We start from the raw sequence: 461373 nt of genomic DNA, 5'->3' as shown, positions 1-461373 counted from the left end.
TGCCATTGTAATTCCCCACGGTGCGTTTAATGCCCCCTTCGAAATAAAGCGCGATACAAACGAACCGTCGGTGCTGAAAATATCTACAAAGCCTTTGCCCGCACCATGCAGTTCCTCATCTGGTGATGAAGGATCCTGTTGCGCATACATCACAAACAGCCATTTGTCAATGGCTTGGATATTGAACGGAGAATAGCCGGAAGGAAGGCCCGGATCTTTAAACGACATTGCCACCCAGTTGAACATGCTGTCATATACTTCAATTGTAGCCTTTCTGAAGTTTGCAGCATATATGTAGTTCTTGCCACCGCTGGCAGCAATAGCGAGTCCGGTATAAGAAGCGGTTGCAGAATTGTTCTTAACTCTTTCCGCTTTATTACCGCCGTTCCATCCTGAAATAACGCCATCAGTACCGACAAAAATGAATCTTGCCGGATTGTTGTTGGTGAGTTTAAATCCGGTAGTGCCATTGAAAATAATGCCGGAAGGTGCGCCACCCATTGTGTCAGTAGGTGATGGAATTAGTACTGGTGGCCGCGCATTGCCGCCCGCAGCAGTTAGCACGTAGCTAAGGCCCGTAGCTTCCGTGTTCACCCATGGCACTCCGGAAGGAGCGAAAGCCAGACCCCATGCGTTTAGAAAATCGTCGTCAATCCTGGTAGCACCATACTCGTTGTTGTTGGCAATAAGATTTACTTGTCCAAAATCTTTCAGATCATTTTTTGCTGTTATGAAAAATTCTTTTTTACAACCGGAACATAGCAATAAGGTAACAAAAGCAAGCGAATACAGTCCTTTAAAAAAAGATAGACTGTAAGCGTAAGATGTCTGTTTCATACAAGGTGTGTTTAATTGTGAAAAAAATCCACAGACGGGCTTCGGGAGGCATCCATTAGGAATTGGCTTGTGAATCGGAATTTCAGGGGAGTGACGTGGGGGAATTGTATTTGTGATCACATAAAACGTGAGGAATATAAAGGTAGATAATAACGGTAGAAAATGCAATGCTTGAAAAAGCTTGCCTTTATTGAGAATCAAAACAAAAAAGCCGTCTCAAATTTTTTTGAGACGGCTTAGAAAGATATTTTAATGTTCCTATGCTTTCTTGACAAACTCGGATTTTAGCGCCATTGCCCCGAAGCCATCGATCTTGCAATCAATGTTGTGGTCACTGTCTACGAGGCGGATATTTTTCACCTTGGTGCCAGCTTTTATACTTTGTGATGAACCTCTTACGGGAAGGTTTTTGATTGTCACAACTGTATCTCCATTTTGAAGAATATTGCCGTTTGCATCTTTCACAACAAACGCTTCTTCAGCGCTTGCTTCTTCAGGGTTCCACTCATGACCGCATTCCGGGCAGACAAGCAGGTTTTCCATCTGGTACGTATAAGTCGATTTGCACTGAGGACATGGAGGGAATTCACTCATTTCTTGAAATTTAATGGCCGCAAAGGTAAAAAAATCTAAGGAACCGAATCCTGATTTTAATTACTAAATTCAACAGCAGAATGATCAACATTAAAGACATCAGCACAACAAAAGATTTTGAAAAACCACAAAGGGTTTTAAAGTATATTCTTTTCTGGTGCAAAGAAGGTACGGTGGACGTTATGGTGGATGAAGAAAAATTTACCCTGCAAAAATCAGAGGCCATTACAATTACTTCAGGGCAATATCATCAATTGGAGCGTGTAAATGGAGTTGTAACCGTTCTTGATTTTACGTTGGATTTCTTCTGCAAAAATGATAATGACATTGAACTCATTTTTCACAACAGCCTCTTTTGCCATTTCGGAATAAATGAAGTAATCCATGTAAGAAATTTCGATTTCTTTGAAGAGACGCTGAATAAGATTAAAGCTGAACTTGAAGAAAAACCTTACCAGTATTTGGTTTCAACGCACTCGCACATAGAGCTGCTGTTAATTGAATTAAACAGAAGCAAGATTGCAAGCGGAATAGAAATATGGAAACCTGATGCCCTGTTCTTAAAATTTCTATTGGAAGTAAGAAACAATTTTTCACAAAACTATACAGTCTCTCAATTGTCGCAAAGGCTATTAACAACGGAAGCGAAGCTTAACGAAGTGTCGAAACTGCATACGAATAAGACGGCACAAAATGTAATATACAGTCTCATTATTTCAGAGGCAAAGCGCTTGCTGCATTATGAAAACCTTACTATAAAAGAGGTAGCGTATGCACTTGGCTTCAACGATCCTTTCTATTTTTCAAACTTCTTTAAAAAACACACTGCTAAATCCCCCAAAGATTTCAAAAAAGAGGTCGGGGTATAGATTTTATATGTTTTTTCCAGAATCGTCTATTCTCTGGGGCCGCATGTTATGCCAACTTTGTACCTGTAATCAAGCGATTAAAACTTACAGGTATGACCACAAAACAAGACATCTCTTCTTTCTCACTTCGCATCGCTTTATCAGCGGGCTTTCTTTCAGCTGTGGCCAGCAGGTTAAGCCTTTGGGGCAGCCATTCATCCGGGTGGCAAAATTTTGTGAACTATACAGCACAAACCAATTCATTTTTACCTAAGTCATGTGCGCCATTGCTCGCGGTTTTATCAACCCTTGCAGAGCTAAGCCTTGGTTTGTTGCTGCTCATCGGCTATCGAACAAGCATTGTGGCATTGTGTGCCGCTATTCTCACATTACTATTCAGTATCGCAATGGCTATTTCTTTTGGCATAAAGGAACCGCTGGACTATTCCGCTTTTGCGTTTAGTGCCGGGGCGTTTCTTTTGAGTAGCGTTCCAGCCGGCAAATGGAGCATCGATCAATTTCTTAACAAATAAAAACAGATAAATGAACAACAGCATTCAACATTACATTGTAAAAACAGCGCAAACTGATTGGCAACCACTGATTGAAAAAGGCATTCATTACGAAGGTGTATTTGTAAAATCCCTTCATTTTGACGAAGCGAAGCAACGGTCAACAACCATTCTTTTGAAGTTTGAACCGGGAGCAAGCTATCCCTATCACAACCATCCCGCAGGAGAAGAATTGTTTGTATTGGACGGTGAAGCCATGGTTGAAGGAGCGGTATTGCATAAAGGCGACTATTTGTTTACGCCGGTTAATTTTAAACACGCTGTAAAAACGGAAACCGGTTGCACCATTTTGTTTGTGGTACCTGAAGAAGTTGAAATTTTATGATGCTAAATAAAAAAGAAACTAAGAGAGTGATATTTGATGCAAGGCTAAAATAATGGCTTCCAGTAGTTTGGTATCGACGGGCTTTTTATGGTCTGAAGATTTAGTGATAGCCCTGTATGATCCGTCTTCATCACTTTCGAAAACGATCTCGTGCCCATTTACAACGATGTAGAACTTATAATCATATCCAAAAGTTACAAGACGCCCTTTGAACGACTGTTCAATTCCCTCATAATTCACCGGCAGTTCGAAATAGTGTTCCATCACTGCAAATGTAATGGAGAAAAGAAATCTAAAAAAAATCTAATCTGTTTTGGTTATTGGGAAGGGAAATTAGAAGAGTTGAGAATTGAGAGTTGAGAGTTGAGAGTGGAGAATTGAGAGTTATTAGTTATCAGCTATTAGCTATTAGTTATTAGTTGTCTGGCTTCCAACTCTCCACTCTCAACTCTCCACTCTCAACTTATTTGTGTCTTTCGCCAAAGCTCTTCGAAATGCCCAGCCCGATCGTCCATGTATCGTATGCTTTCCAGCGTACATCATACTGGAGCGCACCAAAAACTTCCCATGATTTTTTTATTTCGACACCATACTCAACAGCAAATCTGTTAAGGGCATAATTCTCTTCTTTGGCAAACTCACCGCCCATGCCTGCACCAAAGCTCCAGTGCTCAGTTGGTTTGTAAAAGCCCATGACAGCAGGTGCTATTGGTGTAGAACGTTCTATTATTTCTTTCTCATTACCTTCTATTTTGTTCTCCACTTTGAACGATTCTGTGATGAAATCTGTGTGCAATCCGATGGCCCATTTCCGGGCAAACTGATAGTTGTAATCAAGCCCCCAATAGGCCAGAACGGTCATTTCTTTTTTACCGCTTTCATTAACGCCGCCGAAGGAATGCTCATGGCCAATATTGATGCCGACGCTGTGTCTTGGTGTAAAGGGAATGTTGTTTTCCTGGCTGAAGGCCGCATAAGTTAGTAACAGAAAGGCAATGAGAGCGATGCCTTTGACTACTGAGGGGTAGTGATTTTTCATTGTTTTATTCTCTAATGGACGCAAAATTGCAGAATCCGGACAGGTGTTATTATGACGACGGGCAGCTGAAAAACTGACATTTTTCTTGTACAGGGTTGTTAGTTGAGAGTTGAGAATTGAGAGTTCGGAGTCCCTAGCCGTAGCCGCTACACCGTTAAATGCGGTCAATTTATCCGTTAAGTGTGATTGTTCTAAAACACAGGCAAGGTTTACCTGTAATTTCATTGTTATAATCAGAGTGCCTATTGCATCTGCCGGCGGCGAATCATAAGATGGCACCCTGGTTCAAAAATCAAATAATATGAAGAAGAAACTCACATTGCTTTCAATCGCGACACTACTCACAATTTGCTCCTTCGGGCAAGGTATCAGGTTAAATGGTTATGCAATAGGCGCATTCAACGATGGTGTTGATTCTTATTATAGCACTACCAACTACTACAATGGAACGATTAAAGGGGGGCTTGTATGGGGCGCGGGATTGGAGTTCGCTGTGCATGAGGACAATGGGATTGAATTATTATACATGCGCCAGGATACGAAAGCGCCAATGAATTATTATCAGCTCGTTGCTAAAAACACTGAATTTAACGTCGATATGAACTATGCCATGATTGGCGGAACCCGTTATTTTCGCGGTCACAACAAAAAGGTGGAAGGTTACGGAGGACTATTGATAGGCGCGAATTTCATGCATTTGGAAAATCCTGACAATGGCAATAGCGGAAACAAAACTTTCTTTGCCTGGGGACTTCGCCTGGGTGGAAACTTCTGGGCATCTGAAAAGGTAGGTATTAAACTGCAGGCACAACTGCTTTCAAATGTGCAAGCTGCCGGCGGTGGTTTCTATTTTGGAACAGGCGGTACAGGTGCCGGGATTTCTACCTATTCAACCATGTACCAGTTTGGACTGGGTGGCGGGTTGACATTCAGGTTGAAATAAGCTGATTTGCAACAGGAGCGTCTTGCGACGCTTTAATTTGCCACTGAGGCACTGAGGACACTAAGTTTCACTAAGCGTTTTTTTTAACCACAGAGTTGACAGAGATTTTTTTCACAGGGGAAAGGAGGTTTGTGCAATGAACCTCTTTTTCTCTGTTTTTTTAAATAGTCATTTATTTTTCAAACACCTCTCCTTTCCTCTGTGAAAAAAACTCTTTTCCTCTGTGGTTAAAAAGAATATATGGCGTTTTCGAAGGCATGACAATTGCATTTTGATCTAAGAAATATATTTGCAACTTCTGCAGACAGAATCTCAAAAATGTGCAGCCTTTGAAATCGAAATCAAATAAAGACTTGCAGTTCTATTGTGGAACCAGCAATATCGTTCTCCCCGTTGCCAATAAAGCTTTCTTTCCGCAGGCCTACCAGGCCAAAACAAGATTGCATTACTACGCATCGATGCTAAATAGCGTTGAAACAAATAGCACTTTTTATAAACTTCCCATGCTGCGCACCGTTGAAAAATGGGCGAATGATGTGCCCTCAACATTCCGTTTTACATTAAAGCTTTCAAAGTCAGTTACCCATGCAAAAGAGCTGCATTATGAGGCGGCAGATGTGAATCGTTTTATGGATGCAGCGGATATGGTTGGCAATAAGAAAGGGTGTATTCTTGTGCAATTTCCTGCGAGTATTTCAGTTGCTTATTCTCAAAAAGTTCGCCGGTTGCTTGATGTAATACATTCTACAGGAAAATTGAAGGGTTGGCATCTCGCCATAGAGTTCCGCGACAAATCCTGGTACCACGACAAAGTCTACACAATGCTGGAAAATTATAAGGCAGTTGTTGTTATGCACGATATGCCGAAGTCACATACACCTACAATTGACATGGCAAAAAGTTTTGTTTATCTGCGTTTTCATGGAGAAAAAGGTGATTATCGTGGTGGCTATGCTGATGATTTTCTTCGCGAACATGCCATGACTATACGCGAATGGCTGGAGAAAAAAATACCCGTGTTCGCATATTTCAACAATACAATTGGAGCAGCCATTCACAATGCACTTACTCTCGACAAGTATGTGCGTGCGCTTTAGATGAGCTCAATATCTTTGCTTCGACAATCAATGCCTGCAACCTTCGAATTTTCAAATTTTCAAATTCCCAAATCTTCAAATTTTATCCACCAGCTTCCAGTGTCCCTCCGAGATCACTTCAATATGGCCATCAACAACTTTAAGCGCGGTTTGGTCATCGATCAAATAAGATGGCATTGGTAATGCGGCGGCCAGCTTTTCGAGATTGGCCATGGAATTTTGTGGAAAGGCCTCATAATCCAAATGCGGATGTATGGCGATGTTAACGAACCCAAATGACTTGTCGCTTTCTGGTGCCAGTGTATGGTTTCCGTACGTGGTGCCATAACTTGTCATTATCATGCTGCCGGCGCTTAAGCCAACATAAACAGTTTTTTGCAGCAGCGATGGCAAAATATCTGCCAGGCCTGAATGACGCATCCAGTAAGTAAGATATTGACAATCTCCTCCACCTACCAGCAATACATCTGCTTGCTGAAGGGGAGGTAGCCAATGTTCCTGCCTGAGTGTGGGCAATGCTGTGAGTTCCAGCAATGCCAATGATTTCCAACCCATATCGCAAAAGGGATCTCCCAACGTTCCGCAAATTACTCTGCGTGCAACATCTCCGCCATTGGAAACGCCGTATAAGCCGGTGGGAACGAAAAATGCATTTGCTTCGGCAACGGGCTTTCCCATGAGTTCAACAAGCGCATTGTGAATGCTTGTGTTGCTGATGCCTGCGGAAGTTAAAAGAAGTTTCATGCTTAGTTTTTTTGCTGAACAATGTTTTGATTAACGGGCGAGAGTTGTAGGTGGGTTCTTTAAAAAATATTTCAAAGGTTGAAATTAAAATCAGAAATAGCAACATGCTTCTGTGCCATATTTAAGAGAAAGAAAGATAGCCCCCAAAGCGTTACTTTAACAAGGTATGGCGGCATTTTATTTCCCGGTCAACGTTATGTTTTTTACTGGTAACTGTAACATATTTGATTTATATTGAGTAGCTGCTACATTCAAAATATATAACCATATGTTTTTAAAAACTACATCGCTACAAGTCATCATCATGATCGTTGCTGTTCTTGCGGTCATTTCTACAAAGGCCCAGGAAAAAACTAATTTCAGTCCGCAATTCTATACCAACGGTAAGGGTGATACGCTTTATTACCGCCAGCTTAACCCTGATGCAAATCCAAAGCGACATTATCCGCTGTTGATTTTCCTGCATGGGTCGGGTGAACGTGGCGCTGATAATATCTCGCAATTGAAATGGGGCGTGATGAATTTTGCAAGTGAGCAAAATCTATTAAAGTATCCCGCGGTTATTATTGCGCCGCAATGTCCCGCAAATTCAGGTTGGACGCCACCCGGCAGCAGCCGTAACTCAATTACTGCGCCCTTGGCTCCTACTCCAACCAAGCCTATGGAATTGCTGCTTGCCCTGATAAAAAAGATGAAGGCGGATGGACAAATAGATACATCCCGCATTTACATAACCGGACTTTCAATGGGTGGCTTCGGAACCTTTGATGCGATAGAGCGTGAGCCCAATCTTTTTGCAGCAGCGGTTCCTGTGTGTGGTGGAGGTGATCCTGCGAAGGCAGGGGCTATTGCGAAAATTCCTATCTGGATGTTCACCGGAGCCGAAGATCCTGCTGTTAACCCGGAGTTCTCACTCAATATGCTGGAGGCGTTATGGAAAGCTGGTGCACGACCGGGCTTTACCATGCTGCCGGAAGTGGGGCACTTTGCCTGGCTGGGAGCTTATACCGATCCGCTTATGATCGAATGGCTGTTTCGGCAGCATAAATAGGTGAATTATATAACCGTTAGCCTTAGGCAAACTAAACATCTTTCGCTTCGCGATATTTAACATGTCGCCCCTACGGGACTGGAATTTTTATCGCGGTAATGTGGTATTGCCTACGAACGTTTTGCCTCGAAGGGGCTGTTTGTAGCTTGCTTTGAGGTGTGAACAGCCCCATAGGGGCTACAGGTTCGTAGAAAAAAACAATCTCCAAAACATGGAGCCAGCCCCGTAGGGGCGGCATGTAAGATGTCATCTATTCTTTGAACAGATAGACCTTAGGTCGATGTCAGAGGTAAATATTAGCTTCTTTAAAACTTTGACAGTTGCTCAATCTGTTGGGTGCTTAATTCCCTATCACCTGTTGCAATCACAATTCTGTATCGAAACGAGATGCTCTCTCCTTTTGCAAGACGCAGGTTCAATGCAAGTTTGCCATTGCTGAAAATCTTTTGTCCCAAGGGGTTCGCAGCAAACAATCCATAACCTCTTGCATGCCAGTAAGTGGGATAGCCCGGATTGTTTTTGTTATCCAGTATAACAATGCTTGTAACATGTCCCCCTATTTTCCCATACAGCATGCACCATGCGGCGCGTGTTGACCAAACGGAATCCCCCGTCTTTCCTTCGCTGCTGATATAGTTGCCATTGGCAATGGTGTCGCCTTTTACAGGGATCTGCAATTCATGCGCAACACGCATTGCGATCAATCCGTCTTTGGTGTCATTAAAAGTTACATCGTTTACTACCTGTAATGTTGTGGTGCGATCGATGATGCGGATATTATTTTTAGCAGAAAACGTCAGTGTTGTGTTTTCCTTAACCAAAGCCTGCTTGTTGATGTCGTTCCAACTGGCCGTATAATTGATGAGTGCTGTTTTGTTTTGTATGGTTGAAGAAAAACTTCCTGTTTTAATGGAGCCGTACAGATGTTTCTTTGCTGCAGGAATCGCATACGAGTTGTTCCAAAAATCGATGCCGTTTACATTCTCATAGTTGAACCAGATTCCCTGGTGGTGAGGGTGATCTGTTGGCTCTCCTGGTCGCGGCTGAAAAGGGAAGCCACGCGTGATAGTTGTGCCGTCACCGTCGTATACGGGATACAGGATGGGCTTTGTGAGGGTATCGCTGTAGCAAAAGCTGGTGAATAATTTGCCTCCGGCATAAACCTTTATCTCTTTCGCCAGCGTATCCTTTCGCAAAGTGATTTTCTGTGCCGTGACATTTTTTAGCATTGCAAAAATAAACATCAAACAAAATAGCAACTGTGTTATTCGCATGGCAATTAAACGGATGATTGTTTTGCAATATAGTAATTTGAAAATTTGAGGATTTGAAAATTTGAAAATGAGAGTTGCGACTTGCTCTTTTGTTCGGCAATAAACGACATGTTAACTAAAAGACTTGATGTTGTTTAATTAACCTGTTTGAAGAATTAAAAGAAGGTTGCTTGTCATCCCGAGGTACGAGGGATCTGTGTCTCACATTAACACGCTGTCAGTGTAAACACTCAGATCCCTCCTTCGTCGGGATGACAAGCAGTCTTTCTTTCATGGCCGCAGGAACCCCGCAATCGGAAAAACCTGCAAAACCAAGCACATTGGTTATGCGTTGTTATCGCATCATTAGAAATACTGTTTATAACCGTTGCAATGCCGAGCAGAAGACATCAATTTTCAAATCCTCAAATCCTCAAATCCTCAAATTTTCAAATCAATGCCTTCATCCCAACTTCATAACTGGTTGGAGTGAAATTAAACGCTTTGCAAAACTTTTGGCTGTCGAAAAAATAGTCCTGGTTGTTCTGGTACTGCATTTCAACCAGTTCTTTGATTGTTCTGTCGAACAATCCTGCTAAAGAAAGAAGAAGCGGACTGTACAAATTGTAAGATGTTTTTGCGCCTTTCATGGAGGCAGCGTAGGTAATAAACTTTTCGCCTGTCCATCGCTGTGAAGAAGTTGGAAGGTGCCAGGTTTGACCATAGGCACTGTCTGTGTTGCCCAAAATGGCTGTAGCTTTTGCTGCATCTGGTGTGTACGTAAAGGAATGCGTTTTATGTACATTGGATTGCCAGCTCATTCTCTTATTTTTTGAAAGAGGGTCCAATACCAAAACGTTCAGGAGGCCATGTTTTGCTCCCGGGCCATAAAAGTCTGCGCTTCTGGCGATCAATGCCTGCAATCCCTTTTGAGAAATAGCATTCCGTATCGCTTCTACGATCTGCAATCTCACTTTGCCTTTTTTAGAGGGAGGATTCAATGGACTTTCTTCGGTCATGTGTGGAATGGCACTCTTATCGTACATATAGATGTTGTCGAAGAAAACCAGTTTGGTTCCATGTTTAAGGCACGCATTAATTACATTATTGATGATGGTGGGCCAATCCTTTTGCCAAATGCGCAGGTCATATTTCAGGCCCACAATAAGATAAGCTACTGATGCGCCCGCAACTGCTTTGTCTGCCTGTTCAGCAGATAATAAATCAGCAGGCAAAAGTTCGTCGTCTCCATTTATCTGTTCGGGGTGGCGCGATACCAATCTTACTTTGCTGGTATATTGTTTTAGTTCTTTTGCCAGGGGGTTGCCGATGTCACCACCAACGCCGAGAATTACTTGTGTCATAGTTATGAGTTGTGAATTATGAGTGATGAGTTTTAAGCTGCATGTATCGGTTCGTTTGGTTGAACTTCAACCGATTCAATACTTAATACTCATAACTCAAAACTAGCATCTGCCTCAGCAAAAAACGATAACACGGGTTAAGATTTTGCTGCTACCAACGCCCGCTTACGGATGCGGCTAAGGCTTTCAGGAGCGATGCCCAGGTATTGTGCGATGTAACGCTGTGGCACACGTTGTAATATCTTCGGGCTGTTCTGCAGCAACACTTCAAACTGCTGCTCGGGTGACTGTGATAACAAAGATTGTATGCGCCTGATATTCGCGGTTGCTACATTTTCAACAATAACATTGAAGAAGGATGCAACGGCAGGCGAAGCAGCCATACATTCTACAAGGTCCTTGCAGGTTGTCACAAGGCACTCCGTAGGTTCCAGTGCGATGATGTTGGTGGTAGCCCTGGTTTGCCGCGAGAAGCTTTCAAGGTCAGTGAGGAACTCTTGTTCAAATACAAAGTTGCAGGTCTTCTCCACTCCTTTTTCAGTAAAGAAAAATTGGCGAAGGCAACCTTTCTCCACAAAAAATACCTCATGCGCAACGGAGCCTTCTTCCAGCAATAAGGTGTTCTTCTTGTATTTTACCTTACGGAAGAATGAATAAAAATATTCACCCTCAGCTTGTGAGATAGGAGCATATGAACGGATAGCCTGAAGTAATGAATCCATACGCTAAAATAAGCAATAACTCGAAGTAGTGTTAGCGGTAGTGGGGATCCAAAATTGTGCAGGATTTCTTCACCACCAAGGCACTAAGAACACTAAGTTTCACTAAGGCATTTTGCCAGTGCAGCTTTCCTATTTCTAACCACAGAGGAATGGAGCCTTTTTTCACAGAGGAAAGGAGAAGTTCTTCCGAAATAAATAGTTGGTTAAAGAGAGAAGAGACAAAGACACTAATACATATCTCTGTTCCCTTTTTTGTTTTAGTGATCTGCTATCTATTCCGAAGTATATCCTCCTTTACTCTGTGAAAAAAAACTCCGTGAACTCTGTGGTAAAAAAAACTCTTAGTGAACCTTAGTGTCCTGAGTGTCTTAGTGGTAAATTTTAAGATGCGAACATCTCTTATTTATGTGCAAGCACATCATTCCCCGGTGCCCATTTCTTTTGCCACGCGGTATACTTGTCCAGTACTTTTTGCGGTGCGTAGGTGTACCATGCATAGCCATCACGTCTTTCGCGCTCTACTTCAGCTAACGAGTAGACAACTTTGCTATCGCGATTGCAGAATAAAGGTCTGTGTGTTTTAAGCTCATAATAACGAGTCCAGATCGGAGGTGCCGTTGAGTCTGTCACCACTACGCGATCGGTTGTAGATGTACGAAAAGGTGTTTGCATTGTTGGTGCAGGCACCGTTACCACTTTCGTGTTGTAAATTTTAGAATCCTGGAACCACTTTATTGCGTTCTGAACCGCGTCTACCACATGATCATCAGGATGATCAATGCTCATCAGGAAAAGTACAATCCCGGAGCTTTCGCCATTGCTTATGCTGGCGGGTTCAAATTTTCTCGCCCATGCCGGTTGAAGCGTGTGTTCGTCGTATTGCTGGCACCATGCTGTTGGTGTGCCCGCATCATTGATCTGTGTTTTTACGATGCAGTCAAGTCCTTTTGCAAATGCTTCGCCGACTCTCTTGCGGTATTTTGCATCCAGGTAATCGTATTGCGGTGAACCATCTAGAATGTTTTTTAGCAACTGCATTACACCTTCAAAAGCACCATCGTTATAGGTGATTTCCCTGCTGTAACCTTTTTCCAGCGGATAGTATTGCGGCCATCCGCCATTAGCGTATTGAGCAGACAGCAAATAATCGATGCCTCTCAGCGCAGCTTCTTTGTATTTATTTGTTCCGGTAGATTTATAAACAATTGAAAGCGCGGCAATCTGCGTGAAGCATGTACCGTTGTCGAAAGTGGTGTTTAACTCGTCGCGACGTTCACGAACGGAATCTTTTTGCGCCTCTGAGAGAACGGCGAACACATCGTAGTTCTTTGCCCACCCGCCGTTGGATTTCTGGAAAAGGAGAATATTGTCCCCTATTTCTGTCAATTGTGTTGGCTGATAGCGCGGCTTGCCGGGCAATGGATTGATCATGCGGCTTTTATCCGGCCCCATGTACCAATGATTTGAATTGTCTGCAAAAGGACCCTGCGCAATGCTGTCGGGAGTTTTTTGCGAACTGTTTTGTGCACTGCTATTGCATGGGATTAACCATGCCAGGAAGCCAATCAGGACTATAGAAAACTTCATATGCTTTTATGCGTATTTGGTAAGCAAATCTTTACCGGAGTGCATCTGCATACAAAATCTCCGGCCTGCTAAAAATAACGATCCCGAGGAAATTCTGCGTCTTGGTCTGTCCTGTTCGGTTGTTATCCAATGGTTATTGTGTTGTTAAGTTGTTAGTTGTTAGTTGTTAGCCATTAATAACGATCATTTGACATTGAACGCTAACAACCAACAACTAACAACCAACAACTTCCTTCCACACACCCTACCCAAACAGCTTCTTAATGGCTCTTCCGATTTCCATAAAGTCACTATGATTGCTGATGGCCCTTTTTTCACCAATGCTTGTTTCTGCCTCTGAAAAAGGAAAGAAGAGCATGAAGCTGCGATCTTGCAAATGACCATTTAAAAAGTCAGGGATCATTTTCATTCTTGGCGTGTAGGATACCATACCCCTTTTTGCGAGGATAACAAATAACGCTTCGTTTTCTTTTAACGATGCCGCAATCTCTTCTCCTTTTTTCCAGTGTTCAAGCTTTTGGAAAGTTGCTTCAATGGAAGATTTTTTGTGAATGGCTTGCAATATATCCAGCTCCGGCCCATTGGCATAAAAATTCATGGTGGCGCCGGAGTTTCTTGCAATGTTCCAGATATGTATCAGTACATGCAAAAAGCCCGGTTCCTGACGGGCAAGCTGCGGTATCAGCACGGTGTAACTTTTGACTGTAGAAATGGGTTGTGCAGCGTTGTAAAGCATGACGTTGATGTTGTCATTCTGCAAGTATCCGTTGTATAAATTATACATGAGGGATGGTGAAAATCCTTTGTCCTGCTGGAGGCCAATGATGAGGTCCGTTATCCTTTGTTCTTTTATTGCGTTGTTGATGCCCGACATCACATCATTATCATAGCGCATAATCGAATTTAGTTCTACATCTGCAGCTGCGGCTGCTTTAACTGCCTCTTCCAAAACCTTTTCTGCATTCTTAACGGACGATTCATTCTTCTCTTCGTTGATCACATTGATGGCAAAAAGATTTTTGGTATTTGCTTTCGATTTTAAAAGCAAGGTTACATTGACCATCACATCCACCATGCTCTGGTGTTTGATGGCAATCAAAATTCTTTCTTCTTCATTGTCTTCTGCAACGGTGCTTTCGTTGGTGGCTGTTGCTATTTTCTGCGCAGCGGACATGGTAACCAAAGATGATACGGTACATGAGATGAGGATCAGCAAGATGCTTCCATTAAGCACATGTTCGCTCAACAATCTTACCGGTTCTCCTGCTGCCGTTTCAGACACAATGATATTATAACCCACCATCACAGAAGCCAGTGTGGCCGCGGCTGAAGCAGAACTCAGGCCGAAAATAAGTTTGCCTTCGTCATTTGTAAGGCGAAAGGTTTTTTGCGTTATAAGTGCCGCGAGCCATTTACCGCCAATGGAAGAAACAATCATAATGCCGGCCACGCCAAGCGTTTCCCAGCTTTGAATAAAAGCCCTGAAATCTACCAGCATGCCTACGCTGATGAGGAAGAAGGGAATGAATATTGCATTGCCGACAAATTCAACACGATTCATTAATGCCGACGATCTCGGTATGAGTCTGTTTAGTGCCAGCCCTGCAAAAAAAGCACCGATAATGTCTTCAATGCCCGCCAGCTCTGCAATGAGTGCAGCGAGATAGATGACCACCAACACAAAAATATATTGTGATATTTTGTCCTCAACATTTTTAAAGAACCATTTCGCAATGATGGGAAAAAGCAACAACACGATCAGGCCAAACGCAATACAGGATACTCCCAATTTTATCCAAAACGTTTGTGTCGCATTGCCTTCCGTTAATCCTACTACTGCTGCCAATACCAACAGCGACAATACATCGGTGATCATCGTTCCGCCAACCAAAATGTTTACGGAGCGGTTTTTGGTGATTCCCAATTTGCTTACAAGCGGATATGCAATGAGCGTGTGTGAGGAAAAAAGACTTGCAAACAAAAGTGTGGTAAGCAATGAAAAATGCAAGATATAGTGGCCTCCGATGAACCCAAGTATGAATGGAACGGAAAAGGTGTAAACTGCAAATGTGAGGCTCTTCCATTTGTTTTTTTTGAACTCGCCCATGTCAATTTCAAGGCCGGCGAGGAACATAATGTAAAGTAGTCCGGTGGTTCCGGTAACAACAACACTGCTGTCGCGTGCAAGAAGGTTGAAGCCATTTGGCCCAACGATCGCGCCTGCAACGATCAGCCCGATGAGGTGAGGAACTTTAACTTTGTTAAGCAGTAATGGCGCTCCCAGAATGATGATCAGTTCCAGTAAAAACTTTAGAACGGGATCAGCAATAGGAAGGGATATATTATGTGCGTTGAGTAAAGGCATAGATTATTTATTGCGGGACAGGTCCACAGAAAATTTTGCGGTACAGGTGCTGTCAATGGTGATGGTTTGCGTGCCCTTTATTCTTTGATTCGAAATTTGATCGAGGAGCACTTCCATGCGAACTGTACGTTTGGTAAGCGAATCTGTTTTGAAGCGAAGATTGATGCCACTGCTGTCGTATTTTGCATGATATATTCTTACGAGTCCATTGTTGGCATTGTTAAGAATGGCTACCAGCATTTTTGACGAGTCGCTGGTAAAGTTCCATGACTCGTTTGTTTTTTGATCGCCTACTGCATACTCGTTGCAGCTGGATGCTATACAGAGTAGCTTGCTGCTCCAAAGCCCACTTATCGCCGCCGGCCAGCGGGTTGTATTGGTATCGGCTGTTTTAATAGAGGAAAGACTATCTCTCATTCTAAGCAACGACTCGTAGTCCTGCTCTTTCGATGCAAATTTGTTTTCTTTTTCTGTCAAAGCCTGTTCTCTTTCATCCAGGGATTGTTCCTTTGCTTTATCATGACAGGAAAGGAACAGAAGACAAAGCAAAAATGGGAAAAGACTTGTAATATTTTTTCTGGTGCGAATTGCCACTTTTTCGGGTTTTCCAAGGAAACAACCGGAAGCGACGATTTGTTGGCAGAAAGAGGCAATCTTTCTGGCCGTGTCTTAATTTCACCTTTATTGCCTGCTGTGAAATAGCTGTTGGGTGGCCGGTTTCAGGAAAATAAAAAAGAGCAGAAAATCTGCTCCTTTTTTTCAATCTTTTTTGCTCTTAATTGGCAAGTAACTCGAACTCTTTAATTGCGATCTTACTTTGCGGTGATTGAACACTGGTTACCAATAGCCGGACATACTTTAAGCTGTGATGTTTGAACAACACAGGCTTGTATTCCTGTCCTGAGCTTTTCATACTGTCTACTTCTGTTTGCCATTCTTTGCCATCTGTTGAAACCTGTAAACTATAAGTATACCAGTCGCTATCTTTTCCCCACACTATTTTGCAGCCTTTAATACTATGCTGTTTTTCGAGATCAATTGTCAATTCGACGGGAGTGATTTTGCTTTCATCTATCCACACCGTTGAATAGTTTCCATCTATTATTTTTTCGATACCAGCAGAAAGTTTATCATCGTTCAATTTCAGCATGGAAGGAGTAAGTTTGATGAGCTTCTCTTTTTCTTCGCCGTTTCTTTGTACGCTCACTGCACTATTTTCTTTTTCAGTTTTCCATGCATAATGCTTGCCGTCTAACACAAACTGCTCATTGCTTTTGATGGTTGTAATTACTCTTTTGGTAGGCTTTAAATTATCCGATGTTGTCGTTATAGTAATATTTCCAGCATTATTAGTTGTGCGAATGATGCCATAGCCAATGCCTCCTTCAGTGTGTTGTATGGCTGCTTCTACCCTTGCTATATCAGCGCCGATGAGTGACCCTGCACCGCTTACGGCGAGGTGAATTGAATAGGTGTTGAACGGCTGACTGTTTGATACAACTGTTCCATTCTTATCACAAATCTTTACATGAAAGGGAATCATATCCACGGCGTCTGCTACAGGTTTAATACCACTACTATCCAAAACAATCTCCAAATGATCGGCAACACCTGGCGTTGCGATAGTATGTACCGCAACACATTTTCCATCCATCCAGCCCTCGGCTTTAAGTTCGCCTGCTTCATATGTTTTTAAATCGAAACGGAAATAAGGACTTCCTCCTTTCGATGCTATAAACGGAGCTGTTGCTCCATTTTCTTCCCGTGATATTTCTTTGATGAAATGTTTGTTTCTATAAAGCTTTACCTTATCGCAATTGGAAAAAACGATGATGCTGGTGTCAATATCTGGGTGGTTGTTGAAACTGGCAACAAAAACCATTGGGCCGTAGTTGGCATTGCGAGCGCTTTGCATCGCTTTTAATTGATAGTACCCAAATTTCTCATAACGATCCGCGTCTACCACTCCGCAAAAAGCGGTGATGGGGTCCGAGCCTCTCGTTACATCATTAAAGCTCCACAAAAAATACCCGGACATGCGATCATTGGCATCCAGTTTTGCATGATCCCAATAGCCGCCTTCTTCTTCCAGCATGGTTCCATTTAAAGCATTCTGTCTGAGTATGCATTGATTGATCAATCCTTTCTCTGTGTATATTCTTGATGCACGCAAACCGTTTTCCTTCGCGGGATCAGCAATCCATGTATCGCCCCACTCACGTGTAATTACTGGCATTTGCGGCATAGGGTCAGAGCCGTCTTCATTGATTACTTTGTAGCAAACATCATAACATTTGCTGCCGTTGGCAAAAAAATCATCTGCAGTAAACATCTGATTGTTTGGCATTTCTTCGTGTGCAATTGCAACCGCTTGTTTCGCCCATGTTGCAGGAGTTGGCGATTCATTCAATGATGTTTCCCATAGAAAAACAGAAGGCCGGTTGCGATCTCTGCGGATCATCTCCCTGATGTCTCTGAATGTTCTATTAGTGAAAACAGAATCTTTGCTGAAAAATTGCCAGCCCGGCTCGCACTCTATTACCATTAAACCCAACTCATCGCAAGCATTCAGGAAGGCAGGCGACTGCGGATAGTGCGCCGCTCTTACTGCATTGAAGCCTCCGCGTTTTATTTGCAACGCATCGCGGTATTGCATGGAGTTGGATGCAGCATCACCAATCGTTTGATAACACTGGTGCCTGTTTGCCCCGCGCAAGTAAAGCTTTTCGCCGTTGATATAAAATCCATCGGCTTTACCGGAAGGTGAAGTAAAAGAAATGGTACGGACCCCGATGTTGGTAATTTTATCATCCACTAGTTTGTTATCAACATATACCTTGGAAACAATGTGGTACAAATAGGGATGATCAGGGTGCCAGAGTGATGGGTTGTTCATAGAAATGGTTTGAACAAATTCCTGCTCGTGCTGAACCGTATTTGATACAATGCTTTTTGCAACCTCCTTGTTGTTTTTGTCTTTTATGATGGTGACCAGCTTCACTTGTTGGGGTGTGCCGAAGTCATTTACAACATGCGTTTTGATATTTACTTCAGCAAGTTGTTTCGTTACTTTGGGGTAAGTAACAAACAATCCTCCGCCCGCAACCTTATTCGCTTCCAAAGGGTCCGATATGTACAGCTTATTGGTTGCAACCAGTTTTACATCGCGGTAAATACCACCGTAATAATTGAAGTCAAGCTTTTCCTGTGGTTTCCCCGGCGGTGTTTGCGGGTCATTTAAGTTGCTCACACGAACAGCTAAAACATTATCGCGGTCAAACTTTACTTTGTTGGTGATGTCTACCACAAAGCCCATGTAGCCGCCGTTGTGGGTGCAAAGTTTTTCTCCATTTAAAAACACGTCGCAATTCATTTGTACACCGTCGAAGCAAATGGTTAGTCTTTTGTTTTTAAAAGAAGAAGGCACTTTGAAATATTTTCGATACCAACCGACTCCCTGGTACACCTGGTTTCCGCCGTTGTGTTTTTTCTCAAGCCTCATTACATGCGGCACAGTCACAGCATACCAGTCCTTATCGTTGTAGTCAACGGCCTCGGCATGTGGCAAATCGTTTCTGTAGAAAGCCCAGTGTGTATTAAAGTTTAACACGGTTCTTGTGGCTGTATCTTTTTTTGCGTCAGTTGTGTTGACCTGGCCAACTGCGAAAGAGAAGCTCAGGACACATAATGCCCCAGCTAAAGCTAAGGTTCGTGTCTTCACGAACCATGCATTTTTGCGGTTCGTGAAGACACGAACCACGGCGCGGGCACGAATCAGGGCCTCCCGGGAGATATGTCTCATTTTCTATACATTATTCGTTAATACCTTGAAACCTGAACCAGTTAAAGTCTGCATAGCCACCCACTCCATTTTGTGTCATGCTGAAATGCAGCAGCGCAAATCGGTTGGCGGTCCAATCATAACCCAATGCCATTTTGAGCACGTTGCCAAACTGCTTGAAGTTCTTGCCATCTGTGCTGTAGAAGAAATTTCCTTCGAAGCCTTTATCTGTTGCAGTTGCCTTGAGCCATATTTTTTTGGGTGAGAAATGTGTGATGCTATCAATCACTGTTCCATTGTTCACCATGATTAAATTATTTTCTGCTCCTTTTTTTCTAACAGCGATGTATGCATAGGGCGATTGAAAAATGCCAAAACCCGCTATGTCACCATCTTTCAAACCTGTTACATCAAGTTCTACTGTAGCTTCGGAGTAAGGCCCCTGCACTCTTTGCGTGAGGGTGTTTCTCGCGGTGGTGAGATCAGTTGCAAGCGATGCATGTAAACGCATGTGCCCTTTTCTTTCTGTTAATGACCACGACGCATTATCGGGGTTGTGGTTCCATTGCCATTGCAGACCGAGTTGCGTTTTGGTAAATTCATCTGTGGTGGCAGGAACTATTTTGTTCTTATTTCCTTGAATTGGTTTTTTATGCGTTGCAACACCTTTGCCATTGCCATTCTCACCAATCATGGGCCATCCATCTTTCCATGCAACAGGTTCGAGATGTGGCACCCGTCCAATGGCGCCTCTGTCTTGCATGATGACGAACCACCACGTACTATCTTTTAACTGAACCATGCCGCCCTGATGCAAGCCATTTCCTGGGTAAGAGGTTTCATCCTGAACAATAATTTTTTGTTCATAAGGGCCGTAAATATTCTTGCTGCGTAAACACACCTGCCAGCCTTCTGTGCCTCCTGCAGGACACGTGATGTAATAGTAGCCGTTTATCTTGTACACGTGCGAACCTTCCATGCCGTACCGATCATAAGGTGCAGTAGATCCCTGGGGTTTTTCAATCGGGTTACTCCAGATTTGTTTTGGGCCGCCAACAGTTGAAAGAGCATTCGCGGCAAGCTCAGTGACATATAATTTTCCCTGTCCATGTACCACATACACTTTGCCATCATCATCAAAGAGCAATCCCGGATCGTAGAGATATTCGGGGAATATGGTTCTTGTCCATGGCCCTTTTATATTTTTTGCGGTACAAATAGAAAAGTTACCTTTTTCCTTATCCCAACTTGGCGTGCAAAAGCCAACATAAAACAAGCCATTGTGATGCCTGATGGTTGCGGCCCAGGAACCACGCAAATACATATTTCCACCCTTCATGTTATAGCGTTCATCCTCTGTGTAATGGTCCACTGCATAGCCCGCCATTTCCCAGTTTACAAGATCTTTGGAATGCAGTATGGGACAACCCGGCACGTAATGCATGCTGGTTGAAATAAAATAAAAATCATCATCTACACGAATGATATCAGGGTCGGGCCAATCACCCCAAAGAATTGGGTTTTTATATGTGCCATTGCCGTTGTCTGCTGTCCATTTTTGTAATGACTTTTGCTGGGCAACAATTTTCGTGAACAATGATGACGTTAAGATAGCGGCCGTTATCACTAATAGCTTTCTGTACATAGAAAAAAATATTAGGTAAGTGAAGTTTGTAGCCTTTACCACCACAGACCCAATGTCGTTTAGTTAAGCCATGTCCCCGCTTGCCATGTTAATGTCCTACGGACAAAAGATACTTTCTCTTGTCGTTTTCTACTGACATCAATGCTCTACGGGCAATAAAACCTTCCGCGTAGCGGAACAATATCAATAGCAATCGGCACAACTGCACATTGTTGCCCGTAGGGCATTAACCTGCTGCGGGATATCGATAACTAAGCAACATTGTCTACAGACCTTTAAACTTTGTATTGGTGATGTATATTTTGTAATCTTTTATTCTGCCGTTATCCGCATCTTGTCTTGGCAGGTATTTGAAGCCGCTTATTTTTTGATTGCTACCGAGATCAATCACGAGGTAATGTGGATATTTCGGGGCCTTTCCCTGCCACTCTGTGTGCCAGATCGATGTACTTTGAAGATCGAACACATTGTCGGCTTTACCGTCTTCGCCTGATAATTCTTCACTGTCGGCATAAGCAATCTTCCATTTTGAACGTGGTAATTCTTTACCTTTTTCATCCAGTAAGTACAATTCTGCAATGGATGCATAAGGCCTGCCGTTTTGGGAATTCAATGCTTCAATGCAAAAGAATCTTCCTTCGGCGGTGGAACTGAATTTTATTGTCTGCTGATTAATGCCGTTAGCAAAAGAACCTTCGTAAGTTGTTTGGGCATTGCTGATATCCAGCGTCTGGCCTTCTTTCCGGTGCTTTTTATTTTCCACTTTTTCTGTCAGGCTGTCAAGAATCGGTTTCTCAAGACCCTGCAAACCTTTCTTGCCGCGACCGATGTAATCAAGTAGCACTACCTCGTTTGAACCTTCTTTCAACCATGGGCCCGGCAGGTACATGGTTTGGGTTGGACCAATATTCCAGAACCTTCCGAGGCAATGGCCATTTACCCAAACAAGACCTTTACCCCACTGGCTCACATCTAAATAAGTATCTCCGGGTTTGCTAATGGTAAAGGTGCCTTTATGAAAAGCTGGCATGTCGGTTTTGCCACTAGTGAATTTCAGGTTTGCAGGAATGCTGTTGTTGTTTAGTTCAATTGGAAAAACCTGCCAGTTCTCCACTGATTTGCTTTTGCCATTGGCATCTACAATGTTTACGCCTTGCGTGATACCTTTCCTATCATGTAAGTGGCCGCCATAGTTTACTCTGCCCATGGCTTCAACAAGTATGTCCAGTACATCTCCGTTTTTAATGGAAGCTAGTTTGCATACACTTTCATTTCTTCTTCTGTCAAGCGTTGCCATTTTTTTGCCGTTAATAAAAATATAGGCAAGGTCATGCACTTCTTTTATATTCAGGTCTACATTTTTTGCATCGGCTGTTAGTTTGGTTCTGTATAAAATAGCGCCATAGCCCTGGTCAAATTCTTCCATGTTTTTTATCTGAACAGAATTGATCGATGCAGGAAGATTTGAAAATAAAGGTGCTACTTCTGTGGTTTTAAATGGCGCAATGGTGATCATCGGATTTGCCGCCGGTACTTCGGGTAATGTTTCACCTTCCTGGAGGTATTGCCCGAACAATTTTCTTAGTGCATAGAATTTATCTGTTGTCCAGCCTGCTTCGCTAATTGGTGCGTCATAATCATAGCTTGATGTTTGCGGTAAGAATGGCGGGCAATTCGCGCCTGACCACAAACCGAAGCTGGTGCCTCCATGTGCCATGTAAATGCTGAATGACGCTTTGTGATCCAGCATATATTTAATGTCCTTTACAACGCCGCCAGTTGCGCCCATGTGGTGTTTGGTGCCCCATGAGTCGAACCAGCCGGGATAGAACTCGCCACACATCAATGGGCCTTCGGCGCGGATGTTGCGCAGGTATTTGAAACTCTCTTCGGGGTTGCCACCAAAATTTACTACGCTAAAAATGTCGTCACGCACATCGCTTTTTAATTGGCTAGGGCCGTCGCAGGTAAATAGCGGAATGGTGAAACCCGCTTCTACCAGGTAATCCCTGATCTTTCCGATGTATTCTTTATCGTTTCCATAAGAGCCATATTCATTCTCTACTTGTGTCATGATGATGTTGCCGCCATTGGTAATTTGCAATGGAGCCAGCACACGGCCAACTTCTTTCAAATAAATTTTGCAACGTTCAAGGTAATATGGGTCCTGTGTTCTAAGCTTTATGTCTTTCTTTTTTAGCAGCCACCACGGGAAGCCGCCAAACTCCCACTCTGCACAGGAGTAAGGGCCGGGACGAAGAATAACATATAATCCTGCCTCTTGTGCAAGTTTGCAAAATGCTGCTGCATCTGCCATGTCATTCCAGTTAAATTCGTTTGGTTTTGGCTCGTGTACGTTCCAGAACAGATAAGCGCAAACCGTATTGAGGCCCATTGCTTTTGCCATTTGCAGTCTGTGCTGCCAGTATTCACGTGGCACGCGGGCAAAGTGCATTTCACCGCATCTTATTACAAATGGTTTTCCATTCAACAGAAAACTTTCTTTACCAATAGCAAATGTATTGGTACTCTTTACTTGTGGTGGCTGCGCAATTGCAAGCGTACAGTAGAAACATACCAGCAGCAATAGGTGGATCTTTTTCATCTTACTAGTTAAATCAGTTATTTTATTTTAAATCTTTAGCGATTTTGCGTTAACAGACTTTAAATGTATTAATACGTATTAAGAAAGCCTCGCGCAAACGCTTGCGTTATTTTATTTACTCGTTTTTTGAAATAATAAAAGTCAGGCAGTTAGTGTGCAATATTCCTGAGTCATTTTTCTGCAATGACTTTTATTTCTCCATTTAATACATACTGTTTGCCTGCGACCAGTTTCATTGTTTTTTGTTTGTTATTATAAACAACTGTGCAAATGTCATTTGTTCCTGCTTTTATAACAGCACTTACAAGCGAGCCATTTGCCCATGTAACATTTAGTTTATGCCCTCCATGAATACACACTCCTGTTATTGTACCGGCTGGAAAATTAGCTGCACAAGCCGGTAGGAATTCAATGCGACGGGGCTGCGAGAAAACGATTGATTCAGATAACAACCGCTGCAGGCTAAGCGCTGCATCCAAATTGTAAATATCGTGTGCAGGATTATGGGAAGTGGAAAGCCCTGTATATACGTATTTGCTTTTTGCAAAACGATTAAGATTTGCCAATACTTTTTCCGCGTCATGTAAACGTGCGGCCATCAAGGCAATATGCACGAGGCCATGCGCCGACTCTGTGTTGAACTGAAAGCGTTTTTCAAGTGCTACACGTGAAGCGTCCAGCAGTTTTGTATCAGCACCGGGTTGAAGAAATTCAGTGCCAGGAAATACTGCATACAGGTGCGAATTATGGCGATGCGCATAATTATCGGGATACGATGGAGGCACCCATTCTGCCAATGCGCCATCTGCATTAATTCCGTACGGCACTATGTTATCATGGTACTGCTGCCACTTAGCAATGTCTTCTTTGTCCAGGTGAAACATTTTTGCCAAAGTGATCAAATGGTCAAATACTTCTTTTGCTACTGCAATGTCAATGGTGCAGTCTCTCGCAAGCGTTGTAGTGTTCTCTCCCACATTATTTTCTGGCGATATGCCGGGTGCGATATGATAATAGCCGTCTTTTTCTTTTACAAGATAGTCTTCATAAAACTGCGCCATCTCGATATAAAGTGGCAATACTCTTTTATGAAGGAACGCGGTATCGCCGGTTATCATACCATGCTCATAAAATGGCATTAGGTTCCAGCCCGCTCCGGATGGCCAGTACATCCAAGGATAGTCGGTATCGAAATGATTGAGATAGCCTTTTTCCGGGTCGCTGTAATGCGGCACAAGAAAGCCGCGGCATCCCAAATAATTGCGTGCATTGAGTCTCCATGCAGGAAGCAGTCGCTCCACATATCCAAAATAAGATTCGGCACATTCAGAAAGATCGCCTGTTGAAAAGGCAGAGATGGCGAGATTCACATTGGAGTCGAAAACAAAACCTCCAATCCATGCAGGGTTCCAGCTACCACCCCAGATACCCTGCAATGGCGGAGGATATTTTCCCGAAGAAGATATAAGCAGATACCTGCCCATCGCGTGCATCTGTTCGAGGAAAAGCGGCGTAATGCCTTTAGAGTCTGCTTCTGCAAGCATTTCCTCTGTTGGCGTACTTTTCCATTTAGCCGCGGCACCTAAATCCAACGATACACGATTGAACATAGCGGCATGAGCTTTTGCATGCGGCTGAAACAATGTTTCGTATGATGACGGCAGTAAGGACAATTCATTTTGTACGAATGCTCTTTGTGAAGTGGCTCCGTATTGTAAAGGTGTAACGCGCAGTACAACGAGAATTTCACTGGCCCCTTTTACCAGTAGGTGATTGCCTGAAACGGCAACCGTTCCATTGGTTATAACCCGTGCGAGTCCTTCGTATCCACCAGAGTCTTTTGCGTACTGCGCATGATAGCTGAGCCAGCCTTTTTCATCGGCGTAGCTTTTTACCGTGCGAAATAAACTGTCGGCGTTTGATTCAAGAATTTTGCCGGTTCTACCGGGTGTTTCATCAAGGCTTAGTTCTACTGATAATTTTTGACCTGCAAGTGCGCGAATGCGAAGCACGTTCACGTCATGTATGCGTGAGGAAAAAACAGACTGTTCCACTGCGCCTTTATTATCCTGCCAATAAGTGGTGGCTTCGCCGGTTTCCATATTCAGTTGACGGCGATAATTTTTTATTGTTCCTTCTGTTTGTGTTTGTAAGTTTAAGTCAAAGGCAGGATGTGGTAAGACTGACCAGGCCAATGGTGCACCCATTGCTGTCAATTGGCTACGGGCCTCATCACAAGCGAGTTTTGCGGCTTCGCCGAGATGGTCTTCGTTTGCCAGTTGTCTAACCTGTGGTAAAAGGTTTGCAATATTTGCAACAGCGATTTTATTGCGATCCCATGCTCTTAGGAACAATTCTTCGTGCACACAAATGAGTCGCTCTTTTCCCGGCTCTCCTGTTGGCATCATGCCGTGATGGCCATTGCCCGTCACAAATGCGTCCTGCCAGGCAATGGCAGGTTTTTTTGACCAGGCTATCCATCTTCCTTCTTTTACTGTTCGAAACGATGCATTTTTTTGCAATGCAGGATTTGAACGACCCGATGAATTTTGAGCTACAACTTGTGTTTTATCAATAACAATAAAAAGCAGTAACAGAAAACATACCCTCATGTCTGACTTTGTTTTTGTAATCAATCTGCGTCGCGTAAATGGGAATGAATGCAACGACATTCCCTTGTTACAGTTCCTGTCGTTGCTTTTTTCTAACATTTGCCTTTGCTCTGTCCCAAGATATTAGTAACCGTTGTTCTGCTTGAGATTTTTGTTGATATCAATTTCTTTTTGTGGAATTGGCCACAGATAATTTTTATCTACAAATGCCCTGTTGCCTATATTGATATTTGTGTTTGGAACCAGTGTTACTGCACCGTTAGACGTATTCACCGTGCCGTCCTGGCAACCATATACATCTCCAGTCAACACTGTTGCAGCGGTTTTCCAGCGTTGTATATCGTACCAGCGCAGGCCTTCACCGGCAAGCTCTACTCTTCTTTCTCTGCGCACCAGTGTGCGAAGTGAAGCCTGGTCAGGATACATGGCACTTGTTACAGACGGCATGTGCACTCTGCTTCTCACGGTGTTGATAGCATCATACACTGACTGATCGATTTGGTTTGCCTCAATCTTTGCTTCTGCATACGTCAACAGCACTTCTGCATAGCGTATCACTATAAACGTTTGGCCCGTGTTGCTGAGGTCGCCAGCGCCATAACTTGTGCCATTAAAGTCGTCAAGGTTCTCAATGTACTTTCTAAAGTTGTAACCTGTTGGCGAAGCGTTGTTACCACCACGCACATCTGAAGAATTTGAACTTAGCGGATCGAAATAGTTGCCCATATACATACTGCCCGGTCTGATGATACTTGCCTCCATTCTCGGGTCTCTGTTCTTGTAAGGTTGTGCAGGATCGTATGAAGGGTCGTTCTGAATGGTTTTACCGTTGATGGTTTCATAAGCGTCGATCAGCGATTGCGTTGGCGCCACAGAACTCCAGCCACCTGATGAATTGGGTGCAAGAACGATCAGTACCCATGCGCTGTTGGTGTTCAACAAATATTGCGCATCAAGTATCACTTCCTGGTTGTTGGCATTTTGTGGTCTGAACATTTCTGAATAATTCGGATACAAGCTGTAGGAGAATGGCGATTTCATCAACTGCTGCGTGGTGGCGATACAGTCTGAATATTTTCCATTAAACAACTCTACTCTTGCCTTCAGTGCAAGGGCCGCACCGCGGGTGATTCTGCCAATATCGCTGCTGGTGTAGCTTACAGGTAATGATGGCGCGATTGTATTCAGTTCGGAAAGAACAAAATTAATGATGTCGGCTTTAGGCTTTTGCTTAATACTGTTTGCCTCAGTGGGCGTTATCGCATGTTCCACAAAAGGAACATCACCGTAATTCTGGCCAAGCACAAAATATTTGTAGGCTCTTAGAAATCTTGCCTCTGCCTTCATTCTCTCTTTGATAGTCGCATCTATTTTGGTGGCAGGAACATTGTCAATATTATCCAGGAACCAGTTACATCTTTGAATCGTAGTATAGCTGTATTTATTTACTCCCGGATCACTTGCTGTAGCCAGCCCCGACGCGAATGTTTCATAGCCTTCCCATGGAAACTGATCATAGGCATTGTCAGAAATACAATCATCGTACACAACGTTATCGCCTACTTCCCATGCGCTGTAGCATCCGTTTAATGCTGCGAGCGCATCGTTTTGCGATTTCCATAAAGTTGAGTTGCTATATGCATCTAAAGGAGCCGTATTAAGAATGTCTTTTTTGCAGCTTGAAAAAACAGCAGCGGCAAAAAGAAATATTGTTATTTTTTTCATCAATCAAAATTTTAGAATGTAACATTTAAACCAACTGAATTAACCATCACCTGAGGGTAAGCATTGATACTGGCAGTAGAGCCAATTTCAGGATCTATCCATTTGTAGAATTTTGTGAAGGTTAACACGTTTTGTCCACTATAAAAGATTCTCACATTGCTTAAATGAGCTTTGTTTATCCACGCTTTTGGCAAACTGTAAGACAGCTGTATGTTTTTCAAACGCACATACGAAGCATCTTTCACCCAAAAGGATGACGGGTTAGACGATGGATCGTTTTGTGTGTATTTGTACCATGCTCTTGGAAAGGTTGTTGAGTGATTGTCTGGCGTCCATCTGTCAAGGAACACGCTTGTTGGTTTTTGTACATCGGCACCAATCTGTCCTATCAGGTTACCGCCTGCTGCTTTAACAGCTGCTGCACCCTGGAAAAATAAACTTAACTGGAAGCCTTTGTATTCTGCAGTAGCAGTAAGGCCAAATGTGTATTTAGGAAAATAAGTACCAAGATATACTCTGTCTTTTGCATCGATCACGCCATCATTGTTTTGATCTTTGTATTTCAAATCGCCGGGGCCAACTTTTGAATTGAGCACCGCTGTGCCTTTCACATCATCTTTCGTTTGATAGATGCCCATTGCCTCAAGACCATACAAAGAAGAGAAAGGATAACCTACATTGTAAAATGTACCGCCGCTAATGAATGGCCCCGCTCCTTTCAGATCAGTCACGGTGTTTTTTGTGTATGTCACGTTACCGTTAACTGAGTAGTTTAGTTTTCCAGCATGATCTGCATAACCGAGGTTTACTTCAAAACCTTTGTTCGTCATTGCACCGGCATTTTGATAAGGAGCATCCAGCGCATATGGCGCACCAATTGGCAACACCATCAAAATATTATTGGTGTTTTTGTTGAACAGGTCAAACGAGAATGTAAGTCTGTTCCTCAGGAATGCAGCATCGATACCTGCACCATAAGTTTCTGTTCTCTCCCACTGAATGTCAGTATTGGCGCCTGATGTAGGTGCAATGCCAGACACAAGGCTTTGGTTGAAAGAATACGCCTGGCCCGGTGCAACAGTAGAGATGGTTGGATAGTTTGAAATTTGCTGGTTACCCAGTCTGCCCCATGATGCCCTTAGTTTTAACAGGTTAACCGAACTCCTCAAATTCTCGAAGAATGATTCTTTTGAAATAACCCATCCTGCAGAAAACGACGGGAAGCTACCCCAGCGCTTGCCGGGAGCGAAACGAGATGATCCGTCATATCTAACGTTGGCTTCAAATAAATATTTATCTGCCCAATCATAAGTCAATCTTCCGAAAACTGATTGCAATGCCCAGTCGTTGGCATAACCTTGCGCAACCTGGCCATCTGCCGGTGCTGCGTTGATTTCAGTAATGGAATTGTTCAGGAATCCCTGGCGATAAGCGGAGAAATAATTGTATATGGAATACTCTTGCGATGCACCAGCTAACAATCTGAAATGATGCTGACCGAGAGCTTTTTCATATTCCGCAAGCATTTGCAACAACGTGTAGGTTGTTCTGTCTGTCGCGTTGGTTAAGTTATTAGGCCCCTGGTATTTTGTTGGCGTCAAAGGAGTGCCTGCAGGCCCGCCTTTGTAATATTGAATATCGGCTACAAATTGTTGTTGCTGACCCGTTGCTAGTCTGTACCCAAATGAAGGCTTCAGGTGAAGACCCGTAATTGGCGCATAGTCCAGGCCAATGTTGCCGGTGAAAGTATAGTTCTGCCATTTGTTGACAGAAGGTGATTCGAGCCATGCCATTGGCGAACCATCAGAAACATAGCCGTACGCTCCATTCTCCCATTTGTAAGGAACAGTGTTGGAAACGCGATTGACTTGCCTGATGATTTGTGAAAAGCTTGTTGCGTATGTGCTCACAGGCTCACTGAACGGCGCATACAGATAGGAGACGTTTGAATTAAAGCCAAGTTTTTTGGTTATCTGCGAGTTTAAGTTGAAACGCATGTTGTATTTCTCGTACTGCGTTTTTACAACGTTCCCCTTTTGATCAAAGTAGCCAACAGAAAACATGTATCTCGTTTTCTCATCGCCGCCGGTCACGCTAACGTTGTTGCTGGATTGATAGCCTTTTTGTGAGTAAGCAAGTGCGAGCCAATCGGTGTTAGGATGCGCACCGGTTTTATCGCTTCCATCCTGAAACAGTCTGATGTCGTCGTCCGTCCATTTTTTTGGGGAACCTTCATTCACCAGTGCTTCGTTGTACAACTGCGCCTGTTGGTATGAAGGAAGAAAATCTGGTTTTCTTATAATCGATTGCACACCGAAATAACCATCGTAGCTGATATGCAATGATCCTTTCTTTCCTTTCTTCGTTGTAACAAGGATTACGCCGTTTGAAGCCCTGGCTCCATAGATAGCGGCGGATGATGCATCTTTAAGAACGGTAACACTTTCAATGTCGTTAGGGTTTACTTCTCCCAGCGACGCCACCATGCCATCTACTACTACCATAGGGCTTGATACTGCCGCACCAGAACCACCAAGGCCGGTTCCTATACCTCTTATGTTGATCGTTCCGCCATCTCTTCCCGGCTGACCATTATTGGTTGTTACAGTAACGCCTGAAAGCTTTCCCTGTAGCGCGTTTGTAATGTTTGTAACAGGGCGGTCAGTGAAGTCTTTTGCGGAGGCAACAGAAACAGATCCTGTTAAAGTTGTCTTTTTCTGCGTGCCATAACCAACGATCACCATTTCTTCAAGAGCAGTGTTCGCTGGTTTTAATTTAATGGAAATGATCTGATGTCCTTTCACTGTAATTTCCTGGCGCTGGTACCCAACACAGGTTATAACAAGAGAAGCAGACTCCTGGCCATTTTTCAATTGAAACTTGCCGTTTATATCTGATGTAACACCAAAGGTTGTGCCTTTCACAACAATGCTAGCATTAGCAACAGGCTTGCCTGATTCGTCAACAATGGTTCCTTCTACATCAACAGGTGGAAGAACTATTGGTGCCACTGCAATTGATATTGATGATGCAGGTTTTATAACAATTGTTTTTTCAACAATGGAGTAAGTTATTGGCAGGCCGGCTAAGCACTGCTTTAGTGTTTCGTCTATAGAAGCATTCTTTACATTGATGTTCACTGGCGGTGCCTGCTTCATCAGGTCCTCACGATAAAAAAACTGGTAGCCGGTTTGCTCATGAATTTCTTTAAATACATTGTCCAGCAACATGTTTTTGCCGGATAATGTAATTTTTTGTGCCATTGTGCCGGCACTTGCGTGAAGACATGCAATCACTACCAAAATAATAGTAGCCTTCATAATAAGCAATAGTTTCGTTAGATTTTGCCTGCTCTTACAGGCATTGGTTTTACTGGAAAAATTTTCCATACTTTTGAGATGTTTGGATGAGACAATTACAATACTGACGTGTTGTGCGGTTTAGTTCAAACTTCTGCCGGGGAACGTCGCAACCGTTTCCCGGTTTTTATTTTGAACTATTTTTTGAGGCTTAAGTTTTTCTCATTTTCATATAGCAAGCTTTGGTTTTGGTTAATGTATGAAGTTGTCTATTCTTTCTATTGTGTGGCTTAGGTGCTGCACGCGGACGACAATTGTTGCAACTACTCAACAACAATGGTGTTGTCGTTAATATTGAATGAAATCCCCGAAGCTTTCAATATATTCAGTACTTGTGAAATGTTATTGTTTCTGCCGATAATGCCAGAATATTTTCCTTCAGGTATTTTGCTTTTGTACACTACGGTTACGTTGTACCAGCGTTCCAGTTGCCGCATGATCTTTTTAAAATCGTATGATTTGAATACAAACTGATCATTTTTCCATGCCATTGTTTCTTCAATATCTGCTTCGCTGATCTTTAGCGCACCATCGCTATTTACGGCAGATAGCTGGCCGGGTTTTAGAATGCCTGAACGGTTTCCCTGCGAAACTTTTACTGCCCCCTCCAAAAGTGTCGTGTTAATAGAGCTTTCATCATCGTAGGCCATCACATTGAAATTTGTGCCCAATACCTGCACATCCATATCATTCACTTTCACGTGAAAAGGTTGTTTGGCATTCTGTGCTATTTCAAAGTATGCTTCGCCTGTAAGTGTGACATCCCTTGTGTCGCCTTGAAATGCAGTGGGAAAGCGCAATGTAGAGGCCGCATTGAGCCATACCATGCTTCCATCGGGCAGCATCAGTTTATATTTTCCTCCTTTGGGAGTAGCAAGTGTGTTGTAAGTAATAGTATGAGAGGATGCGTTGTTGAACGCGATTTCATGGTCGTTCTTTTTTTGAAAACCGTACAGGCCTGCATTGCTTTTTTGCAAGCTATCCAGGTCAACTTTCTTCCCATCCTGTAGTGTTAAAAATGCCCTGTCCTTTCCGGGAGGAATATCATTTACTGTTTTTTTCGCAGCAATAATTTCGGGTTGCTGAATGGTTGTACGATGGGTAGTGTAAAAAAAAGCCGTGGTTGCTACGATGCTTCCTACCACTGCTGCTGCGGCTACTTTATGCCACGTTTTCATTCGTTTAACAGGAATAGGGTAAAGTCCTATTTTCTGCAAAACTTCATCAAATTGTTCTTCTTTTTTTTCTTCTGTCCAGGCTTCACTTGTTGGTGCAAAACGGCTCCACATGCTGTCCAGCAAAGATTGAAGCTCTTCGTTGGATTCCTCTTTTTCCAGAATACGCATGAGTTCCATTGTCTCCTGGTTGGAGGCAGTTCCTTTAAAATAAATTTCAAGCAAGTATTGCAATCGTACGTCGGGCATGGCAATTTTTATGTTGATTTTTGAAACAGAAAAAAATCACTGTATTTGGTGTAGGTCGCTTATTTAAGCAACTTCGTACATGCCGGGTTAATGTCCTACGGACAATATTTTCCTTCGTGTTGTATTCTCTATTGACGTCTATGCCCTACGGGCAATGGAACTATTCCCGTAGGGAAACAATATCAATAGAAAGCAGCGCATTGTCAATTTTTGCCCGTAGGGCATTAATATCCTGACGTGTTTAAACTGTATTGTTAATTTATGCATGGCTACGAACGACCCGTTAAGGATAAACTCCTTCAAAATATAATCGTGAAAAAATTCTGTAAAAAGGGTTTCTAAGCGTCCTTTATATTACTAGACAATGGAGTGATAAAAAAGTGGTAATGGCTAGATGACTTTTTTTTAAAAAAGCAAAGAAAACACAACAAGCACTTCAATACCGTGCCTTGCATGATCTTTAATAAAACGCAGCGCAAGTGTGAAATGTTTCTTCACCGTCTCCATCGAAATGTTTAGCTGCTGGGCGATTTCTTCATTCCTGAGGCCGTTTTGGCGCTTTAGTAAGTATATCTTTTTTTGCTGCGGGGGCAATTTTTCTATAGACTTTTCTATAAAGGAGTACATGTCTACTGCATCACTCTGGCCGGCAATTTCCAAATTGTCTGCTCCCACCAGTTCCAGCCAGGCTTGTTGTTGCTGGTATTCGCGTGCAGTTTTTTTGAGATGATTAAACACATGGTTGCGAGCAATAACATACATCCATGATTCGAATTTGGCGATGGAAGCGAGTTCGGAGCGGTTCAGCCAAACCTTTACAAACACATCCTGCACAAGTTCTTCTGTAGTGCTGTGTGATTTTGTAAGTTTCTGTACAAAAGAGGCCAACTTATTATAATGAGCATGAAATATCTGTCGGAATGCAGCTTCATCTCCTGCGGCTATACAAGTTAGCAGCTCTTTTTCGTCAATAAAAAGCTCATTAGACATGCAAATCGTTTTGGCTAAAAAAATAGTGGTGTAACATTATCACAAAATGCCGGAGTCAGTCACACCAAGCTCTTCAAATGTAATTTCGACCGCTAAATGTAGGGGTTTCTACCTAAACAATTTTAGTCAAACGTTTGCGTAAATAAAAAAGCCTGTCCTTAAGTATTGGTGGTATAACTAAAAGCATTGCGTTGCAATATCAATGTCGTTAATAGCAGCCTGTTGTAAAAGGTCGCATTTTTTTTTGTAATAATAAAACACAAAACAACAAATACTATCACTTTATATTTTCGGTCTGCGACTTGTTTAAAAAGAATCTGTTCAAAAGAATTTGTTCAATACATTTTGAGATCTCGCAAAAACGGGTAACCTTCGTTTTGCAAACATTTCGTTTGTTGTTGCTAGTTACCTCCCGCCTCGTACTTACCGGAATCAAAACAATGCTATATGAAGCAAGTTCCGGTAAACAAAAAATTACCTTTCATTTTATTATTGCTCGTTTTGTCTGCTCCCCTACTTTCAAGGGCGCAAGTTGATAGCGTACTTAATTTCTCTGGCAAAGCAATATTATCAATTGATAAAAAATACGATGCGCTTAACGACCGCATGGACAAACAGCTTGCGAAAGCCTTGTCAAGATTTGCGAAGCAGGAAAAAAAGCTGCAAAAAAAACTGGTAGCAAAAGACAGCTCTGCGGTTGCCTTGTTTGCCGGCACTCAAGAGCAATACAATAAGCTGCAGCAGCAATTAAAAAATCCTCTGCAAGGAAAGAGAATAGCCAATTACATTCCCGGATTGGACAGTTTACAAACAGCTTCCAAATTTTTAGAACAAAGTGTAGTATTGAACAGTAACAAGCTTGGTGAAGTAAAACAGTTAAGTGGCGATTTGCAAAAGCTGGAAGGCAACTTGTATTCGGCAGAGCAGATTGAAGCTTTCATCAAACAAAGAAAAGAACTGCTCACTTCGCAGTTGGAAAAGTATGGCATGACCAAAGAGCTGACCAACTTTAAAAAGGAAGTTTACTACTATCGTCAGCAAATAGAAGAATATAAAAATATCTTTCATGATCAAAAAATGCTGGAAGAAAAAGCGCTGGCCACACTTCGTCAACTGCCCTCCTTTCAGTCTTTCATGCAGAAAAATAGCTACCTCGCACAGTTGTTCCCTTCTGCGGGCGCATCAGCTGCAAGCGATCCCATTGCTGCCATTGCGGGACTGCAAACGAGAGCAAGCGTGCAATCTATTCTACAAGAAAGATTAGGCGCAACCGCATTGCCGACACCGAGTGGTGCAGCTGGTGCCGCTGCCAATCCATTGGACCAATCGATGCAAGCAGCACAGCAACAACTCAATACATTAAAAGATAAGGTGAATAAACTCGGTGGTGCCAGTAGCGATATCGAACAACCAGACTTCAAGCCGAAAACACAAAAGACCAAAACTTTCTTACAAAGATTAGAACCTGGCATCATCATTCAAAGTGGAGGAAGCAGTAAATGGCTGCCATCTATAATGGATCTAGGCCTTTCACTCGGATACCGTCTCTCAGATAAGAGTACTTTGGGTATAAAGGCCGCATACAAAGCGGGTTTTGGCCATCCCCTTAAAGATATTCATTTCAGCAGCGAAGGCGTAAACATTGGGGTGTTTTGTGACGCGAAGCTTAAAGGTTCCTTTTGGATTTCCGGAGGTGCAGAGTACAACTACATGCAGTCATTCAAAAGTCTTCGAGAACTGCATTCCAATGTGAACGTATGGCAGCAGAGCGCTTTGCTCGGCATTAGCAAAAAAGTAAAAACGGGTAAGCGTACTAGCAATGTACAGTTGCTATATGACTTTTTGTGGAAGCAGCAAGCGCCGCAATCACAACCATTGAAATTTAGAGCGGGTGTGGGTTTGTAGGAACAAAAAATAAAAATATAAAATATAAAATAGACTTATCATGAAAAAGGTTTTGACCGTGTTGATCTTAATGATTGTTTTTAATGAAGGGTATTCGCAGGCTTGGGGAATTGATAGTTCGAGAACGGAAGTTAGGGATGATGCAGGCCTAAGAGGAGACGCAGGCGCGAAGTCTGGTTTTTTTGAGACGGTTCATCCCGTTAATTATCCAGTCGGTTATCCGACCGGAGGTAACAGTGCCTGGCCGTGGTGGCACCTGTTGGATGTACGACATGGTGATAAGACCAATAACTATGCTATGCAGTTTACGGGTAGTTTTTTTGATCAAAATTTTTACTGCCGAAAAGTTGCGAACAATCCTGCGCAACCCTGGTCAAGAATTCTAACCGAAGATTCTGATGGAGATGTTGGCATAGGAACGGACGATCCTCGTTATCCCTTACACATAAAAAGCAGTGCCGGATTTCTAATGAACCTTGAAAGCAGTTTGAGTTTTTCAGGTTTCTTGATGCGGGCAGCTTCTACTACAAAGCAAATGGGGATGTATTATTGGTCTGATAATTTTCAAAACAATTCTCTGAGGATTGCGCGCTACAATTCTGTAGGTGCATGGGAAGCAAATGCCGTTATTTTTGGTTTGAATGCTCCGAACGGTAGCCTTGTGTTAAGTGATGCCGGCTATTTGGGAATAGGAACCATGTATCCCTCTGAAATGCTTTCTGTAAAGGGCAACGTAAGAGCCAAAAAAGTAATTGTAACACAATTGGGCTGGGCAGATTACGTTTTCGAGCCTTCTTATAGACTTCCATCTTTAGATTCTGTGTCGTCCTATATAAAAACAAACAAACATTTACCAGGGATGGTTTCTGCTGATGTGATAGAGAAACAAGGCTTGGATGTTGGTGAAATTGTAAAACAACAGCAGGAAAAAATTGAAGAGCTAATGCTTTACATCATACAATTGAAAGAAGAGATTAAAGTGGTAAAAGAGTCCGCGAAGTAAATTCTTACATAATTTAAATAATTGACAGGCCTTTAGAAAAAAATTGTTTCTTATGAAAACAAAATTGGTAGTTCTATTTTTTTTCTTGTGGTACATTAACTTTTGCCGGGCGCAGGATATAAAGCCGGGTATTATGTCCACAGCACTTTCGGAAGTGAAGCCAGCTTCCAATGTAGATTATACAACAGGAACTTTTAGTTACAATCTTCCATTGTTCGATATCACACAGGAAAATATCCACCTTCCTGTAAGCCTCAGTTATAGTGCAAAGGGAATAAAAGCGGGCCAGTCACCGGGACTGGCCGGTTATGGTTGGGCACTTTCAAGCGGAGCGTGCACAATCAGCCGCACCATGAGAGGTAGTATGCCAGATGAAAATGGAATACTTCTCGACCCTATTACTCCAGGGAAGCATGCCGCCGGAGCAATAACTGAAACTGAATATATAAGAAATGTAAACAGTAATATCAGTGATGCAGAATCGGATATTTTTACTTTAAACCTGGGGGGTAATACTGTAAAATTTGTGTTAGAAAGTAACGACGAATGTAGGGGTTGTTCTGATCACCCTCTCAAAGTGAACCCGCTGGAGCAAACAGATATTAAAATTGAATGTTCAGATCCTGAGCTGCATAGTTTTACAGTGACAGATAACCTGGGCAACATTTATGAGTTGTATGCAGCTTCTCCATCAAATGCAACTGTTAACGGAGCAGGGCCCAAGGGAAGTTTTAACGTCGATTGCATAAGCAGTTGGGTAACCACAAAAATTAAAACGGCCAACAATAGAGAGATCTCTTTTACATACGATAAAGAATTCGCAGACATCAGTTATAACGAAACGGCTCACTATACTGGTTATAATCAGCCTCTGCAACTTCCTCCTGTAGCTGTCGGGGATGGTGAACTTAATGCAAGAATATCAGAGAAGACCAGGGAATTACAAATGTATTCTGACGATATAGATGCGTTGCAACAGCAGATGCAGGGATGCCTGACAGCTATGGAAACAATGGGCAGCAATATGAGCTGGCAAAAACCGGGTCTCTTAGATGACTATATGAACGTGTCTACTATGAAGTTTTACACGCGTCAAATGGATTATTTCTATAGTCTTGAAAAGCAACAGACATCAAGTTACTATGACGCAGTGTTTCAATTACAGGACCTGCTGAAGGAGATGTATAATGGAACAAGGCTGAAATACCATGATGTGGAAAACGGAGCCTCTCTAAGTTATTTTGCTAACAAACCATTAAAAGAAATTGTTTTCCCGGGTGGTAAAATGGCGTTCAAATATAAACCGATCCCCCTGTGGCAATATATGGCCGATTCGGTTTATGTCTGCAACAAAATTGATTACACAACAGCAACGGGTGACATCGTGAGGTCTGTGATTTTTGACCTTGATTACTATGGCCAATTAAAACAACTTCACATATTAAATGCAGCGGGTGTAGAAGAAATGACATACCAATTTGATTATTATGAAATGGCGCCGTATATGGTTGGTTATGGCCAAGATTATTGGGGATATTATAACGGAAAACCAAATGGCACATTACTTCCTGCTGATCCGTATTATACAGTAAATCGCAAAGACAATAGTCCGGGAACTCTTCACATTTTTGATGACGCGGCCACTTACAATTTGTATCGCTATGACTATGATGGCGGCAGGGTTGCATTCGGCGATCCCGTCAATCACCAATACTCAGACCGAACGCCGGATGGGCAGTCAGCGATGGTGGGAAGCTTAAAGTCAATTTCTTCCAATAAGGGAGAAAAAATAACGCTGGAATATGAAGGCAATGAGATATACAACTCTGATCTCGATCAAAACATACCAATTGGCGGCATACGGATCAAAAGCATTGAAGTGAATGATGGGGTTGCTGCTAAGTCCCTTAAAACTTCTTACCGGTATAATTTCCCAACCGTGTCAGCCTCTTCCTTTTTGCGAAGCACTGGAAGATTAACTGAATGGAACAAAAAGTCGTTTGCTCTACCATACTATCATCCACTGGGCACGGATATGCACATTTTTTCTCAGCCTGTTTATGAAGGCACCCTTTATGATGATAATAGCAATAATGGTGTTCTGTATCATTATGTGGAAGAAGTTCATCCTGACAAATCTTATACAGGATTTAATTACCTCGCCGTAGGAGGCGAAGCAGTACGGGAGTACGAGCACAATCCTGTGTATGATCATGCACTTTTGGCCACGGTCGATTATAATGCCTCTGGCAAGATTGTAAAAGTTACCCGCAATCAATATTCGTATGGCCAGGATCAGGGTGGCGGTTTAGGCAACAGATCTAGTACATATTATTTTTTACAAGGGATGCACCAATACTTCACACCAGATGGTTCCAGAAATACAGAGCATTTTATTGAGCAACTTAAAAAGGCGCCCGTTTATTTAAGTTCTTCAACATTGACAGGTGCTTTTCCTGATCAGTATGTAAGCCATATTAACATAGAAAACAATAATAACATAGGAAATCAATGGCTTGGATTTAATCCATATAAAAATGTTTACCTGCCCAATTATCAACCACGTTGTGATTTGGATATCACGCCGGGTAAATATTCTCTTATTACCAACCAGACTTTTTTACTAAAAGAGAAAGAAGAATTTTATATAGGAGATTATGATCCCACGATAGTTAAGCCTGATGCTGATGATGGAGGTATGCCTGGTGGCTACCCATATCTTTATGAGCAGGTGTTGCAAGATAGTGCCATTAGCAAAAGTCAAAGTAGAACCACTTTTTATTATGAAAACCCTGCCCACACTTATATTACCAAAACAGCATCAATCTCGAGTGATGGCAGCATCCAAACAACGCGGTTCAAATATCCGCAGGATATGACAGATGCCATATCCCAGGCAATGGTCACTAAACATATACTTGCTCCGGTACTCGTACAAAAAACGTACGAGACAAAGAATGGAGCAGAAACGTTGTTAGGCACAGTACAAAACAGTTACAGGCAGAAAGGTGAGCTCGTGCTTCCTGATCAGGTGAAAGCTTCCGCAAACAGTGAAGCCCTACAAACTAAAATACAATACAACCGCTATGACACCTATGGGCATGTGTTGGAACAACAGACCTCCGACGGCAACAAAGAAGTGTTTTTGTGGGGTTACAATTCACTCTATCCTGTAGCCAAAATTGTAAACACAACCTATGATGTGGCAAAAGGGTATATCTCTCAAAGCGTGCTCGACGGAGCAACTGGAAAAGGAGACGACGATGTCATTCGTGCACAGTTGAATAACCTGCGTAATATACCCGGTGCGATAGTAAAAACCTATACTTATAGTCCATTGACAGGTGTGACCAGTGAAACTGATATCAATGGTAACACTACTTACTACGAATATGACAGTTTTGAAAGACTCGTGTGCATAAAAGACAAAGACAAAAATATTATAAAGAAAATATCTTATAGCTATAATGGGCAGAATAGTAATGGTAACAGTAATTATAAATGGTACAATATCGTTAAAAACAAGTCCTTTACTCGCAACAGCACTTGTGCAGTAGGTGGTACTCCGTCTGCAATCACCTATACAGTACCAGCGAGGACCTACGGCTCCAATATTTCACAGGAAGATGCCGATTGGCAGGCTCAAAACGATATAGACAGAAATGGGCAGGCATACGCCAACATAAAGGGCGACTGCTTGTGGTATAACGGGGCCAAGGCGGTATACTCCTATCGCAATAATTGCGCCCCCGGTCAGCAATCTTCGTATGTAGTTTATGAAGTGCCGGCACAAAAATACAGTTCCACTGTTTCTAAGGCCGACGCTGATGCCAAGGCTCAGCAGGATATCGATGAGAACGCGCAGGCATATGCCAATGCTACATTGCCATGTGCGTATGTTAGTGAAGACTTAAGTGGCATGTATTATTCTTCTTCAGGCGAGGGTAAATATATTGGTTATCCAGATTATGGGATTGAGTTTACATCAACTATATCTCAGGCAGATGCTAATTGCCAGGCACAGGCTTTTGCCCAGCAGATAATTTCCTGGTATGACCTTGGAGATGGAGGTGTGCCCGTATATTTTACAAGCCACCTGAACCCTACTCAGGTTGGGAGCTTAGAGGAGTATTATAATCAACACTTTTATGCCGCTTACTATAATCGTACTACTGGCAATGAGGTGCATCCGCCAGATCCAGTGGTTTACCTTACATTAACCAACATAGAAACAGGCCAGGTTTATTACTTTAAAGCGAGTTACTATGGCACTGATCAGCAGTTGGGATATGTGCCACCCGGCGGGTATAGTGTTAAAATTGGAAACGAGTGGAATTCGGGGCATTCTTATGAAGTATCTACCGACCACACATGGTTCGCAAAAGATTCTGACGAATGGATGACCTTGCCAGATATGTACATAGACAATGGTTATAATGATAAATTTTACTACAACCAGTATTGATAATTGTCATTGCTAAGAGAAACCAATTTGACGATTCTCTCAGCAGTTCATCGAATTCAACTAAGCTCAATGAATTGAATTTTCCAGACTCCTGGATACTTAAAAATTACGCCGAAAAATGAAATACTTTATCATACTTTTTCTCGCTTTTTTAGCGGGTCCTCTTTTTCTTAGCGCCCAGCCTGGGCCTTATGGAACAACCATTCCTATAAATTTCATTCGCACCTGGACGTCTCAGCAGCCGTATAAAAATACCTTAGACGTGGTAGATATCAATCGCAAACCGAATGAAGTAGTACAGACTACACAATATGCCGATGGCTTGGGACGTCCGCTACAGGCAGTTGTAAAGCAAGGGTCGCAGGTAACCGGCAATCCCGCGCAGGATGTTGTTGTGCCAGTTTGTTATGATGCATTTGGAAAGGAGAGTTTGAAATACCTGCCATATGTTTCAACGGGGACTGACGGTAGCTTAAAACACGATCCGTTTACAGAGCAAAAAAGCTTTTACAACACCCTACTTTCAGGTCAGGGAGAAACGTTTTACTACAGTCAAACAAATTTTGAAGCCTCCCCTCTTAACCGTGTCCAAAAGCTGTTGGCTCCGGGCAACAGTTGGGTAGGCAATGATAAAGGAGTTGAAGTGAAATATTGGTTCAACACAACAGCAGACAGTGTAAGAATATGGGAAGTAACCAATGCAACAAACAATACAGGAACCTTTGGTACTTATTCCGGCACAAACCAATACAACGCTAATGAACTTTTTAAAAATGTAACAGTTGATGAAAGCGGTAAACAAACGATAACATTTAAAGACAAAAAAGGGCATGTTGTATTGACGAAAGTACAGTACACGGGTACCGCAGATGAGGGCGCAGGGATCAACGGCCATGGGTGGATTTATACATATTACATCTATGACCGGCTTAACAATCTTCGATGCATCATTCAGCCCGAAGGCGTAAACGCGTTAATAACCAGCAACTATCAACTGACTACCACAATCCTCAACGAACAATGCTTCCGCTACGAGTACGATGCGCGTAATCGCATGATCATGAAGAAAGCACCAGGTGCGGTAGAAGTGTACATGATATACGATGAAAGAGAGAGGTTGGTAATGACACAGGATGCCAATATGCGCAAAGACAGCAAATGGCAGGCAATATTATACGATGTCCTCAATCGCCCGTTGCTTACAGGGTTCATCAATTACACAGGCTCATTCGCTTCTTTACAAGCGTTGGTAAAAACACAGACACAAACGCAAACAGAAACACCGCTGCAAATACAAACGGGAACAACTACTGTACCTGTATCTGCCGATCTCGTGCTAAATACTCCAGGGGTATCCGGAGACAAACAGGCAACCAACAGCATTGTTTTAGATGACAACTTTACCAGTGCTGATGAATTTGTAGCAGAGATTGTTGCTGCTGGAACCGTTGGCAGTGGCGGAACCACAACGGCCATCAAGGCTAATATAAGCTGCAACCCATTGCCACCAGCCACCACACTTGATGTGCTTACTCAAATCCATTACGACGATTATTCGGAGCTGCCAACAGGCTTAACGGCATCTGTATTGCCTTACACAAACACTGGCTTTATAGGCAGTTACAATACTGCTCCGGATTATGCCCAGGAAATAAAAGCAAGCGATAAAACAAAGGGGTTTGTTACCTGGACGCGCACCCGTGTGCTCGGCACAGATCAATTTATCAGCAATGCAAATTTGTACGACGATAAAGGCAGGCTGATACAAGTGCAAAGCCTCAATGCCACTGGCGGCAAAGATGTGGTGACTGCACAATACAATTGGGCAGGCAAACCGTTGCGCAGCTTGCAAAAAATAGACAAAGGCGGCGCCAATGCCCAAAGTATAGAACTCTTAACAACGCATGCCTACGACGATCTTGGACGAGTGGCGAGCGTTAAAAAGAAAGTGACTAAAGCCGGTGTGGTCGATGCAGAAAAGATTATTGTGCAGAATGAATATGATGCCCTGGGGCAATTAAAAAAAGAAACATTAGCGCCAGAATATAATAGCAATACCGGGCTTGAAAGCCTCACCTATGACTACAACATTCGCGGCTGGCTATTGGGTGCCAACCGCGACTATATAAAAAATGCTAACAGTACAGCCAACTACTTTGGCTATGATCTCGGCTATGATAAAACCAACACGATTATACCATCAGAAAGCTACACCGCGCAGTTCAACGGTAATATTGCCGGAACCATTTGGAAAACCAAAGGAAGTGGAGAACTGCGTAAATATGATTTTACTTATGATGCTGTGAGTCGCTTAACAGGTGCAGCGTTTGGTCAGTACACGGGGAGCAACTTTGATAATAACGGCAAAGTGAATTACTCTGTAAGCAATCTCAGCTATGATGCTAATGGCAACATCATTACGATGAACCAGATGGGGCTGAAAGGAACTTCGTCAGACTTTATAGACAAGTTAGCTTATCATTATATACCTGGCACTAACAAACTTCTGGAGGTAATAGACGCAAAAAATGATGCCAATAGTTCACTGGGTGATTTTAAGTACAATGCAAAAAGCGGGAAGGATTATGACTATGATGACAATGGTAACCTTACACAGGATCTAAACAAGAGTATCAATGCAAAGGGTATTGTGTACAATCATTTGAACCTGCCGCAAAAGATAAAGACTGCGAAAGGTACAGTGGAATACGTGTATGACGCAGCCGGCAATAAACTGAAAAAGATTGTAACTGAAGGGACAATGGTGAAAACGACTTTGTATCTCGACGGTGCAGTCTTTCAAAACGATACATTGCAATTCATTGCCCACGAAGAAGGCCGCATCCGCATTACTCGAAACCCACAACTCAATACTCAAAACTTCACCTTCGATTACTTCCTGAGAGATTATCTTGGCAACGTGAGAATGGTGCTTACCGATGAGCAACAAACAAATGGTTACAATCCTATAACATTTGAAGATGCCAACAAAACCTACGAACAGAACTATTATGACAAGGCAGATGTGGGGGTAACAGCAAGGCCACCGGCATTTGGAGATGAGGCCACCAATGGTAAACAAGTGCAGCTGTTAAGAAAGACAACGCAAAGCGTTGGAGTTGGTAAGTTGATAAAAGTAATGGCGGGCGATAAGATTAACGCAAAAGTCGATTACTATACACCGGATGTTGTGACAGACAACAGCAACGCCAACGGTTTAAACAGTGCACTCGGAAGCTTAGGAAACTTAATAGACAATGGTGCTGCCGGAGCGGTACTAAAAGGCACAGGAACTGCGATAACAAACGGCCTGACTGCCGCAGGATTTATTGGTAATTTACTAAATGATCAAAACAACACAAACGCAAGTGAAAATCCTAAAGCTTATTTGAATGTACTCTTTTTTGACGAGCAGTTTAACTACGTGTCACAAAACAGTGGCTTTAGTCAAATAGGGGTTAAAGGCAGTAAGGATCAAAGAGTGTTGAGCAATAAAGAAGCTGCAAAGAATGGTTGGGCTTATGTGTATGTAAACAATGAAAGCAATAATTTAGTTTATTTTGATAACTTTCAGGTGAGCCAGGAAAGAGGAAGGATATTAGAGGAGAATCACTATTATCCTTACGGCTTAACAATGGCAGGGATAAGCTCGAAGGCTGCAAGTTTTGGAGGTGCTGAGAATAAGTATAAGTACAACGGAATAGAACAGAACAATGATTTTGATATAAACATGTATGATGCTTATTATCGAAGTCTTGATCCTCAAACTGGTAGATTCTGGCAGCAGGACCCGAGACTTGGTATGAGCATTAGCAGCTATGCAGCAATGCAAGATAATCCGGTTTTCTATGCAGATCCGTTGGGAGATACGGTAATCAATGGCCAAAAATATGAGCCGACAAGTTTTGCTAATGCGACTTATCTCGCTGGAGTTACAGTAACACCAACTTCATCCAAGAAAGCTGAACTAGCCGATTATTTATCAAGAGTAGGCACTGAGATCGAGAGCATGAAATGCCATATAGATGGCCAGAGGGAGGCATTGAAAGAACAACAGAGAATGCTGGAAGTCTACTCGAAGTTGGATTTCGCTCATGGGCAGGTGATGCCGCCAATGAGTCCATTTTGGGGGCATTTTATACAAAGAACATATGGTAGCCATTACGTTGGAACGAACGGTTATTTGGGAGGACTGGTTCCAACAACGGGAATGCCGCCTGCCGTTGGTATTGCTGGTGGCGTGAATGCACTCGGAGCGGTTGAAAATCTGGGTGAAGGAGAGGCCCTGTTTAATTTTGGAGGAAGTGCGGGCAGACATATGATGGAACCGGGAAGAACTGTTCCAGTCCAGATATTAGAGCAAGCGATAAGTGGCTCAGAAGGATTAGTTGATCCTAAGGGCTCACAAGCTCTAATGCATTATATAGAGATGTCGAAAAATGGAAAATTATATAATCTTGAAGTACTTTACGATGAGCCAACAAATACTATTTGGCATTTTAAATACACACAAGATCCAATTGGTCCACTTAAAGCAATTCCAAAATAATATGTTCGAGAAAAATGATAAACGTAGACTGTATTGGCTTTTAGACCAATATCTATCAGGAAAAATAAACGCGTCAATATTTTGTGATGAGTTTTATTACTCTTATGATTTGGAACTGGATTATTCTTCTTTGACAGAGTTGGAGCACAGATTGTTTTCTGAACTAAGCACAGTTGCAGGACGCTTTTCCGAATATGAGGAGGATCACTTAGCCTTACCAGAAGGGTTTTATACTAAAGAAGAATTAAAACAAAAAATAATTGAAACGAAAGAAAAATTAGAACACCACAGTCCGCAATAGCGAGCTGTTTCTTGGTTCTGTGACAAGCTCTCGACCTTTCGTGTATAGTACTCAGAAATCGAAAGCGTAAAATGCCATATAGATGGCCAGAGGGAAGCATTGAAAGAATATCAGAGAATGCTGGATGTCTACTCAAAGTTGGATTACGCTCATGGGCAGGTGATGCCTGCAATAAATTCCACATTGGGTTCTTTTCTTAATTTTTTTGGAGGGCAAAGGACCTACGGTAACCATTACGTTGAAACAAATGGCTATTTGGGAGGATGGGTACCACACATGGGAATGCCTCCCGCGGTTGGTATTGCTGGTGGCGTGGGGGCGTTCGGAACGGTAGAAGGTGCTATCGGTGTTGAAAGTGTATTATCCGAAGCTGAGTTGTTAAGGATTGAAAATGCTGCGACGAGGATTCAAAAACCAATTAACATTGTTGGAAGTAGGGCCAAGGGTACTGCCAACGCATATTCTGATTGGGATTATGTGATAGAAGGCTTGACTAATCAAGAATGGAAGCAAATTAAAAACTCTTTGCCGGGTTCAGGATCTGTTTTAGATAACACGCCACGAAATATTGATATTTTTAAAGGACCAGTTTTGACGAACTATCCCTACATAACAATTAATCCACGTTAAACTTAATGTATGAAAATAGAAGATCAAATAATACTCAATAGGTTTGGGCAAGGGTTGACAGATGTCGAGTCACTTGAGCGAGTTTTCTCTCCATTAGATACTTTTCAGAAAAGGTTATACTTAAACAATTTGATTTTTTTAATTCAACAATCAAAGCCCAAAAATGAAGACATAGAAATTGCAATAAGAGAAAGCCAATTAAAGGCAACCTTTACCCCCTGCGTGCTTTTGCGTAAAGGGGTAGCGAATCATCAGTTGCAAAGAATTACTGGGTTGCCAGAGCCAGAGTTGAGCAAGAGTTTCATTCTATTATTGACGTTGTTTAAAATAGCTTATCAAAGAAGATTTTCAGTAGAAAAAAATGCACCCGATAAATGGTGGTACTGGGATTTGTCGGAGGAGTCGAAAATTCAAGAACTAATTAAGTCAAACATCATTCAGCATCCCGATTGAAAGAACCTTCTTAAAAATAGATACTATGATTGAACAAAGAATGTTAGCCCATATTTTATATAAAGCATTTGATTGAAATTCGAACTAACGCGTATCAAAATGGTGATAGAAGAATATTTTCGATAGCTCATGGTGCATAGTATTCCACTTTCACTACTTAATGGGCAGAGCGCAAAAGAAGCTTATGAAAGTCTTTTGAAAAATGTCGAGCATTACAATGCGCATGAATGGCTAGCATTTGTACAGCATGGATTTTCTGGAAATAAACAATCAGAACCAACGGACATCCTTCAAAAAGATAGCATGAGTGAACAAAAAATGTTAGTACATATCTTACATATAGTGCTTTTAGAAATAAGAGCGAAGGCATATGAAAGCGGTGATAATAGAACGTTTTATATCGCAGGCATCCTGCATAATGTTCCTTTGCGGTTTCTTGGTAGATGATTTTAAATTTATAGGAGGTAAATAGCTATGAAAATAATTTGTGTAAGTACCACTTCCAAAGGGTTTGATTTAAAAGAAGTGACAACTGTGTTATCAAATGATTTTGATTATGGCCATGGAGGTCATGGCCTAGAAATAAATCGAGAATATATTGTTATGGGGACTGTGATATATCAAGACTCAAGCTGTTTGTATTATCTTATTGATGTAAATGGAAAACCGGAATGGTTCCCTCATTTGCTTTTTGATGTGTTAGATAATACTTTGCCTAAACGGTGGTTTATGAAAATTTATGAAAAAGATGGAGACGGTGATATCTATTCAATATTAGGTTTCGATGAATTGTGTAATAATGAAGATTTTTACGACTTGCTTTTAGTACGTGACGACGAGGCAATGAGAATATATTTCAAACAAAAGGCAGAGTTGGAAAAAGAGTTAGCAGAAGAATAACCAAAGCTGGCACATGCAAATGGAATAATTAATCATAAGTTCTTTAATGTACCAAGAGTACCTTGTTTTTATGATAAGATGTTAAACTATATAGATTTTATAAAATTAAAAGGAAGACCCATGTCAGAAATAAACCCTGGCAGCGATGAAGTCGCATTAACTGTTGATGATGCATTTTATGCCTTAGAGCTATTGAAAAAAAAACATACTGAAATATTGGGCGGCGACATATTTTCAGAAGATAATGGACAACTTATTTATGCTTATCAACTTTGGGGTCCGGAATATCACTACCTAAATTAGTCTTGCGATAGAATGGACAATGAAAAAGATGATGATTATTTGAAAAGAAGCTATAGTATAGCAAAGGAAGGGATTGAAAACGCAAGTAAAATAGCAGAACAATTTAACCGGAAATGTTTTATTGCACTTGTAACAGGATGACCCAAAACTGGCACAAGGACGCAGTGCCCCAGACAGAGGGACGCATTGAAAGAACAACAGAGAATACTGGAAGTCTACTCGAAGTTGGATTTCGCTCATGGGCAGGTGATGCCATCATTAACGTCCAAGCTGGGTTTGTTTGTTAATTTTTTTGAGAAAAGAACTTACGGCAACCATTACATTGAAACAAATGGCTATTTGGGAGGAAGGATACCTACAACGGGAATGCCGCCTGCCATTGGTATTGCCGGTGGCGTGGGGGCGTTCGGAGCCTTAGGAACTGTTTCTGAAGAGGGGATAACCGTTTTTAGGGCAGTTGACGCGACAGAAAAAGGCATTATAGAGAGCACTGGTAAATTTTCTTTGCAGCCAGGAGGAGTAGAAGCAAAATATTTTGCACAATCATTAGAAGATGCAAACTGGTACGGGCAAAAACTTTATCCTAACGGGTATTCGATAATTAAAGGGACAGTACAGTCTCCAATCAGTGCAGCTGAATATTGGTACCCTCACGTAGACATCGGTGCATATGTTTTTCCCCAAGAAGCATTACCTTTTATAAAACCTCATTAAATTATTATGCTTACACAGAATAGAAAATATCATTTTGTAGGTGAACTACTTTTGAAAAAAAGTCGTGTTTTGGATGAACAGAGCCGGGCTATAGATGATAAAGTTAATTGGCTCTTTCTGAATACAGGAGAGCGACAATTTAGTTTTGTTTATAAAATAGAGCAACCATTAGATGCCGAATTTGACAAACCTTTTAGAGTAGAGTTGGCGTTCACTATGATCGAGGCAGTAATAAATGCAGTTCAGCTAAATCATACCTATGAAGTGTTAAGAGGACCGGAATCAATAGGTACAGTAAAATTAATTGGGGCTTTAGAATGACATCAATTCGCAATGAAAGAGCATCAAGAAGATTTTATAGTATTCTTAGGATTGTTGACAAATGAATTTAAAATGTGTAAATATCAGATATCACTATGTTCAATAAGTTAGTATGATTACATTAAACCATATCGAAATTTACAAATCGTATAGCGGTGATGGAGACGGGTTTGTTCGTTTTACTACTGCTAGACAAAAGGCGATCATGGATTACAAACATTGGGCATTAGTAGAGAGTCTTATACAGGATATTCGCCTTGTAAAAAACGGGCTCGCATCAGAAATATATATGAAAACTGTAAATGAAAGATTGCAAGAAAACTGTGACAACGAAGAAACTATACGCGAACTGAAAAAAATAGCATAAGTAAATTAAAGAATTAATTCAAAAAAATGAGGAATGATAAGCTCCTTGACAGGAGTAAATACAGCGGCATGACAATTAATGAAAGACTTTATTTAAGTAATCTTATGAACGATTTTGATAGAGCTATAGAAAAAAAGGATGTAAAAGAAATTGTTTCTATTCTTAATAAAGTGGAAGTTGTAGATGAAACATCTATAAAAAGCATTTTAGAATCGGTTGGCTTATCGTTCAACAATTTCTTTGACGAACAAACGTAAAAGTTAACGATCGTGAAACAAAATCCAAGTTATACTCTTTACCCATCGCAAGGAGCCGAATCTACTTTAAGTCAGTCTCAAATTCAAGGAATTTTAACAAAAGGATTTTTATGGTAGAAAATTCAATCAAGATTTTGGATAAAGTTCATTTGCAAAAGTATGTATATCTTCTTTTTTTATTTACTTCTAAACAAATGGAAGCTTCTGCCTTTGAAGATTTATTTCTTCAGATAAGACGGGAGGACAATTATTGGTTAAACGGTTCATTTAATGAAAGGATTGAAAAAATACTAGATACTTTTTTTCTTGACATTGATGAGTATGTTCCAATTGATTTATATGATCCTAACGATAAATTTAATATTAATGAAGAGGAGTTGAGGAAAAGATCTAAAGAGACTTTGAATACATTGAAGAACATACTTGACAATGAATAAAATAAGAAACATCGAAAAGATTACCGGTCTATATCCGGAATGGAAACCTGTTAACATAGCATACATAAAAAAGCTTGAATGGAAAATTGGTAAATTGTCAATAATCGTTTTGTGTCAGTTAAAAAACAAGGGAATTGACCCCAAAGACCTTTCCAAGAATTTTTTTGAAGCAGAAGTCATTTTTGAAAATGTGATAAACCTGAAAATGAAATTTAATGGAAGGACTTATCAACAGGTGCTAGGCTTTGATATTTTAGATGTGTCTCAAAATGGATTAGAAGATATAAATTTTGAAATTGAAGACTATGAAAATGGCACTATACATTTTTATTGCCAATATATCCAAATAGAAAACGTTTCAAAACCAGATTTTCTAGACGCTTTTGCCGAAACAGAGGGCTGAGGAATGCGATATAACCGGACTAGCAGGGGGGCCGGATCAAAGATTGTTTTTGGGTGCGGAGGAATTTAACAGAAAAGTATTATGGATTTTAATAAATTATATTGGCATGATTCTGTCATAAACAGCGTTTCAATTGACAGAACGGAACCAGGAAAGAAAGATACAATTTGCTTCGAAATCAATTGGTATGAAGAAGGCATCAATATTCTTTTATTCGAAGACGTGTATTGGTTAGGGCTAGATATGAATTTTGGGGTAGTAGCAAAAGAGTGTATTGATCAAGCCTATATAGCGGAAAGAACAGATAACGATTTAATTCGTATTGAAAAAATCTGGGAAGGTATTATAAGCGAGCCCTTAAATTGTTATGTCATTAAAACAGCTTCTACAGGCAGTGTGATTAAAATTATTGCCAAAGGATTTACAATAAATAACAAATAACATAGCGTAAAATTGGCGCAGATGTGTGACTATGCAAACATAGCCAAGCGCATCTGTGGCAATTTTTTATTGAAGCGACTGATGTATGTATGATGCAAAGTTAGGACAGGTGATACTTCCAATGAGTCCATTTTAAATTTTAGACGCATGAATCCGGAATTGAAATATTATTTAAATGATCTTGAAAAGAATTATCCTGGAGCTACAGAAGAAATGTTAAAAAACTTAAACAATGTTGTAGACTTTGATTTTCCTAATGACTATTTGGATGTTTTGAGAGAGTTTGATGGCGGTGAAGGTGAAATTGGCGAAAATAGTTGGTTAGATTTATTTTCTGTAAACCAAATTCAGACCGCTATAGTCGACTATAAACTATTAATGGAACAAATTCCAGATTATTTATTATTTGGGAAAGATTCTGCTGACACAGGTTACGCGTTTAATAAAGTCACTCAAACGATCCATTCTTTTGGATTAATGTCCAATTTCAAAACTGACCCGATAAAGTATCGTGGCAGTAGTTTTTTGGAGTTTGTGAAAAGACTTTATGAGAAATGAGCACTCTGTAACGATGCATAAACTAACGAAAAACGTTTTCGTCTTCCGAAGCGAGAACTTATATGCAGGCCCCTATAAAGTAAATGATATGCATGAACAAAAGATGTTAGCTTATATTTTAAATAAATCTCTGATTGAAATTCGAGATCACGCATATCAAAAAAGGTGATAGAAGAATATTCTCAATAACTCAAATGGTGTATAACATATCATTATCGCTGGTTAATGAGCGGAGTGCAAAAGAAGCTTATGAAGGTCTTTTAAAAAATGTTGAGCGTTACAACGCACACGAATGGTTGGCATTTGCGCAGCAAGGATTTTCTGGAAATAAAGAATCTACGTCTAGAATGCTAGCCCACATGTTATACATCGTTCTTTTGGAAATAAGAACCAAGGCATATGAAAGCGGCGACAATAAAACGTTTTACATTGCGGGCATGCTGCATAATGTTCCTTCGCGAGTTCTTGACGAAAATGAAGCAAAGGAAGCGTATGCAGAATTATTAAAGAGTGTAAAGCATTACAATATGCAGGCTTGGTTAGATACTGTTCAGAATGGGTTTTCTGAAAGTAGTTAAACTATAATTCGGGACATCTCGAACAGCTCAGGTTGGAATGCCAGATAAAAAATAAAGTAATGAAGAGAAAAAAGTTAATGATAGTTATAGTAATTGCTTTAATTGTAATTATTACACTATGGTTTTTGTTGGACAAATATGTAGGCAATACATTTGATTTACACCCGATATAGTGTCCATATGCTTCAATATGGACTAAAAAGGCTTTTGCCGCGCAAAACTTTTGCCGTAATCATCCTACACGCTGCTTGAGATATTCCGCGCTGCTCGATATGTTCCGAAGGGCATATCGAGCGGTAGATAGAAAAGGATTTAAATCCTTTTTATCTGTGATTCGACATGCCCTGCGGAACATGTCGAACAGCTCAAATCTGTTGCACAGCTTCGATGATGAAAAAGAAGTTGCGGGTTGCCAGACCTGACAGGTTTTTAAAACCTGTCAGGTCTCGTGCAGCACCCCAATAGGTGGAACAATTGTAGCGCTATATTTTTTTCTGCAGCCACGCAATCGTAGCTATGAGGTACAACGGAGGTTCGTTAACAGGTGAGCGCTTATTGTTTTTGTTATATTGTTGTTGCGCTTTTGTAAATGCGGAGAGTGCGAGTTTGTATTGCTCCTGCAATATATAGCTCTCCCCTTTCAGTATCAGGCCATTTATATCAGAAGGATTTTTTTGCAGTATAAGATTTGCATAATACAATACTTTTTTCGCATCTTTTCTTTCAAGGTAATAATTTCCCAATCGAAGCTGCATGTCTCTTTTGTTCAGTTTTCCGTGTGGAATGTTTTCAGGTTTTATTTTAACGATCACTTCATTCGAGCTTACACCGGCCAACTCCACTTCTACTTTATAAGTTCCTGCCCTTAGTTTCGATACCTGTTCCGGACTAAGGTGATAGTTGACAGAATAGTATCCGTTCTCATCTAAAACTGCTACGGAGTCAGTTCCTGGATCACCAAGAACGGATGGCTTCCAGTTCTTCTGTTCAATTGTATCTTTTACCACTACGTGAAACTTCAGTTGAAGGAACCACGGCAATTCCTTTGATCCAATAGATTCGCTCGTTACAGTTCGTTTTCCTTTTGTTACAAGGTCGGTTTCTTTTTCAAATTCTTCTTTTGTGATCAAGCCTGCTTTATAGTCTGCTGCGACCTGCGCCAGGTAAGCATCTGCATCTTCATTCCATGAAATATCCTGTTGTATTACTTTATTCACCAGGCTGATAGAAAACACTATTGGTTCGTTGTGATAAGCTTTAAACGCAGTACTGTCGTTTACGGTGAGCGTAATCGAAAATTTTCCCTGTGCAAAAAGAATGCATGGTATTAATAAACAAATGATGAAAAACAACAAACGCAGTTTCATCTGTATATTTTTTATTGTTTTTGGTGTGATGTTATTGATGAGTTATTTGTTATTTTATTTTAGCCTCATCGAACTATGTTTCGCTATAAAAATTTTCATCGCGGTTTGTATAAAGTTGCTCGATAATTTTTATCGCTCGTTTCATAACATCTTTTCAATAGTTAACGGGTCGGAAAAAGAATGGTACGACAGGATATCCGGAACTGATGAATGCAATCTCCCCTATTCTTGGCCGCATCTCCGTAACATTCAGTTGGAACGCATGGCTTTAATGCATTGGTGCCGGTTCCTTTCGTTTGATTACAAAATATAGTGCCTATGGCTTCTCCAACGTTATCTGGTGGAATATTGTCGTAGCGCATAATGCAACCCACATCGCCGCTTTGCAGGCCCTGCAATACATAAGGCTCTTCACCATGGTGATACATAGAGATCCCGTGACCCAACTCGTGTGATACAACATGGTTTAACTTGTCTGCCTGGTTGATACCAAATCGTGTGCAATATTTTTTTATAGCAGTGGTAAAAATAGCAATGCCGCTCACCCAGTTTGGTGGAGTGTTTACTTCATTGAATCTTGCTTCGGCACTAAAAGTTTGTCCCAGTAAACCCGGTTTTTCCTTGGACTCTTTCGCATCGATCATCCACAATCCTTTTTGTGCTCGAAGCGGTTCGAAAAGCACTGGTATGTAATGCAGTTGAGGATTGAAATTAAAATTAATCTCCCTCGTTTTATTATCAACATAGTCAATCTTCCTTATTTCATGCACATCAACTTTTGCACCATTTGCACCGGTAAGTGCTGCTCTGAAGTTTGTTAGATTAAAGCTCGCTGCATTGTTAATGAAGAGGTCCTTGTGGAAAATGTTGGTTCGAATGTAATCACCTTGTACCAAAAAGCCGCGATACTCTTCATAGTTGGACAAACCATCACCGGGGAAGCCATCTCCCACGAGTTGATTGTCATTATCGTCGCGTGGATTCACAGGATCTTTTATCAATACATTTCCCTGTGTGCGCCAGCCACCATCGGCAATCTTGTTTTCGTCAACATCACGCGGTATCGTTACTCTGTTGTCGGTGTAAATGGTTTTCTTCGGCCTTCCTGAAGGGTGCGCCACTTTTTCAGGAGGAATGGGAACCGGTTCATACACTGGTGTTTCACCTTTTATGCTGTCGGCGCCACCGTGATTAATGTTGGCAAAGCTTCGCAAAAATCCATAGCCGCCCTGGTCCTCACTCTCCACAGTTACAACTACTTCTCGTGCGGGTTTCTGTGAACGTGTATGTATCCAATGTCTGAAGCCGTCGCAAAACGTTCCTGGGGGATCGTTCGGTCTTTGAAATACTTCCATTATAGGATCAGAATTGTCCATTTCATAGTCGTTGCAAGAATTAGCAGTTCCGGGAAGCGGCCAGTTCATGCTGTTTCCTTTTTCATGGGAAACATTTAACAATTCAAAGAAATGAATGCGACCCATGTGTGCAAGGGCTGGTTTCCAAACGCCGCCATCATTGTACAATAAATAAGATTTCAATTCTGCAACATTGTTCCACTTAGGCAGCCAATCCAATGCAGGATATTCAAGTTGCACACCTGGCCTGAAAATTTTAATGGCCATGGAATCGGAAGGCGGCGGCTCTACATCATCTTTTTGCACGCCGGTATTTTTTACTTTCACAGTTATGTAAACAGAGAATTCTTTTTGCTGGCCCGGCATTTTATCAGGCGCCTGGTAAATGACAAAACGGCCAGTGTTGCCACCAACAAAACTTCCTTTGGTGCCGTCATCTCCCTCTATTTTCCACGTCCATTCTATGTTATCGTTGTAGTTTTTTTTGCCTCCGTCAGAACTGCATGTTGAGGACTGGCAAACCATTTTCAATTCGTCCGTTTCATTTTGGTTTTCAGCTTCCAGTACCATTAATTCTCCCAATACCATTTTATTGTTATCGGCCACGGCAGGGAGTTTGATAACGGGCTTCTTGAGGTCATTTGGTTTATCCCATGAATAGGCTGCGGAGCAAGTTCCATTATTGTCGTCCTGAATGTTTGGTTGAGGAAGTGTGTATCCTGAGTTTGTTATGTCAATATCATAATTGTCTCCGGCATTGAACGATCTTTTCGTAACGATGGTGATTTTGTCATAAGCATCGTTGTCCAGCAAAGCGCCAGAGCCGGTTTCGTCAATAACACGCACAAGTATTTCTGTTGTTTTTGTATTGGGTGGTTGTCCTTCTTTTGGCCACGGTACAAAAGGCGGTTGGAATATAACACGGTCGCCGGCATCGTCTGTTGCATTTTCAGGTAACATGCCAAGCTTCACAAAATTTCCCTCGCCACTTTGTATTTGCCACTCAAAGCGTACTTTTCCTGCCAGCAAAACCTCTTTTGTACTCTTCTTTTGAGTGCTGTCGCAATCGTAAGAAGGGGTGCATTCAATGGTTACTTTATCGTAATCTTTTCCTTCGGCTATAAGGCTTACATAATCATCTCTTCTTATTCTTGCATGCCTTGGTGTTGCATTGCTTAACCCGCCGGACATGGCAGGAACATTACTTTCTGTATATACAAAGCCACATGTTTTGTCAACATTTGCGCTATCCTTGCAATAATCAAAATTAAAAGGACCGCAACTTTGATTGCCATCGCTACAGGTTACATCTCCCTGCACGCGCAATGTATAAGAGCCTGTGGCCAGTATTTGCACCGTAACTGTTTGCTGATCGGCAGGGCCAACTATTTGCGCAACATTGTTGCCCTCAGCAATTGACCACGACCAAACCACCTTGTTTACGCCGCAGGGCTGGTAAGGTGGAGACGCGCCAAACTCGCCGGTACAGCCGCCTTTCATAACACCGGTGTAGGTGCGGGTGCTCCCCTGCTCATTTACTTTCGCGCAATCAATATCGACATCGCAGGAACAATGTTTTGCAGAATCGACTTTAGAAGAATCAGTATAAAAATTATAGTTCGTACAGGTCTTACCATCACTACAGGTGGTAGTTGCATCAAGCCGCAACTCAAACGAACCGCTGTTGTTGATGGTGACATTTACGGTTTGCCCATTTGTTGGCCCAGTTAAAGAAGCTGAACCGCCTTGTGCCAGAATGCTCCATGAGTAAGCGGTGTTTTGAACCGAGCAGGAATCAAGATTTGGAGAAGTGCCATGCTGCCCGGTACAGCTCGCCTGGGCCGAGCCCTGGTAGGTCCATGTATTTCCTTGTTTGTTTGTAGGAGTAATTGTAACGGGGCCAGCGGTGCAGGTGCAGTTTTCTTCATTTACCGAATCTGTGTAGTAAGTAAAATTGGTGCAGCTTGAATTGTCACTACAGGTTGCAGTATTCGAAAGTCTGATGGTAAATGTTCCGTTGCCGGTTATGCTAACCGCTACCGTACTGCCGTTTGTGGGCCCATTAATGGAAGCAACACTATTGCCACTCACAATGCTCCAGTTGTATTGCACATTTGATACGCCGCAGGTATCAGTGCTTCGTGTGGCAACACCGTTCGGTAAATTAAATGAAGTGGGAAACGGATTGCAGGATGCATTCGGAATGCCTTGATAGGTCCATGTTGTGCCTTGTCTTGACTGCGGAACAATCGCGGGATTTACGTTGCAAATGCAGCTGCCCGAATCGTTTTTAGTAATCGCCTTGCTATTTTTAATTTGAGAAAAAGAAGTTTTTGCGAGGGGTATAATTTTATCCTGATCCTGAGCTTTTAAAATGAAAACGGAGGAGATGAAATATATGACCAAGGGTAAGGACCTTGGCAGGGGGCCCATTGCATTAGTTTTGAGAGTATGAAATTAAAATAATAAATGCGAAAGTGCAATAGAGGTAAATGAGGAATTAAAAATTAGGAATTAGGAATTAGACATTGATAGTGCGACACTGAAAGTGATCATTTGAAAATTTGAAAATTGATGTGTGTAGAGAAGCATGATAATGCGTCTCAAATGGAATTACAATGCGTCTCAAATGCCATGATAATGCGTCGCAGATGGCACACGATGTTTTTCAATTTAATAAACAAATTCGCATGAGATTATTAAATATTCCAGATGTGCTGGTCAACGTGAATATGTGGAAAAATGAATTGCGCTATATTTACCTCTTAGTTTTTTTATGAAGCTTACACCTGAACAACATAATATCATCAAGTCAACCGGCAATATCAAGATCAATGCTGTGGCGGGCTCTGGCAAAACGACGACGATTATTGAATATGCAAAAACGCGTCCCAAAGGATCCAAAATACTTTACCTTGCTTTCAACAAGTCAGTGAAGCTGGAAGCACAAAAAAGATTTGCTGATTTGGGACTGGACAATGTAAAAGTTGAAACGGCGCATTCGCTTGCTTACAAGCATGTTGTTTTTAAAAATAATTACAAAGTAAGATCACAGGGCTACAAAACCAACGAAATTGCTGCATTGCTTAATCTGCAAGGCAACGGTGAAAAACACGCTGAGTATATTGTTGCTAATCACATCAACAAATTCATGGCGTATTTTTGCAACAGCGACAAGCAAAAAATACAGGAGCTAAATTATCGCGACACGATCTCCGATACAAATGCCCAGGCATTTGTAACAAGTTTTTATGCATACATTGAAAAGCAAACGCGACTGCTTTTAAGCAAGATGGATAAAGGTGAAATTGAAATCACTCACGATTTTTATCTTAAAAAATTTCAGCTTTCAAATCCTGCACTCCCCTACGATTATATTTTGTTTGATGAAGGACAAGATGCCTCCGCAGCGATGCTTGATGTTTTCTTTAAGCAGAAAGCAACAAAAGTAATTGTTGGCGATACACATCAACAAATTTACGGTTGGCGCTTTGCTGTGAACTCGCTGGAGAAGGCAAATTTCAAGACGTACAATTTGTCAACCAGTTTTCGTTTTACGCAAGACATTGCAAACCTCGCAATGGAAGTGCTGAAATGGAAAAAGCATATCGGTGACGAACCGGCGTTTGCCATTACAGGAAAAGGAACTACCAATAAAGTGAAATCAAAAGCGGTTATAGCGAGAACAAACCTTGGATTATTGTTGAAAGCCATTGAATACATAACCGAGAAGAAAAAGATAAAGAACATTTATTTTGAAGGCAACATCAACTCTTACACTTATGCTGATGAAGGCGCATCGCTTTATGATGTTTTAAGTCTGTACAATGACAAGCGTCAGTTCATTAAGGATGGGCTGATCAGGGAAATGAAGGACCTTGATGACTTAGAGGAGTATATCGAAAAAACGGAAGATGTTCAACTGGGGATGATGGTTGAAATTGTAAAGGAATATGGAAACGAAATTCCGGGCATCATCAAGGCAATTAAAGACAAGCATATAGGCAATGATGAAAAAGAAAAGGCTGAGATGATTTTTTCAACCGTTCATCGTTGCAAGGGAATGGAATACGATGCGGTTCAAATCGTGGAAGACTTTATTTCTGAAGAGAAATTGGAAAAGAACAAGGATGGAGTGGATGTAAATGTTGCTAAACTCAACGAAGAAATCAATCTTTTGTACGTGGCAGTAACGCGAACCAAAAATACATTGTATATCCCGGAAACGCTTTTACCCAAAGCTTTTCCAGGTTCTTCCCATATTCAGATAATTAAAGCAGTGAAGGAAGAAGAAAAGAAAAAGATAGCAACATCTGCACAAGCAAAGAGTGTATTTAAAAAGAAAGAATCTGAAACGGACAAAGCTTATTCTGTCGAAAGAATAAGAGAAGTTCATAAAGTTGCGTATAAACCGTGGACAGATGAACTTGATGAGGAGCTGACTACGATGTATTACAACGGCACAATTCTCCGCGATCTTGCAAAACATTTTGGTCGCACGAAGGGCGCTATTGTTGCAAGAATTAAAAAGCTTGAACTTGATGAGTTGTATGAGTAAACGTTGCAAATTACCAGACCTGACAGGTTTTCAAAACCAATAATTATCGTTTTAACCTCCGCCTTTTCGGAGGCCATTAGTTCTATTCTCTGGCAGTTGTTATCTTTGTTTCTTATTTTGTATTAGCGACCACAAGCCCCAACAACCTAAATTGTACTTTGACAATGAGAATAATTTTTGTTTTTCTGGTATTATTATTTGGAGCGACAGCCTGCAAAACTAAATACAGAAAGGCCGCAGATGAGATTGCTGCTAAAGTTCCCGAGGTAACAAATATAAATGTAGGTAAAGATGAGTATAGTCTCTATGTCCCAGATGGCTGGACAACTAGACATAAATATGCATATGGAATTGACTTTTATTATCTCGATGCTCCGCAAACAAAAGACGATCCAAATACAAATATTAACGTTATCACGGAGTTTATGCAAAATTTAAGCTTGGACGATTATTTAAAGGGGACGATTCGATCAGTACAAAAGAATATTCCAAGCGCGGTAATTCTAGGACAAGGTGATATAGTGGCAAATGGCACGAAAGGTGTTTGGTACAGTTACAAGATGGAGCCGCAAGGTATTAAGGCGACTTTGGTTTCTTACATTTTCCCAAAAAACGGAATTGCGTACGTAGTCACTGCAGGAACACAAACAAAAGACGCTATAAGGTACAGGGGGATTTTTGACAATGTTGCAAAATCATTTAAGTTTAGCCATGAAAGTACACTGAAAAGCAAGGTCGTTGCCAATAATTGATTTGTTTACGGAGCTTTGAACAAGAAACTGTAAATACAAGACTTAACTCATCATGCCACTCGAAATAGAACGTAAATACCTTGTAGACCACAAAAAGTGGAACGCACTTGACAAGCCTGAAGGAAAATTCTACAGGCAAGGCTATCTTTCAACAGATGAAAATAAAACAATTCGCATAAGGGTGACCGATGCAGAAGCGTATTTGACGATCAAAGGAAAGTCGACCGGCGCTACCCGCCAGGAATTTGAATATGAAATCCCGCTGACTGAGGCCGAACAAATGCTTAACAGTCTTTCGGAAAGTGAACTGTCCAAAACGCGGTACAGAATTCATTACAAGGAGAAACTCTGGGAAGTAGATGTCTTTCATGATGCGAATGACGGCCTGATTGTGGCCGAAATAGAATTGAAAAGCGAGGATGAACAATTTGAGTTGCCCGATTGGGTGTTGCAGGAAGTTACGGATGAGGCCAAGTATTACAATTCAAATTTGACCTTGAACCCTTTTAAAAACTGGAAATAAATCTTACCAACCCCTACTATATGAAAATCCCTGCCATACACGGTTACATCGACAGACGAATTCTGATCAACTATACGGCCGACCCGGAAGCTGTAAAAAATATTATCCCTTCTCCGTTCCGGTTAAAACTTTATAAAGACAAAGCTATTGTTGGCATTTGCCTGATACGGTTGAAGCATATCAAACCAAAAGGATTGCCAGATTTCTTAGGCATTTCATCAGAGAATGGTGCGCATAGGATTGCTGTGGAATGGGATGAAGACGGACAAGCCCGGGAGGGTGTTTTTATTCCAAGGCGTGACACGTCGCTGAGGTTTAATACAATTGTTGGCGGCCGTATTTTCCCCGGTACTCATCATCTGGCAAAATTCAATGTGGTTGAAACGGGAGAAAATTTTCATATAGATTTTACCAGCTCAGACGATACTCAAATTTCAATAGACGCTACAAAAACTTCACAGTTTAACAAAAAATCAATTTTTGGGTCGCTCGAAAATGCCTCCGATTTTTTCGAAAAAGGAGAACTTGGTTATTCACCAAACAAAAAAAAGTTTGATGGATTGAAACTTCAGGCATACAACTGGCAGGTTAGTGCTCTTGATGTTACCAATGTACAATCCAGTTTTTTTGAAAATGAGAAATTGTTTCCAAAAGGTTCTATTCAATTTGACAATGCGTTGCTCATGACAAAAATTGAGCATGAGTGGCACAGTGTGGCAGGAAAGTAATGGTCGTGCACGCAGTATTAAAATAGCATGTCTCCCACTTCCGCTTAATGTTAATGCCCTACGGGCAAAATGAATGCTATGGATTTTTTCTATTAATATCAATGCCCTACGGGCAAGAGTTCTCCGTTAGGAGAAAAATATCAATAGAGAAGATTTTATTTAGCAAACATTGTCCGTAGGACATTAACAACATAAAATGAAGGCGTTCTGATTAATTCGCTTTAACGTTCAGCCAATCCAAAATATCATTCATCACCACTTCCTTGTCAATGTCGTTGAGTAAGTCATGGTAATGCCCTTCATACAATTTCAGCGTTTTATCTGAAGATGAGGAGTTGTCGTAAAAAAACTGGCTGCCGCTGGGCTTGGTGGCTTTGTCCAAAGTACCGTGCATGATTAAAAGCGGAAGTGTGATAGTTGGTATTTCAGCCTTAAGTCTCTCATCGGCCAGTACCAGTTGTTGTACTGTTTTGGTGGGTTGCACCTCGTTGTCAATGAGCGGGTCGTTATTCATAAAATCAACCACTTCGGGATTGCGTGAGAAATCTTCATTCTTTAATTTCAATACGTGTGCATGAGGGAAAACGTGACTCAAGCCTTTCAAAACTGCAAGGGCAAAATCCGGTGCGGGCACCTGGAAGGCAAAGCTTTCGCAGATGAAGCCGCTCAATTTGTTTTGGTATCCTAATACATAAACGGCTGACAACACGCCTCCGGCACTGTGTCCGAGTAAGAATGTCGGTAAGTTGGGATGCGCAGCCTGTGCGATGTCCACCAGTTTGTTAAGCTCCGTTACAAATGCATTGTAGTCAGCAATGTAATAGCGTTCGCCATCTGATTTTCCTCTTCCGGGAAAATCGATCGCGTAGACTTCATAGTCGTTTGAAGCCAATTGTTCAGCTGTCCATTCATAGTACCCGCTGTGCGAATTAAAGCCGTGGGCAATAACGACGATCGCTTTCGGTTGATTCGCAGATTTCCAGTTTCTGTAAAATACAGACAGGCCATCTTCTGAAAGAAAAGTGGTTGCGTTTGATTGATTTTTTGCTTCCATTGTAAGGCGCTTTTAATTTGGGGATGGTTAATAAGTGTAAAAGTTTATACTTTTTTCTAATATAATAAAAATCCGCCAGCGGTTATACATGTTATAAAAAGCGTAACGAAAAGTTAGCATCCCATACTTTAGGTATTGTATTCGGGATGAATTTTTGTTACCTTTCTTTAACAACCCTAAACCAAGGCACTTCTTTATTAGAATATCCTTTGGCGTTAGTTGCCGGCTGAAGCAAAATAGTTGCTTACCTGACCTGACCTGGTTTATTAATTTGATTGTTTTCCCGAGCCACGTTACAAGTCAGTTGTAAGTGTATCGCTATATCTTCATCTTCAAATTGACAGTATGAAAACCCCTATTCTATTTTTTCTAATTTTTATAAGCTGTGCTGCGCATGCCCAAAAGCAACTGTTTGTGCGGGTATATGACTTGTCAGGAAAAAAAATTGGCAAAGGACACATCATTGCAATTACAGACTCAATCATTCATCTTCAAACGGTAACAAAGAGAGATTCCATTGAACCACGTTACATTGGCTCTATTAGAACCAGACGTGCGCCGGGCCATAATATAGGCATCGGTATGCTGGCAGGTGGCATTTCAGGTGCCATTTTCGGAGCGATAGATGGCCAGCCGGATGATACTCAGGAAGGTCAGGTTCAGATGAACTTCATTAGTCCCGCCGGAGAGGCTGTATTAGGACTAGCAGCTGGTCTTGCAGTGGGGGCGCTGGTTGGAACAATAACTTACACAATTAAAGGGTCAAAATACATTGCAATCAAAGGGAGCTCCGTAAAATGGAAAGAATTTCAATTGATGGTAGCTGATTATAACGCCAGGCATCAATAAACTGAATAAAACGGGGAATGAAAATGCACTGCTTATAAGCACAAAAATTTGGATGCTTTAAATACACATATTTCATTCCCCGGAATGCTATTGAATATCTATTTGTTGCATTTGCGCAGTTGATAGCATGGATGTGCTTACAACCAACACTCCACTCCTGTCGTTTGCATCGAAATAAAAACTATTTGCATCGAGTGCTTCTTTACTGTTTGCCTTTCTCAATTGTTTTCCGTTCAACACTACAGTGGCAGGCGCTTTCGTTGTATGGATCTGCAGCAGATAACTTCTCTGCAAATACTTCCCTTTGTAATTACCCACAGCAGGATGAATGCGCACCGTTGTTTTACTGGTTTGTGTTACTTCAATTTTTGTGGTAGCAAAAGCTCCCTTACGATATTCGCGTGTTAAGCCATCATCTTCGTACATATTAAAAGTTGAATGGCCTGAAGGATAAATATCCAGGGTTAAAGTGTCAGCACGTTTTTCTCCATCATAATTCATTTCCGGGTACATGGGAATAATGGCGCCTTCTCTTACAAACAGCGGCAATTTTTCCAATGGCGCATCATAGTTGCGCAGCCATTGTTTGCCCTCATGTATCTCTCCACTCCAGTAGTCGTGCCATTTTCCTGCCGGTAAATAGATGCTGTCACGCACTATTTCCTTCTTGTAAACAGGTGCAACAAGCAGTGATGGGCCGGCCAAAAATTCATATTGTGTCAGCGTTCCCTTTGTAACAGGATCGTTGGGATACTCGAGTACCAGTCCACGTGTGGCGGGAACGCCTGTTTTGTAGGCATCATAGCAAAGCGTGTACATGTAAGGCGTCATGCGCATTTTCAGGCGCAGGTATTTGCGGTTGATGCTGGTATAGGGCTCTCCGTATATCCACGGCTGCTTGTCGTGTTTTGCCCAGCCGCTCATCACCATCAACACCGGAATAAAACATTTCCATTGCATGTCACGCACGTAGGTGGAATCGCTGCCGCCGAAAATGCCGTCAATATCACTGGACGCAGCATTTTGCGCAGACAGACCGGAGCCAATGAATGTTGGAATATGAAAACGAATGTATTCCCATGAACCAGACTGGTCGCCGCTCCAAACGGTGCTGTAGCGTTGCGTGCCCGCCCATCCCATTACGCTCCAGACATAGCCACGGGCATTGCTGTTTTGCTCGATGCCATTGTATGAAGCTTTGCATCCATCAAGTGCATATTTATAACCTGGCCCAACCCATGCTACATCGAGCTTGCAAAGCCTGGTGCCATACTGGCCCACTTCTGTTGCTATTTTGGAAACGCCGTTCTCTGTCCACAAACCTGTATAGAAGCCCCTTTTGTGCAACTCGCTAACAACACTATCCAGTTTTACATAGCCGCAACCATAGCCATCGTTTGGCAATATCCATCCACGAGGCATGTCATGTTTTACATATTCATCTGCTACTTTCCAGATTACATCCGGAGTTGTTTGTGGTTTTTTATCACGTGCCGGTTTGTTGTAACAGTTTGCATCACCAAGGCTCAGCGCCCAACGCGGCATCAGGAAAGGTTTTCCGGAAATATCTGTGTAACCATTCAAAATCGCTTTTAATGAAGGGCCATAAAAATAGAAAGCGTCAAACCTGTTTTCATCATGCGAAAGCTTCACCGTATCCTTAAAACTATACAGGCCTGCATCAAATGTATTTCTTAATACGCCATAACCTGCGGTGCTCATGTAGAATGGTGCAGGGTTGGCTCTTCCTCCATCGTTCCAGCCGCCACCTTTTTCTATCATGATGTCTTTCCCTTTATGAGAGAAGTAACCATTCTGCATTCCACACCCATAAAAATATTCGTCTGCCCGGGAAGCTAGTGTTTGTACGGTTTTAGCTCCTGAAGTGATCGGCTTCAATTCCTGCCACAGCATTGTGCGATCAGAGGCATCATACATGGCAAAACGCAACGGTTGTTTGTATACCCTTACAACAAATTTGCCTGTAGATAACGCATAATATGTGCCCTTGTCAACAGAACTGACTTTTGTATTTTTTTGCGGATCGCCCACTACAATATCCCCATGCGCAGGTTCTGTAAAATCTCCATCCGGAGCCAGCCATAAACGGAAAATATCATCACGGTAAAAGATCAGTTTCAATTTACTAATGCCTGAAGCAAGGTCAAATGTATTGCCATTCTGTTTGTATGCTGTCAACTTTCCCAGCGTAGATGCTTCTGCATTTGCCTTGATGGCAAGGCTATCGTTGCTTTTGTTTTCATCTCCCGGATAGTCAATTACAAACTTAAATGAGTGGGAAGGTTTGCCGGCAAGGTTCTCCGCCGGGAATGATATATCCTTGTCCTTACCGGGCTCCCAGCCTTCTGAAGAAACGTCCACAATTTTTTTAATTGTCTTTGTTCCATCAATGGTGCCGCGCACTTCAAAGCTTTTGGTTATTGGCTTTGATCCTGCATTCTTAATACGCAATGTTATAATGTCGTGATCAGTAAAATGATTGGACGTTTCGTTGTGTGAAAGAAGTTTCACCACCGCCACATCATTATTATAAGCCTCTGCAAGCGTGATATCATCTACCATCCAATACCAGGCCATCATTCCCTTCCAGTAAAAACGGAGGAAAACCTTTGGCTGATGTGCTGCCCATTTTGAAATGTTTATTTCTTCTTTCAATGGTGCAAACATATCGGTAGCAGACGCTGCGCCACCGCGAACATCCCACTGTTGCCAGTGAATGCTGTCAGTGCTCACACCTACGAACATGCCGCTGGTATCATTTTGTTTGTAATCCCACCAGCGAAACTTTTGCTGAAAGCGAAGTATAACGGATTCTTTCTGCGAGCAATCGATTGGCGCAGATACAACATAACCATCAGGGTAGTTTTTCTTTTTTGCCCACCAGTCTACATCTTCATCTGTAAAATAACCTGCCTGGAATTGAAGATGATAACCACGGCTTTCAGAGGCTATCGGTGGCGCCTGCTGTTGGTATTTATAAGAACCTGGATATGGCTGATCGGTCACTATCCATTGCGGATCCCAAACGCCTACGGCCGGCTTGTACCAACCTTTTGGCAGCTCTGGCGATGAAAAACTTTCTTTATAAAACACTTTTGTTTGCGCCGTTAACGTTAAGTTTGGCGACAATATAATCAAGATAAAAGCTGCGATAATGGCGAACGATCTTTCCCTGGTCATTGACAAAAAAATATTTAGGAACACTAATAATCATTCAAGGTAACACTACTGCAGCCATCAGCGCAACGCAAACGATTGTGTCATTTTGTACAGGTTTTAAGCAAATGGTAAGAATTGAATGAAGGGTGGTTAATAGTATTCATCTCTTTAATTTCCATTGGCTGAAGGCAGAGGGCAATAAATTATGTTTTAACATTCTTCAATTTCATTTGCTGTCATCATACTAAATCTTCAGGGATCTTCGATAGCCCTTTAGAAAGTCGCAAATACTTCATCTCTCTAGTGTCCGTTGGCTGAAGCCAGACGGCAATGAAGTATGTTGTTGCATTCTTTAATTTCATTTTACTGTGGAAATACTAAATCTTCAGGAATTTTCAAATAACACTCTGGAAGGTTTCAAATACTTCATTGCCGTCTGGCTTTAGCCAACGGAATAAAGTATTCTATGAAAGATTTTTCAAGTTAACCGATTGCAGTTTTTGTAAACATTTAAAATCGATCGCCAACTCAGAATAGTATCTAATTATTCCATTCTGTTTTTTGTACAGTAAAAATTAAATATATATTCGCGTTCAAACTGCTGCTTGCTTGTGCGAAGTCTGAACCGTGATTTACTGGATGACGAAGTAAAACTGCTTCTTGAGAAAATAGCCAATGCCGACGAATCGGCGTTCAAGCTCCTTTTTGATCTATATCACCGCAAAGTATTGTTTATCGCTAAGAAGATTTTAAAGGAAGAAACCTATGCTATTGACGCATTGCAGGAAGTTTTTATTAAAATCTGGATAAACAGGAGCAAATTACCTGACATCGAAAACTTTGACGCTTATTTTAATGCACTGGTTAGAAATTGCATGTACGATCATTTGAAGAAACATGCTTTCCTTGGCTTGATGGAAAATGCCGTTGGAGAAGACGTTGAAACGGAAGATGGAAATACCTTGAACATTGTGCTGGGAAAGGATTTGCAGAATACGATCGCGCAGGCACTAGAGCATTTGCCACCGCAACAAAAAAGGGTGTTTGAACTGAGCCGCTTTGAAGGATTAAAGTATCATGAAATTGCCGACCTGCTTCATATTTCAAAAGAAACGGTAAAGAAACATATCGTCAGGGCTTCCAGGTTTGTTAAGGGTTATCTTATCTCCCACGGTCACATGGTGCTCCTCTGCACGCTTATAAATTTTTTTTAAGAACGAGTACCCCTCTTTTTTATTTAGCGAGTCTTTTTAATTACAGGGTTTATAACCCGAGTTAAAAAACCGCATAAATGAATGATCGCCTCGCCGAATTTCAACAACTGTTTGACAAGTATGTGAATAATAACTGCACAGAGAAAGAAAAGCTACAATTCTTTCAATACGTGCAGGATGAACAGTTCCGACCCGTTATACAAGAAATGATTAACCTGCAAATGCAGCAGTATAATGCATTGCAGGATAGCGGGAGCCTTTCGGAATCAGATGAAATTTTCAACTCCATCATTCACGCTGTTAAAGAGACTCCTTCTGCAGCTCCTGTAAGAACCATTAGAACCTTTACGAAATACTGGTTCGGGGCCGCCGCTATTTTCTTACTGTTCCTCGGCGGTGCCGCTGTATGGCTTGTTAAATACAAAAACAATACAACTCCATCTTACGCAATAAAACAAGCTGATGTAGCTGCGCCTTCCGCCAGCAATGCCACGCTTACTTTAGCTGATGGTTCACAAATTGTTTTGGACAGTGCACAAAGTGGAAAAATTGCTGCACAGGGAAATACAAACATTCAAAAACTCAAAAACGGATCAATTGCCTACAATGAAGAAAGCGGAAGTGATCGCCTGCAATACAATACAGTAGCGGTTCCCAGGGGAAGCAAAATTCTCAGCTTAACACTTTCAGACGGAACCAAAGTCTGGCTCAATGCGGCGTCCTCTTTAAAGTTTCCGGTTTCATTTGTTGGCCATGACAGGCATGTTGAAACAACCGGAGAAGTGTATTTTGAAGTGGCGCAAAATAAAGCGAAACCTTTCAAGGTTACCAGCAATAATATTACGGTGTCTGTATTGGGAACGAGTTTCAATATGAACACCTATGATGATGAACCTCAAAGTAAAATAACCTTGCTTGAAGGATCGGTGAGAGTGGACAAAGCCGGCCTGCCTTCCTGCCTGTTAAAACCAAATGACCAGGCGTCTATTTCCTCTACAATGACCAAAACGGAAAATGTAGATGCAGCCGCTGTTATAGCCTGGAAGAACAATAAATTTTATTTCGGCGAAGCGACAGATATCAGCAGTGTGCTGCGGCAAGTTGCAAGGTGGTACGATGTTGACGTGGTGTATAAAGGCAGCGAAATTGAGGGCCATATCGGAGGATCTGTTTCGAGGGACCTGCCTCTTTCTAAAATAGTATCCATGCTGGAAATGACCGGAACTTATTCATTTAAAATAGAAGGAAAAAAACTGATCGCACAACAAAAAAACAAGTAGAGACTTCTGCCAAGTAAAAACCGGAAGTACTGGTACTACTCCCGGCGGAATTAGGCTAAACATAAAGTCTGATAGAGTTCTCCATTATTTAACCTAAAAAGTAAATGTATGCCTTTTTTAGCCAATGTCTTTCAAAAAAGACGGCAAAAATTAACATGGTTATTGCCCATGAAATTAACGATTGCTTTGCTGCTTATGAGTGTTCTTGCTGTGAACGCTAAAACTTTTTCCCAGATTACCATAAAGGAAAAAAACATTCCGCTTTTGAAGGCTATTGGCCTCATTCAAAAACAAAGCGGCTTTGACTTTCTGTACAATTCCGAAATGATCCAGAGGCAGAGCAACATTTCTCTTTCGCTTCAGAATGTGAGCATTCAAGAAGCATTGAATGCCTGCTTTAAAAACCTGCCGCTCAGTTATGCCATTGTTGATAGAACGGTGATCATTAAGTCCGCTTCCACATTGGTTACTTTACCGGGTGCAATAACGGAATCGTCTGCACCAGTTGGCATTATTAAGGGCCACGTAACGGATGAAACCGGTAAGTCTTTGGCGGGCGCGACCATTGCCATAAAAGGTACAACAATCGGCACATCAACTGATGCTGATGGAAATTTTAATTTGACTATAAAGGATCCGCAAAACGCGATCCTCGTCATTTCTTTCATAGGTTATAAAACACAGGAAATAAGCCTGCTGAATAGAACCACGATAACTATTGTATTGCAGGTGTCGCCTGACTTGCAGCAACAGGAGGTTGTAGTGGTGGGTTATTCTACACAAAAGAAAGGAAGCTTAACTGCAGCTGTTACCACCATCAAACCGGAAGATGTTCGCATGAACTCTTCTCCTTCGATTTCAAATGCGCTTGCAGGTGTTTCTCCTGGTTTGGTTATCAACAACCGTTCTGGTAAACCGGGTTATGATGATGCACTGATGCTCGTTCGCGGATACAACACGTTTGCAAATGGTTCAACCGGCGTAGGCCCGCTGATCGTTGTAGACGGTATTCCTGACAGAAACATGAACAGGGTCAACCCCGCTGATGTTGAAAGCATAACACTCCTGAAAGACGCGTCAGCAGCTATTTACGGTGTACGTGCCGCAAATGGAGTTGTGCTGGTTACAACTAAAAGGGGTAAATCAGGCAAGCCGGTTATTCAGTATGATGGCAACATGGCCTTTCAGCACTTAACAAGAATTGCTCCTCGTGTGAACGCATGGCAGTACATGACTTACTACAATGAGCTTGCTGTTATCAACGGAACACAAACGCCATACGATCCAGAAGAAATTGAGAAATATAAAGCTGGCAATGATCCTGATTATACGAGCACGGACTGGACGGACCAGGTGTATAAAGCATGGGCGCCGCAAACCAGCCACGCCTTATCGGTTTCAGGTGGTTCAGACAATGTTCGCTACAATGTTTCCGGTCAATACATCAATCAAAAAAGTAACTACAGCAATAGCGACTTGTCTTACCAAAATTTCAACCTGCGATCCAATATTGATATCAGGGCAAATAAATACATCAAGTTCAATGTTGACCTCGCTGCATGGAAAGAGACTTCAAAGAATCCTGCGATTGATGATGGAAGCATCATGCATGAAATGATTAGCATTTATCCATTCATACCTGTGTACTGGAAAAACGGATTGCCATCCGGTGGCTTGGGTTATGGTAGAAACCCTGTGCTGATGAGCTCTACAGAACCTGGCTATAACAACATTACCTACCTGACCTTTAACCCAAAACTGGGAATTGACATTCAACTTCCATTCATTACAAAAGGTCTTTCAGTAAGCGGTTATGGTGCTTTTGATAACATCAACACGTTCAATAAATTTTATAAAAGACCTTGGCACGCCTATTCCTACAACAAGGCTACAGATACTTACACGGACCAATACAGCAGCACTGCATTGAGCCAGATCACGCAAACGAGTTCCCAGTCTGCTGAAAATACATTGTTTCTAAAGCTTGGATACGACAGGCAGTTTGGCGATCATAACGTAAGCGCTTTTGCTGCTTATGAACAAACAACCTACAACAACACCAGTACAACGGCTCAGCGCCAGGACCTTTTGGGATCAAGTTTGGATCAACTGTTTTCCGGCGCGGATCTTAACCAAATGGGCACAGGCTCTGCATCGCAGTGGGGCCGCGCCAGTTATTTTGGCAAAGTTGATTATGCGTACAAAGGAAAATATTTAGCCAATTTAATTTTACGATACAACGGTTCATTCAATTTTGCTCCGGACAAACAATGGGGCCTGTTTCCCGCGGTGGCACTGGGCTGGCGCATTTCCGATGAAAACTTTTTCAAGCCTTTGTTGCCTGTTATCAACAACCTTAAACTCAGGGCTTCATGGGGTATCATGGGTAGTGATGCTGTTGCTCAATATTACTACATGACGAAGTATGGTATTGTTACCAATCCGGCTTACTACACCTACTTCTCAGATTCTTATACGCAGTCTACCAATCTCTCCCCTTCTTCAGTTCCTAATCCTAACATTACGTGGGAAAAGCAAGACACGAGAAACCTTGGTGTTGACATGACATTGCTGCAAAACAAACTGAACATCACTTTCGATGTATTCAGAAACTATCGCAGTGATATATTGGCGCAACCCTTATCGTCAGTGCCTCAATACACAGGGCTTACATTGCCTTACATGAACATTGGCAAGTCGCTCAATCGTGGGTTTGAGTTTGCAATAAACTACAGGCAGGCGACCAACAGGGCATTTCAATATAGTGTTGGCGTGAATCTTACTTATGCGAGAAGCAAAGTTATTTACCAGGACGAATCACCCAATATTCCTGCATGGCAGCAATATACCGGCCACACCGTTGACTCATGGCTGACGTATAAAACAAGCGGCATCTATCATACACAGGATGAAGTTTTGAAAAGTCCTCACCTTCCCGGCGCTGGCCCCGGCGATCTTTGGATACAGGATATAGATCACGATGGGCAAATTACATCGAAGGATAAAGTGCGTATTGACTATGGCGTGAAACCAAGACTGTCATTCGGTCTTCCATTGTCTTTCACTTACAAAGGATGGAGCCTTAACATGATATTCGCGGGGCAAACCATTGCAAAGGTTCAGATACGTCCACAGGCGCAAAGTGCTGTAGTTGTTCCGCCAACGTGGGTGTATGATGACAGGTTTGTTTCAACAGAAGCAACGCCTGATGCGAAATTCCCAAGAGCGAGCAACAATGGTGATTCAAGAAACAACGTAGATGCTGACCTGTATGTAAGAGATGCTTCCTTCCTCCGTTTAAAGAACGCGGAGCTTTCATATATTTTCACCGACAATGATTTTTTAAGAAGGATCGGCATTTCGCAGCTTAGATTATTTGTAGGCGGCTCAAATATTTTCTCCGTTGATGGATTGAAAAGATATGGAGTTGATCCTGAAAATACCAGCCTGACAGGGGTTTCTTATCCTCAAACCCGCACCGTTCGTTTTGGGCTGAATGTAAACCTGTAATAACTGCAAACAAACTTGTATGAAAAATATTATAAAATCTATTATAGCCATAGCAGTGCTATTACCAGCCTGCACAAAGAATGTTCTAAATAAACCACCACTTGATTCATATACCGATGCATCTGTGTGGACAGATCTTAGTCTCACTGAAGCATACGCAAACAACTTATACAATATCCTTCCTAATGTGCAGCATAATTGGGATAACAAATCAAGCCGCTCGTGGGCATTGTCTGCCGCTTGCGATGAAGGATACAACAAATTCAATGACTACAATGAATCTGTGCTGAACAAAGGAACATTAACGCCAGATAACTTAGGCAACTTCGACATATGGTCGCTTGAGTTTTACAACATTCAAAACTGCAACACCTTCTTGTCAAAAATTGATGCCGTGCCTGGTGATTCAAGTGTTCGTAATCGTTTGAAAGGTGAAGTGCTTTACTTACGCGCATTTGCTTATTATATGCTGGTAAGGGATTATGGCGGTGTGCCGTTGTTTTCAAAACCATTTGATCTCAACTCCAATTTCAAGGCCACACGTGCAAGTTTCGATGAGTGTGTAAGTTTTATTGTGGCAGATTGCGATGCAGCAGCAAATCTTCTTCCGGTTAATTATGCATCGAGCGATGCCAAGTATGGCAAAGCCACCAAAGGCGCATCCATGGCTTTAAAATCAACCATCTTGCTATATGCCGCCAGTCCTTTTTGGAACGACAACAAAGACGCTACCAAATGGCAGAAAGCTGCAGATGCTGCAAAAGCTGTTATTGACCTCGGTGTTTATCAGCTATACTCCGGCACACCTTACTGCCAGCTATTTGTAAAGCCGAATCCGGAGCTGATCATGGTTACTTTAAAAAGCGCCAAATACTCTAACAGCTATAGTGACTTCACCGGTATCGAAACATTTCTTGCACCAAACGGTTTTCACGGATGGAGCTCTTTTGCACCGAGCCAGCAACTGGTTGATGCATTTAATACGGCCGATGGAAAATTGATCACAGACCCTACTTCAGGTTACAACGATCAGAACCCTTATGCAAACAGAGATCCCCGTTTTTATAACGATATCCTTTTTGACGGCCGTCCCTTTGGAAACACCGCGTATTGCCAGGACAGGTACAGCGCTGGTGGCACAAGTGCCTGCCAGTTCTATGAAGGTGGCCTCGATTCAAAAACAGGTTTTGATAATTGGAACTATAGCTTAACGAGATATAGTTTTCGAAAATACCAGGACACTACTTTTAATTTCAACACAGGCTTAGGTGCCACTAACCACTTCTGGGTTATAAGCCGCCTGAGTGAAATCTATTTGAACTACGCAGAGGCACAATATAATCTTGGCAACTATGCAGAAGCTATCAAATATCTGAATCTGGTTCGCCAGCGTCCGGGCGTTAATTTACCGGCATTAGACGGATCGCTTTCTGGTGCGGAACTGTTTGCAAGAATACAAAACGAAAGGCAGGTAGAGCTATGTCTCGAAGGACATCGTTACTATGATGTTCGCCGCTGGAAAATAGCAGAAGGCACACAGAATGCAGGTTGTAGAGGCGTGACAATAACACTGAATGGTAATGTAAAATCCTATTCGTATGGTGTTATTCAAACGCGTGCATTTAACAGCCCAGCAAATTATTTGTTGCCTATACCAAGAGCGGAGATTCAAAGAACAAGCTTGCAGCAGAATCCGGGGTATCAGTAGAGAGCAATTAATAATTAATAATTAGTAATTAATATGGCGTCTCGCCGAAACCTTGTGATGGCCTCGTTTTGGGGTGTCGAAAGGTTTATCTGTGAAAGGACTGAAAACGGAGTGGTGAATTTTCTGATGACTGAAGCCCTGTTAATTATTAATTATTAATTATTAATTCCTCGCCTTAGTAACGATTTATAAAAAAAACGAACAATGAAACTCAACCATATTTTCATCATCTTATTTTTCATGAGCACAGCTTTTACTGCTTGTGAAAAAACAGCGGTGCAGGAAGCGCCCGCAACCGACAAAGCGATTTCTGATTTTAACTTTCTCTATAACTACGCGGATACTTCGTGGGCAAACAAAGGAACGTCCAACGAGATCATGAGTATTAAGACAAACGCGTTGATTCTGGATCACACAATTAATATTTCTCACGATACTATTTATGTAATACCAGATGTTCCCAATGGCGTGCCTAAGGGACAGCTTTCTAATATTAAACTTACACAGCTTTGGGGCACAGCGACCATAGCGGGCACGGCTTCCATCAATCCTGTTGGTAGTGCGCCTGTTTTGGGCACCCGAGGCGATTATTCCAAACCTGTTACATACGAAGTAACAGCCGCTGACGGTTCTACAAAGCAGTGGGTAATTGTTACAGCGCCATTGCCTGCACTTAATCCGTATGATGGTTATTATACGGCAACAGGTTCCCTTAAAGACTATGTAAACAGCGGCATCATTGGTTTTTATCCATGGAACGTTGTGTTGGCTACCACCTCTCCAAACAGTGTGGTGGTGATAGATCAGTCAGGCATAACCAACGACCGTTATCATTCGATATCGTTGAATGGCAGCAATTCAAACTATGGAGAATTCACACCGGTATTCACTTTTGATAACAACAACAATGTAACCTCGGTTACAAATTATTGGGGTCAACCATCTCCTTCACGCGGACGCTCTGCACAGATCGATCCTACCGGCATTAACAAATGGGACGCTGCCACAAAAACGCTGAAGGTCAAATACTGGATGCTTGAAAACGGCAACCAAAGAACGTCGTTCGATGAAGTGTATTCTTGGACGGGACAGAGATAATATGAATTAGGAGTTAGGAAATAGGAATTAGATGTTGTTTAGTTACACCGTTTGATGGAATATAGGGTGTTGCTTGTCATCCCGAGGGACGAGGGATCTGCGTGATTGTTTATGCATAATGTTCGCTAGTGTTAGACACAGATCCCTCCTTCGTCGGGATGACAAAGCGACTTGTTTTTAATTTTTCAAACAGCTTAACTAAACAACCTCCAATTCCAGAAATAATCATTCAACCATTAAACAAGCAAAATGATCAAACATAGCGGTGCGGCTATTTGTCTTCTGTTTTCAATGCTGCTGTTTGTTGGAAGTTGTAAAAAAAATGATTCCAATAGCAAACCAAATGGTAGTCCTGAGATCAGTATCTCAACTCCGCTTGATGAGCCAGCATACATTTATCTCGATGGCAAGTATACCGGCACTTCATATCCTGAAAAGAAAAGTATCACTGCAAGCAAAGGGCAACATACTATCGGACTGTCGTTGAAAAATTCAAACAAATATTTGTTGAAGAATCTGCAAGTTTCAGACAATATTTCTTTAGCATTTACGACAGCAGATCAACCAGTGGCCAAAGCCTGGAAAGCTTTGTGGATTGGCGTACAAACGGTGACAGCAACGATCAATAACACGCAGCAGCAATCGACGTTCACTACTGATGAGCTCAATGCATGTTTCGATTATTTTCAGTGGAGCATAAGCAATCATTTCATTCCATACTCTTACGGCACTATGAACTGGCAGGTAACAAGACAGGACATCACTGCACCAATGCCTTTGAACAATTACAATGACGGCACAGGCTATGTATTGAGTGATGCTACGGTGAGAAATGCTGTGGCAGGTATTTTACCCGGAAACTATGATTGCGTTTTCGTTTGCTGGAAACAAAAAGACGGTGCTGTAGATTTTGGAGGTAATTATTTCGGACTGGCGGGAACGGATCCTTTAAGTACCAATTTTAAAACAGGATATGTACAGGTGAAGTTTACGCAAGATCCCTATGCAACACTAAGCGACAAGATCAACAATTACAAAAACAATGACCCCGGCGTTTGGATACACGAATGGCTGCACACCGTTGGTGAACATTTTTATCAAAACAAAGGCTACACGTTGCCTTTGGCAAATCTCGGTGGCGGATTTTCCGTTCATGCAGCCGAAAGCTATGGCTACACCGCGCCGTGGATGAACTGGTACAAAGATTTTGTGTCAGGAAGAGTGCCTTCTTTAAGCGGAGGTTCTTATTTAGGAATTGGCCCTGAAACGCTTTTAAAATGCACTGTTCGCGAAACGGCCGTGGGATGTTCTAATTAAAAAAAACTTAAAAAATTCAAGTCAATAGTATTACGATGAAACGTATTTTAGTTGCAATAGCGAGCCTTATCGCTACAACAGCATCAGCACAAAAGTTTGAAGGGCTGGCTACGACACCACCCATGGGATGGAACAGCTGGAACATTTTCTGGACAGATATCAACGAAGAAAAGATCAAAGCCATGGCTGATCTAATGGTTTCAACAGGATTAAAAGATGCTGGTTATAACTACCTCGTGCTAGATGATGGCTGGATGTTGAAAGACAGAGACAGCGTGACCGGAGATCTCGTAGCTGATCCGAAAAAATTTCCCAATGGGATGAAAGCTGTTGGCGATTATATACACGCCAAAGGTTTGAAGTTTGGTATTTACAATTGTGCCGGAACCCTTACCTGCCAGGGACTCGCAGGAACAAGAGGCAATGAATACCAGGACGCTCGTTACTATGCATCCATCGGTGTTGATTACTTGAAATTTGACTGGTGCCACAGTGAAGGAATCAATGCGAAAGACGCTTACACCACCATGAGCAAAGCAATTCAAAAAGCAGGTCGTCCGATGATCTTTAGTCTTTGCGAATGGGGCAACAACAAGCCCTGGGAATGGGGCAAACCTGTGGGTCAGCTGTGGCGCACAACTGAAGATATCTACCAGGTGTTCGATGGCTACCACGACTACGGAACATGGAAAGCCAACGGGGTAATGACCAATGCAGACCTGAATGAAAAGCTGAGAAGTTATTCAGGCCCCGGTGGTTGGAACGATCCCGATATGCTGGAAGTAGGAAATGGCATGACGATGAATGAAGACAGGGCACACTTTTCTATATGGTGCATAATGGCTGCGCCGCTTATGATGGGCAATGATCTTAGAAAAATTTCCAACGAAACGCTTAGTGTGTTCTTGAATAAAGATGCCATTGCTGTTGATCAGGATCCCTTGGCTATACAAGGATTCAGGTATATGCAAAAAGATAGCATGGAAGTGTGGGTGAAGCCTTTGACGAATGATGAGTGGGCGGTTTGCTTTTTAAATCGCAAAACCTCGCCGCAAAATTTTCAATTCAACTGGAAGACGCAAACCATTGAAGATACACTGGTTCACAAAACTTTGGATATGAACAGTACTGTTTATAATTTATACGATATATGGCAAAAGAAAACAACAGGCACTACCGCAAAACCATTTTCTGCAACGGTTCAGGCGCATGATGCATATTTTTTCCGCTTGTCCAAAAAAGCAAAATAGCGGTATCGGGCGTTTTTTTTAGTGTAGGCAGTTTCGTGATTTATGGAATTACGAAATGGTTTTTGATACCCTATTTTTGACGTGTCGCTCCTACGGAGCTGGTATTTTGTTTGCCATTATGATTTGCAGTGCTACGAACGTTTAGCTCCTACGGAGCTTTCAAGCTCTCTGACGTTGAAATAACCCCGTAGGGGTTAAATGTTCGTAGATCAGGTAAGCCTTTCAGAAAGTAAAAGCCAGCTCCGTAGGAGCGACATGTTAAACTACAAGACGTTTTGAAAATGATAAACATTCAAAACCAAATGACTGGCGGCAGAGCTCTGCACTAGTTAGATTTTAATTTGATCCGAATAAAAATCGGCGATAAAAAGATAGAAGACATGATGAATGTAAAAATGCTTTTGACAACCCTGGCAACCTTTGTGTGCTGTATCGGTATGGCACAAATGAAGAAAACAAACGCTACACCGCCCAACGGTTTTGCCACTGTTACACTTTCAGGAAAACACCTCACCATTCGCTATGACGGTGAAGAAATCTTTTATGGAGATATTAATCTCGATGCCAAAGATTTCTACATAAGAGAAGCTAAAGACAACGAGGCGGGAAAAATCTCTCATAGCATTTCCATCACCTCACGGAAACAACAATCAATTAAACTCAACGGAACGATAGCGGCAAGCGGACAATCTTTTCCCTGTGAAGAAAATCGCGGTTGGGGAAGCTCGCTGGTGCGCCATTCTGTGGGATTGAGTCATAGCTTGCTGAACAAAGCGGTATATGACAGAAAGAAAGACTGGGCCTTATCTGTAGAGCAAGCCAATGTTGTGATTACACCTTCTGTCGCTGCAAGTACAGGTAATAAATTCAATGTTGTTATCACCGGCGATGAAATTGTTTTTCTGTTTAAGCCACACTACTATCAGCATCATAGAGGACTCTCCTATTTTGAACCATGGAAGTATGATGTTTGGCAAAAGCCTGTTGTAGGCTGGAGTTCATGGTATGCCTACTTTAGCAAAGTGAACGAGAAAAACGTACACGATATAACTGATGTGTTAAGCAACAAGCTGAAAAAATACGGACTCGAATATATTCAGATCGATGATGGCTACCAACAGGAAACTGCAGAACCTGCTAAGTGGACGACCCCTAACGATAAGTTTCCTTCCGGAATGGATGGCCTTGCCGATTATATAACCAATAAAGGTTTGAAGCCGGCTATATGGACGAATGTTGCATTCACCAACAAATCCTATGTCGATAACCATAAATCGTTTTTCCTTAAAGATGCCAAAGGGGAACCTGTTACAGGTCGCTGGGTGGGTTATGTAATGGATGGTTCAAATACTATTGCGATGGATTCTCTGGTGAAACCCATTTATAAATATTTCAAACAAACCGGATGGAAGTATTACAAACTGGATGCTTTGCGTCATTTGCGATATGAAGGATACAACAGCAACAACAATTATTTCACCGCTAAAAAAACATCCGGCACAGAAGCATTTAGAAATGTTGTGAAGGCTGTGAGATCTGAAATTGGCAAGGATAATTTTTTGTTGGCTTGCTGGGGAATCCGTCCGGAATTGGTGGGCATAGTTGACGGATGCAGAATTGGAAACGACGGCTACGGGATTCAATCTCTAACCCAGTACAACTCATTTAACAATGTAATATGGCGCAACGATCCAGATCATATTGAATTAAGTGAAAAAGTAGCGTACCCTGCGTGTATGGCAACTTCCATGACGGGTTCGTTATTTCTGTTAACTGACAAACCAGAAAAATATCAAACGCCTATTATCGATGCGGCCATCCGTTCCATACCTGTGATGCATACAGTGCCGGGACAACTGTACGATATTGACCCTTCCTGCTCGATGTATCTCGACAGGCTGAATTCAACTGTAAGCGGTTCCATGGAGCGAGTATTTGATGCCCGCTACAAATCGCCATACGACTTGTTTTTGCTTGAAATGAACAAAGTCTATGAAAGTTGGATGTTGCTTGGTCGCACGGGCAAAAGCCAATCATCCATTTCATTTGCAGAAATGGGGTTGGATAAAAACAAACAGTACCTCGTGTTTGAGTTTTGGACAAAATCATTTAAAGGTGTGTTCAAAGAAGGGTTTCAGTTCGGCGATATGGATACCACTTACAACTGCCAACTGTTTACAGTGCGTGAAGATCAACATCATCCGCAATTAGTGGCCACCAACAGGCATATTTCAAGCGGTGGTCTGGAAATAGATAAGCTGGACTGGAACAACAATGCACTTAACGGTCAGTCTCAGTTAGTTGCCGACGATCAATACATCATATACATTTACGAGCCCGAAGGGTTTTCTTTTAAGGACTTTAAATGCCCGGAAGCCGTTGTGGTAAATAATCAAAAACGAGGCAACATTCGAAGTATAACGATACAGTCAAACACAGCCAAAGCTGTGGAATGGACAGTGAGCTATTAGTGTTTACTTTTGTCGTAAACAAAAAATCCTTTGATCAGGTTTGATCAAAGGATTTTTTTATGTCGCTGCGTCGTGGTAATGAGATTGCTTCGTCCTGTTTGTGTCATTTTGAATTTGCTTTAATAGTTCATCATTCATTCTCCATAGGGACTCGCAATGACACGAAACTATAGGACGTTGCAACAACTGATTGGTTGACAAAATAAAACAAGATCGTGTCGTCATTGCGAGCCACAGCGCACTTGGCGTGTATGTATGCATACGGGCTACATACACAGAGGTAAGCGTGGCGAAGCAATCTCGCAAAGTGCGTGGAGATTGCTTCGACCGCTTGTCGTACTTCGGATTCTCCTTTATTACTCAAGCATTTTTTCTCCACAGGTCTCGCAATGACGGTTCGGCCTTGCTCAACAAGCTATTAATTGATTGTTGAGCATTTAATACATGTCAGCACGCCGCATCGTCATTGCGAGCCCCTGAGAAAAATGAAGATTGTAAAAGGAAGGTGTGTTCAAGCCTGAAGCAATGGGGCGAAGCAATCTCATCGTGACGAATGATTAGATTGCTTTAAACAGCTTGTGCCTGGACAGCGTCGATCGCATTTGCAATCGATGATTCTTTTACAGGGTCTTCTGCTACTGCGGGCCCGCGTTTACTAAGCTCACTCCCCTCTTTCTTCGATTTAAAAATGGGCCATAGAAACTGTGCATACCATTCTTCCTGTTTGTAGTGTTTTGTTCCAAACGATTTTGGATATTTCCTTGTAATGATGCCGGTGCCAAACATTACGTCCCATATAAAGAACATGTTTCCAAAATTGCCTTTAAAAAATCCAACGCCATCACCTGATGTATCGGCGTGATGGGCCTGGTGCGTTGCCGGTGTGGAAATCAATCTTTCCAACACCCATGCGATGGGATGCAGTACTTTGTATTTGTAAAAAGGTTTGTCCCATGCAATGCTTGAGTGTGCGCTTAACGTGATAGCAGTTTTAATTACTGTTACAAATAGCGCAGCATACCCCAAGCCTAAATACACCAATGCTGCAGTAAGGTAAATTTGAGAAAAGAAAACTGTGTATATGAAATTTTGACGAGATGCCATTGCCATGCCCATGTAAGGAGCGGAATGGTGTGTGCGATGAAATCTCCAAAGGAATGTCACCTGGTGGTGCAACCGGTGATACCAGTACTGTGTGAGATCATCTGCAATAGCTATGATGAAAACGCCGCCCCAGAATGGCACCCATGAAAATTCATTTTTAAGGCCCGGCAAAAGCCATGGCAGTGCCTGCAAACTGAAGAACGCTGTAACCGGTACCAGCAATACTTTTGGTGCAACAAAGCAAACGATATCGATCGCCCTTTCCGATTTTGTCCACTTGTTGTCATACAAGCCAAGCGCAAACTCCGCGATGCCAAGAACAAAGGCGATCACAAGAAACCCCCATGTTTGTAAATTTTTAAACACGGGTTCAATGAAGTGAAAAAAGCCGGGCAGGTCAACAGTTTGTGGTGTATGTGTATTGTGCAGCCACGGCGCCTCTCCTTTCAGTTTAAAGTAAAGATACACAGCGAGCACCGGCAGTGTATAAATGAACAGGCTGATGAGCATATCTCTCGTCCTGTTTTTTGCAAGTGATTGTTGTTGTGCCATGATGTTGTTTTTTATTTCAGTAAATAATGACTGATAAGCCATAGGCCGCCACCTATGATCAGCAATGGAACGATGGTAAGCGCAAAGCCTACGAGTATTTTTTTGGTGAGAATGTTTACGTCATCCATTTGCATAGTTGTTAATTTTTTGTAGAAAGTGGAGAGTTGAGAGTTGAGAATGGAGAGTGAAAAGTGAAAAGCCGAATGATCAAATTCACTCTCAACTCTCAACTCTCCATTCTCAATTCTCAACTACTTTAACCCTGTCGCATTTCCATTATTATGTATCCTCCGCGAGAACACATCTTCCCAATCGATGAATGGATAGATGTTGTATTTTTTTGCATCTGCATCGAACAATGCCTGCAACTCTTTTACTTTCTCCGGATATTTTTTTGCAAGGTCCACGCGTTCAGTAGGATCTTCGTTGAGATTGTAGAGCTCCCACACATCATTGTCGTAGTTTTTAGCAATGGAGTCTTTGGCTTCGCCGGCGAATTTATTCAAGTCCAGAATATCCGGATGGTGTGCTGCTGCAGCTTTCCAGCCATCTTTGTAAATGGAGCGTGAACCGAATATATAGTAGTACTGCTGCGTGTGTCTTGATGGTGCTTTTGCATCATTAACAGAATATACCAAAGATGTTCCTTGTATCGTGTCCTGTTTTATTTCGCGTATGTATTCCGGTGCTTTTATACCTGCGAACTCAAGTGTTGTTGGTAAGAGGTCCGTTACGTAACCATACTGCGTGCGTATGCCACCTTTGTCTTTGATACCGTTTGGATAAAAAACGATGAGTGGATTTCTTGTGCCACCTTCAGATTGCGCATCCATTTTCCAGAATCTGAAAGGTGTATTTGCTGCCTGTGCCCAACCAAGTGGATAGTTTACAAATGATTCAGGAGTGCCAATCTGCTCAATGCCATTTTCGTTTAACTCAAGATATTTTTGTGCAGTAACACCACCGGATGCAAACGAAGTGCCACGTCCTCTAATTGCACCAAACTGAGTGCCTTCCTTGCTTGCGCCATTGTCTCCAATCAAAACAAAGATCAACGTGTTATTAAGCTGATTGATCTGCTTAAGGTAATTGACTACTCTTCCCACCTGGTAATCTGTATAAGTAAGATAGCCCGCATACACTTCAAAGAATCTTGCGTATAATTTTTTCTGCTCGGCGGTAAGTGAGTTCCATGCGGGAATTTTTGGATTGCGTTCCGGAAGAACCGCATTGGCAGGAATTACACCCAGCTTCTTTTGTCTGTCAAATACCTGTTGTCTGAATGCATCCCAACCTTGATCAAACTTTCCTTTGTACAAATTGCTCCATGAAGTATCCACCTGGTGCGGCGCATGTGTTGCTCCTGGCGCATAGTACAGGAAGAATGGTTTGCTTGGTGCAGCTTTCTTTTGTTTTTCAATATAACTTATCGCTTTGTCTGTAAGCTGTTCGCTGAAGTGACGACCATCCGGTTTTATGTGGCTGTTGTCTTCCACCAGGTTGGTTTTATAGTTGTCATCTTCTGAGCCAAGAAATCCGAAATAGTGTTCAAATCCTTTACCTGTGGGCCAACGGTCAAACGGGCCTGCATCAGAAGCTTCTTCGTCGGGCGTTAATCCGTATTTGCCAACTGCAAAAGTATTGTAACCATTCTCTCTCAATATCTCTGCAATGGTACCATCTTTCGAAGGTATGCGTCCGTCGTATCCCGGGAAGCCCGCAGATAAAACGGTGTGTGAAAAGCCTCCTTCGTGCACTGAGTGATGGTTGCGACCAGTTAATGCTGCGGCTCTTGTTGGCGCGCAAATGGCGGCTGTATGAAAATTCGTGTATTTGAGACCGTTAGCTGCAAGGCTATCAAACACCGGTGTGTTGATAAGTCCGCCAAACGTACCCGTAGCGCCAAAGCCTACATCATCCAGCACGATCCAGATCACATTGGGTGCGCCTTGCGGAGCCTTCACAGGCTGGGGCCACCATTCTTTAGAGTCTGCCAGTGTTTTGCCGACAACGCCCTGGTAAGGCTGTGCAGTTTGCTGCGAATGGGCTGCAGTTACAGAGGCCGTTAATGTGGCCATGAGTATTGCGTGATAAAATTTGTTTCTTCTGAGTTTCATGTATGTATTAGTTTATGGATGGATTGCAAAAGTTGTTAGTTCCCCTCCCAGCCTGGGTTTTGTTTCAGGTTTGGATTGGTTTGGATCTCTACCAGCGGAATCGGATACAAAGTGTCCTTTGCTTCAATGCCTGCCTTTTTTGCCGCAATAACTTTTAATGCATCTACGAGGTAAGGCTGACCGGTCTGCGTATTTACACCGCGTCTCACCAGGTCGAACCAGCGCTGCCCTTCCTGTACAAACTCTTTTCTTCTTTCAAGAAAAAGTGTATCGCGGAAATCTGATTGATTAAGCCCCGGCGTTACATCATGCGGTACACCAGCATATGCGCGTGTGCGCACAAGGTTGATGGCTGTGTAAGCATCTGCGGTAGGGCCTCCGTTTATTTCATTTAATACCTCTGCATACAACAAAAGAATATCTGCATAGCGAATTACCGGGAAGTTCACTCCACTTGGGTTTTGCGGAGCCAGTGGGGTTAAGCTGTAGTCCACAAACTTGTTTAAGTAAGGAGTGTACGCGTTGTTGAACACAACATTTGCTCCGGTAGATGAATTGTAAACAGTTGTATAAAAACTTACACCCTTGCGTGTATCCGCATCTTCAAAGATTTTTACTACACTGCTATCCGAAATACAATCGATCGGAAACACACCTGTGTTAAACGATGTAAAGCTGCTGCTTAGGTACTGCGTAGTGTTGGCTGCGCCCAGGCCCGTTGCAAACTGCGCGGAGAAAATATGTTCTACACCGTTCTTTGTCGCCTTTTGAAATGCATCTTTATAGTTAGAAAACAGTCCGTAATTATAGGTGCCTGTTGCGCCGGGGAATGTTCCTGCGTTCAAAACTTTTTGCAATTCTTTCAATGCATTCGGCCAGTCTTTGCGGGCCACGTACACTTTTGCCAGCAACGCATGAGCCGCGCCACTTGTAGCTCTGCCGGTATTTGCAGCAGAATAGGTTGCAGGTAAATTGGTAGCGTCAGTAAGGTCAGTTATGATCTGTGCATATACTTCATCTTTAGAAGCGCGGCTTGCATGCACAAGATCATTCACGCCAGTTGTTGTTGCATCATGCAATACCAATGGCACGCCGCCAAACAACCGCACCAGATTAAAGTACAGCAGTCCTCTTATAAACTTTGCTTCCCTGATGAGACGAGGTTTTAATGTCGTATCGCTAAACTGCCCGACGGGAATATTGGCAATATTATCAATTGCAACATTCGCTTTGCTGATGCCATAGTAGTGTTGCTGCCAGTTCTTCTGAATGCGGCTGTTGGCAGACACATAAGTAGCCGTGCCAAGTGCACGCACATCAGGATTGGTGTTGCTAGGACTGAAATTCTGATTGTCGCTGTTGTTATCCGTGAGCAAGTTCAACTGGCGTCCATACATTGGAAAGTCGCCTGCAGGATCGCTGTTCAATGTGTTGTACGCCGCTGTTACAGCCGTTACTGCATCGGAAGATGTTTTGTAGAACTGAGAAGCGACAATAACGCCGGAAGGATTCTCAGTCAGCTTGTTGCACGACATCAATAAGATTGTCGCTGCAAAAGGTAGTTTTATATAAAGGGAAATTCTTTTCATTGCATTATTCATTTAATAACTAAAAGGTTACTTTAAGGCCACCCAGGAAAGTTTTAGAAGATGGATAGATACCATAATCTATACCGGCCTTGGTATTGTCTGCGTCGTAGTAGTTTGCCTCAGGATCGTAGCCCGTGTACTTGGTGATGGTGAACAGGTTTTGTGCAGAGATGAATAGTCTCAACTGTGTTGCATGTAGTTTAGACAGCACGCTGATAGGAAAACTATATCCAAGTGAAATGTTCTTCAACCTGATGTAAGATGCATCTTCAATGTAGCGGTCAGTCACTTGCGTTACCGGAGCGTTCGTTGCTCTTGGCATAGTTCCGTTTGGATTCGATGCACTGTATCTTTCCAATTGCGTTGAAGGGCCGTTGGTTGTTAACGTTGGCCTTTCCAGGTTTTGCGCCAATTGGTTAAACAGTTTGTTTCCGTAAGAACCTTGCAGTAAGAAGGACAGATCAAATCCTCCATAGTTAAGCGTGTTGGAAAAACTTGCAGTGAACTTTGGTTGCGCACTACCGAGGTAATGTTTGTCAGCACTGGTGATAACGGTTGTGCCTTCTTTAAGCGGCAGGTATTTTCTATCTCCCACTGTTTGTGATACGCCGGATAACAATGGCACTCCTTTATCGATGTCAGCTTGCGTTAACAAACCATCGGTTGAATAACCCCAGAATGCTCCCACAGGCAATCCCACTTTAACGATCACAGGTGATACAAGACCAATAGGTGCGGTAGGGAAATAACTATTCACACCCGGTTCAAGCGCCAGAACTTTGTTGCGGTTGAGTCCAAACACAATGGTAGACGACCATAGGAATTTCTTTGTAACAATGTTCTGCGTATTCAGTGCCAGCTCTATGCCTTTGTTTTCTACGCTTCCGATATTTTCGAGTTTGGTAGCATAGCCTGTATACAAAGGCAATGGTACATTCAGCAAGAGGTCGGTTGTTTTCTTGTAGTACGCATCAAATGAAAAGTTGATGCGGTTGTGCAGAAGGGCAACATCCAGACCTGCGTTGTATTGCGTGGTTGTTTCCCATTTCAGGTCAGGGTTGCCCAACTGATTTGGTGAAAGTCCCGTAGCAAGTGTTTGCGGCGAACCGAAATAATAATTGGTAGGCGTTAAAGAAGGCAAAGAACTGTATGGCGGAATATTTGAGTTACCTGTTTGTCCAGCCGTTACACGAAGTTTTAAACTGTTGATCGTGTTGTCAACATGCTTGAAAAAGTCTTCCTTGTCTACGTTCCATGACAAACCAATGGAAGGAAAATATCCCCACTTGTTGTTTTCTCCTAACTGAGAAGCGCCATCCGCTCTTTCGGAAATGGTGACGTTGTATTTATGCAAATAAGAATAACTAACTCTTGCCAAAAATGAATTCTGCACCTGGTCGCGGCTACTGGAGGTAGGCAGATTGGCCGTTCCGGCAGATGCGAGGTTGTTATAAGTGGTGATGTTGTTGCTGAACTTTTGCGCTGAAGCCACCGCCGATTCTCCGTGTTCAGATTTTGTGGTGTAACCTGCAAGTGCAGTTAAGAAATGCTTGTTATTAAAAGCATGCTCGTAGGTAAGCGTATTTTCATTTAACCAGATAGTAGCCGCCGCGCTACCCACTGCTGCATAACCGCTTACAGAATAACCAGTGCCACTAGCGCCTGCAGGCGAACCCGCATAAGTTGGTGAGTAATAGTTCTGTTTGCTGTTAAGGAGATCAACGCCTGCTGTAACTTTTAAAGTAAGCTCTTTTGTGAACTTATATTCACCTGCAACATTCGCCAGCAAACGTGTAACGGTCGTTTGGTTGATGGTGCTTACCAAATCCTGGATTGGGTTGGTAGACGAAAGTAAAGCGCTGGTAGTGTTGTATGTACCATCAGCATTTTTTATAGGAGCTGCGGGTGATGTGAACAATATGCTTGAGAATCCACCACCTGGTTGGGAGGACGAGTTGTTAATATTCGCGTTTCCAAAAGGTGCATTTACCTTGGCTCGACTTCCAAAAACATTGGTGCTTATCTTGAACTTGCTGGTAACATTTCTTTCGTAGTTAATACGACCACTAAAACGTTTGAAACCTGAATTTAAAATGATACCATCCTGGTCATAATAGTTTCCGGAGATAAGAAATCTTGACTTCTCATCACCGCCGGAAACTGACAGTTCGTGATTTTGCTGAAATGCTTTTCTTAACGCGGCACTTTGCCAATCAGATCCCACGCCTAACGCTGCAAGCGCTGAATCGCTGTAGGTGATGGGCTTTCCATCACTTCTGTTAATGTCATTTACCAGTGCACCCCACTGCGAAGCGTTTAGCAATGATAGCTTTTTTGAAACAGTTTGGTTGCCAAGGCTATTACTGTAGCTTATTTCAGTAGAACCCTTTCTACCACGTTTTGTAGTAATGATCACAACGCCATTGGCACCATTCGATCCGTATATAGCTGTTGCCGATGCATCTTTCAATACGTCAATGGATTCGATGTCACTTGGATTGATGGTTGAAAGGGCATTGATGCCCGGGCCATTTGCAGCGCCGGTGTTAACGTAGCCATTGTTGTTGTACACAATAAATCCGTCAATCACATACAACGGGTCATTACCGAATGAAATTGAGTTGCCGCCACGAACGCGAATGGTTGATGTAGCACCCGGCTGACCAGAACTTTGTGTTACTGTAACCCCGGCAACAGAGCCTTGCAAAAGGTTATCAAAGGAAGGGGTTTGTTGCGTCAGTAAATTTTTAGGAACAGAAACAACGGAGCCTGTAATGTCGCTTCTGCGTTGGGTTCCATAGCCAACAACGACCACTTCGTTTAGCTGTGTTTGCCCCTGAACAAGATTCACCTTTATGCCTGAAACATCTACCCTGGTTTCGTATGTTTGGTACCCCGTAAAGCTTACAATGATTTCTGCGGGTAATTTTTGGCCTGTTCTAAAGGCAAATTTTCCGTTCTTGTCGGTAATTACCTGGTGTGTGGTTCCTTTTAACTGAACAGTTGCGCCTTCCAGGGGCACGTGCGTTTTACTATCTATAATGGTTCCTTCAAATACTGCATTGATGAGCGGTTCCGGTGTTGACTGAGCGAATGTCGCAAAGGGATAAAGTAGTAAAAACCATATTCCTAACAGGAAATGTTTTTTCATTACATTTGATTTAGTAATTAAATAATAGGCCACTGCCTGTGGTAATCCGCAGGTCGTTATGCAAAGCCTTGTTTGATTCAGGCCGGTGCTGGTACGAACAGTTCCGGCCATCTTTTTTAAAAAGTTGGATTATTTTCTTCTACAAATCATAAGCAGGTAGTTGTTTAATGTTGGTTGATAAATAGCACTACAGGGAGAATTTCTTCGCCTTGAGTTTCTTTCCTTAAAATGAATAGTAAATAATAGAGGACGGGGCAGGTATGCCTAACAACAGCAGCAGCAAGCAGGTCGTGGGTATGAAAATTTCATCACATCGTTACGTTGCGTAACATTAACCAGTATTGTATTGATCGTGTGCATACTTTACTTATTGAACCAAAAGTAATATCTTTTTTAATAGTCTACAAATTTAGTAGGATTATTTTTTTATTTTTTTTAACGAAGGAAATCTTCAATATTAATATTGGTAACGCAAGGTTATGTACTTGCGTCTTGTTGTTTATTTCCCGCGCCCTCTGCACTGAATACCCTTCGGGTAAGGGCTGTTCTTTTGCATTACATTGCTGGTAACATGTCGCTCCTACGGAGCTGTTCATTATAAATGACATGTGTCATAGGTCTACGAACATTTAGCTCTTACGGAGCTTTTACCAGACTAAACGTTGAAATGATTGTGCATGGGTGAAACATTCGTGAACATGTCGGTCCTATGTAGCTGTTGTTTATAAATGATATGGTTCCTATTTCTGCGAACATTTGGCTACTACGGAGCTCCTGCCAAACTGAACTTTAAAATAATTCCGTGAGGGTGAAACGTTCGTAACCATGTTGTTGTTATGGAGTTTCTATCATAATACCGTGTTTATAGTTCTACGAACATTTAGCACTTGCGGAGCTTCTACCAGACTGAACTTTGAAATTACCCCGCAGGGGTAAAACGTTCGTAGCTGATGTATGAATTTCGCAAAGTGAATATCAGCTCCGTAGGAGCGACATGTTTATACGCCAAAACCTCTACAAGATGATATTATCTGTGAGCCACAGGCAAATATTCAAAGACAACAAGGGAATGTGAGTTACTTTTGGCGCTGAAAATACTAACTCGATGAAACGATTTCTATTCTTCATTTTCTGTGTAACAAATGCTTTTGCAGTGAAAAGCATTGCACAAAATGCAGCCTTACAAAAGCCGGTCAAAGTTGAAATAGTTAAAGGAACTGACGGATTCCAGCTCTTGCGCGGCGGTCAGCCCTATTTTGTTAAGGGAGCCGGCGGTTCGGCCTACCCTGAACGCATAGCCGCTTATGGTGGCAACTCCATCCGCACGTGGGGAAGCGACAAGGGGCAGAAGGTGCTGGACTCTGCGCAGAAATATGGTCTTACTGTTTTGATGGGGCTTAGCGTTACTGCCGAGCGTCATGGATTCAGATATGATGATACTGCTGCTGTAAGGAAACAATTGGACAAATTGCGGGGAGAGGTTTTGAAATATAAAGATCATCCGGCACTGCTTGCCTGGGGCATTGGCAACGAGCTTAATCTTAATTACAAGAATCCTAAAGTATGGAACGCGGTGAATGATATTGCTAAAATGATTCACTCGCTCGATTCCAACCATCCTGTTTGCACGGTGCTTGCAGGGGCAAATAAAGATGTGATTGGTCTTATTAATACATCTTGCCCTGATCTTGATTTTCTTGGCATCAACACCTACGGTGATCTGGCAGGTTTGCCGAAGAATATTCGTAATGCGGCTTGGGCAGGTGCTTACATGGTAACTGAATGGGGACCAACAGGTCATTGGGAAAGTTTATCTACTCCATGGAAATCCGCGATAGAAGAAACAAGTAGTGAAAAGGCGGCGGTTTATAAAACCCGCTATGAATATTCAATTGGTCGCGATAAAGAAAAGTGCCTTGGGTCCTATGTGTTTTTGTGGGGACAAAAACAGGAACGCACTCCTACCTGGTATGGTTTGTTTACAGAAAAAGGTGAAGAAACGGAAGTGATCGACGTGATGCAATATTTATGGACAGCAACATGGCCACGCAACAGGGCACCGCATATTTATTCATTGCAAATAGACGGCAAGAAATCGACAGATTATCTATACTTAACAGCAGGCACTAATTATAAAGCTGCTGTCGCGGCATTTGATCCTGATAATGACAGAATCATTTATCGCTGGGAAATGCTTCCCGAACCTACTCAACTCAGTGAAGGCGGAGACTTTGAAGGTCGCCCAAAACCAGCTGAGCATTTTGTTGTTGGCGAGATCAATCAGAGCAACATTACGTTCACTGCTCCCGCTAAACAAGGCGCTTATCGTTTGTTTATTTATGTAAGTGATGGCAAGAACAAAGTGGCTACAGCGAACTTTCCTTTTTATGTGAAATGAAATGTGTTTAGAAACTGAAAAACTGAGAAGGCTGTATGCTATTTCTGTTTTTCAGTTTTTTTCAGGATTGAATCCCTCTTTCTATCTACCGGTTTACTTGCTCTACGGAATATAAGGAATAACACAATTTTGAGCAGCTAATCTTTTTTGTTCTCGAATTTAATAACTGCATCAGTTATTCTTGGAAGAATCTCAGAAAACCAATGAGGTAAAGAAGCGTAGGCGATTGCAGATCGGCAGATTCCATTTTCCAGCACAACCAGACCGGTGTGTTCGATGGTTGATGTTTCAATTATTGTGACAGAATTGAACATAGGAAAATATTTATCAAGCTTTTCTAGATTACCATAAAAATTAGCGGCAATTGTCGATGGGTCTACGTAGTGCCCACCCTCATTTACTCTTGCGACAACACGAGTTTCGGACAAGGCTGTGTCTTTTAATCCAAAAAAAATCAAATGAATCTCGTAGCCTGCATCTTTAAAATTTTGGGGAATACTCCAGGTTGCATCGTTGGTAAAATGCCCTTCATATGCGAAATCTGAATGCGAATTTAAGGCAGCCTCCACAAGATCATCAAATGTCTCTTCAACAAACTTTGCAGCCAGCTTTTTACATTCTTTGTGAGATTTTACGCCATCGTTCCAAAAATCTTTTCTCTTTTGCATGAATAGCTTGTCTCCATCGAAGATTGTATCCCTTAAATGGCTTGGAATATAGTCGGGACCAACAGATGATTTACCTGCTCCATTTGAGCCTGTTATTATATAGAGAACGGACATCTATTTTATGGAGGAAAAATGAAAACGGCTTCTCAGATAATTTGCTTCAACAGGAGATAGTTCGCGAATCACATCAATATCTCTTGAAGACGGCATGACAGTGATTAATTTAATACTTCCGTTAGGATACTCTAGATAACACTGATTTGAAGATAGTTCCTCAACATTAATCATAAATGGCAAACCATTTCTAAGTTTTTGCTCACGCAATTTCTTTACTGCATTTGTGCCTTTGTTCGCTTCTGCTTTAACGGTTGACATAGCTGCAAATTTAATGAAAACTGACTGATTTTCAAAGTGAGAGGCTCCTTATTCATCCTCAAGCTCCAGGCTTTGCGCAAATGACAATCAGGAGGCACCTTCATAAGTTGGCAATCATTTTATTGTGAGATTCAAACAAAAAAGGGTCGCTTCAACTAAATGAAGCGACCCTTTGGTTTATTGTTTTCAAGGGGGAACTTATTTGATCTCCAATGGTCTTCTATAGGCTTGACTGAAAGTTCCAACAGTGTATTGGTCAGTCACATTTTTTATAAGATCGATATTCACTGTTCTTGTACCGCTCGCAGCATTGTTTAGCAGCTTTACGTAGATTGTATCATAAGCATTTTTCGCTTGCGGAAATGTCATTGTATATACAGTATCGGCAACTACTATCTTGGTGCCGTTCTTATCAACAACGTCAAAATCAACACCTGCTACTGCTGGTGTAGCTAAGCCGTATACGCTCACCACATACTTGGCTACGGCATCGTAATTACGCACAAATGCAGAATGAAACTGTACCGGAAATTTCACTAGCGCTGTTTGATTTTTGGTTACAGATACTTTTGTGTTGTTCCACGGGTATTGGTAGGGCGACTCGTACCCTATGTAATAGTAGTTGTCGTATGTGGGGTCGCTTTTTGGATAGTCTTCTTTATTGCATGAAGAAAGGGTGGCTATGCCCAGCAAAAGCGCTATTGTCGATAAAATTGATGTTTTGAAATTCATTGCTTTTCAGTTTAAAATTCATGAAGACTATTTCCAGTTTGGATTCTGCGTCACGCTTTCTCCACTCAGTGTTATTTCATTAAGCGGCACAGGGTATAAATAATCTTTTGACGGATCAAAACGTCTGTTGGCAGCAGGTTCTACAATTATTAAGCTGTCGCTTGTCAATGTGTTTTTTACATTTCCAACCGGCGTACTTGTCCATTCGGCTTGCGCATATCTTGCGCCCAATATGGCTTTGGGCAATACCGTTTCTGCAAGTTTCCACCTTATCAGGTCATCATACCTGAAACCTTCTAAAGCTAGTTCAACGGTTCTTTCCCTTCTTATTTCGTCTCTCATGTTTAAACCGTTTGCTGTTACAAAAGCATTGGTGAGATTAACTGTTGCGGGCATTGCTACTCTCGCTCTTAGTTTATTGATGGAAGCGTTAAGATCGGCATCACTGATGGAACCATTCAGCTCATACTGCGCCTCAGCATAAGTAAGCAATACTTCCGCATAACGTATAAGCTGCTTGTCTACATTCGCTTTTCCAAGGTTGTCCCAGTCAGCTTGTATGTAACCTTTCTTGCAGGCATAGCCAGACCTTTGCGCACCAACGGCAGGTAGCCAGAGTCCTTTGTAGGACTGCTCTCCCATCTTGTATATTGTTTTGTTCAATCGTGGATCCCTGTTGCTGAAAACATCGTTGTAGCTTTTTTCAGGCGAAATGGTCAGCGGTGATTTTCCCCATGGCAATCCGTCTGTACACAAATAATTGTCGACCAAATTTCGTGTAGGCGTTATGTTTCCTCCTTCTATTCTTCTTGAGTTGTCATGCACTACAATGGTATTAAGATAACTGGCTCCATATACTTTTACAAAAACGTTCTCGGTGTTTGCATTGCCCTCTCCGGCATACAAAAAGTTGTTGTCATAGCTTGCCAGCAATCCATAGCCTTGTGCGGGATCCATTACTTTGGTACATGCATCTACTGCAATGGCAAGGTGCTTGTTAGGGTCTCCATAGCTGTGGTATTTAGAACGGGTTCCCTCATACAAAGCTACACGTGCTTTAAATGCCCACGCTGCGCCTTTCGTTGCTCTGCCATAATCGGCTGCAGGCATCGTAAGTCTTGTTGGCAGCCATTGCGCTGCAAAATCAAGATCTGCATAAATAGTGTCTACTACTACTTCTCTTGCTGTTCTTGGCATTGTCAGTTCGGGACTGCCGATATCCAGCACTTTCATTACGAGAGGAACGTCGCCGTATTTTTTTAATAACTGGAAATACGCATATGCACGGAAGAATCTTGCTTCTGCGAAGTAGCGATTTTTAATAGCGTCTGTTACGTTTGTTTTTTTTCCTTTCTCCAAAATATTATTGGCAGTAAAGATTGTTTTGTAAGGGCGGCTCCAGTCGTCGCTTGTACTTGGTATGTTTCGGCTTCCGTTGCTGGTGGCATCGGCAGAAGTACCCACTACATCGTCGCCCCTGTTATCAAAAACATTCGAGTATGTAGGAGGTGTTTTTGTTTCATCTGAAATTACATTGAATCCTTCGAGTAGATTGTATAACCTGTTACACGCTACTTTTAAGTCGCTTTCGGTGTTCCAGAAAGCCGCGTCAGTAAAGGTGGTTTCGGGCTCCTTGCTTTTAAGACAGCCACCTAAAAAAGTAAGCGAAGCCAGTATGATATAGGGGAGTTTAGATCTTCTTTTCATTTCAATCGTTTTAGTAAAATTTTCATTGATGCTTGATCAAGGTTCTGCTGCTCATTTCAAAAAAAGAATTAGAAACCTGCGTTCAATCCAAATGACACCACTCTGTAGAATGGATAAGTGTTTGCATTTACATTGTTGCCCACTTCTGGGTCGAACACGTTCAACACTTTCGTGTATTCCCACAGATCCTGGCCGGATACATAGGCACGTATGCTCTGGAAGAATTTTCTTTTAATGGGAACATTGTAACCAACCTGAATATTTTTCAGACGGATGTAGCTTCCGTTTTGCACCCATTTATCAGAAGGATCAAAGTTGAAATTGTTGCTGGCATAAGTGCGTGGGAACAATGCGTTCCTGTTGTCAGGCGTCCATCTGTCCATCATAATTGTCCACGGCATATTTGAGCTTGCATTCAGTGGATTCAGTGTGTTTGCTTCGATAAGGAAGTTGCGTTTTCCTACACCCTGGAAGAAACAGGAGAAATCAAAATTCTTCCACGTTGCACCAAGATTGAAGCCAAATGTATAACGGGCATTTGTATTTCCTAAATAAACAAGGTCGCCGGGATTTTGCGGAGTACCACCACCTGCGTTTACTACTTTGTCGCCGTTAAGGTCAAGATATTTAACATCGCCAGGGCCTATGTTTGCAGGCTGTCCGGTCTTTGTAATGCCATATTTAGCATAATCCTCCGGCTGTTGGAAATAACCATCTGTTTTGTATCCCCAAATAGTGTTCAGCGCATAGCCTTGTAAGAGGTTTACAAGACCGCCATTGCCTATTGAATTTTTACCATCGTATTTTACAAGTTCATTTTGGTTGTCTGCTATGTTAACGCCGATTGAGTATGATCCGTTTCTAAACTGATCTTTCCATCTGATGTCAAACTCCCAGCCCCAGCTTTTCAGTTCACCTACGTTGCTGCTCGATACATCCACGCCAATCAGTGAAGGCAACTGCAAAGTGGCCAGCATGTTTTTGTTGCGCTTGGTATAATAATCGGCCGTTACACTCAAACGATTCCTTAAGAAAGCAACATCAAGTCCGATGTCGGAAGTTTGAACAATCTCCCATGTTTTGTTTTTCGAAGGCATGGTAGATTGATAGTAGTAAGGCGTTTTCTGATCGTTGAAAGAAAGACTTGTGCCGCTGTTGAGCAATGCTACATAATCATACAAACCAAGCACCGCGCCATTTCCCAACTGTCCCCATGAAGCACGCAACTTCAAATTATCGATGAATGAAACGTTTCTCATGAAGTTCTCATTCGATATCTTCCAGCCCGCAGAAAAGGAAGGAAATGCTCCCCAGCGATTGGATGGGTCAAGCCTTGTACTTCCATCGTAGCGAAGGTTTGCTTCAAACAAATACTTGTCTCTAAAGTCATAATTAAATCTTCCGAAGTAAGATTCCATTGCCCATGTTTCTACCAAATCGCCGTTTGTTTTTGTAGTAAGGTCTCCGTAATTCAAACTGTAGAAATCATTCGTTGGCATTGTATTGGCACCTGCGGACATTTCATCTTTGCGGTATTCCTCGTATGAGTAACCACCCATCAATTTAAAGTGATGTTCGTTCTTTATATTGGCGGTGTATGTTGCAAATGCCTGAAGATTGTTGTGCCAGCCATTGTTTTTTGTCTTAGCCAAACTATTAGGCACGTTTGCATTGAATCGCACATTAGATGTTGTCATACCGTACCAGTACAAACTTCTTTTTTCAGAACGGTAATCATAGTTGTCCATCAAACGAGAACCAATTACATTGATCGTTAATCCTTTCGCAAGATTTTTTATGGTAAGATTTCCTTGTCCTGTAAATGCCTGGTAATTCTTGTTTGTAACGCCAGAGTTTTTTTCAAGATCAATCGGGTTTACCTGGAGATCGCCGTTATAGATTGAACCTGTTTTATCTTCTGCAGGCACATATATGGGCTGGCGTGTACGAATGCGATAAAGGCGCTCGATCACATTGCCTACACCATAAGAGTTCTCTGCTACGAAAGAACCTGCGTAGCTCGCACTTACCGAAAGGTCCATGTATTTATTCAACTGACCATTTACGTTCAGGCGAAGGTTGTAACGGTCGTTTTGATCGGGGCCGTATTTAATGACACCTTCTCGTGTGTAGTAACCGCCGGAAAGTAAATAGTTGAGTTCTTTTTTTCCACCGCTGATGGAGAGTGAATAGTTCTGCATGGAACTCGTTTGCTTCATGCCTTCTTTCACCCAATTAATATTGTCGTAATAATCCCAGCGAAGCGCATTCGGACTTCCTGTTGGGTTGTTACTCATATTAGGTCTGTAGTCGAAGTTGGGATTTTTCAACCATTGAATTTGTTCATCGGTAAACTCAGGTGCAGCGCCTGAATTCACGCGGCTTTCATTGATCAACGTTTGCTCGTCCCATGAGCTTAAACGCTGCGGCTGTCTTGCAGTTATATTCAATCCGTAGTAAGAATTGAAATTGATATTTGTTCTGCCTCCGGTTCCTTTCTTTGTAGTAACCAATACCACGCCAGCAGCAGCTCTCGCACCGTAGATAGATGCAGCGGCGGCGTCTTTAAGAATGGAGATCGATTCGATGTCGTCCGGGTTCAGGAGGTTCATGTCCATTTCCATACCATCTACCAATATCAGGGCTTTGGTATCGTTGGCAGAAGAGAAACCACGAATGCGGATGTCATAGCCTTCATCACCGGGTTTACCGTTGGTGCGTGTGATCATTACACCGGGCAACAAACCTTGCATGGATGCCATTACATTTGGTACAGGTTTGTTTACAATGTCGGCTTTGTCAACTACCGCCACAGCTCCTGTTAAATCAACTTTCTTTTGCGTACCGTAACCTACTACCACTATTTGTTCGAGTGCGGTGGCTTTGGATACAAGTTTTACGAGCAACGACATCTTTCCGTCCTGCTGAATGATATAGCCAGAGAGCGTTTGCGTCTCATAACCGATGGCCGATACAGTAAAACTATACGGGCCGCCAGCGGGAAGTTTTAAAAACTGGAAGATGCCGGAAGTGTCAGACTGGGCGCCTGCAGAGAAGCTGGTCTTGTCGTTTTTCGCGACAATGCTCGCGCCCGCAATGGGGTTGTCGTGTTCATCTTTAACCTGCCCCCTGAGTGAGTTACCTTGTTGGGAATGTGCTGTAATGGTTAACAGGCAAAGCATCGTCAACATCCAAATTGACAATCGCTTTTTGGAGTTAATAAAGCAAACAATCATAAATAAGCATTGAGTTTTACAAATCGGTTTTGGTTTATTCCATACTACTTATACGTTTATTAATTGCACTACCCCCATCCCGGTTTAATTTTTTTTAACCAAAACTTTACATTGAAAATTTTGAAAAATAATTCTGAGAAAAGGAATAGCAAACTATTGAACAGGCCTGTCAAAATCCGCTGCCAGCGGACATTTAACAAGCTCCATCCTCAAGGGAGCAATAAGGTGAATGGTGTTGTGTGTGCTGAGTCTTTCTATTTCTTTTTTACCAGGTATCCATTTGCGCCTTTCTCAATCTTAAGATTGTTGATCAAAGCGATGGAGGAAAGAATATTATCTAAAGAATCGGTGTTGTCCAACTTGCCAATAAAAGTGATGCCTTTTATGTCGGTGTTTGAATAAACGATCTTTTGATTATACAGGATCTCAAGCTGATCAAACACTTCGGCCAGCGACTGGTTGTTAAACATATACCAGTTGTTGCCCTGCATAGTTTGTGATGCATTATGTGTTTTACTTGCTAAAGCATTTGACGGCACATTAACCGGCTTGTGTTTTAGCGTAACAATTTTTGTGTTTCTTGAATACAACAATATATCTCCCGGTGCCATAAACGTATACATATCTTTCATGTCACCCTTTGGCGCAGCGGTCGATGGAGTCACGACAACCTTTCCTTCAAACAACGATACGCGAATGTTATCATCCCCCGCAAATGATTTTACGGAAAATCTTGTGCCCAGTACAGTGGTGGCGATATCGTCCGAGTAAACCGTAAATGGCCTGTGACTGTCTTTGGTTACTGAAAAGTTTGCACCACCGTTCAGTATAATATCTCTTTTATCCGTTGAGAAAGCTTCGTAGTAAGAAATAGAACTGCCCGGCATTAATGCAACAACAGTTGAATCGCTTAACACCACAAGCATTTCTTTTGCGGAGCTGTTTGTTGTTGTTTTGCGGGCTATTTCCTGTTGTGTATTCTTGTTGCCCGTTTCTATTACACCGCCTTTTTGTTTTGTTAGTAAAAACCATGAACCTGCCACAGCAATGGCAATAGCGGCAGCAACAGCCGGTTTTCTTAAGTAGTAAATTATTGATGGGGTTTTGCGGCTTTCAGCTTTTACGACATCCCACATTTTGGTGCTTTGTTCGGCTGGCAGGGATTGCTGGGCCTTGAAATCGTTCCATTCCTTCTCATCCAGGTACTCAAATACAGAGTCAGGGTATTGATCGAAATGTCGCAATACCTCTGCAGTTTCTTCCTTACCGGACTGCCCTTTAAGAAACCTGTCTATCATCGCCTTTGTAATCATAGCCTGTCAAAATGGATGTTTGCCATTATTATACGTTTATTAGAGTCATTACCCCTATCTGAAAATTAAATTTCCACAAAGAAAAATCAGTGTGAGTATCGGAAAATAAATTCTTATTGCTTTTAATGCCTTCGAAATGTGGTGTTCTACCGTTTTGGTGGATATTGACAAGCGTTGTGCTATTTCTTTGTAAGTCAAGCCTTCGATCCTGCTCATTTCGAAGACTTTCCGTCTTACGGGCGGCAGATTTTGCATGGCTGTGTGTAGCTGTGCCTGCATTTCTTTCGCACTGTTGTTGGCAAAAAAATCTTCGCCGGAAGGAATATCTGTTTTTTCAAGACTGTCAGTTAAGTCTTGTGAAAGACTTTGCTTTCTTCGCAGATCTATCAAAGTCGTAGTAGCAATTCTGTACAATTGGGTAGAAAAAGCCAGCGATGGATTGAGTGATTTCCTGTATTTCCAAAGTTTTATAAAGGATAGCTGCACCACTTCTTCCGCAAGGTATGCGGATCTCGTTTTGGTGAAAACATAGAAATAAAGCTTCTCGTGGTATCCATTGAATACCTCCTGGAATGCAGCTTCATCTCCGTTCATTATGGCAAGTATGTGATCCAAAGCGGTTCAAATATATAAAAATTACGATTCGCAAGTAGTGAGTGCGTTCAGGAAAAATTATCTAGAAGGGAAAAGTGCGGTCGTATTAAGATAATTTACAATAGGCTTCCTTAATTATTAGAAATAGCTTTCCAACAACAGTTTTTATTTTTATCTTAATACTCATAAGCGGCTGCAATTTTCGAGCTGCAATTTTGCAGCTGCCATGTCTCCCTTCTTCCCTGTTCTTATGTAAAACTGTAAGCTTCATAGTAAAAATCAAACGCTCGCCAAACGATTGTCAGTATAAGTCATTTGTCAAAACCTATCCTCAACTCAGTTGTTACAATACACCGTACCGTTTAATTGAACATAGCGCATCGTTTTTTTACTAATCATAAACACAAACACAAATTACATGGCAGATCCTAAGCAAAATTACCAGCAAACCGCACTCGGCGACAAAGCGGCAAGGCAACTCGCCATTGCTACGCGTACCGTTCCCCAGATGGTCACCATCAGTCCGCGCTGGCTTACAAAACTAATGAGCTGGGTGGGCGTGGAATCAGGCGTATATCGTCTTAATAAAGTAAAAGATGGTACAGCCATCGAAGTGGATTGCTCTGCGCGTGATGAGCATACGCTACCACAAACATTTGTTGATTATATTGAAGACCCGCGAGAGTATAATCTAGCTGCAGTGCAAACCATTGTGGATGTGCACACCAGGGTTTCCGATTTATATAGTAAGCCTTACAATCAAATCAGCGAGCAACTTCGCCTGGCGATCGAAACCATTAAGGAGCGCCAGGAAAGTGAGTTGATCAACAACAAAGAATATGGTTTGCTCAACAGTGTGGCGAAATCGCAAATTATTAAAACACGCACGGGTGCACCAACACCAGACGACCTGGATGAGTTGATAACATTGGTATGGAAAGAGCCCGGCTTTTTCCTGCTGCATCCTTTGGCGATTGCTGCATTTGGCCGTGAGTGTACTCGTAGAGGAGTGCCTCCGCCGACAGTATCTCTGTTCGGCTCGCAGTTCATTACATGGCGCGGTATTCCATTGATTCCTTCCAATAAACTGCCAATCGAAAAAGGTAAAACAAAGATCATTCTCATGCGCACAGGCGAAAGCAGGCAGGGCGTGGTTGGTCTGTTTCAACCAGGCTTGCAGGGCGAGCAATCTCCGGGCCTGTCTGTTCGCTTTATGGGCATCAATAACAAGGCCATCGCCTCTTACCTGGTATCATTGTATTGCTCGTTGGCCGTATTGGTTGATGATGCGATTGCAGTATTAGAAGACGTTGAAATAGGCAAATACCATGAGTACAAATATTGAGCATAACGAGTTGCCGGATATTGCTTTTTTAGAGCAATTGGCAAATCAGTATTTTAAAGAATCGCCAGTGCCGCAACAACCGGAAATTAGCGCAGCACAAGGCTTACCTTATGCGGGGCAGGAATCAAATTATGACACACTGGTTGCGCAATCTTCAGCAGCGCCTGTTGCGCCGCTAGTTGGAACTGTTCCGCTGCAACAACCTTCTGTTGCGGGTTCGGGTGTTTCGCCTTCGGCAATAGGCTATGTAAATTTAATAGACCTTGGCAACACCGCTCCGGAACCTCCATTGCAGTCTGGTAATATAAATGAAGGTGGTGTGCCTCTTTCGGTGGCGGGCAGCGGTGCTTCTCCTTCAACGGTGCAGCATGGTAACAATGTCAATTTCGATGATCCGCAAACAAGTTTTCCCGATACCAACTTAAAAGGCAGCAACAGCAGAAATATTCCCGGCGACAGTGTATTTTCTCCTGCGACCGTTTTGAAAAAATATGGCGTTGGGTTTGATGAGCATGTTCCATCCACCGGTTCGCATTTTGGTCAGCCTTCCGTTGCAGAGCCACCAAAGTCCTCCTACAGCAGCAGTGAAGGTGGTGTGCCTCTTTCGGTGGCGGGCAGCGGTGCTTCTCCTTCAACGGTGCAGCATGGCAATAATGTCAATTTTGATGATCCGCAAACAGGTTTTCCCGATGCGAATCTGAAAGGCAGAGATCAGAGAAATATTCCCGGCGACAGTGCATTTTCTCCGGCAAATGTTTTAAAGGAATATGGCGTTGCATTTGATGTAGAGCATATTCCGTTTCTTGACCTGCATTCCGGACAAACCGCCATTGATCACTATCCTGCCACAGGTATTGAACAGACGCCGAGCTATTACTTTTTGCCGGACAATCACCAGGCGCAGCCATTGATCAATGAGCCTGTTTTAGCCAAGAGCAATTACTCCACTTCCTCGCTCCTTCCCTGGGGATTTGATGCGAACATCATCAAAAAAGATTTTCCAATACTAAGCGAACGTGTGAATGGCAAGCCGGTCATTTGGCTGGACAATGCAGCCACAACGCAAAAGCCAAGGTCGGTAATTGACAGGATCAGTTATTTCTATGAGCATGAAAATTCCAACATCCATCGTGCAGCACACACGCTCGCAGCACGCGCCACAGATGCGTATGAAGAGGCTCGTAAAAAAGTGCAGCTGTTTATCGGCGCGGGATCACCCAACGAAATCATTTTCGTAAGAGGAACTACTGAAGCGATAAATCTTGTTGCGAAAAGTTGGGGTGAACAAAACCTTTCGGCGGGTGATGAAATCATTCTCACGCATCTGGAACATCACGCCAACATTGTTCCCTGGCAACAACTCGCTGCAAAAAAAGGCCTGAAGATCCGCGTTGTTCCTGTTGATGATGACGGGCAGGTTTTATTGGATGAATATGCCAAGCTATTGAATCCAAAAACAAAACTGGTTTCTTTTACGCAAGTCTCAAATGCACTCGGCACCGTTACGCCTGCAAAACAAATTATTCAGATGGCAAAGCAGGCAGGCGCAAAAGTCTTGCTGGATGGTGCGCAATCTGTTTCGCATCTTCGTGTAAATGTGCGTGAGCTGGATGTGGACTGGTTTGTATTTTCAGGTCATAAAATATTTGGCCCCACAGGCATTGGCGTTGTTTTTGGTAAAGAAGATTTATTGAATGAAACACAACCCTGGCAAGGAGGTGGCAACATGATAAAGGATGTAACATTCGAGCGCACACAATTTCAAAATGCACCTTATCGCTTTGAAGCTGGAACGGGCAATATAGCAGATGCTGTAGGGCTGGGTGCTGCTCTCGATTATGTGACACATCTTGGTATTGACAACATTTACCAATATGAACATTACCTGTTGCAGTATGCCACACATTTAATGCAACAAGTGCCGGGTTTAAAATTGATCGGCACGGCTCCGGATAAAACAAGTGTGCTTTCATTTACACTGAATGGCTATACCAATGACCAGGTGGGGCAAGCGCTGAACCAGGAAGGTATTGCGGTACGCACGGGGCATCATTGTGCTCAACCTATCCTTAGAAGATTCGGGCTGGAAAGCACGGTGCGTCCATCGCTGGCATTTTATAACACTTGTAATGATGTAGATGTGATGGTTGCAACACTGCGAAGATTAAAGGGTATGAAGTAGCAACGAGTTTTTCTCAAAACATTTTATATCACAACAATGAGGCCCATACTTCAAAGAGATATGGGCTTTGTTGTGTTTGGTTGTATGCAATTAATGCCCTACGGGCAATACAGCGTCCTTGTGCAAGTTCCTATTGATATTATTTCCCTACGGGAAACTTTGCCCTTAGGGCATAAATATCAATAGAAAATGTTACAACATGAACAATATTGTCCGTAGGACATTAATGAAATGTAGACGTTAAAACATCTGCAAGTTGGCCATGTAATTTTTAAAGCGAGATCGCTGTTAGATAAAGCTGTCGTAATGCAGTATAAATGCCCTATTTTGCATGCAGGGTTGCTCAGCATTACTTTCAAAAAGTATGTAACCCTGATTTTTATACTTAACCCAGCTTCATATGCTAAAAAAGACAGCCATTGTAACTACCGCATTTGCTCTGCAAATCTTAGCTGCCAATGCACAGAAAAATCAATTGATCACGGATATTGAAGGAAGAAAAACGATTAGCCTGAATGGGAAATGGCAATATATTGTGGACCCATACGAAACGGGCTTTTATGATTATCGCTTCAAAGAGCGACTGGAAAAAGACAACGATGCGTTCTGGAACAGTGATGTGCCTAAAAATAAATATGATCACAAGGAATATGGTTACTCAGATAAGAACACGTTGAAAGTGCCGGGTGACTGGAATTCGCAGGATGCAAAGTTTCTTTACTACGAAGGCACTGTGTGGTACAAGAAAACGTTTGATTATAAAAAGAGCAACGCGTCCGACAGAGTGTTTCTTTCCTTCGGCGCCGCCAATTACAAAACGGATGTTTATTTGAACGGAAAGAAACTAGGGCAACACATCGGCGGCTTCACTCCGTTTAATTTTGAAATACCTGATTCCATAATAAGAACAAAGGGCAACTACCTCGTTGTAAAAGTGGACAATAAAAGAGGTGCAGAAGAAATACCTACACTGAATACAGATTGGTGGAACTATGGCGGCATTACAAGGGATGTAAAGCTGGTAGAACTGCCAGCAAATTTCATCACCGGGTTTTCATTGCAACTTACAAAACTGTCACCGGGCGATAATAAAATACAGGGCAATGTAAAACTAGATCAAAGCAGCAATGTGAGCGAAGTACAGGTTGAAATTCCTGAACTGAAACTGAAGCAAAGTTTTCCGGCAAGCAATAATATTGCCGCGATAGATTTTACTGTTGCCAACCTACAATACTGGTCGCCAAAAACACCGAAATTATATCGCGTTATTGTTACTGCGGGTGCGGACAAATTGGAAGATAAAATAGGTTTCCGTACCATTGAAGCAAAGGGCGAGCAACTGTTATTGAACGGCAAGCACCTATTTCTGCGTGGCATTAGCATACACGAAGAAATTCCACAGGAAGGCCGCCGCGCCTACAGCAGAGCCGACGCACTGCAGTTGCTTGGTTGGGCAAAGGAGTTGAATTGTAACATGGTGCGTCTCGCCCATTATCCACATGATGAAAGCATGACCAGGATAGCAGACTCTTTGGGTGTATTGGTGTGGTCAGAAATTCCGGTGTACTGGACGATCAATTTTAAAAGCGAAGAAGTATTGGGCAAAGCCAAACAGCAACTAACGGAAATGGTCACACGAGATCAGAACCGTGCGAGCATCATCATTTGGTCGGTGGGTAATGAAACGCCTATTTCTGAAACCCGTACCAACTTTATGCACACATTATTGCAAACAGCAAAAGAGCTGGACCCTACGCGCCTTGCTTCTGCTGCATTGGAGGTTTCGTATAAGGCAGAAGGCAAAAACATCAACCTGATAGATGATCCGTTGGGCAAGTACGTTGACATGGTTTCTTTTAATGAATATCTTGGCTGGTACCTGGGCACACCTGATAGCTGCAAAACCGCTAACTGGGCCACGATCTACGACAAGCCTTTATTCATTAGCGAAACTGGTGCGGAGGCTAAAGGAGGTTTCATCAGTAGCTCAAAAGCAATGTGGAGCGAAGACTACCAGGCCTGGTACTATAAAGAACAAATAGCGATGCTAAAAAGAATGCCTGCGAACTTTAGCGGCATTTCTCCATGGATACTCGCGGACTTTCGCTCTCCACGAAGAAACAACCCAACCTACCAGCAAGGCTGGAACACAAAAGGTTTGATTGATAGAAATGGCAAGAAGAAGAAAGCGTTCTTTTTGTTGAAGGAATACTATGGGGAGATGGAGAAAATGTATCCGTAGGAGTTGCTGAAAGGGGAAGCTGGGAAAGTTGTTAGTATATAGTTTATAGTTGTTAGAGTTAAATTTCAAATAGTCGTCAGTAAAGGCTAACAACCATTAACTAACAGCTAACAATTTTCCCCGCCGTGAAGCTATTTGCGGCGTACGGAAAATAAAATACATTTGCGTTCCGTACGCCTAAATGGCATGCGACTTTAACCCCAAACAGTAACAGGAATGCACAAATTGCCATTAAGCATCCGCGCAGTCGCGCGTGGGTGTAATAATCCGTTACCCGTAGCCATCCGGCGATCGGGTTTTCTCAAAATTTTAGCACTGATTTTTTCCCTGTCGTTTTTTACTGCACCTGGCGCTTATGCGCAGGGAGGTTGGGAAGCGCCGGTAACCGCCTGGGACCCAACATGGTTCATGCGCCCTATTGTTACTCCGGGTGGCATTAAGGCACAGCATGGTTTGCTTTTGTATTGGCAACGTGCCACTTGCGATAAGAGTGGAAATATGATCGGCTCGCCCAGGGTAGCAATATACAATGCTGATCCGGGCGTAACAGTTAGTAATGTATCGGTAACTGCGGTGGGTATTGGCTGTGACGGAAAGCAGGGAACGAGCATTTACCAGGCAAGTGAACTGAGACCTTATGACAGGAAAGCCAACAATTACTGGGACAGATGCTATTTTCGCGTAATCACTAAAGTTGTTGCAGTTCGCTTTGATTACGACATTGGTAACCTTCACTATTATGTGCAGTATGACCAGGAACAAGGCGTCAATTCCATCAAGATAAACGGCATGGACCAGGATGAGTGGTTAAAACAGCAACAGCAGAAAGCTCAGGACCTGAAACGACAAGTGGCGGACGCAAAAAAGAAGTTCGACAACATCGTAGCAACTTATAATCTGCAACTGAATAGTCTTCGCAATGCGCAAACGAAAAGCAGTTTCAGCAATGCTCTGAACAATTGGCAAAGGCAATTCAACACTGGCGAGCAGTTGGCACAACAATACCTGACTGTTACTGACAAGGACAAAGTACAGCCGCAACTCGAGCTTCTAAATGACATTACCGAAAAGCTGAACAAAAACCTGGGCGAGCTGAACACTGCGGTAGAAAAAGAAAAACAAGTGCAAGCCAATACGAAACCGGGTTCAACGGGTGGAGCGCAAAATACGAATACGAACACGAATGCCAACCAGTCTCACACTACTGCGTCAACGAATGGTAATGTACAAACGAATCAACGTGCAACAACAACGACTACTACTAGCAACAGTAATGTAAGAAACACGCAAAGCCAGGTGTACCAGCAACAGGCCGACAGTTACCTGAATGCGGCCAATAATTCCAGCGATGCGATACAGCAATCGCTTAACCTTAATCTTGCCAAAACGAATGCATCTGCCGCCGGCAATACTTACCAGGTGCAACAAATACAGCAGGCGCAAAACCAGGCCCAGCAAGCCAACCAGCAAGCAATGGCAAGTAGTCTTGGGGATCTTGCCAGTGCTACAATGGGTTATTTCGACCAAAAGGCGCGTAACAAAGAACTCGACCGGCAGCAAGCGCTCGAATATCAACAGTATGAACGTCAAAGGCAAGCGGAAATGCAGGCAGCACAAAGAGCACAGGAACAAGAACAGGCAAAAAGAAATGCAGCGCTTCAGGCAGAGAGACAAGCTGCGCTGCAACGGCAATGGAACACAGATAAAGAGGCATTGGGCGATTACCTCACACATAAAACAAGCTCCACTATTCCTGAAAATAAAAAGGAGGCGTTCTTTATTGTTTATGAGCGTCTGCATCCGTCCGGTACATCGTACAGTGTTGTAAAAATGAGGACCTATGCAATAGAAAAATATAGTGATGGCACGTGGATGCCAATAATTGACCTGCTGAACAAATTGAAATGCACAGAGGCATTTGACCTTGACCGTACAAAAATTGGCCTTGGCTATTTTCCCAGCAAGCAGGAAGCTTTGCAGTTTATCGAAAATATCAAGGGCTATTTTAAAGAACGCGTTACAACTGACATGTCGTTCATCACTATTAATCAATCTCTACAATCGACTCCTCAAAAGGATAATTTCTGGAATCAATAAAAATTACGAACCAAATGAAAAAACTGACAGCTTTTTTAGTCGCCATCTTAATAATTAAAAATATTTCCGCACAAATAAGCGATGGTGATGCCAGGTTAGCCTATCAGCAGATCAACGATGCATATGAGAGCACATCATATTACTCAGGCTCTCAAATGAGTGATGCCCTTAAACAAAGGATGGGAAAATGGATGCCCAAGGTACTTTATATGTATTTGGAATGCGCGTATAAGAACTATACGGAAAATTCGCAAACCGGTGGCATTCGATATCCTGTGGATTACAAGAGATTTTGCAGTTTCAAAAGCCAGGCAGATACTTTTTTCACACTGATCGACAAAGCTACCTATCCGCAGGACAAATACAATAACATGGTAGACGTACAAAAGTATTTTTCGGATATGATGGTGAGGTATAAGTACCAGGAAAGCCGCACACCTGAAAGTGCGGTTGCTTTTTTAAATGAGTGCGCGAGAAGATATGCAAGACGCAATGTTGGCGGTCAACCAAATGTTAAGAATCCCTCCATCTTCGCTTTTACGAATGATGCCGGCGATGAAAGTTTTTATAGAAATATTCGATTTCTGCTCGAGGACGGTTATCTGAATGTTTTGGTGATCAACAAATGGAGTTATAAAGTTGATAGAAAAAACACCTTTGCTGTAATCAACAATGACGTAATTGACCTTCACAATGCGCAGCCACTGGATGTGCGAAGGAACTATCTTAGGGGCTACATCAACCATAAGTTGTATGTATATAAAAGAAAAGAAGATCTTCCCGCCCTGGATTCAACGCACCCTAAAAAAGTAGTTGTTCAAAACAATGACCTGTTTCAATATGTTTACGAGGGCTACGACAAAAAAACAGGCAGCATGAACATTGCGGCGAATTATGTACAATATCCGATACTTGATCTGTTTAATCAAACGGATCAATTTTCAGCTGACCATTTAGGTGAAAGAATAATTGAGGCGTTTAATTTTCTGTTGAATTATTATCCTGTATTGCCGGTTAACAATGCTCCGAAAGAAGAGACAAACCGGCCCTTAGGATTTTAGACAGGCAGTAATGATAGACTAAATGATCTTAGTATTCAATTGACGTTTGTTCCTCTAACAATTCTTATTATAAAAAAGGTTCGTAATATTTTTTTATTACGAACCTTTGATTTTATAGAAGATACTCTTATTTTTTTAACAACCTTACTTCGTAGATATTTCCCAATTCAGCTCCCTCTCTCGCTTTGAATTTAACCGTTATCAAAGCTGAAGACGTCAAAGATGCAGGGAGATCAATTGATCGGATTTTGAAGTCGTTGCCTTCTGTTCCCTGCAAGTCGATTGATGCAATCAGCTGTTCATTTGCATATACGTCAAACTGTTTATTTCTTTCTGCACCGTAATAGGTAAAACTGATTTGTCCCGCATTGGCACCGGCATTTCTCAAATCATAACTGAACCAACCTTTGCCTGCACGAAAATGTTTCTCCCTGAAAAATCCTTCAAATGTTTTCTCGCCTTTAAAATGGTGATCAGCTTCCGGTTGTTGTTCGCCTGGATAGACCATGTCTATCGTTGCAGCTTCGAGTTTCAGTTTATACGCTTCTTTGTCTTTGATCGACTTTTGCAGTAGCGGCAGTTCTTCCTTCGTGGTATATGGCCAATACACTACATACCTGGTATCCTGGACCTGGTAAAAAGGAACAAGTTTTAAGTCTTTGTATCTTTCTCCGTTGATAATATTTGCGGCAGAAAAAATCAATTTGCTTGTATCGGTTTCAACAGGCAATTGCGTTTTGGATATACTATCGATTACCAGCAAAGGAGCTTCTTCCAGAGAAACGAGTTTACCATTGGCGATATGTCCCCATCTGCTACCATCTCCCTGCAATCCTTTCAAATCTGTTGTGTCTGTCGCCGCGGCTAAAACGATTGGCCCATGTACAAAGGATATCCAGTGGCTTTTGTCAGGCAGCTCTTCGGCTACAGTTTTCATTGGAAGTCTTAAGTTGACAACGTCGCCTTGTTTCCATATCCTGCTGATCGATAGATAACCATCTTCGTCTATTGCCGCTTGTATCGGTTTGCCATTAACCATCACAACTTCACTCCCATTGATCCATGAGGGCCTGCGAAATTTTAGCCTTAATTGCTGTGGTTTGTTTACTCCAAATTTCAAAGTAGTTGATTCTGCAAATGGAAATTTAGTTTGTTGTGTAATGGTCAACCCCTTTTCTTTCCAGTTTAACACAGAAGGAACAAAAAGATTTACAAATAAATCAGTGGAGGAATGCGCATAAATCAATTCACCGTATTTGCCATGGTTCTCGAGTCCCGTTCCCACACAGCACCAAAAATCCTTTTGTGGTGAAGAATATACCTTGTAATGATTTGGTCTTATCGGTGTAAAATAGACAAAGCCTCCGTTTGGTTGCTGCGTTGAAAGAATATGATTGTACATGGTTCTTTCGTAGTAATCCATGTATTTTGACAATGGATTTGACAGGAACAATTCCTTTGTCAACTTCAGCATATTGTAACTGTTGCAGGTTTCAGGGCCTTCCCGGGATTCCAGCATGGGTGTAAAATCATCAACAGGATTGAAATGTTCTCTTACACTATTGCCACCGAAAGCAACTGTTCTATTTTGTGTAACTGTTTGCCAAAAGAAAGCAGCAGCATCTGCCCATTGCTTGTCGTTGTCAAGCATGGCAATCCGCATAAAACCAATCACTTTCGGAATTTGTGTATTGGCATGAAGTCCCGTAAGCAGATCCTTTTTTTCCAAAAGCGGATTAAGAATGGCGCGATGGGAAAAACGTTTCGCTTCCTTCATATATTTTTGATCGCCGGTAATGAAGGACACATTTGCAAGCACTTCGTTCATGCCGCCATGTTCAACTGCAAGCATTTGCTGCATTTGCTCATCTGTAAGATGTGATGTCAATGTTACGCACCAGTCAGACAGCTTTACCAGTATTTGTTTTGCCTCCTGGTTTCCTGTAATTAAGTATGCATCGATAAGGCCTGAATACAATTTGTGAATGTTATACCAGGGAACCCATCTTTTATATACGATGCCAACATTTCCTTTTGCTACTTCACTCCAAAGCTCTTTGCTGTCGGGTATTCCACCCACATATCCATTCCCGTTGGCAGCCTGGCATTTGGCAAGCCAGCCGAGCATATAATTCATTCTGTCAAGGAATATTTTGTTGCCTGTTGCTGCATACATCTGGGCAACGGCACTCAGGTAATGTCCCGCTATGTGGCCGTCGAGTCCATCGCTTTCCCAATTGCCATAATTTTCTTTGAGGGGCTTTATTCCGGCATCTTTTAAAAAAGGAGCCAGCAGGCGATCCTCATCAAGAGAAAGAATATAGTTGATGTCATCCTGCTGCGCTTTTTTAAAAGGACTCTCCAGTAGCTTTACTGATGCCAAAGGAAAAGTTTGCAGTTTTGCAGATTGACTGAATGTCGATGCATTGGTTCCCAAAAGAACGAAAACAACCGGTAATAACTTTTTCATTTTTGATTGGGTATAATGTTAGTTGGAGTTTTGATTTGATTTGCCGAAAAAGGGCGGGCAAATATTTGACTGCGTACCCAAATATTTACATTTCAGTGCGCCTTGCCTGCAAGGACCCGACGAGACTGGGAGGAACTGCTTCTGAAATCTTTTTTGCGGCGATTGCCAATTGATTGCGTACCGTAAGCTCAGAGATGTTTAATATAGAAGCGACTTCTTTGTATCGCAAGCCATCGCCTCTTACCAATTGAAATATCATCTTGCATTTTGAAGGTAGTCGATTGATGATCTCATTTATTCTTGCAACTATTTCAGATGAAATGTAGATGTCTTCAGGAGACACTGCACTTGTCAGGTCAAAAGAAATATCGTCCAGGCTAACCTTGGGATATTTATGATGATGAGTAATGTAATTGAGTGAAAAATTCTTGGTAATCTTAAAGAGATAATCAGTGAGGTTTTCTATATCATGAAGCCTGCCTCGTATGGTCCACAGTTTGATAAAAACGTCAGAAACAATTTCTTCCGCCACTTCGTTCGACTTCACAAAAGAGAGCGAAAAACAAAACAGTTTTTCAAACAAAAGTTCATACAACTGACTATAAGCTTTCATGTCATCACAAAAACCAATTTGCTTCTGCAAATGTTTTATAGTTTCATTATCTCCCATATAAGCAATCGAAATTCTGGCGTTAATTATTTACTATGGCAATTTAATAAATAATTGTCAAAAATACACTTTTTAAATCAGGAATTAGAAATCAGGAGTTAGGAAATAGGAATGTCTCGGAAGATTTTGATGGCTTGCACTAAAGTCTTAGTGAAGCTTAGTGTACTTAGTGTCTAAGTGGTCGCAAGGTTGGTTGCTTTATTTCGCCGTTGCCGGTTCACAAGCAGCTTGATGTTTTTAGGTTCGAAAGATTTACCACTAAGGCACTAAGAGCACTAAGCTTCACTAAGAAGAACAGGTTGAGCAGTCTACTCTGCGCCGTCAATATAATACCAAATCAAAAATCATATCAATCATGAAAATCATGACAATCTGCGTTCTCACTCATTTTCAAATTAAAAAAGGCCCGGCGAAAAACCATCAACTGCCGGGCCATGCTTGCTTATATAGAAAAACAGTTTACTCGTAACCTGGGTTTTGTTTGAGGTTGCTGTTTTTTGATATCTCTGTTCGCGGTATAGGCAACAATGTTTTGTTGGCATTGCTCTTAGAGTGGTCGAACCATGACTTGGTAGTGAACACACCGAAGCGTATCAGATCCTGTCTCCTTCTTCCCTCCTGATCAAACTCCCATGCCAGCTCATCGAGCATTCTTCCGTACTTAATATCAGCGCCACCTTCTTCAGTAGTGTTGAGTGTGGACCGAAGACCGTAATCATAGTTGCTTCCCTTTAGTAAGTCTGCGCCTGTAACGGTTGCCTTAGACGGGTTGTCTTTAAACGCGCGTTGTCTCACCTGTGTTACCAGTACGGCTGCATCATCTTGATGGCCTGTGCGCAACAAGCATTCAGCTTTCATCATGAGGATGTCTGCATAACGAAACCATGGAAAATCGTTGTCGAGAATATTTGTTGTTCCGGATGCTATCTGGAATTTGCCGAGGCGATAACCATGCACTTCTTCCGACGCGTCGATGTTCGGTACTTCGTTTAAATAGTTTAATGGTTTTCCACTGTATGATCCAAGTCCGCACAACAGCATACTTCCATCGGCTCCGTATTGCTGCCCTTTGATCCAGTTGTTTTTTAGACGACTGTCGCTTGCATCAAAAGAACTGATGAACTGTGGAATCGCCGACATGCCGCCCCACGGCGCACTCAGCAGGCTGAATGTCTTTTGGTTCTCCGGCTCCAGCGATTGCATGTGAAGATCAAATGCGTTCCATTCTGTGGTGTATTTGCTGTCGATTGCAAGACCAAAGATGATCTCTTTTGAGTTCTGATTTTCCGTAACGAAAACGTTCTTCTGGTCAGGCTCCAGAGCATAACCTGCACCTGAATTTATTACAGCATCACACTCTGTAATACATTTGTCCCATGCCGCGGCACCTGTATAAACCTCTGCATTTTGATACATTTTTGCAAGTAAAGTGTGTGCTGCCCATTTGTTGAATGTTCCGTATGTTGCTGCATTATTATCTGAACTGAGTAAGGAAATATTGTCTGATATTTCTTTTACAATAAAATCATGCACTTCTTTTCTCGTGTTTTGCGCAGGTAAATAACCAGCGGGCAAATCGAATTTTGTTACGATGGGCACGTTGCCGTACAAATCGCAAAGAATGGAATAATAAAACGCTCTCAACACTTTCATTTCTGCCAGCGTTGAATTTTTCACAGAAGAATCCTTGATGGGTATCAGGTTGTTTTCCACCTGGTAAATGATGCGATTGCAGGTGGTAATGCCTGAGTACGTGCGGCTCCAGCCATTTACTACAATGCCTTCGTCTGGCGTCCATGCGTGCTGATGTATTCTTTTGTACACGCCTCCATCCACCCATCCGTTGGGGCGTGCGGGTATCAGCTCCTGGTCGCCGGACAACTCCTGTGCACGCCATGTGCCGTCCCAGAACAATAGTATTTGTCGCGAATAGGTATAAGCCGCACCTGTAAGGGATGGTATGTCGGCTTCAGTAGGATTAAACTGACTGGCTATGATTACGTTTCCGCTCGTGTCTTTTAACTTGGTGCAACCTGTGTTTGTTGCAATCGTTACGGAGCCGGCAAAAATTATAGTTAGTATTCGATTGAGTTTCATATTAGACTGAGTTATTTCGTTAGAAATTTACATTCACTCCCAAAGTGTAGGTTCTTGTTGTTGGATACTTGTCGCGATCATCATCACCTGGGTTAAGGCCAAGCCTGTTCACTTCAGGATCTACACCTTTATATCCGGTGATAACAAAAGTGTTGAGCGTGGTTGCGTACACACGCATGCTCTTGATGTACTTTGAATGAAGTTTATCGAAATTGTAACTCAATGTGATGTTGTCGATTTTCCAGAAGTCGCCGTTCTCAATGTAATAGCTGTTGTATTCGAGCGGCGCAGTCAGCAATGCTTTTCCGTAAGGCTTGTTGTAGGCGCTCTTCAGGCGATTGTAGTTCTGCAAAGTTGGGTTCTCATAATACATTCTCTGGAAATTCAGTATCTGGTATTTGAAGGCGCCACGCATGGTTACACCCAATTCCCATGATTTATAACGAAGGTTGTTGTTCCATGCTGCGTAGTATTTAGGCAGACCATTACCCAGCACTTTCTTGTCTTCGAAAGAATGCGCGAAGTCTCCATAGGCAACAGGTTTGCCATCTTTTCCTTCGTATATCCATTTGCCCTGGTCATCCAGGCCCATTACTTTAAAGCCATAGAAATCACCAATGTTTTGACCCACGTTCACGATGTGTGTAAATGTTTGGATTGGTTCGCCAGTGCTGCCTGTTGTAAAGTAGTTGCTGGTAGCTTTATACAAATCGTTGGAAAGACTTTCAAGCTTGTTGGTATTGGTAGAGAAGTTAACGCTGGTGGTCCATTGGAAATCCTTTTTGCGAACGGCAATGAAGTTCAAACTAACTTCAAGGCCTTTGTTCTCCATGGTGCCTACGTTTGCTTCTGTAGTTGGAAACAAGTTTGGCGGGCTAGGTACTTCATAGTTGTACAACAGGCCTTTGATTCTGCGTATATAGTAATCAACATTACCGCTGAGTCTTCCGTGCAGCATGGTGAAGTCAAGACCAATGTTTGATTCGTGTTTCTCTTCCCATTTCAAATAAGGGTTTGCGTTTTGTGTGGGCCCGAGCGTTTGTATCCACTCGCCGTTTGCATAGTTGTAGGTGCCGTAACCAATTTGTGCAACACCCAGAAACAGTGATGCAGGCGGGTTTCCGGTCACTCCATAACCACCGCGCAATTTAATATCATCGAATAATGTTTGTCCCTGCATGAAGCCTTCTTTTGTAATGCGCCACCCCAGTGACACGGACGGGAATGTGCCCCAAGGTTTGGCTGCACCATACAACTGGCTCGCTGCTTCACGACGCAAACTTGCCAGCAACAAATATTTGTCTGCGTAGCTGTATTGCAATCTGCCAAAGAAGCTGATGAGGTTCGTTTCTCCTTTGTAGCTGTACATTGTACCCTTTCCTTCTTTCAGCGCATTACCCAACTGTATACTGCTGTATCCAAAAATATCTGTTGGGAAGTCGTAGTTGCGTTCGTAAAAATTGAAGTATTCATTTTCCTGGTAACCGTAACCACCCAATACTGAGAAGCGGTGGCGGCCCAGTGTTTTAGCATATTCTGCTGTGATCTCTGCGAGGCGGTCGATGGATTGTACTGTGCCAACAGCTGCGTATCCGTTCAGGCCATCGCGTATGGTGGAGATGTGTTGTTTTGTTTCAGAATAACCGGCTTCCTGGTTAAGCCTTGTGTAGGAGAACAATCCATTGAATTTCAATCCATCGATTGGAGTGAAAGAAATGTTTGCACTCATGCGGTTGGTTACACTCTGCGTTTTACCATCACTTTCGTATATGCGCGACAGTGGGTTCTCGTAGTTGAAATTGCTTGTTTGCTGGAACCATGTACCGTCTGCATTTTTTGTGGGAGATGTGGGGTTAAAGATCAGCGCCTGTCTGTAAACATAACCGTTGAAAGTACCCCCATCCTGCGTTTGGGTGAAGTTGTTGTTTTGACTTAACAAACCCAGGTTGAACTTCAGCTTGTCGTTAAACATGCTGTGATTGATATCTGCCCTGCCGGTGAAAGTAACGTTATCAGATTTTAGAAAGATACCTTGCAGATAACGATAGTTGGCAGATACGAGATAATTTGTTTTGTTGTTGCCGCCACGGAACGTAACATTTTGTACAGTAGAAACGGGCGTGCGGGAAATTTCTTTCAACCAGTCTGTACTGCTGCCGAGATTCCATGAAGAGTCACGCAAGCCGTCCTTGATCTGCTGTCTGTAATCGTCTGCAGTAAGCATTTCCATTTTGCGGGCAATGGTTTGTGTACTGAGGCTTCCGCTGTATTCAACGCTGTTAACGTTGTTGCCTTTTGCTCTTTTGGTGGTAATCAGGATAACGCCATTGGTACCACGAACACCGTAGATCGCTGCAGCAGAACCGTCTTTCAATACATCAATCGATTCAATGTCTTCCGGAGCAACGGTTTTCAGGCTGCTGGGAATACCATCCACCAATACCAATGGGTCCGTGTTGGCGCCAAACAAAGTGGTATTACCTCTCAGCAAAATTTGTGAGCCTGAGGTAGGATCACCGCTGGAAGAAGACACGGTAAGACCAGCTACTTTGCCCTGTATCAACTGACCGGCATCCAATACAGGCCCTTTTACAAAATTCTCAGATTTTACAGAAGCTACAGCGCTTGTCACATCTGCCTTGCGTTGGGAACCATAACCGATTACTACCACTTGTTCGAGTTCTTTATTGGATGCTTCCAGCGCAACTGTGAGCACGGTATTTTTCTTTACAGGAATTTCTTTTGAAGAATAACCCACTATGCTGAACAACAATACAGAATTGTCGCCGGTAACCGTAAGCATGAACGAGCCATCATCCCTGGTGCTGGTACCATTGTTGGTTCCTTTTTCCATAATGGACACCCCATGCAATGGTTTGCCTTCTGCATCGGTTACTTTACCCGTAATGCCTATGCCAATATTCGCGGTTTCCTTAATTGTGTTGGCGTCAAGAATCACCACCAGTTTATCGTTTACCTTTTTATAGCCGAGTGTACTGTTTTGCAGCAATATTCCCAATACATCGTTTAGCTGTGCATCCGTTACGTGAATGCTCACTTTCTGATCTTTGCTGATAATACGGCTTTGGTAAACGAACCGGTAATAATCCTGTTTTTCAATAGCTTTTAACGCATCTTTCAACGATACGTTGTCAAGTTCCAAGCTAATTTTCTGACCATAACTATTCGCAAATGATGGTATGGTAAATACCAATCCGAGAATAATTGCAAGCTTCGTCATTAAAAGACATTTAATAGTTAACCTGGCCGTCCGGGGGGACAGTCCAAATCTCATTTTTTTCATACTTTTGCAAGAGTTAAGTTTTAAGATGACGGCTTACGCTTAAGCCGTTTTACATTTGACTTTACACGGAGGATGTTCCCGCATCCTCCGTTTTTTTCAAAAAAGTTTTAGGTATCGTTTTTCATATAGCAGCGTTTTGGTTAATGAATAAGTAAATGTTGGAGAAGAACAGTTTTGGTTGTCTACAATTCCCGTTGCCAACAACCGACTCCGACCCTCTCTATGGTTTTATGGTTACTTCGTTCTTTCTTATCGTATAATTGAAATCTCCTGAGAGCTTCAGTGCGTACAGTACCTCGTCAATATTTTCGTTATCAAACACTCCGTTGTATTGTGTTTTCTTAAGCTTGTCGCTTTGTATGTTCACGCTTACGCCGTACCAGCGTTCCAGTTTAAGTGCCACCTGCTCAAGCGTTTCACCATCAAAGACGAGTTTGTTTTTCGTCCACAATGTTTCCATGCTCAGGCTGTCGTGGGATTTATCAACGTAGTGCACGTTGGTGAGCGACATCACCGGATCGATGGTATTGCTGTGCGTGGTTTTTAGATCTGCAACAATGGCGCTGTCATTTTTTACAATAAGCTTTTCGCTGGGGTTCAGTATGATCTTTTTGTTGGGATCGTGTTTTAGCGTGATCTCCACAGAGCCCTTGATAAGAGAGGTTTCCGTAATCTTTTCGTCGGGATAGGAACGCACATTGAAAGCGGTTCCCAAAACTTTAATGTCAATCGCATCTGTGTGAATGATGAATGGGCGCTTAACATCCCTGGCCACATCAAAGTATGCTTCACCCTTTAGTGTTACCTGTCTTGTAGGGCCGTTAAGATCATTGCCATAGGCAATATTACTACCAGAGTTGAGCCAAACCTGGGTGCCATCTGGCAGGGTCAATTTTGTTTTAGAGCCGTTTCTTGTAGAAACGAGATTCTGCGCGGTTGTGGCGTTTGGTATTTCCTCAACCGGATGATTTTTGTAGATGAGCGCGGTAACGGCTATAACGCAAGCAGCGGCTGCGGTCGCGCCAATAAACCACACTCTTTTGTATAGTGATCTTCTTTGTGTTGGCGGTGCAGGAGCGGGTTCTACGGGCTCGGTTTCATATTGCAAACTATCTTCAGAAAGGTGATTACTGAGTCGCTGCAAGTGCCGGTTGAATGCACTGTTCACGTCGGGTACGTTTCTTTTTGTTTTGCTGTGCCAGGCTTTTTCAAGAATTTCCAACTGAAAGCTTAAGGCAGGAAATTGCCTTACTGCTTGATCGAATTCCTCAAGTTCTTTCTCGTTGGCCTCTCCAGACAATTTTAACATTGCCAATTCCCAGAATTTTTCTTCAGTCATTTATAACAGGATATATCATTAAGACAATGAAATCGCGATTATGTACCAAAGCCTAGATAAGTTTTTTTTGAAATATCGTTAAGTGAAAAACAAGTCGCTAACATATTAATGCCCTACGGGCAATACTGCCGTCGCCGCCTGGTGAAGTCTATTGATATTGTTTCCCCTACGGGAAACTTTTGCCCATTGGGCATTAATATCAATAGATACTATGAAAAGAGAAGGGACTATTGCCCGTAGGGCATTAACAATTAGGCTGTTGACGCATTTCTGAATATCCAAACCGACGTAGTTTAATGAATAATAATCTGCGGGCGCTGCTTCTGTTCAATCGGGCTTCGACAAGCTCAGACACCAAGAACATTTTTCGCTTCGCGAGATTTAACATGTCGCGCCTGCGGGTCTGGCTTTAATGTTCTAAATTCTATCTTTTCTGCTACTAACGTTTCGCCCCTCCGGGGCTTGTCTTAATTGCTAAGCCTGTTTTTTTAATGTTGACATGTGGCCGATCATAGACAATATCAACATTGTAGGGTACAAAGCCCCAGAGGGGCTAAACGTCAGTAGAAAAACACACAAAGGGGTAACAAAATACCAGCCCCGTAGGGGCGACATGTTAAATGCCGTCTGTTTCTTAATTCTATGTAATGGGTAATTGAACTGTTTGTTTTTTGAAAGAAGGTTTCGACATCTAAACGCATTGATATAAAAAACAAAAAACCTGTATAAAACTTTCATTTTATACAGGTTTCAGTCAGCTTGCGTTTTCCGGTTAAGAACCCGTAAGTGTATTAAAACTTGATATTAAGCTTTTGGGAAACAAGTTTTTCGTCTTTATAGCATTCGAAGAACCATTCGTTGTTTTTTCTGAATAGTACGCCTTTCGAAATGCCGTCATCTGCAATAAAAACATCCTGTTGTGAGGTTTTTAGCAACGTCATTACTTTTTTAGGCGTGGTGTCTATCAGTTGGTAACCGTTTGGGTTAGGCTGTGCATACAACACATTGCTGTTTTCGGTGACTGCTGCCGGTACACCAACCGCCACCGCCGTAGTTGCGGCTGCGACTGCTGCTACAGGCGCTGCGCTCGTGCCGGGTGCAGCAAGCATAGGAGCTTTTGTGCTGTCATACTTATACTGTGCCGCATTCAGCGATTTGAAAGCATTTTGCAACGCTTCCGAATAAGCACTCTGCCATTCTTTCTCCGAGCTTTTACCCTCAGTGCTTTTATAGACAATGTTGCCCTGGCAATCTTTCAACACTAAGGTTAAGGCAGTAACCAAAAACTTTTTCTTCTCGGTTACTTCCGCTTTTAATGCATTGCATTTGTTAGCGGCAAGTTCGGCCGGCAACGTTTCGTCAGCCATGAATGCGGAAAACCCTACTCCTTCCAGCAATACTTTGGTAAGCGTGTTTAACCCATACTGATTATCTGTTTTCAAAAATTCATAGCGTTGGGGTACCAAAACATACTTGTAACTATTGATGGTGTTCTGTGCGCGAACCGTTACAGCTAGTGAAACTGCCAATAATAATGCAACTATTTTCATATGAGTTATTGTCGTGTTGTAACGAAGATATAGAAACTTATTATTTGACGCGCTTTGTTTTCTCCAGCTTTAATTCTTATTTTCTTTTAAGTAAACCGGGCAATAGTTCAGTCCCATCCAGTCGTACTTTTTAAATTCATGAAGCAGGCGAGGTTGAAAATCGCTCCAGCTTTTTTGCTCTGGTGCGGTCCACTGTACTTCACTCATGGCGCTAAGCCTTGGCAACAACATGTATTCAACTTTTGCAGGATTGCTCATGTATTCTGTCCACATGTTAGCTTGCACACCAATGATGTATTTGGCTTCTTCTGCCGACAGCGCCGCAGGAACAGGATTGTAGCTATACACGGTTTGAATTGGCAACAAACCACCGATGGTTAATGAATCTTCATTTTTTGAATTGGAATGGTCGAAATAGCAATAGCCGCCCGGTGTCATAATAACATTGTGATGTTGTTTGGCAGCTTCTATCCCGCCCTCTTCACCGCGCCAGCTCATCACTGTTGCATTCGGAGCCAGTCCGCCTTCGAGTATTTCATCCCAGCCAATGATGCTTTTGCCTTTGGAGTTTATATATTTTTCCATTCTTTCAATGAAATAGCTTTGCAAAGCATGTTCATCTTTCAGGTTGTTTTCTTTCATTCTTTTCTGGCACAAAGGGCATTGCTTCCAGTTTGTTTTGGGACATTCGTCGCCGCCTATGTGTATGTACTTAGCGGGAAACAACGGAATGATCTCGTCTAAAACATTCTGCAGGAAAATAAATGTTGAGTCTTTGCCGGCGCAGAAAACATCGTCATGCACGCCCCATGTTTCCTGTACAAATTTGATCCTGTTTTCTTGCTGAGCCTGTCTTACGCTCTCCATAGAAACCATGTTGATTGGCAAAGGCGTAAAGCGTTTTGGGAAACAGCTAAGCGACGGATAAGCTGCGATGGCCGCACTTCCATGTCCTGGCATTTCTATTTCCGGAATAACTGTAATGTAACGAGCCGCTGCATATGCAACAATGTCTTTTACCTGCTCCTGTGTGTAATAACCAGATGAAGGTTTATTGTCATTGCCCTTGCCTGGATAGTGACCGATGATCTCACCGTTTCTTTTCGAACCGACTTGCGTTAACTCCGGATATTTTTTGATCTCAATGCGCCAACCCTGGTCTTCTGTAAGGTGCCAGTGAAAAACATTGAGCTTGTACATAGCCAGCAGATCAATGTATTGCTTTACAAAGTCCACATCAAAAAAATGGCGGCCCACATCCAAATGTGCGCCTCTGTAAGCAAAGCGCGGAGCATCTGTTACTTCTACTGCCTGTACGGAAACGGTGCCTGTTTTTTGAATCGGCAATAATTGAATCAGCGATTGCACGCCGTAAAAAACACCTTCTTCATCATCACCAACAATGGATATGTGTTTACCCTGAACAGTTAAATGATAGGCGCCTTTGATAGCATTATTTTTAGCCGCTATTTTCAGTTCGATATCGCCCTTGCCCTTGGTTGTTACTTTGGTTGAAATGCCATACATTTTAGCAACATAGTCTTTCAAAAATGTGGCTGACTTCATAGTAGCGCCTGAAGTCTTAATACTTGCGTCGGGTTTAATTACAAACGTACCTTTTCCCGCAACCGCAGAAACGGGCTTTGGCGTAATAAAAATCTCCTGTGCCGTGACACTTGCCAAAAGAAAAAAGCTGGCTGCAACTGCAAACAATCTTGAGATCATAACTCGTGTTTAACTTTTATTTTTAAATAGAGGGAATGTTAACGCTTATTCCATGGTTTCTTTACCGCTGATATGCTGCGCCTGATTTTCCAGTAAATCAAAAACAACAATTTTATTTGTTCCTTTCTTTAACCACGAAGCGGGACAATACAATCTTTGTTGTGGCCCAACATACCAGTAGCGGCCCAAGTTATGACCATTCACCCATACTATTCCTTTTTTGTATTGACTCATATCTATGTAAGTATCGGCTGTTTGCTGCAAGTTGAAGGTTCCCTGGAAAAATGTACCGCGGCGGTCTGCATCTATGGCAGCAGGTTTTACCTGGTCTACATATTTATCTGCAAATGGTAATGGATAAATTTCCCAATTCATCAATGTCATTCCATTTAGGGTGACCCTGTCTGTTATGCCTTTTCTGTCGATCATAAACTGCGCGAAATTGATATGGCCCATGCCTTCTACCAATATTTCCAATTCCGGTTCTTTCACATCAGTTTTAGGAAGATCAACGGTCCAGTGCCCACCACTTCTAAAAATGGTATCAATGAATTTTCCATTCAAAAACACCAGCGCATAGTCATGAGGTTCGGTAATGGTTAACTTGCCGCTTTTGTGCCCTATCAGTTTTGTTTTGTACACCATCATGCCCTGGTTCTGGCCGTAGTATTCAAATGGCTTGGGCTGTGCAGCCTTTACCGGTTTTGGCAGATTGCTCCACACTGATGAATATGCCTGCATAGTAATCTCAGGTATGTTCATTGCCGGTATTGGCGCTGGTATCGCGGGCACGTCTTTCACATATTTGGTGATTAGGTTGCGTAGTGCATAATATTTTGGCGTGGCGCGGCCTTGCTCGTTTATTGGTGCGTCATAATCATAGCTGGTAATATCCGGTTGGTATTGTGTGGCGGAAAAAGCATTGGCACCTGCCGTAAAACCAAAATTGGTTCCTCCATGAATAACATAAAAGTTAAAGGAGTGACTGCTATCCAGCAAGAATTTTATTTCTTTCAACAACCCAGTGGTATCAGGCCTTGCCCATTTCTCACCCCAGTGTGTAAGCCAGCCGGGATATGTTTCACTGCTAAAAACCGGAACGCCAGGGTTCGTTTTGTAAGCCAATTTAAAATCGTTTGGATCTGAGCCGGAATCGAGTCCAACAGCCAAACCTGGCAGTGAACCAGCTTCGAGCATATACGTCGTAGCTCCATCTGCGGTGTAAAACGGCGTATTAATGCCGTTACTTGTCCAGTAGGTGTGTAATGTTTTCAGGTACTCTCGGTCATTACCGAAACTGCCATATTCATTTTCGATCTGCACCATGAGTATATTGCCGCCGTTGGTAACAAGGTGTGACTTGACAATGACAGACAACTTATTTACATAACGTTTAACAGCAGTCAAATAGGTGCTGTCCATGCAACGAAGTTTAATATCCGGAGTCTTCAAAAGATAAGAAGGCAAGCCTCCGAAGTCCCACTCTGCGCATACGTATGGGCCCGGACGCAGCAATACCCACATTTTTTCTTCCTCACATATTTTTAGAAAGTCGCCGATATTTCTGTTTTCAGAAGTGAAATCGAATTTTCCCGGCGTTGTTTCGTGGTAGTTCCAAAACACATACGCGGCAATGGTATTGCATCCCATAGCTTTGGTCATTTGTATACGGTGCCGCCAATATTCTTTGGGAATGCGGCCCGGATGCATTTCTCCGCTTATAATCTGAAACGGTTTGCCGTCAAGTAAAAAATCTTTCTTTCCTAAACTAAAAACATGCTTACCCTGTGCGTAGCCGCCTGACAGCACGAAAAGAGAGACGACGACAAAAAGTATTTTCTTTATCATTATTTGCAAATATTTCTTCTATTGATGATTGTTGCAGAGTATGTTATAAAAATCTAAGATATTGACATAAATATATCAAACCGCACATCAAAAAATCTTATCAAACGGTTGCGCAATTTTTGTCTTTTTCTAAATTGGCAGCTTTTCTTCCCTTTGCCCAGCACACTTCTTTGAGTTGTGTGCCCGTTTCAACTACCAAATGACCACTGAGCAAAGAAAAATAGTACAGCAAAATGCCAATATCCCACAGTATAATCTTTCTTAAATGATTGCTCACTCCTGCTTTTCAAGCACTGAATAACTGAATAACCGAATAACTGAACTTCAGGTGCATCAGGCATTCAATTATTCAGTTATTCGGTTATTCGGTTACTCAGTTACTCATTATATTCTTCCCCTCCAATAATCGGTTGTAGCGCATTAAGGCTTCCAGTAAATAATAATCGGCATAGACCAGAGGTACGTCTATTTCACTGTTATGCGGGATGCTGCCGACGCTGTGTTTCAGCAAAAAATTTCCGTTGGTGCCGGGCAATGCTTTGTATGCAGGGCCTGTTAATGATTCTAACATTTGTACGGCCGCTTTGTAATACGTTTTAGCATTGCGTCCTGTATAAGTACTTAACTCAAATAAAGCAGAAGCTGTAATGGCAGCAGCAGATGCATCACGGTATTTTACCGTCACCTTCTTCGCATATGATTTTATGCCGGGCACATAACCTGCTTCCATCGTATTGAAATCCCAATAAGGCACTTTGTCTTTTGGAAGTTCTGCCTGGCTTAAGTACCAGTCGGCCATTTTTTGTGCTGTTTCTAAAAACCGTGGATCTTTCGTTTCTCTGTAGGTCATGGTAAAGCCGTAGATGCCCCATGCCTGCCCTCTCGACCATGTTGAATTATCTGCGTAGCCCTGTGCTGTTTCCCTGCCGGTTACTGCGCCTGTAATGGTATCATAGCACACTACGTGAAATGTGCTGAAATCCGGACGCACCTGGTTCTTCATGGCTGTCAATGCATGCGTCACTGCGATATGCCGGAAGCTGGTGTCTCCTGTTATCTTCGAAGCGAAGAACAACAACTCAAGGTTCATCATATTGTCAATGATCACGGGGAAATTATATGTCTTGTTGTCGTGCCATGTCTTGAAGCTGTTCCATGACTTAATGCTTCCTGTAACCGGACTGAATCTTGTACTCAAGGATTTCGCAGACTGTACCAATATATCCCTGTATGACTTGTTGCCGGTGAGTCTGTAAGCATTGCCATAACTGCAATACATCATGAAACCGAGGTCATGGTGACGGGTAAAATATTGTAAAGGAGCTAAGCCTTCTGTCCATTTGGTAGCTGCTGTTTTTAACGTGGTGTCTTTAGTATATTCATATGCGTACCAAAGGCTGCCGGGAAAAAAACCTGAGGTCCAGTCGTACATATCGGTGGAAACCAGTTTTCCGGCTTCGTTGATTGAACGTGGAAATGACGTGGTATTGTTCTTAGTGTCCTGCAACATCGCCTTCAACTGTCGCTGAGCATATTGAAAATTGTCTTCAACAAACATTTTGTTTTTGCTATCTCTATTGTCATTTCTAAATGCGACGAGCATGCAACAAAGTGCTGTTATAAAAAGAAAAGGTCGACTCATGGTTTTTTGTATCATTAAATATTTTGTTAGGATCACGCAAAAGCAATTTTTTATGCTGCTGCTTGCTTCAAAACGACAGTTGTTTTCTCTTTTGTTGGTTAAACGACATTCGTTTATTTTCTTCTACGCATTATTCAATTGTTCGCGAACAAATGCTGTAATCTTCTACGCTGGCTTGTTGAAAATCTATCGCTTTGCGATGTTTAACATGTCGCCCCTACGGGGCTGGCTGTAGACTTTCTATATCGTTCTTTTCCTACTAACGTGTCGCCCCTCTGGGGCTTTGAGTCCGACGGCATGATATCGTCTTCGATCGGCGACATAACAATTGTAAAAAACAAACTTACATTTAAGACAAGCCCCAGAGGGCGACACGTTAGTAGCTAATGATGAGCTATGACGAATCAAATACCAGCCCCGTAGGGGCGACATGTTAATCGTCGCGAAGCGAAATAGCTTCGTCGTGTCTTATGTTTTTATTTTCCGTTGGCTAAAGCCGAACGGCAATGAAATATGCCTTACCGTGTTTGATTTCATTTATGATCCGCACATTACATCTTGCACTACAAACCTTTCATAATACTTCAAACAACTACACCTACTTCATTGCCGCTTGACTTTAGCCAACGGTATTAAAAATCAACCTAGTAAACCCAGCCCGGTGTTGGTGTCAGGTTTTTATTCAATTCTATTTCTGCTTTTGGAACCGGCCATGTGTACCAGTAATCGCCTATCCATTCGTAAGTGGTGCCGCCCGTGCTTTCTGTTCCACCCCATGCGTGCTGTGCCACCTTCTGGTCAAACTTTGTTTGCTTAAGGGTTTTCCAGCGCATCTCGTCGAAGAAGTTCACGCCTTCTCCCACCAGTTCACGACGACGTTCATCACGCACGTAATTGCGAGCCGTTGTTTGATCAGCAAATGAAGACGCCATTGTCGGCATTGTTACCCTGTCTCTTACTTGCTTCACTTTGTCCATCGCACCATTGAGGTCGTTCATTTCAACCAAAGCCTCTGCCCACATAAGCAACACATCAGCATAGCGAATAATCGGCTCGTCAACAGGATTTTGTTCTCTGCGTGCATACTCCAAACCATCTCCCACAAATTTTCGATGGATATATTTGAATTCTGCCTGGGCATTACAACTTCCTGAAGTGTAGTAGGTGCCTGGCAAACCTGTATTTAGATTTGGTTCCGCGCCTGACTGGTCGATATAATATTTTCCTGTTACAGGGAATCTGTAGGTGTACATTCCCTCTGCTGTAGAATTGCTGTTTACTCCTTTGAAGTTGGAGTATGGAGTAACCACATTGTACGTTAAACGTGGATCTCTGTTTTCATAAGCCTTTTTAAGGCGAGCCTCGTTGCCTTCTGTCAGATACAGCGCCTTCGCGGTTGCATTCAATTTGTTCAACTCAGTATTTACAGCGTTAGTAATGGTAGAGTGAATCACCGTTCCATTAACCTTTTGATCCCTGATGAAAAATACTTTTCTGTTTGCCGTACCCAATGCACTTATCGCATCCCATTCAGGAATGTAGTCTGACCAGCTGAAAGGCTTAACTGTGTTAGCATCTACCTTCTCTTCGTAAAGGTTTACCAGTGCAGGTGTTATCTGCAGATCTGTCCAGCATCCCCTGCTGTCTTTTGAGCCTTGTTGAAATGCTGCACAATATTTTTGCAATCCTGTACCATAGCCGGTTGGATCTTCAATATACTGCACACTCAAAATCATTTCCTGGCAACGTTCCTGTCCTACTTTAAATAGTTGTTTGTAGTCAGGGTACAGGCTATAACCCATCTCTCCTACTTTGGCGAAATCAGCAGCAGCGAGGTCATATTTTTTTGTAAGCAAATAAGCTCTTCCTCTCAAAGCATAAGCGGCACCTTTGCTGGCACGACCTTCGCCCTGAATCTGGTTTTTTGCCAGAGATGGTTCGTTGATCGCATCGGTCAAATCCTGGATCACCAGGGCCCACACATCAGCCTCGGGACTTTGTCCTTTGTTGGCATCTGAAGGGCTGATTGGTTTCGTATAAATGGGAACGCCTAAACCTTCACGACCATATAGTTCATTCAAACGCATGTAAAAAAACGCACGCAAAACTTTGCATTCTGCAACGAGACGTTTCTTTTTGTCTTCATTCATAGGCGCTGCTGGAATATTCGCAATGGCGCTATTGGCGCGGTGTACACCATCGTAGCACCATTTCCATGTGAAGCTGAAAAAACTATTACCAGGTGTTACGGCACTGGAAAACAAGTTGTTCATATTGTACTCTCCCTGGCCCGACATTCCAAAACCCTCGTATCCATAATATCCGATGTTTGTGCTCGTTCCAATGATACCATCACTCAGCACCGGATGTTGTAAAGAATAGTAAACGCCTATTACACCCTGATCCACGAGGCTTTCTGTTGTCCACATCGTGCCGGAAGAAATTTTATCATGGGGTGACTGATCCAATATTTTTTCGCAAGCAGGCATGCTGATCAATGCGCAAATGATCGCTGCCAGGTATATTATATTTTTCATTGTTTTTTTCATTGTTGGAGTTAATTAAAAAGTAAGTGTTACGCCTCCTGCAAACAATTTCGCAATCGGGTAAACAATCAAAGAGCTGCCCAATTCAGGATCCACACCCTGGAAGTCTTTATTCTTAAAGGTTAGCAGATTTTCCCCTGAAACAAATAGTCGCAAATTGTTTATCCTCGCACGGTTCATCCAGCGTTGTGGCAAAGTGTATCCAACCTGCAATGATTTCAATTTCAAATAAGATGAATTGTATAAATAGAAAGTGTTTGAAACCATGATGGAGCTTGCAGATAATAATCGCGGATATTTTCCGTTCACATTCGCATTCGGGTCATTCGCCGGATCGTAGTTAGCGTAATCTGTATTTGCTTTTACTGCATCATAGGAATAGAATTTTGTCCATGCATCTGCAGGTAGCCCATCTCCTGTATTGGCTAAAATTGAGCCATTGGCGCCGCGTTCGTTGATGTAGCTGAATGCGCCCAAACGTCCTGCCCACAGCATGTTAAGGTCGAAGCCTTTCCACGCGGCTGTCAGATTCAAACCGAAAGTGAATTTTGGAATAGAAGATTTTCCGGTAAACTCGCGGTCATCATCGTTGCCATATTTGCCATCGCCATTTACATCGGCCATCAGCATTTGACCGTACCAGATATTGGCGGCACCAGGACCTACAGTATTATTGTTGAAAGAATAACCAGCAGCAATCATTGATTTCACCCACTCCAAATCTGCTTTGGAACGTATCATTCCATCTGTTGGCCCACCATTTGGATTAACTGTTCCATCAGCTCTCATGTGGCTTCCATCTCCAGAATAAGGTTTGCGCAAGAAATATTCATCTATCATGTGACCTTCTACTCGACGGTTATCTCCACCGGTTGACACATCAGCAAGATTGGTATAGCGCCATGTTGGATTGCCTGTCATATCAGGCTTAGAAATATCCTGTGCGTAATTCAAAGCGCCTTTGAATTTGGTCACCTCATTGGTGTTGTAAGTAACGTTGGCGCTGATGCCATATTTGAATGCAGAAACATGATCGTTCCAACCCAGCGTCAATTCGATACCTTTATTACCCATGGATGCAGTGTTCGACATTGGTGCGCTGATATTACCCATGGTCAGGTAAATGATGGCAGGCGTGAGAATGTCAGACGTTTTGCGGTAGTACATATCCAGCTCTGCACTCAGGCGGTTTTGCATAAACCTCGCATCAAGGCCAACGTTGTAAGTTGTCAATTTTTCCCATGACAGGTCAAGGTTTTGAATGGTTTGTTGTATCACGCCATTGGCAACTTGTTCATTGAAAACGTTGTTTACTTTCTGATACAAAGTTTGCCAATCATAGTTGCCACTCACTGTATTGCCCAACGTACCATAAGATGCACGCAGCTTTAAATAATTGATCGTTCTTTTTGTCGATTTAAAGAATGGTTCATTGCTGACTACCCAACCTGCAGAGACTGAAGGGAAGAGACCATCGCGATGTCCCGGAGCAAATTTGGATGAAGCATCAGAACGCAGATTTCCTTCAAGCAGGTATTTGTGATCATACGCATAGTTCACTCTTCCGAAGTAAGATAACATTGCATACTCCTGTTTAGCAGATCCACCAATTGATTCCATAGTGGCCGCAGAAGTGATGTCTGTAACGCTCCAGTCAAGTAAGCCTTTTTTAGTGGCACTGAATCCACTGTTCTGCGCATAGTATTGTTCATAGCCAAACAAACCGCCAACATCGTGCTTGCCAAACGAACGTGAATAGCGCAACAACAGGTCAGCTGTATAGGTTGAAGAATTATAAGAGTAGCGATAAGAAGTCGCCTGGTCAAGGTTTCCAATACCTTCTTTAGGGTTGTCAAAACTTTCGCGGAAACTGTATTTCGGTAAATTCAGCGAATAGTTTTCATCTTCACGCATGTACTCGCTGTAGTTGAATCTTGCTTCGGCTACTATTCCTTTCCAGATGTCCGCGTTAGCATACCATGAGGTATTGATGCGGGTGAAATTGTTCATGCCACCATTTGCCGCCACCTGTTGCAGAATGTTGTCTTTTTGCGTGGTATTGGGATCTTCACTCGCTCCGTATTTTCCATTGTAAATAGGTGTAATCGCAGGAAAAGCCTGAAGCAAATAAGTCATTGATGTGCTACCCGGTTGTTTAAACTCTTTGGTAGCATAGGTTTGAGTTCCGAAAGTGATCAGGTCCGCAATCTTTGTCTCAAGGTTTACACGCACGTTATAACGCTGCATGCCGGTGTTAGACAAAGTGCCGGGATTATTTTGATAACCAAGCGAGGTCATGTAAGATGAGTTCTTACCACCGCCGGTAACGTTAACACCATATCGTTGATAATAGTCAGGCTGGAAAAGAATTTGCGCCCAGTCTGTATTTGGATATGCCAGCCAGTTGGGAATTGTTTGTCCCGTTACCGGGTTCGTGTAAATACCATTAGGATTGGCATTTGCAGCACGCCAGTCATCGATGGTAGACTGTGCATAGTCTGGAGATGTTGTCGTTGGGTTAGCATTTACTTTAGCGATGTTATGCAGTTGCATCCAGTCTGCCGTGTTTGACATAAATTTCAAATCGGTCACCGCTTTTTCACGGGCATACATCGCATTGAAAGTTACTTTAGGTGCTTCATTTTTTTTGCCTTTTTTAGTGGTGATCAAAATGACACCGTTTGCAGCACGCGATCCATAGATGGCTGCGGAAGCTGCGTCTTTCAGAATGGAAATGTTTTCAATGTCGTCTGTGTTCACGGGCACCATGTCAGCAATTACCCCATCCACCAGGATCAGCGGGTCGCTGTTGTTGAATGAACCGGTACCACGTATGCGAATGGACACGCCCTCATCACCTGGGTTGCCTCTTCCCTGCGTAACACTTACACCCGGGGCCGTACCACCTAGTGCAGCAGCAAGGTTCATCACCGGGCGATTGGTCACTTTATCTGCGGCAACTGTAGAGACGGAACCGGTTAAGTTGGCTCTTTTCTGCGTGCCATAACCCACCACTACCACATCACTCATTGTACCATCTTTGGGTTTCAGAGATACTTTAAAAACAGTTTGGCCACCAACTGCTATTTCCTGTGTTTCAAAATTTACTGAAGAAAATATTAAGATATCTCCCGCAACTGCATTTACTGAGAATTTACCGGCATTGTCGGTATTAACGCCGCCGTTTTTGTTTTTTACCACAACAGATACGCCAGCCAGTGGTTGATTTTTTTCGTCGGTCACAGTGCCGGTTAATGCTTTAGACTGTGCCATGATTAATAAGGGAAACAGAAAAAGAAGGAAACTTCCCACTATACTTTTTATATAGCAGTACTTGTAGTCATAACTAAGCAATCTCATAAGCTTGATTTTTGGTGATTGGTTTTTTACATTATTGTAAAGGGAAATTTTGGTTCATACGTGTCGGGCACGTGGTACTACAAAAATCACCGGCAAGCCAGAAGGGATAGGGAGAAAAGTCTAAATATTTAGGGCGAAAATTTTAAACGATACCTTAATTGATTGATTATCAATGAGGGGATTTAAAGAATAAGGACATAACTAAAGAACTTTTTAAGATTGAGTTTTAGCAACCAATAAAGAAGGGCTGCTTGTCATCCCCACGAAGGAGGGATCAGGGTCTTTTATTAGCAGCATGTTTATGCAAGTCTCAGATCCCCCATCGCCGGGATGACAAGCTACGTTCTTTCAGTTTTTTATACCAGGTTAACGAAACAAAAAAATGGAACGTCTTATGAAAAACTGTAACTGCAAGATTTGACAATCATTTTCCGAGACACAAAAAAATACATCACAAAAAACCGGGATGAATTCCAATTACTACTAACTTCATTTTTTCTTGCCAAACCAAACGGATGCTTGCGAATGTCTACTGCTGAGAAGGTTAATAGTATGTCAACTATTCCAAAACGAACTGTCTTTATTATTATCTGCTTTATGCTTTTCCTCAAAATGGAAGGGCAAAACATTGCATTCAATCACCTTACGGTTGAGCACGGCCTGTCTAACAATGCTGTTCTCTCAATAACCCAGGACAAACAGGGTTTTATGTGGTACGGCACTTCTAATGGCCTGAACCGTTACGATGGACACGTTTTTAAGGTGTACAAAATGAACACGGCCGACAGCACTACCCTTTCCAGTGATAATATTCTTTCCCTTTTTTGCGATAAATCAGGCACGCTCTGGGCGGGCACTTCCAATGGTTTGAATCAGTATGATCCGAAAAACGATGCCTTTATAAGAGTGCCATTGAAGATAAATAACGAGGTCGTTAATGGCCGGGTGGTACACTGCGTTTATGAAGACAGAAAAAGCAATCTTTGGGTAGGTACGCAAAACGGCGTCTATCTACTAACTGACAGGCAAAATTTTACATGTCAACCTTTTCTCGTTGCAGCGCCAGGTAATCCGGGTAACACCATCTATAGCATTTTTGAAGATCACGCCGGTCAATTATGGGTAGGCACCAACAACGGGCTCACAAAAATGAAATGGGTAAATGGCGCTCTTACAAACGAAACATACCGTCATGATCCCGCTAATCCCGGAAGCATTAGCGCCAACTATATTACAAGCATTGTAGAAGACCCGTCTGATAATCTATGGATTGGCACGCAAAACAGCGGTGTTAATTTATACAATCCGTTGACCGGTTCATTTTCGCATTTTTCGCACAGCACCACACTGTCAACCGGGATCATAAATAATAACATCCGTCAAATTATTGCAGACAAAGCTGGCAAGATATGGGTAGCAACGCAAGAGGGACTCAGTATTATAGAACCATTCGGCGGAAATATTCATTCTTACCAACACGACATCAGCGATAAAAAAAGCCTGAGTCAAAATTCGATATACAGCCTTTTTGTAGATGCCAACGGTTCGGTTTGGCTTGGGACATATTTTGGAGGTGTCAACATTATTTATTCATACAACACCAGCTTCACCATACTGCAAAACAAAGACAATCGCTTTGGCATAAATAATAATGTGGTGAGCAGCATTGTGGAAGATGGTAAACACAATTTGTGGATAGGCACAGAAGGCGGCGGTTTGAATTATTTTGATAGAACCAATGGTGTATGCACGATTTATAAAAACAAACAGAATGATGCTTCGAGCCTGGGTTCAAACCTGATCAAAGTAATATGCAGCGATAAAGATGGCAATATATGGGCCGGCACACACGGCGGTGGATTAAACTTATTTGATGCAGGCTCCAAAACGTTTAAAAGGTTTTTGTTCACGGGCAATGATCTGACAACATTGAACAGTGAAATACTGGCTTTGTTAGATGATAGCCAAGGAAGATTTTGGGTGGGCTCCAACAACGGCTTATATATATATCGGAGAAAAGATCGTGCGCTGGAACCATTTGATCGCAAGGAGTTGAAAGGTGCTACCGTAAATGGAATGGCGAAAGCTTTACTCGAGGATTCCAAAAAAAGAATATGGATCGGTACGGTATCGGGCTTGTATGTTTTGGAAAATAATGAAATCAAAGTCGTTAACTCTGAATATCAGATCAACTGCATCAAAGAAGATATTAGTGGTAATATATGGCTGGGTCTGTACAACGGAGGGCTGGCGATGTATGACGCAGCAAAACGAGATTTCATTTACTACACAGAGAAACAAGGACTTCCGAATAATAATGTTCTCGGCATACTGGAAGCTGATGAAAAGACCTTGTGGCTGAGCACTGATAATGGGCTCGTAAAATTTGTTCCGTCGCAGAAAAGTGCGCAAACTTACACCGTGAGCGATGGACTTGCAGGCAATGAATTTAATTACAACTCTTTTTACAAAGACAGCAGGGGTGAATTTTTCTTTGGTGGTTATAATGGTCTCACAAGCTTTTTTCCGGATAAGATCGAAACGAATAAATATGCTGCACCCATTGCATTTACGGGACTGAAGCTATTTAATAAACCCGTTGGCATTAACGGAGATGATGGCCTGCTTCAAGAGAACATAGGATATTCGAAGGATATAAGTTTTCGTTACAACCAGAATGTTTTTACCATCGAGTATGCGCTGCTCAATTTCATTAAAAGTAATAAGAACAGGTACGCCTATAAACTGGAAGGATTTGACAAGAACTGGAACGAGGTAACTTCAACCTCTGCCACTTATACCAATCTGCCATCCGGTACATATACTTTTATGGTAAAGGGGGCGAACAACGATGGCGTTTGGAGCGAACCTGCTATTTTGAAAATAAACATTCTACCGCCTTTCTGGCGCACATGGTGGGCATATGGCATTTATGTCTTAATCCTTGCTACCATTGTGTTTTTCGTAACACGTTTTTTCTTCCTGGGTGCGTTATTGAAAAAGGAAGAAGAGTTGCACCAGGCAAAGCTGAATTTGTTTACCAATATTTCACATGAAATACGCACTCACCTTACATTGATAATGACGCCAATGGATAAGATGCTGGACAGGGAAGAAAAAGACAGCATGACTTATCAGCAGCTGACCAATGTGAAAGGCAATGCCAATCGTTTGTTGAAACTGGTGAGCGAACTGATGGATTTCAGAAAAGCGGAATCCAATCATTTAAAACTCCATGTAACTAAACAGGATCTTATTCCTTTCCTTCAAGACATTTATGCCAGCTTCCAGGAGTTGTCGTTGGCAAAAAAAATCAGCATTTCTTTTCTTCACAACGCAGAATCCGTTTCCTTATATTTTGACAAGGAGCAATTAGAAAAAGTATTCTTCAACCTGCTAACAAATGCTTTTAAGTTTACTCCGGAAGGTGGACAGATCCTTTTAAACGTTGAGCAAAAACAAGGTTCCGTGCAGGTAACTGTAACCGACAATGGCCGAGGTATAGCGCCTCAGTACATCGATAACCTGTTTACCAATTTCTTCCAGGTGGCAGATCATGGCATGCAGAATACCGGCTATGGTATTGGGCTGGCGTTGTCAAAAAATATTGTTGAACTGCATAAAGGAACGATTGCAATAGAAAGTGATCCGGCCAGCTCAGAGAAACAAGGCAAAACCTGCTTTACAGTGACATTGTTACCCGGCAATAAACACTTTGAAAATAGCCAACTCACGTCCGAAGCAACGCATGATGAAAAAGCAATTGAAACAGAACACAAACAGGTAAAACCTCTTACGTCTGACGTTTCATCGTTTAGCAATGATTCCGATAAGCCCTATACGATCCTTATTACAGAAGACAACGCCGACCTGCGGGCAATCATTCGCGAAACTTTTGAAGGCAAATATCAAATACTGGAAAGTGTGCATGGCTTACAAGGTTGGGAAACGGCCATTGAGCAAATACCCGATCTGATCATCAGTGATGTGATGATGCCGCAAATGGATGGGTTTCAACTTTGTCAACAGTTAAAAACAGATGAACGAACCAGTCATATTCCTGTGATCTTACTCACTGCAAAAAGTTCGCAAACTGACCAGGTGAGCGGCCTGGAAACCGGAGCTGATCTGTATTTGACAAAGCCGTTCAGTACAAAAATCCTGGAACTGAATGTTCGCAATCTACTGTCGTCCCGCGAAAAAATGCGGCACAAATTCAGCCTGCAAATCAATCCTGCATCGATTGAAAATGCAGTCGCTGAGATGGTAGAAGAAACATATGTAAATCCGGTTGATAAAGAGTTTTTAGACAGAGTGATTAAACTGATAGAAGATCACATGGACGATCCTGCTTTTGGCGTAGACATGCTGTCTAAAAAAGTAGGCATGAGCCAGCCGGTGTTGTACAAAAAATTAAAAGCTGTTACTTCCATGTCTGTAAACGATTTTGTGAAATCACTACGAATGAAACATGCCGCTCATCTTTTACAGCAAAAGCATTTGGCGGTATATGAAATAGCTTACACTGTAGGATATAGCGACAGCAAATACTTTAGCAAGGAGTTTAAAAAGATTTATGGAAAGTCGCCGAGTGAGTATGCGGATTAACAAGCATGCGGCGTGCATTGCAAATGATATCACTATTTCAACTTACAGGCAAATTCGCATCGTCATTGCGAGCCACAGAACATATTGGCTGTATAGATATTTTCAAGCACTTTGCATTAAGGCCAGTTTGGCGAAGCAATCTCCACAATTCGCTGCAAAGATTGCTTCGGTCCGCTCTCTTAATTTTTAATTTTCACTCAGGATCCATAGTGAGTGCACGGCAGGGCCTCGCAATGACGTCGCAAAAGACCTATTGAAACCTGCATTATTCAATGGGGTCAGCTATGGTTCTAAATTCTATTTATTGTATTTCAAAGTTGCCTGCTGATGTTTAATGATATCCGGTAAGCCAAAAGCTCCATTCAAGAGAGTTGTATCTTCCATGTAACAGGACACAGGGTATCCCACACTATCGTAAGTATATGAACGGGTTTTCTTTAGTGTAACGCCAAAATCTTCAGCCTCATATTCCATCTTCGTCCAGTTGTTCTTCGAAAAAGAAAAGGCATTACTACTTACAGCCGCAAAATATTCATCGCCGGCTGCTCGCAAGCAGTACCAAAACAGGGGATCTACATTGTTGTAAAATGGATTGATTTTATTATCGTAACTGAGAAAGCGATAGTGAATGTCTGCCAGCCCGAGAGATGACTTCTTTGCATCGGGCGAATACAGGTAGTCGAGTCTAAGCAGGTTATCATTGGTGTCCCAGGAAAAATTTATTGTTTGATAAACCTTAACCACATGATTAAATCCGTAAGCACTGTTTGTGTATCTCAGTATCGCAGCTATCTGGTTTTTGTCGTTATAAACTATACTATCATAATCTATGTAACCGATAGCAGTGATATCCATTTTCATTTCAATCTTGCTAACCCGGTTCTTTAAATCGTAGACAAATGTATAATGAGAATTGACTGACGGGGCCTCGACTGTGTAATTACCTAAGCGGTCAGCTTTATAAACAATTTCGAAAATTCCTGCCAAGGCGGTATCTGTGGGCCACTCAGCCCAGCCAATACTAACGGTTGACAAGTTACTGTAAGAATTGTAACCAAATTGGCGGTAGTAATAATTGAAATCACCTTGACTTGAATACACATTGACCAACGATTCGCTTGTCAGCAATTTTTTACTTTGAGTGCTTGTAGTTGGTTCGTCATTGCTCTTATTACATGCAGAAAATGTGAGGAGGACCAGGACTGTAGATAAAATGATACTCGTATTTAGGGTTTTCATAGGGTATTTTAAACACAAACATATGGAAAAAAAGGAATATCGGAAACGGAATGGTTTCTAAACAAATCGAAACTAAAATCTTCAAACCGGTTTAAAACTTTATGATGAGCCTGTTCGCAAATGGCTCCGCAAAAAAATGAAATAGCCAATATAAAAAATCATTCGTGTTTACAATGCTTTGTGAGAAACACGGATGATCGCTTTGCTCCTTACTGATTTCCAAATTCTTTAGTGGACACAGATAAAAGTTTGGTCGCAACTTTCGAACCTTTACCGCTACCGGGGGCACCCATTGAAGCTGAAGACTTCGCTTTAACCGTAGCGAATTTGACGGTTTCTGTCTTTACTACTTTATCTCCCTTCAGATAAGATATCTCCACGGTAGCACTTTGTATGTCGTAGTCGGATTTATTATTTAGTATAACAGCAAGCTTGGTAACGCCTCCAAACAATTTATGCTTGTAGTCGTCGTTTGCGGAAACGGAAATGTAATCATGCATGTTAATTGCAGGTTTCTTGGGCTCCTCCTGAACAGTGGGTTGCTGTGCTTCCACCACTTGTACAACTTCTTTTTTGTTTGACTTGGACTTTGTTGTTTTTGTTTTACCGTTTTTGTCTATTTTATTATCCCTGGTTTTAGGGGTTAGCACCGCAACTGTTGTTGTGTCTGTTGGCGTAAACGTTGAGTCTATTGCCACCGGCAGAGGTGTTGTAGCGGCTGGCAAATCTTTTCTCCTTCGTAAATACGTGACACTGTCCTTAATAGCAAGAAGTATGTTCTTTACATATACTTTCACTTTCACGTGATCGCTAAGATCTGCTAGGGCAGGCACTTTCACGACTAGCTTATCATCAGACTGTGAAAGAATATCGGCACGGGCATAGTTGAAATCGACTTCTATGTCTTCTTTTGAGGGAAGGTTTTTTCCGGCAAAAACTACGGTGTCTCCATCAGTAACTGTAGTCTGGGAGAACATTTCAACTGCTGCCTTCTTTTTTGGATAAAATAAGATTGCCAAAAACAGCAGCAACAAAGCTCCTGCACCGATCAATATCTTTTTCGTCAGATCGCTTTTTACAGGGGGGGGCTCTTGTGACAAAACACTGATCTCCAGTGGATCGGATTTTATTTTACCTGCGCTGTTATATGCCTGCAATTCATACACTATTTTCTTTTGCTTAACATCGTTGACCGTGCTGGTAAGACTAATATTTCCTTCGTGCTCGAATATTCTCCTGGAAACAACTCCGTTCTTAAGCAACTCGATGTCACCGGAATTATATACTGTCCACGAAAGTTTGAATGGCTCGCCGATGCCGATCATTTTTTTATCAGCGATAAATGTTTTCACAATTGGCAACTGCAACTCAGGCACTTGCTCGCTTTCTACAATAATGGTCAGGCTTTTTTCATTGCTGATGCTTCCTTCTCCGGTACGCAGCGTATATTTTATTTCCTTTGATTTTCCGTCGTAAGCCCTTTCAGAAAATTGCTCACTGCCCTTGATCTCTTCAATGTCTTTAAAATGTTCACCATTTTTTAATAGCTCAATTTGATTAGCGTTTTGAACGTACCATGAAACTGTAAACGGTTTCTGACTTTTTACATGATAAATGCCATCGCTATCCTCTTTCGCATCCGCCTTGAAGTATTCGATAAAAGGCTCGTCTGCTTTACTGGGACTGGCGGGGCTTCCGTCGTAGTCAATGATCGTCTTCTTTACCAGCGCTTTCAATTCGCCAAGATCGCTATTGCTGAAAGGTGTGTCTTTATCATTTAGAGCCTTATAAAAAAAATCCCTGTATGCCGGCGATAAATCATTGAGAGAAGCTGGCAGTTTATCGAACAACTCATGCGCATTATATTCCCGGTAATTTTCTCCATAAAAAAGTTTCAAACGTAGTAGTAAGAAAACCAGTTGCAGATAATTAAAATTGATGCCATTGATACTCGATAGTTGTAATTTTTCTCCTAAAATTTTTCTGTAAAAATCGAAAACAAGTATCCAATAATCTTTATTGCCGAACGCACCATTGTCAAGTGGTTCAGAGATTTCCTGCGTGCTGTCGATGTCCACCAGGAAATATTTTGTATCCGTACAGAAAATATTTTTTTCGCAAAAATCAATGAACCAATAACCATGTTCCTTCAGTGTTTCGAAAGACTGAAATATACCGTCTGACAGTAGTTGCAGATCAATTTCTTTTCTCGCCTCGATTAGTTTATCAAGCGTTTCTCCATCAAGGTATTCATAAAAAACGTAGTTCACATTGCGGCCATTTTCCTGGGCATTTACAATGTCATAAATCCGTGGAAAACCTTGCACGTTGAGTCCTTTCAGCGTAGTCATCAGTTGCCAGCCACTAATATTTTCAGGGCGTTTGCTTTTGAACCTCTTGATAAAGCATAAATGCCCGTTAATAGTCACGGGATACTTGAACTCATCTCCGGAGATGAATTTCCAGCCCTTTGGAAAATCTGACTCATAGGAACACTCCCGTTCTTTAATAACTACTTTCATAGCGTTAATATTTATGTCTGAAAGAAAGAGTGGATTTTGAATACTAATAAAGCATTCGCTGACGCATATGTTCGCCAGCGATCGCGAAAAGCCGTCACCTTATCTCTACAAAACAAATGGTCTTGTCATCATTCGTTCCCTGCACCTGTCTGGCGATGTCATCACGTGCCTTGTCGGGCTCATTCGCATAGATGTCTTTAAGCAATGTTTCAGTTGAGGAGCCAATGCCATCAGAAAACAAAATAAGCGAACGCACATTCGATTTTTTCACCACTTCATATAGGGGCTTGTTGTTTACGATGCCCAGTTGTTCTTCATTAAGCATGATCCTGAAAAATATCCTGTCGTTTGCATCGTCATTCTTCGCCGATAAGCTTGTGTCCATAAACTCGCTTTTTTCGCTTCCGTTCTTTCCGTACAACAACATTTTCGAGTCGCCGGATCGATAGCCTTCGAAGTCGCCATTAACAGACAATCTTGCGATCATCATAGTTGAGGCGCATTCCGGAAAATTATTCTCGCTTATGTTTTTCGCCAGCAACTCTTTTTCTTCCGCAGGGAGTGCGTTGATTATTTTGTTCCAGTCATCTTTCACCTCGTCAATCGCTTTGTCTATCATTTGATCCAGTGACAAACCCTGCGCATCAATGGTATATTTTCTAAGCTTGTCTCCTATTGCTTTTGCAAGCAACCTGCTGGAAAAATATTCACTGTCATTGTTTTTCAGAAAATGCAGATCGGAAGTGCCATCCAATATCCAAACCGTTGCCGTATCACCATGTGTTACCCATCCGCACACATCTTCACCAAGATCAATATCAGACGTTTGTCCGTCGATAATTTTCTTTCTTGGACCTGCCGTCATCATTGCTTCACACACAAAGTTTTTTTGTGCAGGCTCGGGAGTTGCAGCAACCGTTTGCGGTGCAGCATTTGTTTCTTCTTTTGATTGCAGAACGGAAAGGTTTTTATTTAACTCGCCAATGATCGCGTCTTTACTATTTATTTCTGTTTTATATTTTCCTTCTTTGGTCTTAAAGTCATTGTAGCTGTATTGCAGCTCCCTTTCACTTTTCTTTTTGTGCAGGACATATGCGATCGTTATACCGAGCAATAAAGCCAGCAATGAAGCTGCTGTGATGTAAAGACCGGTGATCAAACTTCTATCGTCTTTCGGCGATATTGGTACCGGCATGGCTGGCTGGGCGGTTGCTGTGTCTATGATCACATTTGCTGTCACTTTTGTTCCCGTGTCTGCCCCGGGTACGTCGTTATCATACATCCATAATGTCACGTCGCGGTTTCTCTGCAAAACAATGGCAGTATCTATTGGTTCATAATTTTCGGCAGCTATGTGCAGTAAATATCTTTTTCCGGGAATAAGCGTGGTGGTTACTATTCCGTTTTTAAGAACAAATGGAACAGGTTTATTCACACTATCAGTTAATGCTACGTTTGGAGCTTTTATCGCTGCTTTGCTTTTTATATCCTTTATTGATATTTTCAGAACAATATTTTTAGTGATGCGCAGCTTTGATGAATCAATTTTTACCGGTTGGTTTTCAATCTTTGCAGGGTGTGTTTCAATCTTTAGAATCGCCAGCAGGTGATTTAATCTATTCGATAGTTGTTGCAAACGGGCATCAACGCACTGTGTTTTGAAGCTCTGTCCGGAGAGTGCATTTATATAATTAGTGGCAGCTGTTGTAATGGTCAACGAATCTGCTGCTTTATCCAGATCACTTTGCAGCGCGTTTACCTGATCTTTGCAATCCTGGTTAAGCGTTGTGCCTGATGTTATGGTTTTGCTGATGTTGCTTATTGCTTTGAGTTCGTATTTTGTTTGTGCATAGACACTTTGCACACAACAACAGATCACAAGCACAAAAAAAAATAGTCGATTCATTTCCTGCAGGTATTTAAGGCTCAGGCGTAAGCAGCGCCACATTATTGTTTCAATTGTTTTTCGAGACACTTTGGACAAAAGCCGGATGCGCCGGATGCCATTCTGAACAGGAATTTCATATTGCCGATCTTCGTCGGGTCATCAAATAAAAAGAACTGCGGCACATTGTGAATAGGGCAATTGCTTAACAGGCTTTTCAGCTCGCTGCAACCGTCATCGCCCTCCTGTCCAAAAAATGCGCCGATCAGGATGTCATGATTTAAATCTTCAATGGGTCTTTGTTTAAATGGATTGGGTAACAATATTTTTTCACTGTTGGCATCATACTGCATGCCATCAGTGTAAATCAACACCCTTGTATTGGGTATGAACGCCGACGTGGTATCGAACTTTAAAATACGCTGCATCATCACCTTATACTTTTGTACAGGAAATTCCGGCAGTTGCTTTTGTAGAAATTTATTTATAAAAGAATATCCTTTTTGAAGGGCCTTGTTAATATCCGTTCCTTGCTGGAATTTATAAAGCTCATCGTAAATATAGTTGGCAAACTTTCTAAAATCATTGTCATACTTTTTTAGCAGATTGGCCACAGTATCTACAAACATCAATTCCACTCTGTCATCAAACTTAAACGCTGCTACATAAGCGTTCGCATTGGTCTTCAAACGCTCAAGGTCAAAAATTCCGCTCGCCGCACTGGTTGCTACCAACCGCATTTTAGTAAGCGGGCTTTCCTTAAACGCTGGCTCTGTCATCGACGCCGACGCATCCATTAGCAGCACACTCATTCCTATCTCCGGCACATCACTCCGGATTGAAAAACTTACAATGTCCGACTCGTACTTCTCTCCGCTTGTTGTGTATGCAACAACGCGTGCAGTATGTTCACCCTCCAGTCCCCTGGAATAGGCAAAAGTAAATGGCCCATGGTTCAGCTCCGCAATATTTTTATTGTCTACAAAGCAAACCATCTTTTTAATATCATTTCTGTTGGTACCACTAACAGAGGCTCTGACAGACACGTTGCTTCCAAGGTCATAGTTGGCTCCGTTTGTAGGGCTTTCAATGTTTATCGCGATCCGTGGCATGTGAGAGTCCACGCCGTTGCCCTGTGAATCTCGCAAAGAAGGACCTGGTGAATGAGTTAGCTGTTTTAATAAAATGCTGACTTCGCCGCTGTCCATACACAGCGGACAAAAACCATCTTCCGTTAGTTCATCATACACATGTGTTGGCTCAGACGAACATATATACTTGTATACTGGCATAGTAAGCGTTGGATGGGGTGGTTTTAATTAATAAAGAATAATTGGCAGGTAGGATTTGAAACAAACTGCAACCGGCTTAGTAGCGAGACTACACTTTGTTGTTGTCATAATAATGTACGGGGATAAAAATTTTGCAGCTTCGGGTGCTACTTTTTTCTTACGATGCGGATCTTATTGTTTAGTCGCAACTTTTATTTGAAAGAGATACAACCCGTTACACAAAGTTAAACATTTTCCAAGGGTCAGGGATAGGTTGAATCTTTTGTCCGGCGGGTGTTTTCGGGCGGCTGTTGTTGGCAAAAGTTACACTTTAAAATCCTTTATTCGAAATTTGTATATCGACATTTCTGCAGGCGAAAGCACTTACCATTCTACCACAACGGGCTTTCGCATCCAGGGAAACCGGATCATACTAAAACTCCATGGAACACTGTCTATCAACACATCATGCCCTTTTCTTTCAACCTGCAATGTCCAGGAGTCCCCATTGTCTGTAAGCAAACCGTTGCGCTGCAGGAAAGACTGCCTGAAACCATTGATACTCGTATTTCTTAAAGCTTTCCAGTTTTCAATGATTGCAGTTAAAAGAGCATCTGCTTCTTTTTTATATCCTGAGGGTAATCTTGGCATATGAGCCACGGGATCGGTAACAGCAAAGCCGGTTAATATTTTATTAAACTGTAGCAAATACTCCTTGTGCTTCGTTGCTCCTTCTGCGAGGTAAGCTATCAAATACATTGCCTGCATGGCGTGGGAAATGCTTTTGAATTTCTTATCCTCTAACAAATGCATGTTTTTGAAAAAAGAAGGCAGGTATGCAGCAACCAGGCAAATACCGGCATTGTTGATTTGTATTTTTCTGGGCTGTCCCGAATGTTGAAAATGATCGACAGGTAGATGTTCGTCAACTATATCGATTGTCTGATCTTTGGCTGCAGACTGAACTACAATTGTGGAAGCGATGCTGCTTTCACTCAACATTGTAAAAGCCTGTAAAAGAACAAGTAGTTTTACAGGCATTAGCTGTAAGACCTTTTGCATTGTTTGATGTTCGCGTTTAGTTGCTAACGATTTCTTCTGCAAAACATCCTGAAGTATCAGCAATTCATTTTCGCTAAGTTTTTGCAAAATAGCTTCAGTTTTGCGACGCAAAGTTTTTAATTCCGAAAATAAAGTTTCTGTGATGTTGGCCCTTTCCGTGGTTCGTCGCAATGATTCATTTCGCTGGTCTTCCGGTGCCGGTATTGCAAAACCCTCCGTAATAATTTCGAGAAAATTGAACTTGAAAAAATAGGGATGTTCTAATAAAAAAGCAGCAAGCATTTTTTTGCCCGCCACGTCCTGCTCAATTTTGTTAAAAGATGACGCAAGCTCTTGTATGGCAGAATCGCTATAGTTGTCAAATATTGTGGACGATGCGTGTTTGAGTCTTAGCTTTTCAAGCAAGTAATTTATTGACGCCGCCCTGCTATAGAAGTTCGTAGATGAAGCACCCTGCTTTTGTGACAACTTCTGCTCTGCTGCCTGTTCTTTTAGTGCCTCTTGTTTTAAGATGTCTGTTTCATCATTTTCATTCTCGTTATTGCTGGTTTGCTGCGCTGCTTCTTTTAGTTCTTCGCTCTCTATGATCTTTGAACTAAGATCGCTGGACGTACCGGGGGTTGTATTTTCTTCATCACGGCGCACACTTGTTGGGGACTGCATTCTGAGTGTTTCCGCAGCTAACCAATGCAATGCATAAACAGAAAACGTGGACAAATGCATTGTTAGTTTTTTTTCAGCGCTGGCAGATAATCTTTGTTTCTGTAACAGCCATGTCATTGCTTTGATCGTTTCCTGATTTGTAAACAGGGTCATTTCTTTTATTGCAGAAAGCAGTCTCTTACGTTTCACTATCGCCGCAATGATCGCATCTTTATCAGTTGAAGAAACTGAGTGAACACCCTTGCTTAATATTTTTTCCAGTTTCTGCAGTACATCTGGCTCCGACTCATGGAGTTGAAGTGTAATTCTGTTTCCTTGTACTAGCCTGGCTCTGTCGTAGCGGCGGCTGTGCAGATCGTCTGCAGTAACAGGTACCAAAGAAGGTTGATCAATTGACAGCCCTTCTTTTCTCAATGCTTCAAGAAATGACTTGAATGCTATAACATCGCTGTTGCTGCTTTCGTTGAAAAGAGTAGCCAATCTTACCAATGCAGTATCCCTGTTATGCTTTATGATGGCCATCAATTTCTCAGGCGCCCGGTTAACCAGTAATCGTACCAAAGGTTGTATTGCTATGACGTCGTTTTTGTTGATCCACCAGGGCACATCACCTTCCAGCAGAAACTGTTTCACTACCTCCTCTGCAATTTTTTCATAAGAAACCTGTGGGGATGGCGAGTTTTTAATTTGCCTCAGTTTTTGCGTTAATACATCCTCGAATTTTTCAAACACCTCTCTTTCTTCAAATGCATCTTCTTCAATATCACCCAGGTCAATTTCTATCCTGTCACAAAAATAGAATTCACTGGAAGCAAACTGCTGCTCAATGGCCCGCTGAATGATCTGGTTGAATTCGTAAGCATAGTAATTCACCAGTTGCCTTTGCATTCTTTCAGCAACTTTTTCTGACCCGTAGTGAAAGTCAAAAATTTCCCTGTTAATAGTGTGTTCAATCATTCTGGAGCCTCATCATTTATTTTTTTCAACACATACAAAAGGTTGTTTACAATCTCTACATCCGATATGTCGTTGTCTGCCTGCCCGGTAATCCACATTTTATAAGCAGTTTCAAATTCTTTCATTTGCCTGTGATCGAGCCATTGAATTGTTGGCGCTATGTGTGCAGGCACTTCCAGGAAAATCGCCTTCTCCAGCAGATGCCGGAAGCTCACATCGCGAAATCTTGCGGGCCATGATGGCAATACAAATGTTACCTGGAAAGAATATGGATCAAGCAGCGACGATTTATCAAGGTCCTCTTCGTCTTCAATTTCTTCTTGCGGCAGCTCGTAAGAAAAGAAATTGATCAGTTCATTTATAAGCAACTCCATCGCATCTTTGTCTTTAAACTTTTGTTTGCTGCTTGCCAGTGTCACTCCATTTTCTTCTATTTTGAATAGATTGAATCCATCGGCATATATACTTGTGTGGTAATTTTCCTGGTCGGCAGCGGCCCTTTTGATATGCTCAATCCTATCAACCGCATGCTTGTAAATGGAGAATGTTTCAGGTATGATTAGCACCGTTTCATCAGTTTCACTGTTGATGATTTGAAGGCTCCATAATGGTGCTGCGCTTTGTCTTTTTTGTATGTCAACTATATTGAACCTGTAACGCAATACGTTGTCTTCTTTTTTCTCCAGATTATATGGCCCGTCCGGTTCCAATGCCGGCAGCAAAAGGGTTACGTCAGCTTCAATAATCTCATCATTTTTTCTTGGAGCATTTCTCCTGCCAGTGATCCTGGGCCGCAGCAAAATATGTTCGAGTACATGAAAATTTTCATTCTTTGAAATATCGGCAAAGAAAAGTTGAACTTTATCCAGCGACTTTTCCATTGTTCCTCTATGATCGAAATGTGCAGAGGCAATACTTTCGTACTCATTCTCCTGGTTCAGTCTTTTGATCGCATAGCTAATCTTTCCCTTTTCACCCTCTACGTCGTATAACTTCCTGTTTGAGCCATTTTCAAGCAACCAGGTCAGGGTTTCATAAGCCTCACTTTCATTTTCATAATGCACGCTTCTTAATAAAACATCTTCTGTGCTTTCAGGATCTCTTACTACGACTTCATACCGTTTGATATTATTTTGAAGGATCTTTTCTTCAACGGAAATGTTGGCGGATGTAATATTTGTTCTTTCATAAGTATCTATGCCTGTGAGGCGGCATATCCGCTTTTTTATTCCTTCCACATTTGCAGTATCCCATACCTCATCTTGTGTGTAATCGTAACTCCTGCCCCGGTACTTACTTACCTGAATGTAATCTTTCAACATGGCGGTCTTGTCTTTCAGTATCTCGCCACCTCCGCCGTATTTTTTATCCGGCAAGTCTGATATGATATACATGGCCTCGCTAAACCTTGCAAGCAGGTGATTCAATATTTTTGTGCGTTTGAAATAATAGCCATTGCCGGGTTCCACGAGATTGCTGTGACTGTTGTTGTAAGTCTGTATGCTTAAGAACAATGTTTCAAAGTCGTTGATCTCCGAAAAAATATCCGAAGAGAATTCGGGGGATACTTCGGCATCAAATGACATCGCATTTTTTATATTGGAGAGGTCCTGTAGGTAATCTCCCAGCAGTTGTTCGAAGAACATCAGAAACCCTCTGAGCTGCAGTGTGAGCCTTTTCTTTTTATCAAGCGACTCCATTTGTGTGGACACGTATGCTTTCTTTAGCTTCTTTATCTCTGCATCGCTATTGATTTCTCCAAGGGATTTATTTAACTCGTCTTTTGCTATCGCATAGAGGCGCAGCGTTTTGTCGGCAATGGCGGGTTTATATTTTGCGTCGCTGCGCTGCCTTTCTTCAAAATTTTTCAGATCATTCAATGCCTTTTGTATTGCTTCTCGGTCAACTTCTTCATCCACTATTTGCTCCTTCATGCCGTATATCGCCGGCAATGTCTGCTGCACTGGATAATAGGCCATGATGCCCGCCGGTGCTACGGTTGGCAAAATGAAGTCTTTGGTATAGCTCTTTAGCTTGGTACCCGTATCGGCGCTTTGCATGAACGTGTACAATGCGAGCACTTTGTTTTTATCAGGATATTTGTCTGCCTCAGATCTGTGCCTGTCGCCACTCCTCGAGAAGGTAACCTTTGAATCGCTCGCGTTCAGTCTCGGTTTTCTTTGCTGCTTGTACACTTCGCTTATCCACTCGTTGAAATCGGCAAAAGAGTCCGCATTTTCCGGTAACATGAAATCAATGATAGCGATGACTCCTTCAATGTCAAGCACCATGTTTATAATATCCGAGACGTGAATTTCTTTTCTTCGTTCAGAGTTCTCCAGCTCTTTTGCATCAATGAACCCATGCTTTAATACAGGGCCTTCAAAAATTTCTTCTACACTATATCCTTTCAAGAAGATTTGCTCAACCGTATAGAATTTTATGCCGGGAGAAATAAAATCATGAATTAGTTTGTACACTTTGGCATTGATCTTTTCTATATCTGCGCCTTCACTTACCTTCAACTCCATACTAACTGTGAAGTATTCATATTCTACAGAGGTAATACTTACAAAGTCTTCGCATAAATTGCGATGCGAATGTAACCGCTGGCGAATGACTGATACAATATGATCCTTTTGCTCTTCGAAACGAATATTGTCTTCGAACTCAACATACACTTTGTACAACCCCCTGAGCTCAAGCAACTGGAGGGCCGACTCTGCATCATAGGTTAATTCATACTTGCTGCTATCATTTTCACCCGATTGTTTCTCCCTGATAAATACTGGAACTTCGCTTTCGCTGCTAAGTTCCACCCATGCATTTTTAACACCTTTCACATCGATGATCAATTTGCGAAAATCGTTAAGCGTAACAGGGTTGCATGGCAATATTTCCCTTGCAGAGTATAATTGAGTATGATGTAATTTATCGGTATTATCTCCCGAAGCGAGTATATCCTGAATGTCAAGGGATGTTTTGTAACCCAGCTCCGTAATGGCGTAGCACAATGCTTCGAGTATGGTAATGCCGGGGTCGTGTGTGTTGTAATCGCTCCAGTTTCTGCCAGACAAATTTTCAATGATCTCAATGGCTTGCTTCTTCAGAAAATAAAAATCTTCCGACTTATTGAGTTTGTTGTTTACATCTATCCTGGCTTTTTCTGGCATATAAAATCGTTTATAAAAAATCAAACCATCAATCGATCAGTTTTATATTATGTTCCTGCTCAGATACCAAAATGGAATGCGGCGTTGTAAATGCCGTCTCCTTCAACGATTTGGTTCCGTTGGGCAGTTTGTAGAAATCTTTCTCTTTTTCAACGTATTGGAACATTTCCACGTCGGTAACAAAATCTACGTAAGGTCGTTTGTCTATAAAGTTGGTGACGGATGACCTGTATACTTTCGATGAAAATGACAACATCTTAATGTCGTTGTTTGCCCATGGCGTAAGAAAACGAACTATGTCCGCATTAAGCTGCTTCAGATAAAATCCTTTGTCGACGCCCTTTCTGAACTTCACCTTACAAGTGATAAGTATCCTGTCAAGTTCTGGATTGATCACATGTATTTTCACAAATGGTGATGTACGTGCTGCAAGGAATTTCTTAATACTTGTCAGCAATACATAACTGGCTCTGGGAAACAGCAGGTCAACATTCGAAGTATCGTTGTTGCGCAGATCGCACACAGGTACAATTGTTACATGCCCCGCGGCAAAATTTCCGTTGTAATAATTGTTGAGGCATTTCACTTTGAACACTGCAGGAAAAGTAGCGAGTACAAGATGTTCATAATCCCACACAGTAAGTGCCCTTGCCTTATGCCGCAGCCGTTCGCTTACTCTTGCATAATATTCTTTGCCTTGCTCCGGCATTTTTCCATTAAATGAAGCAAGCGGTTGTACTACTTTTTTAATGGCCGCAACGGCATCCACCAGTTTGGTTATTTTCAGTGCAGGCAATGGCAATTCGTAATGAGAGGGATCATTTCCCTCATCCCTGAATGTTGCAGTTACGGCGTTAGGGGCAATGTTTAAAAGCATTGGAAAGGAAGCCGGGGCATCCTGTACCATCGCCGCTATCCAAAAGGTTCCGGGTTGATTGATCAGCGTATTCTCATTCGTTATTTTGTCTGGTACCGCAAATTCAATAATACCGGTGGTTTGCAGTCCGTATGTATTATCGGAAACGATGTCTTCATTTTTAAACGGAACCCAGTTGTTTGATGTGAGGTAATGCCACGAAATTCTTGGCGGATCGTTTTCGGTTTTTCTTGTGCCTTCTGCAAATTGAAACAACACAGAAATATTGTGATCTTTTACAAGGTCTTTAATGCCAATGAAAAACATACCCGCGGGAGCGAATGTAGAACTGCCTTTGTACACGCCATTCTGCGGAAAGATGTACGATCTTGCCGTTTTATTGTATTCTTCGTTATTATTCTCTTCAAAATAGGGCGCTGTTTCTACTACACCGAAAGGCGTTACCTGGTACATGCAATCTTTTGTTCTGTCGTAAGTGCTTTCAGCAACGTAGCTGATGGAAATAGAATTGATAAGCGGCGTGTATGGTGGTGGTGGCACTTCATTTGCCAGCAACAGCGCAGCTATCTTTTCAGCAATAATATCGTTGATTACTTCATTAGACTCAGAAAACTCTCTCTTAATAATCCTTTCCGTATCTGCGGGAGTTATGCTGCCACTTTTTCTCTGGCTGATAAGTTCGCCAGAAACTTTGGTTACCGTTTTTCCGATAGCGATATTTGTTTCGTTCATTATGAGTGCGACCAGTTCACTTTCTGATGGAAGAATGAAACTTGCTGTAGTTACAAGCTCTTCATTTATTGATTCCGCAACATCGCCCACTGTTTGCCTGTCACGATCGTGATGTACATCTCTGCTCACAAGACGCAGTCGCCTGCCGAGGTTCAATATTCTTTCAATTAGATTGTCATCGTTTACAATGCTCCGGTTGCCGGCGTCGGCTACAATCGTTGGTTGTTCTTCATCAGGTATTTCTTTTTTAAGAATCACATTGCTTCCATTGTGTTTTCTTATGATCAGGTTCAATGCTTTTACCAGCATGTTTCCTGCCTGCCCGTTATCAGGTATTTGATCAAAAATATCATAGACGGCCTTTAAAGAACCGTTCCTTTGATCCAGGTCTGCGGGAAGCAGGATCATGATTACAGAATCATGCAAATGCTTTTTTAATATTTTGCTATAGTTTTCAACGGATTTTTTATCGCTGCTTTTGCTCATGGCAGAAGATGTAATGAGCTGCGGATAAATGCTGTGGCCGAAGTCGGGGTACAGAAGCTTCATGCGGATGGTTCCTTCAGGCTTTGAAAAATCTGCTTTAGTAACATCAGTCGCTTCTTCGTTTCCTGGTTTGTCGAAATCAATTCTTATTACCCTGAACCTGGGTTCGAAACTGTCGACGTCAATGACAGGTGTTTCTGTAATGCGCGTCCAGCAGTTGTCTTTAAGTTGACTCAGCGCTACATTAAATTTGTTTGAGTTGTAAGGGGCAAAATAGTTATCGTAGTATGTTTTGAAGTTTGGCGGCAACATCCAGTCGATATTGATGGCCATTTTCTTTACCTGCTTTGCTTCCAGTTCGTCACTGCTAATGTAAAAAGAGGAACCAACTTTCGGTGTTCCTGTAAATGGATAGAACGGTTTTGAGCTGTTCAGTTCAGCTTCATGATTTTGAATAGCAACATTACGTACGCCGTTAAAACTTGCGCCCTGGTAATTGCCTACTTCCACCCTGATGCTAAACGATGTTGTTTTTATTTTTTGAAGAACGTTCAACTGCATCAACAGCGTATTGTAATAATCTTCATCCCCTTCGTTCAAAATGGGATATTGCAGCAGACATTGGAGCACGGGCGAATTGCTTTGAAATGTGTTGCCATGCACGGCCGCCACAAATGCTGCAATTGCTGATTGCTGCGCAATCGACACGGAGAAACTTAATACAAGGTTTAGCGGGCCCTCTGTTCTCAAATAGTTAATGGACACGCCATCTTGCTGTGCATTGCTGTCGAGCCATTTTTTTTCGCCTGTCAATAATAATCTAATAAGGCTTATATCAAACTCCTGCTCATCAATACTTTCTGATGTTTCAAAATTGATCGTAACCGTACGGTCGCCCTGTGATAAATATAGTTGAGGCGAAGCGATTGCGAAACCAATATCGGCGCGATAGTCATTTAAGTCTCCAAACGTATTCCAGGGTGCAGGCTCGAAAGTGCCACTGTCACTCTTTTGCAATTCATTTGTATAGATACCCTTGATTGCCGATTTATCATTGTCCTTTCCGTTTATTCCTGTCCGGTCTACCAGCATTGTCTTTATAGATGTGATGCTTGCTTTGCTTACCGTCACATCCTTATCAACGCTATACCATTGGTCCACATTCTTTTTATCCTTGCCTGCAGAAAGAAATGTTCCTTTGTCAATCTTGTAAGCATCAAATCCTTTAGCCATCTCAAAATAGACATAAGTCTTGTCGGAAACAGCATTGCCCTTTTGAATGCCCAGCATTTGGGAATAATAATAATCAAGATGCTTCCGGGGAAGGTTATTGAAGTCTTGCTGTAAAAACTCAAACATCTTCAAAAAAGCTACGAGCAATGCAATTTGCGGCGCGTGGCTTTTTTCTCCCTGTAGTATCTGTTTAAAATAATTGTTGGCATTAATGATCGTCGCATCCGTAACATAATAAAGCGTGTCAAAAATATCATTCAGTTTTATAACTGCATTAGCAGATCGTTCTGCTTCATCAGCGCCGTCGATAAATATATCTTTAGCAGCCGCTTCAAAATCTCTTTTGGTTCCCCAAATATCATCATCAATAAGTGTTGCAACCTGTTCCTGCAGCTCCCTTCCTTTTTTGTCGTTCCATCTTTGCAAAGATGTTACTGCATAAAAGTCCTGTGCTTTTTTGGAAAGATATGCATCAATAAAGATCTTAAGGTCGTTGTGAAGCAACTCATGCGCAATGATAAGCCCCAGCCACTCTTTAATTTTTTGAAAGCGCTGGTAAATGTATTGCGTAAGCTCAATTATCGCCTCTGCATTCTTATTCTCGTCATATTGTTTATATAACAGATCAAAAGCTTCGCGGATATGCTGCGCATTTTTAGAGGCTATTTTTGTAAGTATAAAGATTACATCCTTTTCAAAAAACATTTCCCAGCTATCGTTAAAGTCATTGCTGTTAGCAGGCATGAACCGGACATTGCTGTAATACTTTTGCGCATACAAAAGCAGGTTTGCAAGTGATCGGTCGTCCATAACCACGGAAGCAGGATCAAGATCAGCCAGATATCTTTCAATTCTTGCTGTTCCCTCCTGCTTTAAAATGTTCCTGTATTTTTTGAGGTCCGTCTTCACAGTTATTGATATAAATTGATCTTAGAGTTGAAGATTGGTCGCTTCTTTCAAATAGAAAGGATACACATAGTTGTACCGGTTGTTGGTCGCACTTACAGTGTAGTTCACTTTTATATGCAACAAGCCAAGCTCACTGGCTGCGGGTTCAATTTCTACAGAGTTAACCACCACTCTAGGTTCGTTAAACAGTATGGCATCATTCACAATCGACTCCATATAAGTGAGTGTGCTTTTGTTCATGGGCGAAAAAAGAAAAGTTGACAACTCTGACCCATAATCAGGATGCATCACTCTTTCACCTGTGTAGGTGGAAAACAAAATGTCAAGACTGTTTTGTATGTCTTCTTCTCCGGTGATCATCTCGACTCCGCCCGATGCTTCGTTGAACTCAACGGGAAACTTCCAACCGGTACCAATAAAATTGTGCAGAAATTCATCCATATATTATCCTCCTATGTTTACGGTCATACATCCAAGAATGATAACACCTCCATGCGCAGTCGCATCACCCACTCTGGCCGCTGGCCTGCCACCTATCATTACAGTTGACGAACCCATAATGATCGCATCCGGCGGGCCGGTGCATACAAGCATATCGCCCAATGTGGCCGCAGGCAATCCACCTATCAGTACAGTGGGACATCCCGGTGGCAATATCGGCCCACCCACATGTGGTACCAAGACTGTTACCATCGGGCAGGTATGCATGTCTGAGACTCTGGCTGCGAAAGGCATTTTGGGTAATTAATAATTAATAATTAGTAATTAATATGGCATTTTTCATTAACGGCAGCAGTATGTTACTGCTTAATGTTTATCGTTTCTATTAGCGGGGTCAATTATTAATTGTTAATTATTAATTATTAATTGATGTTCACAATCGATCCCTTCACCACCGTCACTCCCGACGACTGCAACTCTGCCGACGCACTCCCTTGTCCGCTGAACTTGGCTTGTGCCTTGCTTTCAACATTAATGCCTTGTATTTGAATATTACCTGACGATGCTTTCAGCGAAATGTCTTTACCACTTTCTATCTCAATGCCGCTTGATGACATCGTGATCTTGTTTCTGTTTTGATCGGCAATCACAATCTCTTTCTTGTCGTCATTTATGTCAATCATATTTCCTGCAGGCGTTTCAATATGAATGCTCTTCTTATCATCATTAAAAATGAATTTCATCTTGCTGCGTGTGATAAAACCTTTTTCATCATTTTTATCTGCGGCCTTTAATGGCGCAGGTTTCGCCGCGCTGTTAAGCATACCCAGCACAATGGGATAGCGGGGATCGTCGTTTACAAAGCCAACCAACACTTCATCGCCTATTTCCGGACGAAAGAAAGAACCGCGTTCCTTCCCGGCGTCCAGCGTTGCCACTCTTGCCCAAATGCTTTCCTGGCCATCCACCATCGGCAATTTTATTTTTATTTTGTCCTGGTTGTCAGGATCATTTTCAAGTTGTTGCACTACGCCAATCTGCAATCCATTTACGCCGGGGATCATACCGGAAGCAGGTCTTTCGATTACATCCGGCATTTTATAAAACCATTCGTCAGAAAGACCAAAATGCATTTCCGTTTCCCAAATGGATTTATCATAACTGTGTCTGATAGAAGTGATCAGCACATTGCCATTAAACCGTTTGCTGAATCCCGTCAATTTTACAAGCTGTCCGGGCTTAAGGTCATTTAATCCTTTCAGCTTGATGCGGCCCGTCACCTTTGCCATCCTGCTTTTCAGCAATTGCGCATTGCTCCATTCTTTCAACTCTTCATCGCCAATACTTCCTGCATGCACCAACTTATACTCTTTTATTTTAAGGGCATCCGCAATATCATTTGCTTTCACATTGCCTGTTTCTTTGAACTGAATGGACGCTTCATTCGATTCTACCACTTTCTGATCTTTATAGTTCCACGCATAACTTTTTACTTCATGCAGTTGCGAGCGGCCATTTATTTCACTTTCAAATTCTATCACATCCATGCCGTAAGCAATTTCTTTTTGAGCTTCACCAGAGGTGTCAGGTTTTTGCACAACCAATTTATTGTCGTCCGTTAATACAAGCATACCATTCATTTCTGCACGCGACAAAATGAAATCCCAGTTGGAGGAATTGTATTGCACCATTTCTTTAAAACTCACTTTGGTGCTCGCTATGTCAACGTCTTTGATTCCAGCCTTCTGTGCAACTGCCTGTATGATGTCTGCGTCTGACTTTTCCGTGAAGCATTGATTGTTCCTGCCTACGGATAAAAGGAAAGCCTTATCCTTTGCCTCTATTGTTAAGAATGACTTTTTGTTTTTTGAAGATTTAATAGAATGGTTAACGATTACACCTTTGAAAATTGTTTTCGCCTGCGTATGGTATCCCATTTGAATTTCTATTTCACTACCCGGTGTAAGCGAATCATCCGTACTACTAATTTTAAAATCCTGCTTTGCAGGATCTCCGTCGGAAATAACAATTTTCGCAGAGGCAATTTTATTGAATGCTTTAGCAGTTTCTATGGAAACAACTCCATATTCGCCGTTGAGCGCGTTTCCATTGGTAAGTATTTTAAAGTTTACCAGGTCGGTTGGCTGCGTTCTTGTTGATATGGCATTGTTATCACTCATTGTCGTCGTTCATTGGTGGTAAAACAAGTTTTGTTCCGGGTACAAGATTTCGAAAGCTGTTCAGCTTGTTTACTTTTGCTATTTGTATATAATAAGCTGGATCATCATAATAGGTGTTTGCAATCAAAGGCAAAGTATCGCCGTCGGTTACTGTTATGTATTTTGTGAGATCAGGCGACTCAAGCCTTGACTGCCGGCCATCGCGACCGGGGCCGATCCTTTCCAGGAAACTGCAGCTTACTTTGGCGCGCAGTGGTGCACCTTCGCCGTCAAATAAATTGTAAGTAATATTAAGTGCAGTAATAACACATTCAATGTAAAAAGTTCCCCATAAAATAGCGAGATAATTGGGCCTGTGAATTTCCCCATTTATTTTACTACCTGTGACTTCGCGCAACTTTTTTATTTTATTGCGCACATATTCATTCTTTGGATTGGTCTGCACATCTGAATCCTGTTCTTTGTAATTACTGTTCAACCCGACGCCAGTTCCGTCGATGGTGAACTCCACAGAAAATTCAAGCGGTGGAATTTTTTCAAATTGCGGATCGCCGCCGTTCTGCCCTTTGGTATCATTTTTCTTGTACTCAATTTTATTGTTTACCACAAATGTTGCGGGATTGAACATAACGGTAAAATGACCGATCTCCTGCTGACGCTTCGCGCCGGAAGGTTTTTCATAAGCGATTATCTTAAGACTTTGCTCGCCCATTATCTTTCATTTTTGTTCTTTAATATTTCGAGAATGATCTCGGTGCATTCACGGATGATCTCTTCTTTGTCTACTGCACTGCTTTGTGTTTGCGCACCTTTGGGATCTGCTTGTTGTTTGCCATTCTCAACAACATTTGCCTTTACCACCATCTCATTTATTTGTACAGGCATATGTTTTTATTTGCGTTGAAAAAATTGATAGGCTATTTCAATGGTTTCTACGACCAAAGAATTTTCCTGCGCCTTGAAATCTGATATCGCCCACTTTATGGGATAAGCCTGTGTAAACTCCCATGTTGATATGGTTTGATGATCTTCATTAAGAAGGTAGATGTAAATGAGTGTGGGGTCGAATATGAAATTTTCAATGGCGTCTTTAAACCACTTTATCAAATTAGAATCTGTCAGCATACCGCGTTTCAAGATGAGGTTGGGATATTTTGCTTTTACAGGAAGCTTGTATGAGAAGGCATTTATACCACCTACCTGCAGTTCTTCAATGGTGATCTCCGCACTTAGGCCGGAAACCTCCTGGAAGCGCAAATCCGTGCCGCCATTACCTTTCCCATTCACATCTACTTTAAAATGGAAACCAACAGGTGGATAATATGTTCCTGCCATTGTTGCTTAATTTTACCTCAACCTAAACCCTCTCCAAAGGAAAGGGCTTAGCGTTGCTGCTTTGTATGAAACTTTATCAATCGTTTTGAAGCACTATGCCTTCATGTGCAATTTCAATAGATTCGATTGCGACTTCATTACCGGACGCTTTCAAACCTGGGCCTTCTACCTTTACAGGGAAAGCATTGTGTGCCTTCCAAACCATTACCGGCTCATGGTTTTCGTTCATGAGGCTGATGGTAAGATCCCTTCGTTCTACGGTGTTCAGCTTAACGGTGTTGAGCCACTTGAAGAAATCATTGTCGCCTTTTGTTATCCCGCGTTTCAATGTGATGTTGTTAAATTTATGCAGCCCCGGCATTTTGATGGTGGAGTAATCCGGACTGTTGCCATCTCTATATTCGATCAATTGAACTTCTTGTGTAAGACCGGATGCTTCTGAGAATCCAACATTTTGACCGCCCCACTCAACTTTAAAATGGAAAACGGGAAGAGGATATGTTGCCATATTCTTAAGTTTATTTTAGTGGTTTGATGATTGTTTATGACACCTGCAATTTTTGTGAGAACTTCAATATGATGAATTCGGCAGGTCTTACTACAGCAAGTCCAATTTCAACGTTCATGCGTCCTTCAAGCACATCTACGGCAGTCATTGTTTGTCCGAGTCCAACACGAACGAAATATGCGTCATCTGGTTTTACGCCTGCAAGTGCACCATCTTTCCATTTCAGCAAAAGATAGTTTTCTATCATGGCGCGAACTTTTGTCCAGGTGTTAATATCGTTGGGTTCAAACACGGCCCAGTAAGTTGATTTTTTTACAGACTCTTCTACCATGTTAAAAAATCTGCGCACGTTGATGTAACGCCAGTCATTGCTATTACCGCTTAATGTTCTTGCACCCCACACTTTGGTTCCTTTACCAACAAATGCGCGGATCGCGTTGATTGATTTTCCGGCAGTCACGTCGATATTCAAACTGTCCTGGTCATCATCTGTTATTTTTACTACTGGCCCTGAAACATAGTTCAGTCCTACGTTTGCCGGCGCTTTCCACACACCTCTTGTGTTGTCAACATTTGCGTACACTCCGGCAATTGCTGCCGCAGGAGTAAGCACAATGCTGAGGTCCTTTATTTTTTGTCTGATCTTATTTTTTACATCACTAGTAAGTCCATCGAATTTTGCACCGCCCGCAATCGGTCCTGGTCCTGGTCTTGGTGCTCTGGCTGGTGCTGCAGGTGCTCCGCCCTCGGCGGCTGGAGCGGCAGCGGCTGCAGGTTCCGGGGCTGCAGGTGCAGCTGGCGCGCCTGCAGCTGCAGGCAATGCAGCAGGTACATCTCCTGACAAAGCAATATTTGCATCATCATATTCGTAAGTTATCGTTGTAGTATTCAGGTAAGGGTAATAAGCTGCTCCATATTTTGCATGATCATCATCAACGCCCACGCCCGCATTGCGAAACGCATCCGCAGAATCGCCCGGAGCATTCTTAACATCAACAACATCAATGATTGCAAATCTGTCTCCTAGCTTTTCTGCCTGTGCCAGCGAATCATTCATCAGTGAATAATAATCTTTTTGAGAGAGTATGAATGGAGCATCTGGAAAAACAAGCAATGTTGGTTCATCTTCTTTAGCAATCATACCCAGTGCTGCTGAATAAGCTGCAGGCGCTCCCGCAGCGTTGGCGCTGTCGTCATAAGAGCCCGTAGATACGATGTAGCAAGGCCCTCCACCATTTGCAAAGAATAATTGCATTGCGTAGTACATCACATTGGATGAAGGCTTGGAATTGGAGGCAGTGATAATGGTGTCGGTAACCGCACCTGTTTTTTCGTCTTTGACATTCTTAAAATCAATCTTAATATTTTTTTCTTTGTCGGCTCCTCCGAAGTAAAGCACATAGTCCATCATGGAAGTAATACGTTTGGGAACGTTCTTATCACCTGTTTTTGTAAAACCGATGAAGGCTGGTATGGCAGTTTCCACTTCTGCAACGGATGGTGGAAAGGAAGCAATTTCTTCTACATACACGCCGGGTGTTCTATACGTTGGCATATATAGTGTATTTTTAAATGATTAATTGTTGTAAGAAAATCTTGAGAGAAGATGTTTGTAAATGGCGCAATCAGGAGCTGTTGATCAGATTGCCGGTTTTTCTTTTACCGATCATATGATAGAGTTTAAGTGTCGTTACAGATAAGTGTCCGGATAAAAAACTGCCTACAGCGCATTCAAAAGAATAATAGCCACAATACATCTACGTTGTATTATGTTAATGCGCTGAATAAAACTTTATATTTTTTCGAGGGGAACGGTGGTATCCGGGGTAGTCGAAATTTAAAAACAAGCAGGTAACATGTTCGATTAAATTTCACCAACAAGTTTTCATGATAAACCCAGGCAGGATTTATAATAGAGAGCTTTGCAAGTTTGCAATTTTTTTAGTCAAATGCAAGTATGTTGAAAATTAAATATCTGCGAAGGCTTAAGATCACTGGGTTTTAGGAGCGTACTTGCCAATTACTCTCGCTCGCACTTGAGGCTATAGTTGTATTGTGGTCATGAGTTTCGCCGCAGAATCCTAATATTTGCTAAGGCCCCTTGCTTCCATTCTTTGCCGCATTTTTTCTACAGATAGTAATTCTTTAGTAACTAGTCTAAGTACGTCGTCATATTGCTGGTCTGCTGCTTCGCTAACATCCGATGATGAAGGTAGTGGACTGGTTTCGCCCCTACGCTCTCCGTTAGTTTTTGAACAGCCTCTCTCTACGAAACCATGTTCATCTTTTATCGCCTTATTGGTTCTACTGATTGCGGTTTGTTTAGCTTCCTTAAAAGGTGCCAAAACACTTTGCAAAATATTTGAACCTTCTGACAAGGCACTGCGATCGCCTGCCTGATACCGGACTCTCTGTATGTTGAACTGTTCTGAAATGTTCAAAGATCGAAGAGCCCGTTTAAATTGTCCACTAACGATGTTGTCCGCCGGAGTCTTAATTCTGGCAGCTTTATAGTAAATCATTATTGTTGTTTGCTGGTTGTCTTCGGACCATCCTCTTTCAGGAAGATACAAAGCCAACGCTTGCCACAACGTCTTGCCCGTTGCGAAAGGCAACACATGTTCTGATTCGAGCCACAATAATTTTTCGCCTTTTCTTAAACTTGAACCTTGTTTCCCATGCTTCGATATGTTTCCGATATTCGGTGCCTTCTTTCCAGATTCGAAACAACGTCGTTTTGACCTAGGTACAGATCCTGCAACAGTTCGGGCACTTGCAGTGTATACAAACTCTACTGTATCTCCTGCTTCTATGGCAGTAAACGAACTGAAAACAGCATGTCTTTTCTTAACTGTATGGGCTACTGTTTCCGCATCTTCTATAGATATTTTTCCGTCCTTCATATACTTTTCCTGTTCACTGTGCATCGTTGCAATTCCTTCATTGATCTTCACTTGCTTTTCCGGCCCATACTCTTCTTTGCCTTTTTCTTTAGGTGTTGGTTTAAACACACCTCCTATTTTCTTCACCAGTGCTGCTCCCTTCTGTATAACCCAATCAATGCCTTTGTCAACCTTAGTGCGAATGCGATTTACAATATCTCTTACTTTAGCAGCAATATCATTGAGATGAAGCAATGCCGCAAGGAAACCAATAATTACTGAAACCGATTTTGCGAATGCATTTTCAATTTTGTTGGCAGCACCTCCTATTGAACCGGAAGCGATGTCTATCACTGCACCCAAAATACTATCGAGTAACTCTAGAATGCGATCTTTAAATCTTACCAGCATCATCAGGAAGTCGTAGATAGCCATGCAAACTTTTACAAATGCACCAATCGGATTAAGCAGGCTGAGCACAAACACGATAGCTGCTTCTATAACTTTTGTCTGAATGAAGGATTTGATGGCATCCCAAACGATGTCTTTCAGGTCAGTAAGTTTTTCGTAAATCATGTCCCATAGCACACCGAGTCCTTCGTTGTACACACGATACAATATGCCACCTGCAGTCTCCATTGCTTCCACTGTTTTCGCACCGAGTAATGCAACGGCCCGTTCCTTCAAGTGTTGTTTTGAAATGCCCAACACTTGTAATACCAATGTGAAGATGGCCATGACATCAAATTTCTGCGGCAGTTCAATGCCTGCAATGCCAAGGTTGATTGATAGCCATTCCATCAACCCTTTTTCAAGGTAATCGAGGAATTTGTTTTTAAACTGATCAAGTCCTTGTTTGAATGCCTTACCAACATTGTCAAAGAAGCCACCCGGATTGCTGAGTATGGTGCCGATAATGGAAGCGAGCCGTGATAGTATGGAGGTAAATAAGTTGGTTAGATCTTTGATTACCTGCCAAACTTTTTTCAAGAAGCCGATGGCTTTATCAACGAGCCCTTTGTTGGCCTCTTTCATTTCTTCTATGCGGTCATCCAATTTCTTAACGTTGTCGACATATTTTTTTGAGAGCCCTTCTATGAGTTGCTCACGCTTATCATTTACACTTTGTTCAAGGTTGTCGAATTTATCCTGTATATTTTCTGCCGCTTCTTTGCCCACATCAGCAAGGTCTTTCGGCAGTTTCTTCACGTAGTCGTCAATCGATTTCTTGCCGTCTTTAATCGCCTGTTTTGCTTCATTGAGTTTGGCCGTAACGAGGCTCGCTACTTTTGAAATAACGAGATCCATTTTATTCAAATACATTTGCCGTCCTTGTGTATAGAAAGCATTAACTGCGTCTGGCATTCCAAACAGCTTATCTTTTGCCCAGCGAAGACCGCCCCAGAATCCGGAGTAGCGCTTGCGTTTATAAGCGGTCATTTTTTCATCCACATAGTTTTCAAATTGCTGTCTTGCCGCCTCTGCGCCTTCATCGAAAATCTTGTTGGCTTCTGTGTCGGCTTCAGTCAGTGACTTGTTTACTTTTTCTTCTGCGATCTTATATTTTTCTTCTATGTCCTTTGCAACATTGGTTCTTCTTTCTTCATCGTTTTTCTTGCCTGTTTGCTGATGCTGCACCACAGATTCGAAATTCTTTCCCCTGGCTGTGTTCATTGCCACCACAGATTTTACGGCATCCGCCTGGGCGCCATCTTTTGCTTCTTTAAGCATACCCGCTTCATCTTTCTTATACTGCACGGGTCGCTGCAAAGCGTCTTTTTGTGCGCCTTTCTTTTCTGCCAGCGCTGCGTTGAATGATGGTTCATTGCTTTTTGCCAACTGTTCTTCCGTTACGTTGTTGGCTTTCATTTCGTCATCAAGTGATTTACTTTGTTGCTGCAGCGATATTTCGTTGAGTAGTTTTGGTTTAGGGGCAGCTTCCGGTGCACCAACGCCTGCAGGCATTGCACCTTTTAATGTTGGCGCCAATGGAACGGGATGCTTGTTGTCTGCTTCATTTACCTGCAATGGTTTTGCAGTTGCTTTTGCAACAGGTCCGGTTGTTTGTTCTTTTTCATGGGCAACCTTTTCGCCCATTGCATTTTTGACATCCCCAACTTTATTGTGGTCCTTAAACTCCGTAGCGTCTTCAAGTGTATTCGGAGTTGCTTCTTCTATTTTCTTTAGCAAGTCGGCTTTGAACCCAGCTTCATCAAAAGGCAGGTCCTTCTTGCCAGCATCATCAATGGTGTCGGTTTTTCTATTCTTCGCTTTGCTATCGGCTTCGTTAGGCACAGCCACTGCAGCCTTTTGCGCATCTGCGGCTTTCGCCTCGGCGGGTACATGTGACTTCTGATTTCGTGCCGCGGCTTTTGTTTTGTCAACTACTTTATGAAATGCAGCATCTTCCTGCGGTATGGCCGGTGACTTACCTGGCTTTGGTTTTACCAGCTTGAATGCGGGGCCATCTCCTTGTGCAGGTTTGCGTTTTCCTTTCTTCTTACCACCTGCATCTTTTCCCTTTCCCCCTTTCTTTTCTTTTCCGGCTGGCCCTTTCTTTTTATCTTTTGTTTTGGTTGGCTCTTCTTTTTTAGCGGCACTTTTCTTCGCAGCAGCTGCATTCTTTTTCGCACTTGCAATAGCAGCGTTGATCATTCCCATCATATCGGGTTGACCCATCGACCGTTGTTTCAAAGAATCGGCAACTTGCTTTACCAGTACAGAGGCGCCCTCTTCGCTGTCTGCTGAATACTTTGATGGATCAAGGAAAATATGTTTTCCCTGCGCAAAAGCCGCGACGTTGTGCGAGCGGCAAATCGCCATGGCTTCCATGTCGTTGTGCGTGCGGATGTCACTCACATCTACATGATAGCTGTCGTCAAAATAGTCTCTTGCTTCTGAAGGCAACATGCTGCCGCCGTTGATATCTGAAAGGTTGGTATCAAAAAATGATCGTCGTGATATAGTGTTTGTTGCAGGGCTCGCTCCTTGTTGAATGGTGTGCGTCAATTCATGAGCAAGTAACAAACTTCCGTCAGCAGAATGAGGGGAATACTGCTGCTTGTTAAAATAAATATCACTGCCGTGTGCAAATGCTTTTGCCTGCACATGTGTACACATCTGTTCCGCACCGGCATTGTTGTGAACGCTTACGTTGCTGAAGTCTGCGCCAAAACGATTCTCCATAAACATGCGGGTATTGTCCGGCATTTTGCTTCCGGTTCCCTTTGATGCGGCTAATTGGTTTTCAAACTGTATCGAGCTTTGCGGCGGGTCCCTGCCTGAACGCTGAATGGTTGATGCGTGATATAATGAGGTCGGTTTTGTTTGTATGGTATTTGCTTCACTCGCAACATTTCTGACGTCACGCTTGCTGTCTATGTGTTTTTCTTCCTCACGGGAAACGGTTTCCAGTTTTGCATGAAGTTCCTTTTCCTCTTTGCGTGACAGGCTTTCATCATTGTTGCGATCGCTATTGTTCCCGGCAAAAGGAGAAGCCATAACATGAACATTGTCTTGCGAACGCATTACTTTATCGGCTACAGCATCTGCCTCTTTTTCTTGTGGATCATCCGGATGGCTAACGTTTAGTTTTGCCTGCACCGGTTTTCCAAAAAAAGTTGAAGCGTCCTTCGTTCCGAAAAATGCATCGTCACCTGCCTTCCTGAAGAAAGTAGTTCCGGCCTCTTTCTGTTGCACAGCCGTTACATTTCTTGTTGTTTTTTCCGCAGATGAAAACATGAACTTTTTATTTTTTTGGAACGCCCGCATGAATGACTTCAGTCGGGCAGGCAGATCTTTATGATTGTGATGATCTTTTATGACTTAGCATTTATTTTAAATCATGACAACCATGATAATCATGACAATCTGCGTTCTCTCTCACATAGATTTTTCTTCTTTTCGCAACTCTTTCTTTACGCCATTCAACAGGTCCTCATGGTACAGTGTTTTATCGTCCCGGCTCAAAGCCTTTAGCGCTGCATATTGCACGATATTGAGAATAGATGCGCCGCTGATCTCATGCGCTTCAGAAAGCTGTTTGAGATTGATGTTGTCATTCAGCTTTATTGAAACAGGCAAAGATTGCTTCCACAACCTTAAGCGCTCCTGCGCATTGGGCATGGGGAAATGAACGATCGAGTGAAAGCGTCGCAGAAATGCATCATCCATATTGGCTTTGTAATTAGAAGCAAGTATGAGCAGTCCGGAAAAATCTTCCACACGCTGTAACAGGAACGCCACTTCCTGGTTGGCATATTTGTCGTGCGAACTTTGCACGTTGGTACGTTTGCCAAACAATGCATCTGCTTCATCGAAAAATAAAATCCAATCCTTGTGTTCTGCCCTGTCGAATATTTTGCCAAGATTTTTTTCTGTTTCGCCAATATATTTTGATACGATCTGCGAAAGATCGACGCGATACACATCCTTGTCAAACTCTTTGCCCATCAGTGCTGCAGTAAGTGTTTTACCGGTTCCGGGAGGGCCGTGAAACAAAACCCTGTAACCTGTATTTATTTTTCGAGACAGATTTGGATCCGCGTCCAGTTCATGGTGATGTTTGAACCATCGTTTAATGTCTTCGATCTGTTCGGTTGTGAACGGATGCAGCACAAGATCATCCCATGTCATTTTTGTGGACACCAGCTTCGCGGGAAAATCCGGGCTGAACCTGGGTTTTATCTCTGTTCCTGTCAAAAGGAAATTGACCCATTCAGGTGATAGAATAATTCTTCCGCTCATCAGCGGCTCACCTTCTCTTACCTGTTCCAGCCAAATGATGTCGTTTTGGTAAAAGAAATGTTCCTCTTCAAAGAGGGTTTGCACGGCCAGTCTTTTTTCCATATCCTGTCCGCCAATAATGAACTGTGCCGTTTCCCCGGTTGGCAACATGCCACGGTGATTGGTTCCTTTAACGCCTCCAAACTCAGGAAAATCGCCACCTGCGGGTAGATGTTCTGCTATAATCGATTCAAAAAAATTAGGGTGTATGTGCGGCACGAGCGCCAACACGAGTATGATCCATTCTGCTTCTGTTTTAAGTTGGGGAACGTGACTTGTTACATCTTTCAGCAGCAGGTTTCCTTTGAATGTTTCTCTGATCCATTTTTCGAAATGGAAATGTTGCTGTGAAAAATGCGCTTCCATACGTCGCACAATTATTTGCTGCAGGTTGTTCATTGCAGTTTCTAATGCATGTGAGGAAGTTGATGCTCTGTCTGCGTTGTATAACATTGTTTCGTATTTGGATTAAGCACTGATGTTGCTATTCATCGCAATCACAGGGAATGGTTGCATTGAACGGATCAAGCGCATTGCTTCGTGCATTTGATGCGTCCATACGCTTCGTATTTATATCATCATGGATGGCTTGCACATAACTATCCAATTCGCTTCGGCAGCCTGTAAACTTGTAAGGCGTTCTTATTACACCATTGTAAGTATTGAACGCGGCAACATGCTGCTGTTCGTGCCTTTTTAATGTTGTATTGATAAAACGGCCAACGGCTCTCGATTCACAATCTGATAATCCGTCGGGAACATTGGGTAAAGAGATAACAGGATTCGCCTTAAATACAGAAACTACTACTCCACTAACAGTAATGCAGTCTGGAGGTTCGCAGGTTTCACATTTTGTGGAAGCTTTGGGTGTACCTGTGGCACTAAATGAATCTGTGTAGTTGGCGTCTGTTTGTCCCTGCACATTTACACCGGCGCAACCGAAGGAAGTTTTGTTCTTCGAATTTGCTGCCTGCCCTGTTATCACAATGGAAGGCATATCAGTTTCTTTTTCTTTTTCCGTGTTGTCGGTCACGCGTTTCAATACATTGGTGTCTTTATCCTGTTGCTGTATCACATGGGTAAGTTCGTGTGCCAGCAATCTTTTCCCTTCGGCTGACTCAGGATTGTAATGACCTTTGCCAAACACAATATTGTTGCCGGTGGCAAAAGCTTTCGCGTTGATGTTCTTTGCAGATAGTTCTGCTTCCATGTCTGTATGTATTCGCACATCGCTGAAATCGCGACCCATTTTTTCGCCAAAGAAATGTAATGCATGATCGGGCATCTTCTGTCCTTTGCCCTCCAGAGAATGTATGTAGGTGTTTGTGGATGCAAGATTGCCACTTGCTGTACCGGCCTCTTTCTTTGCAACTGTTTTGTCTTCTTCCTTCTTCTCTTCTGACTTCTGTACTTTTTCTTCTTCTTTATGTTCTGCAGCTTTTTGCACTTTTTCCTCTTCCTTATGTTCTGCCTGGCGCTGCACATTTTCTTCTTTTTTGTCTTCCTGTTTTTGAATCTTTTCTTCTTTCTTTTCGTCTGCCATGCGCTTCACGTTCTTTTCTTCCTGTTCGCAATGTGCACACTTGCGCTGAATGGCGAGGTTCGGCTTAAAGAAATTATCATGCACTGGTGCACCAAAAAATGTTTGCTCCTGCAAATGATCTTTCTTAAACATTTGCTGCTCCTTTGTAGCGGAAGTGCTACGACGGTAGCGGCGGGAATATGTTGATTTCATAAAAAGAAGTTTTTGTTTAGTCGAAATTTTTTATCCTTCTTCAAATGCGAGATCGCCAAGTTTATTCGATCCTTTTGGAGAAAGCACAACAGCACTTTCAAAGTCGTCACCTACAATTCTGTCGAATGGAACACCACTCTTCTTTCCATTAGCCTCTTTTGTAAGAACCTGCAAATTGGACTCTTGCAGCAATGATGCTTTTCTATCATTGTCTCCTTTATTCTTTTCACTAGCATTCCAAAATACGCCTAACGAATCCTTGTGGTCGGCTTCATACTCAAACTTGCTGAAATCTCTTGCATGGTCATACAGCGTGATTGGAGGAGCCCAACTTGGTATGTATTCGGTATCTTTAAAATTCTTCCATTCTGATATAGCGCTCGATTCGTTACCAGGATTAGTTTTGTCATCAAATAATTTTTTAAGCTCGAAACATTTTTTACTTCTGTTGCTTACATCTTTTGCCCTGGTTTTCTTGCTTAATTCCTTCCATTCATTAGCAGCTGTTTTGTCGTAAAGATTTTTACGAATGTTAAAGCCGCTTGGTATTTTTCTTTTTTTAGGTGCACTTATTAAATCGTGTATGCCTTCTACTTTGTATTTTTCCAGCGGGCGAAGGGAGCTTATGATAGCAGTTATCTTTGGTTTAACAAATCCCGAAAAATCAATAACCTTCACAGTATTAACATAGGTTTCGTAATCGCTTCTTAACGACTTCACTTTTACTAAAGCTGGATTTAAATACTTCATAATGTCGTTCTTCTCTTTTTGATCTCTTGTGGAATCATTTCCAACACTTGCTATTGCTTTTGAAATCCTCGCCTCAAGAGGTAGATCTTCATTGCTTGCCATCGTAACAATGAACTGATTGTTTTTAACTGATGTGGTTATCTTGTGCCCTTCTGAACCTATCGAAAAATCTTCAACATAATTCTGATCTTTGCCGAGGTCTTTCTTTGGATCATCCTCACCACCTTTTCCCATAATCTTATCTATCACTTTAAACGCCGTATCTACCGCTTTGTTTACCAACCATGTCAAAGCTTTATCCACCATGTCCCTTACCTTTTCAATCATCTCACCTACTTTCTTACCTACGCCGCTTAAGCCGATCTGGTTTGCCAGGAATCCAATCACTACCGGTACGCCTCTTGCCAGTGTGCCTTCAAGGAAGGTCGCGGCTTGTTTGGTATTGCCGTTTGCTATTTCTACTGTTCCTTCTACAAAACTGTTCACTATCTCCAGCATCTGTTTCAGGTATTTGATGAATGATTGAATGGCTTTGTATAAAGCGATCGCACTGTTCACAACGGCCATGATACCTGTAGGATCCAGCATGCTCAATAGTTTCGTTACCATCTTGTTGACGATCTGTTCCATGATCCAGTTCTTGATGGCGTCAAGTACAGTGTCCCACAAGTTGTTCAGCTTTTCAACAATCTTATCCCAAATGGCTGCCATTCCTCGTTCCTGTACATCTTTGATGAATGTCCAAATGCCTTCCAGTTTATTAATCATGCCACGAATCTTCGCCACTCTTGCAGGTCCTATCCTCGGATGTTTCGCCAGCTTGTCCCAAATCTTTTCCATTGAAATGCCCAGCAGGTCAAGTACCCATCCAATGATCGTTTTCAGGCTGAAGTCTGCAGGTGCTTTTACATTCGCATCTTTCAATTCACTCATCAGCCATCCTGTAAGCCCGGCCAGCAAGTGTTTCAGAATGTTATCAAAGAACTTCATGAAGCCTTCCTTAATGGCACGGAGCAGATTTTTCAGGAAGCCGATGGGGTCTGCTTTTATTTTCTCGAATGCCTGCATTGCTTTCGCAATGATGTTGTTGATAAGATCAAATGGGAACTGCATGATGATCAATATCACTTCCACTACGATCTTTACGATCTCAACAACAAATGCTATCAGTCTTGCAATGGGTTCTCCGAATTTTGCCAATATGCGCTGGAACGCAGCAATTGGGTTGGCAAGATCTTTTATGCTAAATGAGTTCCACAAGTCGATGAACAATTGAATAATTGCCTGCGGCGTCATGTTCAACTTCTTCACTGCGGCATTTATCTTTTGTTCTGCTTTCGCAATAGCACCGGATTCTTTCATTTGGTTGAACTGTTCTTCGCCTCCATCCATCAGGCTCATGAAGCCATGAATGATGTTCTCAACAGTTCTCGGCACCACTGCATCGGTGAATGGGTCTTTGCCAATGATCACGGTGACCATCGTATAGCCTTTTACTGTTTTTGCCCAGGTAGAAAGACGGACCATCAGCACCTCTTTGATGAACTTCAGTATTTCCGCTCCTACACGTTTTACAAAATCCCATACTTTTTTTATCGGCCCTGCAAACTCGTTGTATATTTTGCTGAAGGTTCCTATAGGGTCCATCAGACTCTGAATCGTAATGACGTTCCAGATGTTATGGAATGCGTTCACTATTTCCTGGTAGGCAGAACTAAATATGGCTATGCCTTCATCTATAAAATTGGCAACCTTTTTAAAGGTGCCTGTTTCCTGCATTTGCTTCCGTTGTTCCCTGCCTTCATCTCCGCCAAGTTCCAGCAATGCATTCAGTATGTTGGTTCCGTTTCTTGCCACTTCTTTTTCTGTTATCGGGTCCTTACCTAAAATAACAGTGAGTAACGGATAAGCCGTTGTTTGTGTTTTTATGAAATCAACGATCTTATCCAGCAGAAAATCTTTTATCATTTTCAAAAGCTCCTTTGCTGAGCTAATCGCAAAATCAACAACGCTTTTAATAAAGCCGAACACTATGTTTGCACCGCGTTTCAGCACTTCTAGCGGCGACGTAATGTCTGTTGCTTCTATGCCATGCAGGAAGGCTGAAATAGCCGCCTTCAATCCTTCTACTTTTTCTTTTACAAAGGCAATCTTTCCATCAATCCATTTTGCCGCATCATCCAGCTTGTGTATTTCATCCAGTTTTCTATAGAGCAGTTCGCCGCCGGGTACGATATCAAAACATGCTTCTATAAAATTGCGTCCGTTAAATGCTATGCTTTCCCCGGTTATAGGATCTTCTCCCAGCACTACACGCAATGCTTTATAGCCTGGAATATGCAGGGCAACCTGTTGTGCTTTTCTTTTCACGCAGGCTATGTCGATGCCTTCGGAGATCGACAAGCATTCACTCAAAGGTCCAGCGTAGCCAAGTGCGTCGTCAACAGGAGAACGCTGTATTTTTTCTTCGCTTCTTTGCACTGCGAGTGGTGGCCCCCGCTCCGACGCTGTGCCTGTTGCCGTGTCGTTAATGTTGTTATGAATGTCAAAATTGTTATTCTGATAAGCAGTTTGAAGTTTACAATCAACACATTTCTTGTCCGCGTGTGTTTCGTCGCTGCAGTGGCATTTTTTTCTGTCAATTGCAGAGTCGTATTTCAGTTGCAGTGAGGGATAAATCGTGCTTTCCTTTCCTTCTTCTTTTTGATGTTCCTCTTCTTTTGGCTGTAATTTTTCCGGAGAAATTATTTCTGTTTTTGTGGCAACAATATTGTTTTGCACAGGCGGGTTATCTGTTGATATTTTTGTCTGAACAGCATTTTCAGCAATAGATTTTTTGTCGACATGTTCCGTATCTTCTTTCCTGGCTATTTCAGTTGCGTGAGATTCATTTTTGGATGGTTCAATTTCGCTTGCCGTACTTTCTTTTGCAGCAGTTTTGTTACTAACGGTTGTGTTGCTTTTACTGGCGCCTTGTTGGATGGTGTGTGTAAGTTCGTGCGCCAGCAAAGTGCCGCCGCCATTGGAGTGTGGGGAGAACTGATCCTTGTTGAAATAGATGTCATTGCCGTGGGCAAAAGCTTTGGCATTCACACTACTGGTGAGCTGTGTGGCTGTTTGGTCCGTGTGTACACGAACGCCGCTAAAGTCGGCATTGAAGCGACTTTCCATGAATTGTTTTGTGTCGTCAGGCAAAGCACTACCGTTTCCTTTGGAAGATGATAATGTTTGCTCAAACGGTATGGAAGACGCAGGCGGGCCCCGGCCACTTTGCTGTATCACATCCGAATGATATAGAGAAATTACATTGTCTGTCGTTTGATTGCTACCTGCAGAAATATTGACCGGCGCTGCTTCAGAAGCCTGGGCTTTCGCGTGCACAACAGTTTCGAGCTTTGCGTGCAGTTTTTCTTCACCCGCGGCTTTGCAGTAGATCTTGCTTATGACAGGCGCTTCGTGTTTTGCATGCACTTCCTCTTCTTCCTTTCGTTGAAGCGCATCCTGTTTTTGCCCGGGCGCTTTTACTGGTTCATGCATGCGCATTACTTTGTCGGCCACAGCATCGGCTTCTTTTTCATGCGGATCATCTGGTGTGCTTACTGTAAGTTTTGCCTGTATTGGTTTATTGAAAAAAGTGGGAGGTTCTTTTGTTCCAAAAAAACTTTCTTCTCCAGCCTTTCTAAAAAAGGTGTTGCTTCCTGCTTTGGCTTGCAAAAGAGGAGCACTGGAAGTAGTTTTATTGGTGTAAGAGAACATGCTGTTTAAGTTGCCGTTTTTTACCACAGAGTTACGGAGGTTTTTTTCACAGAGTAAAGGAGGTTTGTTTGTCACTATTATTTTCTCCGTTCTTCTTCGCGGGTAACAACTATTTTTTTGTGACACCTCTCCTTTCCTCTGTGGTTAAAAGAAGTGGGGCCTAGTAATTTAAATAGGTTTCCGAACACAAGTAGTCAAAATCATCCTGCGTATGCCTGCTGAGGCGCAGCACAGAAGGGTTGGGCAATGGGGATATACTGAAATCCTTGGAGCTGAATTCAAGCTTCAAAGTTTTCAATGCATCTTCCGAAAGTGGAATGGGCGTTGCCGACACAAACTCTTCCCCGTCCAATGTAAATGAGTAACCGGTCTCGCCTGTGTCGGTGATGCTTTTTGCCCTCCCATCTTTTCTTACATATTTCCACAACACTCTCCTGTTTGGAAATACAAGACTATATTTTGCGTGTTTGATTTTTTCATTGTCGTCAAGCAGTGAGAATTCGTCTTTAGCCAGCAAGTGATTGTATATTTCAATGATGCCGAGAATACCATTGCCGTCGAGTGTTGGGTCGTAGTAAACAGTGCTTGTTTCATCATTCACTTTGATCACATACTTACCCGGGTCAAGAGTGGAAAGATCAATACTTACCTGTGTTACAGCACTATCAAACTTTCTTGTTTCTTTTTTTATCACCACATCAAATGCCGGTTTTTTTGTATCGAAGTTGAACGCGAGTATTGATACATCGGCTTTCTTGACGGCAGCGGGCAGTTGAAAAAAATACGCCCCATTGCTGCACGAAATAACATCGTTGCCTGCCGCATATTGCAATTGCCCTTTTCCTCTTGGTATCCAAACGGACGCATCTGAAAGGTCCTTCGCAGTCTTGCCGGTGTTTCGTTTTGCGGCTTCAAATATATTGTCGCTATTGGACTGACGCACAAATTCTCCAGTCATATAAGTTTTGCCCGGTGCGTAATTTTCAATCGAATCAAAAGTGGAAAGTCCTTTAAGTGCCCATATTGTGTTGTCTGTCAACTTTGTTTTTTTTGCTGGATTGTTTTTTCGAACGGCTTCATAAATGTTACCGGTGGCGGCGTCCATGGCAAGGTCTCCGGGCATGTAAGTTTTAGTAGCATCGTAGGCTGCAACCGGTGCGCTCAAATAAAGAATTTGGTTTTGCAGATTCTCTGATAGATTACTGAAATACAATTTGCTGTTTGCAGCCGCCAGTGTGGGCAGGTTAGTGTAGTTGAAAAATGCAGGATCATTAACTTTCAAATAAAACCTCAATACTTTGTTGCCGTATGAACTTCTGAACATTTTGATTTTATCTGTATTCAGAAATGGCTCGCCGCTTTCGTTCTGCTGAATGAATGTTATAAACGTATTGTTGATGCTGCGAAACAACAGGCGCATGCTGGTTGCCAGCGTTTTGCAATCCTGTGAGGGTATGATGGAAAGTACATTGCATTTGCGATCAAAAAAATATTCATGCAAAAGCTCTATGTTGAAAAGTACTGTATAGTTGAGTGTCATAGCGTTGTTATTTTTCTACAGCCTGTCCTTGCATTGCAAGTTGTGTAATAGGATCGCCGATCATATCGATAGCGTCGTCTTCAATTGTTACCATGCGCACTTTGTATAACACAGAAGGCAAATACTTTCCACCCAGTATCGCCCACAAATGGTTCACCTGTTCGGAATTGAGCGATACCATATCAAATATCAGTTTATCGACTTTTCTGTCGAGCACAAGGCCATTATCGGGCGGTGTGTTTTTGTGGTCAATAAAAGGACGGTATTGAAAAAATTGTATGATCAGTGAAAGGTATTGTAGTGCAGTATCGTATGAACTGTGGTTGACCGCAAAGAGGCAATATAAATTCAGGTATACTTTTGGATTGCGGTATTCAACTTTGTCGCCTACTCTTACATAATTGTTTACAGATTTTGCGAGTCTTTCTTCTTCAAGGTTTACCAGGGTGAGAATGCCCGGTGTTGTTAGTGCATCAGGTCTTGCACCTCCCGCATCTGCATCCTGTGCCTTTGCCACATTGCCGGTTGCTATGCGTTTGGTAGATGACGGGTCCCTGTCCGGGTCAAGTTTGCGAACCACATATTTGTTCACCTCGTTGGCGATTATCTTTAAAGCATTATCAATCATACTTCTAGTTAATTAGAGTGTTATAATGCCAGGGAGGGATTGTGGGTGGCGATCAGAGATGTACGGCGCAGGGCTGTAATAAATTTAGTCAATTAAACGGTGCCTTCAAACAAGCGTGCGTAAATACTTCACACGGGCTTGCCGGAAACCTGGTGTCTGCAGCCGGTTAAATGTTTTTCAAGACAACCTGAAAAGTAGTTAGTCGAAATAAATCATGGAGTTGGCATCATGGTGGCAAAACTCAATTTGAGTTGGCTTTAAATAAGTCAAAGACCAAGTATTGCCCAGGATTTCGGTCCGATAATTCCATCGGGCACAAGTCTGTTTTGTCGTTGAAATTCGCGCACGGCGGCTTCTGTTCCCGGTCCAAAAACGCCGTCTTGAGTAAGTGATAGTTTGGCTTGTAGTTGTTTAACGAGGTTACCGGAATCGCCCCGGCGTATTGTTCTTATGCCGTTTGCATTCACTGCGGGAATAAGCGGCGATGGCCGTGTGGCTCCGTTAAGAATGTCGCTGACCTTGGATCTGAAGGCATTCATGTCAAAATCAGGATCGGACTTGCGGCCACGCGGAAGTGCATACTCTTTATGCCCTGCGCAGAAACTGGCGTCTTTGCCGATGTGCTTTAGTATTGCAGCGACACCGCGATAGTAAGCATCTAACTGCACAGCGGGCCATGGCGTATCATTTGACAGGCCGGTATTTTCTGCTTCTATTCCAATGAAGTGTGTATTGCCGCTTGTTATGCCGTTCCAGCTACCGGGGCCCGCATGGTTGCATCGTCCGGCTGCAATGATGTAGAAGGTGCCATCTCGCCCCAAACCCAGGTGTGCCAATGGCCCGTGGAGATCGCTTCTGCCATTTGTGACAATACCCAGCGACGGCATGTTGCCGTTTCTGGAACCTGCTGTATGGTGACACAAGATACCTTGCACTTCTCCCATTTCTGAAATACCTCTTCGCTCCCAGCCGTCAACCGGAGCGACTTTCAGGCCTGCCTGTAATAAGACATCTTTTAGCCAGGTTAATGTAAAGCTCATTGTTGAACCCCTCCTAAGGTTAATGGTAAATCTTCATCCGGTGTTGCATCAGTATCACTTAATACTACATCGCAAAAGTCAGCATTGCTGTCGCTATCGTGTGTGGCGCCATGAATTGCGGCATGCTGCTGCACGCCACCTGCGGGCGCCCCAGCTCCAATGATAACAGGTTGTTGTTTGTTGCTGCGCCTGTCCTCGGAGCCTTCGTCTCCACTTTTCTCAGTCGGCTTTACGGTTGATCGTATGACCATAACCTTGTTCAACAGATCGAACCAAAACGGTGCGCCCAACGTTGCAGCGAACGCGGTAATTAGCCAGCCCAACAAAGGCATTAGTATGAATTGCCAAAGCCAGTATTTATTATCGGTAGTAAACCCGTGAAACGGATTATTAGCATCATTCCATCCAATGGGTATTTTGATGGAAGCCAGCGCTTTTGCTGCATCTCTATAATTCTTTTGTGTGGAGGTTGAATCTTTTACCACAGCTTCGGCCTGTGTCACAATTATTTTTCTTTCATCATCATTATGAAACAGGTAATCCGCAACTGAAAGTGTGTTGATGTTTAATCCTACTGCAAGAACCAATCCTATAAAGAAAATAATGTATTGAGTAGAACGTTTGTACCAGCCGGATATCCTGTCCATGCTGCTATTGAACCAATCCTCAAGGTTTTGTTGTAAAAGATTAAGATCGCCTTGTGCACTGTCCAGCGCAGTGAGAAACGCTCTTTGCACGTAGACATTTCCAATCTTCGAAATGTTTGCTCTGACGGACTCAACAGTGATGGGCGTAGAATTAGCGTTGGCCGCGGCTTCATTGTTATCCCGTCCTCTTGCAGCAATGTCCATCAATGTCAGCGCAAAATTTTTCGATGGAATATAGGACGGAAGATTTTTTCCACTCTCGAATATTTTCGGCTCGCTTGCTTTTTTTTCTACAGAGTATTCGCCGGTATACAAGCCGTTTATTAAAGGGTGCTCAAAAAAACTTCTGGCAATATTTTCTGCTCCCCGATCGTGCAGCAGTTCCCTGATGCCTCTTTCCAAATAAGCAGCTCTTGTTTTCAGTTTCGATTCTATGCCTTCGCGGACAGCAGTGCATATCATTGCGGATAGCATGAACATGAAAATAATTCCTATTGCCACTTCCAATACTACTGAACCAAACATTTTCTCTCAGTTTAAAGGTTTAATGATTGTTTGTCGGAATACATTTGATGTATGCAAACAAAGGTTCCTGAGCAACGGATCATTATCGCCACTGCCTGTGTTTTACATTAGTAGCGGTCAATAAAAACGATTGAAACAAAAGAATGACGGTACGTTTACAATACTGAAGTTTTGCTGAAGGGAAAGGAGTTTAAGGAGTTGATACATAAACCTATAAAAAAATATTTAGAAATAAAATAGCAAGTGATTGAATTTGAAAAGTATTTATCAACAAAAGTAGCGGGACACATCAGCTGAAGCAATCATTAAAAAGGATGATTTTTTGAAGGAAAATAACGCTATCGAACGGCTATAAACGCAAACGAAAAGACAGCATGTTATGCCTTTTGTTTGATGTTGATTATGACAATTCTTTTCATATCACCGAAAGAATGCATTTTCGGAGAGAATGGTATTATCCGAGGGGGAGAAAAAAAAGTAAGACGAAATAACTCTCGTGCTATCAATTCAAATTTCTATACTCGACAGGCGACATGCCTGTTTTCTGCTTAAACAGTCTTGTGAAATGTTGTGGGTATTTAAAACCCAGGTCGTATGCTATTTCACTAATGGACTTATCGATATCAAAAATTTTTTCCTTGGCTATCTCCATGACTTTGGATTGGATATATTCTTTCGCAGATATTCCGGTTTCTTTTTTGATCAGATCTCCAAAGTAGTTGGCGGACAAATGCAGTTCGTCTGCACAGAACGCAACAGACGGCAATCCTATGCTTTGCGGTTTGCCGGAGGTGTAATAGTCATTAAGTACATGCTCAAATCTTTCCAAAATGCCTTTATTGTTGCTATCCCTGGTTATAAACTGGCGGTCGTAAAAACGTTGGCAATAGTGTAGAAACAATTCAATGTTGGAAACGATTAAGGTTTTGCTATGTTTATCAATTGCCCGCTCCATTTCGTATTGAATCTTAGAAAAGCAATCCAATACAATTTGCCTTTCTTTTTCTGAGAGATGCAATGCCTCATTTACCTCGTAGGAAAAGAAGGTGTAATCCTGGATGTTTTTGCCCAGGGATGTGCCTTTGATCAAATCGGGATGAAACAATAACGCCCATCCTTTGGGTTCAAAAGTCTTTATACCGGGTTGCACACCAACTACCTGGCCAGGAGCTGTAAACACCAATGTGCCTTCCTGGAAATCATAGTTACTCCGGCCATATCTTAATTCACCGCATTTCAATTCCTTCAGGTAGATAGCATATAAACCAAAATTAAAAGTTCGCGCAGGCATTGGCGAAGCTTTGCTCAAATCAATTACGGTAATTAATGGATGGAGTGTTTCTACTCCCCGCATTTTGTTATAAACATCTACGCTGTCCAGTTTTACTATTTCTTCCATAACCGTATCGTTTTACTGAATAAAGTTACACATTCCTGTATCGGCATGAATACCATGAAAGGCAGATAAGTAATAATGGTAAGTAATGCAGTAATCCATATAAGTGCCGCTCCACTTTTATTGTACAATTTTACAAAACAAATGTTGCAGCGCTTTTGCTGTGGCATACTAAACACAAAAAATAGTTCAAAATGAAAAAGAGAATACTGGGCAACCGCGGATTGGAAGTGTCTGAGTTGGGATTGGGTTGTATGGGTTTGACCTTTGGTTATGGACCTGCCACCAGTGAAGCAGATGCGATTGCGTTGATTCAAAAGGCATTTGATTTGGGTATAACATTTTTTGATACTGCCGAGGCTTATAGCCAGGGCCAGAACGAACAGTTTTTAGGTAAAGCCGTAAAATCTTTTCGTGATAAAGTAGTGATCGCCACAAAATTCGGTTTTACAGATGGAGATGCTACCAAAGGTGTAGACAGCCGCCCGGAGAGGATAAGAGCCGTTGCGGAAGCATCGTTGAAGCATCTTGGCACCGATGTGATTGATTTGTTTTACCAGCACAGGGTTGATCCAAATGTACCGATGGAAGATGTAGCGGGAACAGTGAAGGATTTAATCAGGGAAGGGAAAGTTAGGCATTTTGGCATGAGTGAGGCCGGCATACAAAGTATTCGAAAAGCGCACGCAGTTCAACCGGTGGCAGCTTTGCAAAGTGAATACTCTATGTTTTGGCGCCAGCCAGAGCAGGAGATTATTCCTGTGTTAGAAGAATTAGGAATTGGCTTTGTGCCTTTCAGTCCGCTTGGCAAGGGATTTTTAACAGGTGCGATAGATGAGCACACAAAGTTTGACAGCAGCGACTTTAGAAATATCGTTCCCCGTTTTTCAAAAGAAAATCGAAAGACCAACCAGGCATTAGTGGAACTCGTAAAAACAATTGCCGGAGAAAAAAACGCGACACCTGCGCAGATCGCTTTGTCGTGGTTATTGGCTCAAAAACCATATATCGCGCCTATTCCGGGTACCACTAAAATTCATCGCCTGGAGGAAAATGTAGGTGCTGTAAACGTATCATTGTCTACTCAGGATTTAACCAATATTAAGAATGCGCTTGAAGCTATCAGGATTTCAGGTGAACGCTATCCTGCGAGTTTGCAGGCAAGGGTTGGAAAATAATGAAGCAATAAAGAGGGGGCCAATGGGCCCCTCTTTTATACCGTAACATGAGAAAAAAACATTCAAATTCTTATGTTGTTTTTCAACGTCGTTTCTTTAAAACCATTTAACAACATTGGTTCTGTTTGATCGAGGCTTCGACAAGCTCAGCCTGACACTCCGCTTTTGCTGTCCGGCTGAGCTTGTCGAAGCCTTTCAGGCTAGAGAAACCGCATTGGATTGTTTATGCTAATTTTCTTTTGCTTCTAAAGAGGAAACAATTGTGAAAGCTTCTTTTCAAGTTCTTCAGCTCTCAGGTTCTTTGCAATGATTTTACCACTTGGGTCCAGCAATACATTTTGCGGAATGGCTTTGATAACATAAAGTTTGGCTACTTCATTGTCCCATCCTTTGAGATCTGAAACCTGCTGCCATGTTAACTTATCATGGCGGATAGCATTCAGCCAATTTTTTTTGCTTGTTTCATCATCGAGGGACACGCCTAAAATGTCAAATCCCTTGTCGTGAAATTTTGCATACGACTTCACTACATTGGGATTCTCTGCGCGGCATGGTCCGCACCAGCTTGCCCAAAAATCAACCAGTACATATTTGCCTCTGTAGCTGGAAAGTCTTACAGGATTTCCCAAAGTATCATTCAGCGTAAACTCAGGTGCCATAGCTCCAACAGCAGTGTTTTGCAAACCGGTTAGCATGGTTGCATACTCTTTACCTGCAGCACTGTTTTTCAAGTTCTCAGAAAATGATTTAAACAATGGAGCCACTACATCGTATTCAGGAGTAGATCCTCCAAACCTCTTGAGGGCATCGAGGCTTACTACATTGTCATTATGAGATTTTATGAAAGAGAGATAAGCTGTCTTTTGCTCTTCCATTATAGCATTGTATTTTTTATCGAGTACAGACCTTACCGCCGTGTCTTTTTGTTTTTCTGGTGGCATGGCATTGTAGTCAGCCATGAATGCGGTCATCTGGTCCGTAGTTGGCTTCAATGCTATCCTTAGTTTTTGATAGTCATCATTGATCTTTCCGGAAACATTGGCTGTTGAGAGAGAATCTTTTCCATCAATTTTCATTTTGCCCGGTTCCAGGTAAATAGTTTTTCGTTGTACGTTTTTGCCGTTGGTTCCACCTCCTGTGTAGTTAAACAATAACGTAGCCTGTATGGGTTCTTCAATGCTTCCTTTGAATGCAAATTTCCCATTTGTAATTTTCGTTGAATCGGAAATACTTTGGCTACCCTGGCGATACGACAGATAAGCCATTGCAGGTGCGTTTATATTTCCCACTTTTCCTTTGATAGAAAAATCTGTTTTCTTCTGGGCCAGCAATGTGCCGGGCAACAAAACTGCAAGACCGATTACGCTTAATTTCATTTGTTGTTTAATTGAAGGTTATGGTGACTGGAAAGCAAAACAAGATTGTCTTTCCAGTCACCGTATTATTTTATGTGTGCAGGCTAGCGATGAGCTATTTCTTCTCTGCAGTTAGCTTTGCCAATCTTGCCCTGTAGGAATCGATGGAAGCTATCTGTGCGTCAACGGACTTCGTTGACTGATTATTCTTGATCGCATTTGCCCGCATTTCATTGGCTATCTCCTGGGCTTTATCACAATGATAATTTCTCAAAGTAATATAGAAGTAGGTCGATAGATATTTGGGATCAGGGTTTCGTTTGAGAAGGTCTTCCATCCATTTGATTCCAATCAGGGTTTGGTCAGGCTTTCCTGTGCAATTGCCCAACAGGCTTGTCAAGGCAAGCGTATAGCTATCATTGTTCTTACCATACTTCTGCAAAAAGGCATCTGCCCGCTTCATGTATTCATCAACATTTATGTTGCCGGTACTATCCTGTACTTCATATGCGCTAAAGAACATGGCAAACTCATTATAATACGGATAATTTTTAGCCTTGAACTTTGCCTTGGCAATTTCATATTCTTTCCTGGTCGCAGGATAAATCATGTTCTTTAGATACCATAAATAAGAATCGGAAATGTATTTGTCTACTGTTGTATTACCTACTGTCTTGTAATATTTTTTTACGTTGGCCTCAATGTACTCGAATGGAGAGGAAAAAGGCGCAGCCTTAACAAGCTGAACAAGGTCAAATGTGGCTTTCTTCTCTTTGTCTGCAGGGGTTAGCTCATTAAAATAAGTATTGAAGTCATTGCTAAGCTTCTCACCTCTGTAGGCATCTTTCAGCGCTTTGAAATATTTGGTTACAAATGCATACTCGCGGTTGCCTGCATTCCATTCTTTGATCAATGTAAACATATTATGATCTGGATCCAGTGCAATTTTGCCCAGCTCAATGAATGCTTCCGGAGTGCTGGAACCGGCTGCACTATGAATCATGTTACCGTCTTTATCGAGGTACATTAATGTAGGGTATGCGTTGACCTGGTATTGTTTTCCCTTCTCCACACCCACTCCTTTGTCATCGCATTGTACCTTACAATTGATGAATTGCTTGTTGTAAAAACTGCCAACTTTTTCCTGCGGAAATACATCTTTGGCCATCTCTTTACAAGGTGCGCACCAGGAAGTGTAAAAATCTACAAAAACAGGTTTGTTCTCAGCCTTAGCTTTTGCCAATGCAGAATCCAGATCATGCATGAATTCAATTCCCTGCGCATTGATGATTGCTGGCAAACCAATTGCTCCCAGTATCAGGATGAGCATTGTTATTTTATTTCTGTTGAGCATAAAAAATTATTTTATTGATGAGTGTATAGGAATATCCCTACACGTATCTGACGATTTTACTTATTCAATGTCGTTTAGTCAACGAATTTTTCTGAACGGGATGGTGTTTTTGATCCGCAGGCAACACCACTTGTCATCCCGACGAAGGAGGGATCTGCGTGATTGTTTAAGCATAGAGTTCGCTAGTGTTAGACCCAGATCCCTCCTTCGTCGGGATGACAAGCGACATGCCTTTAATTTTTCAAACAGTTTAACTAAATGACATTGAATTACTTTTTACTTAACCTACAGATAAGCGCCATTCTGTACCAGTTTTGGATTGTTGTTGATCTCTACATCCGGAACTGGAAATAATTCGCTGCCCGGCTTCCATGTTTTGTTAGGAGAAAGGGGTCCTAACACAGCTTCTGCCCTGTTGGTTCTTTTCAGGTCCAGCCAACGATGTCCCCATTCTGCAAAGAATTCAACCTGTCTTTCTTTTTCCAATGCAAGGATTAATGATGCCTGATCTGTTGCAGTGGAACCAAGTAATCCGGCGCGGGTGCGAACTGTATTCAAATCGTCTATGCCCGGCTGCAATTTGCTTCCACCCTGGCGGGCCCTTGCTTCTGAGCGTATCATATACTGCTCAGTGAGCCTGAAAACAACGTAGTATTCAGTTACAGCACCTGCGCCTGCTTTGTATTTAGCGGGGAACGCCCAAGTAGGATATGCAGGATTGCTAAATCCAATCCACTTTGCTTTGCGATTGTCATTGGCCTCAAATGCAGTTATCAACTGCTGTGTTAATTGATAGTTTGGCTGTGTGGTGCCCGCTACAAGGAACGTAGAACCTTCAAGCGTATTTGCATTGGAACGTACCGGTTGCAATTGCCAGATGGTTTCGGGACTATCTTTTTTGAAAACTTTGTCCAACGCCGGCAGAGCGGCTCCATAGGCTCCGGAAGCAATGATTGCATCAGCTTCTGACTCAGCATCTGCCCACTGACCGGTATACAAATAGGAACGAGCGAGTAAGGCGCTTGCTGTCCAGCGATTAGGACGAAGTCTCTCTGTTGTTGGATAGGCTTCTTGTAAAAGCGCCTTGGCATCTTTCAAATCTGCTACAATTTGTTTCCATACATCAGCAGCAGGCGTTCTGGGTACAAGCATGTTTTCCTGGTAATTTGTATTCAATATCAGCGGAACATCTCCAAACAAATTCACGAGGTAGAAATAACAGAAGGCACGCATGAATTTCGCTTCGCCTGCAAGCTGGTTTTTTGTCGCAGTTGTCATGCCCGTTGCAGTTGGCAGGCCATTTATAATAGCGTTGGTTCGATAGATGTATTTATAACCATCTTTCCAAAACGCAGCTACATACGTATTTGGCGGCGTTAATGCATGATCTGTAAACTCCTGGTATGTGGGAGCTGTGGTATTGCTTTGCGTCCAGATCATTTCATTTGCGGACATGCCTCCTAATGCTGTTAGTGAGAAGCATACGAAGGAACCATTGCTGCCAAACTGATCATTCATCATATCAATGTAGATTGAAAGCATGGCAGCGGTTGCAGTCTTATCATCTACAAATATTTTGTCGCTTGTCAGGACATCAGGCGGATTTTCAACGGTCACAAATTTTTTGCAGGAAGAGGATAATATCATGCATAGTAAGCACAGTGCTGTTATCAACCTGCCGGATTGCCCAACTATATGTAGTAATGTAATTTTTGTACTTTTCATTTTAATGATTTTTGTAGTGATCAAAAGACAACCTGGAGACCTACGGTCATCATTCTAAGTGGTGGCATTGTGCTAAACGACATTATTTCAGGATCACCAATTTTATACGGTGTGAACGTGAGCAGGTTCTCGCCCTGGAAAAACAGACGAACATTATCGGCTTTTATTTTTTGCGCAATCTTCTTGTCAAGTTGATAGGCAAGCGACACATTTTTTAAGCGCACAAAAGAAGTATTGGTGATTACTGCGTCTGAGTAATTTGCCCAGTAACTATATTGGGTTGCGGCGGCACCGGTTGTTGTGAATCGTTGTACGTTGGTAATATCTCCCTTCTGCTGCCAGCGATCAAGTACTGCCACTGGCTGATTGGCTCTTGTACCGGGAGCCTGGAAAAGGAAGTTGGCTTTCCCTGATTGTTTTACGTAGTAGAAAGTGAAATCCAGTGTCCAACCTTTATAAGCAAGCGTGTTTTGGAATCCACCATAGTACATCGGTGCCAGGTTCTTGGTTACTATTTTATCTTTTGCCAGATTTATTCCGTTCAATTGATAAATGCCGGTGGTTGGATCTACGCCCAGGTACTTAACATATTTTTGGATAGTCACCGGTTGCCCGATCGACCAAATCGTAGCATAGGAGGTGTTTTCCAGATTAGGATACGCTATCAGCTTATTGCGTGGGATCGAAATATTAAATGAAGACCTCCAGCTGAAATTCTTTGTTTTAATGATGGTAGAATTCAGTGCGAATTCCCAGCCAGAGTTTTGCAATATGGCATCTCTGTTAGCATTCACGCTGGTAAATCCAACCTGGCTCGGCAGCGGTAATCCTACCAATTGATTGTCGGTGCGGTTTAGATAATAGTCAGCGGTAAAGTCAATGCGGTCCTTAAAGAATCCAAGTTCGAGACCAGCTTCCATCTTGCGGTTTCGCTCCCAGGCAAAATCAGGATTGTCGAGGTTGTACGGATATAAACCACTACTACCCTGGTAAGGCACCCCTGAAGAAGTCGAGAGCCACTGAGAAATATATTGATAGTTGCCGATGCGGTCGTTACCTGTAACCCCGATGCTTCCTCTTAACTTACCATAGCTAAGTGCTGGAAAGGATTTCATGAAATTTTCATTCGAGAATATCCATCCTGCTCCTATTGCACCGAAGTTTCCAAACTGTTTGCCGGGGCCAAAACGGCTTGAACCGTCGCGGCGTCCGGAAATGTTTATGAGATACCTGGTGTCCCAGTTATAGCTTATACGTCCAAAGAAGGCATCATAACGGTATTTAGAATAGCTGCTGGTAACACTTTTTGTAGCGGCCGGGCCGGGCGTTAACAACAACGCGTCGTTGGTATAACCACTCGCACTCACCTTTTCGCCGGTACTCAACTGTTCCTGGAAACTACCACCAATCAATACCTGCAACTGGCCCTTACTTATTTTGGTTGTATAATCCATTTGCGGTTCCAGTATCCAGTTCTTTTGTGTTTGTTTGTAGAAATCTGCTGAACTCACCAAAGATGTGCTGGAAGGGCTTTGCGAAGCAATAGGATTTGTTGCGGTTTGATCAAGTCTTACAATATTGAAACCTCCGTCAAGTTTTACGCGAAGTCCTTTAGCAACAGTGTAACTCAGGTTCAAACTACTCAGCATGTTATCGGTTAACCCTATGTATTGCTTTTTGGTATATGCCAATGGATTCGAAAAATTCACACCTTTATCGCTCCAAACTAAATTGCCATTTGCATCCAACGGATAAGGCGCATTTGGAATGGTAGTGAGCAACTGCATCAGGTCAATGGTGCTTAGATTGTTTTTATCCGAACTATAGCTGGCGTTGAAGGCAATTGAAAATTTATTATCGAGCGTGCGATGTGCAAAGCTGGAATGCATGTTAATCCTGTCGTCGTGCATGTTGCCATAGTACACGGGCGTTTCGCGGTGATAGCCGGTGGCCAATGAAACCTGCGTTTGCTGATTGCCCCCCGACACGCGTACCTGACCGTCGTAGTTGCGTGCAGTTTGCCCCAGAAGCAAATCCTTCCAATCGGTGTTGCGTGTAGTGTCCCATATCATCAAATCAGTAGCATTGGTAGTATTTGGCGCAATGGAATCATTCTTAAAAGCTTCTCTGCGCATCGTCGTATACTGCTGGGTGTTCATCATCTCCGGCAGTTTTGTAGGACGTCCCCAGCCTGTATAAAAATTTAGATCAACAGCAGTTTTGCCGGCTTTTGCTTTTCGCGTAGTAATCAGGATAACACCGTTTGCGCCTCTTGAACCATAGATGGCTGTAGCATCTGCGTCTTTTAGAACTTCTATGCTTTCAATATCAGAAGGATTAAGATTGACAAAGGGGCTGCTACCGGCAGTAGCGTTGCTTAACCCGCCGAGCGTTTGGGCAGATATGCCGCTTGAATAAGTGACATTTCCCACTGTGTGCGCAAATGGCACCCCATCGATTACGTACAATGGTTCGGAACCCGCGCCCAGTGAACTTTTGCCGCGAACGTAAATACTAACCGGCGCACCCGCAACACCGGAGGTTTGGGCGATTTGCATGCCGGGCACTTTGCCGCTTAATGCCAAAAAAGGATTATCTACAGGATGTTTGCGAATATCTTCTCCCTTCACCTTACTGATAGATCCCGTGGTCAACCTGCGGGTAGTGGTGCCATATGCAATGACAACAGTTTCATCCAGGCTATTAACTTTTAGCCTGGTTTTTATGGTTAGCATACCATCTTTCAAAAGCGAAGACTGGTTAGCTTTTAATTCAATCGTTTCTATGTTGGCGCCTGAAACAATAAGTACGGCATCTTGATTTATACCTTTTATTTGAAACAGACCATTCTTATCTGCAGACGCACCGAGATTGGAGCCCTTTATTTTTATAGAAGCGCCTGCTACCGGTTCTCCAGATTCAGAAACAATTCGTCCCTGTACATCAATCGTAGGAGGCAGCGATGGTTCGGGGATCGGTATTGCAAGTTTCGCGCTGGCTTTAATAACCACAGTTTTTCCGACAATGGTGTAAGTCAGGTCCTTGTCCCTGAGGCAAACTTCCAATGCGTCCTGTAGTTTGACATTGCGAAGCTCGACAGAAACTTTTCCTGCCTTTTCCAGTAACTCCACCGCATAAACGAAATCATATCCGCTCTGTTGTTTAATGGATTTAAAAACAGCGGACAGGCTTTTGTTTTTTGCCGAAATACTGATCTGGGAATAGCTGTGTGCTGAAGCAGCAAACGTGAACACGACCATTAGAATGGCTGTAAATTTCATAATCAGCAGCGTTTTGGTTGAGCAGAGGCGTCTCCCGGAATCCTTCTCTTTAAGAGCAGGCATAAAAGAGCCACCACAAAGAAATTTTAATAACATAACTTTGTTTTGTTTGGGTTGATGAATAATAAGCAGTCTGCGCGATTGAAAATTATGGGGTCAGCCTAAGCGCCTGCCGGAAGTGTTGCAACCACTTCTGGCTTTTTTCTTAGTCCTCCCCGGATAGGAGTTTTAAGTACTTCTCATGTCTTTTCTATTTATGTTGATGATAATATAAGCGTTAGTAATTTTTTTAGTAAAACGGCCGCATTTCTATTGCTATTCTACAATCACTTTTCGTCCGACAATTTCAAACTTCACTGCACCTGTCAACTCAAGTATCTTCAGCACTTCAGAAATGTTCGCGTTCCTGGAAACAGATCCGCCGATGTGACCATTGATTTTATGGCGGAAAACAACATCTACATCATACCAGCGGGCTATCTGGCGCATCACTTCTTCCACGCTCATGGATTCTCCAAAAACAAAGGCACCGTTCTTCCATGCAACCACTTGTTCCAGGTCCACATTGTCTGCTACGTTGATATCTGCAGCAACCCTTGCCTGTTGTCCCGGTATTAACTTAGTATTGTTGGAAGCCTGGCTCACCAGAACGCTTCCCTGCAATAGCGTAATCTGTTTTGCTTCTTCATCTTCATAGGCCATCACGTTGAAATGAGTGCCCAGCACCTTTACTTCGGTTTTTCCAACGCTCACATAAAAAGGTTTTTCAGCGTTATGTTCTACTTCGAAATATCCTTCTCCTGTTATCTCTACCCTTCTTTCCTTACCGGTAAATGCAGTGGGGAAGCGCAGTGAAGACGCGGCGTTGAGCCATACCTTTGTGCCGTCTGGTAATGTTAGTTGATACTGTCCGCCCTTGGGTGTGCTGATTGTGTTCCATACCACTTTCTCATTTGGCTGACTTGAAATTTCGTAAGCAATTTGTCCGCTTGCCAGTTTGCGAATCTGCACACCCGCCTGGCTTGCAAGATTGCCGTTTGCGGCACTGTCCAAATTAATTGTGCGACCATCTGCCAATGTCAGAATAGCTTTATCACCACCCGGCTTTATTTGCGCCATCGATTGGCTGCGATCTTCAGCAATATTGCTTTTTGTATTTCGGCTTGCCATCCACCAGTAGGTGCTTACTCCACAAATAAGGATGATTGCGGCCGCATATTTAACCCAGGAAAATTGATATTTCGATTTGCGGGTTATCGGTATGACTTCAGTGGATCTCCCGTCTGATTCAATTGCCTTGTTTAGTATGTTTGTGCTTGCTGCTTCGCTAAATATGTCGTCTTTGGAAGTGTATGTATCCCAGCCTTCGCCCAGCAACTCCGCCAATCTTTGCTCATAACCAGGTTGAACCGAAAGTTCGGCCAATTCCAGTTTTTCAGATTGACTGGCCGTGCCATCTATTACGCGATAAAATAAATATGACAATCTATCCTCTTTCATAAAATTGTTGATGCTTTATAATGCCCTGTTATTTGGTAAGACACCAAATATTCAAGACAGGATCAATGGAAAATGAAATTTTTATTATTTTTTTTCAGGCTGATTTATAAACGCCAAAAATGATCCCAAAAACCACCAGCAGATCGGGGTAATGTGTCCGTAAATAATTGGTAATGGTTTGCAGCGCAATGGAGATATGGCGCTTTACTGTATTGGGAGAGATCTGCATTTCTGCAGCGATCTGGGCATGTGTCATCGCATTTTCGCGGCTCAGCAAATAGGCTCTTTGTTGTTGCGCAGGCAATCCGGCGATGGCTTCGGCTATTATTTTGTTTAAATAAATAACATCTGCGTTATTTTCCATCTCGGAAGCCAGGTTTTGTTGTTTTAGCCACTCATTGTGCTTCAAAAGCTGCCGGGAATGATCCCGCATAGCATTCAAAGCGTGGTTTCTGGAAACCGTAAAGAGCCATGACTTGAAATTGGTGATATCCGCTAACGTCGACCGATGCTGCCAGGCCTTTATAAAGGCTTCCTGAACGATTTCTTCTGCAATGGCCCGTGAATCTGTTAGCTTAAATATATACAAACCCAGTGATTGGTGATAGGCATGAAATAGTGATGCAAAGGCGCGTTCGTCGCCTTCAGCAGTCCGTTTTAGCAGTTCGTCTTCGTTATGTAAATTATCAGTCGCCAACACCTTAACCAAATGGGAAATAGTAAATATAGGGGAAAAACTAACCCGCAACTGCCTGTGGTCAATTTACAACAAAAGAAAGGCACAATTCGGTTACTAGCTACTCACATTCAGTTTGATCAATAACTTGATTTGTATTTCATGAAATTTTAATAAGTGTTTACTTGTAAATGGTGATGTATTTAAGAAAACCTTTTTGCTTCATTTTATAATTTTGCCGGATAATTAGTATGTTCACTTTTTAACCACCCAAACCCTTTGCAGGTAATCATAACATGACACAACTCCGACCCTTTATCTTCATTGCCATTATTGCTAACATTTTGACAATTATTTTGTACGATTATGCAGCTAGTCAACCCGGCGGAACCGGAGCTTCCTTAGCTTTTGTTGTATTATGGATGCCAGCCGTTTGGATTACAACTATTATTCTAACTATTATCCTGGCTTTAAAACGACGCAGGATATTATTTACAACCGGCAAGACAAAATCGACGATACTAACCCTTCTGTTTTGCACGCCAATTCCTTTGTATTTTGGTTATCTGTTTACACATCCCACACCAGAATCATTACGGTCCTCAAGCTCATACAGACCCGCAGACGGGAAAATATTTAAGTCTGAATCGTGGTATTATACATCTAACGACCAGCAAAAATATGTGGAGATGTATTTTATCGCAGATTCTCTGGATGAAAAAAAGAACGGTGAAAATGCCTTTAAGAAAGATAGCACATGGACATATTTTACAAAAAAAGGCGACACCCTAAGAGTTGAAAAATACAATGCGGGGCAGCTTATTTCATCTAAAAAATATGAACAAAAATAAAGGCATACACGATCGCTATAGAAACATAATTTTTATAACACTTCCTTTCGTATTATTTTTCCTGTTCTCGTGTGCTTCTTTTGACAAAGAGTTTTATGAACGTGTTACCAATATTAAATTTCCTAAGGCCATTAAAATTATTGAAACATACGACAATGGCGAGTTCTATACATGTTCATCTTTTAAGATTGACAGTTTTGCATTAAGAAAATTCATCAGTGACTATAAGTTTGAACCCCTTAAAAGAATTTATCCTTCACAATTTTTAGGCGTACATTCTCTTAAAAAGGAGTTGCCGGATTTCAACAATTTTGATAATAAATTCTTTGTAACAGGAACAAAAGGAAAAAATTCATGGATATATATTATCGACTTAAACAAATGTATACTATGGGCTGAAGTACAGTACCCTGACATGGCAGGAAATTAAATTTCATCCTGCTACCCAATGCCGACATCTGTTTCTTCGCTCCTTAAACATTGACAGAAATTCTATGCGATACTTAACATACTTTATAACGACTATAATTTTCTCAATTTCCTTTTGTAATTCTGCAATTGCACAAACAGACAGTTTGTTGGTTCATCAAATCAGACTTTACGTAAATCACATTGACTCTATAAACAATCTTGATTATGCACAAGACAAAGGCTTCATGAAATCTGTTGTTGATGGCATAATCAAGAGAAACGATAAGGTTGTTGGAGGTTGTGGTATTTATACGTTATCAAATTTAAAAGGTGATACAGTTTATAGAATTCACTACCATGATAATCTTGATATAAATACTTATAAAACTTATTACTTCAAGGAAAACAAATTGGTTTATGGAACTCTTGAGTTAAAAAATATGGACTCGCTCGCGACAACATTTTTTAAAAAAGAAGAATTTTATAATGAGGGAAAAGTGGTTTTTAAGAGCCTAGAACAGAATCCCAAGAGGTATATTGACATGGTGAAGTTTTCGTTGTTGGAGGATGCGAAAAGTTTTTTTGCAAGGTTTACAAAAAATAATTTTTGACAACAAAATGTTTGTGCAAAATCTTTGACGCAACGCAACATCGACTTTTGTTTTATTACTCCGCATCAACAACTTCATTCACATGGACACAGCTTCGCAATTTTGGAATTAGTTTAGGAACAACAACAAAGCTTATACTTTATTAAATACCACTTTTAATCATCTGACCCCGGCTTTTTCAACCCAATATCCTTCATCGGATATTTTTGATACGTGGCCAAATGAGCACCCGCCAGTCCCAACATTCCAGGCAAACCCCACTCGAAAAACCGGTGCCCGCTACTAATTTGCTCCTTCGGATCTGAGTATAGATTATAAACCCACGGACTCATGCCGGTGCCTTCAATGGTTGATTCATCAATATTTTTCCTTTTAGCAGAGGTGTTGAACACTTTGATATGCATTTTATATTCCTGCCAACGCACGGCCATTAAAGATGTTTCAGAATACATGAACACCGCATTTCTATTGGATTTTCCGGTGTCGGATAAAAGGAATGATGACTGATCAACGCCGTCGATATAATTGGCTGCAGGTATTTTGCTATAGGCGCCGCCAAGCGATATAGAAGTATTAAACAAGTCACAAAGATCAAACAGTCCATCACTGATCCTTCCCGGCTTGATCATTCCTTTCCAATAGGCAATTCCCGGAACCCTTACTCCTCCTTCCCAGGTTGTTCCTTTTCCCCCTCTAAAGGGTGTATAGCCGCAGTCGGGCCACACATCTTCATTAGGGCCGTTATCTGAAGTGATGAACACAAGCGTATTGTCATCTATTTTCAAATCGGTTAACAGTTTCATCAATCTGCCCACAATATCATCCACTTCTACCACTGCATCTTTGTAGGGAAATGCAGCGGGGCTTTTACCTTTATACCCTTCCGAAACATAGTTGTCGTTATGCACTTTTGAAAATGAATGTATCAGGTAAAAAGGCTTGTTGTCTTTCACAGCCCGTTTGATAAAATCTTCACTGTAGTTTGCAAAGATCTGGTCAACTTTCGCTAGGTCATTGATATTTTCTATTGGCTGCACTACTTTATTTTTCTGACCTTTTTTACCGGTAACTATCGCTTGCTCTACCAATTTTTTCATGGCATTGTATCTTTCGGGTTTGTTGATCAGGTCTGGATATATCCATTCATTTACAAACTGCGCATATTCTGATTGCACACCGGAAAACCCCAGCCACTCATCATATCCCACATCGTTTGGCAGGCTTCCCTCCGTTTCACCTAAGTGCCATTTTCCTGAAATAGCTGTTATATAACCACTCTGTGAAAGGATTTTTGCCGCCGTGTTTTCAGATGCCCAGGGATTTACCTTCGGGTGTTCGCCGGTCAGCGTTGGTCTTGTAAGTCCTGAGCGTGCAGGTATCCTGCCCGTCATCAACGCAGCGCGGGTTGGCGTGCAGGTAGGTTGCGAGTAAGTTGAGGTAAGTTGTAAACCTTCATGCGCGAGTTTGTCCATATAAGGCGTTGGTGCGCCAATTGCATAGCCTCCACCAAATGCGCCGATATCGCCATATCCCATGTCATCTATCAGCAGAATGAGAATGTTTGGCTTTTTGGGCAGGCGCGATAGTTTAGCTTTCATCTCAGCATCCTGTGTTGGATGTGGTATAGCTGGTTCCAGGTAGTCCTTTACCTTAACAGTAGGATTAAAATAATTTTGTTGAGCCTTAATAGTTGTGAGAAATAATAGGCACGAGATTATTGCAATGAGTCTCTTCATGACCAGGTTGTTTTTGTAAAAAATTGATTTTGAATGACCGTTTAACAAATAAGCCAAAACAGCTCATAGCATTTTTTGTTCGAACCCGGCAATTTTTCACCAACAAAACTGTTATCCTGACCATGTATGAGTGCGGGCAATAAAGCAAGGTTTAAGGTCTGTCGCACCTATCATTGGTCCGTATGCGAAGATTTGAAAATGCTAGTAAAAAAACGCCCCTGTTATAGTTTGAAAAAACGCATTTAACAAAATAGAAAAGATTGACATGCTACATTTATATGTACAAAAGAGAACTACATGAAGACGATCTTGTTTAAGATAAGAGTAATTACAACCTTCTATCGTAGCTATTTTTTTGCGAGCTTCCTATTAACATCAGCTTTCTCGTATTTATTTTGGGAATATGGTTATCCTATTTTTGCCACGCTATTTTTGGGCAAACTAGTAACACTGTTTATTATCTACCACTTCATTAGAACCAATAAAAGCCGCGAGTTTTATTACTATCAAAATCTGGGGGTATCAAAGAAAATTCTATGGACAACTACGTTAGTTTTCGACATTCTACTATATCTCTTCACAATTGTTCAGGTAAATAAATTACGATGAAACACGTTTTAGAGCTTGACAGCATCCGGCTTTCGTTTGGTGAACGAATGATATTATCTGATGTATATTTAAAATGCGAGACTACAAAAATAACTGCACTGCTAGGTAGAAATGGACAAGGAAAGACTTCCCTGTTTAAGATTATATATGGGGAATTGGAGACGCAGGATAAATCAATTCGGTTTGATGGTAAACAAATAGCTCATCCTTTTAGCAGACCCGATTTATTAAGATTCTTACCTCAATTCAATTTTGTACCTGGCTTTTTAAGGTTAAAGCGGATTTTTAAAGATTTTGAATTGGATTTTATCGAATTCGACAATCGCTTTCCTGAATTTACCACTAAGCTAAATCAAAGGGTCGGCAATTTATCCGGAGGAGAAAGGCGTTTCCTTGAAACTTACCTAATACTAAAATCAAAAACGCAGTTCGTCATCTTAGATGAGCCCTTTACTCATTTAATGCCTTTGCAAATAGAAAAAATCAGTCAACTAATGATTGAAGAAAAACTAAACAAGGGAATTATTCTCACAGATCATCTATATAACGCAATATTGGATATTGCCGATACTGCATATGTGCTTACCAATGGTAAAACTCATCTTTTAAACAACAACAATGACATGGAAGAATTCGGCTATTTACCGGCAACAGCCAAAGGTTTGAGGCCATAACTTTAACCTCAAACCTTTGGTCAGAAAATACATTTCCCTTTTATATGCTGTCTATATTGCGTTTTGTCCATTCATTTTCTTTGTCGCCGGTGTTTAGAGTGGTGGCAGGCTCAAAAAGCAGAACAGCCACTTCATTTTCTGCATATGGCCGATGCTCTATTCCTTTCGGAACTATTAAAAATTCGTTTTTTGAAATTTCAATCGTCTTGTCCCGAAATTCCATTTTCAAAACACCATCGACTACTAAAAACATTTCATCCTCGTTGTCATGTTTATGCCAGACAAAAGCACCTTTAAATTTTGCAAGTTTAACATGTTGTCCATTTAGTTCGCCAACAATTTTTGGACTCCAATACTCAGAGAATAATGTCAGTTTTTCTTCAATGATTACTTTTTCCATTTTTAAAAAGTTGTCTGTTATATATTTTCTATGCCGCCTTGCAAAGATCGATCGACTATTGACAGGATACTACTTTTTAATGGTACTGTTAAGAGGCACTAACTTTACTTAGCGGATGTGTGATTAATAACGCCTCTGAAAAATTGGATGCCTCCAAAAACGATGGCGCCCCAAAATATAAAACCTATGTTGGCTAGTGTGGCAACAGTTCCGCCGACACACCAGAGTGCGCCGTAAAGCATATCTTTTTCCGCATGCTTTTTCTTGGCAGCAATAATTTGTCCATGAAGGTCCTCTACTGCAGTTGTCGCTTCTAGTTCGTCAACGCCGGTGCTTATTAAAGATTGGATTGCCTGTTCAGAAGATTGTTTTTCTTCAATAAGAAGGCGGGCTGCCTGGTTGTAAATTTGCGTCTTTGAGGCAGATTGAGTAACTACGGATGTTTCCATGATGATTTTTGGGTTTGGGTTTCGTAAGGAATGTTTTTGGGTAATGCAAGTTTCAAGAACATAAACATTCTATAGCTTGCAACACGGTAAAGTTTATTTGTTTTTAATCAGGGTTAAAAAACAAACAAAATAATAAATACCGATCACATTTATCATCCATTTATAAATTTTTATTCCAACCAACTGCTGTAGAACCAGTCATTTTCGTCCTTATCTAAACCTGTCCTGTTGTACAGAAAAATGCCGCCGGAGAATCCGTCCGGTTATGCGGAAAAGTTCTGGCGATGAATGCGGCAATCGCACCTCCCATGCTTGTTGTGTGAAGGCCTCGATATCGAACCAAATCACACTTTATTTGTATTCTTTGCATCTGGCATTTCAAAAATCATACGCTACTGATGGACATTTTCAAAGCGATAAAAACAATCTGGAACGGACTGAAGAGAAGGAGAAACCGATCGCCCTTGCGACGCAATGTGTATAATCTTGTTGTGACTTCTTTTTTTGCGGCACTGGCCATAGGCTTATTGAACCTGACAAGTTTGCAACTGGAAACAAGAAATGCATTGTTCCTTTTAATTCTCGCTACAGGTTTATGGATAACAGAAGCCATTCCTCCTTTTGCTGTGAGCCTGCTCATTATGGGTTTCGCTGTTGTGTTCATTGCAGACAAGAAGACGGAGGGACATTGGGAGCAGTATGTCAATACATGGTCAAGCCCGATGATGTGGCTCCTTATGGGCGGCTTTTTCCTGGCCCAGGGTGCCGTCAATACAGGGCTGGATAAATTGTTTGCGAGGTATACATTAAAACGTTTTGGTGAAAAACCACACCAGGTTTTATTTAGTGTAATGCTTGTTACACTGGTCCTTTCTTTATTCATGTCAAATACTGCCACGGCAGCGTTGATGCTGATAACCATAACACCGCTTACAGACAAACTCGGCAAGGATGACCCTTTGTCAAAAAGCCTTGTTTTAGGTGTTGCCATCACTGCAGCGGTGGGCGGCATGGGCACCATCATTTCAACTCCAGCCAATCTTATAGCTGCAGGTGTTATAGAATCAAAAGGGCTTAGAATGGGTTTCACGGAATGGCTCTATTTTGGTTTGCCATTGTGTGTGTTCCTGGTTTATTGGCTTTGGCGGTTTCTCAAGCGTTTTTATCATTCAAGCCTTGATCGTGTAAACATAGATGAGCTGTTTGCGGAACAAAACACGGCACAGCCGGATAGCGAAACCATCTTAAGGCGAACTGTGGCCATTATCATCACCATTCTCACGATTGTACTTTGGGTATTTTCAAGCTATATCAATATTCCGCTGGCTGTCATCTCATTTGTTCCCATTGTATGTTACACTGCCACTGGCATTATCGTGGCCGATGATATTCCCAAACTTCCGTGGGACACATTGATACTGGTAGCTGGTAGCCTTACGCTGGGCATGGCCGTAACGAATACCGGTCTTGCAGATTATTTTGTAAATGCGATCAAATTTGGTTCGTCCTCGATCCTTTTCATTTTTATAATACTCGCATATATGACCAGCATTGTTTCCAATTTTATGAGCACTACAGCTGCGGCGAGTATCTTAATTCCTATTGGAGCGACTTTACTACCCACGCACACCGTGGCTGTTTGTACACTAATAGCACTTTCTGCCTCCTCAGCTGTTATACTACCAATTTCTACTCCTCCCAATGCCATTGCTTACAGCTCAGGGGTTCTGCATGCGTCGGATTTTAGAACAGTTGGCCTTCTGTTAGGCGGTATCGCGCCTTTGCTGATTGCATTGTTGATGTTTATTATTTTTTAAACGCGTCGTTTACGGATGGCCCGGATTTTACCTGCAAGAGCTCAATCTCCCAACCAATGTAGCTATTTATCAACGATAACATTTCATATATACAACCAATACAAATATGTAAACATCTTATGCATCCACCCTTTCATTGTATTAAAACCAGGAATCATGCATCCCATAACAAAAAAAAGGATTGAATCATTTCTATCGATCGTTGGAATAATAGCACTCTCTACTATCGTTTTTACACCTGGATTATGCTGGTTGTTTTTTGACAAAGAACTAGGTCAATTTTTTACATTTTTAGATGGCCACTCGAAAGCAATGGCAAGCCTGCTTAAAATAGTTGTAGTCATTTCAGGAATAATTTTGTTGGCGGCTCCAATTGTAATAGTGTGTTTTATTTACACAGCAACAAAGGAACATCTCTACGATAAGCGGTCGCTAAAAAGATTTCGTTTTAGACTGGGCATCCAAAATGTAAAACGGTTGTCGCTTAAAATTGGCATGCCCGCTTTTAATACAAATTTTACCAACAATGACATTGATCATTTCATTAAAAATGAACTTGATAAACTACAAATTCATTTAATAGAAAGGCGTGATGAATATCTTTCAATGTACAATAACGGCCCCTTATTTTTGACTGAGGCAAGAGATCGATTGAAAGATAAAATGTCAAAATTGTTAGATTACCAGGATGAAGTAATACTATCTATGCACGCTGAATTGCACTTAGAAATTATTGACAAAATCAGGCATTACCAGATGCAAATGAAAGATGGCTCACAAAATGATAAAGTCGCTACGGATCGATCAAAATATTATTCAAATGAATTGGAAGATTTCTATACAGATATATATACAGCTTTTACAAAAAGACTTGCGGATTTGAACGGCCAACTACAAACATTATCAGATGACCACTTCGACTCCTTACAAAATCTTTCAAACATGCTTTCAAAATATTAACGTTAGCAGAGCGAAAATGCAAGGAAATGCTAAAGCCATTTTTTATAAGTGATTTGCCGATTTTCGAAATTGCGGTGAATCACTATTGCCTACTTTTGAATTGATTGAAACGTGTCACAGTGCTCTGGATAGCTGCATTTCCGGGGAAATCCGGAGCACCTTAGAACTCTCCTCTTGTATTTAAATCAAAAGTGAGAGACATCTGAACTTTCAGAAAACAAAATCAAGTAACCTTATAAAAATTCATCCACTAATGGTCTTATTGATTGTATCGGCAATGGTTATAGTTATTCTGAAGTTTCTGAAAAAGAAATTTCCGGGTCTAATGCGAACGAAGCGATTTATTTCCCCAAAAAGTACAATGACGAACAAATCAAAATAATAGAAATATCAAGACAAAGCAATGAGTTAGAACCAGAGGAACTGCACATTATTCGAACTGCAAAAAATTGCGGTAAACCATATGTGGTGTATTATAACGGTTATGGTTAGGTGTATTTTTTGATTAACTCCCACATAAATCTTCCGGTTTCGTGATTGCTCACATCTCCGTGTGCACCCGCCAAAAAACTGCTTATCCTGAAAATAATATTCTCTGCGTTTACCAATACCTTTGGCTTATCCTGCACCGGGTGTGCAAGTTGGCCCGTACTGTCTGTTTCATTAAATTCAAAAAAAAGCGAGGCAGTTTTGTTGTCTTCTAAACGTCCAATAGATTTGTTGTCTCCAATATAACTTTTTGTGTAAATGGCTTGCTTTACCGCATGATCATACCTGCTGCATGTCATGAAATGTTTTTTTACAGGAATATCAACGGTATACATGCCACCGTTGTTTCCTTTCTTTTCGCAAAACCTGGAAATAGAATAAGCTCCCTGGAATTCAATGGCCAGATCAACGTGTGTGGTAGTATCCCATCCTGTATGCATGAAACGACTATGGTTTGCCCGTGACATAATACGTGCGCCAAAGCTGTGGCCAATCGTAATTACAGGAATTGTATTTTTCAACTTGGGTAAAATGTATTTCCATAATAAAGTGCAGATATGCGTCATGCCCAGTTCGTCTGCATCATTGGCCTTGTTGAAAAAACTAATAGCCGGCGCCGGCCAGCGCGACGCCCACGTTATGCCAATAAAGAAAGGCTTGAATGAATCTCCTCGCTTGTCTTCATTGGCGGCGTTTTGGATGTAGCTGAGCCACCTGTGATAAGTTTCCAAAGAATTGTCCTGGTAATTATTCCAGCCGGTGCATGCGATTATCAGATGCGTATATTCTTTTTTATCAATTTTGTCCTTGATCAGCTCGCCTATACTTTCATACTCGGTATTTGCGCGTTCCGGTAAATCATAAGATGCGTTGGTTAAATGATCGTACGCGTTGTACCTGATCGCATATCCCTTTTCACTGGTTTCAATCCAATGTGTCATCACAATTGGCTTTGGGTCATCTAATGTTCGCTTGACCAGGTCTTTGGTATCCTGTAAACCTTTTTTGTCAAGAATAGCAAGATTTGTATCAAGATCGAAAATCGTATATTGGTCTGTTACTGAAAATTCTTTCTCTTGTCCGTTTACCTTTTGCAATTTGTTTCTGTACGCTTTTTCAAAGCATATTATAAATGCATCATGCTTAAACGTGCAGGGGCTTCCATCCAATAGCAGCTGGTGATAGATGCGTGCATTTACCGTCTGCGTACCTAATCTCTCTGCGTTGGGCCCGGGCAATAATTGACTTTTCGTGTATGCCAGGTATAGCTTATATACTGCAAAAAGTATGACAGCAAGAAATATTATCAATAGTGGTTTCATATCTTACTTTTATTTCAGTTACGTCATTTTTTAAATGACAGATTGGTTTTGTAGCCAAGTTGAAACTGCGTGAAATTGTAGTGATTGTCGCTCCAATTTGCATAATAGTTGAAACGTAGATATAATTTCTTGCTGATGTCCTTTGAAGGGTAATAGTATAAGGTGGCTTGTGGTTTAAATATCCAGATGCCGGTATTGTTAACAAACTTGTCTTTGCTGCTTCCGCCTAAATATTGATTCAGGAAACGCAATGTCAAATCCATTCCAAAGTTGTTTAACCTAACGATATTGTATGCTATCTCGGGGTAATAATTGAAGAAGGTTATATCCTGCTTATAGAGACTGTCCGTATTTACTAGATTGACATCGGCTCCAATATTCACGTAGATAGTTTGATTTATGCCAATACCAAATCGTACGATATTCATGAGAATGCCTGCCTGGAGATAGGAAATCTGGTTGAGATAAGTCCGGTTGACAGTGTCTTTATTGCCAGGGCCCGCCTTGATGTTGCTGGAATCCAGACTTGCATACTTGCTATCCAGTTTTGACAGCCGCACATAGGGTCGCATGAAATTATGAAAACCTATATCGGTGTTTGGAAGAATGGCAGAGTTGCTTTGGAAATTGCCTGCAACTTCGGTTTGTATTAATCCGTTTGGTTTATGATCTAATAAACCCAACAGGTCAGTATATATGCTTACGTCCAATAGGTTGTTGAGAGAGGAAGCAGCAACTAAAAGCTGCTTAGGATGATCTTCATTTAAAACAAAAGTAGTGTCATCCGGATAGCTAAACCTACCGGTGGTAACATAGTCTATAACATCTCCTAATTGAACATACTCATGAAATCTCATGTCTGTTCTATATAACCTGTCTCCTGTTCTTTTTCCAAAAGAAGGAAAATTAATGGGCGACTTTTCGTTTGTAAATTTTCGTCCATCTGCGAGTTCAACGCGTAACCCGCGCCTCATGATAACGCCGTTTTGAATGTTGATCTCGACGGATTTTATTTTAGACATGCTTAGCGTATCAACCTTTTTGTCCTTTTTCTCACACACTGGAATGTCTTCTGAAACCATAATTATTTTGCCAACATTTTGAAATTCTGCGGGCTGACTAAGGGCGTAGTTCGCCCGGTCAGAGGCTTCGTCGCCTACCTGCTGCGCTTGCGTTTTAGGCTTTACGTCCTTTGCAAAAACGAGTGTGGTTGTTCTTTCGTCGACATGCGAAACCTGGTTGACAGTATCGGTTACATCTTTAGCCTCTGTTACATTTTGGAAGACTTTATTAGAGCTGCCTAGTGTATTTATAAATGTGTTTAAGGATTTACTTTCGATGCTTTCAGTTCGTGGCACCTTTGCAGTAACTTCTTTTCCATCTTTTTTATAGACACTGTCCTCAAGATATGTTACTGTTTGCATATTGCGCGTGCGTGGCTTAGGAAGCGATATTTCTTCCCAGAAAACAAACTTAACTGTAAGGCTGCCATCACTGCCTACTGTGAATTTTGTCGACGATATGGTTGGGAAAATGTCAGCTTTTCCGCCGTCGAGGCTGCTGAATATTTTAGCTTTTGTCTTTGTTGTATCAAAAGAAGCGGAGTCTATTTTGATATAAATTTCGTTGAGGTCGCCCAGTGCTACGGAGTCTACCGATTTGTCTTTTTTATTGGAGAGCTCTTCCAGCTTCACAGTGGAGTGAAAACTGTTTTTTTCCTGGCCGTGAACGTTAAGGGCAATAAAAAGCCCTGCGAATACAATTGGTAATGCCTTCATGGTTTAATGGTTTAGATGATTGGCCGGATAAATTATCAACAACACAATGCTGACAAGGAAAGTGTTTATAGGGGAGATATTCTTGTTTAAAGATATATGTTCCTTCGATCTTTTAAAAATATTCGACTTTTCCTGCTCCTTTTTTCAAAGAAGTCACCGGCTCGTTCTCCATCTTTAATACGCCAACCTAAAACGGAAGCACATGACCGCAAACCAATTTACCTGAGAATAGTGCTGTGTAGATCATGGGGCTGAAATCAAAAAAGGTGAACAGACATGGCATCGCCAATCTGCTCACCTTCTTTTGACTTGTCTTCTCTTGTGGTTTCAGAGGAACTTACTACAGGGTTTGAAAATGCCTGAATTAATAGGACATATTTTTTCCCCTGGCTTTCCAATACTCTATAATGGGTGGATAAGGGCCGTATTTATGCTGGAAGGTTGAAAACGTATCGGCAAATGGTCCCCTGTCGTAATCAATTGCCTTTTCCTCACTATTGGGGTATTGAAATTCTTCAACTTTTGGACGTTGATGAATGGCGTCGTCATTTACAAAAGCGGCGATATCCAGCGCTTGCGCAGATGTGAGTACAGGTTTAAGCTGGGTTGCAGAATCATGCGGCATATTGGCCACCAGCCATTGTGCCATTTTGATTACACGGTGCATGCTTGAACCCGGTTGATAAGATTTAAGTCCCCAAAGCGGTGGGTAGATGTAATCCACATTATCGGGGCGCATCACTCCTTCTCCGTTTTGGCCATGACATCTTGCACAATGGGCATAGTATAGTTGTTTGCCTCTTGCAGAAGACGCGGCGGAATCAGGGAAAACAATATCCACGTTTTTCACGCCGGGTGTATTCATCGCTACTTGCGAAGAATCGCTGATCCATTTAAGGTATGACATGAATGCAATCATTTCCTTACTGTCCAACGGTAAAGGCTTACCAAGGTGCGGATGCATAATGCAATTGTTGATACGCTCTGCAAGTGTCAAAACTTTGCCCTCCCTTGCACGGTATGTGGGATACCTTCTAAAACTTGTTTGCAGGTTGAATGAATAAGGTTTGGTACCGCCATCCTGGTGGCAGTTGGTACAATTCATTTTATTGTTGGTGTAATGACCGTTTGTACCATCAGGGCCAATCAATTGTGAGGTATGCAGCATCAAACTCCGTCCATACCTGATCGCATCGCCGTATTTCCCTTCGGGAATCTTGGCTGAGTCGAGATAAAACGAATTGCCGGAGTTTATAGGCGTTGGTTCGTCAATCCCCTTTCCTGCTTCGCTGTTGTTGCAGGAAACAAAGTTTATTCCAATAATGGCAAGCAGGAAACATCCGGTTATAACATGAATTAATTTCATACTTATTTTTTTATTTGTAGCTATAAAGGCAGGCTATCTATAAACTCTGCCCGGTACGGGATAAAACCGGTGATTACATTCCATAAATTTTTCCCTGTATTGTCCAGCAACGTAACAGCATGGGCTTGTGAACTGCAAACCAAAAGACTTGCATCGTCTACCCGATAGACACTTCCCATTCTTTCGCTGTAAAGATTCATTGGCAACTCGATGGACAAGGCTGTATTCGCTTTACGACCGGGTTCATCTAAGGTGTATGCCAATACTCTTGAACGTTTTTTATTAGTGCCATTTTCAAACAACATCAATTCGCCGTTTGCGGTCCGGTGCACTGCGTGCGATTCGTAAAACATAGGTTCTTGTTTAGGAAAACTGAAGTCACCGCCGCGACCAATTTTCCACATCAGCTTTCCGCTTTTTGCATTGATCTTCCATACCTGGCCCGATTGATAAAATGACAACAGGTAGTTACCATCTGTGTCTACACTTAATCCGTTGGCATGAAGCCAGTCAGTCTTGTTTTTCAGTATATCCGGATCGGCAGCAGGGTCCACCACGTCAAAAACTGACCAACTCCAGATCCTATTCCCCATTGCGTCCAATATCAGAATTCCATCGCCAGTTACTGTATCCGCTTTTGCACCACCCACGCGGCTCAGATCAAATAGTTTTTTTTCCAGTGTGAGCGTCACCAACTGATGCGCATCATTGTAGAACACTTCGTGGTGAATGGTTTTATCGAATCCCTTTTCTCCTTTTTTTAAATGAAATATTGTATCGCCGGCAAGTGAAATCTCCAGAATTTCATCGCCATAACTGGTAGGATAAGACAGAGGTGCGACAATAGATAAGATGGTTGATTCTTTTGTGTAGTGCGCTACTTTAAATCCTGCATCTCTGATGGTGTGGTACCAAACAATCTTGCCCCGGGCATCTAAAATATACACCTGCCCCGGAAGGTCACGGCGAGCAATAACCGAAAAACCTTTTGCAAACCGCTCCGGTAATGTTTGCTGTATTTCGCCAGGCATTACCATCTCCTGGATAGCCATGGGCATTTCTTTTGTGTCGAATGATCTAACATCACTTACGTTGCTTTCGCAGTTGCCATTCTTTGCCACCACTTCGTATTCGTATGCCTTGGCGGGCCTCAGGTACAACAAAGAAAAAACATGTTCTTTCTTGCCTGAAGAAACAGGTGTAGAAAAAACTTTTGTTTTATTTTCTTTTTCCCAGTACCGGATAAAAAGATCTGCATTCTCTTTACAAGCAACACTGATTTTTTGCGCCAATACATTGCCGGCCGGAGACTTTTCGTTAACAGAAATAAGTTCGGCTCCGCAGTCCGGTCTGCAGCCAGTCAGCGCTACAATAAGAATAAAAGTTACTGCAGGCAGAGCCTGCAGTAACCGGAAGAAATCTTTCTTCACTATTTCCATAAAGAGTTTTGGCTAAGTTTATTATTCGTTTGTAATTCCGCCGCCGGTATTGGAAAAATGTAATGCTTGTTTTCAATTCTTTGAGCGCCCTGCTTAAGATTTGAAGACATGTAAGTTTTCAACGCAGTGGCATCAGGATACCATCTTTTCAAATCGTTCCACCTGTTCTGCTCAAAATACATTTCAAGTAGTTTCTGGTGCTGGATTTCCGTCATCATGTCTGCCGCAGCAGGAAAGTCTGCGGCTGTTTTAGCTAACAACCCGGCCCTTACTCTTATTCTGTTGATTCCTTTTAATGCCTCGGCCGGATGGTTGTTCAATAATGCAGCCTCCGCATGAAGCAAAAGCACTTCGGCAAAACGCATTACCTCCACATTAGCGGTAGAGGGAGCTGCTGCCCAATAATTATCACCGTCATTTGCGTTGCGCCATGCAGTGGTAAATTTTTTATTTAGAAACTTACCTTCAGGAAACGTTTTATAAATAGGCTCAAATCTATCAATGCTGGTGGATACTGCAGCCCACAGGTCATCAAATGTTTGACTGTCGTACCAGGTTGTATTGGTCTCCCCAAAATCAGAATACTTCCACATCAGCGAAGCATACATTCGTTTATCAAACTTTGTATCGGAGCCTGCGGGTCTTGGTTCTTTTTTAAACTCCTTTACCACAAATTGTGACGGAATATACTTGAACCATCCTCCACTGGCAGGGCTGCCGGTAAGTTGCGGGCGATAGTTGTACATAGCGTTACCACCGCTTTCTTCGTTCCACGGACTATACTGGCTATTAAATGGCCCGTATACCCATTCTAAAACAGATTCCTTGTTGAATTCATTTTTGTCGGTAAAATTATCTTCATAGTTGCCAATAAGATCGTAATCGAAAGGTGCCGTTAAAAGCTTTGCCAATGTTGTTTCTGCATTTCCGTAGTCTTTGATATACAAATACGCTTTGCCAAGAAATGCAGTAGCGGCTCCGCGTGTAGCCCTGCCTTTGTCTCCTGCTGCTCTTGTAACCGGCAGGTCTGTTGCTGATTCTGACAAATCTTTTATCGCTTGCTGGTAAATATCAGCAACCGGCGAACTTGGAACAAAAGCATCACTTGAAGACTGGGCAACGCTTATTTTCAGCGGTACGTCGCCATAATTGGATGCCAAAATGAAATAACTCAAGCCGCGCAAAAATTTTGCTTCTGCAACATAACCCTTCGTTAACGTTGCATCGAGGTTTGCTTTAGCTGCATTCTCAATAACCAGATTAGCACGATAAATGCAACTATATAGTTTGGCAAATATGTCCTGTGTATCTCCATTTTTTGCGTCGTTAATAAAATTAGCTACCTGGATGGTTGAAGGCTCTCCGCCGGGAATTGTCAGCACATCATCTCCCAACGCGTTGATGTCCTGGTAGCCTCTGAAAGCGCCCCAGTAACCGCTTAGAGGCAATCGCATTGGACTGTAAACGGAAGCAACCGCAGATTTTATATCAGCTTCTGTTTTCCAAAAATTATCTTCGGTAAGCTGGTTAGGGTTGCTGGTTTCCAAAAAACTTTTTTTGCATCCTATTACAACTACTGCAATTATCGCGATGGCAATAAATGACAGCTTAAAAATCTTGTTCATTATGTGAAGTTTAATGATGTTAATATTTAAAAAGATACGGTGAGGCCTGCCATGATAGCTCTTTGAATGGGATAGCCACCCCAGTCATTTCCTCTGCTTAGCGGGTTGCCTCCATTGCCAAGATCTGGATTGAAACCGCTGTATTTTGTAATGGTAAACAGGTTCTCTGCAGACAGATAGAATCTTGCACGCTCTATACCCAATTTGTTTTTGGTAAAAACAGTAGGCAAAGTGTAACCAAGCTCAAGGCGTTTTAACCGGATGTAAGAACCATTTTCAAGCCACCTGTCGCTGTTCTGCCTCGCATTCAGGTTAGGGTCAGCCAAAATAAAGCGAGGATAGTTGGAATTATTGTTGGTAGTGGTCCATGCGTCTAAAGCGTTGCTGGAAAAGTTTGTGTATTCATTCATTTTCTCCATCCAGTAACGTGGCCCGTTATATATCTTATTGCCAAAGACTCCCTGCAACAATACATTGATATCAAAATTTTTCCAGGATGCATTTCCACTAAGCCCTGTTTCAAAAGTAGGAATCGGAGAGCCGACATATTGCTGATCGTTGTTATCAATTATACCATCATGGTTGTAATCTTCAAACTTGAGATCGCCTGGTTGCGCATTCGGTTGTACCTTATTGCCATGCTGGTCAACATATGAATCCACTTCCTTTTGCGTTTTGAAAGTGCCCAGGTTTTTAATGAGGAAAAAACTACCAAGGGGTGACCCGACAATCCCGCGTTGTATATCTCCAAATTGCTGGTTGCCGCTTCCAATTGTTACTGCTACCATTTTATTTTTCATGGCAGACATGTTCCATCCGATGTTGTAGGACCAATCTTTTTTTCGCTCGCCGTAATTAATGCTTAACTCAATACCGCTGTTGTCGATATTACCGGCATTTACAGGAGGAGCACCATTAACACCTGTACTTAAAGGAATAGGCACGCTTAGCAATACACCTTCTGAGCGTTTTTTGAACCAATCAAAAACAACGGTCAGCCTGCTATCCAACAGGTTTGCATCAAAGCCAATATTTGTTGTATTTGATTTTTCCCAGGTAAGGTCTTTGGGTGATTGTGCGCCACTTGGAATGTTTCCTATAACCATTCCTCCATCTGTAAGGAAATTTAAATTGCTGGTTAAAAGCGCCTGCGTGGTATACAAAGAAATGCGATCGTTTCCAAGTGTACCAATGCCTCCGCGGATCTTGAGGAAGTCAATGACGTTTGACAGTGATGATTGTTTAAAAAATGTTTCATTGTTCACATCCCATGCAGCAGAAATACCATAAAACAATCCTTTGTTGTAAGCAGGGTCAAATATAGATGAGGCATCCTGGCGTATGGACGCATATACCGAATATCGATTATCATAAGCGTAAGTAACCCTTCCAAATTGTGAAGTTCTGGTGCTGGAACTGGTGGAACCATAAGGCTTGTCCCACGAAGTAGCAGCTGATATTCCGTACAAACCTAAAGCCGGATAATAGGCACTAACGCCAAAACCATTTGAACTATCCTTTTGCGCAGAGTACCCTGCCATTGCTGACAAATGGTGTACGCCAAAAGTTTTATCATAGCTAAGAATATTTTCTACCAGCCATTGAGTGGTCAAATAAGACCCCATGCCAGTTTGCGGATTCTTTATGGTTGTACTGCCATCAGAATATGGAAATTGATAGTTGTTTTGATAACTCCGGTTAGAAGAATAGCCAACGTTTAACCTGTACTTCAACTGATCGACGAGTCGGATTTCGGTGAACGCGTCAAGAATAACATTTGCATTATTGCTATGATTATTGGTTGAATTCAGGAAGGCAACAATATTTGTCAGGTTTTTCAATGCTGGCGGGCGCATACCCCAGCCACCATTGGTATTTGTGGGATCATAAACAGGAACGGTAGGAGAAGCTATCAGTGATGTAATGATCGTGCTATGTGTCTGGTCAGCACTGCCACCCGCATAGTCCCTGCCCCCTATTCTGCTATATATAAATGTTTCTCCAACTTTCACGCGTCCTTTTTCATAAACAGACTTAATGCGAAAATTGGCATTCTCGTTATTTGAGCAGATAACAGCGCCTGTCTGTTTTATGTAACTGCCCGACAAGCTATACAAAAAATGTTCGGAGCCTCCGGTCAAATCAATATTCGCTTTATAAGTTGGGGCAGTAGTAAAAATTTCATTCTGCCAGTTGGTGTTTACACCATTAGCAGGCGGGTATGCACCACCGTTATCATTAAATATTTTAACGACCTGGTCACTGTTCAATACTGAAATTCTTTTAGGGATGCTGTTTCGTCCATACACACCATTGAATTGGATTCTGGGAGTTGTATTTTTTCGTCCCGTTTTGGTGGTAACCATTATTACACCACCTGCAGCTCTCGCGCCGTAAATGTTCGCAGCCGAAGCGTCCTTAAGAATATCAATACTCTGGATATCCGAAGGATTCAACCCGTCAAGACTACCGAATGGAATACCATCTATAACTACGAGGGGATTATTGTTTCCCAATGTACCTGAACCTCTAATGGTAATGGACAAGCCAGCTCCCGGGGCGCCGCCGTTTGACTCCACGGATACGCCGGCTACACGACCCTGTAATGCAGAAGTTAAGTTGTTAGACGCGTTCACGCTTAACTCATTCACTTTTACCGAAGCAACGGCTCCGGACACTTCTTTTCGCTTTTGTGTTCCGTAGCCTACGACCACGATTTCCTCTGTCTTGTTATCGAGCAGTTTGAGTGATACAGTTACGGCAGATTTACCGGAAGGACGCGTTTCTACCGATTCATAACCAACAAATGAAATAACCAGCACTGCGCCATTGTCTGGAATTTCGAGGGAAAAATTTCCCAGGTCATCGGTAGCAGTACCCTTATCTGTTCCTTTTATTTTTACGGATGCTTTTGATAGAGGCTTGCCGTTTTCATCGGTTACAGTGCCGGTTACTTTTACAGGGGGCACTACTATTTTTTCAATACCGGAAACCGTAACGGGCCTGGGTTTAACCACCACTGTTTTTTCCACAATGTCATAACTCAGCGGCTGGTTTTTGAAGCAGGAGTTCAGCGCATCGGCCAACCCTGCATCTTTTAATTTAATGGTCACCCTTCCGGTCTGTTCCATCATTTCATCTGTATAAAGAAATTCATAACCCGTTTGCTTTTTGATTTCTCTAAACAGTTTTTCGAGGCGGGCATTTCTTTCCGAAAGAGTTACCCTCTGAGAATACCCGGCAGCGCCGGCTGTGAGGCAGAATGAAGTTAAGAAGATGGCAATCAGTTTCATGATCCGCAGTGTTTTGGATAAAATCTCCTTTAATGCAGGAGCATAATCAATCGTTAAATGCATAACTTTGTTTCGTTCCGGTTACCCCGGAACAGGTTTGGTTGAATAAAAAGCAGTCTTTAGCGAGACCTGTATAATTAATTGATCCAGACTATTGCAGGACCCCGCCCCCGGGGTCTTGTTTTTTTGGATCGTCTTAATTTAAATTTCTCAGGGCATTACAATGATTCGTTTACCCTCTATGCGAAACCGTATAGCCCCTGTTGATTCCAGCATTTCAAACACTTTGGAAACTTCCACATCTCTTGAAATTCCTCCTCGGAAATGTTGTTCAGCAGGCTTTCCTTCATAAACAATTTCCACGTCGTACCAGCGAGACAACTGCCGCATCACCTCTTCTACATCCGCACCTGCAAACTGGAAAAAACCTTCTTTCCATGCCATTACTTCTTCCTCATCGATATCATCCACCACTCTTATAATGGACGATACTTGAGCCTGCTCTCCCGGCTTCAATAATTTGCTTTCGTTATTCTTTCTAATCCGTACCGAGCCCTCCAGCAGCGTTATTTTTGCTTCCGGTTCATCCTCGTAACTATTTACATTAAAATGAGTGCCGAGCACTTCGATAGTAGTGTGATTGGTCTGTACAAGAAATGGCCTTTTTTTCCCTTCGGCCAACAAGGAAGTAACTTCAAAATATACTTCACCTGACACGGAAACTTTTCTATCGTTATCAATAAAGCTAACGGGATAAGTAAGCGAAGAGCCGGCATTGAGCCATGCGCGGGTTCCGTCAGAAAGTACGATGGTGGCCACTTTGCTTCCCTTCGGATTTGACAGCGTATTGTAACGGGTTTCTTTTAACGCTTCACCATTTCCTGCCTGGTAAATGACTTCACCTGTTGCGAGCTTCATGAGCTTCACATCATCCTCCAGTGCCAGTTGTCCTTTGTTGATACTGTCTAAAAATACTTTGTCGCCATTGGCGAGAGTGATCATTGCACGGCTGTTTTTTGGCGCACTTACATCCGTTGCGGGAAGATGTTTGCGGCTGATAGATTGCGCTTCCTGTTTATTGTTTTTTGGTATGAATAGGTAACCAATGCCAACTATTGAAATAATGCCAATTGCTGCTGCGGCAATTCTCCACCATTTTTTGCGGGCTGCCATTTGCACGACCGGCGTTTCCCGTGGTTGAATTCCGGCTTTCTGATGAATTTGCTGCAATAATTTTTGAGCATGTTGCAGATCGGTAGGCTGTTCCTTGAAAAGGTTGGATAAATAATCTTCCTGGAAATATTGTTGAAGCTCAGCCGGCGATTTTAACCGGAGCAATTCCAGGAACCACTCACACTCTTCGGGTGTCCATTGGTTTTTGTTGAATAACTCCTGAAGCCTGGTGTTGATATTTTCCAAAATAAAATTTTCCTAAAAACACCGGCCCTGCTAAAAAGGGTGGTTCTGTTGTAACTTTTTTTAGAAAAAACAATTTTCAAACACGAAAGCAAGCGCCAACGCTGTGATTTTTTGATTTTGCGGACGCTGATGATGAACGTAGGAAAGGATCGATTCCTTGGAGCGGACAAGATGTTCCTTAACGGTGTTTTTGGAAATAGAAAGTTCGGTAGCAGCCTCATCATAACTCTTACCCTCAAACCGGCAAAGCTCAAACACCCTGCGACGCTGAGGTGGCAATTGCGCAATGGCTTCCTCCAACAATTGCAATTGCATTTCCTGGGAACTGTTTTCCAAAGGCCAGTCACGGGAAATGTCAACTATTTTTGCAGTTTTTTGTCGTAACCGTTCTGCAGACAGATTGCGCAAATAATTCAGAGAACGGTTATAGCTGGTAACAAAAAGCCAACCGCCGATCTTTTCGTATGATGAGAATTTTTCTCTCTTTTGCCATAAACTGATAAAAACTTCCTGCAGAATGTCATCTGCCACTGTTTCGTCTCTTACAATTTTCAGGATGTTCAACCGTACAGGTTCGTAATAGCGGTAGTAGAGCTTATCAAACGCAGACGACGATCCTTGCGCCAGCTCCTGTAAAAGCAGGGGTTCAATATGACAATCTTCTCTGTTCAAATCCCGCAAGTTGTTATTTTAGTTTGGTTACTCTCAAATAAAAATAGAAAATATTTCTACACGCCACACATTCTTCGTTGGCTGTTCAACAGCGAGAACAAAGGTATGCATACTATAACGTGTATCAATACTGTAATGCCTAACTCATGCAATCGATTGATATCATTTACGATTTTCTATAACAAGGCAAGATCAAAAAATAGAAGATAAAAAACCACCTTTATTTTATCTATTTATTACGATTTTTCACCACTAACTTTTTGTGTATCTTCAAATGTTGCACATGGTAAGTTTACGGCAATTTGCCAAACACTCCTTTCCCCTTTTGAGTTGTATCGATGGAATTGTCCTTATCTTAACCTCCCAAAATCATCCTTAAAAGATGAATTCCGGCGTGCATGCCCATATGTCCAAAAGTATGCAGCGCTTCATTCATTTGCTTCTTTTCTTGTTCCTTTCTTATCAGTTCATTAGAGTAATGTTCCTGGGTTTTCTTATTATTTATTCTCATTTCCCGTTCAATTTTTTCCCATTCAGCTTTTTGTTCATTCTCCATTTTGCTTCTTTCTTCGACAATCTCTTTTTTCAACTCTGCTGTCAGAATTCTTGTTTTCTCTTCATTGTTAGCAATCATTTCATAGAGGTTTACGGCCTCTTCAATATTATATCCTTCGGAGTGAATTCGTTTTATTATTTTACCCCGAAATATTTTTGACTTCAATTCATCCAGTACTGTCGTATACTGAGCTTCTATGAACACCTTTTCAGCATGTGTCAGATGACTAAATTTGTTTTCCATCTTTGATTTTTAAAGTTGAAAAAAGGAATTATGCGGTGGTGATTTTCAGATCGCACTAAAGAACATTAATGTGGAGGCAGAGGAGATGCATAGTTATGTGTGATAAGGGACGGAGTTAATTAAAGATACAAAAGGTTTTGTTTATCCTATCTATTTTAGGATATACTTACGGACTTGTTGTATGGGCATCTCCTATCAAATTACATCCTAATCTAAAAAATACTTTGTACAAAATCCTCGTCACTTCCAATTCTATATAGATCTGGTTCACAATGGTGTCCTGAGAGGCTAAATATTTTTTATAACAACAGCTATTGGAATATTGAATAAAACCTTATCTTAAAGAAATAATTCCTCCCCTTCGGATAACTTACGCGAGAACCCTCTCCACATTTATTTACAAGCCTAAACCGTTCCATCATGAACTTTTTTGATCTGCCGATCATACAGATCGCCTTATCCATTATTGTCAGCTGGGCGCTCTTTGCCATTTTTCTGGGCCTCATACAGGAAGCTGTTGCGCAAGTCCTTGCTGAGCGGGGACGCTTCATGAAAACTTATTTACTGAAGCAATTATGGGATGAAGCAAATAATATTAACTGGGCCAGCCTCATTTATATGCATGGCTCTGTTGATCTGCTCTCCAGGGCATACAACAAACCCACCAATGATATTGAGCCTAAACTTTTCGCTAAAACTTTTATAGAAGTACTGGGGAGTTCACATGCTGCGCAAATGAATCTTATACCTCAAGTCTATCAAAACAAAGTACTCAACGATTTCAAGAGTGCAGTAACAACGCTCGAGCGAAGTGACGTGGTAACCTTCCTACGAATGGCAATGAATAATGCCGAATTAAATGACTCGTCCGCAAAACCATCTAACAATGAATCTGTGGTATATGACAACCTGGTAAAGCAGATTGTTGATTGGTATAATGAGTTTCAAGAGCGCCTGAGTCTGTGGTATAAAAAACGCATGCGGCAGCGGTTGTTTATTTTCGGATTAATCGCTGCATTGATTTTGAATGTAGACAGTATACAGCTTTTTAATTTTTACAGAATTCATCCGGAATCGCGAGAGGCCGTTCAGCGGTATTATCAAAATTACGTTGCAGATTCCGCGCAATCATTATTAAAGGCACCTCCCAAACAAGTGGCGCAAAGCCTGGACAGTCTTGCCAAAGCAGTCGAACTTCCTGTGGGTTATGACTATAGCGTTTTTAAACAACATCCTGCAACGAAATGCTGGTTCTTTTGGAAACTGCTGGGCATTGTGATATCCGGCTTTGCTGTTTCCTTTGGCGCGCCATTTTGGTTTGATGTTTTGAAAAAAGCCTATTCCACTAAACCAAAAATCCCTTCAAATGCAGTACTATAACGTTCATACGCATTCGTTCACCATGAACAATGCGCCGAAAGATTTTCTTCAATTGTACCTGCCAAAGGCCGTTGCCAACCTGGTTGATAAAATTACTGATGTTCAGGCAGGCTCCTGGCTAATTCAAAAAATACTTGAAAACGTTGGTGGTAACGGCGGTAAACGTTATGCCTCTTTTCTCAAAATTGGCAAAAGCAGAAATCAACTTGAAGTATTTCGACAATTAAAAGACCAATACAAGGATACCTCTTTCAAATTTGTTGCTTTAACAATGGAAATGGAGCAATGCGGAGCGGGCAAATCATCCTCAGGTTATGAAGGGCAACTCGAAGAAATTATTAGTGTAAAAAAACAGTTTCCCGACAACCTGTTGCTTTTTCTTGGCATTGATCCCCGATGGAAAAGCAACGGATTTGAACTAAGAGATACTGTGATCAAATATTTTGAACAGAAAATTGATGTGGGCAACAACAGAACGGTTTATCCATTTGTAGGATTAAAGATGTACCCGAGCATGGGTTTCTATCCGTTTGACGAAAAACTAAAACCAACCTTCGCCTGGGCAGCAGAGAACAATGTTCCGGTACTTAGTCATTGTAACTTTTTGGGAGGAATATATAACAATGATGCAGGTTTCATTAATACCATTATTAAATCGAACGACCCGTACAATGGCAATGCAATGTATCCGCCGAACGGAGTCACTTATAGTGACCAGAAGAAATTTGGCAGATGGATTATGGGTAGGCAAAAATCAAGAAATAATCTTAATCGTTGCTCCTATTTTATGGAGCCCTACGCCTTTTATACACTGATGGATTATTTCAAAAAAAACGGCACACCTTTAAAATTGTGTCTCGCTCATTTTGGTGGCGGAAACCAAATCAATGCAATTCTTAAACCCGAAAAAGCTGATGAAGAAGATTTAAGACCTTATGGGGCAAAAAATGAAAATTGGTATACTCAAATTAAAAGCATGATGACAGAATTCCCCAGCCTCTATACTGACATTTCATATGCCCTGGCTGATGAAACAATTCACGATCAAATGATAGCAGATATACAAAACCCTTCCTATGCAGGTCGGGTTATGTTTGGCACCGACTACTTCCTGACTGAACGGGAAGGACCAGAAATGGGCACCTATGAAAAATTCAGGCATGATGCGAGTGTAAGTGGAAATGCATGGGATATCGCAGCGCACTACAGCATCGAGAAATTTCTTGGCGGGTCAAAATATTTCCAACCTACACCATAGGAAAGGATCACAGTAAACAGAAATCTTTTTCAAATAAACAACTTAAGAAATCTTAAACTTTATCCATATGCCATACTTTGATTTTCATCTCCACGCTACGTTGAAGACGTTGTTTTCACAAGACAGTTCCAAAACTAGTCCATGGGACAAATTTGATGTTAAGGCTATTCCCTGGGTGCTTAAATGGTGCAGCGAATTTGAATATATACTTACATCGCAGTCTAATTTGACTCAGCTCATCAAAAACAATTGCAACCTTGTTTGCGTAGCAGCCTATGCCCCTGAAAGGGCAATAACTGCAGATCCTTTTCTTAATAAGCAGGCCAAGGGAACATTGAGTCGTTATCTTAATCCAAACCAATTGGACTTTTTAAATGGCGTCAATGGCGCCAATCCTAATCCGTATCAGGTGGTTAAAGAAGATATCCTGAAAGTGTTGTTGGATCCAGCACGCTTCAATGTACAGGATAAGAAAGTTGTTGTGTTGCAAAAGGGCGTGGCTTACAATCAGGACGACCATACAACACTATATGTTGTCTTTACTGTAGAAGGCGCCCATACCCTTGCAAATTCATATGAGAAAAACAAAGTGTTCGCAAATGATGTCATAGATAATTTAAATGACTTTACCAGTGTGTTAAATTTTCCTGTGATTTCAGTAAACCTTACTCACATGGAACAATACCCGTTTGCCAATCACGCATATGGAATACTGTTTGTGAGCAATGATGCATTCAAGCCGCAAGGAAAAGAAATTACGCCTGAAGGTATTAAGATCGTTACAGCTTGCTACAAGAAAAATGTGATGATTGACTTAAAACATATGAGTGTTGGAGCAAGACGATTTTTGATCGAACAACTTAGAACGTCACCTGATTTCGCTGCAATTAATCAGCCATTGATTTGCACACACGCCGGATTTACAGGTCTCTCCTTTAAAGACATTCCTGATTATCTAGAATACAAAGAAGAGAATAATACCGGGTATGGTTACGTTCTATGGTACAAACCAAAAGTGTACCAGTCAACAACGTGGACTTCATTTAACCCAAGCAGCATCAACTTGTACGACGAAGAAATTCTTGCAATTTTGCAGTCGGGTGGAATGATTGGTATTTCTCTCGACAAAAGAATACTGGGATTTACAGAAGCAATAGATCGTGCTGATGCTTTAATGGATCTTTCATACGAAGAAGAATATATATCAAAGCAGGAGAAACAATACTTCCTTACTAAAGGTACTACGGGACAAAAAATGACTGAAGACTATTGTATTACCAACCAGGAAATATTGGAAGGAGGAACCGTTAATCCTGATGCTTCATTTTATCACCTCTGTCATTTCATGTCACACATTCTACATCTGATTAAAGTGGCAACAAACGGAGGTTATGATCCTGTTAAGGCGCTTACACAAGTATGCATCGGTTCTGATTTTGATGGCCTGATCAATCCCATTTGGTGCTGCCCGACAGTTGAAAGCATGGACAGCTTTAAAAAGTTTTTTATTGATCAGTTCCCCTTTTTCGCCAGAGCCAATAAAGACATTGTAGCGTTGCCTACTGGTTTTGACGTGCGCGACTTTGCGAATAAACTCTTTTTTGAAAACGGCAGAGACTTCGTGATGAAACGTCTTGCGCTTTTGTTTCCGTAAAATATTACTGGGCCTGTTTCGTGACATTCCACACGAGCATTCTATTTTAAAAAGTAATAGTCTCAAAACTAAGAATATGGTTTTGAAAAAACTGAATAATATTCAGGATGGGACCAATTGGAATTCAAGTCATATCCCTACCAACAAAATATTTTGCAATGATCAAATCAATTAACCTAAAAAATCAAATCTAATGACAGACAAAGAAAAAATTGATGTATTAATAGAAAACTATAAGATAGTTAGCGGTGAAAGCAAAAGTTATCTCACAGAAATGATTCGTTGTTTTCTATATTCTGCGGTAGTACTAGCTATAGCATTCGGGTATGGTGATCATATTGAAGGACTGATTAAATATATGCCGTTAGCTCTTCTTGGTTTGGTAACCTACTTCTTCTCTCTGGGGTTCATGTATATCAATGCTTCAAGATACAAGGCTCAAATAGAAAAGAAAATAAATGTCGTTGCCTCTGATGATTTGTTCGGTTTTGAGTCGATATATAAACCTGATTTGTTGAAAACAGGCATGCTCCCAATTTCTACCAAAAAGAAAAATTACCGCATCCTGCCTGTACCAAACTTTTTTCTAGTTGTGGCGCTCATCGTGGTCTTTCTTTACTTGATATGGTACACAAAACAATTCTGGTTATATATTATCCTATCGTTCGTTTTTGCACTTGTTGCCCTTTACGTGTTTCTTTTAATACCAAGAATAATTGAACGGTATCAAAAAGCAAAGAATTGGATTTAGATCATAAGAATACAAGTTCTTAAATGCGCATTTTCAAAAAAATCCCAACATCAAATTATCAATGCAAAATCTTAAATTATGCCTAATCTAGAAAAAATCTATTACGTAAACCTTGGCAAAAACGGCACTTTCAAGCCGTCCGGTAATGAGCAAACCGACACTACTGCCACCGATCTCGATTCAATAATAGACCATCTCCGCGCGACAGATCAGAAAAAAATCGTCCTCTATTTTCACGGTGGGTTAGTGAGCGCTGCATCCGGATTGAATACCGCAGAACGAATTACAGGCTATGTAACAGACAACACAGCCGCACACCCCGTTAGCTTTGTTTGGGAAACGGGTTTGTTTGAAACGATCAAGCAAAATTTTGATACCATTTATCAATCGGAATTCTTTAAAAAACTTCTCGTAAAAATTATCAAGGTTGCCGGAAGGCAATTAGGGATTGACGTAAATCTATTAGGCGTAGCCAGTAAAGGGATAAGCAGTTTTACAGAAGCAGAAATAGAAATGGAACTGAAAAAAGTGGCACCATTTGAGAACTACCAGGTAAATGAAGGTAAAAAATCAGTGAGTGTAAATTTGGCAGAAGCGGGTCCAAAATCAGATGAGGTAATCGAGGAGCAACTAAAACCGGAAGTGACCGCAGAAATGGAAGAGGAAATTGCAGACGATCCGGAGTTGATAGCGCTGGCGCAAGCTGAGAAACCGGATGAGGAAGCAAAGTTGATGGGAAAGGACAACATTCACATGATGGGCGACGGGGCAACTGCCAAAGGAATAGTGAACCCCATAACCTTGATAGTTTCTGCAGTAAAAATTACAGTAAAAGTTATAAGACGACACATTAAGCACAGGAACCACGGCTTCTATCCCACCATTATTGAAGAAATTCTGAGAGAATTCTACATCGCAGATATTGGCTCGTGGCTTTGGAGCAACATGCAGGAGAAGGCAAAGAATATGTGGACACAGGATGATTTTTCCGGAGAAGCGGAGAACTGGTATGTAGGCACTTATTTGCTGAATAAACTGAAAGAGTATCAGGATGAAGTCGGCGAATTGACAATAGACCTCATAGGGCATTCAGCCGGATCCATTGCAATCGCCGAAATGCTTGTGGCAGCAAAGAGTCAATTTCCATCTCTCAAATTCCGGGACATTACTTACATGGCCCCTGCCGTAAGATGCGATCTTTTTGCCTCAAATGTTTTGAAAAATCAGGATAGGTTTAAACGGCTGCGGTATTTCACAATGGAGGATGCTGTTGAAACAAAGGATCATTTGGTGCCGGTGTTATATCCCTGGTCGTTGCTTTATTTTATTTCTGGTCTGCTCGAAAATAAAGGAAAGGACTATGATGCGCCGCTATTGGGCCTGCAACGCCATACAGTCGGCAACCCACCATACGACCTGGAAGATTTGGAGCCAATTGTTGATTATCTGCGTGTTGCAGATACGGCAATCTATTCTGTGACGCAGGAACCGGGCCACGATGGTTTCAGGTCAACGTCGCGCAAACACGGCGATTTCGACAATGACGAAAAGACGTTGTTAAGTATAATGTATTTTATCAATCAACCATAGCATTTTCATATGCCTAACTCACAAGACTTCGCTGTAATCATCGGTATCAAGGATTATGTGGCACTGCAACCTCTCACAGCTCCCGGCACTGATGCACTGTTATTTGCAGATTGGTTGAAAAGCACTTCAGGCGGGGATCTGCCACCAGATAATTGCAAGTTGATTTTGTCCAGTACCGATCCGCTGCTTCCCTTGCAGGACCAGGTGGATCAGGCATTTCAGGATATTTTTGATGCAATTTCCGCTTCGGATATTAAACCGAGAAGACTATATTTTTACTTTAACGGTCACGGGCTGGGAATCAACACAAATGAAACTGCGCTTGTACTTCCCAAATGGACATACGATTTTCGCGACTATGCACTATCGTCCTCCAGGTACAAACAGCACCTGGTTGACAAAGGCTTGTTTGCAGAAATTTTTATTTTCCTTGACTGCTGCAGGAACAGGATCGCAGGAGTTGAAGGCGCAAAGCCCTACTTTTCTAATGCAAGGCCTGCCACGGCCTCAGCCACAACAAGTACTTTCGTTTTTTCTGCAACTGAGTTTGAGTCCAGCGCTTTTGAAGTAACGAATAATTTACAACCGGGAAGTCCCCAAGCTAATGGCCTATTCACTACTTCGCTGCTTTCTGGTTTAAAAGGCGGCGCGTGTGATACTTCTAAGGGCAATCGTATTACAGCAGAAGGCTTGCGCGATTTTATTAGCAGTGATTTGCCGGCTCTTGCCGCGAAAAAAAATCTGGTTCAGGTTCCGCGATACGATGCTCAGAATACCACGGGAGATGTAACGATTTGTGAATCCCGGGTAGCGCAATTAGTATCAGTGACAATTACATTTAAAAACCCGAATCAACAGGTGAAGCTAGAGGATCCCAATCTTGGGGAATTACACCAGGGCGATTCCTCCACGCCGTTTACCATATTGCTGCAACCTGGCAGATATTATATCAGTTTGTCTGATGATAGTGGCATTCAAAAAATAATTGTTCCATCTGACCAAACTCAATTCACATATGAATACTGACACAAAGACCCTTTCATTCAAATTCACGGTTAGGGGAATCTTGGCGGAATTTGTATCACTCCGACTTTTCGATGGATCCGACAGAGAGGTAACCCAGAAATATGAAATGTTGTCTGAAATCTTAGAACCCGGCTTTTATAAATTAAGAATTGAATTTAACGAATTTGTCAAAGACAATATTTACCGGGTTTCTACAGACATTGATGAAACCTATGACCAGCCAGCATCCTGGTCTTCTATGGTTTCATCAGGATTTGCTTCTTCACATGAATATTATGCAAAGCCTTTCATACAATATAGCAAAGAATTTACAGCGTCCGTTAACAAAGACAAATCAACGGAAGTTGGAGGGTTGCTTTTATTCATACGATACCCTGATGTAAAAGCGGCTGAGGAAAAGCATGATCTCTATGAAAATTTTTATATCCTGAACGATAAAAGAGAAATATTATTTAAGCTGGATGCCAGCAATACTGCGAACGATAAGAACTATGGCTGGATGGCATTTCACGTTGCCCTTGAGGAAGGTAATTATTCCATTGTTTATAACGGAGAAGTGAAAACAGAAATGCCCCTGTTCATATTCCAAAATTGGCAAACGCAGTTATTTATGATGTATAAGGATATGCCACTGTTTAGTACAGCAAGGATACTAATAGTTAGAGATGGTAGCGGTTTTCGGGAGAACGAAATAACTCAGCTAAAGTTGGATGCCCTATTGCAAAAGATACAGAATGGAATTTATTATGTACCACCGTCATTGATTAGAGAAGCAGCGCATGGTAAATGGGAGAACCCTGTATTGGCTATCGCCGTTGCTTATTGTTATCTGTTGAGTAATGATACAGAACACAACGACCTGTTTCTAATTATACTGAGGAATCTGGAAAATAAAATTCTTAGAAATCATTTTGCTTCGGATATCCTTGCGCTCAGATTACTTTCCGACAGTCATTCAGGTAAAGCGATAGACCCAGAAATTAAAGTATCGCAGCCTCCAATGTTTCTTGTTGGTATGAAAATCCTTATAAACCATTCTGTTCAATTGCCGGATTTGTTTGTTGCCGGCAGTGCAGCAGAAAAAGCAGTGGCCAAATTGAAGTACGACACAGTACTAACGTCATACGAACCCATAACCGACATTAAACAGCATTCAAAACAAGAAAAAGCAAATCGCAGAGGAAATGAGGCGCCGTCAATCGAGGAATCTCCTTCTGATAAATCAATTTCGCCACAGCAGAATGAAATCGTACTGAAACTAAATATCTCATTGAATTATATTCCATTTTTTTCTGCTAGCGAGTCAGATCATTCCAATTGGATATCCAATTCAATTTTCAACCATCTATCGAATGCCGATCCCGGTAATGGACCAGTAGACATTAATTCGATCGCTTCGCAACTAAGTATTACACCAAACCTTGTTCGCGAGCATTTGAAAGATATGCCTAACCTGGAATACCTTTCTAAGTTCTTTCAGAGCCAAATTCCGAATGCAGGAAATATTAATCCTAACGCGGTGAAAAACTTCGCCACCAATATGGCAGCGCTTAATGCCACGCTTTCGAAACCAAAGGATAATGAAATATAGATTGTTAGTCTTGACGAAGTTTCGATTGCTAAACGTGAAAGGTTTTGGAAAAACATCGTCATCCATGCAATTCTATTATGCAAGACTGATCTACTGGACACAACAAAGCAACAATCTGAGAAATTGAACTAACACGATGTATCAGATTGTTGCTTTGTAATAATAATCTAGTCTGGTGCCTATACCGCGCTGTTGATTTTATCAAAAAATTCTTGACAATAAATTTAGCGCATTACTCGTCATCACCCTGTCCACAACTTCCTCAGGCGTAACGGTTTTATTTCTCTCCTGTTGCAATGGGCAAGGTGTTTTCGTACCCTTCAGGTAATTGTAAACATGCATCAATAAGTAGTCATCCAAATCGTCGAGTTCTTTGGCGGTCCAATAACCATTGATGGGGTCGATGATGCCATCGTAATCCGTACCCAATGACTGAATCCCCCATGCATAACGTCCATTCATATCCAGCAACTCAGCAATATGCCGAACCTGGTTCCATACAAGTTTAGCCCAGGCATACAGTATATCACGTTTGCTGGTATTACCTCTCGCCTTTCGTAATTCGGATTTAGAGCCAATGCGCCTTTCGTCAAGCTGAATACCGAATACCCCATTCGTCTCCTCTATTTTCAATATTTCATCATCAAAGAAATTAATAGAGTTCGTCATATAAAGACCTTCCTGTGACGCAGGCGTAACATTCTGCCCTCCGGGAGAAGACAACCCTGTAACACCACCATGGCTTACAATAACCGGGATGTTTTTTCCAGGATAGTTCTTTAATAAATCAAAATATTGTAGCCTTGCCTGGCGGCTCATATGTTTAACATCAATATAAATCGGTGGTACGCTTTTGCCCTCCTCATCCGTTTGATCTTTTAACATTGCATCGATCACCTGCACGCCTGCCTGAAAAAGACCCTGCTCCATTCCGTTTGTTTGATCGGCAACACATCTAACAATCCCCGCAAGACTTTCTGAATGTCCACTCAGGCCATTCCAGAAATGATGCGCAAATGTCATAAACAGAGGTTTTATTAATCCGTCCTTACCTTCCCGTAACTCCTGCACCCTTTGTAACGTTATTTTTAACTTATCCTCAGGCACTCCCGCCGGATAGGTATTCCACGGTTCATAACAGTTCATTTCCTGATCAAATACATGTGCTCCTTCTATGGTAGGAACAAATACAATCTTGGTTTCTCCCAACGCACCCTCTTTATCTGCCTCCTCAATATCTGTATAAGAAGATGCAATAACATAGCTGACTTTCTTGCCGTTCACTTTTATTTCTTTATTCTCGCAGAGACGCAAAAAGTTCATATCAATTTTAAGATCTTCCCAGTAACTATCCATTGCCTGTATATGATCAATTCTTTGCTGTCCAAATTCCGTGGCAAGTTTTGTAAGTGTATCGGACTCGATGCCTTGTCCGAGCTTATTGATAAAAAATCCTTTTTCCTGCGGATAAAAGGACAAACAAACAACAGCCACTCTCCCCTGTATGAGACTGTTTCCGTCACTTTGAATAAAGTTTGTTAACCCCAAAACATAGTTTTTAGCCTTGTCGAAAACAGACGGAGCGTCTCTATGCCAGATAGAAGTTGAGTCATTGGGACTTTCGCTTTGCTCCCCAGGAGTCTTCTTAAAACTTCTGGCAAATGCTTTGATAGAAGGATGACAATGCATGTCTACAAAGAAATGAGACTTCATACGATGAGTTTAGGTGATAAAATAAATAAAGAAGGCGCTTAAAATCATGAGCCGAAACCAGTGGGCAACTACAAACTTGTCGCCATGTTACAATCAAGTCATAACATAACTACTAACAAAACAAATACCGGGAAGTTCAGTTGTGAAAGAAGTAAGCGGAACTATTTTTTAAAAACCAATAGCACTAAGCTATACAAATATTTCACCTCTTGCAATAGCAACATGTAAGCTTAATACACCTTCGTATAAACATCAGTGCTGCGTGTATTTAAATCACAACCTATACCACATACTCAACCTTAAAAAAATATTTTCACGATTTCTTTTCTGGTCTTTTATTTCCAAGATTTTTTTTATAGGTTTATAATATACACCCTAAACCCATCCCCTTCGTAAAACTTCTGATTTCGGCTTCCTCTTTCGAATAACAAATTGCGTTTCATTGTTATTTGCAAACAATGATGCTGATCGAGCTATGCTATGCCTCAAACGGCGATTCGATCTACCAGGCAATTGGATGAGATTATTAAATCCACCTAACTATAATTTAGTTTTATATGGACAGAAAAAAATTCCTGGTCACAAATACTACGCTATTGGCGGGATGTGTGATAGTTCCTGGCCTGCCACATGCTTTAATGGAAATTTTGAAAAAGGCTGATTTCTCATTGGAAACAGCGGCTATAAATAAAGCGATAAATTATAAGCTGGATAAGCTGTTTGAGTGGATGAGGTCAAATGGTTGGATTGACTATTTAGAAGAACTTAGTGGTAAAAAGTTAAACGGAAACATAAATGACCTTTTGCCGACGCTTACCGGCGAAATAAGTCGTGAAAAAATTACAGTCTTGCGAGCAACCAGGGGCTTTGAAGATTTTGCCGGCAATCGGTTAATTACGCCTGGTTTCCCTGCATTCAGTCTTATCTATCACGCATTGGCGAGTTCCAGGGTGAAGCCAACCCGATTAAAGGATTACTGCGGCCTGGAGCAATTAGATATTCTTGAAGCTGCGATCTATGCACTTTCAAATTGGGAGAAGTTGAAATCCTATTATGGAATTAACCCCGGTGAAAAACTGGTACTTGCAGTGTTCGCATACGAATATCGTCCTTCTTTTAAAACGCCCCATCATAAGTACGCCGACTTGGTATTCTCGAGAACGGGAGTTGGTCGCATTGGAGACGAGCCCTATCACTTTGATCGTATTAATCGATGCTTCGTTAATAAACCGTCGGATATTTCCAAAATAAAACATGCGGCTGTGATCCCGGCAAGATTTGGAGTTTTCATTGCACGAAAAGTAAAGAATATTGACGTTTCATTGATGACAACCGGCATTTATAAACAAGGTGACCTCCACAATGACAGTGAAGATAAAAACAGATATTTCCTTCAACCTATCAGAAAAATATCCATGGAGGATTCACTGATCGGTGGAAACAGAATTACATATTCGGAGACTCATCGGAGTGAAAAATTACATTCTCTTTTTACAAGACAAAAACTCGAAGCACTAAGTGGAATAATCCCGGAAATAAAGACATCTGAAGATCTGGTGATACCAGCTTCCCAAACGGGGATAGGTTCATCTTTCCTTGCAGTATCGAAGCCGCAGCAACTCATAAGAACAGCTTCTGCCAAAGGAAATATTATTTATTTCAAAGTTCCTAAAGACAGAGGTGAAGATAGATTTTACAATTCATTCAATACTCAGGAAGTGGAAGACATTGAACTTTTATCACAAGGTGCAAGAAGTCCAAACGAATATGATCACCCAAGAAACCAGGCTCTGTTTGTTAATGTTACTCATGAATTGCCCGACACGCTGAAAAGAACTGAATACCGGCAGATACAGAGAGAAATGAATAGCGAGTTCGAAAAAGCAATTGCTGATGGCGACTATTATTCGCCGGCATTTGAAGATAGTATTTGCGATGGTTGTGTAATGGCTTCAATTCCTTCCCTGGAAAAAGCTATTCTTCCGGATGTAGAAACGATAGAGATTTTGCCGGCATTCTCAGTTATAACAGCTCCTGACTTTTTTCCACTGGTCGACAATTTTGATCTTATAGACTACGATATTGCTCCAGGTAATGCCAGGACCAGTAATTTTTATGAAGGAGGCATTGCCAGTTTGGCTATAGCAAGACTAAGCCCAAACCCTAAATCGATACCAGCCTCAGGAGATCCCACGATTGACACTTACACATCGGTGATGTCTGCATTGCCTTCGAAAGATTCTTATATATGTCCGCCACATCTTAGCAACTTGCCAGATGATAAAACTTACTATAGCTCGGGTTTCCTGCCCGACGCATCTTCGTCTGTATTTGCGCCCGGATGGGACATTACTTATGCCGGTGAAAACGATAGACTTTTTCTAAGTACGGAAGGCCTCGGTTCGCCCTTTATTGAAGACATGAAACTATGTTCAGCAATGAATGGAATGTGGCCGGCAGCTTCGCCCGACGCGTCCAGAACTTACCAGGGCTCACTACAAAAACAATATAGAAATCCTACCGCAATTCCCTTATTAGATGAAGAATTGGGGTTTCACGGCAGAAGCCAGGAATCTCCACTCTCTGCGACTTTCGGATGGGATGGTGAACAAGGACCTTTTATAGAAAAAATAAAACAAAAATGGAAAGTAAATTTTACTGATCTGGCGAGGGCTGATTGTGTGCAAAATGCATTAGATGACAGGTTAGACTTTTCAAAACTAAGGGAAATAACCAGTGCAGAATTAATCCAGCGCATGGCTTGCCTGAAATTATGTATCGAAAGATTACCAAAGGTTGATTTTCGATCAGGGGAAGAAGGAACACTCTCGACGGGATATACATATCACTGGTTGGTGAGCGCCGAGAAAGTAAATTGGGGAATTGAAAATGCCAATGCCTGGGGCATACCTCCCACACTTGTTGGTTCTAACAAGGAATGGATCACGTTGAAAGAAAATGCAAAAGTAAAAGGCCTCGGCTACCTCTTTGTATTTGTTGACACTGTTAAAGACCAACTCAAAAAAAGAGAATGGGCAGACTATAAGAGGCGCCGGCTGGATTGCCAGAGAATATACATATGTGAAGTAACCAGTGAGAATATAGTATATGGAAAAATAATCGGCAATTCTATTGATTGGCAACCCTAATTTAAATATGTCTTCTTTTGATATCATAATCATCGGCGCAGGTCCATCAGGATGCATTGCCGCTATTACTGCAGCCAGGCATAACTACAAAACTTTGCTTATTACGAGCAAACAAAAGTTCGAGCCCAATAACTTATTACCTGCTTCGGAAAGCATTCATCCTGCATGCCATACTATGTTAACAAAATTAGGACTGGCGCATTGCATTGAAAAATCTTTCAGGGGCACATACAGTTGTATACAAACCGGAACTAATGTTGCAGGTTTTTTCGAACAAAAGTTACCCAATGGCCTCCATATCAATCGCAAAGTCTTTGATGAGGAGTTGCTGGCTTATGCTAACAAGTGCGGCGTTAAAATTCTTTTTGATGAAGTAGTTGATTTCACATACGAACATAATAGCAGCCGCATTTCCGGTATCACTACAAGTTGTGGATTGCGTTACACTGCTTTCTACACTATTGACGCTAGTGGCCGTAAAAGACTGGGTGGAAGAAAGATGAAATGGCAGGAAAAACATTTTTCACCGCCACTGGGAGTTTGGACCGGGACAGCAGAATCTGATTGTGCTCAATACAAAGCTACTACAACTCATTTTATACCGAATGAAGACGGATGGCTTTGGTTAGCTCCTGAAGCGAATGGTTTGGTTAGCTGGACCAAGCTTTCACGCAATTCGAAAGATCCACCATTTGAGATTACAGGCTTAAAGAAAATCCAAAGGACAAAATTTGCCAATATGCGTTGGCGCATTTTCAGGCCAGTATGTACCGAAGGATTGATCCTGACCGGTGACGCTGCGGGCATAATCGATCCGGCAGCTGGAAGAGGAATTTTAAACGGTATTATTTCCGGTGTGCTGGCGCTGGAGGCAATACCCAAAACGAAAACTAACCCTGTAAGAGAAGCTATTTATCTTTTTGACTACGATAGTTGGTTTCTTAACACATATATGAGCTGTGTAAAACAATTGTCTAAATATTATCGTGACCATAACATCAATTTAATGTAACGCCTAAATCGAACAACATGGAGGATTATGTAATGCCACTTGTGGTTATACTTATCGGAGGCTTGTTTGCTCCGTTGTTAACTCAACTGATTGAGAAAACTTACGAATCAGTTTCTCATTCAGAACCACTAAAAAAGCCAGAAGTCTATGAATCCAAGGAAATAAAAAGAAAAAAATGGTTGAAATTTTTTGCATTTGCTGTCCTAATGCAGCTTATACTTTTCACCGGGTTCTTTTTCTTAAGCAAGCTCGTCTACTACGATAAAAATTATTTTTCTACTTCTGAAAGAGAATTAATCAGAACCGGTCTGAAAAAAGGGAAAGACTATGTAATTCCCAAGATGACCATACGTATTTTTTCCGAGCGGCCTAAAACCGCGGGATTATACAAAGATTCCTGCTCGGGGAATGCGATAAATTATTGCATGCTTGTTTCAATTTCATACGAGGTCATCGCATTACGGGCCTATAACTCCGAAAAGATATTTTCTGAAGAATACAATGCTCTCTATGCCAAAAATGTGGTAAGAGAACCGGGAAGTGAAGAAGAGGGTCCTGACGGTGATCCTAACGCTATTCATCTTATTTATGATTTAAAAACAAGCATGGCAAAATATGAGCGTAAAACAATTACAACCCGGGCCGATTATCTCTATGACACATTAGCGGCAAGTCGGGAATTTTTTAAGAGAGTATTTACCGGCCGCAATTTTGATATGTTTTACTATTATAATAAAGAAGATGATGTAATTGGGGAGATCGAGTTTCAAATTATTAGTCGTAGTTTAAAATTTGACAATCCAAATACTGATGACGCTTTGTATGAAAAAGCCTCCGGTCAAATAACAGCTATAAAGCCCGATCTTATTTTAAGCAATGAAGCAGTAGGCTGTATGCAATTCAATATCCTTACATGTAAGATTCCAAGACTAAACTATAATGACAAATTCGGCATTCGTTGGAAATGGACAAACTGAGATCCATGAAGAATCTAAGAACGGCTAAGGGCTAGTTGCTCCTTTCCAGAGACAGAACAAGGACTTAGCCTTTCATTTCGTTGCAGATTGATAATTGCATCTTCTATGAAAAGGAGATCAGTTTTTTTATGAGTGCCAACTTCACAAGTTCTGCCGTATTTTTTGCATTGAGCTTCATCAATAAATTCTTGCGATGGGTATCAATGGTGGAGGCACTTACAAAAAGTTTCTCAGCCATTTCATTGTTTGTCAAACCCTCTGCAATCAGCTCCAACACTTCCTTTTCGCGGCGCGTAAGTACAGGTGCATCATCCGCGGCCTCGTTACTGCGCAACATCTGTGCAACCTCGTGCGAGAGATAAGCCCTGCCTTTCATCACCGTTTCAAAACTATCCATTAACTCCTTCTGCGTTGCATTCTTAAGCACATAGCCCGAGGCTCCATTTGCCATCATCTTCTCGATAAAACTCTGCTGGTTGAAAGTGCTCAGTCCGATCACACACACAGTGGGGTACAGTGTCTTAATTTCCTTGCAGAGATCAATACCACTTTTATCCGGTAGATTAATGTCAAGCAAAATGATATCGGGTAGTTGCTGTTTTAAAAATGCAAGGCACGACGCTGCATTGGTGGCATGTCCCAGCCACACCACATTTTTTTCATGCTGAAACAATGAACGAATTCCTTCTATCACCATGTAATGATCGTCAACAATAAAAATCGAAATTGCCATTAGTTATTGTTTATTTCTATATGAACAGATGTTCCTTTGCCTTCCTCAGAGCGAACGTCCAGCTTGCCTTTCAGGAACTCTATCCGGTTTTGAATATTACTCCATCCAATCCCTTTCGCACGCTGAAGAATCGCTGTGTCAAATCCTTTTCCATCATCTTCCGTGGTAATTGAAATGGTGCCATCGGTTTTTGTTAACTGCACGATAGCCTCAGTGGCAGCGGCATGCTTTATAGTATTATTGATCAACTCCTGCACTATACGATAAATGGTAATGGACACCGTTTGATCAATCGATTGATCTGCCAATCCAAACGACTGATAACTGACTTTCAATGCGCCACTCTGATTTATGTCATTGCAAAAATCTTTCAACGCTTCGTCAAGGCCAAATTTCACCAAAGATTCAGGCATCATGTTGTGCGCCACACGACGCATTTCTCTGATGGAACTATCCAACATATCCATGCTGCGTTCAAATGACTGCATATTTTCCGGCGTCATTATAAGATTCTCTTTCATAGTTTGAAATGAGTATTTAATGCCCGACAACATTCCTCCCAAACCGTCGTGAAGGTCCTTAGCCAGGCGGGTTCTTTCCTGCTCTTCACCTTTAAGTACCGCTTCCGTTGCTGCGAGTTTCTTTTCAGTTTCCAGCTCTGCAATCCGCTGCTGCTGCAGCTTTTGCTTTTGCTTGTAGTTGCGGTAAGAAAGTGTGAAAATGATCAGTATTATAATGGCACTCGCTATCAAAATATAATTTAGGATATTTTTCTGTTTAATCGACAATGCCTGCAATTGCCTTTCTGCCTCCAGTTCCTTTATCTTGCCTTCCTTTTGTTTGGTTTCATATTTTTTTTCCAGCTCCTGGTTATTCTTTTGTATCTGTTCGTTCAACAAACTATCCGACAGTAACGCACCTTTTGTTTCATATTCCTCTCCCAGCTTCAAGTTGTGCATACCGTAGGCAATCGACGCCAGTACATTGTATACCTTTTCCCTTTGTATCCTTAGGTTATAGCTATTCGAAATGGCCAACGCTTCCTGTGCCTTCTTCTCTGCCGTACCATAATCATTTACCGACATGTAGTGAAATGCGAGTGCCTTTGTTGCTATCAATTCACTTTCATGCAGATTCAACTCGCGGGAAAGCGCTATCGCTTTATCTACGTACGGCTTCATTTCCTTGTACCTTCCCGATTGAAAATATACATCAGTGATATTCAGATAACCGGTAGCCTCCATGTTTTTATCATCCACACTTTTGGCAATCTCCAATGCTTCGCGATAACATTTTTCAGCCTTGTCAGAAAGCATTTTCTTTTGATAATTAATCCCCAGGTTCATCAGCGAAATGCCCAAAAGCGCCGGTATATCCAGCTTCCGAAGTATTCTTACTGATCGTTCGCCATACTCAACACCCTTATCATACTGATGCAATTCCGTAAAAAGATTTTGCAAAATATCATCGCCCTGTGCCTGGATCCTGTCATCTTTATAATTCGCAAATATCACTTTTCCTTCTTCATAACATTTCACCGCATTTTCAAAATCGCCCATTACACGATACGAGCTGCCTGTGTTAAACAAGGTCTTTGCGAGATAAAGCGAATCCTTTATTTTCCTGGAAAGCTCTACAGACGTTTTGTTGATCATGAGCGATGAATCATAGAACCCCTGCATATTCAAAACAAACGTGTAGTTTGCTGCAAACTTGATCAGGCCTCTGGTGTATCCTATCTTTTCACTTAAATCCCGGGCCGCCCGGTAATATTGTTTTGCAGCCTCTGGTTCGTTAGATTCATATTGCTGACCAATATTAATGTACAGCAACACCTTGTTTGAGTCTTCTTTTGCCAAAGGCAAAAGTTTCAACAAACTGTCTCTGTTCATCAGATCCTGCGCTTTCACAGGTAAGTATAAAGTAGTTAAAATGAAGGCCGAGAAAATTAACCGCATTTGGTAAAATAACTGTTTACTCCCACTTTACAAATTAACCACAAAGCATTCCTTTACGCCATCCCTGTTTTCCATGATTTTTACTAATGGAAAATTGAAAGTTGAAAGTTGAAAATGGGAGGGCAATTTGAGGATTTGAAAATTATGATACTCGCCTGTGCTGGGCTTGTGGGCTCGTTGATGGTGTGACAGGGCGAATGCGATTCGCCCCTACGGCATTCCCCATTTTCAAATTCCCAAATTTTCAAATTGATGAAATTCATGTTTTTCGGGGATATGATTCCGCTTCGCTGGAAAATATTTTTACATTCTAAACGAAACACAATGAAATATTTTCTCCTCCTCCTAACCGGATTATCAATAACCTCTATCTCCTTTGCCAAAAGCTGGAGAATTAATAATAACGCAGGTGTAAACGCAAATTTCACCAGTATTTACGATGCTGTAAACAGTGCGAGTGTAACAAATGGAGATAGCTTGTATATTGAACCAAGCGTTGTCGATTATGTAACCAACAGCATGACGATTGGCAAGAGACTCACTTTCATTGGACCTGGTTATTTGCTCGACCCGGCCAGTACAAATGCACCGGGCAATAGCGGCCTGCAGGTTTTAACAGCAGATAGCCGTTTAGGATTTCTTCGTTTGAATGCAGGTGCCAGCGGTTCCAAATTCATCGGCGTTACCTTAACGGGGATGTACTTTAATGGCGCCAGTAATGTAACCTTTGAAAGAGTTGGTTTTACAGGAAGCCCTTATTTTGAAAGCGGCACCAATGATGCAATAACTTTCAGAAAATGCTTTTTCTTAAACAATGGTTTTAGTAATGCTGCTGCCGTAATCATTACAAACTTTGTTTGTGAGAACAATGCTTTTTACGGCTATTGCAACATAGGGATGGATCAATTGACAGGCACCGGAAATCTTTTTAGAAACAACAGTATTTATGGCAGCGCATATGGTGTTGTGTTGCTAAATACATACATCGCAAACAATATTTTCGGCACCTATGCTAGCTGTACTTTTACCAACAGCACCGTTAAAAACAACTTGTTTCAAGCCAATCAAACATTGTCCGGCACGGCAACAGGAAACACACTCAATGTTGACATGAGCACTGTATATGTCGGAGGCAGCACAGGCAGTCTTGACAGTCGGATGGTGCTTAAAGCAGGCTCACCCGCTAAAGGAACCGGCCTCACTGTAGGCACTGTTGTAAACCCTGACATGGGCGCATTTGGCGCAACCGATCCATACAGGCTTTCAGGCATTCCCAATATTCCCAGCATTTACACATTGACTGTGCCTACTTCCATCCCATCAGGTAGTGCAACCATGAACATAACTTTTAGCACCAGGAACAATAACTAGTAACGGTTTCGAACAAACAACACCGCTGTTACAAAAATCCATCGGAGAAGGTCAACAACACAACGTTGCCTTCTCCATAGATTCATTTTGCCGCAAGCACCACGGCAAACTGGTTGGATCATGCCAACAATAACCAACAGCGATCTTAAAAACCAGAGTAATGACCAAATATTTTTACACCATATTGTTGTTGGTTACTGCGGCTTGCAGTTACGCGCAAGATCCAGCATACCCCCCTGCTCCCTCAGCCTTGCAAAATATAGCTGCAGCGGAATATTTTATAGATACCGATCCAGGTCCCGGAAATGCAACGCCCGCAAGCGTTACGGCGGCCACTGACATTAGCAATCTTGCCGCCACCATTAATGTAAACGGCTTAAGCAATGGCCTGCATCGCCTCTACCTGCGCACGAGAAATGCGTCAGGATTTTGGAGCATTACAGCCATGAAGGACTTTCTGTATGATGCAAATGTTGTGTATTCGGCGCCACCAGCGGCTGCGCAAAACATCGTTGCCGCAGAGTATTTTATAGATACTGATCCGGGACACGGCGGCGGAACACCTATTCCAATTTCAGCAAGTTTGGACCTAAGCAATACATCGGCTACCATTAACACAGCCACCTTATCCAATGGCACGCACAGGTTGTACATCCGCAGCAGGAACAATGAAGGTCGCTGGAGCCTGACGAGTGTGAAAGAGTTTATTGTGAATTTCGATTTCGCTTATGCTCCGGCGCCTGTTGCTGCGCAAAATGTTGTAGCCGCAGAATATTTCTTCGATACCGATCCGGGCCTTGGAAGTGGCTCGGCCATTACAGTTACAGCTGGTACAGACATTTCGAACATTGCGGCAACAGCCAACACAGCAGGACTTTCAAACGGTACACACCGGTTTTATATCCGCAGTAAAAACAACGAAGGATTTTGGAGCCTTACAAGCATGAGGGAGTTTATTGTGAATGCAGATTTTACATACCCCGTTATTCCTCCATCACCACAAAATATTATTGCCGTTGAATATTTTATTGATACAGATCCAGGCGTGGGCAGTGGTCAAGCTATCTTCATCGCTGCAGGTGTCGATCTCAATAACATTAACGCTTCTGTAAATACAACCGGATTAAGCAACGGCACGCACAGATTATATATTCGTAGTAAAAACAACGAGGGCAGTTGGAGCATTACAAACGTAAAGGATTTTATTATCAATGCAGACTACTATTATCCCGTTGAACCTACTGCTCCACTGAACATTGTAGCCGCAGAATACTTTATCGATACGGATCCCGGAACAGGCAATGGACAAAGCATTACAATTGCAGCAGGAACCAATCTTAGCAACGTTACCACATCAATCAACACGGCATCATTGGCAAGCGGCGATCACAACTTATTTATCCGGACAAAAAACCAGGAAGGCAATTGGAGCATCACTGCATGGAAAAAATTTGCAGTGGGCTTACTATCCATAGCGCCGGATTCCCTTGATTTCACTATAGTTCCGGTCAATACGACCATAACAAAAGATATTGTAGTAACGAACGCGAGTGCTACAAACCAAACCATCAACAGTGTTGATGCTACAGCACCATTCACCACAAACATCACTGGCACCGTAACCATTGCGGCAGGAAAAACTGATACGATCAGGGTAAGTTTTACACCAACCAATGCCATTGCATACAGCGACACCATTGTGATCCATACATCCGGCGATGACTTTAAAGTAGCCGTTAAAGGACAGGGTGCTACGCAAATTCCATCATGGACAATAGATCCCGCTGCCGGTCATGATTTTGGTGCAGTAGCGACAGGCGCCCCATCCACATTCCTTTTCTCCATAAGAAACACAGGTAATATTGTAGCAACACTTAGCAATGTAGTGAGCAGCAATACCGCGTTTGGCGTGACCTTTACCTCTGGCACTACGATTCCTGTAAATGGCTCTATTACCTTGCCGGTAACATTTACGCCGTCATTGATAAGCAGTTTCGTGGGCCAGTTAAAAATAGTATCATCTACTCCGGGTATTGATTCCGTTACTACGCAGTTATCAGGTTCTGGTTATGTGCCGGGAGCCGCTCCATCATTATCTTTCATCACCATTGCGCCTTTTGGCGGCACACGTGGAGTAAGCGCAGAAGCCGGACAAACCGGAATGTACACTTATAAGATCGTTTACAAATCCGCAGACAATCGACCACCTGCTGCAGACTTCCCTAAAGTAGGCATTGACAGAAATGGCGATGGAGATTTTAATGATGCAGGCGAAGGCATGTATACCATGAACAAAGATGATGCTGGTACCGACTACGTAAATGGTGTTACCTACACGCTTACGGTTGAGCATCCAAATTTCACCAACACCCTGGGCTATCAATTTTTTGCAACTGATGATCATGGCAACTCGTCCAACTTCAGTTACAAATCAGGGCCAATCATTACATACGAATTACTTGATCTGAAAATATTTGCAAATGATATTTCATTCAGCAAAAACAATCCTGCGGTAAGTGAACCATTCACTGTAACGGCGAACATCACTAACAGCAGTGCATACACAGCAACGAATGTTCCCATCAAGTTTTACAGAGACACCATTCTGATAGGCAGTGGCACCATTCCTGTTGTAGAAAAATTCAGCAGCGCGACCATCAGCAAAGTATTTTCTTTTGCAACAGATGGCTTCTATCCTATCAAAGTTTGGATCGACAGCAGCAACACACTCGGCGAATCTAACATACTGAACAACTATGCTATTCGTCCGGTAACAGTGGGTCATGTAATATTGCCGGGAGGCATCAACATTACCTCTGCAGCTACTGTACAAAGTTGCCCAACTGCAGTGTTGATCGCAGGTTCCGCTGCTTACTATGGAACAGCAGTGCCACAAGGTGTTGCGGGCGGCGAAGTAGATATCAAGATTGGCACAGAAACATTTACAACCACAACGGATGCAAACGGAAACTACAGCTACTTGTTGCAAAACGTAGCATGTGGTGGCACGATCACTTACGAGGTTACAGTTACAGACTTTACATTTACCAGCAACCCGACTACTGTTAATGTAAATGTACCTTGCCCTACAAAACCTTGTAACACTGTACCACAGCCGGGTGTTGTAATAGCGTCAAGCTTTAGCAATGCGCCATGTTCGAAAAAAGTAGGTACAACTGGAAAAGTCAGTGTAACCGTATCTTATCGTGCACGAAACCTGAGCAATTTCTGGAACGCATGGGATCAGATATTGAAAGACACTGTTCATATTTTCCATAATGGCAAATTGATACAAACATATTGGAGTGTGGATGGAACAACATCTCCGGGCGAAGTAAAAACATTCGAGGTTTTTGTAACGCTCGATACAACAGGGCCAAATGTTATAACAGCTGAGCAAAACTATGTGTACAATGAGTTTTTCGAAATACCTGGTGCGTTCTACAAAGGCGTGTTTGAACAAATGGGTGGTACGCAATCTGTAACAATGATCGCGGAAAGCATAGATCCTGATCTTACCATTCAGAACTTCCAGCAAACGAAATTCACCAGGTTTGCTTTTGCTGATGCGAATATTAAATGTGGTGATGCCGGCCCGCACAAAGTACAGTTACTGGATTCCATGAGCGGGGGCCCAAGAGTATTGTTGAAAGAATACACAGTAAGTTCGTTGTCAGGAAAAACATCAACAACATTAACTTTCGACGATCCTGCAATGTTGCCGGGCGACCACTTCTTCCGCATTGTAACAGATGTTGACAAAGCTGTAAGTGAAGACAATGAGGACAACAATGTCTTTGAAACAAGAATTAATGTTCCAAAACCTGATTTGATTGCCACAACGATCAAACCAACAAGCACCGCGTTGTCAGTAGGTTCACAAGTTAAGTTTACTACTGTCATCAACAATACAGGAATTGCAACCGGTCCATTCAAAGTCCAGTTTACAGTAAACGGTGTTGCAGTGGGTAATAAAGTGGCCGCACCAGGCGTGGCGGAATCAGGAAGTGTAACTGTAACATCGGATGCTTTTACCATTACTACGAATGATTATGATTGTCCTGTAACAGTAGAAGTAATGGCAGATATCGATAACAATATTGTTGAAGCAACAAAAACAAATAACAGCAAACAAATTCAGTTTGGCGCAGACATTTCTCCCAATATGCTGCCTTCAGACGTTGGCTCTGCATCTAACCCGGTTGTACTAAGAGCCAGCAGCATCCAGGATTTCCATCCACTGGTGCGAAATATCGGCAATCGTGATGTAAGCAAAGTGTCAGTAAAATTTGTACTGAACAATATTGAGATAGGCGTCGATAGCATTGATGTAATAAAAGCGGGCGACGCATTTGGATCATTTACAACCTTCAAACACGCCTTTACGGCTGCAGGTTTGTACGAAGTAAAAGTCATTGCCGACACTGCCAATACGATCTGTGAAATCAATGAAACAAACAATGAAGGCAGCTTCTTTGTGAAAGTGGTAGAAAGCAATCCTGACTTTGAAGTGTTGTCACAATACATCTCGCCGAGCAGCCTGAACCCTAATCCTGGACAAGCGATCACAATTGTAGGTACGGTGAAAAATGCAGGTTTGAAAATCACTCAACCCAATGTGCTACGCTTTATGGTGGATGATATTCAACTGGGCGATGATGTTGTGATCAATGCCTTACAACCGGGACAAGACACGACGGTCGCAGCCACAGCAAATTACATGTCGCTTATACCGGGTGTAAAGACAATGAAAATTGTTGCAGATCCTTCAAACATCGCATTGGAAGAAAGAGAAAACAACAATGAAGCGACAAGAGTGTTGATCGTAGGCGACGCTCCGGATATGGCAAGAATACACGCTGGTGCCATCACATTCAATCCTTCTGGTTTTGTAGCTGGTGATAGCGTGCTTATTTCGTACGCCATCAAAAATAACGGCGCAAAGGACGGAAGTGCATGGGTAAGGTTCCTGATCAAGGATGCGAACAATTCCATTACCGCGATCGACAGTGTACCGTTCACATTGGCTGCTGGCGCAAGCATGACGGTGAGCAGGAAAATGCAATTCGATGCTAATAACGGTGAAGTAATTGCGCAGATCATCAACTGCTATCCAATGGAGTTTGATGCGCTAAACAACAACGATACACTGGCTTACACAACTGTTGCAAAAATGAAGAGCAACCTGATTGTAAACACAGACGTGGATATGAAGATGGCGCTTCCTGATCAATTACCAGGATGGATCGGAGGTAAGATTGTGTTGGGCGATTATGATCTCACCATCAAAGGCAAGATCAATAATTTCGATCCGGAACATTTTGTGATCACAAATGGTAAAGGAAAATTGAAGTTCATTAACAATGATCAGGAAAATATTTTCCCTGTGGGTGTTGATCTATTCAAAAGCAATTTTGTAAAAATCAAAAATGAAGGAACACAGGATAATTTCTCTGTAAGCGTTGTGCCTTATGTGTTGTTCAATGGAACCAGCGGAGATACTGTTAAAACAAATGTGGTAAATCGTACATGGTTCATAGAAGAAGAAACGCCGGGCGGCAGTAACGCAACAGTTGAATTCTTCTGGAAGCCTGCAGACGAACTTCCGGGATTTGACAGAACACAATCGCGAACTGCACACTTCGTTACTATTTGGGAAATGGGCAACAAAGCTGGCGCTGTGGCAGATACATTGGGCAACTACAGCAAATGGCAGGATGGTTACACAAGCTTCTCTCCTTTTACAATCACAAGTGGTACCGGGGAAGCGTTACCATTGCGTCTGCTTGAATTTGCAGCCACTAAGCAAGGAAAGAATGCATTGCTGCAATGGAAAACGGATCAGGAAGTCAACACAAGCCATTTCGTAATACAACGTAGTTCAGACGGCCGTCAGTTTGAAGATATAGGAACTGTAGTGGCACTGAATAATCCTGGCACGCATCTTTACAAATTCACTGATGTGGAAGTGCAGCAGCACATCAACTACTATCGTTTAAAAATGGTTGATATCAACGGAGACTTTACTTACTCTGACATCAAACAAGTGAAGTTTGAAATTGAAACTGAGTTTGTGATGCAGGTATATCCAAATCCGGCACAACAATTCATACGAGTAAAAGGAATTGAAGCAAACGGCACAATACGGATCATTAGCATCGAAGGTAAGGTGATGCAACAATTGACAAACACTGCAAGCAATATGCAAATTGATCTTGGCAAATTGCCAAGGGGCATCTATGTAATACAGTACAAAAACAATAATCAACAACAACAGCAGATGATCATTAAACAATAAGCAAGTGATGGATTAATGAGGAATAGGCCATCAGCCGGTAATGTCAAAACAGCTAAAGATGAGGTATCTGGATTTTGACTTACCGGCTTTGTTGTTGCAAGAGGAAAATCCACCACAGGTTAATGCCCTACGGGCAATTATGTTCAGGTTGCGGTGATCTCTATTGATATTTTTTCCCTACGGGAAAAGTTCTATTGCCCGTAAGGCATTAATGTCAATAGAAAATATTGAGGATAGCATTTTATTGTCCGTAGGACATTAAAATGGCAAACAGCGACATCGCCTAAGTAGACGACATTGCGCTCATCAAATACCAATTTCAATCATTACAGAGGTGCCTTTATCTTGCGACGCCTGTACATCAATCTTGCCTTTTAAAAACTTCACGCGGTTCTGGATACTTTTCCATCCCATTCCGGCAGTTTGATCCAGTGCTTCCATATTAAAACCTTTACCATCATCCTCCACGGTAATGGCGAGTATATTTTCCTGCTCAGCAAAATGTAGTTGTACCAGCAGATTTTGTGCATGAGCATGTTTGAGAACATTGTTGACAAGTTCTTGTATAACACGGTAAACGGTAATGGCAGTCGTTTGTTCAACTTCAACACCGTTCATTCCCAAAGACTGGTACTTAATGCTGATGGCTCCGCTCCGGTTGATATCATTACAAAATTCTCTTAAAGCGGTATCCAGTCCATACTTCAGCAAAACCTCCGGCATCATGTTGTGCGCAACGCGGCGCATTTCCCCTATCGAACTGTCCAGCATATCAATACTCCGTTCAAATGCCTGCGCGTTGTCAGGAGTCATCACTAAATTTTGCTTCATACTACCCAGTGAATATTTAATGCCACTTAACATTCCTCCAAGTCCATCATGCAGATCTTTGGCGATGCGGGTACGTTCCTGCTCTTCCCCTTTTATTACAGCTTCTGCAGCGGCAAGTTTTTTCTCTGTTTGCAGTTCCTCAATTTTTGCCTGCTGCAACTTTTGCCTGTGTCGATAGTTTCTGTAAATAAGTAAAGAGATAATAACCAAAGCAATGATAGTCGTCGCAAAAATATAATTGACGATGTTTTTTTGACGAATTGACAATTGCTGTATTTTTTGTGCGGCTGTCAGGTCTTTTATTTCCTGCTCTTTCCCCGCAACCCTGAAACGCACATCCATTAGCGAGGCTTTTTCTTTAATCTCGTTGGAAAGCATGCTATCCGAAATCATTCGAAATTGCTGTTCGTATGCATACGCCTTTTTATAGTCTCCATGATCAGCATACCACCGGGAGTAGTACTGAAGCGCCGCGGCTTTATTATCATCCATTCCGTTTTCTTCAGCCAACAGATACAGTTTGTCAATGTTTATCTTTGCGTCCCTTTGTCGTAAATCCATCTGGCAGTTGATGATTACATCGAGCGCTTTCCCTTGTTGCCATACATCCTCATTTTGCATGGCATATTCGTAAGACTTCCTGTAATACTCCAGCGCCTTTACGGTGTCTTTTTTGTAGGTTGCCAGGTCACCCATGTTGTAGTAATAAACATGAAAGCTCTTCAGGTTCTTCAATTGCTCTACAATTGGCCATGCTTCACCTAACAAAGAATCCGCCGCATTATAATCGTCAATATTCATATAAGCAGTAGCAAGGTTCATCATATCGGTGGCCAGCAACCTGTTATCATCAAAGCTTTTGGCCGTAGCAACAGCTAACCGGGAATATGTTATTGCTTTGGAATGATCGGACAATGACATGAAGCAATTGCTAATGTTGCTGTAGGTACTGGCAAGCGACTTATGACGAATCTGCCTGAACACTTTCTCTGCCTGGTAGTAGTCTTTCAGGGCAGTTTCGTAGTCGCCAATGTTATAATAAAGATTACCGCGATTAAGGGAGATATGGCCCATATTGAGTCGCAGGTCCTCTGCAGTATCGCCTTTGGCAACAACGGTTGCCGAGTCAGCATACTTCAAAGCCTGCTCAAACTCTCCGCGGTTTTTATGATAAGACAGCCCAAGAATATAAGCTGTACTCAGCCCCCACTTGAAATTAATTTTACGACTCAAAAAAATCATTTGCTGGATATAAGGCTCAAAATCTGATGTGTTATTGTTCAGGTTGGCCTTCATGTATTCATACAGGGCTTCCACTTTAAGGCTATCTGTAGTTGCTTTGTTGATACTGTTTCGCAGGCTGTCATTTTTGGTGAATGACTGTGCCCGCCCGCTATAGAAACAAACAGTAAAGAGGATGGTCAATACCGGCAGTAGTTTTCGCATACCTCAAGATACATTTTTTTATGGGGTACTAATAACGGTATATAATAACCGACTTTGCAATGGTGTTTGTTGATAATTTTTCCACCGGCCCCGCCACTCCTTTACTTTCCGCCATTATAGTATGCACATACTTTGTTCATCAAACATTCTTCGCATAAAGGTTTGGGCCGGCAAATATCTCTTCCGAGAAAAGACATCGACATACCGGCCTCCCATTCTTTCTGGGGAAGCACTTCCATTATTTGTTTCTCAATTTTTACAGGGTCGCCGCTCGTCGCAATGCCAAGCCTTTGAGACACTCTTACTACATGCAAATCAACGATAACGCCTTCATAAGGGGTTCCGGCAAAACGCTTGATCACATTCGCTGATTTCCTGCCAATACCCGGCAGTTCAACCATCTTGTCAATATCAAGAGGAATATTCTTATCCGATTTAACACGCTCAGCAATTTCTACAAGCCACTTTGCCTTATTAGCTGAGTTGATTACTTTGGCCAGCAGGGGCTTCAAGTCATCTGCAGTTGCTTTTGCGAGAGACGACATGGTAGGATAGACTCCAAAAAATGCAGGTGCAATATTGTTGATCAACTTATCATTGCTCCTCGCAGATAATACCACCATGACGACCATTTCATAGAGGTTCCCTGCGTCGAGCGGATGCTTTTCATTTTCGTATTTTTTGATCAGTGGTTTAACGGCTTTTGACCAGTCAATGGTGGATGTTGGCATGAGCAAAAAATTATAAACTAAAAATAGCCATTAAAATAACCTGTATAAAATAATTTTCTGCTGCTAACTGCAATGACGAAAGACGCCTATCCTATTCCGTTACGTAAAATTCAATATTGTATTCCGTTTCGCCGAGGTAACCATTTTTACCAAAAATCACCATCTTGGCTTCCTGGTTATTGTCATCGAGATGCCGGTTGTTAAGCAATAACGTTTTACCGTTGTATAGCGCTTTGACCGTGTATTTCCCAATCGGAATATCTTTTGCCATAAAAGTACCGGCAACGTCCTCAACCGGTTTTTCAAACGCAGTTGCAACGGTTCCATCTATTAAATTTGTTTCGCCGGGATAGGGAGTAAACAGCAGTTTTATCTTCGTCATGTCCACATCAGCACCAAACATGTATAGATCAACATGTGCACCATAGTAGCCGGTACCGCCGGGCCGCTGGCCGCTGAGCTTCCATTTGAAGTTTCGGATAGCTCCGCTGGCTTTGCTAAAAGTCCCGGTATTATCTGGCTCCAGGTCAAACGTATAGGTTTGTCCGTAAGAAGTTTTTGTAAGCTGGGCTTTGGCTGTCCAGTCACCTGCGGGGTCATTGGGTATTGACACCTCGTATCTCCCCTGGCTATTACTGGCCGCAAGAAGATAACTATTATACCACACCGTATGCTCAACGGTGATGTTCGCGTCCTTCACTGGCAGATTGTTAGCGTCGGTTACAATACCCGTAACAACGCCATTCTTCGTTTGCGAGGCAGGGTCATTAGGTGAGCCGGCATCTTTGGTGCACGCGGTCACAACGGTACTGCATATTAATGGCAATAGCCAATGGAATGTCTTGTATTTCATTTGTAAAACTTTATTCGGTTTAATGGCTGGAGATTTTCACGCGACCTTTGAAACATGCGGTTTGTTTCCGGAAATTATTTCCTGGCTGTCTTCGAATCTTATCTGCTTGCCCAGGATATACCTGAAGTAGTAAGCAACAACTAATGCTGCGGGAATACTGATGGATGTCCAGGTGGCGAGATCTTTTGAAATGCCCTGGAAGTCTTTGTAATACTGGAGATGAGCGCCCAGGCCGATCAAAATACCAGCAATGGCCGCCAGCAAATAACCGAGTACACACTGCCATATCCATTTTGCAGGAGATTTAACAAACGGCCTTAGTTGTATGGCATTGATGATGCCGATGGAGAGGAACATAAAAAGAATATCGAAGGGCACGAACAAAGTATAGTAGCCCAGCCAGAACACCCATGGCGTAAAGAAAATGAACGGCCAGGTGTCTGACAGGGTTTTCTTTTTTCCTATTATTTCAAATGTTTTGTTCCTCGACACAGCAAGGAAGAAAACAAAAATGAAAATAGAAATTGTATGCATGATAAACTGCGGCGGCGTCAACAGTTTATCATGATCGCCGGTAAACCCATGCGCAATAAGCGGATGCAAAAGGCCCAATAATCCGGGGTAAACGAGCAGGTTGCCGGTCACCCATTTTTTTAGAAACATGCTTTTAGTGTTGTTCATAATATTTGTAATTTAGAATACAAAGGACCTTCGTTTTACGGGCAGGAAAAGGCATCTTTTATTCTTAAAATGATATATTTTGCGCCATGGGTTTACAGGGAACTGTTATACGCACCATCTTTCAAACAGCTACTTCATTCGGAGCGGCATTTGATGAACTTTGCAAGGTATCACACATCAGTGCTGACGAGGTGGGCGACTCAGAGAAAATGGTTGAATGGGAAAAAGCCGCGTTGATCTGGGTGCCACTTTTAAAGCTCAGCGGCGACCCCTTAATTGGACTACATATAGGTATCGGCACGCCAAAAATGCTTCATGGCATGGTTGGTTTTTTGATCCAAAGTTGTAAAGATCTTGACCAGGCTTTGCAAATGTTAAGCAAGTATGGCCACATGGTATCGCCGATGGTTTCATATAAATACACCGTAAATGATGTGGCCGTTCTTGAAATAGAACAGAATAAAATGTGGTTGCTGAAGCATCCTGAACCGGCCAGGCAGGCAAATGATTTTTTATTTGCATCAACCCTCAACACATCCGCAGCGCTTACTGGTAAACGCATTGTTCCGTTAAGGATAGAACTGGCTTACCCTAAGCGGGAAATTTCAGAGTATCAAAAGTTTTTTGGTTGTGATGTACTTTTTAACCAGGATGTGAACCGGATTGTTTTGGATAAAAAAGACATTGCCACTTCCATACTCACCAGCGATCAATCTATGTTTGAGCGCTTCAACTCAATGGTTGCCGAAAAGCAGGCGCTGCTGGCAACCAACACCATCAGTAGCAATTTGAAACAAGTATTGTTCATGCAATTCAAAGGAAGGATACCTTCTATTGACGAAGCCGCATCAGCATTGGATATGACATCCCGCAGCCTGCAACGAAAACTGATGCAGGAGCACACAACCTTTCGCGATGTTGCCGGAGAAATCAGAAAGGATATTGCATTTCAACTAATGCAAAACCCCGCGATAAAAATATCGGAAGTTTCAGATATCCTGGGATACTCCGACCCGACTGCATTCAGAAAAGCCTTTAAGTCATGGACGAACCTGGCGCCACGCGCAATTAAAAAGGTGGGAGTGTATAATTACGGACAACGTTAGCCTGATAAACATTCGACTCCTGTTTCTACTCCATCCTGGCTTAGCGGCTGCAACCAGCAATCCAAGCTTTCTGGTTTGTTCCATGCTCCTCATTATTAACAAAAAACATTGCTTTTTTATTTCCTCAAAAAAACTTGTAATTCTCTTTTAAAATTGATAATTTCAAAATGCACTCTCCTATCCCCTTGATGCAATAGTTTCTTCCTCCCACTGTTTTCAAAAAACACTCTTAAACTATTAAACCTTTTACTATGGGTTATCTCAAAGGATCAGGGTTTGTTATGCTGAGCCTCCCACAGAGCAATGTTCAGCCCTTACAGCTTCTTCTTAAAACTTCATCTAACACTGTCGAACGATTAAATGCTTCTATCGAAGACTTGTTCATTCCTGAAACAGAGGAAGGTCCGCGTGTTGGTCCTGATCTTCCACTTCCTGATATCAGGGGCGAGGAAGAATTTGACATGGGAGTGGCTGCCAACGTCAGTTTTTTACAAGGACTTGCCAATTTTTTCAATCTTAAGGCTGCGGGCAAAATTTCTTACGAACAAGGCAAGCTAGTTAAAATTCAACTCGATGCGCCTTTGCAGAATACCATCAATGTGGTGAAATTAGCTGGTTTTATAAAAAGTGCAAAGGTAAATGAAGATGCAGGCAGCTTTCTTGACAACCTCAAAAAAGGGGAGATATACGTGATAACCGAAACCATCAAGGCCAAAAGTTTTCACGTAGAGAATGCAAACAGCAAACAGTTTGGGGCATCTGTAAATGTAGAAATACCATCTATCGCAAACGCAGCGGTGGACTCGCATGTAGCACAAAAGAATAATTCTGATCTCGCATATAGTGGAACGGAACCAATGACGTTTGCCTTGAAGGCTGTTCGAATAAGATATTCATCAGGAGGCTTCGGACCTTCTAAAGCAAAGTTTACAATAGAGTCTGACAAAGATCTTGAGAGGGTACTACTAGGCGAGGTAAATGGAGTTCCCATGGAAACAACTGAATCCTACTTAAACATTATCAGATGAACGAAAATCTATTACGAGATTTGCAACTCGGCACCTGCGCATTGGTGCTTGGCCCGGAATTTCATTTGACCGGCTCTACGGACGAAGAAAAAGTTGAGGGCTTACGAGATTATTTGAGTGAGATGGAGCCGTTAAGAAGTAAGCTAAACAACGTGCCCCCTTACGTGACGGAGGATGGTTTCTTTTTCCTGAAAAAAAATATGGGACAAGAACCCATACAGTTAAAAAAAAGCATCGTATATGCAATTATGGACTATTACAAAGAGAAAGAAACGAAGGGAGTTCCTGAATGTTATATAGCTCTTGCCCGGCTGCCTTTTTATTTGATTATCTCTCTTTCACCGGACGAATTGATGCGCAGGGCATTTGATGAAATTAAAAAACCATATGAATATCGTTTTTTTGCAAAAGGGGAATATTGTATTGATAGAGTTAAAAAAGAAATTGAATTTGATCCTTCAAGTGAACAGCCGCTTATATTCAATCTTCTTGGCTCCTATCAAAATTTTGAGTCCATGGTTTTTACACACGATTCCTTGTTCGAATTCTTTTTTCACCTGTTTGCATTGGAAAGAATGTCTCAAAAATTCAAGACCGCTGTGATGAATGCATCTTCCTTTCTTTTCCTCGGATTCAGGTATGACAAATGGTATCTTAAGTTGATATTTTTTCTTCTTCAAAAAATACGGGCAAAGGGCGTGGCTAATCTTGCGATCTATACAGACAACAAAGATTTTTCGAAGGTAAAGGATTTCTATGCAGATGAAATGGCATTTAGCTTTGATGAAAGCAAAGTGTCCGAGTTTGTGAAAGGCCTTTATGCTTCGGCCAAAGAGATGAAATTTGCGTTTGAAACACCTGAGCCTGGCATTTCCAGCGACAATAAAGATGATAAATTCAAAATTCTGTTCATCTCTGCACTTCCCGATGACAGGACTCAAATTCCCTTTGATCGCATGTATAATATGCTTGAAAACTTATGCAAAAACAGGGATAATTATGAATTGGAACTTCTTTTGGGAGCCACCAAAGACAAGATGCTGCAAACAATAGATAAGCAATTTCCGCATTTTGTCGTGATATCTGCCCACGGCAACAAAAACAACGAACTATTATTTGTTGACGACAGAGGACAAGAAGATGCTTTTGCTCCAATTGACCTTTATGACAGCATTGATTTTTTTGTAAACCATCCCAGGAGTAATCTCCAATACATTTTATTTAACTGCTGCAATTCCGCGGAAGTAGCAGAAAAATGCCTTCCCATGGTAAAGCATACAATAGGAATGGATGGATTGATGGGAGTGGATGCGTCGCTTCTGTTTACTGAAGCCTTTTTCAACTACTTTTTAGATGAGCGCGATTTTAAAAGAGCGTATCAACACGGCATAATGTCTATTAAAAACCACGCAAAAGAAGCCAAATATCGAGATACTCCACAGGTCTATCCTCGAAGTTAGGCGGAAGCCAATCAAACAGTCAATTATCAATTTACTTATCAAATATGAGCGAAAGATATAGATACCCCGGTGGCGGCTATTCTTTTACGGAAGAAGACGAAACCATTTTTTGCGGACGCAAGGAAGCGATTGACTATATTCATAATTCCATTTTGCTCAATCAGTGTGTTGTTTTGTATGGCAAGTCAGGTACGGGAAAGAGCTCGCTGCTGCAGGCCGGTGTTATTCCGCAATTGTGCAGGCCATCAGAGCAAAAACCTAATAACAACTTTCATATCTATAGCGTTAGAACGGGTATCTGGCAATATGATAGTCCATCGCCCCTCGTGCAAAGGATACGTAATTTGAAACTATACAAAGGGATAGCTCCATCTAAGGAAAAAGTGTTTTTGCCCTTTCTTTCACAGGAGGTGAAAAACACCTTGTGGTATAGGTTTAAAATGCTACAATACAATACCTATAAAAAAGAACAGGAAGAATCAAATTCGAACAAGCGCCAGGATACGTATTTAATAATTATAGACCAGGTAGAAGAACTATTTACCTATCCCATCGAGCAATTTGCTGAGATGATACAGGAGCTCGCAGATCTGCGGTCGCAGATATTACCAGACAAAGCGCGGGACGAAGTAGAAATTTATGAACGGGAAAACAGCGGCGAATTAACCCCACTGGAAAATGAAATTTTATACAGTACACTACCTGTTAAATTCATTTTTTCAATACGGTCGGACAAGCTTTATCTCATGGGGCGCCTTAAAAAAGCAATTCCTTCTATTTTGCACAATACTTTTGAACTCTATCCTTTTTCAAAACCGGCTGCAATAAAAGCCATAGTAAAGCCATCAAACGCCGAAGGAAATTTTGCAAGCCCCAAATTTGATTTGTCTGAAGTGGCCGACTACATTGCTGATTTTCTGGAAAATCAGCCGGATACAGAACTCGAATATGTTTCAACTAATTGCACCATTGAACCTTTTGCACTCCAGATCATCTGCCGTCACGTGGAGAAGATTATCATAAATAATAGAGAAACAAAAGTAACGCGGGAAATGATACCAGACCTCAAGGACCTGTTCGTGAATTATTATCTGAATACCTTGAAAGAGCTGCCGTTGGATGATTCGATGAAATCAAAGGTCCAGCAGCTCATTGAAGACAAAATGATCTATGAAAAGTATTCTAAAAGAATTTCGGTGTTTAGAGAAATCATCAAGGACTTTGGTATTGATGAGGATAGCCTGCAAAAAGTAATCAATTCAAGGTTGATAAAAGAAACTGAGCCCGGTAGTTATTCGTATGAAATAATCCACGACAGCCTTATCATTCCCATCCTGGATGCAAAAAGAAACAGGCTTCAAGCAGAAGATGACCTGAACAAAAAATATGATGCAACCTCACGAAACATCTTTGCAGATAAAAGCATTGAAATTGTCGAAATTGAAATGAGGAAGAATCGTTATGACTACAAATTGTTTAAGAACAGGGCCGACAGTTATTATCTTAAACAGGAATTTTCAAAAGCACTTGACGACTATATTAAAGCAATTGAGCTCCTCAAGGACGATCAATTTGATGAAGATCTTTACATTGGAATAGCCAATTGTCAATACAACATGAAAGAATATGAGGAATCTAATAAAACGTTACGAATATTAATTCAGAAGAAGCCAGAAAATATGTTTGCGTGGTATTACACAGGCTTCAATTATCACGTAATGAGAGCGTTTGACAAAGCCATTGAGTACTATCTGCAGGCATTGGATATAAAACCTCTCCATAAAGAACTTAACTATAATCTGGCATTGGCATATCTCGAAACGAAAAATTATTCCGCAGCCATAGGGCAATTTGAAAAGGTGATTGAATATTACCCGGATGATTATCTGACATATTTTTCATTAATTGAAACGCTTATTTTCTCCGGCGATAACAGATCTATTAAAGCATATACAGACAAGCTAATTGAACTTCATGTGGACCAGGCCGAAACCTATCGCCAAATCGCCGATATGTATAGTAAAAAAGGAAATAAAGCCAAAGCAATTGAATACTTCAAGGAGACATTAAACATTGAACCGGAAAACCCATCGTACCATGTAAAAATCGGTATTGTATATTCCGAACTGGAAATGCTTCCAGAGGCAATTGCACATTTTGAAAAAGCCTGTGAATATGACAATAGAAACTCTTTCTATACAACCTGGCTTGCCTTCACTTATCAGTTAGTGGGCAATGAGAAAAAAGCAATCGAGCTATTTCATAACGCGATAGAATACGACCCTCATTACCGCTACCCGGTGGCAGCCCTTGCAGCGTGTTATAGACGCATTGGCGATCTCCAATCATACGCCAAATATATAGACATAGCAAAAAGCCTTCCACCTAATGACTCAGAGGATGAATATTCTCTGGCATCTTTTGAAGCATTAATTGGCAACAGTGAAAGGGCCTTGGAACTGCTCGAAAATGCACTTAGGTTAAGATTAAGAGAACCTGGTTTTGTGGAGGCAGATCCCGATTTTGAATTTGTTAAAGAGTATAGCCGGTTTAAACAAATTATTGAAAATTCAAAAGCCAACCTTTCATTTGAGAGTTTGAAAATTTGAAAATGAACGACGCTTATTCAAAAAAGAACTTTCGATTTAAAAAATCATTAATGTGCTGTTTCAGCGTTTGTCGAAAGTGTCATACATGACAACATCTCTTCAGCTTTATCATTGATTATAAGCATGAATTCTTTGCAGTGTTGTAACCGTCACCGGGAGCCTATCCACTCCTGCGTTGCATTTACCAGTATGCTCATTACATCCACTTTCTTACCCGCCTTGAACGAGTGGTCGGCGCCCTCTATCCTCACCAGGGTGGCTTTCTTCAATGACGCACACACCTGTTCTATCAAGTTCCACTGTGCTAGTGTATCCTTGGTGCCCTGCAAAAAGAGCATCGGCACTTTCACTTCCGCCAGGTGCGCCGCCCGGTCAGTACCAGGCTTGCCGGCGGGGTGCAACGGGAAGCCGTAAAATACAAGCCCCGCCACATCTTTACGCGGATTGAGAGAAAGGTATTGAGAAGACATCCTTCCGCCAAATGATTTCCCTGCCACAAACAATGGAAGGGATGGCTGTAGTTTCAGCGCTTTATCAATGGCTGCAGCAATTACCTGGTGGGCCACTGCCGGCGTATCCGGGCGACCTTTGCCATGTTCCATAAACGGGAAATTAAAACGCAGCGTGGCGATGCCCGCGGCCGCGAGCGCGGTGGCGAGTAATTCCATGAAAGCATGTTCCATGTTAGCGCCTGCACCATGCGCCAGTGTCATAATACAAACGGGCTTTTCCGGTGTCATGTAAATTGCAGAAACTTTTTCCTGCGGCGCTGGTAGTGAAAGCGATAGCCTGGTGGTTTTCATGCTTAGTATTTTATGTGGTTGCGCTGAATGCTTTTAAATGATTTGCTTGCAAGATTCTACACTCCAATTTACACTTTTACACGCAGCAATAACTTATAACATTGAAAGTGATCTATTCCAGTCACATTCCCAAAAACAGATTCAATGGATATAAAAAGTGTAACAATAATTACATACTGATTGTCTCGATTGTATTGTTGCGTTAGCCTTCCTCCCAATCCCCAATTCGCCTACAACAACCAGTAATTAGGCTACATCCGGAAAACCGCGGCGCCTCAACTTTGCTGTAATAAAAAACTATTATGGCACAACAAACAACTAAAGTATGGTTCATCACCGGCGCATCGCGCGGTCTCGGAAGGATATGGGCAGAAGCAGCACTCGAACGTGGCGATAAAGTCGCTGCGACAGCACGCACGCTCAGTAGCATCGCCACTCTGAATGACAAATATGGCAAACAGGTCCTGACATTGGAATTGGATGTTACCAACCCAGCACAGGTAAAGGATGCCGTTACAAAAGCACATGCGCATTTTGGCCATCTGGATATCGTATTGAACAATGCAGGCTACCCGGTAGTAAGCACCATAGAGGAAGTTGATACCGATGATATACGCGCCTTGTATGAAACGAACGTAATAGGTCCGGTTACAGTGATACAGGCAGCTTTGCCGCTTTTGCGCAAACAAGGTTACGGCCACATCCTTGGCACTTCCAGTGGCCTTGGCCATTTGACACTGCCTATCCTTGGTTATTACTGTTCCTCCAAATGGGCATTCGAAGCGATACATGAAAGCCTGGCGGCAGAGGTAGCGCAGTTTGGCATCAAAGTATCCATCGTTGAACCTGGCGCCTATGCCACTGAATTTGGCAGTGGTGAATTATCAAAATTCTTTGAAGGCATGGATGTCTATAAAGATCTCAAAACAGGATTTATGGAAGGGATGAAAGACCTGGAAAGAGGCAATCCTTCCGCGACACCGCAAGCCCTCTTTACAATGGTGGATGCGGAAAATCCACCGCTGCGCTTTAACCTGGGTAGTCATAACCTGCCACAAATAAAGGCGGCTTATGCCGAACGCATTGCCACCTGGGAAGCATGGGATGACATCTCGCGCTCGGCTCAATAAATAAATTCATCTGCATAAGTGGCTATTAAAAACCAATGGCCGCTTATGCTTAATTTTACAAGTATGAAAAAGGACGATCACCAACTGTTGAGACTGGACTCATTGACTGAGGCACACAAACTGTTTGGCCTGCCTCAGCCAAAGCATCCTTTAATCAGCCTCATCAATGGCACCCATACGCCGTTTGCGGAACATAAATTGCCCGGACGGCATGTGCTCGCCTATTATAAAGTTTCTTACAAGCCTAAATTGAGCGGCAGGGTAAGGTATGGACAAGGCTATTATGATTTTGACGAGGGTGGTTTATTATTTGCTGCACCGGGGCAGATCATCGGCGGAAATGATTCTGATGGAGCAGTATGCTCACAACACACATTGCTCATTCATCCCGATTTCTTTTCAGGATATCCGCTTGCCAAAAAGATCAGGCAGTATGGATTTTTTGCTTACAGCACAAACGAAGCTTTGCATTTGTCCGAAGAAGAAAAGAATACGATACTTGCGATTTTCAATTTCATGGAAACGGAGCTGAACAACCGCATTGACGATTTTAGCCAGGACGTAATGATTTCACAGATCGAATTGCTGCTCAGTTACGCCAACCGTTTTTATAAACGCCAATTCCTGACCCGCAAAGCAGTGAGCTCAGACTTGTTGGTAAAGTTTGAAGAGATGCTCGACACGTATTTTAAAGAGGAGATTTCTTTAACCAAGGGCATCCCTACAGTGGCCTACCTTGCCGAGGAACTCAACCTTTCGCCGAACTACTTCAGCGACATGCTGCGTTCACTCACCGGCCAAAGCGCGCAGCAACACATTCACGACCGGCTCATTGAACAAGCAAAGGAAAAGCTCTCTACCACCAGCCTGTCTGTAGGCGAAATAGCATACGCCCTGGGCTTTGAACATCCGCAATCCTTCAGCAAATTATTCAAAAGTAAAACCAATCTCTCCCCTCTTCAATTTCGCGCTTCATTCAATTAAACGGGAAGTAACAAACAAGAGCGGAGATCCCCGCGCGTCCAACTTGCGTTCTCAGGGAAGATCCTTTGGGCATGCATGCTTTACAGGCTCTTCAAGCATGTCCATCTTTTTTTCATTCTTCACAAACGCTTCTGCCTTCCTTGATTATAATATCTATAACCTCATTAATGTCTTTCCTGGACGTTCTAAAATTTACAATACAAGCCCTCAAACAATACTTCCCTCCTATTATAGCATTTGACAAAAACACTTTACCACCTTGTTGTAGCTTGTTCAATAATTTCTCATTAATGCTGTTTAGATAATCTTCCCTTGACATGCCGCTTTGTTCATCATGTGTGGGTATAAAGCGAAGTGTGGTGATGCTCAGGTTTTGTGTTACAGCTTCCAACTCTGGATGTTTTTGTGCTTCACTGAATAGATATTTGGATAGTTCAATGTCTTCGTCAATCATTTTAATATAACCGTTCTTACCAACCTGTTGCAATGCTGCCCACACTTTCAGCGCCCGGAAACCTCTTGAATTCTGAAATCCATATTCATAATAATTTGTGGATGGTTCCTCTGCACTGCCGTCAAAATTATAATAAACAGGATGCGAGCTATAAGTATCTGGTAAATGCTGCGGATTTTTAACAAGCGTGCATCCTGCTTCCAGCGGAGCATACAGCCATTTATGCGGATCAAGGGCAATCGAGTCTGCTTCTTTAATTCCCTCAAATAAGGATGCATAATGTGGTACCACTGCAGCCGGAATGCCATAAGCACCATCCACATGAAACCAAAGATCATGGCGTTTGCAAATAGCCGCTATTTCAGAAAGATTATCTACAACCCCTGTACTTACATCACCCGCATTTGCTATTACAAGAAAAGGTTGCTTTTTATCTTTTATGTCTTTTTCTATTTGCTGTTCTAATGCATGAGTGTCCATCTTGTTGTTATTGTCAACAGGTATCCAGCGTATTGCGTTCGTGCCGTGTCCAAATAAGACAGCGGCTTTCTCAATCCAGGTGTGGGTAGCTTTTGAACAATAGAAAAGCATTTCTTTTCCAGCGTTGATCAATCCTTCTTCTTTTATATTCTTTGGCGCTTTTGCCGTTCTTGCGGCAAGAAATGCTGTAAGATTTGCCATGTTTCCGCCGCTTACCAGTATACCTCCATAAGAAGCAGGAACACCAATGAATTCGGCCAGCCATTTCACCGTCTGCTTTTCAATAGCTGTTGCCATCGGACTAAGAATATTGGCGCCAACATTTGGATTAATAGCCGCGGCTAATAAATCAGCTAAGGAGCCAATTGGAGCAGGTGATGACGTGATATAACCAAAAAATTTCGGATGCCCGTTAAACAGTGAATGCTTAAACAACAAGTCAACGGTCCGCTCAAAAATAGCATCAACAGATTGACCATTTTCAGGCAATGCATCGCTCCCCAACACTTCACGAATCTGATTAGGCGTTTCTCCTGATGTGACCGGATTGTCTGCGATGTTGCCGTAAAAATCGGCCAACTTGTCAATCAGGTAATAGCCAGTTTTCCTGAAGTCTTCCCGGCTGATGCAAAGATCTGCATTACGACTATTGTTGTCAGTCATTTTAAATAGTTTGTCTGTAAAATTAATCTTCAAAAAATATTATGCAACTTAACCGGCACTCAACAATTAAGCGTTCAAATTTCTCAATAATCAATGCTATTCAACAATAAGTCAACCTTCATCCCCCTACAGTATACATTAAAGACCAAGGCAGGCAAGTGTCGCAGGCTTTTACAAAACAAGAAGCTGCCTCAAAAATAATTGAGGCAGCCTTTTGTTTTCAGCATTAACATCCTGCCGTGCTATTCTTTCACCACTTTAATAACCTCGCGTTTCGTGGCTTGTATCACCTGTACAAAATAAATACCACGCTTATAAGTATCGCCTAAAGTGATAATGCTGTTCGGCACAACATTGTTTCGCTCTTCCACTATCCTTCCTAATACATCTACCACTTGCACCTTTACACGCTGAGTGACATTTTGAGATGTTACTTTTACCTTGAAATTGCTAACACTCGGATTGGGTACTGCACTTACTCTGAACATTGCAGCAGATTCATCCTGCGTGTTTGCTGACATAAGAGATGTATTTGCGATAGATGGCACACTGCCGCACTCCACTTTCACCTTGAAGCATAGTTGTCTCGAAAAGTTACCCGCGAAATCTTCCACCTGGTAGCAGATGGTGTAAGTGCCGGGAGCAACAACAGTTCCCCATGCCGGGCCAGACACCTGGTAATAACGATACAACGGCGACTCAAACTCTGTAATGAAAGTAGCCTGGTATTCTTTACCGATATCGTTCCATCTTGCAAGATTGTCGTAATTATTCAATAGTACATAAGGCTCTTGAATATGCCAGAAATCCCCGGTTTGATTGTTTGGCTCACCAGGGAACCAATTGGTATAATTGTTAGAATAAGGTTCGCCGGTAACCCATGCAAATTCATTCGGCACACCTGTGTTGTATAATCCGATCCATGGACCATAGCCTCCCGGTGTTTTAAAATTATTCACGATCACATCATTTTCTGCAGCGCTGTTGATAGATGCCAGGTGACCGCCAACCCTTGCAGAATAAGCCCGTGCCGTATCCCACAGGAAGCCGCCTCTTCCCAAATAGTAAGCATGACCGTTATACAATGCCTTCAACTCAAGGAAATTAGATTGCGCAAACGTAGTATTTGGAATCCAGATTTGCTGCGGCCATTGACTTTCCGGCTGCTTCCATTTCAACGGTGCTGTACAGGCACCAGCAGCGGCTATAATTGTAGTATCGCGTGGAATAACATCGCCGCCAGGTATACATTCTACCTTTACATTAAAGCAAACTGTATCCTTGTGATTGTTTACCGTGTTCAAAATTTCGTAGCAAACCCTGTAATCACCGGCAGGCACAGCACTTCCATTAGAAGGTCCGCTGATTTGCCTGTATTCAACGTTAGGGGCCTCAAATTCTGCAATAAAAGCAAGATAATATTGCGAATCAAGATCGTTCCAGCGATTCTGAGAATCATAGCCCCATATGTGCACATAAGGCTCTTTTATAGTGTTGGTCACGCCACCGTTACTTGGCTCTGACGGATACCAATAGCTGAAATTAAACGGTTCGCCTGTAACCCATGCAAACTGACCCAGCGTTCCGGTATTGTACAAACCGATCCAAGGCCCATAACCATCTTCTTGTTTCAGCTTTGTGCGTATAAAATCATTCTCACCCGCTGAATTAACTGTAAGAAGGTGGCCACCTTTTTGTTCCGCCAGTTGCTTGGCCGTTTGCCATGGATAGAATCCTATGGACTGATAATAGCCATGACCGTTATAGCTTCCTTTATAAATGAGTTTGCTTTGAGGATAAGGATCATTGTAGGCAGCAGGCAGCTCAATCACAGACTGGTACACTCCCGGTTCCTTCCAGTGCAGTGTTGCCTTGCAGTCAAACTCATTCGCCCTGAATGTCGTGTCCCCCGGCAGGTTGCCTTCATTACCAGGATCAGGAGTTACTTTACGCGTTACTTGTATGTCTGCCTTGGTGGCGCAATATTTTGCATCTCTAACCTCCACCGTATAGGTACCATACGGCACAGAGGTGAATACTCCGGAATTATTTATTCTGTCACCAAGAAGAAAGGTATAAGGAGCCGTACCACTTGATGGCACTATTGTCACCGCACCGTTTGTCATGGTATTGGTGGCTTCTGCGACCTGGCTGGTAAATGATAGTTTGCATGTATCACCCAGCCACACCATTGGTTTCGAATCGGTAATGGTACCAACGCTTGCAACAACCGTGTCTCTTCCGGCCTGTGCGCCCTGGTAACAGAAAGAAGCGACACCATTGTTATCGGTGATGCCATAACCAATAACATTTGAGTTTTTTCCCTTAACAGTAAACATGACGGTCATTCCTGGCAACGGGTGATATTTCAACTGATCAAAAACAACGGCCTCGTAGCAAGACTGACGGCTGATGTTTAATGTATCATACGTGTTCCTTAGTTCAAAGCTCCATATCTTCGAAATGTCAGCATTCATTTCACCCGCGGCAAAACCGTAGCCAGTGTGCTGGCCGTAACCGTATGCAGTTGCTCCGAATGGAAGACTGCCATGCAATTTAAAAGCACCCCCACCCACTGACATGCGCCCACCTGAATATCCGGTATTGCCTATAGCATGAAAGTAATACGCTGGCAAGGGTTGTCCATTAAAGGTTAGGCTTCCTATACCGGCAGTCGGCGTAACAATATTGATGTCACTAACCTCGTAACCGTCTACGTTTGGTATGGTATAATCAGTCAGGTACTGGTCTACCGGCGGAACTACCATAGAAAAAGGAGCACCCGGCCGGCCAGGGACGCCCGATCCGTATGAATATTGGCTAACAAGGACCGGATTGTTTGATTCTATAACAGCATCGCCAACAATTACCGCTTCGGTCACATGCCCTCTGTAGGACATTGGTTGCGGTACCCCGTTAATGGTGATGAACGTATTAGGCATAGTGCCTATGATGCGGAAGAGATCTCCATTTACCCTCCCTAGTAACGAAGTCGCCATTACTTTCCTGCCGAGCGCATTGGTGGGCGGTAACATTTCAACAAGGCGGTTGCAATCGCCAAAACCCACCGGAACATTGGCACACTGATGTCCGCCGTAAACGCCGATTGGCTTGGTTGACGTAATGACGGTTCCCGAAAAATCTGCGTTCGGATCAGTACTTGTTAGTTCGTAAGTCTGCCCTCTGTGCAGCAAGACGTCATATTGGCCGAAAGGAGGCGTGGAAGGCGAAATAGATACAAGTGTAGGTTCCTGTGTGCAGACAATGCCGAATTGAGAGCCCCCCGTTGATCCGTTTTGAAAAGAGGCAACCACATAGTCAGTGCCCAAAACTTCAGCGGGAAGCGCAAGATAGGCATCTGCAGTGGCAGCAGTAGAACTGAAAACGGAAACGGAAACTTCATTGGATGCAGTGATATAGACTCCTTTGGCATCTGCAATTCCAGACTTATGAATGGCGGCCGCTGCAGGTAGCGTGATTTTTGTCGTTGCATTGGAGGTTACAGAAAAGGGAACCTGAAAAGAGAGACCCGGTATCGAAATCACGCCGGTAGCATCGGTTGTGGATGTTATGTAAATCAACGGACTTGAAGAGTCGTTGTTGCCAGGCATCATCAGCCAGAACTCTTTTCCCTTGGTGTCTTTGTACTGCGCCATTAAGGGATGTAGTGGCGAAAAACATAGATACAATAAGATCGTTACGGACGCTTTTAGCGCATCACGCAGAAAGGACTTCTTTGTCATAAAGGATTTTTAGGTTAATGGTTTTTTCGTTGCAAGTAATAGTTATAGTTAACAGTTATAGACTGGGGTAAACAGATCCATTTTGATGATGCATTCCTGACTAGTTATGGCACTCACTAAAACGCGATTATGAACAAATTTTTTAGCAGGCATTGTATGCTCACCTTGGTATCGGGAGTAAACAATACAATAGCACATGGCCGCAAAACCGTCACACCCAGGGCCACAGTCACGTACACATAATTTTAAAAACAGAAGAGGTAAACAGCGAATAAATTATTGAAGCACCTACATTGGTCACCAAATACATTTGCGAACACAACTAAAGAAGGGTGGGATTTAATTAATGGATATTATCAAGGATAATGAAGTGCAACAAATCTAAATAAGTTAATCTGAAATAAATAGTCTTTATTACATTATTTAATTAAGTCCAAAACCAACGTTGAAGATTGCCCGAAGTTGAGAAAGTAAACACAAAATGCACCCTTCAATCTATTGCATCTACCTTTAGATCCAACATGGCGTCCGGGCTACTTTGTGTTAGTTATATTGTACATAAATTTTCCTTCATCAGTAACAAAATCATACTGAAAAGTCATAGCGAAATATAAAGCTGGTAATACTTCCTTTTCAGAGATTATCCAATTCACGCCAATTAGGTTTCATCCTGAATAGCTACCAATAACGCTACCAAGCTCACCGCCCAAACTAATGCGCACATTCCATTATTATTTGAATTGGCAGATGTAGATTAAATGGGATCTATGAAGATGGGTAGTTGCGCCAATGTTAATGCTGGCTCGTTATTGTTGCTCTAATCAAAAAGCAGTCGCACAGAAAAGCGGCTGCTGTCGGGACTGTTAGAAATAGCAAAAACCTCAGCAAAACTACACGAAATAATGGTACTTATCATATATTTTAAAGTTGCTATGAAAGATTTAAGCAGTACAGGATTTGAGCGTGTTGGAGGTGCGTCAATTTAGTTTAAAAACCTGACGCACCTTTTGATTTGTATTCTTTTGAGGTTTTTTGACATATTAAAATGAAAAAACCTGCATAAAATGCTCATTTTATACAGGTTTCTAACATTTTGGCTTTGATCTTGTGTCCTCGTAGGAGACAACACCGAATCGCTAAAACCCTGTATTAATAGGCATTTGCCGAAAGAATAAAAACTGACTCACCTTTTTGCTCACCTTTTCAAAACAATGGCCTTAACCGCCCTATCGAGCTACAATGACCTTGCGAGTATTTCTTAATTAACTGTCGCCAGTAATTAGGAAATAAGTAAGTGCGATGATCACTGCTCGATAAAACAATCATAATCCACCAATAGAAACCTTTCTTAAAAACTAAAGGTCAATTAGCGGGTCATTCAAAAATGCCAGTTGAAATTTCAACTCGCTGGTTGTTTACCGTTAGCCGGACATAAATTGTCGGTTGGGAATCTTAGCCGCTCTTCTTTCGACCAAGAATGTAAGGTCAGTGCGGAACGTACATGGTACATACTCAAAAGTTTTAATTGTGATTCAATAAAATCAACAAAATGCCGAGTTGAGGAAAGTGAGATGTAGGCCAGTAAAGGATTTGAGCGTGCTGGAGGTGAGCAAATTTAGTTTTAAAAATCTGCTCACCTTTTTGCTCACCTTTTGATTTGTATTCTTTTGAGGTTTTTTGACATATTAAAAAGAAAAAACCTGCATAAAATACTCATTTTATACAGGTTTCTAACAATTTGGCATTGTTCCAGTGTCCCCGTAGGGACTCGAACCCTAGACCCATTGATTAAGAGTCAATTGCTCTACCAACTGAGCTACGGAGACATAACAGTCAGCAATATGCTAACTGTTTATGAAGATAACAAATTTATTAAATCGTACGGTTTACATCAAAGTTTTCTAATTCATTTGCTACCGCTGTTAAGAAAGTGGCACCAAGGCTACCGTCTACAATCCTGTGATCATAGCTCATACTTAAGTAGATCATGTGGCGGATGGCAATGGCATCTCCCTGCGGTGTTTCGATAACAACGGCACGTTTCTTAATGGCGCCAACTGCAAGGATCGCTACTTGCGGCTGGTTGATGATCGGGGTGCCCATAAGGCTTCCAAATGAACCCACATTCGTAAGGGTGAATGTGCCGTCTTGCGTATCCTGTGGTTTTAATTTGCTGGTGCGTGCTTTGTCGGCCAGGCCATTTACCTGTTTTGCCAATCCAACAAGATTCAACTGATCGGCATTTTTAATTACCGGAACGATCAGGTTGCCGCTAGGCAGGGCGGTTGCCATACCAATGTTGATGTCCTTTTTAACATATATCTTGTCTCCTTCCAGCGAACTGTTGATGAGCGGATATTTCTTAATGCAACGTGCAATGGCTTCGATAAACAATGGCATGAAGGTAATTTTGGTTCCTTCCTGTTTTTCGAAATGCTTTTTCACCTTATCGCGCCACAGTACCATGTTGGTTACATCGGCTTCGGAGAAGCTTGTAACGTGCGGACTTGTGTGCTTGCTTCTTACCATGTGCTCGGCAATCAACTTACGCTGGCGATCCATTTCAATGATCTCAACGTCAGCATCGCGACCTGCGTTATAGATGGTTGCAGGAGGTTTAGGTCCGGCAGTTACAACACTTGTTTTATCGGCTACTGCCACCGGTGCTTCCTGTTTGAAAGTGATGGCTGGTTTTTCCTCAACCGGTTGAGGTTTCGTTGCCACTTGTGGAACTACTCCTGCCTTTTTATCGTTTACGTATCTTAATATGTCGTTTTTGGTAACGCGTCCTTCGTTGCCTGTGCCTTCAATGTTTTCAAGCTCATGCAGGCTTACTCCTTCGTTTGCTGCAATGTTCAGCACAAGCGGAGAATAGAACTTATTACTGTTCAGTACCGGCGCTTTTGCTTCTTCCGCAACTGAAGTGTATCCGTTGCCGCCACCATGACTTTGTACGGTTTCTGCAGATTGTGAGGCTTCTTGTACCGGAGCTGCAATGGGTTGGGAAGATGAAGCGTCTGCTGCAGTACTTGTGCGGATCTTGGCAATCACAGCACCTACAGGAACCACATCATTTTCCTTAAATAAAATTTCTTCTATTACGCCATCTTCTGTTGCGGGAACTTCGCTATCGACTTTGTCCGTTGCTATTTCCAGCACAGTTTCATCCTGCACTATCATATCACCGGGCTTTTTAAGCCACTTCAAAATGGTGGCTTCCATAATGCTTTCTCCCATTTTTGGCATTACAAGATCAACTAAGGCCATAAATTTCTCATTTAATTTATTAGGTCAACAATCGTTAGTATACTCTGGAAAAACTGCCGCAAAAGTAGCGCATTGTAACGTGACTCTCAGCGATTTAGTTATTACAGAAGGCTCAAAGGTAATGAAATGAATTTTTGTATACGTTAAGAGTTTTCTAGAATAAATTTCCGCAAAAGATTCAATGCATTTATTGCCGTCAGTTCAATGTTTCGCTTACGTTCGTAACGGAACCATAATTTCTGCGTGGTAATTTTTTTATGGTTTCCAACGGCTACCCAAACGGTGCCCACCGGCTTTTCCGCAGAGCCACCGTCTGGCCCCATGATACCAGATACCGCCACCGCATAATCGGTTTTCAGTTGTTGGAGCGCTCCTTTTACCATTTGAGTAACGGTTTCTTCGCTTACTGCGCCTGTTGTTTGCAAGGTTTCATTGGTCACGCCGAGCAAGTCCGTTTTAACGTCATTGTCATAGCTCACCACGCTCCCTTTAAAGTATCCGCTGCTCCCTGCATGACTGGTGATCAGGTGTGCGATGTAACCGCCTGTGCAGCTTTCGGCTGTTCCAACGGTTTGTTTTTTAGACAGCAACAATTTACCGACCACTGTTTCCATGGGCTCGTCGATGTTGGTTACCAAGACATCCGGAATCAATGTTTGCAATATTGCAAACTGTTCGTTGATCTCTTTTTCAATGGCATCCACATCGTAACCGGTGTCGGTTAAGCGAAGTCGCACCATGCCGTATGACGGCAGATAGGCAAGCTTTATATTGGAGGGAAGTTTTTCTTCAAAGTCCTTTATTCTTTCCGCCAGAAATGATTCTCCGATTCCCGCAGTCAGCAAAGTGCGGTGTGCTATGTGCGCCATTTTGAAGCGCTCTGGCAACAGCTTCAACACATGCTCTCGCATGATGGTTTGCATTTCAAACGGAACTCCCGGCATGCTGATAAAAACTTTTCCTTCTTTCTCAAACATCATTCCCGGTGCGGTTCCAACGCTGTTGAACAATACGGTGCAGGTATCGGGAACGTCAGCCTGCTGAGCGTTCCGCTCGATCCATGGCCTGCGGAAAACCTGTTCGAAAAGATGCTTCACATGTGCCAGGACTTTTTCATCTCTCACCATTTTGCCGTTGAAATATTTGCACAGCAGCGGTTTGGTGATATCGTCGGCGGTCGGCCCTAGTCCGCCTGTTATTAAAATGATGTCGGAATGCTTTCCCTCTTCATCCAGCGCTTCCCAAATGGCATCCCAGGTATCGCCTACCGCTACCCGACGTTTTACCGGTACACCAATCGCGTTCAGTTGTTGCGCAATCCATGCACTGTTTGTATCTATTACCTGCCCTATCAGTAGTTCATCGCCGATCGTAATTATTGAAGCCTGGATCATGTTTTATGATTTTGGAACGCAGATTTTCATGATTGTCAAGATGGTCATGACTTGAAATTAGGGGTTTGAAAATATTGACCCTGGTAATCGATTCCTGGAACAATATTGCTAGCTCAAAAAATCAAATCAAAATCATAACAAATCATAACAATCATGAAAATCTGCGTTCTTTGTTGTTCTAAAGCTCAAAGATGCGAAAAGTTTATTTATCAATCATATGCATGTTGGTGTGTTCGTTGGTCAATGCTCAATCGGTAAAAGAGAAACTGATTAACGCAACTAATCGGTTGGAAAAAGATACGCAAATGAAACATGCGGTGTATAGCCTTTTGGTGATAGATGAAAAAACAGGCAATGTAGTATTTGATAAAAATTCCCAGGTTGGGTTGGCTACAGCAAGCTGTTTGAAAGTTGTAACCAGTGCAACAGCTTTTGAATTATTGGGTAAAGACTATCGCTATAAAACAGATTTCGCTTACAGCAAAAATGGTGACTCAGTAAACATTTTCATCGTTCCCCACGGCGATCCGAGTTTTGGAAGCTGGCGCTATGCTTCTACAAAGGAAGAAGTGATCTATAAAAACATTACCGCCGCATTTGCAAAGGCAAACATCAACAGCAATAAAGTCTCATCAATTAGTATTGTCAACAAAGATTTCTCTAGACGCTTCTTTCCGGAAGGATGGATCTGGCAGGATGTTGCGAATTATTATGGCGCCGGGCAAGGTGCTTTGAACTGGCGGGAAAATCAGTTTGATGTTCTTTTCAACACTGGCAAGCAAAACGCCAACCCACAGGTTTCAAAATTATTACCGGCTTATGCTGATATTAATATCAATATAGAAGAGTTAAAAACAGGTGCAAAAAACTCCGGAGACAACACATACGCTTATTTTGATCCAACAAATAATCAGCAAATATTGGTAACAGGTTCTGTACCAGCAGAAGAGAAAGATTTTTCTATTTCAACTACCTACGCTGATCCAGTGAAATATTTTTCAAATTTCCTGCAATTTTATTCCAATAAAAACGCAGGAAATAATCTAAGCAAACCGTTTGCAAATATTCACCCTGCAAATAGTCTTCCTGCCGATAACACTGTTTTTTATACTTACTACTCTCCTTCCCTCGATTCGCTTGTTTATTGGTTTTTGAAGAAAAGCATCAATCTTTACGGAGAAGCTTTAATGAAAACTTTAGCGTTTGAAAAGAAAGGATTTGGAGCAACGGATGAAGGCGTCAATATTTTGCAGGATTTTTGGCAGCAGAAAGGGATTGATAAAACGTCGCTCAACATCATGGACGGCTCTGGGCTATCGCCGCAAAACCGTGTTACAACTGATGCTCTGGTGAAAGTTCTGCGATATGCCAAACAGCAGCCATGGTTTTCGTCTTATTACAATTCATTTCCCGAATACAATGGCATGAAACTGAAAAGCGGCACCATCGGCGGCGTAAAAGGATTTTGTGGTTATCACACTTCAAAAGATGGCAACAAATACATAATAGCTTTTCTCATCAATGGATTTAACGGGCCATCGGCCTCGGTGGTTGCAAAGATGTATGAGGTGTTGAATGAACTTAAGTAATTGAAAGTTGAAAATTGAAAATTGAAAATGATAGGGCGAATTGCATTCGCCCCTTTAAAAAAGGAAGTCGCACGGGTATGATGCGACTTCCTTTTTTATAAACAGCATTAAAAATCATTTTCAATTTTCAACTTTCAATTTTCAATTATTTGTCCCCCTCTTCCACTTGCGTCACTTCGTACTTCGGTTTGCCGTCCACCTGTACTGGCTGGTAATAAGTTTCGCCAATTTTCACATAGGTCTGGTCACCTATTTTTACTTCCTCGCCACCTTCCGGAAGATTGTCTACCACGGCTCCTGCAGGCGGAGCAACCACCTTATACTGTGAGCCTGATTTTTCATAGTAGGCGCCTCCATAGTAATAATTGGTCGTGTTATTGACGACGACCGTTTGCGCCCCGCTTGGGATCGTCGTTATCGTTCCACCAACAGGCGCCTGCACTACTGTGTACCCACCACTGCTTTGTGAATACCACACACCCTGGTCATATTGATATTTTTCATTTTCTACTGCTACTATAATAGCTGTGGTAGCCAGTGCTGCCACAAAAAATCCCCATGGGTGCCAAACCGGTCCCCAGTAAAAAGGACGATAAGGATGGTAAACGTAAGGGTGATAGCAATAATATCTTCTTCCTCCATAAGCGTAAGGCGGACGATGATAGGTATTGATATTGTTTCTACGTACTACCGTATTGCGGTTGTTTACTACATTTCTGCTGTTATCAACGTTAATATTAACGGTATTTCCGCTGTTGTTAATGCTTTTGTTATTGCTGTTGCGTGTATTGCCACTGTTTTTGTTGTTGCTTTTGTTGTCCCTGCTTTTATTGTTATTGATATTATTATTGACGTTGTTATTAGGGCGATTGTTGTTGTTGTCCATTCTGTTGTTCGCACCGGAAAGGTTACCGGTCGAAGGATTGGTGCGCACATTTCTGTCTTGTGACTTTACACTTCCGCCATTGATGGAATGGTTGTTTCCGCCACCATGAAATCCTCCACCACCACCGCCTCCACCTCTGTTTCCACCTCCGCCCATTGCACGCTGGGAAGCTCCATGTCCCATACGTTGTGCACCGGCATCAATACACACAACCAGCATCAGAAAAACAAAAAGAGAGCTATTATAGAGATATTTTTTAGTGTTCATAATCGTTGGTTTAATCAGTTTATCATTTTTCATTTTTTGCCATGATTCTCACTTGCGAAGCACCGGGTGGCGGCTGAAAATCAAACATAGCGTTGGGTAGCGCAGGATTGATCTGCCAATCGGAAAATGACGCTACATATTGCGGTGTTCCCTCTTTGTTCTTATAAGTAATGGAAAATTTGGCAGGAAGGTTATAAGCATCGTTGCTTATCCAGAACTGTAGGTTGACATCTTTTGAAACTGCCATAACATGAAAATATTCTTTGTCATTTATCTTAACCATACCCAAATAATTAACAGAGTCTGCGCTTTCGAGCAGGTCGTCAGTAAAGGCCGGATAGAAAAAATCGCCGGCCGGGAAATCAAAGTCATACATCTTATGCAGACTATCGATCATCTGTATCGATGTGCCCGGTGTTTTTATCATGCCATAGTTGTTTTCGTCATAAGAATAATAAGCCAGCTGATCGCCATTGTACAAAAACTGCCGGTGACCATGAATGCCATGGACATTCACCATCATTTTCGACTGGCCGGACAAATAGACTTCATAATTAGTAAAGTGTTTTACCAACCCGTAGGACGGATCCCAGTCGTCGATCGCAGCATTCAGCTTAAAACTGCAGGACTCCAGGTCGCCGATCACATCACTCATCCGGTCGATGATAAGTATCGCCAATGTATCCTGCTGTTTCTTTTGAGCATAACCATTTACAAAAAACAGCGCCAAAAAAGAACCGATAAATATTGCTTTCATACCGTGAGGTTTAAACACCATTAAATAGTTTTTTGAAAACCGAGAGTATCATTTGGGAAAAACATGCTCTTTATAATACAGATTTGAGAACAAGAAGTTGTGGGATCGGGAAAATTTTGGCCTGCAGGGCGTAGGTGCCATGTACGAAGTACGATGTACGGTGTACGAAATTCATCTCGATGCCCGATTGTCAAGTATTTCGTACACCGTACGCCGTACATCTTTCGATTGACGAATGATTGAAGTACTGCCAAAAAGCCAAAATTCTCCAGCTGCCCCTACATTTATACAAAACCACATAAAGCGCATTATGCTAGCCAAAAAGTTACACAAACCCTTATGCATTGCCTTAGCCGTAGCAGCTTTGAATGCAAAAAGTTCCGCACAGGGATTTTTGAAAGCCGACAATCAACGTATCGTAAATGAAAAAGGAGAAAATGTTTTGCTACGCGGCATTGGCCTCGGCGGCTGGATGCTGCAGGAAGGCTATATGTTGCGCGTTAACAAAGAAGGTCAGCAACACCTGATCAAAGCAAAGATCGAATCACTGATCGGAGCCGAAAAAACAAATGAATTTTATGATGCCTGGCTCGCCAATCATACAACCAAAGCAGATGTCGATTCCCTGAAAAAGTGGGGTTTCAATTCTATCCGCCTGCCAATGCATTACAATCTTTACACCCTGCCAGTGGAGCAGGAAAAAACACCGGGCGAAAATACATGGCTCACCAAAGGTTTTACACTCACGGACAGTTTGCTTGCATGGTGCAAGGCCAATCAAATGTACCTGATTCTCGACCTCCACGCAGCGCCTGGAGGGCAAGGCAATGACCTCAACATTTCCGACCGCGATGGGTCCAAACCTTCTTTGTGGGAAAGTGAAGCGAACCAGCAGAAGATGATCGCCCTCTGGAAAAAACTGGCAGACCGCTACAAAAATGAGCCGTGGATCGGTGGTTATGACATCATTAACGAGCCAAACTGGGGCTTTGATGACCTTGCCAACGACAAGAACGGCACCAAAGAACAGCACAATGTTCCGCTGAAAAAACTGATGCAGGATATTACCAAAGCCATTCGCGAAGTGGATCAAAAACACATCGTGATCATTGAAGGGAACGGCTGGGGTAACAATTACAACGGCATTTTGCCCACGTGGGACAATAACATGGTGTTGAGTTTTCACAAATACTGGAACCACAATGATGTAAATTCCATCAAACATATGCTTGACGCCCGGAGCAAATACAATGTACCCATATGGATCGGGGAAACGGGTGAAAACTCAAATGTTTGGTACGCAGAAGCGATCAGGTTAATGGAATCCCAAAACATAGGCTGGGCTTGGTGGCCGCTGAAAAAAATCGGCAACAACAATCCGGAAGAAATCAAATCAAATCCAGATTATGACAAAGTCGTTAGTTATATAAATGGAAATGGTGCAAAACCGGACGCTACAGAGGCCTACAACGGTTTGATAAAACTGGCAACTGCATCCAAAGCGGGTAACACCGTTGTTCACACAGATGTAATAGACGCGATGTTCAGGCAGCCATTTAGCGAAGGCGCAGTTCCGTTCAAAACTCATAATGTATCGAATGGTGCTGTGATAAATGCTGCGGAATATGACCTGGGAAGAAACGGCATCGCATATTTTGACAACGACACCGCTGACTACCATGTTTCTAAAGGCAGCCGTGGCGGCAATCGTGGAAGAAGTTTCCGCAATGACGGCGTGGACATTTTCCGGGATTCAGCAGACGCGAAAAACTATTACGTAGGAAGCACAGAAGCAGGCGAATGGTTACAATACACAATCGACGTTTCCAAAGCGGGAAATTATTCCTTGCATATAAACGTTATCTCCGCAACCGATAAAGGAAATGTGAGCCTGAGCATTGACGGTAAAAACACAATTGCAAACGCGAAAATACCGGCTTCTACAAGCTGGCAGGCTGTTGAGCTTGGCAAAGTCAATCTTAGCAAAGGCAAACATGCTCTAAGGTTAATAATAAATGAAGGCGGGTTTAATTTAAAAGACCTGCAGTTTGAAGTGAAGAAATAGGCCTAATGCTGAACGCCTAACGCTTAACGCCAATATGCCGCCGTTGCGTTAGGCGTTAAGCATTAAGCGTTCAGCAATTTTTTTTTTTAATGTCATTCAAAATCCACGAAACACCTTTTATATTTACGTTTTAACCAACTGATTGCTTCGCTGATGAGGAAGATACTGACGACAATACTGTTGCTGTTTTTTGCAACGATAATCTTTGCCCAAAACCAGATTGGTGTTCCGTCCATTACCAATTTCTCCAAACAGGTTTATGAAGCTGGGAAACAAACACGCTGCATTGCGCAAGACAAACGTGGCATTATGTATTTCGCCAACGACGATGGCTTGCTTGTATACGATGGCACTTACTGGAACACCTACCAACTTCCCAATAAAAGCATTGTCCGTTCATTAATGATCGATGATGAAAAGATCTACGTGGGCGGCCAGCAAGAATTTGGTTATTTCTATTTCGATAACACCAACACACTCTCCTATCATTCTTTTAAAAGCATTATCCCTCCAAAGGAAAATGAGTTCACCGATGTTTGGAATGTCATAAAATGGGGCGACGATATTTTTTTCCGCTCTGCAAAAAGAATATTCTGGCTGCACAACAATACCATCAAAGCATACGAAAGCATTAACTGGGGCTTCCTGGGAACAACAAGAAACATGCTTGTTGCAGAGCAGTTTGAAATGGGCCTCGTATATTTTTCAGATGGAAAATGGATACCTCTTCCGCATGGTGAAGATTTTAAAGGGCATAATACTGTCGTAAAAGCCATCACAGATTTTACAGGAAACACATCGCTGATAACAACATTGAAAAATGGTTTGTATACCATCCGCGATAAAGACATTCAAAAATTCAGTTCTCCGGATATCGCTTCTATAAGCCAGGAAAACCTTTACTCGGCCTGTGTTTTAGATGCCAACCTTACGGCATTGGCAACGAACCTCAGTGGCTTGTACATTATGAATAGCCAGGGAAAAATAGTACAGCACCTGACCAAGAAAGATGGTTTGCAGAAAAACAATATCATGTATGTTTTTGCAGACAGGGATAAAAATCTATGGCTCGGTCTCGACAATGGCATCGATCTTATTGCACACGACAATGCCATCACACACATTAATCCTGACAACGAAAACAGAAGCCCCGGTTATGCAGCCATTGTTTATAAAAACAGTTTGTACCTCGGCACCGCTACCGGTGTGTATAGAGCGCCCCTGCAAAATCCTGATCAACTGAATGAAACAGCAGGGCCGTTTAGTATTGTAGAAAAAAGTCCCGGACAGGTATGGGGTATGAACGTAGTAAATGATCATTTGATGATCAGCCACAATGAAGGCGCTTATATTGTGAATGGCAATACCGCTTCACCGCTTGATGAGACAACAGGCTTTTGGTTATTCAGAACATTGGGCTCGCAAACGCCCGCTCCTCTTATGCTTGCAGGCACATACAATGGCATCAATCTCTATAGTTATGAGAATGGAAAGTTTGTAAACAAGAAACAACACACACATTTTGAATCCGCGAAATTCATAGCTGTTGAAGGAAACATCATCTGGGCCGCACATCCTTACAAAGGATTGTACAGAATTTATTTTGATTCGGCAGGTATGCCACAGAATAAACTTTACGATGATAAGAACAAAATATTATCAGAGAATCATAACCACGTTTTTAATGTTCTGGGAAAAATTATACTAACCAGTGGCAAAGGCATTTTCGAGTATGATCCAACGATAGATAATTTTAAAAGATCCGACTTCTTCACAAAGATTTTTGGCAATGCCAGCGTGTCTTACTTAAAAGAAGACGGTTATCAAAACATCTGGTTCGTGCAAGACAAAAAGCCCGGTGTTATTGATTGCAGCAATCCCGGCCATCCAAAACTCGTATACATTCCAGAGCTCAACAATGTTACGATGACGAACGGAGAAGAATTCATTTACCCTTACAACAACAACAATGTTCTGATTGGAAGTGAAGAGGGTTTCTATAATGTGAATTACGAAAAATACAAGCACAACAAGCGTTCCGTAAGTATACTGTTAAGGCAAATAACAGCATCAAACAAAACAGACAGCCTGATCTTTGGTGGTTACCTGTCGTTGAAAGACACTGCTACGTCTGCCGAGACAATTAAGTTTTCACAGAATATTTCTTACAAATACAATTCAGTTCATTTCGAATTTTCATCACCCATCTTTGTGCAGGAGGCCGCTTACAGTTGCCGTTTAAAAGGCTTTGAAAGTGAGTGGTCGCCATGGTCGAAGAAGGCTGAAAAAAGCTATACCAATCTGCCTTCCGGCGATTACACCTTCGAAGTAAAGGCAAAGGATGATTTAGGAAATCTCTCGCCGGTGAGTTCTTTCTCATTTACTGTTCTGCCACCATGGTACAGAACGATTGTGGCATACCTGGTGTATATTTTATTGTTTGCCTATGTGATCTATTGGTTCTACAAAAGACAACAGCAAAAGTATTTACTGAATCAAAAGATAAAATTGCAAAAGCAACAAGAGCAACACGAGGCGGAACAAGAACGCCTTCAATTCGAACACCAGCGGGCTCTTGAAAAAAATGAGAGAGAGATCATACAACTTCGAAATGAAAAACTGGAAGCGGAAGTAGCGCATAAGAACACAGAGCTTGCGTCCAACACGATGACGTTATTGCAAAAGCGAGAAGTGCTTAACAAAATTAAGGAAGAACTTGTCCCACTGAAAGAACTGGAGTTGGAAAAAGAATCAAAACGCGTTCGCAAAATTATTAAGCTGATCAATGACCAACTCGAGACGGATGACGACTGGGATCGCTTTGCGAATTATTTTGACAAGGTGAACAACGACTTTCTGAAAACGCTGAAGGACAAACATCCGCAGTTGACAGCAACAGATCTCAAGCTGTGTGCGTATTTGCGCATCAATCTTTCATCCAAGGAAATTGCAAATCTGCTAAACATTTCTATTCGTGGAGTAGAAACAAGTCGCTATCGCTTGCGTAAAAAACTTGATCTGCCAAATGAAACAGGGCTGTTTGATTTTTTGGCGATGGTTGGTGAGTAGCAAGTTGGCACACTGATGACACTGATTCGACTGATTTACACTGATCTATTGGCGATCATGCTTATCGGATTTTCTTAGTGCAACTTAGTGCCCTTAGTGTCTTAGTGGTGAAAAAAACTTCGAAATATTTACCATTAAGGCACTAAGGACACAAGATTCACTAAGGCTTTAAAACTGTACTACCACTCTCTTGCCATCATACTTCACCACTTTTCCCTCGTCTTTACCAACAAGCTTTATATTAAAAATTCTCGTTTGCAACATACCTGGAAATTCTCCTTTACGATCTGAAATTTCTAATCGACTTTTTGCATTGTTCCACTTAAATGTGATGGTAGCAAAAACACCTTTCTCGTAGTTATAATTATCACCTTCATCTTCATACAAAGTGAAGTCACCATCTGTGCCTCCATAAACACGTATCCCAAGCGTTGTATCCGCGTGCTCTAACGCAAATTGTTTAGAAGCTGCAACAGGCAAAATACTTCCTGATTTTACAAACACCGGAATAACATCGATAGGTGTTTGTTTTGAAATTTGCTGGCCGCCTTTCATTTTTTCACCCGTCCAGAAATCGAACCAATCACCGCCTGACGGCAGATACACAGAAGTTGTTTTCACCTTGCCGAAATCCGTTTTGGCTGCGCCTTCTGCCCTGCTGGTGTACAAAGAATCTGTTACCGGGCAAACCAGCAATGATTTACCAAACATGTATTGATTGTCGATGTCCCATACTTTTTTATCGGAAGCAAAATCCATTGCAAGGGCACGCATCATCGTTGAATGTTGCGATGTAACCTGCCAAGCATTGGAGTATATGTAAGGCAACAACTGATATCGCAGATGGATATATTTTTCTACCGCGTCAAATGCCCAATCGCCGCGATTACCAAGTTGATAAATTTCGCGGGGAGTATTTGTGCCATGTGAACGCAACATGGGGCAGAATGTTCCAAACTGGAACCAACGCACATACAACTCCTGGTACGCCGGATCTTTTATGCCCAAAGGATATTTAGGGCTCGTGACAAAACCTCCCACATCTGTGTTCCAGTAAGGAATGCCACTGAGCGAAAGATTGCAGCCTGTTGCAATCTGCGCACGCAACACGTCCCATCTTCCCTGGATGTCACCCGACCATGTCATCGTTCCATAACGCTGTTGGCCGGCAAAAGCGGAGCGTGTTAAGATGAAAACCCGTTTGTCTTTTGTATACTGTTTTTGGTGATCACTCACTCCACCCGTTGATGCAATAGGAAAAGCATTGCCCACCTTTTTAAAGGATCCTGCGTAGGTAGCCTGCGCATCGATAAGTGAATCTGGGCCGGCCTTTTCGGGCTCTGTCGCATCGAGCCACCAACCATCCATGCCCAGTGAAAAAATATCATTCTTCATGTGGCTCCAGTAAATGTCGCGGGCAGCGGGATTAAAAGCATCATACACTTTTACATCCTTCTCTGGCCATGTCTTAAAGTTGAACAACATGTTTTTTTCTTCCAGCTCCTTATAAATTTTTGTTTTGTAACCAAAAGATGGCCAAACAGAAATAATGATGTGTGCATTCAAATTGTGCACGCTGTCAATCATTTTCTTCGGATCAGGAAAACGCGGATTGCCAAATCTTACAGCGTTCCAGTCTGCCCAGTCTTCCCCCCAGTATTGCCAATCCTGTACAATTCCATCAAGCGGCACTTTAAGGGCACGATAGCGATTTACAACATCCAGCAACTCATTTTGACTTGTATATCGTTCCCTGCTTTGCCAATAGCCAAATACCCACTTTGGAAACATCGGCGCTTCGCCTGTCAACAAACGGTATTGAGCAATGATGCTGTCCGCATTTGCAGCTTTGATAAAATAATAATCGATGCAATTGCCTATCTCAGACTGCAAAGAGGCGATATTGCTAACATCATTGAAAATCGTTGCAGATGCATTGTCCCAGAATATGCCGTAATTTTTTACTGACTGAAAAAAAGGAACGGCAATGCGCATGTTTTCCTGCCTTAACAACAACTGCTGGTTGCGTTGATTCATGCGCTCATTCTGAAACTGTCCAAAGCCGTAGATTGCTTCGTCTTGTTCTAAATGGAAAGATTGTTTGATCTTAAAAGTATTTTCATTGCCATCTTTTACCGGAGAAAAGCTGCTGCTATTCTCTTCCAGGAAAACTGCGCCAGTACTGTTGCCAAATTTCAATTGGCCGGACTTTGCATCAATGACAACTTTTACATTCTTGCTTCGGATGTCTAATGCATCTTTGCCTTCAGTAATTGCAACCGCTAATTTTTCTGGTTTGCCAATAACGCTGAAACTTTTTGTTTCGGCCACTGTACCAACCGGGTATTTTTTGACATGAACGATGCTGTTGTTGAAGAATGTGATTTCAGTGGTAATACCGTTGATGTTGAGAGATATGCCGTTTGTGACGCGTGTGTATGTTTGGGCGGTGGCAGAAGCGAGTAGCAACACAAAGGCAAAACAGAGCGTAAATTTTATTTGGGCTTGCATAAGTTTAAACGATTAGTCATTATAGTGAGGGATTCAAGAGCTACCACTAAGGCACTAAGGACACTAAGTTTCACTAAGAGGTGCCTTATATTTATGACAGTCTCTAGTATTCAGAGATCCTTAGTGAACCTTGTGTCCTTAGTGCCTTAGTGGTGAAAAAAATGCAGAGCAATTAGTGTAATCCCAAGTCCTCAACAACGAGCTTGCTTCCTTTTGTGTCTATAGTTTTAGTAATTACTTTTTTGCCGCTCAAAGCTGCGACTGTTGGTTGTTGCCCACCTACAAACAGTTGTAATTTTTCCGGCACCTGCACTCTCGTGCCTTTATCATCAACAATTGACAATTGTCTTGCTTGTAAAGTGAACTTCACCGTTTTCTTTTCTCCTGCTTTCAAATGAATGCGTTCAAAACCTTCCAGCGCGTGGATCGGCGCTTTCGAACCTGCGCCATGTTTTATGTACAATTCAACCACCTCATCACCATCTGTCTTACCTGTATTTTGAACATCAACGCTCACTGTAACAGATTTGCCTGTTGCAACGGAAGAAGGAACAACAAAGTTTGAGTAAGCAAACGTTGTATAGCTTAATCCATAACCAAAACCAAATAAAGGCTCGCCAGAGAAATAGCGATACGTGCGGTTGTTCATGCTATAGTCAGTAAATGAGGGCAATTGATCAGTTGATTTATAAAAAGTAACAGGCAAACGTCCCGCAGGATTGTAATCGCCAAACAATACATCCGCAACAGCCTCGCCGGTTGCCTGGCCGCCATACCATGCATTCACGATCGCGGGAATATTTTCAGCTTCCCACGGAGTTGCCAACGCACTACCGGTCATCATTACAAAAACAACTGGTTTTCCTGTTGCTTTCAATGCCTTTAGAAAAGCAGTTTGCACATGAGGCAGATCAATGGATGTTCTGTCGCCGCCTTCAAAACCTTCAATTTTTACAGGCATTTCCTCTCCTTCCAATGAAGGCGTGATGCCGCCAACGAAGACGATCACGTCAGCATCCTTCACTTTGTTTGCAATCGCCGTGAAGTCGACATTCTCTTTGTTGGTAACGAAATCTGTTCCTGTTTCAAATGTTACCTCGGCGGCATTTCCCAGTTTATCTTTTATGCCTTGCAAAACAGTTGTCGTCTTTGTAGGAAAGCCATTGTAATTTCCCAACACTGCAATGCTGTCATTTGCATTTGGGCCAAGCACGGCAATCTTTTTAACAGACTTTGACAGTGGCAATAAATTGTTGGCGTTCTTCAACAACACGATTGACTCTCTTGCCATTAACAAAGCTTGTGCTTTATGAGGAGCACTTTCCAATACCGATTCGGGAATGGTGCTGTAACTCACCATTGAAGCTGGATCGAACATGCCCAGTCGGAACCTTATTTCAAACAGGTGTTGCACCGATTCATCTATTTTGCTTTCGCTAATCAACCCTTGCTTTACAGCATTTACGAGGGTTGTATAAGTGTGCCCACATTCAACATCAGTTCCGTGAATCACAGCATCTGCAGCCGCAGCGGTAGCATCGGTGCTTGTTTTGTGACCTTTAAAAAAATCATCTATCGCTCCGCAATCAGAAGTAACATAACCGTGGAACTTCCATTTGTTGTACAAAATGTTTGTCATCAGTAGATCATTGCCGCAGCATGGTTGTCCGCCAAATGCGTTGTAAGCACACATTACTGAAGCAACTTTTGCATCGACCACCAAATCATGAAAGGCTGGCAAATAAGTATCTGCAAGATCGTAGTTGCTAACTGCCACGTTAAATGAATGCCTCGTATTTTCGGGCCCGCTGTGAATGGCAAAGTGTTTTGCGCAGGCAGTTATCTTCAAATATTTAGGATCATTTCCCTGGAAACCTTTTACCAATTGCGTGCCCATTTGTGCCGTCAGATAAGGATCTTCACCATAGGTCTCCTGTCCTCTTCCCCATCTTGGGTCCCTGAAAATATTGATGTTAGGTGTCCAGAAAGTTAAGCCCTGGTAGATATCTCTCGAACCTTTTCTCTCATAAGCATGATGCACGGCTCTCGCTTCTGTTGAAACGATATCAGCGGTTTTAAACATCGCTTGTTTATCAAATGTTGCAGCTAAACCTATTGCTTGGGGAAACACTGTTACGTGCTTACCTGATCTTCCTACACCGTGCAGGCCTTCGTTCCACCAGTTGTAAGCAGGAACATCCAATCTGTCAATTGCCTCAGATTTATTCATCATCTGGCTGACCTTCTCTTCCAGCGTCATTCTTTTCACTAGGTCTTTTGCCCTGTCTTCAAAGGAATAAGAAGTGTTTTTATAAACGGGAGTTTGCGCGTGCCCTGAAAGCATAAGGAGTGATGCAAAAACAGCTAGCAAGTGTTTGTGGTTCATTATTAATTTCTAAGTTGTTTGTTATAGTAGTTTGTTGTTCGTTTGATAGCGACCCGGCAATCTGTAAAAAAAGACTGCTTCTCATCCCGACGAAGGGGGGATCTGAGTGCTCATTTTCGCGTAGTGTTCGCTAGTGTTAAACCCAGATCCCTCCTTCGTCGGGATGACAAGCAATACTCCATTAATTTCTCGAACAGCTACTCTAACTGACAATAAGTTTTCAATTCCTCTTCGGTATTTTCTCCGTAAACGGCACCTCTTTCCTCAGCATTTTCGTTGCCTGACCTGCGAGCCACAAATAATAATCACTGCCAAGATCACTATCAATTGCTACGAATGGACTCGGCCCAACAGGCACTTCGGTCGCGCATTTAAAGATGGCGGTTCCTTCGTCTATCTCGTCAAACATGGCGAGGTAAAGCATTTCGGCACCGCTTCCGATGTAGCTCGAAAATTGCTTCCAGTAAAAACTTCCGCGATTCCTGGGAATCGGTTTTGAATTCTTCGCCATGTTCAACCATGAAAATCCGGGAAAAGCCAGCGGTGCATAATCCACTTTATTTTCCTTGCACCATGCAATATCTTCTTTCACTAATTGAGCAAAGGGCGCAAAAGTATTTTCGTTATAACGTCCCACAAACCACGGCATCACCACATCACATTTGCGAATGAGATGATGAAGTGTAGTGTCATTGATCGCATCCATTTCCAATTTGCGCCAATGTGTTGGCACTCCTATCAGCACGCTGAATCCTTTTTGAATCAGTGCATCAATAATGATCTCAGCCTCTCTAAAACCATATCTTCTTTTGTCGTTAAAACCAACACCCCAAACTGCTACCAACGGTTTGCCATTATGAAACAAGTACGACGTATTTGTCTTTCTTTCTTTGATGTCATAGGTTGACGCGATGTAATCAATATCCTTCAGCACCAATTGTTCATCGCCGGGCTCCATGCCGCTCAGGTCATACATGATGCTAATGGCGCGGTTGTTTATGTTCGCTGCATGAATGGCCGAGTTGAAAACTTTGTTTAATTGATTATAACTTTTTTCTCTTTTTATCTCGGCCACAAACCGCTGCACAAACACACCATCAATACCATATTCTCGCATCCAGCGAAAATGTGTATTTACCGATGATTCATCATACGAACTGAAAACATATGCAGGGCTATCATTTGCAAACCTGAATTCTGTTTTATAGACCTTGTCATACTCCGAAACATCCGGCCACATATCTACTTTCGTTGAGCCGGGATGAAAACCTTCGCGACCAAGGTAATGATACCAGCCTCTGTCAGCTCCATCACCAGGTGCGCTGAACCAACCCTGGTAACCTGCCATCACTAGTGTTTTATACGAGTCGTATTTTCTTTCGGCAATATAGAAATCTTTATCAACTGCATGCAATATGAAGTCGACAATTTGTGTTGGATTTGGAAAACTATGTGGGTGATGCTTAAATCCTTTTTTAATAACAACCTTTATTTCGCCACCTTCTGCCTTTATTTTGTTTTCGAATGGTATGGCTTGTTCTCCGGGCGGAACATATTCATCGTTCTCTGCACAAAGTATCAGAATGGGATAATGTCCTTTTGCAATTGCTTTTGTTTTGTCGATCGGGCTTCCTTTAAAGTTTTGAATGTCTGCTTTGTTTTTCAGATTATAAGCAGCCATAAAATCCTTCGTCATCTGGCTGATGTCTTTGTCCATATCTCTTGCTAATACTTTGCAATCGAGCAACGGGTTGTCAACATAAACAGCACTTACTTTATCAGGGTTTACAGCGGCCCAGTTGAGCGCATACACACCACCTCGACTCATGCCTTCCAGTACTCCTTTCTGACCCAGGCCCGCTTTGTGAAGCAATGCATACAGTTTGTTCCATGTATCTATCGCAACTTTGTTGCCCATCAGTTCTGCAACATCACAGTAGATAAGATGAAAGCCGCGCTCCAGCAGTGCTATATCTGTCTGCGGTTCATGTGCCCAGAATCTTGCTCGCCATATCCACGGTGCATTTTTCGCAACACGTTTAGGTTTTACGACTTTGCAGTCGTGACCGTCAATTTTAAATTCAGCACAGGCATACCCTTTGAAATCAGTTGTTGTGTATGGTTGCTTAAAATTTTTAAACAGATCAAACTGCGCATCCATGTTTTGTGTGATCTGTTGAAATAATCTTTTAGCAACAATTCCTGCGCCGTCTTTATTTGGATGGATTTTATCAGGAAACAATTCAGGTTTATCAGTAAGCAGTGAATGAATATCGAGCAGTTCAACGCCTTCTTCATAAGCTGCCTTTTGAACGCGCGGTGTCACCTCTTCTACAATTGTTTTGTCCCAGATCTGCATGGTATCTGTTTCAAACGATTTAAAAGGCAACAGCACAATCACTCTTGGATGAGTGGGCAATGAAGTAAAAGAGCGGATCATGTCGCGTGTATCCTGCGTTAATTCATTGTAAAAAGGACGATTGATGGCTTTTGCATCGTTGCCGCCGAGATCAATGAAAACAATGTCGGGATTGCTTTGTAGTGCCGCTTTGTAAGCATCCGTGCTCCAGTACGGATAGTTGCCATGCTTTAACATGGTGGTGCTGCTTACGCCAAAATTATTGACGACATAAGTTTTCCCAAGTAGGGCCTGTAGCTGGCCGGGAAATGAATTTTCTTTTGGATTCTCGATCCTCGCTCCTTCTGTGATGCTGGCACCAATGCAGGTGATGCGTTTCACCTGGGCTTGCATGGCAATGCTTAAGAGGAACAATGCGCTGGTTAATATCCTTTTCATGTTGGTCATTTTTTTTGCACACACCCGTCCGGCTGAAGCCGTTCGGACGGGGATGACACTGATTAAGCTGATTTGCCCGGATATGATAGCGGCATTGTTCACTGTTTCGGAGATCGTGATGGTGCGAAAGGGCGAATGCGATTCGCCCCTACAATTTTCAACTTTCAACTTTCAATTAACTCTCAACTCTCCATTCTCCACTCTCAACTATCTGACCTCCTTCACGCCCCCTCCACTAACAACGCCTGCTTCATTAAATGCATCGATCGAAAAATAATACGGCAAATCAGCATTCAGGCTTCTTATTATTATTTCATTTTTTCCGTAAACAATATAGTTTTCGTACAACTTGTTTTTATCCGTTCCAAAACGGATGTTATGACCCGTTGCGTTTACATCTTTGTTCCATGTAAGTCTTACAATGGCTCTGTCCTTGTCTCTTTCTATGTTGAATGATATAACTTCTTTCGCTGCTTTTACATTCGCTTTCCCAAACACTCGCAGGTCGGACACTGCGAACTTTCCTGAAGGAACTTGGATGTTCGTTAGTCTCACATAGCGCAATTGCAATGGGCTTTGAAGTTGTATATAGTCATGTGGAGCATCGGCATTGTTTTGCGATTTGTCCACAATTGTTTTCCAGTTTTTGTTGTCGGCGGAATACTCCAGGTTGTATTGATATGCCATATTTTCCGTGCGACCCAGTATGGAAGTATTCTGTTCGGCGAAATTGATTTGAATTGCCTGAGCAGTCTCAACACTGCCAAGATCAACGGTTATAAATTCGCCTTTGCTATTTGTTGCTGCACTCCACCATGTTCTTATGTCTTCGTCTGTTGCGGCTTGTGGTTGGTGATCGTTCAAAGAAGAGGAAGTCGTCACTTTCTTGTTGTACGAAAGCAACATCCAACCGGGAAACAGTTCTGCAGGTTTCGTTATTTTTTTCGATGGAACTAACATCGGGTAATCGCCAAAGCCGGTGTACGCGGTCATTTCGCCGTCTTTATCAAAGAAAACAGGAAACAGTGACAAGCGTCTTTCGAACATGTGTTTTACTGAAATGGTAACGGTGCCTATGTGCCAGTAGTTACCATATTTATCTTTAAATGTGCTGCCATGTCCCGCGCCAGTTGCAAAGCCTTCCGGCTTGTAGGCAAAGGGATTGTTTTTGCTCAATACAAATGGCCCAAGCGGTTTGTCTGAGACATACAAACCATCGGCGTAGCTTTTAAACTGTGTACCGGGGCAGGCATATTGCAAATAATATTTGCCATTGTATTTATTCATCCACGAACCTTCCATCCATGGAGCGGCTGTGCCGTCGTTGTAATCGCCGGGTCTCTCCCATCCATATTTTGCAGTGTTCGCGTAAATGGTATTCACGGCTTTTCCTATTGGTTGCAAATTGTTGTGCAGATCAAGTTCTACCGCATGTAAAGGCTCCTTGTCTGAACAACCATAATAGTAATACAAACGATGATCGTCATCGAGAAACAACATGGGATCAGTTGTAGAAATAGGAAACTTGTCCGTCACCAATTCCCAGCTATCAGTTTTGGGGTCTTTGGTTTTATAAATTTTGTGCGAGGCATTTCCGGAAGCGTTGAAATAAATTTCATCATCAACCACTACTGCAGTTGGTGCATAATCTTCCAGCGGTAAAATATTGCTTTTAATAAGGTCCCATTTGACAAGATCCGTTGAATGAAAATATCCGCCTGATTTTGAAGCGAACAAATAATATTCTCCTTTAAATAAAATCATCGAGGGATCGGCGGCCTCTCTCCTGGAAGGGGTGTCCAGGCAAAAGCGATAACTAAGGTTTACGGGATTGCAAATTGTCGTAGCAGGCGTTTTCCCTTGTGCATGTGTGTTGCTGAAAACTACCATTGCTCCAAGAATGAAGAAAATACTTTTCATGATGGTCATATTAATAACTGAGTAACTGAATAATTGATGTTTTAGGTGCAAACATAACTCAGTTATTCAGTTATTCAGTTATTCAATCATTTGGGCTACTCGACAGGTTTCGTTGGTCTCGTAGACGTCAGCGGAATGGTTTTCTTCAACATTTTACCACCATCGTTTGTGAGGCGTAAATAGTAGTCTGAAGAACATGCTGTTCCGTCTTCATCCAATGCTAAGAAACCTGATCCCGCAGGTATATCTGCTTGTGTTGCGGCTGTTTTTGCAATCTGGTTGCTTTCGTTGTATTCGTCAAACATGGAAATATAGATTCCCTGCACACCCAATTTACACATGTTGTAAAATTGTCTCCACATGAAATCGCCGTGCTTGCGGTGTCCTGATTGCAGGTCACCCGGCAATACGCAGGGTTGGTAATCGATGCCGTATTGCTTGCAATAAGCAAGGTCAGGCGTATTCACATTTGCATAAAAATTATCTTCATCCACAATGGTGCCCATACGTCCCACCATCCATGGTGAAAGCATGTTGAATGCTTTGTAAACGCTAATGAAAGCAGCTCTCGAGTCGCTGTTCTGGTCGCGCCAGTGCGTAGGAACGCCGCCAATTACGTAGCAGCCCTGGTCTTTAAAAAACTGAATTACATCCAGGCATTGCGCCACTGAGAAGTTGTGATTGTTATCGTTGAAGCCAAAGCCCCAGATACAAACTACTGGTTTGCCGTTTTGTTTTGCATACATAGAAGAAGCTGTATAGGCTTTCATTTTGTTCTTCCAGTCAGTCTTCATTTCTGTTTGCATATTTGTCCAACCGCTCACATCATACATGATGTAGAATTTTACGCCGTATTTTTCAGCGGCTGCTTTTACTTTTACTGTAACAGCATCACGGATCGGGCCTTCACCACCGGTGGGATTGAAACGTTGCAAAGCTGCACAATCAATGCCATAATTTTTCATCCAGGAAAACTGCACGTCTACAGTTTGGTCGTCGTAAGAAGAAAACAAAGTTGCCGGTTCGCCGCTATTCAAATTGGCAAACGCGGTTGGATATTTTTTGGTGTACTCCTTCATGTCCGGCCATGATACCATTCCTTTGTTTGTAGGAGAAGGAATCTTTGACCAATCTTGTGTCCAGTGCCACCAACCATTGATCGGCGAGTTATCACCAATGCAGGCAAACCAACCCTGGTAGCCCACTGTTATTTTGCCCACCACATCACCTGCCGGTGACGGCCAGGTTACGGGCGGATTTGTCCCTCCGTTGTTTCCTCCGTTATTGCCACCATTGTTACCTCCGTTCGGGTTGGTAACAGGAGTACTTTTTGAACAAGCGGCAAAAAGAAGAACTGCCGTCGATATGCTGAGAGATAACCTCGCTATATTTTTCATGCTGTTTGTTTTTTAGTTGGATCCTTTTCTTGTTTGGTAAACCAATTTAATGTTTCCGTTTGGTGTGTAGCCCAAAGTGTCTACACAAATTGAACGTAACCAGTCGTTGCCGGTGAGGTTCGAGTTATGATAAAAAGCATACCACTGTCCTTTGTACTCTACAATAGAGCCATGGTTGGTGGAGCTTCCTGTTTGATCAATGTAAACACCTTTGTATGTCCATGGACCCAAAGGATTGCTGCTGGTGGCATATCGCATACGGTTGCCTCGGTTGTTTGCACTATAGTTGTCGGCATATGACAAATAGTAAATGCCATTGCGTTTGTGTACCCATGTAGCTTCATGGAAATCCTGCAGGCCCAGCATGTTTTGCATGGTGCCGTTTACTTCCATCATGTTATCTTTTAATTTTCCTCCCATGCATTTTCCGCCACCCCCATAGTATAAATAAGCTTGTCCGTCATCATCAACGAACACACAAGGGTCGATCAATGATTCAAGACCGTCGATGTACTTCTGCACCACGAAATCACTTGCAGGCTTTGTGCTTGTGGCCACTCCTATTTTCCAGCTGCTGTTCCATGGAGAGGCGCTTGGGTGAGGAAAGTAGAAATAGTAGGTACCGTTCTTGTATGCACAATCAGGCGCCCACATAAAGTTGCCGTCTGGCGTGCCCCAAGGCACCTGGCTCGCTTGTAGTATCTGTCCTTCATCGCGCCAGTTCACCATATCATCTGTGGAAAAAACGTGGTACTGATCCATCAGATCGCAACCACGCGGCGGCGCAATGTCGTGAGACGGATATACATATAACCTTCCATCTGCCCACACGTGAGCAGACGGATCGGCTGTATACATGTTGGTAATAAAAGGGTTCTTATGTTGAAGGTCAAAGACGCTGGGTTGTTTTGGAGGTGTCGGCGCCGGATCATCTTTGTGTGATGAGCAAGCGAGGAGACTCAAAAGTCCTAATATGCCGATATAATGTTTAGAGATTCTCATTTCGAATTAATAATTAATAATTAAGAATTAATAGGGTGCGTCACTAATTATTGTATGCGGCATTTTTTTGTGGGCAACAGGGCGAATGCAATTCGCCCCTACCATTTTCAATTTTCAATTTTCCACTTTCAATTATTTACTGCTTACTTCTTTCTTCTCTTCAATCACGCCCATCGTTTGTTGTACTTTTTTAATCGTGCCGTCTTCATTATAGAATAATTTGTCAACACAAATTGATCTCAGCCAATCGTGATGTGACAATGCGCTATTATGATAGAACGCATACCATTGACCTTTGTATTCTACGATGGAACCATGGTTGGTATAGCTATCAGTTGGATCCATATAGATGCCCTGGGATTTCCATGGACCTAATGGACTTGAACTTGTTGCGTAACGCATTTGATTGTGTTTGCCATCTTTATCATGGTTATCTGAGTAAGACAGATAGTACACTCCATTGCGTTTGTGCACCCATGATGCTTCGTGAAAATCTTCAAGGCCTTCCATTTTTTGCAATTGCCCGTCGATTTCCATCATGTTGTCTTTCAATTTTCCACCCATGCATTTGCCACCACCACCGTGATAGAAGTAAGCCTGGCCGTCGTCATCAACAAACACGCAAGGATCGATCAAAGATTCAATGCCTTGAATATAACCTTGTACTTTAAAATCTTTTGCAGGATATTTACTTGTAGCCACGCCTATCTTCCACGTGTTGTTCCATTCAGTGCCGCTTGGGTGCGGGAAATAGAAATAGTAAGTACCATTTTTGTAAGCGCAATCAGGCGCCCACATAAAGCCACCTTCTTTTCTGCCCCATGACACCTGGCTGGATTCAAGTATCTGTCCTTCGTCGCGCCAGTGTACCATGTCGTTTGTTGAGTAAACATGGTATTTGTCCATCAGGTCGCAACCGCGCGGTGGTGACACATCGTGTGACGGATACACATACAATCTACCATCTTTCCATACGTGTGCAGAAGGATCAGCAGTGTAGATATCGCGAACAATGGGATTACCATTGGGAGTGGTCGTGTTCTTTTTTTGTGCACTGCAAGAGGTTAATGCAGCTATGCTTACAAGAGCAGGTACGGCAATTAATTTACTAAAACTTCTAAGCTTCATTATCGTTTTTGTTTTTTGAATTAATAATTAATAATTAATAATTAACAGGGCTACATTCTTTAGTGAACGCAAACATCCGCTAAGCATATGAGATGCCAACTTTACGAACCAAGTGCTGCACCTATTAATTCTTAATTATTAATTATTAATTCTGGTTGTTCCTGACTATTTTTCTATGAATCGAAAATCATCCACTCTCAAATCAAGATCTGAACTATGTGGTTTGCTTTTTGCCCACAGATATACACGGAAGAAATTTGGCTTACTAAGGTCGAGGGGATCGCTGCCGTTCTCGTTTCCTTTGGAAAGTTCAAGTTTCAGTTCGTTCCATCCGCTTTTCAAATTAGGAATGATCTGATCAAGGTTCCAGTTCATTTCAGCTTTATCAGATTGTCCTGAACTTGTCAGCTCTATTTGTCCGTCGTTATTTTTAAGTTCATTTACATCACTTACATAGAACCAGAATCTGAATATACCGTTGGCTCTTGTAAGACCCGGATTTATTGATTCTGGTCTTCTGAAAATGAAGTGCATGTAATCTTCTGTTTTTACGATTGTTGCTTTCAGGGAAGCAGCACCTTCTTTCTTGTTTGATTTATCAATTTGTCCGGTACCACCAGCCATTTCCCAATTATCTGTTTGATCGCAGTTTGCAAATTGCACGTTAATTGGCGGACGTTTTCTAAATCTCAGGTAATCAACTTTGATCGTGTAGTCAGCAGCACGTGGCTGTTTTGACCAGAAGTATATGCGGAAGAAATTAACCGCGGAAAGGTCAATGTCCCCACCGGATGATTGTGAAGTATTCAAATTTAACATCACTTCGTTCCATCCATTTTTCAGCGAACCAGCTATTGAACCAAAGTCCCAGTAAGCTTCATTCTGATCTGATTTACCAGAGCTTGAAATTTCGATCTGACCATCACCTCTCAGCTGACTTGCGTCGGAAACATAGAGCCAGAAAACAAACTGACACTCTTCCTTGCTCAATTTTGGATTCACTGCAGTAGGGCGTCTTTTGATGAAATGTTGGTAGCCATCATTGTCACCAGCTTTAATCACTGAAGACAAACAAGCGGCACCTTCTTTTTTGGCAGCATTATCTATCTGTCCGTTACCGCCGGAAATTTCCCAGTCGGTGGTTTCGTCAGCAGGATCGAACATTACGAGTGTCGGATCCGGCGGAGTTGAGTCAACAGGCGTTGGCTTCAACTTGCTTGTATCTCTTGAAGTAAAAGAATCTTTCTTACATCCTGCAATACATACTCCAAGTACGGATGCTATAAGTATTAGTCTTGAGAATTTCATTTTAAATGATTTTATGGTTTGCATCGTTACATTACTTACCCGGAACCGTTATTTTGATAACGTTGGATAAGTTTGAACTTTTATCATTGTTATCAAATTTCACCCCTACTCTTACGTAGAAAATACGACCAGGGATGAGGTTGCTAACAATGATCTCTCCGTTTTTATCGGCGTCGTTAAAGTCTGCCCAATCTTTATTTACAGCAATTTTGTTGAGGTCGGAGAAATCATAGATAGAAGCTCCGGGGCCAACAATTTGTGTTGTGTTAAGATAAGGTTGCACTTCCAAAATCTTTGGTATGCCTGCAACAGGAGCGTCAAGAGAGTATGTAAGCCTAAGCGTTGTACTGTCTGTCATCTCTGCATTAAAGTCGCTGATAGTTAAATACGGAGTCAGTTTGAAATCGTGAACAGTTCCAGAACTGATGTCCATTTCTTCTGGTGCAACCGGCCAGAATGCGCCGCCATGAATAGATACACGGTAGTGACCAGAGAATATTTTAGTATTCTGATAAGAACCGTCATACTTAACCGGAATGTCCTGTGGAGCAGGTGTGCTATCCCAGCTTAGTTGCTCAAGCCTGATGGAGAAATTTCCAGAACAGGTTTGCACATTGTTTTTTGAACCGTCCTCAATAACGTTTCCTGTCAGCGATGCATCAGGTCCTGTGTAGGTGTCCATTTTCACACAAGAAGAAGCAAAGAACAACAAGGAAACTCCAAGGCTCAATATTTTAAATGATTTCAATTTCATAATTCACTGTTTAAAAAATTAAGTCAAAAGTAAAAAGTCAAAAGTCAAAAAAAGGGCTGCGTGATAATGTTAGGCTCTTTTGTGCATCGACCATTTTTTACTTTTTACTTTTGAATTTTTACTTTGATTAGTAGCCTGGGTTATTTGGATACAAGTTTGGATTTGTTGCAAGTTCGCCGCCTGGTATTTGCTCATAGTAGAACTTCTTATCGAAATAATAGTTCCTGTTGAAAAGCTCAAGCTCTTTCAGGAATATGTATTTGTTTTCAGATTCTACATAGTAAGGCATCAAACCATGGAAGTGAGTGTTGTTCAACAACTGATCTGCAATTCTCCATCTTTTAATATCCCACCAGTAGTGGTTTTCAAAAGCAAGCTCTTTCGCTCTTTCATTGCGATAAGTTGCTACAGTCATGTCTGCTGCTGTTGCCAGTGAAGCGCCCGCTCTGTCTCTCAGGTCGTTGATGCATTTTAATGCATCAGCAGTTTGATTCAATTCGATATCAGCTTCTGCACGGTTCAGCAAGACTTCTGCATAGCGCAACTCGATCCACGGAGTGGTGCTGGTGAACAGGTTAACTGCTGAAATGCCTTTTGTTGGATCAATGTATTTGCGAACATAGAAACCTGTACGTGTATTGTTATCGTTACCAAATGCCGGAGGATACATACCTGCTTTACCAATGATCAATCTGCCATTGCGCAAAGTTGTGTGATCACCGGAAAGAATGAAGCTACGTGTACCTGTTGGTTTTGCCACTTCATCCGCAGCAGTGCCGGAGAATGAAGGATAGATACCAGCCTGTACGTCGAATGGAACGCCTCTCAACACATCACCAGGGAAATATACTGTACCTCTTAAGCGTGGCTCGAGACCTTGTGCCATTTCAGCCTGAGAGTTGTAACGTCTTGGTGTACCATCTGCATTTGTTACAAAGTCGAATGAATCGAAATGCTGTACAAACTCAAGTGTAGGATAAGTTCTTGACAAACCACCTGCTGTCATGTAGTTCATATCACTGTTTGGTGAGTATGTTGCATCGAAGCTGTGGTTTCTTTCAGGCTCACCTGCAAAGAAAGATCTGATAAGAATGTTCTCAGGACTTTTTGAATCAAGGAAGATGTTCACATAGTTCTCAGTTTTATCACCTTTCGCTCTGTACAATGAGTAGTGACCTTCCAGTGTTTTCGCAGCGTCAATAGCTTTTTGATAGTAGCCCGCAGCTTTGTCTGCAGATATACCAACAAGACCCTGTGAGCGAGCATCGCCGTCTACGAATGTTTGTGAACCGTAGCGTGCAATACTTCCAGCATATACCATTGCTCTTGATTTAAGCGCCATTGCCACATATTTATTCGCTCTTTCCGCAACGCTCGTTTCGCCACACATTTGATAAGCTGTGTCCAAATCTTCTCCAATAAAGTTCCATACTTCTTCTTCTGTATTACGTGGCACCTGCAGTTCCTCTATCGTTTGCTCAGGATAATTTTGCACGTATTTGATGATTGGAATACCACCGTATCTTTTTGCCAACGCAAAGTAATAGTATGCACGGAGGAAGTGTGCTTCACCCATCAAACTTGTTACTTTATCGGCTGTGAAATTCTTCGCGTAAGTTGGAAGTGTTTCGATGAAATAGTTCACATCGCGAATGTCCTTATATGGCCAGTAGCCGAAACCACCGGCAATATCAACACCGCCGTAAGGTCCTACCATTTCACCATCTGCAGCTGCTTCGCAATAGAAGTGTTCCCACTCGTGGTGCAGGTTAAAGCCTACGTTGCCCACACCGTCGTTACGGCCATCAGGGCGATAGGTAAAATCTTCAATTGGTAATTTTCTGTAAACCTGTGCCAGGTAGGCATTGATACCGGCTTCGCTGCCGAATATCTGATCATCCGTTAAGATATCAACAGGTGGTATGTCAAGCTTCTGACAAGAAGCCAACATTAAACATCCTGCTACTATAGTTAGAAATCGTTTCTTCATAATGTAATGTTCAATAGTTTAGAAAGTAATTGTACCACCTACGTTAAATGTTCTGTTCAGCGGGTATTTGTAACCACCCAATGCCTGATCGAAAGAAGCATCAGGGAATGAACCCGGGTGCTCAGGATCAACACCATCATCAAGACCTGTAATGGTAAACAGGTTGTAAGCGTTCGCATAAATGCGGCAATTTTTTACACGCACTTTGTCCATCCATCTGTGTGGCAATGAATAACCAAGTTCAATAGTTTTCAAGCGCACATAAGATGCATTGATGATACCTTTTGTTGAACGTTGAATATTACCGTAAGGATAACCCATTGAAGGATATTTACCAGCAACCCACTGTGTATTTGGATCATACACGTTGTCATCAGGATTTACAGTGTGCCAGCTGTCAAGGAATTTTGTCAATGCACTTCTGCCGTACATCAAAGGCTCACCCAATTGCTCACCGTATGATGTCCAAACGCCTGCAGCGCCAGCAAACAATGCTGTGAAATCAAATCCTTTGTAGTTTGCACCAATAGTAAGACCGTAGTTGATCAAAGGCAAATCCTGTATTGCAATAGGATGATAGTCGTCGCCGTTGATCACACCATCACCATTCCAGTCCTGCATGTAGTAGTCACCAGGCAACACGGTGTTATTACCACCACCATTGTTAATTTTTGAATTGTATATCTGATCGTATGAAGTGTATTGTCCTGCATAATCGGTACCCCATACAAGGCCTGTAAAGCGGTCAGCTTCACCGTATCTCCATTGTTGATATTGGTTACCGCGCGCTGGTTGTATTTTATGCAGCCATTGTGTGCGCTCGAAAGAAGCATTACCTGAAACTGTAAGACCCAACTTACCAAATCTCTCCTTATAAGTAAGTATACCTTCTATACCTTGTGTTCTTCTTGAATTAAGGTTTTCCTGTGGCATTTTGGCACCAGTTGTTCCAGGCAATTGAGATCCTCTTGTATCCAGCAAGCCACCCTGATCTCTTCTGAAAACATCAACCGTACCATCTAATTTACCTTTCAACAATGTGAAGTCCAAACCAATATTAGTCATGTAGTTTGTGTACCATGTAAGGTCCGGGTTGGTTAACCCACGACTTTGTGCACCCGTTACAAACTGACCGCCCATCATGTAACCCAACACTTTTTTATCGGCAGGGTCAACTGTAGGGTAAGCATAACCAGAAATGTATTGGAAATAAGCTGCAGCGTCTGAGGTACCGACTTCAGCGTACGATCCCCTGATCTTTAAACTGCTGATGATATCGGGAGAAATAAGGTTTTTGAAAAATTCTTCTTCACTGATTCTATAACCGAGTGACACACCAGGGAAAAAGCCCCACTGTTTACCACCTGGTTTAAACATGTTTGAAGCATCTTCTCTGAAGCTGAACTCAGCCATATATTTTCCTCTATAGTCGTAGTTAACTCTGCCCACAAAACTTCTTGTTGCATACTCGCTTACACCATTTGCCTGTGTACCGCCCTGCTCGCCTGTACCGGATACACCACCAAAAAGATAAGGTACCGGAATTGGCATGTTACGCTGCGCATAAATGTTGTCTGCTTTAGTGTGACCTTCTTCGTAAACAAACAAGCCACTTACGTTATGCGCACCGGCAAATGAATTGGCATATGTCAGTGAAAATTGTCCCAAAGTTTGCAAGCCGTTTGCATAAGCACGGTTCAGTGTACCAACGCTCTGGCCGTTTGCACTTACAGTTGAAGCTTTATATGTGCTATCGTCTGCATTGTAAGCATACAGGTTATACATTTTTGAATAAGCTGTATTGTCGTTGATCGTATAACCGTAGTTGTACAATCCTTTTGCTTTCAGGCCCTTCACCCATGGAATGTCCCACTCCAGCGCACCTTGTGCCTGCAGGTTTTTAGAAGTAAATTTCTTGTAACCAACTTTTGATGCATCCACAACCGCTACCGGGTTTACGTTGTCCGGCATTACGTTGAGGTAGTCCGGATTGTTGTTTGCATAAATCTGGTTAATAGGCACCTGGTTCCATGCATATTTGAAAATGGTCCACAGGTCCTGGTAAGGTGCATTCTTTTTATCAGCCACACCAGAAAGTAACATGCTTGCTCTTAAATTATTCGTGATCTTCACGTTTACGTTAGAGCGAAGGTTCCATCTCTCATAGTTAAGGCTGTTTGTTTGCAACAGACCGCTTTGTTTCATGTAACCAAGGCTGATGAAAGTATTTACTTTATCATTACCACCGGATACGTTGATGTTGTGCTGCACCTGCGGAGATACTTTTGTGAAAGCCGCACTTGGCCAGTCAGCACCTTTAAATGTGCCGTTCATCCATGGCAAAATGTTCTCGTAAGTATAAGAAGGCGGTGCATTGGATATGAAGTTGTTACCAAAATCACGTTTTGTTTTTTCGTTGGTAAGCATCATGTAGTCAACCGGACCTACTGCTTCTGGCATACCAAGGAACTGTTGCCAGCCCTGGTTGAATGAGTAGTTGATGTCGAACTTACCATCTTTGCCCGCTCCTTTTTTAGTAGTAACAAGGATAACACCGTTACCACCGTTTACACCGTAAACTGCAGCAGCCGCATCTTTCAATACAGATACGCTTTCGATTTCGTTTGGATCCATTCTTTCGAATCCGCCACGAGGCACACCGTCGATAACGATCAAAGGTGCTCCACCGTAACCACGGATATCGAATGAGTTTTCGTAAGCGCCCGGCTCAGCGGTTCTTTGTGTCATACGCAAACCGGGAATTTTACCGGTCAGCATGTTCACAACGTTCTCGTTTTTGGTTGTAACAAGTTCTGCCGCTTTTAAGGTAGATACCGCTCCGGTTACCGTTACTTTCTTTTGCGTACCGTAACCAACCACCACCACATCATTCATGGTAGATGCAGATAGCTGCGATGCCAGCGATACATTTACCGCGTTGGCATTTCTAACCACATATTCGTAAGGACTGTAGCCTACCGAAGATATGACCAGTGTATCACCCTGTTTAATCGGTAGAGAGAAATTACCGTTGGCGTCTGTAGCCACGCCTTTATTTGAGTGTTTTAGTTTAACGCTTGCTCCCTGGATGGCCTCTCCTTTGTCGCCTGTAATCTTTCCCTTTACAGGAGTCTGTGCCTGGGCAAGCACTGAGCAGAAAAGAGTCAACACGACTGCAGCGGGCTTTATGTACCGACTTGCTCGCCAGTCATGATACGAACGGTTAAAATTCGTAAAAAGCAGTTTTTTCATACTTCAAGCTTTTTGGTTTAATAAAAATTAAGAGTTTAAATAATTAAGGTTGCAATAGCACATCTGCCATTGTTCTGGTGAATGCTTAGATATCCTGAAAAAATTTAATTGATTGAAAAGTTGATGCAGATAATTACCCCGTATAAAATACAATACAGGGGGTTTAAGGCTAGGCATTTTGCCTGGAAGTGAATATTTCATTGACAAGCTTTTATTTAACAAAAGACAATGCAAGAAACATTCAGAAGGTTAACTTCAGGTATATCCAAGAGATTAATTTGGAAATTAATCCTCAATTTTTATCCAAAAAAGGATTAATTAATGGTTTAATTAATCGATAATTTCCCAATTATGGACTTTTAACTGAGCTATTAGCTTGTAAATCACCTTCTTTCCGCAAACAATCTTTCCAAATTAATTGTGTTAATTAATCTGTTGCTTTTAAATTTCTGGGCAAATATTGTCGTTTTAAGGTTTAATTGTTGTTAATAAGGACAATAATATCCGGGTACATATTACATTTCTTCAAGAAAAAGACCCGCTTTTTTCCAAGTCATACCCCATATTTATGCCTCTTTTTGTTTCCAAACTTTAACAGATTACGACTGATTTTCGTTCCTCCCGGGATCATTCCCAACCTTCCGATATCTTATAAAAAAAATTCCTAATCCGAGAAAACGATTTTAAACAAAAAATTGTCAGACACGAAGACCTTAAAAAAACACCTTGAATGAAAAAAATTGTTTATCTGTTTTTGCTGATTTCGCTTTGTGTAGGATGCAAGAAAACAGACATGCAGGAAGAGCCCCAGGGGCAAAAAGATGATTGGGTAATTTACAATACCAGCAACTCGGGTTTACCCGACAACCAGATCAACGCCATTGCCGTAGATAAAAACAACATCGCATGGGCCGGTACTCCAAAAGGGCTTGCTTATCTTGAAAATGGCTCCTGGAAATTTTTCGACACTTCTAATTCACCACTTCCTTCCTCCTTTATCAGAGCCGTTGCTGTTGAAGAAGTTAATATTATATGGATCGGCACCGACAAAGGTGTGGCCAGGTATGACAATGGCAACTGGCAGGTTTTTACCTCTGACAACAGTCCCTTCTCCAACAATGCGGTGATGTGCATAACCTATAACAAGGTAAACAAAACCGTATGGGTGGGTTTTGAAGGCGGCGAACTTGCAAGCATTTCGGCACAAACAAGCTGGAAGGTTATCGATGCAGGAAGCGATCTTGTACTTTCCATGAGTGCAGACCAAAATGGAGACCTGTGGGTAGGCACATTTAACAGCTTCGCTTTTACGGGCACCATCAAAAAATGGCAAAACAACAAATGGACATCTTTCCGCTTGCCTGAAATGGGATATCCGTCAGCGTTTCCTTATGCGCTAACGGTAGATAATAATAATAATGTGCTTGCCGCGCTCTCGGGCACTTCCGTTAAGAATGTGATCCGTCAAAAAAACAGCCGGTGGGAAGAAATGGCCACTCCTGAAAACGCCGGTGGTTTCAAAACATTGATCTGCGAAAATGATGTGACCTGGGTAGGTGGTAACTATTTATATAAACTGGAAAACGAACACCACTTTCCACTCGCCATTCCCGGAGCTAACTCTGGCATCCTCTCCATGACCGCTGACACGAAAGGCAAAAAATGGCTCGGCACTTTGTATAGTGGCGTGGTTACGTATGAATGAGCACACAGATGACACTGATTTAATTGATTTGCACTGATTCTTGTTGGAGAGTCTTTTTAACCGCGAAGAACACTAAGGTGGCGCAAAGGAAGCAGAGAAGAAAACTCCTCTTCGCTTCCTTTGCGTTTTTTGTTGCAGACTTTATTAGAGTAACGCTGCTTTGTGTTCTTTGCGGTAAAAAAGTCGACCTAATTGCGAGGTCAAAAAAAAATCAGCGTTAATCAGTCCAATCAGCGTCATCTGCGTGCTAACTTCTCTCAACTATTTCAAACTAATGTTGTTATAAAACTATGTAGCTGCCTCACAGAATGATAAAAACTTAATTCTCAACTGAATGGGCAGTTACGATTTGTAAAAACATTGCCTATGTCAGCATTAGAACAGGTAACAGCATTACGCTCACGCATACACGCATCTATTATTGGACAAGATGATGTAGTAAACAAGATAATTATCGGACTACTTACAGATGGCAACGTGTTGCTGGAAGGCTTGCCTGGCCTGGCAAAGACAAGAGCTGTAAAAAGTCTCGCCAGAAACCTCGATTGCAAGCTGAGCCGCATTCAGTTCACTCCCGACCTTCTTCCATCGGACATTACCGGAACAGAAATTTACCAGCCACAAGCAGAAGAAAAGTTTGTATTTCAGGCAGGGCCCATATTCAGCAACCTCATTCTTGCTGACGAAATAAACCGTGCACCGGCCAAAGTGCAGGCCGCACTGCTCGAAGCTATGGAAGAAAGACAAGTTTCTGTAGCAGGAAAAACGCACAAGATGGAACCACTATTCATGGTACTTGCTACACAAAACCCGGTAGAACAGGAAGGCACCTATCCCTTGCCGGAAGCGCAACTCGACCGCTTCATTATGAAGATTGAGATCACGTATCCCGACAGCGATAACGAAACAAAAATCATGCGGCTGGTGCGTGAAGAATCAAAAGGTAGCGCAGTACAGGAAGACACCATACCACAAACTGTAATCTTCGATGCAAGAAAAGAAATCAGCAATGTGCAGGTAAAAGAAGCTGCGGAAAAATATATTGTTGACATCATCACGGCATCACGTTATCCCGGCCAGTTTAATAAGGATATAGAAAGATGGGTGAGCTATGGCGCAAGTCCACGCGGCACCATAAGCCTGGATAAATGCGCAAGAGCAGTTGCATGGCTCGATGGCAGAGACTATGTAACACCCGATGACATACGTTTCATTGTGAAGGATGTTCTCCGCCATCGACTCATCCTCAGTTACGAAGCCAACGCCGACGGCGTCAACGCCAACAAAGTAATTGATGAACTGCTCAAAGCAGTGTCAGTCACCTAACAACATGCGCTATGCCATGGTTCGTGTCTTCACGAACCACAAACTGGCTCAACGGATGGTTCGTGAAGACACGAACCACGGCAACAGCACAATCGGGAATTTCTAATTCCTAATTCCTAATTTCTAATTTCTAATTCCTAATTAATGTTTGGTCTTAAAAAAAATAAACAAACCACTTATCCTCCTGAAGTCGTCACCAACCTGCAGGACCTCATGCGGTACGAATACCTTGTGCAGGCAAAGAATTTGCTTCCATCCCATCCTATTTACTCAATACTTGCCGGAAGACATGCCTCCAAGCTACGCGGCCGTGGGCTTGACTTTGAAGAGGTTCGTCAATATGTTGCAGGAGATGACGTGAGAAATATCGACTGGCGCGTAACAGCAAGAACAGGTTTAACGCACACTAAAATATTCAATGAAGAAAAAGAAAGACCAACGTTTACCATACTCGATCAGTGCAGTTATATGTTTTTTGGATCGCAACGTTTTGTGAAATCAGTTACCGCAGCACATGCAGCGGCATTGGGCGCATTCTACACCATTAAGCGCGGCGACCGAGTGGGTGGATTAATTTTCAACGAAGATTCTTACGATCACATCGCGCCAAAAAGAAGTAAAGCGCTCGTGCAACATTTTCTTCAATTGATCGTAAGCAAGAACAAATTATTGCCGGAAAGAAAAACAATAAAACCAGATGTTACAAGGCTGAATGAAATGCTGCGAAGAACGCATTCCATTGTTACGCATGATTATGTAGTGGAAGTGATCAGCGATTTCACCTACATCAATGATGAAACGCGGCACTTGTTAAAAAGCCTTAGCTATCACAACGATGTCATCGTGATACATATTTATGACGCCCTTGACGAAGCATTGCCTGATGGCAAATTGATACTGGGCGATGGGAAGCGACAAATCAACTGGCAAAACAATAGAAAAAACTGGGGTAAGAAATACAGCGAAGATTTTCAAAACATGCAAAGCCATTTGATCAATGAAATGAGGCACTACAGAATACCCGTGGTTTTCTTTAATACAACACAAACCGTGGAAGATCAAATCATGGATGTGCTTGGAAAAAAATTAAACCCGTAGAGACGCGTTGAACGCCTCTCCGTTGCGCTGAAACAACGTCATTTCAAAAAACGCAACCACATGCCATTTTGGATGCACCGTGATGATGATACAGAGACGCATTCAATGTGTCTCTACCAGCTGCGAAAAATGAAACAATAAACAAATCAGACCACAATGGATGAAACACAATTTGGACAACTGATAGAACCGGCACCGGTAAAATTCACTTACAGCACACCTGGATGGTACGTGCTGGGAGCATTGCTGTTGCTGCTTCTTATCGTCGTGCTCTGGTTGCTGATAAGACATTACATAAGAAACAGCTATCGCCGTGAAGCAATAAAAAGCTTGCAGCAAATTGAAACCATGTATGCGGCAAGCAATAATTACACTGATCTCGTTTACGAAACAAATATGCTTGCAAAACGTGTTGCCATGTCAAGATATGGAAGGCATCCAGTTGCAGGTTTACGCGGCGAAGAATGGATCAACTACATGAATTCGAAATGGCGCAAAAAATCATTCAATGCGAACGATGCATCGTTGCTTGCAAACAACCTGTATACATTTTCACCACTTCCTTCGGAACAAGCATCATTGTTTGTAAGCAAAACGAAAGACTGGATAAGGAAACACAGAAAATGAAGACATGTACACCGTACACAACACAAGGTTTTCAACTAACGTAAAAGCCAAACATGCACTTTGAAATAGCATATAAGTGGGTCATTTTTTTACTACCGTTGCCGCTGCTGTTGTACTGGCTGCTACCTGCCATGCGCAGGCGGAGGGCTTCATTGATAGCGCCTTTCTTTGAGCGTGCAGCAACAGTTTCCGGACAGCGTCCAAAAAGAAACGCATGGATTTCCAGAAGAAATATACTGGGCTGGATATCTCTGTTTTTGTGCTGGATATGTTTACTGGGCGCCGCATCATCACCACGTTATGTTGGCCAACCTGCTAAGAAAACAAAAACAGTAAGAAGCTTTTTGATAGCCGCCGATATTTCGTTCAGTATGGCCCAAACAGATTGGGTAATGGATGGTAAAAGAATGACGCGATGGCAAGCCGTTAAGTATGTAATGAAGGATTTTATTAAAGAAAGAAAAAGCGACCAGATCGGACTAGTAATGTTTGGCACACATGCTTACCTGCAAGCACCACTAACCACAGATCTTGAAACAATCAACTGGCTGCTGGACGAAACTGAGGTGGGCATGGCCGGACAAATGACAAGCATTGGTGAGGCAATCGCATTCAGCATAAAAGTTTTTAAAGAAGATACGGTTAAACAAAAGGTAATGCTTTTGCTGACCGACGGCATTGATGCAGGAAAAGAAATTCTTCCCTTGGACGCCGCGCAGGCAGCGAGAAAAGATTCCATCACTATTTATACACTCGGCATCGGACAGGCGAAAGGCAGTGGCGGTTACGATCTGGATGAAAAAACCTTGAGAGATATTGCTTATGTAACCGGGGGAAAATATTTCAACGCAATGAACGAAGGGCAAATGAAGCAGGTGTATGCTGAGCTCAATAAAATGCAACCTGTGGAGTACGAAGAAGAAAGTTATAAACCGGTCACGCTTTTATATATGTACCCGTTGGCAGCGGCGATTGGACTTGGTTTGCTGTTTCATTTTTTAAATGGCATCATAAATCTTTTCAGAAGACGTGCATGAACATTGAAGAAAAAATAGAAGAGCTAAAGAGTATCATCAAGGGCATTGACTGGACACAATTTCATTTTTTGCGTCCAAAGGCTTTGTATTTGTTTTTCGCGTTGGCAGTTATTGTTTTGCTGTTGATCATTGGCAATAAAGAAAGAAAGAAATGGAAGACAATCATCGCCGCTCCGCTGAGAAAATACATGTTCACTAAAAGCAGCCCTTGGGCAATTATATTGCCTCTACTCCTGTTTATTGTTGGGACTTCATTGGGCATTATTGGCCTGGCAGGCCCTACATGGAAAAAGAAACAAATTCCCGGAGAAAAGATACAGGCCGTGGTTTTGATAGCACTTGACCTTTCACAATCGATGCTGGCAAAAGACATTGAACCAAGCAGATTGGAAAGAGCGAAGTTTAAGATATCAGACTTTGTTGACGCCAACCCAAGGGCCAGAGCAGGTTTGGTGGCATTTGCCGGAACGGCGCATCCTGTTCTTCCATTTACAAGTGATTACAAGATCATCAAGCATCACGCACAAAGCCTTGCCAACAGAGAGATGCCCGTCCAGGGAACAAACATGCACATACTGCTCGAAATTGTAGATACGATGATGCAAAGGATCTTTGCACCCAGCACCATTTTGTTAATGACAGATGCCATTAGTTCTGATGACGCCATACAGCTGAGCAATTATATAAATGCAAGTGTTCATCACCTCGAGATACTTTTACTCTCAACACCAAACGGGGCGCCGGTTCCGGGGCATGCGTCTGTTACTTCAAAACAGGATCCAACAGTGCTTGCCAATCTTCAGCAAAATGAAAAAATCAACATCACACCAATCACGCTTGATAAATCTGATGTAGAAGGCATTGCAAAAAGAATAAGCGACAAACTCATTTTTGAAAAAGACAAAAAGGAAGATGAAAAAGACTGGGACGATATGGGATGGTTGCTCATTTTACCAGTACTTGTGATTGCCGCTTTCTGGTTCAGAAAAGGTTGGGTAATACAATGGTGCTGGCTTCCATTAGCATGTTTGTTGCTTACATCCTGCGGGTTAAAAAGTAAACATCCTGATTGGTGGTACACAAAAGATTACCAGGGCCAGTTGTATGCTGATGCGAAAGATTATGCTGATGCTGCAGAAAGATTTGACGACAACTCGCAAAAAGCCGTCGCCTATTTTAAAGCTGGTGATTATCAAACGGCGGCTGAGCTTTTTGACATGGACAGCTCCGCCAGTGGTCAATACAATCGCGGCCTCGCACTTGCTAAAATGGGGCGCTACGAAGAGGCGGAAACAATTTTTGAAAAAGCTGCAGCGCTTGACCCATCACTTAGGGACAAGGCCAACAGCAGCATCGCCAAAGCAAAGCACGAAAAAATGAAAGTGGATTCGCTGGTAAAATTTGACCCAAATAAAAAAACAAAACAAGTAGCAGAGAACAAAAAGAAAGCGAAGAAAGATCCATTGAAAGAACGTAAAGCGCAATCCGATGATGAACAGCTTTCATCTGATACACAGGTAAAGAATCTTCCAAAATTTGGCAATCGCGTAACGGATGAAGTACAGAGCAATGTGCACAAATACAAGGAAGCAACTTTTCCACCTAAAGATTTCAAGATGCAAAAACCCGAATCTACTTCTGAGAGAATTTTGATGCAAAAAACAAATGCCGATCCCGGCGAGTTTCTTCACAGAAGATTTGAGATTCAAAAAATGCGCTATTATAAAAATGTAAAACCGGAAAAAGAATCTTGGTAAAAAATATCGCCATATTCATTTTGCTTTGCTTCACTTGCATGCGTTCTAACGCCCAGGATTGCTTTGCACGCATAGAACTGAACAAGCGCAGTGTATACGTGCAGGAACCATTTCGTGTAACCATACGTGTGCTTACCAAAACATGGTACACCGCTCCGCTCGATTTCGACAATATTCAGATACCAAGTGCATTTATTCTTCCGTTTGACAGAACGCAATCGGGTATGTTTCCTGTGGGAGACAAACAATATGCAGGACTTGAATTTTATTTTATCGTCTTCCCTTATAAAGCCGGCACTTTTACCATTCCTCCTATTCATATTGTGGCTACTACTCCACCAGAAGGAAGTGCTGAAAGCAAAAAAGTAACATTAACAACGGCTCCGCAAAAGATCGTTGTAAAAGATGTTCCTGCAAGTCTTAAAACAGACAATTGGTTTGTAGCGAAAGGCGTAAACATTTCTGAACGCTGGAACAAATCACTTCGTAATTTAAAAGTCGGCGATGTTATTGTAAGAACCATTACCATAGATGCGAAGGGTACACTTCCCCAGTTCATTCCTGAAGTGGCAAAGGAAAAACCAGACTGGGCGAGCATTTATCCTGACGATGCAGAACTGGAGGATACCCGTGATGAAAACGATGCGAATGGCAGACGAATAGAAAGCATCACATACTTATTGGAGAAAGCAGGCGACTTTAAAATTCCTCCTATCAAGGTTACGTGGTGGAATCCCAATAATAGTCGCAAATATGAAAAGTCTACTACATCGTTAAGTATACACATCAAAGAGAACCCGAATCTTGGCATTCTTACTACTTTAAAAGACAGTTTAAAAACTACACAGAAAATAACAAAGCCGCCGGAAAAGAAAAAGGGGCCGTATTTAATTTACGGCATTCCATGGTATTGGTTCAGCCTGTATGCATTGGTGGCCCTTGCTGTGTTGTACGTTCTTGTGCGGATGACAATAAGTCTTGTACGATGGCTCATACAAAAACGCCGCCATTACTTAAACAGCGAACAACACTGGTTCAACAGATTTATGCACAGTGCAAACAATTCCGATAAAGTCATCAATGGTTTGTACCAATGGTGGGACAGATCAGGCATTGCCAACAAATCTGCCTCTGCTGTGGAAACACTTACAAAAGACAAAGAGACCGCAATAACAAACGAAATTACCAATATTTATCGCGAAGTATATAAGGGTGAAAATGCATCAGCAACGACCATTGAACAAAAGCAACTCAAATCTGCCGTAAAAAAATACAGAAGGAAAAAGAAGTTGTCGAATGATCAATTAGCGGACAAGATTTCTGACAATCAAAAGCTTTGGCAATAACTGAATAACTGATTAACTGAATAACTGAAGAGTTGAGTGAATGAGTCAGCGAAGAAAGCTGCATCGTCATTGCGAGGCCTGCGGACCATGAATGCCTACATCATTAAAACAAACGTAGCAAACCGAGAAGCGGCCGAAGCAATCTCGCGGCTCGCAGGAAGATTGCTTCGGCCGCTTGTTTTCTGTTCATCTTTCAGTAACAGTTCAGTAATCTTTCTCTGCTGGTCTCACAATGACGATGCTGCGTTGTTGTTTTCTCGTAAGTATCGCAAGGCAGGAACTGCTTCAATAATCCAATGATTCAATCACTCAACGCTGAGTTATTCAGTTATTCAGTTATTCAGTCATTCAGTTATTAAATTTCTTCCATCAGTAAAAAGTACCATTACCCCCTTCAATAGTGCCTTAAAATACAAAAGCTGTTAGGTATTTTTGCAATCAGACCAACAGCATGGCAATGGCACGACCAAATCTTCCCACATATAGCATTTGCAGCCTGAACGACAACGTCACGTTATCAAATGATATCATTGCAGATCAGTTTAGTCACTACCTGGAACTGCATAAGGATCTTCATTTTCCACACAGACATTCGTTTTATCATCTTGTCTATTTTACAAACGGAACCGGAAATCACTCCATCGATTTTATAAAATTTCCTGTTGAAGCCGGACAAATCTATTTCATGAATCCTGGACAAGTGCACACATGGGATTTTAAAACAGCACCCGAAGGCTTTATCATCAATTTTTCGGATCACTACATCAATGCGTTACTGGCAGATACAAAATATTTACAAAAGTTCAGCTTCTTTGCAGGCATTGCCAATCAGCAGGTGATTACGATTCCAAAGATCGCAAGGCAACGAATGGAAAACCTGTTGCAAACGATTGTTGATGAAAGTTATGCGTCCGGTGAAATGAAAGACGATTTAATAAGAGCTTGCCTTGTGCAGTTGTTCATTGAAGCAGAACGTTACACAACAAAAACAGCAACACAAACAACACGATACAACTCCACTCTGCTTCGAAACTTTCAGCAATTGATCGAAGAGCACTATAAAGAATACAGGCTGACAAAAGATTACGCAGCAATGTTGTACGTTACGCCTAATCACCTGAACGCATTGAGCAAGGATCTTACAGGCAGTTCTGCCGGTGAACTTATCAGAAATCGTGTCTTGCTCGAAGCAAAGCGTTTGCTGATCAATGCGGAGATAAACATTTCTGCCATTGCCAGTGAGTTGAATTTTGAAGACAATTCCTATTTCACAAAATTTTTCAAAAAATACGAAGGCGTTACGCCGGAGGTTTTTAGAAGTAAATACAAATAGATTATGAAAACAATAACCGCTTCAACCGACATGATAGAAGAAAAAGCAACAGGTGTTATTCCTGCATTTGTAAAATGCAAATGCCCAAGATGCAGACAGGGAGATATGTTTGTCAACAAAAATCCTTATCAGTTAAAGGAAACAATGAAGATGAACGACACTTGCCCTGTTTGCGGTCAGCCATTTAATCTTGAAGTCGGTTTTTATTATGGAGCGAGCTATGTTAGCTATGCGTTTACAGTTGCACTAAGTGTGGCCACATTTGTCGCATGGTGGGTGCTGATTGGATTTAGCCTTGCCGACGGCGACCACAGGTTGTTTTACTGGATCGGCATCAACGCAGTTTTATTAATCGCCTTGCAGCCATACCTCATGCGGCTGGCAAGAAGAGGCTGGCTAAGTTTTTTTGCCCGTTACGATAAAGATTGGAGACTTCATCCAGCAGAAAAACCAGAGCGCCTGAATGAAGCACAGGAAGGAAATTGGTAGTAAGGAGTTGTTAGTTGTTGGGCATGATATCCAACCATTGCCTTCTAACTGCCAACAACTAAATTTGATTTTCGCAAACATTGGATTGATAGTTGCAAATGAGATAGTTGAAAATAGAATGAACTTTGCAATATCAAAATTCAAAACAATGAGTACAAAAAGTAAAGTAGCATTGGTAACAGGTGGTAGCCGGGGTTTGGGAAAAAACATGGCCATAAGCCTTGCCAAAAAAGGGATTGACGTAGTGCTAACTTATAACAGCAACAAAGAAGAGGCTGACAAAGTAGTGGCTGAAATACAATCGCTTGGACAAAAGGCAACTGCTTTCCAATTGAATGCCGGTGACATAAAATCGTTTGACAACTTTCTCAAGCAAGTGACCTCACATTTGAAAGAGACAACCGGCAGCACCAACTTCGACTTCCTTATCAACAACGCAGGAACTGCCTTGTATTCGTCCTTTGCAGAGACAACCGAGGAGCAATTCGATAACGCAATAAACATTCACTACAAAGGCGTTTTCTTCCTCACTCAAAAAGCATTGCCGTTTATAAATGATGGTGGACGTATCATCAATATCTCATCCGGACTCGCACGTTTCGCCAACCCGGGCTCTTCGGCTTATGGTTCTATGAAAGGCGCAATTGAAGTATTGACAAGATACCTTGCCAAAGAGTTAGGTGCAAGGGGCATCGCAGCAAACGTGGTAGCTCCCGGCGCTATTGAAACCGATTTCGGCGGTGGTCGCGTAAGAGACAACAAAGAAATCAACGAGCATGTTGCAAGTGTAACAGCATTGGGACGTGTTGGTTTGCCAGACGATATCGGCGGCGTGGTGGCCTTCCTTTGCACCGAAGATGCACGATGGATCAATGGACAGCGTATTGAGGTGTCGGGTGGGATGAATTTGTAATACCGCAATATCTCTCCTTTAATTAAATAACTGAATAACTGAATGACTGAATAACTGAGGGTTTCAATGTTGAAGTGAATAATTGAACTCAAGCCTTCAGTTATTCAGTCATTCAGTTATTCAGTTATTATTCCCCTTCAGAATTTATTCAGAATCTTCCTGCATTTTAGTAATGTTTTATGATCACTAAAACAAATTACGAACGTGAGGAAGCAAAAATCGAGCGGCATATTACTGCCTTGTACAACGCACCCCTAAGTCCTCATTATCCATACCATAATCTCGCCCATACGAAAATGGTTGTCCGGTACTCGCAAATGATTGCGACGTTCTATAACCTCGGCAGGCCTGAAAATTTTACTCTTACGGCCGCTGCGTGGTTCCATGACATCGGACAGATCTTTGGAAGTATGTTGTTTCATGAAGAAGCAAGTGTAAAAATGTGGAACGAGTTTGCCGAGAAGACCACCATATCCTCCGCTGTCAGGCAGCAAGTGAGCCAGTGCATTCTTGCTACAAAATTTCCACCCTCCCCCTCGTCCTTGTTGGAGAAGATCATTTGTGATGCAGACACATTTCACTTTGGCACTGTATATTTTAGAGAAACAGATGCGCTGGTGAAAAAAGAACTGGAAATACGTACGAACGAAAAAGTATCTGACTGGATCAGGAAAAGCATCGATCTATTACAAAGCCACCGATTCTATACAGAATATTGCCAGGCACTTTTAGACAATGGCAAATTGAACAACATCCATTGGCTACAAACATTATTGAAAAATGAAGAACCAGATAGCTGAATCAGACCGTGTGAGATTTTAATCAACATGATTAAATAGCAAAGCCTGAAAACGTATCCTCAGGCTTTGTCACGGATCAATCTTTTTCCACTTTAATGAATTTTCCATCTTTATCAAAAATCAGATCCTGTTTGTTTACTTCCGCTTCATAATTAATCTCGCCGTTTGCCTTCGTAATTTTAGAGGCTTCTTTAATACTACCTTTTTTCTGTTGCTTAACATACGCATCCACACTTGCAGGAAGCGCACTGATCGCAATCTCTTCTTCTGTTTCTATCCAATTACCAGTTTCGCCGTACACTGCGGCCATCTCCTTTTTTCCTTCTAAAAAATTCACTTCGTAATTTGCACCTTCTTTCTCCCATTTTACTTTAGTCGCAGCAGGAAATGATTTCTTGAAAGCAGCTTCAGCAGCAGCGGGAGCTTTGACATTTTTAGATTCGGTTTTTTCCTGTGAAAAAACTGTAAGGGTGGCCATTGCGGCAACAGCCATTATCAAATACTGTTTCATCTCTTAAGATATTTATTGATGAGTTAATAGAACTAAACTAATAGTCAATTCTGCATTCTTTCTGGAAAATTCTTGAAGAGTTTTAGTAACTTAAAAATTCAATTCTATTATTCGGTTGGTGTATTAACTCCAAAATAAACCCACAATGGAAAGAAAATTTACAAACCTCGAAACAAGCTGGATGAATGCATGGAAGGACAAAGACGAAGCAACCGCAAGAAAATTAATAGCTGATGAATTTACACTCACAAGCTCCTTATCATCGGGTGATTTGGTAAATAAAGAACAATGGATCGACAAAGCAATGAATCATTTTCACTGTAAAAAATTCAAAATCGAACTGCTGGAAGCCCGTGTGTACGGCAACACTGCGGTGCTCAACATTTGGTTCTACCAGGATGCAGTGGCAAATGGCAAAGACTGGAGTGGAGATTTTTTATTAACAGATGTGTGGGTGGAGAAACCCGACGGCTGGCAAGTGGTTGCAAGGCATGCGAGCTGGTTGAAAAAATGAAACGTTCCTAAGGCGAATAGAATGTCATTTACTCAAATCAATAGCCCAGTTTTCCAAGCTCCAATTTTTAGCGATGCGGTCTATCAACAACGTATCATTCCAGATTCCCCATTCAGAATATTTAATTTCTTCATCGCTCAATTTCTCAACAAGCCGGCGAATCATGGTTTCAGTGTCGACTATGAACCAACCTAAAAACTGTCCTCTTACGGAATGTACACATCGCATATACTTAGGTTTACCAAAGGCGTCTGCTGAAAAGTGGCCACTTAGTTTGACAATCTTTTTTCTGCATGCGGCTTCCAGTGGAAAGAAGATCATAAATGCCTCTTTGTCCTGAACTATTTCACTCAATCCCTTGGTGGTGTTTTGCGGACGAAAAACCCTGATTAATTCGCCGCACACTTTATCCTCAAAAATATAATGCAAATATGCAGTTCCTATCGGCGTTTCTATTTCAAAAATATCTCCGAGCGCAATTCGTTTCATACTTTTTGTAATGGTTTTTTCTTTCCAATGAATTATAGATGCGCAACAATACAATTTTTTTGAGAATCGAATGTTACCTGCTATACCACTCCGGTAATAACTACAAAGAAACCCTACGGAACGATCGTTATAAACAAATACACTGCAAACACCACCAGTAACACAACACCTTGCAATATCGTTGTGCGGCCCGTTCCAAAAGACAGCGTCACTGTAAACAACGATAACAACAGTAGAAATGATGACTTCGAATCGATTCCCAGCGTAACGGGAAAACCTGTTACTACCGACACAATTGCAACTGCAGGTATGGTAAGGCCAATGCTTGCCAATGCAGAACCTAAAGCCAGGTTGAGACTGGTTTGCAGTCTGTTCTTTTTAGCGGCACGTATGGCAGCAGAACCTTCAGGCAGTAATATCACCATGGCGACGATGATACCCACCAGTGATTTTGGTGCACCCATTTTATCGACGGCATTTTCTATTTCAGGAGAAAGTGTTTTCGCAAGTAGTACAACAGCGCCCAGGCAAGTCAACAATAGCAATGTGCTTAGCAATGAAACTTTAACTGTTGGCGGTGCGGCATGTGTGGTTTTATTTTCATCGGCATCTGCAGGCAGAAAATAATCACGGTGCGTCACCGTCTGCACCATCACAAACGTACTGTAAAGAATTAATGATATGATGGCCACAAATATCAATTGGCTTTTGTTATACACCGGTCCGGGAACACTTGTTGTATAGTTTGGCAGAATGAGTGTCAGCACAGTAATCGCTGTAAGTGTTACCAGTGCGGCGCTCACGCCGTGTGCGCCAAATCGCTGCTCTCTGTACCGGGCACCACCAATCAAAAGACTCATGCCGATAATACCTGTTAAAAGAATGATCACTGCTGCGAACACAGTGTCTCTTGCAAGTGTAGCCGTATCTGAACCACCCGAAAACATCAGCGACACAATTAGCGATACTTCAATAATGGTGATGGCAATTGCAAGTACCAAAGTTCCGTAAGGCTCTCCCACTCTATGTGCCACTACCTCTGCGTGATGCACAGCCGCCATCACGGAGCCAATCAGCGAGCACGCAAGAAGTATTTCATAAAAAACACCAACAGGGTCTGGCTTGAGCAAATACAGCAACCATGCAACAAGCGGTATCGCAATTGACCAAAGCGGTAATGGTAGTTTCAATTTCATTCCCGAATTTAAGTTAAATCGTTTACGGGTGAAAGCATAAAAGAATATGGTTAATAGAACCGAACCGAGTGTTGGTTTAAAATCATTATCAGTCTTAAATAAAATAATCGACAAAAAACTTGCGTAACTTTAAAGTTACATATACTTTAGCAGTTCAAAATGATAAATATGCAAACGGAAATCGTTAATCAATGGATATATGAGCAACCACCAGGCGAAGTTTGGAAGTACCTTACTCAGGCAGACCTGATCGAACTATGGCTCATGCCAAATGATTTCAAACCTATTGTGGGCCATGAATTCAGCTTCCGCATAAAACCGATTCCAAGCCTCAACCTCGATGGTATTTTCAATTGTAAAGTGCTCGAGTTGGTGCCGTTTAAAAAGCTAATATACAGTTGGAAAGGCGGTCCCGGTGATGGCAGCATTACACTTGATACCATTTGCGAATGGACATTGGAGTCTTATGGCAGCGGAACAAAACTGCATATCAAACAAACCGGCTTTAACGAAGCAAACTTTGCAATCGCCACAGCTATGACCGATGGATGGGATAAGAACATTCAAAAAATGATTGCTCACATGAACCAGCAAAAACTTGCAAGTAAATGAAAATCGGAATTATTGGAGCAGGCCAAATTGGCTCAGCGCTAATAAGGCAATATTTAAAAGCGGGTCATGAAGTAAAAATGACCAACGCAACAAATTTAGCTAAAATGAAAGCGCTCGAAGATGAAACCGGAGCAAAACCCGTTTCACTAACTGACGTTGTAAAAGATGTTGATGCGCTGGTTGTCACAATTCCTTCAATAGAAATACCAAAGCTGGCAAATTCACTGGGGCAAAGCATTTCCAGCAACACTGTCGTTATTGACACAACGAACTACTACCCCATCCGGGACGGTAAAATAGATGAGCTTGAAAATGGAATGACAGAAAGCGTTTGGGTATCAACAAAACTTGGAGTGCCTGTTGTAAAAGCGTATAACTCTATTCTTGCCGGTTCTTTAATACATAGTGGCAGCACAGAAAATTCTGCTTCCCGTATTGCATTGCCCGTGTCTGGAGATGATCAACACGCAAAAGAAATTGTATCGAAACTCATAAATGATAGCGGCTTCGATGCACTGGACATCGGCAATTTGCAGGACTCCTGGAGACAACAACCCGGCAGTCCCGTTTATTGCACCGACTTAAATTTGAGTCAATTAAGAAATAATATAACGCAGGTTAAAAAAGAACGCCTGACTCAACGACGCGAACAAGCTGTGCAATTCATCATTGAAAACAATCCTGCAAAATGGTTGGAGTGGTGGAAAGATTGTGTGGCGAATAATCGCAAGGTCTATGAAACGGCATTGTAAACGAGCATTAAGATTTACCACTAAGGCACTTAGTACACTAAGCTCCACTAAGAGATTCAAAACGAACGGAGAACCTTAGTGAAACTTAGTGCCCTTAGTGTCTTAGTGGTGAAAAAAACTGATGCATTTTTTAAATCCCGCCATCATCGCCCTGTGCTTCTTTCTCTTTTTCTTTTTTAAACACCAATGCTCCAAATTTCCACGTGAAGTTTAAAGACACCGAACGGTAAGGAATTTTGCGAATGGATGTCGTAGTGAAATTCGAGCCGTATAGTTCTGTTTTCTGCGTTACATACTCATTGAACGGATTGTTGGCACTAAGGGCGAGGCTTCCCTTTTTGTTCCAGAACATTTTGCGTACCGCGAAACTATATGTAGTGAAGGATGGATATTTCCCCTGCACTTCATTTCTTGCTGAGTTGAAGTTGCCGAAAAACTCTGCAGACAATGTGTTGTTAAATTCATAGCTCAGGTTCGCGTTAATTCTGTAGTTGAACGAAGTGCGGCTCTGGCCTACATCTATCTGGTTGTTAATTTTGCGATGAAAAAAAGAAAGGTTGGTGCGGAACTCCAGCTTTGAAACAGGGAAAACATCGGCAAATACGTTGAGACCCGTATTGTCCTCTGTGCCTATGTTTTCACGAGTGCTGACAGACACATTGTAGTAAGTGCTATCGCCTACTTGCAGTGATGGATAGTACGTAACATATGGCTGAATATCATCCATGTTATGTCTGTAAAAAGCTGTTAGCATCACAGAGTTTCCTTTGCCGAAATCATAGCCGTATCCCGCTTCGATGCGGTGACCGATCTCTGGTTTCAAGTACGGATTGCCCGCTGTGATATTCTTGGGATCGCTTGTATTGATGAATGGATTAAGATCGCCGTAGTCTGGTCTTTCAATTCTTTTTGAGTAGCTAAGTTTAACGTGCTGCTTCTCACCTATTTTCTTAGACAAATAAACAGAAGGAACAAACGTGTTATAACCCGGTGTTGCTACTTGTTTCTGTGCATTTGAATAGTAAGACGATGTTTCTGTGCGTTCATAACGGCTGCCCACTTTCACATCAAAAAGATTGGCCACGGGAAAACTAAGTTCTGCGTACGCGGCATAAACTTTCTGGCGATAGTCAAGACTGTTAGACAAAGAGCTGTCATAGTAATACGCCTTTTGAGCAGGATAATAACCCAGCACATCAGCGTCGCTTGCTATATCAAGAAAAGTTGTTTTGAGACCAGCGCCCATCATCACTTTACTTGCTATGGGCTGGCTGTAATCCAATGCTATCTGCGTTTCATTTTCTTTTCCCGGGTTTGTATTCATCGTGCCCGAGGTCAGCGAATCCTGAGGCATTGCGTATTGCAGGTTGTTGGCGCTGATGTGTGAACGGCCAAGACTTGAGTTCACCGAAAAATTCAGTTCCTGGTCTTCTTTTGCAAAAGTGCGTTTGTAGTTCAGTGCAATGTCGGTGGCATGCCAGCTGTTCTTTGTGTTCCTGTTATTCAGGCTCGCAATATTTGCAAGCGAATTGCCGCCGGCATCAAACAATTGTTGCAACTGGTTTACGGCGCCTCCGTTCTCTACTCCATACGCGTTGTAGTTAACAGACGCGGCAATGCTGTTGTATTTTTTCCATGTCCAGTCAATGCCCATTCCTCCTTCTGCGCCCTTGCGTTTTACGTTTGTATTGCCATCCTGCAATAGTGTGGCAGTCGTTTTGCTTGCGGTGTCAAATGAATTTCTTGCACTCGTGTAAGGAGTGGTTACTTTAAACCTTGTGTTGCCACTCACAAATGCGTTAAACGCAAAATTATCTTTTCGTGCATTGAAATTAAAACTACCGTTTTGTGCGCGGGTACCTGCCGTAAGCGAAATGCTGCCATTGTAACCTTTTGCCTTGCTGCTTTTTAAAATGATATTGATGATACCGCCCATGCCCTGCGCATCGTATTTGGCGCCGGGATTGGTGATCACTTCAATGCTTTTGATATTGCTGGCCGGTATAGATTGCAATACGTCTGCAATGTTGCTGCCAAATGCAGTGGAAGGCCGACCGTTAATCAGGAAGCGAATGCCGCCATTGCCCGCCAGCTGTACGTTTCCATCTACATCTATCGAAACCTGCGGTACTTTTTTCAATACGTCTGCAGCAACTCCACCTGCTGAGGTAAGATCTTTTTCTGCATTAAATACCATTTTGTCGATCTTATTCTCCACCAATTTCGGACGTGCGGTAACAGTTACTTCTGCAAGGCTTTGCGCCTCTTTCACGAGCTGAATAGTTTTTAAAGAAGTATTTCCATTTTTTGTAACCTCCACGCCGGGCAGCGTTACAGGCTTGTAGCCGATGCACTCGATCGTAACACGGTACCGACCTGCAGAAACGTCTGCAACAATAAAATATCCGTCTTTGGCCGACGTGCTTCCTGTTATTGTTTTATTGTTGATGCTGTCAAGTACTGTGATAGTCGCATATTCCAGCGGCCCGCGTGAAGCAGCATCCGTTACACGACCCGATATTTTTCCCAAGTCATTTTTCTCATCGGCCTGTTGTGCAAACAAGCTGCTGCAAAAAAACAATACACCTAGCGTCAAAAACAAATTCTTCATGCTCATATTTTTCCGGCGGCAAACGTAGTTATGAAATCTGGAAACATTTGGAATTAAATGATTAGAGGCTCATTAACGTTTTGAATTAAGAATTAGGTGTTCAATGTCTTTTAACTAAGCTGTTTGAAAAATTAAAACCACGTTGCTTGTCATCCCGACGAAGGAGGGATCTGGGTCTAACACCAGCAACCGCTCTGCGTTAACAATCTCGCAGATCCCTCCTTCGTCGGGATGACAAGCGGTCTTTTCTTACAGATCACGAACACCATTCCGTTCGGGAAAAATTGTTTAACTAAACGACATTGAGTTCCTAATTCCTAACTTCTAATTCCTAAAACAAAAAAAACCGGGGCCTTGACAAGCCCCGGTTTTTTTGACGAAATGAAAGCAGAACTTTCACCCTAGAAAAATCTAACCCAGATTTTCGTCGGAAACGTCATTTTGAAACCTTTCGTAAATTGCTGAACTATACTAATGTATTTGTCAATTCTGAAGAAATTCTGATTTAATGGGTTGATGGATATCTTTTGCAGGCTGTATAAGAAGCATCTTCTTCATGACAATTATCTCTATTTGATCTCCGATATAAAATCCTGCTCTTTCCAGCCATTTGCCAGACAAGCGAATATAGGGGCTTCTGGCAAGTGGCGGATTATAAGGCGTCGACATTAATCTACGAGTAATTTCACTGATTGTGCAGCGCCGAGTTGCTTTGTCCTTGAATGTTCTTTGGGTTTGTTTTGGAGCTTTCCTTTTTACTGGGTATGGCATGCCAGAAAATTTTAAACTGGCTGAAAATAAAATACGGTTTCAGCCTTTCCCGTTGCAATACTTCATTAAAATATAGCCAAGCCACATCTTTCGAACAGTAGCGAACGCATTACACGCACGACACGGGGGTACTGAAACCGCATATTGTTACACACATATGGACGTGCACATCCGATGTGTAATAAGATTCTTGACCTGGAAATAATTGAAATGAAATATTGCGGCGCGAACATAAATCAAATGATTTGCAAGCACTTTTCAAAAGAGTCAAAGTTTTAAAAATTCATTTACTAACCAAAACATAGACATCGGAAAAACAGGTCGCTACTTCACTGCCTGCGCTTCAGGAAACTTCCATTTGCCATCCAAAATTTCTTTGCGTGGACGGTAAAGCCGCACCCAATAACTCCATCCCGGTGTAATGGGAATGCAATTCGCCACCTTCCCATCGCAACCGCCAAACTGTATGGTAACAGAGCCATCTGCATCTTTTTTCGCCGTTAAGCTATTGCGCGAATAACTATTGAGATCATTCTTTTGAAAATAACCCTCCTTGTTGTAAACGCTCACGGACCAAAAACCATCAACCGGAACATTTTTCACTTTGAGTTTGTACACCGTGTTCCCATCATTTTTCGCCGGAAAAACTGGCAGATAAGTTGCATCTTTTTCTGGGTTGCCTCCCCAACCGGTAGCAGTGCCAACCAGGTGCCGCGTGGCATCGACCTGGTCCTTTGTACCAAACATTCCTTTTGTATCGGGAAGTGTTTTGGAAACATCCACCAGTGAATCATGTATACGCTTGCGACCGGCCTGGTCCCAGTCGGGAACTTCAAATTTTCCATTTTCTTTTTGATCCACTTTAATTGCATCCTGTAGTGCTATCACTTTGTCTATATCTTTAGGATCGTTGGGGTCAACAAATGTGCGAATGCCCAACATTATATAACGGGTACCAACTTTTTCTTTTGTGAAAGTAAAAGTGCCGGGTGCATAATATGTTTGAGCATATTGATCTTCGTCGATGAGCATTGCAGACATGAAGCGCTTGCCGGGATCAGGTAAAGTGATGGTAACCGGCGCCGCGTCCAGATCAAAAACAATTGATGAGTACAATACATCGCGGTTTGCACGTATCACGGATTGGTTATCGATCGGCATCAACTCCCGGAAATGGTGAAACTTTGCTATCCCTCCTGCATCCTTTACAGATTGTGCAAAATACATATCGGTTTCGGCACGAACGAAGTTATCAGCATTAACGAGTACTCCATTGCTTGCTGTTGAAGTATCAGCTGCATGCGGCTTCTCAGAATCGTTGGATGTTGCGTTGTTTGTTGTGGACTGGTTGTTACAACCCGCAAATAACGCGATTGAAAACAACAGGACAAAAGTGTTCTTCATTTACTCATTTTTTAGGTTCTCAATTAACATCCGGGAACCGGAATTGTTTGAACTGTGGAAAACGTTAGCAGCCAGCATTTACAGACAATTCAACACCTTCAAAGACTTGCATCCCCAAAATATTAATACTACATTAGAGAAAACAAAACCAAAATGACAACCAAAACCAATCAGGCTTTCAGACCAATATTTTTATTGGCGGCAGTGTTGATTGCAGGCATTTATAGCTGCAACAACAACGCCAGCACAGAAGAGAAAAAAGCGGACTCTGCTGCAGCAGTGCATACTGACTCAATAATGAAACAGGCAGATACCATGAAAATGCCAATGCCAGCTGACACTACAAACCCATCTGATACGGGAAGAGAAATTAAAGTACCTAAACCTTCTAAGTAAGTTAAGAGTGGAGAATTGAGAGTTGAGAGTTTTTTTCCGTACGTAAAATGCTGCGAGGCATAGCCTGCAGGCGCTTTAGAACTTTCGAAACAAAAATGTATCTTGTTTGACTTAAATTTTTCAACTCTCAACTCTCAACTCTCAACTCTCAACTCTCAACTCTCAACTCTCAACTCTCAACTCTCAACTCGCCGCTCCCGGCAACGCTTCATTCGCATCCTCTTCTGTAATATCATCTTCATCTTGTTCATATTCCACTTCGCGCTTGTGATGCTTTAGGTAATTGTATTCTGACAATTTCTTTAGGAGCCAGTGTTGTATTCTGTGGTGAGCCGGTGTAATGATGGCTGCAATGGCAACGAAAACAACAATTTCTATGATGGGGGAATGATGTGATTTTTCAGCAATGAACGGATGCAGCAGCAGTGTTATATACTCAAAGAATAGCAGCACCGAAACGATCCCCATGAATTCGATGAATCGCCTGTGTACTTTTCTTCTGCTGATAAGAATACTGATCAAAAAGAAGATAGGGATCATGATGCCGATGAAAAGTAATTGCAGTTTTTCTTTCCTGTCTATGATTTGCTCCTGCCTTTGTTGTTCCAGCTCCGCCTGCCTTACCTGCTCGGCAGTAGTCATGTTTTGCAGTTCACGTATTTTCTCAATGCTTTCAATAGAATCTTTTAAGGAGCTCGCCATTTCGAGATAAGCATATGCGCTGTCTATACTGCTGTTCTTCTTATAAAGAGTCGATAAAAAATTAATAGCATTTAAACTCTTTACAATAAACTGGTTTGCCCCCGCAATAGAAAAAGATTGTTTACCATAGTGCAGTGCAGAGTCTGGCTTCCCCATGCGCTCAAACACCTGGGCCATCCCCAATGTGCTTTCTGCATAAGTGGAGTAATCGTTATTGGATAAGATAAAAGGAATGGCTGCCCGATAATTCTTAAGAGCCACAGAATCATTTCCCGATTTTCTATAAATGTTCCCGAGGTTGTTAAGCGAGGTCCCAATCAGCACTGTGTTATTTACCTCTGTGCTAATCTCCAGGCATTTTTGGGTGTACACAATCGCCGAATCAAGCATGTTCTTCTTCTCATAAATATCGCCGATGCTTAGGAAACAGTATGGCGAATAATCCTGTAGTTGTTGGGCAATCGAATCCGGCCTTTTTATTTGCGGATGCTTGTCATTAATAATTGAATCTGCTTTTTTTGCGTACAACAATCCTTTGTCGAAATCCTTTGATTCAGCGTATAGGGATGCGATGTAAAGATAACTAACGGTGAGGTTTGCAGGCGACTCATGTTCTTCATCCATCTTTAGTTTGGTAATTGAGTACTCAAGTGATTTCGTAAAATTGCCAAGACTTTTATAAGCAATCGCCATTTGGCTCAATGCATCGGATTCTCCTTTTACGTCATTATTCTTTTTTGATAAGAACCATGCTTTTTGTGCCAGCAATAAAGCTGAATCCGGCCTGGAATCCTGGTAGGCATAGCTAAGTGCATTCAACAATTCTACTTTCCCTTGATCTGTTTTTTCTTCGCTTAACAAAACGGCCAAACTATCGGTCTGGCGTTTTTGCGCAGATACAAACAGTACGCTAACTAACAGGATAAAAGTGAGGTTCAATTTTTTCATTGCAGCCGAGTATGGTGATGTTACGTAAGTTAACATTTATCCCGTGAAATTTGTTTTTGTGAAAGCGGCAGGAACTTTTGTATATTGTATAAGCGCAGTGTACGATGTACATTCATCACATCTTCTATCTCCTATTGCAACAAACCACCTCAGAGATCTTCTTTTTTGGCAAGACATAATACAATACCCCATCCACTATGAGAAAAAGGTTTCTGCCATACTGGTTCTTATCGCTCAGTTATCTGTTTATGTGTAGCTGTGCGTTTTCCCAAACGCAATCGCTGAGAGCTGCTAAAGGCACACAGTACATGCTTTGTGTGGGCATTAATAATTACCTGGCCAATGTAACCCTTGCTACATGCCAGATCTGCAGGGATCGTGAAATTAAAAACCTCAACGGATGCCTGAATGATGTGGATACAATTTCAAAATTGTTTATCAAATATTATGGCTTCCTGCCGCAGAACATTACCATACTGCGCGATCAGGAAGCATCACGGGCAGCGATTCTGCAAAAGTTTAATGAGATACTCGCAAAATGCAAGAAGGGCGATTACTTCGTGTTCTTCTACTCGGGACATGGCAGTTATGAGTATGAATCAGCAAACGACAATCAACTGAGAACAGGCAAAGGATACCGCAACACCATTTTGTCCGCAGACATTGTAAAACCGGGCGTTCCCGATCTTAACAGTGCAGAGTTGAATAAGATATTTTCTGGTTTTACGGACAAAGGTGTTGTACTTACGGTGATTACAGATTGCTGCCATAGCGCGACCAACACAAGAGGCAGCACTGCCTTTGAGGCAGACTCTGCAAGAGAAGTAAAGCCTTCACTGGAGCCGGCAAAATTTGTAAGCGCAACAACAGCCACCACACGCTTGCTTGGTCAGTCGGGGGCACTCACCATTGGTTCCTGCCAGGATAATGAAATTGCAAGCGAAGCGCAGATATCTCCCAAAACATATTACGGCGCATTTACGATTAGCTTTTGCCGATCGGTCACAGAATGGAGCCAGGCGCCGATCGATGTGTTGCTTGACAGAACTGTTTCCAAACTGCGACTGCTGAATAAGCAGCAGACACCGAACATAGAGGCCGACAAGCGACGCAAACAAAACCTTGTGGGCACAGCATCTGCGCAAGTAAAAAAGGCTTCTTATTCACTTAAATGCGCCAATTGCTCCGCCAAACAATTACCCATAATAACTGCAGGTTTTACAGATGACATTTTAAACGACGATATTCTTATTGATACCAAAACCAAAGACAGCATTAAAGTAACGAATGTTGGCTTTACAGAAACGGAGGTCATGTTGATGAATCAAAGCAATAAATGGAAAACGAATGATCTGACAACTTTGAATTTTACCATCCTGAAAAAACTGCCCAACCCTGATCCTCCTCTAAAAATATTTCTCGGCACTGGGTTGAGCCAGGATGAATATAACAGTGTCGTTAACAAAGCAAAAGCCTTGTATCAAAGCAACAAGGGATATGCATGGATGAACCCTTCCATTCAAAACTTTCCGGATGCTGTACTCTTTTATAACAACGGCTGGAAGCTAAACAGAAACGGCGTTATGGAAACTTTCGTGTTTAGCGATCCTGATGCAACAACGGTCAACAACCTTATCACCGCAGCAAAATCACGCAGTGCTTATCTTCAATTGCCGCCTCCACAAGCACTAGTTGATCAGCTGCAAGCAAAACTGGCTGTGGAGAAAAACAGGAACATCAGAGTGGTGAGCACACCTGCGGCTGCAGACTACATGCTTGCGGGACATTTTACCAACAACGCTAACAGCATCGCTTATGGCTGGGAAAAAACAATTCTCAGTAAAGACGCCAACAAAGGAAATGGACTTAGCGCTGTAACAGATTTTTTCACAAGCGGCAATAGCTATCAAATTGATAGTATAACAGACAGGCTCAGACGATTGTCTGTTTTAGCAAACTGGTTATCTATGACGTCTCCTCCTCCCGATAAAACAATGACGTTTCCATATCACCTTTCCATAAAAAACCTGGGCAGCAAGCAAAAGGCGGACGATCAGATTTCGGGAAAATCAACTACGGAGGACAAGCTAGACATTGGCATTGAGAAAGATGCGGGCTCTGCATTGGCTACTGATAAAATCACTCCGCTATTTATTTACGTAATGTCAATCGATCCGAAAGGTAATACCTATCTGCTGTATCCACAACCGCGAACGAGCATTCTCACTTACCCTAACAGCATTTTGAATGATACTAGTTTTTATCACCTTGCCACAGTGAGGCATACAACTGCGGGAACCTATCATTATGTGTTCATTGCATTGCGAGAGCCGGTATCGAATCGTGACGTCTTCACAAGACGGGGTGTTGTAAAGGGTGATGAACCTGAGTTCAGCGACAATCCGTTAGAAGCGTTGTTAAATGAAGAAGGCGCCGGACAGCGCGGCGATATCAAATCATTTGATCACTGGATGTTGAAACGTGTTGATATAATTACAGACGATAAAAAACGATAGAAACACATGATGTGCACCAAAACTTTTTCACTACTGATTTTGATGTTATGCCTCATCACTGCAGGTGCACAACCTCCTTCGCTTGTTTTACAAAAGGGACATTTGAGAAAAGTAAACTCTGCAAGGTTCAGCCCGGATGGCAGGCAAATGGTAACCACGAGCGATGACGGCATCATAAAAATATGGGATGCATTTAGTCAGAAACTGAATACTGAACTTGGCGGCAATGGCGTGGTTTACACCAATGCATCATTTACCAATGATAGCAAAAAGGTCATTGCTGTTCCCGGCCCGGTGCTGGAACTTGGCGACACATGGACAGAGTACAACAATGAGGCTTTCTATCTTTGGGACGTTGAAACCGGCAAGTCATTAAACACGGGACTGAAAGGCAAAGAAACCGCCACTCTCAGCCCTAACGGCAAATGGGCCGCTTCTCATCCCCTTAAAATAACAAAGTACAATGCTGACGGCGAACTGAGGTCAGTGCAGGACGCACCCATCAACATTTACGATGCCGGAACTTCCAGGTTGTTCAAACAACTAACCGGATACGAAGACACCACAACAGAAGCCGAAACATTCATCGCATTTGTGTCAGACAGCACTTTGTTGATCACAGTATTTACAGTACTGAATAAAGCAGCGCCTTTATATGTAACAAAATATACGATCCTCAATTTTCTGACAGATAAGGAAGTAGCCGCATACAACGACACAAGCAAAGCTTATAAGGGCGGTCAGTGGTTGATGAGCCCCGGGCGCAAATATGTTTTTCATTACAATCCTGAATATCATAACAACATTAAAACACCAGTTGAGCATCGTGATGCCTTTACAGAGTTGTGGGATGTTTCGCAACTTAAAATGGTTTGCAGGTTACCGGTAGCTTTGGAACGCGGCAGTTTTAATAAAAGCGATTCTGCAATGTTGATGACGTATCTGGTTCCCCAACCTAACGTAACAGATATTGATCCGCCGGCCGCAAAAATTGTGCGCTTCTTGTTGAAGGACACAATGCAGACATCACTACCGGAAGATAAGTTCGACAACGCAGTGATCACCACAAGTAGTAACGGACAGCTTTACTATGCGGCGGCTCAAATGATGTTGCTTAACCATGATACACTTTGCCGCATCAGCATTTTTAACAACGCGCATAAAGTAATCAGTCACTGCGACACCAAAAATCCTGTGTCGGCAATGACGTTCAGTCCGAACGATAAATTTCTAGTTACCGGTCACGTAGACGGCAATCTAAGCCTTTGGGATTTTACGGATTCCATTGCAAAGGAAATTGCCAATAGTAGCAATGTAATAGACCCGGTTACGCTTATGCATGTCAGCAACTTTTCTCCAAAAGTCTGGTACATTACAAAGACCATGTATGGCATGCAGAATGTAAATTCTATAGACAAATTATCTTTTATACCATCGTCCTCTTCAACAATCCAGAACACCCAATATTTGTTTAAGGACAAATACAGCATTCTTGATCTGGGAGAACCCTTTCAGTCAAATGGCACGCTGATGATCATTAACAACGACACGCCTTCTATTATAAAAGAAATTCCATACAATGTCCATTCCGATACAAAGCTATTGATAGGCAACAATTGTAATACGCAGGAAAAACCCGGCGAAAACAAAAGGTTCGTTAAACTCAACTATCCCGGGCTGCAATCTTTTACAGTGAAAACAACGTACTCCGACATGGTGAATCCACGCAGGAACATGGGGCCTCCATCAGTAATATTGATGTTCGGCATGTTGAAAAGCAACAAAGGCACGGATACAACGTTGCTGTTTGCCGATGGCAACAACATTTCATACAACAATGAGTTGAGAAGTTACATTACGAAATATGATGTACCCTATGCGATAAGCAAAGCTGCTCCCAAAAGCGTTGTGGCACCAATTTCAACGAAGCCGGAATATCTTTTTTTCCCAACGCCGACTATCAGCGACGATGGAAAATACCTGATCGGTACGTTCGAAGATGGTGACAGCCGCTTTGATCCTGCTTACACTTATTGCCAGGATTTGAAAGGTAATATCATTTTCAAAACCCCGCTCTCCTTTAACGGCGAAAAACTTGGCCCCATCACAGACGAATACATCACCAGTCCAAATAAAAAGGTTGCTTGTCTTTTATCTGATCCGCTGCTATCTGTAGGGGCACATTTTGCAAGGATAATAAATGCACAGAATGGTGCGCCAATCTACAACCTGAAGATGAACACTGCCGGAGTAATAAACGGAGCCGTATACACACCTGATAGCAAATATCTATACACATGGTGCGAAGGAGGCACACTTACCAAATGGAACCTAATGAATGGTCGCGAAGTTTTCACCATGGTGTTTTTCAAAGATCATGACTATGCCATCATTTTACCGGAAGGTTATTATTTTATTTCTTCGCGCACAGATGCGAAATTCCTGAACTTTAAACTTAACGGCAAGCTGTACAATTTCAGTCAGTTTGATCTGCAGTTTAATCGCCCGGATAAAGTGCTGCAAGCGGTTGGCAGCAATGACAAGCGTTTAATGGATGAGTACTACAAGGCGTGGCAAGGCAGGATAAAGAAGAATGGTTTTACAGAAAAAGATATCAGCGGCAGCGCGCTGCATGTACCATCGGTTATGGTCAATTCGGGAAACATTCAGCCTTTTACTGCAGTACAACAACTGTCACTTGCGTTCACTATTTCCGATAGTCTTTACAATATAAAGAGCTACAACATTTTTATAAATGATGTGCCGATAAACGGCATTAATGGGAAACAGCTTGTCAATCCAGTGCACAGCACGGACATTACACAAACAGTTTTACTAAGTGAAGGCATGAACAAGATTGAAATCAACTGTATGAATGAAAATACGGCTGCAAGCAGAAAAGAAGCGGTGTATGTAACGTACGCTCCTGAAAAACCGGCAGCAGCAAATACTTATTTTATAGGCATCGGCATCAACAATTACAGCGCACATTCTTCTTTTGTAGATCTTAGTTACTGTGTGAAAGACATACGGGATCTAAGCACTGCACTTAAACAAAAGTTCAGCAGCAATATGGTGATTGATACTTTGATGAACGAAACTGCAACAAAAGAAAACATCCTTGCGCTTAAGCAAAAGCTAATGGGCACTTCAGTAGATGATAAAGTGATCGTAAGTTTCAGTGGACATGGCATGGTTGATCCGCAACATCCGGATGACTTCTATTTTGTTACGGGCAATACCGACGTAAACAATCCTTCGATAAATGGCATCTCGTATGCGCAACTGGAAGAATTGCTCGATAGTATCCCTGCCAGGAAAAAATTGATGCTGCTCGATGCCTGCCACAGCGGTGAGTCAGACGGCAGCGCGAATACCAGCATCAACAATATACCCGGTACGAAAAAAGGAAGTGATACAAATGACAAGAACAAAGCCGGCAGTATTGAAATTCTTGATGTGGTAGAAAACAATGATCCTTCCCATAGTTCCTCCACCGACATTTTTAAACTGATGAAGGAAGCGTTTGTGGACATCCGCAGAAACAACGGCGCCTATGTACTTTCCGCAGCTCAAAGCAATGAATCTGCCGGAGAAGGTGGAGGCACCACAAATGGTTGGTTCACCTCCTGCATTATTGCCCTGCTGCAGCAAAACCTAAGCATGAGCATTAACGAACTAAGCACAAAAGTAAACCAGTGTGTAAGCGCAAAATCTGGTGGCAATCAAAACACCGATAACAGGCAGGAACTGGCGGAGTTTAATTGGCAGCTGTGGTGAAAGCAATAACTGAATAAACTGAATAACCGAATAACTGAATAATTGAGTAACTGAATGGCAGAGTGAAAGCCGCACCGTCATTGCGAGGCCTGCGGAGAAAGATTAACTGCATCACAAACAAAAGATCGAATTACAGTATGCGGCCGAAGCAATCTCACTCACGGAGCCACAAAGATTGCTTCGACCGCCCTCCGCTATTTGATTTTACTTTTGAAATTTTGACAATCATCCCCAGCCGGTCTCGCAATGACGGAATAACCGAATAACTGAATAATTGAGTAACTGAATGGCAGAGTGAAAGCCGCACCGTCATTGCGAGGTCTGCGGAGAAAGATTAACTGCATCACAAACAAAAGATCGAATTACAGTATGCGGCCGAAGCAATCTCACTCACGGAGCCACAGAGATTGCTTCGACTGCACACCGCTATTTGATTTTACTTTTGAAATTTTGACAATCATCCCCAGTCGGTCTCGCAATGACGGAATAACCGAATAACTGAATAATTGAATGGCTGCGTGAATGCCGCACCGTCATTGCGAGGCCTGCGGAGAAAGAACAACTGCGTTATGGATAAAAGATCGAATTACAGTGTGCGGCCGAAGCAATCTCACTCACGGAGCCACAAAGATTGCTTCGACTGCACACCGCTATTTGATTTTACTTTTGAAATTTTGACAATCATCCCCAGCGGGTCTCGCAATGACGGGATAACCGAATAACTGAATAATTGAATGGCTGCGTGAATGCCGCACCGTCATTGCGAGGCCTGCGGAGAAGGAATAACTGCGTTACAGACGAAAGACCGAATTACAGTGTGCGGCCGAAGCAATCTCACTCACGGAGTCACAGAGATTGCTTCGACTGCACACCGCTATTTGATTTTACTTTTGAAATTTTGACAATCATCCCCAGCGGGTCTCGCAATGACGGAATAACCGAATAACTGAATAATTGAGTAACTGAATGGCAGAGTGAAAGCCGCACCGTCATTGCGAGGTCTGCGGAGAAAGATTAACTGCATCACAAACAAAAGATCGAATTACAGTGTGCGGCCGAAGCAATCTCACTCACGGAGCCACAAAGATTGCTTCGACCGCCCTCCGCTATTTGATTTTACTTTTGAAATTTTGACAATCATCCCCAGCCGGTCTCGCAATGATGGAATAAGCCTAATTAACAATTCATGTTGTAACAAAGCAAAACGCTCAATGCTAAACGCCAAGCGCAGGGTTGCACGCTAAGCACTTAGCATTAAGCATTTAACATTTTGAAAATGACCACAATCATAATCTGTAAGTTTCCCGATCGTTACATTGCAGCATCCAACTTTGAAAACATTAGAAAAAGCAATTAACATGAATTACAGTACCTATAAGCAACTATTTGATAATATTCTAGATAGTCCAAATCCAACCGCTCCTTATGATGACGAAACATACCTGAACTACGTCAGGTTAAACAGATCCCGAATGAAGCGATGGGATGCACAAATGGTGTTGGATAAAAAATTGGTTACACAGCTGACGCAGATATCTCAGCCGCAACACTGGATAATAATTTCGGAACCATGGTGCGGTGATGCCGCTCACATTGTGCCGTTCCTTGTAAAAATGACGGAACAGAATGAGTTGCTGACATACGAAATCCAGCTTCGCGATACAGCACCATTTTTAATAGATCAGTACCTTACCAATGGCGCTAAAGCCATTCCCAAATTAATAGTCAGGGATAGTGCCGGCGACGATATTTTCGTTTGGGGGCCAAGGGCGGTTGCGGCACAGAAACTGGCCAATGATTTAAAATCCTCCAATGCACCGAAAGCCGATATTTTAGACGCATTGCAGCGTTGGTACAACCAGGATAAAGGAGAATCTCTTTGTTTGGAACTTTCAACTTTTTTAAAGGAGAAGGAACTAAGCAAGTTGTGAGTGATGAGTTGCGAGAGTACAAACAATTTATCTTACGTAAAACAAATAAAACGATTAAAGCATTTCCCACCCGAACAACTTAATACTCATAAAAAAAAGATCCGGTCGAAAGACCGGATCTTTTTTTTATGAGTATTAAAAACCATCATAATTACTCTAATGCGTTCTTCCATTTCGTTGTACGGCCTGTTAACCATACCGGAAGATCCGGGTTGTTATTACCACTGATCTGAGCCCAACCATCAGGGTCAGATGCCTGAACGCTTGATGGATAAGTCATTCTTTCTTTCCATTTGAATGTTTCGTACATCGCCGCCGGGTTGGTACCCACATATTTAATCAATCTGCGTGCTGCAGTAAACGGCACTTCGAAATTGAACAAACCGTAGTGCAACTGAAGCTGATTAAAAATCGCCTGTACTTTTTGCTGGCTTGACATAGCATCAAATTTCTGAGCCGCAAACTCCGCATAAGCATCTGCGTTATACTCCACTGCAGGTCTTGCGTTGATTCTTGAATCATCCATTGTTGTTGGCAACGCTGGCAAAGTTGATTTCGAATAATTATTGTTGATGTTCAGGTTGTACCAATGTTTACAAGACAAGATGATCGCATTCTTGTAGTGATCACGCGCAGAACCACTTACTGTACCAAGGTTTCTCACCGCTGCTTCTGCCAGAGAAAGTTCTGTTTCAACTGAGCTAATGGTTGGATATTTCGCAGCGAAGTTGAATTCCGGGCGAATGTTTAATTCTGCTACCAACGGATTTTCTGTACCTACGTTGCCTTGGTTATCGTCGTAGTTTGCCAGTCTGCTGCGCAGGTTGGCCAACAGGAATGAGTCACGTTTTGCAAGATCTGTTTTCGCCGCTCCGGCCAACGCGATTGACTGGCTATTATTTACACCATAATAGTAAGTTGTTTTCGAAACATCAGTCATGATAGCATCGTTGATATAATTGCCACGCAACATTTTGTTCAAATAACTATTTGGATCTGTGTTACCGTCCCATTTAGTGTCCATGCCAATATATCTGCCACTCCAATCGGGAGCAAATATGTAAGAAACGCGCGGGTCAACAGTACCTGCCGCTAAACCTGCTGCAGAGTTTTCGCCACTAAAATAAGTATAATCCTTTCCATTTACGTTTTTGGTTACCTCTGTAGGTGTACAGTACATTACATCCTGCAGGAATTTTTTTCCGGCACGACACTCGTCTACTCTCTCTCTATAAGAGCGGGTAATACCTAATTCGTTGCAAATACGATTGAGTGCAATAAGCGTAACGTCGGATATACCAGCCACATCGTTAACGTCAGACAGCAACGGTTTGCCCTGCAACTCTGTAAGCACCTGAGTTGTAAGTTGAGGCATTGCTTCACTTACATTCATGGCAGCGCGCAATCTTAACGAATTGATATACTTGCGCCATTGCAAAATGCTTCCGCCAAAGAGGATATCCTGCTGAGTAAATGATGCCTGCTCAGTAGAAGAAAGAGTAAGGTTTACCAATGCCGCTTCTGCATCTTTATAATCACTGATAATTTTTGGATAGATGTCTGACTGGCCAATGTATTTTGCCTTAACGTGATCAAGACCACCTGCAGAGCCTGTTTCGATGTATGGAACTTTGTCATACATATCAGTTGCTCTTTGGTACGCATATCCTTTCAGCACATGCAACAGGTTAATATACAAGCTATCCAGTTTGCTTCTTTTGGGGGAATTGTTGTACTCACGCTGCGCCCAAAGTATTGGCGTCATCCATTGCGTACTAACCATGTTAAAAACGGTTTCGTTAAAGCCACCTGTACCCCAGTCGTGCTCAACGTCAGCGAGCGCTTTGTTGCTTCCCTCTGCCATCACGTTATAAGCCTGGATAGAGCTTGCAATGGTTCTGTTTCCGCTTCTTAGCTGGTGGTAAACTGCACCATAATCACCAGTTAGAAAGAATCCCTGGCTTAACTGAGAAGTGAAGAAGCCTGCAATAATGCTTACGCCAGATTGCTGGGCCATTGCATTCGAGTAGCCATCCGGGTTTTGATATAATTCATCCAGGTTCTTCTTACATGCTACTGAAGACAATAACAACGTAAGTACGACCGCTGATTTTATTTTTACGTATTTCATCTTAGTCTTTTTAGAATTTAGTTTTGATAGAAAAACCAATTGAACGTTGTGAAGGCAATGCAGTTGTTCCATAAGAACCTACACCCCAGCCTGTTCCGTTAGTTGATTCTGGTGTTGAGTTTGGTGCCGCTTTGTAGATGTACGCCACATTGTTTGCAAAAACAGAAATGATCAGACTGTTCATTTTTATTTTTTGAGCAATTTTTGGACTAACTGTATAATCAAATGCTAAGTTACGCAATGCTACGTAATCGCTCTTAAATATCCTGTCTTCTGGGAAGAAGCCATTGGAGAAATAAGAGTCATAATAATAATTCTCAGCAGTAACCACTTTTGTGTTTGTTTTACCATCAGCAGTAACACCATCCAAAATCACACCATCGTGGAAAGTTGCTCCACCATTAGGGTTGTTGCCTGCAACTTTATTAGAATTTGCATCAACATAATACGCAACTCCACCGTGTTCTGCATCTCTGTATTTCAATGTTTCGTTCAATGTACCTGCAGCCATCATGTAAGTTTCTGAGCCTGACAAGAAAGTAGCGCCAAACTGGTAGTCGAGGTTTGCAATAAGGCGTAAATTTTTATAGGCAAAAGAAGTGAAGAAACCACCGGTAACATCAGGAATTGTCTTACCGATCAACTTTGCAGTGCTCTTATAGTCATAAGCTGAACCAGCTGCATTTACTACTTTTTTTCCATTGTTTGGATCACCTGCTTTGTCGTAAGTGTAGTTTGATTTAGTCAGATACAGTTGACCATACTCCTGACCTACATTCGCAACCGCATTCACTGCACCGAAAGCATTCCACAATGTCAGCGATTGCAATTGACCGTCCAGTTTTTCAACAGTAGTTTTACCGTGTGCAACCATCAGGTTCACATCCCACTCGAAATCTTTTGTCAAAATTGGTTTTGTTTTGATAGCCAGTTCCCATCCAGTGTTCTTAACATCTCCAGCATTCATACGGATATTTTTAACACCCATGCCCGGAGGCGCTGCCACCGCCATGATCTGGTCGTAGATATGTGATGTGTAATAAGAGAAGTCTACCCCAATTCTTCTATTTTTCAACAGGTAAGTTTCAAAACCTACTTCGTATTCACGTTTACGCTCTGGTTTCAAATTTGGATTACCCAAAGAGTCCATTGGAGGCAAATCAGATGGAGGAGTAAATACATAACCACCGCCAACTTGAGATACAGTATAGTTCACGTTACCGAAATAGGGAGGACCGGGACGACCCACATCTGCCCATGAAGTTCTAACTTTTGCATAGTCAAATATTTCAGGCATTTTGAAAGTTTCGCTCAATACCCATGAAGCACTTACCCCTGGGTAGAAATAACTATTGTTTGGCGATTTCAAAATGGATGTAAAGTCATTACGTCCTTGCACTTCCAGGAATAGTTGGTTTCTCCAGGAAGCCTGTGCGGATCCTACCAATGCATACAAAAGGTCTTCACGATTGGTGAACTGATAAGTAGGTTGTACACCTAAAGGCAAGTTGGTAAATGAGAAGAAGTTTGGAATTACCATTGCACCGCCTCCGTAACCATTCACAGATGCACCTTTTCCTTCCAGCGTATTTTTCTGAACTATTCCACCTACGAAACCTGACAAATTCCAATCTGTATTTAATGGCACATTGAAGTTAAGCATGCCCTGGCCATAGGTGTTTCTGTAAATATTAGTTACATCACTGTACATCTGGCCACTATTAGGTCCGGTTAATGACGGATCCAGTAATTTGCCTTTGTACACGTTTCTTTCGGTGCTGTAATCCAGACCTCCTGTAACAGTTGCACTAAAAATCTTAGACAGTCTGATGTCAGCTGTTAAAGACTGAATATTGTGCGTTCTTGTAAAAGTCGAATTGTTTTGCGTTTGATCCCATAGGAACCCTACCACTGCTTTTCTACCATTAGAGATCAAAGTTCTATTTGCTGGGCTTGCAAAGTAGTTATATCCATCAGGCGTTACCATGTGAGACTGAAGTAAGCCTACGTTGATATCAGCGCTGTATGCACCAATCTCTGCCTGCTGTCCTTCACCATTCATTGTGCTCAGGTTGGCAGCATTCACGTTTTTGGAAGCATAAAAATTGCCTGTATATTTTAAGGTAACGAAATTGTTTACCTTGTATGAAGTGTTCAGACTAAAAGTGTTCTTGTCATAGTCAGAACCAGGTCTTGTGCCCGGCATGCTTGTATTGGTGTATGAAAAACGAACCATTCCCTGTTCGTTAGCACCGGATACCGCCACATTTGTTGTGTTTTGATGACCAGTTTGATAAAGATCGTTGTAGATGTTTTTTGTTTGAGCCTGCCATGGTCTTGATACACCATCCCACCATACAAGACTTACGCTTGGGTCGAATTTTGGTCCAAATGCAGCAGCGCCAAAACCATTCAATGTAGTAGCAAGGGTTCTTTTGCCGGTAGCCGGATCAATGTAGTAACCCTGTGCATCATTTCTTGAATTGCTTGGGCTGGAACCAGTTCCATACTCATCCTGCAATTTAGGAAGGAAGGCAACGCGGTCCCACGTAGTAGTAAATGAAGCAGCAACGCCCAATCCTTTACCTTTTGCGCCGCTTTTGGTGGTGATTAATACTACACCATTGGCACCTGCGTAACCATACAATACTGATGCTTTAGCGCCTTTCAAAATTTCGAAAGAGGCGATGTCATCAGGGTTGATATCGTTGATACCTGTACCATTGTCGCGATCTGTAGCAGCGAAACCCATTTGTGTATTCTGGTCATGAATAGGCACTCCATCAACAACGATAAGCGGGCGTGTTGATGAATTTTGGTCAAAAGACACAGCATTACGAATGTTGATCTTCATACCGCCGGAAGGACCAGCTGCGGTAGCTGCAACCGTTACGCCGGGAGCAGCGCCATAGAGTGCCTGCAAAGCATTCGCAGGTGCACCGCTGGCCATGATCCTGTCAGCATCAACTTTTGACACTGCATAACCTAAAGCTTTAGTTTGTCTTTTAATACCAAGGGCAGTAACAACCACTTCATCCTGTGTGCTTGCAACAAGTGCTACCTGCACATTAGGAGTAGCCGGTACTTCCTGGCTTGTAAATCCAACATAAGTGATCACCAGGTGTGCACCTTGTTTTACACTGATAGTAAAGTTACCAGTTGCGTTGGTTGGCACTCTGTTGGTAGTGCCTTTTTCGCTTACGGTTGCGCCATCAAGGACGTTTCCTTTTGAGTCCTTAACGGTACCTGAAACCGTCACTTTTCCCTGCCCGTAGGCAAACATGCTTCCTATGCAAAAGAGCATAAAGAGCAAAAGACATGTTTTGGTTGACTTCATCGTTTTTTAGTTTTTAAATTGAAAGAACAGATTTTGGTATAGTATTACGAATGATAGTTTGCTAATTATGTGAATCCTGTTTCTTTCGAATTAATAATTAATAATTAAAAATTAATAAATCGTCTCGCTAAGTCTTTAATCACTTCTCTTTTGTTTCAAAGCATTTTTAATGACTGCAACCCTATTAATTACTAATTATTAATTATTAATTATTTTAAAACGGTACTTTCTCAAAATGTTCCATTACCAATGCTGCAGCACCTATCAGTTCTGCATGATGGCTCAGGGACGATATTTCGATCGAGGTTTTTTCTGCCAGTCTTGGAATGCAGTGTTCATTGATCGCCTGTTGTATAGGCGCCTGCCATACCCTTCCTGCAGATGCTCCTCTGCCACTTAAAATGATTACTTCTGGATTTAAAACATGTATGAGAATTGCTGCTGCGCGCCCTATGCTATATCCGGATTCGGAAAGCAGTTCTATTGAAAATTGATCACCTCTTGTCGCAGCATTTATAATTGTTTCTGTTGCTTGTTCGTAGTCTTCCGGAATGGATTTTAATATCGAAACCTTTCCTTTGTTTAGTCCTGTCTGCGCTTTTTCTGCAACCATGGCCAATGAGGCTTCTGTTTCCAGGCAGCCCATTTTGCCACAACTACAGATCTTTCCGTTTGAAAACAATGGTATGTGGCTGAATTCACCCGCAAAGCCGTTGTTTCCTCTGAAAAGGCGGCCATTCAAAATAAGCCCCAAGCCAATACCCCAGCCTATATTGATGACCATTGCATTTTTCTTATTTCTCGCAATACCAAAACGCAATTCAGCAAGGGCGATCAAACTACTGTCGTTATCAATGAAGACAGGCATTCCCACTATTTCTCCAAGGAATTCGGTTACGCCTTTTTGTTTTGTTTCGAAGAATGAATAGTTAATATCTCTTTCTATGTCAATAAGACCTGGCATTCCAATTCCAACGCCAATAATGCTCTTCTTGTCGATGCCGGATTCTGCTACGAGCATGTTGATTCTGTGTGCCAGCTGCTCGAGCGCATTGTGAGTGTTCGCTAATGGCAATTCAAATTTTACCTCAGGAGTTACAAAGTTGTTATGCATATCAAGAATAGCTATGCGACTAACAAACTGATCCATTGCCACCGATACTATGTAAATAATATCCGGTTTGATGGAATACATTAACGGCCTGCGACCACCCGTTGATGGCGCATGTCCTGTTTCCAAAACGGCACCTTCGCTTACAAGCTCACTTAATACCTTGGTTGTTAACGGAATACTTTTTTCTATCCTCTCGCTTATGTCTGAGCAGGACAGTATATTCTCGAAATATAGCTGACGCAGAATTTTTCTACGGTATTGAAAGATTTTTGCAGTCATACAAGCAAGGTTAGTTAGCCCTTTGGGAAAATTTTAACTAATATAGGCTATCTTTTTAAAAAAATGCAAGAAGTTGCAAAAAGTTTTTAAAATAAATATTAACATTTTATTGTTATAACATTTGTTTTCACCCAAAACCCTGTGTTTAATACAGTATTTCGCATAAAATTTGAAAGTTTCAAAGAAAGGGAGGTAAAAAATTCGAAAACGTAGAAAACGGGGAAAATTTGAAAATTTGAGGATTTGAAAATTTGAAAATGCATTAGACGCATTTTTCACCACGATATCAAAACTGGTTAACTAGCGAGAAGAATGTCCTCAATCAGCAAGACACACAGAACGCATTTTCAAATTTTCAAATCTTCAAATTTTCAAATTGTCACAGTTTGGTAGCTTCAATTAGTAAGGCAGAATGCGCTTGTAGCGACTTCCTGTATTCGTTCTTGAAAGCGCCGAGATCTGCACCTGTCCATTTGTTTGTAAGTTTCCAGGTTCCGGCCGGGAGTTTTATTATACGTTCGACAGTCGCGTCGCTCCAGTTAAATGCGCTGTAAACAAGGCTGCTTTTTGATTGGGAAACACCCGTTTCAAAATTTTCATTCTCAAAACGAGCAGCGACCCCTGTTGGAGGAATCATTTTCTTCAATATTGCTAAATGTTCTGGAGTTATGTGGGTCAAATCATCGCCGCTTAGCAACATGCCGCCAGTTGCATAAAGAACTGTTGCATGAAACAGAAATTCATTTTCAGAAATACCGGATTGGTTAACTGTCGGCTTACCGCCTGCGTCGTACACAACGTCTGCCGCGCCTTTTTGAGATAAAACAATGCAGTCGGGGTCATTCCACCACAAACGTCCATTTTGCCACCCTCTTAGCAAATTCTCCCTTCCTGTGCTTTTAAAAGAAGCCCAGTTATGATCTACATCCATTGAACTGCGTGACCCGTGGATCAATCCCAATGAGCCCCATATGGGATGATTGCAACCTAACAGGAAAGCATCACCGGCACCTTTACGAATGGCTTCCATTCCGCGACGATAGGCCTCTATCCTTGTAGCTTTTTTATCATAGTGTACGCCACCATGCATGGCTCCCCAGTAATTTGCATCCAGTTTAAAATAAGTACAACCCCATTTCTCTTTAAGGGTTCGAAATAGTTGGGTTAAATAATTCTGAACTTCAGGGTTAGTACCGTCCAGCACATACCAAGGGGCCTGTCGCCAGCCACCAAAGCCAATTTTATCAGAGCGCAAAGGATTTCCCAATAAATCTTTTACCATCCAGTCCGGATGTTCCTTAAACATCTTCGATTGGGGGCTCGCGATAAATGGTGCCACCCACAATGCAGGTTCCAGACCCTGCTTTTTGATGTCATTCAATACTTGCGATACATCGCCACCAAAGGCTTTCCCGGCATCCAGCCAATCGCCCATCCATGGCTGGTAACCATCATCGATCTGTATGTATTTTAATTGCGGCAGGTTTTGGGCGATCCATTGCGCATTGTCTGAAACGTCCTTGGCTGTAACCGCCGGGCCATAACACAGCCAGGAGCACCATCCCATTGGTTCAATATGGTTCAGTTTCGGATGATGCACAGCGATAGCGTCCGTCAACTGATCATAGAGTTTCTCCCTGTCGTTACCGGCAATGGCCATAAACTCTTCAAGGTTCCATTCTTCACCGGGCTGCAAGGTGAGATGTTCGCAATCCATTGAAATGCGCAAACGGGCACCGTCAAAAGAAAAACGCGAAATGAATTTATTGCAGGAAGTAGTGGCCAACAATAAACGATCGTTTTGTTGAACCTGCATTGTAAGCATACCGTAAGCGGTGCGCATGTTATCAGGTTCCGGAATTTTATAGTGGCTTCTGTCCGCATAAGTGCCCCAGTCTTCCGGTTTACCCAGCGTACCTCCTATTTGTCCAAGCTTTTGGAAGCTTTCACCATAAATGGGTGTATTGGCATTTAGACCATGCTGTATATCAAACACAATCACTTCGCTGAGACTAAGAGGCTTCGTAGAAATATTTTTGACTGACAATGCACATAAATTGCCTTTCCATTTCCGACCAACCATCACCGTTGCCGGAGCTGCAACAGAGCCATCTGACAAAACAACTTTTGGGCTTGATTTTTTTAACGCAGCGATGACAGCATTAGCTGATTTTTGTTGCTGTGTGGGAACTCCACACAAGCCCGTAATTGATGTCAGCAACGTTAACAAGAAGATGATTGAATATTTATTGAGGAGCGTTTTTTTCATATGCAAAATTTGAATAAAGAAAGATTTCCTAATTTCTAATTCAATGTTGTTTTGGTAAGCAATTATTTCCGAACCGAATGGAGGTTGTGACCCATGAGAAAAGATTGCTTGTCATTCCGACGAAGGAGGGAGCTGCGTGATTGTTTACGCATAGTGTTCGTTAGAGTTAAACCCAGATCCCTCGTTCCTCGGGATGACAAGCAACATTCTTTTAATTCTTTAGACAGGTTAACTAAATGGCGTTCCTAATTCCTAATTCCTAATTCCTAGCCAGCTGCTCTGTCTTCTCCGACACCCGCACTGTTATCGCCGCTTTCACAGACGCATTTGCATCCATGCCCGCATCAAATGACAACGAGTGAGACCCTGTTTCAAGTACCGGCAATTGGCTGGTGAGATCTATTTTCTTAATAAATTTTCCTTTGCTATTATAAATGCTGGCTACGGTTCCTTCGTTCATCACAAGGCTTTCACCGGCAGCAAGTGTAACAGGTATTTCGACGCGATAAGCATTGTCAATTTCCATTGCAGGATTTGCAATAGAACCCTCTTCACCATGTGCAGTGATGGTGATCTGAGGTCTTTGCTTTTCCTTGCTATTGGTAAAACTAAAATGTGAAGTAGTCGGTTCACCAGGTTGTACAACTTTCGCCTTATGTTCAAATGCGAACTTGTGGAAAGATTCGAGATAGTAATTGTTTTCATTTTTGGTAAGGCGGACTTCATTGGCTGGATTTTTCAACCGCTCCAATTGTTCCAGGCTAAACACCTTTTTCTTTTGCGCCTCGTTCCATAGATTTATTTGTTCCACAATACGCGGCAGGTTCTTGTTTGCCAGCGCGTCACGGCGCACCACCAAAGCGTATCCTGCATTGAAGCCTGCCGCTCTTGCCAGCATCCAGTCAATATCTTCAGGAGTTGAATTTGGTGTAATAAGGAACCATCCAAGCATGTTGGGCATATAGTTATCCTGCAAAAACTTCTGGTTGGTTATCCTGTAGTCTGTCTGACTTTCCCTGAAACCACCATACCATGGCTCTCCCCAGTTCAAATAGTTGTTAATGTGCCAGAAATAATGATTGGAGCGGCTTGAGCCAAATACTACTGGGTGATTTACCTGCCTGAACACATCATCTGCAAAGGAACAAAAGCCATAATCACCCATGCCACAGGAATACGTTCCTTCATGTCCGTCGAAATCCATTTGATCTGCGCCTGTTTCATTGATAAAATCAGCTATGTTTTTTGCGACTTCTTTTTGCAATTGAAAATCGGGAAAGAAAACATGGTAAGGGTAATCCACTAAACGGCTTACTGGCGCTTTCCCTTTGTGGGCGCTTTTTGTGGTACCAAATGCGCCACGTGTACATCCAGTCAGTTTATATGGCGCTTCTTTACTAACCGTCATATAGCGAACGATCTCATCGCCAATGATGACGCTGTTCAAATCGCTTCGCATGGAAAAGTGCAAAGGGCTGCTTACTGTTATTTCTGTAGCATCGGCTGTAATATCTTCCACGAGTGTATCTGTACCGGCCGTTGCAAGATGTGGGTTTGGTTTAGGCGATACATATGCATCGTTTGTTGTCATGAAAGTGGTGAGCGTGTGAAAGCCGATACGAAGCCCCATTGCATGCGCCTTTTCTGCACATTTTTTGAAGCCAGCCCTGCCATTGGGGAAACTTTTTTTGTCTAAATCAAAATGGCCCCATGTCTCAAATGGCCCTTCGTGATAAACGCCCGCCATGCCCATCTGCTTTGCAACAGTGAGAAAACTATCAATATTATTTTCATTAAAACTGGTGATCATGTAGGGTGCACCACTTGCAGCAGAAGTCTTTATCCACTCTCCTTTCCAGGTGGCAAAAGGCAATTTTTCCTGCGTTGTAATCACTTTGATGGTGTTGAGTGCCTGCGAAGGGCTACAACCAAACACCGCAATGGCAGAGCCTTTCAGGCCTCCGTCAGGAATGCCTTTTACGGTAGCGCCTTTCCAGTTTTCCCACACAGTGATCACACGATCATGCTGTCTGTTGATGGTAAAGGCCTGAAGTGAAGAACCAAAGGAACTTTCTGTGGCAGTGGTGCCGCGGTCATAAACAGCACCTTCTTCATTTACCATTTTTCCTCCGGTTGTTTTTTCGTTGAGGCATTGAAGCCCGAACGCAAAATCTTTATTACGCACAACACCCACGGTGTTACCGATGGTATCTTTTATGCTATTGTTAAGCGGTCCCCAAACAACAGCATCAATATTGCTACTTATATCTGCAAGTTCAAAACGCAGATAATCCTTGTTGGCAGTCGTTTTCACCACCGCTTTATCGCCTTCGGGATATAGTAATGTTATTATTCCTTTCTTGTATTCGGCTTTAACGGGCGCAATGGTTTTGCCGTTTTTCATCAATTGCAACAATGTGCCGGGATCGCTGGCAACAGCGTACTCTGTAGATTGGTTGTTGCGAATAGAGACAACAGATCCTTTGTCATTTAGTTGCAGAGAAAATGTTGAAGTCTTGTACTGCTGCGCATACAGCATATTATGAACCAATATGGTTCCCAAAACAAGCAATGCATTCTTTAACATGATACTTCGAATTAATAATTTGGCAAGATATTCATTCTAACATCCAACTGATTATCTAAATTTTGCCTTTTTACACCTGATTATTAACAAAACAATTGAAAATTGAAAATGGAAAGTTGAAAATGGACGCGGAGACTAAAACCTGGCAGATTTTTAGAAACCTGCCGGGTCCGCAGCCTTGGTTCGTGTCCTCACGAACCATTAGTTTCGGTTCGCGAAGACACTAACCGATGCGATCGTAATTCACAAATTTTCAATTTTCAACTTTCAATTTTCAATTTTTCAAAATGAATGTTCGGGGCTGGTTTGCACCAATTTCAAATTGAAAAGAATTGTTGGTGATGGCAATTCCTTTCTTATCCAACAACTCGCCGCGTAAATTACACAGGTACGCTTTTTTGAACGGCGTGTTCGCTGGCAATGTTGCTTTACACATTCCTGTAAGACCAGCTTCTTCCCAAAAACGAACGGTTGCTTCATTTCCTTTTTTGTTGAAAGATGTAACGATAATGCCTTTGCGATCCAATGCCAGCCCACTTTGCATATTGGGCAACTTCCCTTTTGTTTCATAATTGTATGCATACGAAAGCCACGAAGGTGCATAGAATGCCGCGCTTAACGGTGTGCGTGTTTCCTCGGCAGGCGTGATGAAGGTTGACTCGGCGTCATAGTTCTTGTAACTCCAAATGTAAAATTTGGCTGTATGCGAACCTTCTACCCATTCTGTAAAGTTGGTGCCCCAAACATTGTTATATAAGTTTGAAAACACGGTACTGGTTGACAGCGTTTTTGTGGGCGAAAATTTTCCAATGCCGGGCTCATCAATACTTACACCGGGTGTGTGCGGACAATTCAATCCGATGCCGCCGGCGTTATCGTACATTGCCATGGAAGTATTGAGAAAATAGAAATCGTGGTTAGTGTTCTTCACCAGGTCTCTTTGCGGGTCCACAATGCCACCTGTTCGCAACAACCTGTATTCGGGTTTGTTCAAAGCAAACGGGAAAGCGATCCAGCCAACTTCAGGTAAAGCCACGGGCTTCTTTCCGTCGAGTGCCATCGTAACTTCGATGTAGGGCTGGTTTTCATAAAGCGTATAGTTAACAATATAGCGCTGCGCGTTGCTATCACTTAGCTGGCACATGGCTGTTGCGCGGATCATGCTTTCATTTTTCAGCCACACAATCTTTTCACACTTCCCTTTGAAAGTAACCGTATATCGATTAAGTATCTCGCTGGGCAGCCTGATGAACTCTTGCTCTCCCCAATCCCTGGCGGCCGGTTTAATATAATCCTGGTTGTACTTTTTGATTTCCTCCTGCCCCAGCTGTTGGTATACATATTCGCCGAAGGCATATTTACTGTTTGCATCTACAAGCTCTCGATTGTTTTGCTTGTCAAAAACAGATTGCAAAGTGCCTGTCGCAGGGTTGATGGTTAATTTAAAAAATTTATTCTCCGCAACGTTTTGTTGTTCATTCGCCGTAAGCGTTGAAGCGATTGCAGCAGGATTGTTCACCACCACAAAGGTTTTGTATCCACCTGCGGGAATTTCGGTAGCATCGAAAGAAAGCAGGTTACGATCCTGGTACACTGGAATGATCTTCCCCGTTTCCAAATCTTTCAACGCTTTAATGGCAGCGACAGGATGAGCGGGGTTTTCATAATTGCTTTGAAACAATTTTACACGACCGCTTCGTGGCCAGGGGAGCGAGTTGTAAACCGTTACATGCGACGTGGTATCATTCACGGATTTCACCAACTCAAAAAGTAAATTTTCTTTTACGGGCCACACCAGCTTCTCCGCCTTTCTTGCATAGGCAGATTTTTCTTCCCATGATTTTTCTAGGAAATAATAATTGTCTTCGGATTTATTGATCTTGAATTCATCACCATATTTCCAAAACTGCTGACTGCCGTGCGACAGCGCTCCACCGAATGTATGCTCATCGAACAGCAGCATGTTTTCTGCTGCTTCATTTATATGCTGATCAACAGATACATTTTTGCCTTTCCATATATTCATGTGGGCATTGAGCTGCTGGGCAACATAGGTTTCTCTTTGAAAAGTCTTGTCGGTTTTCACATCTTCCGGCGCTGACATAAAACCGTGTATCCAGGTATCGGGCATGTCTCCTCTCACAACGGGCAGTTTGGGATTTTCTTTCATTAACAGATCATAGAAATCAGACATCCGGCCAATGTGTACACGTGCATTGGGCATCTTTTCTTTTGCCTCTTTTAGCAAGGCGGCCACTTCTTTAGGATCGGGCGCACCAGTGTTCTCATGCGTCATGATCATTGCCAGCCAGGTTTTGTACGGCCAATCTTTGGGCGGCAAAATGCCGGAGCCATAGTATTGTGACCAATAAAATGTTAGCAGCTTTGAACTGTCTGGTCCCTGCCACCAGAAAAGCGTTGGCACATCCGGTGAAATGGAGCCAGGGTTACAACCAATATGTAAAATATCAACCCCGGCGTTCTTCAGCAGGGTTGGGATGAACCATGAATGTTCCGGTACGTCGCTCAATTTTGCGTCACGTGCCGGCTTTAATCCATAGTGACGATTGATGCTGTCTGCAAACGACAAACTGCGGGTTAGGTTTTCCATGTCGCTTGCTTCTGTTTCCATGGTGAATGGTAATGCGTGTGGAATAATGCGCTTATCCCTGATGGCCTTTTCCAGCCTTAATTTATTTTGAGGGGTACAATGATCGAGCATGTATTGCAGCGGCCATGCGGGGATGGTCCATACAAATTGTTCTGCCTTGGGTAGTGATGCCGTCTGGTCAATAAATGAAAGCGTCCTTTCGAGCATTGGGCCCGAGTATTTCTGCAACACAGCCTCCGCCCAGTCTGTGTAACCTATGTCCACGTGCATTTTAAAAGCCACAACAATATCCGTAACGTTTTTATTTTCTGATCCTTTGCCGGCATCTGTGGCGCTGATCTGCGCCTGCAACAAAGCGGGAAACAACAGCAGGCAGGCAATTGTAAATCTTTTCATTATGGCGATGAGTTTTGAGTAATGAGTTATGAGTTGCTCATTTCGAAGGAACAAAGCTATTGGGATTGTGTTCGATTTTCCAACAAGTCAATTATCGAGTATCTCCATTATTTTAACAGGTTTTGGGCTTCGACAAGCTCAGCCTGACACGTCGCTCGTGCTGTCAGGCTGAGCTTGTCGAAACCCGTCCCGCAAATAAACGGCATCGCATAGAAAATCACCAATGCACAGATACGCACTGCTTTGAACTATGTTGCATACCTTCTCCGGTTCTAAATCTCATAAAATGTTTTTTTCGTAAATTGCACTTCCCTAAAAAAACTTATTAAAGTAACTACTTTCTATTCCCTTAAAAACAATTGACATGACCTTAATAGCAATTTTCTTTCCCTTTCTTTCTTTTCTTCTTCGCGGCAGAATATTGACAGGAATACTTTGTTTGATTTTGCAAATTACTTTGATAGGCTGGATTCCGGCCGCCATCTGGGCCGTTATTTCGTTGCAAAATGCAAGAGCTGATCGTCGAAATCACCAGTTAATTAAGGCTATGAAAAACAGGTAACAACACACACTGAATATTCTGGAACTCATTTGTGATAGAATACTTAAAAGGCCCGTAATATTTTGAAACTGTCCGAAAATGTCTTTGTCAAAACAAAATTTGAATCAATTTTTCTATTTGATTGTTGCTGTTGCGCAAAAGCCAGATTTCCTGAAGGCAGGATGAGAAAAATAATTACGTGCTTCATCATTGCACGTTAAAATACAAAAAAAGAGCAGCCTGCAAAGAGTCTGCTCTTTTTTAAGAACAGTGAAGTTATAGCTAACGTGCAATTCTTAAACTTTCTGCATAAGCATTGGGCAACGGGCTATCTTCTACTGCTTTGGCAGCCTTCTCTATATCGTATTCAAAACGTACAAACTCCACCCGTATATTGTCCGTGTTTTTTGTGCTCGGATTTTCACCGATATGCAACAAAACATAACCACCGCGCGGATCACCATCTTTGGGTTTGCCGACTGAACCAATATTGATAGCATGACGATAGTGCGGCTGCGCTGAATCAGGTTGGCCTGGCAATATGCGATGATAAGGCTTGTGCGTATGACCGAAGCACATAATATCTGCATCACTTTCTTCCATAATGCGTAGAAGACTTTTTTCTTCTCTGTCTTCGAATAAGTATTCGTTATTGCGGCGAGGGCTGCCATGAACTAGTAGCAGGTTAAGCTTATCATTGTTGAGTTGAAATTCGACCTTGATGTGGGCGGGCAATGTTCTCAGGTATTGGCGCTCATCATCTTTAACGATGGAATTGGTATAGGAAATCGAAACGGCACCATTTGCCTTTTCATCATCTGTTTTATAGGCACAACCACATTCATCGCTTGTGCGACCTATGCCAAAATCATAATTACCCGCAATGGTAGGAATGCCGCGTTTGCGTATCTCGTTGATCACTTCATTGGGCCAGATATTGTAACCCACCAGGTCACCCAAACAATAGATCGCATCTGGCTTACGCATTTCTATGTCTTTAAAGAAAGCCTCAAGAGCAGGCAGGTTGGCGTGAATATCACTGAATAGTGCAATTTTCATATAAGAATGTTGATTTTGTAAATCGATTGAAAATGTTATGGTTTATGCTATGATCATGGCTGCGCTTTTACAGTAGCTGAAGCGTCAACTTCGTTGCTATACCAGCGCTTGCGCAGCCAGAACGCAACGTTTACAAGTGCGATAAGCGCAGGCACTTCTACCAAAGGCCCAATCACTCCCACAAATGCCTGACCAGAATTAATGCCAAACACACCAATGGCCACAGCAATCGCCAATTCAAAATTGTTGCCCGCAGCAGTGAATGCAATGGATGCATTTTTGCTATAGTCTGCTCCCAGTGATTTGCCCAACAGGAAGCTCACAAGGAACATGATTACAAAATAGATAGCCAAAGGAATAGCAATGCGCACAACATCCATTGGTATATGTACAATAAGCTCCCCTTTCAGACTAAACATTACCACTATCGTAAAAAGCAGTGCGATTAAAGTGATGGGAGAAATAACAGGCACAAATTTCTCATTGAACCATTGTTCTCCTTTGATGCGAATGAGAACGTAGCGACTAATTAAGCCGGCAGCGAATGGAATGCCTAAGTAGATGCCGACGCTGCGTGCAATTTCACCAATGGAAACCGACACTACAATGCCTTTCATGCCAAGAAGGCCAGGTAGCCAGGTGAGAAAAATATAAGCATACACACTATAAAGTAACACTTGAAAAATGCTGTTGAGTGCCACCAGTCCGGCAGCATATTCACGGTTGCCTTCTGCAAGTTCGTTCCAAACGATTACCATTGCAATGCACCTTGCAAGACCGATCAAAATAAGGCCAGTCATATAAGCCGGATGATCTTGCAGGAAAAGAACAGCAAGGGCAAACATTAACAAGGGTCCGATTACCCAATTAAGCAAAAGCGATACGGAAAGGATTTTTATGTTACGAAACACTTTGCCCATTTGTTCGTAGCGAACCTTAGCAAGCGGTGGGTACATCATCAGGATCAAACCAACAGCCAGCGGCACATTGGTAGTTCCGGTAGAAAATGAATTGATGAACCCGGCCGATGAAGGAATGAAATAACCAATAGCAACGCCGCATGCCATTGCCAGAAATATCCATAGGGTCAGATAACGATCGAGGAAGCTAAGACGCCTGCGCTGCGTGGGATTGCAGTTTTGCATGTTTGCTAATAGTTTTGTTTATGTGATTGGTTAGGAGCAACAGCCGGGTGCACAGCAAGCCTCTGCCTGCAGTTTTTCTGCATATACGGTGATGCTGTAAATGCCACTGTCGCCATTACGGAAAGCACTGATTTCTTCGGCAGACAAATAATTGCTCAGAATATCATCAGGAATATGGATGATTTTTTCCTTTTGAATGGTCATGTTTTTAAAGCCGTTGCTGCTGATCAGCTCCAGGTACACTTGTTTTTGAATGGCTCCAGATACGCATCCGGCATACATTTCCGCGGCCTGTCGCAACTTGTCCGGCAGGTTGCCTTCCAACACGATATCAGAAATGCTGAAGTGACCACCTGTTTTTAGCACGCGGTATATCTCTTTTATCACTCCATCCTTGTTGGGCACAAGATTCAATACACAATTGCTTACCACTACATCAGCAATCCCTCCACCTACCGGCATTTTTTCTATATCTCCCTGGCGAAACTCAACGTTGTTGTATCCTAGTTTATCTGCATTGGCCCTTGCGAGGTCGATCATGGCTGGAGTAAAATCGATACCGATTACTTTACCACTATCGCCAACTTCTTTACGCGCCACAAAGCAATCGTTGCCAGCGCCAGAACCAAGATCAATCACCGTGTAGCCCGGTTGGATTTTAGCAAACTGAGTCGGAAGCCCACAACCTAATCCTAAGTCTGCGTCAGGGTTATACCCTTCGAGCGTGCTGTAATCATCGCTCATTATATTGTACATTTCGGTGGAACAACAACCGGAACCACAACAGGAAGACTGGTTTGTTTCTTTATCCTGAAGTGCGATCTCGCTGTATTTCTGTTTTACCAGGTCTTTAATTTCTTTGTCTGTTTGCATAGCTGCATGAAATTAATCGTATGATTGCAATATTGCGATAATTGAAAGCAAAAAAAATCAACAGCAACTGCTGCCGTTATTTTTTACTTCCTTGAAAAACATATTAAACACCGTGTTATACTGTTTCCAAACTTTTGGATCGATACAATAGCATACCGATGCTCCTTCAATGGAACCCTGAATAATGCCTGCGTTTTTTAACTCTTTCAAATGTTGAGAGGTGGTTGCCTGGGCAAGTCCCAATTCTTCCACCAAATCACCTGTAATACAAGCATTCTTCTTGATCAGGTGCTGCAAAATAGCAATGCGTGCCGGGTGGGCAATTGCTTTGGCCATGTTTGCCAGCTCGTTCTGCTGTCGGGTGAATAAATCTGATTTCGTAATTCCCATATCGCAATATTACGATAATATTTAAAATCGAAAAAAATATTTGAATAAGATTTTCGAACTCTAATTCCCACTGGTACTGTTTGTTAAAATATAATAAATACTCCATTGTTGATTTAATTGCCTACCTTCACCAGGATACTTTGAGTCATATCGCACTTGTAAACTCTCTCCCCTCTCTTTTTACATCCGCCATTTTTCTCAAATTTTTTCTATTTAATAATTTATTATCATCATGAATATGTATGTATCTAACCTGGGCTTTAGCTTGCAGGATGAAGATCTAAGAAAACTTTTTGCAGATTACGGAGATGTCTCTTCAGCAAAAATTATTGTGGACAAATTCACCAATAAAAGCAGAGGCTTTGGATTTGTTGAAATGACAGACAACCATGCTGCGCAAACAGCCATTAAGGAAGTCAATGGAAAAATGGTCGACGGTCGTCCTATTAAAGTGTCTGAAGCAAGACCAAGAGATGAAAATAGCAGTAACGGCTACAGCAAGCGCTGGTAGTGGTTAGCCAATGATTTTAAAAGATGACTACAATATTCTCAAAAGAACATTTACGAAAGAGGCACTACGATTGGTCTGATGGCAGGAATCATTCTATGCAAAACAATGAACCTGACCGGAGGACCTTTGATCGATTCAATGGTTTTCAGGTTCTTTTCATTATCAATTATTTTGGTAAATCACTCGGCAAACAGAATATTGCCGTCGGACTAAAAGTGGAAGAGCTTATTTCAGCTCAATTGCCCCCGGATGTTAAAAGTGAATTGTCTGTTTTTCACTGGTTGCGCGGCGTTTATTTATTTTATGGTAATTGATCTGAATTATAAAAAATCGGATTGTAAGAATATCACCATTTAAAAAAATATATGAACATTCAGGTGTTTAATCTTAGCGTCAATACCGCGGATCGCGATCTGCGTAAGTTGTTTTCTGCTTTTGGAATGGTAACATCCGCAGAAGTGGTAAGAGATAAATGGAACGGTCGTTCAAACTGCAACGCAATGATTGAAATGCCGGTTGATAAAGAAGCCCGGCAGGCCATTGCATCGCTTCATGAAATAATTGTGGACGGCAAAAAAATATCGGTCAGTGCTAAATGGTAAGTTTCAACACTGCCTATTATAGAAAATAGGCGATAATATTATCCATCGAAGTATATTCCTACCTCAGAAAAAACAGTCGAAGCAAATCTTGTTCGCTTCCTGGCAATAACATATTATCTCCCAAAGAATCATCCAGCTCATTTCTTTTACCTTTCAGGCAGTCGTCAAGGGAGAATAATGGTATCATATTTAACAAATTAAAATACCTGTCAAACGAACAATAAACCTATCTTTAAGCCGTTCTAGCGGTTTGGTTTTTTTACTATTAACCTTGCCTTGAGTTTTATTTAATCGATAGTAGCAATAGTCTCACACACTATTTTTATTTTATCCCAACTGGTTAGTTTTGAAATTTAAAAAATTGCTTTCAGCAATTGGGTTTTACGTTGTATGCCCAATATTTTATGGGCTTTCTCTGTTACCCTTCAGGTTGCTGTATGCACTCTCGGACCTCGTGTACGTTGTACTGTTCCATCTCATACGCTATCGTAGAAAAATAGTATTGCAGAATTTGCGCAATGCATTCCCCGAAAAATCTACCGCAGAAATCAATAGTATTTGCAAAGACTTTTACAGCTATTTATGCGATCTGTTTCTTGAAACATTTAAAACACTGACCATTTCACCAGATGCAATGATCAGGCATTGTAAATTTTCAGAGGAAACGAAAGCCATATTCAACGATATCAATAAGGAAGGTAAAAGCGCCATCCTGGTATTGGGGCATCTTGGCAACTGGGAATGGGCAGGCAACACATTCAGCCTGGTATGCAACCAGCAACTGTATGTTATCTATCATCCATTGGCCAACAAGCACTTTAACGACCTGATGTACAAGATGCGTACGCGTTTTGGAACCAAACTCATAGCTATGAACGATACTTTCCGCGCTATGGTTGCCCTTTCTAAGGAAGTAAATGTGACGGCGTTTATTGCAGACCAAACTCCACAACCTGAACATGGTTACTGGACAGATTTTTTAAACCAGGACACGCCGGTTTTCTGGGGCACGGAGAAGATCGCAAAAAAATTAAACTACCCGGTTGTATACATTCACGTAAAAAGAATCAGCAGAGGATATTATGAAGTAGAGGCCGAAATACTGGTGAGTGATCCAAAATCAACGTCAAGTGGAGAAATTTCTACCCTGCATACAAAAAGACTGGAAAAAGATATTATAGCTGACCCTACAACTTGGTTGTGGTCACACAGAAGATGGAAACACAAACGCCCTGCGGCTCAAACAGAAAATAATTCAATTATCCCAAAATCAGAACATGCGTAAAGGTAAAGAACTGATTCTTGCCACCAAGCCATTTGCGAAGGAAAACCGAAGCCAGAGCTGGTTATATACAATATCCACCTTGTGTTTCTTGGTAAGTGCCATTGTAGCAATTTATGTAGTACAACCACTATTGTTGAAAGCATTTTTTAGTGTGCTGTCCGGCCTGCTAATGGTGCGTTTCTTTGTGATCTATCATGATTACCAGCACCATACCATTCTTACCAAATCGCCGGTAGCAAGTGTTCTCATGACAATTTTTGGCCTCTATATCCTTGCACCTGAAAACATATGGAAGCGTTCTCACGACTATCACCATGCGAACAATTCAAAATTATTTACAACCAGTATCGGCTCCTTTCCAATTGTAACAAAAGATAAATTTGAAAGCTTGTCGCGCAGGCAAAAAGCGGGTTATCTTTTTATCCGCCATCCATTAACCATCCTAATGGGTTATGTAAGCATGTTCATGCTGGGTATGTGTATCAAATCATTCCTGAGCTGTCCACGCCGTCATATCGATTCATTACTTGCATTGATCATCCATTTTGCTGCATCTGTCGCAATAGTGTTCTATTTAGGTTGGGCCGCATGGTTATTTGGCATGTTATTGCCATTTATCATTGCCCATGCATTTGGCGCTTACCTATTTTATGCCCAGCATAATTTCCCTACTGTATTTTTTAATGACAAAGAAGGCTGGACCTATGAATGTGCAGCGCTGGAGTCGTCAAGCTTTATGCAAATGAACGTAGTGATGCGCTGGTTTACCGCTAATATCGGCTACCACCACATTCATCACCTGAATGCTAAAATTCCTTTTTATCGCCTGCCGGAGGTAATGAAGGCTTTCCCTGAATTGCAACACGCCAAGCGCACTTCATTAAAACTAAAAGACATTTACGCATGCCTTCAGCTCAAAGTATGGGACGTAAAAAATAAGCAGATGATTGGATTGCGTGCTTTGAGGTAACAATAAACTACATTTTTTAAAGATATGGTACAGGCGCAAATTATACACATTTGCGCCTTTGTGCTGTTCAAAAATACTCGCCGATTGTCCGTTAATTTTCGTACCTTTACAGGGACATTTTGAGTTCTATCGCTCTTGTAAACAATCTTTTCTCCTCTTACATCCGCCATTTTTCTCAAATATTTCTTATTTTAAATACGTTATCGTGGTTATGTGTGTGCGGAACCGAGGATTTTGTATGCAAAAACTCATGATATAGTACATCAGATTATTTACATGGATATAGAAAGAATTGAGCGTTGTATTAAATCAAGTATTCTTGAGAATAGAACTATAAATATCCGATTTAAAGGTCGGTCACCGATGACGGGGCTATTTATTCACGGAGACGACTACGATGCACTTAAATCGAAAAATTTCTGGCGCATAGTGCCTGTTTCGGCGCTTCAACAGTGGTCAGAAAACAATGATATAGGTCTGGCAAGAATATTTAACGGTACCTCGTTTATCTCACTTTCACAAAACAAAAATTTAAATTAATTATGGCAACAAGCTGGAATAAAAAAGAAAGAGAAAATAAAAAACGAAACGAACGCAAAAAAAAGGACGAAAAAAGACAAGAACGCAAAGAAAATTCTGACAAGGGAAAAAGTCTCGATGATATGATGGCTTACCTTGACGAAAACGGAAATCTTACTTCTGTACCGCCGGGAAATGTCAAAAGACAAGAAATCTCTTTGGAAGATATTCAGATTGGTGTGCCGAAAAAGAGAGAACTAACAGCGGAAGAATTGATACACAAAGGCCTTATCACTTATTTTAACGATGGAAAAGGATTTGGCTTTATTGAAGACAGTTCAAACAACCAACGTGTGTTTGTGCATCAATCGTCTTCAAATTTCCCTTTACGCGAAGGATTAATGGTAAAATTTGAAATAGAAAAAGGACCAAAGGGATATACTGCAGTAAATGTTTCAAAGGCCTGATATTACCTGCCTCCGCTCCTATCTACGATAGACAATAATACTCATTGATTTAACTGGAAATCCCAGTTAAATTCACCCCACTTGAGCGTGTTTGATCAATGGCCAAGTGGGATTTGCATATCCGGACTTTCACAACCCGTTGTGACGCAGACTGACTGAAATGACCTACCTTCAGCACGTGAATGTAAGTTCTTCATCATCCAGTCTTGATCAGCCTTAATTTATTACACGCTTCACACGGTAAAAATTTCTCCTCCTCTTTACTATTGTTGTAGTCCTTCTGTCACTTTCTCGAATTATTTATCATTATGTAATGCACATGCCTGCTTTACAGGAATGAATTGTTCAAATTAGATAAAGCGCCAAATGAAATTATTACTCCATCTAACAGATCCTGTCTATGATGATGCCTATCGGGCAAACAATTATGACAGATTGTGGCTCAAATTCATGAAAGACAAGCGGGACCTGCCTTTTATTCACCTGTTAACAATAATACATCTTACAGTTGTACCAATTGCTGTTCTTTTGTTCACCAACATATTGCATGGCTGGCTGTGGTGGCTGGTTGCTATCGGCTACTTTTACTTATCGCAGCTTTATTTTAAAGGGCGGTTCGGATTAATGTTCCATTGTTTATGCCATCGCAAAACATTCAAATCGCCCTATCAATCGAAGTTTCTTTTTTATGTTACATGGATCGTATGTCCGCTTTTTGGTCACGCTCCAGAGGGCTATTTCAGCCATCATATGGGAATGCACCACGTAGAAAACAATACAGAAGAAGACTCAAGCAGTACCATGTTTTATCAACGCGACAGCTTCAAAAGTTTTGTAACCTATTTTGTTCATTTTATCCTTTTAGGATTCAAAGAAACATATGAATACCTCCATCGTCGCAAAAGAAAAACATTATACACAAGATTTACTTTAGGAGAATGGCTGTATATCTTATTCTGCATTGTTATGTGCTTTGTAAATCTTAAAGCAACATTGATTGTTTTTGCGATCCCGCTTTTGTTTGCACGATTTGTAATGATGCTGGGTAATTGGACGCAACATTCGTTTATCGACAGATCGCACCCGGATGACATTTTCACCAATTCTATCAATTGCATAAATACAAAATACAACCATGTATGCTGGAACGATGGCTACCACATTATCCATCACCTTCGCCCCGGTATGCACTACACTGAAATGCCGCAGGAGTTTTGGAACCGAAAAGATGAATTTGCAAGAAAGAAAGCAATCATATTCGATGGCATCAATTACTTACAGGTATTCTTTTATCTCATGACCAAGCGATATCAAAAACTGGCTGACAACCTGGTAAATATCAACGGTACATTTGACTCACGGGAACAGGTAATTGAATTGCTTCGTGAAAGGACAAAAAGATGCACATCCCCGCTTTAAAGCAATTAGGATAATCAGAAATACTTAACCAAAGTTTCCAGATATTAGAAAATACCGGCAGAAAAAGTTTATCTTCATTGAGTGAATATAAGTTCTTCATCATTCAGTCTTGATCAGTTTTAATTTTTACACACTTCGTCTTGTAACAATTTATCCTCCTCTCTACTCTTGCTGCAGTCCTTTTGTCACTCATTTCGTTAAATTAAATATTGTATTATGAACATGTATGTATCGAATTTGGACTTTCAGGTAAAGGAAGAGGATCTCAGACAACTTTTTGCTCAGTTTGGAGAAGTAACTTCTGTTAAAGTGATCAAAGACCGCGAAACTGGTCGCAGTCGTGGATTTGGATTTGTGGAAATGAGTTCGGACGAAGCCGCCAATAACGCCATAACTTCTTTAAATAACAAAGAGCTGTCAGGTAGAGCTATATCTGTGAGCCAGGCAAAAGAAAGAGAAGATCGTCCAAGACGCAGCCTTTGGTAGTCTGCTATTGAACTTTACATAAAATGCATTAAAAAAAGAAGCATCCTGTGAAACCATTCACGGGATGCTTCTTTTTTTTTAACCCTATGCCATCTACAGCTTCATGAACCTCAGGCGTGTTGTTTCACCGTTGGCTTTTCTTATAATGGCTACGTATATTCCAGGTGTTAACTTGTCAACATAAATAACAATTTTTCTCTGCTGACTTATGTTTTGCACAAGTCCTGTCAGGTTCCCCGAAGCACTTCTTATTTCAACTGTTGTCCATTCATCTGCTATTTCTAATCCGTCAATTGTAAGTTTGTCATTAACAGGATTAGGATACAATTTTATGTTGCCGTTTGCCGAATCTCTTTCGTTGACAACAAATGTCAGCTCGTTGCTTATTGCTGATAACATTTGCGTTCCACAAATCGGTTTACAAGTCAATATGCATCTTATTTTATCTCCCGTAGCTTGAGGCTGATAACCAATTGAAGCGCCGGCACCATTCGAAATTTCGAGCCATGAATGATTGTCAGTGCTGTCTTGCCACTGGTAAGTGTATGATTGCCCTTCGTTTGTTATTGAGGTTGATATGTTGGTCAGTGTTCCCTTTGTTACAACAGCATTACCGCGGATAACTATCTGTGGTGGCTGCGGCGCGTTAACCGTCATGCTGATTGTATTACTGTTTGCAACAGTATCTTTCGTTAAACATTTACCTGAAGCAACTTTTAAAGTTACACTAACAACGTCGCCGTTTTGAATAGTGTTGCTGGTAAACGTGCGGCTGTTGGTGCCTGCATTTACTCCATTTACTTTCCATTGATAAGATGGAGACGGCCCTTCATTTGTTGCAGTGGCAGTAAACGTAACAGCCTGATCCTTGCATATCGGATTTGATGATGCTGCAATTGATACAACTGGAGTAACAATGGGACTGACTGTCATTGCAACAATATTGCTCTCCGCAGACGCCGGTGTAGCGCAAACTGCGCTACTGGTCAGTATTACTTTTACCAGATCATTTTGTTTAAGGTTGGAAGATGCAAAACTTGTATTGTTTGCACCCGTTGCAACTCCATTTACCATCCATTGAAAACTACCGGTTGCTCCACCGTTGGTGGCCGTTGCGTTGAATGTTACATTTTCACCCTGGCAAATATCTGCCGCAGATGCAGTGATGTTCACAGATGGAGTAACACTCGGAACAATGTTCATTACCAGTATATTACTAACAGCAGTGTCTACCGCTATGCATTCCATGTTGCTTTTCATGCGCACCTGAACGCGATCATTGTTCTTTAAAAAGTTGGGATAAAAAAAATCCTGATTGCCTATCGTTACCTGCTCGCGAAAGTACCAGTAGTAAACCGGATTTGAACCAGCGTTGAAAGTTTTGGCGCGTATTAGCACATTTGCACCTTCGCAAGCAGTATCGGACGGCATTGAAATAGAGATGGTCGGATTGTCATTTCCGGTAACGCTCATAGTTATTGCATTACTTATAACGGGAGCAGATATTCCGCATTGGTAATTGACAGGCGTGAGACGAACTTTTACTACGTCACCATTTTTAAGATCTGCAGTCTTAAATAAGCTGCTGTCTTTGCCAGCATTAATGTCATTTACCAGCCACTGATAAATTGGACGGTCACCTCCGTTATAGGGCACTGCAGTAAACAAAGTGGAGTCAGTTTTACATACAGATGTTTTGGGTGTACCTATAACAACGTACGCCCCGCTACTTGTAAACACTCGTACGGAAATGGTATTGCTGAGTGCAAATGTAGAACCCGGGCAAACGTTGCCTGTAGATAGTTGCAGCTTCACGCTCGCATAATCTGTGAGTTTATTTGTTTTAAAAGTGCTAGAATCGCTAGTCTCTGCAATTGCTCCATCAACGAGCCAGGTGTATACCGGATTGTTTCCCGCGTTTGTTGCGGTGGCGTTGAATGTCATTTGAGCGCCTGAACAAACCGAATTAGCATTGCTTGAAATCGCCACTGTCGGAGCAGCTGCGGGCAAATTTATTTTTACCACAAATATGCAGGAAGCGCGGCCGTCAACAATGCAGCGAAACTTCCTTCCGTTCCATTCCGCGGGCACATTATACAATGGCAATTGTTGCGACTTCGCACCAAAAAATGGATCTTTATCCTGAATATCGGTAAATGTACCGGTGCTGTCTACCTGCCATTGATAGCTGGTTCCGGTTAGGTCAGCAGTAATATTCGTTGTTCCTTTCGCGCAAACATTTACGTCCACCGGTTTCCCCACTTTGTTCTTTAGAAGGTACAGCTTCTTAGCATCACAAATGGCAAGATCGTTTCTTCCATCAAGATCAAAATCGGCACTGTTTGTAAAATATGCTCCCAGACCAGACAAAACGACTGGCGCATCGTTTGCCATTGCGCCTGCTGTTGAAAAATTCTGGATGATGTATGTTTTAGATCCCCCGTTAACAATATCCGGCAATGCATCACCATTAAGGTTATCGATAGAACCGCCCTGGCCCTGCCCGACATTGCCAATGTTTATTTTTTTAACGGCCTCAAAAGAAATATTGCCCGGCGTGCTGATGTTCCTGAGAATATAACCAGAGCCTATATTCTCCACCACAATATCCAATTTGTTATCTCCATCTGCATCATACATGAAAAGAGCGCGCCCCATGGATTTATAATCTCCGATGGTAATATCCTGTTTAAACGCAAAAGAAATATTTCCCCTCACACTTTTATTTTCATAAATGGTCAAATAGCTTTGGGTGAGCCCTATACCATTGGTCAACGCAACGATATCCTTCTTGCCGTCGCCGTCCAGGTCACCCACGGCTACATCACGCGTACCACCATTCGTACCGTACTGGGTAAGCGGAGTAAAAGAAATATAACCGGGTGTGCTCGTGTTTCCAGCCACGTAAACAGATTTTGCCTGGTCACAGGCAACAACCATATCAGGCCGTCCGTCATTATCCAGGTCGTCCATTCTTACTTGTTGGGAGCCACCACCTGTGGTTATCTCCATCACACTGTCAAACTTTATCAAACCAGGCGAACTCAAATTTTGAAAAGCATGTACATAAGCATTGTTTGTTGCACCAATAATATCCGGTTTGCCATCTCCGTCGATATCACACACCTCCATCATCCCTCCACCTAAGCCCCAAAGCATTCCAATGTTTTGCCTCGCACCGAAATAAAATTTATCCCCTCCGGATACATTACGCCATACACACACAGAATCAGCACCTACAGTATTAATACAAGCAATCAAATCTGGTTTGCCATCGCCGTCAAGGTCATGCCCAAGCACGTCCTTTGGCCACGGATCAATTGCATTCACTTTGATTTCAACCTGGCCGGTGAAAGAGTTTCCCGTGACCATGCCGCTGTCGGGAAAAGTAACGTTAAACGGTTTCAATGACCTGCCTGAAAGTCCAGATGCCTTATCCAAAACAATTACAGGTTGAAAGTTTGCTCCTATGGGAACCTTACAGGTTATGCTGGTTGATGTCGCCGATAATACGTTTGCTTTAGTGGCACCAAACTGAATAATGTTATTTTGAGCAGTTGGATTGAAATAATTGCCGTTTATAGTTACCAGTGTTCCTACCGGGCCCGAAGCGGGAGTTATGGACGTGATAACAGGTGCTGCATTAGAAGGCGGCTCGGTGTACCTGAAGCCATTTGTAGGAAAAACACCGAACAGACATTTTAATGATACAGCACCACTTGCGCCGTCGCCTACAACAGCTGTAATTACATTCGGAGAAAGCATTTTAAAACTTGTTGCATCTACTCCACCAAAGCTAACGCCGATAACATTTTGAAAATTGCTCCCCTGAATTGTAACCATTGTTCCTTTACTGCCAACAGCAGGTGCAAAGGATGATACTACAGGAAATTTAGGAACCGGGAAATATGGGTATTGCGTTAACGTGTCAGCATACATTCCATCTGATACAACAAGCATAATTGTGTCACGACCTACAGTAACATCGTGTGAATAGGAATCGTTAAAACCAGTGCCGACCATAATACCATTCACAATCCATTTATAGTTGTAGCCCGTACGTGAATAGTTGAGCAGGCTAACTTTAGATGTTGACATTACTCCGGTGGTGTCAATTTTAAAATACGCCTTAGGCAAAGGAGTTCCTCCGGCGTTGGTGCTCATTTCTAAAAGCCCTGATGTACCTCCCGCCCAAAACTGCGTTGCAGACAAACTTTGGAAATCATTAAAAAGATCTTCAGAGTTGTAATCATTTTGCAATGGCTCCCAAATAACGCCGCTATTAAGCGTCTTATACACCGTCGCTGATGCTGGATAAAGAGCGTAACCGGTATTCTCGTCAACAAATTTCATTTTTGTCGCATAGAATTTTGTTGCCACGGGATCATTCAGCAAGATCCAATTAGTTCCTGCATCCGTTGTTTTGTAAATGTTCCTGGCACCATCGGTATTGGACATATTTACCCATCCGATGTTTTGTGAAATAAAATCTATACAGCCGATGCGGCCCTCTTTAATTGAAGGCAAGGTAATTTTTTGCCATGAAGTGCCTCCGTTTACTGACTGTAGCAATTGCTCCTGTGTACTTAAGTAGCTAACAAATATGCAGCTGTTGCTGGTAGCAAAAAGGCGGTTGTAATAACTCCCGGGGTAATCTCTTTGAATGAACCAACTCGCCCCCCTGTTGGTTGTTTTTAGAACGTATAGTTTATGAATAGCATACCCAACATCGCCATTATCGGGAAACACCATCTCTGTTACACTATTTGTAAGATTGTAACTCATCGGTTGATGATAAACGAGTTTGAAGGTATTGCCTCCGTCGGACGAAGAAAGTATGGAAGGTTCTTCGCCATAATCGCCATACACTAAAATGTTGTTTTTATCAAAGGCTTTAATGCCGTTAATATAAAAACCAAAAAGAATCCCAACGGTGTAATTATTGAAATCTACATTGTTGAGCGTTATCTTCTTTTTGATAAATGTTTTCCCACTATCAGCAGTGTAACCTATATCTTTAGCAAAGGCGACAAAGCCTTCAGACGGAGAAAAGAAACTGATCTTTCTTATATCATTGGCCGGGTCAGATTCGATATGAATCTTTCGCATTTGCCCGACAACAGATTGAATATTTAAGAGGAAGATTGCTACAAGCGCAAACAGAAGTATTCGAAAACTGGGTTTGGATATAGACATAAGGGCTTTTCTAAGGGTAAAGCAGGGAACTATTTTTCGCTACAAAAATAACCATTTTGGCATATTTCTTTAGTTTTTTTCGTAAACGCCTCAATTAAAAGCAGTTAAGAAATTGCAATTCTCCTAAAAAGCACTTAGTCAGATAGTTGCCCCGAAAGCGTCTACTGTTGCTACGATTTTGACTACTGCTGTTCCATTCGGGAATATTTTATAAATTTCACAAGCCGTACGTATTCGTAAATTGGATGCGCTAAGAAGATATTTATAAAACCTGGCGCCGATAGTATCAAAATAAACAGTAAGGATATGAAGAAAGAAAGCAGCATGATCCCAGTACTAAACATCCGCGAGTTCAGGAACGGACAGGATGCGGGCCGGGATGAACTCTTGTTCAATTACCTTCACGGCGAAAAACATATTGAGAAACCGCATAAGCATGATTTTTTCGTTATCATACTTTTTGAAAAAGCGAAAGGCATACACACGATAGACTCTGTAGATTACCATATCGGTAACAGGCAGATACACATACTTTTTCCCGGGCAAGTTCACAATTGGCATATTAAACCAAAATCTTCCGGTTACCAGTTAATGATGGAATCTTCATTTCTTGAACAGTTTGCACCTTATTTCCGTTTCTCCTTTACCAATTACCAGAACCATCCTGTTATCACGCTACCAGCGGATTCTTTTCATCTCCTGCTTCATGAGTTTACTGCGATCAGGGAGGAATTAAAAAGCTCAAACCCGCTCCGGCAATTAATTACAGCCCGCTCAGCGGTTATTGCGGCTATCGTTAGCAAAGAGGCTGAAAAGACTTTTACTGAATTCAAAGTCTATCAATCCAATCCACGGTTAACAAAGTTTAACATGCTGATTGACGAACATTTCAAGGAACAAAAATTCGTGGCCTTCTACGCAGAACAACTGCATATCTCAGCTAACTACCTGAACATTCTCTGCAGAAGAAATCTGAAAATCTCTGCGACTGAACTTATACAGCAAAGGGTGTGTTTGGAGGCCAAACGATTGTTGCAGACCACAGGTTTCACTATTAAGGAAACCGCTTTTGAATTGGGCTTCAGAGATCATGCCTATTTTTCCAACTTCTTTAAAAATCAAACTGGATTAAGTCCAAGCGATTTCCGGGAACAGTTATAAATATTACAAGTACCGAAAGGAATGGCCCAACGGATTCCCTGATGATAGACCGTATTTTTGTATGACGCTTCTCTTTTGATTTAAAGCCAATTATATGAGCAAATTATCACTATCACGTAAGAAATTCATTCAAAATGCCGCATTAGGCCTCGCGGGAGCCTCGTTTACTCCGGGGATATTATTCGCCGGAAATGACGCAAGAATAACGGAACAGAAAGGCGCAACGACGGCAGAAGCGGGTAAAAGCTATACCATAAAAAATGTTCTTTTAGAAACAGGTTTTGAGAAAGACGGCGATGAAGTGATTGCTACCCGGACCGAACTTTTTTGTGTTGAAATAGAAAACGGGAAAATCAGGAAAATAGGCCCTAACCAACCAAAGGCAAATGTTATTGATGCCAAAGGCATGTTGATGCTGCCCTCGTTTAAAGACATGCACATCCACATGGACAAAACACGTTACAGTGAAAAATGGCAGGCAAGAAGACCGGTCACGGGCGGCATCAAAGGCATGATTGCGCTGGAACAGAAAATCATACCTGATTTGCTGAAAAACTCTACGGTTAAGGCTGAGAGAATGATCGAGCTGTTGCAATCAAAAGGAACGGGATTTGCACGGAGCCAGGTGAATATCGAACCTACTTCCAAACTGGATTCTTTGAAACACCTGCAATTGGCATTGGAAAACAAAAAAAGTGTTTTTGGTGCAGAGTTGGTCGCCTTTCCGCAGCATGGTATTTTTTATACTGACAGTGTTCCCTATATGAAAGAAGCTGCTAAGATGGATATTGATTTTATCGGTGGAGTTGATCCCTACACTATTGATGGCGCTATTGAAAAAACAATGGATTTTACGGTGCAGCTGGCGTTGGATAACAATAAAGGTATTGATCTGCACCTGCATGAGCAGGGAGATTCCGGATTAAAAACAGTGGAATACCTTATAAACAAAGTAAACGAAAACCCCGTGCTCAAAGGCAAAACTTACCTGAGCCACTGTTTTATTTTAGCGAGCCTGGATAAAATCAAACAGGAGGAAATTTGCGAAAAGCTGGCGAATGCGCAAATTGGCGTCAACTCAACAGTTCCTTTTGGCGGATTGATCATGCCGATCCCAACCCTATTGAAACACGGTGTGAAAGTAATGACGGGCAACGACTGCATTATCGATCACTGGAGTACATACGGTTCTGGAAGTGTTTTGCAAAAGGCAAATATTGCCGCGCAACTATACGGCCCTTCTACAGAATTTGGTTTATCACGCATGTTGAAACTAGCAACCGCGGGAACCTTGCCTCTTGATGATAAAGGCGTACAACAATGGCCCAAAGCCGGAGATGCGGCTGACCTGGTTTTTGTAAATGCAAGCTGTTCCGCAGAAGCTGTTTCGCGAATATCTCCGGTAACATCGCTGATATACCAGGGAAATATTGTTTTCTAAAAATTGACGCACATGAAATCAATTATCTTGTTAATGGCATTGAGTTTATCCATTATTTCCTGCCGCTCGGCGCCAATAACTGAACAAATAAATACAGGGATAATGACGAATAAAGCCCTCATACGCTTAGTGGAACAAAACGATCTGCAAGGAGTAGAAGCTGCTTTGAAAAACGGAGCAAATGTAAATACAACAGACAACGGTAGACGAAACCTATTGCTAATTGCTGTTAATGGTCGTCAAACTGAAATGGCAAAATTGTTGGTGAAATATAAAGCTGATGTAAACCAGCAAGCCGATAATTTAGATAGTCCTTTTCTTTATGCAGGAGCAAGTGGACAAACTGAATTGGTGAAACTGTTTTTAGAAAATGGAGCGAGGTTTGATATTTTCAATCGCTACAACGGCTCTGCTCTGATACCTGCCTGCGAACGCGGACATATTGAAACGGTAAGACTCCTGGCAAACACCAAAGGATTCCCCGTGAACCACGTAAACCGTTTGGGTTGGACAGGACTAATGGAAGCCATTGTTTTAGGCGATGGCAGCAAAAAATACCAGGAGATCGTTCAAATACTAAAAGATGCAGGTGCAAAAATGGATATCCCCGACCGCGATGGTGTAACTCCACTTCAACACGCACAGCAAAGGGGCTTTAAAGAAATTGTGGCCATATTGAAGCCATAGCCACTTTACAGGATTGACATCCATTTTATCTGTCGTTCGAGGTGTCCTGCAGAATATCCCGAACAGCGGGTGAACAAATCAATGCTCCATTTTAATATTCATCAGGAAGTCGAAGAGGTTTTCTTCTGTTGCAATGTTCAGCTTCTTTCTTAACCGGTATCGGGCTATTTCTACACCGCGCACAGAAATGTTCATCAGTTGTGATAATTCTTTCGACGACAGGTTCATGCGCAGGTAAGCACACAACTTAAGATCAGTGGCAGTAAGCGTAGGATATTTGTTTTTAAGCGCCGTAAGATAATCGCTGTACACTTCATCAAAGTGGCTGACAAACTGATCCCAGTGCTTATCATTTTTCTCTGCATCGTTAATAGTATTGATGAGTCGCTTGAAGTCTGCAGAAGTGGCCAGCCCCGGCGTATTCCGCTGTATGCGCAACAGCTCTTCCTTTATTTTGGAAAGCAGTTTTCCTCTTTCTACAAGGTGCATGGTAGCGTTTGCCAGTTCTTTGTTTTTATGGCTCACATCAGATTCCAGTTTGTCATTCTGCAGTTTCACAATCTCTTTATCGTTACGGTCCATTTCCAGCTGGTGCATATATTTAAGATGCTCCTGCTCTTTGGCATATTTTTCCTGCTGTTGTAAAAACTTTTTCTTTTGCCATTGATTGAGCGCATATACAAGAGCCAGAAAAATGCACGCGTAAATAATATACGCCCAAATGGTTTGATACCATGCCGGGAGTATTTTGAATGCATAAGAGACAGGTCTCGATTCATTTCCCAGGTTGGTTCTCGCCTTTACTATGAAGGTGTAATTTCCGTACGGCAGATTGGTATAATCCTTCTCTGTTTTTTTTGTCCATGTGGACCATTGGTCATCAAACCCTACAAGCTGAAAACTGTATTCAATATTTCTTTCCTGTTCATATTGCGGTGATGAATATTCGAAGTGAATAGAATTGAGTGCATTGGGGAGCGCACTTATTTTCCTTTCGTGTGAGCGATGATTAATTTGATCATCAAAACCACCATAAATAATGCTATCCGTTTTTCCAACTGTTTTCACCCGGCCAATTAATACCGTCAACGGCGATACATGCGCCAGGTAATTTCGCAGATTGAGATGATATACTCCTTTTTCTGATCCAATAAAAATGTTGCCCATGTTGTATGGATAGATATATTCAAAGCCTCTTACAAGCTTATTGGTCAGTTCAGGAAAATATAGAATCGAATACGTTTCCGTGCTGATGGATTTCTGGTAATCGATCATGCCTACTTTTTTATCACATTCAAACCATATGTTGCCGTCTGCATCTTCATTTAAATATTGAATGGGCTGGTCATTAAAAACAGGTGGCAAAATGTTTGAGGGCACAAATTTATCGGCCGATGCATTGTATTCGTATATACCCTTTTGCGTAGCTACCACCACCTTGCTTTTTATACTGAACACATAATTGTTTACATCGCTGGGAAGACCATTGGCTTTTGTATATACTTTATATGTGAGCGTTTTTTTGTCTGCCGACAACACGATCTTGTAAATGCCCTTGTAAGGATGTGATGCCCAAACATTGTTTTCGTTGTCGAATAAAACAAACCGAAGCGATTCGCTAATACCTTCAATCTTGCCTTTGTTGATGACATTGCCTCCCACATTTTGCAATAACTGGAGTCCGTTATAAGTGCCCACCAGCAACTGGTTATTTTCCGGAAAAGGCAGAGGAGAAAAAAGCCACGAGCCTATGCCCGGCAGCAAGGGGAAAGCCTGGTTATTGCGTATGGCAAAAGAACCTTCATGGTGCCCCATTAATATCTGGTGGTTAACTTCATTTACATGCCATACCTGTCCTCCGGTATTGGCAATGCGTGTAAAATCACCTTTCGAAAAACTAAGGTCAGGATTATTAAGATCTACAGGCACGCTGTAGAGTCCGTCTGACGTTCCTATATATAACTTACCACCAATAAGCCTGACTGCGTAGCCTGCGAGCTGATTTCTTTTGTCGGGCAGAATACGCTTAATGGCTGTGTTGTATGCCGCCATATCAATGCCATTGTCAAGCCCCATCCACAGGTTCTGGTTTTTATCCAGGAAAAGGCACAGTATATTATTATTCTGCAGACCCTCCGTTCTTGATATTGTTTGTATCAGTTTGCCATCAAGGTTTATAATAAAGCAACCGCCTGAGGTGGTTCCTACGGCAAATTCATTCTTATTCACATTCACAGCGCAGTAAATGCGATCGCCGTTAAAGATGGGATCTGCAAGTGTCGGCTTCCGGATAAATTGCGAATCATGCAAAAGATAAATGCCATTCTTTAAGGTGGTCACCAGCAGCGTATCGTTGCGATAATCAAGAATGCCGGTTATCAATCCTTCCTTTAACACCGGATGATTACAAGCCGGTTGCCATGAATTGTTTTTAAATTCCACAATGCCCATATTCCTGTCCTGTGCAAGCAGGCGATTGCCTGCCCGACGCATGTAACGCCATTCTGATGGCGCTTTGTACACCTTGATCGTATTGTCCTTGTATTCGAAGATCTTTTTGTTTGCCCGAAAGAAAACCGCATTGTCGTAAATCTCTACATGCCATATATCGGCGAAGTCCCTCAGGCTTTCAGGAATCAATTTTTTCAGGGATGTATAAACAAGGTCACCGTTACTGCCGGAAGCAAAGAATCCGATGTCACCCTGGCTACCTGCATAAATGTTTCCCGTCACCGTGTCCATCACCAGGCATCGAAGAATGGTTTTGTTTGGCAGCGGAAATTGTTTCCAGTAATTACCATCAAAACTCAAAAGGCCATCATTGTTCGCAAAAAACAACACGCCATTTTTTGCCTGCCTGATTGACCAGGTTTGGGTACCACCATGATAATCGGGATTTGCGAAGTTGATGATATCCGGAATACCGATCGTATTCTGCGCATATACGGCAAGTTGAAAAAATGAGAGAAACAGCAGGCAGGCAAGCTTCATGCAAGGTCGTTTTAGGGATGATGTAGTATAAATGTATTCAAATATATTGACAATCAATAAGTTGGTTATTTATGATGAGGTAAAAGTGTAGCATAAGATGTGGCAAAAGAACCGCTTACAGCTAAGTTTATACCGCCAAAATATGCCAAGATTTTAATTGCTGCAACATGAAAAATTACCTGCTTCATTTTCGAATGTTCTTTTTTAACACGCGGAAAAAAACAAGTCTTCCCGGTAAGAAGAGTCTGTTTCTTTTCAAATCTACTGGTCCGCAAAGCGGACATCCGTTACCGGTAAATGGAAAACATCTCTCCACCGAGCCGTCCCGATCTTCTTCAATAAAAAAAGAATTTAAATAAAACGCCTTCACTCGCTTGCGGCAGCTTTTAGCGCCTTGCATTTTTTCACCATAAAACAACCAACATTTAAACCAAGATGATCACGTAAACAAAATCCACCTATCAGGAAAAAAAACAACAACTGTTAACTCATTAATCAAAACTCAACTTTATGTATTGCTGTATGATGCATTCTGAAAAAACGAATCTCCAACATTCGCTTCTCTTAAAACGATTACTACCATTGCTACTGGCACTGGGTTTATTTTTTTTCGGGGCAAACAAAATAGCTGCGCAAACCGCGGACAGCATTAATGTGAAAGGCCACGTAGTGTCTGCTACCGGCGAGCCCATACCAGATGCTACCGTTTTTGTAAAAGGTACCGGTCATGGAACCAATACAGGTGCGGACGGCAGGTTTTCCATCAACGCATCTTCCAAAAGTTCTCTTGTTATTTCACATATCGGGTATGCCACGCAGGAGGTGAAAGTAAGTTCTATATCGGCCAGCACTCCCATCCAGCTGGTGTCCAGCAAGGCGGAGCTTGACCAGATCGTGGTGATTGGTTATGGCACACAAAAGAAGTCTGACATTACGGGTTCTGTGACCAGTGTTCCGAAAGACAGGCTGGCAAAGATTCCTGTAACCAACGTACTGCAAGCCGTAGAAGGCGCAGTCGCTGGCTGGACACTCACCACCTCTTCTGCTGCACCGGGCCAGTCCGCCGGTCAACAGGTACGTGGGCTCAACTCCATCACTGCGAGCACCACGCCGCTCATCGTACTGGATGGTGTTCCATTTGCAGGCACTACCAACGACATCAGCCCGAATACGATTGAGTCCATCGAAGTATTAAAAGATGCATCTGCCACTGCCATTTATGGAACACGTGGCTCGAGTGGTGTTATCCTGATCACTACGAAACGTGGCGCTACGGGAAAGCCTACCATCAGTTATAGCGGTTTTGCAGGCCTGGAAAATATGGCACATCAAATGAAGCCTATGGATGCGGAAGCCTACAAGCTTAAAAACATTACATGGCAGCAGCAAACGGGCAACACCAATAGCTTTATCACCAGCGACTCTGTATTGAACACTGTAGAAGTGCCTAATAAAAGAGCAGGCATTACCACAGATTGGTTAAAAGAAATTTCGCGCCAGGGTTATATCCAATCGCACAACCTTAGTTTTTCCGGTGGCACGAAAGACGTGAAATACTTTGTAAATGGCGAGTACACGAAAGACCTTGGCTTGCTGAAAGGCTATCAATATACCCGTGTAAGTTTCCGCTCCAACCTGAATGCAAACCTCACAGACTGGCTGAGCGTGGGAACTTCTCTTTTTTACACCAATAACAACAACGACGGCGGCCACGTAGACTTAACGCTTGCCGGACAAATGAGTCCGTATGGCCAGTTATACAATGCGGATGGTAGCTATGCCATTTTTCCTATGTATGGCAACACGCTGTACACCAATCCCCTGCTGGGTTTGAACAAGCCTTCGCTTAACCGAAGCAATAATCTTTCAGGAACAGGTTATGTGGAAGTAGCACCAAAATTTGTAAAAGGATTGAAGTACAGGCTAAACGGCAACTACTCTTATCTGCCCAGTAGAATAGACACTTACACAGGTCGTAACGCCAACAACAACAATGGAGCTGCGTATGTGTATGCAGCGGAAACAACAAGCTGGATCATTGAAAATATACTCTCTTATACAAAGGATATTAAAAAGCACCACTTCGATATTACCGGATTGTACAGTGCGCAGAAAAATAGTTCATTCAGTTCTACCATCAATGCCACAGGTTTTATTAATGATGGTCTTGGTTATAACAATACCAACGCGGCTTCTACTTCACAGGTTACAGGAACCAACTCTTCAAAATATACTTTGATTTCGCAAATGGGCAGATTGAATTATAGCTACGACGGCCGCTATTTATTAACGGCTACTGTAAGAAGAGATGGCTATTCGGCTTTTGGTGCAATGACAGATAAGTATGGCACGTTCCCTTCTGCAGCCATCGGCTGGAACATCAGCAATGAAGGCTTTATGAGAAACGTTGCTTTGATCAATTCATTAAAACTGAGAGTATCATATGGCACCACCGGTAACTCTGCTATCGATCCATACAAAACACAAACCTCGCAGATCGTAACACAATATGTGTACAACAACCAAACTGCAACGGGCCTCATCGCCAACAACCTTGGCAACTCCGGTTTGAAATGGGAAAGCACGACTGCTGCGAATTTGGGCCTTGACTTTTCTATACTGAGCAACAGGATCAGCGGCAGTATAGAGTATTATCAAACAAAAACAAAGGACCTTTTGCTAAGCAGGCAAATACCGATCATGACAGGTTATAGTTCTGTGCTCGCCAATATTGGCAAGCTGGAAAACAAAGGAATTGATATAACGCTGAATACGGTGAACATCAGAACGGGCAATTTCACATGGCAGACAACGGCTGTTTTTTCTACCTATAAAAACAAGCTGACACAACTATATGGTGATGGCAAAGATGATCCTGTAAACGGATGGTTCATTGGAAAATCACTGGGCGCTATTTACACCTATAACATGCAAGGTGTTTGGCAGGTAGGCGAAGACCATTCCACTGTAGACCCCGCGGCAAAACCCGGGTATCTGAAATTTGAAGATGTGGACGGCAACCATGTTATCAACGCAAACGATAGAAAAATTATCGGTTACAAAAATCCTGATTGGACAGGTGGTTTAACCAACACATTCACGTACAAGAATATAAGCCTGCGCATATTCATCCAAACATTCCAGGGTGCTATGAAAAATAACCAGATTTATGATAATGCTGATCAATCCGGTAATATCAACCTGCCTGCGGATGTTGGTTACTGGACGGCAGATAACAAAAGCAATACGCGTCCTTCACTGGCTTACACCAATGCTACTTACTCGTATGCTTATCCATCCAACTGCAGTTTTACAAGATTGAAAGATGTAACGCTGAGCTACACCGTTTCACAAAAAGTGGTAGAAAAAATGGGGCTGAGCAATTTCTCTGTATACGTTGCCGGAAGAAACCTGCACACATGGACGCCATGGCTGGGCTGGGATCCGGAAGCTAATTTCCAATCGCTTCCTGCCGGTACCAACTACAACAATTTCCCACAGGTTGCCAGCTATGTACTGGGCATCAATCTTTCATTTAAATAACTCAAAATTCCACTTGCGATGAAAAAATTAATCAGCTATATATTACTTTCCACGGTCGTTTTTGCTTCGTGTAAAAAAACTTTCCTGGATGAAAACATGCAATCTGCTTATGCACCGCAGAACACACTTTCAGACTCTTTGGGCTTTGAAGCCAATATGGCCGGCATCCTCAGCCGCATCCGTGCGCAATACACTTCCGATGATGACCAGGGGCTTTTAGGTGCGATGTTCCTGGGAACCGATGTAGTCATCAACGGCCAAACAACTGCAGCCATGTTTCCCTATGTGAACAATGAAACCATGAGCTCATCTGATTTTGCCGCAGGCACGTACTGGAGATGGGCCTATACAACACTTAACAATATCAATACGGTTATCGCTGCCAGCCAAAACCCTGCTGTAACAGGTACATCAGAAAACAACAAGGCATATGTAGGTGCTGAAGCAAAATTTTACAGAGCGTATGTGTACAATTTCCTCGTAACACTGTGGGGCCCGGTGCCATTGACCACAACACCGATCTCCTCTCCTAAAACAGATTTCACAAGAGCATCTGTTGATAGTGTAAACACACAAATTGTAAAGGACCTTACAGAAGCGGTTGCTGTTCTTCCTGCCGACCCAAAGAGTGCAAGAAAAGAGTTCAGGCCCAACAAAGCAATGTGTCAGCAACTGCTGGCAGAGGTTTACCTGCGCATGAACAAACCTGATCTTTCGGAAGCGCAATGCCAGGCTGTTATTGCAAACCCTGCGTTTACATTAATCAAAGCACGATATGGTGTGAAAGGTTCCATGCCGGGTGACTATTACAACGATATGTTTATTCAGGGTAACCAACGTTATGGCCAGGGCAACAAAGAAGCCTTATGGGTAATTGAACAAGACCTGAACACACCGGGTGGTGCCAACTCATCATCATCCAACGCCTCTACTGATCAACACAGACGGATGTGGGTGCCATACTATGCAGGCATTACCAACATGGTGATTGCAGATTCGCTCGGAGGCAGAGGCATTGGCCGTTTCAGGCTCAGCAACTGGGTAATGTATGGCTTGTATGATCAGTATGATATCCGCAATTCTAAATACAATTTCAGACGCGAACTGCGTTACAACGATCCTTCGAAACCCAAGTACGGGCAGGTGCTGACGATTGCAGATGGTGATACCGTTTGGCACATCAATCCATATGTAACCAAGTGGAACAACTACAACCCTGCCGACATCAATGGCTATGGTACTTACCATGATATAACCGTGATGCGCCTTGGTGAAACTTACCTGCTGCTGGCAGAAGCGCAGTTTAAACAAAACCGTGCAGCTGATGCTGCGGCTAGCATCAATGTACTGCGTCAAAGAGCCTATCCGGATTACCCTGCACATGGCCAGGTACAGGCGGCTGACATTTCACTCAATTTTATTTTGGATGAACGTGCAAGAGAACTGATATCAGAAGAAAACAGGAGAATGACACTCATAAGAACAGGCACGCTGGTACAACGCTGCACGGACTACCTGAACAAATACAATACTGCAAGCGGACAACCTGTTACAGGGCTTGATAAAGTAACAACAAGGAAGGGGCTTCTGCCTATTCCACAATCAGCGATTGACCTGAACACCGGCGCCAAACTGGATCAGAATGCCGGATACTAAACGAATAATGGAATTCAATCACGATCACATTAAACGATTATAGTTATATGAAAAATAGTTCTTTTCACTCAGCGAATCCCTATACCCAAATAAGTTTCGGCAGCAGGTTAACCAACCTGCTCGCCGTTGCTTTACTAAGTTTGCTCTTGCCTAACCTGGCATCGGCGCAGATACTTTGCCAGCCGCAACTGGTTTGGCACGATGAATTTAACACGCCGGGAAACCTTACCCAATGGAAAGTATATGAAGGAGATGGTTGCAATGAAGGAAGCGGCTGTGGCTTTGGCAACTCTGAACTACAACTATACCGGGCATTGAACGCAGTAGTAGCAGACACCACACTGAGCCTTAACACGAAGTATGAAACAGTGGTGAATCCTGTCAACAACAAAACATACAAATACACTTCGGCAAAGTTGATGACGAAACTAACAGGATCAGACAGCCTGCAGACGTTTTTGTTTGGCCGGATAGAAGCACGCATTAAACTATCCTCAGCAGGTGGCGCGTGGCCCGGTTTCTGGATGCTGCCGGATGGTGGCGGATGGCCCAATACCGGCGAGATCGACATTATGGAAGCCAAGCATAAAAATCCCACAGACGTAAACGGCACCATACACTACGCTTACCCCGCAGGAGTGCACCAACAATCCGGCAGCAAGTTCTTATCGGGTATTGATCTATCGGCAGACTACCATGTGTATGCAGTAGAATGGAGTCCGTATAAAATAGATTGGTACGTAGATAACAATCTCTATGTTTCACAAACACCGGAAACTACCGTAGGCGGCGCATGGCCGTTTGATGCCAGTAAAATGTATATCATTCTGAATGTCGCTGTTGGTGGCCCCAACACGCCATACACAGGAAAGATCGCACCTACGCCAGCCGACTATCCTACCTCTATGAAAGTGGATTATGTAAGAGTGTACAAAGGCATTTACAACTATGCAGTGTATGGTAAAAACGCAGTATATCCAAACGAAACCTACCAGGACTATCGCATAGATTCCATAACAGGCGCCACTTACAACTGGACCGTACCTTCCGGTGCAAGCATTATTGCGGGCCAGGGTACAAATGTAATTACCGTTAACTGGGGCAGTACGGAAGGCAATGTTACCGTGAATGTAACCACCCCAGGTTGCTCGCAAAAAACATTTTCACGCAAAGTGATCATGAAAAAACCATTGGTGGCCGACAAGTTGTTTGATGATTTTGAAACAACCCGCATTGCTACGTATGGCCCGCTCACAGGCACATTGCAACAGGCAGTTGCCAATCCCCTGCCAGGGCGCGTCAACACTTCTACCCTTGTAGGAAAATATACACGCAATGCAGCCAGCCAGTACGATAATATTTACTTCGGCAATATGTCTGTAACCAATGCAATGGATTATGTGCAGGGAAAAAAGAAATTGCTGATAGACGTTTATACCACAGCTCCCATTGGCAGTGAGGTGGACATACAATTGGAAAATACGAGCCTTAGTTCTGTTAACGCGTTTCCATCAGGCAGGCACAGCAAGTACGTTGCATATACAACGAGGCAGAACAGTTGGGAAACGCTGGAGTTCAACTACACACAAACCATTGCCAATTCAGGCGTTGATATTTTTTCGATAGATAAGATATGCCTGCTTCCTGAGCCGGGGAAATACACAGGAAACGTTTACTATTTTGACAACGTAAGAACCATTCAACAGCCTTCGGCAAAATGGACGGTCATCGCATCCGATACTTTGGAGAATTATGACGGTGTGAGCAAAGTAGCATTCGATCCGACATTTACAAGTGGTGCCTATACCGCACAGGTAACCAATCCCGCAATCGGCGGCAATAACACTTCCGCCAAAGTGGCCCGCTACATTCGTAAAGACACCACTGCTTATGATGTGTTATTCTTTAACACCAACAATACCATTGTAAGCGCATCTCCATTTAAGAACCAGGTGTACCAATTGCAAATGGACATATATACCAGTGCGCCCGCGGGAACACCTGTAAGTGTGAATCTGCAAAACAATGCATTGGCGCAGCTTGCTTATCCCAGTGGCCGCAACAGTGTTTACCAGTCCGTCACCACAAAACAAAATCAATGGGAAACGCTCACGTTCTTTTATTCATCTGCTCCCAATGGTGCATCCAACCTCGCGATCGACCAGCTGGTGATTTTGTTTAGCCCCAACAAGCCCGTGGCGCAGACTTATTATATCGACAATATCCGCATTGGCAAAAAAGTTACTTACGCAAGTAGTGCTACTTATGAAAACTATGATTCCACACATCTCTTTACCTATATGCAATCTGATGGTGCCTATGTACCAAACATAACCAATCCGGCCCCTAACACTGTGAACAGCTCTGCAAAAGCAGCGAAGTACACAAGAAACACTGCCGTACCCTATGATGTACTACTATTCAGTTCCACATCCATCAAAGACGGGGAACAGTTCAAGCAAAGCGCAAGAATGTTTGCAATGGATGTATACACTTCTGCACCAGTTGGCACCATACTTTCATGGCAATTGGAAAGCAGTGCAAAGTCGACTCCATCTAATTACCCCACAGGCAGGCACAGCAATTTCCAGGGTAAAGTGACACAAACCAATGCATGGCACACGGTCTACTTTTATCTTGAAAGCATTCCTGATCCATCAACCTATGATAATGAAGTGGATCGTATTGATTTTCTCTTCGCGGCCAATACGGCCAACGGCGATGTGTATTACATCGATAACCTAAGAGCATTGAATGGTAGCACATCTGCAGACACTACCGTAACAACACCGCCAACAACTGATTTACCTTCTCCGTGGCAGCACCAGGATATAGGCGCTGTGGCGGCCGAGGGTTCTGCTACTTACAGCAATAATGTATTTACCGTAAAAGCTTCCGGCGCGGATATATGGAACGCAGCCGATGAGTTTCATTTTGTGTACCGCACTTTAACGGGCGATGGACAGATCATTGCAAAAGTAGATACACTGGGCAATACAAATGCTTCTGCGAAGGCATGTGTCATGATACGCGAAACCCTTGATGCAGGCGCTAAGGAAGTGAATACATTGGTGAAAGCGGTAAGCGGAACGGCTATCTCCTATCGCTCCGCTACGGGCGGTACAACAACATCTGTGAACACGTCAGGTGCTCCACCAAAATGGTTGAAGCTCGTGAGAACAGGCGACGCGTTTAGCTCCTATCGTTCAGATGATGGTGCTAGCTGGACATTGATCAGTACCAAAACAGTCGCTATGACCAGCCAGGTATACATAGGCATGGGTGTTACGTCACATAATGATGGAGTGCTTACCACTGCACGATTCAGCAATGTGTCCGTAAGTGGCAACCTGAGCGGTACAGCAGTTTTACCGGCAACTATCAGCTCTTTTATTGCAAATGATAATGCAGCTGCATTTAAGGCATATCCTAATCCAGCAAAAGACGTATTGTCTGTGCAGTGGCCAGAAGCGGCCGGCAGCCTGGTTATTTATGATATAAATGGACGGGAGGTGTACAATCAGAAAACAAGGCCCGATCAACACTCTGCCGTTATAAACCTTGCAGGCTGGCAAAGCGGGTTATACATCCTTAGCATACGAAGCAGCGATGGTGTTCGCAATTTCAAATTCATGAAACAATAATTTTATTCATTTGGATAATGATCACTAACAGGTAGGAAGAAACTTCATAAAAAATTATCTATAAAAACCAAAATGAAGGAGGGCTGATCTCCAATCCCGTTCACCAGGGATGAATTGGCTCTCCTGATTTTTTTATACAAAAGCCATAATTCGTATGCTCAAAAAAACAGTTGTTATTGTCACCGCATTGGTCCTGCACATCTTAGTTGCAAATGCACAGAAGAACGAATTGATCACCAATATTGAAGGCAGGAAAACCATAAGCCTGAATGGGAAATGGCAATACATTGTCGATCCTTATGAAACGGGCTTTTATGATTATCGCTTCAAGGAACGCAGCGAAAATGATAACGATGCTTTCTGGAACAGCGACGTGCCTAAAAACAAATACGATCACAAAGAATATGGATACTCAGACAAGAATACACTAAAAGTGCCGGGTGACTGGAACTCGCAGGATCCAAAGTTTCTTTATTACGAAGGCACTCTTTGGTACAAAAAAACATTTGATTACAAAAAGGACAAGACTTCTAACAGGGTCTTTCTTTACTTCGGCGCTGTAAACTACAAAACCGATGTGTATCTGAACGGAAAAAAACTGGGACAACATATCGGCGGCTTTACGCCATTTAATTTTGAAATACCAGACGCTCTAATAAAAACAAAGGGCAATTACCTTGTTGTAAAAGTGGATAATAAGCGAGGCGCAGAGGAAATACCAACATTGAATACTGATTGGTGGAACTATGGCGGCATAACACGAGATGTAAAACTGGTAGAGCTACCTGCAAACTTTATCACCGGCTATTCATTACAGCTTACAAAACTTTTGCCGGGCGACAACAAAATACAGGGCAATATAAAACTCGACAATAACAATGCGAGCCAGGTACAAGTGGAAATTCCTGAATTGAAACTGAAGCAAAATTTTCCTGTGAACGGCAGCATGGCTTCGATAGATTTTACTGCTGCGAATTTGCAATACTGGTCGCCCAAAACGCCAAAACTGTATCGCGTGATTCTCACTGCCGGCAATGATCGCATAGAAGACAAAATAGGTTTTCGCACCATTGAGGCAAAAGGTGATCAGCTGCTACTGAATGGCAAGCGCCTGTTCATGCGCGGCATCAGCATTCATGAAGAAATTCCACAGCAAGGACGACGAGCATACAGCAGAGCCGATGCATTGCAGCTACTCGGTTGGGCTAAGGAACTGAATTGCAATATGGTACGCCTCGCCCATTATCCGCATGATGAAAGCATGACCCGCATGGCGGATTCCCTGGGCATGTTGGTATGGTCTGAAATACCGGTGTACTGGACCGTCAATTTCGGAAACGAAGAAGTACTTGAAAAGGCAAAACAACAACTAACGGAAATGATCATGCGCGATCAGAATAGGGCAAGCATTATCATCTGGTCAGTAGGTAATGAAACGCCTATTTCTGAAACGCGTACCAACTTCATGCACACATTGTTGCAAACAGCAAAGGACCTCGATCCCAGCCGACTCGCTTCAGCAGCGCTTGAAGTATCGTATAAGGCACAAGGCAAAAACCTCAATATGATAGATGACCCGTTGGGTAAATATGTTGACATGGTTGCCTTTAATGAATACCTTGGCTGGTATCTCGGTACGCCGGACAGTTGCCAAACTGCCAACTGGGCCACCATTTACAACAAACCATTGTTCATCAGCGAAACAGGTGCAGAGGCGCAGGGCGGTTTTATAAGTACCGGCAATGCCATGTGGAGTGAAGATTACCAGGCCTGGTATTACAAAGAACAAATAGCCATGCTCAAAAGAATGCCAGACAACTTTACCGGCATTTCACCGTGGATACTCGCCGACTTCCGCTCGCCCAGAAGAAACAATCCAACTTATCAGCAGGGCTGGAACACAAAGGGATTGATTGATAGAAACGGCAGGAAGAAGAAGTCATTCTTTTTGCTGAAGGAATATTATGGTGAAATGGAGAAGATGTATCCATAAGAACGTACACTAACTGTACAAAATTCGAACGATTGGATTGATGACCTCTCGTTTGTATAGGATGAATATCCATTTTATAAACCGTTCGAGATGTCCAGCCGTGCATCTCAAACATCTCGAACGGCATTAACTACCTTTCATAATTTCAATACCCGACTCATATCATAAAACTTGCTTTTTAGCATAGTCAATCATCAATGATAACTCTTGTACTGCATCATCATCGCTCCCGCTAAAACCAGTTATGTTGAACTGAATCTGTCCCCGCCCGTCAATAACATATTTTTGAGGAATTCCGCGAAAGCCAAATAACGCAGCCGATTTGTTAGAGCCGCGTGAATCATTTTCTTTCGGATCAATGTATAAATCAAAATGAAAGTTATTGGCACTCAAATAAACCTTTGCTTCTTCCAACGGCGTTTTCGATGACTCCCAGGTAAGGATAAAAAGAAATTTAACGGAAGGATCGTTTTTGTATTTGTTGACAACCCGCTGCATCGCAGGAAAAGATTTCTTACAAGGTCCGCACCAATTTGCCCAAAAATCAAGAATGATCGTTTTGCCTTTGAAGTCGGAAAGAGAAACTTGTTTACCATCCGCATCCATTAACACAAATTCCGGCGACGGTTTATTTATTAAGTGTTGGGGCAGGCTATCAACAAGCAGACTTCTTTGTTGGGCTGCACCCTGGAGCGCAGCAACGACAATAGCTGCCGACAAAAAATATTTCAAACACCTTGATTTCATATTCGTTCTTTCATTTTTATTTTATTCGCAAACATGATTGGCCAACAGCCTTAAAGCACCTGTAGTTTGTATTCCTTCTCAACCGGCGGGAAGCATATATGATCATCGCAGCATTGATAAGATACAGTGCAGGTTAGATCGGCCTTTCCTTCACCTTTAATATCCTGAACAAACATCACCTCATCATCATAAATAGTAGTGCCGCTATCATTGAAATATTTAAAGGAAGGCTTTTTCATTTCAGCAGAAAGAGAATAGCCAACCGGTACACTTACGTTCACCTTGGTTTCGATATAAGGATCAGTTTGAGACACGAAAGCGTAAATATGATAACCGGGATGTATTTTCATTTTTACCACTACCTGCTTTTCACTAGCATCTTTATCAACAATACCCGCGGCAATACTTACAGGCTCTACATCGCTGGTCTGACCTGTTTTTACCTGGCTATAGGATTTGCTTTGAAGTTTCTTCTTGTAATCATTCCCCTCTACATTTTTATCGTAGGTATTGATCATAAAATAATAGCCGCCTGTCTCAGTAAAAAACATTTTGTCTTTGTATTTATCAAACCATTGCCTCCATTCTGCAGGCGTGCTAAAAGTTGCTAACGTATATCTATCCAGGATGCGTTTTGCTTTCTCTGTCTCCTCATTTTTCTCCAGCATGTGGATACATTTGTCCAGTAATCGTTTGTCGTAATTCGGAATGCCAAGGCTTTTTACATCCTCATCAACAATAATTTTGTACGACTCATCGAAAGCATAGAAGTAGTCCTTGTTGTCATCGTAATATTTAATATAAGCCTTGGAATCTGTTCCAAACTTTTGAAATAAATCACCCTGTTGTTTTTTCAAAAATTCTTCAAAACTTAGTTTTGGCATTGGTTGAAAATCCAAAGAGCGCTTTTCTTCGGCAGTAAGATTCTCTCCTTTAGCTTTTTTTGCCTCCGCGTCTGCTTTCTCAGCAAGCATTGATTTATTAAAGTTCTCGGCAATGGTGTTGCTCATTTCCAGCGCATCCTTAGATGCGTAATATTTCTTCTCTTTCAAATACTCACGGGTGGCCCTGCGATCTGTGTATTTGCGGGCAATTACGCTTTTGCCGTTGTATTTGGAAATATAAACGATGGCATTTGCCAATACTGTTTGGGCCTCGTCTGTCATGTATTCAGGAGAAGCTGCAAATCCCCAGTGAAAAAAGTTTCCATGGCGGCCAAGCGCCACCGCATCCAATGTTTTAGCGCAAACTCCACTTGAAATATATTCAGCGTCCGGAGAGTCTTCAAAACCCCATGGTCGTGCTACCATTCCGATTCTGAAATATTTATCAGTAATATATCCCTTCGTTTGCACTTGCCACATCGAAAGCGTTGCAGGATATTTCGTGTTGGAGAAGTATTGATAATGGAAGGCGTCTTCAGGAGTTGGCCTGGTTTCAATTGTCATTTTTACAGGAAACGGCCCCTTGAAAATGGGATGCTCCTTTCGAAAATTATGCGCATGGGCATCCAGGCACAAGCAATACCAATCAGCTTTTAGCCCAATGCTGCGTCCCAGCTTTTCACCCATTTCCCCAATGAAAACAGTTGGCTTGTCAAAGTCTTCAGTTAAATACGCGGCAGACTTATAGCCGATCACTTTTCCGGAGGCGTCCGTAATCGTTGCGCTCTTTGCGATGGCTTTCGGTGCTCCGTCAAAAACTGTTACATCGAAGTTGTCCGACATTTTCTGCTGATAGTCTTTAGCGTCGATCGCAGTAACAGATGTGAAATACTTGTTCAACATCTCCACAAATGAAGCGATCCTTCGAATGGTATCTTGCTTCATCTCCTCATTCGAAGTAAAATGTTCCCTGGACCAGTTAGCAGAGCCGCCTACAAATAATATCTTCAGATTTTGTTTTGCTCCGCTTTTTGATTGGGCCATTGCAATGGATGAAAAAGCAACGGCAAGAAGAAAAACTAAATATTTTTTCATGATTAAATTTCTAAGAATAGTTAATGGATGTGCTATACGTTTTACCGATCCTACATCGCTTATTTAAGCAGTCTGTGGTTTCGCCATATTAATGTCCTACGGACAATAGTGCACTTGTTGTCATTTTCTCTATTGACATTGATGCCCTACGGGCAAAGCTTTCCCATAGGAAAAAAATATCAATAGAACTCAACCAGAGATTGACATCTTTGCCCATAGAGCATTAACTGCCTCGCGACTTACTACCAATTAAATGACCTCGAATAGAAATTGCTTGCTAATACACTGTAAAGCTCTATTTAACCGGCACAGAAAACTCGACAGTTTTTGGAGGAATGCACTGCTCATCGTCACAAGTCATATAGGTGATGGAACCGCTTGCATTTGCTTTTGCATTAGGCTTGATCAACACGGTTTGAACAAAATCTACCTTTTTAGAAAATCGAAACACCTCAACGCCAAACATTGTTTCAAAATTTTTCTCCAATTTTCCCTCTTCAATAATATCACCTTTCAGCATCAACTGCGGATTCTTTGAAAAGGAAACGGAAGTCGCAACCGGTCCGCCTTCAGGAGTTGATTGAGAATAAATATGCCAGCCTTCTTCAAGCTTTGCTGACAAGTGAATCTCAAAGATTGTATCATTCACTTTTTTTGCAGAGAATGTCCATTGAGCAGGTTCTTCTGCCTGGCCGAAAACAGTAAGAGTAACAATAACCATCAAAAGCGTGGTAACCAATTTTAGCATATACTTTGTTTTAATGGTGCATTGTAAAAATGCACTCGCACAACATTTACAGGAATGTTTGAATAATTGGTTTAGGATGTAAATTAATTACGGCTGTATTATCCACAAAACTTAGTCGCTACGGGGATACAACAACATTTGTACCTTATAGCAGATGAAAAAAAGGGGCATAGATTAATTATGCCCCTTGTATGTTAGGCACTCTTTTTTTCCAGCATTGAATTGATCATCATTTCCAATGACTGCTCATTTTTTTCATCTGTTCTGAAGTTGAAAAAAATAATCTTTCCGTTTTGGTCAATCAGGAAATTTGTTGGGGCGGCTCCTCTATTATCCAGTACTCCTTTTTGCCAGTTCTTGTTATCTTTTAACGGAGTGAAGCTATAGCCACTGGACTTCACAAAAGGAAGCACATAATCATCCTGCTCAGGCGCGATGTTTATTGCCAGGTACACAAAATCATTTCTCTTTTTGAACTTCTTTACGACGTTTTCAAAGTGCGGAAATTCTCCACGGCAAGGGCCGCAACCCGGGAACCAATAGGTCAGCAAAACGACTTTGCCTTTGTAATCGGACAGGGAAGAATTGCTACCAGTGAAATAATTTTCCAGTGTAAAATTGGGCGCCTGCTTTCCGGCAGTGTCTCTCACAAATTGTACATCATTGTTTACAACTGTTTTGCTTTTATTCAGCTTGTTGCCATAGTTTGCAAGGCCCTGTTGAAGCTTTGCTGTTGGCTCTTTTGCCGTTCTCAACAACACATATTGATAAGCATCCTGTGATTTGCCGGAAGCATCCATTGCCTTTGCTTTCAAAAGCACCATGTCTTCTTTTTCAAGTCCCCTTACAGGAGCAGGAACGTTCTTTAGAACTGCCAAAGCTTCTGTTCCGTTTCCTTTTGCCAAAAACTCATTTGCCTGTACAATACTTTTTGTCACCACAACATTTTGATCCCACATTTTCTTCCCTTGCGAATTTGCTTCCTGTATGGCAGACATGGATTCGGCCAATGTCAAAGCTTTCGCGGGATCAGTGCCTAAAAGAAAATCGTAGTAGGCAGACATTCCTGACGCTGACCAGTTATTTTTATCAGCAGGAAAATCTCTTTTCAACTGTTCGAAAATGGCTATTTTTTCTTTTGGGTCGGTTGCGTGGTAAGCCAGCCAATACAGTGCCTGACCTCCCCTGTTTGTGCCAGGAAAATCTTTAGCAACCTGTAAATTCATCTCTTTATATTTTTTGAAATCACCATCGGCAAAACCGTTTGCGTAGTAAAATGCGTAATCTGCATTTTTAGGATCTGCCTTTGCTGCCTTTGCTAAATATTCACGAGATAGTTTAAAATCGCCCCATCTTTCTCCATCGATCCATAAATCAAAATATGCTTTATCAAATTTCGGATCGATTTCGGTTGCTTTTAATAAATATGGTTTCGCTTTGGGGCTTTCCATATTGGCATAAGCGTGTCCCAGAGCATAAGGAACAGCTGCGGATGTTGGGAACTTTTTCATCCAATCCTCATATTGTAGCACAACTTCTTTTTGCTCGCCTTCACTCAACTTGCCAAAATTGATGGCTTTGAAATATGCTTCATGAGCTTCCAAACTATTGGGATTGGCTTCTATTGCTGCCTTTAAAGCAGGTATATCTTTGGCTGCAACAACAGTTTCCTGTTTTGCTGTTTGTGCGTATGCATTGCCTTGCGTTGTTAGTATAAACAATCCGAAGGCTGGTAATATGTTGATGAATTTCTTTTTCATAAAATTGTTTTTAGTAGGTGTTTTGTTTGATTACTCCGTTGCTGGAAATAATTTCTGTGGTTGGAATAGGTGCGGCCCATCTTCTCGAATCCTTCGGCAGCGTGTAGGTTTGGACAGCTTCTGTTGTCGATACCTTTGAAGCTGTATATGGATAAAATGACTTGGTCATTATAACATCATCGTTCGCGTATTCATTGTTGTTATACCTGCGAATATCAAACCAACGCTGAACAAACGGCATTTCCCTTCTTCTTTCATCGATGACTTTCTTTATAGCATCATCTTTGTCTGTTGCGGTTAAATTAACCCATGAACCGGGAACCATGCGTTTTTCCCTTAGCTTATTCAATGCAGTCATAGCGCCGGTTACATCACCTGTATGTGCTGCTGCCTCGGCAACCGTCAAATACATTTCTGCAACGGTTGGGCCAGACGGAATTCTGTCTTTGAAAAAGAAAACATAGCCGGGGTAACTGTAAGATGGTTTCACTAATCCTCTGTCGTAAGAATAATTCTGCACGACGTTGTATTTGTATCTCAGGTCGTGTGCCTGGTCGTAAAGACTTAATAAGTCCTGGCTTGGCGCATACCACCAACTGCCATGTGACAGCATGCGGAAGTACATGAATTCTTTCCAGCCCAGCATGTCCGTATAATCTACCTGGTTATCGTGCGTATAAGGAAATTGCAGTGTAACAGATTGCTGCTGGGGCGTACCTGAATTGATGATATAGGTATTCGGTCTGCCATTTTTCATTTCTGTATTATAGTCTACCAAACGGCTGTATTCTGCTAACGCTGCTGTGGCATATTGGTTCGCCTTTTTATAGTCACCTCTATTGAGCCAGTAACGTGCTACAAAACCATTCACGGCTGCCTTATTTGCCCTCCAATGTCTCGCTGTTCCATTTTGAACAAGGGGCACTTCTGTTTTTAATGCTTCTGTAAGATCAGCTTCAATCTGGTCGTAAACCTTTGAGAGTGGCTGCCTTTCAGCAGACTCATTAAAGCTGATGGTAAGTTTCAGCGGAAGTCCCGCTTCATTCTTATTTGCATCGGTATAAGGCAGACAAAATGTATTGGCAAGTACCCAATAACTATACGCTCTTATAAAATGTGCATCAGCAGTTAATGCTGCCTTGTCAGCATCGGGACCGGTAACTTTTCCAACATAGTCCAGCACCATGTTTGCATAGAATATCTTTCTGTATTCGTTGGTCCAGAAAGTGTTGGTAAGATCCGGTATGCTAGTAATGTCCCACACGTTGTATTCAACACCTTCCATCGTCCACGCAGAGCTACCGGCGGAATACAAAGTACTGGTGAGGCCAAAATCATCCGTGCTGTAAATGGCGGTTGAGTTGGTCTCTGCAGAAAAAATCGTGGCATAGTTATTAAGCAATGCATTCAATTGATCAGTCGTAGTAACAACGAGTGAAGTTGTTTTAGACGGAGCAACACTTAAAAAATCATCGACCTTCTTACAAGCACCCAAACTAAGAACAGTCGTTATGCCGATAAGCGAAAAGATTTTATATTGAATTGTTTTCATTTTTCTTTTTTTTAAAACTCGCATTTAATACCTACCGTTAATTTTGGCAATGGCTTCATTGTACCCATTGGATATTCCGGGTCTTCTTTTGCATTGTTCCACAATATTGTAGCCAGGTCATTGCCCTGAACATAAGCCTGTATCCTTCCTATGTTCCATGAGGAGAGTAAACTTTTGGGCAGCGAATAAGCAAGGTATATTTCCTGCAAACGTATGTGGGATGCATTTGAGATTTCATAGCTCAAAGAGCGATGGAACCTGTCCCAGAAATAGTAACGTGGCTCATTTGGAGTAGCAGGCAACGTAACAATTTTAGAAGGGTCTCCGTTCATTACTTCAGACACTTTATTGTTAGGCAGCACTCTTCCACCAAAATAAGATGGATAGTTAAATGAAAGCGGTTGGAAAACATATCCAAACTTGCCGGTTAATGTAAAAGAGAAAGTGAAATCTTTAATCTGGAAAGAGTTGATAAACCCTGCAATGTAAGGAGGAACTGATGTACCCATGTTTAACAGGTAATCACGTCCATCACCTGGAGTAAAGGCAAGAAAATTATAAGTGGTTCCTTTTGCTCCCTGCACAGAAGGTTCGCCGCCCACAAATCCTGCATACTGATAACGCCATAATGTATTCGCATCCTGACCAACAACATACGCACCCGTACCGCCGTTGACCAGTGTATAGGCATCGTATTTAGCAACAAACAAATCAGTGATTCTATTCTGGTTGTAAGCAAAAGTCAGGTTACCTCTCCACTTGATGTTCTTACTGATATTGAGAGATGTACCTAACTCAATCTCAATTCCCTTATTTGTCATCGCTGCATTGTTCAACTTTTGGGAAGTTGTACCATTAATCGCAGGAATAGAAAGTTGGGCAATAAGATCTTTTCCGCTCTTTTCATACACATCTATTTTTCCAAACAGCTTACCTCTGAAAAGAGAGTAATCAACGCCAAAATTCCATGTAGCGGTTCTCTCCCATCTAAGTGTAGGATTTCCGAAGCTGGAAACAGAAGCGGTAAAATCTCCTGAATAAACATTGGGTGTTGCACTCGTTGCAATCAACGGGCGGAACGACGTTGAGCGGTCCACGTTTCCGTTATACCCATACGTTGCTCTTACAGCCAGCTGATCGAGCCACTCAATATTCTTCATGAAGTTCTCTCTGTAAATCTGCCATCCAATTCCAACTGACCAAAAAGGCGCATATCGATATTTCGGATCTTCTGTAATCAAATTGGAAGCATCTGTGCGGTAGCTGCCTGACAGCGTGTACTTACGATTGTAGGTATAAGATGCGTTGCCAAAAAGAGAGAAGTATCTTTCTGTGGAAGATGTAAATGAATTGGTGTACGCGAAGGTTTGGTTCGTTCCCAGGAAGTTTTTAATGGGATAAAAAGTTCCTCCCGGCCCATTAACAAACAAGCCAACGCCCAATGTGTTGTCATTGTATCCATAAGAAGTTGGATACGCCATTGTTTTCGTGGAAATATTGTTTATTTCAGCACCACCAATAAAATTGATTTCATGTTTATCAGCAAAAACCCTGTTGAAATTCAACTGGTTTCTCCAGTTATATGAAAAGACTTTCGCCTGGTTTTGGTTCAGGATGCTTCCCTTGGGAAGATTAAGTATAAACGTATTAGGGGTAGCCGTTTGATTCCATGTTGTCGCCTGGTTCACAGAGCTTCTTACATAAAATGTGTTCTCGTTATAAAGCCCTCTGTTAAACGTATTGAACAATTCAATCTGACCTTTAGAGCTGATTGACAAACCTCTCATTATTTTAAACGTCAACCCGGCCTGAACGCGTGTATTCAATTGCTCCGTGCTTATGTCCCTGTTGCGAATTTCCTGGATGGGGTTATAGGTCCAGTCAGTATAAGGAAATTTTGCAGTAGGCACGAGCCTTTGAAGAATTGGTGTGTAATATTGTTGAACGTTAGTCAAACTGCCATCAGGGTTAACCAACATATCATAAGGCGACATTCCTTGAATGGTAGAAAGAGAACCAACATTGGTGATAGGAGCGCCATTGATACCCAGGTTGGTAAGTGCCGTACTGGAAGGTGTTGTAGGCGAGTTAACACCATTGTTTTTTTGATTGGTGTATAAGAACATTCCTGCAAAAGAAAAATCCAACCATTTAGCAAGACTGGCGTCATTCCTGTAATTGATCATGTAACGCCTGTTATAGCTTTCCTTGAAAGGAGATTGATTCTTTTCGTACATCAATGACAAAGCGTTAGACATCCTGTTGGTAGAACCATAGAGATTGACATTAAACTGGGTGCTCACAGGATTGGCCAGTAGATTGTCTTTTATCTGTTGCTTGTTATCTAACTTCTTCAATGCTTCTAACCTTGCATCTCTTTCAGCAGCGGTGATATAGCCCAAATTTGCTTCGTTCAATGCGATGCCCGCCAGCGAATATGCATTGCCAACATCGTTTAACGAATTGGGGTTCGTGGTAATTCTCCAATTGTTGTACGCAAGCTTTTCATATTCGATTGTTTCCGGAGAAGAGGCAAGCGGTCTTACGTAGTCGAGATCTAATTTATTGCTGATCTTCGTAAAAGCATTTACTTCTATTCTGAGAGGCACTCCTCTTTTGGCACCTTTTGTAGTAACAACGATCACACCATTGGCAGAGCGGGCGCCCCAAATGGAAGAGGCAGCCGCATCTTTCAATACAGTAATGCTCTCTACGTTGTTTGGATTAATGGTTGAGAAATCACCCTGCACTGGAAAGCCGTCCACAACGATCAGGGGTTGAGATGTCGTGGGGAAAGGCTGCACATTCGCATATAAACTTGTAAGGCCCCTTAACTGGAAAACAGGATTGCCATTCTCATCCAGTTTTGCCAGCAGGCCCGAGGTTGTTCCTATTAAACGCTGAGCAATATTTGTAGAAGGCTTATCCAGCTGCTCACCGGTTATTACGTTATAGGCACCTGTCGATCTTTCTTTGGAGATCGTTTGAAAACCTGTATTTGCAGATACCGTTACGTCGCCCATAGAAGCGATCTTAGGTTTCAAAGCAATGCTTAATTCTTTCCTGCCGTTTGCAGAAACTTCATATGTTTCCACGTTTACGCCAGTAAAAATGAGAATGGAATTTTCGCTTACCCCTTTCAGTATAAATTCACCTCTTGCGTTTGTAGATACAACTTTATTGCTGCCTTTAACCGTTATGGTAATACCTTCCAGCGGCTCATTGTGCTCATTCAATACCCGGCCCTGGATGTCTATCGGAGGAGGTGCAACAATTTGCAATTGGCTATTTGTGGGCCGCACCAGCAGTGCTTGCTTCGGACTTAACACGATGTATTTGTCCGAAATTTTATAGGCAATCGGCTGGCTCGCAAATAACATTTCCAGCGTCTTCACGAGCGTCTCGTCCTTCACCTCAATATTTATCAGTGCAGATTTTTTAACCAGGTCAAAGTCATAAATAAAACTGTAGCCAGTTTGCTTCTTGATGTCCTGGAATATTTTTTCAATTGGCTTGTTCTTCGCATTTAGCGTAACCATTTGCCCGGTTGACTTTGCCGCGGCATGAAGACAAATTACAAATAGTAAAACAGCAGATAGTTTCATAACCCTTATGATTTTGTGGGTTAATGTGTTTCCATAGTAAATGGAACTACATTTAGCAGTTAATTGCATACCTTCGCAGTGTTTGGTTAATAAAATTGATTTCCGTCGATTTGATTGCCAACATCGCCGCTCTGACCCCCATCAGGGCGGTTTGTTTTATATAGGCATTTCAAAATAATTTATCTCATCGCTAAGAATATTTTTTTATCGCTCAAAACCATTGCTACCACTTCATGATGGTAACTTTATTTCCTTCAATTGAAAACTTAATCTGCTTCGTCATCTCCAAAAGTTTTAGCAGCTCTGAAACCGGCATGTCTCTTTGAATTTCGGCCACGAACGTTTTATTTATAGTGTCTTTATAAACCACCTCGATATCATACCATCTTGCCAACTGATTCATCATCTCTTCTACACTTACCTTGTTAAATTCGAATCGTCCCTCTTTCCATGCCATCACTTCATTCATATCAACAGCATCGGAAATATTGATTGCGCCACCGGCAACTTTGGCCTGCTGGCCGGGTTGCATCAATTTCGAATCTCCGTTTGCATTAACCTTAACGGCACCTTCCAGTAGTGTAGTTTGAATGCTGTGATCGTCATAAGAGTTTACATTGAAATGAGTTCCCAAAACATCTATTGTTTGCGTTCCCACCTTAACCTTAAATGGTTGTTTTGGATTTTTTGCCACTTCGAAATAGGCCTGGCCAGTCACCTCAACAAGCCTTTCACTGCCAGGAAAAACTGTAGGAAAATGAATAGACGACAATGCATCTAACCAGACATCCGTACCATCGGCAAGTTGCAAATGAAACATCTTCCCCTTCTGCGTTGCAATGGTGTTGTAGGCAACCTCAGATGATTTGTTGCCACTAAAAGAAATACTCTCTCCCTGCTTAATCGCTTTGGTCATTCCTTCTATAATCACATCGCCACTGGCAACGGTGTCCAGCATCTTTGTTGAGCCATCGTCCAAAGTAAGTATGACACCTTGTTTTGCCGGAGCAATATCATTTTTGTATCGCTGCTGTTGAGACAATTCAGCCAATTCAGGTGATTGACTTCTTTTGAAAAAAGAGAAATAAGCTGTTGTCCCTATGGCTAAGATGACGACTGCGGCAGCCGTCCATTTCAATTTCGATATTCGACGGCTAATGGACACAACCCTGGCAGTACTATTCTGACCGGTTCTATTTAAGACCTGGCGATAAATACCTTCTGCATCCGGCTCAGGAATGGCGATATTGAAAGGTACACCCTCTAAATTCTCATCAATAAAAGCGGCAAGCTGCAATTGACATTCGGGCAGCTCCAGCAATCGGGCCATTTGCACCATCTCTGGTTGTGTAATGGTCTTGTTGAGATACTTATTCAGCAATTCTGCAAAGTCCTCATTCATAAACAAAAAAATTAGTTCTTTAATTTCTAATGCCTCTTCCTTTATAAAGACGCAGAATTAAAAAACAGGGGTGAGTCTGTTGTTATCTTTTTTTTATTTTTTTGGGGAACTAGTGCGGGCGCAGGTTTCTTACGACAAATAAAAGGAGTATGCAAAGGTCCAATGAATTCTCGGATAGATACTTTCGCAGCGATTTTAAAGCTTGCTTTATATGACTTTTGACTGTTTCGACTGAAATATTCAGCTCTTTCGCTATCTCGTCATGGCTAAGTCCATGAACTCTGCTAAGTGTGTACGTTTTCTTTTGTTGAGTGGGAAAACCCTCAATAGCTTTATGAACAATAGCCATTGACTCTTTCAGAGACAATTGTCGGTCTGGCAAGATGCCGTCGGCTTCTATTGATTCAGCTTCCTGATCTAAATAGCGGTGGAAAATTTTTTTTCGTAGATCGCTTACAATAATATTTCGGGTTACAATAAAAATGTAGCTCTTAATGTCTATTACCTCTGGCAGCTTTTGCCTGGCTGACCAGATTTTAACAAATACCTCCTGCACCATGTCAGAGGCTAGTTCGGAGGATTTTAAATAAATATAGGCCTGGGAAAATATCTGCTTATGGTACTGGTCATAGAGCATCCTGAAAGCGCCTTCATCACCTTCAGAGATCAGAACCAGCAATTCTTTATCAATATGATTTCTTGTGGAAGTCAAGCAGGTAGTTTGTTTAAAAGTAACGAAAATTCATTTTCATTCGTCTTAAATTTTACTCAGTGATACTGTTGAGAAATTTTTCGTCAAACATTTCATTCATGAAGTAGTGTCGTTGTTCTTCCTTCTGCTTTTTACGTTAAAATTATTTATATTATATATCGACATAATTTTTATTGCATAAAGCCGATCCTTTCCCTATCTCCCATTTACCAATTAAAGATGTTTTCATCTGTCCTTGGAAGGCGATTTATTTACTATCGTTCGAGCTAACAAGTTTCAAAAAAATAATTCAGCAAAAAATGATAGTTTTATTGCAACGCATGAAAGTTTATAATAAAATACACTTGCTTGTAGTAATTGTTAGCCTTGTCATTATCGGGGCCTGCAGTTCTAATATTGTTTTACTTAAAGGCAAATATTCAGAAACCCCTGTAGAAATCACTTCGACTAAACAGGTTGACTCAATCTGGTCAACTATTACACAGCTGTTTAACGAAAAGGGCTTAACCATTAAAAAATTAGAAAAAGAGAAAGGGCTTATTGTTTCTACCAAGTCTTCTTCTTTTATTCCAGCTTATACTTTTGAAGACAACGATGGTAAATTAATCGAACCGCAAGCCTGGATAGTTGTCCGCCAGACATTTATAAACGGTAAGAAATGGGTGCCCCATAATGTATTTTGTCAATGGAACATTCAAGTTACTGAAGTTGGAAAAGGGCTAGCAACAATAAAAGTAGACCCCGTTGTAATTTATACCTGGTACCCGAACATGTTCACATCCATGGAAGACCAGGGACAATCAACCGGAAAACTGGAGGAATTACTACTATATTACCTGGGCAATAAATAAAGTCAATGGGCGGCATGTTATCCGGATATTTATCAATGCCATAAACAATTTCATTAGAGGCTGAACTGCAAAGTCGACGGTTATCGAACCGCAGTTCAAACATCCTTCAAGTTTTACAGTAAAGTCTTTTAATTCTCTATATTTTTTTATAGGTTTATACTGTAAATCCCTAAACTTCCTTCCCTTCAGTAAAACTTCCTCATCGTTAACCCTACAGTCTACAGGCATTTTATCAACTGTTGTTTATGTAGAACATAAGTATCATTATGGCTATGTTATTTAATTTCTCGTATTGCAACCAGATCGGCAAAGCCTTTTCTCAGTGAATTAGGTTGGAAATTGTTTAATGGAGAAGATGATAACTAAATGACTTTTAGGTATTGCATGTTTCGGAATCTCATAATATTTTGAAAGTCTTATTTGATCTTTCAAAAGAACATTTTGTTATTATAATTGCCTTGCAAGCCATTTTTACGGGCAGTATTTCAAACAGTGGTGCAGGTTCAATCGATGCGGCATTCTTTTAAACCTTCTTGATATCGACGTTTGAAATACTACTCCTCTCAAATTGATTTATTCTTTTTTATCTTCATTCTCTTCCGTATAATACTCTCTTTTTGTTATGAAACAAACCTTATCCAAAACAAAAAGGCAAATCCCGCTATTTGTATTTTTGTGCATTTTTGCGCTGCTCGCACTAATGTACTATTTCGTGTACATACCCGGTAACGAGCGCAGACTCGATGCAGAACATTTTAAGTGGCTGCAAAACATCGATGAAAATATCAGGAAAAAGATTGGCGAGGCCGATACTTTGCTGGTGGGCTACATGAAGATGTTTGAGTGTGACAAATTAAAAGGCAAAACAAAAATATGGCAACAAAAAGGCGACAATGGCACCATCGTGGGGCGAGTTGTCTCAAACCACGAGGTGGCGCTGAACAAGGGCGTTTATGATAAAAACAAGTATCAGTTAGACACTTTATTTAACAAAGATCAATTCTCCATTGACGCAGACTCTGCAATTAAAAAAATATCTTTCACACTATGTCGAAATAATGTTTGTGTCACTATCAGGTACGATTTTTCTGATTTTGTTAGTCCTCTCCTTCCCTCCGCTATTTTTGACCACTATGTTATTTTTTACAAAGGCGGCTACATCTACGAGGATTTCCATTCCGGACTTAGTTATAAGATTGAAGACTCTTTACTGAGTGATAACAAATCGAAAACCATTGCAAGTTCCACTATTATACAGCAGAAGATTGGCGGCGAAGAATTCAAAATGTTCCTGCAGCCAATTATATTCGGCGATAAAAAACTCATCATAGCGGGGCTCCACTCCTCTGCACGTTTTGATAGCGAAAAGAAGGCCATTCCAGAAGGCCTTGTTTCCATGGCGGTCATCATTGCATTTGCCATGTTCCTCATTATCCCATGGCTACGTATTTTGTTTATGGGAAAATATGACCGGTTGCAATTAAAGAATATTTTTTGGGTCAGTTTGGTTACCAAAGTTTTAATGTCGATCTTCTTTTTAATGTTCTTTGGTTTTCAATCTCCATCTACCGACGCGGGCGTTGAGCAAAGCGCAAGGTTTATTGATAGCACTGTTAGTGCAAATTTTACTGCGGGTGTCGGCAAGGCCAGTAAATTATTGGACAGTTTTATTGCAATTAAAAACGACACTCCGTTTAAGTATTATAAACATATCATCAACTTAGGAAAAAACTCGGCCCAGCACGACGTGGGTACGGCTAATTGTCCATATATTCCAAAATTTGAAAACATAAGCGACAGCGCAAAAGATCGCATAAATTCAATTGAAGGCAGCCTTAAGGCGAGAGACGTAAACTGGTTGTCAAAAGAAGGAGATGTTCTAAATAACTGGACGAATAAACCCTCCAACACCATTCATGCAAATTATAAAGATCGTCGCTATTTTAGGGAAGTCATTAACGACATTAACCTGATCGGTTCGGACTCAACGTTGTTTTCGCTGGATCAGGTAATATCGAGAACCAACGGTGATTTTTGTACGGTAATTTCAAAGCGTACAAAAGATGGTGGTGTTGTAGCAATGGCGTTCGACCTCGCATGCATGAACAAAATGATACTCCCGCTGGGCTACTCTGTTATGATTGTGGATAGTAGTGGCCTTGTTCGATATCATTCCAAATCCGATAAAAATTTAAACGAAAATATTTTTGAAGAACTTTCAAATCTTTCTGATGATGGCCTGAAGAGCAGTCTCAAAGGGCGATTCAAATTCCACTGCAAAGCCACTTACTTTGAAAAGAACTATGATGTATGGATGACTCCTCTAAAGGGCTATCGATACAGCATCTTAGTCATGAGAAACCGTACCTATATTGACAGCCGGGATGTTCAAACATTCTCGTTCTCCATGTCAATGATCTTTTGGTTTTTGATTATTACATTGGTGGATCTTGCAGTAATGATATTTACATCCGCGAGGAGATCTCCGTTTAAGAAACAGTTTTTTGTCACGAGTTGGCTTTGGCCGCGCCGCTCTTCAGAAAAAGAATATATTCACGCCACCATCTACTTTACTATTGTTCTTGTAACGCTGTTATGCATCTACCTCTTTGATGCAACTTCCTTCATATATTTTCTTTTAATTCTAATTCTTACCCTTCCACTATTAACCTTGTTCCTGAACATTCTCTTCTGGGAAAAATACACGACCCAACAAACGAATTATAAAAGATTTAAAAGACGCTGCACAATCGGCTTAATAATTTTAATTGCCATTTACCTGATAGCAGCGATTGCCATTCTAAAAACCGAGGTATGGCGCATATTTCTGTATATACTGTTCCTTACACTGGTTTGGTTAGTTCAGCGGTATTTCCGAAGTACAAAGTTGAAAACTAACAAACAGAATAATGAAGCCAGTTTAGAAAACGGCTCCGACAGATACATCGCCTGGTACACCATTATGCTTTTTACAAGAATGATCATAACCAGCGGAATACCTGCAATGTTTTTTTACACCAGCTCATTCAATTATGAGCAAAACCTAATGGCAAGATTCAAGCAGGTTAGCATGGTTCAGCAATTTGCAAAAAGCCATTTGACACCGGATGAGATAACCAGCGCCCCAAATGTATACAGAGACAATGCCGATATTTCAAAATTCAATACGTCAGGATCAAATCACGAGGACACTTTGCTCGAACGAACAGATGTAATTGCGGCAAAGATTTTCAATTCATGTGGTCGCCTTTTTGGAAACCTGACATTTGAAAATGACGATTTTTACCAAACCAATGCAGATGACGGCTCGCTGAGTTATAACAATATTTTGAGAAAACACGTTGCCAGTACCACATTTATACCACTGTCGTCAAAACCAAATACATACTGGTCCATCGATGCTGATCCGGAAAAAATACTTTATCAATCACCCGGACTTAGACATGATGGCTGGATATTCTGGACAATCTTTCTCGTAATGTTGTCTTCATTCTTTTTTGCCTTGTTGTTTATCATTAAAAAAGTTTTCGGAAAAGATGTTCTTTATATGGCCGCTGTTGACTTATTTGACAGGAAACTGGAAGAAGAGCAAGTAGCTAAAAAGAAAATGATAATTGTTGCTTTAGTCGACGAGTATAAGAAGCATATCGAAAAGCTAAATAGTGAACAGGAACGGAAAGAAAATGCGCCTTATTATTTTGACTTCAAAGTTTTGTGCAAATCCGAGAAGGACGAAGATTTCTATAAAGCATTTAAATCGCATGAACTGGATTTAAAGACCAAAAATTTGAGCAGCCCTTTATATGTTACTAATTTTGAAGACGGCTTTTCAGACTTGTTGTTGGTAAAAAGGAAAGTGTTCTTTCTCGATAAAATACTCCAATTCGAGAGATCCATAATTATACTTACATCAAAACATCCGATTATTATAGCTACAGAAATGCGCGGAATGATAGACAGCAAAGACGCGCCGGTAAAAGATATATTAAGAGATCGAATGGATGCACTATTAGGTAAATTCACAACAGTCGTTCATCCCCTGGAACCCATTAAAGATGCAGACATAAATGATAAAGATGATGTAAAGCGCCACATTGCATGTGAAACCCAATTCACATTCTTCCTTAATGAACTCGGAAAAACAATTTCTGTTGACCCAACAAATCACCCCTATCGTTTATCAGATGCCATTACACTTAAAATACAAGCCATTGCTCATAATTTTTACAAAGTCTTGTGGAACACATTAACCGAAAATGAAAAGTTTGTACTGTATGACCTCGCAGAGGATGGACTGGTGAACACCACAAATAAGTTCAGTTTGAATTTGCTCATTAGCAGAGGTATCATCATTCGGGAAGACGGGGGCTTGCATATATTCAACCGAAGTTTCAGAAACTTTGTTGTTACTGCCATTGGCAAAGAAGAGCTGGAAAAAATAAATCACAAACATGCTCAAAATAGTAGATGGGGCAAACTCAACGGGTTGCTCATCTTCTGCGGTATCGCTGTACTTATCTTCCTGGGTGTTACACAAAACCTGGTATATACCAAAGCGATTGGCGCTCTTACTGGATTAGGAACAGCCGTGGTTGCTATTGTCAACATCCTCAATTCCGTTGGTTCAAAAACAGGCAAAGGCAAATCGGATGCAGCCTAGAAATTCATGCATAAACATTTATGAGTTCGTGCCAACATCATTCTAAAAAAAGGCACGACTTTCGCCGTGCCACCACTTACTATTAGAAACGAGAACCATCGTGATAGGCCATCCATATAGTTGGCCTCAATTATTTAAACAAATCCAGAATTTAAAAATTGGGGTCACCAAGACTAGCAACCCCGGTCAGCGTAATATGATTCGATCATACTCAATCGCTCACCTGCTATAATCTTTATTCTCACTGCCTGCGTTCTGGTTTACAGCTATCCCGTTTTCGGGATTTGCAGCAGAAACTATTTAGGGTTAATCGGGCAGTACATTTTCTAACTTCTTACTTTAGCTGGCGACCAGCAGTGGTTTGGCGCTTAACAATTCTGTCCGCAAGTGGCAGATGTTGTGCCTTGATATCATTCAAAACCATTTGCGCTATAATCCTTGCACCATAGTCATTGAAATGCGTGTTGTCGTGCTGGCCGCGCGGATAGTTCGGATGTTCCGCAGAGTCCAGTTCCATGAATAGCAATTTGGAATCTACACTTCCTAATGTTTGATAGAGGTCGCGACTCTGTCGATCCAGGTCAATTACCGGCACGTTCAGCTGCTTTCCAATTTCAAATACAGCAGCAGTATACTCAGCATGCGTTTCCTGTGCCTGGTCATTTTTGAAAACCCTTCTGCTTACAGGCGTTACCAGTACAGGAAATGCCTGCTTGCTGCGTGTTTCATTTATAAACTTTATAAGGTTCCTTTTATAATCCGGAACCGGCGTATAGCGTGCTGCATATTGCGGTTCTTTCGCTTCATCATTGTGGCCAAATTGTATAAACACATAATCACCCGGCTTCAAACTATCAACGATTGGCTGCCAGCGATTCTCTTCGAGGAATGTGCGTGTACTGCGCCCGCCTCTTGCGCGATTGTCGACAACTATAGAAGAATCAAAATAATTCGCGAAAGGCGTTCCCCAACCGGTTACCGGGTAGCGATCAATAGGTTGATCGCAAACAGTAGAATCACCAATGAGATAAATCTTATTCTTCAACGGCTCCTTTAAAGTGAAGGCCATAAGGCAAACACTAAGTATCAGAGAATATAAATTCTTCTTGTTCCTCATAGTCACAGTTATTTTACTCCCATATTTGATTTAATGACTCTGCTGTCAATCTCCGGCGACAGCTTGCGCAGATCTGCCAAAACAATCTCAGCCATTTTACGTGCACCCATTTCATTAAAATGAGTATCGTCTGCTTTGCCATCAGGATAGTTTGGATTTTCCCCCGGCTGAAGATGATTGTATAACCATTTGGATCGCTCAGGGCCAAAACGCAGAAGCAGCGCCATGCTTTCTTTGTCAAGATCAATCAACAGCACCTTGTTTTCTGCCGCCGTTTCACGAATGATCTGGGCATAACGTGCATGGGTATCCTGAAGGTTTCCGCTGCTATCAAAACTGCGGCGTGTTACCGGCGTAATAAGTACTGGCATCGCCTTTTTGCTTCGCGTCTGTTCAATGTATAAATTGAGATTGCTCCTAAACTCTTTCTCTGTTGTTGCAGCCGCTTTGGTTGGCACTTCGTCATTGTGGCCAAATTGAATCAGCACATAATCATCCGCCTGCAAGCTGTCGGCTATTTGCTTCCAAAGACCGTCCGTCATGAAAGTGCGCGTGCTGCGGCCATTCTGCGCCTTATTGACAATGGAAACGGATGAATCGAAAAAATTCCTGAACCTTGTTCCCCACCCAGTCTTAGGAAATGCTGCCACCTTTTTATCTGCCATTGTAGAATCTCCCGCCAAATAAATCGTGAGTTTCTTTTTTGGTGGAATAAAACTTAAGCCAATACAAGTGAAAAGTAAAAAGTAAAAATTCAAAAGGCCATGATGCAGCCCACCGTGCTTTTTTGAAACCTGTGTTTTCATTTAAAGTGTATTTATTGAGCTTTAAACAAATAAGTTTTTCCTGGCTCTGTTGCCACATCGTATTCAAAAGTTTTCTTCAACTTAAGATCAATTTGTGTCGCCTTCTCTGAAACAAGCGGCTGCTTGATCGGTTCCACTTCGAACAGCGGGTTTTTATTTTCGCCATTCGCTTTGCCCAGTTTAAATTTACCATCGGCAACAATCTCATCATACACACGCAATCTGCAGTTGCCGCCAATTTTAGATGTAACTTTTAACGTATTGATCTTTCCATTTTTCCACGATATGTCAACCACAAATCCTCCTCTTGTTACGAGACCTTTCACAGTACCATTTGGCCAGACATCAGGCAATGCAGGAAGCACATGAATAGCGCCATCCTGTGATTGCACAAGCATTTCAGAGATCCCTGACACGCAACCAAAGTTGCCGTCGATTTGAAAAGGCGGATGCGCATCAAACAGGTTTGGATAGGTGCCACCGTTTTGTCCGGTAGTTTCAACCGGTGCGGGAGACAGTTGATCTGCAATCAATTTGTATGCTCTGTTACCATCCAATAGTCTTGCCCACCAGTTTACCTTCCACCCCATTGACCAGCCTGTTGATTTATCTCCGCGATATACCAATGATTGACGTGCGGCATTAAACAATTGCGGATTGCGGTAAGGTGAAATCTGGTTACTTGGAAACAGACCATATAAATGTGAAATGTGGCGATGCTTATCATCTTTCCTGTCCCAATCTTTCAACCATTCCTGCAACTGGCCATACTGGCCCACCTGCATGGGAGGAAGTCTTTTTATCATCGTCTTCAATGTATCGGCAAAGGCGTTATCAGTGTTCAACGTGTTAGCAGCATGTATTGCATTTGACAAAACATCAAAAACAAGTTGATTGTCCATCGTGCCGCCTGCTGTGACGCCAACGCTTTTTCCGTAAGTATTTTCAGGAGACATCGATGGCGCTACGACCATCCATTTGTGTGTTGGCTCTTCCTGTAATACGTCTACAAAAAACATAGCGGCACCTTTTAATACCGGGTAAACATTTGTAAGAAAATCCTTGTCTCCTGTATACAAATAGTGATACCATAAATGTTGCGTGAGCCATGCACCACCCATTGGCCACATGCCATAAAAGCCGCCGTCTACAGGGCCTGTGATGCGCCACTGATCCGTATTGTGATGTGCATTCCATCCACGGGCATGATACATTTCCGATGCACTTTCTTTACCGGTGACAGAAAGATCTTTTATGAGATCAAACAAAGGCTGATGCAATTCGCTAAGATTGGTGGGTTCAGCGGGCCAGTAGTTCATTTCAGTATTGATATTGATCGTGTACTTGCTATCCCATGCCGGATTCAACTTATCGTTCCATTTGCCCTGCAACGTAGTTGGTGCAGTGCCGGGCTGAGAACCGGAGATCAGCAGGTATCTGCCAAACTGAAAGTACAATGCAGCGAGTTGGGGATCTGGTATTGAATTGAATTCTGCAACTCTCACATTCGTTGGCTTTTTGCTTTGCGCAGTTGAACCAAGATCGAGTGAAACCCTGTCAAAAAAACTGCTGTACTTATTAATGTGTGCCGTCTTTAGCGCATCATAGTTTTTCGTAAGTGCGTTTGCCAAATAACCCGATGTGACCGCAGATGCATTTCCACTAATATCGTGATAGTTCTTAAAATTCGTACCAATGCTGATGTATATGGTTGCCGCGTCAACGCCTGTAAGCACAAGGCTTGTGTCAGTCATGCTAACTTTGCCACCTTCAACTTTCGGCAATACCTGTGTTTCAAAACTTACCTTTCCCTGCTTGTTATCAACACTGCTCGTCATTCCTGTAAGAATCAATTCATCATTCTTTACTTTTACCTGGCTTACTTTATGTGGAGTGTTAAGGCTTAGTGTACAGTTGATGCTTTTAGGTTTGCTGGCAGTCAGCCGCACGATGATAACTCCGTCCGTTAGTGACGCAAACATTTCTCTTTTAAAACTCACGCCGTCTATTTCATAAGTAACAGATGCAAGAGCGTGTTGAATATCAAGATCACGATAGTACTTCGTTGCGTTCTCGTGGCCGGAAAAATGAATGATCAAATTACCAACGGGCTGGTATTGCATGCCATAGTTACCATCCTTCGGCGCTTGTCTTGGAAATGTCCTGTTAGAAAGATCCTGCGCGTCTTTATATTTTTCTTCAAACAAAAATTTACGGATCTGTACGATGCTATCGTAAACACCCTTGATGATGTTATTACCCGGTTCACCAGCCCAAACAGATTCTTCATTTAACTGTAAACGTTCTTCTGCTGCCCCTCCAAATACCATGGATGCGAGACGCCCATTGCCAATAGGCAGTGCCTCATTCCAGTTGGCTGCGGGCTTGTCGTACCATAACGTGTAGTTGCTTTGCGCAACAGTTTTATCGATATTCAAAGCAAGTAGAATGACTACTACACCAAGTGTCTTCCCCGCATTCCACATAGCGTTTCGTTTGTTTCCTGTTGTTGATTGTTTGTTCCTCGTCATGAATAAATGCCTTTTTATTTCGCCGTAATATTTCCCTGACCATACGCCGGCTTCCAACCTTTAAAAATATTTTCTATCGTGTATTGTTTTGCCTCGTTCTTGCTAAGTACATGACTCCATGCAACGCGTTTCTCCGTGTTGGCCCCGGCCCCAGTATTGTTGAACTCTGCGTAGAAAGCTGTTGCTTCATTTTCTGCTTTGCCCCAATTATGCCAGCCTTCGGGCCTGATGTTGCGATCCATCTCACAATCCATAAAAACAACTTTAGCATATGCTCGCCACGGTCTGCCAAGATAGGTGCGTTTGACACTGCTATCTGCAATCAGTTTGCAATGCTGAAACACATAGCCAAACTGCTGTTGCTGCGTTGTAGAAGCTGCTGTTATAAAAGATTCAACAAGGCTTTTCAGTGTGCAGTTTTGAAAAACTGCCGTTGCATTCCCAAAAATAAAATCGGTAGTCCCTTCTATGTAGCAGTTCACAAAGTATTGCCTGGCCGTATCATTAGCGGTTAGCAATGTATCCTGGTTGCCGAGCAAATTGCAGTTCTCCATTTCGAACCTGTCACCATCTACATGCAGCGCGACTGCCTGTCCCACGCGGCCAGCGTTGTTTGAAATAGTTATGTTTTTTACGGAAATGTCGTTGCCATGGACGTACATGGTGTAAGAATTAAAAGTGCCGAATTTCGTTTTATCCGCCACCGTATCAGCATTCATAAACTTGCCTGAGTAATCCCCGTTCACAATGATGGTTCCTTCTTTGCTTTCGCCAACAAAAGAAACATTGGTTACCCATGCCGGCACTACAATTTTCTCATGATACACTCCGTTTTTAATATTAATGGTAATGTGTTCCGGAGAATAAGCACGCACTGCATCGATGGCAGATTGAATGGTTTTATAATTGCCGCTTCCATCAAGTGCCACAGTGAGCACTTTGGGGTAGCTGGTTGTTTGCGCTGTGCTGTCTATTGATAAAAACATCATTATCAGTAGCAGAAAAAAATATGATTTCATAATCTTCATCTCTTTTTTATTTTAAATATCGATGCATTTTGCGGCGATCATGTACAGACAAGGCAATGCCTTGTCTCTACGCACCCCGCAAATCTTCAAATCAATTCACAACCGTAATCGCTTTTGCATTCGCACCTTTTACAAACGATGCTATGGTTTTAACCTTCGATGCATCTGTGTTGCGTAGATTAATATCCTTGCTGTCGGCGCCGTAAATACTAAATAATGTTGCAGACGCGGGGCTGTATTTCAACGCATCTATCGTAATGTCTTTGCTGTTCTCTACATGAATAACAGGATCAGTTTTTTTACTTAACAATGTAACGTTATTCAACTTTATATCAGACGACTCGATGATCTCAGCGCCCTTGTCTGCGTTGAGCAACACGTTGCTGATGCTGATATTTTTCACGGCCATTTCAGGTAGCCCTCTCATGAAAATACCTTTGTCTGCACCATCACAAACGATATTACTGATCTCGAAATTTCTGAATTGCGGGGTGGTAACATTCGCGGCAACGGCTTCCGCCCTTTCACCTTTTTTAGGTGGTGCTGTGAAATAATACATGTCGAAGTAAATGGCTTCATGCACGATATCTTTCATGAAAATATTTCTGCAATAAATATCTTCCACTACTCCTCCTCTGCCCCTTGCTGTTTTAAAACGAAGACCTTTGTCTGTTCCAATGAAAGAGCAACTGTACACGAATATATTTTTAGCACCACCGCTCATTTCGCTGCCTATTACAAAACCGCCATGCGCTTTGTAAACAGTGCTGTTGCGAACAACCATGTTTTCTGTTGGTTTACCACGTTTGCGGCCTTCTTCATCACGACCGCTCTTTATACAAATGCCATCATCACCTACATCGAACGTGCAGCCGTCGATCAAAACATTTTTACAACTCTCCACATCTACGCCATCTCCATTCTGTGCATACTCAGGATTTTTGACGGTAAGATTTTTCAGCGTTAAATCTTCGCACAGCAACGGATGCAGGTTCCACGCAGGTGAGTTTTGGAAGGTCACATCTTCGAGTAAAACTTTCTTACAATCATTCAGCACCAGGAGATTCGGACGCAGATAGTCTTTTATGGCTTCATAATCTTTCAGTGTCTTTCCCGGCGTAATGATTCCATTCAACTTCTCTTCATGCGCCTTTTTTGTTTTTGCAGATGGGTACCATGTGTTACCATCGGCGCTCACCAAACCACCGGAAGCAATTTTCTTCTTCCATTCGCTTTCTGTTAGCCTGTCTCTGCCCACCATGCGCCACGCATCGCCATTACCATCTACAATGCCTTTGCCTGTAATGGCAATGTTTACAAGATGGTCACCAGATATGGGTGACTGATTTCTCGCCGAAGGTGCACCTTCGTAATTACCTTCTACCAGAGGAAACTGGTTAAAGTCTTTTGTAAACTGCAAAATGGCAGCAGCGTTCAAATGCAGGTTGACATTGCTTTTCAGCACGACCGGCCCTGTTAGCCAAATACCTTCTGGAATCAACACCACTCCGCCACCTTTTTTACTGCAATCGTCTATTGCATTGTTAATGCTCCTTGTATTAAGTGTGATGCCGTCTGCAATGGCTCCATATTTTTTTATATTGAAAGTATCGTTTTTAAATGTTGGCAACTGTGCCTTTGGCAAATTATCCCATGAGTATTGTGCATGTGCCTGCGAATGAACAAGCACGGCAAGTACAAGAAATCGAAAAGTTTTTTGAATCATCATTTTAGTTGTCGTTGTTGTTGTTAAAACTAATGTTCAGTGAATTGCATTTCCTTTAACCATGCTTCCAGCAATGCTTTCCATAATACGGTAGAGCCCGGATTGTTTGTCAGTCCGATGGAATGCGCACCCTGTGGAAATACATGAAAACTGGTCGGGATGTTTTTTTCTAAAAGGGATTGGTAAAAAAGAAGGCTGTTTATAGGGGGCACGGTTTTATCATTGAACGCATCGGCAACAAAACAGCGTGGCGTTGTTGATGTCACCTGCAGCTCCATTGAATATTTATCTGTCATTTCTTTGGATGGATTTTTTCCGAGCAAATTTTCTTTGCTTCCCTTGTGTGCGTTTGCACCCATGCTGATCACGGGCGAAACCAATATCATAAAATCAGAATGAAAGGATACTTTATCGAGACTGTCATTTATTCGCGATACATCATCTTTCAAACAACCCATCATTGCAGCAACGTGTCCGCCTGCTGATGATCCCTGCACGCCAATTTTTGCCGGATCGATTTTCCACTTCGCGGCGTTGGCGCGAATGATGCGCATTGCCCGTTGTGCATCCTGCAAAGGCCCAAGTTCTCTGTGTACAAGATCTGGTGATGTGGGCAACCTGTAATTAACTACAAAGGCGCTAATGCCCATGGAGTTAAACCATTTTGCCAATTGAAAGCCACCGAGATCATAAGTGAGATGATGATAACCTCCGCCTGGAAATATCAAAATAGCAGCACCACTGTTTTCCTCTTTGGCGGGGAAAAAACTATAAAAGCCTGGTGTCCCTACTTGCAAAATCCTATCGTTCACGATGCTATCCTTGAGCTGCAATCCTTTACTGTCAGGCATTTTACCCGATGGCCAAAGCGGTGTAAATTCCTGGCCAAAACAAATGCCACTTATGATCACCACCACTAAAATCAATAACAAGTTTTTCATACTACGGAAGTTGAAAGTGGAGAGTTGAAAGTTGAGAATGGAGAGTGAAGTTTAGAAATAACTCTCCACTCTCAATTCTGAACTCTCCACTAAATAAATTAGTAGCCAAAATTTTGCGGACTCAAATTCGGGTTGACATCGCGTTGTGATTGCGGTATAGGCATCAACTCACTCTGTCCCGTTTTAAAGCCGGACGCTATTGAATTCACGTACGTTACCTGTCCGCTTCCACCCAACCACCACGCCACACGCACTTGTCCTGTTGGAGCTGCTTTGATATCGCTTGGCTTGTAGTAGGAATTAAGGAACGGATTGAAGTCATCAATGTTAGATCTTGCAGGCGTTTTCATGAAGTATAAATAGGTTGGCAACTGTGTTGCATCCTGTGCATAGGCAGGACCATTTTCCATGTAAGAATAAAGCGGCATAACAGGATGGTTGCTTTCTGTTGCAGTGGCCCACGCATTCAATCTTGCCCTTGTTTCGTTAACGGCCGTTGCCAAAAGGTTCCAGCGTATGAGGTCATATTTGCGAACGCCTTCGTTACCAAATTCAAGCATGCGCTCTTTTACCAAAAATTTAAAGAATCCGTCTTTTGTTGTTGGTATAACAGGTGGTGTTTCTTTATAGCTGCCACCGTGACCACGAAGGTTTACTCTGCTCACAGCGTCGATGGCCGCTGCGGTAGGTCCGCCATTGATCTCATTTTCTGTTTCAGCGTACCATAGCAATACATCAGCAAACCTGATCAACGGCCAGCTTAGTTGCATGTTCTGCAACGCGTTGTTTGTAGCCGGTCTGTTTGAAGTAGAGGCACTCCCAGCACTGAAAACAAAACTCGGATTTGACACCCACTCTTTCCTGAATTTACCATCATACACTGCGTTCATGGCATGACCCGTTTTGATGGTGTCAAATGTTATTTCGTAAGGCACACAAGTAACATCTCTGCGCAGGTCTGTAGAATCAAACATGTAAAAGTAGGTTGGCAAAATATTCAGGTTGCCACCACCCACACCATTTACGCGTGTTCCTGTTTGTATACCAAGTTTGCTATCCGCACCATTTGCCATTGATGCCACCATGATGTACTCACCGGCAGGATCGTTTAAGTTATGCGCCAGCAAGTAGTTTTTGAAAAGGTCTTTATAAGAAGACAACAATGTATGCTGCGTTGGGTTAGCAATTAAATCTGCGCATTCATCGTGCGCTATTTTGTAAAAATCCAGATAGTTCGATGGACGAGACAGCGCACCGCCGGAAACAGGTAATGAGTACCCTCCGCGTGTAAGTGCAATTTTTGCACGTAGTGCTTTTGCTGATCCTTTTGTGAAGCGCTGGTCTACAGCATCACCAATAGAAGAAACATCTGTTCTCCATGGCATCAAATCTTCCGCTTGTTTAAGATCGGTCAGCAGTTGATCGTAAATAGAGTCCCTGCTCATGCGTGACTGAAACAAATTGGAAGTATACTGCGAAGGTTGTTTTTGAAATGGAACATCACCAAAGTTGCGGCAAAGTTCGTACATGAATTGTGCCCTCAGCACGTAAGCCTCGCCAAGCATGCGTTTCAACTGTGCCTGTTGTTGTGCACTGCCGATTGTGTACAATTCCATTTTTGGAATATTGTAGATGCAAAGGTTCGCTCTCTCTGCTCCTGTATACATCTGATTAAATGGGTTTGTTATTTGCAAATTGGATGCGATGCTCAAATATTTTGCAAGTAACTGTCCTTCATCTGTCGTGGTCGAGTTTGTACCTTTTATCATTTCATCTGAGTCATAGGCCCAGTAACCACTGATGCGGATGCCGTAGCCATAATCGCCGGTTAGTGAATTATATGAACCCAGCAACGCTTTGCGTGCATTGGTGATGTTATCAAAAACATATTCTGTATCGAAAGAAGAAACGGCTTCGGGTGAAAGAAATTTCTTACAGCCCATCCAGCCCATCACAAGCGCTGATAGCAGCGTGCCCGCGATTACCGTTTTTATATTTTTCCTTGTCATATTGCAAGATTGTTATGATTTGAAATTTGAGAAAGAACGCCCGCCTGAATGACTTTAGTCGGGCAGGCAGATTTTCATGATTGTCATGATCTGCTATGATTTTCATTCGAGAATTAGAAATGCAGAATGCTACATTTCTAATTCCTAATTCCTAATTCCTAATTTCTAATTCCTGTTTAAAGCGCCAGGTTTATTCCCGCCACAAATGTTCTTGATCTCGGATAAGCAGCATAGTCCACACCCGGTGTTGTTGGGTCAGATCTTCTTGTGCTCGCATCCGGATCGTAACCTGTGTAGCCTGTCAGCGTTGCAAGGTTGTTTACGGTTGCATAGATGCGCAGCGTGCTCACTTTCATTCTCTTCAACATTGTTTTAGGAAAATTGTAGCCCAGTGTAATGTTGTTGATCCTTAGATAAGAACCGTCTTCTACAGCATAGCTTTGTGAATAGAAACCATTGATGCTGGTGGATGGGAACCAGATCTTCGCATTTTTATTTACCGTGCCAAGTGTTGCAGGATCTGCACCAATGATGGTTGCAGAAGTACCGCTACCGATCTGACGTTGCACCGGCGCACCCGTTACAGGATCTACCATTCTCCAACGACCGTTGTCAATTGTAGATAAATTCACCTCACTGCCGTATGCACTTGCATATTCAAGTTTGTTTGCATTGAACACCTGGTTGCCATAAACGAAGTTCAGGAAGATGGAAAGGTCAAATCCTTTATAAGCAAATGTCTGGTTAAGACCTCCAAAAAATTTCGGCTGTGCGTGACCAATAATTGTTCTGTCATTGTCCACATCCACTTTGCCGTCTGGTTTTCCACCCGGGCCACTGATGTCTTTGTATTTAGGAGAACCCGGCTGTATAGGATCTGCCAGCAGCGTAGAGTTGTTTGCCACTGTGCTTTTCAACGTGTATTGCGTTGTGTATCCAGGGTAAGTCGCATTGGAGTATGGCTTTGTATCAAAATCATCCAATGTAAAATAGCCATCGTTTACATAACCATACATGGTGCCCACTTCGTCCCCTACTTTCAACACAAAGTCAGCAGGGAAATTGCTACCACTGAACCAGCCTGAGTTTCTAAGCAATTGCTGGTTTGGCCCAAGAGAAGTGATTTTATTTTTGTTAAATGAAATATTGAAGCTCGCGTTGTAGCTAAAGTTTTTGTTGCTGATGATGTTAGCAGACAACTGGAACTCAACGCCACGGTTGCGTGTAGAACCGATGTTCTGAAACTGAGTGGTGTAGCCGGTTGAAGAAGGTATCGCCTGGTTCAGTAACAGGTTGCTTGATTTATTGGAATAAGCATCTACAGTAAGATTAAACCTGTTGAACAATGTGATGTCCATGCCAAGGTTTTGTGCCACCTGGCTTTCCCACATAAGATCGAGGTTACCAAGGTTAGCCGGTGTAAAGATGCCGTTCAACACTCCATTCAAACCATAGCCACCGCTTGTTGGCGCAGTGTATTGCGTTCTGTACGAAAATGGTGTAATCCTGTTGTTACCCGCTGTTCCGTATGAATAGCGGAAACGGAGATCGTTCACTTTTGTGCTGTTGAAGAAATTTTCTTTGCTCACTCTCCATGCTACTGCACCTGATGGGAAATAACCCCAGCTGTGCTCGCTGGAGAAGATGGAAGTACCATCTGCACGTAGTGTGAATTTCGCAAAATATTTTCCACCATAGTTATAGTCAATAGTAGAGAAGAAAGAAGCGAGCGATGTAGGCACTTGTGACGAACTTGGGTTTGGCTGGATGGCACCTGTTGCAGATGCCGCCGCCAGTTGCAGGTTATTGAAGGCCTTATCAGCGGTGATGCCTACAGGGAAATAACGCAGCGTCAACGCATCAGAAGTAACCGTTGTTTTCTGAATTTCCTGTCCCAGCAAAACATTCAGGCTATGCTTGCTGCCAAACATCGCAGGGTTGCTATAGGTTAACACATTTGAATTGGTGAGCTGTACGTTACGGCTGTTTGACAAACTTACAATCGGCTGTTTGTTGTATGTTTTTGCATTGTTGGTCAATGTATCATCAAAAGCCTGGTTGCGTGTAGAGTTCACAGTATAGCCCGCTGTAGAACGGAAGTACAGATTCTTAACGATGTCCACCTGGAAATAACCGTTGAAGTTGAGCTGTGTATTGTATCTGTTTCTTGTTTCTGCATTGGCCAGCAATATCGGGTTCAATACGTTGAAACCATTGCCCGCATTGTTCAGGTCAAGATCGGGATCATAGCTGTCTTCTTCCTCGCCCGGCATGATCAATGGTTTGTAACGCGTGTACTGGCGCAACCTGTTGCTACCTGCTCCTGCGGCATCGGAAGTACCTGCACCCCTGATCCGTTGATCGGTATAGCGGCTGCCAAATCCAAATTTAAAATGATCCGTTGCTTTATGATCCAGTCTGAACTGAAGGTTTTTTCTCTGCATGTCAGAGTTGATCAAAATGCCCTGTTGCTTGTTTGCCGTAAGGCTCAGGTTATAGGTCGTTTTATTTGTACCACCCGATACGCCTACGTTGTAAGAGGACTGGTAGGCATTGGCACCCATGGTGCGCTCCTGCCAATCGAAGCCGGGGTTCATTTTGTATGTTTCAATCGTATCAAAATTGTACGGATCGCGAATGTATTTTTTTACAACGCCGGCCGTATCACCGCGCCACCATGCTCTTTCATACTGATACAATACAAAATCATAAGGCCCCATCATATCTATCTTTTGTGCCAGTTGCTGCACGCCCTGGTACATGTTGAAGTTCACGAACGTTTTACCATTTGTATTTTTACCACCCTTTGTAGTGATCACTATTACACCATTCGCTCCTCTTGATCCATAGATGGCAGTGGATGCCGCGTCTTTCAAAACGTCGAGCGATTCAATGTCCTGAGGATTGAGTATGGACAGCGCGTTGTCTGTTGGAATGCCATCCACTACGTACAGCGGTTCGCCACTTTGTGTAATGGAACCACGTCCACGAATGTTGATCACCGCGTCTGCACCCGGCGCGCCTTCGGTCATGCTGATCTGCACACCGGCCAGCTTGCCTTGTAACGCTTCTGCGGCATTGTTGAGTGGGTTGTCTTTCAGGTCCTTTGATGTAACAGAGGAAGACGCCGCAAGCATGTCTTTTTTACGCACCGCCTGGTAGCCGATCACCACGATATCGTCCATGCTGTTGTTTGCCTGCACCATTTTTATACTAATGGGAGTACCGGCTGTTACTACGACTTCTTTTGTAGCATGACCCACAAATGAGATGATGACGGTTGCTTTTTCACCCTGCACATTCAGGGAAAAACTTCCGTCTGTTTTTGAAAGTGTTTGATTTTTGGTTCCTTTTTCAGCGACGCTGGCACCGGAGAGCGGATCGCCTTTCGCATCTGTGATCTTACCGGTTATAATACCCGCCGGTGAGCGATGAGGAACTTTGTTGGAAACAGTGTTTGCATTTACCTGCAACTGTACTGCTAATAATAGCATTAAAAACCGGAAAATTTTGGAGGCTTTTGTTGGGAGTAGCCCGAACGAAAGATAACAGTTCCGAACTGTTTTTTCATAAGCAATTAAACGCATCGTCTTTGCCGTTTGGTTAAAAAATAAGCTTCGTTAGCGAGGGTAGCCAGTGTCGTCATCACCTGGTTTTTACCCGTGACATAAACCTATTTTAAAACCATTGGAAGGGGGTTCAATTATTGACGGAATAGGTTCAAATTTTGGTAACCTGGTATTTTTTATTGAGAATCAATTGTTTGAGAAAATGAAAATTCCGTAGAGACGCATGATAATGCGTCTCAGCCACACCCGAAATCTGACAGTGTGAAATGTGTAACACCTGCATTTAATTTGTTGCATCGAAATTTACAGAGACGGATTTTCATCCGTCTCTACGGGGAACCCGAACATTTCAAATTTTCAAATTTGCCTTCACATACTCGGAAGGCGAAACATTGTATTTCTCCCGGAAACAGGTGCTGAAATATTTTGGATTGTTGAAGCCGACGATGTAGGCTACCTCAGAAATGGTATGCTCGCCGGTATCAAGGTATTGTTTGGCTCTTTGCAAACGCATGTCGCGCACAAACTCTACCGGCGTTAAATTGGTAAGACTTTTGAATTTTTTATAAAAAGTGGTGCGGCTCATGGCCATGCCTTCGGCAACAGTATCTATATTAAAATCGTAGTTGCTCATATTGTCTTCCACAATCTTGATCACCTCTTTCAGGAAGGTTTCGTCCCTTGAAGTAATAATGACCGGTTCCTGTGGGCTGAGTTCTAAAACTGTTTTCTTTTCTACCAGTGATTCAAACAATTTCCTCCGCTGGCGAATCAGGTTATCGATCGAGGCAATGAGGAAACTATTGTTGAAGGGTTTTGTTATGTAATAATCTGCGCCGTACTGAAGCCCTTCGATTTGGCTCTCTATGGAATATTTCGCCGACAGCAATACCACCGGTATGTGGCTGGTATTGACATCATTCTTTATTTCGTTCAACATCTGTATGCCATCCATCACGGGCATCATAATATCACTGACGATGAGGTCAGGAACGAGGGCTATTGCTTTTTCCAAGCCTTCCTTGCCATTTGCTGCTACTTCTACCCTATAAAATTCTCCGAGTTGACCGGTTAAGAAATTACGCAGTTCATTGTTATCTTCTACCAACAGCACCAGTGGCGTCTGCTCTTTATGCTGGTTCTCCGGAACCAGGGAAGACAAGGATGGTTGCTCAACGGCTTTTTCATCACGGGAAACTTTTGCAGGCAGGTCAACAAACGATACCTCTTCGCCCTTGTAATGTTCTTTTCCTGATTGCAGCGTAATGGTTACAGTTAATCCTTCGTCTTTATTGTTTGTCGCGGCAATTTGTCCGCCGTGCAATTCAACCAGTTCTTTGGACAGTGCAAGGCCAATACCAATACCTTTTACGTCCCTACCTGCAGAATGGTCACTGGCGTAAAAGAGTTTAAAAATCTCGTCGAGTTTGTTCTGCTCAACGCCCGGCCCCTGATCGCAAACGGAGATGGAGAAATTCTTTCCATCATTAAGTTTTTTGATCTTTACTTCTATGCGTTTACCGTCTGGTGTAAATTTCAATGCATTGGACAATAGATTGTAAATGACAACATCAAGTTTTTCCGCATCTACCCATGCATAAAGTTCCTGCGGGTCTGCGGCAACGTTGATAGTTATTCTTTTATCTTTTGCAGCTTCCGTAAAATGATCACAGATGGATTGCACGAGTGCTACAATTTCTACGTTAGAAATATGAAGGGTCGTTTTTTTATTTTCCAGTTTACGCAGATCCAGCAACTGGTTGATGAAACGCACCATCCTGTTGGCATTTTTGCGGACAACATTTACATAGGCAGCTCCCTGCTCCGATAAATTTTCTTTGCGCGCCAACTCTTCTATAGGATTTATGATGAGTGTGAGTGGCGTTCTCAGTTCATGGGAAACATTGGTAAAAAAGTTCACCTTCAACTCTGCAAGTTTTTGCTCGAGCGCAATTTTTTGCCGCAAGCGCAGCATTGTCAAAGCTGTTCGTCTGACGAACCATATCAGTATGCCCAATACAATAGCATACAAAAGATACGCCCACCAGGTTTTCCACCATGGTGGTAATATTGTTATGCTTAAACGGCGGTAAGGCGTGTTTGCATACAAATCACTGTTAAGCGTTTTTACTTCGAATACATAATGCCCCGGCGGAAGGTTCGTATACGTTGTTCTTCTTTGCAAGCCGTTGTTGTGCCAGGTTGTATCAAAGCCGAGAAGACGGAACGCAAATTCCTGCCTGTCGCTCGACTGCTGATCAAGTATTGCGTAATCTATACTGATGATGTTTTCATTATAATGCAAGGTGAGCGAATTCACGTAGTTGATATTTTCTTTCAACACCGCGTCGTTGGCGCCGGGGCCCGCATCTTCATTATTGATCTGCAAATTGGTGAGGGCAATTTTTGCAGGTATTCGATATGTGCCGATTCGTGAGGGATCAAATGACAGATATCCTTTGATGGTGCCAAATACAATGTGGCCGTTTGGCAAAATGGTGCAAGCTGCTTCTGAATACCCCACTTTCGGCAGTCCGTCATACGAATCATAACTTCTGATAACGTCCGTTTCCAGGTTGAGCTTGGAAAGGCCATACTCGGTGGCGATCCATAAGTTTCTTTTTTTATCTTCCACACAACTGAGCACATAACCATTTGGCAATCCCTCCTTCGGTGTATAGTTTTTGAACTTCAGTTCTTTCATCGGATCTGCGCCAATCGCAAGCCCAAGGCCGCCTCCGGAAGTGGCCACCCACATTCTATTTTGAGAATCGCGATAAACAAATTGAATGTCGTTATCGCCAAGACTTTGTTTGTCGCCGGGAATTTTTCTATATGCAGTGTAAGAATAAATTTGCCCATGTTGCTCGTTTGCGTCCAGCAACAATAAGCCGTCAGTGGTGGCAATCCAAATGTTGTTCGCTCCATCCAATGCCATGTGGCGAATTTTGCGAAAGGTTTCTTTAGGATAGTTTTGAAACGAATTGCCCGTATGAACAAATTTTACTGAGTCTCCTTCATTTACAATAAACGATAAGCCATTCTCATATGAACCTACCCACACGCGTCCCTTGCGATCTTCCAGCAAGGAATAGATTTCATCGCTAGCTATACTGTTTTGGTCTGCAGCGTTCGGCAGAAAATGAGTAAGCTTGTATTTACTTTGCTCCTTGTCGACAGGCGTTGCTTTAAAAAGGCCGTTTGCCTTAGTGCCCAGCCAGATATTATTACGACTATCCTGCATCATGCAATACACCTGTCCAAAGCCTGCAGCGGGTTCGTTTACAAAAAGACCTGTGACCCATTTATCATTTTGCCTGATATACAGTTTGCCGCTTTTAGCACCTAGCCAAAGCCTTTCTTTATTGTCAAACAAAATCCCCCTGATCTCGTTGTCGGGCTTAAACATTCCGGGCTCTACCAACAGCTGTTGCTTGAATTCATTGGCCTGGGAGATAATTTTAATTACTCCTCTCTCATCCGGCGTGAGCCAAAGCGCACCGAAATCATCGTAATATATATTGTGTACGATATTCGAAAACTTAGGATGACTGCCGTTTTGATTATCCAAAAAATATTCGAACGAGTTCTTTGCCGCATCGAAATAACCAAAGCCTCCACCTTTTAAATTTACCCAAACGATGCCGTTGTTGTCTTCAACAACCGCATACTGGCTGCCATTACTAACAAACGTATTAATATCATTTTTTGAAAAATACTGAAGTCCGCGGCCTTCGCTATACCTGATGATCCCACGCTTATCAGGCTCGATCCAAATATTGCCCTCTCTGTCTTCATAAATGGAGTGCAGCGGTTCGCCTGAGCTGTAATGCAGTTTTTCAACAGTTCTGTCGCCCAGCTTTATTTTCAGTATATCACCTGCGGAAGTTGTCGCGTATAACACATCCATTCTTGCCGAACAAGTCAGTGCATTTAAAGAGCTTTCGGTTATTTTCTGGCGTGAGAATTTCTTTTCTTTCTTGCCATAGGTAACGAGCTCACCTGTTGCCGTACTTATGTATACATGTAAAGAATCTTCTGCAATGGCTGTGAATCTTGTTCCGCTGCCAATGTTCTTATCTATCGGGATGTTTTTGTAGACAGAAGATCCGTTTTTATCAAGGCAGGACAAACCTTGTGAGGTACCTATCCAAATTTTATGTTCACTGTCCCTATAGAAAAAAATGACTGTATTAGAAGGCAAAGAATAATCAGCAGTCGCGTCTTTGTCGTAAATAACAATACCAGCTGTTAAGTCGCCAGATTGCGGAATACAGTAGACGCCCTGCCCTTCGGACTGTACCCATACAAACCCTTCGGAAGCTTCAATGATCTTGTAAAACTGAACTTTCTTTTTACTTTCTTTATTCAGGACCTTGGAAATGGGATAAAAGTCTTCCGTTGCTTTGTCAAAACGATAGAACTGTTTGTCGTAAGCCTTCAACCATAAATGATTTGATTGATCTTCCACGATCTGGTCGATTCTGTCGTTGGTGAGTTGCGACATATCGCCGGCAGAAGATTTGTAGGAGATGAATGTATGGCCGTCGAAACGGTTGATGCCGTTCCAGGAGCCGAACCACATAAACCCCTCATGATCTTTCAACACACAAGTTGCGACATCATGAGATAGTCCGTCTTCGGCGGAATAATACTCGATCTTGCATTTGGGTTGCGCCCAAACACCATTCAGGAAAATAATAAAAGCAGTAGTCAGCAGCAGTCGTACACCCATACAGGCTTCAAATTACAACAATTTGCCAATTTGAAAATTTGAAGATTTGAAAATTGGGGAGTAAGAACGCAGATCTTCATGATTGCCATGATTATTGATGATTTGAAATCCGAGGGCTTCATCAAATTCCAAATCTCAAATGAAAAAATCTTAACCGATCATGACAATCATGAAAATCTGCGTTCCTGCATTTTCAAATTCTCACATTCCCTCCACCTCTGCATGATACGTTTGCAGCAATTTACCTTTCTCTACGATTATGGTAGATCTGACAAACTTTATATTCTTCGCGTTATAGATTTGTGCGCCGTTTTTTGCAGCAATTTTTACATTGTCAAAAGTTATTCCCTGTATCGGAGACTCAGGAGTGCCGTAAATTTTGATAGCATCTGTTGCGCCGGTTATGGTAATATTTTTGAGTGTGATGTTTTTGTATGCCGGAGAAAAAGCAGTCGCTATAGTTGTTGTATCCGCTTCGGGACTATCCGGTTCTCTTGGGTAATATTCAGAAATGAAGATGGGCCATTTTGAATCTTTAATGTCAATATCGGTATAGCTAATATTTTCTACAACGCCGCCTCTGCCCCTTGCCGTTTTTATTCTGATGGCAGAAGTAGTACCATCAAATTTGCAATTGCTTACAGCCAGGTTCCTTAAGCCACCAGAGGTGTAGCTGCCGATGGACATGCCATGGCCGACACCGAAGAAGCAATTGCGGATTACGATATTGCTGCACTCAGGTTCAGTGGCAACACTGTTCCTGTTTCCAAAATTAATCGCAATATTATCATCACCGGTTCGAATGTCGCAATCTTCAATCGTGCAATTTTTAGCGGAAATATTAATGCCATCCGTGTTGCGGGAATTTGCAGGCGCAAGAATATGAATACCATGAATGTACACGTCTGTTCCATCTTTAATCGACAGATGAGTATTAGGTGGATTCAGGAAAGTGATGCAGCTTATTTCTACACGTTCTGAGTTTTCAATAAAAACCATTTGCGGACGCCGATTGGAAATTTCCTTCGCTGTAAATTTCTTCCACCAAATTTCTCCTTGTCCGTCAAGCGTTCCTTCTCCAAAAATTTTTATGTCGGTGGCGCCGGAAATGCTAATAAAATTCAGGTATCTGTTGTTAGCCGCAGGATATCCATCTACATCATTTCTTAACCTGAGCACGCCGCCTTTCTCAATCTTCAGGGCCGTTTTCCCACGCATTGTTAATGGCCCGCACAAAAACATACCGGCAGGCACCACAACACATCCCCCTGTTTGCGAAGCCTTGTCCAATGCAGCCTGTATGCTTTTTGTATTCTCCGTGCTCCCATCACCCACCGCACCAAATTCCGTTACTGCAAAAATCTTATCTGCAATAGAAGGTAGTTTTGTGTATTGGGCATTCGCAACATTTGCTGTTGCAGGGAATAATAAAATGAAAAAAAGGCGAAGGAAATATTTCATCGTATGGCAAGTTAGATATTAATACTTGGATACAACTACCTTCTCCTTTAGCGGCTGGGTATTTTACGATTTTACCAGGGCATTTCGCCTTCTTCATTGAAGAATTTTCCCGTTGCACCATCTGAGTTAAGGGTCGCATATTTTACAATGGCCCTTGCTCCTTGTTCGACAGGCCTTACTCCCATGTAGTTATTGAACGCTGTTTTTGTAAAGCCGGGGCAAACACAATTCACTTTAAAATTCGTGTCTTTAAGTTCTTTAGCCAACATAACCGTGTAAGCATTTAATGCTGACTTTGAGGCTCCGTAAGCCGACGGATTATAGCCGTAAAATTCCCAGGAGGGATCCTGATGTTTGGTAATAGAAGAAAGTTCCGTAGTTACATTTACAATTCGTGGTTCGTTTGACTTCTTCAGTAAGCCAATAAATTCTTGTATTACCTGAATCGGAGCAAAGAAATTAGTTTCAAAAACTGTTTTTACTTTCTCTATAGGAACTGCAAGAGGTTGCTGTGGAAAGCCGCCGCTGATACCAGCATTGTTTATTAAAACATCCAACTGTGGTGTTTTGCCTTCTACGGTTTGCCGTGCAGCCTTGATAGATGCAATGCTTGTTACATCTAATTCAATGTAGTCTGCATTTGAAAAACCCAATGCTTTAAGCTCTGCAACCGCTTCAAGCCCTTTTGTTTTTTCCCGGCTGCCTATGTAAACAAAATATCCGAGCGCGGCTAATTGTTTTGCGGTTTCAAAACCGATTCCTCTGTTTGCTCCTGTTATAAATGCTGATTTCATTCTTTAATAAATTACTTAGCAGCAAAAATCGGTGGAGCAAACTGAAATGAGATGGACAATTCATTTTAGTTGCCTGACAAATCTTGAATGTCAGCTAAATATTCGCTGATACTTTTTCCCGTGGTCTTTTTGAAAAGCCGTGAAAAATAATCGGGATCGTTAAAGCCCAGTTCATACGCTAATTCTTTAACAGAAGATTTGGAGTAGTGCAGTTTGCGTTGTGCTTCCAACATTAAACGGTTGGTAATAAATTCTTTTGGTGAAACACCTGAAAACTCTTTTACAATGTTGTAAAGATGGTTAGTAGTTATGGTCAAATTATCGGCAATGGTATTTATTGAAAACTGTTCCGTGAGATGGGTTTCAACTGCAATTTTAAAATCAATGTATTTAGAAAGCCGGTCAGGAAGTAAGTTTTCTTTCACCACATTTTTAAAATAGGCAGTGTTTATTTCTGTCATTATAGAATTAAGATGAGCCAAAATAATCTCTCCATCATTTTCATTTCCTTCTGCATTTAGAATGCTGTTCAAAATTTCAAAAAGCGTTTTCACTCGCTGCATTGAAGCATTGTCAAACGAAACGATTTGTGAGTTCAGGGGATTGAGTAAAAAAGAAAATTGTTTAGGAAGCAATGACAAACAGTTTTGGTCAAAGCTCATCTTAAAACAGCTGAGATTATCATTAACTTTTTCGGGCGCTGTATGAATTTGGTTTGGCAGAATGAAAAACAACTGGCCGTTGGTAATGGTTAAATCTTTTAAATCAACTTTATGGGTAAGTGAACCGCTTTCAACAAACACAAAAAAGAAGTTGGCCTTGCGGTGAGGTTGGGTAAGCAGTTTCATTACATCGGCGGGCAAATTATTATTAGAGTTAGTGCTTACTCTAATGGCAATTTTGCTGTGTAATTTTATTTGCTGAATCAGCCCTTTTGTTTCCTGCATTTTATTAGTTCTACATATTTATGCTCCGCAAATGCTATTTAAACTAATTCCAACTGTTTCTTATTAGCAAAGTCAAAACATATTTTCAAGAAAAGAATACTCATTCATTATTGAACACGGACCCGCTCTATGCAAATTTAAGATTTTTAAGGACACTTCTTTTATTACCTGAATTCATCTTTGTTTGAAGAAAAAAGAACCTTCGTATATTTGTACCCGTCATTGTAAAACGACAATCACAAAATGCAATAAACATTATAATTTAAGACTTATGGCAAGTATAGAAAAAATAGAACAGGCAATAACAAACTTTGTGAAAGGTGGCGACAACAGCGACGTTGTTATGTTAGACAAAGTCTTGCATAAAGACTTCAGGGTAACCAATAATGGTTTTATGGGAACTCAAGGAGTAACCATTATTGACAAGCAAAAATATTTGTCAAATATCAGAGACGGAATTTTTGGTGGGCTACCAAGAAAAATGATCATAGAGCACATTGACAAAAGCGATTCTATTGCCATTGTTAAAATTCGTTTGGAGAGTTCCGAGAATTATTTCGTTTCATACAATTCTTTGGTTTTGGACACCGACAATGAATGGAAGCTTATAAATAACCTGGCAGTGGTAGAAGCAAAAAAGTAATGCAAAAATATTGGTATAAATAGGTTTACAACGTCCGATCAAATTAGCCAATTTCCAAAATGGTGCTTTTTTGCAATCCTTTTTAAAAGCTCGATGGGGTACAAACTTTTGAGGGTCGACTATTTAAATTGCACGCCCTGCCCCGTCGCAGCCTGCACAGCTTTCCATTGAAAACTATGGGGATCCATAGATTTTTTACGGCTGGCTAAAAGTTCAATGGGAACATGTATAAATCTGTCGTGCATATATCCAATAACCAATCCTGTTTTACCTGCCATCGCTGCATGAACGGCGCTCCGCGCAAACATGTCGCAGAGGATGGCATCTTCAGAATTGGCCGCGCTGCTCCGAACAATGTAACTCGGATCAATGTATCGAATCACCACAGGAATATTTTCGCCTTTGAAATATTTTTCAATCGATTCCCGCAGAAATAGTCCTATGTCTTTGGCCTTGATGTTTCCGGAGTCATCTTTTTTCAATTCGTCTGCTGCAAATAAATCCTGGCCCGCACCCTCGGCAACAACGATTACAGCATGTGCCCGGTGAACAATACGTTCTTTTAAAGCAGCAAGAAATCCATTTGGCCCATCCAGCTTAAAAGGCACTTCAGGCAGCAGGGCAAAGTTTACGTCCTGGCAGGCAACAGTCGCACCGGCAACAACAAATCCGGCGTTCCTTCCCATAAGCTTTACCAATCCAATGCCGTTCTGAACGCTTATTGCCTCGTTGTGTGCATTACTCAAAACTCTACTCGCTTCCGATACAGCGGTCATGTAGCCGAAAGTTCTTGTAACAAAAGCAACATCATTATCAATTGTCTTTGGAACACCCACCACTGCCAGGGGATGGCCCCGTTTCCTTGCCTCCTGAAATAGTTCATTTCCGCCTCGCTGCGTTCCATCACCCCCTACAGTAAATATTATATTTATCCCTCGAAGTATAAGGTTGTCAACTGCGACCTGAATATTCACCGGTCCTCTCGAAGTTCCTAAAACTGTGCCGCCTTCCTTATGAATGTTGTGAACAAATTCCGGTGTAAGTATGATTGGCTCCTTCCCATTTGCAGGATCCAAACCCTGGTATCCACCACGAAAACCAAGTACTTCTTTCACGCCATAAGCGTGATGAAGTTCCAGGAATAAGGATCTTATAACATTGTTTAAACCTGGACATAGTCCACCGCAGGTAACGATGCCCGCACGTGTATTCGCCGGATCAAAAAAAAGTTTAGCGCGCGGCCCTGCCAATTCAAATGTCAGCTCTTCTTTTGCAGGTGACGCTGGATCGATTATAATGTTCTCAGGAATGCGCAGATCATCACTCACGCTGTGCCCGATCGGTGATGCAAATTTCGTTTCACCCAAAACAGTAATGTTCATTTTCTTTTACAATTTATATGTTCCAAACTAAAAATTGATTGTAATCGAAGGGTTAGATTATTATTCATGAGATCATAACAATAATTTTCCGGTTAGGTTGATCCGTTTTTTAATTTGGTCATACCAAAGCACGAAGGCATAATACTCCATGGAAGTTATACCAGGATGGAATAATGAAGTAAATTTTACCGTTAAACTCCGTTACTATATTCAACGACGCACATGGCTATTTGCAATGATAAACACTTTAAGGTTGGCTACTGACTGAAATGGTGGCATTAATCTCTTCTTCCGAAACAAAAGGCATGGGCTCGCCAAGACGAATGATATACATCTTTTTTACAAGAGAGGCTTGTACAAACCCAACGAATAAATTGAACAAACCCAGGGCTCCAAATAAAATCGTTATGACAATAACCATCACTTTAATTTTGCATTATCAGGATACTTGAAAACCACAAGCAAAGCATCTTTTTTCACTTCGATAGCTTTTTGTAAAACAAAAAAAGCCTGTCGAGAATTGCTTACCGAACTTTTTCCGTTATGAATGGAACGTTTCATATCAGGACCTCGCAAATTGTATCAATGGTTGCATATTCCCATTATCTGCTGCTTTCAATGCATTTAAATATTCCTTTCTCTGGTCACCCGCTCTTACAAGGGTTGCAGCACCCCAAGTAAACACAGGCAAGCCAAATGTCTTTTCAATAATTATATCTGCCATTAACCTGCTATGCCTTCCATTGCCATTGGGAAAACAATGAATGCTTACAATGCGATGTTTAAACCGTATAGCAATTTCATCTGGCGAAAATGTTTTATTAGCCATCCAATATTTTGCATCGCCTAACAAATGGTGCATTTCTGTTGGTATCTGCCATTTATCTACGCCAATGTTTTTATTTGTCTTTCTAAAATCACCGGCCCATGCCCATGTGTTGCCATACATTCTTTTGTGTACTGCTCTTACAAAGTCTTCCGTAAAGATTGCCTCTGGTTTAAAGCTCCTTTTCAAAGTCCAGAGGATTGCCTGTTCAATATTCTGTTGTTCAAATTCATCCAATTCGCCGCGGGTGGCAATGGTTGCAATTTTCAACCCTTCTTTTTCATCATCGTCCAATGGCGTTTGTCCGTCCAGGTATTTCAGGTCTAATCCCATAATGCTTTCGGCATTTCGTTTTTAATTTCTGTTGCTCTTTCTTCTATTGCCTTTTCAATTCTTGCTTTTGAATTTCCCTGGTCTTCCAGCTTCATAGTGTTGTGTGTGCGTAGCACTATTTGCTTCGCCAGTTCTTTTGCCTTTCGATCAATCAATGCATCCAACGAACCATCTTTCGGAATAAAGCCATACACTAACTGCATATCCAATGCGGCGGCAGTTTCCCGAAGGGATTTCAAAGTAAGGGAGCCGTCTTTTTCCCGTTGTTCAATTTCTTGTGCACTTTGCCGTGTAATGGAAAGACGGCCACTTAACTGTTGCAGGCTCATACCAATAGCGGTACGAACCGCTTTTATCCAGCCCGTAGGCGGCGGCGTAATTTTTTGCAAGTTATTACAAACCAATATTTTATTGTTCAGTTGTTGTAGTTGTAAAGATTTATTAGGCATATTTGTAAGGTTATATCCTGACAGGACAAGCACAAATGTAAGGTTATATCCTGACAAAATAAAAATATATGTAAGGTTATAACCTGACAAATAAAATAAAAAAGCAGGTTTTAACCTGACAATTTTATCCAGTTTAAGAGGTTTGTAAAGAGACAATCTGAAACATTAATGGGTGAGGAAATGACGACTTCAGTGGAAAATCTGCCTGTTAGCTCCCATTCTTAACAATACTTCCGGCGATTTTTTTTGCGTCTGAAGCAATCTCGCGTATCTGGCCGTTGGGAGAAATAAAAAATCCGCAGAAATAAAGGCCATCTTTACCAAAATATTTTTGCCTGGCAACCGGAACAGCTAAATCTTCAAACCGGCTTTTATCTACCTGTAGCACATGGGATGCAAACCCTTTTTCGTAGCCGATAGCGGCCACAATACCGTCAAATTCTTCTTTTGCTCCATTGCTGAAATAAACGGTTTTACCTTCTATGTTTTCAATGCCTTCAAAAACCTTGCAGTTACCGTCTTTTATCAATTTCAATGTACCTATGTCAAGCAATGGCACCGTTTGGGTTCTATGAATTTGTTCCAGTGGGCCATAAGGAAGTTTCTTAAGCCCCAGCTTTGTTATATCGCCCGTCAAAGCATTTATCAGTGGTGCGTTTAATTTATCTGCAAATGCAGGCGGAAGCACAGAAAATAACAAACTGAGCTGCAATATGGGTATTCCGAAAATATCCCTTGGCAATACATTCACCGCCGATCTTACAGACATGGAAGGATATGCTCCCTGTTCATGAAGGTCCAATGCTATTTCACAGGCTGAATTGCCAAACCCAACTACCAAAATTTTCTGCCCTTTAAATACGTCACCTTTTTTGTAACGGCTGCTATGTGTGATATTTCCCGGAAATGTTTCCATTCCTCTAAAATCAATTGCTCGCGGTTTGCCGTATGGTCCGGTTGCCATGATCACATTCTCTGCTTGAAAAACAGCTTTACTTGTTTCAACGATCCAAAACCCTGCTTCCCTCCTTATTGATGTTGCTTCCGTATTAAAAAGGGGATCTATTTTAAATTGCTTTTGGTAATTGTCCAGGTACTCTATGACCTGCAATCGAGCGGGATAACGCGGTGTGCCTGCAGCATATTTTTTATAAGGCAATTCAGAAAGATGCTTGCTGGTGTGCAAGTGCAGTCGATCATAATGGTTGCGCCAGGGTGTCGCAATACGTTCGGCCCTTTCAATAATAGTATGTTCGAGTCCTGCTTTAGTAAGCGCGCCTGCACATGCAAGGCCTGAAATGCTCGCACCGACAATGAGCGTTTGTGTTTTTTTCATAATGGTAGTTAATCGTGTAAGCAACTCTGTTTACGGAAGAAAATTACTCTTCTAGCGTTCTTCAAAATAATTCTATTTTTCAAACATTAGAATAAAATGTTTGAAAAATAAATAAATAGTATTTATATTTTCATATTGTTAAACTACGGCGATGACAAAAAAGCAAGACGTAAAGAATAAAATTGGCAAAGCGGCAATGCAGTGCTTCGCAAAGTTCGGACTGGATAAAACTACACTTGGAGATATTGCCAAAGTGGTGGGACTTAATAAAGCTACCCTGTACTATTACTATAAGAACAAGGAGGACATCTTCCTTGAAATTGCGGTGAGTGAAGGCGAAGAATACCTTGCAAAGCTGCAGCAGCAAACAATCAGAAAGAAAGGGATAGAAAATCAGATATGGTTTTATATGTACAGCAGGTTCAACTACTATAAGAATGTGCTGAACATGAACAGGGTATCTGCGGAAACACTCAACAAAATATTACCAAAGTTTTTTGAACTATATGATTCCATGATGAAACAGGAAAAGAAATTCCTGTCACAGCTAATTGAAAACGCCACAAAAAATGGCGAGCTGGTGAAATCAAATGCCACCAAAATTGCATCCACCCTCATAAATCTGAGCGATGCATTGAAACATAGCGAAGAACAAAAATCAATACTGCGCGGAGATGATAAGATTGACTATACACAAAGTATCACTGATATGAAATTCCTGGTAACACTTATTTTCAGTGGGTTGAAAAAAAAGTAAACAGTATGCAAGAAGCTTTAAAACCTAACCATAAAAGTAGACCAAAACCACATTAACGCTTATGAAAACACTGAGACGATTGCTTTTGCCACTTGCTTTATTTTGTTTCTCCGCATCCTATGCACAAAATGTTATAAAAGGAGACGTCAGGAATGGAGGAACTAAAGAATCTCTTTATGCTGTATCCGTTTCAATTAAGGGGTCATCGCAGGGTACCTATACCGATAACCGCGGAAGGTTCCAATTGAATACGAATGCAAAACTGCCTATCACGTTAATCATTTCTTCCATTGGCTTCAGCACAAAGGAAGTTGTTGTGTCAACAGCTTCACAACCGCTGGCAATAGAATTGCAGCAAGCAACCGGCTTGGGCCAGGAGGTTGTAGTATCTGCAAGCCGCACTACACAACGGAAACTTGCATCGCCGGTAACCATAGAACAGCTAAGCAGCAAAGAGATCGCCAATGCGCCCCAGCTGAATTATATGGATATGATGCAGGGATTAAAAGGCGTGGATGTAACGGTGTCCAGCCTTGGGTTTACCAGTGTTACCACAAGAGGCTTTAACACCAGCGGCAATACCAATTTTACGCAAATTGTGGATGGCATGGATAACCAGGCACCCGGACTCAATTTCCCGCTTGGAAGCGCTATTGGCCTTACACAACTTGATGTAGACAATATTGAGTTGCTATCGGGCGCGTCTTCCGCGCTGTATGGGTCAAGGGGGCTGAATGGTACGATGGTAATGACGGGTAAAGATCCTTTCAAATACCAGGGGCTGAGCGTTCTCATTACACAAGGTGTAAACCACATCAGTAGCAAAAACAGTAATGATCCTGTTAAGCCTTCACCATACTATGACTGGACGATCCGCTATGCAAAAAAAATAAACGATAAACTGGCTTTTAAAATCAATGCACAATATACAAAGGCGAAGGACTGGGTAGCAACCGACACGACAAACAAAAACGGAATCGGCACAAAATACACTGATCCAAATTATATGGGCGTGAATGATTATGGCAGCGCCACATCTGCAGACATCAACCCTTTCCTGGAGTATGCATTATCGCAGAACCCGGCACTGGACCCACTCATATCTCCCATGCTGGAAAAACCAAACTACGTTGCACGTACGGGTTACCCTGAGTATGGGTATCTCGACAACAATGCGAGTCTACTAAAAGCGAACGCGGAGATCAGGTATAAGATTTCTAATAAACTCGAAGCGATTGCTTCCGGCACTTATGGTACAGGAAGGGTTGTTTATACCAACGATACAAGGTACCAGTTAAAGGATTTTAAAGTGGGGCAATACAGGCTCGAACTTAAAAGTGCCAACTGGTTTGTGCGTTCCTACACTACACAGGAAAATTCAGGAAAAACATTGGTGGCGGGCCCCACTGCGCAATTGATTAATGAAGCCTGGAAAACAAGTTATGACGGCGCCGCAGGCGGCTGGTATCCTGAATATACAGAGGCACTGTTGAATGGACTGGCTAACGGCATGAGTTCTGTTGATGCAAATCTTGCCGCAAGATCTTATGCGGACCAGGGAAGGCCTATGCAAGGCACCACTTATTTCAATCATTTGAAGGATAGTATTTCCTCCACTCCTATTCCAGAAGGTGGTACATTGTTTTTAGACAGGAGTAAACTGTACAATACGGAGGCGCAATATAATTTTTCAAAACTCATCAAATTCGTAAACGTAATTGCAGGAGTAAACTGGCGCCATTACAGCCTTAATAGCAAGAACACACTTTTCCCTGATATGGGAAAGCCTATTAACGTGAATGAATACAGCGCATATATACAATTATCAAAAAAGATCCTTCATGATAAACTATCACTGAATGCTTCCTTCAGAGATGATAAAAACAGTTTATTCCCTACACCAAAAGTAACATCAAGATTTTCTGCAGTGTATGAAGTGGCGAAAGATAATTTTATCCGTTTTTCGTACCAGAATGCCTACAGCTTTCCATCCAATATACAAGCTTTGCAAAATACACTCAATGGATATAACAGTTATTCATCCGGTGGTTCAGGCTATCTGCTGAACGATATTTATCATTTTAACCAATATGTACCATACACCGCTGCGAGCGTAAAAGCATACCAGGAATCAAGCGTGTCTGACTCGCTGAAACGGTTTTATACCAATGAGTTGAAACCTCAATCGGTGAATGCGTTCGAACTTGGCTACGCTACATTGATCGGCAAAAGAGTTTTACTGGATGTATTGGGTTACTTCTCTACATGGAAAAATTTCATTGGCTATGCGGATGTAGCCAATACGCCGGGAACGAATGACCCTGCGGCTTTTAAAGACCGCAGCACATATATATCTTACAACATCGCTTTTAATGGTGCCGAAATGGTAAACACCTATGGATGGGCAGCAAGCATGAGCGTGGACCTGACGCACAATTATTTATTTAAAGTAAATTATTATGCAGACTATATGGTTAATAAGAATAATAGCCAGATCAATAATTTCAATACGCCGCATTTTCATGTTAACATGGATTTTTCAAACAGCGGATTTGGTAAAAACCAGCAATGGTCGTACGGTGTCTCCATGCGTTACAAACCCGGATATTTCTATGCAGTAAACGGCGGATTGGCAAAGGGCAACGTACCTTCATCAACGGTTTTAGATGCGCAGCTCAGTTACAAACTCATAAAAGCACATTCCGGAATTAGAATTGGTGGAACAAATATTACCAACAAGTACTACTCTACCGGAACGGCCAATCCGGCAATTGGCGCGGTTTATTATGTAACCTATGCTTATAATATTTTTTAGTGTCATTTTTTATTTTCTTAAAAACATTATATGAAAATCATAAAATCATTTTCGCTACTGTTCACTGTCTCTTTAGCACTCATGGTTTCTTCCTGCAGCAATCCTGCAGCTTCAACACACAAAGATGGTTATAACACAAGCCTCAGCTTTGGCCCCGGCGATGAAAGCAAAATTGTTGAAGCATTCCTGTCCATCAAAGACAGTACAGATATTTTATTAAAACAAGGAACGTACAAGTTTGAAAATCTTAGCATCGCGCAGGTAAAAAACATTCGCATCAGAGGCGAGGGTTTTGATAAAACGATTCTTGACTTCTCTCAACAAACATCCGGTGGTGAGGGAATTCGCGTGACCAACGTAAATGGCTTTACCATTAATGATATGACAATCCGCGATTCGAAAGGCGATCTTCTCAAAATAAACATGAGCCGCGATGTAGTGGTAAACAATCTTCATGCTATCTGGAAAACAGCTGATTCTACCAGCGGAGGTTATGCCATCTATCCTGTTTTGTGTAAAAACGTGCTCATTGAAAACTGCTATGCGCAAGGGTCTTCCGACGCCGGTATCTATGTGGGGCAGACAGACACTGCTATTGTAAGAAATTGCAAGGGCGCAAAAAATGTTGCCGGATGCGAAATTGAAAACACACTGCATGCGGAAGTTTATGGTAATGAATTCTACGACAACACAGCCGGATTTCTCGTCTTCGATCTTCCGGGTCTTTCACAAAGAGGAGGCTATGTAAAAGCACACGACAACTATTTTCATGATAACAACTTCAGGAATTTTGCAAAAGCGGGAAGCTTCGGCACCTCATGGGGTGTTGGCAATGCTTCTCCCGGCAGTGGCGTGATTATTCTTGCCGCATCAAATATTGAACTGTACAATAACCGCATACTGAATAACAATTCGGGTGCAATCATTCTTGCATCTGGTTTTGCTGTTGATGATAAAGCTGTTGAAAAAATAAATGATCATTATTCACCCATTTCAAAAAATATAAAAATCCATGACAACACCATGGAAATGGGTAACAGTTTTCCTGAGCCTGTTTACCAGCATCATATCGGTAAATTGCTGGTGGGCATTGAACAAAAATTAAATGCGCAGGATCCAACTCGAAAAAACAAACGCATCCCGTACATCATGTACGATGGTGTTTCAACCAACCTGCTTACTAATGGAACAACTCCCAATCCAGATTCACTTTGCATACAGCAGCAGGGAGATAATATTTTCGTGAATGCAGACTTTATAAACATTAATAATCCTAAAGTGTGGCACCCAAATACGGAGGTTTCAGCGTACAACTGCAAATAGCAAAAAATCCAAACCAAGAAAACTACTCAGGGTAGTTGCAAACTTTTTGAAATGAAGAACTATATTTTATTTGGCGGCAGCATATTTCTTTTGATGGTTGCAGGTATGCTTACGATTGAAGGTTGCGGAAATAATCAGCACCAGGAAAAGGCGGCTGTCGATGGATCTTACCAGTTTAAAGAGAAACTATCTGAGTATGGTTTTTTTAAAAACAATTTAAAGGACCTCGATCCGCAACCCGGTGTATTTCATTACGAGCTGGCTACTCCTTTATTTACCGACTATGCAGTAAAAGATCGTTACATCGTATTGCCAAACGGGAAACAAATGAACTTTGTAGCGGAAGGTGTACAGGATTTTCCGGACTCTACCATCCTCATCAAAAATTTCGCTTATACCAATACTGATCATAAAAAAATTATGATTGAAACAAGGTTGCTGGTAAAGGATCCCTTTGATAAAAAATGGAAAGTGATGGATTACTTGTGGAACGCGGAGCAAACAGACGCAGTAAAACACATTATAGGAGCCCGTTTGCCTATTACCTTACTGGATGATGATGGAAATAAAATTACCACCACTTACCAGGTGCCCAATACAAATGATTGCAAAAGATGTCATATTAACAATGATATTTTTACGCCCATCGGGCCAAAGGCGCGCAATCTTAACGTTACAGTTGCGGGTCACGAGGAGAATCAATTATCTGAAATGGCCAGGCTTGGTATGATTGCCGGCTTACCTGATATTTCAACAGTACCGGTGTTGCCAAAATGGAATGATGCAAAGCATTTTACGCTCGACCAGCGGGCACGTGCTTACCTGGATGTTAATTGTGCGCACTGCCATACCCACGGAGGTGATGCGTACAACACTGGCTTATTTTTAGAATACCAGCAAAAAGATCCTCCACATATAGGAATTATGAAAGAACCTGTGTCTGCAGGCGGAGGCGCCGGAGGTCTTAATTACGATATTATCCCGGGCGATGCGGCCCACTCTATTCTTGCCTACCGCATGAACGGCGCGGAGCCTGGCACAGCAATGCCAGAGCTTGCACGAACAGTGATACACAAACAAGGTGTGCAATTAATAACAGAATGGATCAATAAAATGCAGAAGCAAAAAAAATAAGTGCTGCTGCATTTTATAAATCAATGTCGTTTCCTTAAGGTGTTAATGCCCTACGGGCAATGGGTTGATTTCCCAATAATTTTCTATTGATATTGTTTCCCTACGGGAAACGCTCTATTGCCCGTAGGGCATTAATGTCAATAGAAAATACATCAGCGAGAATATTTTGTCCGTAGGACATTAACGTAGCGAAATTCTGGTTGCTTAAGGAAACGACATTGTTTTATAAAAAGAGAAGCTGCCTCAAAGGGCAGCTTCTCTTTTTATAAGTATTCAGTTCAACTACTGTTTTTAATAAGCAACCAAAACCTTTTGTTCATATTCATTTACAAAATGGTTGAAACACTTTTGCAAAGAATAACCACGAGCATACAACCGACGCTTGCAAAACTTTGCACTGGCGATGATGCGATGATTGTGCGGATCAATTTTGCACTTGAGACTTTTTACGGGAGGAAAGTTGTCTGCGAAATAAGCAAGAAACTTTTGCCGTGCTTCTTTTGCATACTGTCTGTTTGTGTAGACGTCTTTGAAATTTGAAAACATAATCGTGGTTTTGACATTTAGGCACAATAAAAAAACGGCGTGCCTTTCCCGTTGTCAAAGTCCACGATTAGGAGGCTTGCCAATACCATTATAGCATTGGCACGGGGGTACACGCCGCTTTAATATGCGGATTGTAAAAACCGGCAAATAAAAAAGAATCGTCTTATCTAGTATGGACGCTTTTTTAAATTTCCTAAATCGTGAGCTTTGACTTTGACGCGGCAAATATAGAGTATTAATTTGATTATCAACTTTTTCGACCACTGGTTGCTATGACCAAAAACGAAAGGCTGCTTGTCATCCCGACGAAGGAGGGATCTGGGTCTAACACTGTCGTACGCTGCGCGTAAACAATCACGCAGATCCCTCCTTCGTCGGGATGACAAGCGACATGCTTTTTATTTTTCAAACAACTTAACTAAACGACATTGATTTTTGAGTCCCAAAATCAGCCGCTCATTTGTACAGGATTAACATCCACTTATCTATCGTTCAAGATGCCCTGCGGAACATCTCGAACAGCAGTGACTAATTAATGCGATTATAACTTAAATATTCCCGGACCTTATAGTAATTGTCAATGGACTCATTGTTCATTGTCTCCTTTATAGCCTCGTCATAAACCTGTACCAACTCCTCATATTTTTCACTATGAACTAACCTCGCTACGATTAACCCTTTCATGCATCTTTCATCAAAATTTCCTCCGACATGTGCCGGACAATGGCTAAAAGGGGCTGTGTTGATAATTTCATCTACTTCAAGCAATGATTGATACCGCTCATAATACTTTTTTGCTATTTCATTGTAGAACATCAGCAAACTTTCAACTGCGGCGGCAATATCCTCAGGAATTGTCAAAACTATCGCCATACTTGTATTCGCAATTTCCTTTCCATCAGAACTCTTACAAATTCTTTCTATCGAGTTACCCATGGTGAGCTTGTGAGATTTCCCTAATACTGTCTCATAAATTTTTTCCACTTTTTTTTGGCTGATATACAATCGAACAGACAAAGTATGACAATCCGACCATGTAGTTAAAAGCATATTAAAGACGTATACAAAATCACCTTTTGTGCTTACGAATTCATTGTCCGTTTTCCTGTAAATAAAGCCATCGCGCATAAAATATTTTCCTAATTGCGATGCTATACTTTCCTTTATTTCTTTACTTTTCAAGTGCATTTTTACTTTTTAATTCCTATCGCACACTATGCGTAAACAATCACGCAGATCCCTCCTTCGTCGGGATGACAAGCGACATGGTTTTTATTTTTCAAACAACTTAACTAAACGACATTGATTTTTTAATCCCCAAACCAGCCGCTCATTTGTACAGGATTAACATCCACTTTATCTATCGTTCGAGGTGTCCTGCGGAACATCTCGAACAGCGAGGAATTGACAACAATCACTCCCAAGACAAAGTAAGATTAGATAGCCATTCATCATTTTGATGAACGTTAACTTGTTTATGCGAAGGCTCAAAAAAGGATAAAGTATACCTTCCTTTTTTCTTGTCATCATTAAACAGGTAAAAGTATAGATCATCATGACTAGAATATTCTTCGCGATAATTTGTAAACATTTCTAAAAGTTCATTTGGACTTATGTCAATTGATCCATTAAACGAGATTGCTTTGATTATATTTTTTATACAGTCGATAATTATCACTTTAACGTTACCTGATTCACTTCGAATGATAACCTTATTGTAATCGTCGTTGATTTTTTGATTTTCTATTTTACCATGCATAAAATCCAACGCATTGCTACAATCATAATTGCCACTTTCAATTCTGTCGACAATTACCTTAATATCGTTTATAGTAATTTGTGCCATCTCCCTATTTTAAAATTCACACTATTCGACCTGTTCCTCAAGACATGTCGAATAAAAGATAACGAGGGATTTTTAAATCCCCAAATCAGCCGCTCATTTGTACAGGATTAACATCCACCGTGCTGCCTATCGCTGAATCTCGATGGTTATTCGTATAGCCTTATCCTCCCCAGCCCTGCCTCTATTGAAGAATAATATTAAAAATCAGCAACTCAAGTTTGGACTCGAAAAAAACATGCGTATATTTAAGAGTTGGCCGTCAGCATCTTGACACAGCACTTATGCTAAACATTGGCATAGAAAGCTTTCCATAATCTAACATTGACACAGAAGTATTGCCGTTTACAACTTGACAAGAATTGTAGTGACGATGCCAAAGTATTTAGAAGTTATAACCCGACTATAAATGACAAGCCGTATCATTTAAGCTCGAGCAGTTTGACTTTGACATTGAGCCTAACACCAATTCATACCCTTTAACACAGTGACGGATTCATCCAAAACGAAAAACAAATAAACATATCATTGACCAAGTCCTGGAACAAATTAGTTTTAAAGAAAGCCAAAAGTTTCCGCAAAAGACTTGTCACGCCAATTCACAAACTGTAAACCTAAAAACCGCATACTAATGGGAAAGTCAAAAACGATTATACTGATTCATGGAAATTTCGTAAACAACACTTCCTGGACAGAATGGAAGCACTACTATGAGCAAAAAGGCTATAAAGTTTATACGCCTGCAAATCCAGGCCACGAAGGAATACCTTCGGAATTGAGGAAGAATATACATCCCGATTTAATAAAAACTGGTTTCATAGACGTTGTGAATAACATTGTCAACCTGATTGACACATTGCCGGAAAAACCATTGGTCATTGGGCATTCCATGGCAGGTATGGCAGCGTTGAAACTGGTTGAATTGGGTAAAGCTGCAGCAGGTGTTAGTATAGATGGAGCTCCCCCAAAAAATGTATTCCCTCCTTTTCAGACACTCAAGACAGTACTTCCAGCCTTTGGCTTTTTCTCTTTTGCCAAATATTTTATGGGTAGCCGTAAATGGTATGATTATGCTTTTTTCAACACTATATCAGACGCCGAAAAAGAAGCAGGATTTGAAAAATATGCGGTGCCTGAAAGCTTCAAGGTCAGTCGCCAGTTAGTCTTAAATTCTTATTCAAATATAAATTTTCAAAAGCCTCACGCACCTATTTTATTCATAGGTGGAGGTAGCGACCATATATTCCCGCCCAACCTGACTAAAAACATTGCAGGACGATATAGCGATTCAAACAGCAAGGTTGATATTAAAATATTTGACAACAAAAGTCATTTTATTTGTGGGGAAAAAGGCTGGGAAGCGGTAGCCGACTATATCCTGGATTGGTATGAAAAACTATAGCACTGCACACAACATTGCGCTGCCGCTATGGCCGGGCGACGTACATATGCAGATCGACATTACATAGATGAGTTTTATTTTCAACTTTATTTAAAAAGACTAAAGGCCCGTAAAACCTGGATTTTTATGGGCCTTTACATTTGCCTGAAGTTACAATTATTTCTTCGCTGCCCTCCATGGTATTACAGCCCCTAACATGATGGCTATTGCAATTACTGTTACCAACCCACTGCTTTTAGACGTTATAAGCGCCAATATCAACAACAGCACGCCTATAAACATCAATGAAAAAGCAATCATCTTTAATCCAAATACATTCTGGGCTTTGATGGCCTGTTGTTCTTCTTCACTGATCTGCAAAACAGTTTCTTTTTTATCGGCTTTATAACGTTGGTAGCCGAGGTAATCCTGGCTAATGCCATTCCTTTTGCTGATGATAAATTCATGGACAATCAATAATACCAATGGCAACAATACGCCCAACAGCATTTCGTTACCTCTTGACAGTTTGTAATGGTTAATATAGGGTATTACCATCTTGAACAACAAATTCACCAATAAAGACACTACTGTAATGTTAATGGTGGCTTTTCCTGTCAATCGTTTGGAGAACAAGGCCCAGATCGGAGGCAGCAACAACGGCCCTCCGGTTATCGCCCCCAAACTGATTGTAAACTCCACTACTCCACCAATATACGGAACACCCAGTGCAATCAATATCATAAAGATGCCAAAAAACCAGGACGATGTTCTTGCGACAAACATCAGCTTTTTATCGCTGGCACCCGGATTAATAGAACCTTTATAAATATCATTTGTAAACACGGCAGATACCACATTCAGCGCCGTATTCGCCGAAGCTGAAGTAGAAAAGTACATGCCGGTTAGCATCAATCCCAATAACCCTACGGGCAACACTTGTTTGCATACCATGATGTAGGCATTCTCAGTATCCAGTCCTGTAAGACCCGGATTAATTGATCGATAAACCATCGGTGGCAGCATCCAAATTATGGGACTTAAAATATACAGCCCTGCAAACAGATATGCTACTTTGGAAGCAGACTTTGGTGCATTTACGCTCGTGTACCTTTGAACAAAAGTCCAGTTGCCTCCGATATAAAAAATATGATAAATAGCAAAGGCAATAATGAACCACCACGTATACTCTCCATTTACAAGATGGAAAAAATCTTTGGGCACATTATCTACGAAATGTTGCACACCGCCGGCCTCTTTAAACACTAGTGGTAAAATAATAATAACTGCCGCTGTTAATACGACGAACTGTAAAATATCAGTTACCATCACGGCCCACAAGCCCCCGACGGCGGTATAGGAAATCATCAATATACCCAATACAACCGTAACCGGGATTATTGGATAACCTAATGATGCAGATACTAATTTGGATACGGAGTATAACACTGAACCTTTGATAAATACGGATACAATAGTAAAAATATAGATAAAGCTTTTTTGTACTTTACTGCCTAACCTGGCTTTGATAAATTCTGCCGCCGTTAGGTTGCCGGTGGCTTTCCATTTAGGTGCCAGGTATAACCCTGTAACAAGGGCTCCAATGCACATCGTCCATTGTATGGTTACTGAGACCCAACCGTACTTGTAGGCAATTGCGCCCCAGGCCACGAAAGTTCCGGCAGAAAAAAAGCTCATGAATAAAGACAAGCCGCCAATAAACCACGGCACGGATTCTCCACCTGCAAAAAATGATTTTAAATTCCGTCCTGTTCGTGAAAAGCTGATGCCTACAAGTAATATAAAAACGGAAAAAACAATAACTACCGCCGTATCTACTATCATGACTCAAGATATTTATTAATGGATAATCAGAAACCAGGAATTAGAAATTAGGAGTTAGGAATTAGAAATTGCGAATTCAATGTCGGCTAATAAAACCGTTTAAAAAACTAAAAGTAAGTCACTTGTCATCCTCCTTCGTCGGGATGACAAGCAGTCTTTCTTTAGTATTTACAGCCACCATGTAATTCGAAAAAAAGCGGCTTAACTCCCGAATGATAAACCTGCGCTTTGCATATCATTCAGCGTAGCATCTTACGGCAAACATAGATGCAGGCACATTTTCAGACGGATGTTGCAATACAATTTTCAGCTGCTTCGTTTGTAAAGCCTCATCAAATAGTATTTCATTTCTTGTTTGATAATTACCTTTTTTCGCATAAACTACTGCCCCCTTCTCATCTTCGATATGATAGTTTCTAACACAAAGTGGCATCACAGTTTCTGGGTGTGTCATCAGCACAGACTCCATGGCATGGTCGGCATCTGTATCAAATACAAGGTTTATTTTTTTGATGGATTGCCTCTGCTCCCATGTTAATGTTAATGAAGGATCGTTATCAACGGTATCTGCAACCCACGCATTTGGTTGTATTGAAGGGCGATCAGTTCCGTTCCGGATATTTTCCGCATTAAAAGTTTGCAATGGCTCTGATAAAGCCAGGGCTAGATTTTGCCCCTCTGGTCTTCTCTGCGGACACCAAAACTCAAATGTATCAACTCCTGATCCGTCCGGTGCCACTTGCTTCCCGTTATTGGATACGGCCTTATTTTTCCCGTTAAACACAGACAATAATCCTGTAATTCTTTGCACAGTGTAACCCAGCTCTATTTCATCATTGATTAAGAAAATGACAAAAGCATATTGAGACGTGTTAACGCTTGTTTCAAAATTTATTTGAACCTCCTGTTCCCCTTCAGTCAGTTGGATTTCTTTTGCAGCCAGCGTAATATCTGGTGTAAAATTGCCTGTTATGCTGCTGATGCGTAGTTCAGCCTTCAAAACTGTATTTGATTTTGCTTTTACAGGAACAGTGATTACAGGTACTTTGCCCGGGAGTAAAGGCAACATTTGTGCAGCAGCAATAGTGAGTGGTTTAAACAAAATGTTTTTACTTTCGAAATTTTTAAACAACAAAGATGAACTGCTTTTTATCTGCGCTCGCTGCACCAGGTCATCGTCGTCCTGCAGTCTCGTTGCCGGTATGTGCTGCCCTGATTTTGTAAGCTCCTTTTGCAACTCTTCAATGTAACCCTCATTATAAATATCAGCTGGGTTTTTATTGTATTTTAAACACAAAGCAGCAGCCATCGCTACAACCTGCGCACCGTATGCGCTGGTGGCCATTACACGCGTAGCCCCAAATGCCACATGGCTGACACTGATAATCCTTCCTGCAAGAAACAGGTTCTTTATATTTCGACTATAATAGCAGCGATACGGAATCTGGAAGATGCCTTTACTATGCCATTGATTACAAGGTTGCCGTTCGCTGAACACGCCGTCCGCAGGGTGCAGGTCAATGGACCATCCGCCATAAGCCACGGCATCTTTGTGATGGCGCTGTTCCACCAGGTCATGCTGGTTTAAAATATAATCGCCTTCAAACCTGCGGCTTTCTCTTTTGCCGGGTATCATACCTACCCATTCCAGTGTCAGGTTCTCCGCCTCGGGGAAATTACCCGAGTTCTTGATATAGTCCCATGCGCCGTAAACCACTTTCCATAGTTCCCATTTTATTGTTTCAGTATCGTGTACCGTATCTAATCTTCCGCCATGCTCTACCCACCACAACTTACATCCATGCTCCTTTGCATTAAAGCTCTTAAAGCGTGGAATTTCTTTAGTAACATCCAATGCAAAGGTTGGCGGCGAAAACCTTACAGGCTTGCCGGTATCTTTACTGTAGAAATACAAAGAATGCCCCAACAGTTCGCCGTAAGCCGCATCCGGCGCCATTCCTTCATTGAACTCTTCTTTGCTTTCTGCGCCCATTCTAAAAGCAGCACCGGAAAGAAAGCCCAATATCCCATCGCCGGAGGCATCACAAAAAAGCGGGGCGTTGATGATATATTCCGTAGAGTTCTGGCTGCAAAATCCTTTGATGCTCTCTATCGTATCGTCATCACTTTTCGCGACTTCATATACCGCTGTATTAAGCAACAGGGTGATGTTCTTTTCCTGCATTACTTTATCCAGCAAAATCATATCGAGTATTATAGGGTTACCTTCGGGGTTGCGATACATATTCTCTACCAGTATCTCATCTATTACTCCTCCCTCCCTGCTCCACCGGTTATTATTACCCATATGCGAAGTAGCACCCAATATCCATAATCTCACCTCGCTGGAGGCATTACCTCCCAGCACCGGGCGATCCTGTACCAATACTATTTTCAATCCCTGTCTTGCAGCTGTTATTGCAGCGCACACTCCCGACAAACCACCGCCAACTATTCCCATATCTGCATTGTACTCTTCCTGTCGCAAATCACGGCTGGCTTCACTTTTACTTATTACCATAACTCGTTTATATTTATTTGTATTAACCTTGTTTATATTGTTTATATAGATCCAATAATCAGTTTCCTAAAGTGATCCATTTTGAACTTTTTACCTTGCCGTTATGATCTGTAAGCTCAAGGTTAAAGCGCACGCTCTTCTCTTTCTCCATCGGTATCGTAAATTCAAACGGGTATTCATTTTTATCAACTGACTCCTCTTTTTTTCCGTCAACGCGATAAATCAACTTTGCCTTTTCCCACTTTGTATCATCATCCTGCAGGAAAACAAAAAGCCGCTGACCATAGGTGCCGAGCTTAAATAAAAGCGCTTTGCCGTTTCCTTCAGGAATCAACGCATAATCACTTCGTTTATCTGTTTCGTTATCCAGTATCTGATCCTGAAACGCTGACTGCAACTGGGCACCGGGAATGGCCACAGCGGCCAAACCATTTGCCGGAACGGTTACACGAAAACTGCTGTCTGTAAGTGGTAATGCGGATACTGATGGAAACAATTGCTGTCCTGTTACCCTGCCCGGGAATTTGGCTAATTGCGCATTAACTGTAACAGTTGTGGTTACGGTTTTTGCAGATTGATTCATGAATGCGAGATACAACGTGTCGTTCTTTCTTGCACTGATATAATTCAGGGCAATATCATCAATGCGCAGCAGGCGCCGGGGCATCCACAGTTGCACATCTGTTGAGTGAAAGAATTTTCCTTTTTGTACGCCGTACATTTTATTTTGCAGATAGGCATATGCTTCAATATACTCGGCAGGAAAATCAATGGCCGTTTTACTTTTTACAAATGCATCCGACACCAGGTAATCTATGAACAAAGAAGCCATTGGTAAAATGTGATTGTAGTGAAATGAATTCACACTTTGATCTTTATGTTCATGCAGCGGAAAGTCCACTTTTTCATAGGCCGTTGTACGTTCTGTGTTGATATGATATCCCGGAAAGCTCTCGGAGCGGCCAACCAGAGCGGCTTTCGCTACGTCCATTAAAAAACTGTCGTTTGTATAATAGCCTATGCGTAATAACCATGGCGCATAAGTTGACATAAATATTGCCCTGTGCCCGGTGGAAGTGCCGGAGGATTCCGACGTTAGCCCGGTTTCGGAAAGTCGCCATGCAGGCACGCTTTCTTCAGGGTAATACATTTGGTGATGCCCTTTGGATTTCAGGTACCAGTACATCGGCGCTTTCCCGCCTTTGTTTACGGCAATCAGACTATCCGGAATCTTTGGCCCCATCCAGGTAAATAAGGTGTAATGCCTTGCCCCGTCGTGCGCAGCGTCCAGGTATTTCTGCTTGCCTGTTTGCTCGTATAATTCCAGCAACATGGACCAGTTATTGGTAAACGTGGGCCAGAAAAAATTTGAACTGGCGAGGGGATCTCCAAATTGTTCTATCGGCTTATCAACCCGTTGTTTTAAATAGATGTCAGCCAGCCGTTCGCTCAAATGCAGGTAAGCAGTATCGCGTGTCATTTTAAAAAGAAAGAACGCGTTCATCCAACTTTTTCCACTTTGTTTTTCATCGAGGTTCCTTACGCGTGAACCGCTAAATTCCTTTTCTGCCATTTGCAGATAAAAAGAGTTGTTACGTCCAAACGTATTGTATAATGCACCCAACTCCGAAGGAAGTGCAACGGGCCCTTTCAACTTGCGCGATGGGGATTGAATTTTTTGAGTACTGTCAAGTGCAAACAAAAATTTTTCCCTGGACAACATAAATTCCATTAAAGGATAGGCCCTCTTTTCAAACATCTCTTTATCGTCCCTTACTATAGACAATTCCAGCGGATTTAAACTGGAAACGTTTTTAACAGCACCGGGTACATCCGTGGAATAAGCAAAACCCTTTAAACTATCAACAAACCACGCATAATGCGTTTTAGAATAATCTATCAAATTGTCTAACGTGGTATTCATAGATAGCGTTGCATTGGTGCGATAATCTTTAAACCCGAAATACTGCCTGGCAATTTTTTCGTAGGTATGAGAAATATCCAATGGCTCGACTATAAGATTAATGACAAACTCAAAATCATCGCCTGCTGTCATCCTTGAATTGACGCCCCCTGGCATGGGCGCAAAAACCTGTGACTGAACCATTGCTTTGTTATTTAACAATGCAACTCCAAACTGGCTGTTCTCCAGCAATGGCAATGGCTGAAATGGCAGGTACTTTGGTGCAGCCATAACGCCGACTGAATTATAGCCATCGTTCACCAGTGTTGTTGGCAACGTAGCCATATAAGAGGGCGTCATGTAAGGTTGTTCCGGCAGGCGCTTTTCTGTCCAGATCAAAGGCTGCCATAGTTCAGATATTTTATCTTTATTAAAAGAGGGCGCGCCAACATAACCTATGCTATAAAAACCAGCTTTTTTAGGACGCAGGACAAATTGTAATTCCGGATAGGATTTGTTTGTTTTAACCAGCCATGCATTTAAAGTAAACAAGGGGTTTTCTGAAAATATAAAACAAACTGAATTCTTTGTTTCTCGTATACTCGTAGCCGTTACTAAGTAGCTTTTTCCTGCATGATATATATTAGCCGTTCTGCCTTCTTTCGCGCTTCTTAAAATGCGGTCATCAAAGCCATCTCCTGCCACACTTGATTTTACATCGGCCTGGTGGTAGTCCGCCAGGTTTGCATCGGATGTTTTCCAGGTAGGAACATTGTACGACACCTTTTTTATCCCGGATGGTTTTAATGCCAGGTCGGGATCCTGCTCGTTATAAATAATTAAAAAGTCGGCCTTGAAATGATACGGCCTGCCTTTTGAATAGATCGTAACTCCATTTTTTTCCACCTTTACCTGTGCCGATGCATTGTTTTGAAAACTGATCAAACCAACCAGCATCAATATATTTAGATACTTTCTGATCATTTTTACCATTATTGTTTTTCCAGGGTGATCATTTTTTTTAATCTTATATCCGTAGCAGAACTAGCAATTAAAATCTCGTAAGAACCTGCATCGAAATCAAAATCACTGATATCCGTTTTGTAGTAAGAAAATGCATTTTTGTCCAACGTTATTTCCACCTGCTTCCTCGCTCCTTTTTCAACATATACTTTTGCGAAACTTTTTAATTCTTTGTAAGGACGCAGCACCTTGGCGTTAACCGGTCTAACGTACACCTGTACAACCTCGGCACCATCACAACCTCCTGTATTTTTAATATCAAATGCAAGTTTGAAATGCGGATCACCTGCCTTTCCGTTTTTCTCAACTTTCAGGTTAGAGTAAACAAATGAAGTATAGGAAAGCCCATAGCCAAAGGGAAACCGGGGTTTTGCAGCACTTTGATCGTAATAGCGATACCCCATGAAAAGACCTTCCTTATATGCAACGCGCTTATTGCCTGAGGAATCGTAGTAGTTAGCAAATGCAGGATTATCGGCCCATTTTTTTTCAAAGGACACGGGTAGTTTTCCACTTGGATTCACTTTACCGGAAATTATTTCTCCCACTGCAGCGCCGCCTTCCTGGCCGGGATACCAGATGTGCAACAAGCCGGGCACTCTATCAACCCAGTGGCTCATATCTACATTGCCTCCCGCATTTACCAATACAATTGTTTTGGGGTTAGCCTTCGCAATGCACTGCACCAGGCTATCCTGGTATTCGGGTAACTCAAATGGCCGGTCGTTACTTTCTCTTTCACTGCTTTCATTAAATCCAACATTAACTATTGCAATGTCAGATTGCCGAGCTAAAGCGATGGCTTCATCAAACAATAATTTGTCTTCCCGCCATCCAAACGAAATATCCACCGGATGCACATTCGCAAAATATTCCAGTGCTACCGGGTATTCCTTTCCTGCGTCCAACGGCACTACTACTTCGCGTGTAGTTATGCCCTGGTTCCTCCATTCGTTGATGATGAGGGTTGTATCCAACTTCAATCTGAAACCATCAAATCCTTTTACGAAAAACCGGTACCGGGCTGTTTTCGCAGGTCTTATAACGCCTGTCCACCGCATGGAACAATGGTCAAAAGGGGTTCCTTTATTTTCTGTTGCGATGTGCCAGCCGTTTTCAATATTTACAATTGTATCAATCGTTGTTTTTACGGGTGCGCCTTCCAGTTTTACATTCGCATAGTATTCCGCTTTCAGGCCTCTCTCCATGCTTTGCTTACCAGTATAAAAGACAGAGCCAGACACGGTTTCCGGTAATGTGAGCATTCCTGCCGAATAGGCTACCTTGGCATTCGGATAAGCATCTCTGATACCTTCCAATACAGATACTGATCTGAAAGGGAAAGTATAGGAGCTTCCGCCACCGGCCATATAGTTATTTGCGTTACCGCCAATTACTGCGATTGATTTCACCGCCCCTGGTTTAACCGGTAAAATATGGTTGTCATTTTTCAGCAGCACAATGCCGCCGCGGGCCAGCTCTTTTGCAAGTTGTGCGCCATCCGGATTATCCCTTGGTATAGCAGTATCCAACTGTATCTTATCAAAAAAACCAAACCGGAAAATGATTCGTAGAATGCGCAGTACCTTATCATCAATAGTTGCTTCCTTAACCGCGCCCGATTGAATAGCCGGAATGAGGTTCTTTTTATTCATGTATTTTGCCGTTGGCATTTCCAGGTCCAGCCCGCCGTTAGTGGCTGCAACTGCATCGTAGGTTGCGGACCAGTCGCTCATTACAAACCCGTCAAAGCCCCATTGTTTTTTTAAAACCTGGTTGTTCAGGAAATCACTTTGTGTGGCGTGTACTCCATTTACAGGGTTGTAACTGTTCATTACAGACCCCACATGTGCTTCCTGTACGGCTGCTTTAAAGGCGGGAAGATAAATTTCATGTAAGGTGCGTACATCTACATCGCTGCTCACATTGTTCCGGTCCCACTCCTGGTTGTTTAATGCAAAATGTTTTACAGTAGCCACCACGCCCTGTTGTTGTAAGCCTTTTATATAAGCTACAGCCACTCTGGATGTCAGCCAGGGATCTTCAGAGAAATATTCAAAATTTCTTCCTCCAAGCGGACTGCGGATAATATTCACACCGGGAGCCAGTAAGATATGCACCCCTCTCGATCTTGAGTCGCGGCCCAGTTGCTTTCCCAGGTTATAAACCAAGGTGGTATCCCAGGTTGCAGCAGATAAAACACTCGCCGGATAAGCCACGGCTTTACCGTCTTTGTGGGTACCGACAGGTCCGTCTGTCAGTTTTATTTCGGGTAGTCCTAACCGTTGTATACCCCGAATATAAAATCCATTGAACCCGCCGATATAATCTATTTTTTCTTCCAGTGTCATTTTAGACAACAGATCCTTTGCTCTTTCTTCTGCCGGTGCCTGTTTATCTTTATAAACCTGTGCGTCGACATTCGCATAGAGTGAAAGAACAAAAAATAATATCGCTATCCGTTTCATCATATTTCTTTTTGGCATCATTATTCTTTTATATAAGGGCCGATAACCGATTTCCATATTTCGTAACCTTCTGCAGTTAAATGAAGTTTGTCCGGTCTGTAATAAGAAGGCTCAATCAAACCGTCACGAAGCATTGGCGTATATACATCTATATAGGTAAGATCACGCTGTTGCGCTGCAAATGATTTGAGCAATGCATTTGTCCTCAATAAATTCTCTTTGTATTTCTCCCTGCTTGGCGATGGTTTTATTGACATGATATAGATATGCGCCTGAGGTTTCTGCTGCCGGATGTATTTGAATAGTTCTACAAACACATTGCAGATACTATCAGCGCTCCATCCCAGAGCAATATCATTGTCGCCCTCGTAAATAAAAATCTTCTTCGGATCATAAGGTTGAATCAACCGCTCTCTGAATGCAAACAGGTCCGTCATTTTGGTACCGGAAACCCCGCGGTTGATCACATTGTAGTCAATAAAATCTCCTTCCAGCGTTTTCCAATTTTCAATGGTAGAACTACCTATAAAAAGAATATTATTTTTTGTAGGAGCATTTAATGAGTCTTTTTTTTCAAACGCTTTTATTTTTAATTCCCATTTCTCTTTTTGTGTTAGGGCCTGACCATTACTTTTTAGTGTGAAAGTTGAAATCAAAAACCCAATTAAAATGTATGTACACAATTTATATTTCATGCTATATGATTTGACCTCTTATTAATATTTTTCCGATATACACCGCAGTGCGTTCATATTTTTCCGGATGTTGTGATATATCCTGAGATTGCTTCTCCGTAAGTATTGCTTTTTTGTCTGCCTTTTTATCAGAAATAGTAACGGTAATCTCATGCACACCGGGTGTTAATTGTATGAGATCGTGCTGCCCTCTGTACCGGTCGTTACAGAAGAAGTTGAAGCGGTCGAGTGTCGGTTCTCCTTGCGTATTATCTGTTACGTAATAAATCAATTCCGGTGAACTCATGCGTTGCAACAGAACTGGATGCCCGTCCACTTTAAATTGCAGCTGCCCTACCTCTGGCCCGCCAATATCAAAAATGCCAAACAGATCACCTTTAAAACGGAATGTAAAACTGGCGCCCGGTTGGTCGGCATAAGCAACTTTGTTGAACCAGTTGGAAAATTGTTTGAGATGAACGGAATCTGTTGTGCGAATGAACTTCCAGTTTGCATCGAATGTTGCGGCAACAAAAGGGTCAAACATTCGGGCGTTATCCCAGCTATCTGTAATCAATGGTGGCCCTAGCTGGTGTGCAGCAGGTGTTTGAACCTTTTCGATTTTTTCCAATCCCCTGGCTATCGCTGCAGCGTACAGGTTACCTCCTTTTGCCAAAGGATGTATGCCATCGTTGGAAAATAAAATTTTGCCATCAACAGGTTTGTCGTTTTTCCAAATGAGCGCACCTTCTTTTTCCAGCTCCGCAGCTTCCATGCCTAAATGGATGGATGGCAATTTATAATATGCGGCAAGGCTATCGAGCCTTGCTATATTTTCAGGTATCTTACCATCCTGGTAAATTTTCGTTTGACCATTCAGTATAGTGTACAGGAGACATATATCTGTTTGCTGGTTGTTGTTAATGATCTGGCGAATCAACCCTTCCATTCCCGGGGCGTAGGCTTTGTTGACTGCAAATTCAATGAAAACCAGGTCGGGCTTATAATCCAGCACTTGTTCTTTCAAACGGAATGCAGCCAGGTCGGTTCCTGTACCCGATACACCCGCGTTAACCCACTTAAACGAAACCTTTGGGTACAGATGCTGCAAATACCGGGCGGTTTGCAAACGATAGCAAAAATTTCCTTGTGTAATGCTGCCACCAATAAACGCTACGGTCACTGGTTGCGCGGTTTCAATTTTATGAAAGAAGTTACCCAAACCCTCTCTTACCGCGGTTTCGGAGGCATTTACAAAATTGCCCGGCGCGATAAGTGGCATATCATTTTCCTTCGGTTCAAACACTAACGGGGATGCTCCACCCTGGGAAGCTTCAATTTTACTTAGGTCATCAGAACTCTGGGCGATGCTTTCTCCAGTGTTTAATAGTGTGATCATGCCAATGAAAAACACGCTTTTAAATAAATGATATCGTTTTTTAATTTCCATTTACCATTACTTTTTTTGTAACCACTTTTCCATCACCTGTCTTCAGATTGATCACCATTTCAACCTTATCTTCCATTTTTATTTTATAAAAACTCCACTCAAAAGGATAGGATAGAATATTTTTTGTTTCACCATTGCATAACACCTGTATTGCTGCATCTTTTAACGGGCCTGTTTCCGCAAAACCATATATGGAGTCCCAGCCAAAGGGCGAGCGGATGCGGTATACAAAAATTTTGCCCCATGGCTTGCCCATGTCAATAATCTGCATGCCATTGACCAAAGGTTTATATTGAGGTGCTGTGTGAGGCTTTTTTAATGGAACTGCAACGGCCCTGAATCCCTTTGCGGGTACAACTACTTTTATTACTGAACCGGAAAATGAAAGACCTGATTTTACAGCATCGGCTGTATACACCACCGCATTCCCCGCTTCTGTTGTCCCGGTATTTACAGATAATTGTACCGTTACTGTTTCATCATTATTCGATTCACTGGAAAGCAAAATCCAGAATGTTTTTTCGGAAATAGCGGTAACATGATTAACAGACGGTTGCTGTATGTGCACCAGGTCCTTTCGCAACCACAATGTTGTTTTATCATCATCAAATACTCGTCCCGCGCCACCTCCGTAAATTCTGTTTGCGAACCACACAAAACCTTCCTGGTTGCTGTATGGAAACTGCACATTCCCTTTAGATCGCTGAACAGCCTCGGTAATAAGATAATCCAGTGAGAAAGCAAGGTGCGGCGGAATATGATGGTAGTAAACAGAACTTACATCGGGCCCTTTATAGGGGAAATCGGGCTGCATGGTTATATCCGTATATCCGGTAGCATAATAACCCGGGTAGTTGGTGAACCGGCCTATGACCGCGTTACGGGCATAGGTTTCAAAAAGCTTATTACCGGTGTATTGAAATAACCGGAGCAGGGACGGTGCCCAGCTGCTCATAAAAACAGGTCGTACATTTTTGTCCTTTGCCGTTAAGAAATAAGTAGACGGCTGTTCAAACCCGAGTCCCACTGGAGAGACCAATCCATCAGGCACTTTTTTGGCCATAACATCTCCCGGTTTCCTTGGAAAGCCCAGGCGATAAGACTGGTTCCCCTTCCACCAGATATGTGTATTGCCTTCGTATTGTCCGCCGGGGTGAATGGTGATTGCACTGTCCTTTACCTGGGGAAACGATCGTATCCCCGCGATGGTAAAATAACTTCCGTATGCAGCGGCATCCAAATACTTTCTATCTTTTGTCAATTCATACAATTCCACCAGGTGCCACCAGGGTGCATAAAAAGACGCGTTATAAAATGGCGTAGGCGCTAACGTTTTTTTACTGTTTGCATACACCTGATTTGCAATGTACTTGTCGGCCTGTTGTGTTGCCATTCGCAGCCATTTAGGATCGCCGGTCATTTTATAAGCAGCCATTGCCTGTACCCAGTCGATGAACTGTGTGGAATAACCTGTTACTTTCCTTAGTGTATCTCCCGGCAATGCGATGTTTTTCAACCAGGGATTCAGATTGCCCATCAGGCTGTTCAACCCTGCATAATAGGAAGTCGTAAACTGGGAGTAAAATGGATTTAGTTCCAACGAACGCAGCGTTTTATTATAACCGGTTGGCACGATATCTACCGCCCACCTGTAACCGCTTCTCGAAAGTGTGTACTCTATTGTAGGTAAGGCTCTGGACAAATACAAGTCTTCATCTTTTGCCAGTACTGCGAGGTCGATCGTTGCCAGCGGTGTAGCATTTACTACAGTGGGCGCGGTTTCGGGATTTCCTTCAATATCGTAAAAACCTTTTAGCTTCGAATCCCATCCGCCAAAGTTTTCATCTTTGATAAGATCAGTCATATTAAACACCGCACCGGTAAGAGAGACTTGTGGCTGCGTTCGGTAATCGCGTACCTTAAGTATCGAATCTGAAATATATGTCAATGCTGTTTCCCATCCTGCAGGCAACAACCCTAATACAAAAGTCCGGTCGATTATTTGCTCTGCTTTGTATTTTGAATCGGGCATGCCCAATACCGGCATAAAGGCAACCGGCTGCACTTCATTATTTTCATTTTTAACAGAAAAACCAATCGGGGAAAAATCAGAGGTCCCCCAATCATTGGAAAACGTTTCGGCTTTCGTAGTAATGAAGCCGGACCATTTAGCGCCATTGGTTACAGTTTCCGTAATTGATAATGGTTGTTGTGTAATGGCAGACACCAACATCTGGGGATTCGTTGGTATACGCTTATACTGATACATTGGAGGCAGTAGTACATTGCTTGTTTTTTCCTGTGCAATGGGATTAAAAGCAGCCACTGCCAAACTATAATATCCAGCCTTTGCTGTTTTACATACTAATCGCAGGTTAACATGATAAGCATCTTTTTCTACGCTCCAAAAACCGGTGATCACTGAATTATTTCGTGTGATGTATTGCACGGCAACGGTCCGTTCGTCTGTCTGCTGCACGCTAACCGGAATTGCTTCGCTTAAGGAACCCGCTTTGAAAGGGTCCTGATCATCTTCAGCGGATTCAACCGGGTATTTTCTGTCATTAAATTCAAAATAATTGTTGCCTTTCGATTTTGACGACCATCCCGGAAAATATTTTTCAAAGTTGATGGCAACGCTATCTGCATACAACAGCATTATCTTATGATCTTCCTGGTTGCCCTGGTAGTGCTGCCATTGATTATTTACATTTACTTCCGTTTGACAAATGATTGGAGCATTTTTACCGTCGCCTTGTTGGAAAAACTGTAACCTGACATGGTTATTTGCAATACCGCCAAGGCGTTTTTTATTTTCGCTAACAGCTAAATAAGTGCTGCTGCCTGTTTCTGCACCGGATATAGCATTTAATGCTGCAGGATTTTTTCTCCACTTCCCTATCGCGGTAAGAGCCAACTCATTTGGATTTGCAGATTCATCTTTAATCAGCAGCACGGCGTCGCAACGACCATAATTGAAGTTGTGCAATCGTAACAGTACTTCTTTTTTAGCAAGTTGCATTTGGGCAACTTTTTCCCAGTAAAATCCAACTTTGCCATGTCTGCCCGCACGCTCGCAAGGAAGGTCATCAACTGACAATTGCAATTGCCTTGATGAAGTCCGATCCGCATAGTCAGGGGTTCGCATCCAGATCGAATACGTACCCGACTCCTTTATGTTCACGGCAGTAAATGCATCGGATAATGAATCACCATTCCCGCCTGTGTATCTTAATAAAGTTCCGCCTAAACAATCTTTGTCTGGTTCTGTAAACCATTTTCCTTTGAACTGAAATTGCTCTGCCTCTACCAGGTACGCATTCGTTTGTTGAGCCAAAGCCGCAGTACAACTTATGCACAGCAATAAAATCAGTTTGATTTTTATAATGCTAAGACAAAAAATATTGACACGTTTTTTCATAGAAATAAACAATTTCAAAATCCTGGATAACATTCGGTAACTCTTCCTTCCTTCCGTTGGCTGAAGCCAAACGGCTATGAATTATGTGTTACACGCTCCAAATTCATTTGCCTTCAAGATCCCATCTCTACCCTTTAAGAGTTTTTCAGTAACACGTCAAAAGCTGCACTTACTTCATGGCCGTTTGGCTTTAGCCAACGGCATGATATAAACCATTTCTTAACAAACCGACATTGAATCACGCATGCTAATCATATCACTTTACTTTCTATCATCATTGGATAAATCGATCTTTACAACTTTCAAACCTGTTGGTGGCAGCTGCACCTTCCAACCTGCAACTCCGTAAGGCATATCCAATTCTTTTCTACCCTCCGCGGAAAGCAATACTGCATTTTTCACCGGAGTATTCAGTGTTATGGTTGTATTTTGATTTTCTATGCTGTTATTCAGCAGGATGAGATATTTCGTATGTGACAGGGAATCGTATGCTCCGATATAATCGATACTGGAATTGCTTATCTGAACCTCATTTGTAAAAAAAGCCAACGATGCTTGTTTACCAAATATTTTACCCGGTGCAAATCCATAGGTACGATGCGGGCCAACTTTAGGCGCAATGAATCCGTGCGGAAAAATAATTTTACCACCAGACCTAATATCTACTTCAGAAAGCAGGTAATCAGTAATCCAGCCGATCTGCCACCACGCATGATGCGGATACGGTCCGGCCCCATTGTTCATTGCATTCCAGTAATACGAAGCAACACCTGTTGCTGGATCCACAAAAGCATCCCGTCCCCAGGCCGCTGCCCGGGCCATGTTTAAGTAAAGGGAGTCTTTGGTTAGTCCAAACAATCTGACAAACATCCCTGCATGGCTCGCTAATAATATTGGTCCGTGGGTATTGGCAGATCCGAGGATGCCACCATGTTCAAACCCCAGCCCAACCTGGCTAATTTCCCAATCCTGCACCTTTTTGCCTTTTACCTCCTTCTCCAACCGGGAAGCTATTGGATGTGAGTAAACAGAAGTCGTGTACATCTTACCCACCTTTATAGCGGCTTCTTTATATTTATTTTGCCCTGTTATACCATACAAATCCAATAGTGCCTGTGCGCTTTGTGCTGTAGCAAAATCAGGCGCAAAGCGCGAGTCACCGCAAACACCTAAAAAATAACCGTTGTCTGCAGCATTTTTTATAAACCAGTCAGCACCTTTAATAGCAGCGTTCAAATATTTCTGTTCTTTTAATAACTGATAAGCAACGAGGAGCCCATAGAATGTGGGACGGTAATCTTTCTCATCTCTGAACAAAGGTTCATGGGTTTTATTGCTATAAGCTATTTCCCAGCTACCATCTGCTTTCATCATTTTTAACAGCCAGTCGGCGGCAAGACTCAATTCACGTTTCAGCTGCGGCTGATCAGGTTCGAATAACAATACATTACCGATGTCGCATAGCAGATAATAGGTGGTGGCAATAGGCTCCGTGTATGGCCCCCACTCTTCTGTAAATCTTTTGGAGTCAAATAAATAATATTGCCCGGCAGCAGCTCCACTGAAAAAGGAGTCCGTCAGATTTTGTTGGGCAATCTTAAAATTCAACGCATAGGGCAATCTTTGCTTTTCCAGCACCGGATCTTTCGTCATGCTTGCCAGCATCCACATAGCACCGTAATCTGCATTCTTTATTGCATCCTTTTTAGACTCAAAAACGCCGCCCAGGTAATGCTGTGCGCCAATTGTTATTCCATTATAATCAGTTTCTTTCCACTTAGAAGTACTATCACTTTTTACGTACTCAAATAATCTTTGCAATCTCGATGCGAGGGATTCTTTGGTGTTCTTTAATTTCAGAGAACTATTGAATTGGTACACATCATTTACGACGTGTTTATACACCGTGTACCAGTCAGCTTTTTGTATAGTGTAACGAAATGAAAAGGACACACTGTCCCCGGCATTAAGCCAGGACTGCTGTTCTCCCAGAACCGGATGATACAAAGTAGGTGTTAAGATTCCCTGTCTGTTGATTAATGATAAACCTAACAACCAGGTTTCCTGCGTGGATTTATTTTGAAGCCAGGGGTCCCTTCCTGTACCAGGAGCAGCAGTCACCGCTATTGACAATCCGTTTTTATCTGTCAATATCGACGTTAAAGCAGCAGCGGTTCTTTCTCTCGCTACAAAAGGAACGCCGGGAATGCCGTGGCCGTACGCATACGCATCCACGAAATCATGATTTATTGTTTTACCCTGTAATATGCCTGGTATAATGCCCCATTGAAATTGGTGCTGGTCTCCGTTTATCAGCGAAGGCGTTTCAATGGAGAAATAACCGTTTTTCTTAGCTTTTAATGAGATGGTAACTACTACATCATGTTTGTAGTTTTTATCGAACGTCCATGTGGCGGTTGTGGCTGAAACAGCATCTTCATTTTTAAAGACAACTGAATTTCCTTTGGCCGTTGCTGTTTCAGGAAAAAAAGAATGCTTTTCGCCAGCCCTGTTAAGCGCTACGGGTGTTGTTGCATCTTCCCATTTACCAGTTATATAGCGATATTCAGGTTCGGGGAAATGAATAGCATTTCCCTGTTCTGTAAAAACCGGAACACTGCCTTTAGCAGGTTGCTGTTCGGAATATAAAACCGTATAACCGCCGGTACCAGTAGCTCTTCCTGGCAAAGATTCCCACTTTGAATTGTTATAGACTTGTAAATTACGAAGTGTATATCCACTATCGGAAGCGTGCCACACCAACCTCAAAAATCCATTACGCAACTCTTGTGTACGCTGCTTTTGCGAAAATGATGACACAGATGCACCAACTAAAAATAGCAGTAAGAAAAAACGGTATGAATACTTGTCAAGACACATTTTTAAAATCGCTTTGCTTTATTAAACTATTTAATGGTTAACTGTAGTTCCTTTATTACAGAAGCGGTGTTTTCAACGTTACCATTTGTTGCTACAAATACAACTTTGTATGTGCCGGGTTTTGTGTAAGTGGTTACATATTGCTTTAAATTCTGGGAAATATTTTTAATTGCCTGGCCCTTATCCGGTTTAACTCCGTTAGGATTAAATTGTTTTGTTATTACCCAATCATCGTCCAGGTCTGTAAAGCTTCTGGCCGAGATGAGCTGTGTAGAAGAGATGGTCCAAAAGGTTGACGGACTTTTGAAATTAAATGATTGCCATCCGGCAGTAGCCATAGTAGCCAGGCTGCTTTCTGCACCTTGCTGATTTACACTTTTTAGATCGAAACTTCTTATCACCCACCTGTTTTGTGTGACGCTCGTTTTTACTGTTTCGGTTTTATAGCGAAACGCCAATGCCATATTACCATTACCTGCAGCGAATTCATCCAGGTTGATTTTTCCTGAAGGAGTCTGATCTGCTCCTGATGAAAGTACCGCCTTGTTTGTAATATCCGTCCACGTTGCCTTTACAACATTTGTTGAATCGTAGATACCAGAAAAATCTTTGGACACCAAAAGTTTCAGGCTGCTTTGATCAGGGTCGCCGAACTGAGAATAGCTATTAAAATTCAAAATAATAGAATTGCCTTCGATTACAGTTCTGCTCTTATAGTCGTAGTTACTTCCATTTGCACCTGACCAAAAAACAATGTTCTCAGGGGCGCCATTGAATAAAAATTTTACGCTATCGCCAACATTAAATGAGGTTTTATCAACAAGAACATCAAATGTATCCAATGAGGCAAGCTCATTCCTTTTTTGGCAGGATAACAGCATCCATATGGAAATGCTTAAAATTGTACAATATCTTAAATGCATTGATTCTTTTTTTGAGTGGTCAAACAATAGGTGGTACACATCAATTTATTTTACCAACCGGGGTTCTGTTTCATATTCTGATTGGTGGCCAATTCACTATTGGGAATGGGGAATAAAACAGCCCTCTCGGTAATTCTTTGTGCCTGCGTTATTGCAGGTCCTTTCAGATCTGCAGGCATGCCGGTATTATATACCAAAGCTTGCTCTTGCATAACAGGTACGTAGATACCCCACCTGATCAAATCGTGTTTGCGCAGACCCTCAAAAGCCAGTTCCCGCAGTCGCTCATTCATAATAAATTCCTGGAAATCCTGTTGGCTCATACCTTCCGGGGCGTCTACTGTGGCATTTGGCGTATGTATATCTTTTCCATAACCACGTCTTCTTACCTGGTTAATCGCATCATAAGCAGCAGCGGTAGGTCCGCCCTTCAAGTGGCTTTCCGCTTCTGCAAACATGAGCAACACATCTGCATATCTTAAAAGCGGCCAGTTTGTACCATTATAATATTGAGCCCGGGGTAAAGTGGTTTCATATTCTCTTCTCCACTTACCAGGATTGCGTTCATAAATTTGAGTACTCGTCCATGGAGTTCTTACAACTGTTTGCCCGCTTGCCACAAACCGGAAGTTCGCTACGGTCCAGTCTCTTCTTAAATCCGTTGCCTCATAAGCATTGTATAATTTAGCTGTTGCATGCACGTAATCATAGGCCCAACCCGAATCAATACTTGGGCTGGTGATTCCATTGTAGGAACCGATCATGCCTCCTTCCAGAATTTCTCCCTGGTTGGTTCCTTTAAATTCTACTTCCCATAAACACTCTCCTACGTCAAACTTTTCCTGCACATGGTTGATAAAAATCTGTTTAAAATTGGGGTTCAGGCTATGAATAACTTTGCTTGAATGAATAACAGAATCAGCATAATCTCTCGCTTCTTCATATTTGGAATCATCATGCAGCGGCGCCCCGGCCATTGTAAGGCACACTCTTGATAACATGCCATATACGGCAGTTTTGCTGATACGGGTATTATAGCCATAGTCTGTTATCGGTTTCACCAGGCCTGCGGCTTCCTTCATATCTTTTAGAATTTGCGCATAAATGTCCTTTACGGAACTGCCGGGCAATGGTTTCTCTACTGGCGACTTGGTGGATGCTAATTTTAACGGAACCGCTCCAAACTCATCTACCAGCATAAAGTAATAGTATGCCCGTAAAAACAAAGCCTGACCTTTTACTTCGTCCTTTTTTGCCTGGCTAACAGATGGGCTCTTATCCAGGTTTTCCAATAGCATATTGGCCCGCTCTATCCCTGTATAAATACTTTCCCAATGCCTGTTAATTTCCAGTGTAGAAGCATCGATTATATTTCCCAGAGCACCGGAAGTTCTGCCTTTCATAAAAAACTCATCACTGAATACCAGGTAGCTGGTCATTGCCTGGGCATACACCCTTGTATCTCCCAATCTGTCGTACACGCCTGCCAAAGCAGATTCCAGCTCCTTATCCGAATTATAATACTGATTCGGTGAAACAAAATCCTGCGGAGTAGTGTCTAATATTTTATTGCAGGAAAATTGCAGAAGCGCTAAAGAAGCAATGTATAGTGTTAATCTGATTTTCATATTCAAGAAGCTTTATCGTTAGAATGTTACGTTTAATCCTAGTGTTATGGTTCTTGCCCTTGGGTAGGCACTCCAGTCAAATCCCGGTGTTAGCGCGGTATTGCGTACCGACACTTCAGGATCCAAACCGGAATACTTCGTCCAGGTTATCAGGTTTTGGGCGGATGCATTCACACGTATGCTCTGCATTCCCCACCTTTTCATTAAGAATGTTGGAAGACTATACCCTAAGGAAACTGTTTTTAACCTAAGGAAGGAACCATCTTCAATCGTACGATTCGAATACACATTTGGTCCATAACCGCCTGCCACAGGCAACACGCTGGATTGATTTTCCATCGACCATCTGTTCTCAAAAGTCTTATACATATTGAGGTTTGGCCTTGCTTCTGCGCCTTCAAATACAATCCGGTTAGCATTAAGAATATCATTACCGTATGACCATTGAAAAAATATGTTGAGGTCAAATTGCTTGTATCTGAAATTATTTGTGAATCCACCAATATTTAGTGGATTAGGATTACCGATCACTGTCTGGTCATTAGCATCTACAATGCCATCGCCATTCAAATCCTTATACTTGATGTGCCCGGGTTTTATTGTTGATGCATCATTCCCGTTGTTAGGAACAGTTGCTTTTAACTGATAGCTACCATTTGGCAACAGATCAAAGTCGCTCAGCTGATAAAGTCCGTCGAAAATAAATCCATAAAATCTCGCCACATTTCTTCCCGGCAGCGCTATGTACGGAAGTGAATTATTAAACTGCGCATTCCAGTTGGTGACACGTGTTGTGAGGCCCGGCTCATCGCCGTTTAAAGAAACAAGTTTGTTATTGTTGAATGCGATATTAAAACTGGAGCTCCATGTAAAATTCTTCTTACTTATGTTAACTGTATTTATGGTAACCTCTAATCCTTTGTTAACTACAACGCCAATATTTTTATATGCAGTCATATACCCGGTTGAAGTGGGGAGAGATGCATTTAATAACAGGTCGTTTGTTTTTTTATAATAGTAATCGACAGTAAGATTTATGCGGTCATTTACAAAACCCAGATCCATCCCTACATCAAGATTGCCGGTTCGCTCCCACTTTAGTTTATCATTACCAACCATTGTTGGTACAGTACCTTTTATGTACGTTCCATTAAAGTAGTACCCGCTCCTGGTATTGGTACTGTTAGCGCCTACTTCCTGGTCAAGGACGCTTAAGTAAGCAAAATCTGAAACACGGTTATTACCCGTTATTCCATAGGATGCTCTTAATTTGCCTGACGACAGAATGCCCAGCTTACGTATAAATTTTTCTTGACCGAAGTTCCACGCAAAAGCACCGGAAGGAAAATATCCCCACCTGTTTGACGGATCAAATTTTGACGAACCATCACTCCTGAATGATGCAGTAAAAATATACTTTGAATTGAGCGAATAATTAATCCTGCCCAAAAAGGACACCAATGTGGAATAAGTGCCGGTATAATCTTTTTCAAGTACTGTACCCTGATCCAGCCCTTTAATGCCCAACGCCTCATTGGGTAGTAGTACGGATGCGTAACCGTTAGATTCCGATTCGTTTCGTTGTATGGTAAAACCGGCCAAGGCATCTACCACGTGTTTCTTGGTAAACGACTTACTAAAAGTCAATAAATTTTCATTAAGCAAACTCCTGTTATAGGCATTGTTCACAGAGCCGTTAATGCCGTAAGTTGATCCATAAACTGTAACGGGGTTCCCCGCGGCTGTTTTAGAATTATTAAATTTTTCAAACCGCATGTTATTCTCAACCAATCCTCCGGTTACTTTAAACTTGAAATTTTTTAAAAATGAATATTCCAAAAAGGCATTTGAATAAAAAGATTTGGCATAAACGTAATTGTATGTGTTGTTTGAATTGACAACAGGGTTTACTCTTAAATCTACTGAGGATGTTAAATCATCATCAAAAGGATCGTTGACAAAGTCATCCATGTTGCCATTTCCGGTAACGGGTCTATATCCCCAGGCACTATACATTAAGAAAGATGATGCATTTCCTGCAGAACTGCTGTTTAAATCATCGGTTGTTAAATTGGCAATCTGTCCACTCTTAATGGAGTATGTATAATTTGCATTGATGCCTGTCCTGAAGCTTTTATTTAATCTCTGGTCAATAGAAAAACGTCCCTGGTATCTCTTATATCCTCCATTAATCACAATACCATTTTGATCCAGGTAAGAACCACTAACCGAATATTTTGTAGCAGCCGTTCCACCACGAACTGCCAAAGCATGGTTTTGCATGAAAGCATTCTGCAACACCTGATCCTGCCAGTCCACCCCTTTCATATCGCGGTAAGATTCCAGTGTTTTTCCATTCTGAAAATACAACTGCGGCGCAGTAGTGGGCAATAACTCCGTCTGATACTTCACAAATTCGTACGGGCTCATTACCGGAATTTGTTTGGAAGGTTGTTGCACCCCCAGCCAATTGTTATAGGTAACTACCGGAGCGCCCGTTTTTCCTTGTTTTGTGGTAATCATTACAACACCATTGGCACCTCTGGCACCATATATTGCGGTTGAAGATGCGTCCTTCAATATCTCAATAGACTCAATATCATCAGGATTAATGGCGTTATTGTCAGGGTCCTCCAGCGGAAAACCATCTATTACATATAAAGGAGCATTAGACTGGGTAATGGAATTACCACCTCGTATAACGATATTACTCGGGCTCCCCGGCTGGCCATCAGCGGTTGACACCTGAACGCCGGCAACGCGGCCTGCTAATGCATCTTCAAAAGACACAACAGGCGCTTTTTTCATATCTTCTACTTTGGCCGACCCTACAGATCCCGTCAGGTCTTTACGTTTTACAGCACCATACCCGATTACTACTACGTCCTCAAGCGTTTGATTGGTTTTACCCAGTTGAATTTTCAGGTTGGATTCATTTTCAACTGTTACAGTTTTGCTTACATAACCAATTGACGAAATGGTTAAAGTTTCTCCGGTAATAACGCCAACGATATGAAAATATCCCTTATCATTTGCAATAACAGACTTTTTAGTCTTAGAGGTAATTACGGTAACTTTGGCAATAGGCTCGCCTTGTTCATTTGTAACTGTGCCTGCAATATTCTTTACCTGCTGGGAGATGGCAGAGTAGCAAGCTGCCAGGCAAAACAACATTATAAACATTTGTTTCATATGCAATCAATTCAATTTTTAAACAGTAGTCTGGTCTGGACTGGACTGGTATTGAGAAACAAACTTATGATTAACTTTCGATTCACCAAATTATTTTTTTAGTATTCCAAAAGAATATTACTGCATTTTTAGCGCTGAGGATTAAATAATGAGTCTGGTTTGGTTTGTACTGTGCATTTTCTACCTTTGCTGAAACATTTGTAATGAAGGACTTGGAAATGAGTATTGAAAATAAGCCCCTCAATAATTCCTCAACAAAACTGAAATACCAACAATTAACAGACTATATCATTTCATTGATCGAAAGCGATCAACTACGAATTGGCGACCAGATTCCTTCTCTCAAACAATTCCAGCAACAGTTAAAAATGAGCAAAGAGACTTTGCTTAAAGGATTGAATGAATTAGTTGAGAAAGGCATTATAGAATCGATATATAGAAAGGGTTATTTTGTTAAAACGAAAGACATTCACCACTCTTTCCGCATTTTCCTCCTCCTGGATAAAATGAATATCATGCGTGAGCAGCTATACGGAATGCTTGTGGAAAAACTAAAAAAAAATGCAGATATCGATATCTATTTTCATCATCATAATTACAAGGTGTTCGAAAAACTCATTAAAGAAAACCTTGGAAACTACACCCATTATGTGATTGCCACTTTTTTGAAAGAAGATGTTGCTCCGCTATTGAATTTAATTCCTGAAAAGAAAAGAATCATCATCGATTTAAACCAGCAAGGGCTTACGGGCGAATACAGTTGTATTTACCAGGATTACGAATATGACATTTATCACAGCCTGGTTAAACTGAAAAAAGATTTAGCCAAATATAAAAAGCTAATACTAATAGCTCACTCCGAGGCCATTCATGCCCGACTTGTGATAGAGGGCTTTTTGCAGTATTGTGCTGAGATGAAATTTCCCTATCTGATTCAATCCGAGATAGACGAAAATAATTTTCAAAAAGGGAATGCCTATGTAACCTTCAGCAGGTATGACACGGATGATGTGGCACTCATAAAACTTGCGCGCAAGAAGAAACTCAAACTGGGGCAGGATATCGGATTAATATCCTATAATGACACGGATGTAAAAGAAATTCTGGAGGATGGCATTACCGTTATTTCCACGGACTTTGAAGCCATGGGCAAATCAGTCGCTCAAATTATACTGGAAGGAAAAACACTATTTAAAAGAAACCCGACAAAAGTTATTCAAAGGCATTCGCTGTAGCATTAAGGATAAAAGATTTGTAAGTGTTTCCATTAGTAAAATATCGCCTTATTCCTTTTGTCTTTTAAGCATGAATGTGAAATTGCGGCTCGTTTTTAGCCCTAATATAAAGTCATGAAAAACGGCCCTTGTTATCGTTTGGAATTATGTCACTTTGTGCAGCCTCACTGGACAGTTTTCGAACCGCTTTATTGATGATTTGAAAAAATAGCAAGAATACGGCACCCTTCGGCAGTTAATAATGTCAGACAAGTTCTTGTTCCTCAAAAAATAGACGGACATCTTTCTTTACATTCTCAATTTCATCGATTTCTATTTTTTTAGATAATCCATCGAAATTAGACAGGGATTTTAAAATCTCATCGGCAAGTATCTTTCGACTTTCATTACTTGTTCCATTCATAAACCTGGAATACAGATCTCCACTTAATTGAATACTATAGTCAAAACGCTTGAATATTTGGTAAACTTCACCTGTAAATCTGTTTTTCCTCGATTTATTTTCCGTGTATTTAGGGTTATGAAATTTAAACAACTGCTCATATCCCGCCGGGGGTTGAACAATCGTCAAAAGAATAAGCCATTCATGAATACAGCCACCATAATCTCTATTTTTTAAAAAAGACTTCATTGATTCAGAAAAGTCATTAATCAATGATGCTTTCCCATTTTGATCCCCATCTATTGTTAATGCAATTGAAAACTTCATCTATCTGAGAATTTTACAACCTGGTGAACTTACTTTTAAATATTCTGAGTTTCAAAAATAAAAAGGACAAAACAGAAAAATTTCCATTTTGTCCAGCCAGGTCGGGATGACTGAATTCGAAATTTATTTATTACAACTACAATTTCAATTATTTTTAAATTCAATGAACATGTGACTCACCGCATATCCTTAGTGTCTTAGTGGTAAATCCTTCGCTACATATACAAAGATCAATGCTGCCATAACTTCCCTCAGAGCCTGTAATGCGTTATAAAGCGTATTGTAAACAGTTCTCTCTGTAAGTGATGTCTTTTCAGCTATTTCATCGATGCTTAATTCTTCAAAAAAACGCAGCTGTATAATTTGTTTTTGACGTGCCGGTAATTGATCAATATGAGAGAGCAGTTTTCTTTTTTTCAAAATCACTTCCTGGTTATCCATTAAAGCTGTCTCAAAAGACTCCTCTGTTAAATCGAAAACAGGATCATTTTCCGCAGGTGCATTTTTCTTCTGTTTCAAATATGTCTTGTACAAGATTCTTTTGTAGATCGTCAACACATACTCCTGCATATTATTGACTGAGGACAACTTTTGTCGGATCTGCCATAGTTCAATAAACAGATCCTGTATACCCTCGCGGGCAAGTTCTTTATTCTTATACAAAGAAATGCCGAACCTGTAGAGGTCGTCATAAAACAGGTGAAAACATTCGTACAAACTATGTTCGTCGCCTTTGGCAAGCAGTTGCCAGCTTTTTTGTAATGGTCGCTCCTTCATGCAGTTAGTAAGTAATAGTACAGGTGATGAAAAATAGAAAAAATTTCGAGTAAAAAGAATTTTTTAAAAAAGTTGAAAATTGACTGGTAAAAATTAAATGCATTTTACACTAGTAATAAAGGGCTCATTTTTAACAAACAAAACAAACACTGCAAATGAATTATTCATCATGGTCGATCCAGGACTTTTTAGCCGATGAAAGCTTTGTAAGCTTTTGTTTTGCAAATGACCCCGAAGCAGTGACCCGGTGGGAAAACGTCCAACAGCAGCAACCTTCTTTAATCCCCCTTATACAAAAAGCAAAAAATGCCTGTCTGCAACTTTCCGCTTTACCAACAGCCGAGGAAAAGCAGCACGATCTTGAAAAACTGCGGGAACGAATACAGCAGTTAAAATCATCTGCAATTGTTATTTCGCTCAACCAGCATCGTAGTTATAAACGCGCCTGGATTGCAGCGGCAGCAATGATCGTAGTAATTGCGGGTGCTTTTTTATTTAGCAAAAATTACACGGCAACCAATCCCCGATACGCCCAGGTTTATACAACCGGATTTGATGAAAGAAAAGACATCACATTGCCAGACGGAAGTACAGTAACCTTAAATGCATTCAGCAGGTTAAAAGTGGCAGAAGGTTTTAACATCACCAACCGAGATCTTCTTCTTGATGGCGAAGCTTATTTTGAAGTAGCACAACATGCCGGGAATCCCTTTACAGTAAAGACTTCCAAAACATCTACAACAGCATTGGGCACTGCATTTAAGGTGCGCAACTACAATGCAGATAAGAAAGCAACAGTGATGCTCTCGTCCGGAAAAGTGAAAGTTGGCATCGCCCATTCAGGAACGGAAGAGATCTTGAATCCAGGAGAAGAAATGATTGTGGGCGAGATAGCTGCGAAAAAGAAATTCGATATTACCTGCCTTGACAACTGGAAAACGAGGAAGTTGGTATTTCGCGAAGCGGATGAAAAAGAGATCATCAGCAAGCTCAACAGTATGTTTGGCGTAGAAGTGATGATAGACAGCCAGCACGCAAAACCAATTTTATTTACCGGTCAATTCAATGGCCGCAACCTTACGGAAGTGCTTGATGCGATTGGCTTTACAAACACATTTAAATACAGGGTTTCGAACGACACCATTCATATTTCATTTGACAAATAGATAATATAAAATCTGATAGGAATGAAAACCACGGGTTGGCAATAAGCGGGCAGGGATATTGTTATTCAGCACCGGTTGTCAATCTTATATGCAAGGAACTGCTTATTTACCATACAGCTTAACCATTGATTATTTATTGCAAACAAAATGATTGTTTTCGCAAAAAAGCTTGTGAAAACAAAAGTGAAATGTTTTGCAAGAAAGAAACTGCCTTAACACCATTTGTAAACCAAAAACTGTTGCTTCATGAACGGAAAACCATCTCGCTTTTACTCCATGCGGCATGCGTATTCTCTGCTTTGCTACATTCTGCTCGGTTGCATGAGCATACATGTATCAGCACAGTCAAAAACTACCAAAGTCTATAGTTTTGACTGGAAAGAAAAGGCCCTCTCCAAAATTTTTACGGACATCGAATCGGCTGCACAGGTGCATTTTTCCTACAATCCAAAGGAACTTGACCTTGCCAAAAAGGTTGACCTCAAAGTTACACATGTTAAGCTGAGCGAAGTAATGGACGCGTTGTCAGCAAAGATCAACGTACAGTACAAGATCGTTGGCGAAACCATTATGCTGCAGGTAATCAAAGACAAAAATGCTGCGTCCAAAACACAGACATCTTTCATCATGCATGGCCAGGTAACGGATGCAGATAATCAACCGATCGACGGCGTAATTGTAACCAACAACCGCAGCGAAAAAAACGCCATTACTGACAAGGACGGCAATTACACGATCAATGCATCTGCTGACGACATTGTGTATTTTGATATGGTGGGTTATAAAATTCAAACCATCATTGCCAATCAAAAACATACAAACGTCAACATTGCACTAAAACAAAAAGTAAACGAGCTTGACAATGTAGTGGTGACTGCACTTGGTATCAAACGCGAACAAAGAGCGTTGGGATATTCCGTATCAGAAGTTGATGGCAAGGAATTAAAGAAGGCGCGTGAACCAAACGTGATCAACTCCCTTGCCGGTAAAGTTGCAGGTCTTGTTATTACCAGTACAGCTGGTGGCCCTGCCGGTTCTTCACGTGTTATTATTCGTGGTAACACCACCATCACGGGCAACAACCAGCCATTGTATGTGGTAGATGGTATACCTATCGATAACTCAAACTACGGACAAGTTGGAAACGATAAATATTCCGGTGGTGTAGATTTTGGCGACGCTATTTCCGGCATCAATCCGGATGACATTGAAAAAATAAGTGTGCTGAAAGGCCCATCTGCGTCTGCATTGTACGGAAGCCGTGCTGCAAGCGGTGTTATTTTGATCACCACAAAACGCGGCAGCACAAAAAAGGATTTAGGCATTGAATTTAACAGCACTGTTTCTTTTGAAAAACAGCTTACTCATTTCGATGGCTATCAATATTTATACGGACAAGGCTCCAACGAAAAACTGGTGGTGGACCCGGCACAGGCAAGGACTTCATTGTTCAGCAATTTTGGCCCGCGTCTTGACCCAAATCTAATGGCCGTAAGCTTTGACGGAACAATGCGTCCGTATGCTTTGGTAAAAAACAATATTGAAAACTTTTTCAGAACAGGTGCTACCGCTACCAACACGTTGTCTTTTACCAATGCCAATGACAAAGCGTCTTTCCGCTTTGCGGCTTCTGACATGAGAAACAAAGACATTGTGCCGCAAAGTAACATGCACAGAACTTCCTTCACTTTAAATGGCAACACCAAACTCGGTGAAAAAATAACGCTCGATGCACGTGCATTTTATTTGAATGAGCAGGTAAACAATCGCCCCGCCATGGCAGACGATCCAAGCAATATTGGTAACAACTTTGTTGGACTTGCCAATAATGTGGACCAGGCACAATTTGAAACAGGCTATAAAGATGCACAGGGGAATTATGTTGACTGGGGCGGCGGACAGTATCGTTTGAACCCTTATTGGGTGATCAACGAAATGAGCAACACAACAAAGAAAGATCGCATCATTGGCGGCTTCCAGGCAAATTATGCCGTTACAAGCTGGCTAAATATACAAGGACGTGCGTCCACGGATTTTGCGTATTTGCGCTACCAAAAATACACACCAAAAACCACGCCGGGTGCACTCTCTGGCCGGCTTGACCAGGTCGACCAGAAGTACTCTACAACAGAAGCGGACCTGATCATCAGCGCACAAAAACAGATATCCTCTTCTTTTCATTTGGCAGCGAAATTGGGTGGAAGCATTTCAAGAGTTAGCAACGTTGGTAACACGATGGCGTTTACCAATATGGTGGTAACAGATGTGGTAAGTCCAAATAGTTTTTCCGACAAAACAATTGTAGCGCATGACATACGAAAAAGCCTGAACTCTGTGTATGGCTTAGTCAGCCTGGGTTACAAGAACTACCTTTTTTTGGATGGAACGGTAAGAACCGATGCATCCTCTACATTACCTAAGGGCAATAATGTCTACACCTACCCTTCTGTATCAGGCAGTTTTATTTTCTCTGATGCGTTTAAAATGCAGAGCAAAACATTTACTTACGGAAAGGTTCGACTATCTGCTTCCGAAGTTGGCGGCGATACAGATCCTTACCAACTCGAGTTATACTATTCGCTTAATCCATTGCCATTTAAAGGACAATCTGTTGGTGGCATCAACACGACACTGTTGCCAAACACAAATCTAAAACCAACCCGTACGCGTTCCATTGAATTTGGAACAGACTTGAAATTCCTTGACAACAGGTTAGGTTTGCAGGCAACGTACTACTCACAAGCTTCGCGTGACCAGATCATAAAAGTACCGGCGCCGCTATCTTCCGGCTTTGCCATGCAGGTGATCAATGCGGGCGTTATTACCAACAAAGGCCTTGAATTGATGGTGTCAGGAAAACCTATTGCGAACAAAGATTTCACATGGGATGTCAGTTTGAATTTTGCCCGTAACAAAAGCAATGTCAAAGAACTGGCAGACGGCGTTCCATTCGTATCGCTCTCAGATGCAAGATGGCTGGGCGTTTCAGTGGTTGCGCAACCAAATGCAGCATATGGTTCCATCATCGGCTATGACTACATGAAAGATGATAAAGGCGAAATTATTCTTGATCCGGTAACCCTTACCCCGCAGCCAAGTGCAGAACGGACAACAATCGGAAAAGGCGTGTTCGACTGGACAGGAGGCATGGTAACAACGCTTACTTACAAAAATTTAAGTCTCGGTGGAGTACTTGATGTAAAATACGGTGCACAACTTTTTTCAATGACCAACCTATTTGCGGCCATTCGCGGAAGCCTCGAAACAACACTGCCCGGAAGAGCAGAATGGATCGAGTCGGAAGAGAAAAGACAATCTGCCGGTAAAACAATCGACGAGTGGAAAGCGATGGGAAAAGTGCAGGGCTATGTACCACAAGGCGTTGTTCAAACAGGCACGGATGCACAAGGCAAACCAATCTATTCCACCAACACAAAGGCAGTTGATCCTTCAGTATACTGGGGCAACTTCTATAGTGATGGTAATGGTATAGCGGTTCCATTTATTTACAACGCGACTTATGTCAAAGTGCGCGAGATCACGCTTTCCTATCGCATCATGACGAGAGGCATACGCAAAGCGGGTTTCAAGGATTTATCAGTAGCAGTAGTGAGCCGCAATCCGTTTATTATTTATAAAGATGTTCCAAACGTTGATCCCGATTCCAACTACAACAATGGAAACGGGCAGGGATTTGAATACGGCTCTCTCCCATCAAGACGCAGCTGGGGATTCAATCTCAATTTCAGGTTTTAATTCATCACTTCTAATCAACAGGTATGAGCAACTTATATAAAAGACTATTTATTTTTCTTACAGCTTCTGCAGCAATGCTATCGGGCTGTAATAAAATAACTGATATCAATACGGACCCTACAAAGTCCACCAACATGGATCCCGGCAAACAAGTGAGTTTGGTGCAGTTGCGCTTTTCTGGCGAACTTACCGTGAATGAGCGCACCAGCATCATTCTCACCATGCCACTGGTTCAACAGATTGGTGGCATATGGGCTAATCGTTACGGACAAATGTATATTGAGAGCAAACAATATCTCTACGACCTCTGGGAAACTACTTACCCAAATGATGTATTGAATATTGTGGACGCCGTAAACCGCACCACAGGCGATGCAAAACAGAGTAACCTGAATGCGATTGCAAGGATCATGAAGGTTTATACGTTTGCAAGGCTTACTGACCTGTATGGTGACATTCCTTATTCAGAAGCTGGAAAGGCCTTTTCAAAAGGCGTTGTTCGTCCGAAATACGACAGCCAGAAAGACATCTACAACGATTTCTTTAAAGAACTTACAGAAGCTTCTGCGCAATTGAATGCTTCAAAAGATCCGATTACATACGATCTGTTTTCTTACAATGGCAACATCCAGGAATGGAAAAAATTTGCCAATTCGCTGCATCTGCGTTTAGCAATGCGATTGGTAAAAATTGATCCGGAGCTGGCGAAAAAAGAAGCACAAGCAGCTTACAGCGCAGGCGTTTTTACATCCAATAGTGATATTGCAATGATCGTGCATGAAGATGTACAAAACACTTATGAAGATATTCGCGGCAACTCAGTATCTGTTGCTATGAATCAGCAGGAGGTTTTGCCAAGAGCAAACAACACCTTCATAGATGCGCTGAAAGCCACGAATGACCCACGTTTGAAGTACATGATCAGATGTTACCAGGACAATGTATACAAACCGTTTAACCGCACAGACATAACCGATCAGGTGAAAGCACAAGTGGGCATAACCGGAGTTAATCGGGGCAGTTATATATGGGATGACTGGGCAAATTCATTTTCTATTGACATTCCTTCCGTTGGGCCATACACCGTTAGTAACAATGAACAGAAGGCGCAATTTGCCAATTTCCTTATTCGCAATAATGCTCCATTCATGCATATCACTTACGCAGAGGTGGAGTTCCTTTTAGCGGAAGCGACACAACGATGGGGACTAAACTTTGGGGGCACCGTTAGCCAGCACTTTGCAAAAGGACTAACGGCGGCATGTCAACAGTTAAGTTATTTCCCAGGCGGACCAACACTCACAGGCAGCGAAATCAATGATTTCATCACCGGAAATCCATTGCAGCCAGGCAAAGAACTGGAGATGGTCAATACTCAATTATGGATAGCGTTGCTCTTTAATGGTCCGGAAGCATTTGCCAACTGGAGGCGAACAGGTTTCCCAAAACTTACGCCAGCTATCACGGCTGAATCAACCACCACTACTACCCCGCGCCGTTTTGAATATCCATTGTCTGAGCACGAACAAAATGCAACCAACATCCAAAGCGCCATCACAGCGCTGGGGGGAGACGATGATTGGACGAAGAGAGTTTGGTGGGACAAAGAGTAACCAGGAATTAGGAATTAGAAATTAGAAATTGGGGCGCCCTTAATTCATTGCCGTTTGGCTTCAGCCAACGGCTTAAAAAAAATGAGAAGTAAAAATGCCAAATCGTTTCACATACCTATTACTGTTGTTTTCGCTGCTCAATATTTCCTTACTGCCGGGTTGCAGGAAGAATGACGTGAAAGCAGAAGACATGAAACCTGCATTCAAAACCGTTGGTTATATAATGATTGGAAGACCAGACGTCGTGCAAAGTGCTGCGCAAATAGATTTTTCTATGATCACACACTTGAACCTTGCGTTTGTAAATCCTGATTCCGCGGGCCATTTCGCAGACAATCCCGTTGTTCACCAATTGGTGAAAATGGCCCATGCGGCAAATGTGAAAGTGTTAATATCCATCGGCGGGGGCAGTATTCCAGCTTATTTCGTGGATTATTTAGCAGACAATAAAAGAGCCGCGTTTGTACAATCGCTCGTTGCCAGTGCCACTAATTATGAAGTTGATGGAATTGATGTTGATCTCGAAGGAAGCGCCATCAACCAGTATTATGCAGCATTTGTAAAAGCATTGTCTGTAGAAATGAAGCAACGCAATAAGCTTTTAACCGCAGCCGTGGCAACAGTGTATGGCAACGCATTTCCTGATGATGCACTGCAGTATTTTGATTTCATCAACATTATGTCCTACGACAAAACCGGCCCGTGGAATCCCTCAAATGCTGGTCCGCACTCACCTTACGACATGGCTGTAAATGACCTTGCGTATTGGAGCGGCCGTTCGGCAAACAAAAGCAAACTGATACTGGGTGTTCCATTTTATGGTTATGGTTTTGGGGCAAACAATGTAACGTCTTCATTGCCTTACAGCGCGATTATCTCCGCATTTGCTGGTGCTGAAAACAACGACCAGATTACAATGAATGATGGAGAGATCATGTATTACAATGGCATCCCCACCATTAAGAATAAAACAGCGCTGGCATTGCAAAAGGGCGGCGGCATTATGATTTGGGAACTTTTACAGGATGCACCGGGACAAACCTCATTGCTAAAAAACATTCATGATGTGATCAAACAATAAACATTATTGACCGTTGCAAAACGGTTTTACAAAATCAACACTACGATAATGAAAAAGCTATCACATATATTAACACTCTTCGCCGCACTTGCAGTGATATCGCTGGTTTCATGCCAGAAGGATGATATTGCCAAGCAAGAGGCAAATGACAATTTTTACCCGCGCATTTTTGATACAAAAAATGCATTTCTCAATCCTTCCATGATTATCAATGAAGGTGATACTGCAAAGTATACAGGCATTTCCTATTCACCGGCAACAAAGGTTGCCATTGCCTGGAAGGTAAACGACAAGGTGGTATCGAACGATACGTCTTTTTACTTCAAACCCACTGGCGGCGGCGATTATACCGTTGTGCTCGAAGTAACTTACAATGGGCAGCTTACCAGCCGGACCTCTCATGTGCTCGTAAACCCGTCCACTTATACGCCGAAACCTTATGACAAAGTTTCGCTTGCGTATCTTTCCCCGGATGCAACAAAGTTTGACCTTAACTGGAGCGCCGTTACCCACGTGGCTTTCAAAGCGGGGCAGGTAATGCCGGATGGAACACTCGATGTTTCCAAAGGTGAAGTAAATAACCACACAACTGAACTGGTCGCAAAGGCACACATTAACGGAACGCCTGTATTGCTGGGCATTAGCGGCCGTTTAAGCGGCATTGATGGCTGGGCGCTTTACGAAGTAAATGATTTTGGCGGCGTAATAAGTGATCCCGCAAAAATGCCTGGCCTTGTGACTGCTGTAAAAAACTATGTGGTGAGCAAAAGACTGGACGGCGTGGACATCATGATGACGGACATTAACTCATCCCTGTATGATGCAAATATGCAGGCCATTAAGCCATTCATGGCCGCGCTAAGAAATGCGTTGCCGGCCAAGTCTATCATTACGGTAACGGTTGGGGCTAACTGGACACATTGGTCATACCCCGACCTATCCGGTGCCGACTGGGTAAATTTACATGCGTTTGAAGATGGTGTACACGTTGGCCCTGCAGCTCCGCGTGGACAGGCTTCCAGCTATGATTTCATGGTTAGTTGCGCAACCATTTTCACGAACTTCCATTTACCTGCCAGTAAAATAGTTGTCGGCATGCCGGCCTTCGGCCTTCGCTACGATGCCATTGATGGCGATGGCAACAATGCCAGCTGGGGCTCTTACAGCTATGTGACTTACAAGGACATACTCGGTATCGATGCACAAGCATACACAAAAGAAATGGTAAACTCTGCTTACGGCATTTACTATAACGGTGTTCCGCTGGTGCAGCAAAAGGCAGGCTACATCAAGGCAAATAGCTTTAAGGGGGCTTATTTATGGGCAGAAGACTTCGACGGGCCAACCGGTGCATCTTCTTTAATAGAAGCCATTAATAGCAAATTGAAATAATTTTTTTTAAGTGGAATGAGTATCGGGCTTGCGTGCAAACGCAAGCCTTTTTTCTTAATATTTGAGTGCACTGGATAATTGAATAGTTGAGTTTACCGGACCTTGTTTGCCCCACGGCTATCAACTACGCAGTTATTCAATTATCCGGTGCATTAGCCCCGCGAAATGAGTAAAGTAGTTCTTTGAAAATATTGCGGATTTTGAAAAAAGCAATGTGCACCATGACCTATTTTTAACCATAAAATAAATCAGGATCAAAAAATATCGGCGTAATTATTGTTTATTTTCATGAATATTACAATCGAAATAATTCTTGTTAGTGGGATAAATTAGGTTATTACGAACGATGATCTTGCCAGGGATCGTGATTATTATTTGTTTCCGGTTTACCGGAGTTGCTACACACCGTTCAAGTCAATAATTCATACCAGATATTTAATATTTATTCATCAATTTAAATTGAAAAAAATGAGCAAGATTACGGTAAAAGACGGAACCGAAATTTATTACAAAGACTGGGGCACAGGCCAACCTTTAGTTTTCCATCATGGATGGCCGTTGTCCGGCGATGACTGGGATGCCCAAATGATTTTCTTTTTGCATGAAGGGTATAGAGTGATTGCTCTTGATCGTAGGGGACATGGCAGGTCAAGCCAGACATCCATTGGTCATGACATGGACACTTATGCGTCTGATGTAGCAGCATTGACAGAAGCTCTTGATCTGAAGAATGCAGTGCATATCGGACATTCAACAGGCGGCGGGGAAGTAATTCGTTATGTAGCAAAGTATGGCAAAGGCCGTGTTGCTAAAGCTGTACTCATAAGTGCAGTTACACCAATCATGGTGCAGAATGAAAACAATCCTGATGGCATCCCTCTTTCGGTTTTTGATGAAATCCGCGCAAATACAGCTACTAACAGATTGCAATACTTCCAGGACTTTACGATTCCTTTTTACGGTTATAACCGTGAGGGTGCTAAAGTATCTCAAGGTGTTCGAGACAACTGGTGGAGACAAGGTATGATGGGTGCGATCAAAGCACACTATGATTGCATCAAAGCTTTTTCTGAAACAGATTTTACAGAGGATTTGAAAAGTGTAGATATACCGGTGCTCGTGTTGCATGGAGAAGATGACCAGATTGTACCTATTGCCACTACCGGCGCTAAAGCTGCGAAGTTGTTAAAGAATGGAAAGTTTATCTCTTATCCCGGTTTCCCGCACGGCATGCCAACCACAGAAGCCGCAACTATCAATGCGGATCTCCTGGCATTCATACAGAGTTAGTTTCTACTGATTTCTTTATAAAAAACAGGTGTTATTACCGATAACCTGGCATAAAGCCGGGTTATCACTTGTACAGCAAAAAATTTACCTATCAACAAAGACTTGTTGCGCTTGAATCTCAGATTCCGAACGGCGTAGTCAAAAAAATTTAGACAGTTAACAGAAGAATAAACCTGGTAGTTGCTTGCATTATACGTTCCTTTTATGACACCGATTGAAGCATCCACTTCAGAGAAAGTCATATCAATGCCCAGGTCAAAATGTTTGTAGGTAAACCTGTTCACCAATCCACCTGTAAATGTTGGCGTTGGGTCACCGATGAAAGTGCGGTCATTCACATCATCGATCACGCCGTCTTTGTTGATGTCTTTTACTTTGATCGTACCTACGTCAGAGCTGCCATTAGGGTTTGCAGTAGTTGCCTGGTATTTTGCAGAGCTGGCAAGATCATTGGCATCTTTATAAAGTCCTTCAAACACGAAGCCGTAAAACTCACCCAAGTGATGACCAACCTGCTGACGATAGTAGTCAGATGTAACGGTGTTGTTTCTTCTGATATAACCCGGGTCAATAAGGTTTGTAATCAGGTTTCTGTCGAATGACAAAATAAAGCTGGTGTTCCACTTCAGCTCTCCAACAAGGTTTTTGGTAGTAACGCTGAATTCATGTCCCCACATTTTCAAACCACCTACTTCGAATGACTCACCGCTTTACTCACCAGATTTTTTCATGGTGAAAAAAATGGCTTGTCGACCTCACTGGACAGTTTTCGAACCGGTTTGTTGATGATTTGGAAAGGATAGCGAGGATCGGCAAGCTTACATTATGACAAAGCACAGATAGCTAGACATTGTTGCGATGTCCCCCGCTTGGAATTCTCTGCAGATCATCCAGAATGGCAACGCTATTTGAGATTTTCTACGAACTCGGTAAAAGAGTAAGCGACAAAATAACAATTGTCCACATAGTGTCCATCCTGATGTACAGCTTCTCCTTCGTGATCCCAAAAGTAGATATTGCCATAACCGTCAGAATGCAGACTCATTATAAATAAATTTCC

300 protein-coding genes and 1 tRNA gene (2 of these 301 cut by a window edge) are annotated in these 461373 nt (G+C 42.1%); 124 read left to right on the top strand and 177 right to left on the bottom strand.

The features are described 5' to 3' along the window. On the bottom strand, nt 1-837 hold the 5' portion of the coding sequence (locus tag KTO63_RS25975; RefSeq protein WP_217795212.1) for a TIGR03118 family protein. The gene continues 318 nt to the left of window position 1, outside the view; the window shows 837 of its 1155 coding nt (coding positions 1-837); the start codon lies at nt 835-837; its stop codon lies off the left edge, out of view. A 258-nt stretch (nt 838-1095) separates the two neighbouring features. Then, entirely contained in the window at nt 1096-1431 is a 336-nt protein-coding gene (locus KTO63_RS25970) for a zinc ribbon domain-containing protein YjdM (protein WP_217795210.1), read from the bottom strand. Between the two features lie 80 nt (nt 1432-1511). Here KTO63_RS25970 and KTO63_RS25965 point away from each other — a divergent pair, with 80 nt between their 5' ends. The 3 genes from KTO63_RS25965 to KTO63_RS25955 all read left to right on the top strand — a co-directional run bounded on the left by KTO63_RS25965 (nt 1512) and on the right by KTO63_RS25955 (nt 3176). Further along, a complete protein-coding gene (locus KTO63_RS25965) occupies nt 1512-2300 on the top strand; it encodes a helix-turn-helix domain-containing protein (RefSeq protein WP_217795208.1) in 789 nt (262 codons plus the stop codon). Between the two features lie 92 nt (nt 2301-2392). Continuing rightward, nucleotides 2393-2812: a DoxX family membrane protein gene (locus KTO63_RS25960; protein WP_217795206.1), complete on the top strand. Its 420-nt coding sequence runs from the start codon at nt 2393-2395 to the stop codon at nt 2810-2812. Nucleotides 2813-2822: 10 nt separating this feature from the next. Next, on the top strand, nt 2823-3176 hold the full coding sequence (locus KTO63_RS25955) for a cupin domain-containing protein (RefSeq protein WP_217795204.1): 354 nt from the start codon (nt 2823-2825) through the stop codon (nt 3174-3176). 18 nt (nt 3177-3194) lie between these two features. Here the strand turns inward: KTO63_RS25955 and KTO63_RS25950 are convergent, their stop codons facing one another. Continuing rightward, on the bottom strand, nt 3195-3440 hold the full coding sequence (locus KTO63_RS25950) for a hypothetical protein (protein WP_217795202.1): 246 nt from the start codon (nt 3438-3440) through the stop codon (nt 3195-3197). Between the two features lie 199 nt (nt 3441-3639). Beyond that, complete coding sequence (locus tag KTO63_RS25945) at nt 3640-4215, bottom strand: hypothetical protein (RefSeq protein ID WP_217795200.1); 576 nt, start codon at nt 4213-4215, stop codon at nt 3640-3642. Between the two features lie 301 nt (nt 4216-4516). Between KTO63_RS25945 and KTO63_RS25940 the strand changes: the two genes are divergently transcribed. Together KTO63_RS25940 and KTO63_RS25935 are read left to right on the top strand one after the other, a co-directional pair. Then, nucleotides 4517-5158 (top strand): hypothetical protein, encoded by a 642-nt coding sequence (locus KTO63_RS25940; protein WP_217795198.1) that lies wholly within the window; start codon nt 4517-4519, stop codon nt 5156-5158. A 329-nt stretch (nt 5159-5487) separates the two neighbouring features. Beyond that, the gene (locus KTO63_RS25935; protein ID WP_217795196.1) at nt 5488-6255 is read left to right on the top strand and encodes a DUF72 domain-containing protein; all 768 of its coding nucleotides are present in this window, start codon (nt 5488-5490) and stop codon (nt 6253-6255) included. A 75-nt stretch (nt 6256-6330) separates the two neighbouring features. Here KTO63_RS25935 and KTO63_RS25930 read toward each other — a convergent pair whose 3' ends face one another. Continuing rightward, complete coding sequence (locus KTO63_RS25930) at nt 6331-6999, bottom strand: Type 1 glutamine amidotransferase-like domain-containing protein (RefSeq protein WP_217795194.1); 669 nt, start codon at nt 6997-6999, stop codon at nt 6331-6333. Between the two features lie 268 nt (nt 7000-7267). On the opposite strand from KTO63_RS25930, the gene KTO63_RS25925 reads away from it, so the two are divergent. After that, nucleotides 7268-8050, top strand: a complete 783-nt coding sequence (locus KTO63_RS25925) for a carboxylesterase family protein (RefSeq protein ID WP_217795192.1) — start codon at nt 7268-7270, stop codon at nt 8048-8050. 305 nt (nt 8051-8355) lie between these two features. Here the strand turns inward: KTO63_RS25925 and KTO63_RS25920 are convergent, their stop codons facing one another. The 14 genes from KTO63_RS25920 to KTO63_RS25855 form a co-directional block, all read right to left on the bottom strand. After that, nucleotides 8356-9279: a DUF6807 domain-containing protein gene (locus KTO63_RS25920; protein ID WP_217795190.1), complete on the bottom strand. Its 924-nt coding sequence runs from the start codon at nt 9277-9279 to the stop codon at nt 8356-8358. A 473-nt stretch (nt 9280-9752) separates the two neighbouring features. Further along, nucleotides 9753-10667, bottom strand: a complete 915-nt coding sequence (locus tag KTO63_RS25915) for an NAD-dependent epimerase/dehydratase family protein (protein WP_217795188.1) — start codon at nt 10665-10667, stop codon at nt 9753-9755. Nucleotides 10668-10804: 137 nt separating this feature from the next. Beyond that, nucleotides 10805-11389, bottom strand: a complete 585-nt coding sequence (locus KTO63_RS25910) for a Crp/Fnr family transcriptional regulator (protein WP_217795186.1) — start codon at nt 11387-11389, stop codon at nt 10805-10807. A gap of 399 nt (nt 11390-11788) precedes the next feature. Beyond that, the gene (pelA, locus tag KTO63_RS25905; RefSeq protein ID WP_217795184.1) at nt 11789-12976 is read right to left on the bottom strand and encodes a pectate lyase; all 1188 of its coding nucleotides are present in this window, start codon (nt 12974-12976) and stop codon (nt 11789-11791) included. Between the two features lie 244 nt (nt 12977-13220). Further along, complete coding sequence (locus tag KTO63_RS25900) at nt 13221-15341, bottom strand: cation:proton antiporter (RefSeq protein ID WP_217795182.1); 2121 nt, start codon at nt 15339-15341, stop codon at nt 13221-13223. 3 nt (nt 15342-15344) lie between these two features. Next, entirely contained in the window at nt 15345-15935 is a 591-nt protein-coding gene (locus tag KTO63_RS25895) for a hypothetical protein (protein ID WP_217795180.1), read from the bottom strand. A gap of 181 nt (nt 15936-16116) precedes the next feature. Beyond that, the gene (locus KTO63_RS25890) at nt 16117-19143 is read right to left on the bottom strand and encodes a glycoside hydrolase family 2 TIM barrel-domain containing protein (protein WP_217795178.1); all 3027 of its coding nucleotides are present in this window, start codon (nt 19141-19143) and stop codon (nt 16117-16119) included. Nucleotides 19144-19153: 10 nt separating this feature from the next. Continuing rightward, nucleotides 19154-20767, bottom strand: coding sequence for a glycoside hydrolase family 43 protein (locus tag KTO63_RS25885; RefSeq protein WP_217795176.1), 1614 nt, complete (start codon nt 20765-20767; stop codon nt 19154-19156). A 265-nt stretch (nt 20768-21032) separates the two neighbouring features. After that, nucleotides 21033-23372 (bottom strand): beta-galactosidase, encoded by a 2340-nt coding sequence (locus tag KTO63_RS25880; protein ID WP_217795174.1) that lies wholly within the window; start codon nt 23370-23372, stop codon nt 21033-21035. Nucleotides 23373-23542: 170 nt separating this feature from the next. Continuing rightward, a complete protein-coding gene (locus KTO63_RS25875) occupies nt 23543-25984 on the bottom strand; it encodes a glycosyl hydrolase family 95 catalytic domain-containing protein (RefSeq protein WP_217795172.1) in 2442 nt (813 codons plus the stop codon). A gap of 123 nt (nt 25985-26107) precedes the next feature. Then, nucleotides 26108-27709, bottom strand: coding sequence for a RagB/SusD family nutrient uptake outer membrane protein (locus KTO63_RS25870; RefSeq protein ID WP_217795170.1), 1602 nt, complete (start codon nt 27707-27709; stop codon nt 26108-26110). A gap of 11 nt (nt 27710-27720) precedes the next feature. After that, on the bottom strand, nt 27721-31098 hold the full coding sequence (locus KTO63_RS25865; protein WP_217795168.1) for a TonB-dependent receptor: 3378 nt from the start codon (nt 31096-31098) through the stop codon (nt 27721-27723). A 233-nt stretch (nt 31099-31331) separates the two neighbouring features. Then, the gene (locus tag KTO63_RS25860) at nt 31332-32492 is read right to left on the bottom strand and encodes a FecR family protein (protein ID WP_217795165.1); all 1161 of its coding nucleotides are present in this window, start codon (nt 32490-32492) and stop codon (nt 31332-31334) included. A 405-nt stretch (nt 32493-32897) separates the two neighbouring features. Next, nucleotides 32898-33482: an RNA polymerase sigma factor gene (locus tag KTO63_RS25855; protein ID WP_217795163.1), complete on the bottom strand. Its 585-nt coding sequence runs from the start codon at nt 33480-33482 to the stop codon at nt 32898-32900. 447 nt (nt 33483-33929) lie between these two features. On the opposite strand from KTO63_RS25855, the gene KTO63_RS25850 reads away from it, so the two are divergent. The 20 genes from KTO63_RS25850 to KTO63_RS25760 all read left to right on the top strand — a co-directional run bounded on the left by KTO63_RS25850 (nt 33930) and on the right by KTO63_RS25760 (nt 52067). Beyond that, entirely contained in the window at nt 33930-35387 is a 1458-nt protein-coding gene (locus KTO63_RS25850) for a hypothetical protein (protein ID WP_217795161.1), read from the top strand. Between the two features lie 40 nt (nt 35388-35427). Continuing rightward, complete coding sequence (locus tag KTO63_RS25845) at nt 35428-36390, top strand: hypothetical protein (protein WP_217795159.1); 963 nt, start codon at nt 35428-35430, stop codon at nt 36388-36390. A gap of 52 nt (nt 36391-36442) precedes the next feature. After that, nucleotides 36443-40855 carry a DUF5977 domain-containing protein gene (locus KTO63_RS25840; RefSeq protein ID WP_217795157.1) on the top strand — a complete coding sequence of 1471 codons (4413 nt, stop codon included), beginning with the start codon at nt 36443-36445 and terminating at the stop codon, nt 40853-40855. 118 nt (nt 40856-40973) lie between these two features. After that, nucleotides 40974-45404 carry a DUF6443 domain-containing protein gene (locus KTO63_RS25835; protein WP_217795155.1) on the top strand — a complete coding sequence of 1477 codons (4431 nt, stop codon included), beginning with the start codon at nt 40974-40976 and terminating at the stop codon, nt 45402-45404. Nucleotide 45405: 1 nt separating this feature from the next. Next, on the top strand, nt 45406-45705 hold the full coding sequence (locus tag KTO63_RS25830) for a colicin immunity domain-containing protein (protein WP_217795152.1): 300 nt from the start codon (nt 45406-45408) through the stop codon (nt 45703-45705). Between the two features lie 117 nt (nt 45706-45822). Continuing rightward, a complete protein-coding gene (locus KTO63_RS25825) occupies nt 45823-46335 on the top strand; it encodes a nucleotidyltransferase family protein (protein ID WP_217795151.1) in 513 nt (170 codons plus the stop codon). A gap of 9 nt (nt 46336-46344) precedes the next feature. Further along, nucleotides 46345-46788 carry a DUF5958 family protein gene (locus KTO63_RS25820; protein WP_217795149.1) on the top strand — a complete coding sequence of 148 codons (444 nt, stop codon included), beginning with the start codon at nt 46345-46347 and terminating at the stop codon, nt 46786-46788. Between the two features lie 129 nt (nt 46789-46917). Next, nucleotides 46918-47235 (top strand): hypothetical protein, encoded by a 318-nt coding sequence (locus KTO63_RS25815; protein WP_217795147.1) that lies wholly within the window; start codon nt 46918-46920, stop codon nt 47233-47235. Nucleotides 47236-47262: 27 nt separating this feature from the next. Next, a complete protein-coding gene (locus tag KTO63_RS25810) occupies nt 47263-47688 on the top strand; it encodes a hypothetical protein (RefSeq protein WP_217795145.1) in 426 nt (141 codons plus the stop codon). A 120-nt stretch (nt 47689-47808) separates the two neighbouring features. Next, on the top strand, nt 47809-47991 hold the full coding sequence (locus KTO63_RS25805) for a hypothetical protein (RefSeq protein WP_217795143.1): 183 nt from the start codon (nt 47809-47811) through the stop codon (nt 47989-47991). A gap of 12 nt (nt 47992-48003) precedes the next feature. Then, the gene (locus KTO63_RS26420; protein WP_262902035.1) at nt 48004-48132 is read left to right on the top strand and encodes a hypothetical protein; all 129 of its coding nucleotides are present in this window, start codon (nt 48004-48006) and stop codon (nt 48130-48132) included. A 45-nt stretch (nt 48133-48177) separates the two neighbouring features. Then, nucleotides 48178-48705: a hypothetical protein gene (locus KTO63_RS25800; protein WP_217795141.1), complete on the top strand. Its 528-nt coding sequence runs from the start codon at nt 48178-48180 to the stop codon at nt 48703-48705. A 6-nt stretch (nt 48706-48711) separates the two neighbouring features. After that, complete coding sequence (locus KTO63_RS25795) at nt 48712-49026, top strand: hypothetical protein (protein ID WP_217795139.1); 315 nt, start codon at nt 48712-48714, stop codon at nt 49024-49026. Nucleotides 49027-49138: 112 nt separating this feature from the next. After that, nucleotides 49139-49393 (top strand): hypothetical protein, encoded by a 255-nt coding sequence (locus KTO63_RS25790; RefSeq protein WP_217795137.1) that lies wholly within the window; start codon nt 49139-49141, stop codon nt 49391-49393. A gap of 26 nt (nt 49394-49419) precedes the next feature. After that, a complete protein-coding gene (locus KTO63_RS25785) occupies nt 49420-49650 on the top strand; it encodes a hypothetical protein (protein ID WP_217795135.1) in 231 nt (76 codons plus the stop codon). Between the two features lie 110 nt (nt 49651-49760). Next, nucleotides 49761-50087 (top strand): colicin immunity domain-containing protein, encoded by a 327-nt coding sequence (locus tag KTO63_RS25780; RefSeq protein ID WP_217795133.1) that lies wholly within the window; start codon nt 49761-49763, stop codon nt 50085-50087. Next, the gene (locus tag KTO63_RS25775) at nt 50080-50490 is read left to right on the top strand and encodes a hypothetical protein (RefSeq protein ID WP_217795131.1); all 411 of its coding nucleotides are present in this window, start codon (nt 50080-50082) and stop codon (nt 50488-50490) included. The genes KTO63_RS25780 and KTO63_RS25775 overlap by 8 nt, the downstream gene beginning before the upstream one ends. A gap of 81 nt (nt 50491-50571) precedes the next feature. After that, complete coding sequence (locus KTO63_RS25770) at nt 50572-50931, top strand: hypothetical protein (RefSeq protein WP_217795129.1); 360 nt, start codon at nt 50572-50574, stop codon at nt 50929-50931. A 147-nt stretch (nt 50932-51078) separates the two neighbouring features. Then, nucleotides 51079-51489 (top strand): SMI1/KNR4 family protein, encoded by a 411-nt coding sequence (locus tag KTO63_RS25765; protein WP_217795127.1) that lies wholly within the window; start codon nt 51079-51081, stop codon nt 51487-51489. A 134-nt stretch (nt 51490-51623) separates the two neighbouring features. Beyond that, the gene (locus tag KTO63_RS25760; protein WP_217795125.1) at nt 51624-52067 is read left to right on the top strand and encodes a hypothetical protein; all 444 of its coding nucleotides are present in this window, start codon (nt 51624-51626) and stop codon (nt 52065-52067) included. A 482-nt stretch (nt 52068-52549) separates the two neighbouring features. Here the strand turns inward: KTO63_RS25760 and KTO63_RS25755 are convergent, their stop codons facing one another. Both KTO63_RS25755 and KTO63_RS25750 read right to left on the bottom strand, forming a co-directional pair. Continuing rightward, a complete protein-coding gene (locus tag KTO63_RS25755; RefSeq protein ID WP_217795123.1) occupies nt 52550-53434 on the bottom strand; it encodes a tetratricopeptide repeat protein in 885 nt (294 codons plus the stop codon). Between the two features lie 161 nt (nt 53435-53595). Then, on the bottom strand, nt 53596-57222 hold the full coding sequence (locus tag KTO63_RS25750; protein WP_217795121.1) for a hypothetical protein: 3627 nt from the start codon (nt 57220-57222) through the stop codon (nt 53596-53598). 343 nt (nt 57223-57565) lie between these two features. Here KTO63_RS25750 and KTO63_RS25745 point away from each other — a divergent pair, with 343 nt between their 5' ends. The 4 genes from KTO63_RS25745 to KTO63_RS25730 all read left to right on the top strand — a co-directional run bounded on the left by KTO63_RS25745 (nt 57566) and on the right by KTO63_RS25730 (nt 61350). After that, entirely contained in the window at nt 57566-59347 is a 1782-nt protein-coding gene (locus tag KTO63_RS25745; protein ID WP_217795119.1) for a UvrD-helicase domain-containing protein, read from the top strand. Nucleotides 59348-59511: 164 nt separating this feature from the next. After that, nucleotides 59512-60099, top strand: coding sequence for a hypothetical protein (locus KTO63_RS25740; RefSeq protein WP_217795117.1), 588 nt, complete (start codon nt 59512-59514; stop codon nt 60097-60099). Nucleotides 60100-60151: 52 nt separating this feature from the next. Beyond that, nucleotides 60152-60622: a CYTH domain-containing protein gene (locus KTO63_RS25735; RefSeq protein WP_217795115.1), complete on the top strand. Its 471-nt coding sequence runs from the start codon at nt 60152-60154 to the stop codon at nt 60620-60622. A gap of 20 nt (nt 60623-60642) precedes the next feature. Then, nucleotides 60643-61350 carry a DUF2071 domain-containing protein gene (locus tag KTO63_RS25730; protein ID WP_217795113.1) on the top strand — a complete coding sequence of 236 codons (708 nt, stop codon included), beginning with the start codon at nt 60643-60645 and terminating at the stop codon, nt 61348-61350. 211 nt (nt 61351-61561) lie between these two features. Here the strand turns inward: KTO63_RS25730 and KTO63_RS25725 are convergent, their stop codons facing one another. Then, on the bottom strand, nt 61562-62404 hold the full coding sequence (locus KTO63_RS25725; RefSeq protein ID WP_217795111.1) for an alpha/beta hydrolase: 843 nt from the start codon (nt 62402-62404) through the stop codon (nt 61562-61564). A gap of 345 nt (nt 62405-62749) precedes the next feature. On the opposite strand from KTO63_RS25725, the gene KTO63_RS25720 reads away from it, so the two are divergent. Beyond that, nucleotides 62750-63253: a hypothetical protein gene (locus KTO63_RS25720; RefSeq protein WP_217795109.1), complete on the top strand. Its 504-nt coding sequence runs from the start codon at nt 62750-62752 to the stop codon at nt 63251-63253. 87 nt (nt 63254-63340) lie between these two features. On the opposite strand, the gene KTO63_RS25715 is transcribed toward KTO63_RS25720, so the two are convergent. Further along, on the bottom strand, nt 63341-66454 hold the full coding sequence (locus tag KTO63_RS25715; RefSeq protein ID WP_217795107.1) for a TIM-barrel domain-containing protein: 3114 nt from the start codon (nt 66452-66454) through the stop codon (nt 63341-63343). Between the two features lie 590 nt (nt 66455-67044). Here KTO63_RS25715 and KTO63_RS25710 point away from each other — a divergent pair. The 8 genes from KTO63_RS25710 (at nt 67045) to KTO63_RS25675 (ending at nt 80281) form a co-directional block, all read left to right on the top strand. Beyond that, complete coding sequence (locus KTO63_RS25710) at nt 67045-67647, top strand: RNA polymerase sigma factor (protein ID WP_217795105.1); 603 nt, start codon at nt 67045-67047, stop codon at nt 67645-67647. Nucleotides 67648-67724: 77 nt separating this feature from the next. Next, nucleotides 67725-68927, top strand: a complete 1203-nt coding sequence (locus KTO63_RS25705; protein ID WP_217795103.1) for a FecR family protein — start codon at nt 67725-67727, stop codon at nt 68925-68927. A 168-nt stretch (nt 68928-69095) separates the two neighbouring features. Further along, nucleotides 69096-72437: a TonB-dependent receptor gene (locus KTO63_RS25700; RefSeq protein ID WP_217795101.1), complete on the top strand. Its 3342-nt coding sequence runs from the start codon at nt 69096-69098 to the stop codon at nt 72435-72437. Between the two features lie 19 nt (nt 72438-72456). Beyond that, complete coding sequence (locus KTO63_RS25695) at nt 72457-74145, top strand: RagB/SusD family nutrient uptake outer membrane protein (protein WP_217795099.1); 1689 nt, start codon at nt 72457-72459, stop codon at nt 74143-74145. Between the two features lie 204 nt (nt 74146-74349). After that, the gene (locus tag KTO63_RS25690) at nt 74350-75243 is read left to right on the top strand and encodes a DUF5018 domain-containing protein (RefSeq protein WP_217795097.1); all 894 of its coding nucleotides are present in this window, start codon (nt 74350-74352) and stop codon (nt 75241-75243) included. Nucleotides 75244-75492: 249 nt separating this feature from the next. Further along, nucleotides 75493-76560 (top strand): hypothetical protein, encoded by a 1068-nt coding sequence (locus tag KTO63_RS25685; RefSeq protein WP_217795095.1) that lies wholly within the window; start codon nt 75493-75495, stop codon nt 76558-76560. 35 nt (nt 76561-76595) lie between these two features. Next, on the top strand, nt 76596-77810 hold the full coding sequence (locus KTO63_RS25680; RefSeq protein WP_217795093.1) for a glycoside hydrolase family 27 protein: 1215 nt from the start codon (nt 76596-76598) through the stop codon (nt 77808-77810). Nucleotides 77811-78190: 380 nt separating this feature from the next. Continuing rightward, nucleotides 78191-80281 (top strand): glycoside hydrolase family 36 protein, encoded by a 2091-nt coding sequence (locus tag KTO63_RS25675; RefSeq protein WP_217795091.1) that lies wholly within the window; start codon nt 78191-78193, stop codon nt 80279-80281. Between the two features lie 567 nt (nt 80282-80848). Here the strand turns inward: KTO63_RS25675 and KTO63_RS25670 are convergent. The 5 genes from KTO63_RS25670 to KTO63_RS25655 all read right to left on the bottom strand — a co-directional run bounded on the left by KTO63_RS25670 (nt 80849) and on the right by KTO63_RS25655 (nt 88794). Next, the gene (locus tag KTO63_RS25670; RefSeq protein ID WP_217795089.1) at nt 80849-81937 is read right to left on the bottom strand and encodes a sterol desaturase family protein; all 1089 of its coding nucleotides are present in this window, start codon (nt 81935-81937) and stop codon (nt 80849-80851) included. A gap of 11 nt (nt 81938-81948) precedes the next feature. Then, on the bottom strand, nt 81949-82071 hold the full coding sequence (locus KTO63_RS26415; RefSeq protein ID WP_262902034.1) for a hypothetical protein: 123 nt from the start codon (nt 82069-82071) through the stop codon (nt 81949-81951). A 117-nt stretch (nt 82072-82188) separates the two neighbouring features. Next, nucleotides 82189-84054, bottom strand: coding sequence for a sulfatase-like hydrolase/transferase (locus KTO63_RS25665; RefSeq protein WP_232373339.1), 1866 nt, complete (start codon nt 84052-84054; stop codon nt 82189-82191). A 35-nt stretch (nt 84055-84089) separates the two neighbouring features. Next, complete coding sequence (locus tag KTO63_RS25660; protein ID WP_217795087.1) at nt 84090-85643, bottom strand: RagB/SusD family nutrient uptake outer membrane protein; 1554 nt, start codon at nt 85641-85643, stop codon at nt 84090-84092. A 19-nt stretch (nt 85644-85662) separates the two neighbouring features. Further along, nucleotides 85663-88794, bottom strand: a complete 3132-nt coding sequence (locus KTO63_RS25655; RefSeq protein ID WP_217795085.1) for a SusC/RagA family TonB-linked outer membrane protein — start codon at nt 88792-88794, stop codon at nt 85663-85665. A 1105-nt stretch (nt 88795-89899) separates the two neighbouring features. Here KTO63_RS25655 and KTO63_RS25650 point away from each other — a divergent pair. Further along, nucleotides 89900-91192, top strand: a complete 1293-nt coding sequence (locus KTO63_RS25650) for a glycoside hydrolase 5 family protein (protein ID WP_217795083.1) — start codon at nt 89900-89902, stop codon at nt 91190-91192. 137 nt (nt 91193-91329) lie between these two features. Here the strand turns inward: KTO63_RS25650 and KTO63_RS25645 are convergent, their stop codons facing one another. The 7 genes from KTO63_RS25645 to KTO63_RS25615 all read right to left on the bottom strand — a co-directional run bounded on the left by KTO63_RS25645 (nt 91330) and on the right by KTO63_RS25615 (nt 99838). Beyond that, a complete protein-coding gene (locus tag KTO63_RS25645; RefSeq protein WP_217795081.1) occupies nt 91330-91974 on the bottom strand; it encodes a zeta toxin family protein in 645 nt (214 codons plus the stop codon). After that, entirely contained in the window at nt 91975-92235 is a 261-nt protein-coding gene (locus KTO63_RS25640; RefSeq protein ID WP_217795079.1) for a hypothetical protein, read from the bottom strand. A 198-nt stretch (nt 92236-92433) separates the two neighbouring features. Then, nucleotides 92434-92967 (bottom strand): hypothetical protein, encoded by a 534-nt coding sequence (locus KTO63_RS25635; protein WP_217795078.1) that lies wholly within the window; start codon nt 92965-92967, stop codon nt 92434-92436. A 27-nt stretch (nt 92968-92994) separates the two neighbouring features. Next, nucleotides 92995-94674 (bottom strand): RagB/SusD family nutrient uptake outer membrane protein, encoded by a 1680-nt coding sequence (locus tag KTO63_RS25630; RefSeq protein WP_217795076.1) that lies wholly within the window; start codon nt 94672-94674, stop codon nt 92995-92997. 68 nt (nt 94675-94742) lie between these two features. Further along, on the bottom strand, nt 94743-97910 hold the full coding sequence (locus KTO63_RS25625; RefSeq protein WP_217795074.1) for a SusC/RagA family TonB-linked outer membrane protein: 3168 nt from the start codon (nt 97908-97910) through the stop codon (nt 94743-94745). 254 nt (nt 97911-98164) lie between these two features. After that, nucleotides 98165-99223 carry a FecR family protein gene (locus tag KTO63_RS25620; protein ID WP_217795072.1) on the bottom strand — a complete coding sequence of 353 codons (1059 nt, stop codon included), beginning with the start codon at nt 99221-99223 and terminating at the stop codon, nt 98165-98167. A 54-nt stretch (nt 99224-99277) separates the two neighbouring features. Continuing rightward, on the bottom strand, nt 99278-99838 hold the full coding sequence (locus tag KTO63_RS25615) for an RNA polymerase sigma factor (protein WP_217795070.1): 561 nt from the start codon (nt 99836-99838) through the stop codon (nt 99278-99280). Between the two features lie 397 nt (nt 99839-100235). Between KTO63_RS25615 and KTO63_RS25610 the strand changes: the two genes are divergently transcribed. The 5 genes from KTO63_RS25610 (at nt 100236) to KTO63_RS25590 (ending at nt 108744) form a co-directional block, all read left to right on the top strand. Continuing rightward, nucleotides 100236-101162 carry a family 2A encapsulin nanocompartment shell protein gene (locus KTO63_RS25610; RefSeq protein WP_217795068.1) on the top strand — a complete coding sequence of 309 codons (927 nt, stop codon included), beginning with the start codon at nt 100236-100238 and terminating at the stop codon, nt 101160-101162. Further along, nucleotides 101146-103344 carry a family 2A encapsulin nanocompartment cargo protein cysteine desulfurase gene (locus tag KTO63_RS25605; protein WP_217795066.1) on the top strand — a complete coding sequence of 733 codons (2199 nt, stop codon included), beginning with the start codon at nt 101146-101148 and terminating at the stop codon, nt 103342-103344. Before KTO63_RS25610 ends, KTO63_RS25605 begins: the two co-directional genes overlap by 17 nt. A gap of 400 nt (nt 103345-103744) precedes the next feature. Continuing rightward, nucleotides 103745-105586 carry a glycoside hydrolase family 2 protein gene (locus KTO63_RS25600; RefSeq protein ID WP_217795064.1) on the top strand — a complete coding sequence of 614 codons (1842 nt, stop codon included), beginning with the start codon at nt 103745-103747 and terminating at the stop codon, nt 105584-105586. 216 nt (nt 105587-105802) lie between these two features. Then, nucleotides 105803-107683: a cell envelope integrity protein TolA gene (locus KTO63_RS25595; RefSeq protein WP_217795062.1), complete on the top strand. Its 1881-nt coding sequence runs from the start codon at nt 105803-105805 to the stop codon at nt 107681-107683. Between the two features lie 14 nt (nt 107684-107697). Next, nucleotides 107698-108744, top strand: a complete 1047-nt coding sequence (locus KTO63_RS25590; RefSeq protein WP_217795060.1) for a hypothetical protein — start codon at nt 107698-107700, stop codon at nt 108742-108744. 127 nt (nt 108745-108871) lie between these two features. Here KTO63_RS25590 and KTO63_RS25585 read toward each other — a convergent pair whose 3' ends face one another. The 11 genes from KTO63_RS25585 to KTO63_RS25535 form a co-directional block, all read right to left on the bottom strand. Continuing rightward, a complete protein-coding gene (locus KTO63_RS25585) occupies nt 108872-111214 on the bottom strand; it encodes a glycoside hydrolase family 127 protein (RefSeq protein ID WP_217795058.1) in 2343 nt (780 codons plus the stop codon). A gap of 85 nt (nt 111215-111299) precedes the next feature. Then, nucleotides 111300-111857, bottom strand: a complete 558-nt coding sequence (locus tag KTO63_RS25580; protein ID WP_217795056.1) for an RNA polymerase sigma-70 factor — start codon at nt 111855-111857, stop codon at nt 111300-111302. A 486-nt stretch (nt 111858-112343) separates the two neighbouring features. Beyond that, nucleotides 112344-113981: a RagB/SusD family nutrient uptake outer membrane protein gene (locus KTO63_RS25575; protein WP_217795054.1), complete on the bottom strand. Its 1638-nt coding sequence runs from the start codon at nt 113979-113981 to the stop codon at nt 112344-112346. Nucleotides 113982-114000: 19 nt separating this feature from the next. Beyond that, nucleotides 114001-117222, bottom strand: coding sequence for a SusC/RagA family TonB-linked outer membrane protein (locus tag KTO63_RS25570; protein WP_232373338.1), 3222 nt, complete (start codon nt 117220-117222; stop codon nt 114001-114003). Nucleotides 117223-117505: 283 nt separating this feature from the next. After that, the gene (locus tag KTO63_RS25565) at nt 117506-118594 is read right to left on the bottom strand and encodes a FecR family protein (protein ID WP_217795050.1); all 1089 of its coding nucleotides are present in this window, start codon (nt 118592-118594) and stop codon (nt 117506-117508) included. An 821-nt stretch (nt 118595-119415) separates the two neighbouring features. Beyond that, a complete protein-coding gene (locus KTO63_RS25560) occupies nt 119416-120174 on the bottom strand; it encodes a hypothetical protein (RefSeq protein ID WP_217795048.1) in 759 nt (252 codons plus the stop codon). A gap of 69 nt (nt 120175-120243) precedes the next feature. Beyond that, a complete protein-coding gene (locus tag KTO63_RS25555) occupies nt 120244-121899 on the bottom strand; it encodes a beta-N-acetylhexosaminidase (protein WP_217795046.1) in 1656 nt (551 codons plus the stop codon). A 45-nt stretch (nt 121900-121944) separates the two neighbouring features. Then, nucleotides 121945-123747 carry a beta-galactosidase gene (locus KTO63_RS25550; protein WP_217795044.1) on the bottom strand — a complete coding sequence of 601 codons (1803 nt, stop codon included), beginning with the start codon at nt 123745-123747 and terminating at the stop codon, nt 121945-121947. A 373-nt stretch (nt 123748-124120) separates the two neighbouring features. Beyond that, nucleotides 124121-125389 carry a glycoside hydrolase family 88 protein gene (locus tag KTO63_RS25545; RefSeq protein WP_232373337.1) on the bottom strand — a complete coding sequence of 423 codons (1269 nt, stop codon included), beginning with the start codon at nt 125387-125389 and terminating at the stop codon, nt 124121-124123. A gap of 644 nt (nt 125390-126033) precedes the next feature. Continuing rightward, nucleotides 126034-127926, bottom strand: coding sequence for a RagB/SusD family nutrient uptake outer membrane protein (locus KTO63_RS25540; protein ID WP_217795042.1), 1893 nt, complete (start codon nt 127924-127926; stop codon nt 126034-126036). 24 nt (nt 127927-127950) lie between these two features. Then, a complete protein-coding gene (locus KTO63_RS25535) occupies nt 127951-131295 on the bottom strand; it encodes a SusC/RagA family TonB-linked outer membrane protein (RefSeq protein WP_217795040.1) in 3345 nt (1114 codons plus the stop codon). Nucleotides 131296-131892: 597 nt separating this feature from the next. Here KTO63_RS25535 and KTO63_RS25530 point away from each other — a divergent pair. Further along, nucleotides 131893-135903 (top strand): hybrid sensor histidine kinase/response regulator transcription factor, encoded by a 4011-nt coding sequence (locus KTO63_RS25530; RefSeq protein WP_217795038.1) that lies wholly within the window; start codon nt 131893-131895, stop codon nt 135901-135903. Nucleotides 135904-136200: 297 nt separating this feature from the next. Here KTO63_RS25530 and KTO63_RS25525 read toward each other — a convergent pair whose 3' ends face one another. From KTO63_RS25525 to KTO63_RS25410, 24 genes are all read right to left on the bottom strand, one after another. Next, on the bottom strand, nt 136201-137142 hold the full coding sequence (locus tag KTO63_RS25525; RefSeq protein ID WP_217795036.1) for a hypothetical protein: 942 nt from the start codon (nt 137140-137142) through the stop codon (nt 136201-136203). Between the two features lie 209 nt (nt 137143-137351). Then, a complete protein-coding gene (locus tag KTO63_RS25520) occupies nt 137352-139664 on the bottom strand; it encodes an IPT/TIG domain-containing protein (protein WP_217795034.1) in 2313 nt (770 codons plus the stop codon). 94 nt (nt 139665-139758) lie between these two features. Next, nucleotides 139759-141570: a protein phosphatase 2C domain-containing protein gene (locus KTO63_RS25515; RefSeq protein ID WP_217795032.1), complete on the bottom strand. Its 1812-nt coding sequence runs from the start codon at nt 141568-141570 to the stop codon at nt 139759-139761. A gap of 41 nt (nt 141571-141611) precedes the next feature. Then, the gene (locus KTO63_RS25510) at nt 141612-142841 is read right to left on the bottom strand and encodes an Ig-like domain-containing protein (protein ID WP_217795030.1); all 1230 of its coding nucleotides are present in this window, start codon (nt 142839-142841) and stop codon (nt 141612-141614) included. A 363-nt stretch (nt 142842-143204) separates the two neighbouring features. Further along, nucleotides 143205-145502: a contractile injection system tape measure protein gene (locus tag KTO63_RS25505; protein WP_217795029.1), complete on the bottom strand. Its 2298-nt coding sequence runs from the start codon at nt 145500-145502 to the stop codon at nt 143205-143207. Further along, nucleotides 145499-148675 (bottom strand): hypothetical protein, encoded by a 3177-nt coding sequence (locus KTO63_RS25500; RefSeq protein ID WP_217795027.1) that lies wholly within the window; start codon nt 148673-148675, stop codon nt 145499-145501. The genes KTO63_RS25505 and KTO63_RS25500 overlap by 4 nt, the downstream gene beginning before the upstream one ends. A gap of 28 nt (nt 148676-148703) precedes the next feature. Further along, nucleotides 148704-152912, bottom strand: a complete 4209-nt coding sequence (locus KTO63_RS25495; protein WP_217795025.1) for a baseplate J/gp47 family protein — start codon at nt 152910-152912, stop codon at nt 148704-148706. A 21-nt stretch (nt 152913-152933) separates the two neighbouring features. Beyond that, nucleotides 152934-153353: a GPW/gp25 family protein gene (locus tag KTO63_RS25490; protein ID WP_217795023.1), complete on the bottom strand. Its 420-nt coding sequence runs from the start codon at nt 153351-153353 to the stop codon at nt 152934-152936. A gap of 3 nt (nt 153354-153356) precedes the next feature. Beyond that, nucleotides 153357-153647: a PAAR domain-containing protein gene (locus KTO63_RS25485; RefSeq protein ID WP_217795021.1), complete on the bottom strand. Its 291-nt coding sequence runs from the start codon at nt 153645-153647 to the stop codon at nt 153357-153359. A gap of 128 nt (nt 153648-153775) precedes the next feature. After that, a complete protein-coding gene (gene vgrG, locus KTO63_RS25480; protein WP_217795019.1) occupies nt 153776-155533 on the bottom strand; it encodes a type VI secretion system tip protein VgrG in 1758 nt (585 codons plus the stop codon). Beyond that, nucleotides 155526-156245, bottom strand: coding sequence for a CIS tube protein (locus KTO63_RS25475; RefSeq protein ID WP_217795017.1), 720 nt, complete (start codon nt 156243-156245; stop codon nt 155526-155528). The genes vgrG and KTO63_RS25475 overlap by 8 nt, the downstream gene beginning before the upstream one ends. After that, on the bottom strand, nt 156245-156418 hold the full coding sequence (locus KTO63_RS25470) for a DUF5908 family protein (RefSeq protein WP_217795015.1): 174 nt from the start codon (nt 156416-156418) through the stop codon (nt 156245-156247). The genes KTO63_RS25475 and KTO63_RS25470 overlap by 1 nt, the downstream gene beginning before the upstream one ends. 6 nt (nt 156419-156424) lie before the next feature. Then, the gene (locus KTO63_RS25465) at nt 156425-156868 is read right to left on the bottom strand and encodes a phage tail protein (protein WP_217795013.1); all 444 of its coding nucleotides are present in this window, start codon (nt 156866-156868) and stop codon (nt 156425-156427) included. A 76-nt stretch (nt 156869-156944) separates the two neighbouring features. After that, on the bottom strand, nt 156945-157376 hold the full coding sequence (locus KTO63_RS25460; RefSeq protein WP_217795011.1) for a phage tail protein: 432 nt from the start codon (nt 157374-157376) through the stop codon (nt 156945-156947). 34 nt (nt 157377-157410) lie between these two features. Further along, nucleotides 157411-158931, bottom strand: a complete 1521-nt coding sequence (locus KTO63_RS25455) for a phage tail sheath family protein (protein WP_232373336.1) — start codon at nt 158929-158931, stop codon at nt 157411-157413. A gap of 526 nt (nt 158932-159457) precedes the next feature. Next, complete coding sequence (locus KTO63_RS25450) at nt 159458-163999, bottom strand: eCIS core domain-containing protein (RefSeq protein WP_217795009.1); 4542 nt, start codon at nt 163997-163999, stop codon at nt 159458-159460. A 141-nt stretch (nt 164000-164140) separates the two neighbouring features. Further along, nucleotides 164141-165496, bottom strand: a complete 1356-nt coding sequence (locus KTO63_RS25445; protein ID WP_217795007.1) for an ATP-binding protein — start codon at nt 165494-165496, stop codon at nt 164141-164143. A gap of 31 nt (nt 165497-165527) precedes the next feature. Beyond that, the gene (locus tag KTO63_RS25440) at nt 165528-166778 is read right to left on the bottom strand and encodes an eCIS core domain-containing protein (RefSeq protein WP_217795005.1); all 1251 of its coding nucleotides are present in this window, start codon (nt 166776-166778) and stop codon (nt 165528-165530) included. A gap of 30 nt (nt 166779-166808) precedes the next feature. Beyond that, the gene (locus KTO63_RS25435; RefSeq protein ID WP_217795003.1) at nt 166809-171311 is read right to left on the bottom strand and encodes an eCIS core domain-containing protein; all 4503 of its coding nucleotides are present in this window, start codon (nt 171309-171311) and stop codon (nt 166809-166811) included. A gap of 133 nt (nt 171312-171444) precedes the next feature. Continuing rightward, nucleotides 171445-172824 carry a hypothetical protein gene (locus KTO63_RS25430; RefSeq protein ID WP_217795001.1) on the bottom strand — a complete coding sequence of 460 codons (1380 nt, stop codon included), beginning with the start codon at nt 172822-172824 and terminating at the stop codon, nt 171445-171447. Nucleotides 172825-172831: 7 nt separating this feature from the next. Then, on the bottom strand, nt 172832-173452 hold the full coding sequence (locus tag KTO63_RS25425) for a DUF4255 domain-containing protein (RefSeq protein ID WP_217794999.1): 621 nt from the start codon (nt 173450-173452) through the stop codon (nt 172832-172834). Between the two features lie 266 nt (nt 173453-173718). Next, nucleotides 173719-174492 (bottom strand): peptidoglycan recognition protein family protein, encoded by a 774-nt coding sequence (locus tag KTO63_RS25420; RefSeq protein WP_217794998.1) that lies wholly within the window; start codon nt 174490-174492, stop codon nt 173719-173721. Then, nucleotides 174489-175664, bottom strand: a complete 1176-nt coding sequence (locus KTO63_RS25415; RefSeq protein ID WP_217794997.1) for a hypothetical protein — start codon at nt 175662-175664, stop codon at nt 174489-174491. Before KTO63_RS25415 ends, KTO63_RS25420 begins: the two co-directional genes overlap by 4 nt. Nucleotides 175665-176166: 502 nt before the next feature. Then, nucleotides 176167-177063 carry a helix-turn-helix domain-containing protein gene (locus KTO63_RS25410; RefSeq protein ID WP_217794995.1) on the bottom strand — a complete coding sequence of 299 codons (897 nt, stop codon included), beginning with the start codon at nt 177061-177063 and terminating at the stop codon, nt 176167-176169. A 191-nt stretch (nt 177064-177254) separates the two neighbouring features. Here KTO63_RS25410 and KTO63_RS25405 point away from each other — a divergent pair, with 191 nt between their 5' ends. Further along, complete coding sequence (locus KTO63_RS25405) at nt 177255-178238, top strand: aldo/keto reductase (protein ID WP_217794993.1); 984 nt, start codon at nt 177255-177257, stop codon at nt 178236-178238. A 245-nt stretch (nt 178239-178483) separates the two neighbouring features. Here KTO63_RS25405 and KTO63_RS25400 read toward each other — a convergent pair whose 3' ends face one another. The 6 genes from KTO63_RS25400 to KTO63_RS25375 form a co-directional block, all read right to left on the bottom strand. Next, nucleotides 178484-179614 (bottom strand): TlpA disulfide reductase family protein, encoded by a 1131-nt coding sequence (locus KTO63_RS25400; protein WP_217794991.1) that lies wholly within the window; start codon nt 179612-179614, stop codon nt 178484-178486. A 94-nt stretch (nt 179615-179708) separates the two neighbouring features. Next, entirely contained in the window at nt 179709-180947 is a 1239-nt protein-coding gene (locus KTO63_RS25395) for a thioredoxin family protein (RefSeq protein ID WP_217794989.1), read from the bottom strand. Nucleotides 180948-181232: 285 nt separating this feature from the next. Continuing rightward, a complete protein-coding gene (locus KTO63_RS25390; protein ID WP_217794987.1) occupies nt 181233-182672 on the bottom strand; it encodes a RagB/SusD family nutrient uptake outer membrane protein in 1440 nt (479 codons plus the stop codon). Between the two features lie 20 nt (nt 182673-182692). Beyond that, nucleotides 182693-185953, bottom strand: a complete 3261-nt coding sequence (locus KTO63_RS25385; RefSeq protein WP_217794985.1) for a SusC/RagA family TonB-linked outer membrane protein — start codon at nt 185951-185953, stop codon at nt 182693-182695. Nucleotides 185954-186268: 315 nt separating this feature from the next. Next, the gene (locus tag KTO63_RS25380) at nt 186269-187453 is read right to left on the bottom strand and encodes a FecR family protein (protein ID WP_217794983.1); all 1185 of its coding nucleotides are present in this window, start codon (nt 187451-187453) and stop codon (nt 186269-186271) included. A 94-nt stretch (nt 187454-187547) separates the two neighbouring features. Next, on the bottom strand, nt 187548-188153 hold the full coding sequence (locus KTO63_RS25375) for an RNA polymerase sigma factor (RefSeq protein WP_317195802.1): 606 nt from the start codon (nt 188151-188153) through the stop codon (nt 187548-187550). A gap of 272 nt (nt 188154-188425) precedes the next feature. Here KTO63_RS25375 and KTO63_RS25370 point away from each other — a divergent pair, with 272 nt between their 5' ends. From KTO63_RS25370 to KTO63_RS25360, 3 genes are all read left to right on the top strand, one after another. Continuing rightward, nucleotides 188426-188980, top strand: coding sequence for a hypothetical protein (locus tag KTO63_RS25370; protein ID WP_217794977.1), 555 nt, complete (start codon nt 188426-188428; stop codon nt 188978-188980). Further along, complete coding sequence (locus KTO63_RS25365) at nt 188967-189410, top strand: hypothetical protein (RefSeq protein WP_217794975.1); 444 nt, start codon at nt 188967-188969, stop codon at nt 189408-189410. The genes KTO63_RS25370 and KTO63_RS25365 overlap by 14 nt, the downstream gene beginning before the upstream one ends. Nucleotides 189411-189474: 64 nt before the next feature. Next, nucleotides 189475-190002: a hypothetical protein gene (locus tag KTO63_RS25360; protein WP_217794973.1), complete on the top strand. Its 528-nt coding sequence runs from the start codon at nt 189475-189477 to the stop codon at nt 190000-190002. 155 nt (nt 190003-190157) lie between these two features. On the opposite strand, the gene KTO63_RS25355 is transcribed toward KTO63_RS25360, so the two are convergent. Beyond that, nucleotides 190158-191738, bottom strand: a complete 1581-nt coding sequence (locus KTO63_RS25355) for an arylsulfatase (RefSeq protein WP_217794971.1) — start codon at nt 191736-191738, stop codon at nt 190158-190160. A 605-nt stretch (nt 191739-192343) separates the two neighbouring features. On the opposite strand from KTO63_RS25355, the gene KTO63_RS25350 reads away from it, so the two are divergent. Beyond that, complete coding sequence (locus KTO63_RS25350; RefSeq protein WP_217794969.1) at nt 192344-193021, top strand: ATP-binding cassette domain-containing protein; 678 nt, start codon at nt 192344-192346, stop codon at nt 193019-193021. Between the two features lie 40 nt (nt 193022-193061). Here the strand turns inward: KTO63_RS25350 and KTO63_RS25345 are convergent, their stop codons facing one another. After that, the gene (locus KTO63_RS25345) at nt 193062-193421 is read right to left on the bottom strand and encodes a cupin domain-containing protein (RefSeq protein WP_217794967.1); all 360 of its coding nucleotides are present in this window, start codon (nt 193419-193421) and stop codon (nt 193062-193064) included. 104 nt (nt 193422-193525) lie between these two features. Further along, nucleotides 193526-193870: a hypothetical protein gene (locus tag KTO63_RS25340; RefSeq protein ID WP_217794965.1), complete on the bottom strand. Its 345-nt coding sequence runs from the start codon at nt 193868-193870 to the stop codon at nt 193526-193528. Nucleotides 193871-194268: 398 nt separating this feature from the next. Between KTO63_RS25340 and KTO63_RS25335 the strand changes: the two genes are divergently transcribed. Together KTO63_RS25335 and KTO63_RS25330 are read left to right on the top strand one after the other, a co-directional pair. Beyond that, a complete protein-coding gene (locus KTO63_RS25335; RefSeq protein WP_217794963.1) occupies nt 194269-195687 on the top strand; it encodes an SLC13 family permease in 1419 nt (472 codons plus the stop codon). A 156-nt stretch (nt 195688-195843) separates the two neighbouring features. Next, complete coding sequence (locus KTO63_RS25330; RefSeq protein WP_217794961.1) at nt 195844-196647, top strand: hypothetical protein; 804 nt, start codon at nt 195844-195846, stop codon at nt 196645-196647. Nucleotides 196648-197135: 488 nt separating this feature from the next. Here KTO63_RS25330 and KTO63_RS25325 read toward each other — a convergent pair whose 3' ends face one another. The 9 genes from KTO63_RS25325 to KTO63_RS25285 all read right to left on the bottom strand — a co-directional run bounded on the left by KTO63_RS25325 (nt 197136) and on the right by KTO63_RS25285 (nt 210849). Beyond that, entirely contained in the window at nt 197136-198458 is a 1323-nt protein-coding gene (locus KTO63_RS25325) for a hypothetical protein (protein ID WP_217794959.1), read from the bottom strand. Between the two features lie 23 nt (nt 198459-198481). Further along, nucleotides 198482-200236 (bottom strand): hypothetical protein, encoded by a 1755-nt coding sequence (locus tag KTO63_RS25320; protein WP_217794957.1) that lies wholly within the window; start codon nt 200234-200236, stop codon nt 198482-198484. Between the two features lie 364 nt (nt 200237-200600). Further along, the gene (locus KTO63_RS25315) at nt 200601-201602 is read right to left on the bottom strand and encodes a c-type cytochrome (RefSeq protein ID WP_217794955.1); all 1002 of its coding nucleotides are present in this window, start codon (nt 201600-201602) and stop codon (nt 200601-200603) included. A 20-nt stretch (nt 201603-201622) separates the two neighbouring features. Beyond that, nucleotides 201623-203041, bottom strand: a complete 1419-nt coding sequence (locus tag KTO63_RS25310) for an aryl-sulfate sulfotransferase (RefSeq protein ID WP_217794953.1) — start codon at nt 203039-203041, stop codon at nt 201623-201625. Then, complete coding sequence (locus KTO63_RS25305; RefSeq protein WP_217794951.1) at nt 203032-204666, bottom strand: RagB/SusD family nutrient uptake outer membrane protein; 1635 nt, start codon at nt 204664-204666, stop codon at nt 203032-203034. Before KTO63_RS25305 ends, KTO63_RS25310 begins: the two co-directional genes overlap by 10 nt. A gap of 26 nt (nt 204667-204692) precedes the next feature. Next, entirely contained in the window at nt 204693-207959 is a 3267-nt protein-coding gene (locus KTO63_RS25300; RefSeq protein ID WP_217794949.1) for a TonB-dependent receptor, read from the bottom strand. Nucleotides 207960-208169: 210 nt separating this feature from the next. Further along, entirely contained in the window at nt 208170-209378 is a 1209-nt protein-coding gene (locus KTO63_RS25295) for a FecR family protein (protein ID WP_217794947.1), read from the bottom strand. A 60-nt stretch (nt 209379-209438) separates the two neighbouring features. After that, nucleotides 209439-210050 (bottom strand): RNA polymerase sigma factor, encoded by a 612-nt coding sequence (locus tag KTO63_RS25290; protein WP_217794945.1) that lies wholly within the window; start codon nt 210048-210050, stop codon nt 209439-209441. Between the two features lie 355 nt (nt 210051-210405). Then, nucleotides 210406-210849, bottom strand: coding sequence for a hypothetical protein (locus tag KTO63_RS25285; RefSeq protein WP_217794943.1), 444 nt, complete (start codon nt 210847-210849; stop codon nt 210406-210408). A gap of 420 nt (nt 210850-211269) precedes the next feature. Here KTO63_RS25285 and KTO63_RS25280 point away from each other — a divergent pair, with 420 nt between their 5' ends. The 7 genes from KTO63_RS25280 to KTO63_RS25250 all read left to right on the top strand — a co-directional run bounded on the left by KTO63_RS25280 (nt 211270) and on the right by KTO63_RS25250 (nt 220099). Further along, nucleotides 211270-212229 carry a hypothetical protein gene (locus KTO63_RS25280; RefSeq protein WP_217794941.1) on the top strand — a complete coding sequence of 320 codons (960 nt, stop codon included), beginning with the start codon at nt 211270-211272 and terminating at the stop codon, nt 212227-212229. Continuing rightward, a complete protein-coding gene (locus tag KTO63_RS25275; protein ID WP_217794939.1) occupies nt 212216-213487 on the top strand; it encodes an amidohydrolase family protein in 1272 nt (423 codons plus the stop codon). The genes KTO63_RS25280 and KTO63_RS25275 overlap by 14 nt, the downstream gene beginning before the upstream one ends. A gap of 67 nt (nt 213488-213554) precedes the next feature. Continuing rightward, nucleotides 213555-215141 (top strand): amidohydrolase family protein, encoded by a 1587-nt coding sequence (locus KTO63_RS25270; RefSeq protein WP_217794937.1) that lies wholly within the window; start codon nt 213555-213557, stop codon nt 215139-215141. 193 nt (nt 215142-215334) lie between these two features. Beyond that, nucleotides 215335-215892, top strand: coding sequence for a hypothetical protein (locus KTO63_RS25265; RefSeq protein ID WP_217794935.1), 558 nt, complete (start codon nt 215335-215337; stop codon nt 215890-215892). 78 nt (nt 215893-215970) lie between these two features. Then, the gene (locus KTO63_RS25260; RefSeq protein WP_217794933.1) at nt 215971-217482 is read left to right on the top strand and encodes a hypothetical protein; all 1512 of its coding nucleotides are present in this window, start codon (nt 215971-215973) and stop codon (nt 217480-217482) included. A 9-nt stretch (nt 217483-217491) separates the two neighbouring features. Then, entirely contained in the window at nt 217492-218508 is a 1017-nt protein-coding gene (locus tag KTO63_RS25255; protein ID WP_217794931.1) for a caspase family protein, read from the top strand. Further along, nucleotides 218498-220099, top strand: coding sequence for a hypothetical protein (locus KTO63_RS25250; RefSeq protein WP_217794929.1), 1602 nt, complete (start codon nt 218498-218500; stop codon nt 220097-220099). Before KTO63_RS25255 ends, KTO63_RS25250 begins: the two co-directional genes overlap by 11 nt. Before the next feature lie 201 nt (nt 220100-220300). Here the strand turns inward: KTO63_RS25250 and KTO63_RS25245 are convergent, their stop codons facing one another. Continuing rightward, nucleotides 220301-221812: an amidohydrolase family protein gene (locus KTO63_RS25245; protein ID WP_217794927.1), complete on the bottom strand. Its 1512-nt coding sequence runs from the start codon at nt 221810-221812 to the stop codon at nt 220301-220303. A gap of 557 nt (nt 221813-222369) precedes the next feature. Between KTO63_RS25245 and KTO63_RS25240 the strand changes: the two genes are divergently transcribed. From KTO63_RS25240 to KTO63_RS25230, 3 genes are read left to right on the top strand one after another with little or no spacing between them, the layout of a single operon-like run. Next, nucleotides 222370-224961, top strand: coding sequence for a hypothetical protein (locus KTO63_RS25240; protein ID WP_217794924.1), 2592 nt, complete (start codon nt 222370-222372; stop codon nt 224959-224961). Between the two features lie 7 nt (nt 224962-224968). Then, a complete protein-coding gene (locus KTO63_RS25235) occupies nt 224969-225973 on the top strand; it encodes an NAD(P)/FAD-dependent oxidoreductase (RefSeq protein ID WP_217794922.1) in 1005 nt (334 codons plus the stop codon). A gap of 17 nt (nt 225974-225990) precedes the next feature. Next, nucleotides 225991-226950 (top strand): hypothetical protein, encoded by a 960-nt coding sequence (locus tag KTO63_RS25230; protein WP_217794920.1) that lies wholly within the window; start codon nt 225991-225993, stop codon nt 226948-226950. A gap of 103 nt (nt 226951-227053) precedes the next feature. On the opposite strand, the gene KTO63_RS25225 is transcribed toward KTO63_RS25230, so the two are convergent. Both KTO63_RS25225 and KTO63_RS25220 read right to left on the bottom strand, forming a co-directional pair. After that, entirely contained in the window at nt 227054-227683 is a 630-nt protein-coding gene (locus KTO63_RS25225; RefSeq protein ID WP_217794918.1) for a response regulator, read from the bottom strand. Next, a complete protein-coding gene (locus KTO63_RS25220) occupies nt 227683-229641 on the bottom strand; it encodes a tetratricopeptide repeat-containing sensor histidine kinase (protein WP_217794916.1) in 1959 nt (652 codons plus the stop codon). Before KTO63_RS25220 ends, KTO63_RS25225 begins: the two co-directional genes overlap by 1 nt. 324 nt (nt 229642-229965) lie before the next feature. Here KTO63_RS25220 and KTO63_RS25215 point away from each other — a divergent pair, with 324 nt between their 5' ends. Together KTO63_RS25215 and KTO63_RS25210 are read left to right on the top strand one after the other, a co-directional pair. Continuing rightward, nucleotides 229966-231012, top strand: a complete 1047-nt coding sequence (locus tag KTO63_RS25215) for a right-handed parallel beta-helix repeat-containing protein (RefSeq protein ID WP_217794914.1) — start codon at nt 229966-229968, stop codon at nt 231010-231012. Nucleotides 231013-231172: 160 nt separating this feature from the next. After that, a complete protein-coding gene (locus KTO63_RS25210) occupies nt 231173-237310 on the top strand; it encodes a CARDB domain-containing protein (RefSeq protein ID WP_217794912.1) in 6138 nt (2045 codons plus the stop codon). Between the two features lie 306 nt (nt 237311-237616). Here the strand turns inward: KTO63_RS25210 and KTO63_RS25205 are convergent, their stop codons facing one another. The 4 genes from KTO63_RS25205 to KTO63_RS25190 form a co-directional block, all read right to left on the bottom strand. Further along, complete coding sequence (locus KTO63_RS25205; RefSeq protein WP_217794910.1) at nt 237617-239587, bottom strand: tetratricopeptide repeat-containing sensor histidine kinase; 1971 nt, start codon at nt 239585-239587, stop codon at nt 237617-237619. Between the two features lie 101 nt (nt 239588-239688). Continuing rightward, nucleotides 239689-240318: an endonuclease III domain-containing protein gene (locus KTO63_RS25200; protein WP_217794908.1), complete on the bottom strand. Its 630-nt coding sequence runs from the start codon at nt 240316-240318 to the stop codon at nt 239689-239691. Between the two features lie 91 nt (nt 240319-240409). After that, complete coding sequence (locus KTO63_RS25195; RefSeq protein WP_217794906.1) at nt 240410-241171, bottom strand: carboxypeptidase-like regulatory domain-containing protein; 762 nt, start codon at nt 241169-241171, stop codon at nt 240410-240412. A gap of 36 nt (nt 241172-241207) precedes the next feature. After that, nucleotides 241208-241852 (bottom strand): hypothetical protein, encoded by a 645-nt coding sequence (locus KTO63_RS25190; protein WP_217794904.1) that lies wholly within the window; start codon nt 241850-241852, stop codon nt 241208-241210. A gap of 86 nt (nt 241853-241938) precedes the next feature. Between KTO63_RS25190 and KTO63_RS25185 the strand changes: the two genes are divergently transcribed. The 4 genes from KTO63_RS25185 to KTO63_RS25170 all read left to right on the top strand — a co-directional run bounded on the left by KTO63_RS25185 (nt 241939) and on the right by KTO63_RS25170 (nt 248055). Beyond that, entirely contained in the window at nt 241939-242958 is a 1020-nt protein-coding gene (locus tag KTO63_RS25185; RefSeq protein WP_217794901.1) for an AraC family transcriptional regulator, read from the top strand. A gap of 251 nt (nt 242959-243209) precedes the next feature. After that, complete coding sequence (locus tag KTO63_RS25180; RefSeq protein WP_217794899.1) at nt 243210-243986, top strand: gasdermin; 777 nt, start codon at nt 243210-243212, stop codon at nt 243984-243986. Further along, nucleotides 243983-245446, top strand: a complete 1464-nt coding sequence (locus KTO63_RS25175) for an SIR2 family protein (RefSeq protein WP_217794897.1) — start codon at nt 243983-243985, stop codon at nt 245444-245446. The genes KTO63_RS25180 and KTO63_RS25175 overlap by 4 nt, the downstream gene beginning before the upstream one ends. Nucleotides 245447-245490: 44 nt before the next feature. Beyond that, nucleotides 245491-248055: a tetratricopeptide repeat protein gene (locus tag KTO63_RS25170; protein ID WP_217794894.1), complete on the top strand. Its 2565-nt coding sequence runs from the start codon at nt 245491-245493 to the stop codon at nt 248053-248055. A gap of 149 nt (nt 248056-248204) precedes the next feature. Here the strand turns inward: KTO63_RS25170 and KTO63_RS25165 are convergent, their stop codons facing one another. Beyond that, complete coding sequence (locus tag KTO63_RS25165) at nt 248205-248858, bottom strand: alpha/beta hydrolase family protein (RefSeq protein WP_217794892.1); 654 nt, start codon at nt 248856-248858, stop codon at nt 248205-248207. Nucleotides 248859-249160: 302 nt separating this feature from the next. Here KTO63_RS25165 and KTO63_RS25160 point away from each other — a divergent pair, with 302 nt between their 5' ends. Together KTO63_RS25160 and KTO63_RS25155 are read left to right on the top strand one after the other, a co-directional pair. Then, complete coding sequence (locus KTO63_RS25160; protein ID WP_217794890.1) at nt 249161-249988, top strand: SDR family NAD(P)-dependent oxidoreductase; 828 nt, start codon at nt 249161-249163, stop codon at nt 249986-249988. Nucleotides 249989-250051: 63 nt separating this feature from the next. Next, nucleotides 250052-250972 (top strand): helix-turn-helix domain-containing protein, encoded by a 921-nt coding sequence (locus tag KTO63_RS25155; RefSeq protein ID WP_217794888.1) that lies wholly within the window; start codon nt 250052-250054, stop codon nt 250970-250972. Between the two features lie 112 nt (nt 250973-251084). Here the strand turns inward: KTO63_RS25155 and KTO63_RS25150 are convergent, their stop codons facing one another. The 5 genes from KTO63_RS25150 to KTO63_RS25130 all read right to left on the bottom strand — a co-directional run bounded on the left by KTO63_RS25150 (nt 251085) and on the right by KTO63_RS25130 (nt 260973). Further along, nucleotides 251085-252569, bottom strand: coding sequence for a pyridoxal phosphate-dependent decarboxylase family protein (locus KTO63_RS25150; RefSeq protein WP_217794886.1), 1485 nt, complete (start codon nt 252567-252569; stop codon nt 251085-251087). 242 nt (nt 252570-252811) lie between these two features. Continuing rightward, the gene (locus KTO63_RS25145; RefSeq protein WP_217794884.1) at nt 252812-256312 is read right to left on the bottom strand and encodes a lectin-like protein; all 3501 of its coding nucleotides are present in this window, start codon (nt 256310-256312) and stop codon (nt 252812-252814) included. 1753 nt (nt 256313-258065) lie between these two features. Further along, nucleotides 258066-258138, bottom strand: a tRNA-Lys gene (locus KTO63_RS25140). Nucleotides 258139-258184: 46 nt separating this feature from the next. Then, nucleotides 258185-259579 (bottom strand): dihydrolipoamide acetyltransferase family protein, encoded by a 1395-nt coding sequence (locus KTO63_RS25135; RefSeq protein WP_217794882.1) that lies wholly within the window; start codon nt 259577-259579, stop codon nt 258185-258187. 143 nt (nt 259580-259722) lie between these two features. Next, the gene (locus KTO63_RS25130) at nt 259723-260973 is read right to left on the bottom strand and encodes a CinA family nicotinamide mononucleotide deamidase-related protein (protein ID WP_217794880.1); all 1251 of its coding nucleotides are present in this window, start codon (nt 260971-260973) and stop codon (nt 259723-259725) included. A 191-nt stretch (nt 260974-261164) separates the two neighbouring features. Here KTO63_RS25130 and dacB point away from each other — a divergent pair, with 191 nt between their 5' ends. Continuing rightward, nucleotides 261165-262562, top strand: coding sequence for a D-alanyl-D-alanine carboxypeptidase/D-alanyl-D-alanine endopeptidase (gene dacB, locus KTO63_RS25125; RefSeq protein ID WP_217794878.1), 1398 nt, complete (start codon nt 261165-261167; stop codon nt 262560-262562). Between the two features lie 145 nt (nt 262563-262707). Here dacB and KTO63_RS25120 read toward each other — a convergent pair whose 3' ends face one another. Both KTO63_RS25120 and KTO63_RS25115 read right to left on the bottom strand, forming a co-directional pair. Beyond that, entirely contained in the window at nt 262708-263715 is a 1008-nt protein-coding gene (locus tag KTO63_RS25120) for a DUF6515 family protein (protein WP_217794876.1), read from the bottom strand. A gap of 22 nt (nt 263716-263737) precedes the next feature. Continuing rightward, the gene (locus KTO63_RS25115; RefSeq protein ID WP_217794874.1) at nt 263738-264472 is read right to left on the bottom strand and encodes a DUF2092 domain-containing protein; all 735 of its coding nucleotides are present in this window, start codon (nt 264470-264472) and stop codon (nt 263738-263740) included. 310 nt (nt 264473-264782) lie between these two features. Here KTO63_RS25115 and KTO63_RS25110 point away from each other — a divergent pair, with 310 nt between their 5' ends. Next, on the top strand, nt 264783-266537 hold the full coding sequence (locus KTO63_RS25110; protein WP_217794872.1) for a cellulase family glycosylhydrolase: 1755 nt from the start codon (nt 264783-264785) through the stop codon (nt 266535-266537). A gap of 153 nt (nt 266538-266690) precedes the next feature. After that, the gene (locus KTO63_RS25105; protein WP_217794870.1) at nt 266691-269606 is read left to right on the top strand and encodes a triple tyrosine motif-containing protein; all 2916 of its coding nucleotides are present in this window, start codon (nt 266691-266693) and stop codon (nt 269604-269606) included. Between the two features lie 168 nt (nt 269607-269774). On the opposite strand, the gene KTO63_RS25100 is transcribed toward KTO63_RS25105, so the two are convergent. The 11 genes from KTO63_RS25100 to KTO63_RS25050 all read right to left on the bottom strand — a co-directional run bounded on the left by KTO63_RS25100 (nt 269775) and on the right by KTO63_RS25050 (nt 290051). Then, the gene (locus KTO63_RS25100) at nt 269775-272117 is read right to left on the bottom strand and encodes a glycoside hydrolase family 31 protein (protein ID WP_217794868.1); all 2343 of its coding nucleotides are present in this window, start codon (nt 272115-272117) and stop codon (nt 269775-269777) included. 172 nt (nt 272118-272289) lie between these two features. Beyond that, a complete protein-coding gene (locus tag KTO63_RS25095) occupies nt 272290-274503 on the bottom strand; it encodes a glycoside hydrolase family 3 C-terminal domain-containing protein (RefSeq protein WP_217794866.1) in 2214 nt (737 codons plus the stop codon). A 220-nt stretch (nt 274504-274723) separates the two neighbouring features. Further along, nucleotides 274724-277300 (bottom strand): GDSL-type esterase/lipase family protein, encoded by a 2577-nt coding sequence (locus KTO63_RS25090; RefSeq protein WP_217794864.1) that lies wholly within the window; start codon nt 277298-277300, stop codon nt 274724-274726. Between the two features lie 207 nt (nt 277301-277507). Further along, complete coding sequence (locus KTO63_RS25085) at nt 277508-279220, bottom strand: family 43 glycosylhydrolase (RefSeq protein ID WP_217794862.1); 1713 nt, start codon at nt 279218-279220, stop codon at nt 277508-277510. Between the two features lie 95 nt (nt 279221-279315). After that, nucleotides 279316-280617 carry a glycoside hydrolase family 71/99-like protein gene (locus KTO63_RS25080; RefSeq protein WP_232373335.1) on the bottom strand — a complete coding sequence of 434 codons (1302 nt, stop codon included), beginning with the start codon at nt 280615-280617 and terminating at the stop codon, nt 279316-279318. A gap of 12 nt (nt 280618-280629) precedes the next feature. Beyond that, nucleotides 280630-281619 carry a family 43 glycosylhydrolase gene (locus KTO63_RS25075; RefSeq protein WP_217794860.1) on the bottom strand — a complete coding sequence of 330 codons (990 nt, stop codon included), beginning with the start codon at nt 281617-281619 and terminating at the stop codon, nt 280630-280632. 132 nt (nt 281620-281751) lie between these two features. Further along, nucleotides 281752-282747 carry a family 43 glycosylhydrolase gene (locus KTO63_RS25070; RefSeq protein WP_217794858.1) on the bottom strand — a complete coding sequence of 332 codons (996 nt, stop codon included), beginning with the start codon at nt 282745-282747 and terminating at the stop codon, nt 281752-281754. Between the two features lie 165 nt (nt 282748-282912). Beyond that, entirely contained in the window at nt 282913-284055 is a 1143-nt protein-coding gene (locus KTO63_RS25065) for a hypothetical protein (RefSeq protein ID WP_217794856.1), read from the bottom strand. A gap of 31 nt (nt 284056-284086) precedes the next feature. Then, on the bottom strand, nt 284087-284809 hold the full coding sequence (locus KTO63_RS25060) for a DUF3823 domain-containing protein (protein ID WP_217794854.1): 723 nt from the start codon (nt 284807-284809) through the stop codon (nt 284087-284089). 127 nt (nt 284810-284936) lie between these two features. After that, a complete protein-coding gene (locus KTO63_RS25055; RefSeq protein ID WP_217794852.1) occupies nt 284937-286799 on the bottom strand; it encodes a RagB/SusD family nutrient uptake outer membrane protein in 1863 nt (620 codons plus the stop codon). 18 nt (nt 286800-286817) lie between these two features. Continuing rightward, nucleotides 286818-290051 (bottom strand): SusC/RagA family TonB-linked outer membrane protein, encoded by a 3234-nt coding sequence (locus KTO63_RS25050; protein WP_217794850.1) that lies wholly within the window; start codon nt 290049-290051, stop codon nt 286818-286820. Between the two features lie 730 nt (nt 290052-290781). On the opposite strand from KTO63_RS25050, the gene KTO63_RS25045 reads away from it, so the two are divergent. From KTO63_RS25045 to KTO63_RS24995, 11 genes are all read left to right on the top strand, one after another. Beyond that, a complete protein-coding gene (locus KTO63_RS25045) occupies nt 290782-291756 on the top strand; it encodes a ligand-binding sensor domain-containing protein (protein WP_217794848.1) in 975 nt (324 codons plus the stop codon). Nucleotides 291757-292122: 366 nt separating this feature from the next. Continuing rightward, nucleotides 292123-293082 carry an AAA family ATPase gene (locus KTO63_RS25040; RefSeq protein ID WP_217794846.1) on the top strand — a complete coding sequence of 320 codons (960 nt, stop codon included), beginning with the start codon at nt 292123-292125 and terminating at the stop codon, nt 293080-293082. Nucleotides 293083-293226: 144 nt separating this feature from the next. Next, nucleotides 293227-294180, top strand: coding sequence for a DUF58 domain-containing protein (locus tag KTO63_RS25035; protein WP_217794844.1), 954 nt, complete (start codon nt 293227-293229; stop codon nt 294178-294180). A gap of 156 nt (nt 294181-294336) precedes the next feature. Continuing rightward, nucleotides 294337-294807 (top strand): DUF4381 domain-containing protein, encoded by a 471-nt coding sequence (locus tag KTO63_RS25030; RefSeq protein WP_217794842.1) that lies wholly within the window; start codon nt 294337-294339, stop codon nt 294805-294807. Between the two features lie 53 nt (nt 294808-294860). Continuing rightward, on the top strand, nt 294861-295844 hold the full coding sequence (locus KTO63_RS25025) for a VWA domain-containing protein (protein WP_217794839.1): 984 nt from the start codon (nt 294861-294863) through the stop codon (nt 295842-295844). Beyond that, complete coding sequence (locus KTO63_RS25020; protein ID WP_217794837.1) at nt 295841-297601, top strand: VWA domain-containing protein; 1761 nt, start codon at nt 295841-295843, stop codon at nt 297599-297601. Before KTO63_RS25025 ends, KTO63_RS25020 begins: the two co-directional genes overlap by 4 nt. Beyond that, a complete protein-coding gene (locus tag KTO63_RS25015) occupies nt 297595-298947 on the top strand; it encodes a BatD family protein (RefSeq protein WP_217794835.1) in 1353 nt (450 codons plus the stop codon). Before KTO63_RS25020 ends, KTO63_RS25015 begins: the two co-directional genes overlap by 7 nt. A 457-nt stretch (nt 298948-299404) precedes the next feature. Further along, entirely contained in the window at nt 299405-300280 is an 876-nt protein-coding gene (locus KTO63_RS25010; protein WP_217794833.1) for a helix-turn-helix transcriptional regulator, read from the top strand. A 3-nt stretch (nt 300281-300283) separates the two neighbouring features. Next, complete coding sequence (locus KTO63_RS25005) at nt 300284-300769, top strand: DUF983 domain-containing protein (protein WP_232373334.1); 486 nt, start codon at nt 300284-300286, stop codon at nt 300767-300769. 148 nt (nt 300770-300917) lie between these two features. After that, entirely contained in the window at nt 300918-301682 is a 765-nt protein-coding gene (locus KTO63_RS25000; protein ID WP_217794831.1) for an SDR family NAD(P)-dependent oxidoreductase, read from the top strand. A gap of 179 nt (nt 301683-301861) precedes the next feature. Next, nucleotides 301862-302482 carry an HD domain-containing protein gene (locus KTO63_RS24995; protein WP_217794829.1) on the top strand — a complete coding sequence of 207 codons (621 nt, stop codon included), beginning with the start codon at nt 301862-301864 and terminating at the stop codon, nt 302480-302482. A gap of 76 nt (nt 302483-302558) precedes the next feature. Here KTO63_RS24995 and KTO63_RS24990 read toward each other — a convergent pair whose 3' ends face one another. Further along, the gene (locus KTO63_RS24990; protein ID WP_217794827.1) at nt 302559-302993 is read right to left on the bottom strand and encodes a PepSY-like domain-containing protein; all 435 of its coding nucleotides are present in this window, start codon (nt 302991-302993) and stop codon (nt 302559-302561) included. A gap of 145 nt (nt 302994-303138) precedes the next feature. Between KTO63_RS24990 and KTO63_RS24985 the strand changes: the two genes are divergently transcribed. Continuing rightward, the gene (locus KTO63_RS24985; RefSeq protein ID WP_217794825.1) at nt 303139-303507 is read left to right on the top strand and encodes a nuclear transport factor 2 family protein; all 369 of its coding nucleotides are present in this window, start codon (nt 303139-303141) and stop codon (nt 303505-303507) included. Between the two features lie 24 nt (nt 303508-303531). On the opposite strand, the gene KTO63_RS24980 is transcribed toward KTO63_RS24985, so the two are convergent. Together KTO63_RS24980 and KTO63_RS24975 are read right to left on the bottom strand one after the other, a co-directional pair. Further along, on the bottom strand, nt 303532-303996 hold the full coding sequence (locus KTO63_RS24980; protein ID WP_217794823.1) for a hypothetical protein: 465 nt from the start codon (nt 303994-303996) through the stop codon (nt 303532-303534). A 113-nt stretch (nt 303997-304109) separates the two neighbouring features. Continuing rightward, nucleotides 304110-305192: a calcium:proton antiporter gene (locus KTO63_RS24975; RefSeq protein ID WP_217794821.1), complete on the bottom strand. Its 1083-nt coding sequence runs from the start codon at nt 305190-305192 to the stop codon at nt 304110-304112. A gap of 168 nt (nt 305193-305360) precedes the next feature. Between KTO63_RS24975 and KTO63_RS24970 the strand changes: the two genes are divergently transcribed. Then, nucleotides 305361-305804 carry an SRPBCC family protein gene (locus KTO63_RS24970; protein ID WP_217794819.1) on the top strand — a complete coding sequence of 148 codons (444 nt, stop codon included), beginning with the start codon at nt 305361-305363 and terminating at the stop codon, nt 305802-305804. Then, on the top strand, nt 305801-306556 hold the full coding sequence (locus KTO63_RS24965; protein WP_217794817.1) for an NADPH-dependent F420 reductase: 756 nt from the start codon (nt 305801-305803) through the stop codon (nt 306554-306556). Before KTO63_RS24970 ends, KTO63_RS24965 begins: the two co-directional genes overlap by 4 nt. Before the next feature lie 130 nt (nt 306557-306686). Here KTO63_RS24965 and KTO63_RS24960 read toward each other — a convergent pair whose 3' ends face one another. From KTO63_RS24960 to KTO63_RS24950, 3 genes are all read right to left on the bottom strand, one after another. Beyond that, nucleotides 306687-309167 (bottom strand): TonB-dependent receptor domain-containing protein, encoded by a 2481-nt coding sequence (locus KTO63_RS24960; RefSeq protein WP_217794815.1) that lies wholly within the window; start codon nt 309165-309167, stop codon nt 306687-306689. 483 nt (nt 309168-309650) lie between these two features. Continuing rightward, nucleotides 309651-309938 (bottom strand): SymE family type I addiction module toxin, encoded by a 288-nt coding sequence (locus KTO63_RS24955; RefSeq protein ID WP_217794813.1) that lies wholly within the window; start codon nt 309936-309938, stop codon nt 309651-309653. Nucleotides 309939-310262: 324 nt separating this feature from the next. Next, entirely contained in the window at nt 310263-311342 is a 1080-nt protein-coding gene (locus KTO63_RS24950; protein ID WP_217794811.1) for a DUF1214 domain-containing protein, read from the bottom strand. A 153-nt stretch (nt 311343-311495) separates the two neighbouring features. Here KTO63_RS24950 and KTO63_RS24945 point away from each other — a divergent pair, with 153 nt between their 5' ends. After that, a complete protein-coding gene (locus tag KTO63_RS24945) occupies nt 311496-311738 on the top strand; it encodes a hypothetical protein (protein WP_217794809.1) in 243 nt (80 codons plus the stop codon). Nucleotides 311739-311921: 183 nt separating this feature from the next. Here the strand turns inward: KTO63_RS24945 and KTO63_RS24940 are convergent, their stop codons facing one another. After that, nucleotides 311922-313388 carry a tetratricopeptide repeat protein gene (locus KTO63_RS24940; RefSeq protein ID WP_217794807.1) on the bottom strand — a complete coding sequence of 489 codons (1467 nt, stop codon included), beginning with the start codon at nt 313386-313388 and terminating at the stop codon, nt 311922-311924. Nucleotides 313389-313585: 197 nt separating this feature from the next. Between KTO63_RS24940 and KTO63_RS24935 the strand changes: the two genes are divergently transcribed. From KTO63_RS24935 to KTO63_RS24925, 3 genes are all read left to right on the top strand, one after another. Next, nucleotides 313586-315904, top strand: a complete 2319-nt coding sequence (locus tag KTO63_RS24935) for a caspase family protein (protein ID WP_217794805.1) — start codon at nt 313586-313588, stop codon at nt 315902-315904. Between the two features lie 6 nt (nt 315905-315910). After that, entirely contained in the window at nt 315911-319684 is a 3774-nt protein-coding gene (locus KTO63_RS24930) for a caspase family protein (RefSeq protein ID WP_217794803.1), read from the top strand. A 1358-nt stretch (nt 319685-321042) separates the two neighbouring features. Then, nucleotides 321043-321615 (top strand): thioredoxin family protein, encoded by a 573-nt coding sequence (locus KTO63_RS24925; protein WP_217794801.1) that lies wholly within the window; start codon nt 321043-321045, stop codon nt 321613-321615. Nucleotides 321616-321766: 151 nt separating this feature from the next. Here the strand turns inward: KTO63_RS24925 and KTO63_RS24920 are convergent, their stop codons facing one another. From KTO63_RS24920 to KTO63_RS24895, 6 genes are all read right to left on the bottom strand, one after another. Then, entirely contained in the window at nt 321767-323746 is a 1980-nt protein-coding gene (locus KTO63_RS24920; protein WP_217794799.1) for a SusD/RagB family nutrient-binding outer membrane lipoprotein, read from the bottom strand. Nucleotides 323747-323756: 10 nt separating this feature from the next. Further along, the gene (locus KTO63_RS24915) at nt 323757-327083 is read right to left on the bottom strand and encodes a SusC/RagA family TonB-linked outer membrane protein (RefSeq protein WP_217794797.1); all 3327 of its coding nucleotides are present in this window, start codon (nt 327081-327083) and stop codon (nt 323757-323759) included. A gap of 214 nt (nt 327084-327297) precedes the next feature. Beyond that, on the bottom strand, nt 327298-328476 hold the full coding sequence (locus tag KTO63_RS24910; protein WP_217794795.1) for an ROK family protein: 1179 nt from the start codon (nt 328474-328476) through the stop codon (nt 327298-327300). 379 nt (nt 328477-328855) lie between these two features. Continuing rightward, nucleotides 328856-330745: a glycoside hydrolase family 36 protein gene (locus KTO63_RS24905; RefSeq protein WP_217794793.1), complete on the bottom strand. Its 1890-nt coding sequence runs from the start codon at nt 330743-330745 to the stop codon at nt 328856-328858. A 259-nt stretch (nt 330746-331004) separates the two neighbouring features. Further along, nucleotides 331005-333332, bottom strand: coding sequence for a hypothetical protein (locus tag KTO63_RS24900; protein WP_217794791.1), 2328 nt, complete (start codon nt 333330-333332; stop codon nt 331005-331007). A 274-nt stretch (nt 333333-333606) separates the two neighbouring features. Beyond that, on the bottom strand, nt 333607-336339 hold the full coding sequence (locus tag KTO63_RS24895; RefSeq protein WP_217794789.1) for a glycoside hydrolase family 38 C-terminal domain-containing protein: 2733 nt from the start codon (nt 336337-336339) through the stop codon (nt 333607-333609). A gap of 364 nt (nt 336340-336703) precedes the next feature. On the opposite strand from KTO63_RS24895, the gene KTO63_RS24890 reads away from it, so the two are divergent. Next, nucleotides 336704-336901, top strand: a complete 198-nt coding sequence (locus KTO63_RS24890) for a YqaE/Pmp3 family membrane protein (RefSeq protein ID WP_217794787.1) — start codon at nt 336704-336706, stop codon at nt 336899-336901. Between the two features lie 261 nt (nt 336902-337162). Here KTO63_RS24890 and KTO63_RS24885 read toward each other — a convergent pair whose 3' ends face one another. Genes KTO63_RS24885 through KTO63_RS24870 form a run of 4 tightly spaced genes read right to left on the bottom strand, consistent with a single transcriptional unit; the run spans nt 337163 to nt 340347 of the window. After that, entirely contained in the window at nt 337163-337939 is a 777-nt protein-coding gene (locus KTO63_RS24885) for a metallophosphoesterase family protein (RefSeq protein ID WP_217794785.1), read from the bottom strand. Between the two features lie 53 nt (nt 337940-337992). Then, nucleotides 337993-339084, bottom strand: coding sequence for an ACR3 family arsenite efflux transporter (gene arsB, locus KTO63_RS24880; protein WP_217794783.1), 1092 nt, complete (start codon nt 339082-339084; stop codon nt 337993-337995). Between the two features lie 30 nt (nt 339085-339114). Next, nucleotides 339115-339957 carry an arsenite methyltransferase gene (locus KTO63_RS24875; RefSeq protein WP_217794780.1) on the bottom strand — a complete coding sequence of 281 codons (843 nt, stop codon included), beginning with the start codon at nt 339955-339957 and terminating at the stop codon, nt 339115-339117. Between the two features lie 57 nt (nt 339958-340014). Beyond that, nucleotides 340015-340347, bottom strand: coding sequence for an ArsR/SmtB family transcription factor (locus KTO63_RS24870; RefSeq protein WP_217794778.1), 333 nt, complete (start codon nt 340345-340347; stop codon nt 340015-340017). Nucleotides 340348-340579: 232 nt separating this feature from the next. Between KTO63_RS24870 and KTO63_RS24865 the strand changes: the two genes are divergently transcribed. The 3 genes from KTO63_RS24865 to KTO63_RS24855 are packed head-to-tail and all read left to right on the top strand — an operon-like array spanning nt 340580 to nt 341460. After that, the gene (locus KTO63_RS24865; RefSeq protein WP_217794777.1) at nt 340580-340858 is read left to right on the top strand and encodes an RNA recognition motif domain-containing protein; all 279 of its coding nucleotides are present in this window, start codon (nt 340580-340582) and stop codon (nt 340856-340858) included. A gap of 23 nt (nt 340859-340881) precedes the next feature. Beyond that, on the top strand, nt 340882-341172 hold the full coding sequence (locus KTO63_RS24860; protein ID WP_217794775.1) for a hypothetical protein: 291 nt from the start codon (nt 340882-340884) through the stop codon (nt 341170-341172). A gap of 51 nt (nt 341173-341223) precedes the next feature. Beyond that, a complete protein-coding gene (locus KTO63_RS24855; protein ID WP_217794773.1) occupies nt 341224-341460 on the top strand; it encodes an RNA recognition motif domain-containing protein in 237 nt (78 codons plus the stop codon). Nucleotides 341461-341518: 58 nt separating this feature from the next. On the opposite strand, the gene KTO63_RS26410 is transcribed toward KTO63_RS24855, so the two are convergent. Then, nucleotides 341519-341647: a hypothetical protein gene (locus tag KTO63_RS26410; protein WP_262902028.1), complete on the bottom strand. Its 129-nt coding sequence runs from the start codon at nt 341645-341647 to the stop codon at nt 341519-341521. 159 nt (nt 341648-341806) lie between these two features. Between KTO63_RS26410 and KTO63_RS24850 the strand changes: the two genes are divergently transcribed. The 5 genes from KTO63_RS24850 to KTO63_RS24830 all read left to right on the top strand — a co-directional run bounded on the left by KTO63_RS24850 (nt 341807) and on the right by KTO63_RS24830 (nt 346606). Then, on the top strand, nt 341807-342745 hold the full coding sequence (locus tag KTO63_RS24850) for a lysophospholipid acyltransferase family protein (RefSeq protein ID WP_232373333.1): 939 nt from the start codon (nt 341807-341809) through the stop codon (nt 342743-342745). Continuing rightward, entirely contained in the window at nt 342738-343715 is a 978-nt protein-coding gene (locus KTO63_RS24845; protein WP_217794771.1) for a fatty acid desaturase family protein, read from the top strand. The genes KTO63_RS24850 and KTO63_RS24845 overlap by 8 nt, the downstream gene beginning before the upstream one ends. A 542-nt stretch (nt 343716-344257) precedes the next feature. After that, nucleotides 344258-344701 carry a cold shock domain-containing protein gene (locus KTO63_RS26485; protein WP_317195799.1) on the top strand — a complete coding sequence of 148 codons (444 nt, stop codon included), beginning with the start codon at nt 344258-344260 and terminating at the stop codon, nt 344699-344701. 366 nt (nt 344702-345067) lie between these two features. Then, nucleotides 345068-346120 carry a fatty acid desaturase family protein gene (locus KTO63_RS24835; protein ID WP_217794769.1) on the top strand — a complete coding sequence of 351 codons (1053 nt, stop codon included), beginning with the start codon at nt 345068-345070 and terminating at the stop codon, nt 346118-346120. A gap of 222 nt (nt 346121-346342) precedes the next feature. Then, entirely contained in the window at nt 346343-346606 is a 264-nt protein-coding gene (locus KTO63_RS24830; RefSeq protein WP_317195798.1) for an RNA recognition motif domain-containing protein, read from the top strand. A 93-nt stretch (nt 346607-346699) separates the two neighbouring features. On the opposite strand, the gene KTO63_RS24825 is transcribed toward KTO63_RS24830, so the two are convergent. Next, nucleotides 346700-351715, bottom strand: a complete 5016-nt coding sequence (locus tag KTO63_RS24825) for an FG-GAP-like repeat-containing protein (RefSeq protein ID WP_217794765.1) — start codon at nt 351713-351715, stop codon at nt 346700-346702. 393 nt (nt 351716-352108) lie between these two features. Between KTO63_RS24825 and KTO63_RS24820 the strand changes: the two genes are divergently transcribed. The 3 genes from KTO63_RS24820 to KTO63_RS24810 all read left to right on the top strand — a co-directional run bounded on the left by KTO63_RS24820 (nt 352109) and on the right by KTO63_RS24810 (nt 355091). After that, complete coding sequence (locus KTO63_RS24820) at nt 352109-352963, top strand: AraC family transcriptional regulator (protein ID WP_217794763.1); 855 nt, start codon at nt 352109-352111, stop codon at nt 352961-352963. 94 nt (nt 352964-353057) lie between these two features. Beyond that, nucleotides 353058-354404, top strand: a complete 1347-nt coding sequence (locus KTO63_RS24815) for an amidohydrolase (RefSeq protein WP_217794761.1) — start codon at nt 353058-353060, stop codon at nt 354402-354404. Nucleotides 354405-354416: 12 nt separating this feature from the next. Next, complete coding sequence (locus KTO63_RS24810; RefSeq protein ID WP_217794759.1) at nt 354417-355091, top strand: ankyrin repeat domain-containing protein; 675 nt, start codon at nt 354417-354419, stop codon at nt 355089-355091. A gap of 78 nt (nt 355092-355169) precedes the next feature. On the opposite strand, the gene KTO63_RS24805 is transcribed toward KTO63_RS24810, so the two are convergent. Next, nucleotides 355170-358082, bottom strand: a complete 2913-nt coding sequence (locus KTO63_RS24805) for a helix-turn-helix and ligand-binding sensor domain-containing protein (RefSeq protein ID WP_217794756.1) — start codon at nt 358080-358082, stop codon at nt 355170-355172. A 167-nt stretch (nt 358083-358249) separates the two neighbouring features. Here KTO63_RS24805 and KTO63_RS24800 point away from each other — a divergent pair, with 167 nt between their 5' ends. From KTO63_RS24800 to KTO63_RS24780, 5 genes are all read left to right on the top strand, one after another. Beyond that, nucleotides 358250-358441: a hypothetical protein gene (locus KTO63_RS24800; RefSeq protein WP_217794754.1), complete on the top strand. Its 192-nt coding sequence runs from the start codon at nt 358250-358252 to the stop codon at nt 358439-358441. Nucleotides 358442-358604: 163 nt separating this feature from the next. Next, nucleotides 358605-361625 (top strand): SusC/RagA family TonB-linked outer membrane protein, encoded by a 3021-nt coding sequence (locus KTO63_RS24795; protein ID WP_217794752.1) that lies wholly within the window; start codon nt 358605-358607, stop codon nt 361623-361625. An 18-nt stretch (nt 361626-361643) separates the two neighbouring features. Next, nucleotides 361644-363281: a RagB/SusD family nutrient uptake outer membrane protein gene (locus tag KTO63_RS24790; protein ID WP_217794750.1), complete on the top strand. Its 1638-nt coding sequence runs from the start codon at nt 361644-361646 to the stop codon at nt 363279-363281. 47 nt (nt 363282-363328) lie between these two features. Further along, on the top strand, nt 363329-366925 hold the full coding sequence (locus KTO63_RS24785; protein ID WP_217794748.1) for a family 16 glycosylhydrolase: 3597 nt from the start codon (nt 363329-363331) through the stop codon (nt 366923-366925). Nucleotides 366926-367079: 154 nt separating this feature from the next. Further along, complete coding sequence (locus KTO63_RS24780; protein ID WP_217794746.1) at nt 367080-368918, top strand: glycoside hydrolase family 2 protein; 1839 nt, start codon at nt 367080-367082, stop codon at nt 368916-368918. Nucleotides 368919-369080: 162 nt separating this feature from the next. On the opposite strand, the gene KTO63_RS24775 is transcribed toward KTO63_RS24780, so the two are convergent. From KTO63_RS24775 to KTO63_RS24740, 8 genes are all read right to left on the bottom strand, one after another. Continuing rightward, nucleotides 369081-369665 carry a TlpA family protein disulfide reductase gene (locus KTO63_RS24775; protein WP_217794744.1) on the bottom strand — a complete coding sequence of 195 codons (585 nt, stop codon included), beginning with the start codon at nt 369663-369665 and terminating at the stop codon, nt 369081-369083. Nucleotides 369666-369715: 50 nt separating this feature from the next. After that, nucleotides 369716-371644 carry a protein-disulfide reductase DsbD domain-containing protein gene (locus tag KTO63_RS24770; RefSeq protein WP_217794742.1) on the bottom strand — a complete coding sequence of 643 codons (1929 nt, stop codon included), beginning with the start codon at nt 371642-371644 and terminating at the stop codon, nt 369716-369718. 295 nt (nt 371645-371939) lie between these two features. Further along, on the bottom strand, nt 371940-372392 hold the full coding sequence (locus KTO63_RS24765) for a protein-disulfide reductase DsbD domain-containing protein (RefSeq protein WP_217794740.1): 453 nt from the start codon (nt 372390-372392) through the stop codon (nt 371940-371942). Nucleotides 372393-372586: 194 nt separating this feature from the next. Continuing rightward, nucleotides 372587-374152, bottom strand: coding sequence for a TlpA disulfide reductase family protein (locus KTO63_RS24760; protein WP_217794739.1), 1566 nt, complete (start codon nt 374150-374152; stop codon nt 372587-372589). A 10-nt stretch (nt 374153-374162) separates the two neighbouring features. Next, nucleotides 374163-375704 (bottom strand): RagB/SusD family nutrient uptake outer membrane protein, encoded by a 1542-nt coding sequence (locus KTO63_RS24755; RefSeq protein WP_217794737.1) that lies wholly within the window; start codon nt 375702-375704, stop codon nt 374163-374165. An 11-nt stretch (nt 375705-375715) separates the two neighbouring features. Then, nucleotides 375716-379309 (bottom strand): SusC/RagA family TonB-linked outer membrane protein, encoded by a 3594-nt coding sequence (locus KTO63_RS24750; RefSeq protein WP_217794735.1) that lies wholly within the window; start codon nt 379307-379309, stop codon nt 375716-375718. Nucleotides 379310-379532: 223 nt separating this feature from the next. After that, complete coding sequence (locus tag KTO63_RS24745) at nt 379533-380711, bottom strand: FecR family protein (protein WP_217794733.1); 1179 nt, start codon at nt 380709-380711, stop codon at nt 379533-379535. A 109-nt stretch (nt 380712-380820) separates the two neighbouring features. Further along, on the bottom strand, nt 380821-381423 hold the full coding sequence (locus KTO63_RS24740) for an RNA polymerase sigma factor (RefSeq protein ID WP_217794731.1): 603 nt from the start codon (nt 381421-381423) through the stop codon (nt 380821-380823). 299 nt (nt 381424-381722) lie between these two features. Between KTO63_RS24740 and KTO63_RS24735 the strand changes: the two genes are divergently transcribed. Together KTO63_RS24735 and KTO63_RS24730 are read left to right on the top strand one after the other, a co-directional pair. Further along, nucleotides 381723-382274, top strand: a complete 552-nt coding sequence (locus KTO63_RS24735; protein WP_217794729.1) for a hypothetical protein — start codon at nt 381723-381725, stop codon at nt 382272-382274. Nucleotides 382275-382896: 622 nt separating this feature from the next. After that, complete coding sequence (locus KTO63_RS24730) at nt 382897-386934, top strand: cache domain-containing protein (RefSeq protein ID WP_217794728.1); 4038 nt, start codon at nt 382897-382899, stop codon at nt 386932-386934. Between the two features lie 334 nt (nt 386935-387268). Here the strand turns inward: KTO63_RS24730 and KTO63_RS24725 are convergent, their stop codons facing one another. The 12 genes from KTO63_RS24725 to KTO63_RS24670 all read right to left on the bottom strand — a co-directional run bounded on the left by KTO63_RS24725 (nt 387269) and on the right by KTO63_RS24670 (nt 408598). Further along, complete coding sequence (locus KTO63_RS24725) at nt 387269-388051, bottom strand: rhamnogalacturonan acetylesterase (RefSeq protein ID WP_217794726.1); 783 nt, start codon at nt 388049-388051, stop codon at nt 387269-387271. An 8-nt stretch (nt 388052-388059) separates the two neighbouring features. Continuing rightward, a complete protein-coding gene (locus KTO63_RS24720) occupies nt 388060-388857 on the bottom strand; it encodes a rhamnogalacturonan acetylesterase (protein ID WP_217794724.1) in 798 nt (265 codons plus the stop codon). 11 nt (nt 388858-388868) lie between these two features. Further along, entirely contained in the window at nt 388869-391388 is a 2520-nt protein-coding gene (locus KTO63_RS24715; protein ID WP_217794722.1) for a glycoside hydrolase family 95 protein, read from the bottom strand. A 14-nt stretch (nt 391389-391402) separates the two neighbouring features. Continuing rightward, entirely contained in the window at nt 391403-392407 is a 1005-nt protein-coding gene (locus KTO63_RS24710) for a pectinesterase family protein (RefSeq protein WP_232373332.1), read from the bottom strand. Nucleotides 392408-392507: 100 nt separating this feature from the next. Continuing rightward, the gene (locus tag KTO63_RS24705; protein ID WP_217794718.1) at nt 392508-394145 is read right to left on the bottom strand and encodes a glycoside hydrolase family 28 protein; all 1638 of its coding nucleotides are present in this window, start codon (nt 394143-394145) and stop codon (nt 392508-392510) included. Nucleotides 394146-394171: 26 nt separating this feature from the next. Further along, nucleotides 394172-395083 (bottom strand): alpha/beta hydrolase, encoded by a 912-nt coding sequence (locus KTO63_RS24700; RefSeq protein ID WP_217794716.1) that lies wholly within the window; start codon nt 395081-395083, stop codon nt 394172-394174. Between the two features lie 98 nt (nt 395084-395181). After that, nucleotides 395182-397092 carry a RagB/SusD family nutrient uptake outer membrane protein gene (locus KTO63_RS24695; RefSeq protein ID WP_217794714.1) on the bottom strand — a complete coding sequence of 637 codons (1911 nt, stop codon included), beginning with the start codon at nt 397090-397092 and terminating at the stop codon, nt 395182-395184. A 176-nt stretch (nt 397093-397268) separates the two neighbouring features. Then, nucleotides 397269-400586, bottom strand: coding sequence for a SusC/RagA family TonB-linked outer membrane protein (locus KTO63_RS24690; protein ID WP_217794712.1), 3318 nt, complete (start codon nt 400584-400586; stop codon nt 397269-397271). 424 nt (nt 400587-401010) lie between these two features. Continuing rightward, on the bottom strand, nt 401011-405396 hold the full coding sequence (locus tag KTO63_RS24685; RefSeq protein WP_217794710.1) for a hybrid sensor histidine kinase/response regulator transcription factor: 4386 nt from the start codon (nt 405394-405396) through the stop codon (nt 401011-401013). 201 nt (nt 405397-405597) lie between these two features. Next, entirely contained in the window at nt 405598-406857 is a 1260-nt protein-coding gene (locus KTO63_RS24680) for a glycoside hydrolase family 28 protein (RefSeq protein ID WP_217794708.1), read from the bottom strand. A 71-nt stretch (nt 406858-406928) separates the two neighbouring features. Then, entirely contained in the window at nt 406929-407651 is a 723-nt protein-coding gene (locus KTO63_RS24675; protein ID WP_217794706.1) for an SDR family oxidoreductase, read from the bottom strand. 65 nt (nt 407652-407716) lie between these two features. After that, on the bottom strand, nt 407717-408598 hold the full coding sequence (locus KTO63_RS24670; RefSeq protein ID WP_217794704.1) for an AraC family transcriptional regulator: 882 nt from the start codon (nt 408596-408598) through the stop codon (nt 407717-407719). Nucleotides 408599-408869: 271 nt separating this feature from the next. Between KTO63_RS24670 and KTO63_RS24665 the strand changes: the two genes are divergently transcribed. Then, nucleotides 408870-409241, top strand: a complete 372-nt coding sequence (locus KTO63_RS24665) for a nuclear transport factor 2 family protein (protein ID WP_217794702.1) — start codon at nt 408870-408872, stop codon at nt 409239-409241. Nucleotides 409242-409360: 119 nt separating this feature from the next. On the opposite strand, the gene KTO63_RS24660 is transcribed toward KTO63_RS24665, so the two are convergent. From KTO63_RS24660 to KTO63_RS24640, 5 genes are all read right to left on the bottom strand, one after another. Further along, entirely contained in the window at nt 409361-410623 is a 1263-nt protein-coding gene (locus tag KTO63_RS24660) for an ATP-dependent 6-phosphofructokinase (RefSeq protein WP_217794700.1), read from the bottom strand. Between the two features lie 247 nt (nt 410624-410870). Further along, nucleotides 410871-411044 carry a hypothetical protein gene (locus KTO63_RS24655; RefSeq protein ID WP_217794698.1) on the bottom strand — a complete coding sequence of 58 codons (174 nt, stop codon included), beginning with the start codon at nt 411042-411044 and terminating at the stop codon, nt 410871-410873. Between the two features lie 141 nt (nt 411045-411185). Beyond that, nucleotides 411186-411782 (bottom strand): mobile mystery protein B, encoded by a 597-nt coding sequence (locus KTO63_RS24650; RefSeq protein ID WP_217794696.1) that lies wholly within the window; start codon nt 411780-411782, stop codon nt 411186-411188. Further along, nucleotides 411773-412231 (bottom strand): mobile mystery protein A, encoded by a 459-nt coding sequence (locus KTO63_RS24645; protein WP_217794694.1) that lies wholly within the window; start codon nt 412229-412231, stop codon nt 411773-411775. Before KTO63_RS24645 ends, KTO63_RS24650 begins: the two co-directional genes overlap by 10 nt. Nucleotides 412232-412439: 208 nt before the next feature. Continuing rightward, the gene (locus KTO63_RS24640) at nt 412440-413567 is read right to left on the bottom strand and encodes a flavin-containing monooxygenase (RefSeq protein WP_217794692.1); all 1128 of its coding nucleotides are present in this window, start codon (nt 413565-413567) and stop codon (nt 412440-412442) included. 151 nt (nt 413568-413718) lie between these two features. Between KTO63_RS24640 and KTO63_RS24635 the strand changes: the two genes are divergently transcribed. The 4 genes from KTO63_RS24635 to KTO63_RS24620 all read left to right on the top strand — a co-directional run bounded on the left by KTO63_RS24635 (nt 413719) and on the right by KTO63_RS24620 (nt 419596). Continuing rightward, nucleotides 413719-414324: a TetR/AcrR family transcriptional regulator gene (locus tag KTO63_RS24635; protein WP_217794691.1), complete on the top strand. Its 606-nt coding sequence runs from the start codon at nt 413719-413721 to the stop codon at nt 414322-414324. Between the two features lie 61 nt (nt 414325-414385). Continuing rightward, the gene (locus tag KTO63_RS24630) at nt 414386-417139 is read left to right on the top strand and encodes a TonB-dependent receptor (RefSeq protein WP_217794689.1); all 2754 of its coding nucleotides are present in this window, start codon (nt 414386-414388) and stop codon (nt 417137-417139) included. Nucleotides 417140-417169: 30 nt separating this feature from the next. Then, on the top strand, nt 417170-418462 hold the full coding sequence (locus KTO63_RS24625) for a parallel beta-helix domain-containing protein (RefSeq protein WP_217794687.1): 1293 nt from the start codon (nt 417170-417172) through the stop codon (nt 418460-418462). 51 nt (nt 418463-418513) lie between these two features. After that, nucleotides 418514-419596 carry an SO2930 family diheme c-type cytochrome gene (locus KTO63_RS24620; RefSeq protein WP_217794685.1) on the top strand — a complete coding sequence of 361 codons (1083 nt, stop codon included), beginning with the start codon at nt 418514-418516 and terminating at the stop codon, nt 419594-419596. 291 nt (nt 419597-419887) lie between these two features. Here the strand turns inward: KTO63_RS24620 and KTO63_RS24615 are convergent, their stop codons facing one another. The 3 genes from KTO63_RS24615 to KTO63_RS24605 form a co-directional block, all read right to left on the bottom strand. Then, the gene (locus KTO63_RS24615; RefSeq protein ID WP_217794683.1) at nt 419888-420142 is read right to left on the bottom strand and encodes a hypothetical protein; all 255 of its coding nucleotides are present in this window, start codon (nt 420140-420142) and stop codon (nt 419888-419890) included. A gap of 528 nt (nt 420143-420670) precedes the next feature. After that, nucleotides 420671-421330, bottom strand: coding sequence for a hypothetical protein (locus KTO63_RS24610; protein WP_217794681.1), 660 nt, complete (start codon nt 421328-421330; stop codon nt 420671-420673). A gap of 226 nt (nt 421331-421556) precedes the next feature. After that, entirely contained in the window at nt 421557-421988 is a 432-nt protein-coding gene (locus KTO63_RS24605) for a hypothetical protein (protein ID WP_217794678.1), read from the bottom strand. Between the two features lie 628 nt (nt 421989-422616). Here KTO63_RS24605 and KTO63_RS24600 point away from each other — a divergent pair. After that, nucleotides 422617-423387 (top strand): alpha/beta hydrolase, encoded by a 771-nt coding sequence (locus KTO63_RS24600; RefSeq protein ID WP_217794676.1) that lies wholly within the window; start codon nt 422617-422619, stop codon nt 423385-423387. 156 nt (nt 423388-423543) lie between these two features. Here the strand turns inward: KTO63_RS24600 and KTO63_RS24595 are convergent, their stop codons facing one another. The 11 genes from KTO63_RS24595 to KTO63_RS24545 form a co-directional block, all read right to left on the bottom strand. Beyond that, a complete protein-coding gene (locus KTO63_RS24595) occupies nt 423544-425211 on the bottom strand; it encodes a sodium:solute symporter family protein (RefSeq protein ID WP_232373331.1) in 1668 nt (555 codons plus the stop codon). A gap of 235 nt (nt 425212-425446) precedes the next feature. Further along, the gene (locus KTO63_RS24590; protein ID WP_217794674.1) at nt 425447-427732 is read right to left on the bottom strand and encodes an FAD-dependent oxidoreductase; all 2286 of its coding nucleotides are present in this window, start codon (nt 427730-427732) and stop codon (nt 425447-425449) included. Nucleotides 427733-427790: 58 nt separating this feature from the next. Next, nucleotides 427791-430619, bottom strand: a complete 2829-nt coding sequence (locus tag KTO63_RS24585) for a glycoside hydrolase family 88 protein (protein ID WP_217794672.1) — start codon at nt 430617-430619, stop codon at nt 427791-427793. An 8-nt stretch (nt 430620-430627) separates the two neighbouring features. Then, nucleotides 430628-433129 carry a beta-glucosidase gene (locus tag KTO63_RS24580; protein ID WP_217794670.1) on the bottom strand — a complete coding sequence of 834 codons (2502 nt, stop codon included), beginning with the start codon at nt 433127-433129 and terminating at the stop codon, nt 430628-430630. Nucleotides 433130-433146: 17 nt separating this feature from the next. Beyond that, nucleotides 433147-433821, bottom strand: coding sequence for a GDSL-type esterase/lipase family protein (locus tag KTO63_RS24575; protein ID WP_217794667.1), 675 nt, complete (start codon nt 433819-433821; stop codon nt 433147-433149). A 1-nt stretch (nt 433822) separates the two neighbouring features. Further along, nucleotides 433823-435250 carry an SGNH/GDSL hydrolase family protein gene (locus tag KTO63_RS24570; protein WP_217794665.1) on the bottom strand — a complete coding sequence of 476 codons (1428 nt, stop codon included), beginning with the start codon at nt 435248-435250 and terminating at the stop codon, nt 433823-433825. Then, on the bottom strand, nt 435240-438671 hold the full coding sequence (locus KTO63_RS24565; RefSeq protein WP_217794663.1) for a hypothetical protein: 3432 nt from the start codon (nt 438669-438671) through the stop codon (nt 435240-435242). Before KTO63_RS24565 ends, KTO63_RS24570 begins: the two co-directional genes overlap by 11 nt. A 261-nt stretch (nt 438672-438932) precedes the next feature. Next, complete coding sequence (locus tag KTO63_RS24560; RefSeq protein WP_217794661.1) at nt 438933-441551, bottom strand: glycerophosphoryl diester phosphodiesterase; 2619 nt, start codon at nt 441549-441551, stop codon at nt 438933-438935. 26 nt (nt 441552-441577) lie between these two features. Further along, nucleotides 441578-442474, bottom strand: a complete 897-nt coding sequence (locus KTO63_RS24555) for a DUF5017 domain-containing protein (protein WP_217794659.1) — start codon at nt 442472-442474, stop codon at nt 441578-441580. 50 nt (nt 442475-442524) lie between these two features. Beyond that, nucleotides 442525-444102, bottom strand: a complete 1578-nt coding sequence (locus tag KTO63_RS24550; RefSeq protein WP_217794657.1) for a RagB/SusD family nutrient uptake outer membrane protein — start codon at nt 444100-444102, stop codon at nt 442525-442527. Between the two features lie 18 nt (nt 444103-444120). Next, on the bottom strand, nt 444121-447294 hold the full coding sequence (locus KTO63_RS24545; protein ID WP_217794655.1) for a SusC/RagA family TonB-linked outer membrane protein: 3174 nt from the start codon (nt 447292-447294) through the stop codon (nt 444121-444123). Nucleotides 447295-447497: 203 nt separating this feature from the next. On the opposite strand from KTO63_RS24545, the gene KTO63_RS24540 reads away from it, so the two are divergent. Further along, nucleotides 447498-448529, top strand: coding sequence for a winged helix-turn-helix domain-containing protein (locus tag KTO63_RS24540; RefSeq protein ID WP_232373330.1), 1032 nt, complete (start codon nt 447498-447500; stop codon nt 448527-448529). Between the two features lie 244 nt (nt 448530-448773). Here KTO63_RS24540 and KTO63_RS24535 read toward each other — a convergent pair whose 3' ends face one another. Together KTO63_RS24535 and KTO63_RS24530 are read right to left on the bottom strand one after the other, a co-directional pair. Continuing rightward, nucleotides 448774-449238 (bottom strand): hypothetical protein, encoded by a 465-nt coding sequence (locus KTO63_RS24535; protein WP_217794653.1) that lies wholly within the window; start codon nt 449236-449238, stop codon nt 448774-448776. A gap of 189 nt (nt 449239-449427) precedes the next feature. Next, nucleotides 449428-450015 carry an RNA polymerase sigma factor gene (locus tag KTO63_RS24530; RefSeq protein WP_217794650.1) on the bottom strand — a complete coding sequence of 196 codons (588 nt, stop codon included), beginning with the start codon at nt 450013-450015 and terminating at the stop codon, nt 449428-449430. A gap of 155 nt (nt 450016-450170) precedes the next feature. On the opposite strand from KTO63_RS24530, the gene KTO63_RS24525 reads away from it, so the two are divergent. The 6 genes from KTO63_RS24525 (at nt 450171) to KTO63_RS24500 (ending at nt 460313) form a co-directional block, all read left to right on the top strand. Beyond that, a complete protein-coding gene (locus tag KTO63_RS24525) occupies nt 450171-451181 on the top strand; it encodes a FecR family protein (protein ID WP_217794648.1) in 1011 nt (336 codons plus the stop codon). A 246-nt stretch (nt 451182-451427) separates the two neighbouring features. Then, complete coding sequence (locus KTO63_RS24520) at nt 451428-454937, top strand: SusC/RagA family TonB-linked outer membrane protein (protein ID WP_217794646.1); 3510 nt, start codon at nt 451428-451430, stop codon at nt 454935-454937. Nucleotides 454938-454960: 23 nt separating this feature from the next. Further along, nucleotides 454961-456550, top strand: coding sequence for a SusD/RagB family nutrient-binding outer membrane lipoprotein (locus tag KTO63_RS24515; RefSeq protein WP_217794644.1), 1590 nt, complete (start codon nt 454961-454963; stop codon nt 456548-456550). A 94-nt stretch (nt 456551-456644) separates the two neighbouring features. Continuing rightward, complete coding sequence (locus KTO63_RS24510) at nt 456645-457631, top strand: glycosyl hydrolase family 18 protein (RefSeq protein ID WP_217794642.1); 987 nt, start codon at nt 456645-456647, stop codon at nt 457629-457631. A 48-nt stretch (nt 457632-457679) separates the two neighbouring features. Further along, the gene (locus tag KTO63_RS24505; protein ID WP_217794640.1) at nt 457680-459023 is read left to right on the top strand and encodes a glycosyl hydrolase family 18 protein; all 1344 of its coding nucleotides are present in this window, start codon (nt 457680-457682) and stop codon (nt 459021-459023) included. Between the two features lie 468 nt (nt 459024-459491). Continuing rightward, complete coding sequence (locus tag KTO63_RS24500; protein WP_217794638.1) at nt 459492-460313, top strand: alpha/beta fold hydrolase; 822 nt, start codon at nt 459492-459494, stop codon at nt 460311-460313. Here the strand turns inward: KTO63_RS24500 and KTO63_RS24495 are convergent. Then, nucleotides 460310-460990: a hypothetical protein gene (locus KTO63_RS24495; RefSeq protein ID WP_232373329.1), complete on the bottom strand. Its 681-nt coding sequence runs from the start codon at nt 460988-460990 to the stop codon at nt 460310-460312. The two genes, KTO63_RS24500 and KTO63_RS24495, sit on opposite strands and share 4 nt — an antisense overlap. Nucleotides 460991-461217: 227 nt before the next feature. Then, nucleotides 461218-461373, bottom strand: the 3' end of a protein-coding gene (locus tag KTO63_RS24490; protein WP_217794636.1) for an SMI1/KNR4 family protein. It continues 285 nt past the right edge of the window; the window shows 156 of its 441 coding nt (coding positions 286-441); its start codon lies beyond the right edge, outside the window — the gene reads right to left on this strand; the stop codon is at nt 461218-461220.

It is taken from the genome of Pinibacter aurantiacus (assembly GCF_019130065.1).
Lineage (GTDB): Bacteria > Bacteroidota > Bacteroidia > Chitinophagales > Chitinophagaceae > Pinibacter > Pinibacter aurantiacus.
This window is presented reverse-complemented; position numbering and strand designations above follow the sequence as displayed.

Excerpts from the sequence above, each read along its gene's own strand:
- KTO63_RS24760 (WP_217794739.1), bottom strand. The coding sequence starts at position 374,152 with ATGAAAAAGAAATTCATCAACATATTACCAGCCTTCGGATTGTTTATA.
- KTO63_RS25725 (WP_217795111.1), bottom strand. The coding sequence starts at position 62,404 with ATGGAAGCAAAAAATCAATCAAACGCAACCACTTTTCTTTCAGAAGAT.
- KTO63_RS25960 (WP_217795206.1), top strand. The coding sequence starts at position 2,393 with ATGACCACAAAACAAGACATCTCTTCTTTCTCACTTCGCATCGCTTTA.
- KTO63_RS24725 (WP_217794726.1), bottom strand. The coding sequence starts at position 388,051 with ATGAGGAACAAGAAGAATTTATATTCTCTGATACTTAGTGTTTGCCTT.
- KTO63_RS25705 (WP_217795103.1), top strand. The coding sequence starts at position 67,725 with ATGAATGATCGCCTCGCCGAATTTCAACAACTGTTTGACAAGTATGTG.
- KTO63_RS25695 (WP_217795099.1), top strand. The coding sequence starts at position 72,457 with ATGAAAAATATTATAAAATCTATTATAGCCATAGCAGTGCTATTACCA.
- KTO63_RS24790 (WP_217794750.1), top strand. The coding sequence starts at position 361,644 with ATGAAAAAATTAATCAGCTATATATTACTTTCCACGGTCGTTTTTGCT.
- KTO63_RS24535 (WP_217794653.1), bottom strand. The coding sequence starts at position 449,238 with ATGAAGTTTTCAATTGCATTAACAATAGATGGGGATCAAAATGGGAAA.
- KTO63_RS25675 (WP_217795091.1), top strand. The coding sequence starts at position 78,191 with ATGATGAATGTAAAAATGCTTTTGACAACCCTGGCAACCTTTGTGTGC.
- KTO63_RS25815 (WP_217795147.1), top strand. The coding sequence starts at position 46,918 with ATGGTGCATAGTATTCCACTTTCACTACTTAATGGGCAGAGCGCAAAA.
- KTO63_RS25965 (WP_217795208.1), top strand. The coding sequence starts at position 1,512 with ATGATCAACATTAAAGACATCAGCACAACAAAAGATTTTGAAAAACCA.
- KTO63_RS25750 (WP_217795121.1), bottom strand. The coding sequence starts at position 57,222 with ATGGGCCCCCTGCCAAGGTCCTTACCCTTGGTCATATATTTCATCTCC.
- KTO63_RS25315 (WP_217794955.1), bottom strand. The coding sequence starts at position 201,602 with ATGAAATTAATTCATGTTATAACCGGATGTTTCCTGCTTGCCATTATT.
- KTO63_RS25680 (WP_217795093.1), top strand. The coding sequence starts at position 76,596 with ATGAAACGTATTTTAGTTGCAATAGCGAGCCTTATCGCTACAACAGCA.
- KTO63_RS24530 (WP_217794650.1), bottom strand. The coding sequence starts at position 450,015 with ATGAAGGAGCGACCATTACAAAAAAGCTGGCAACTGCTTGCCAAAGGC.
- KTO63_RS25915 (WP_217795188.1), bottom strand. The coding sequence starts at position 10,667 with ATGACACAAGTAATTCTCGGCGTTGGTGGTGACATCGGCAACCCCCTG.
- KTO63_RS25475 (WP_217795017.1), bottom strand. The coding sequence starts at position 156,245 with ATGGGCGAGCAAAGTCTTAAGATAATCGCTTATGAAAAACCTTCCGGC.
- KTO63_RS25845 (WP_217795159.1), top strand. The coding sequence starts at position 35,428 with ATGAAAAAGGTTTTGACCGTGTTGATCTTAATGATTGTTTTTAATGAA.
- KTO63_RS25755 (WP_217795123.1), bottom strand. The coding sequence starts at position 53,434 with ATGAAACTGCGTTTGTTGTTTTTCATCATTTGTTTATTAATACCATGC.
- KTO63_RS25145 (WP_217794884.1), bottom strand. The coding sequence starts at position 256,312 with ATGACAAAGAAGTCCTTTCTGCGTGATGCGCTAAAAGCGTCCGTAACG.
- KTO63_RS25685 (WP_217795095.1), top strand. The coding sequence starts at position 75,493 with ATGATCAAACATAGCGGTGCGGCTATTTGTCTTCTGTTTTCAATGCTG.
- KTO63_RS25170 (WP_217794894.1), top strand. The coding sequence starts at position 245,491 with ATGAGCGAAAGATATAGATACCCCGGTGGCGGCTATTCTTTTACGGAA.
- KTO63_RS24795 (WP_217794752.1), top strand. The coding sequence starts at position 358,605 with ATGATGCATTCTGAAAAAACGAATCTCCAACATTCGCTTCTCTTAAAA.
- KTO63_RS25665 (WP_232373339.1), bottom strand. The coding sequence starts at position 84,054 with ATGAAACTCAGAAGAAACAAATTTTATCACGCAATACTCATGGCCACA.
- KTO63_RS24745 (WP_217794733.1), bottom strand. The coding sequence starts at position 380,711 with ATGAATGAGGACTTTGCAGAATTGCTGAATAAGTATCTCAACAAGACC.
- KTO63_RS24570 (WP_217794665.1), bottom strand. The coding sequence starts at position 435,250 with ATGGAAATTAAAAAACGATATCATTTATTTAAAAGCGTGTTTTTCATT.
- KTO63_RS25590 (WP_217795060.1), top strand. The coding sequence starts at position 107,698 with ATGAAAAAACTGACAGCTTTTTTAGTCGCCATCTTAATAATTAAAAAT.
- KTO63_RS25325 (WP_217794959.1), bottom strand. The coding sequence starts at position 198,458 with ATGAAACCACTATTGATAATATTTCTTGCTGTCATACTTTTTGCAGTA.
- KTO63_RS25510 (WP_217795030.1), bottom strand. The coding sequence starts at position 142,841 with ATGCCAGTATACAAGTATATATGTTCGTCTGAGCCAACACATGTGTAT.
- KTO63_RS25940 (WP_217795198.1), top strand. The coding sequence starts at position 4,517 with ATGAAGAAGAAACTCACATTGCTTTCAATCGCGACACTACTCACAATT.
- KTO63_RS24500 (WP_217794638.1), top strand. The coding sequence starts at position 459,492 with ATGAGCAAGATTACGGTAAAAGACGGAACCGAAATTTATTACAAAGAC.
- KTO63_RS24690 (WP_217794712.1), bottom strand. The coding sequence starts at position 400,586 with ATGCTATTATTAGCAGTACAGTTGCAGGTAAATGCAAACACTGTTTCC.
- KTO63_RS24845 (WP_217794771.1), top strand. The coding sequence starts at position 342,738 with ATGCGTAAAGGTAAAGAACTGATTCTTGCCACCAAGCCATTTGCGAAG.
- dacB (WP_217794878.1), top strand. The coding sequence starts at position 261,165 with ATGCGAAAAGTTTATTTATCAATCATATGCATGTTGGTGTGTTCGTTG.
- KTO63_RS24540 (WP_232373330.1), top strand. The coding sequence starts at position 447,498 with ATGAAGGACTTGGAAATGAGTATTGAAAATAAGCCCCTCAATAATTCC.
- KTO63_RS25485 (WP_217795021.1), bottom strand. The coding sequence starts at position 153,647 with ATGCCTTTCGCAGCCAGAGTCTCAGACATGCATACCTGCCCGATGGTA.
- KTO63_RS25455 (WP_232373336.1), bottom strand. The coding sequence starts at position 158,931 with ATGCCAACGTATAGAACACCCGGCGTGTATGTAGAAGAAATTGCTTCC.
- KTO63_RS25630 (WP_217795076.1), bottom strand. The coding sequence starts at position 94,674 with ATGAAAAGAAGATCTAAACTCCCCTATATCATACTGGCTTCGCTTACT.
- KTO63_RS24775 (WP_217794744.1), bottom strand. The coding sequence starts at position 369,665 with ATGAAATCAAGGTGTTTGAAATATTTTTTGTCGGCAGCTATTGTCGTT.
- KTO63_RS25635 (WP_217795078.1), bottom strand. The coding sequence starts at position 92,967 with ATGAATTTCAAAACATCAATTTTATCGACAATAGCGCTTTTGCTGGGC.
- KTO63_RS25840 (WP_217795157.1), top strand. The coding sequence starts at position 36,443 with ATGAAAACAAAATTGGTAGTTCTATTTTTTTTCTTGTGGTACATTAAC.
- KTO63_RS25185 (WP_217794901.1), top strand. The coding sequence starts at position 241,939 with ATGGGTTTACAGGGAACTGTTATACGCACCATCTTTCAAACAGCTACT.
- KTO63_RS24600 (WP_217794676.1), top strand. The coding sequence starts at position 422,617 with ATGGGAAAGTCAAAAACGATTATACTGATTCATGGAAATTTCGTAAAC.
- KTO63_RS25470 (WP_217795015.1), bottom strand. The coding sequence starts at position 156,418 with ATGCCTGTACAAATAAATGAGATGGTGGTAAAGGCAAATGTTGTTGAG.
- KTO63_RS25830 (WP_217795152.1), top strand. The coding sequence starts at position 45,406 with ATGTTCGAGAAAAATGATAAACGTAGACTGTATTGGCTTTTAGACCAA.
- KTO63_RS24495 (WP_232373329.1), bottom strand. The coding sequence starts at position 460,990 with ATGTGGGGACATGAATTCAGCGTTACTACCAAAAACCTTGTTGGAGAG.
- KTO63_RS25670 (WP_217795089.1), bottom strand. The coding sequence starts at position 81,937 with ATGGCACAACAACAATCACTTGCAAAAAACAGGACGAGAGATATGCTC.
- KTO63_RS24755 (WP_217794737.1), bottom strand. The coding sequence starts at position 375,704 with ATGAAAACAATTCAATATAAAATCTTTTCGCTTATCGGCATAACGACT.
- KTO63_RS25080 (WP_232373335.1), bottom strand. The coding sequence starts at position 280,617 with ATGAAAAATATAGCGAGGTTATCTCTCAGCATATCGACGGCAGTTCTT.
- KTO63_RS25545 (WP_232373337.1), bottom strand. The coding sequence starts at position 125,389 with ATGAGTCGACCTTTTCTTTTTATAACAGCACTTTGTTGCATGCTCGTC.
- KTO63_RS24685 (WP_217794710.1), bottom strand. The coding sequence starts at position 405,396 with ATGGGTGTACGACTGCTGCTGACTACTGCTTTTATTATTTTCCTGAAT.
- KTO63_RS24545 (WP_217794655.1), bottom strand. The coding sequence starts at position 447,294 with ATGAAACAAATGTTTATAATGTTGTTTTGCCTGGCAGCTTGCTACTCT.
- KTO63_RS25130 (WP_217794880.1), bottom strand. The coding sequence starts at position 260,973 with ATGATCCAGGCTTCAATAATTACGATCGGCGATGAACTACTGATAGGG.
- KTO63_RS25000 (WP_217794831.1), top strand. The coding sequence starts at position 300,918 with ATGAGTACAAAAAGTAAAGTAGCATTGGTAACAGGTGGTAGCCGGGGT.
- KTO63_RS25280 (WP_217794941.1), top strand. The coding sequence starts at position 211,270 with ATGAACTTTTTTGATCTGCCGATCATACAGATCGCCTTATCCATTATT.
- KTO63_RS24575 (WP_217794667.1), bottom strand. The coding sequence starts at position 433,821 with ATGAAATATAAATTGTGTACATACATTTTAATTGGGTTTTTGATTTCA.
- KTO63_RS25400 (WP_217794991.1), bottom strand. The coding sequence starts at position 179,614 with ATGAAATTAAGCGTAATCGGTCTTGCAGTTTTGTTGCCCGGCACATTG.
- KTO63_RS24770 (WP_217794742.1), bottom strand. The coding sequence starts at position 371,644 with ATGAAAAAATATTTAGTTTTTCTTCTTGCCGTTGCTTTTTCATCCATT.
- KTO63_RS25235 (WP_217794922.1), top strand. The coding sequence starts at position 224,969 with ATGTCTTCTTTTGATATCATAATCATCGGCGCAGGTCCATCAGGATGC.
- KTO63_RS24525 (WP_217794648.1), top strand. The coding sequence starts at position 450,171 with ATGAATTATTCATCATGGTCGATCCAGGACTTTTTAGCCGATGAAAGC.
- KTO63_RS24520 (WP_217794646.1), top strand. The coding sequence starts at position 451,428 with ATGAACGGAAAACCATCTCGCTTTTACTCCATGCGGCATGCGTATTCT.
- KTO63_RS25070 (WP_217794858.1), bottom strand. The coding sequence starts at position 282,747 with ATGAAGCTTAGAAGTTTTAGTAAATTAATTGCCGTACCTGCTCTTGTA.
- KTO63_RS25205 (WP_217794910.1), bottom strand. The coding sequence starts at position 239,587 with ATGCGAAAACTACTGCCGGTATTGACCATCCTCTTTACTGTTTGTTTC.
- KTO63_RS25210 (WP_217794912.1), top strand. The coding sequence starts at position 231,173 with ATGACCAAATATTTTTACACCATATTGTTGTTGGTTACTGCGGCTTGC.
- KTO63_RS25875 (WP_217795172.1), bottom strand. The coding sequence starts at position 25,984 with ATGAGGGTATGTTTTCTGTTACTGCTTTTTATTGTTATTGATAAAACA.
- KTO63_RS25265 (WP_217794935.1), top strand. The coding sequence starts at position 215,335 with ATGACAGACAAAGAAAAAATTGATGTATTAATAGAAAACTATAAGATA.
- KTO63_RS24715 (WP_217794722.1), bottom strand. The coding sequence starts at position 391,388 with ATGACGAGGAACAAACAATCAACAACAGGAAACAAACGAAACGCTATG.
- KTO63_RS25225 (WP_217794918.1), bottom strand. The coding sequence starts at position 227,683 with ATGGCAATTTCGATTTTTATTGTTGACGATCATTACATGGTGATAGAA.
- KTO63_RS24510 (WP_217794642.1), top strand. The coding sequence starts at position 456,645 with ATGCCAAATCGTTTCACATACCTATTACTGTTGTTTTCGCTGCTCAAT.
- KTO63_RS25020 (WP_217794837.1), top strand. The coding sequence starts at position 295,841 with ATGAACATTGAAGAAAAAATAGAAGAGCTAAAGAGTATCATCAAGGGC.
- KTO63_RS25445 (WP_217795007.1), bottom strand. The coding sequence starts at position 165,496 with ATGTTATACAACGCAGACAGAGCATCAACTTCCTCACATGCATTAGAA.
- KTO63_RS25740 (WP_217795117.1), top strand. The coding sequence starts at position 59,512 with ATGAGAATAATTTTTGTTTTTCTGGTATTATTATTTGGAGCGACAGCC.
- KTO63_RS25795 (WP_217795139.1), top strand. The coding sequence starts at position 48,712 with ATGCTTACACAGAATAGAAAATATCATTTTGTAGGTGAACTACTTTTG.
- KTO63_RS25575 (WP_217795054.1), bottom strand. The coding sequence starts at position 113,981 with ATGAAACTCAATCGAATACTAACTATAATTTTTGCCGGCTCCGTAACG.
- KTO63_RS25720 (WP_217795109.1), top strand. The coding sequence starts at position 62,750 with ATGAAAACCCCTATTCTATTTTTTCTAATTTTTATAAGCTGTGCTGCG.
- KTO63_RS25505 (WP_217795029.1), bottom strand. The coding sequence starts at position 145,502 with ATGATTGAACACACTATTAACAGGGAAATTTTTGACTTTCACTACGGG.
- KTO63_RS24870 (WP_217794778.1), bottom strand. The coding sequence starts at position 340,347 with ATGGGAATTACGAAATCAGATTTATTCACCCGACAGCAGAACGAGCTG.
- KTO63_RS24700 (WP_217794716.1), bottom strand. The coding sequence starts at position 395,083 with ATGAAAAACTTGTTATTGATTTTAGTGGTGGTGATCATAAGTGGCATT.
- KTO63_RS25260 (WP_217794933.1), top strand. The coding sequence starts at position 215,971 with ATGCCTAATCTAGAAAAAATCTATTACGTAAACCTTGGCAAAAACGGC.
- KTO63_RS25890 (WP_217795178.1), bottom strand. The coding sequence starts at position 19,143 with ATGAGACATATCTCCCGGGAGGCCCTGATTCGTGCCCGCGCCGTGGTT.
- KTO63_RS24920 (WP_217794799.1), bottom strand. The coding sequence starts at position 323,746 with ATGAAATACGTAAAAATAAAATCAGCGGTCGTACTTACGTTGTTATTG.
- KTO63_RS24960 (WP_217794815.1), bottom strand. The coding sequence starts at position 309,167 with ATGAAGAATTTGTTTTTGACGCTAGGTGTATTGTTTTTTTGCAGCAGC.
- KTO63_RS25065 (WP_217794856.1), bottom strand. The coding sequence starts at position 284,055 with ATGAAATTCTCAAGACTAATACTTATAGCATCCGTACTTGGAGTATGT.
- KTO63_RS25030 (WP_217794842.1), top strand. The coding sequence starts at position 294,337 with ATGGATGAAACACAATTTGGACAACTGATAGAACCGGCACCGGTAAAA.
- KTO63_RS25605 (WP_217795066.1), top strand. The coding sequence starts at position 101,146 with ATGAGTACAAATATTGAGCATAACGAGTTGCCGGATATTGCTTTTTTA.
- KTO63_RS25860 (WP_217795165.1), bottom strand. The coding sequence starts at position 32,492 with ATGCCCGACGTACGATTGCAATACTTGCTTGAAATTTATTTTAAAGGA.
- KTO63_RS25200 (WP_217794908.1), bottom strand. The coding sequence starts at position 240,318 with ATGCCAACATCCACCATTGACTGGTCAAAAGCCGTTAAACCACTGATC.
- KTO63_RS25230 (WP_217794920.1), top strand. The coding sequence starts at position 225,991 with ATGGAGGATTATGTAATGCCACTTGTGGTTATACTTATCGGAGGCTTG.
- KTO63_RS25820 (WP_217795149.1), top strand. The coding sequence starts at position 46,345 with ATGAAAATAGAAGATCAAATAATACTCAATAGGTTTGGGCAAGGGTTG.
- KTO63_RS24750 (WP_217794735.1), bottom strand. The coding sequence starts at position 379,309 with ATGAAACTATCTGCTGTTTTACTATTTGTAATTTGTCTTCATGCCGCG.
- KTO63_RS25425 (WP_217794999.1), bottom strand. The coding sequence starts at position 173,452 with ATGATTGATAATGCTTTAAAGATAATCGCCAACGAGGTGAACAAATAT.
- KTO63_RS24800 (WP_217794754.1), top strand. The coding sequence starts at position 358,250 with ATGAAAAATTACCTGCTTCATTTTCGAATGTTCTTTTTTAACACGCGG.
- KTO63_RS25450 (WP_217795009.1), bottom strand. The coding sequence starts at position 163,999 with ATGTTTTCATCTGCGGAAAAAACAACAAGAAATGTAACGGCTGTGCAA.
- KTO63_RS25215 (WP_217794914.1), top strand. The coding sequence starts at position 229,966 with ATGAAATATTTTCTCCTCCTCCTAACCGGATTATCAATAACCTCTATC.
- KTO63_RS25165 (WP_217794892.1), bottom strand. The coding sequence starts at position 248,858 with ATGAAAACCACCAGGCTATCGCTTTCACTACCAGCGCCGCAGGAAAAA.
- KTO63_RS25950 (WP_217795202.1), bottom strand. The coding sequence starts at position 3,440 with ATGGAACACTATTTCGAACTGCCGGTGAATTATGAGGGAATTGAACAG.
- KTO63_RS25930 (WP_217795194.1), bottom strand. The coding sequence starts at position 6,999 with ATGAAACTTCTTTTAACTTCCGCAGGCATCAGCAACACAAGCATTCAC.
- KTO63_RS24580 (WP_217794670.1), bottom strand. The coding sequence starts at position 433,129 with ATGATGAAACGGATAGCGATATTATTTTTTGTTCTTTCACTCTATGCG.
- arsB (WP_217794783.1), bottom strand. The coding sequence starts at position 339,084 with ATGCAAAACTGCAATCCCACGCAGCGCAGGCGTCTTAGCTTCCTCGAT.
- KTO63_RS24765 (WP_217794740.1), bottom strand. The coding sequence starts at position 372,392 with ATGCTAAAATTGGTTACCACGCTTTTGATGGTTATTGTTACTCTTACT.
- KTO63_RS25745 (WP_217795119.1), top strand. The coding sequence starts at position 57,566 with ATGAAGCTTACACCTGAACAACATAATATCATCAAGTCAACCGGCAAT.
- KTO63_RS25330 (WP_217794961.1), top strand. The coding sequence starts at position 195,844 with ATGCATCCCATAACAAAAAAAAGGATTGAATCATTTCTATCGATCGTT.
- KTO63_RS25460 (WP_217795011.1), bottom strand. The coding sequence starts at position 157,376 with ATGGCAACATATCCTCTTCCCGTTTTCCATTTTAAAGTTGAGTGGGGC.
- KTO63_RS24730 (WP_217794728.1), top strand. The coding sequence starts at position 382,897 with ATGAAACAAACCTTATCCAAAACAAAAAGGCAAATCCCGCTATTTGTA.
- KTO63_RS25220 (WP_217794916.1), bottom strand. The coding sequence starts at position 229,641 with ATGCGGTTAATTTTCTCGGCCTTCATTTTAACTACTTTATACTTACCT.
- KTO63_RS25810 (WP_217795145.1), top strand. The coding sequence starts at position 47,263 with ATGAAAATAATTTGTGTAAGTACCACTTCCAAAGGGTTTGATTTAAAA.
- KTO63_RS24820 (WP_217794763.1), top strand. The coding sequence starts at position 352,109 with ATGAAGAAAGAAAGCAGCATGATCCCAGTACTAAACATCCGCGAGTTC.
- KTO63_RS25395 (WP_217794989.1), bottom strand. The coding sequence starts at position 180,947 with ATGCTCAACAGAAATAAAATAACAATGCTCATCCTGATACTGGGAGCA.
- KTO63_RS25640 (WP_217795079.1), bottom strand. The coding sequence starts at position 92,235 with ATGTCAACCGTTAAAGCAGAAGCGAACAAAGGCACAAATGCAGTAAAG.
- KTO63_RS25390 (WP_217794987.1), bottom strand. The coding sequence starts at position 182,672 with ATGAAAAGTACAAAAATTACATTACTACATATAGTTGGGCAATCCGGC.
- KTO63_RS24895 (WP_217794789.1), bottom strand. The coding sequence starts at position 336,339 with ATGAAAAGATTTACAATTGCCTGCCTGCTGTTGTTTCCCGCTTTGTTG.
- KTO63_RS25500 (WP_217795027.1), bottom strand. The coding sequence starts at position 148,675 with ATGCCAGAAAAAGCCAGGATAGATGTAAACAACAAACTCAATAAGTCG.
- KTO63_RS24565 (WP_217794663.1), bottom strand. The coding sequence starts at position 438,671 with ATGAAAAAACGTGTCAATATTTTTTGTCTTAGCATTATAAAAATCAAA.
- KTO63_RS25335 (WP_217794963.1), top strand. The coding sequence starts at position 194,269 with ATGGACATTTTCAAAGCGATAAAAACAATCTGGAACGGACTGAAGAGA.
- KTO63_RS25715 (WP_217795107.1), bottom strand. The coding sequence starts at position 66,454 with ATGACCAGGGAAAGATCGTTCGCCATTATCGCAGCTTTTATCTTGATT.
- KTO63_RS25550 (WP_217795044.1), bottom strand. The coding sequence starts at position 123,747 with ATGATAAAGAAAATACTTTTTGTCGTCGTCTCTCTTTTCGTGCTGTCA.
- KTO63_RS25570 (WP_232373338.1), bottom strand. The coding sequence starts at position 117,222 with ATGACGAAGCTTGCAATTATTCTCGGATTGGTATTTACCATACCATCA.
- KTO63_RS24810 (WP_217794759.1), top strand. The coding sequence starts at position 354,417 with ATGAAATCAATTATCTTGTTAATGGCATTGAGTTTATCCATTATTTCC.
- KTO63_RS25155 (WP_217794888.1), top strand. The coding sequence starts at position 250,052 with ATGAAAAAGGACGATCACCAACTGTTGAGACTGGACTCATTGACTGAG.
- KTO63_RS25520 (WP_217795034.1), bottom strand. The coding sequence starts at position 139,664 with ATGAAAGTAGTTATTAAAGAACGGGAGTGTTCCTATGAGTCAGATTTT.
- KTO63_RS25490 (WP_217795023.1), bottom strand. The coding sequence starts at position 153,353 with ATGGATGAATTTCTGCACAATTTTATTGGTACCGGTTGGAAGTTTCCC.
- KTO63_RS26420 (WP_262902035.1), top strand. The coding sequence starts at position 48,004 with ATGGACAATGAAAAAGATGATGATTATTTGAAAAGAAGCTATAGTATA.
- KTO63_RS25300 (WP_217794949.1), bottom strand. The coding sequence starts at position 207,959 with ATGAAACTGATTGCCATCTTCTTAACTTCATTCTGCCTCACAGCCGGC.
- KTO63_RS24925 (WP_217794801.1), top strand. The coding sequence starts at position 321,043 with ATGAATTACAGTACCTATAAGCAACTATTTGATAATATTCTAGATAGT.
- KTO63_RS24655 (WP_217794698.1), bottom strand. The coding sequence starts at position 411,044 with ATGGTTATTGTCATAACGATTTTATTTGGAGCCCTGGGTTTGTTCAAT.
- KTO63_RS24505 (WP_217794640.1), top strand. The coding sequence starts at position 457,680 with ATGAAAAAGCTATCACATATATTAACACTCTTCGCCGCACTTGCAGTG.
- KTO63_RS25765 (WP_217795127.1), top strand. The coding sequence starts at position 51,079 with ATGAATCCGGAATTGAAATATTATTTAAATGATCTTGAAAAGAATTAT.
- KTO63_RS25410 (WP_217794995.1), bottom strand. The coding sequence starts at position 177,063 with ATGGAAGAAATAGTAAAACTGGACAGCGTAGATGTTTATAACAAAATG.
- KTO63_RS24695 (WP_217794714.1), bottom strand. The coding sequence starts at position 397,092 with ATGACAAGGAAAAATATAAAAACGGTAATCGCGGGCACGCTGCTATCA.
- KTO63_RS25900 (WP_217795182.1), bottom strand. The coding sequence starts at position 15,341 with ATGCCTTTACTCAACGCACATAATATATCCCTTCCTATTGCTGATCCC.
- KTO63_RS25565 (WP_217795050.1), bottom strand. The coding sequence starts at position 118,594 with ATGTTAAAATTGTCTGGAGAGGCCAACGAGAAAGAACTTGAGGAATTC.
- KTO63_RS25525 (WP_217795036.1), bottom strand. The coding sequence starts at position 137,142 with ATGAAAACCCTAAATACGAGTATCATTTTATCTACAGTCCTGGTCCTC.
- KTO63_RS25085 (WP_217794862.1), bottom strand. The coding sequence starts at position 279,220 with ATGAAAAGTATTTTCTTCATTCTTGGAGCAATGGTAGTTTTCAGCAAC.
- KTO63_RS25415 (WP_217794997.1), bottom strand. The coding sequence starts at position 175,664 with ATGTTTGGTTCAGTAGTATTGGAAGTGGCAATAGGAATTATTTTCATG.
- KTO63_RS25270 (WP_217794937.1), top strand. The coding sequence starts at position 213,555 with ATGCCATACTTTGATTTTCATCTCCACGCTACGTTGAAGACGTTGTTT.
- KTO63_RS24560 (WP_217794661.1), bottom strand. The coding sequence starts at position 441,551 with ATGTGTCTTGACAAGTATTCATACCGTTTTTTCTTACTGCTATTTTTA.
- KTO63_RS25370 (WP_217794977.1), top strand. The coding sequence starts at position 188,426 with ATGACACAACTCCGACCCTTTATCTTCATTGCCATTATTGCTAACATT.
- KTO63_RS24675 (WP_217794706.1), bottom strand. The coding sequence starts at position 407,651 with ATGAAATCAGCATTTATAACAGGAGCAAACAGAGGAATCGGTTTTGAA.
- KTO63_RS25045 (WP_217794848.1), top strand. The coding sequence starts at position 290,782 with ATGAAAAAAATTGTTTATCTGTTTTTGCTGATTTCGCTTTGTGTAGGA.
- KTO63_RS25365 (WP_217794975.1), top strand. The coding sequence starts at position 188,967 with ATGAACAAAAATAAAGGCATACACGATCGCTATAGAAACATAATTTTT.
- KTO63_RS25535 (WP_217795040.1), bottom strand. The coding sequence starts at position 131,295 with ATGAGATTGCTTAGTTATGACTACAAGTACTGCTATATAAAAAGTATA.
- KTO63_RS25970 (WP_217795210.1), bottom strand. The coding sequence starts at position 1,431 with ATGAGTGAATTCCCTCCATGTCCTCAGTGCAAATCGACTTATACGTAC.
- KTO63_RS24635 (WP_217794691.1), top strand. The coding sequence starts at position 413,719 with ATGACAAAAAAGCAAGACGTAAAGAATAAAATTGGCAAAGCGGCAATG.
- KTO63_RS24650 (WP_217794696.1), bottom strand. The coding sequence starts at position 411,782 with ATGGGATTAGACCTGAAATACCTGGACGGACAAACGCCATTGGACGAT.
- KTO63_RS26485 (WP_317195799.1), top strand. The coding sequence starts at position 344,258 with ATGGCAACAAGCTGGAATAAAAAAGAAAGAGAAAATAAAAAACGAAAC.
- KTO63_RS24615 (WP_217794683.1), bottom strand. The coding sequence starts at position 420,142 with ATGTTTTCAAATTTCAAAGACGTCTACACAAACAGACAGTATGCAAAA.
- KTO63_RS25405 (WP_217794993.1), top strand. The coding sequence starts at position 177,255 with ATGAAAAAGAGAATACTGGGCAACCGCGGATTGGAAGTGTCTGAGTTG.
- KTO63_RS25735 (WP_217795115.1), top strand. The coding sequence starts at position 60,152 with ATGCCACTCGAAATAGAACGTAAATACCTTGTAGACCACAAAAAGTGG.
- KTO63_RS24605 (WP_217794678.1), bottom strand. The coding sequence starts at position 421,988 with ATGGCACAAATTACTATAAACGATATTAAGGTAATTGTCGACAGAATT.
- KTO63_RS25855 (WP_217795163.1), bottom strand. The coding sequence starts at position 33,482 with ATGTCTAATGAGCTTTTTATTGACGAAAAAGAGCTGCTAACTTGTATA.
- KTO63_RS24990 (WP_217794827.1), bottom strand. The coding sequence starts at position 302,993 with ATGAAACAGTATTTGATAATGGCTGTTGCCGCAATGGCCACCCTTACA.
- KTO63_RS25770 (WP_217795129.1), top strand. The coding sequence starts at position 50,572 with ATGGATTTTAATAAATTATATTGGCATGATTCTGTCATAAACAGCGTT.
- KTO63_RS24710 (WP_232373332.1), bottom strand. The coding sequence starts at position 392,407 with ATGAAATCATATTTTTTTCTGCTACTGATAATGATGTTTTTATCAATA.
- KTO63_RS24910 (WP_217794795.1), bottom strand. The coding sequence starts at position 328,476 with ATGACTGCAAAAATCTTTCAATACCGTAGAAAAATTCTGCGTCAGCTA.
- KTO63_RS25430 (WP_217795001.1), bottom strand. The coding sequence starts at position 172,824 with ATGACACTCAACTATACAGTACTTTTCAACATAGAGCTTTTGCATGAA.
- KTO63_RS25700 (WP_217795101.1), top strand. The coding sequence starts at position 69,096 with ATGAAATTAACGATTGCTTTGCTGCTTATGAGTGTTCTTGCTGTGAAC.
- KTO63_RS25645 (WP_217795081.1), bottom strand. The coding sequence starts at position 91,974 with ATGTCCGTTCTCTATATAATAACAGGCTCAAATGGAGCAGGTAAATCA.
- KTO63_RS24805 (WP_217794756.1), bottom strand. The coding sequence starts at position 358,082 with ATGAAGCTTGCCTGCCTGCTGTTTCTCTCATTTTTTCAACTTGCCGTA.
- KTO63_RS24640 (WP_217794692.1), bottom strand. The coding sequence starts at position 413,567 with ATGAAAAAAACACAAACGCTCATTGTCGGTGCGAGCATTTCAGGCCTT.
- KTO63_RS25345 (WP_217794967.1), bottom strand. The coding sequence starts at position 193,421 with ATGGAAAAAGTAATCATTGAAGAAAAACTGACATTATTCTCTGAGTAT.
- KTO63_RS24950 (WP_217794811.1), bottom strand. The coding sequence starts at position 311,342 with ATGAAGAACACTTTTGTCCTGTTGTTTTCAATCGCGTTATTTGCGGGT.
- KTO63_RS24585 (WP_217794672.1), bottom strand. The coding sequence starts at position 430,619 with ATGATCAGAAAGTATCTAAATATATTGATGCTGGTTGGTTTGATCAGT.
- KTO63_RS25790 (WP_217795137.1), top strand. The coding sequence starts at position 49,139 with ATGATTACATTAAACCATATCGAAATTTACAAATCGTATAGCGGTGAT.
- KTO63_RS25600 (WP_217795064.1), top strand. The coding sequence starts at position 103,745 with ATGCTAAAAAAGACAGCCATTGTAACTACCGCATTTGCTCTGCAAATC.
- KTO63_RS24875 (WP_217794780.1), bottom strand. The coding sequence starts at position 339,957 with ATGCAAACAGACAAAGAAATTAAAGACCTGGTAAAACAGAAATACAGC.
- KTO63_RS25955 (WP_217795204.1), top strand. The coding sequence starts at position 2,823 with ATGAACAACAGCATTCAACATTACATTGTAAAAACAGCGCAAACTGAT.
- KTO63_RS24860 (WP_217794775.1), top strand. The coding sequence starts at position 340,882 with ATGACTACAATATTCTCAAAAGAACATTTACGAAAGAGGCACTACGAT.
- KTO63_RS24975 (WP_217794821.1), bottom strand. The coding sequence starts at position 305,192 with ATGAAATTGAAACTACCATTACCGCTTTGGTCAATTGCGATACCGCTT.
- KTO63_RS25255 (WP_217794931.1), top strand. The coding sequence starts at position 217,492 with ATGCCTAACTCACAAGACTTCGCTGTAATCATCGGTATCAAGGATTAT.
- KTO63_RS24965 (WP_217794817.1), top strand. The coding sequence starts at position 305,801 with ATGAAAATCGGAATTATTGGAGCAGGCCAAATTGGCTCAGCGCTAATA.
- KTO63_RS25945 (WP_217795200.1), bottom strand. The coding sequence starts at position 4,215 with ATGAAAAATCACTACCCCTCAGTAGTCAAAGGCATCGCTCTCATTGCC.
- KTO63_RS25150 (WP_217794886.1), bottom strand. The coding sequence starts at position 252,569 with ATGACTGACAACAATAGTCGTAATGCAGATCTTTGCATCAGCCGGGAA.
- KTO63_RS24905 (WP_217794793.1), bottom strand. The coding sequence starts at position 330,745 with ATGAAAAAAACGCTCCTCAATAAATATTCAATCATCTTCTTGTTAACG.
- KTO63_RS24630 (WP_217794689.1), top strand. The coding sequence starts at position 414,386 with ATGAAAACACTGAGACGATTGCTTTTGCCACTTGCTTTATTTTGTTTC.
- KTO63_RS25195 (WP_217794906.1), bottom strand. The coding sequence starts at position 241,171 with ATGAAATACAAGACATTCCATTGGCTATTGCCATTAATATGCAGTACC.
- KTO63_RS24940 (WP_217794807.1), bottom strand. The coding sequence starts at position 313,388 with ATGAAAAAATTGAACCTCACTTTTATCCTGTTAGTTAGCGTACTGTTT.
- KTO63_RS25250 (WP_217794929.1), top strand. The coding sequence starts at position 218,498 with ATGAATACTGACACAAAGACCCTTTCATTCAAATTCACGGTTAGGGGA.
- KTO63_RS25775 (WP_217795131.1), top strand. The coding sequence starts at position 50,080 with ATGAATAAAATAAGAAACATCGAAAAGATTACCGGTCTATATCCGGAA.
- KTO63_RS24825 (WP_217794765.1), bottom strand. The coding sequence starts at position 351,715 with ATGCGAAAGATTCATATCGAATCTGACCCGGCCAATGATATAAGAAAG.
- KTO63_RS25040 (WP_217794846.1), top strand. The coding sequence starts at position 292,123 with ATGTCAGCATTAGAACAGGTAACAGCATTACGCTCACGCATACACGCA.
- KTO63_RS24680 (WP_217794708.1), bottom strand. The coding sequence starts at position 406,857 with ATGAAATATTTCCTTCGCCTTTTTTTCATTTTATTATTCCCTGCAACA.
- KTO63_RS25595 (WP_217795062.1), top strand. The coding sequence starts at position 105,803 with ATGCACAAATTGCCATTAAGCATCCGCGCAGTCGCGCGTGGGTGTAAT.
- KTO63_RS24610 (WP_217794681.1), bottom strand. The coding sequence starts at position 421,330 with ATGCACTTGAAAAGTAAAGAAATAAAGGAAAGTATAGCATCGCAATTA.
- KTO63_RS25380 (WP_217794983.1), bottom strand. The coding sequence starts at position 187,453 with ATGAAAGAGGATAGATTGTCATATTTATTTTATCGCGTAATAGATGGC.
- KTO63_RS25610 (WP_217795068.1), top strand. The coding sequence starts at position 100,236 with ATGGCAGATCCTAAGCAAAATTACCAGCAAACCGCACTCGGCGACAAA.
- KTO63_RS24945 (WP_217794809.1), top strand. The coding sequence starts at position 311,496 with ATGACAACCAAAACCAATCAGGCTTTCAGACCAATATTTTTATTGGCG.
- KTO63_RS25035 (WP_217794844.1), top strand. The coding sequence starts at position 293,227 with ATGTTTGGTCTTAAAAAAAATAAACAAACCACTTATCCTCCTGAAGTC.
- KTO63_RS25620 (WP_217795072.1), bottom strand. The coding sequence starts at position 99,223 with ATGATTACAAAGGCGATGATAGACAGGTTTCTTAAAGGGCAGTCCGGT.
- KTO63_RS24780 (WP_217794746.1), top strand. The coding sequence starts at position 367,080 with ATGCTCAAAAAAACAGTTGTTATTGTCACCGCATTGGTCCTGCACATC.
- KTO63_RS24830 (WP_317195798.1), top strand. The coding sequence starts at position 346,343 with ATGTATGTATCGAATTTGGACTTTCAGGTAAAGGAAGAGGATCTCAGA.
- KTO63_RS24550 (WP_217794657.1), bottom strand. The coding sequence starts at position 444,102 with ATGAAAATCAGATTAACACTATACATTGCTTCTTTAGCGCTTCTGCAA.
- KTO63_RS25465 (WP_217795013.1), bottom strand. The coding sequence starts at position 156,868 with ATGGCAGGAACATATTATCCACCTGTTGGTTTCCATTTTAAAGTAGAT.
- KTO63_RS25835 (WP_217795155.1), top strand. The coding sequence starts at position 40,974 with ATGAAATACTTTATCATACTTTTTCTCGCTTTTTTAGCGGGTCCTCTT.
- KTO63_RS25440 (WP_217795005.1), bottom strand. The coding sequence starts at position 166,778 with ATGAAATCAACATATTCCCGCCGCTACCGTCGTAGCACTTCCGCTACA.
- KTO63_RS24590 (WP_217794674.1), bottom strand. The coding sequence starts at position 427,732 with ATGGTAATAAGTAAAAGTGAAGCCAGCCGTGATTTGCGACAGGAAGAG.
- KTO63_RS24645 (WP_217794694.1), bottom strand. The coding sequence starts at position 412,231 with ATGCCTAATAAATCTTTACAACTACAACAACTGAACAATAAAATATTG.
- KTO63_RS24865 (WP_217794777.1), top strand. The coding sequence starts at position 340,580 with ATGAATATGTATGTATCTAACCTGGGCTTTAGCTTGCAGGATGAAGAT.
- KTO63_RS24625 (WP_217794687.1), top strand. The coding sequence starts at position 417,170 with ATGAAAATCATAAAATCATTTTCGCTACTGTTCACTGTCTCTTTAGCA.
- KTO63_RS24720 (WP_217794724.1), bottom strand. The coding sequence starts at position 388,857 with ATGAAAACACAGGTTTCAAAAAAGCACGGTGGGCTGCATCATGGCCTT.
- KTO63_RS25095 (WP_217794866.1), bottom strand. The coding sequence starts at position 274,503 with ATGAACCACAAACACTTGCTAGCTGTTTTTGCATCACTCCTTATGCTT.
- KTO63_RS25690 (WP_217795097.1), top strand. The coding sequence starts at position 74,350 with ATGAAACTCAACCATATTTTCATCATCTTATTTTTCATGAGCACAGCT.
- KTO63_RS25650 (WP_217795083.1), top strand. The coding sequence starts at position 89,900 with ATGAAACGATTTCTATTCTTCATTTTCTGTGTAACAAATGCTTTTGCA.
- KTO63_RS24985 (WP_217794825.1), top strand. The coding sequence starts at position 303,139 with ATGGAAAGAAAATTTACAAACCTCGAAACAAGCTGGATGAATGCATGG.
- KTO63_RS25585 (WP_217795058.1), bottom strand. The coding sequence starts at position 111,214 with ATGAAAAAGTTATTACCGGTTGTTTTCGTTCTTTTGGGAACCAATGCA.
- KTO63_RS25050 (WP_217794850.1), bottom strand. The coding sequence starts at position 290,051 with ATGAAAAAACTGCTTTTTACGAATTTTAACCGTTCGTATCATGACTGG.
- KTO63_RS25305 (WP_217794951.1), bottom strand. The coding sequence starts at position 204,666 with ATGAACAAGATTTTTAAGCTGTCATTTATTGCCATCGCGATAATTGCA.
- KTO63_RS24815 (WP_217794761.1), top strand. The coding sequence starts at position 353,058 with ATGAGCAAATTATCACTATCACGTAAGAAATTCATTCAAAATGCCGCA.
- KTO63_RS24620 (WP_217794685.1), top strand. The coding sequence starts at position 418,514 with ATGAAGAACTATATTTTATTTGGCGGCAGCATATTTCTTTTGATGGTT.
- KTO63_RS25780 (WP_217795133.1), top strand. The coding sequence starts at position 49,761 with ATGGTAGAAAATTCAATCAAGATTTTGGATAAAGTTCATTTGCAAAAG.
- KTO63_RS25625 (WP_217795074.1), bottom strand. The coding sequence starts at position 97,910 with ATGATTGTTTGCTTTATTAACTCCAAAAAGCGATTGTCAATTTGGATG.
- KTO63_RS24980 (WP_217794823.1), bottom strand. The coding sequence starts at position 303,996 with ATGAAACGAATTGCGCTCGGAGATATTTTTGAAATAGAAACGCCGATA.
- KTO63_RS25240 (WP_217794924.1), top strand. The coding sequence starts at position 222,370 with ATGGACAGAAAAAAATTCCTGGTCACAAATACTACGCTATTGGCGGGA.
- vgrG (WP_217795019.1), bottom strand. The coding sequence starts at position 155,533 with ATGAGTGATAACAATGCCATATCAACAAGAACGCAGCCAACCGACCTG.
- KTO63_RS25805 (WP_217795143.1), top strand. The coding sequence starts at position 47,809 with ATGTCAGAAATAAACCCTGGCAGCGATGAAGTCGCATTAACTGTTGAT.
- KTO63_RS25025 (WP_217794839.1), top strand. The coding sequence starts at position 294,861 with ATGCACTTTGAAATAGCATATAAGTGGGTCATTTTTTTACTACCGTTG.
- KTO63_RS25180 (WP_217794899.1), top strand. The coding sequence starts at position 243,210 with ATGGGTTATCTCAAAGGATCAGGGTTTGTTATGCTGAGCCTCCCACAG.
- KTO63_RS24670 (WP_217794704.1), bottom strand. The coding sequence starts at position 408,598 with ATGCAGGAAACAAAAGGGCTGATTCAGCAAATAAAATTACACAGCAAA.
- KTO63_RS25110 (WP_217794872.1), top strand. The coding sequence starts at position 264,783 with ATGCTAGCCAAAAAGTTACACAAACCCTTATGCATTGCCTTAGCCGTA.
- KTO63_RS24995 (WP_217794829.1), top strand. The coding sequence starts at position 301,862 with ATGATCACTAAAACAAATTACGAACGTGAGGAAGCAAAAATCGAGCGG.
- KTO63_RS25285 (WP_217794943.1), bottom strand. The coding sequence starts at position 210,849 with ATGGAAAACAAATTTAGTCATCTGACACATGCTGAAAAGGTGTTCATA.
- KTO63_RS25135 (WP_217794882.1), bottom strand. The coding sequence starts at position 259,579 with ATGGCCTTAGTTGATCTTGTAATGCCAAAAATGGGAGAAAGCATTATG.
- KTO63_RS25555 (WP_217795046.1), bottom strand. The coding sequence starts at position 121,899 with ATGATCTCAAGATTGTTTGCAGTTGCAGCCAGCTTTTTTCTTTTGGCA.
- KTO63_RS24855 (WP_217794773.1), top strand. The coding sequence starts at position 341,224 with ATGAACATTCAGGTGTTTAATCTTAGCGTCAATACCGCGGATCGCGAT.
- KTO63_RS25385 (WP_217794985.1), bottom strand. The coding sequence starts at position 185,953 with ATGAAATTTACAGCCATTCTAATGGTCGTGTTCACGTTTGCTGCTTCA.
- KTO63_RS25910 (WP_217795186.1), bottom strand. The coding sequence starts at position 11,389 with ATGGATTCATTACTTCAGGCTATCCGTTCATATGCTCCTATCTCACAA.
- KTO63_RS25310 (WP_217794953.1), bottom strand. The coding sequence starts at position 203,041 with ATGGAAATAGTGAAGAAAGATTTCTTCCGGTTACTGCAGGCTCTGCCT.
- KTO63_RS25850 (WP_217795161.1), top strand. The coding sequence starts at position 33,930 with ATGAAGCAAGTTCCGGTAAACAAAAAATTACCTTTCATTTTATTATTG.
- KTO63_RS24665 (WP_217794702.1), top strand. The coding sequence starts at position 408,870 with ATGGCAAGTATAGAAAAAATAGAACAGGCAATAACAAACTTTGTGAAA.
- KTO63_RS25540 (WP_217795042.1), bottom strand. The coding sequence starts at position 127,926 with ATGAAAAATATAATATACCTGGCAGCGATCATTTGCGCATTGATCAGC.
- KTO63_RS24970 (WP_217794819.1), top strand. The coding sequence starts at position 305,361 with ATGCAAACGGAAATCGTTAATCAATGGATATATGAGCAACCACCAGGC.
- KTO63_RS25320 (WP_217794957.1), bottom strand. The coding sequence starts at position 200,236 with ATGAAGGCATTACCAATTGTATTCGCAGGGCTTTTTATTGCCCTTAAC.
- KTO63_RS24835 (WP_217794769.1), top strand. The coding sequence starts at position 345,068 with ATGAAATTATTACTCCATCTAACAGATCCTGTCTATGATGATGCCTAT.
- KTO63_RS25730 (WP_217795113.1), top strand. The coding sequence starts at position 60,643 with ATGAAAATCCCTGCCATACACGGTTACATCGACAGACGAATTCTGATC.
- KTO63_RS25925 (WP_217795192.1), top strand. The coding sequence starts at position 7,268 with ATGTTTTTAAAAACTACATCGCTACAAGTCATCATCATGATCGTTGCT.
- KTO63_RS25005 (WP_232373334.1), top strand. The coding sequence starts at position 300,284 with ATGAAAACAATAACCGCTTCAACCGACATGATAGAAGAAAAAGCAACA.
- KTO63_RS25885 (WP_217795176.1), bottom strand. The coding sequence starts at position 20,767 with ATGTACAGAAAGCTATTAGTGATAACGGCCGCTATCTTAACGTCATCA.
- KTO63_RS24890 (WP_217794787.1), top strand. The coding sequence starts at position 336,704 with ATGACCTTAATAGCAATTTTCTTTCCCTTTCTTTCTTTTCTTCTTCGC.
- KTO63_RS25355 (WP_217794971.1), bottom strand. The coding sequence starts at position 191,738 with ATGAAGAGACTCATTGCAATAATCTCGTGCCTATTATTTCTCACAACT.
- KTO63_RS25055 (WP_217794852.1), bottom strand. The coding sequence starts at position 286,799 with ATGAAGAAACGATTTCTAACTATAGTAGCAGGATGTTTAATGTTGGCT.
- KTO63_RS25340 (WP_217794965.1), bottom strand. The coding sequence starts at position 193,870 with ATGGAAACATCCGTAGTTACTCAATCTGCCTCAAAGACGCAAATTTAC.
- KTO63_RS24515 (WP_217794644.1), top strand. The coding sequence starts at position 454,961 with ATGAGCAACTTATATAAAAGACTATTTATTTTTCTTACAGCTTCTGCA.
- KTO63_RS25870 (WP_217795170.1), bottom strand. The coding sequence starts at position 27,709 with ATGAAAAAAATAACAATATTTCTTTTTGCCGCTGCTGTTTTTTCAAGC.
- KTO63_RS24935 (WP_217794805.1), top strand. The coding sequence starts at position 313,586 with ATGAGAAAAAGGTTTCTGCCATACTGGTTCTTATCGCTCAGTTATCTG.
- KTO63_RS25865 (WP_217795168.1), bottom strand. The coding sequence starts at position 31,098 with ATGGAAAATTTTTCCAGTAAAACCAATGCCTGTAAGAGCAGGCAAAAT.
- KTO63_RS25515 (WP_217795032.1), bottom strand. The coding sequence starts at position 141,570 with ATGAATCGACTATTTTTTTTTGTGCTTGTGATCTGTTGTTGTGTGCAA.
- KTO63_RS24555 (WP_217794659.1), bottom strand. The coding sequence starts at position 442,474 with ATGCATTTAAGATATTGTACAATTTTAAGCATTTCCATATGGATGCTG.
- KTO63_RS24595 (WP_232373331.1), bottom strand. The coding sequence starts at position 425,211 with ATGATAGTAGATACGGCGGTAGTTATTGTTTTTTCCGTTTTTATATTA.
- KTO63_RS25160 (WP_217794890.1), top strand. The coding sequence starts at position 249,161 with ATGGCACAACAAACAACTAAAGTATGGTTCATCACCGGCGCATCGCGC.
- KTO63_RS25175 (WP_217794897.1), top strand. The coding sequence starts at position 243,983 with ATGAACGAAAATCTATTACGAGATTTGCAACTCGGCACCTGCGCATTG.
- KTO63_RS25880 (WP_217795174.1), bottom strand. The coding sequence starts at position 23,372 with ATGAAAAAGATCCACCTATTGCTGCTGGTATGTTTCTACTGTACGCTT.
- KTO63_RS26415 (WP_262902034.1), bottom strand. The coding sequence starts at position 82,071 with ATGCAAATGGATGACGTAAACATTCTCACCAAAAAAATACTCGTAGGC.
- KTO63_RS24930 (WP_217794803.1), top strand. The coding sequence starts at position 315,911 with ATGATGTGCACCAAAACTTTTTCACTACTGATTTTGATGTTATGCCTC.
- KTO63_RS25420 (WP_217794998.1), bottom strand. The coding sequence starts at position 174,492 with ATGAGCTTTACATTAACCTGGCTAAAAGATGTCTTATTACAGGCAGGC.
- KTO63_RS24785 (WP_217794748.1), top strand. The coding sequence starts at position 363,329 with ATGAAAAATAGTTCTTTTCACTCAGCGAATCCCTATACCCAAATAAGT.
- KTO63_RS24900 (WP_217794791.1), bottom strand. The coding sequence starts at position 333,332 with ATGTTAAAGAATGCATTGCTTGTTTTGGGAACCATATTGGTTCATAAT.
- KTO63_RS25090 (WP_217794864.1), bottom strand. The coding sequence starts at position 277,300 with ATGAAAAGGATATTAACCAGCGCATTGTTCCTCTTAAGCATTGCCATG.
- KTO63_RS25785 (WP_217795135.1), top strand. The coding sequence starts at position 49,420 with ATGAGGAATGATAAGCTCCTTGACAGGAGTAAATACAGCGGCATGACA.
- KTO63_RS25060 (WP_217794854.1), bottom strand. The coding sequence starts at position 284,809 with ATGAAATTGAAATCATTTAAAATATTGAGCCTTGGAGTTTCCTTGTTG.
- KTO63_RS25275 (WP_217794939.1), top strand. The coding sequence starts at position 212,216 with ATGCAGTACTATAACGTTCATACGCATTCGTTCACCATGAACAATGCG.
- KTO63_RS24705 (WP_217794718.1), bottom strand. The coding sequence starts at position 394,145 with ATGATGATTCAAAAAACTTTTCGATTTCTTGTACTTGCCGTGCTTGTT.
- KTO63_RS24735 (WP_217794729.1), top strand. The coding sequence starts at position 381,723 with ATGATAGTTTTATTGCAACGCATGAAAGTTTATAATAAAATACACTTG.
- KTO63_RS24885 (WP_217794785.1), bottom strand. The coding sequence starts at position 337,939 with ATGAAAATTGCACTATTCAGTGATATTCACGCCAACCTGCCTGCTCTT.
- KTO63_RS25350 (WP_217794969.1), top strand. The coding sequence starts at position 192,344 with ATGAAACACGTTTTAGAGCTTGACAGCATCCGGCTTTCGTTTGGTGAA.
- KTO63_RS25530 (WP_217795038.1), top strand. The coding sequence starts at position 131,893 with ATGCTTTTCCTCAAAATGGAAGGGCAAAACATTGCATTCAATCACCTT.
- KTO63_RS25010 (WP_217794833.1), top strand. The coding sequence starts at position 299,405 with ATGGCACGACCAAATCTTCCCACATATAGCATTTGCAGCCTGAACGAC.
- KTO63_RS24955 (WP_217794813.1), bottom strand. The coding sequence starts at position 309,938 with ATGCCATACCCAGTAAAAAGGAAAGCTCCAAAACAAACCCAAAGAACA.
- KTO63_RS25120 (WP_217794876.1), bottom strand. The coding sequence starts at position 263,715 with ATGAACACTAAAAAATATCTCTATAATAGCTCTCTTTTTGTTTTTCTG.
- pelA (WP_217795184.1), bottom strand. The coding sequence starts at position 12,976 with ATGAAGTTTTCTATAGTCCTGATTGGCTTCCTGGCATGGTTAATCCCA.
- KTO63_RS25115 (WP_217794874.1), bottom strand. The coding sequence starts at position 264,472 with ATGAAAGCAATATTTATCGGTTCTTTTTTGGCGCTGTTTTTTGTAAAT.
- KTO63_RS25075 (WP_217794860.1), bottom strand. The coding sequence starts at position 281,619 with ATGAGAATCTCTAAACATTATATCGGCATATTAGGACTTTTGAGTCTC.
- KTO63_RS25100 (WP_217794868.1), bottom strand. The coding sequence starts at position 272,117 with ATGCAAGCCCAAATAAAATTTACGCTCTGTTTTGCCTTTGTGTTGCTA.
- KTO63_RS25660 (WP_217795087.1), bottom strand. The coding sequence starts at position 85,643 with ATGAAAAGAATTTCCCTTTATATAAAACTACCTTTTGCAGCGACAATC.
- KTO63_RS25245 (WP_217794927.1), bottom strand. The coding sequence starts at position 221,812 with ATGAAGTCTCATTTCTTTGTAGACATGCATTGTCATCCTTCTATCAAA.
- KTO63_RS25920 (WP_217795190.1), bottom strand. The coding sequence starts at position 9,279 with ATGCTAAAAAATGTCACGGCACAGAAAATCACTTTGCGAAAGGATACG.
- KTO63_RS25655 (WP_217795085.1), bottom strand. The coding sequence starts at position 88,794 with ATGAAAAAACATTTCCTGTTAGGAATATGGTTTTTACTACTTTATCCC.
- KTO63_RS24915 (WP_217794797.1), bottom strand. The coding sequence starts at position 327,083 with ATGAAGTCAACCAAAACATGTCTTTTGCTCTTTATGCTCTTTTGCATA.
- KTO63_RS25560 (WP_217795048.1), bottom strand. The coding sequence starts at position 120,174 with ATGAAAATAGTTGCATTATTATTGGCAGTTTCACTAGCTGTAACGGTT.
- KTO63_RS25360 (WP_217794973.1), top strand. The coding sequence starts at position 189,475 with ATGCGATACTTAACATACTTTATAACGACTATAATTTTCTCAATTTCC.
- KTO63_RS25825 (WP_217795151.1), top strand. The coding sequence starts at position 45,823 with ATGCTGGATGTCTACTCAAAGTTGGATTACGCTCATGGGCAGGTGATG.
- KTO63_RS25190 (WP_217794904.1), bottom strand. The coding sequence starts at position 241,852 with ATGAACAACACTAAAAGCATGTTTCTAAAAAAATGGGTGACCGGCAAC.
- KTO63_RS25105 (WP_217794870.1), top strand. The coding sequence starts at position 266,691 with ATGAGGAAGATACTGACGACAATACTGTTGCTGTTTTTTGCAACGATA.
- KTO63_RS24660 (WP_217794700.1), bottom strand. The coding sequence starts at position 410,623 with ATGAACATTACTGTTTTGGGTGAAACGAAATTTGCATCACCGATCGGG.
- KTO63_RS26410 (WP_262902028.1), bottom strand. The coding sequence starts at position 341,647 with ATGATACCATTATTCTCCCTTGACGACTGCCTGAAAGGTAAAAGAAAT.